At 43.5% G+C, this 456,675-nt stretch carries 403 protein-coding genes, 8 tRNA genes, 1 rRNA gene, 3 pseudogenes and 1 riboswitch (1 of these 416 cut by a window edge); of the genes and pseudogenes, 194 read left to right on the forward strand and 221 right to left on the reverse strand.

The features are described from left to right. Positions 1-147: the end of an electron transfer flavoprotein subunit alpha/FixB family protein gene (locus tag ACN0VI_RS07200; RefSeq protein ID WP_417446263.1), read on the forward strand. Its footprint begins 783 nt before the window's first position; 147 of the gene's 930 nt are visible here — the last part of the coding sequence; its start codon lies off the left edge, out of view; the stop codon is at positions 145-147. Between the two features lie 63 nt (positions 148-210). Here the strand turns inward: ACN0VI_RS07200 and ACN0VI_RS07205 are convergent, their stop codons facing one another. Further along, complete coding sequence (locus tag ACN0VI_RS07205; RefSeq protein ID WP_417446264.1) at positions 211-1,008, reverse strand: DUF1338 domain-containing protein; 798 nt, start codon at positions 1,006-1,008, stop codon at positions 211-213. 116 nt (positions 1,009-1,124) lie between these two features. Further along, positions 1,125-1,901, reverse strand: a complete 777-nt coding sequence (locus ACN0VI_RS07210) for an inositol monophosphatase family protein (protein WP_417446265.1) — start codon at positions 1,899-1,901, stop codon at positions 1,125-1,127. Between the two features lie 164 nt (positions 1,902-2,065). On the opposite strand from ACN0VI_RS07210, the gene ACN0VI_RS07215 reads away from it, so the two are divergent. From ACN0VI_RS07215 to ACN0VI_RS07270, 12 genes are all read left to right on the forward strand, one after another. After that, the gene (locus ACN0VI_RS07215; RefSeq protein ID WP_417446266.1) at positions 2,066-2,905 is read left to right on the forward strand and encodes an RNA methyltransferase; all 840 of its coding nucleotides are present in this window, start codon (positions 2,066-2,068) and stop codon (positions 2,903-2,905) included. A 1-nt stretch (position 2,906) separates the two neighbouring features. Continuing rightward, positions 2,907-3,728 (forward strand): serine O-acetyltransferase, encoded by an 822-nt coding sequence (cysE, locus tag ACN0VI_RS07220; protein WP_417446267.1) that lies wholly within the window; start codon positions 2,907-2,909, stop codon positions 3,726-3,728. Positions 3,729-3,927: 199 nt separating this feature from the next. After that, positions 3,928-4,395, forward strand: a complete 468-nt coding sequence (locus tag ACN0VI_RS07225) for an Rrf2 family transcriptional regulator (protein WP_331893142.1) — start codon at positions 3,928-3,930, stop codon at positions 4,393-4,395. Between the two features lie 61 nt (positions 4,396-4,456). Further along, complete coding sequence (locus tag ACN0VI_RS07230) at positions 4,457-5,671, forward strand: IscS subfamily cysteine desulfurase (RefSeq protein WP_331893143.1); 1,215 nt, start codon at positions 4,457-4,459, stop codon at positions 5,669-5,671. 20 nt (positions 5,672-5,691) lie between these two features. Beyond that, complete coding sequence (iscU, locus tag ACN0VI_RS07235; protein ID WP_331893145.1) at positions 5,692-6,072, forward strand: Fe-S cluster assembly scaffold IscU; 381 nt, start codon at positions 5,692-5,694, stop codon at positions 6,070-6,072. Positions 6,073-6,137: 65 nt separating this feature from the next. Next, positions 6,138-6,461 (forward strand): iron-sulfur cluster assembly protein IscA, encoded by a 324-nt coding sequence (gene iscA, locus ACN0VI_RS07240; RefSeq protein WP_331893146.1) that lies wholly within the window; start codon positions 6,138-6,140, stop codon positions 6,459-6,461. Positions 6,462-6,540: 79 nt separating this feature from the next. Continuing rightward, entirely contained in the window at positions 6,541-7,074 is a 534-nt protein-coding gene (gene hscB, locus ACN0VI_RS07245; RefSeq protein ID WP_417446268.1) for a Fe-S protein assembly co-chaperone HscB, read from the forward strand. A 27-nt stretch (positions 7,075-7,101) separates the two neighbouring features. Further along, positions 7,102-8,955: a Fe-S protein assembly chaperone HscA gene (gene hscA / locus ACN0VI_RS07250; protein WP_417446269.1), complete on the forward strand. Its 1,854-nt coding sequence runs from the start codon at positions 7,102-7,104 to the stop codon at positions 8,953-8,955. A 9-nt stretch (positions 8,956-8,964) separates the two neighbouring features. Next, positions 8,965-9,303 carry an ISC system 2Fe-2S type ferredoxin gene (gene fdx / locus ACN0VI_RS07255; RefSeq protein ID WP_331893152.1) on the forward strand — a complete coding sequence of 113 codons (339 nt, stop codon included), beginning with the start codon at positions 8,965-8,967 and terminating at the stop codon, positions 9,301-9,303. A 53-nt stretch (positions 9,304-9,356) separates the two neighbouring features. Beyond that, on the forward strand, positions 9,357-9,551 hold the full coding sequence (gene iscX / locus ACN0VI_RS07260; protein ID WP_417446270.1) for a Fe-S cluster assembly protein IscX: 195 nt from the start codon (positions 9,357-9,359) through the stop codon (positions 9,549-9,551). Positions 9,552-9,671: 120 nt separating this feature from the next. Further along, positions 9,672-9,747, forward strand: a tRNA-Lys gene (locus tag ACN0VI_RS07265). Between the two features lie 227 nt (positions 9,748-9,974). Continuing rightward, positions 9,975-10,050, forward strand: a tRNA-Lys gene (locus ACN0VI_RS07270). A gap of 384 nt (positions 10,051-10,434) precedes the next feature. On the opposite strand, the gene ACN0VI_RS07275 is transcribed toward ACN0VI_RS07270, so the two are convergent. The 4 genes from ACN0VI_RS07275 to ACN0VI_RS07290 all read right to left on the reverse strand — a co-directional run bounded on the left by ACN0VI_RS07275 (position 10,435) and on the right by ACN0VI_RS07290 (position 16,160). Further along, on the reverse strand, positions 10,435-11,721 hold the full coding sequence (locus tag ACN0VI_RS07275) for a glutamate-5-semialdehyde dehydrogenase (RefSeq protein WP_417446271.1): 1,287 nt from the start codon (positions 11,719-11,721) through the stop codon (positions 10,435-10,437). 9 nt (positions 11,722-11,730) lie between these two features. Then, positions 11,731-12,534 (reverse strand): glutamate 5-kinase, encoded by an 804-nt coding sequence (proB, locus tag ACN0VI_RS07280; RefSeq protein WP_331889936.1) that lies wholly within the window; start codon positions 12,532-12,534, stop codon positions 11,731-11,733. A gap of 412 nt (positions 12,535-12,946) precedes the next feature. Beyond that, positions 12,947-13,747 (reverse strand): glutamate 5-kinase, encoded by an 801-nt coding sequence (proB, locus tag ACN0VI_RS07285; RefSeq protein ID WP_417446272.1) that lies wholly within the window; start codon positions 13,745-13,747, stop codon positions 12,947-12,949. Positions 13,748-14,081: 334 nt separating this feature from the next. Next, positions 14,082-16,160: a prolyl oligopeptidase family serine peptidase gene (locus ACN0VI_RS07290; RefSeq protein ID WP_417446273.1), complete on the reverse strand. Its 2,079-nt coding sequence runs from the start codon at positions 16,158-16,160 to the stop codon at positions 14,082-14,084. 145 nt (positions 16,161-16,305) lie between these two features. On the opposite strand from ACN0VI_RS07290, the gene ACN0VI_RS07295 reads away from it, so the two are divergent. Continuing rightward, the gene (locus tag ACN0VI_RS07295; RefSeq protein WP_417446274.1) at positions 16,306-16,767 is read left to right on the forward strand and encodes a hypothetical protein; all 462 of its coding nucleotides are present in this window, start codon (positions 16,306-16,308) and stop codon (positions 16,765-16,767) included. Between the two features lie 33 nt (positions 16,768-16,800). Here the strand turns inward: ACN0VI_RS07295 and ACN0VI_RS07300 are convergent, their stop codons facing one another. The 4 genes from ACN0VI_RS07300 to ACN0VI_RS07315 form a co-directional block, all read right to left on the reverse strand. Further along, entirely contained in the window at positions 16,801-18,507 is a 1,707-nt protein-coding gene (locus tag ACN0VI_RS07300) for a 2-oxo acid dehydrogenase subunit E2 (protein ID WP_417446275.1), read from the reverse strand. Beyond that, a complete protein-coding gene (locus tag ACN0VI_RS07305) occupies positions 18,504-19,484 on the reverse strand; it encodes an alpha-ketoacid dehydrogenase subunit beta (protein ID WP_417446276.1) in 981 nt (326 codons plus the stop codon). Before ACN0VI_RS07305 ends, ACN0VI_RS07300 begins: the two co-directional genes overlap by 4 nt. Then, on the reverse strand, positions 19,484-20,575 hold the full coding sequence (gene pdhA, locus ACN0VI_RS07310) for a pyruvate dehydrogenase (acetyl-transferring) E1 component subunit alpha (RefSeq protein WP_417446277.1): 1,092 nt from the start codon (positions 20,573-20,575) through the stop codon (positions 19,484-19,486). The genes ACN0VI_RS07305 and pdhA overlap by 1 nt, the downstream gene beginning before the upstream one ends. Positions 20,576-21,030: 455 nt before the next feature. Then, complete coding sequence (locus ACN0VI_RS07315) at positions 21,031-21,414, reverse strand: metal-binding protein (protein ID WP_417446278.1); 384 nt, start codon at positions 21,412-21,414, stop codon at positions 21,031-21,033. A 139-nt stretch (positions 21,415-21,553) separates the two neighbouring features. Between ACN0VI_RS07315 and pepN the strand changes: the two genes are divergently transcribed. The 12 genes from pepN to ACN0VI_RS07375 all read left to right on the forward strand — a co-directional run bounded on the left by pepN (position 21,554) and on the right by ACN0VI_RS07375 (position 38,091). Further along, complete coding sequence (gene pepN, locus ACN0VI_RS07320) at positions 21,554-24,220, forward strand: aminopeptidase N (RefSeq protein ID WP_417446279.1); 2,667 nt, start codon at positions 21,554-21,556, stop codon at positions 24,218-24,220. Between the two features lie 36 nt (positions 24,221-24,256). Further along, positions 24,257-24,580 (forward strand): hypothetical protein, encoded by a 324-nt coding sequence (locus tag ACN0VI_RS07325; RefSeq protein ID WP_331890047.1) that lies wholly within the window; start codon positions 24,257-24,259, stop codon positions 24,578-24,580. A 59-nt stretch (positions 24,581-24,639) separates the two neighbouring features. Continuing rightward, positions 24,640-25,659, forward strand: coding sequence for an aspartate-semialdehyde dehydrogenase (locus ACN0VI_RS07330; protein WP_331890045.1), 1,020 nt, complete (start codon positions 24,640-24,642; stop codon positions 25,657-25,659). 125 nt (positions 25,660-25,784) lie between these two features. Beyond that, entirely contained in the window at positions 25,785-28,094 is a 2,310-nt protein-coding gene (locus ACN0VI_RS07335; protein ID WP_417446280.1) for a FimV/HubP family polar landmark protein, read from the forward strand. A gap of 88 nt (positions 28,095-28,182) precedes the next feature. Then, positions 28,183-28,977 carry a tRNA pseudouridine(38-40) synthase TruA gene (gene truA / locus ACN0VI_RS07340; protein ID WP_417446281.1) on the forward strand — a complete coding sequence of 265 codons (795 nt, stop codon included), beginning with the start codon at positions 28,183-28,185 and terminating at the stop codon, positions 28,975-28,977. 107 nt (positions 28,978-29,084) lie between these two features. Next, positions 29,085-29,951: an acetyl-CoA carboxylase, carboxyltransferase subunit beta gene (gene accD / locus ACN0VI_RS07345; RefSeq protein WP_331890039.1), complete on the forward strand. Its 867-nt coding sequence runs from the start codon at positions 29,085-29,087 to the stop codon at positions 29,949-29,951. 20 nt (positions 29,952-29,971) lie between these two features. Next, complete coding sequence (gene folC, locus ACN0VI_RS07350) at positions 29,972-31,288, forward strand: bifunctional tetrahydrofolate synthase/dihydrofolate synthase (protein WP_417446282.1); 1,317 nt, start codon at positions 29,972-29,974, stop codon at positions 31,286-31,288. A 10-nt stretch (positions 31,289-31,298) separates the two neighbouring features. Continuing rightward, positions 31,299-32,057 carry an SPOR domain-containing protein gene (locus ACN0VI_RS07355; protein ID WP_417446283.1) on the forward strand — a complete coding sequence of 253 codons (759 nt, stop codon included), beginning with the start codon at positions 31,299-31,301 and terminating at the stop codon, positions 32,055-32,057. Positions 32,058-32,119: 62 nt separating this feature from the next. After that, positions 32,120-32,644: a CvpA family protein gene (locus ACN0VI_RS07360; RefSeq protein WP_331890033.1), complete on the forward strand. Its 525-nt coding sequence runs from the start codon at positions 32,120-32,122 to the stop codon at positions 32,642-32,644. Position 32,645: 1 nt separating this feature from the next. After that, positions 32,646-34,166, forward strand: coding sequence for an amidophosphoribosyltransferase (gene purF, locus ACN0VI_RS07365; RefSeq protein WP_417446284.1), 1,521 nt, complete (start codon positions 32,646-32,648; stop codon positions 34,164-34,166). Positions 34,167-34,187: 21 nt separating this feature from the next. Continuing rightward, complete coding sequence (locus ACN0VI_RS07370; protein ID WP_417446285.1) at positions 34,188-34,736, forward strand: lysophospholipid acyltransferase family protein; 549 nt, start codon at positions 34,188-34,190, stop codon at positions 34,734-34,736. A 73-nt stretch (positions 34,737-34,809) separates the two neighbouring features. After that, positions 34,810-38,091: a diguanylate cyclase domain-containing protein gene (locus ACN0VI_RS07375; protein WP_417446286.1), complete on the forward strand. Its 3,282-nt coding sequence runs from the start codon at positions 34,810-34,812 to the stop codon at positions 38,089-38,091. Positions 38,092-38,106: 15 nt separating this feature from the next. Here ACN0VI_RS07375 and ACN0VI_RS07380 read toward each other — a convergent pair whose 3' ends face one another. The 3 genes from ACN0VI_RS07380 to ACN0VI_RS07390 form a co-directional block, all read right to left on the reverse strand. Continuing rightward, positions 38,107-38,892: a hypothetical protein gene (locus ACN0VI_RS07380; RefSeq protein ID WP_417446287.1), complete on the reverse strand. Its 786-nt coding sequence runs from the start codon at positions 38,890-38,892 to the stop codon at positions 38,107-38,109. Beyond that, positions 38,892-40,283 (reverse strand): FAD-binding oxidoreductase, encoded by a 1,392-nt coding sequence (locus ACN0VI_RS07385; protein WP_417446288.1) that lies wholly within the window; start codon positions 40,281-40,283, stop codon positions 38,892-38,894. The genes ACN0VI_RS07380 and ACN0VI_RS07385 overlap by 1 nt, the downstream gene beginning before the upstream one ends. 237 nt (positions 40,284-40,520) lie before the next feature. Further along, positions 40,521-40,596, reverse strand: a tRNA-Val gene (locus tag ACN0VI_RS07390). A 220-nt stretch (positions 40,597-40,816) separates the two neighbouring features. Between ACN0VI_RS07390 and gltX the strand changes: the two genes are divergently transcribed. Continuing rightward, positions 40,817-42,235, forward strand: a complete 1,419-nt coding sequence (gltX, locus tag ACN0VI_RS07395) for a glutamate--tRNA ligase (RefSeq protein WP_417446289.1) — start codon at positions 40,817-40,819, stop codon at positions 42,233-42,235. 293 nt (positions 42,236-42,528) lie between these two features. On the opposite strand, the gene ACN0VI_RS07400 is transcribed toward gltX, so the two are convergent. Beyond that, the gene (locus tag ACN0VI_RS07400) at positions 42,529-43,110 is read right to left on the reverse strand and encodes a hypothetical protein (protein ID WP_417446290.1); all 582 of its coding nucleotides are present in this window, start codon (positions 43,108-43,110) and stop codon (positions 42,529-42,531) included. A gap of 56 nt (positions 43,111-43,166) precedes the next feature. Further along, positions 43,167-43,985: a cyanophycinase gene (locus ACN0VI_RS07405; RefSeq protein WP_417446291.1), complete on the reverse strand. Its 819-nt coding sequence runs from the start codon at positions 43,983-43,985 to the stop codon at positions 43,167-43,169. Between the two features lie 356 nt (positions 43,986-44,341). Here ACN0VI_RS07405 and ACN0VI_RS07410 point away from each other — a divergent pair, with 356 nt between their 5' ends. From ACN0VI_RS07410 to ACN0VI_RS07425, 4 genes are all read left to right on the forward strand, one after another. Beyond that, positions 44,342-46,294: a M1 family metallopeptidase gene (locus ACN0VI_RS07410; RefSeq protein ID WP_417446292.1), complete on the forward strand. Its 1,953-nt coding sequence runs from the start codon at positions 44,342-44,344 to the stop codon at positions 46,292-46,294. 106 nt (positions 46,295-46,400) lie between these two features. Then, complete coding sequence (msrA, locus tag ACN0VI_RS07415) at positions 46,401-46,958, forward strand: peptide-methionine (S)-S-oxide reductase MsrA (RefSeq protein WP_417446293.1); 558 nt, start codon at positions 46,401-46,403, stop codon at positions 46,956-46,958. Positions 46,959-46,981: 23 nt separating this feature from the next. Then, entirely contained in the window at positions 46,982-47,575 is a 594-nt protein-coding gene (locus ACN0VI_RS07420; protein ID WP_417446294.1) for a carboxymuconolactone decarboxylase family protein, read from the forward strand. Positions 47,576-47,701: 126 nt separating this feature from the next. Then, positions 47,702-48,034, forward strand: coding sequence for a YegP family protein (locus tag ACN0VI_RS07425; RefSeq protein ID WP_012801395.1), 333 nt, complete (start codon positions 47,702-47,704; stop codon positions 48,032-48,034). Positions 48,035-48,130: 96 nt separating this feature from the next. On the opposite strand, the gene ACN0VI_RS07430 is transcribed toward ACN0VI_RS07425, so the two are convergent. Beyond that, on the reverse strand, positions 48,131-48,655 hold the full coding sequence (locus ACN0VI_RS07430; protein ID WP_331890007.1) for a TIGR00645 family protein: 525 nt from the start codon (positions 48,653-48,655) through the stop codon (positions 48,131-48,133). Positions 48,656-48,823: 168 nt separating this feature from the next. On the opposite strand from ACN0VI_RS07430, the gene ACN0VI_RS07435 reads away from it, so the two are divergent. Continuing rightward, a complete protein-coding gene (locus ACN0VI_RS07435; RefSeq protein WP_417446295.1) occupies positions 48,824-49,360 on the forward strand; it encodes a SixA phosphatase family protein in 537 nt (178 codons plus the stop codon). A gap of 52 nt (positions 49,361-49,412) precedes the next feature. Here ACN0VI_RS07435 and ACN0VI_RS07440 read toward each other — a convergent pair whose 3' ends face one another. Next, a complete protein-coding gene (locus ACN0VI_RS07440) occupies positions 49,413-49,994 on the reverse strand; it encodes a hypothetical protein (protein ID WP_417446296.1) in 582 nt (193 codons plus the stop codon). A 145-nt stretch (positions 49,995-50,139) separates the two neighbouring features. Here ACN0VI_RS07440 and clpS point away from each other — a divergent pair, with 145 nt between their 5' ends. Then, positions 50,140-50,487 carry an ATP-dependent Clp protease adapter ClpS gene (gene clpS / locus ACN0VI_RS07445; protein WP_012801391.1) on the forward strand — a complete coding sequence of 116 codons (348 nt, stop codon included), beginning with the start codon at positions 50,140-50,142 and terminating at the stop codon, positions 50,485-50,487. A 33-nt stretch (positions 50,488-50,520) separates the two neighbouring features. After that, positions 50,521-52,788, forward strand: coding sequence for an ATP-dependent Clp protease ATP-binding subunit ClpA (clpA, locus tag ACN0VI_RS07450; RefSeq protein ID WP_331890001.1), 2,268 nt, complete (start codon positions 50,521-50,523; stop codon positions 52,786-52,788). A 103-nt stretch (positions 52,789-52,891) separates the two neighbouring features. Here the strand turns inward: clpA and infA are convergent, their stop codons facing one another. The 3 genes from infA to aat form a co-directional block, all read right to left on the reverse strand. Then, on the reverse strand, positions 52,892-53,110 hold the full coding sequence (gene infA / locus ACN0VI_RS07455) for a translation initiation factor IF-1 (protein WP_012801389.1): 219 nt from the start codon (positions 53,108-53,110) through the stop codon (positions 52,892-52,894). A gap of 178 nt (positions 53,111-53,288) precedes the next feature. Then, positions 53,289-54,035, reverse strand: a complete 747-nt coding sequence (locus tag ACN0VI_RS07460; protein WP_331889995.1) for an arginyltransferase — start codon at positions 54,033-54,035, stop codon at positions 53,289-53,291. A 38-nt stretch (positions 54,036-54,073) separates the two neighbouring features. Further along, complete coding sequence (gene aat / locus ACN0VI_RS07465; RefSeq protein ID WP_417446297.1) at positions 54,074-54,799, reverse strand: leucyl/phenylalanyl-tRNA--protein transferase; 726 nt, start codon at positions 54,797-54,799, stop codon at positions 54,074-54,076. Positions 54,800-54,997: 198 nt separating this feature from the next. On the opposite strand from aat, the gene ACN0VI_RS07470 reads away from it, so the two are divergent. The 4 genes from ACN0VI_RS07470 (at position 54,998) to ACN0VI_RS07485 (ending at position 57,633) form a co-directional block, all read left to right on the forward strand. Beyond that, a complete protein-coding gene (locus ACN0VI_RS07470) occupies positions 54,998-55,228 on the forward strand; it encodes a DUF2798 domain-containing protein (protein WP_417446298.1) in 231 nt (76 codons plus the stop codon). A 271-nt stretch (positions 55,229-55,499) separates the two neighbouring features. Then, the gene (locus ACN0VI_RS07475) at positions 55,500-56,522 is read left to right on the forward strand and encodes a helix-turn-helix transcriptional regulator (RefSeq protein WP_417446299.1); all 1,023 of its coding nucleotides are present in this window, start codon (positions 55,500-55,502) and stop codon (positions 56,520-56,522) included. A gap of 14 nt (positions 56,523-56,536) precedes the next feature. After that, positions 56,537-57,100: a YqiA/YcfP family alpha/beta fold hydrolase gene (locus ACN0VI_RS07480; RefSeq protein WP_417446300.1), complete on the forward strand. Its 564-nt coding sequence runs from the start codon at positions 56,537-56,539 to the stop codon at positions 57,098-57,100. A 68-nt stretch (positions 57,101-57,168) separates the two neighbouring features. After that, positions 57,169-57,633 (forward strand): DUF2489 domain-containing protein, encoded by a 465-nt coding sequence (locus ACN0VI_RS07485; protein ID WP_417446301.1) that lies wholly within the window; start codon positions 57,169-57,171, stop codon positions 57,631-57,633. A gap of 122 nt (positions 57,634-57,755) precedes the next feature. Here ACN0VI_RS07485 and ACN0VI_RS07490 read toward each other — a convergent pair. The 4 genes from ACN0VI_RS07490 to cmoA all read right to left on the reverse strand — a co-directional run bounded on the left by ACN0VI_RS07490 (position 57,756) and on the right by cmoA (position 60,453). Further along, positions 57,756-57,832: transfer RNA gene (locus tag ACN0VI_RS07490), tRNA-Arg, on the reverse strand. A 199-nt stretch (positions 57,833-58,031) separates the two neighbouring features. Then, entirely contained in the window at positions 58,032-58,700 is a 669-nt protein-coding gene (locus ACN0VI_RS07495) for a pseudouridine synthase (RefSeq protein ID WP_417446302.1), read from the reverse strand. Beyond that, the gene (gene cmoB / locus ACN0VI_RS07500) at positions 58,700-59,707 is read right to left on the reverse strand and encodes a tRNA 5-methoxyuridine(34)/uridine 5-oxyacetic acid(34) synthase CmoB (protein WP_417446303.1); all 1,008 of its coding nucleotides are present in this window, start codon (positions 59,705-59,707) and stop codon (positions 58,700-58,702) included. Before cmoB ends, ACN0VI_RS07495 begins: the two co-directional genes overlap by 1 nt. A 17-nt stretch (positions 59,708-59,724) precedes the next feature. After that, positions 59,725-60,453 (reverse strand): carboxy-S-adenosyl-L-methionine synthase CmoA, encoded by a 729-nt coding sequence (gene cmoA / locus ACN0VI_RS07505; RefSeq protein ID WP_331889979.1) that lies wholly within the window; start codon positions 60,451-60,453, stop codon positions 59,725-59,727. Positions 60,454-60,568: 115 nt separating this feature from the next. Between cmoA and ACN0VI_RS07510 the strand changes: the two genes are divergently transcribed. Further along, the gene (locus ACN0VI_RS07510; RefSeq protein WP_331889977.1) at positions 60,569-60,850 is read left to right on the forward strand and encodes a chorismate mutase; all 282 of its coding nucleotides are present in this window, start codon (positions 60,569-60,571) and stop codon (positions 60,848-60,850) included. A 282-nt stretch (positions 60,851-61,132) separates the two neighbouring features. Then, on the forward strand, positions 61,133-63,175 hold the full coding sequence (locus ACN0VI_RS07515; protein ID WP_417446304.1) for a S9 family peptidase: 2,043 nt from the start codon (positions 61,133-61,135) through the stop codon (positions 63,173-63,175). Between the two features lie 63 nt (positions 63,176-63,238). Here ACN0VI_RS07515 and ACN0VI_RS07520 read toward each other — a convergent pair whose 3' ends face one another. Beyond that, positions 63,239-63,883 (reverse strand): lipase, encoded by a 645-nt coding sequence (locus tag ACN0VI_RS07520; protein ID WP_331889973.1) that lies wholly within the window; start codon positions 63,881-63,883, stop codon positions 63,239-63,241. Positions 63,884-64,094: 211 nt separating this feature from the next. On the opposite strand from ACN0VI_RS07520, the gene ACN0VI_RS07525 reads away from it, so the two are divergent. Together ACN0VI_RS07525 and megL are read left to right on the forward strand one after the other, a co-directional pair. Then, positions 64,095-64,583 (forward strand): Lrp/AsnC family transcriptional regulator, encoded by a 489-nt coding sequence (locus ACN0VI_RS07525; RefSeq protein ID WP_331889971.1) that lies wholly within the window; start codon positions 64,095-64,097, stop codon positions 64,581-64,583. Positions 64,584-64,612: 29 nt separating this feature from the next. Then, the gene (gene megL, locus ACN0VI_RS07530) at positions 64,613-65,815 is read left to right on the forward strand and encodes a methionine gamma-lyase (RefSeq protein ID WP_417446305.1); all 1,203 of its coding nucleotides are present in this window, start codon (positions 64,613-64,615) and stop codon (positions 65,813-65,815) included. A 49-nt stretch (positions 65,816-65,864) separates the two neighbouring features. On the opposite strand, the gene ACN0VI_RS07535 is transcribed toward megL, so the two are convergent. After that, the gene (locus ACN0VI_RS07535) at positions 65,865-67,142 is read right to left on the reverse strand and encodes an NAD(P)/FAD-dependent oxidoreductase (RefSeq protein WP_417446306.1); all 1,278 of its coding nucleotides are present in this window, start codon (positions 67,140-67,142) and stop codon (positions 65,865-65,867) included. A gap of 204 nt (positions 67,143-67,346) precedes the next feature. Continuing rightward, positions 67,347-69,074 carry a hypothetical protein gene (locus tag ACN0VI_RS07540; protein ID WP_417446307.1) on the reverse strand — a complete coding sequence of 576 codons (1,728 nt, stop codon included), beginning with the start codon at positions 69,072-69,074 and terminating at the stop codon, positions 67,347-67,349. A gap of 121 nt (positions 69,075-69,195) precedes the next feature. Between ACN0VI_RS07540 and ACN0VI_RS07545 the strand changes: the two genes are divergently transcribed. The 3 genes from ACN0VI_RS07545 (at position 69,196) to ACN0VI_RS07555 (ending at position 72,746) form a co-directional block, all read left to right on the forward strand. Next, complete coding sequence (locus tag ACN0VI_RS07545) at positions 69,196-69,480, forward strand: DUF4404 family protein (protein ID WP_417446308.1); 285 nt, start codon at positions 69,196-69,198, stop codon at positions 69,478-69,480. A gap of 214 nt (positions 69,481-69,694) precedes the next feature. Then, on the forward strand, positions 69,695-70,459 hold the full coding sequence (locus ACN0VI_RS07550; protein WP_417446309.1) for a DUF2884 family protein: 765 nt from the start codon (positions 69,695-69,697) through the stop codon (positions 70,457-70,459). Positions 70,460-70,631: 172 nt separating this feature from the next. Then, positions 70,632-72,746, forward strand: a complete 2,115-nt coding sequence (locus ACN0VI_RS07555; protein ID WP_417446310.1) for an amidohydrolase family protein — start codon at positions 70,632-70,634, stop codon at positions 72,744-72,746. 47 nt (positions 72,747-72,793) lie between these two features. On the opposite strand, the gene fdxA is transcribed toward ACN0VI_RS07555, so the two are convergent. Together fdxA and mutS are read right to left on the reverse strand one after the other, a co-directional pair. Next, the gene (gene fdxA, locus ACN0VI_RS07560) at positions 72,794-73,117 is read right to left on the reverse strand and encodes a ferredoxin FdxA (protein ID WP_417446311.1); all 324 of its coding nucleotides are present in this window, start codon (positions 73,115-73,117) and stop codon (positions 72,794-72,796) included. A gap of 40 nt (positions 73,118-73,157) precedes the next feature. Next, positions 73,158-75,752, reverse strand: a complete 2,595-nt coding sequence (gene mutS / locus ACN0VI_RS07565) for a DNA mismatch repair protein MutS (protein ID WP_417446312.1) — start codon at positions 75,750-75,752, stop codon at positions 73,158-73,160. A gap of 110 nt (positions 75,753-75,862) precedes the next feature. Here mutS and ACN0VI_RS07570 point away from each other — a divergent pair, with 110 nt between their 5' ends. The 21 genes from ACN0VI_RS07570 (at position 75,863) to astE (ending at position 94,786) form a co-directional block, all read left to right on the forward strand. Beyond that, positions 75,863-76,360, forward strand: a complete 498-nt coding sequence (locus tag ACN0VI_RS07570; RefSeq protein WP_417446314.1) for a CinA family protein — start codon at positions 75,863-75,865, stop codon at positions 76,358-76,360. Between the two features lie 138 nt (positions 76,361-76,498). Continuing rightward, complete coding sequence (gene recA / locus ACN0VI_RS07575) at positions 76,499-77,542, forward strand: recombinase RecA (RefSeq protein WP_331889950.1); 1,044 nt, start codon at positions 76,499-76,501, stop codon at positions 77,540-77,542. 28 nt (positions 77,543-77,570) lie between these two features. After that, the gene (gene recX / locus ACN0VI_RS07580) at positions 77,571-78,041 is read left to right on the forward strand and encodes a recombination regulator RecX (RefSeq protein ID WP_331889948.1); all 471 of its coding nucleotides are present in this window, start codon (positions 77,571-77,573) and stop codon (positions 78,039-78,041) included. A gap of 62 nt (positions 78,042-78,103) precedes the next feature. After that, the gene (gene alaS / locus ACN0VI_RS07585) at positions 78,104-80,737 is read left to right on the forward strand and encodes an alanine--tRNA ligase (protein WP_417446315.1); all 2,634 of its coding nucleotides are present in this window, start codon (positions 78,104-78,106) and stop codon (positions 80,735-80,737) included. A 236-nt stretch (positions 80,738-80,973) separates the two neighbouring features. Next, a complete protein-coding gene (gene csrA / locus ACN0VI_RS07590) occupies positions 80,974-81,189 on the forward strand; it encodes a carbon storage regulator CsrA (RefSeq protein ID WP_012801363.1) in 216 nt (71 codons plus the stop codon). A gap of 61 nt (positions 81,190-81,250) precedes the next feature. Further along, positions 81,251-81,341: transfer RNA gene (locus ACN0VI_RS07595), tRNA-Ser, on the forward strand. Positions 81,342-81,654: 313 nt separating this feature from the next. Beyond that, positions 81,655-82,266, forward strand: coding sequence for a hypothetical protein (locus ACN0VI_RS07600; RefSeq protein ID WP_417446316.1), 612 nt, complete (start codon positions 81,655-81,657; stop codon positions 82,264-82,266). 93 nt (positions 82,267-82,359) lie between these two features. Next, positions 82,360-82,818 carry a DUF6714 family protein gene (locus tag ACN0VI_RS07605; RefSeq protein WP_417446317.1) on the forward strand — a complete coding sequence of 153 codons (459 nt, stop codon included), beginning with the start codon at positions 82,360-82,362 and terminating at the stop codon, positions 82,816-82,818. A gap of 100 nt (positions 82,819-82,918) precedes the next feature. Then, positions 82,919-83,137 (forward strand): RNA-binding S4 domain-containing protein, encoded by a 219-nt coding sequence (locus ACN0VI_RS07610; protein WP_417446584.1) that lies wholly within the window; start codon positions 82,919-82,921, stop codon positions 83,135-83,137. A gap of 317 nt (positions 83,138-83,454) precedes the next feature. Then, positions 83,455-83,643, forward strand: coding sequence for a hypothetical protein (locus ACN0VI_RS07615; protein ID WP_417446318.1), 189 nt, complete (start codon positions 83,455-83,457; stop codon positions 83,641-83,643). 109 nt (positions 83,644-83,752) lie between these two features. Then, entirely contained in the window at positions 83,753-84,187 is a 435-nt protein-coding gene (locus tag ACN0VI_RS07620) for a hypothetical protein (RefSeq protein WP_417446319.1), read from the forward strand. A 74-nt stretch (positions 84,188-84,261) separates the two neighbouring features. After that, on the forward strand, positions 84,262-84,684 hold the full coding sequence (locus ACN0VI_RS07625) for a hypothetical protein (RefSeq protein ID WP_417446320.1): 423 nt from the start codon (positions 84,262-84,264) through the stop codon (positions 84,682-84,684). 277 nt (positions 84,685-84,961) lie between these two features. Next, complete coding sequence (locus ACN0VI_RS07630) at positions 84,962-85,546, forward strand: MopE-related protein (RefSeq protein ID WP_417446321.1); 585 nt, start codon at positions 84,962-84,964, stop codon at positions 85,544-85,546. A gap of 12 nt (positions 85,547-85,558) precedes the next feature. After that, on the forward strand, positions 85,559-86,233 hold the full coding sequence (locus tag ACN0VI_RS07635) for a putative metal-binding motif-containing protein (RefSeq protein ID WP_417446322.1): 675 nt from the start codon (positions 85,559-85,561) through the stop codon (positions 86,231-86,233). A gap of 198 nt (positions 86,234-86,431) precedes the next feature. Continuing rightward, positions 86,432-87,190: an ABC transporter ATP-binding protein gene (locus ACN0VI_RS07640; RefSeq protein WP_417446323.1), complete on the forward strand. Its 759-nt coding sequence runs from the start codon at positions 86,432-86,434 to the stop codon at positions 87,188-87,190. Positions 87,191-87,196: 6 nt separating this feature from the next. Next, entirely contained in the window at positions 87,197-89,563 is a 2,367-nt protein-coding gene (locus ACN0VI_RS07645; RefSeq protein ID WP_417446324.1) for an ABC transporter permease, read from the forward strand. Between the two features lie 6 nt (positions 89,564-89,569). Continuing rightward, complete coding sequence (locus tag ACN0VI_RS07650) at positions 89,570-90,772, forward strand: efflux RND transporter periplasmic adaptor subunit (protein ID WP_417446325.1); 1,203 nt, start codon at positions 89,570-89,572, stop codon at positions 90,770-90,772. Between the two features lie 162 nt (positions 90,773-90,934). Beyond that, positions 90,935-91,011: transfer RNA gene (locus ACN0VI_RS07655), tRNA-Arg, on the forward strand. Positions 91,012-91,362: 351 nt separating this feature from the next. Then, positions 91,363-92,868 carry a DNA recombination protein RmuC gene (gene rmuC / locus ACN0VI_RS07660; protein WP_331890404.1) on the forward strand — a complete coding sequence of 502 codons (1,506 nt, stop codon included), beginning with the start codon at positions 91,363-91,365 and terminating at the stop codon, positions 92,866-92,868. Between the two features lie 9 nt (positions 92,869-92,877). Next, positions 92,878-93,720: a M23 family metallopeptidase gene (locus ACN0VI_RS07665; RefSeq protein ID WP_417446326.1), complete on the forward strand. Its 843-nt coding sequence runs from the start codon at positions 92,878-92,880 to the stop codon at positions 93,718-93,720. 37 nt (positions 93,721-93,757) lie between these two features. Further along, entirely contained in the window at positions 93,758-94,786 is a 1,029-nt protein-coding gene (astE, locus tag ACN0VI_RS07670) for a succinylglutamate desuccinylase (RefSeq protein WP_417446327.1), read from the forward strand. A 343-nt stretch (positions 94,787-95,129) separates the two neighbouring features. On the opposite strand, the gene ACN0VI_RS07675 is transcribed toward astE, so the two are convergent. Continuing rightward, positions 95,130-95,951: a pyruvate, water dikinase regulatory protein gene (locus tag ACN0VI_RS07675; RefSeq protein ID WP_417446328.1), complete on the reverse strand. Its 822-nt coding sequence runs from the start codon at positions 95,949-95,951 to the stop codon at positions 95,130-95,132. Positions 95,952-96,095: 144 nt separating this feature from the next. Between ACN0VI_RS07675 and ppsA the strand changes: the two genes are divergently transcribed. The 25 genes from ppsA (at position 96,096) to ACN0VI_RS07800 (ending at position 123,580) form a co-directional block, all read left to right on the forward strand. Beyond that, the gene (gene ppsA, locus ACN0VI_RS07680) at positions 96,096-98,465 is read left to right on the forward strand and encodes a phosphoenolpyruvate synthase (RefSeq protein ID WP_417446329.1); all 2,370 of its coding nucleotides are present in this window, start codon (positions 96,096-96,098) and stop codon (positions 98,463-98,465) included. A gap of 128 nt (positions 98,466-98,593) precedes the next feature. Then, the gene (locus tag ACN0VI_RS07685) at positions 98,594-98,980 is read left to right on the forward strand and encodes a hypothetical protein (protein ID WP_331890414.1); all 387 of its coding nucleotides are present in this window, start codon (positions 98,594-98,596) and stop codon (positions 98,978-98,980) included. A 155-nt stretch (positions 98,981-99,135) separates the two neighbouring features. Next, positions 99,136-99,591 carry a GNAT family N-acetyltransferase gene (locus tag ACN0VI_RS07690; protein ID WP_331890416.1) on the forward strand — a complete coding sequence of 152 codons (456 nt, stop codon included), beginning with the start codon at positions 99,136-99,138 and terminating at the stop codon, positions 99,589-99,591. 14 nt (positions 99,592-99,605) lie between these two features. Then, positions 99,606-101,246: an AMP-binding protein gene (locus ACN0VI_RS07695; RefSeq protein ID WP_417446330.1), complete on the forward strand. Its 1,641-nt coding sequence runs from the start codon at positions 99,606-99,608 to the stop codon at positions 101,244-101,246. Positions 101,247-101,294: 48 nt separating this feature from the next. Next, entirely contained in the window at positions 101,295-101,549 is a 255-nt protein-coding gene (locus ACN0VI_RS07700) for a GlsB/YeaQ/YmgE family stress response membrane protein (RefSeq protein WP_331890420.1), read from the forward strand. A 114-nt stretch (positions 101,550-101,663) separates the two neighbouring features. Next, the gene (locus tag ACN0VI_RS07705) at positions 101,664-102,230 is read left to right on the forward strand and encodes a glycine zipper 2TM domain-containing protein (RefSeq protein WP_331890422.1); all 567 of its coding nucleotides are present in this window, start codon (positions 101,664-101,666) and stop codon (positions 102,228-102,230) included. A 27-nt stretch (positions 102,231-102,257) separates the two neighbouring features. After that, positions 102,258-102,548, forward strand: a complete 291-nt coding sequence (locus ACN0VI_RS07710) for a PepSY domain-containing protein (protein WP_331890424.1) — start codon at positions 102,258-102,260, stop codon at positions 102,546-102,548. A gap of 57 nt (positions 102,549-102,605) precedes the next feature. Further along, the gene (locus tag ACN0VI_RS07715; protein WP_331890426.1) at positions 102,606-103,280 is read left to right on the forward strand and encodes a response regulator transcription factor; all 675 of its coding nucleotides are present in this window, start codon (positions 102,606-102,608) and stop codon (positions 103,278-103,280) included. Then, complete coding sequence (locus ACN0VI_RS07720; RefSeq protein ID WP_417446331.1) at positions 103,277-104,638, forward strand: ATP-binding protein; 1,362 nt, start codon at positions 103,277-103,279, stop codon at positions 104,636-104,638. Before ACN0VI_RS07715 ends, ACN0VI_RS07720 begins: the two co-directional genes overlap by 4 nt. A 49-nt stretch (positions 104,639-104,687) precedes the next feature. Next, positions 104,688-105,407: a hypothetical protein gene (locus ACN0VI_RS07725; protein WP_417446332.1), complete on the forward strand. Its 720-nt coding sequence runs from the start codon at positions 104,688-104,690 to the stop codon at positions 105,405-105,407. Positions 105,408-105,513: 106 nt separating this feature from the next. After that, a complete protein-coding gene (dinB, locus tag ACN0VI_RS07730) occupies positions 105,514-106,623 on the forward strand; it encodes a DNA polymerase IV (protein WP_417446333.1) in 1,110 nt (369 codons plus the stop codon). A gap of 78 nt (positions 106,624-106,701) precedes the next feature. Continuing rightward, on the forward strand, positions 106,702-108,387 hold the full coding sequence (locus ACN0VI_RS07735; protein ID WP_417446334.1) for an alanine/glycine:cation symporter family protein: 1,686 nt from the start codon (positions 106,702-106,704) through the stop codon (positions 108,385-108,387). Between the two features lie 122 nt (positions 108,388-108,509). Beyond that, positions 108,510-110,207, forward strand: coding sequence for an acyl-CoA dehydrogenase family protein (locus ACN0VI_RS07740; protein ID WP_417446335.1), 1,698 nt, complete (start codon positions 108,510-108,512; stop codon positions 110,205-110,207). 205 nt (positions 110,208-110,412) lie between these two features. After that, a complete protein-coding gene (locus ACN0VI_RS07745; RefSeq protein ID WP_417446336.1) occupies positions 110,413-111,813 on the forward strand; it encodes a sodium-dependent transporter in 1,401 nt (466 codons plus the stop codon). A 22-nt stretch (positions 111,814-111,835) separates the two neighbouring features. Further along, entirely contained in the window at positions 111,836-113,263 is a 1,428-nt protein-coding gene (locus ACN0VI_RS07750; RefSeq protein ID WP_417446337.1) for an amidohydrolase, read from the forward strand. After that, entirely contained in the window at positions 113,260-114,564 is a 1,305-nt protein-coding gene (locus tag ACN0VI_RS07755; protein WP_417446338.1) for an amidohydrolase family protein, read from the forward strand. Before ACN0VI_RS07750 ends, ACN0VI_RS07755 begins: the two co-directional genes overlap by 4 nt. A gap of 28 nt (positions 114,565-114,592) precedes the next feature. Continuing rightward, positions 114,593-116,053, forward strand: a complete 1,461-nt coding sequence (gene nhaC / locus ACN0VI_RS07760; protein ID WP_331890444.1) for a Na+/H+ antiporter NhaC — start codon at positions 114,593-114,595, stop codon at positions 116,051-116,053. Then, positions 116,028-117,491, forward strand: a complete 1,464-nt coding sequence (locus ACN0VI_RS07765; RefSeq protein WP_417446339.1) for a transglutaminase-like domain-containing protein — start codon at positions 116,028-116,030, stop codon at positions 117,489-117,491. The genes nhaC and ACN0VI_RS07765 overlap by 26 nt, the downstream gene beginning before the upstream one ends. Before the next feature lies 1 nt (position 117,492). Continuing rightward, positions 117,493-118,359, forward strand: a complete 867-nt coding sequence (locus ACN0VI_RS07770; protein WP_417446340.1) for an MBL fold metallo-hydrolase — start codon at positions 117,493-117,495, stop codon at positions 118,357-118,359. 285 nt (positions 118,360-118,644) lie between these two features. Beyond that, positions 118,645-119,511 carry an alpha/beta hydrolase gene (locus tag ACN0VI_RS07775; RefSeq protein ID WP_331890450.1) on the forward strand — a complete coding sequence of 289 codons (867 nt, stop codon included), beginning with the start codon at positions 118,645-118,647 and terminating at the stop codon, positions 119,509-119,511. Between the two features lie 136 nt (positions 119,512-119,647). Then, positions 119,648-121,306, forward strand: coding sequence for a long-chain-fatty-acid--CoA ligase FadD (gene fadD, locus ACN0VI_RS07780; RefSeq protein ID WP_417446341.1), 1,659 nt, complete (start codon positions 119,648-119,650; stop codon positions 121,304-121,306). A gap of 57 nt (positions 121,307-121,363) precedes the next feature. Continuing rightward, positions 121,364-122,518 carry a ribonuclease D gene (locus ACN0VI_RS07785; protein ID WP_417446342.1) on the forward strand — a complete coding sequence of 385 codons (1,155 nt, stop codon included), beginning with the start codon at positions 121,364-121,366 and terminating at the stop codon, positions 122,516-122,518. Positions 122,519-122,614: 96 nt separating this feature from the next. Further along, a complete protein-coding gene (locus ACN0VI_RS07790) occupies positions 122,615-122,881 on the forward strand; it encodes a YcgL domain-containing protein (protein ID WP_417446343.1) in 267 nt (88 codons plus the stop codon). A gap of 2 nt (positions 122,882-122,883) precedes the next feature. Next, positions 122,884-123,336: a YcgN family cysteine cluster protein gene (locus ACN0VI_RS07795; protein WP_417446344.1), complete on the forward strand. Its 453-nt coding sequence runs from the start codon at positions 122,884-122,886 to the stop codon at positions 123,334-123,336. A gap of 167 nt (positions 123,337-123,503) precedes the next feature. After that, positions 123,504-123,580 (forward strand) — tRNA-Asp (locus tag ACN0VI_RS07800). A 115-nt stretch (positions 123,581-123,695) separates the two neighbouring features. On the opposite strand, the gene ACN0VI_RS07805 is transcribed toward ACN0VI_RS07800, so the two are convergent. Both ACN0VI_RS07805 and sppA read right to left on the reverse strand, forming a co-directional pair. Further along, complete coding sequence (locus ACN0VI_RS07805; protein WP_417446345.1) at positions 123,696-124,169, reverse strand: nuclear transport factor 2 family protein; 474 nt, start codon at positions 124,167-124,169, stop codon at positions 123,696-123,698. 174 nt (positions 124,170-124,343) lie between these two features. Then, positions 124,344-126,221 (reverse strand): signal peptide peptidase SppA, encoded by a 1,878-nt coding sequence (gene sppA, locus ACN0VI_RS07810; protein WP_417446346.1) that lies wholly within the window; start codon positions 126,219-126,221, stop codon positions 124,344-124,346. A gap of 237 nt (positions 126,222-126,458) precedes the next feature. On the opposite strand from sppA, the gene ACN0VI_RS07815 reads away from it, so the two are divergent. From ACN0VI_RS07815 to ACN0VI_RS07830, 4 genes are all read left to right on the forward strand, one after another. After that, complete coding sequence (locus ACN0VI_RS07815; protein ID WP_417446347.1) at positions 126,459-128,480, forward strand: FAD-dependent oxidoreductase; 2,022 nt, start codon at positions 126,459-126,461, stop codon at positions 128,478-128,480. Positions 128,481-128,842: 362 nt separating this feature from the next. Continuing rightward, positions 128,843-130,732 (forward strand): putative bifunctional diguanylate cyclase/phosphodiesterase, encoded by a 1,890-nt coding sequence (locus ACN0VI_RS07820; protein ID WP_417446348.1) that lies wholly within the window; start codon positions 128,843-128,845, stop codon positions 130,730-130,732. 110 nt (positions 130,733-130,842) lie between these two features. Beyond that, positions 130,843-131,538, forward strand: coding sequence for a PAQR family membrane homeostasis protein TrhA (gene trhA, locus ACN0VI_RS07825; RefSeq protein WP_417446349.1), 696 nt, complete (start codon positions 130,843-130,845; stop codon positions 131,536-131,538). Positions 131,539-131,630: 92 nt separating this feature from the next. After that, on the forward strand, positions 131,631-133,091 hold the full coding sequence (locus ACN0VI_RS07830) for a diguanylate cyclase (RefSeq protein ID WP_417446350.1): 1,461 nt from the start codon (positions 131,631-131,633) through the stop codon (positions 133,089-133,091). A gap of 70 nt (positions 133,092-133,161) precedes the next feature. Here the strand turns inward: ACN0VI_RS07830 and ACN0VI_RS07835 are convergent, their stop codons facing one another. Beyond that, positions 133,162-135,039 carry a M2 family metallopeptidase gene (locus ACN0VI_RS07835; RefSeq protein WP_417446351.1) on the reverse strand — a complete coding sequence of 626 codons (1,878 nt, stop codon included), beginning with the start codon at positions 135,037-135,039 and terminating at the stop codon, positions 133,162-133,164. A 215-nt stretch (positions 135,040-135,254) separates the two neighbouring features. On the opposite strand from ACN0VI_RS07835, the gene nagZ reads away from it, so the two are divergent. Both nagZ and ACN0VI_RS07845 read left to right on the forward strand, forming a co-directional pair. After that, positions 135,255-136,259 carry a beta-N-acetylhexosaminidase gene (gene nagZ, locus ACN0VI_RS07840; RefSeq protein WP_417446585.1) on the forward strand — a complete coding sequence of 335 codons (1,005 nt, stop codon included), beginning with the start codon at positions 135,255-135,257 and terminating at the stop codon, positions 136,257-136,259. A gap of 25 nt (positions 136,260-136,284) precedes the next feature. Beyond that, the gene (locus ACN0VI_RS07845) at positions 136,285-136,626 is read left to right on the forward strand and encodes a DUF2288 domain-containing protein (RefSeq protein ID WP_417446352.1); all 342 of its coding nucleotides are present in this window, start codon (positions 136,285-136,287) and stop codon (positions 136,624-136,626) included. Positions 136,627-136,789: 163 nt separating this feature from the next. On the opposite strand, the gene ACN0VI_RS07850 is transcribed toward ACN0VI_RS07845, so the two are convergent. Next, positions 136,790-137,080, reverse strand: coding sequence for a hypothetical protein (locus ACN0VI_RS07850; protein ID WP_417446353.1), 291 nt, complete (start codon positions 137,078-137,080; stop codon positions 136,790-136,792). A 137-nt stretch (positions 137,081-137,217) separates the two neighbouring features. Between ACN0VI_RS07850 and ACN0VI_RS07855 the strand changes: the two genes are divergently transcribed. Both ACN0VI_RS07855 and lolD read left to right on the forward strand, forming a co-directional pair. Further along, positions 137,218-138,462 carry a lipoprotein-releasing ABC transporter permease subunit gene (locus ACN0VI_RS07855; RefSeq protein ID WP_417446354.1) on the forward strand — a complete coding sequence of 415 codons (1,245 nt, stop codon included), beginning with the start codon at positions 137,218-137,220 and terminating at the stop codon, positions 138,460-138,462. After that, positions 138,455-139,141 (forward strand): lipoprotein-releasing ABC transporter ATP-binding protein LolD, encoded by a 687-nt coding sequence (gene lolD / locus ACN0VI_RS07860; RefSeq protein WP_417446355.1) that lies wholly within the window; start codon positions 138,455-138,457, stop codon positions 139,139-139,141. Before ACN0VI_RS07855 ends, lolD begins: the two co-directional genes overlap by 8 nt. A 374-nt stretch (positions 139,142-139,515) precedes the next feature. Here lolD and ACN0VI_RS07865 read toward each other — a convergent pair. Continuing rightward, positions 139,516-140,022, reverse strand: a pseudogene (locus ACN0VI_RS07865) (DUF2062 domain-containing protein); the annotation flags it as partial. 46 nt (positions 140,023-140,068) lie between these two features. On the opposite strand from ACN0VI_RS07865, the gene ACN0VI_RS07870 reads away from it, so the two are divergent. From ACN0VI_RS07870 to ACN0VI_RS07925, 12 genes are all read left to right on the forward strand, one after another. Further along, the gene (locus tag ACN0VI_RS07870) at positions 140,069-142,411 is read left to right on the forward strand and encodes a DNA internalization-related competence protein ComEC/Rec2 (protein WP_417446356.1); all 2,343 of its coding nucleotides are present in this window, start codon (positions 140,069-140,071) and stop codon (positions 142,409-142,411) included. Between the two features lie 114 nt (positions 142,412-142,525). Next, positions 142,526-144,148, forward strand: a complete 1,623-nt coding sequence (locus ACN0VI_RS07875) for a P-loop ATPase, Sll1717 family (protein WP_417446357.1) — start codon at positions 142,526-142,528, stop codon at positions 144,146-144,148. A gap of 384 nt (positions 144,149-144,532) precedes the next feature. After that, the gene (locus tag ACN0VI_RS07880) at positions 144,533-145,186 is read left to right on the forward strand and encodes a MotA/TolQ/ExbB proton channel family protein (protein ID WP_331892845.1); all 654 of its coding nucleotides are present in this window, start codon (positions 144,533-144,535) and stop codon (positions 145,184-145,186) included. 46 nt (positions 145,187-145,232) lie between these two features. Further along, positions 145,233-145,655 (forward strand): biopolymer transporter ExbD, encoded by a 423-nt coding sequence (locus ACN0VI_RS07885; RefSeq protein WP_331892844.1) that lies wholly within the window; start codon positions 145,233-145,235, stop codon positions 145,653-145,655. 7 nt (positions 145,656-145,662) lie between these two features. Further along, entirely contained in the window at positions 145,663-147,411 is a 1,749-nt protein-coding gene (gene msbA / locus ACN0VI_RS07890; RefSeq protein ID WP_331892843.1) for a lipid A export permease/ATP-binding protein MsbA, read from the forward strand. 23 nt (positions 147,412-147,434) lie between these two features. Further along, positions 147,435-148,400 (forward strand): tetraacyldisaccharide 4'-kinase, encoded by a 966-nt coding sequence (gene lpxK, locus ACN0VI_RS07895; RefSeq protein ID WP_417446358.1) that lies wholly within the window; start codon positions 147,435-147,437, stop codon positions 148,398-148,400. Further along, positions 148,390-148,575 (forward strand): Trm112 family protein, encoded by a 186-nt coding sequence (locus ACN0VI_RS07900; RefSeq protein WP_331892841.1) that lies wholly within the window; start codon positions 148,390-148,392, stop codon positions 148,573-148,575. Before lpxK ends, ACN0VI_RS07900 begins: the two co-directional genes overlap by 11 nt. Continuing rightward, positions 148,565-149,335: a 3-deoxy-manno-octulosonate cytidylyltransferase gene (gene kdsB / locus ACN0VI_RS07905; RefSeq protein WP_417446359.1), complete on the forward strand. Its 771-nt coding sequence runs from the start codon at positions 148,565-148,567 to the stop codon at positions 149,333-149,335. Before ACN0VI_RS07900 ends, kdsB begins: the two co-directional genes overlap by 11 nt. A gap of 5 nt (positions 149,336-149,340) precedes the next feature. Continuing rightward, a complete protein-coding gene (locus ACN0VI_RS07910) occupies positions 149,341-149,826 on the forward strand; it encodes a low molecular weight protein-tyrosine-phosphatase (RefSeq protein WP_417446360.1) in 486 nt (161 codons plus the stop codon). 73 nt (positions 149,827-149,899) lie between these two features. Then, complete coding sequence (argS, locus tag ACN0VI_RS07915) at positions 149,900-151,666, forward strand: arginine--tRNA ligase (protein ID WP_417446361.1); 1,767 nt, start codon at positions 149,900-149,902, stop codon at positions 151,664-151,666. A 116-nt stretch (positions 151,667-151,782) separates the two neighbouring features. Continuing rightward, positions 151,783-153,216 (forward strand): NAD-dependent succinate-semialdehyde dehydrogenase, encoded by a 1,434-nt coding sequence (locus tag ACN0VI_RS07920; RefSeq protein ID WP_417446362.1) that lies wholly within the window; start codon positions 151,783-151,785, stop codon positions 153,214-153,216. A gap of 103 nt (positions 153,217-153,319) precedes the next feature. Continuing rightward, complete coding sequence (locus tag ACN0VI_RS07925; RefSeq protein ID WP_331892831.1) at positions 153,320-154,102, forward strand: class I SAM-dependent methyltransferase; 783 nt, start codon at positions 153,320-153,322, stop codon at positions 154,100-154,102. A 29-nt stretch (positions 154,103-154,131) separates the two neighbouring features. On the opposite strand, the gene ACN0VI_RS07930 is transcribed toward ACN0VI_RS07925, so the two are convergent. The 10 genes and pseudogenes from ACN0VI_RS07930 to ACN0VI_RS07975 all read right to left on the reverse strand — a co-directional run. After that, positions 154,132-155,520 (reverse strand): MBL fold metallo-hydrolase, encoded by a 1,389-nt coding sequence (locus ACN0VI_RS07930; RefSeq protein ID WP_331892830.1) that lies wholly within the window; start codon positions 155,518-155,520, stop codon positions 154,132-154,134. After that, a complete protein-coding gene (locus tag ACN0VI_RS07935; RefSeq protein ID WP_417446363.1) occupies positions 155,510-157,105 on the reverse strand; it encodes a Na/Pi cotransporter family protein in 1,596 nt (531 codons plus the stop codon). Before ACN0VI_RS07935 ends, ACN0VI_RS07930 begins: the two co-directional genes overlap by 11 nt. A 20-nt stretch (positions 157,106-157,125) precedes the next feature. Further along, positions 157,126-158,010, reverse strand: coding sequence for a ribose-phosphate diphosphokinase (locus ACN0VI_RS07940; protein WP_417446364.1), 885 nt, complete (start codon positions 158,008-158,010; stop codon positions 157,126-157,128). Next, a complete protein-coding gene (locus tag ACN0VI_RS07945; RefSeq protein ID WP_417446365.1) occupies positions 158,007-159,521 on the reverse strand; it encodes a thymidine phosphorylase family protein in 1,515 nt (504 codons plus the stop codon). The genes ACN0VI_RS07940 and ACN0VI_RS07945 overlap by 4 nt, the downstream gene beginning before the upstream one ends. 19 nt (positions 159,522-159,540) lie before the next feature. Continuing rightward, positions 159,541-160,287 (reverse strand): endonuclease/exonuclease/phosphatase family protein, encoded by a 747-nt coding sequence (locus ACN0VI_RS07950; protein WP_417446366.1) that lies wholly within the window; start codon positions 160,285-160,287, stop codon positions 159,541-159,543. A 32-nt stretch (positions 160,288-160,319) separates the two neighbouring features. Then, the gene (locus ACN0VI_RS07955; RefSeq protein WP_331892824.1) at positions 160,320-160,610 is read right to left on the reverse strand and encodes a hypothetical protein; all 291 of its coding nucleotides are present in this window, start codon (positions 160,608-160,610) and stop codon (positions 160,320-160,322) included. Positions 160,611-161,082: 472 nt separating this feature from the next. Continuing rightward, positions 161,083-162,102 carry an ACR3 family arsenite efflux transporter gene (gene arsB / locus ACN0VI_RS07960; protein ID WP_417446367.1) on the reverse strand — a complete coding sequence of 340 codons (1,020 nt, stop codon included), beginning with the start codon at positions 162,100-162,102 and terminating at the stop codon, positions 161,083-161,085. Beyond that, a complete protein-coding gene (locus ACN0VI_RS07965; protein WP_417446368.1) occupies positions 162,102-162,575 on the reverse strand; it encodes an arsenate reductase ArsC in 474 nt (157 codons plus the stop codon). The genes arsB and ACN0VI_RS07965 overlap by 1 nt, the downstream gene beginning before the upstream one ends. A 52-nt stretch (positions 162,576-162,627) precedes the next feature. Further along, the gene (locus tag ACN0VI_RS07970) at positions 162,628-162,969 is read right to left on the reverse strand and encodes a metalloregulator ArsR/SmtB family transcription factor (RefSeq protein ID WP_417446369.1); all 342 of its coding nucleotides are present in this window, start codon (positions 162,967-162,969) and stop codon (positions 162,628-162,630) included. A 202-nt stretch (positions 162,970-163,171) separates the two neighbouring features. Continuing rightward, positions 163,172-163,288, reverse strand: a pseudogene (locus tag ACN0VI_RS07975) (MerR family DNA-binding transcriptional regulator); the annotation flags it as partial. Between the two features lie 317 nt (positions 163,289-163,605). Between ACN0VI_RS07975 and ACN0VI_RS07980 the strand changes: the two are divergent. Beyond that, the gene (locus tag ACN0VI_RS07980) at positions 163,606-165,858 is read left to right on the forward strand and encodes a heavy metal translocating P-type ATPase (RefSeq protein ID WP_417446370.1); all 2,253 of its coding nucleotides are present in this window, start codon (positions 163,606-163,608) and stop codon (positions 165,856-165,858) included. Between the two features lie 15 nt (positions 165,859-165,873). Continuing rightward, positions 165,874-166,236, forward strand: a complete 363-nt coding sequence (locus tag ACN0VI_RS07985) for a cupredoxin domain-containing protein (protein WP_417446371.1) — start codon at positions 165,874-165,876, stop codon at positions 166,234-166,236. 130 nt (positions 166,237-166,366) lie between these two features. Here ACN0VI_RS07985 and ACN0VI_RS07990 read toward each other — a convergent pair whose 3' ends face one another. Further along, a complete protein-coding gene (locus ACN0VI_RS07990; protein ID WP_417446372.1) occupies positions 166,367-167,986 on the reverse strand; it encodes a BCCT family transporter in 1,620 nt (539 codons plus the stop codon). A gap of 21 nt (positions 167,987-168,007) precedes the next feature. Further along, complete coding sequence (locus tag ACN0VI_RS07995) at positions 168,008-169,114, reverse strand: hypothetical protein (protein ID WP_417446373.1); 1,107 nt, start codon at positions 169,112-169,114, stop codon at positions 168,008-168,010. 230 nt (positions 169,115-169,344) lie between these two features. Between ACN0VI_RS07995 and nhaD the strand changes: the two genes are divergently transcribed. Beyond that, positions 169,345-170,748 (forward strand): sodium:proton antiporter NhaD, encoded by a 1,404-nt coding sequence (gene nhaD, locus ACN0VI_RS08000; protein ID WP_417446374.1) that lies wholly within the window; start codon positions 169,345-169,347, stop codon positions 170,746-170,748. 64 nt (positions 170,749-170,812) lie between these two features. Here nhaD and ACN0VI_RS08005 read toward each other — a convergent pair whose 3' ends face one another. Next, positions 170,813-171,556 (reverse strand): HesA/MoeB/ThiF family protein, encoded by a 744-nt coding sequence (locus ACN0VI_RS08005; protein ID WP_417446375.1) that lies wholly within the window; start codon positions 171,554-171,556, stop codon positions 170,813-170,815. 184 nt (positions 171,557-171,740) lie between these two features. Here ACN0VI_RS08005 and moaB point away from each other — a divergent pair, with 184 nt between their 5' ends. Beyond that, the gene (gene moaB, locus ACN0VI_RS08010; RefSeq protein WP_417446376.1) at positions 171,741-172,310 is read left to right on the forward strand and encodes a molybdenum cofactor biosynthesis protein B; all 570 of its coding nucleotides are present in this window, start codon (positions 171,741-171,743) and stop codon (positions 172,308-172,310) included. Beyond that, complete coding sequence (gene glp / locus ACN0VI_RS08015) at positions 172,307-173,533, forward strand: gephyrin-like molybdotransferase Glp (protein WP_417446377.1); 1,227 nt, start codon at positions 172,307-172,309, stop codon at positions 173,531-173,533. The genes moaB and glp overlap by 4 nt, the downstream gene beginning before the upstream one ends. A gap of 98 nt (positions 173,534-173,631) precedes the next feature. Here glp and narL read toward each other — a convergent pair whose 3' ends face one another. Then, positions 173,632-174,276, reverse strand: a complete 645-nt coding sequence (narL, locus tag ACN0VI_RS08020; RefSeq protein ID WP_417446378.1) for a two-component system response regulator NarL — start codon at positions 174,274-174,276, stop codon at positions 173,632-173,634. Beyond that, positions 174,273-176,027, reverse strand: coding sequence for a HAMP domain-containing protein (locus tag ACN0VI_RS08025; protein WP_417446379.1), 1,755 nt, complete (start codon positions 176,025-176,027; stop codon positions 174,273-174,275). Before ACN0VI_RS08025 ends, narL begins: the two co-directional genes overlap by 4 nt. Positions 176,028-176,341: 314 nt before the next feature. Here ACN0VI_RS08025 and ACN0VI_RS08030 point away from each other — a divergent pair, with 314 nt between their 5' ends. From ACN0VI_RS08030 to mobA, 12 genes are all read left to right on the forward strand, one after another. Further along, a complete protein-coding gene (locus ACN0VI_RS08030; protein WP_331892803.1) occupies positions 176,342-177,589 on the forward strand; it encodes a nitrate/nitrite transporter in 1,248 nt (415 codons plus the stop codon). Between the two features lie 81 nt (positions 177,590-177,670). Beyond that, positions 177,671-179,284, forward strand: a complete 1,614-nt coding sequence (locus tag ACN0VI_RS08035) for an MFS transporter (RefSeq protein WP_417446380.1) — start codon at positions 177,671-177,673, stop codon at positions 179,282-179,284. 83 nt (positions 179,285-179,367) lie between these two features. After that, positions 179,368-183,120, forward strand: coding sequence for a nitrate reductase subunit alpha (locus tag ACN0VI_RS08040; RefSeq protein WP_417446381.1), 3,753 nt, complete (start codon positions 179,368-179,370; stop codon positions 183,118-183,120). A gap of 9 nt (positions 183,121-183,129) precedes the next feature. Continuing rightward, positions 183,130-184,686, forward strand: a complete 1,557-nt coding sequence (gene narH, locus ACN0VI_RS08045; protein WP_331892798.1) for a nitrate reductase subunit beta — start codon at positions 183,130-183,132, stop codon at positions 184,684-184,686. Then, complete coding sequence (narJ, locus tag ACN0VI_RS08050; RefSeq protein ID WP_417446382.1) at positions 184,683-185,414, forward strand: nitrate reductase molybdenum cofactor assembly chaperone; 732 nt, start codon at positions 184,683-184,685, stop codon at positions 185,412-185,414. Before narH ends, narJ begins: the two co-directional genes overlap by 4 nt. 16 nt (positions 185,415-185,430) lie before the next feature. Further along, positions 185,431-186,108 carry a respiratory nitrate reductase subunit gamma gene (narI, locus tag ACN0VI_RS08055; RefSeq protein ID WP_417446383.1) on the forward strand — a complete coding sequence of 226 codons (678 nt, stop codon included), beginning with the start codon at positions 185,431-185,433 and terminating at the stop codon, positions 186,106-186,108. A gap of 80 nt (positions 186,109-186,188) precedes the next feature. Then, complete coding sequence (locus tag ACN0VI_RS08060; RefSeq protein WP_417446384.1) at positions 186,189-187,010, forward strand: peptidylprolyl isomerase; 822 nt, start codon at positions 186,189-186,191, stop codon at positions 187,008-187,010. Between the two features lie 16 nt (positions 187,011-187,026). Continuing rightward, a complete protein-coding gene (gene moaA, locus ACN0VI_RS08065; protein WP_417446385.1) occupies positions 187,027-188,025 on the forward strand; it encodes a GTP 3',8-cyclase MoaA in 999 nt (332 codons plus the stop codon). Then, entirely contained in the window at positions 188,026-188,745 is a 720-nt protein-coding gene (modA, locus tag ACN0VI_RS08070) for a molybdate ABC transporter substrate-binding protein (RefSeq protein ID WP_417446386.1), read from the forward strand. It abuts the gene before it with no gap. A gap of 13 nt (positions 188,746-188,758) precedes the next feature. Next, positions 188,759-189,439, forward strand: a complete 681-nt coding sequence (gene modB / locus ACN0VI_RS08075; protein ID WP_417446387.1) for a molybdate ABC transporter permease subunit — start codon at positions 188,759-188,761, stop codon at positions 189,437-189,439. Next, the gene (gene modC / locus ACN0VI_RS08080) at positions 189,436-190,551 is read left to right on the forward strand and encodes a molybdenum ABC transporter ATP-binding protein (RefSeq protein ID WP_417446388.1); all 1,116 of its coding nucleotides are present in this window, start codon (positions 189,436-189,438) and stop codon (positions 190,549-190,551) included. The genes modB and modC overlap by 4 nt, the downstream gene beginning before the upstream one ends. 15 nt (positions 190,552-190,566) lie before the next feature. Continuing rightward, positions 190,567-191,163: a molybdenum cofactor guanylyltransferase MobA gene (gene mobA, locus ACN0VI_RS08085; RefSeq protein ID WP_417446389.1), complete on the forward strand. Its 597-nt coding sequence runs from the start codon at positions 190,567-190,569 to the stop codon at positions 191,161-191,163. Here the strand turns inward: mobA and moaE are convergent. From moaE to ACN0VI_RS08105, 4 genes are all read right to left on the reverse strand, one after another. Continuing rightward, complete coding sequence (moaE, locus tag ACN0VI_RS08090) at positions 191,141-191,644, reverse strand: molybdopterin synthase catalytic subunit MoaE (RefSeq protein WP_417446390.1); 504 nt, start codon at positions 191,642-191,644, stop codon at positions 191,141-191,143. The genes mobA and moaE overlap by 23 nt on opposite strands. A gap of 2 nt (positions 191,645-191,646) precedes the next feature. Beyond that, positions 191,647-191,892: a molybdopterin synthase sulfur carrier subunit gene (gene moaD / locus ACN0VI_RS08095; RefSeq protein ID WP_417446391.1), complete on the reverse strand. Its 246-nt coding sequence runs from the start codon at positions 191,890-191,892 to the stop codon at positions 191,647-191,649. A gap of 29 nt (positions 191,893-191,921) precedes the next feature. Next, a complete protein-coding gene (gene moaC, locus ACN0VI_RS08100) occupies positions 191,922-192,398 on the reverse strand; it encodes a cyclic pyranopterin monophosphate synthase MoaC (protein ID WP_417446392.1) in 477 nt (158 codons plus the stop codon). Positions 192,399-192,673: 275 nt separating this feature from the next. Next, positions 192,674-193,438: a MauE/DoxX family redox-associated membrane protein gene (locus ACN0VI_RS08105; protein ID WP_417446393.1), complete on the reverse strand. Its 765-nt coding sequence runs from the start codon at positions 193,436-193,438 to the stop codon at positions 192,674-192,676. Between the two features lie 70 nt (positions 193,439-193,508). On the opposite strand from ACN0VI_RS08105, the gene ACN0VI_RS08110 reads away from it, so the two are divergent. Further along, positions 193,509-193,889 (forward strand): MerR family transcriptional regulator, encoded by a 381-nt coding sequence (locus ACN0VI_RS08110; RefSeq protein WP_331892780.1) that lies wholly within the window; start codon positions 193,509-193,511, stop codon positions 193,887-193,889. Between the two features lie 290 nt (positions 193,890-194,179). Here ACN0VI_RS08110 and ACN0VI_RS08115 read toward each other — a convergent pair whose 3' ends face one another. The 3 genes from ACN0VI_RS08115 to ACN0VI_RS08125 all read right to left on the reverse strand — a co-directional run bounded on the left by ACN0VI_RS08115 (position 194,180) and on the right by ACN0VI_RS08125 (position 197,102). Beyond that, positions 194,180-194,869 carry a replication initiation protein gene (locus ACN0VI_RS08115; RefSeq protein WP_417446394.1) on the reverse strand — a complete coding sequence of 230 codons (690 nt, stop codon included), beginning with the start codon at positions 194,867-194,869 and terminating at the stop codon, positions 194,180-194,182. Positions 194,870-195,398: 529 nt separating this feature from the next. Further along, positions 195,399-195,884: a lecithin retinol acyltransferase family protein gene (locus ACN0VI_RS08120; RefSeq protein ID WP_417446395.1), complete on the reverse strand. Its 486-nt coding sequence runs from the start codon at positions 195,882-195,884 to the stop codon at positions 195,399-195,401. A 189-nt stretch (positions 195,885-196,073) separates the two neighbouring features. Continuing rightward, a complete protein-coding gene (locus ACN0VI_RS08125) occupies positions 196,074-197,102 on the reverse strand; it encodes an AAA family ATPase (protein WP_417446396.1) in 1,029 nt (342 codons plus the stop codon). A gap of 127 nt (positions 197,103-197,229) precedes the next feature. Here ACN0VI_RS08125 and merR point away from each other — a divergent pair, with 127 nt between their 5' ends. The 5 genes and pseudogenes from merR to merA all read left to right on the forward strand — a co-directional run bounded on the left by merR (position 197,230) and on the right by merA (position 200,471). Then, entirely contained in the window at positions 197,230-197,622 is a 393-nt protein-coding gene (merR, locus tag ACN0VI_RS08130; RefSeq protein ID WP_012801204.1) for an Hg(II)-responsive transcriptional regulator, read from the forward strand. A gap of 84 nt (positions 197,623-197,706) precedes the next feature. Beyond that, a complete protein-coding gene (locus ACN0VI_RS08135; RefSeq protein WP_012801203.1) occupies positions 197,707-198,054 on the forward strand; it encodes a mercuric transporter MerT family protein in 348 nt (115 codons plus the stop codon). A 34-nt stretch (positions 198,055-198,088) separates the two neighbouring features. Continuing rightward, the gene (merP, locus tag ACN0VI_RS08140) at positions 198,089-198,364 is read left to right on the forward strand and encodes a mercury resistance system periplasmic binding protein MerP (protein ID WP_012801202.1); all 276 of its coding nucleotides are present in this window, start codon (positions 198,089-198,091) and stop codon (positions 198,362-198,364) included. A gap of 13 nt (positions 198,365-198,377) precedes the next feature. Next, positions 198,378-198,823, forward strand: a pseudogene (gene merC / locus ACN0VI_RS08145) (organomercurial transporter MerC). A 10-nt stretch (positions 198,824-198,833) separates the two neighbouring features. Next, positions 198,834-200,471 (forward strand): mercury(II) reductase, encoded by a 1,638-nt coding sequence (gene merA / locus ACN0VI_RS08150; protein ID WP_012801201.1) that lies wholly within the window; start codon positions 198,834-198,836, stop codon positions 200,469-200,471. 378 nt (positions 200,472-200,849) lie between these two features. On the opposite strand, the gene ACN0VI_RS08155 is transcribed toward merA, so the two are convergent. The 8 genes from ACN0VI_RS08155 to ACN0VI_RS08190 form a co-directional block, all read right to left on the reverse strand. Next, positions 200,850-201,140: a bile acid:sodium symporter gene (locus ACN0VI_RS08155; protein WP_197047990.1), complete on the reverse strand. Its 291-nt coding sequence runs from the start codon at positions 201,138-201,140 to the stop codon at positions 200,850-200,852. Positions 201,141-201,451: 311 nt separating this feature from the next. Continuing rightward, positions 201,452-202,339, reverse strand: a complete 888-nt coding sequence (locus ACN0VI_RS08160; protein WP_417446397.1) for a cation diffusion facilitator family transporter — start codon at positions 202,337-202,339, stop codon at positions 201,452-201,454. Positions 202,340-202,373: 34 nt separating this feature from the next. After that, positions 202,374-203,276 carry a cation transporter gene (locus ACN0VI_RS08165; protein ID WP_026309318.1) on the reverse strand — a complete coding sequence of 301 codons (903 nt, stop codon included), beginning with the start codon at positions 203,274-203,276 and terminating at the stop codon, positions 202,374-202,376. A 176-nt stretch (positions 203,277-203,452) separates the two neighbouring features. Beyond that, positions 203,453-206,647, reverse strand: a complete 3,195-nt coding sequence (locus ACN0VI_RS08170; protein WP_417446398.1) for an efflux RND transporter permease subunit — start codon at positions 206,645-206,647, stop codon at positions 203,453-203,455. Between the two features lie 16 nt (positions 206,648-206,663). Beyond that, positions 206,664-207,974: an efflux RND transporter periplasmic adaptor subunit gene (locus tag ACN0VI_RS08175; RefSeq protein WP_417446399.1), complete on the reverse strand. Its 1,311-nt coding sequence runs from the start codon at positions 207,972-207,974 to the stop codon at positions 206,664-206,666. Positions 207,975-207,990: 16 nt separating this feature from the next. After that, complete coding sequence (locus ACN0VI_RS08180) at positions 207,991-209,223, reverse strand: TolC family protein (RefSeq protein WP_417446400.1); 1,233 nt, start codon at positions 209,221-209,223, stop codon at positions 207,991-207,993. Between the two features lie 98 nt (positions 209,224-209,321). Beyond that, a complete protein-coding gene (locus tag ACN0VI_RS08185; protein WP_012801194.1) occupies positions 209,322-209,687 on the reverse strand; it encodes a hypothetical protein in 366 nt (121 codons plus the stop codon). A 137-nt stretch (positions 209,688-209,824) separates the two neighbouring features. Next, positions 209,825-210,757, reverse strand: a complete 933-nt coding sequence (locus tag ACN0VI_RS08190; protein WP_012801193.1) for a DNA-binding protein — start codon at positions 210,755-210,757, stop codon at positions 209,825-209,827. Between the two features lie 176 nt (positions 210,758-210,933). Here ACN0VI_RS08190 and ACN0VI_RS08195 point away from each other — a divergent pair, with 176 nt between their 5' ends. Next, positions 210,934-211,875, forward strand: a complete 942-nt coding sequence (locus tag ACN0VI_RS08195) for a site-specific integrase (protein WP_417446401.1) — start codon at positions 210,934-210,936, stop codon at positions 211,873-211,875. Positions 211,876-211,912: 37 nt separating this feature from the next. Here ACN0VI_RS08195 and ACN0VI_RS08200 read toward each other — a convergent pair whose 3' ends face one another. Continuing rightward, positions 211,913-212,341 carry a hypothetical protein gene (locus ACN0VI_RS08200; RefSeq protein WP_417446402.1) on the reverse strand — a complete coding sequence of 143 codons (429 nt, stop codon included), beginning with the start codon at positions 212,339-212,341 and terminating at the stop codon, positions 211,913-211,915. A gap of 169 nt (positions 212,342-212,510) precedes the next feature. On the opposite strand from ACN0VI_RS08200, the gene ACN0VI_RS08205 reads away from it, so the two are divergent. Genes ACN0VI_RS08205 through ACN0VI_RS08220 form a run of 4 tightly spaced genes read left to right on the forward strand, consistent with a single transcriptional unit; the run spans position 212,511 to position 217,528 of the window. Further along, positions 212,511-213,194 carry a hypothetical protein gene (locus tag ACN0VI_RS08205; RefSeq protein ID WP_012801190.1) on the forward strand — a complete coding sequence of 228 codons (684 nt, stop codon included), beginning with the start codon at positions 212,511-212,513 and terminating at the stop codon, positions 213,192-213,194. 17 nt (positions 213,195-213,211) lie between these two features. Further along, positions 213,212-215,071 (forward strand): hypothetical protein, encoded by a 1,860-nt coding sequence (locus tag ACN0VI_RS08210; RefSeq protein ID WP_417446403.1) that lies wholly within the window; start codon positions 213,212-213,214, stop codon positions 215,069-215,071. A gap of 23 nt (positions 215,072-215,094) precedes the next feature. Next, positions 215,095-216,090: an ATP-binding protein gene (locus ACN0VI_RS08215; protein WP_012801188.1), complete on the forward strand. Its 996-nt coding sequence runs from the start codon at positions 215,095-215,097 to the stop codon at positions 216,088-216,090. A 1-nt stretch (position 216,091) separates the two neighbouring features. Further along, complete coding sequence (locus ACN0VI_RS08220; protein WP_417446404.1) at positions 216,092-217,528, forward strand: hypothetical protein; 1,437 nt, start codon at positions 216,092-216,094, stop codon at positions 217,526-217,528. 257 nt (positions 217,529-217,785) lie between these two features. Here ACN0VI_RS08220 and ACN0VI_RS08225 read toward each other — a convergent pair whose 3' ends face one another. The 5 genes from ACN0VI_RS08225 to ACN0VI_RS08245 form a co-directional block, all read right to left on the reverse strand. After that, positions 217,786-218,073, reverse strand: coding sequence for a cyclic-phosphate processing receiver domain-containing protein (locus ACN0VI_RS08225; RefSeq protein ID WP_012801186.1), 288 nt, complete (start codon positions 218,071-218,073; stop codon positions 217,786-217,788). Between the two features lie 543 nt (positions 218,074-218,616). Next, positions 218,617-219,390, reverse strand: a complete 774-nt coding sequence (locus ACN0VI_RS08230) for a type IV toxin-antitoxin system AbiEi family antitoxin (protein WP_417446405.1) — start codon at positions 219,388-219,390, stop codon at positions 218,617-218,619. A gap of 196 nt (positions 219,391-219,586) precedes the next feature. Then, on the reverse strand, positions 219,587-220,111 hold the full coding sequence (locus ACN0VI_RS08235; protein WP_012801184.1) for a hypothetical protein: 525 nt from the start codon (positions 220,109-220,111) through the stop codon (positions 219,587-219,589). A 79-nt stretch (positions 220,112-220,190) separates the two neighbouring features. Then, positions 220,191-221,036 carry a hypothetical protein gene (locus ACN0VI_RS08240; RefSeq protein ID WP_012801183.1) on the reverse strand — a complete coding sequence of 282 codons (846 nt, stop codon included), beginning with the start codon at positions 221,034-221,036 and terminating at the stop codon, positions 220,191-220,193. 528 nt (positions 221,037-221,564) lie between these two features. Further along, a complete protein-coding gene (locus ACN0VI_RS08245) occupies positions 221,565-222,452 on the reverse strand; it encodes a LysR family transcriptional regulator (protein WP_417446406.1) in 888 nt (295 codons plus the stop codon). A 140-nt stretch (positions 222,453-222,592) separates the two neighbouring features. On the opposite strand from ACN0VI_RS08245, the gene ACN0VI_RS08250 reads away from it, so the two are divergent. From ACN0VI_RS08250 to ACN0VI_RS08295, 10 genes are all read left to right on the forward strand, one after another. Next, positions 222,593-223,231, forward strand: a complete 639-nt coding sequence (locus tag ACN0VI_RS08250) for a class I SAM-dependent methyltransferase (protein ID WP_331892028.1) — start codon at positions 222,593-222,595, stop codon at positions 223,229-223,231. Between the two features lie 172 nt (positions 223,232-223,403). After that, entirely contained in the window at positions 223,404-224,531 is a 1,128-nt protein-coding gene (locus tag ACN0VI_RS08255) for a hypothetical protein (RefSeq protein WP_417446407.1), read from the forward strand. Positions 224,532-224,963: 432 nt separating this feature from the next. Further along, a complete protein-coding gene (locus tag ACN0VI_RS08260) occupies positions 224,964-225,827 on the forward strand; it encodes a DMT family transporter (RefSeq protein WP_331892025.1) in 864 nt (287 codons plus the stop codon). Continuing rightward, positions 225,787-226,626 carry a PhzF family phenazine biosynthesis protein gene (locus tag ACN0VI_RS08265; RefSeq protein ID WP_417446408.1) on the forward strand — a complete coding sequence of 280 codons (840 nt, stop codon included), beginning with the start codon at positions 225,787-225,789 and terminating at the stop codon, positions 226,624-226,626. Before ACN0VI_RS08260 ends, ACN0VI_RS08265 begins: the two co-directional genes overlap by 41 nt. Positions 226,627-226,705: 79 nt before the next feature. Further along, a complete protein-coding gene (locus ACN0VI_RS08270; RefSeq protein WP_417446409.1) occupies positions 226,706-227,647 on the forward strand; it encodes an alpha/beta hydrolase-fold protein in 942 nt (313 codons plus the stop codon). Positions 227,648-227,726: 79 nt separating this feature from the next. Further along, a complete protein-coding gene (locus ACN0VI_RS08275) occupies positions 227,727-228,074 on the forward strand; it encodes a DUF6249 domain-containing protein (protein ID WP_331892021.1) in 348 nt (115 codons plus the stop codon). Next, the gene (locus ACN0VI_RS08280; protein WP_331892020.1) at positions 228,067-228,603 is read left to right on the forward strand and encodes a sigma-70 family RNA polymerase sigma factor; all 537 of its coding nucleotides are present in this window, start codon (positions 228,067-228,069) and stop codon (positions 228,601-228,603) included. Before ACN0VI_RS08275 ends, ACN0VI_RS08280 begins: the two co-directional genes overlap by 8 nt. Further along, positions 228,600-228,899: a hypothetical protein gene (locus ACN0VI_RS08285; protein ID WP_331892019.1), complete on the forward strand. Its 300-nt coding sequence runs from the start codon at positions 228,600-228,602 to the stop codon at positions 228,897-228,899. Before ACN0VI_RS08280 ends, ACN0VI_RS08285 begins: the two co-directional genes overlap by 4 nt. Before the next feature lie 70 nt (positions 228,900-228,969). Then, the gene (locus ACN0VI_RS08290; protein WP_417446410.1) at positions 228,970-230,463 is read left to right on the forward strand and encodes a serine hydrolase domain-containing protein; all 1,494 of its coding nucleotides are present in this window, start codon (positions 228,970-228,972) and stop codon (positions 230,461-230,463) included. A 97-nt stretch (positions 230,464-230,560) separates the two neighbouring features. Further along, entirely contained in the window at positions 230,561-231,445 is an 885-nt protein-coding gene (locus ACN0VI_RS08295; RefSeq protein WP_417446411.1) for a hypothetical protein, read from the forward strand. A gap of 251 nt (positions 231,446-231,696) precedes the next feature. On the opposite strand, the gene ACN0VI_RS08300 is transcribed toward ACN0VI_RS08295, so the two are convergent. From ACN0VI_RS08300 to ACN0VI_RS08360, 13 genes are all read right to left on the reverse strand, one after another. After that, the gene (locus tag ACN0VI_RS08300) at positions 231,697-232,482 is read right to left on the reverse strand and encodes an MBL fold metallo-hydrolase (RefSeq protein ID WP_417446412.1); all 786 of its coding nucleotides are present in this window, start codon (positions 232,480-232,482) and stop codon (positions 231,697-231,699) included. Between the two features lie 258 nt (positions 232,483-232,740). Further along, positions 232,741-233,811 carry a type 1 glutamine amidotransferase domain-containing protein gene (locus ACN0VI_RS08305; RefSeq protein WP_417446413.1) on the reverse strand — a complete coding sequence of 357 codons (1,071 nt, stop codon included), beginning with the start codon at positions 233,809-233,811 and terminating at the stop codon, positions 232,741-232,743. 139 nt (positions 233,812-233,950) lie between these two features. Continuing rightward, positions 233,951-235,177: an aspartyl protease family protein gene (locus ACN0VI_RS08310; protein ID WP_417446414.1), complete on the reverse strand. Its 1,227-nt coding sequence runs from the start codon at positions 235,175-235,177 to the stop codon at positions 233,951-233,953. 92 nt (positions 235,178-235,269) lie between these two features. Further along, positions 235,270-236,499 (reverse strand): histidine kinase dimerization/phospho-acceptor domain-containing protein, encoded by a 1,230-nt coding sequence (locus ACN0VI_RS08315; RefSeq protein WP_417446415.1) that lies wholly within the window; start codon positions 236,497-236,499, stop codon positions 235,270-235,272. After that, positions 236,489-237,175, reverse strand: coding sequence for a response regulator transcription factor (locus tag ACN0VI_RS08320; protein WP_331892010.1), 687 nt, complete (start codon positions 237,173-237,175; stop codon positions 236,489-236,491). The genes ACN0VI_RS08315 and ACN0VI_RS08320 overlap by 11 nt, the downstream gene beginning before the upstream one ends. Before the next feature lie 313 nt (positions 237,176-237,488). Next, positions 237,489-238,004: a hypothetical protein gene (locus ACN0VI_RS08325; protein ID WP_331892009.1), complete on the reverse strand. Its 516-nt coding sequence runs from the start codon at positions 238,002-238,004 to the stop codon at positions 237,489-237,491. Continuing rightward, positions 238,001-238,576 (reverse strand): flavodoxin family protein, encoded by a 576-nt coding sequence (locus ACN0VI_RS08330; RefSeq protein ID WP_331892008.1) that lies wholly within the window; start codon positions 238,574-238,576, stop codon positions 238,001-238,003. Before ACN0VI_RS08330 ends, ACN0VI_RS08325 begins: the two co-directional genes overlap by 4 nt. 52 nt (positions 238,577-238,628) lie before the next feature. After that, the gene (locus tag ACN0VI_RS08335; protein WP_331892006.1) at positions 238,629-239,507 is read right to left on the reverse strand and encodes a LysR family transcriptional regulator; all 879 of its coding nucleotides are present in this window, start codon (positions 239,505-239,507) and stop codon (positions 238,629-238,631) included. After that, positions 239,489-240,208, reverse strand: coding sequence for a GNAT family N-acetyltransferase (locus tag ACN0VI_RS08340; protein WP_417446416.1), 720 nt, complete (start codon positions 240,206-240,208; stop codon positions 239,489-239,491). The genes ACN0VI_RS08335 and ACN0VI_RS08340 overlap by 19 nt, the downstream gene beginning before the upstream one ends. Positions 240,209-240,212: 4 nt before the next feature. Next, the gene (locus tag ACN0VI_RS08345; protein WP_417446417.1) at positions 240,213-240,644 is read right to left on the reverse strand and encodes a DMT family transporter; all 432 of its coding nucleotides are present in this window, start codon (positions 240,642-240,644) and stop codon (positions 240,213-240,215) included. Between the two features lie 3 nt (positions 240,645-240,647). Further along, a complete protein-coding gene (locus ACN0VI_RS08350) occupies positions 240,648-241,274 on the reverse strand; it encodes an NAD(P)H-dependent oxidoreductase (protein WP_331890091.1) in 627 nt (208 codons plus the stop codon). Positions 241,275-241,277: 3 nt separating this feature from the next. After that, the gene (locus ACN0VI_RS08355; RefSeq protein WP_417446418.1) at positions 241,278-242,267 is read right to left on the reverse strand and encodes a cyclase family protein; all 990 of its coding nucleotides are present in this window, start codon (positions 242,265-242,267) and stop codon (positions 241,278-241,280) included. After that, on the reverse strand, positions 242,264-242,920 hold the full coding sequence (locus tag ACN0VI_RS08360) for a DsbA family protein (RefSeq protein WP_331890087.1): 657 nt from the start codon (positions 242,918-242,920) through the stop codon (positions 242,264-242,266). The genes ACN0VI_RS08355 and ACN0VI_RS08360 overlap by 4 nt, the downstream gene beginning before the upstream one ends. A gap of 477 nt (positions 242,921-243,397) precedes the next feature. Here ACN0VI_RS08360 and ACN0VI_RS08365 point away from each other — a divergent pair, with 477 nt between their 5' ends. Further along, a complete protein-coding gene (locus ACN0VI_RS08365; protein ID WP_417446419.1) occupies positions 243,398-244,021 on the forward strand; it encodes a LysE family translocator in 624 nt (207 codons plus the stop codon). A 19-nt stretch (positions 244,022-244,040) separates the two neighbouring features. Here the strand turns inward: ACN0VI_RS08365 and ACN0VI_RS08370 are convergent, their stop codons facing one another. From ACN0VI_RS08370 to ACN0VI_RS08590, 45 genes are all read right to left on the reverse strand, one after another. Then, positions 244,041-245,339, reverse strand: a complete 1,299-nt coding sequence (locus ACN0VI_RS08370; protein WP_331890083.1) for a sodium ion-translocating decarboxylase subunit beta — start codon at positions 245,337-245,339, stop codon at positions 244,041-244,043. A 37-nt stretch (positions 245,340-245,376) separates the two neighbouring features. Next, positions 245,377-247,164, reverse strand: coding sequence for a sodium-extruding oxaloacetate decarboxylase subunit alpha (oadA, locus tag ACN0VI_RS08375; protein ID WP_417446420.1), 1,788 nt, complete (start codon positions 247,162-247,164; stop codon positions 245,377-245,379). 37 nt (positions 247,165-247,201) lie between these two features. After that, positions 247,202-247,450, reverse strand: coding sequence for an OadG family protein (locus tag ACN0VI_RS08380; RefSeq protein ID WP_331890079.1), 249 nt, complete (start codon positions 247,448-247,450; stop codon positions 247,202-247,204). A 265-nt stretch (positions 247,451-247,715) separates the two neighbouring features. Next, positions 247,716-247,940 carry a hypothetical protein gene (locus ACN0VI_RS08385; protein ID WP_417446421.1) on the reverse strand — a complete coding sequence of 75 codons (225 nt, stop codon included), beginning with the start codon at positions 247,938-247,940 and terminating at the stop codon, positions 247,716-247,718. Next, entirely contained in the window at positions 247,933-248,460 is a 528-nt protein-coding gene (locus ACN0VI_RS08390; protein ID WP_417446422.1) for an RNA polymerase sigma factor, read from the reverse strand. Before ACN0VI_RS08390 ends, ACN0VI_RS08385 begins: the two co-directional genes overlap by 8 nt. A 5-nt stretch (positions 248,461-248,465) precedes the next feature. Continuing rightward, positions 248,466-248,843 (reverse strand): hypothetical protein, encoded by a 378-nt coding sequence (locus ACN0VI_RS08395; RefSeq protein WP_331890074.1) that lies wholly within the window; start codon positions 248,841-248,843, stop codon positions 248,466-248,468. A 6-nt stretch (positions 248,844-248,849) separates the two neighbouring features. Continuing rightward, complete coding sequence (locus tag ACN0VI_RS08400; protein WP_417446423.1) at positions 248,850-250,292, reverse strand: serine hydrolase; 1,443 nt, start codon at positions 250,290-250,292, stop codon at positions 248,850-248,852. 133 nt (positions 250,293-250,425) lie between these two features. Further along, positions 250,426-254,013 (reverse strand): DUF4157 domain-containing protein, encoded by a 3,588-nt coding sequence (locus ACN0VI_RS08405; RefSeq protein WP_417446424.1) that lies wholly within the window; start codon positions 254,011-254,013, stop codon positions 250,426-250,428. Between the two features lie 16 nt (positions 254,014-254,029). Next, positions 254,030-255,277 (reverse strand): PASTA domain-containing protein, encoded by a 1,248-nt coding sequence (locus ACN0VI_RS08410; protein ID WP_417446425.1) that lies wholly within the window; start codon positions 255,275-255,277, stop codon positions 254,030-254,032. 34 nt (positions 255,278-255,311) lie between these two features. Further along, on the reverse strand, positions 255,312-259,025 hold the full coding sequence (locus tag ACN0VI_RS08415; RefSeq protein WP_417446426.1) for a DUF6519 domain-containing protein: 3,714 nt from the start codon (positions 259,023-259,025) through the stop codon (positions 255,312-255,314). Between the two features lie 6 nt (positions 259,026-259,031). Further along, positions 259,032-261,410: a hypothetical protein gene (locus tag ACN0VI_RS08420; RefSeq protein WP_417446427.1), complete on the reverse strand. Its 2,379-nt coding sequence runs from the start codon at positions 261,408-261,410 to the stop codon at positions 259,032-259,034. Beyond that, a complete protein-coding gene (locus ACN0VI_RS08425; protein WP_417446428.1) occupies positions 261,411-263,687 on the reverse strand; it encodes a hypothetical protein in 2,277 nt (758 codons plus the stop codon). Then, the gene (locus ACN0VI_RS08430) at positions 263,687-266,275 is read right to left on the reverse strand and encodes a hypothetical protein (protein ID WP_417446429.1); all 2,589 of its coding nucleotides are present in this window, start codon (positions 266,273-266,275) and stop codon (positions 263,687-263,689) included. The genes ACN0VI_RS08425 and ACN0VI_RS08430 overlap by 1 nt, the downstream gene beginning before the upstream one ends. Before the next feature lies 1 nt (position 266,276). Next, the gene (locus ACN0VI_RS08435; protein WP_417446430.1) at positions 266,277-266,651 is read right to left on the reverse strand and encodes a GPW/gp25 family protein; all 375 of its coding nucleotides are present in this window, start codon (positions 266,649-266,651) and stop codon (positions 266,277-266,279) included. Positions 266,652-266,653: 2 nt separating this feature from the next. Then, the gene (locus tag ACN0VI_RS08440) at positions 266,654-266,959 is read right to left on the reverse strand and encodes a hypothetical protein (RefSeq protein WP_417446431.1); all 306 of its coding nucleotides are present in this window, start codon (positions 266,957-266,959) and stop codon (positions 266,654-266,656) included. A gap of 9 nt (positions 266,960-266,968) precedes the next feature. Beyond that, complete coding sequence (locus tag ACN0VI_RS08445; RefSeq protein ID WP_331891589.1) at positions 266,969-267,535, reverse strand: phage baseplate assembly protein V; 567 nt, start codon at positions 267,533-267,535, stop codon at positions 266,969-266,971. Between the two features lie 5 nt (positions 267,536-267,540). Next, positions 267,541-268,689, reverse strand: a complete 1,149-nt coding sequence (locus tag ACN0VI_RS08450) for a hypothetical protein (protein ID WP_417446432.1) — start codon at positions 268,687-268,689, stop codon at positions 267,541-267,543. 5 nt (positions 268,690-268,694) lie between these two features. Further along, positions 268,695-268,973, reverse strand: coding sequence for a hypothetical protein (locus tag ACN0VI_RS08455; RefSeq protein WP_331891591.1), 279 nt, complete (start codon positions 268,971-268,973; stop codon positions 268,695-268,697). Positions 268,974-268,981: 8 nt separating this feature from the next. Then, complete coding sequence (locus tag ACN0VI_RS08460; RefSeq protein WP_417446433.1) at positions 268,982-269,674, reverse strand: hypothetical protein; 693 nt, start codon at positions 269,672-269,674, stop codon at positions 268,982-268,984. Continuing rightward, positions 269,664-271,631 carry an ATP-binding protein gene (locus ACN0VI_RS08465; RefSeq protein WP_417446434.1) on the reverse strand — a complete coding sequence of 656 codons (1,968 nt, stop codon included), beginning with the start codon at positions 271,629-271,631 and terminating at the stop codon, positions 269,664-269,666. The genes ACN0VI_RS08460 and ACN0VI_RS08465 overlap by 11 nt, the downstream gene beginning before the upstream one ends. After that, a complete protein-coding gene (locus ACN0VI_RS08470) occupies positions 271,631-272,971 on the reverse strand; it encodes a DUF4255 domain-containing protein (RefSeq protein ID WP_417446435.1) in 1,341 nt (446 codons plus the stop codon). Before ACN0VI_RS08470 ends, ACN0VI_RS08465 begins: the two co-directional genes overlap by 1 nt. A 3-nt stretch (positions 272,972-272,974) precedes the next feature. Continuing rightward, positions 272,975-273,961, reverse strand: a complete 987-nt coding sequence (locus ACN0VI_RS08475; RefSeq protein ID WP_417446436.1) for a hypothetical protein — start codon at positions 273,959-273,961, stop codon at positions 272,975-272,977. Continuing rightward, positions 273,958-274,737 (reverse strand): hypothetical protein, encoded by a 780-nt coding sequence (locus ACN0VI_RS08480; RefSeq protein WP_417446437.1) that lies wholly within the window; start codon positions 274,735-274,737, stop codon positions 273,958-273,960. The genes ACN0VI_RS08475 and ACN0VI_RS08480 overlap by 4 nt, the downstream gene beginning before the upstream one ends. An 11-nt stretch (positions 274,738-274,748) precedes the next feature. Then, positions 274,749-275,246, reverse strand: coding sequence for a phage tail protein (locus ACN0VI_RS08485; RefSeq protein ID WP_331890880.1), 498 nt, complete (start codon positions 275,244-275,246; stop codon positions 274,749-274,751). A 14-nt stretch (positions 275,247-275,260) separates the two neighbouring features. Then, entirely contained in the window at positions 275,261-277,684 is a 2,424-nt protein-coding gene (locus tag ACN0VI_RS08490; protein ID WP_417446438.1) for a phage tail sheath family protein, read from the reverse strand. Between the two features lie 40 nt (positions 277,685-277,724). Next, the gene (locus tag ACN0VI_RS08495; protein WP_331890882.1) at positions 277,725-277,934 is read right to left on the reverse strand and encodes a hypothetical protein; all 210 of its coding nucleotides are present in this window, start codon (positions 277,932-277,934) and stop codon (positions 277,725-277,727) included. A 202-nt stretch (positions 277,935-278,136) separates the two neighbouring features. Beyond that, positions 278,137-279,018 carry a BTAD domain-containing putative transcriptional regulator gene (locus ACN0VI_RS08500; protein ID WP_331890884.1) on the reverse strand — a complete coding sequence of 294 codons (882 nt, stop codon included), beginning with the start codon at positions 279,016-279,018 and terminating at the stop codon, positions 278,137-278,139. Between the two features lie 162 nt (positions 279,019-279,180). Then, positions 279,181-280,245: a DUF2231 domain-containing protein gene (locus tag ACN0VI_RS08505; RefSeq protein WP_417446439.1), complete on the reverse strand. Its 1,065-nt coding sequence runs from the start codon at positions 280,243-280,245 to the stop codon at positions 279,181-279,183. Position 280,246: 1 nt separating this feature from the next. Continuing rightward, the gene (locus ACN0VI_RS08510) at positions 280,247-280,588 is read right to left on the reverse strand and encodes a DUF6488 family protein (protein WP_331890886.1); all 342 of its coding nucleotides are present in this window, start codon (positions 280,586-280,588) and stop codon (positions 280,247-280,249) included. A 13-nt stretch (positions 280,589-280,601) separates the two neighbouring features. Beyond that, positions 280,602-281,141, reverse strand: a complete 540-nt coding sequence (locus tag ACN0VI_RS08515) for a hypothetical protein (protein WP_417446440.1) — start codon at positions 281,139-281,141, stop codon at positions 280,602-280,604. Positions 281,142-281,159: 18 nt separating this feature from the next. Beyond that, the gene (locus ACN0VI_RS08520) at positions 281,160-281,798 is read right to left on the reverse strand and encodes a HupE/UreJ family protein (RefSeq protein ID WP_417446586.1); all 639 of its coding nucleotides are present in this window, start codon (positions 281,796-281,798) and stop codon (positions 281,160-281,162) included. Between the two features lie 513 nt (positions 281,799-282,311). Beyond that, entirely contained in the window at positions 282,312-282,899 is a 588-nt protein-coding gene (locus ACN0VI_RS08525; protein WP_417446441.1) for a hypothetical protein, read from the reverse strand. Positions 282,900-282,959: 60 nt separating this feature from the next. Further along, entirely contained in the window at positions 282,960-284,339 is a 1,380-nt protein-coding gene (locus tag ACN0VI_RS08530) for a hypothetical protein (RefSeq protein WP_331890894.1), read from the reverse strand. Between the two features lie 174 nt (positions 284,340-284,513). Next, complete coding sequence (locus ACN0VI_RS08535) at positions 284,514-285,815, reverse strand: sensor histidine kinase (RefSeq protein ID WP_417446442.1); 1,302 nt, start codon at positions 285,813-285,815, stop codon at positions 284,514-284,516. 97 nt (positions 285,816-285,912) lie between these two features. After that, on the reverse strand, positions 285,913-286,584 hold the full coding sequence (locus ACN0VI_RS08540) for a response regulator (protein WP_417446443.1): 672 nt from the start codon (positions 286,582-286,584) through the stop codon (positions 285,913-285,915). Positions 286,585-286,610: 26 nt separating this feature from the next. Then, positions 286,611-289,802 (reverse strand): ligand-binding sensor domain-containing protein, encoded by a 3,192-nt coding sequence (locus tag ACN0VI_RS08545; RefSeq protein ID WP_417446444.1) that lies wholly within the window; start codon positions 289,800-289,802, stop codon positions 286,611-286,613. 330 nt (positions 289,803-290,132) lie between these two features. Next, the gene (locus tag ACN0VI_RS08550; RefSeq protein ID WP_417446445.1) at positions 290,133-291,527 is read right to left on the reverse strand and encodes an amidohydrolase family protein; all 1,395 of its coding nucleotides are present in this window, start codon (positions 291,525-291,527) and stop codon (positions 290,133-290,135) included. Positions 291,528-291,604: 77 nt separating this feature from the next. Next, positions 291,605-292,039, reverse strand: a complete 435-nt coding sequence (locus tag ACN0VI_RS08555) for a YqaA family protein (RefSeq protein WP_331890903.1) — start codon at positions 292,037-292,039, stop codon at positions 291,605-291,607. A gap of 56 nt (positions 292,040-292,095) precedes the next feature. Next, positions 292,096-293,031 carry an L-histidine N(alpha)-methyltransferase gene (egtD, locus tag ACN0VI_RS08560; protein ID WP_417446446.1) on the reverse strand — a complete coding sequence of 312 codons (936 nt, stop codon included), beginning with the start codon at positions 293,029-293,031 and terminating at the stop codon, positions 292,096-292,098. A 27-nt stretch (positions 293,032-293,058) separates the two neighbouring features. Beyond that, on the reverse strand, positions 293,059-294,384 hold the full coding sequence (gene egtB / locus ACN0VI_RS08565; protein WP_417446447.1) for an ergothioneine biosynthesis protein EgtB: 1,326 nt from the start codon (positions 294,382-294,384) through the stop codon (positions 293,059-293,061). Next, the gene (locus ACN0VI_RS08570) at positions 294,377-295,186 is read right to left on the reverse strand and encodes a PhzF family phenazine biosynthesis protein (protein ID WP_417446448.1); all 810 of its coding nucleotides are present in this window, start codon (positions 295,184-295,186) and stop codon (positions 294,377-294,379) included. Before ACN0VI_RS08570 ends, egtB begins: the two co-directional genes overlap by 8 nt. A 67-nt stretch (positions 295,187-295,253) precedes the next feature. Then, complete coding sequence (locus ACN0VI_RS08575) at positions 295,254-296,579, reverse strand: APC family permease (RefSeq protein WP_417446449.1); 1,326 nt, start codon at positions 296,577-296,579, stop codon at positions 295,254-295,256. A gap of 51 nt (positions 296,580-296,630) precedes the next feature. Continuing rightward, on the reverse strand, positions 296,631-297,011 hold the full coding sequence (locus tag ACN0VI_RS08580) for a VOC family protein (protein ID WP_417446450.1): 381 nt from the start codon (positions 297,009-297,011) through the stop codon (positions 296,631-296,633). A gap of 13 nt (positions 297,012-297,024) precedes the next feature. Beyond that, positions 297,025-298,017, reverse strand: a complete 993-nt coding sequence (locus tag ACN0VI_RS08585; protein ID WP_417446451.1) for a kelch repeat-containing protein — start codon at positions 298,015-298,017, stop codon at positions 297,025-297,027. Positions 298,018-298,195: 178 nt separating this feature from the next. Further along, complete coding sequence (locus ACN0VI_RS08590; protein ID WP_417446452.1) at positions 298,196-298,954, reverse strand: SDR family NAD(P)-dependent oxidoreductase; 759 nt, start codon at positions 298,952-298,954, stop codon at positions 298,196-298,198. 155 nt (positions 298,955-299,109) lie between these two features. Here ACN0VI_RS08590 and ACN0VI_RS08595 point away from each other — a divergent pair, with 155 nt between their 5' ends. The 9 genes from ACN0VI_RS08595 (at position 299,110) to ACN0VI_RS08635 (ending at position 307,482) form a co-directional block, all read left to right on the forward strand. Continuing rightward, positions 299,110-300,024 carry a pirin family protein gene (locus ACN0VI_RS08595; RefSeq protein ID WP_417446453.1) on the forward strand — a complete coding sequence of 305 codons (915 nt, stop codon included), beginning with the start codon at positions 299,110-299,112 and terminating at the stop codon, positions 300,022-300,024. Positions 300,025-300,075: 51 nt separating this feature from the next. Next, entirely contained in the window at positions 300,076-300,531 is a 456-nt protein-coding gene (locus tag ACN0VI_RS08600; protein ID WP_417446454.1) for an MgtC/SapB family protein, read from the forward strand. Between the two features lie 3 nt (positions 300,532-300,534). Further along, positions 300,535-301,443 carry a cation transporter gene (locus ACN0VI_RS08605; RefSeq protein ID WP_417446455.1) on the forward strand — a complete coding sequence of 303 codons (909 nt, stop codon included), beginning with the start codon at positions 300,535-300,537 and terminating at the stop codon, positions 301,441-301,443. Positions 301,444-301,570: 127 nt separating this feature from the next. Continuing rightward, a complete protein-coding gene (hppD, locus tag ACN0VI_RS08610; RefSeq protein WP_331891619.1) occupies positions 301,571-302,641 on the forward strand; it encodes a 4-hydroxyphenylpyruvate dioxygenase in 1,071 nt (356 codons plus the stop codon). Between the two features lie 15 nt (positions 302,642-302,656). Continuing rightward, positions 302,657-303,196 carry a VOC family protein gene (locus ACN0VI_RS08615; protein WP_417446456.1) on the forward strand — a complete coding sequence of 180 codons (540 nt, stop codon included), beginning with the start codon at positions 302,657-302,659 and terminating at the stop codon, positions 303,194-303,196. A 1-nt stretch (position 303,197) separates the two neighbouring features. Further along, positions 303,198-304,022, forward strand: a complete 825-nt coding sequence (phhA, locus tag ACN0VI_RS08620) for a phenylalanine 4-monooxygenase (RefSeq protein WP_417446457.1) — start codon at positions 303,198-303,200, stop codon at positions 304,020-304,022. Positions 304,023-304,043: 21 nt separating this feature from the next. Next, positions 304,044-305,360: a tRNA 5-hydroxyuridine modification protein YegQ gene (yegQ, locus tag ACN0VI_RS08625; protein WP_417446458.1), complete on the forward strand. Its 1,317-nt coding sequence runs from the start codon at positions 304,044-304,046 to the stop codon at positions 305,358-305,360. 136 nt (positions 305,361-305,496) lie between these two features. Next, entirely contained in the window at positions 305,497-306,711 is a 1,215-nt protein-coding gene (locus ACN0VI_RS08630; RefSeq protein ID WP_417446459.1) for a hypothetical protein, read from the forward strand. 48 nt (positions 306,712-306,759) lie between these two features. Beyond that, complete coding sequence (locus tag ACN0VI_RS08635) at positions 306,760-307,482, forward strand: Crp/Fnr family transcriptional regulator (RefSeq protein WP_331892354.1); 723 nt, start codon at positions 306,760-306,762, stop codon at positions 307,480-307,482. A 30-nt stretch (positions 307,483-307,512) separates the two neighbouring features. On the opposite strand, the gene ACN0VI_RS08640 is transcribed toward ACN0VI_RS08635, so the two are convergent. The 3 genes from ACN0VI_RS08640 to ACN0VI_RS08650 form a co-directional block, all read right to left on the reverse strand. Further along, positions 307,513-308,277, reverse strand: a complete 765-nt coding sequence (locus ACN0VI_RS08640; protein WP_331892352.1) for an anaerobic ribonucleoside-triphosphate reductase activating protein — start codon at positions 308,275-308,277, stop codon at positions 307,513-307,515. Then, a complete protein-coding gene (nrdD, locus tag ACN0VI_RS08645; RefSeq protein WP_026309329.1) occupies positions 308,277-308,414 on the reverse strand; it encodes an anaerobic ribonucleoside-triphosphate reductase in 138 nt (45 codons plus the stop codon). The genes ACN0VI_RS08640 and nrdD overlap by 1 nt, the downstream gene beginning before the upstream one ends. A 110-nt stretch (positions 308,415-308,524) precedes the next feature. Beyond that, the gene (locus ACN0VI_RS08650) at positions 308,525-310,564 is read right to left on the reverse strand and encodes a ribonucleoside triphosphate reductase (protein ID WP_331892350.1); all 2,040 of its coding nucleotides are present in this window, start codon (positions 310,562-310,564) and stop codon (positions 308,525-308,527) included. Between the two features lie 228 nt (positions 310,565-310,792). On the opposite strand from ACN0VI_RS08650, the gene ACN0VI_RS08655 reads away from it, so the two are divergent. Together ACN0VI_RS08655 and ACN0VI_RS08660 are read left to right on the forward strand one after the other, a co-directional pair. After that, the gene (locus tag ACN0VI_RS08655) at positions 310,793-311,164 is read left to right on the forward strand and encodes a putative zinc-binding protein (RefSeq protein ID WP_417446460.1); all 372 of its coding nucleotides are present in this window, start codon (positions 310,793-310,795) and stop codon (positions 311,162-311,164) included. Between the two features lie 105 nt (positions 311,165-311,269). After that, entirely contained in the window at positions 311,270-313,249 is a 1,980-nt protein-coding gene (locus tag ACN0VI_RS08660) for a pyridoxal phosphate-dependent decarboxylase family protein (protein ID WP_417446461.1), read from the forward strand. Between the two features lie 113 nt (positions 313,250-313,362). On the opposite strand, the gene ACN0VI_RS08665 is transcribed toward ACN0VI_RS08660, so the two are convergent. The 29 genes from ACN0VI_RS08665 to ACN0VI_RS08805 form a co-directional block, all read right to left on the reverse strand. Next, the gene (locus ACN0VI_RS08665; RefSeq protein ID WP_417446462.1) at positions 313,363-314,334 is read right to left on the reverse strand and encodes a zinc transporter ZntB; all 972 of its coding nucleotides are present in this window, start codon (positions 314,332-314,334) and stop codon (positions 313,363-313,365) included. Between the two features lie 11 nt (positions 314,335-314,345). Further along, positions 314,346-315,419 (reverse strand): mechanosensitive ion channel domain-containing protein, encoded by a 1,074-nt coding sequence (locus ACN0VI_RS08670; RefSeq protein ID WP_331892342.1) that lies wholly within the window; start codon positions 315,417-315,419, stop codon positions 314,346-314,348. 94 nt (positions 315,420-315,513) lie between these two features. After that, entirely contained in the window at positions 315,514-317,697 is a 2,184-nt protein-coding gene (locus ACN0VI_RS08675; protein ID WP_417446463.1) for a carboxy terminal-processing peptidase, read from the reverse strand. A gap of 128 nt (positions 317,698-317,825) precedes the next feature. Then, entirely contained in the window at positions 317,826-318,122 is a 297-nt protein-coding gene (locus ACN0VI_RS08680) for a hypothetical protein (protein WP_417446464.1), read from the reverse strand. 206 nt (positions 318,123-318,328) lie between these two features. Beyond that, positions 318,329-319,507: an acyl-CoA dehydrogenase gene (locus ACN0VI_RS08685; protein WP_331892337.1), complete on the reverse strand. Its 1,179-nt coding sequence runs from the start codon at positions 319,505-319,507 to the stop codon at positions 318,329-318,331. Between the two features lie 158 nt (positions 319,508-319,665). Continuing rightward, the gene (locus tag ACN0VI_RS08690) at positions 319,666-322,128 is read right to left on the reverse strand and encodes a S8 family serine peptidase (protein ID WP_417446465.1); all 2,463 of its coding nucleotides are present in this window, start codon (positions 322,126-322,128) and stop codon (positions 319,666-319,668) included. Positions 322,129-322,247: 119 nt separating this feature from the next. Beyond that, on the reverse strand, positions 322,248-322,646 hold the full coding sequence (locus tag ACN0VI_RS08695; protein ID WP_417446466.1) for a hypothetical protein: 399 nt from the start codon (positions 322,644-322,646) through the stop codon (positions 322,248-322,250). A 3-nt stretch (positions 322,647-322,649) separates the two neighbouring features. Then, entirely contained in the window at positions 322,650-323,288 is a 639-nt protein-coding gene (locus ACN0VI_RS08700; protein ID WP_417446467.1) for a response regulator, read from the reverse strand. Further along, on the reverse strand, positions 323,285-324,028 hold the full coding sequence (locus ACN0VI_RS08705) for a sensor histidine kinase (protein ID WP_417446468.1): 744 nt from the start codon (positions 324,026-324,028) through the stop codon (positions 323,285-323,287). Before ACN0VI_RS08705 ends, ACN0VI_RS08700 begins: the two co-directional genes overlap by 4 nt. Then, positions 324,021-327,383: a protein kinase domain-containing protein gene (locus ACN0VI_RS08710; protein WP_417446469.1), complete on the reverse strand. Its 3,363-nt coding sequence runs from the start codon at positions 327,381-327,383 to the stop codon at positions 324,021-324,023. Before ACN0VI_RS08710 ends, ACN0VI_RS08705 begins: the two co-directional genes overlap by 8 nt. A gap of 20 nt (positions 327,384-327,403) precedes the next feature. After that, complete coding sequence (locus ACN0VI_RS08715; RefSeq protein ID WP_331892330.1) at positions 327,404-328,300, reverse strand: FHA domain-containing protein; 897 nt, start codon at positions 328,298-328,300, stop codon at positions 327,404-327,406. A gap of 18 nt (positions 328,301-328,318) precedes the next feature. After that, a complete protein-coding gene (locus ACN0VI_RS08720) occupies positions 328,319-329,152 on the reverse strand; it encodes a DUF6689 family protein (RefSeq protein WP_417446470.1) in 834 nt (277 codons plus the stop codon). A gap of 197 nt (positions 329,153-329,349) precedes the next feature. After that, a complete protein-coding gene (locus ACN0VI_RS08725; protein ID WP_417446471.1) occupies positions 329,350-331,815 on the reverse strand; it encodes a S8 family peptidase in 2,466 nt (821 codons plus the stop codon). 201 nt (positions 331,816-332,016) lie between these two features. Then, on the reverse strand, positions 332,017-334,077 hold the full coding sequence (locus ACN0VI_RS08730) for a S8 family serine peptidase (protein WP_417446472.1): 2,061 nt from the start codon (positions 334,075-334,077) through the stop codon (positions 332,017-332,019). 187 nt (positions 334,078-334,264) lie between these two features. After that, a complete protein-coding gene (locus ACN0VI_RS08735) occupies positions 334,265-337,120 on the reverse strand; it encodes a M16 family metallopeptidase (RefSeq protein ID WP_417446473.1) in 2,856 nt (951 codons plus the stop codon). A 49-nt stretch (positions 337,121-337,169) separates the two neighbouring features. Beyond that, on the reverse strand, positions 337,170-337,955 hold the full coding sequence (locus ACN0VI_RS08740) for a TatD family hydrolase (protein WP_417446474.1): 786 nt from the start codon (positions 337,953-337,955) through the stop codon (positions 337,170-337,172). A gap of 23 nt (positions 337,956-337,978) precedes the next feature. Further along, entirely contained in the window at positions 337,979-338,329 is a 351-nt protein-coding gene (locus ACN0VI_RS08745) for a PilZ domain-containing protein (RefSeq protein WP_018624994.1), read from the reverse strand. A gap of 57 nt (positions 338,330-338,386) precedes the next feature. Beyond that, positions 338,387-339,385: a DNA polymerase III subunit delta' gene (holB, locus tag ACN0VI_RS08750; protein ID WP_331892320.1), complete on the reverse strand. Its 999-nt coding sequence runs from the start codon at positions 339,383-339,385 to the stop codon at positions 338,387-338,389. Further along, positions 339,382-340,029 (reverse strand): dTMP kinase, encoded by a 648-nt coding sequence (gene tmk / locus ACN0VI_RS08755; RefSeq protein WP_417446475.1) that lies wholly within the window; start codon positions 340,027-340,029, stop codon positions 339,382-339,384. The genes holB and tmk overlap by 4 nt, the downstream gene beginning before the upstream one ends. 17 nt (positions 340,030-340,046) lie before the next feature. Next, positions 340,047-341,051 carry an endolytic transglycosylase MltG gene (gene mltG, locus ACN0VI_RS08760; RefSeq protein ID WP_331892316.1) on the reverse strand — a complete coding sequence of 335 codons (1,005 nt, stop codon included), beginning with the start codon at positions 341,049-341,051 and terminating at the stop codon, positions 340,047-340,049. 48 nt (positions 341,052-341,099) lie between these two features. Then, positions 341,100-341,939 carry an aminodeoxychorismate lyase gene (pabC, locus tag ACN0VI_RS08765; RefSeq protein ID WP_417446476.1) on the reverse strand — a complete coding sequence of 280 codons (840 nt, stop codon included), beginning with the start codon at positions 341,937-341,939 and terminating at the stop codon, positions 341,100-341,102. Between the two features lie 119 nt (positions 341,940-342,058). Then, positions 342,059-343,300 carry a beta-ketoacyl-ACP synthase II gene (fabF, locus tag ACN0VI_RS08770; RefSeq protein ID WP_331892313.1) on the reverse strand — a complete coding sequence of 414 codons (1,242 nt, stop codon included), beginning with the start codon at positions 343,298-343,300 and terminating at the stop codon, positions 342,059-342,061. 216 nt (positions 343,301-343,516) lie between these two features. Beyond that, complete coding sequence (gene acpP, locus ACN0VI_RS08775; protein ID WP_012801122.1) at positions 343,517-343,756, reverse strand: acyl carrier protein; 240 nt, start codon at positions 343,754-343,756, stop codon at positions 343,517-343,519. Between the two features lie 220 nt (positions 343,757-343,976). Then, positions 343,977-344,723 (reverse strand): 3-oxoacyl-ACP reductase FabG, encoded by a 747-nt coding sequence (gene fabG / locus ACN0VI_RS08780; RefSeq protein WP_331892311.1) that lies wholly within the window; start codon positions 344,721-344,723, stop codon positions 343,977-343,979. 54 nt (positions 344,724-344,777) lie between these two features. Continuing rightward, positions 344,778-345,707: an ACP S-malonyltransferase gene (gene fabD / locus ACN0VI_RS08785; RefSeq protein ID WP_417446477.1), complete on the reverse strand. Its 930-nt coding sequence runs from the start codon at positions 345,705-345,707 to the stop codon at positions 344,778-344,780. Between the two features lie 308 nt (positions 345,708-346,015). Beyond that, positions 346,016-346,978, reverse strand: a complete 963-nt coding sequence (locus ACN0VI_RS08790; protein ID WP_417446478.1) for a beta-ketoacyl-ACP synthase III — start codon at positions 346,976-346,978, stop codon at positions 346,016-346,018. Positions 346,979-347,111: 133 nt separating this feature from the next. Further along, positions 347,112-348,149 carry a phosphate acyltransferase PlsX gene (gene plsX / locus ACN0VI_RS08795; protein ID WP_417446479.1) on the reverse strand — a complete coding sequence of 346 codons (1,038 nt, stop codon included), beginning with the start codon at positions 348,147-348,149 and terminating at the stop codon, positions 347,112-347,114. 144 nt (positions 348,150-348,293) lie between these two features. Further along, on the reverse strand, positions 348,294-348,458 hold the full coding sequence (gene rpmF, locus ACN0VI_RS08800; protein ID WP_331891705.1) for a 50S ribosomal protein L32: 165 nt from the start codon (positions 348,456-348,458) through the stop codon (positions 348,294-348,296). 14 nt (positions 348,459-348,472) lie between these two features. Then, a complete protein-coding gene (locus ACN0VI_RS08805) occupies positions 348,473-348,997 on the reverse strand; it encodes a YceD family protein (protein ID WP_331891706.1) in 525 nt (174 codons plus the stop codon). A gap of 154 nt (positions 348,998-349,151) precedes the next feature. Between ACN0VI_RS08805 and ACN0VI_RS08810 the strand changes: the two genes are divergently transcribed. Next, positions 349,152-349,742, forward strand: a complete 591-nt coding sequence (locus ACN0VI_RS08810) for a Maf family nucleotide pyrophosphatase (RefSeq protein WP_331889888.1) — start codon at positions 349,152-349,154, stop codon at positions 349,740-349,742. Positions 349,743-349,791: 49 nt separating this feature from the next. Here the strand turns inward: ACN0VI_RS08810 and ACN0VI_RS08815 are convergent, their stop codons facing one another. From ACN0VI_RS08815 to ACN0VI_RS08825, 3 genes are read right to left on the reverse strand one after another with little or no spacing between them, the layout of a single operon-like run. Further along, on the reverse strand, positions 349,792-350,547 hold the full coding sequence (locus ACN0VI_RS08815; protein ID WP_417446480.1) for a fructosamine kinase family protein: 756 nt from the start codon (positions 350,545-350,547) through the stop codon (positions 349,792-349,794). 30 nt (positions 350,548-350,577) lie between these two features. After that, positions 350,578-351,084, reverse strand: coding sequence for an O-acetyl-ADP-ribose deacetylase (locus ACN0VI_RS08820; RefSeq protein WP_417446481.1), 507 nt, complete (start codon positions 351,082-351,084; stop codon positions 350,578-350,580). A gap of 15 nt (positions 351,085-351,099) precedes the next feature. Next, positions 351,100-351,654, reverse strand: coding sequence for a GNAT family N-acetyltransferase (locus ACN0VI_RS08825; protein WP_417446482.1), 555 nt, complete (start codon positions 351,652-351,654; stop codon positions 351,100-351,102). A gap of 68 nt (positions 351,655-351,722) precedes the next feature. Between ACN0VI_RS08825 and ACN0VI_RS08830 the strand changes: the two genes are divergently transcribed. Further along, the gene (locus ACN0VI_RS08830; protein ID WP_417446483.1) at positions 351,723-352,271 is read left to right on the forward strand and encodes a peroxiredoxin; all 549 of its coding nucleotides are present in this window, start codon (positions 351,723-351,725) and stop codon (positions 352,269-352,271) included. An 8-nt stretch (positions 352,272-352,279) separates the two neighbouring features. On the opposite strand, the gene pgaD is transcribed toward ACN0VI_RS08830, so the two are convergent. The 6 genes from pgaD to rluC all read right to left on the reverse strand — a co-directional run bounded on the left by pgaD (position 352,280) and on the right by rluC (position 360,199). Beyond that, on the reverse strand, positions 352,280-352,735 hold the full coding sequence (pgaD, locus tag ACN0VI_RS08835) for a poly-beta-1,6-N-acetyl-D-glucosamine biosynthesis protein PgaD (RefSeq protein ID WP_331889898.1): 456 nt from the start codon (positions 352,733-352,735) through the stop codon (positions 352,280-352,282). 1 nt (position 352,736) lies between these two features. Next, positions 352,737-353,990, reverse strand: a complete 1,254-nt coding sequence (gene pgaC, locus ACN0VI_RS08840; RefSeq protein WP_331889900.1) for a poly-beta-1,6-N-acetyl-D-glucosamine synthase — start codon at positions 353,988-353,990, stop codon at positions 352,737-352,739. Further along, a complete protein-coding gene (gene pgaB, locus ACN0VI_RS08845; protein WP_417446484.1) occupies positions 353,983-355,929 on the reverse strand; it encodes a poly-beta-1,6-N-acetyl-D-glucosamine N-deacetylase PgaB in 1,947 nt (648 codons plus the stop codon). The genes pgaC and pgaB overlap by 8 nt, the downstream gene beginning before the upstream one ends. Further along, entirely contained in the window at positions 355,926-358,463 is a 2,538-nt protein-coding gene (pgaA, locus tag ACN0VI_RS08850) for a poly-beta-1,6 N-acetyl-D-glucosamine export porin PgaA (RefSeq protein ID WP_417446485.1), read from the reverse strand. The genes pgaB and pgaA overlap by 4 nt, the downstream gene beginning before the upstream one ends. A gap of 147 nt (positions 358,464-358,610) precedes the next feature. Further along, positions 358,611-359,252: an HAD-IA family hydrolase gene (locus ACN0VI_RS08855; RefSeq protein WP_331889906.1), complete on the reverse strand. Its 642-nt coding sequence runs from the start codon at positions 359,250-359,252 to the stop codon at positions 358,611-358,613. Then, entirely contained in the window at positions 359,249-360,199 is a 951-nt protein-coding gene (gene rluC, locus ACN0VI_RS08860) for a 23S rRNA pseudouridine(955/2504/2580) synthase RluC (protein WP_417446486.1), read from the reverse strand. The genes ACN0VI_RS08855 and rluC overlap by 4 nt, the downstream gene beginning before the upstream one ends. Positions 360,200-360,812: 613 nt before the next feature. Here rluC and rne point away from each other — a divergent pair. Beyond that, positions 360,813-363,719 carry a ribonuclease E gene (rne, locus tag ACN0VI_RS08865; RefSeq protein ID WP_417446487.1) on the forward strand — a complete coding sequence of 969 codons (2,907 nt, stop codon included), beginning with the start codon at positions 360,813-360,815 and terminating at the stop codon, positions 363,717-363,719. Between the two features lie 89 nt (positions 363,720-363,808). Here rne and ACN0VI_RS08870 read toward each other — a convergent pair whose 3' ends face one another. Genes ACN0VI_RS08870 through smc form a run of 4 tightly spaced genes read right to left on the reverse strand, consistent with a single transcriptional unit; the run spans position 363,809 to position 370,943 of the window. Next, a complete protein-coding gene (locus ACN0VI_RS08870) occupies positions 363,809-364,375 on the reverse strand; it encodes a histidine phosphatase family protein (RefSeq protein ID WP_331889912.1) in 567 nt (188 codons plus the stop codon). A gap of 8 nt (positions 364,376-364,383) precedes the next feature. After that, positions 364,384-366,399 (reverse strand): NAD-dependent DNA ligase LigA, encoded by a 2,016-nt coding sequence (gene ligA / locus ACN0VI_RS08875; RefSeq protein ID WP_417446488.1) that lies wholly within the window; start codon positions 366,397-366,399, stop codon positions 364,384-364,386. A gap of 45 nt (positions 366,400-366,444) precedes the next feature. Then, positions 366,445-367,413 (reverse strand): cell division protein ZipA, encoded by a 969-nt coding sequence (gene zipA, locus ACN0VI_RS08880; protein WP_331889916.1) that lies wholly within the window; start codon positions 367,411-367,413, stop codon positions 366,445-366,447. 32 nt (positions 367,414-367,445) lie between these two features. Then, on the reverse strand, positions 367,446-370,943 hold the full coding sequence (gene smc, locus ACN0VI_RS08885; protein WP_417446489.1) for a chromosome segregation protein SMC: 3,498 nt from the start codon (positions 370,941-370,943) through the stop codon (positions 367,446-367,448). 171 nt (positions 370,944-371,114) lie between these two features. Between smc and cysZ the strand changes: the two genes are divergently transcribed. Beyond that, positions 371,115-371,930 (forward strand): sulfate transporter CysZ, encoded by an 816-nt coding sequence (gene cysZ / locus ACN0VI_RS08890; protein WP_417446490.1) that lies wholly within the window; start codon positions 371,115-371,117, stop codon positions 371,928-371,930. Positions 371,931-372,014: 84 nt separating this feature from the next. On the opposite strand, the gene ACN0VI_RS08895 is transcribed toward cysZ, so the two are convergent. After that, complete coding sequence (locus ACN0VI_RS08895; protein ID WP_417446491.1) at positions 372,015-374,174, reverse strand: collagen-like protein; 2,160 nt, start codon at positions 374,172-374,174, stop codon at positions 372,015-372,017. A gap of 694 nt (positions 374,175-374,868) precedes the next feature. Between ACN0VI_RS08895 and ACN0VI_RS08900 the strand changes: the two genes are divergently transcribed. Continuing rightward, on the forward strand, positions 374,869-376,134 hold the full coding sequence (locus ACN0VI_RS08900; protein WP_417446492.1) for a diguanylate cyclase: 1,266 nt from the start codon (positions 374,869-374,871) through the stop codon (positions 376,132-376,134). 36 nt (positions 376,135-376,170) lie between these two features. Here the strand turns inward: ACN0VI_RS08900 and hrpA are convergent, their stop codons facing one another. Together hrpA and ACN0VI_RS08910 are read right to left on the reverse strand one after the other, a co-directional pair. Then, positions 376,171-380,106 carry an ATP-dependent RNA helicase HrpA gene (gene hrpA / locus ACN0VI_RS08905; protein ID WP_417446493.1) on the reverse strand — a complete coding sequence of 1,312 codons (3,936 nt, stop codon included), beginning with the start codon at positions 380,104-380,106 and terminating at the stop codon, positions 376,171-376,173. Positions 380,107-380,239: 133 nt separating this feature from the next. Then, positions 380,240-381,076: a hypothetical protein gene (locus tag ACN0VI_RS08910; RefSeq protein ID WP_331890062.1), complete on the reverse strand. Its 837-nt coding sequence runs from the start codon at positions 381,074-381,076 to the stop codon at positions 380,240-380,242. A gap of 218 nt (positions 381,077-381,294) precedes the next feature. Here ACN0VI_RS08910 and ACN0VI_RS08915 point away from each other — a divergent pair, with 218 nt between their 5' ends. Next, positions 381,295-383,715, forward strand: a complete 2,421-nt coding sequence (locus ACN0VI_RS08915) for an acyl-CoA dehydrogenase (protein WP_417446494.1) — start codon at positions 381,295-381,297, stop codon at positions 383,713-383,715. Positions 383,716-383,849: 134 nt separating this feature from the next. Continuing rightward, complete coding sequence (locus tag ACN0VI_RS08920; protein ID WP_417446495.1) at positions 383,850-385,151, forward strand: amidohydrolase; 1,302 nt, start codon at positions 383,850-383,852, stop codon at positions 385,149-385,151. 69 nt (positions 385,152-385,220) lie between these two features. Here ACN0VI_RS08920 and ACN0VI_RS08925 read toward each other — a convergent pair whose 3' ends face one another. The 16 genes from ACN0VI_RS08925 to ACN0VI_RS09000 form a co-directional block, all read right to left on the reverse strand. Continuing rightward, complete coding sequence (locus ACN0VI_RS08925; RefSeq protein WP_417446496.1) at positions 385,221-386,066, reverse strand: phosphotransferase; 846 nt, start codon at positions 386,064-386,066, stop codon at positions 385,221-385,223. Next, positions 386,047-386,655, reverse strand: a complete 609-nt coding sequence (gene pnuC / locus ACN0VI_RS08930; RefSeq protein ID WP_417446497.1) for a nicotinamide riboside transporter PnuC — start codon at positions 386,653-386,655, stop codon at positions 386,047-386,049. The genes ACN0VI_RS08925 and pnuC overlap by 20 nt, the downstream gene beginning before the upstream one ends. Positions 386,656-386,692: 37 nt before the next feature. Then, a complete protein-coding gene (locus ACN0VI_RS08935) occupies positions 386,693-386,944 on the reverse strand; it encodes a hypothetical protein (RefSeq protein ID WP_417446498.1) in 252 nt (83 codons plus the stop codon). A 19-nt stretch (positions 386,945-386,963) separates the two neighbouring features. Then, positions 386,964-389,171, reverse strand: a complete 2,208-nt coding sequence (locus ACN0VI_RS08940; protein WP_417446499.1) for a TonB-dependent receptor — start codon at positions 389,169-389,171, stop codon at positions 386,964-386,966. A gap of 158 nt (positions 389,172-389,329) precedes the next feature. Beyond that, positions 389,330-389,461: riboswitch (TPP riboswitch) on the reverse strand. 96 nt (positions 389,462-389,557) lie between these two features. Then, entirely contained in the window at positions 389,558-390,727 is a 1,170-nt protein-coding gene (locus tag ACN0VI_RS08945; protein ID WP_417446500.1) for a metallophosphoesterase, read from the reverse strand. A 10-nt stretch (positions 390,728-390,737) separates the two neighbouring features. Beyond that, positions 390,738-391,301, reverse strand: coding sequence for an HAAS signaling domain-containing protein (locus ACN0VI_RS08950; RefSeq protein WP_417446501.1), 564 nt, complete (start codon positions 391,299-391,301; stop codon positions 390,738-390,740). 27 nt (positions 391,302-391,328) lie between these two features. Further along, complete coding sequence (locus tag ACN0VI_RS08955) at positions 391,329-391,682, reverse strand: PadR family transcriptional regulator (RefSeq protein WP_331891720.1); 354 nt, start codon at positions 391,680-391,682, stop codon at positions 391,329-391,331. A 204-nt stretch (positions 391,683-391,886) separates the two neighbouring features. Further along, a complete protein-coding gene (locus ACN0VI_RS08960; protein WP_417446502.1) occupies positions 391,887-392,687 on the reverse strand; it encodes a CPBP family intramembrane glutamic endopeptidase in 801 nt (266 codons plus the stop codon). A gap of 127 nt (positions 392,688-392,814) precedes the next feature. After that, positions 392,815-393,945 (reverse strand): FG-GAP repeat domain-containing protein, encoded by a 1,131-nt coding sequence (locus ACN0VI_RS08965; protein WP_417446503.1) that lies wholly within the window; start codon positions 393,943-393,945, stop codon positions 392,815-392,817. 52 nt (positions 393,946-393,997) lie between these two features. Beyond that, complete coding sequence (locus ACN0VI_RS08970) at positions 393,998-394,594, reverse strand: hypothetical protein (protein ID WP_417446504.1); 597 nt, start codon at positions 394,592-394,594, stop codon at positions 393,998-394,000. Between the two features lie 27 nt (positions 394,595-394,621). Next, positions 394,622-395,203 carry a cytochrome b gene (locus ACN0VI_RS08975; RefSeq protein WP_417446505.1) on the reverse strand — a complete coding sequence of 194 codons (582 nt, stop codon included), beginning with the start codon at positions 395,201-395,203 and terminating at the stop codon, positions 394,622-394,624. A 90-nt stretch (positions 395,204-395,293) separates the two neighbouring features. Beyond that, positions 395,294-396,148, reverse strand: coding sequence for a LytR/AlgR family response regulator transcription factor (locus ACN0VI_RS08980; protein ID WP_417446506.1), 855 nt, complete (start codon positions 396,146-396,148; stop codon positions 395,294-395,296). Positions 396,149-396,238: 90 nt separating this feature from the next. After that, positions 396,239-396,646 carry a hypothetical protein gene (locus ACN0VI_RS08985; protein WP_417446507.1) on the reverse strand — a complete coding sequence of 136 codons (408 nt, stop codon included), beginning with the start codon at positions 396,644-396,646 and terminating at the stop codon, positions 396,239-396,241. Between the two features lie 54 nt (positions 396,647-396,700). After that, the gene (locus tag ACN0VI_RS08990) at positions 396,701-397,117 is read right to left on the reverse strand and encodes a hypothetical protein (protein ID WP_417446508.1); all 417 of its coding nucleotides are present in this window, start codon (positions 397,115-397,117) and stop codon (positions 396,701-396,703) included. A 129-nt stretch (positions 397,118-397,246) separates the two neighbouring features. Further along, entirely contained in the window at positions 397,247-397,879 is a 633-nt protein-coding gene (locus ACN0VI_RS08995; RefSeq protein WP_417446509.1) for a class I SAM-dependent DNA methyltransferase, read from the reverse strand. A 202-nt stretch (positions 397,880-398,081) separates the two neighbouring features. Further along, entirely contained in the window at positions 398,082-398,477 is a 396-nt protein-coding gene (locus ACN0VI_RS09000; protein ID WP_417446510.1) for a RidA family protein, read from the reverse strand. Between the two features lie 894 nt (positions 398,478-399,371). Between ACN0VI_RS09000 and ansA the strand changes: the two genes are divergently transcribed. Then, positions 399,372-400,391, forward strand: coding sequence for an asparaginase (gene ansA, locus ACN0VI_RS09005; protein ID WP_417446587.1), 1,020 nt, complete (start codon positions 399,372-399,374; stop codon positions 400,389-400,391). Positions 400,392-400,641: 250 nt separating this feature from the next. Here ansA and ACN0VI_RS09010 read toward each other — a convergent pair whose 3' ends face one another. The 3 genes from ACN0VI_RS09010 to ACN0VI_RS09020 form a co-directional block, all read right to left on the reverse strand. Beyond that, positions 400,642-401,898: a bifunctional lysine ketoglutarate reductase /saccharopine dehydrogenase family protein gene (locus ACN0VI_RS09010; protein ID WP_417446511.1), complete on the reverse strand. Its 1,257-nt coding sequence runs from the start codon at positions 401,896-401,898 to the stop codon at positions 400,642-400,644. Between the two features lie 49 nt (positions 401,899-401,947). After that, positions 401,948-402,280, reverse strand: a complete 333-nt coding sequence (locus tag ACN0VI_RS09015) for a YeaC family protein (protein WP_417446512.1) — start codon at positions 402,278-402,280, stop codon at positions 401,948-401,950. 145 nt (positions 402,281-402,425) lie between these two features. Beyond that, positions 402,426-403,226, reverse strand: coding sequence for an ion transporter (locus tag ACN0VI_RS09020; protein ID WP_417446513.1), 801 nt, complete (start codon positions 403,224-403,226; stop codon positions 402,426-402,428). Between the two features lie 279 nt (positions 403,227-403,505). Here ACN0VI_RS09020 and ACN0VI_RS09025 point away from each other — a divergent pair, with 279 nt between their 5' ends. Together ACN0VI_RS09025 and ACN0VI_RS09030 are read left to right on the forward strand one after the other, a co-directional pair. Then, entirely contained in the window at positions 403,506-404,729 is a 1,224-nt protein-coding gene (locus ACN0VI_RS09025; protein ID WP_331891064.1) for an HD-GYP domain-containing protein, read from the forward strand. Between the two features lie 157 nt (positions 404,730-404,886). After that, positions 404,887-406,764: a cation:proton antiporter gene (locus ACN0VI_RS09030; RefSeq protein WP_417446514.1), complete on the forward strand. Its 1,878-nt coding sequence runs from the start codon at positions 404,887-404,889 to the stop codon at positions 406,762-406,764. A 66-nt stretch (positions 406,765-406,830) separates the two neighbouring features. Here the strand turns inward: ACN0VI_RS09030 and ACN0VI_RS09035 are convergent, their stop codons facing one another. Further along, entirely contained in the window at positions 406,831-408,882 is a 2,052-nt protein-coding gene (locus ACN0VI_RS09035; protein WP_417446515.1) for a diguanylate cyclase, read from the reverse strand. A gap of 179 nt (positions 408,883-409,061) precedes the next feature. Beyond that, entirely contained in the window at positions 409,062-410,390 is a 1,329-nt protein-coding gene (locus tag ACN0VI_RS09040; protein WP_417446516.1) for a hypothetical protein, read from the reverse strand. A gap of 187 nt (positions 410,391-410,577) precedes the next feature. Here ACN0VI_RS09040 and mfd point away from each other — a divergent pair, with 187 nt between their 5' ends. The 7 genes from mfd to ACN0VI_RS09075 all read left to right on the forward strand — a co-directional run bounded on the left by mfd (position 410,578) and on the right by ACN0VI_RS09075 (position 419,815). Next, the gene (mfd, locus tag ACN0VI_RS09045; RefSeq protein ID WP_417446517.1) at positions 410,578-414,000 is read left to right on the forward strand and encodes a transcription-repair coupling factor; all 3,423 of its coding nucleotides are present in this window, start codon (positions 410,578-410,580) and stop codon (positions 413,998-414,000) included. A 94-nt stretch (positions 414,001-414,094) separates the two neighbouring features. Continuing rightward, positions 414,095-414,832, forward strand: coding sequence for a CsiV family protein (locus ACN0VI_RS09050; protein ID WP_331891058.1), 738 nt, complete (start codon positions 414,095-414,097; stop codon positions 414,830-414,832). Positions 414,833-414,873: 41 nt separating this feature from the next. Next, entirely contained in the window at positions 414,874-416,016 is a 1,143-nt protein-coding gene (locus ACN0VI_RS09055) for a saccharopine dehydrogenase C-terminal domain-containing protein (RefSeq protein WP_331891057.1), read from the forward strand. A 33-nt stretch (positions 416,017-416,049) separates the two neighbouring features. Next, positions 416,050-416,625, forward strand: a complete 576-nt coding sequence (locus ACN0VI_RS09060; protein WP_417446518.1) for a plasmid pRiA4b ORF-3 family protein — start codon at positions 416,050-416,052, stop codon at positions 416,623-416,625. A 26-nt stretch (positions 416,626-416,651) separates the two neighbouring features. Then, positions 416,652-416,900, forward strand: coding sequence for an EF-hand domain-containing protein (locus tag ACN0VI_RS09065; protein ID WP_417446519.1), 249 nt, complete (start codon positions 416,652-416,654; stop codon positions 416,898-416,900). A 285-nt stretch (positions 416,901-417,185) separates the two neighbouring features. Beyond that, on the forward strand, positions 417,186-418,706 hold the full coding sequence (locus tag ACN0VI_RS09070; protein WP_331891053.1) for an aldehyde dehydrogenase family protein: 1,521 nt from the start codon (positions 417,186-417,188) through the stop codon (positions 418,704-418,706). A 71-nt stretch (positions 418,707-418,777) separates the two neighbouring features. Continuing rightward, positions 418,778-419,815: a Glu/Leu/Phe/Val family dehydrogenase gene (locus ACN0VI_RS09075; protein ID WP_417446520.1), complete on the forward strand. Its 1,038-nt coding sequence runs from the start codon at positions 418,778-418,780 to the stop codon at positions 419,813-419,815. A gap of 100 nt (positions 419,816-419,915) precedes the next feature. Here the strand turns inward: ACN0VI_RS09075 and ACN0VI_RS09080 are convergent, their stop codons facing one another. Together ACN0VI_RS09080 and ACN0VI_RS09085 are read right to left on the reverse strand one after the other, a co-directional pair. After that, positions 419,916-421,142 carry a hypothetical protein gene (locus tag ACN0VI_RS09080; RefSeq protein ID WP_417446521.1) on the reverse strand — a complete coding sequence of 409 codons (1,227 nt, stop codon included), beginning with the start codon at positions 421,140-421,142 and terminating at the stop codon, positions 419,916-419,918. 324 nt (positions 421,143-421,466) lie between these two features. Continuing rightward, the gene (locus ACN0VI_RS09085; RefSeq protein ID WP_331892373.1) at positions 421,467-422,339 is read right to left on the reverse strand and encodes a DMT family transporter; all 873 of its coding nucleotides are present in this window, start codon (positions 422,337-422,339) and stop codon (positions 421,467-421,469) included. Between the two features lie 326 nt (positions 422,340-422,665). Between ACN0VI_RS09085 and speD the strand changes: the two genes are divergently transcribed. The 5 genes from speD (at position 422,666) to aguB (ending at position 427,988) form a co-directional block, all read left to right on the forward strand. After that, positions 422,666-423,139: an adenosylmethionine decarboxylase gene (gene speD, locus ACN0VI_RS09090; protein ID WP_331892374.1), complete on the forward strand. Its 474-nt coding sequence runs from the start codon at positions 422,666-422,668 to the stop codon at positions 423,137-423,139. Positions 423,140-423,160: 21 nt separating this feature from the next. Further along, positions 423,161-424,018 (forward strand): polyamine aminopropyltransferase, encoded by an 858-nt coding sequence (gene speE, locus ACN0VI_RS09095; protein ID WP_417446522.1) that lies wholly within the window; start codon positions 423,161-423,163, stop codon positions 424,016-424,018. Positions 424,019-424,167: 149 nt separating this feature from the next. Then, positions 424,168-426,102 (forward strand): biosynthetic arginine decarboxylase, encoded by a 1,935-nt coding sequence (gene speA, locus ACN0VI_RS09100; protein WP_331892376.1) that lies wholly within the window; start codon positions 424,168-424,170, stop codon positions 426,100-426,102. Positions 426,103-426,108: 6 nt separating this feature from the next. Then, complete coding sequence (locus ACN0VI_RS09105) at positions 426,109-427,092, forward strand: agmatine deiminase family protein (RefSeq protein ID WP_331892378.1); 984 nt, start codon at positions 426,109-426,111, stop codon at positions 427,090-427,092. A gap of 38 nt (positions 427,093-427,130) precedes the next feature. Further along, positions 427,131-427,988, forward strand: coding sequence for an N-carbamoylputrescine amidase (gene aguB, locus ACN0VI_RS09110; RefSeq protein ID WP_417446523.1), 858 nt, complete (start codon positions 427,131-427,133; stop codon positions 427,986-427,988). 80 nt (positions 427,989-428,068) lie between these two features. Here aguB and ACN0VI_RS09115 read toward each other — a convergent pair whose 3' ends face one another. The 9 genes from ACN0VI_RS09115 to lrp form a co-directional block, all read right to left on the reverse strand. Further along, a complete protein-coding gene (locus tag ACN0VI_RS09115) occupies positions 428,069-428,452 on the reverse strand; it encodes a VOC family protein (RefSeq protein ID WP_417446524.1) in 384 nt (127 codons plus the stop codon). Between the two features lie 2 nt (positions 428,453-428,454). After that, positions 428,455-429,132, reverse strand: coding sequence for a rhodanese-like domain-containing protein (locus ACN0VI_RS09120; RefSeq protein ID WP_417446525.1), 678 nt, complete (start codon positions 429,130-429,132; stop codon positions 428,455-428,457). Positions 429,133-429,203: 71 nt separating this feature from the next. Beyond that, positions 429,204-429,280: transfer RNA gene (locus ACN0VI_RS09125), tRNA-Arg, on the reverse strand. Between the two features lie 15 nt (positions 429,281-429,295). After that, positions 429,296-430,564, reverse strand: a complete 1,269-nt coding sequence (gene serS / locus ACN0VI_RS09130) for a serine--tRNA ligase (protein ID WP_417446526.1) — start codon at positions 430,562-430,564, stop codon at positions 429,296-429,298. Between the two features lie 37 nt (positions 430,565-430,601). Beyond that, positions 430,602-430,985 (reverse strand): fluoride efflux transporter CrcB, encoded by a 384-nt coding sequence (crcB, locus tag ACN0VI_RS09135; protein ID WP_417446527.1) that lies wholly within the window; start codon positions 430,983-430,985, stop codon positions 430,602-430,604. After that, positions 430,982-432,325, reverse strand: coding sequence for a replication-associated recombination protein A (locus ACN0VI_RS09140; RefSeq protein ID WP_417446528.1), 1,344 nt, complete (start codon positions 432,323-432,325; stop codon positions 430,982-430,984). Before ACN0VI_RS09140 ends, crcB begins: the two co-directional genes overlap by 4 nt. A gap of 6 nt (positions 432,326-432,331) precedes the next feature. Further along, positions 432,332-433,015 carry an outer membrane lipoprotein chaperone LolA gene (gene lolA / locus ACN0VI_RS09145; protein ID WP_417446529.1) on the reverse strand — a complete coding sequence of 228 codons (684 nt, stop codon included), beginning with the start codon at positions 433,013-433,015 and terminating at the stop codon, positions 432,332-432,334. 246 nt (positions 433,016-433,261) lie between these two features. Next, positions 433,262-435,598 carry a DNA translocase FtsK gene (locus ACN0VI_RS09150; RefSeq protein ID WP_417446530.1) on the reverse strand — a complete coding sequence of 779 codons (2,337 nt, stop codon included), beginning with the start codon at positions 435,596-435,598 and terminating at the stop codon, positions 433,262-433,264. 93 nt (positions 435,599-435,691) lie between these two features. Continuing rightward, positions 435,692-436,189 carry a leucine-responsive transcriptional regulator Lrp gene (gene lrp / locus ACN0VI_RS09155; RefSeq protein ID WP_331892396.1) on the reverse strand — a complete coding sequence of 166 codons (498 nt, stop codon included), beginning with the start codon at positions 436,187-436,189 and terminating at the stop codon, positions 435,692-435,694. A gap of 141 nt (positions 436,190-436,330) precedes the next feature. Here lrp and ald point away from each other — a divergent pair, with 141 nt between their 5' ends. After that, positions 436,331-437,464 carry an alanine dehydrogenase gene (gene ald, locus ACN0VI_RS09160; RefSeq protein ID WP_417446531.1) on the forward strand — a complete coding sequence of 378 codons (1,134 nt, stop codon included), beginning with the start codon at positions 436,331-436,333 and terminating at the stop codon, positions 437,462-437,464. Positions 437,465-437,528: 64 nt separating this feature from the next. On the opposite strand, the gene ACN0VI_RS09165 is transcribed toward ald, so the two are convergent. Continuing rightward, positions 437,529-439,049 carry a M23 family metallopeptidase gene (locus ACN0VI_RS09165; RefSeq protein WP_417446532.1) on the reverse strand — a complete coding sequence of 507 codons (1,521 nt, stop codon included), beginning with the start codon at positions 439,047-439,049 and terminating at the stop codon, positions 437,529-437,531. A gap of 517 nt (positions 439,050-439,566) precedes the next feature. Here ACN0VI_RS09165 and ACN0VI_RS09170 point away from each other — a divergent pair. Next, positions 439,567-439,857 carry a hypothetical protein gene (locus ACN0VI_RS09170; RefSeq protein WP_417446533.1) on the forward strand — a complete coding sequence of 97 codons (291 nt, stop codon included), beginning with the start codon at positions 439,567-439,569 and terminating at the stop codon, positions 439,855-439,857. 41 nt (positions 439,858-439,898) lie between these two features. On the opposite strand, the gene ACN0VI_RS09175 is transcribed toward ACN0VI_RS09170, so the two are convergent. Both ACN0VI_RS09175 and ACN0VI_RS09180 read right to left on the reverse strand, forming a co-directional pair. Continuing rightward, positions 439,899-440,252 carry a DUF2007 domain-containing protein gene (locus ACN0VI_RS09175; protein ID WP_331892404.1) on the reverse strand — a complete coding sequence of 118 codons (354 nt, stop codon included), beginning with the start codon at positions 440,250-440,252 and terminating at the stop codon, positions 439,899-439,901. A gap of 104 nt (positions 440,253-440,356) precedes the next feature. After that, positions 440,357-440,563: a cold-shock protein gene (locus tag ACN0VI_RS09180; RefSeq protein ID WP_012801047.1), complete on the reverse strand. Its 207-nt coding sequence runs from the start codon at positions 440,561-440,563 to the stop codon at positions 440,357-440,359. A gap of 340 nt (positions 440,564-440,903) precedes the next feature. Here ACN0VI_RS09180 and ACN0VI_RS09185 point away from each other — a divergent pair, with 340 nt between their 5' ends. Beyond that, the gene (locus tag ACN0VI_RS09185) at positions 440,904-441,332 is read left to right on the forward strand and encodes a DUF1801 domain-containing protein (RefSeq protein ID WP_417446535.1); all 429 of its coding nucleotides are present in this window, start codon (positions 440,904-440,906) and stop codon (positions 441,330-441,332) included. Here the strand turns inward: ACN0VI_RS09185 and ACN0VI_RS09190 are convergent. Continuing rightward, positions 441,329-441,499, reverse strand: coding sequence for a hypothetical protein (locus ACN0VI_RS09190; protein ID WP_331892409.1), 171 nt, complete (start codon positions 441,497-441,499; stop codon positions 441,329-441,331). The genes ACN0VI_RS09185 and ACN0VI_RS09190 overlap by 4 nt on opposite strands. Before the next feature lie 223 nt (positions 441,500-441,722). On the opposite strand from ACN0VI_RS09190, the gene trxB reads away from it, so the two are divergent. After that, positions 441,723-442,670 (forward strand): thioredoxin-disulfide reductase, encoded by a 948-nt coding sequence (trxB, locus tag ACN0VI_RS09195; protein WP_417446536.1) that lies wholly within the window; start codon positions 441,723-441,725, stop codon positions 442,668-442,670. A 74-nt stretch (positions 442,671-442,744) separates the two neighbouring features. On the opposite strand, the gene ACN0VI_RS09200 is transcribed toward trxB, so the two are convergent. Continuing rightward, positions 442,745-443,881 (reverse strand): fatty acid desaturase, encoded by a 1,137-nt coding sequence (locus ACN0VI_RS09200; protein ID WP_331890819.1) that lies wholly within the window; start codon positions 443,879-443,881, stop codon positions 442,745-442,747. 148 nt (positions 443,882-444,029) lie between these two features. Here ACN0VI_RS09200 and fabR point away from each other — a divergent pair, with 148 nt between their 5' ends. Next, positions 444,030-444,638: an HTH-type transcriptional repressor FabR gene (gene fabR, locus ACN0VI_RS09205; RefSeq protein WP_331890818.1), complete on the forward strand. Its 609-nt coding sequence runs from the start codon at positions 444,030-444,032 to the stop codon at positions 444,636-444,638. 51 nt (positions 444,639-444,689) lie between these two features. Here fabR and ltaE read toward each other — a convergent pair whose 3' ends face one another. Beyond that, positions 444,690-445,697, reverse strand: coding sequence for a low-specificity L-threonine aldolase (ltaE, locus tag ACN0VI_RS09210; protein WP_331890817.1), 1,008 nt, complete (start codon positions 445,695-445,697; stop codon positions 444,690-444,692). A gap of 107 nt (positions 445,698-445,804) precedes the next feature. Continuing rightward, positions 445,805-446,617, reverse strand: a complete 813-nt coding sequence (locus ACN0VI_RS09215; protein WP_331890815.1) for an MBL fold metallo-hydrolase — start codon at positions 446,615-446,617, stop codon at positions 445,805-445,807. Between the two features lie 221 nt (positions 446,618-446,838). Here ACN0VI_RS09215 and ACN0VI_RS09220 point away from each other — a divergent pair, with 221 nt between their 5' ends. Next, positions 446,839-447,261 carry a translesion error-prone DNA polymerase V autoproteolytic subunit gene (locus ACN0VI_RS09220; protein WP_331890814.1) on the forward strand — a complete coding sequence of 141 codons (423 nt, stop codon included), beginning with the start codon at positions 446,839-446,841 and terminating at the stop codon, positions 447,259-447,261. Continuing rightward, a complete protein-coding gene (locus ACN0VI_RS09225) occupies positions 447,261-448,529 on the forward strand; it encodes a Y-family DNA polymerase (RefSeq protein WP_417446537.1) in 1,269 nt (422 codons plus the stop codon). The genes ACN0VI_RS09220 and ACN0VI_RS09225 overlap by 1 nt, the downstream gene beginning before the upstream one ends. 66 nt (positions 448,530-448,595) lie before the next feature. Here ACN0VI_RS09225 and ACN0VI_RS09230 read toward each other — a convergent pair whose 3' ends face one another. Then, positions 448,596-450,818: an NADP-dependent isocitrate dehydrogenase gene (locus ACN0VI_RS09230; protein WP_417446538.1), complete on the reverse strand. Its 2,223-nt coding sequence runs from the start codon at positions 450,816-450,818 to the stop codon at positions 448,596-448,598. A 252-nt stretch (positions 450,819-451,070) separates the two neighbouring features. On the opposite strand from ACN0VI_RS09230, the gene ACN0VI_RS09235 reads away from it, so the two are divergent. From ACN0VI_RS09235 to hflD, 4 genes are read left to right on the forward strand one after another with little or no spacing between them, the layout of a single operon-like run. Further along, positions 451,071-451,682 carry a pseudouridine synthase gene (locus tag ACN0VI_RS09235; protein ID WP_417446539.1) on the forward strand — a complete coding sequence of 204 codons (612 nt, stop codon included), beginning with the start codon at positions 451,071-451,073 and terminating at the stop codon, positions 451,680-451,682. Positions 451,683-451,723: 41 nt separating this feature from the next. Continuing rightward, positions 451,724-452,227, forward strand: coding sequence for an NUDIX hydrolase (locus tag ACN0VI_RS09240; protein ID WP_331891733.1), 504 nt, complete (start codon positions 451,724-451,726; stop codon positions 452,225-452,227). A gap of 7 nt (positions 452,228-452,234) precedes the next feature. After that, on the forward strand, positions 452,235-453,338 hold the full coding sequence (mnmA, locus tag ACN0VI_RS09245) for a tRNA 2-thiouridine(34) synthase MnmA (protein ID WP_417446540.1): 1,104 nt from the start codon (positions 452,235-452,237) through the stop codon (positions 453,336-453,338). A 1-nt stretch (position 453,339) separates the two neighbouring features. After that, on the forward strand, positions 453,340-453,954 hold the full coding sequence (gene hflD / locus ACN0VI_RS09250) for a high frequency lysogenization protein HflD (RefSeq protein WP_417446541.1): 615 nt from the start codon (positions 453,340-453,342) through the stop codon (positions 453,952-453,954). A 34-nt stretch (positions 453,955-453,988) separates the two neighbouring features. Here the strand turns inward: hflD and ACN0VI_RS09255 are convergent, their stop codons facing one another. From ACN0VI_RS09255 to rrf, 4 genes are all read right to left on the reverse strand, one after another. After that, a complete protein-coding gene (locus ACN0VI_RS09255) occupies positions 453,989-454,855 on the reverse strand; it encodes a PDZ domain-containing protein (RefSeq protein ID WP_417446542.1) in 867 nt (288 codons plus the stop codon). A 10-nt stretch (positions 454,856-454,865) separates the two neighbouring features. Then, complete coding sequence (locus tag ACN0VI_RS09260; protein ID WP_417446543.1) at positions 454,866-455,402, reverse strand: hypothetical protein; 537 nt, start codon at positions 455,400-455,402, stop codon at positions 454,866-454,868. Then, the gene (locus tag ACN0VI_RS09265) at positions 455,395-455,904 is read right to left on the reverse strand and encodes an RNA polymerase sigma factor (protein WP_417446588.1); all 510 of its coding nucleotides are present in this window, start codon (positions 455,902-455,904) and stop codon (positions 455,395-455,397) included. The genes ACN0VI_RS09260 and ACN0VI_RS09265 overlap by 8 nt, the downstream gene beginning before the upstream one ends. A 637-nt stretch (positions 455,905-456,541) precedes the next feature. Beyond that, positions 456,542-456,657 (reverse strand): 5S ribosomal RNA (rrf, locus tag ACN0VI_RS09270). Positions 456,658-456,675 lie beyond the last annotated feature (18 nt).

Here is a 456,675-nt window from a genome sequence, read left to right on the forward strand (position 1 = left end):
GCCATCCAGCATTTGGCAGGTATGAAAGATTCCAAAGTGATTGTCGCCATCAACAAAGATGAAGAAGCTCCAATCTTCCAGGTCGCCGACTATGGCTTGGTAGCTGACTTATTTAAAGTAGTTCCAGAATTAATAGAAGCACTTTAGATATAAGCTTCACTCATAAAAAAACCGCCAACCGGCGGTTTTTTTATTTCTAATATTTTTCAATTAAGCAGCTGCGTTTGTTGACTCAAAAATCTTGTCAGCGCTTGCTGCAACAAAGCCTTGATAAAGCTCGCCATTGTTCATGGCAAAACGTTCTGCAAACTCGTAGAAGCATGAGCGGATAGGGTAGATGCCGTCTTCAAATTTCCAGTCGACCATATTGGCCATGGTGGAGCTTTGCTTTAGGCAAACTTCTTCATTGCCTTTGATTTCGCCACCACTGGTGTTGAGTTCAAAGTTTTGTTGCTTGAGATACTCGTTTACGTCTTCAATCGTTCCCAATTGTGTAAGATGGTTGATCGAAACCGTAAAGTGGTTTGCGCGTAAGCCAAAAGCTGCAAGCCAGGCTGCGTATTCACTTTCTTCCAGCAGTTTCTCATATGCAGTGCGAGAAATTTTACCCCATGGGCGACTGGGTAGGTGCAGCCCATTTTGGCCGATATTCCAGTTGGCCTCTGCGATTAAACCGCGGCAGAACATTTGCAGTTCTGGCGAAAACTCTTCCAGCAGTAATTCGCTGACGAAGATTTTCGGTGCATCTTGATCTGTTTCATGGGCAAAATGTTTGGCGTAGAGTTTCTTTTCTTCAAAATGGTATTCGCCAGCTTCCTGGTAACCAAATTGCTTAAGATGCTCGCCAATGTGCTTGAGGCTGATCAAACCGTCATTGAAGGTTCTTAACGCGATGTGATCGTTGGTGATAACTTCTTCACCTAACGCTTTGAATTTATTGTGAATAGTCAATGCGTCTGGAGTGATTTCAATATAATCTTCCCAAAGTGCATTAAAAAGAGTATTCATATCAATAACTACCTTTAGTTCTTTATGTGTAAATCTGGTAAGAGGACAGACCAATTGTATAATAATCGGCCTGTCGTTCTCTAGTGAAATCTGAAAAGAATGAGTGTTGTTGTGGATTAGATGTTTTTGATCGTCTGCAAGAAGTGCTTAAAGACGCCAGGGTTAGCGGCCAGAATGCTCGCTGAATCGCCTGTGTACTGATTACCTTTGATGTCGCTGACCATACCGCCGGCTTCTTTAACGATTAAAGCGCCTGCGGCAGTATCCCAATCACTTAGACCAAACTCCCAGAAGCCATCGTAACGACCGGCTGCAACATAGGCCAAATCCAAAGCAGCTGAGCCTGCGCGACGCATATCAATACAGTGCGGATAAAGAGCTTGGAAGTATTCCATGTACTTAGCCAGGTCCTGGCCTTCTCGGAATGGGAAGCCTGTTGCCAGTAAGGCATTTTCCAGCTTCTTGCCATCGCTAACACGCAAACGCTTGTTATTTAACTGGGCGCCCGAGCCATTGGCTGCGCTGAACATTTCGTCCTGCATTGGATCATAAACCACGGCAGCAACCGTTTTGCCTTTCTGGCGAACGGCAATGGAAATAGAGAAGTGAGGAATTCCACGAAGGAAGTTGGTAGTGCCATCGATAGGATCGATGACCCAGACAGTGTCGCTGTTGCCCTGGTGGCCGCTTTCTTCAGCGAAGATAGCGTGATCAGGATAGCTTTTCTTGATGGTATCAATAATCAAATATTCGGCTTGTTCGTCGATATTACTGACAAAATCATTGAGGCCTTTGCTTTGCGAAATAATGCGATCACGATCAGTAAACGCTTTTGCAATAAAGTCACCCGCACGGTTAGCCGCACGCACGGCAATTGTTTTGTACGCATTCATATTGATATACCACCACTGTCAAAGAACTACTGGCTCAAAGGCCAAAATCGGGCGCATCATACCAAATATTTATACAGGGTAAAATATTTATCATTATAAATAGGGGATTCCCTTACCCTTTGTTATCATATCGCTTAACTTTTTATGCTTCTTTTCAACGCGTTATGAGCTATTCCACCTCTTCAGAACCACAATTTGACCCTCAACTGCTCGATAGCATTAAAATAGTACTTTGCCAGACTAGCCATCCAGGCAATATCGGTGCGGCTGCCCGAGCCATGAAAACTATGGGCTTGAAGCATCTAGTGCTGGTTAAGCCTAAGGATTTTCCCTCTGAAGAAGCGATGGTTCGCTCATCCGGTGCTCTAGATGTGCTGGAAAATGCGCAGATCGTTGAAACTGTTGAGGAAGCTTTGCAGGATTGTCGATTAATCATCGGTACCAGCTCCCGCAACCGAGCTTTGCCATGGCCATTGATTGAGCCGCGTGAAATGGGCGAGTTAATCAAAGATCAAACAGAAGCGCGTCCGGTTGCCATTATGTTTGGTCGCGAAAGCACCGGATTGCTCAATGAAGAGTTACAGTTGTGCCATTACCACGTCAATATTCCAGCCAACCCTGAGTATATGTCCTTAAACCTTGCTTCAGCGGTTCAATTGATTGCCTATGAAATTAGGCTGGCCAGTAAAATTATTACTGGAGCTGTTGAGCAAGATTCACATCCTGTTGATTCTGACCTAGGTTATAGTGCGCAAACTGACTCAGAGCAGGACAAAGACAGCGAGCAGCTGGCAAGTTTTGAAGAGGTCGATGGGCTATATAACCATCTGGAATCCACTATGAACAAAACGGACTTCTACAACCCCGAGCAACCTAAATTATTACCTGCTAGAATACGCAGAATTCTGGCAAAAGCCCGCCTCAATAAAGGTGAGGTTAATATCTTGCGAGGCTTTTTGTCCTCAATTGATAAGTATATTAAGCGGCATGTAAAAGGCTCATAGTATGTTTAAGCGCATCAAAGAAGACATAAAAAGTGTGTACCACCGCGATCCCGCGGCGCGTAACAACTTTGAAATCTTAACCAATTACCCCGGCCTGCATGCCGTCTGGTTTCATCGCTTAGCTCACAAGTTATGGAATGCGAATTGGAAATGGTTGGCGCGCACCTTATCGACCTTGGCTCGTTGGTTTACCGGTATTGAAATTCATCCAGGCGCTAAAATAGGTCGTCGCTTTTTTATTGACCATGGCATGGGCGTAGTAATTGGTGAGACCGCGGAGATTGGCGATGATTGCACCTTGTATCATGGTGTGACATTGGGCGGAACCAGCTGGAAAGCTGGCAAACGTCACCCAACATTAGAAGACGGCGTTGTCATTGGTGCCGGAGCAAAAGTCCTCGGGCCCATTACCTTACACAAAAATGCACGGGTCGGCTCAAATGCAGTGGTGATTAGAGATGTCCCTGAAGATACGACTGTTATAGGTATCCCAGCGCGCGAAAGTTCTCGCTCTAAACATGATGGCGATGAAATTTTTGAAGCTTATGGCATCAGCGCGGATCAGCAAGATCCATTAACTCAAGCCATTCGTACCATGTACACGCATGCCAATGCGATGGAAACACAGCTTCACTCTATTTGCTGTGCATTAAAGGCTAAGGGGTTTGACCTGAACGAATTTGATTTGCCCGATATGGATTGCAGCAAGATCCTTGATGGAAATGGCAAGCACGCAAAATCACCTACCGAAGCGGTAAGTTCTGAGTACACCGAGCCAGCCCAGTCGGATGCTTCTGAAGGCGATAAAACGAGTAAAGAATAATAATGACTTAATATCTGAGTATTTCATTAAGTCTTATACTAGAACCAAGTCATGAGTTTTATTAATGGTTTTTAGCTTTCTAATAAGTTTCTTTTTAATCAATAGGTTATAAACAGCTCCTTCCTTACGACAAGTTAATCAAAGTTGACTAAATTACTCGGGTATGGGATCATGTAGGGGTAATTTACGGGAAGAGCTTATGAAACTAAGTACTAAAGGTCGATATGCTGTAACTGCCATGCTGGACTTGGCATTACACAGTGGAAATGGCCCCATTACATTAGCTGAAGTCTCAAGCAGACAGGATATTTCTTTGTCTTATCTTGAGCAGTTATTTTCCAAGCTGAGAAAAGCCAGCTTGGTTGATAGTGTGCGTGGTCCCGGTGGTGGATATGAGCTCAAACGTCCATCAAGCCAGATTTCGATTGCAGAAGTTGTGCTTGCGGTCAATGAACCCATTAGCGCAACCAAGTGTAACGGAAAGGGCGGCTGCCAGGATGGCGACTTGTGTTTGTCACATCAATTATGGACTGAGCTGAGCGATCAGATTTATCAGTTCTTGAGTGGCATCACTTTAGAACAAGTTATTCAAAGACGTTTTGTACAAAAAGTTGCAGAACGTCAGAATCATCGTTTTCGTGAAGAAGACGTTATTTTATTTAGTTAACGATTTATCAACTGCATCTAAAAGTTGTGGTTAATAGGCAAACGAAACAGCGGAGAAAAACATGAAATTACCCATCTATCTTGATTACGCAGCAACCACGCCGGTCGATCCGCGTGTTGCCGAGAAGATGGTTCAATACATGGGTGTTGACGGTATCTTTGGTAACCCGGCTTCTCGTTCTCACAAATTTGGGTGGGAAGCGGAAGAAGCGGTAGACATTGCTCGTCAACAAGTAGCTGAATTAATCAATGCAGACCCGCGTGAGATTGTTTGGACTTCAGGTGCTACTGAGTCTGACAACTTAGCGATAAAGGGTGCTGCGCATTTTTATGGTAAAAAAGGCAAACACATTATTACCGTAAAAACAGAACATAAAGCAGTTCTGGATACTACTCGCCAACTTGAGCGTGAAGGTTACGAAGTCACTTATATGGACGTCCAGGAAGATGGCTTGCTGGACCTTAAAGCTCTTGAAAACGCGATGCGTGACGACACTATTTTAGTGAGCGTAATGCACGTTAATAACGAAACAGGTGTAGTTCAGGACATCGACGCTATTGGTGAAATGTGTCGTGAGCGAAAAATTATTTTCCACGTCGATGCAGCACAAAGTGCAGGCAAGTTACCAATCGATGTAGAGAAAACCAAAGTCGATTTGTTATCGATTTCAGGCCACAAAATGTATGGCCCGAAAGGTATCGGTGTTTTATATGTACGTCGTAAACCGCGTGTTCGTTTAGAAGCACAAATGCACGGTGGCGGGCATGAGCGTGGTATGCGTTCTGGTACTTTACCAACCCACCAAATCGTCGGCATGGGCGAAGCGGCTCGCGTTGCAAAAGAAGATATGGCAAGCGATAACGAACGAATTATAGGTTTACGCGAGCGTTTGTGGAATGGTGTGCAAAATATGGAAGAAGTATATCTTAATGGCCACCCAGAAAAGCGCGTAGCTGGCATCATTAATATCAGCTTTAACTTTGTTGAAGGTGAGTCATTGATTATGGCACTTAAAGATTTAGCAGTTTCTTCCGGTTCGGCTTGTACATCAGCCAGCTTGGAGCCTTCGTATGTATTGCGTGCCTTAGGTCGTGATGATGAATTAGCGCACAGCTCAATTCGTTTCACTATCGGTCGCTTTACGACGGAAGAGGAAGTTGATCACGCCATTGAGAAAGTTCTAAACTCAATTGGCCGTTTACGTGAATTATCACCACTTTGGGAAATGTACAAAGATGGTGTGGACTTGTCCAAAGTTGAGTGGCAAGCCCACTAACAATTGTAGGAGATACTACTATGGCTTATAGCGAAAAAGTAATTGATCATTATGAAAATCCACGCAACGTCGGTTCTTTCGAAAAGACCGATAACAGCGTTGGTACAGGTATGGTTGGTGCGCCTGCGTGTGGTGATGTAATGAAACTGCAAATAAAAGTAAACGAGCAGGGCATTATTGAAGACGCAAAATTTAAGACTTACGGTTGTGGCTCTGCGATTGCCTCAAGTTCTTTAATCACTGAGTGGGTTAAAGGCAAGACAGTCGATGAAGCGCAAACCATTAAGAATACGCAAATTGCTGAAGAGTTGGCTTTGCCTCCAGTAAAAATTCACTGTTCAGTGTTAGCTGAAGATGCGATTAAAGCAGCAGTGAAAGATTACAAAGAAAAGCACGGCTAGTAATTGGTTACTCGTCGCTCGTTATTCATCAAGTAATAAACCAGGTAAGAAGGTTAGGATTTAATATGGCAATCACCTTATCCGATGCAGCAGCAGAGCGCGTAAAAAGTTTCTTGGCCAATCGCGGCAAAGGACTTGGAGTTCGTCTGGGTGTAAAAACCACAGGCTGCTCTGGCTTAGCTTATGTTCTTGAGTTCGTTGATGAACTGAATGACGAAGATGTTGTTTTTGAAGACAAAGGCGTCAAGGTGATTGTTGACCCTAAGAGTAAGCTCTATCTTGACGGTACTCGCCTCGAGTTCATAAAAGAAGGCCTTAACGAAGGCTTTGAGTTTGTGAACCCTAATGTTAAGGGCGAGTGTGGTTGTGGTGAGTCTTTCACAGTTTAATAGTCTGTAAAGCTCTTACAAAGAAATAAGACTGTTTGTTAAACAAGTTGCTTTAAACTCTTCAACAAGAATTCCTGTTATGGCTAATTCACAGCAAAACTATTTTGAAATGTTCGGCCTTGAGCCGAATTTTTCTATCGATATCCCAAAACTTTCAGCCAAGCTAAGAACACTGCTCAACAGCGTGCATCCCGACCGCTTTGCCAGCTCAGGCGCACAGCAGCAAATGCTTTCAATGCAAAAAACCACTCATCTTAATGATGCGTTTGCCGTGTTAAAAAATCCTGTTAAGCGAGCTCAATATTTGTTACATCTCAAGGCAGGAATCGATACTGCTAAAGATCACACGGTTAATGACCCTGAATTTTTGATGCAGCAATTAGAGTTGCGTGAAGAGTTAGAAGATATTGTGGCCAGCAGTGATATCTCCCGATTAAATCAATTTGCTGATAAAATTAGCCAGCTGGAAGAAAGTCAGGAAGAACAGATGGCTGAATTGTTTGAGAAGCAGCCCTTGAATACTGATGAACTTGAAACAGCAATTTATAAGCTCCAATTCTTGCATAAGACCTTGTCGGACATTGAACAAGCAGAAGACAAGCTTTTAAGCTAAATACATTTGAACCAGTAAATATTATTTATGGCGTTACTACAAATTGCAGAACCAGGCAAAAGCACCGATCCGCACCAGCATAAACTGGCGGCGGGCATTGACCTGGGAACGACCAATTCGCTGATTGCTACCGTGCGTAGCGGTAAAGCTAAAACTTTGCCTGATCTTGAAGGCGACCATATTATGCCTTCGATCGTTCATTACGCGAAAGACGGTACCGTGTCGGTAGGCAAATCAGCCAAACTGTTCGTTTGCTCTGATGCTCTGAACACCATTAGCTCCGTTAAGCGATTGATGGGACGTGGCTTAAAGGACGTACAAAAGATTAAAGAGTTCAGTGCCAACCGATTAACTGCATCTGGAACAGGGATGCCGGCGGTAGAAACTGATTGCGGTATTAAAAACCCAGTAGAAGTATCCAGTGAGATTTTGAAGGCTCTGGTTAAACGAGCAGAAGAGTCATTGGAAGGTGAGCTGGGTGGTGTTGTTATCACAGTACCAGCCTATTTCGATGAAGCGCAGCGTCAGGCAACTAAAGATGCCGCGCAGATTGCAGGCGTTAAAGTATTACGCTTGATCAGTGAGCCAACCGCTGCGGCCTTGGCTTACGGTTTAGACACTGGTAGTGAAGGTATCCATGCCATTTATGATTTAGGTGGCGGTACTTTTGATATCTCGATTTTACGTCTTGAAAAAGGTGTTTTCGAAGTGATGTCCACTGGTGGCGATAGCGCCCTGGGTGGCGATGACTTTGATCGAGCTATTGCTGGTTATCTTGTTGAGCAGGCGAATATTGATAAGAGTGATCGTAATGCTTATCAGATGGCCATGATCAAGGCGCGCGACGTTAAGGAAGCTTTGACGGATCAGGACAGTGTGGAAATCAATTTTAAACACTGGAAAGGTTCTATGGACCGAAAGCTCATGGAATCTTTGATTGCACCAATTGTTGATAAGACTTTGGCAGCCTGTCGCCGAACATTAAAAGATGCAGGACTTAAAGCGTCAGAAGTACAAGATATTGTAATGGTTGGTGGCTCAACTCGTGTGCCGCTGGTACGACATAAAGTGGAAGACTATTTTGGTAAGAAGCCGCTGACCGATATCGACCCAGACAAGGTGGTTGCCATTGGCGCTGCAATTCAGGCAGACGTTTTAATCGGCAACAAAAGCGATGAAGATATGTTGTTATTGGACGTCATTCCGTTATCACTGGGTGTCGAAACCATGGGTGGTCTTGCCGAAAAGATCATCCCACGAAATACTCCAATTCCGATTGCTCGCGCACAGGAATTTACTACCTACAAAGATGGTCAAACCGCCATGGCTATTCATGTTGTCCAAGGTGAGCGTGAGCTGGTAGAAGATTGCCGCTCCTTGGCGCGCTTTGAGCTGCGTGGTATTCCGCCGATGGTTGCCGGTGCTGCACGCATTAATGTAGCCTACCAGGTGGATGCTGATGGTTTGCTCAAAGTAACAGCCGAAGAGACCATCACCGGTGTAAAATCAGATATTACCGTTAAGCCTTCTTACGGCTTGAATGACGAGCAAATCACAACCATGTTGCAGTCTTCAGTTAACTACGCCGAAGAAGACATGAAAGCACGCATGTTGCGCGAGCAGCAAGTTGAAGCCAGACGTGTGATTGAAGCTGTACAAGCTGCGTTAGCCGAAAGTGGTGATAAGTTGCTCTCAAAAGATGAGCGTAATGCTATTGAAGAGGCTTTGAAAAAGCTGGCTTACCTCAGCGAGAATGGTGATATTGAAGCCATTGAAGAAGCCATAAAAGTAGTGGATAAGACTACTGAAGAATTTGCCAGTCGACGGATGGATGCGAGTATCGCAAAAGCTCTGGTCGGCCATGAAATTGATGAGATATAAGGGTTAAACATGCCTAAAGTGATTTTTTTACCCCATGAAGAGTTATGCCCGGAAGGTGCTGTGTTTGAAGCAGAAGAGGGGGAAACCGTTCTGGATGTTGCCTTGCGCAACGATATTGAGATTGAACATGCCTGTGAAATGTCATGTGCCTGTACAACTTGCCATGTCATTGTCCGAGAAGGCTTTGATTCGTTAGAAGAGAGCGATGAGCTCGAAGACGACATGCTGGATAAGGCGTGGGGGCTTGAGCCTGAATCGCGGCTAAGTTGCCAGGCAGTGGTTGATGGCGAGGATTTAACCGTAGAAATCCCTAAATACACCATTAACCAGGTGTCTGAGCGTCATTAGTGGCTAGTTTTCAGAGGCCGGTTTTAAGAGCCAGTATTTAAGAGAGTATTGCTATGAAATGGATAGATAGTTTAGATATTGCCATTGAGTTATATGAAAAGCATCCTGATGTGGACCCAAAGACCGTTAATTTTGTGGAATTACAGAAAATGGTCATGGGTTTGGAAGACTTTGACGATGACCCAAAGCGCTGCGGTGAGCGTATTCTGGAAGCTATTCAGATGGCGTGGATAGAAGAGGCCGAATAGGACGTTTTTTGAGCTGATAAAAAGCCGAAAAGAGCCAACAAAAGGTTGTATTTTCTGCAAAAAACAGTATTATACGCGTCTCACCAAAAACGCACTTTGGTGACTCTCGAAAGAGAATTTGGGTTGCTAGCTCAGTTGGTAGAGCATCTGACTTTTAATCAGGTGGTCACAGGTTCGATCCCTGTGCAACCCACCAAATTCTTCCCCCTTTAAAGCAAAGGGATCGAAACCGCTAATAGAAATATTGGCGGTTTTTTTATGCCTGACTTTCAACCTCTCTTCTACCCTACATTTCCCCCGGGAATAATCGGTTAATAGAAATGTTCAATTAAGTGATATTTAATCGGAATTTAGGCTTGAGTTTTCAGCTCAAAAAGGTATTATACGCGCCATCGAGTTAGGCCATGGCCTGACAAGAGATTTGGGTTGCTAGCTCAGTCGGTAGAGCATCTGACTTTTAATCAGGTGGTCACAGGTTCGATCCCTGTGCAACCCACCAAATCCCAGAAAGCCGCTAATGAAAACATTAGCGGCTTTTTTTGTGCCTGGGTTTTCTATTCTGGAGTAGGCTACCATCTCTTGGGGGCATCGCTAACTTATGGCAATACAATCCAGTTATAGGGTGGGTTAGTTGCAGCCGTAACTCTTCAATGTCTGATGAATTGCTTGTCGTATAGATGGGTTACGCTACCCATCCTATGCCGACTGCATTCGTTTTAAGTGATTTTCACAGTTGGGTGCTCCGAAGATGGCTAGCGTCACGGATGTTTGAATATTAATTAAGGACATAAAAAAGCCGCGAGGCTCTTAGAAAGAGGACACCCGCGGCTTCGGCATAGGGCTAGTCGACCCTATTGCTCGAACGCTTTTTTAAAGCACAGGCTTAGTAGTGCTTTGCCTGGCCTTGGCCAGTGACTACATATTTCTCGGTAGTGAGCTGTACCAGCCCCATTGGGCCGTAGGCGTGCAGTTTACTGGTTGAGATACCAATCTCGGCGCCTAAGCCTAGTTCGCCACCATCTGAGAAGCGTGATGAAGCGTTGACCATAACAACCGATGAGTTGATGCGGCGGATGAATTCATTACCGCGGTCTATGTTTTCAGTGACAATCACTTCGGTGTGGCTTGAGCTGTGTTCAAGGATATGAGCAACGGCATCATCATAGGAATCCACTTGTTTAACGCTCATGGCAAGACTCAAATACTCATTATGATAATCTTCTGCGCTGGCTTCTGTGGCATTGTCCAGTTGTGTGGCTGAGTCTTTATCAGCTTTAAACTGGATACCAAATTCATTGCCCAGCTTTTTAACGCGTTTTAAAAACTCGTTAGCGATGTCTTTATGGATAACCAGGCTTTCCAGTGCGTTACAAACACCAGGACGTGAAACCTTACCGTCTTTAAGAAGCTTTTCAGCTTTGTCCATATCAGCAAACTTATCGACATACAGATGACAAACACCTTTAAAGTGCTGAATCACTGGAATCTTACTATTGTCAGTTACTGCACGAATCAAACGCTCGCCACCACGTGGAATCACCAGATCAATAGTGTCACGGAATTGAAGCAGGTGATTGACCGCTTCGTGGCTTTGCGATGGAACAATGCAGACCATTTCTTTGCTGTGTCCACAATCGACCAGCGCATCATGCCAGCACTGAATCAATGCCTGATTAGAGTGCCATGCTTCTTTACCACCGCGTAGAATCACCACGTTGCCTGATTTTAGTGTCAGGGCAGCAGCTTCTACCGCTACGTTAGGGCGCGCTTCGTAAATCATCAGGATAACGCCCAGAGGAATACGCATTTTGCCGACGCGGATACCATTCGGACGTAGGCTGCTTGGGCCCATTTCACCGACTGGGTCGGCCAGGCTCATCACCTTGTGCAGAGCATCAACCATGCCATCAACGCGCGCTTCATCAAGAAGCAGACGATCGACCATCGCATCGGATAGGTCGTTATCTTTGGCGTATTGAATGTCTTTTCTATTGGCTTCCAGAATCTGGTCCTGGTTGGCTTTTAGTCTTTTAGCCATCGCCGCTAAAACATCATTCTTTTGGCTACTGGTTAAGTTGCCCAACGTTTGTGCTGCCTGTTTGGCACGCACGGTTAATTCATACAGCTCTTGCTGTTCTTTACTTTCAAATGAATTTTCTTTCATGGTCATAAATTCCTCCTAGGCTACCGATACTTCTTTACAAGTACGGTGGATCAAAGTCCCTGGGTTCTGGTTACTGAACAACCTCATATAACTTTCGTTCTTACCATTACAAATAATGGTGTCGATACCGTTTTCTGATGCAAAGCGTGCAGCTTGTAGCTTGGTTTGCATACCGCCGGTACCGCGTGGGTTATGACTACCTTTGCCGACGGCTAAGGTTTCATCAGTAACGCCATTGAATTGAGTGACTAACTCAGCTTCAGGGTTTGTCTTGGGGTTGTCATCATAGACACCATTAATATCGCTACAGATAATGAGAAGATCTGCGTCAGTTAACGCAGCAACTTGTGCGACCAAGTTGTCGTTATCACCAATCGTAAGCTCCTCTGTGGCAACCGTGTCATTCTCATTCACGATTGGCATAGCACCCAGCTCAAATAAGGTCTGGAAGGTGTTACGCGCGTTTTCAGAGCGTTCAGGGTTCTTGATGTCTGCTGAGGTTAATAATACCTGAGCGACCACATCATCAAAGAAGCGCTGCCAGTGTCGAACCACCATAGATTGGCCAATAGCAGCCAATGGTTGCTTTTCTTTTCTGGTTAACACTTCGTTTTTTGGCTTGACCAGGTTAAAACCTGCAGCCACGGCACCAGAGGATACCAAGGTTACATTCTTTCCAGCTTTGTGGCATTTACGAATAAAGTGTGCAATCGGCAAACAGTATTCTGATGAGCAGGAACGGCCGTCTGGAGCAATCAGCGCTGATCCAACTTTAATGACTATATTTTTGTATTGACTAAAATCTATGTGTTCGAGCATGGAATACCTTATATTTCATTTAAAGGATATGTGAATGGAAAAATCGAAAGGATGTGCCTGAAGACAGGACTGTAGTCAGTGGTTGTCACCGACTCAGTAGCAACAGAAATAGCGTCCGACTGGCTCAAAAAGCCCGCCGTTGCTGTCTTTTTCGCTGTTGAATAAATAGTAAGCACGGTTCGCATTGTCACCATACAGATCCTTATGTCAAATTCTAATCCAAGAAAATCTGAGACGGCCTCTAAGCGCCTCTTAGCGGTGTTCTGTTGCTTTAACTGGTAGGGTAGTAGCATTAGTTTAAGTATTGCTAACTACTCATGAGGCCAAACCTCAGCGATTTCTCCATCTGTGAAAAATTATTTGAAATAACAGTATCTTATGCCTCGGATAAGGTGTGCTTATCCGATGGCTGCTAATTCATAACTTTTAACTGATTTGGATAAAGCCAGGTACCAGGGTTCTGGTTTGCCCATAAATGGTTATAAGCCTCTTTCTTGCCATTACAAATAGTTACCGCAATACCCTGTGTGTTCGCTATAACTGCCGATTGAAGTTTGCTCAGCATGCCGCCGCTAGAGCGAGGGTTGTGTTTGGTCTTGGCATAACCGATAACGTTTTGGTTTCCGTAGTCAATGGTTTTAATCAGCTGCGCGTCTGGATTAGTGTGGGGATTATCATTAAAAACGCCATCAACATCGCTGCATATAATTAGCAAATCGGCGCCCGTCAGTAGAGCAACTTGTGCTGCTAGCATGTCATTGTCACCAAACTTGAGCTCCTCAGTAACCACTGTATCGTTTTCATTCACAATCGGTAGTGCGCCAAATTGTTCTAACTGAGCAAAGGTCTTTTTGGCATTACTGGCTCGTTTTGGATTGTTGATATCATCAGAAGTTAATAACACCTGGGCAACGTCTTGATCGAAGAAGCGTTGCCAATGTCGTATGACGATGGACTGGCCTATGGCCGCCAACGCCTGCTTCTGTTCAAGGTTAATGGTTCGGGCTGCAGGTAGCTGTAATTGATTGAAACCGGCTGCTACTGCGCCAGATGACACCAGAATGACCTGTTTCGAAGCCGCATAGCACTTTTTGATAAAGTTGGCGATCGGTAAGCAATGTTCAGCTGAACAGGCGCGTGAGTTCGGGGCAATCAGGGCAGATCCTACCTTGATGATGATTTTTTGATAGTGACTAAAGTTTATGTCGTTCATTTCAGTTTCTCCCAGCCATTAAAAAACCCGCAAAGCTTTTGGCTTGCGGGTTTCTGTGGTTATTCGTTTCTATGAAGTCGTTATCGATGATTCAGTAAAAAATATTCACACAGCGCAAGCCGAGACTTTCCGGGTACGGGAAGACTTACGGGGATAACCGCTAGAGGCTGTGATGTGTGAAGGAATGTATTCATGGCTCTGATAATGGCTGGAAACATTGTGCTGGTCAATTACCTTTTGGTTATAAAGTGCTTTTTTAGTAAATGGATAGATAAATGAGTAGCATTAAAAAAGGGGCCCGAAAGCCCCTTTTTAACATAGGAAAATGCCAATCCTATTTAAGTTGATCCGCCAGATAAGTATGAATCAGCGCATAAAGCTTAGCTGATTGTTCATTATTGGCTGCACCGCCATGACCACCTTCGGTGTTTTCATAATACAAAACATCGTGTCCCATGGCTTGCATTTTGGCTACCATCTTACGTGCATGCCCAGGGTGGACACGGTCATCACGGGTTGATGTCGTGAAAAAGATTTTAGGGTAGTCTTCTTCTTCATGAATATTATGATAAGGCGAGTAGGTTTTAATGTAGTTCCACTCATCTTCATTATCAGGATTACCGTATTCACCCATCCAGCTTGCACCGGCCAGTAGCTTGTTGAATCGCTTCATATCCAATAGTGGAACCTGACACACTACAGCACCAAATAGATCCGGACGCATCGTCGCAACAGCACCAACTAAAAGGCCACCGTTACTACCACCATGAATACCCAAATGTTCTTCGGATGTGATTTTTCGCTTAATTAAATCTTCAGCAACGCTAATGAAGTCATTAAAGGCTACATGACGATTGTCCTTTAAAGCTGCCTGATGCCAGTCAGGGCCATACTCGCCGCCGCCGCGGATGTTGGCAAGGACATAAACACCGCCTTGCTCTAACCAGTTTTTACCTATCAGCGCTGAGTAGCTTGGGCGCAGGGAAACTTCAAAACCACCATAACCGTAAAGCAGGGTTGGGTTTTTACTGTTGTGCTCGATATCTTTGCGCATGACGATAAAGTAGGGCACCTTAACGCCATCTTTGGCTTCAACAAAATGCTGTTCAACTTTGTAAGGTTCGGCATCAAAGAAAGCTGGCAAGCTTTTTAGCTCACTGAATTTCTCTGTCTTCTCATCAAAGTAAGAGAAAGTACTTGGGGTTAAGAAACTGGTATAGTTAACAAAAAAGTTATTATGCTTGTCGCTGGTTCCTGCCACACTGAGCGTGCCAAATTCCGGTAAGTCTACTTTTTTATGATGCCACTCTCCGTCGGTGTACCAATAGCGATGCAGTTCACTACTCACATCTTTCAGTAGATTAACCAGTAAGTAATCTTTGGTAGAAGAGATACCACTGATTGCGGTACGTTCATCAGGCACTAACACTTCAGTGAAGTTCTTTTTACCGGCCAAATAATCGTCAATGCCAATCGAAAGGACTGAAGCCTGCTGATAAGTCTTGTCATCGATGGACCAGTCAGACTTAAGCTCAATCAAAAGCTGACCATTATTGATTCCGCGGAATGTACTATCTTTGGGACGGTCAAGCTTTGTTAAACCATCTTCAGTGAATAGATAAATTTCTGCAGTGTAAAAATCTAAACCCTGATAAACAAACTTATAAGTGTCTTCTTTATCACGAGTGACAAAGGCTTGTACCGCGACATCACTTTGGTTGCCTGCGAACACTGCTGCTGCATCTTCGAGTTTCTGCCCGCGTTTCCACAGCTTAACGACTCTTGGATAACCTGAGTCGGTCAGGCTATCCGCGCCAAAATCAGTGCCGACAAAGACTGTGTTTTCGTCAATCCAGCTCAAGTTACTTTTTGCTTCAGGAAGCTGGAATCCATCTTTGATGAAGCTTTTACTTTCAATATTAAACTCACGAATAACGGTAGCATCAGCGCCGCCGCGTGACAGGCTGATCAGGCAACGCTGATAATCTGGGTATAGACAGTTTGAGCCTTTATAAACCCAGTTCTCGTCTTCCTTTTCAGCGAGTGCATCAACATCAAGAATGACTTCCCATTTAGGCTCGTCTTTCTTGTATTCTTCTAATGTGGTTCGACGCCAAACACCGCGCACATGTTTTTCATCACGCCAGAAGTTATAAAAGTAACCGTTCATCTCAGTGACATAGGGTATACGGTCGTCAGAGTTAAGAATGTCGAGGCTGGTTTCATACAATTCTTTATAAAGTGGCTTGGATTGAAGGTAACCCAAAGACACCTCGTTGACTTCTTCAACCCATTCGAGAGCTTTTTTGCCTTCAACTTCTTCAAGCCAGATATAAGGATCGTTGGCTTCTTTGGCAGAAACCGAGGTAGCCAATAAGCCACTCAGCAAGCCAGTTAGTAATAGTTTTTTCATTGTTCTTTCCACATGAGCCTCCACACAAGCACACTGTATCTAATGTTCTGGTTAACTGTTCACATACAAAATCGCTACTGAGCATAGCAAAGGGGTAGGTGTTCCGCTAGGATACAAATGTGTAGAAATATTACTGAAGAAGATTATGAAACAACTCGCATTGGCATTATTTTCACTAGGATTTTTTGCCTCGACTCTACAGGCAACCAAAACAGAATCAAAATCACTAGAAGAACTCGTTCTTGAAAGTGATCTTATAGTAGAGGTGTTCGTTGTCGATGTTTATGAAAAGAATGCGTTTGAAGCTATTATTAGAAATCCAGAAATGGAAACTGGCCCCAGTATAGAAAATAGAATTATTCTGAATGTCTGCGTTAAAGATGTCTTTTATAAAGACAAATCCATAGATGTACCAAGTTGTTTTGAAGTGAGCCTATGGAAACGATGGCACTTATCATTAGGTTCAATACTTGAATATAAGTCTAAAGAGGTGCTGTTATTACTTAAAGGCGAAGATTTGAAGTTTGTTCATCCCGGTCACTTTTTTTGGCCTTTAGATAAGAAAGATGAAATATTAGAGTTAAATAAAAAGCGTGATACCCAATGATATCACGCTTTTATTTTTAGGATGTTGCTTGAATTAACGAGCTAACTGTAGGTCTTCCATTACAGCTGCCAAGAAGCGTGCTGCTTCACCGCCAGTACAGGCGCGGTGATCGAAAGTTAACGATAACGGCAACATTTTTGCGTTGGTAATACCTTTATCGGTTAGCTTTAATTCATTACGGAAGCGGCCAGTACCTAGAATCGCTACCTGAGGTGGCGAAACAACTGGAGTGCCGTAACGACCTGCGATTGAACCAAAGTTTGAAAGAGTGATGGTCGCGTTTTGCTGATCATCCTGTTTCAAAGATTTAGTTTCAATCTTTTCGCGAAGCTCCTGAACTCTTGCACGTACACCTGCCATATCCATACGATCGGCGTTATGAACTACCGGTACGTATAAGCCGTCCGGAGAATCTACCGCGATACCGACGTTAACGTTCGGGTGCAACAAGCGCTCGAAGTTTTCACCATCGAACCAGGCATTCATTGCTGGTACTTGCTTTGCTGCAGTGACAAGGGCGCGAACGTAGCGAGCCAGTGAGTCAGTACCTTTTGGCCATGCAGTAATGTCGACATCTTCAACCAGACTGGTTGGAACAACCGTTGCTGCAGAATTTGCCATACCCATTGCCATGGCACGACGAACACCGCGAACTTTTTCAGGTTTCACTTCCAGATTAACCGCTGGCAGGCCTTTTGCCTGTTGCGCAGACATGGCTGGTTGCGATTGGCGAGGAGCCGATGAGCCGCCTTTAGAGGCTTGTTCAACGTCATCACGAGTAATCGAACCTTTGCGTCCTGTTGCTTGGCAATCGCCTAAATCAACGCCCAGCTTACGAGCTAATGCGCGCACGGCAGGAGAGGCTTTATAAGCAAGTGGGTTTGAAGTATCAACGCCAGCTGCTTGTTGAGGCTGTTGAGCTGTCGTTGTAGAGGTTGTTGCTCCAGATTTTGCAGCATCACGCACATCTTTTTGCGTGATGGCGCCGTCTTTTCCTGTACCTTTAACTTGCGTCAAATCGACTTTCAATTTTTTGGCTAGTGCTTTAACTACTGCGTTGGCTGTTTCTGCAACAACATTGTTGCCGACTTCAACAGCACCAACAACAGTGCCACTGTCAGCACGTTTTTCTTCGCCTGCTTCTTCTTTAGGAGGTGTGGCAGGTTGGCTTGTACCGCCAGTGCCACCGAACTCAACTAAAGGCGCACCAACTTCGATGACGTCACCGGCCTGGCCATAAAGCTTTGAAACTTTGCCAGCAAAAGGAGAGGGTACTTCAACCACAGCTTTCGCTGTTTCCATTTCAACCATAGGCTGATCCACAGTGACCGTATCGCCTTCTTTAACTAACCAACGCACGATTTCTGCGTCAGGTAAGCCTTCGCCTAAATCAGGAAGTAAGAAAGTGTCGCTACCGGTAGCAGGAGTTGATGCTTGTGGTTGAGCTTCTTCTTTTGTTGCTTCAGCAACCGGTGTTGGTTCAGGAGCTTCTTCAGCTACTTCACCAACCTCACCAAAAGTGACCAGAACGGCACCCACATCAATCACATCGCCTTCTTTGCCATGTAATTTTCCAATACGACCAGCGAACGGAGAAGGCACTTCAACCACGGCTTTAGCAGTTTCCATCTCGACCATAGGTTGGTCGACAGTTACTTCATCACCTTCTTTAACTAACCAGCGTACGATTTCCGCATCTGGTAAGCCTTCACCTAAATCGGGTAAGTTAAACTGTTTCATTTGTACTCCATGATTTTGCGCGCTTCATCGAGGATACGATCCACGGTCGGCATGTATTGTTTTTCTAAGCGGTAATAAGGCATCACCGTATCATAACCTGATACGCGGCCAATTGGCGCTAGTAAACTCATAATCGCTTTTTCGGCAATCTCAGCTGCAATTTCAGAACCGACTGAGCCAGATTTTGGTGCTTCCTGAACGATACAAACGCGACCAGTTTTTTGAACTGACTCGAGGATTGTATCCATATCAATTGGACTGATTGTTGCCACATCAATGACTTCGGCATCAATACCTTCAGCCGCTAACTTTTCAGCTGCTTGTAAGGTTTCATGCATCATAGCTCCCCAGGAAATCAGGGTAATGTCCGAGCCTTCACGATCAACGAAGCAAGCTTCTAGTGGGTATTCTTCACCAGTATCTTCAACTTCATGTTTAACGATACGGTATACACGTTTTGGCTCAAGGAAAATCACCGGATCAGGATCGCGGATTGCTGCCAACATCAAGCCATAAGCACGGCTTGGGTTGGAAGGGATAACCACTTTAAGACCTGGAATATGAGCAAATAACGCTTCAGTAGATTCTGAGTGGTGCTCTGGAGCATGGATACCGCCACCATAAGGTGCGCGAATCACCATCGGCAAGGTCAAGCGGCCGCGCGTACGATGACGCATACGAGCTGCATGACCGAAAATTTGATCAACTGCCGGGAAGATAAAGCCCATAAATTGCATTTCAGCAATTGGTTTCATGCCCTGTGCAGCCATACCAACCGCTAAACCGGCAATCATTGATTCCGCGAGAGGTGAGTCGATAACGCGATCTACTCCAAATTTCTTTTGTAGACCGTCAGTTGCGCGGAATACACCGCCGTTTTTACCGACGTCTTCACCAAACAATACAACATCTTTATCGTGCTCAAGCTCATAAGCCATTGCTGCATTGACTGCTTCAATTAAAGTAATCGCTGCCATTATTTTGCACCTCGCGCTTTTTCGGCCAGCTTAATCGCTGCTTCACGTTGTGGTTTGGTATTTTCAGGTAGCTCAGCGTAAAGATGATCAAACATCAATTCTGGGCCTGGCTTTGGAGCCTCTTCGTATTCTTTAACTGCGGCATCAACTTCTTTCGCAATTTCAGCCTTCATAGCGTCTTCGTCTTTATCAGACCAGGCTTTGTTGGCTTCTAAATATTTGCGCAAACGAACCATTGGCTCATTTTTCCAAGCCTCTTCTTTAACTTTAGGATCGTCGTAACGAGATGCATCATCCGCAGTAGTGTGGTCACATAAACGATAAGTGATAGCTTCGATTAACGTGGGGCCACCGCCATTACGTGCTTTTTCAAACGCATAATCAGCAACTTGTTTGACGGCGATGATGTCGTTGCCGTCAACTTGAACGCCTTCGATACCTGCAGCAATTGCTTTTTGCGCATAAGTTTCGCAAGCGGTTTGAATTTCGGTTGGGACAGAGATTGCCCATTGGTTGTTGTTAATCATGAACACAACACCAAGGTTCCAGATACCGGCAACATTAATACCTTCGTAGAAGTCACCTTCCGAAGTACCGCCTTCACCAATTTCAGTGGCAACCGCACGTTTTTGACCGCGCATCTGAATTGCTTTGGCCACGCCCGATGCATGAACAATCTGGTTAGCAATGGGTACACAAATAGGGAAGTCTTCTTTGGCTACAGAATAGTTAGAGCCTTCTTCATCACCACCCCAGTAAAGAAGAATTTCTTTCATGGTGACGCCGTGTTTTAGCATGGCACCAGTAGAGCGGTAATAAGGAATAAGAACATCATCAGCGGTCATTGCATCGCCATAACCAATGCCGATAGCTTCCTGACCTAACGAAGCAGGGTAGGTACCCATTTTACCAGTACGTTGCAAAGCGTATGCTTTTGCATCAAAAGCACGTAGCAAAGCCATTTCACGGTAAAGTTTACGCATTGTGTCCATATCTTTGGCAAATGCGGGTAGTTTCTGGGTTGGTTTACCCTGAGCATCAAGATACTGGTGGTACTTGATTTCAAAAGAAGCAACAGTTGTAGTCGTCAAGGCTACATTCTCCTAAGGTTACTGGGAAAAAAATTCTGTTCGTTTCAAAGCTCTATTGAGCTGTAACGACTGTTTTCACGCAAACTTTTTACTCTGTGATCAGAAGTAGTCCGATTATACGTGAACTTTCTAGTGTTTTCGTTAACGGTTTATGAAGAGTGGTTTTTAGTCAGCCACTTTATAAAATAAACTTATTTTTTAATAAGTTAGAGCGTTTGCTCGGCCGTTAATTTGAGCTTTCCCATGGTTAAAAACAGCTGTTTTCGGAGGCGATTGTACGGATTTTTAAGCCTTTTGTATAGTAAATGGCAGTTCTGACCAGTGAAGCATCAGTTTTGTTGTGGGTTGCTCGGCTATGGATTAGTAAAACTTATTGGTGAACGTAGGTAATTTTCTAAAATTCAGTGGGTTAGTCGATTATAACGGGTCGTCATGACTAGAATAAGTATCCAAAATCAGGTTTTAATATCCATCTCAAAATAGGCGTGTTCTGGGCAGAAAGCGAGACCCTTGACGCAGTTCTTATTGCACTGTTTCCACTTACAGGTTTCGAAACTTAAGCCGCCGTGATTTTGCACCATTAAGTCAACCCGAGCGTGAGTCGTATCCAACGCTTTCCATTCGGCTATATCCCTGACCTTGACGCTAATACCGATTTGATTACCCCTGGCAATATCAATGTGCCAGAGTTGACCGCACTCCGGGCACTGATTCAAGCAGGCCCATTGCGAAGGGTTCCAGTCCTCTTCGTCTAATCCATGCAGGGGATGTTGTGGGGTATTGCTGATAATTTCATCGTCTCCTAACAGGATGTCGGCTAACTCAGAGCATTTACACATAATGATTTTCTATTGGTAAGTTTGGTTTTGGCGAACTCTTTTATATCGGATAGTTGGCATGATTGCTACAATAGCGCCAATTTACTTTTGGCACACTATTTGGACTGTAAAGGTTAGCAGGCCGTAACTAAGAGCTTTTATGAAAACTAGCGATAGCATCCCAGTAAAATACCGCAAAGATTATAAACCATCAGCATTTTTGATTCACGAAACGAAGCTGAACTTTGAATTATTTGATGACCATTCTATTGTCACCGCCCGTTTAACGTTGCACGCTAACCCTGATGCGGAGCCTGCCGACAGCCTGGTTCTTGATGGCGAAGAGTTGGAGCTGTTGGAAATCTGTATCAATGGACAGAAACTGAAGCATACTCAACACGAAACTGACTCAGAACAGCTAACAGTCTGGCTGGATAAGGTACAAGACCTGGACTATCAGCAAAGTCCTTTTGAGCTAATGACCAAGGTGCGAATTTACCCTAATACCAACACCAGCCTTGAAGGTTTGTATTTGTCGAATGGTAAATTTTGTACTCAGTGTGAAGCTGAAGGGTTTCGTAAAATAACCTATTATTCTGATCGTCCTGATGTGATGAGCATCTTTACCGTTCGTATCGAGGCGGCACAGCAGAAATATCCACATTTACTGTCCAATGGAAACCAGATCGAGCACGGCAAATTAGCTAATGGGCGCCATTACGCTATTTGGCACGATCCGTTCCGTAAACCTAGCTACCTATTTGCCTTGTGTGCTGGCGACTATGAATTGCTGGAAGACCAATTTACCACTCAGTCTGGGCGTGAAATCAAGCTCGAAATCTACGTAGACAAGGGTAAGCTTGAACAATGTCACCATGCTATGGAGTCTCTCAAGAAAGCTATGGCATGGGATGAAGTGGTCTTCGGGCTTGAATATGATCTGGATATATACATGATCGTGGCCGTCGGTGACTTTAATATGGGCGCGATGGAAAACAAAGGGCTCAATATCTTCAATACCAAGTATGTTCTTGCACATTCGGATACTGCTACTGATCAGGATTTCGAAGACGTCGAAGCTGTGATTGCTCATGAATACTTCCACAACTGGACCGGCAATCGAGTGACCTGCCGCGACTGGTTTCAGTTGAGTTTAAAAGAAGGGCTAACGGTTTTTCGTGATCAACAGTTTACTGCTGACCAAACGGATCATGCGGTTAAGCGTATTGAGGACGTTAAAGTTATTCGCTCCCATCAGTTTGCAGAAGATGCCGGCCCTATGGCGCACCCGATCCGTCCAGACAGCTACATTGAGATGAATAACTTTTACACTGTGACGGTCTATAATAAAGGCGCAGAAATCATTCGCATGTATCACACCTTGTTAGGTGCTGACGGTTTCCGTCGCGGCATGGACTTATATTTTGAACGTCATGATGGTCAGGCCGTCACTTGCGAAGATTTTGTTTGCGCGATGGAAGATGCTAACGGTTATGATTTAAAGCAGTTTAGACGTTGGTATTCGCAAGCCGGTACGCCAGAAGTCATGGTGACCAGCGAATATGACGAATTACATAAGAAACTGACCCTGCACATTAAGCAAAGCTGTCCTGATACACCTGGGCAATCAAACAAACAGCCTTTCCATATTCCTTTAAAGCTTGGCCTGCTTGATAAAGAGGGTAAGGATTTGCCGCTTCAGTTAGCAGCTAGTCGAGAACAATTGACGGGCGATATTTTACACATAACTCGAGCAGAACAATCCTTTGATTTTACTGAAATCGCACAGCAACCTGTTTTGTCATTGTTACGCAATTTCTCAGCGCCAGTGCGACTGCATTATGATTATAACGATCATGACCTGGCTTTCCTGTATGCGCACGATAGCGATTCATTTAATCGTTGGGAAGCGGGGCAGCGCTTATTTGCTCGAGTGATTTGGCAGCTATGTGCTGAGCAGCAAGCGGGCGAGGCCATGCAGTTCCCGTTGCATCTAGTCAACGCGGTACAAAATCTGTTGTCCGATGAATCGCTTGATGGGCGCTTTAAAGCCCTGGCCTTGACACTGCCGGATATCAAAGCGCTGATTGAAGAGGTTGATCGGGTTAATCTTGATCACTTAATCGCTGCACATAACTTCCTGAAAAAAGAGCTGGCTCGTCATCTAGAGATGGATTGGTTAGTGCATTATCAAGCCAACCATCATGTCGGTAGCTTCCAGCAGGATAAAACATCTATTGCACAACGTGCCTATGCCGGTGTTTGCTTGAGCTATCTTGTCGCTTTGGATAAACCAAAAGCCTATGAGCTAGCGGTCAGCCAGCTACTCAACAGTAATAATATGACGGATGCTGAAACGGCATTGCAGTTGCTTATGCATTCCAATTATGAGGACAAGCAGCAGATAGCTGACGATTTTTATCAGAAATGGCAAAATGAAGACTTGGTGGTCAATAAGTGGTTTGTTTCGCAGGCGACAGATCCAAATGACTCAACCATTGAACGGGTAGAGTCCTTAATCGAACATCCTGCCTTTGATCTTAAAAATCCCAACAAAGTCCGATCGGTGGTTGGCGCTTTTGCCGGGTCAAACTTACCACAGTTTCATCGCAAAGATGGTCAGGGCTATGTTTTCCTGGCCGAGCAGATTAAAAGACTCTATAGCGTCAACCCGCAAACCGCGGCACGGTTGACTGGAGCCTTTAACCGCTGGAAAAAGTTCGACGATGAGCGTCAACGCTTGATGTGTGAACAATTACAGGGTATTTTGCAACTGCCTGATCTGTCCAAAGATGTCTATGAGATCGCAAGTAAGGCTTTGGACTGATTGATCAATTCAACAGATACAGAGTAAGAGTGAGTTATGTCAATTATCAGATGTATTGTGTGCAGTAAACGAATTTCAAGCAAGGCAGAAGTCTGCATGCATTGCGGTGCGGTACTTAAAGGCACCAGCGAAGAGCAGTTAGAGCGGGCCATTCATATCCAGAAGATGAAAAGAAGCCGTCGTTTGCAGAGTCTTTCCTTCTTGGCCATATTGCTTGTCGCAGCCGGTTTTTTATTGAATTTTGTTCACCCACAAGATAATGCTGCAACCTGGGTCATCGTTTCATATTATATGATCGCTGCTGGCTTCGTAGGTTATGTTGCTTTGCGTGTATGGATAATGTTTTTAAGAAAGAAATAGTTACCTATATTTCCTAGAATTTATATTAATTCCTTTTTTGAGGTTTTCGGAGAGCTAAATTGAAAAAAGTTAATGTCGTCATCGTCGGCGCTACAGGTGCCGTCGGTGTTACTATTCGTGAGATACTGGAAGAGCGTGATTTTCCAGTAGAGAATTTGTACTTGCTCGCAAGCGAGCGTTCCGCTGGTGAGCGTTTGATGTTTAAGGGCAAGTCAGTTCGAGTTGAAAATCTTGCGGACTTTGACTTTTCTAAAGCCGATATCGGTTTGTTTTCTGCTGGAGGTGATATCTCAGCGGAATACGCACCTAAAGCAGCGGAGGCTGGCTGTGTGGTGGTCGATAACACTTCTCACTTTCGTTATGAGGACGATATTCCGTTAGTTATCGCTGAAGTTAACCCTGAACGTATCGCCGATTATAAGAATCGAGGCATTATTGCCAACCCTAATTGTTCAACCATGCAGCTATTGGTTGCTTTAAAGCCAATTCAGGACGATGTGGGTATTGAGCATATCAATGTCTGTACTTATCAGGCTGTTTCGGGTTCTGGCCACAAAGCCGTAGAAGAGTTGGCCAGTCAAACCGCTGAATTGCTAAATGGCCGAGAAGCAATCAGTAAGGTATACGACAAGCAAATTGCTTTTAACGTTTTGCCGAATATCGATGCCATTCAGGACAATGGTTATACCAAAGAAGAAATGAAGATGGTGTGGGAAACCCATAAAATCTTTGAAGATCCTTCGATTGGAGTGAGCCCAACGGCGGTAAGGGTTCCGGTGTTTTACGGTCACTCTGAAGCAGTTCATATTAAAACCCGGGTGCCGCTTGATGCGGAACAGGCCAGGTTCTTGTTAAAGAATGCTGAAGGTGTGACTGTGGTTGATGATATGAGTAAGCTTGAGTATGCCACTCCAGTAACTCATGCCAGCGGCAAGAACGATGTGTTTGTCAGCCGCATTCGTCAGGACGTAGGCATGGAAAACGGCCTCGCAATGTGGGTAGTTTCTGATAATGTTCGCAAAGGTGCGGCATTGAACACAGTTCAAATCGCTGAAATACTTGTAAAAAATTACTTATAGCCGCAAAATTAGTACTTAACAATAGCTAACTTAAAGTATAATCTTAAGTTCTGACATCAAAAAGCCGTGGTCAACAGCGGCTTTTGAGTCGAATTTTTACTATGGGTATTTAAGAGGGAGAACTTATGTTTCGTAAATTAGCTGCGACTGTCGCTGTATCGACGGCACTAATGACTTCTCAGGCCTGGTCGCTTGGACTTGGTGAGCTTAAAACTGAATCAGGTCTAAACCAACCACTAAACGCAGAAATCGTTCTTCTTTCTTCAAAGGAACTTCAAGAATCTGAACTGCGCGCGAAGATAGCCTCATTTGAAGCATACGAACGTTATGGTGTCACTCGCGAGCCATTCCATAGCTTGTTACGATTCGAAGTTTACACTAAAGCGGATGGCTCAAAGGCGGTTCGCCTTTCTAGTGATTCTCCGATTAAAGAACCCTATGTAAACATTATTATTGAACTAGATTGGCCGCAAGGTAAGTTAATGCGTGAGTATACCTTACTGTTGGATCCTCCAGTCTTCAATAAAACCACACCGGTTGTCAGCGCTGAACCAAGTCAAACACAAGTAACTCCAACCCAAAGACCATCGACTGTTGCTGAGGAAGTCAAACGTACTCCTACAACAACGAGCCCAGAACAAAGCCAGCCGCAACAAGAAGAACCAGCTGAATCAGAACAAACTCCTACAGAAACCGTCACTAGGACTGAGACAAGCACACAACGCCGTACAGCGCCAGTCTTTGAAGGCAATAGCTGGAGTGTCGGTCGTGGACAAACGCTTTGGAGTATTGCCAGTCAAGTCAGACCGAATAACGCCACCGTTCAACAAACTCTGATTGCTCTCTATCGTAATAATCCTGATGCTTTTATTAATGATGACGTTAATCGTTTAAAGGCTGGCTACCAGTTAAAAGTTCCAGAGCAATCCTACATTGATAGTATTTCGCATGCTGAAGCGTTGAGTGCCTACCGAGCTTCTCTGGGAAGTAACCAGGCACCTCTTGATGTACGAAAAACAGTTTCCGAAACGCAAGCTCGTGATGACTCGTCATCACAGGGTGGTCGATTAAGTATTGCCAGCGTTGAAGATAGCTCGCTTAACCAGGCCGGAGGCTCCGAAACTGATGCAGAGTCAGTTTCTGAGTTGCAGAGTGAGGTCAACACATTACGAGAAGCTGTGGAAACCTTGAAGTTACAAAACCAACAGCTTAAAGAAGAGTTACAGGCTAAAGATGATCTCGCTGACACTGGAGTGCAGGTAGAAGACGATACTTTAGCTGTATTATCGGGATCCGCTGAAGTTGCTGAAGATACTTTACCAATAGAAAATCCGGAAGAAGAGCAGTCAGAAGCAAAAGTGGCTGACACTGCTCAAGAGTCTGTGGTCGAAGAAGAAAAGAAACCAGAACCTCAGTTGGCCCAGAATGATAAGTCTAATAAAGAGTCATTTTATCAAGCCGAAGGATTCTGGTACTGGGCTGGTGGCGGTTTATTAGCCTTGCTAGTCCTCGCTGGTGGTGTTGTTTATTGGCGCAACCGCCAACCGCCAGAAGATGGTGAGTCAGGATTAGTACCGTCATTTGGCGACTCTTCCCGCAAAAAAGAACCGGCTTCGCCAAGAGATTCTTTTTTAAATAAAGACAAGATGACGGTTGATGAAGCATCTTCTGATCCAATTGGTGAAGCTGATATTTTAATTGCTCGCGGCAAAATGACCGAAGCGAATAATGTGCTTGAGAAAGCCTTAGCCAAAACTCCAAAAAATGATGAGATCCGAGTGAAGTATATGGAGATATTGGCCAGTCAGAAAAATTCTTCAAAGTTCTACGAACTGAAAAAGGGACTTTCGAAAGATTTTGATCATGACTCTAAACTTGGCCTTAAGGTTGCCAGTTTAACGTCACTTGTTGAGCCACCTAAACCTGCCGAGCCGGTAGTTAAGCAGGAACCATTGCCTGATGAAGACGATGTGTTCGGCTATGATCAGGAAAATCAGGGTAAAGAAGTGAATGTTGATTTAAGCGCTGAGCTTGAAGCAACGGAAGAGCCCGAAGTCGACACAACATCTTCAAGCGATTCATTAGACTTCGACTTGAGTGATTTTGAGAAAGAAGTTGAAGCTACTGCTTCAGAGGACAAGGTCAAACCAGAGTCTGTTGTTGATACCAATGAAACAAGTGATAGTGGTTTGGAGTTCTCACTAGACTCCGACGACGAAAACTTAGTGACCCAGGAATCTACTGCATCATCAGAGACTTCGGCCGCCGGAGAATCAGGAATTAGTGAAGATGAAGTGCAAACCAAACTCGAGCTGGCAAAAGCTTACATAGAGATGGGTGATGAAGATTCAGCTAAAGATATTTTGCAGGAAGTGAAGCAAGAGGGTAATGCTAAACAAAGCGAAGAAGCTGCAAAACTATTAGCAAAACACTGATTAGCTACTTGGAATGAGTAGCCAGATAACAACACCGGGTTTATGCCCGGTGTTGTGCATTTTAACCGCTTAGATTGAGACTGAAGTTATGACAAAAGTCGCGCTCTGCATTGAGTACGATGGGCACCGATATCATGGTTGGCAGCGTCAATCCCATGCAAGTTCAGTACAACAAACACTTGAAAAGGTGTTGTCCATCATTGCAGATGAACTGATTGAAGTATCTTGCGCTGGACGCACCGATACTGGAGTCCACGCAACAGGGCAGGTCATTCACTTTGAGTTGAGCAATGAACGACCATTAAAAGCCTGGACCATGGGCGCCAATACACAGCTCCCCGATGATATTGGCGTACGCTGGGCGCATTCTGTTTCTGATGATTTTCATGCCAGATTCAGTGCTACCGCGAGGCGTTACCGCTATATCATTGCTAATACTCCTACACGGCCAGCCATAGCCCGCTCAGGTTTGACCTGGTGTCGTGCTCCACTCGATATAGAAGCTATGAATAAAGCATGCGGTTATTTTCCTGGCGAGCAGGATTTCGCTGCATTTCAGGCTGCAAGCTGTCAGTCAAAAACATCGTTCAGGAATATCCATCACTTATTTGTTGAGCGTTTAGGCGACTATGTGGTCATAGATATAAAGGCTAATGCTTTTTTACATCATATGGTGCGTAATATTGCTGGTAGCCTGATCGAAATAGGGCGGTATAACCAAAAGCCTGAATGGGCAAAGCAGTTACTGGATGGAAAGGATCGTACTCAGGCGGCATCGACTGCCAGCCCCAATGGTTTATACTTGATAGATGTTGAGTACCCTGAGCAATTCGGCTTACCCAAAGTTTCACCTGGGCCTTTGTTTCTGCCATTAAGGATGTGACGGGCTGCTGAAATATTAAAGTGGTTAAACCAGAGGTTTATTCCGTTTGCCACTAAACCTGTTACAATGCGTGCAATTTGTTAAGCGACGAATAAAAGACTGAAATTATGAGTTGGTTAGAACGATTATTACCGAAACGCAACCCTGAAGGGTCGCAAAAAAAGAAATCTATTCCTGAAGGGGTTTGGAGCAAATGTACGGCGTGTGAAGGCGTTCTGTATTACGCTGAACTTGAGCGTAGCCAGCATGTCTGCCCTAAATGCAATAATCATATGCGCATCAAGGCGCGTACTCGATTAGAGCAGTTTATGGATGAAGCAAACCGCAAAGAAATCGGTGCTAACATGAAACCGATTGATATGCTTAAATTCCGTGACTCAAAGAAATACAAAGATCGTATTTCAGCGGCTCAAAAGAAAACTCATGAAAATGACGCTCTAATTGCATTTAAAGGCACGGTTAACGATGTTCCTGTCGTGGCTTGCGCCTTTAATTTTGAGTTTATGGGCGGCTCAATGGGTTCTGTTGTAGGTGAGAAGTTTGTGCGTGCTGTTAATGCGGCTATTGATACCCGCTCTGCATTAGTATGCTTTTCGGCCAGTGGTGGCGCTCGTATGCAGGAAGCTTTAGTGTCTTTGATGCAAATGGCAAAAACCAGTGCAGCATTAGCAAAACTGTCAGAAGCGAAGCTCCCTTATGTGTCTGTCCTAACTGACCCAACCATGGGTGGTGTTACGGCAAGTTTGGCCATGTTGGGCGACGTGCAGATAGCCGAGCCAAAAGCCTTGATTGGTTTTGCTGGCCAGCGTGTTATCGAGCAAACAATTCGTGAGAAGCTTCCTGAAGGTTTCCGTTTGAGTGAGTTTTGGTTAGAACACGGTGCAATCGATATGATTGTTGACCGTCGTGAAATGCGCGATACCGTGTCTCACCTTGTTGCGAAATTATTAAACCTTTCTAAACCTGCTGCCTGATACTTTCCAAAGATTGTGCAGTGAGCGCCTCCCCAGATTTTAATACCTTAGATGAATGGATAGCCTGGCTTGAACAGGCTCATCCTATTCATCAGATTGAGCTGGGGTTGTCGCGTATCGAAAAAGTTGCCCGTAGCTTAGGACTGCTTGAGTTTAATGCTCCAGTCATTACTGTTGCCGGCACTAACGGAAAAGGCACAGTTGTTGCCACTCTGGAATCCTTAGCGATTGAACATAATTTGTCTGTCGCCAGCTACACATCCCCTCACTTATTAAAGTTCAACGAGCGCGTCAAACTTAGCGGGCAACCCGTTTCGGATGACTTACTGGTTTCGGCTTTTCGTTACATAGCTCAACATCAAAATGGTGTTCCTCTAACTTATTTTGAATTCACAACTCTGGTTGCTTTCTGGATATTTAAGCAGCAGGAATTGGATGTGGTTGTTTTGGAAGTGGGGCTTGGCGGCCGAATGGATGCGGTCAATATTATTGATCCTAATGTTGCCGTGATTACTTCGATTGGTCTTGATCACGTTGATTGGCTGGGCGATACCCTGGAAATGGTTGCTCATGAGAAAGCAGGTATTATGCGTTCTGGCAAGCCAGCGATTATTGCTGATCCGGAAACTCAGTCTTTACTGCTGCCAGAAGTCAGCGCAAGACAGGCTAAAGGGGTTATCGCTCAACTTGATTATCAATATGAAGATCTAGGCTCCGAATGGACATTTGCTAGTGTTGTTGAAGGCCAGAAGTTATTCATTGATGGCCTGGTAAATAATGATCTATTAGTGAGTAATCTGGCTTCTGCGCTTCAAGCATTTTTGCTGGTTTTTCCGACAAAAGTTAATCCTGAGCGGATTAGAGCAGCCTATAAACACTTACAATTTATCGGTCGCTTTCAGTATCTTTCCAAAGCGCCTATAGTGATTGTGGACGTGGCTCATAACCCAGACTCAGCAAAGATTCTGAACCAAAAGCTGAAACAGCTCAAAGTTCGTGGAGTGGAGCATATAACGGCTATATGCGGTATGTTAAAAGATAAGGATGTTGCTGGCTCTTTGGCTCATTGTGCAACTGTTGATCAATGGAGTTGTATAGACCTTCCTGGCCCAAGAGGTGCTAAGGGCGAAGAATTGATGATAAAACTGCCTGAAAAGTCACGAAAAGACGCAAAATCTTACCATTTACTGGTTGATGCTTTAGATGAATATTGGCAACATCAACGTCAGAATGACGCTTTGGTTGTTTTTGGTTCTTTTGTTACCGTCGCCATGATGCTAGAAACATGGCCTGGATTTAGCCAACGCAATGCTAGAACGACTAAACAAGTAAAATGAGGCTTTAGCTGTGGATGAAAAATTAAAATATCGTTTAGTGGGTGCTTCAGTAATTTTAGCATTAGCCGTGTTCTTTTTGCCGATGATTCTAGACAGTGAAAAATATCGCTCTCAGATCCAGTCGCAAATTCCCGAGGTTCCCAGCGAAAACCAATCCCAGCAGTCAGACGAAGCTCCTGGGTTCCAAGCAAATGGTCCAGTTGAAAAGGGACCTTTGGTGATTAATCTTGATGATACAGAACAAGCCAAGCAAGATGTTCCGAACACAGTAACCACTACAGACCGCAAAGAGCCGACGCAACCAGCAGAAGATCAACTGGCATCTCAGCAGCCTGTAGAAAAAGTGGAACAGAACAAAGCTGAGAATGAAAAAGAGCAAGAAGTTGGCGCCCAGCCTGTTGAAAAGCAGGAGGCGGAGAAGGTGGCTCGGGTCGAGCCTAAGCCAAAAGTTGAGAACGAATCTAAACCTAAAGTTGAATCACAACCACAAATCCAACCCAAAGAAAGTACTGAGAGCGAATTAGCTTTCTCAGATAGTGCCTGGCTTATCCAGATCGGGTCTTTTTCCAATAAAGACAATGCCACTAAATTGGTGAACAATTTAAGGGACCAAGGTTACCGCGCTTATCAGCGAGTAGGGGATTCTTATGCTCGCGTCTATGTTGGCCCTTATCCGGTAAAAGGTGAGGCTGAGCAAAGAACCGGCGACTTAGAAAAAGTGGTTGGTTCAAAAGTCAAGGTTATTGAGTTTGATCCAAAACAACATTAACCGTTTCGCCTGACTGTTACCTCTGTTAAAATAGCCGCCAACACAACACATTAGCCTCCTTAATGATTTGGGTCGATTGGGTTATTCTCGCCATTATTGGCATCTCAGCTATAATTAGCTTGCTTCGAGGCTTCGTTCGCGAGGCTTTATCGTTAGCTGCCTGGATAGCTGCCTTCTTTGTCGCTAAAGGCTTTTATGAGCCATTTGCCGCACTTCTCGTTGATCACATTGATACCAACAGCATTCGTTTGGGCGTAGCCTGGGTTTCTTTATTTGTGGTAACTCTTGTTATTGCAGGCATTGTTAATTACCTGATCGGCAGAATGGTTGATGCAGCAGGGTTGAGTGGAACCGATCGATTATTAGGGATGATATTTGGAGCTTTAAGAGGTGTGTTAGTTGTCGCATTAATTGTATTGGGCTTGAAGCAGTTCACCCCAGTACCTAAGGATGAATGGTGGGGACAATCAAGTTTGCTCCCAAATATGGAGATGGTCGCCGAATGGTTTTATGAGCAACTTGGTGAAGTTGTCCCTCAGTTAAAAGAGGACTCTGAGCCACCAACTGAAATAGACGAGCAAAATTGATATGTGTGGTATTGTTGGAATCGTAGGTAAGAACCCTGTCAATCAAAGCATCTATGATGCACTAACTGTGTTGCAACATCGTGGCCAAGATGCCGCAGGTATTGTGACTACCGATAATGGTCGCCTTTACTTACGTAAGGATAATGGCCTGGTTCGAGACGTGTTCCATACTCGTCATATGCGCCGATTAACGGGCAATACTGGTATCGGGCATGTTCGCTATCCAACCGCCGGTAGTTCCACCAGCGCTGAAGCGCAGCCGCTTTATGTTAACTCTCCTTATGGTATTACTTTAGCCCACAATGGTAACTTGACTAACTCAGACCAACTTAAAGAAGAGTTGTTCTCGACAGACCGCCGTCATCTCAATACCAACTCTGATTCAGAGGTTTTATTGAATGTGCTTGCGCACGAGCTACAAATTAAAGACAAAAATCAGTTAACCCCAGATGATATTTTCGATGCTGTTGGCAGTGTTTTTAAACGTTGTAAAGGTGCTTATGCTGCTGTGGCCTTGATTAATGGTCATGGTTTATTGTGCTTCAGAGACCCTCATGGCATTCGTCCTGCTGTGTATGGTAAGCGCGAAACTGAACAAGGTACCGAATACATGGTTGCCTCTGAGTCAGTTGCCTTGGATGCACTTGGCTTTGAGTTGATTGATGATATTGGCGCAGGCCATGCAGTATTCATTTCTGATGACGGCACTTTGCACGAAAAGCAGTGTTATGCGGACAATGAGTTGACGCCATGCATCTTTGAGCACGTCTATCTTGCTCGTCCTGATTCAATGATTGATAACGTTTCGGTATACAAGTCCCGATTACGTATGGGAGAAAAGCTTGCGGAGAAAATTCTACGTGAGTGGCCCGATCATGATATTGATGTGGTTATCCCGATTCCTGATACTTCGCTCACTTCTGCGGTTCAATTAGCGCATGAGCTTAACGTCAAAATGCGGCATGGCTTTATTAAAAATCGCTATATTGGTCGAACATTTATTATGCCCGGTCAGCAAATGCGCAAGAAAAGTGTTCGCCAAAAATTAAACGCAATTGAATTGGAATTCCGCGATAAGAATGTTCTGCTGGTCGATGACTCAATCGTTCGCGGAACAACCTCTGAGCAAATTATAGAAATGGCTCGTGAAGCCGGCGCTAAAAAAGTCTACTTTGCATCAGCAGCGCCGCCTGTTCGCTTCCCTAATGTTTATGGTATTGATATGCCTGCGGCATCAGAGCTGGTTGCTCATGGTCGTACCGAAGAAGAAGTAGGCCAGGCAATTGGTGCTGACAAAATGATTTACCTTGATATTGAAGGCATGGTGGATGCTGTGCGTGAGGGTAATCCCAATATTAAGCGCTTTGACTTATCAGTATTCACGGGCGAGTACATCACGGGCGATATTGATGCAGATTATCTGGATAAGCTGCAGCAACTCCGCAATGACTCAGCCAAGGAAAATAAAGAGGTCGATGATATAGGTGATGCTGCCATGGTTATGGATTTGCATAACCAATAGCGAGGTCTTATGCGTTATATAATGAAAGCCTTATTGCGCCTTCTTGGCTGGAAGTTAGTAGGGCAGTTACCCAAGGATAAAAAGTATGTGGTTATTTTTGCGCCACATACTTCCAATTGGGACTTTGTTTTGATGTTGATGGTTCGCTTTTGCTTCAAAATGAAAATTGGGTACTTGGGCAAGCACACCTTATTCAAGCCTCCTTTTGGTTGGTTCTTTAGGATGTTTGGCGGCATTCCAGTGGAGCGCAACTCTGCTAATAATGTTGTTGATCAGGTTGCGGCAATAATTAAACAAAAAGAAGAAATCCAATTTGCTCTTGCTCCTGAAGGAACAAGAAGTTATAAACCTTATTGGAAGAGTGGTTTTTATCACATTGCCCTTAGAGCACAAGTTCCTATTGTAATGACATTTCTTGATTCAAAAACAAAAGAAATTGGCATTGGGGACGTATTACGGCCAAGCGGTAATCAAGAACAAGACCTTGATGTGATAAGAGCATTTTATAAAGATAAAGCAGGGATAAGACCAGAGTTAACGAGTGATATACGATTCGAGGAAAAGCGGTAAATACAGTTCAGGCCAAAAGGCTTGGCGCACAGCTGTTGTCTGTGTTCTTTCCTTTGTAACAATACTTCTTTTTTTGCTTACCGAAATTGCTGAAGCAAAAAAAAATCTGCAACGAATTCGGTTCCACACTTACAATATTGAAGATGGCCTGAGCCAAAGTACGGTATTAAGTCTCGCTCAAGACAGTCTTGGTTATACTTGGATCGGCACTCAGGATGGCTTGAACCGATTTGATGGCGTAGAAAATAGCATTTTTCGGCACTCTCCTACCAATTCCGAAACCTTAAACTCTCCGACTATTAGTAACCTTATTTTTGATGACCAACGTACTCTATGGATTCTGACCCCTCAGGGTCTTGATAGTATTGACATACATACCCTTAAAGTAACGCACTGGACTGATTCTCTGCAAAACCTGCAAGTTCAAGGTTCAAACATACAAGGGCAAGCAAAAGAGGTTTGGTCTATTTCATTGAATCAGGATAAGACCCTGTCAGTGCTGGGCGCAGACTACTTTGCAACGATAGATGTGACTAATAAAACGGTCAATCAAAATCAACGACTAACAGATTTCATTGAAGGTAAATCGCTGCAAGTGATGACGATCATTGGCCAGCGTATTTTCTTTATACATAAAAACTGCATTCTGCAGGTAGATTTTGGCGGTGGTCAACGAAAAGAGTTCTGTAGTCAGAATCAGGATAGTGAGAAATTTGATAATTTTTTCTCTTTTGATGATTATCCTGACAAAGTATTTTTATCGCGCTCATCAGGATTTTCAACATTTAAACTGAGCACCGGTGAGTTCGAGCACTTTGATGTAATTGATTCAAAAGTAGAGGCCCCAGTTGAAGTTGAGGCCTTGCTACCCGATGGGGAAGGCATTTGGGTAGCTACGACAGTTGGACTTAAATTCTGGGACAATGAGCAGGTCAGAGTAACGCGTGAATATCACGCAGATTTTAGTGATAAGCATTCGATTGCCAGTGATTACACTATGTCGTTGATGAGAGGCTTTGATGGCTTAATTTGGTTAGGCACGGGTTTAGGTGTCAATTATTGGGATTCGCGCGAACAGTTTGTACATTTATTACAGAAATCTGAAGTGGCCCCTTTTGGTCGAGACAATATCAGCACGACGTTACATAAAGATTATCTGGGTAAGCTTTGGGTTGGCACAGAAGCATCAGGGGTTTATCAATATGATGAGACCTTATCAAAGCTAACTCATTTTTCATCGTTGCCCACCGAGCAGGGTCCCATGACAACCGGTTACGTGGCGGATATTCTTGAAGACACAGATCGAAATCTTTGGTTGCTGACTGGCACGGGTATGTTTATTAGACCTTATCAAAGTGCTACTTTTTTGTATCTAACCGAGTTTGTGGATGTTGATGGTAGTGCAATAAAATTAACTGACCTGGGCGTTGTAATTGAAGGTAGAAATGGTCAAATTTGGCTCGGTGGCAAGCAAGGTTTTTTCAAGGTCTCTATCAATACACCACCTGGAGAAAAGCTTATAAGGGATCATATTGTTGTTGAAGATCTCACTGAGCGGCTTCCTTCAAATTTCATACAGTCAAAGTATGGTGTTTACACCATGTATGAAGACTTACAGGGCTATATATGGTTAGGTGGTTCAAGAGGTTTAATCAGGTTTAGCCCATTAACTTTCGACATTCAATACTACCTAAGTGATCCTAATGATCCCGAAACGCTTACCAGCTCAGATATCAATGTTATTTACGAAGATTTGCTTGGTGTCCTCTGGGTTGGCACGGTAACGGGTTTAAACCGCATTCGTTATAACATCAATGGCGAGGTTTATTTTCAACGTATTACCGTCAATGATGGTTTTATCAACGATTTCATCTGCTCAATTTTATCCGATGATTCCGGAAACTTATGGGTTTCTACTGCAAATGGACTTGTCAAATTTCATCCCGATAAAGGTCGACCTATAAACTATACTTACTCAGATGGCCTGCAATACAGTGAGTTTTTCACTAATGCACACTTTACCGATAATGACGGTTATTTATATTTTGGTGGCTTGAATGGTATTAGCTATTTCAAGCCTGAGGAGATCGTGATTGATAAAGAACATCAACCGATCAAAATAACTGAAGTAATACAAAATAATATTCGTCAACCGTTGGATGCAAATGAGTCTAACAATTTGTATCGCTCAACGATTCAATATGGCGATATTACGGATATTAAATTTACTGTCTTTAACTATGTTAATGCAAAAAATCTTGAGTTCCGTTACAAGGTTGAGGGTTTAACGCCTGACTGGATTAATCTCGGCAATTCGCGATTGATAAGACTTCATTCAGTGGAGCAGGAAGCATTGAATATTCGTATTCAGGTTCGATATGAGGATAGTGATTGGAGTGTGAAAGAGTCTCAATTAAGGATTAAGGTTGATAAAGGTTTCTGGCGTAGCACAAAAGGTTTTGCCGTTTACTTTTTTATGCTTTCCCTATTTGTAATTGCGGTTGTTTTTTATATCTACCGGGGCATCAAAAGGACACTTAAATTAAAAGAACGTTTATTAAAAGAGTCCGAGTCTAAAAGTCAGATGCTGCTCAAAGACAAAAAGTCTTTATTGTATCGAGTTGAGGATTTGCAATACTCTTTATCAGAGCAGCGTTATCAGGTTGAACTTTTAACTTCTAAACTTGAACAGTCATCAATGGATGATCAGCTGACAGGTTTTAGAACTCGTAGTTATTTAAAAGGTAGTATTCAGCAGGAATTAGAATCAATTTTAACCACGTGGCGCGACAAAAAAGAATTGCAGGGCGTTTATCTTGGCGTTTTTGCAGTTGATATCGATAACCTGGCTACGATTAATCAACGATACGGACTTATCTGTGGCAACGAAATCATTAAGCAGCTTTCAGATTGTTTAAGAACCATTTGTTACGGAACGGATACTTTAGTTCGCTGGCAGGGCGCTACGCTGGTAATTTTAAGTCGTGGTATAGAAAAGCGTGAGCAAATGCTATTGGCAGAAAAAATTCGTAATATCGTGGCTTCCAGAAAGTTTGACCTTGGAAATGGTAGTACTACCGATGTGACATGTAGTATCGGGTTTACCCGCTTCCCATTTACCGACAACATTGAAAGGCCATTAACTTGGGAACAAATAATTTATATTACAGAAAAAGCCCTGGCGGTTGCCAAGAAAAATAGCCGTAACGCCTGGATTGGTATTTATGCTAATCAATTTACCCGTGGTGCTGAACTTGATTCGAAATTGGCATCTGACTTACCTGCTTTGATAGTCAGCGGTCAATTAGATTATGTGTCCTCGATTCCTAAATCGAAAAAGCTTTTATGGATGTAATGCGTTAGTCGGTAGTTAGTGCTGATGAATCAGATGAAGCACATACAGTAGAACAGCAGCAACTATAACGCCGGTTGTAAAATACCCTTTGTGTTTAATGACAAACCCATGTGAATGGGGAACTTCATTTGCTACATGATGATGTTTGTCCTCTGCACCTTCATGAATGACTGAAACTGGGACTGAGTGATCGTGATGATGAATATGTCCATGATCATCAACATGAGGGCGGTGAATAATGACGTGAAGCAAGGTCCCAGATATAAATGCCTGGAAATAGTCGATAATGTTATTGTGCAGCCCCGTTAGCTGTTGCTCTCCTGCGTAAAAGCCAATCACAGTAGTCACGAACATAAAGGTGAACACCAGCCAGGTTCTGAAATTACCCCATTGTGGCTGTACAATCCACCAGATGCTTAAACCTACCACTATTCTATGAAGAATCACTGCGTATGCCAGCATTGGATTGGTGTCGTTGGTAACAATGGCTGCACCATCGAGCAAAGAGTGAATCATAAGCCCAGTAATGCCCAAGAACAGCGCTAGACTGTGTGCCTTATCAGCAGCTTTTCTAAAACTCACTTCGATTAAACCTGGACCAAAAAAACCAAGTAGAACTGCGGGAATTAGCGCATAGCCAATGTGTTGCCAAATTGCTGGTAGAACATCAATCAATAGTAGTCCGCCAACAGAAACTAAAACAAAAGCGAACAGGAAGTTATCGAGTCTACGATTATAAGGGAAGAGGCCGACTAAGAAGGGGCCAATAAGTAATGCGACAAGGCTGAGGGCTAATAACATTAATCAATAACCTTGCCGGGATTCATGATGCCATTTGGATCAAAAGCATGTTTGATAGCTTTTAAATAACCAATTTCAGTATCACTTCGGGTGTAGTTTAAGTAGGCCTTCTTAAGAAGACCTACACCGTGCTCTGCTGAAATACTGCCACCAAGTTCTTGCAGCAAAGTAAATATTTTAGGATTCACCTGTTCACAAGACTGAGTAAATTCTTGGTAGTCCATATCCTCTGGAGCTAGAATGTTGAGGTGCAAGTTTCCATCTCCAATATGACCAAACCAAATCACTTCAAAGTCAGGATAGTCTTTGGCTACGATATCGTTTACGCCGGTTAAGAAGCTTGTGATCTTTTCTGGCGTAACCGAAATGTCATTTTTATAGGGTTTATGACTGGAAATAGTCTCGGAAATAAACTCTCGATATTTCCATAACTCTTCAACCTGTTGCTGACTTTGGCTCATGGTACCATCGAGAATCTGTCCATTGCCAAGCCCTGTCTCAAATTGGGCTAAAGCAGATTCAAGAATATCTTCACTGGTGGCGTCAAACTCCAATAAACAGTAGTAAGGTGCGCGCTGCTCAACAGGGCAGGCAAGCTTGTGATGAGCCATGACCTTTTCTAACGCTTCGTCAGAGAAGAATTCAAATGCTGTTAGGTCTACCGCCTTTTGGAACTGCTGGAGAATGGGCATCAAGCTATCAAGATTTGGAATAGCTAACAGCAATACTGTTAGGTTGGCAGGCTTGTGGGTTAGTTTAAGAGTTGCCTCTGTTACGATGCCTAGCGTACCCTCACTACCAATGAACAAGTGACGCAGATCATAGCCGGTAGCATTTTTTACCAAGCCTTTATTCAATTCGAGAATGTCACCTTTACCAGTTACTACGGTGAGACCTTGTACCCAATCTCGCGTGAGTCCATAACGGATAACTTTAATGCCACCAGCGTTGGTCGCTATATTGCCACCTATCTGGCTTGAGCCACTGGATGCAAAATCGACCGGATAGTAAAGATCCTTGTCTTCAGCATATTGCTGGATTTGTTCCGTAATAGCGCCTGCCTGGCATTGTATTTGCTGACTACCTGCGTTGAACGCAATGATTTTGTTCATCTTGTCCAGAGCAATAACCAGCTCACCGTTCGCAGCCACGGCGCCACCGCTCAGGCCGGTGCGACCACCAGAGGGGACGATTGCAACTTGATTGTCGTTAGCCCATAAGATTAAAGCCTGGACTTGTTCGGTTGTTTTAGGCAATGCAATTGCTAGTGGCGCTGGCTGTTTGATGTTGGTCCAGTCTTTACCATAGTGGTCAAGTGAATCTTTATCAGTAAGCAAGCAGTCATCATCAAGTAGGGTGCGTAACTGAGCGATGTAAGTATCTGAAGACATGAGCAATTTACAGGGCTGGTTGAATAAGCTAAATAGGCGCATATTGTGCCAGAGCTGGCCGCTAAAAGGAATGCACGAGCGCTCTTGAGAGCAAAAAATAGTGGTGGGGCTGAGCCATGAACTGCTATGAGTAAAAGTAGCAGGCAAAAAAAAAGCTTCTGAAATTCAGAAGCTCAAAATACTCTTATCAATACATCATACAATATACTTCAAATATATCGTAAGGGGGATGGAGTTTGGTGGGTGGTACTGGGCTCGAACCAGTGACCCTCGCCTTGTAAGGGCGATGCTCTCCCAACTGAGCTAACCACCCAAATTCCATCTGTTCGCTAAGAACGGAGCGCATTATAAAGTGGTTATCGGTTAGGTCAACAACTTTTTGAATAAATCCTTAGAAAAACATTGTTTTGATTAACAATTAATCAGCAAACAATCCAAATCAGCAATAACAAATCACTGAAAGTGGTTTTGTAAAGCAGGGCCTCTTGCTAGAATAGCGGCACTTTTACTTCACAACCAATAATAGACCTAATATGACTGTAAAAACACGTTTTGCTCCAAGTCCAACTGGCTATCTACACGTTGGTGGCGCTCGAACAGCACTTTATTGCTGGCTCTATGCTAAAAAGCATCAAGGTACTTTCGTATTACGAATTGAAGATACTGATCGTGAGCGCTCAAATGATGAATCGGTACAGGCCATTCTTGATGGCATGGAGTGGTTACATTTAGAGCATGACGAGGGTCCTTATTATCAGACCAAGCGCTTTGAGCGCTACAAAGAAGTGATTGGCGAAATGTTGGAGAAAGGTCAAGCCTATCGTTGTTACTGTTCTAAAGAGCGTCTGGATGCCTTGCGTGAAGAGCAGCAAGCCAGCAAGCAAAACATTGGTTATGACGGCCATTGTCGTGATTTAAGCGAAGCAGAGCAGGATTTATCAAAACCTCATGTGATTCGTTTTAAGAATCCTAAAGAGGGCGCTGTAGTTTTTGATGACCTAATCAAAGGTCGCATATCTGTTAATAACAGCGAAATGGACGATTTGATTATTGCTCGAACTGACGGTACACCGACCTATAACTTTACAGTTGTGGTGGATGATCTGGATATGGAAATCAGTCATGTTATTCGTGGTGATGACCATGTTAACAATACACCGCGTCAAATTAATATGATTAAAGCGCTTGGTCGCGATGTTCCTTTGTATGCCCATGTTCCAATGATCCTGGGTGATGACGGCAAACGTTTATCGAAGCGCCATGGTGCTGTCAGTGTTATGCAGTACCGTGACGACGGCTATTTGCCACAGGCTCTGTTGAACTATTTAGTACGCCTGGGTTGGTCACATGGTGATCAAGAAGTGTTTTCAGTTGAAGAGATGATTGAGTATTTTGATTTGTCTGATGTTAATCGCGCACCTTCTGCATTTAACACTGACAAGTTGAACTGGTTAAATCAGCATTACATGAAAGCACTACCTGCTGAAGAGGTGGTCAAACATTTGCAGTGGCACCTGGATCAGCAAGCGGTCGATACCAGCAATGGACCTGACATCAAGCTGTTAATTCCAGAAATGGCAGAACGCGTTAAAACCCTTAAAGAATTAGCTTCGGCAGTTCGCTATTTTTACCATGACTTTGAGGAGTTTGATGCTGGCGCAGCCAAGAAACATTTGCGTCCAGTCGCAAGAGAGCCCTTAGAAGTGGTGAAGTCTAAACTTGAACAGGCGAGAGACTGGACAGCAGAATCTCTGCACGGCCTTGTTAGCGCCACTGCTGAAGAGTTAGAGATTGGCATGGGCAAAGTCGGTATGCCGCTTCGAGTAGCCGTCACAGGCGCTGGTATGTCTCCAGATCTAGGTATCACTCTTGAGTGGATCGGTAAAGAGCGTGTGTTGAACCGTATCGAAAAGGCATTAGCCTTTATTGCGGAGCGAGAAGCGCAAGTCTAATAATTTAATCTTAGGACACAATAAGCCTAGAAATAAAAAAGCCTGCATATAGCAGGCTTTTTTGTAGGTGCTTCATTTTCTAATTTAACTTTAGCAAGTGAATAAGCGTGTAGTTGTAGTTTGGCAGGCTTCTATCAATAAGCCCCTTTGGTTGAGCTGAATAGCGCAACAGAAAACTGAGGGATGGAAGCAATGAGAGTTTAGATTCCCGCTTTCGCGGGAATGATGTTCGCATATATTTTATTCAGTTACTGCCTAGTTCTTAATCCAGTAAAAAGATTAAACTAACTAAACTATTTTGACTCGATACTTTTTATTGCGGTTAAAACCTGTTGTGCATGAGTACCATTTAAGTCATCAACACCAGCCGTAATGGTGTACTTCATTCCGCCGACATGAAAGTCAGATGCGATAACTGATCGCCAGTGTGAAAGAGGGAAGACCTGATAGCATTTTTTTGCGGTGCGGCAAGTGTAGTGTGTATAGCCACCAATTTTGTGATGATCATCGAGCTTCAAATATTTTTGTTCTTTGTCAGCTGCCCCAGCACGGTATAAGAGCGTGATATTTTGTAGGTCTTTGCGGCTTTTATCGTGATTAAAGTTAGAACGCTCAGTTGCATAGCCACTAATAACAATGTGTAGATTGTTATCTTTAATTGTGTAGCTGACAAAGCCTTTTGGCATAAGCGAAGGTTTGATACTCCAATGACTCGGTACTGTCATATAGTTACTGGCACCAATATTCACTGATTTCGTGGTTGCAGTTGGTTTGCTTACTGTTGGTTCTGGTTGAGCCACTGTTGCCGGTTTACAGGCAACAAAGAGTAGTGTTGAAAGCGCAAGTGTTAAAGTTTTGGCTAGATGTTTTGTCATCGATAATCACCCAATTGTCAGTTAAATATGTTACTCATCTTTCGCCTATGGTGTTGCTAAGCCCAGTGTTCATCAAACGCATTACGTTCTCCGACACTAAAGCGAGCCCCCTCAGCCAAAATGTGCATTTGAAGGCCAAACAAGGAAATTGGATCCCCACTTCCTGCTGACCCCATAGACGAATATTGAAGATTACAGGGATCAATCAAAGTAGCTGCGCCACCTCCATAGACCTGTAATTCGTCCTTAGGACTTATAAATAAAGCCGTACCATCATCAATTCCTACCCCGATGGTAAATGGGTTATAAGACAAAGCTGTTAAAAGCCTGCCGAGTCGTCCTTGTTGTTTAAAGTGATAATCCACCATAAAGCGATTAGTCAGTCCAAGCCCTGGTGCCATGGTTACTCCAGCTTGCGTTGGAATATTGGCTTCATTGCCACCAGCAATCATGTGCTCGCTAAGCAAAGCTGCCGCACCATACAAACCGGCAACATGAGTACCATCAGCATTGAGCTTACGAAGTTGTTTGGCTAATGATGTGCCACCAATTAACGTAGAAATCTGTAATGGGCGCTCACCAATAATAACGACCAGATCAACTCCGACGAGGTGCTGTAGAGTGAGTGGGCTTGAGGCGTCTTGGCGACTGCTTACATTAATGGTCTCGCATTGTGCAAAACCATTGCTGATTAAAACTTGCTCAAGCTCAGTTCCTTGCGGGTCTTCGCTGATGTTTAAAATTAAAGCGTTAGCTTTAGAGGTCAGACAAATACTGCGCATTTCTTCAGCAACTCGGTCACTGACTGAATTCAGACATCCGCCAATCGGAATAATGTAACCACGTTCAAACTTGCCGCTACCTTGTGATGGCATAAGTCAGTCCTTAAGGATGTTGTGCTTAACGGCTTCTTGTCAAACAGATGTCTTAGGGTTTTACTGTCGACTCTTAAGTCGATAATTAACCTCTTATGTTTGACCGAGCATAGCACTAAAAAGGGTTAAAAAATGTGGCAGAGTTAATGGTAATAAAATAAAAGAGCATGATTAAAATCATCAACTTATCTGCCAAACTTCATACAGAGACTTTGTAACTCTTTGATATCAAAGCCTTCGATAAACCTACATTAGCACTGCCTTTTAATAAGCGTCAATAGGCCATTGTGGTAAAGCCTTTACAGATAAATTGTTTGTTGCTTAAATGGCAGACTTTCAATTTCATGGTAATCAGAATGAAAATACAACATACCTTGTTCTGCTCATTGGCGGTTATGGCTGCCTTAGCAGGATGTCAGCAAGACAGTTCGAATGAAGAAAGCAAACAAGAAATCGCTGTTTCTCAAGTTGAAACGAAAGAAGTCGAAGTGACCAAAGTAGAGTCAGTCAAGAAACGCAAAGCGCATAATCCAATCGATGACCATACCTATGGCAACCTTCACGAAGTAAAGCTTGAACACCTGGACCTAGACCTAACGGTAGACTTTCAAGCAAAATCACTTAAAGGACACGTTGACTTAAGTTTTGATCGCTTGAAAGATGATGTCAGTGAGCTAGTGCTTGATACACGTGATATTGATGTTGCTAAAGTAGAGCTTTATCAAAATGATCAGTGGGTTGCAGGTGAGTTTGAGCTGGCTGAAAAAGATGATGTTATGGGCTCGAAGTTGACAGTTTCTTTAGTAGAGGGTGTTGATAAGGTTCGTGTTCATTACGCAACTCAACCACAGGCCAGCGGACTACAATGGCTAACACCTGAGCAAACCGACGGTAAAAAGCATCCGTTTATGTACAGCCAGGCCCAGGCCATTCATGCACGAAGTTTTGTGCCAGTTCAAGATAGTCCAGCGGTGCGTATTACCTATAATGCAACTATCCGCACTCCTAAAGAGTTATTGGCTGTGATGAGTGCCTTTAATGAGCCGGACACAGAGCTTGATGGAGAGTACAGTTTTGAAATGCCACAGGCTATTCCACCATACCTGATTGCAATCGGTGTGGGTGATCTGAAGTTTAAAGCGATGAGTGATCGAACCGGTGTTTATGCGGAGCCAGCTATGTTGGATGCTGCAGTTGCCGAGTTTGATGACACTGAACAAATGGTGCAGGTTACGGAAGAACTTTATGGCCCCTATCGCTGGGGTCGTTATGACTTATTGATTTTACCTCCAGCATTTCCTTATGGTGGCATGGAAAATCCACGTTTGTCATTTATTACGCCAACCGTTATTGCTGGTGATAAAAGTCTTGTTAGTTTAATCGCTCACGAGCTCGCGCATTCCTGGTCAGGCAATCTGGTGACTAATGCTAACTGGCATGATTTCTGGCTTAATGAAGGCTTCACTTCCTACGTTGAAAATCGCATTATGGAAGAGCTTTTTGGTCGCGAACGCGCTCTAATGGAGCAATCTCTAGCGGTTCAGGATTTACGTCAGGCAGTTCAGGATTTGCCAAAAGAATATACGGTTTTGAACGTTGATCTTAAAGGTGCTGACCCTGATGATGCTTTCTCAACTGTGCCATATACTAAAGGTCAAATGTTCCTGGTTTGGCTGGAAGAAAAATTTGGCCGTGAGGTTTTTGATGCCTTCTTAGTTGCTTATTTCGATCACTTCGCATTCCAAAGTATTACTACTCAACAGTTCGAAGCTTATTTAAAAGAGAACCTTTTAGACAAGCATCCCGGTGTAGTAACTGATGAGCAAATCCGTACCTGGATTCATGAGCCAATGCTGCCAGAGATGATGCCAAGTCCAACATCAGATGCATTTAACATTGTTAATCAAAAAACCAAGCAATTCCTAACCGGTGAAATCACCATGGCCCAGCTTGGAACTGAAAAATGGACGGTTCATGAGTGGTTGCACTTTATTAATAATCTTCCAACAGGTATGTCTAATGATGACATGATGGCGATGGATGCGGAGTTTAAATTGACTGAGTCAACTAACAATGAAATTGCTCATGCCTGGTTATTATTGTCATTAAAAACTGGCTATGATGTAGTCATGCCACGCCTTGAGAACTACCTTATTAGCATTGGCCGTCGTAAATTAATTGTGCCACTTTATAAGCAACTTATGGAAACTGAGCAAGGTGCAGAGTTTGCCAGACGTGTTTATAAAATTGCCCGTCCAGGCTACCATCCTCTTGCACAGGCAACACTTGACGATATCGTAAACAAATAACCATTTGTTATTAATGGTTGTATAAAAGGCTTTCTTCGGAAAGCCTTTTTTGTAACATTAACAAAAACTGATACTCTAACAGTTGGATAACCCTTGGAGCCTGCTCATGAACCATCATGTATTTAATAAGACCATAACGACACAGCCTGAAGCAGGGCAGGAGATCGCAACCTTTGCTCTAGGATGCTTCTGGGGTGCTGAAAAACTATTTTGGCAACAGGATGGTGTGGTGATGACCAGTGTTGGGTATGCTGGCTCAGACTTTGAAAAGCCCAGCTACGAACAGGTATGTAGTGGCTTTACAGGTCATGCTGAAGCTGTACAAGTTATCTATGATCCTAACGTCATTTCTTATCAGGAACTATTGCAGCTGTTTTGGGAAAATCATGACCCCACGCAAGGTATGCGACAGGGCAATGACGTAGGGACTCAATATCGTTCTGTTATATTTGCTCATAATACGGGGCAGCAGGATCAGGCACAGGTCAGTCGAGATGAGTATCAAGAACTATTGAGCGATAAGGGTTATTCAACCATTACCACGGACATAGAACCGTTTAAAACGTATTATTTAGCCGAAGAGTATCACCAACAATACCTTTCTAAAAATCCAGCAGGTTATTGTGGGTATGGTGGTACCGGAGTTTGTTTTATTCATAATTAATCATAATATTTGAGGAATTGCTTATGGCACATTTAAAACCTATACCCGCTGATAGTCATCCAGAGCTGGCGAGCGACTTTAAAATTTTCGAAGAAATTTTAGGATTTATTCCAAACAGCCTGTTAACCATGCAGCGCCGACCAAAGATGGTGCAGGCTTTTGGTGTACTGACCAAGGCGGTGATGGATCCCGAGGGTGAAGTTGATTTAGGTTTTAAACGTTTGATTGCGCACTTTGCAAGCCGGGCAGCCGGATGTCAGTATTGTGAAGCTCACTCACTGATTGCTGCTAACATTCATGGCATTTCACAAGACAAACTGGATGCCATCTGGGAATACCAAACCAGTTCTTTATACAGCGATGCAGAACGAGTTGCGCTTGATTATGCGCTAGCGGCTGGTTCAGTGCCGAATGCAGTGGATGATGTGTTGATGAAACGTATGAAGCAACATTGGTCTGATGATCAAATCGTCGAAATATTAGGTGCGGTGTGTTTGTATGGCTTCTTAAATCGCTGGAATGACTCTATGGCAACTGATCTCGAAGATTCTCCAAAACAAATGGGTAATAGAGTTCTGACCAAAGGCGGCTGGACTGGCGGTAAGCATACTCGCTAGTTTTACTCTAATGTTAAATTTGTGATCTATGACTTGCTGTTGGCAAACAAAAAGAGGATTATTGTTGCTAGCTGATTAATAAGTAAGCAGCATTGTCATTAATCGAAAAACTCTAAGGTGGAACTTATGGCGGGAAAATTTGTTATATCAAAAGGAAAAGATGGGAAGCTATATTTTGTGCTAAAAGCCGGAAACGGTGAAACCATATTGCAAAGTCAGGGTTATGGCTCCCAGTCGGCATGTGAGAATGGCATCGATTCAGTGCGCAAAAACTCTTTGAATGGTGACCGGTTCTCGAAGGAAACAGCCAAAGATGGTCGCTTTTACTTTACTCTGAATGCTACCAACGGGCAGCAAATTGGTAAGAGCCAGATGTATAAATCTGAAAGTGGACGTAACAATGGTATTGTTTCGGTTGCTAAAAATGCTCAAGATGCCAAAGTTGAAACTGAAGCTTAGAGTTATTTTTAGGATTTTTTAGAATATAAAGCAAAGCCCTCTTATAGAGGGCTTTTTTTGTGTCGATATCATTTGTAGCTGATTGCTTGCCAGCAGTTAATGATCGTTACCAGACTTGGTAGTCAGGTAGTCCATGACAGCAAACAACAATCCAGAAATAACAAAGGTTCCATGAATCAGCAGCTTCCACATCACCACATCGGTCTCAATGGCTTCTGGCATCTTGTCCAATTGCATGTAAGTTCTTAATAGATCGATACCAGAAATCGCTACGATCGAGCTGATAAGCTTCACTTTTAATGTTGAGAAGCCCACTTTACCCATCCAGCCTGGGCGGTCTTCATGGTTGGATACGTCAATTTTAGAGACAAAGCTTTCGTAACCACTAAAAATAATGATGATGAGCAGGTTAGCCAGTAAGGTCATGTCGACGAGTGCCAGGATACCGAGAATCGTCGCAATTTCCCCAAGCCCTCCAAAGTGGGTAATGAGGTGCCATAGCTCTTTTGCGAAGCTACCCAACAATATAAAAATCGAAAGAATCAGACCTACAAAAAATGGTGCCAAAATCCAGCGACTGCTGAAAAGTGCTCGTTCAAAACCGTGTTCTATTTTCTTCACTGTTACCCCTTTTGTTATTGTGTGAATCATTCTTGGGCTTATTCTAATAGAATCGAAACTAATCTGCATAAATAATTACAGGTTTCTTTAAGTTGTAGAAATTCTGTCATTAAGTTGTTATCTAGCGCTATGATAATACTCTGCATGACATTGAACGGATGTAGAACGATGAAGCAAAATCAAACTGACTTTGAAGGCGAGGAAGCATCTAGCAAGAAACTGTACATTTTTAGGCATGGCAAGTCCGACTGGGAAGCCAGGTTTTCAAGTGATCATGAAAGACCATTGGCTGAACGAGGTGCAATTGCTGCTGAAAAAATGGGCAAGCATTTAGCTATGATTAAACAAGATCCGAAACGGGTCTTATGCTCAACTGCAGTGAGAACAAAGCAAACTCTATCGCTTGCAAAAGAAAAGGGCGGTTGGAAGTCTGAAGTACAATATTGTCGTGAACTCTATTTAGCCAGTGCTGAAGAAGCCATTGAGCTTATACACAAGCAGGATAATGCTGTTGATAAGTTGATGTTGGTTGCTCATGAGCCCATGTGCTCATCCCTTATTGCAGAATTAGCCATGGGGGCTAATGTAAAATTTCCTACGGCATCTGTCGCTAGACTTTCGTTCCGAGCAAATCATTGGCAGGAGGTCGAAGCGAATCGAGGTCGTCTGGATTGGTTATTGACACCTAAGGCTCTGTTCAAATAAAACAGGCAATAAAAAAGCGACCGAAGTCGCTTTTCATAACACTGTACCAACTTTAGAAATACCAGTTGAAGAAAGCACCGATATTATTGCCATCGAAGCTTTCGCCAGTAGGATCATAATCATAGTCGATATGAGTATAGCGAACACCCCAAGCCCAGGTGTCATGGTTATTTTCATACTCAAGCACTAAACCCAAGGCGTTCTCAAATTCTGCCGTGCCGTATAAACCTGGTAGGTCAATCTCCAGCTCAGGGTTAAACTCATAGGTAAAACCTGCGCCAAACAGGTGACCATTATTATCAAGAGAAGCAATCACGGTTAGGGGCATACGTGAAAAAGTCGCATCGCCATTGGATGCAAAAACGCCGCCGCTTTTGTAACCAATCGTATTTTTGAGTGCCCAGCCTTCGAAGCCAGCTCTAAAACCGAAATCTATCCACAATCCTTCGCCAGTTTTAACTTCGTCGCTGGAACCGTCATAGAAACGAATATCATCAACTAGAGTCTCGCCACCAAAAGATAAACCACCGCCAAGAATGCCAGAAATGTCTGCCTCTGTTTGAGCCTGAGCTACATTATTTAGCGCCAGACCAGAGATTAATAATGTGGCTAAGCCCAATTTATGAATTGTCATTTTTCTATCCTAATAGTTGTAAAAAAAGCCTCGCTAATTATAGACTGTATATATCTGAATAGAAACTTAATGCAAAGCTTGATCTTGCTTACCTATGGCCCCATTTATGCCATAATGATAGAGACATTTAGCGAAAGAAGTTGCTATGAGTAACGACCAAAATCACAATCAGAACCACGATCATGAGCATGAGCACGGCTTAGCAGTCGCCGATGCCAAACCCAAGCTCAAACAGCCACCCATGTATAAGGTGTTGATTCTTAATGATGATTACACCCCAATGGATTTTGTGGTGGATGTGCTGCGTAAGTTTTTTACTATGGATACAGAGCAGGCAACCAGAGTTATGTTGCAGGTTCATCACGAAGGGCAAGGTGTGTGTGGTACATTTACACCTGATATTGCTGAAACCAAGGTAGTTCAGGTCAATGAATTTGCTCGCGCAAATCAGCATCCTTTGTTATGTGTTATGGAGCCAGAAGACGGTGAGTAACTCAATTAAGCGTTACAAAAGGTAGGTGGTATTATGCTCGATAAAGCACTTGAACAGTCATTAAACCATGCGTTTCACGATGCTCGTGAAAAACGACATGAATTTATTACCATCGAACACCTGATGCTAGCCTTGTTGGACAATAAGGACGCCTTGGAAGTCTTGCGTGCTTGCGGAGCAGATGTCGGCATTCTTAAATCTGACCTTGAGAAGTTTATCAATCAAACTACACCGCAATTCTCTGATGAAGATGACGAGTTTGAAATTTCACCAACGATTGGGTTTCAGCGAGTTCTGCAACGTGCGGTATTTCATGTTCAGTCATCTGGTCGTGAAGCCGTCAGTGGAGCCAATGTTCTGGTTGCCATGTTTAGCGAACCAGAGTCGCAAGCGGTATTCTTACTGTCTAAACAGGATATTTCTCGCCTCGATGTAGTGAACTTCATTTCTCATGGAATTGGCTCAGAAGAAGACGATGATTTTCCTGAGCTGGAACATGAGGAAGGTGAACAAGAGCCACAAGAACCGCGTCCACTTGATCAATATGCAGTTAATCTCAATAAATTAGCCGAGCAGGGTAAAATTGATCCCCTGATTGGTCGGGCTAATGAAATTGAGCGTGTGGTGCAGGTATTATGCCGCCGCAGAAAAAACAACCCTTTATTGGTTGGTGAAGCCGGTGTCGGTAAAACCGCCATTGCGGAAGGCCTGGCCAAACGCATAGTGGATGGCGATGTGCCTGAAGTTATAAAAGATGCGGTAGTTTATGCGTTAGATTTAGGGGTGTTGTTAGCGGGTACCAAATACCGCGGCGACTTTGAGAAGCGCCTAAAAGCCGTTCTCGCCCAGCTCAAAAAAGAATCGCATACCATACTCTTCATTGATGAAATTCACACCATTATTGGTGCAGGTGCTGCCTCAGGCGGCACAATGGATGCATCCAACCTGATTAAACCGGTCTTGGCAAACGGTGAGCTGCGCTGTATGGGCTCAACCACATTCCAGGAGTATCGCGGTATCTTTGAGAAAGATCACGCCTTAGCACGCCGATTCCAGAAAATCGATATTAACGAGCCAACGGTCCAAGACACTATTGGTATCCTAGAAGGCTTAAAAGATCGCTATGAAAAATATCATGGCGTCTCTTATTCGAAACAGGCGATTCAAGCTGCGGCAGAGTTATCTGCTAAATATATCAATGACCGTCAGTTGCCTGATAAGGCGATTGATGTGATTGATGAGGCTGGCGCTCGCCAACGAATTTTGCCGGAAGATCAACGCAAAAGAACCATTACCCCCCATGAGATCGAACAGGTAATTGCTAAGATTGCTCGTATTCCTGAGAAAACGGTTTCCTCATCGGATAAAAAGCTGCTGCAAAATCTTGAGCGCAACCTCAAGATGGTTGTATTCGGGCAAGATCAGGCTATTGAAACGCTATCAGAGTCGATTAAGTTATCGCGTGCGGGATTAGGGCAAGAGAATAAGCCAGTGGGCTCATTCCTGTTTGCCGGGCCAACTGGTGTCGGTAAAACAGAAGTAACCCGCCAGCTAGCTCGTATAATGGGCGTTGAGCTTATTCGCATTGATATGTCCGAGTATATGGAGCGTCATACTGTCTCTCGCCTAATTGGCGCACCTCCTGGCTATGTTGGCTATGACCAGGGTGGTTTATTGACTGAAGCGGTAAACAAGAATCCGCACGCGGTTGTTTTACTGGATGAGATTGAAAAAGCTCACCCTGATGTATTCAACCTGTTATTGCAGGTGATGGATCACGGCACATTAACCGATAACAACGGGCGTAAGGCTGACTTCCGAAACATCGTTCTGGTCATGACCAGTAACGCCGGTGCGCAGGAAATTATTAAAGGTACTATCGGCTTTAAAGAGCAGGATCGTTCGCGTAATAATGAAGAGGCCATTAATCGAACATTCTCACCGGAGTTCAGAAACCGTCTCGATGCGATTGTATGGTTTAATTCATTACCACAGAAAGTGATCATGTCGATCGTTGATAAGTTCTTAACCGAAGTTCAAGGTCAGCTTGATGATAAGCAGGTGAATTTACATGTGGATGACACGGCTCGAGAGTGGTTTGCTAAACACGGTTATGATGAGAATATGGGTGCACGCCCAATGGCACGCTTGATAAGTGATAAAGTTCGCCGACCGCTGGCTAACGAGATTTTATTCGGTAAGTTAATGCAGGGCGGGGATGTTTATGTCAGCATGAAAGATGATGAGCTGGATATTCGAATCGAGCCACATATGGAAAAACTACCTCAGGGAACATCCTGATTTACTTATCTGCCGCTTTAGGGGCGAGCTACTTCTCTCCTTGACTTAATATTCAAAAACAAAAAAGGCGCTTCAAGCGCCTTTTTTCATCTAATGCTTCCAATTAACGGGCACGGAAAGTAATGCGACCCTTGGATAAGTCATAAGGGCTGATTTCAACAGTAACAGTGTCACCGGTTAAGATACGAATGTAGTTTTTACGCATCTTACCTGAAATGTGTGCAGTAACAATATGACCATTTTCGAGCTCTACTCGAAACATAGTGTTCGGCAAGGTTTCTAACACTTTACCTTCTAATTCAATTACGTCTTCTTTCGCCATATTAAGCCCGTTTCTCCTCTTTGACTTTCCAACAAAATGTTCAAAAAATGCGCGCGTATAATGCACTATTTAGACAATAATCGCAAAGATTTTGTGTGATTGGGGCATAATTAGGCTTAATTTTGCAAAGTTGAGCGATAAGCGAGAGAGTAACTGAGGACACTCGCAAAGGTGTGGGTTAGCTGATGTCAGAGCTAGGAATGGTTTCTGAGAGCAGTTTCCAGCGGTTATTATGCAAAACCTCAGCTGGTTTGTAAGAGCTCTTATAGCTCATTTTATGGCAGTCTTGGATGTAATAACCTAAATAGGCATAAGGCAGATTGAGCTTACGTGCCAATGCAATGGTTTTGAGAATCAGGAAAACGCCGAGGCTTTTATACTGCTCGTTTGTGGTAAAGAATGAATAGACCGCCGATAAGCCATCGTCGAGTAAATCCAGACACATGATAGCCACTGTTTGATCACCATCTTTAACCCGTATCTGAGCGGATTTACACCAGTCCGAAAAGAGAAAGTCTGCGTATTGGTCAAATGAAGGTGGGTACATATCCCCATCTCTATGCCGTGCGGTGACATAAAGTTCATATAACTCATAATCTTCATGGTTGGGCCTGGCCGGCTCAAAATGCACGCTCAAGTTATGATTGGCTTTTAGTATCCGCCTTTGGCTACGACTTGGCTTAAACTGCTCGGTAAGAACGCGAAAGGGCTGACAGGCGGAGCAATGAGGACATTTAGGGCGGTAGACATGATTACCGCTACGACGGAAGCCTAGGCGGCTCAGCTCGGAATAGAGGGTGTTATTCATGGGGAGCGAAGGATCAGCGAACAGGGAAACTGCGGTTTGGTTGTCCAGATAGCCACAGGCGTGCTCTGGCCCTGCGTAGAGCTTAATATGTTGAGTGCTTTTTTCTTTGTTACTCATAACAAGAGCCTCGCATATTGAGAGGGCCTGTTGACCTTTTAGTCTTCCCAATCCCTTAGGATCTTACTTTGCCATAGGTTTGGGGGTTGTTGCCAGTTAATTTCTTGCTTTAACAACCACAAAAACTCCTCGCGAGTCATATCCCGAGCGCCCATTCTGTAGAGGTGTGGATTACCGACCTGGGCATCAATCATCGAAAATCCTGCCTGTTTTAAGAAGTGGGATAAATAGATAAGGGCGATTTTTGAAGTGCTCGGGCGTCGACTAAACATGGATTCGCCAAAGAAAAAACGTCCCATACTGACACCGTACATGCCGCCGACCAAAGTTTCCTCATCACCAGTGTTTTCCCAGACTTCGATAGAGTGTGCCAAGCCAGATTGATGAAGCTCATAATAGGCTTGCTGCATCTCAGGCAAGATCCAGGTTTCTGGCTGATCAGCTCTAGGCGCAGCACATTGGTTCATGACTTCAGCAAAGGCTTTATTAATGGTTATGCTGTAGCGAGCTTTTTTAAGTTCTCGTCTAAGCGAACGCGACACATGAACTTCATCCAGCATAAATACACAGCGCGGGTCAGGAGACCACCACAAAATAGGTTCATCCTCACAAAACCACGGAAAAATACCATTGCGATAGGCTTCTGTTAATCGGGCGATAGACAAATCGCCACCGATGGCTAATAAACCGTTCGGCTCCGCCTGGGCCAATCGCGGATCAGGAAAGAGGGGAGTTTCATCGAGCAAAAAAATGTTATTAGCCATAAGCAATTCAATCATTCCAATCTTGCACGAAAGTAACAATTTTAAGAGGTGTTGGCGAGATCTTTGTGAGCAATGTGGTGTGATAACAACCATAAGACCACTCATAGCCAAATTAAATAAGACTTATACAATAAGCGGATTGCACGAATTGCTAGGCCACTATATGCTTCAGCCTAATTGATACTGCCGGATAGTCACATGATAAACCCAAAGCACCACCGCATCGTTTTTTCATTCTTTATGTCGTTGCTGATGTCCTGCATCATGTCTTTTATTATCAGCGTCTTTAACGTCGGTCTTGTCAGCAATATTGTTTCGATCTGGCTCAAAGCCTGGGCCTTCGCGTTCTTTGTTGCCTTCCCAGCGATTTTCCTGGTATCGCCATTGGTTCATAAGTTAGTCAGCCTGGTTCTTAAAGAATCGGAATAAAGCGATATAGGCTAGTGATATACCTGTGTGCCTGCCCAATAAATCATCTATATCAATAAATAAAGCCTTCAGGTTCATCCCTAAACACTGATGGCTTTTACCCTGTGACGAAAAGTGGAAGTGTCAAAAGGGGCGAGAAAACAAGCCGCAAAACTATTTGTCGCTGACCATGGCTAAAAATACTTCGCAGCTCGTCCTCTCTCAAACTTGATATTAGCCCTTCAGTGCGTCATATTGTGTCGTACTTTATAAATAATAAAAAAGGAAACTCATGGCAATCAAAGAACTTAGCCAAATCGAACGGCAGCTTGCCATCCTCAGACGCATTCCCACTGAACCGCAAAAAGTCACCGTCAACGATCTGATTGAATATCTGGAATCGAGCCATAACCTTGGCAATTTAAGCAAACGCAGTATCCAACGCGATATGGCCATGCTGGAACGTGTCTTTGGCGTGCATGTGAAAACCGTAGGGCGGGAAAATTATTATTACTTCCCTCAGGGTTCGCACATATCACTCAAGAAAATGGGGCCCGATCTGGCGCTGGGTTTCCTGCTGATGGAAAAATATACCCACAGCTTATTGCCAGAAGCCAGTCTTGATGCACTTGCGCCATATTTCAAAGAAGCCAAACTCGCGCTCAAAAATGAAAAGTATAAATATGCAGATTGGGAAAAGCGGGTTGCCATCTACCCTAAGGTCTACCCATTGGAGCCCGCCAAGTTTAACGCCAATCATCTGCTGGATATCTATAAGGCATTGCTGCTCAATAAGCAGTTCAAAATGAACTACACCAAAAAGGGCGGCGAAACCAAAGACTATATTGTCAGTGCGCAAGGCGTAGTGCAGCAGGAACAGGTGAGCTATCTGATTGCAACTTACGATGGACAAAGAGCGGAAGGTCTTATCCAATTTGCCATACATCGTATAAATGAAATAGAAATTCTCGACAGTCAGCCCAAGCGTGTAGCCGGTTTCGACATCAGACAATATCTGGAGCAGGGTGGTCTTGATATTTGTCTACATTCAGAACAAAACCTTGAACTTATTTTTAATAAGACGACAGCGCAGCATCTGAATGAAACGCCATTATCAAAAGATCAGCAATTGACAGAGCTTAAAGATGGAAGAGTACTCGTAACTGCAACGATCAATGTTACTCAGTCCATCAAATGGTGGTTGCTTGGCTTTGGAGATCAGGTCGAAGTTATTAAGCCAAAAGCCTTCCGCGATGACATGCAAAAGACAGTGCAGGGCATGATGAATCTGTACAGCAAAAAAGCTCTAAATTGAGTACAAGGTATATAATGAACATCTGGTATCTACACGGTTTTCGAAGCTCCGCAAAAAGCCCTAAAGTTAAAGCAATGCAACAGGCATTTCCTAACTGTCATGTTCAGGGCATTAATTATACGCCGCACTCGCCAGTAGTGGCTGAAGAAATTCTTATCAATGAATACGAAAAACTGATTGGTAAAGATGATGACCTGATCATCGTTGGAACCTCGCTAGGAGGATTCTGGGCCAGATGGCTGGCTTCAGAGCTCCCAATTAAGTCCTTAATGATTAATCCATCGCTTGAACCAGACAAAACACTCGAAACAGGAGAGTTTAAAGTCTTTGGTGAATTTGATGAAAGCATTAAGGTCACCACAAAAGACCTGCAAGATTTTAACCACTATAAAGTCACCAGCGAGCCTTATGGCGAATGCGAAGTTGCCCTGGCGATGGATGACGAAGTTCTGGATTCAGCAAAAACTGCCAAAGTACTAGAAGGCATCTACCCAATACATACATTCGAAACTGGAACTCATCGCTTCACTGAATTCGAGCGTGTGTTTTCGATCATTGAAAAGATGGTCGGCAAATAAGGTTTCCACTTTGGGTATTTTAATGACTTCCAGTACAATACCAACACCTTTCAAGAAGCCCTAGCCTTATGACTACTTTTTATATCATCGCAGGATTAATAACCCTCGTTCTTGCCAGTTATGCAGCAGTTCTACTGTTTAAGCTTAACAAGCAGAAGAAAGCTATTCATCAATCAGCGTTAGCTCAGGCTGAAAAGCATGATTCTCAGATGAAGTCGGTTATTGAAAGCATCACCTCTATCGCAAAAGCCATGCAGCAGGAACAGTGCCCGACGATTGAAGGTTGTATTCGATTAAAGGTGCTTATCGATCAGCTGCGCTTAGATGATGTCATTCGTGATGAATTTGCGGTCTTTTATACCATTTACGATAAAACCGCTCATATCCCCACTCACCAAGGCTGGAAAGATTTAAAAACCAAAGAAAAGATGACCCATACCAAGCTAATGATGGAGTTGGAAGCAGAGTATCAATCGGAAATTAATGAAGCTGTGGATAAAGCCATTATTCATTTTGAGAATAAAGCTCTGTAGCACTGTTAGATAAGGGCGACCTGCGATCGCCCAATAATGAGTAGAATTTATCCGATTGTTTCAGTAATGATATTTTTGTTGTGAGCAGGGTAAGTGCAACTTGCTCTTACAGGAAAGGAATATGGCGCACCTGAGAGGATTCGAACCTCTGACCTTTGCCTCCGGAGGGCAACGCTCTATCCAGCTGAGCTACAGGTGCTTAATTTTTTTTAACTGTACTAATTTCAAATTCTACACTAACTGAGATTCTTTAGAGCTTCGCTCTATCCAACTGTACCCTGTCTTCTGAGGAAGACGGGGCAGGCCCAGCTACTGGTGCATACTGTTTTTTCTTATTAGTACACATACCGTGTAGAAAAGGCGGGCGTATTTTCACAATTATTCTGATGTTTATCAAGCTAAAACGGGCAAGGTGACTCAACAGCGATGGTTTTGTCAGTTTTAGGGTGAGTTATGGTCAGGCTTGCTGCGTGCAGTAGCAGGCGTTTGGCTTTAGCTTCTGAGCCGTTTTTATTGTACAGGTTGCAGCCGAGGATTGGGTGGCCTAATTCAAAGCAGTGAAGGCGTAGCTGGTGGCTGCGTCCGGTTATGGGTTTAAGTTTGAGGCGAGTGGTTTGTTTGTTTAAATCGCGCTCCAAGACTTCCCATTCGGTTACGGCTTTTTTGCCCTGTTCAAAATCTATTTTTTGTTTGGGTCGATTTGGCCAGTCTGCAATCATAGGCAGGTCGATAACGCCGCTGTCATTTTCGACGATGCCGTCGACTACTGCGATGTAGTATTTGTCGGTCTGGCGCAATTCAAATTGCTTACTGATTTCTCTGTGTGCGAATTTAGTTTGTGCCAAAATCATAACGCCTGACGTAGCCATATCCAGGCGATGCACGATTGAGGCAGTTTTTGATTTGGGATGGTTTTGCAAGCGCGTGACTACGCAGTCTTTATTTTCTTCATGGCGCCCGGGAATACTCAATAATCCTGCAGGTTTATTGACGAACAAGAAATGCTTGTCAGGATGTAGAATGCGCACCGGTTCCGGACAAAAAGGGACAATATGATAATCAGCCATTATTTTACAGCCTTTGCGTTGCCGCGCTTGCCGGGTTTTGTGGCGATCAGTACCGCGCGCTTGGGAGCGGGGTAGCCTTCAATGGTCAGTTCTTTGTTTTGTGGATCAAGGTAATCCTCAAGCGACTGAAAAGTCATCCAGTCAGTTGCACGTTGTTCATCAAGTCCGGTCTTTGCGACGTTAGCAACTTTAATATTCTGAAAATCCAATTTTGCAAGCCAGTTCTTTAGCATACCTGTTGATGGAATAAACCAGACATTATTCATTTGTGCGTAACGCCCCTTGGGGATAAGGCACTGATCAGGTTCTCCATCAATTACTAGGGTTTCCAATACCAGTTCACCGCCAGGACTCAGCAGGTTTTTCATGTGCAGAATATGGTCGATTGGCGAACGACGGTGATAAAGCACGCCCATCGAGAAGATGGTATCGAAGCCTTGGTCTGATAGGTTTTCAGGCAGATACTCAAGACCAACTGGCAAGTAGTGAACCGGATAGTTGGATAAATAGGTTTGCATCACTGCGAACTGCATTAAGAATAATTGCGATGGGTCAATACCGAGCACCAGCTTGGGATTTTGCGCGGCCATACGCCAACAGTGATAGCCATTGCCACAACCCACATCCAATACAATACGATCTTCTAACGAGCTGATTTGATCTTTCAATCGATCCCATTTCCAATCCGAGCGCCATTCAGTATCGATATGTTGGCCGAATAAATGATAGGGACCTTTGCGCCAGGGATGAAACTTCATCAAGAGTTTTTTCAATTCTTGCTGTTCAGTTTCAGACAGCTGCGAGGCACTACCAATTTCTACCTTGCTGGCCAGCTCAATATGATCAGGCGTGATATCAGGCAGTTGCTTAAGCAGCTTGATCCAGTCGCTAAGATTACCGTGGGTATAATCGGCCATGCGGTCGTTGACCGCTTGCTTGAATTGGTCGAGCCAGGGGTGAAGTCGAGTATCGGCTATGGCTTTGTAAGTGTTACTGAAATTAATCATGGTGGTAAATTTCTGTATTATTTAACGGCAATAAACGAAGCGAAGTTGTACTGCTGGAACCAGCTGTCGTATTGGCTAAAACCGGCATTGGCAAAACGCTTGTAATGTTTTTCGCGAGTGTCTGGCAACAACACGTTCTCTAGCGCAGCGCGTTTCTGTGCGATTTCCATGTCGCTGTAGCCGTTGTATTTTTTGAAGTCATGATGCAGATCGATGATGTGTTCGTTTAATGCTTCGTGCTGCAGGGTGATTTTCTCGGATAAAACCAAACAACCACCAGGCAGCAAAGCATCATAGATACGGCTAACCAGTTCCTGTCTATGGCCGCGTGGAAGAAACTGCAGGGTGAAATTCAGAATGATCATGCTGGCAGATGACATCTCTAGATCGGTGATATCTGCTTCAATAACTTCAATCGGCATGGCAAAGTTATAGCTCGATTGAATCATCTGGCAGCGCTCAATCATAGCTGGCGAGTTATCAATTGCAATGATCTTGCAGTCTGAACGGTCGACGGTTTGACGAATCGCTAATGATGCCGCACCTAGGGAACAGCCTAAATCGTATATCTTACTATTGGGCTGAACAAAGCGCTGGGCTATTTCGGCAATGCCTTGAATGATAGTGGTGTAGCCGGGCACTGAGCGCTTGATCATATCAGGAAAGACTTCAACCACTTTGTGGTCAAACTCGAATTTCTTGATATCCTGTGGCTCTGCGAAAATGGTATCTTTGCGTTCAGTCATAACGGTTCAATTAAGCCGAAAAAGGCTTTTAACAACTTTGTGCGCAATTCTACTATAATAGGCGCCAGTTACACATACTTAACCCATGATTTTTAATGAATACGGTAGATACACGGTGAATTCAGAGGTTATACAGAGCTTACGTTCAGACATTGATAAGTTGGATAGAGAACTATTGGAGCTGGTTGAAAAACGAGCACAACTGGTTCTAAGGCTCAGTGAAGCAAAAAATAAGCTGGGCATGGATGATTACGATCCAGCTCGCGAACAGGCTATCATTGAGAGCCTGTACCAAGAGTTTAGTCCGACTTTTACTCAGCAAGAAATCGGGACGATTTTTAAACCGATATTTAAGGCCAGTCTACGAGTTCAGCAGGACAAAAAAAAGCCCGCCTAAAGTAGGCGGGCAAAAGTTGCGTCTCAAAATGAGAAGGAGGTATTTTGAGATGCGGGATTTAGCACTAAGGGGTAGTTAATACTAATTCCACACCCCCACTTTAACAAAGCCGCCAGCTCTGGCAATTTTCTAAATGTAACAAAGCATTTCCGCATTAATTATCTTTACAAAGCCAATAAGTTTATGGGCTGGCACTGGGGTTCGATTTTTTATATCCTGTCCGCTTTGTAATTTTTGAAGCATATATTTTTTGGCTTAATTGATACCTTGATAAGGGGACTAATGAAAAAGTTATTGATTTCTATAAGTTTGCTGCTTGCCTCCACCGGCTTGATGGCAAAAAACGACGGCATGAGCTTGGGAGATATTTCTAAGTTGCAGTCTGTTACTTCACTCGATGTTTCACCGAATGGTGAATACATTGCATTTACACAGTCTAAACCTCGCACACCCTATGTTGATGAAGATGGCGCTGCCTGGAGTCAACTGTTCGTGATAAAAAAGGGTGGCGAAGCCCGTCCATTTATAACTGGCAAAGTGAATGTTGGTGGCGTTCAATGGGCACACGATAGCTCGGTAATTTATTATGTGGCCAAGCGTGGAGACGATAAGCATAAAACGCTTTATAAAATTCCGGTAGATGGCGGCGAGTCGCAACCTGTCCTGAGCTTTAAAACTGACATCGGTAGCTACACTATAAATCATGATGGCTCTAAGTTGGTTTTCCTGGCAAAAGAGGAAGACCCAAAGCATAAAGAGAAGCTTGACCAAAAAGGCTTTAAAGCGAAGGTTTATGAGGAAGACATTAGTTCAACTCATGCCTGGCTTTATGATCTTGCTTCGTCTGATGACAAGCAAAAGCCGGCAAAGATTGAAATTGATGGGCATCTCCTGTCAGTAACATTCTCGCCAGCTAATGATCAATTAATGATCCAAACCTCACCGACTTCCTTGATTGATGACATCTATATGAAGAAGTCACTTAAAGTCATTGATTTGGATGGCGACATTGTTGCTAGCTTCAAAACTGAAGGCAAACAAGGTAAAGCAGTGTGGTCAACCGATGGTGAGCAGATTGCTTTCCTTGGCGCCAATGATTACAACGATCCAACCAACGGTGCTTTATACATTGCTAACGTTGATGATGAAACGATTTATAAACGAGTCGCTAATTTGAGCAGCCATGTGATGGATATTGCCTGGAATGGCGATGATGTGATTTACATTGAGCATCAAGGTGTTGAAAGTCGCATCGTAAAAGCTGCGGTGAAGCGTAAAATTGCTGACCGTCCCGTGGTTGATTATGGCAATGGTATTCATCGTCGTTTAAGCGTTTCAGCTGATGGCGAGATATATGCGCTGGTTGATACAGCATCTCATCCACGCGAAGTCTATGCTTTTAACGCAGAAGGTTTTGAGCGTTTGACAGACAGCAATCCTTGGTTAGCTGAGCGTGAGCTGGGTAAGCAGGTTGCTTATGAGTATAAAGCGCGCGATGGCCTGAAAATTCAAGGTGTTCTGGTGTATCCATTGAACTATAAAAAAGGCAAGCGTTACCCAATGATTGCTTTTGTTCATGGGGGCCCGGAAGCGCATGACTCTAATGGTTGGGTAACCAACTACGGTGATACCGGGCAATACGCATCAGCTCAGGGTTATTTCGCTTTCTACCCTAACTATCGAGGTAGTACCGGTCGTGGTGATGAGTTTGCTCGTTTAGATCAACATGCCTACGCTGACCCTGAATTTACCGATATTCTTGACGGTAAATTGTCTATGGTTAAAGAAGGTTTAGTCGATACCGATAGAGTGGGTATTACTGGTGGTTCTTATGGTGGTTATGCAACGGCATGGTCTGCTACAGCGCTATCAGAGCACTATGCAGCAGGTGTAATGTTTGTTGGTATCTCGAATCAGCTTTCTAAGTTTGGAACGACAGACATTCCTAACGAAATGCAAGCCGTTCACGCTCGTGCATGGCCATGGGATGACTATCAGTGGATGCTGGAAACCAGCCCAATTTATCATGCGCCAAAAGGTAAAACGCCTTTGTTGATTATGCATGGTGAAGCCGATACTCGTGTTCATCCTTCGCAATCAATGGAAATGTACCGTTACCTGAAAACTTTAGGTAACGCACCAGTTCGATTGGTTCTATATCCGGGTGAAGGTCACGGTAATAAGAAAGCCGCTGCACAGCTGGATTATTCGATGCGTTTGATGCGTTGGATGGATCATTACCTGAAAGGTAAAGGGGGTAATCCACCTCCGTATGATCTTCAACATGAAGAGAAGTTGGAGAATGGTTCTGATAGTGAGAGTTAATATCGGAATTGGATAAAGAGAAAGCCCGCAGTTAGCGGGCTTTTTTGTGATTATCTGTTCAAATTATTGTTCAAAAACTCCGTGCTGTAAAAAGTGTTCGATCTGCTGCTGCACTTTGTTGTTGTTCATGATGAAGGTATGGCCGTGGTTGACGGTGATGAAGTCTTTCATTTCAGGAAGCTGGGCGCTTTCGACGGAGACTTTGCCGTCATGGGGGCCAGCAAAGGCGTGATTAAACCAGGGATCGGAGGATTTGGTGCCGATCATTATTCCGACATCTGCAGGAACGGGCTTAAGCTGCTCGAGTAGAGGGTTGTTATTGATATACAGTTGCTGCCCCGGTTTGCCAGTGGCTAGCTTATACCACAGTTTATCCCGGTAGAGTTCTGCCACCTCGCTGCCCTGGTTGGGTGGGGCGATCATGACTATACGACCAAGCTTGGCAATTTGATGATGGCTCAAGAAGTAACGCAGCATGATACCGCCAAGAGAGTGGGTGACGAAGTGAACCGCTTCAAGATCATCCATATTGGCGGATTGCAGAAGTTTGGCAATGTGTTCTTCAGCAATGACCTCAATCTGTTTGGTTCGTGAGTCATAGGACTCATTGAGCACTTGATAGCCCTGACGTTTAAAGTATTTCTCTAAAGAGCACATGGAAAAGCGGGTGCGACCCATGCCGTGAAGTAAGATGACTAACTGCTTCATTATTATCAGTTTTATGGAATGTTTTTCGAATTGATAGGCTCAGTGTAGCTTGTTTCTTGTCTGACCAGAAGATTTTCACTGAAGATTATTCATATTCTCTTTGGTTACGGACCTCTCCCCAGAATATCTTTCCTTGATTGGTCTGTTGTGGTGATAAATATTCGTCATTTCTGATAGTATGCCGAATATCATTCAGTTGAGGTGAGTCGAAATGGTAACATATTCACACGAAATAGAGCTGGATTCTGTGGATCAGAAGATACTACAGATTCTACAAAACGATGGTCGTTTGACCAATGCTGAACTTGCCAAGCAGGTTCATCTGTCACCCCCAGCGGTACATGCGCGGGTCAAGCGATTGGAGCAGAAGGGCGTTATTGCGCGCTATGTTGCTTTGGTCGATAGGCAAAAAATTGGTTACGACAATTTATGCTTTGTTGAATTTAGTTTGCAACTACATCGTTTTGAACAGATTCAGAATATTTTAGACAAGGTGACCTCCTGGCCAGAAGTTTTAGAATGCCACAACGTCACTGGCGAATATGATTATGTGCTTAAAGTCGCGGTAAAAAACACTCAGTCTTTAGAGCATTTTATATCAAAGAAGATGATTCCACTGGAGGGAGTCGCCAAAGTTCATACCACGCTGGTATTGAAGGAGGTGAAGGCCACGACGGCTATCAATATTCTTGATGATTAATTTTGGCGAGAATCAAGAGCGAGAGTCGTATGAGTTCAAGTAAGTTCAGCAATATTGAAACCAAAGCCATTCACTCGGGTCGTATTGGTGATCCAAGTTTTGGATCACTATCAACACCTATCCACCAAACATCAACTTTTGTATTTGATAACGTTGAGCAGGGCGCCAGCCGTTTTGCAGGTGAGGAGCAGGGCTATATTTACAGCCGACTAGGTAATCCAACAGTGCGCGAATTAGAGCAGAAAATGGCGGCTTTGGAAAACACCGAAGAAGCGGCTGCTTTTGGTTCCGGCATGGGTGCGGTTTCAGCAACCTTGTTAGCAAACTTAAAAGCGGGTGATCATCTGGTCGCGTCTGCTGCTTTGTACGGTTGCACTTTCGCTCTCATTAATCATAAGTTTAAAGACTTAGGTATCGAAGCAACTTTCGTTGATATTACAAAACCTATTGAAGTCGAAGCTGCCATCAAAGAAAACACCAAGTTGATTTATTTCGAAACACCAATCAACCCGAATCTGGTTTGTGCTGATATGCAGGCGATTTCGGATATTGCAAAAAGACATGATTTGCTGACGATTCTTGATAATACTTTTATGTCGCCAGTGTTACAGCAGCCCAGTGATTTTGGTATGGACTTGATCATTCACAGCGCGACAAAGTATCTGAATGGACATGGTGATGTGGTAGCCGGTATTACGTGTGGCAGTGCTGAGCAGATTGAAAATATTAAAATGACAACGCTAAAAGATATGGGTGCTGTCATGAGTCCAAATGATGCCTGGTTAGTTCTTCGTGGCCTCAAAACACTTTCGGTGCGTGTAGAGCGTCATTGTGACAATGCTGAAAAAGTTGCTGAGTTTTTAGAGGCAAATGATCAGATTAAACAGGTTTATTATCCAGGTCTTAAAAGTCATCCTGCGCATCACCTGATCGGCAAGCAAATGAAACGTGCCGGTGGTGTGATTGCGTTTGAAGTGAAGGGTGGATTTGATGATGCTGTCCGCTTTATGAATAGCCTGAAGATGTGTCGCATTGCAGTGAGCTTAGGTGATGCTGAAACTTTGATTCAACATCCAGCCTCAATGACGCATTCGCCCTATACACTAGAAGAGCGAGCTGCTGCAGGAATCAGCGAAACACTCATTCGTATCTCAGTGGGACTTGAGCATGTGGATGACATCATCGGAGATCTTGAGCAGGCTTTAAAAGCCAAGCAGATTAAAGCAGCTTAACTAACTATTGATTGATGTAAAAAGGGCGACTGTTTAGTCGCCCTTTGTTTTATTTTTTCTTCTTCAACTTCTTAACACCTATCAAATCCATAATAAATTTTTCCCAGAAAGGCTCGGAAGTCCCGCGGCGTACTTTGTGTAAGAAGTATTTTTCAAAAGCCACCTTGGCGTAATGTACCCACTTACCGCTACCAGACCAATTCAAGTTGCGAGGCGGTATTTGTGGTTTGGCGATAAAGGCAACACCACCATCACCAAAATCTGCCAAACACATTGCATTGAGACTTGGCTCGGTATCAGGCTCTCTGTCCTCAATCAGTGCTTTAATGTTGTGAACGGTTGCTGTGACCATGGACTCAATCATATAACCTGTTTTGGGTACGCCAACCGGAACCGGTGTTTTGCCGATTGGTGGAATGGCGACACAGACACCAACTGCAAATACGTTACCGAAGGTTGGGTTACGTTGATATTTGTCGATCAGGATAAAGCCTTTCGGATTGGTTAAGCCTTCAATACCAAATACTGCATCAATGCCCCGGAAAGAAGGAAGCAACATTGAATGTTTAAACTTTAGTGGATCATGCTTGATGGTTTGTCCATCGCGGAAATGTTCAGTGACATGAATTTCATCTTCGGTAACTTCATCAACCGTTGCATTGGTGATCCAATTAATGTTGGCATCACGTAATTTTGATTCCAATAAACTTTTAGTATCACCAACGCCATCTAACCCTAAGTGTCCAATATAGGGTTCAGACGTAACAAAAGTGATCGGTACCTGGTCGCGTATTTTCCGTTTGCGCAGGTCAGTGTCGAGAATCAGTGCGTACTCGTAAGCAGGGCCAAAACATGATGCGCCTTGTACAGCGCCAACAACAATGGGCCCCGGGTTTTCGACAAACTTGTCCCAGTGTTCGCGAGTACTGTCTGCATGGTCTGTTTTACAAATCGAATGAGTGAAATGTTCGGGACCTAAGCCTTTTATGTCATCAAACGCTAGTGCAGGACCTGTGGCGATGACCAGGTAGTCATAATCAAGTGTTTCGCCGTTGTCCAATTCAACCTGATTACTTTCAGGTTTCACTTTTTTGGCGGCACTATGAATGAAGTTTATCTTTCCTTTGGCGAAGACTTCCGCCAAATCGACCCTGATCTGTTCCTTTCTGCGCCAATTGACTGCGACCCACGGATTGGAAGGGGTAAATTCAAAATAGGGAAGGTCGCTGATTACAGTGATTTCGGCAATTCCTTTAAGTTCATCCCTTAACTCGTAAGCCATTGGGATACCCCCAATACCTGCTCCTAACACGATAATTTGTTTCATTGCTGGCTCCTTTTCAGATTCCCGTCTAAACGTATCAAACGAAATATCAATTTATATTAGAATAATCTTATTTAACAATCTAATAGATGATGCAGATCAAATAATGAGCAACTAACTGATTGAAACGGGTGCGAGGTAATGGTTACCAGACACAAAAAAGCCCGGCGAACCGGGCTTGATTGAATCTAATGTAAAAGTACTAGATTATTTAGCTTTGAAGCTGGTCTCTGAAACGACACCTTCATTAGTAATATCAAGTGTACCTTTGATAGTACCGTCTACTTCTTTAAGCTTATCAAACATAGCTTTTTGGTCTTGAGCCATTTCTGAATTGGCATCCATGTCGTTCATCACTGTAGAGATAAGCTCCATGTATTTGCCAAAGTTCATGCTCATGCTGAATAAGCCATTGCTTGAAAGATCGTCGTTTGACTTAACGCTAGGAAGCTGAGAAATAGCGTCAGCACCCATCAACATCACTAAGTCATGACCGCGTAGGGCAATACTTGCTGGCATACCTATTTGATCCTGCAAAGATATCGCGTCACCGCCGTCCTTAAGTTCCATTTGTGCAAATTGTGGAGCAAATGAGCTTAAGGTCATCAACAAGTCTTTTGGCTTTTCAGCGCTTAGCGTAACAATCATTTGCATGCTGTCAGCTACAGCCATTGGATTGTTAGAAGCTTGCTCTAAACCAGCAATATCCATCTCGATGATGCCGAAACCAATACCTTTGATGCCTGCAACCATGCCAGTCATCATGCCAAGCATCATTGGGTTTTGTTGCTTCAAACCAGCTTGCATTTCAGCTAAAGGAGGGCACTCATAAGGAGTTTCCGTCAAACGCTGCCATACATCAGTAATTACAGGAACCATTTGGTCCATGTCAAAACCCATGCCAAAGCTCATCACATAATCATCGTTGTTCAAGTTTTCTGACAAGTGACCACGTAAACCTTGTAGGCTCTTAAGCAAGTCAGCGTTAGCACCTTCAAGCATGAACTTGAAGTTAGCTTCGTTAGCACTGAATTCAGTGTAACCGCCTGACATGGTAGGCCAGTTGGCTGTTAGTGCTGTAAACTCGGCAGCACAGGCTGGAGTTTGCATGTCGGCTAAAGAACCTTCGGCACCATTAGCAACTAATAGGTCGTTAACCATAACGCCAAAGCTGTTAGCTTTTGGGTTAGTTAAACCTTTCATTACGGCCAGGTTATCAATGAAGAATAAAGAATGACCAAGGTAGTCGTTTTTAGCCATCATATCAGTCAAGCGACCTGTCTCAGCGATGCTTTTCTCTGGCTTGTTTAAAGCGACTTTGATGTCTTTATCATCAGATAGTGGAGTATTCACTGTCATAACCGCTTGGTTATCATGTGAACTGATTATTAATGAATAAGGAACTGAAGGGTCATTTGAGAACGCGTATTCGCGGAACTCAATGCCATCCATGTTCTTAACTTCTGCTGCGATGTTTTGCTCAGTTTCGATTTGCTCGATTAGCTTGGCAAAAGTGTCGCTGCCATCAAGCTCAATACGCATAACCGGTAAAGCGCCTACTGTATAGAAAGCAGCATTAGGAGCTTCAGTTATACCTAGAGTTTTTACTGTGGTTTTGTCTGCAAAAGACTTCATGTATTTCGCATAAAGACCAAGTCCCATGCGTGCAGCGTCAGGAGAGTCAGGACCAAGCTCAAAGTCGTCATCTTGCATATCAACAAAAGTTGATGGGTCAAGACCTAGCTTGTGGCTCATAGCCATAGCTTCTTCAAAGCTGATTGGTGTTACACTTCCTGTAAATAGAACAGTGTCAGCTGGCACGTAGGCAAGAACAGAATTATCCTTGGCTGCTACAGTAGCGCTGCCACCTTTATAGAAGTAGATTCCCGCTGCAACTGCAATAACAATTGCAATAATGATTAATATTTTTTTCATGTGTTTCCTTCTCTTTGTTGTAGTACCGTGGCAAATTATAAGGGATGCAACTACTAAGACCAATGGATTTTATGTATCTTTGACTTACAATAGGTAAAAGAATGTTTCAAAAGGAGCAATTATGCCTGATTCCACCCCAAACCAGAGTGATATCCTGATATTGTCAGAAAAGCTGATACAGGCTTTAGATAGCGATAATGAGCTGTCTGATAAAGAAGAAGCCGTTTTGACCCGATTAGAGTTTGTGATTGAGTCGAAGCTGTTTTTACAGGACAGCCGCGAGTCCCCCGATGAATTTTTCCTTGAGCGCTTCCAGGACCGACTGGTTGAGTTTGAACAGGAACACCCTTCATTAGCTGGTATCGTACGTCGTATTTCCAACAGTTTGAGTAATATGGGCGTATAGGCTCATACAGATAATAGATAAGGCTAATCTGGTTAGTCTTATCTATCTTTCATCCCTGCCATTTCTTTCAAATCATTTCTATTGCCCGTTTTTGCAATACTTTGTTACCCAAAGTGCCGGATCTACACAAACAAATACTAAACCTTTTAGCTGATAAAGCGCATCTTAAAGGAGTAGTCAGAATGTATGGCTATCAATAAACGGAGGAAATTCTATGAACTATAAAATAAAAACCTTAGCCATTGCAGTAATGATGGTAACCGGTGCGGGTGTAGCAAATGCAAAGAGCCAGACATGTGATGTGGATATGGCTTATGACGTTAGTCTAAACGGTAATGAGATTGTTTTTACTAAAGATAAGCAGCAGTCTGTGGTCATTAAGGACAGTAACTCACTGTCGCTGGATGGCAAGACACAAAGCCTATCAGCAAAACAAACTCAGCTGTTGCATGAATATGCCCAGCAAATTCGTGAACTACTGCCGGCTGCTAGTGACATTGCAGAAGATGCTTCATTATTGGCACTGGAAGCGGTACGCGATGTAACCAACGTTCTATTGGAACACAACCCAGCAAAAGCCGACGAAATTATTGCTCGAGTTGATACTATTGCCGCCGAGCTGAAACAACACATCAGTGACTCACATTTACGTCCAGAAGCTATCGCTGAATATCTGGATGGTGCTGAGTTTGAAAAAGAATTTGAAGCCTTAATGGAAGAAAGCGTCACTGAATTTATTGAAGTCAACATACCTTCCATGATTGCTGCCGCGATGAGCGGTAATGAAGAGAAGGTCAAGGCGTTTGAAGAACGTATGGAAAAGTTTGGCCAGGAAATGGAAACCAAGTATGAAGCTAAAGCGAGAATTATTGAAGAAAAGGCCGATGCTTTGTGTGATCTGGTTAAACAAATCGAAGCCAAGGAAGACTCCTTTGTAAGCGCTTTCGAACAGTACGAGAATTACCAGCTGATTCCGTAATTTGATTTTTTACAATCCTTTTTCATAAGCCCCCAGCCCCGAATAGCCTTTATGCTGTTTGGGGCTTTTTTATACAAAACTTTTTACATTTTCTCATGACCTCCTTGTAGACACTGATTCGACACCTCTATAAGCTCATACAACACAACAGGTTCAATGGGGAATAATAATCATGAACACCAAAACCATCTTCAAAGTAGCCGGTATTGCACTGCTGGTTAGCCAACTCATAGCTTGCGATGATAAAAAAGATGAGCAAACATCAAGTGATGCTGCGCAGGTAAGCCAGACTAAAAACTCAGTCCAGCTTCAGGACACACAACAAGCTCCAGTCACACAGTTAACAAAGTACAACATCTACAACAAAGAAGATCAGGCTGGCTCCTTGTCTGTGCAACAGTCGGGTAATGTATATAGCAGTGATATGGAACTTGGCTGGAACAACCGCGTAGTAAAAATTGAAGAAGTCATTACTATTGATGAGCAAGGTTATATCACCAGTCAAACGGTCAAAGGTATTTCAGCGTTTGGTGCCCCAATCGATGAGTCTTTTAGTCAGAAAGGCAGTATTGCTCAATGGCAAAGCACTAATGAACAAGGCGAAGAAAAAGTTGACGGTAAAAAGTTTTATGTTTCTATGGACGGAACTGGAGTTGCTAACAGCGCACTGCTAAAAGCAATAAGCAACTCTAAAACCGGCAAAGTAGACTTGTTGCCAAGCGGTGAGGCCGGCATGATCAAGCTGGATTCCGTGACACTTAATAATGGCCAGGAAGATAAGACTGTTCATCTGATCGGTATCACAGGCTTTGGCTTCTCACCAGATTTTGCATGGTATGACGATGATTACAATTTCTTCGCTACTGATGGCGGTGGCTGGTTTGGCGTTATTCCGCAAGGATGGGGGCGCGAACATCTGGAACAGCTTCAAGAAATTCAGAAAGAAGCGGATAACCAATACCTCGAAGATTTAGCTGATAAGCTCATCCATACCTCAGAAAAACCAATTCTTGTCACTAACGCTAATTATGTGGATGTGATTTCAGGCAAGTTGGTCGAAGAGCAATCTATTCTGATTCAAGACGGTAAGATTGCGCGTATTGGTTCTGATATTCCAGCCGGCGATTACACTCAGGTTGATGCACAAGGCAAGACATTGATTCCAGGCCTTTGGGATATGCATGGTCATCTAAGTAAAAATGATGGCCTGCTTAACATGCCGGCTGGCGTCACTAATGTGCGCGACATGGGTAATACCCACGACAATATCGTAGACATTGAGCGAATGAGTGAAGCCAATGAGATCTTAGGTAGTGATGTGTATCGCTCAGGCTTTATGGATCGTGAAAGCCCTTACGCTATGAAAATGGGCAAGACAGTCGATTCATTGGAAAGCGCCATGGCTGCTGTCGATTGGTATGCAGAGAATGGCTATCCGCAAATTAAAACCTACAGCTCAATGGAGCCCGCGTGGATTGAGCCGCTAGCCAAGCATATCCACAGTAAAGGAATGCGCTTAAGTGGCCATATCCCAGCATTTATGACTGCTGAAGAGGCTGTCAATGCAGGCTTTGATGAAATTCAGCACATCAATATGATTTTCCTCAATTTCCTCGGCAAGAACATCGATACCCGTCAGCGCTTGCGCTTTACCATTCCGGGTGAAAAGGCTCATGAGCTGGATTTAGACAGCAAAGAAGTTAACGACTTCATGGCGTTGCTGAAAGAAAAGGGCACGGTAATCGATCCTACCGTTTCGGTATTCAGAAGCTTGTTATTGGGCGAGGCGGGTAAGGTTGATCCGGAAAATGCTGCTATTTATGAGCACCTACCAGTAACCGTAGCCAGGAACTTTAAAAAAGCCTGGATGGATATCAAACCTGAAGAACGTGATGCCTATAACAAGTCAGCTGATGCCATGGTCGCGATGGTCAAGAAACTTCATGACTCGGGCGTGACTATAGTTCCGGGTACTGACGGCATTGCTGGCTTTACATTGCACCGCGAATTGATTCTGTATTCCCAGGGTGGTATCTCCAACGCCGACGTTCTGAAACTAGCAACTATCACCTCAGCTGAAGTTGTTGGTAACGAAGAGAATGTAGGATCTATTGAAGAAGGCAAACAGGCAGATCTAGTCTTCATCGACGGTAACCCGCTTGAAGACATGAACGATATCCGTCAGGTCGCTTTGGTTATCAAAGGCCAAAATCTTTATAAGCCAGATGAGATCTACGAGGAAATTGGTGTTAAACCATTTACTAATTCAGTAGATTTTGAGTTGTAAGATGAGTTGTTAATGCGTATGAAAAAGCCCTCGTTTGAGGGCTTTTTTTATCTTTCCAGATGTTCCAATTTATTTGGCTTTCCATCCCATACTTCGGCGTCCGGTAACGGATCTTTCTTTTCGGTGATGTTTGGCCATTCTTCGGATAGCTCTGCATTGAGCTCAATAAAGTGTTCCATACCAGCTGGAATATCATCTTCTTCGAAGATGGCTTCGGCGGGGCACTCTGGCTCGCATAAAGCACAATCAATGCATTCGTCTGGATTAATGACCAGGAAATTTGGTCCTTCGTAGAAACAGTCTACCGGGCAGACTTCTACGCAGTCGGTATATTTACATTGAATACAGTTATCAGTTACGACGAATGCCATTAATTTCTCCTAGCTATTTTCTACGGCAAGCTAACTGCCGTTATTGTAGCGATTCTTTCAGCTTATACAATAGTTCTAGCGCCTCGCGAGGTGTCATCTCATCAAGGTTAGCAGAGTTAACAAGTTCGGCCATCGCTTCCAGTTCAGGATTAGATTGCGCTGATTCTATGAGTTCCAGTTCAATCTTTGGTAGCTCGCTTTCATGAGTGCCATGCTGCTCAAAATGCTGGAGCAAAAGACGAGCTTGTTGGATCACGGTTCTAGGCAGTCCGGCTAGTTGTGCCACTTGAATGCCGTAACTTTGGTTGGCTGGGCCAGGCTGAATCTGGTGCGAGAAGATCAGCTTTTCCTGACCACCATCCTTATGCTCTGTCGCTGAAAAATGCAGATTAACCATGGCATCCCACTGTTCCGCCTGCTGTGTCAGCTCAAAGTAGTGAGTAGCGAAGAGGGTGTAGGACTGTAACTTTTCATGGATATATTGAATCGTTGCCGACGCTAAAGCTAATCCATCAAAAGTGCTGGTACCGCGACCAATTTCGTCGAGCAGGATTAAACTGTTGCTGGTGGCATTATTTAAAATATTAGCGGTTTCGGACATTTCCACCATAAAGGTTGAACGGCCGCTGGCTAAATCATCAGATGCACCGATACGGGTAAAGATACGATCAATCGGTCCTATTTCAGCGTATTCTGCTGGGACGTAAGAACCTACATAAGCCAGTAAGGTAATCAGTGCTGTTTGGCGCATGTAGGTGGATTTACCGCCCATGTTCGGGCCGGTAATGATCAGCGAGCGTTCCTGATTATTAATGTTCAGATCATTTGGGATAAAGGGTTCTTTACTGTGAAACTCAACCACAGGGTGGCGGCCCTGTTTGATTTCAATGCCGTCCTGATTCGTTAGTGTCGGACGATTAAAGCCGAGGTTAGTGGCGCGCTCGGCGAAGCAGGCCAGCACATCAATCTCAGCTATGGCACTAGCAGTGGATTGAATTTCAGCTACGTGCTGTTGCAGCTCTTGAATAAGCTCCTCATACAGGCGCTTTTCAAGAGCCAGCGCGCGGGTCTTGCTGGTTAACACTTTCTCTTCGTATTCTTTAAGTTCAGGGGTAATAAAGCGCTCAGCATTTTTCAGGGTTTGGCGACGAATATAGTGCGCCGGGGCTTGGTGGCTTTGTGCGCGAGAAATTTCGATATAAAAGCCATGCACTTTGTTATAGCCAACTTTTAACGTATTAATTCCTGACTCTTCTTTTTCGCGTCGCTCCAGTGACAGCATGAACTCGTTGGCATCGTCAGCCAGTGAGCGTAATTCATCAAGCTCAGTATTGTAACCTTCTGCGATAACGCCGCCGTCGCGAATAACCATTGGCGGTTGTTCTACTAAAGCATGCTCCAGAAGCTGTTGAATATTAGGTAGCGGCTCAATATTGTGAGCCTGATCCAATGAGATATTGAGTTGACCGAATACATCGAGCAGTAAGGTGGCTTGCGTTAAGCCCTGTTGTAAACGTTTTAAATCGCGAGGATTAGCGCTGGCCAAAGCGATGCGGGTGACAATGCGCTCGATATCAGCAATTTCAGACAGAATCGGCTGGATAGAAACAAAGGCATGGTCATGCGTCAGATTAGCCACGCTGTCTAAACGTTTTTGCACGTTATCATGATTGCGAAGCGGGGTGTGCAACCAACGTTTCAGTAAACGCGCGCCCATCACGGTTTGAGTCGAATTCATAACCTCAAACAGTGTGTTGCTGTGACCACCTTGAATATTCTCGGTCAGTTCTAAATTACGACGGGTTGCCGGATCCAGTACCAGTTGGTCGCTGTGTTCCAGTTTCTGCAGTAAGCGAATGTGAGGCAGGTTATTAAGCTGAGTCGCCTTGGCATAATCCAGAACAGCACCTGCCGCACAGATCGCCAATTCATAATCATCACAACCAAAGGAGGCGAGACTCTGCACCGCAAAGTGGCTTAATAGCTTGTCGCGGTTTTGCTCAAAATCAAAAGCCCAGTCCGGTTGCCATTTTACGGCGGTGGTTAAACCTTGGGTAAGCTCCTGCTGATTGTCGGCCAGAATCAGTTCAGCCGGCTTGATTCGAAATAGCTCTGCCTGAAAAGCATTCTTATTTTCAAACTCTGATAACCAGAAACGGCCACTGGCCATATCCAGGCAAGCCAAACCATAATGGTTACGTTTTTTGTAGGCCGCTGCTAATAGCTTATCCGAAAGAGCATCAAGCAGGTTTTCATCATACAAGGTTCCGGGTGTGACGATACGAACCACTTTGCGATCAACTGGCCCTTTGCTGGTGGCAGGATCGCCAATCTGTTCGCAGATGGCCACTGATTCGCCAAGCTTTACGATACGAGCCAGATAAGAGTCCACCGCATGAAAGGGGACACCCGCCATGGGAATGGGCTCACCGGCAGAGCTGCCGCGTTTGGTTAATGTGATATCGAGTAATTCTGCGGCGCGCTTGGCATCGTCATAAAACAGCTCATAAAAATCACCCATCCGATAAAACAGCAGGTAATCCATATGATCCTGTTTGAGCTGCCAGTATTGGCGCATCATGGGCGTGTGTTGGTCGAGATGTTTTGGGGAAGTTTCTTGTTCTGTAATGCCCATAAATTATGTCTATTGTTATTGAAAACTTGTAGGATATAAACTTTCGCATAGCTTAACGGATCTGACGATAAAGAGGTAGGCCAAGCTTGCCTCAAAATGATAAAAAGCCTATGACAGAACATTCAAGTGATCTCGTAAAAAGAGTCGCTAACTTACTGATTGAGAAAAACCTTTTGTTAGTCACCGCCGAGTCTTGTACCGGCGGACTGATCGCTGCGACCTGCACTGAACAAGCGGGTAGCTCAAACTGGTTTGATCGTGGCTTTGTCACCTATTCCAACCAATCCAAGCAGGATATGCTCGGTGTGCCTGCTCATGTTATTGATAAATATGGCGCGGTTTCGCAGCAGGTTGTCGAGGCTATGGCGCGTGGTGCCTATATAGCGTCAGGCAGTGAAAACCGTATTGCCATTTCAGTCAGCGGCATAGCGGGGCCGGATGGCGGCACGCCAGAAAAGCCTGTTGGTACTGTTTGGGTTGGTTTATTTGACGGTAAGACTACTCACTCGCGTTTACTGCAATTATCAGGTTCTCGTTCAGATATTCGTATTGCGACATTAAATGACGTTTTAGGCAGTATGCTAGTAAGCTGGTTAAGTAGGAAATAGCTCTGGCCAGCAAAAGACAATTTCTCTAAGGGTTGTCAGCGATCACAGGTTACTTTTCGAGTGTGATTGTGGAATAATCGGGGCTTTATTTTTGAAGCGAATTTTAACTTTTCAAACGATTAGGTAGGTATCCGTAAGATGGATGACAACAAAAAGAAAGCTCTTGGTGCGGCTTTAACACAGATTGAGCGCCAGTTCGGTAAAGGCTCAATTATGCGCTTGGGTGACAACAGCGCAGCTCGAGGCATTGGAACAATTTCAACCGGTTCATTAGGGCTTGATATTGCGTTGGGCATTGGTGGCTTACCAAAAGGCCGTGTGGTTGAGATTTATGGTCCTGAATCTTCCGGTAAAACAACGTTGGCACTGCAAGCAATTGCCAGTTGCCAGAAAGATGGCGGCACAGCAGCTTTCGTTGATGCTGAGCACGCATTAGACCCGACTTATGCCGAGAAGCTTGGTGTAAACCTTGATGACCTAATCGTTTCGCAACCGGATACCGGTGAACAGGCATTGGAAATCACCGATATGCTAGTGCGCTCTGGCGCGGTCGATATCGTGGTGGTTGACTCAGTGGCAGCACTAACGCCAAAAGCTGAGATTGAAGGTGAAATGGGCGACTCGCACATGGGCTTACAGGCTCGATTGATGTCGCAGGCCTTGCGTAAATTAACCGCTAACATTAAACGTTCTAATACGCTGTGTGTCTTCATTAACCAAATCCGTATGAAGATTGGTGTTATGTTTGGTTCGCCAGAAACGACTACCGGTGGTAACGCACTGAAGTTCTATGCTTCGGTTCGTCTGGATATTCGTCGTATTGGACAGATCAAACAAGGCGACGAGATTGTCGGTAACGAAACTCGCGTCAAAGTGGTTAAGAACAAAGTGGCTCCGCCATTCAAACAGGCCGAGTTCCAGATCCTTTATGGTGAAGGCTCTTCATTAGAAGGTGAAATTCTTGACTGGGGCGTTAAGCACGATATGGTTGAAAAGTCTGGCGCCTGGTACTCATACAATGGCAACAAGATTGGCCAGGGTAAGCAGAATGTCATTCAATTTCTGAAAGATAATGTTGATATTAAGGAAGAAATTGAAGCAAAACTTCGCGCAGAGTTATTGGTTACCGCGAAAAAGCCTGCTGATGAAGCTGATGAAGATGCGCCGGAAGTTGAAGCCTAATCTTCACAGCATTTTTCCACAGTACTGAATGAAGAAAGAAAAGCCAAAACGCGATTACAAGATTATCGCGATGGACTTACTAGCACGCCGGGAACATTCCCGGCGTGAGCTTTTGGATAAGCTGAAAGTTCGTGGGTTCGAAGGCGAGGAGGTCGAAGACTATCTGGACCGACTGGCTGAACGGAACCTGCAAAGTGATCAGCGTTTCGCTAAAAGCTTTATGCGAGTCCGTACTGAAACTGGCTATGGACCGCTTCGAATTCAACAGGAGCTCAAGAAAAAGGGCATTGATGAACACCAGATCAGCTTGTTATTCGAAGAAATGGACATAGATTGGTATAAAACCGCTTTATCAATCTGGCAAAAGAAATATAATCAACTGCCCGGTAATGACCTGAAATTAAAAGCCAAACAGGCACGTTTCATGCAATACCGCGGTTTTGATTTCGACACAATCAACCGAATTTTATCTCGCACCTCAATTGAGGAAGACGAATAGCTTAACTTTCAAATAGTTAAGAAAATAAATTAAAGTATCAAATAAGGTAATAGGTTATCACCGTGAGTATGACAACTAACCAAATTCGTAACGTTTTTCTAACGTTCTTTGAAAACAAGGGCCATCACATCGTTGATAGCAGTCCCTTGATTCCTGCCAACGATCCGACATTGCTTTTTACCAATGCAGGCATGGTGCAGTTCAAAGATTGCTTTTTAGGCATTGATAAGCGTAGCTACACCCGCGCAACCTCATCACAACGCTGTGTTCGTGCCGGTGGTAAACATAACGATTTGGAAAACGTCGGTTATACCGCGCGCCACCATACCTTCTTTGAGATGCTCGGTAACTTCAGCTTTGGCGATTACTTCAAGAAAGAAGCCATTGCCTATTGCTGGGAGCTGCTGACTGAAGAATTCAAACTGCCTAAAGAAAAACTGTGGGTCACCGTTTATGAAGAAGATGATGAAGCCTTTGATATCTGGGTCAATGATATTGGCTTCCCTGCGGATCGCATCAGTCGCATTGGCGACAACAAAGGCGAGCGCTACGCGTCCGACAATTTCTGGGCGATGGGCGACACGGGTCCTTGCGGTCCTTGTACCGAAGTATTCTATGATCACGGCGAAGACATCTGGGGCGGCCCTCCGGGAACGCCTGAAGAAGACGGTGATCGGTTTATCGAAATCTGGAATCTGGTCTTCATGCAGTTTAACCGTCATAAAGACGGCACCATGGAGCGATTACCAAAACCATCGGTTGATACCGGTATGGGCCTTGAGCGTATTGCTGCAATCTTGCAAGGCGTTCACAGCAACTATGAAATCGATCTGTTCCAACACCTGATTCAATCAACCGCTGATCTGTTAAAGGTCAAAGACCTTGATAACAAATCTCTGCGCGTTATTGCCGACCATATCCGTTCTTGTGCGTTTTTAGTGCTGGATGGCATTGTGCCAAGCAACGAAGGTCGCGGTTATGTATTACGTCGTATCGTGCGTCGCGCGGTTCGTCATGGCCACCAATTGGGCGCGAAAGGCATTTTCTTTGCCAAGCTTATCCAGCCACTGCTGGATGTGATGGGCGATGCTTACCCTGGTTTGGTCGAACACAAAGAACTGATTGAAAAAGTATTGGCGAAAGAAGAAGAAGCCTTTGCTCGTACGCTGGACAAAGGGATGCAGATTCTTGATCAGGATATCGCTGAACTGGTTGCCAGCAACAATAAAACCATTTCTGGCGAAACCGTTTTCAAACTGTACGACACTTTTGGTTTCCCGCAAGATTTAACCGCGGACATCGCGCGTGAAAAAGGATTGGAAGTTGACTGGGATGGTTTCGAGAAAGCCATGAATGAGCAGCGTGAACGTGCGCGTGCAGCCAGCAACTTCGGCACTGACTACAATGACAACTTCAGCATTGATGAGCGTTCAGAATTCACAGGTTATGACTACGTCAACCAGAATGTGATCGTGACTCGACTGCTTAAAGGTGAACAGGAAGTCGAGCGTCTGGAAGAAGGCGAGAAGGGTATCGTTATTTTAGCGAAAACCCCGTTTTACGCAGAAGCAGGCGGACAGGTTGGCGATACTGGTCAGTTAATGGGCTGTGGTGCCAGCTTCAAAGTCGAAGACACCCAAAAACTGGGCGATGCGATTGCGCACATTGGCTATATGGAAAAAGGTTCGATATCCAACGAGTCGGAGCTTCAGGCCTTCGTTGATGCCGAACGTCGCCAGCACACCATGCGTAATCACTCTGCGACTCACTTATTGCATGCCGCGCTGCGCGATATTCTTGGCACTCATGTTACGCAGAAAGGTTCCTTGGTTGGCCCAGAGCGTTTACGTTTTGACTTCTCGAATCCAGAGGCAGTAACGCAAGAACAATTGCGCCAAGTTGAAGCATTGGTCAATCAGAAGATTTACGAAAACCATGCAGTCGAAGCACAAACCATGTCCATGGACGAAGCCAAAGAACATGGAGCTATGGCCCTGTTCGGAGAAAAGTATGGCGATGAAGTGCGAGTGTTGACTATGTCGCCATTCTCAATCGAGTTGTGTGGCGGTACGCACGTTAGACGCACTGGTGATATAGGCGCTTTCAAAATCTTGTCAGAGTCAGGTATCGCCGCCGGTGTTCGTCGTATCGAAGCGACCACAGGAGCCGGCGCAGTTAACTGGATGCAGTCTACAGAAGCCAGCTTGCAGTCAATTGGTAAATTACTTAAGTCAGAACCTTCGCAGGTCGCCGAGAAAGTGAATCAACTGATGGACAAGAGCCGTCAGCTGGAAAAGACCATCGAAGCGTTACAGAGCAAGTTAGCCTCATCGCAGGGCAGCGATCTTGCTAGCCAGGCCGAAGAGATTAATGGCGTTAAGTTACTGGTTACTAAATTAGAGGGTGTTGAAGCTAAAGCGCTGCGTGAAATTCAAGACCAGCTTAAAAACAAGCTCGGAAGCAGTATTGTGGTGCTAGGCATCGCTGAAGAAGACAAGGTCAGCATCATTGTCGGCGTCAGCAAAGACTTAACCGGCAAGGTCAAAGCCGGGGAGCTGGTCAACATGGTCGCCTCGCAAGTAGGCGGGAAGGGCGGTGGTCGCCCCGACATGGCGCAAGCAGGCGGTAAAGACCCTGCAGCACTGCCAGCAGCGCTAGAAAGCGTTAAGCCCTGGGTTAGCGAACGGTTGAACTAAACTAATCCCAGCAAAGGCCTGCTCCCAGGCCTTTTGCTATACAATCAAACTGTAACCGATTATCCTAGTTAAGTAACTTTGTGGGTTCTCTCACAAAAAAGTAGAGTTGGGCGTGGAATATTGATAGAATCCGTCGCTTCAACTTTGTATGTAAACTATACAGTCGATTTGTAGATGGCGAAGGAATAAGCAATGATTGCCGAGTTTCTGAGCTACAGGAAATGTAGGAGATTGGAATGTTAATCTTAACCCGTCGTGTCGGTGAGACACTTATGATTGGTGATGAAATCACCGTTACAGTATTAGGCGTTAAAGGAAACCAGGTTCGTATCGGTATCAACGCACCTAAAGAAGTTGCTGTACACCGCGAAGAAATCTATTTGCGCATTCAACATGAGAAGCAAATGGAAGGTTATCAAGGCGGTTCATCAGACGACAACGAATATTATTAAAAAAGTGGAAAAGGAGTGTTGCAATTTATCTTAAATAAGGTAACATTCCGTCCGCACTAAAGGTGAGGTGGCCGAGCGGCTGAAGGCGCTCCCCTGCTAAGGGAGTATACCCTAATCCGGTATCGAGGGTTCGAATCCCTCCCTCACCGCCATTATTAAAATTTGGACTTTTAAGTCCTAATTTTAATAATCAGATGGAAGGATGAGAACCTTTAGGTTCGACAAAATCGTCTGGAACGATTTTGAACAGCGGAACGAAGTGAAGCTGGCCCGAAGGGTAAAATACAGGATGTATTTTATAATCCCTCCCTCAAAGAATGAATTTTTCAAACCTGCTTCGGCAGGTTTTTTTATGCCTGTAATTTGTGAGCTTCAAGGGTTTAATTGACCTGATAGATGTCTCTGCCGTAAAGTCTGTCGATGAATATTTGAGCCTGAGTGGTTTATTTTAATAATGGAGTCTAAATGAGACAAATCATCATAGTTATTCTATTGCTCATATCATCGGTATGCTTTGGAACTGAAAAGAAACAACCTGATATTGATTTAGAGAAGGTTGAGAGTTTTTTATCGCGGTTATACTCAGAGCTTAAATGTCCGTCATATCCGGTATTTGGTGGAAATGGAGGAAAAGGATCGAATGCATTCGCCTGTATATATTCCTTAACTTATAACTTAGAAAAAGAAGGGATATTGTTTGCCTTTACTGCAAATTCAAAAAACCATAAACAGTTTGAGGGTTTTTTGGACATGAGCCGAAAGGAGCGAGAAGAAACCTTACTGCACGCCTTGGGATCTTTGGCAATGTATACAGGAGCACTTCCTGTGAGAGAGGGGCTTTATGTTGGGAAAATACAAAGGACCCCCATGACCCATGTTTATAATGACGAAATCCTTGATGCCAATATAAAGATCCACGATTTTGTAAGGGATAATGCGGTTGTTGGGATTCGCGTAATTGACGGTGATATGCGCTATGTGGCCTTTTTGGATTTAAACCACGATATGCACTATAAAGAGGGGATACACGCTTCGGTTTTAGATTTTGAAGCAAGACCTACAAGTGAAAGTGACTAATTAAGCGTAAGATTTGTCATCCTAGAAAAATTGTACACCTATTAACTAAACAAGCAGTAATAGGACTGGGCGTCGGCCATTTGTTGAAATGTTATGAGTAAACAGAGCATGGATTGGGTAGGAGAAGCAAAACGGTTATTCCATATGGAAAAGCCTAGGCATTTTACTGATTATAAACACTGTGATGAATGTGAAGAGCATGACCAAACACTCATCAACTCTACTATCGATACTATCAGTCTTGACGAGTTAGGGAGTCCTGGTTGGGATCCATTATGTTTTGCCACTGCAGAGGGCAAGAAATACTATATGCCGTCTCTAATACGTTTGAGTTTAGAAACAATGAATAATGAGTTCTACTTTGGTCAATTCTTGTTTCATCTTGAAGCAGACGGAAAAGGCAATGAATTGTATATGGCATGTAACTCAGAGCAACGTGAGCTCATTAAAGCTTTTGTGGAGTACGCGATATTAAATTATGCAGAACAGCTTGAAGATAACGGTTATCAAAATGAAGCTCTTAAAGTCCAAGAAATATGGTCAAATGCATAGCAATGAGCATATTAAACATTCGGTAGTCATGAATTCTATATTCGGTGTTGTCCGTTAATATGATGTAATGCCATTAATTGGTACAGAAGGGGATATTGCAGTGAAGATAGTAGAAATTACAAAAGAGCCTGTTGAGCTCTACAAAATACTAAAGTTCGAAGGTATTGTAAGTAGTGGCGGTGAGGCAAAGGCTGTAATTGATGACGGTCAGGTTTTTGTCAACGGTGAGATAGAGAAGAGAAAACGAAAGAAAATCATGTCCGGTGACGTTATTAGATATGGGAACGACGAAATCAAAGTCCTACTGAAACAATCGTAATTAATTCTGCTACTAGATTTTCAAACCTGCTTCGGCAGGTTTTTTTTATGCCTGTAATTTATCGTTTGACTTATCGCTCGATTAAAATTTAAACAATAAAGTCATTGCAATACTAAGCAACCTAACTATTATAAGGACTTATCTTTTTTCTCGATCAAGCTAATAGAAATTCTTAGAGAAGGGATACCAGAACAGAAATGTCTGGTTTAATATGGTATTAGCCGGAAAAACGGACATTGAAAATAATTAATTAAAAATCAAAAGGTTATCGGTTATTTCCGATAATATAATGTTAAATGTCTTGAGGAGTTGAGAGCATGAAGATTACTGTAGGCGAAATGAAAGAAATGCTTCAGGGATGGCCTGAAGATATGGAGCTATATTTCAATGGTCTTGACTTTTATAGGTTAAAGCAGCGTGGTGAAAAGCTATTACAGGTTGAGTTTAATCAGCTTGTGTACGAAGAAAAAGAAACCGGAAAGGTTGTCATAGATAACCTTGATTAAAGCCAGTAGACAACATTTAACAAGAAAAGGCAGCATCGCCCTGCGAGCTGGACGCGCTGACGCGCGCCGTTGCCTTGGTCGTTAGCTTTAAATTCCCAAGGAGAAAAAGTTGGAAGAATCACAAGCTTGGTTAATGAGTAATGTGTGGGGCGTGTTAATTCTTGGAGCTATAGGAAGTATAATTGGAACAATCTTTCTTTTGCTTGTAAAGAAGGTGATTACTGCACTATTTCCAGCTATCGTCAAAAAATCTAAAGAAGCATTTATTAATGCTTACCTTTGGCTAATTAAGAAATCAATAAAAGAACACTTATCGCTTTATCTGAAAACTTCACCTTCTAGACATCAGGCGTATTATGCTACTTTAGTTGCTCGACTTATAATCGGATTGTTTCTGTTTTCGTGGCTGATTTATGCAGCTATATCTACATATGGAAATGACAACTTATGGCTAACTGTAATACTTATAAGTATTTCGTTTTTAGTTGTAGGTAGTTCTTTGAGGAGTTATTTGTGTTCAATTAATGGGGTCAGAGTAAATTAATTGGATAGGTATAATGGGGTTTTGTGTTGAAATGTGCTCTGACCCCATTAACTACGGGCGTTATAGGAAATAGCATGATCCGTAAAATTATTGAAATTGTTATAGCTGGTTTAGTCGGATATGCGGGCTATTACAAGGCCTCTCTTAGTGGAGGCCCATTTGATGGCCCTTGTTCAGGGGTATGGCGTCAAATTGAAACATATTGCCTATACGATGATGCTTGGCCTGGTCTATTGGCAGTAATTTTTCCATCTATACTATTTTACTATCGAAAATCAGCAGCATTTATTTCTTTCTTAACCATTTTTTCCTTTGCCTTATATGCGTCAATAAATTATGAGTGGCTTTATTTCACAAAGCATTATTATGTGCCAAGCATCTTAGGAATTTGGGTTACATTATGGGCAGCATTTGCTGGCCTTGTTTTCATCTGCGTTATTGATAAGGTATTCGATGGCATCAATTTTGAATTTCCCTATAACAAGTCCATTCAGTAGGACGCAAAAAGCTTGGCTGCGCCTGTAAATTAATGGGGTCAGAGTCTGACTGATCCCCACAATCTTAATCCTTCAAACCTGCTCCGGCAGGTTTTTTTATGCCTTAAATTTATCAGCTTCTGTGAGGTTTAATTGACCTGGATGGTGTGTACCGTGAACCCTGCGAGCCGTAAACATCATGTATTTCGATGAAATTAGTGTGACGGTGGTTTGAGCAGGGTTAATGCATTTATGCTAGCTTTATTGGCGGGAATTAACAAACTGAGGAAAGAACAGGATGAAATCTAAGTTTTCTTGCTATCTATGCATAGTTGCAGCTTTTGCGCTTATTCTTGCGACGGGTTCTACTGATGCCGCGCAGGAAATAAAGAATGTGCAGCTAAAAGCCAAGCCAACTGTTTCGATCAACCCTAATACCATAAAGAACATCAAGAAAGTCCAAATGCTTTCTGATACTGAGTATCAGAAAAAACTGCAAGAGCATCAGAAACTACAATCTCAAGTTGTTAAACAAAAAGCGCGAGCGAATACGACTTTAGCGAGCCAAAACAATAAGTTTGATACAGCTACCTACGATTGCGATGATTCAAGACGTGACATCAATATTGGTGCTCAGGAAGTCTGTGATGGTTTAGATAATAATTGTAATGGGGATGTTGATGAAGGAGTCTCACGGACTTATTACCTTGATGCCGACTCGGATCTTTGGGGCGATGCATCTCAGGTTTATTATGCTTGCAGCCTGCCAGATGGATACTCTGAGAGGAAGGGGGACTGTAATGATCGAAGCTCGTCAATCCACCCAGGATCCGAGGATATTCCGAATAATGGCATTGATGAAAATTGCGACGGATCGAAATAAGGAGAGCGACAAATGAATAAAACACTAATATCGTTACTATCTTCGGTATGCGCTGTGAGCTTTTGGCTATTGGTTTCATTTTTGTTCGTGTCGATGCCTGTCCATGCTGATGCAGAGTCTGATGCGAAAAAGTTTTGCGCCGCATACAAAGAAAAGTCAGGTTATGGCTGTCAGGTCGAGCGTTGCCGTTGCAGTGACCGTGAAACGGAGTTAAAGCGGTGGAATCGAAAAATGAGGTTTGATATATGCGCCTGTGTTAATACAGCGGCTTATAACCTCTATCTTGAGAAAGAAGCAGCAGAGCGTAACCGAAACCGCTGTAACACCAATGCTGATTGCTCTGATGGTGTTTTCTGCAACGGTGAAGAAGTTTGCCGTACGGATGGCAGGTATCGTGTCAATTCATCTGCTGGAAACGGCACTTGCGTACCCGGGGAGCCTCCTTGCGAAAGCGGGTTATGCTTCGAAAGAGAAAAGAGTTGTAAAACACCTTGTGAAGACAAGGATGGTGATGGGTACAAAGCCATGCACTGTGGCGGTGATGATTGTGATGACAACAATCCAAATCGCAGCCCAGGTAATACTGAAGTTTGCGACTCGCAAGGCATTGATGAAGATTGTAATGCTAGAACCGTTGGCGATTTAGATGTTGATGGGGATGGATATGTTTCTATGCAGTGTCGTTAGGCTGCAAATGACTAATTAATAGTACGAATTAATTCGTCGTTCGCGTGATGCACGCAGGTCTAAATCTGTGTGTGTTGCGCGTTTCATCAACTGACATAAATCATCTAATCTCCATTCCTTTTAAAATTCTATTGATATCTCTCCGCTCGATTCTTACTATGAAATAAGGGTGTTTGTTTTTTAATCAGGGATCTGAGCTTGTCGGAAATAATATCTACTCAAGAAGAAAATCAGGATTCAGCTACCACTAAGTCGAAGCCTGTGTTGCATGCGCACAATCTAACCAAGGTCTATAAAACCGGGGAGGTTGAGGTTAAGGCGTTGGATGGCGTTGATTTTGAGGTGTTTGAGCATGAGATGGTGGTTTTGCTTGGCCAGTCGGGAAGCGGCAAATCAACGCTGCTTAATATTCTCGGAGGCCTTGACAGCGCCACGTCGGGCGAGGTGTATTTTAAAGACCGCTCGATTAGCTCAGACAGTAAAGGGCTTTTGACCGAATTCCGCCGTGAACACGTCGGTTTCGTGTTTCAGTTCTATAACTTAATTCCCAGCCTTACCGCTTTAGAGAATGTCGCTTTAGTGACCGAAATTGCTAAGAACCCCATTAAGCCGGAAGAAGCTTTGGAACTGGTTGGGCTGTTGCCTAGAAAGGACCATTTTCCGGCACAGCTGTCAGGCGGTGAACAGCAGCGGGTGGCGATTGCTCGGGCGATTGCCAAGCAACCTGAAATCTTATTGTGCGATGAGCCTACCGGTGCTCTGGATCATCAAACCGGGATTTTAGTTCTGGAAGCGATTGAACAGGTCAATCGTGAATTGGGCACTGCAACCGTTGTAATTACCCATAACACTTCTGTTGGTGGCATTGCGGATCGGGTTGTGACCCTTCGCGACGGTAAAGTTTCTGATATCCATTCTAATTCAAACCGTCTGTCTCCTAGCGAGTTAAAGTGGTGATCTGATATGCGGGCTTTGAATCTGAAGCTGTTGCGCGATTTATGGCATGTCAAAGGCCAGGTCATCGCTGTAGCTTTAGTGATTGCTTCCGGTATAGCAACGCTTAGTATGGCTTTGACCACGCTCGAATCACTGCAGAAAACCTCTGAACAATATTATTCTGATTACCAATTTGCTGATGCCTTTGTCAGTGCGGTTCGGGTTCCTAATGCGGTTAAGCAACGTCTCGAATCGATTAACGGAGTCAGCTTAGTTGAAACCCGCATCAAGAAGTTTGCCAGCCTGGATATGCCTGACTTTAATGAACCTGTAATGGGTTTGCTGACTTCCATTCCTGATCAGGGTCAGCCGAGGCTCAATCAGCTAGCCTTAAGGGAAGGGCGCTGGATTGCTCCGGGAACTTCGGATGAGGTGATTGTGAATGAGCCTTTTGCCGAGGCACACAATTTGAAGTTGGGTGACAAGCTCTCTGCTGTAATGAATGGCAAAAAGCGTTACTTCAGGATAGTCGGCATTGCGCTGAGCCCTGAATATATTTACTCAATCGCTCCGGGTTCTTTGATGCCCGATGATGCACGCTACGGAATTTTATGGTCTGGCCAAAGTTCACTGGAGGCCGCCTTTGACTTGAAAGGTGCATTTAATGATGTTGCCTTTAAGTTTGACTCGACATCCGATCATCAGGCTCTGCTGAAACAGATTGATATGGTTCTTGAGCCTTATGGCGGCAGGAACTCTTATTTGCGCGATGACCAGATTTCTTATTGGTTCGTTAATAATGAAATACAGCAGTTAAAAACCACCTCAATCATTTTCCCCGTCATTTTCCTGCTGGTATCGGCATTTCTAACGAACATGGTGTTAAGTCGGATGATCACCAATGAGCGTGAGCAAATTGGATTACTGAAAGCCTTTGGCTACAGCAACCTGCAGGTCGGCGCTCATTACTTCAAGATGGTATTGGTGATGTGCTTTGTAGGTGCCGTTATTGGGTTAGTCGCGGGCGCCTATCTTGGTCAGGCTAACACTGAAATGTATGCGGAGTTTTTCCGTTTCCCTTTACTGGTTTACGATTTTTCGTTTGTTTCTTTTATTGCCAGTTCTGGTGTTAGTGTTTTAGCGGCACTTTCTGGAATTATTGGTTCGATAGCCAGAGTGGTTCAATTGCCGCCTGCTGTCGCGATGGTTCCGCCGAGCCCTGACATTTACCACAAAAGTTTTGTCGATACGCCCTATATCAAGCATTGGCTGGATCAGCCGACCCGCATTGCTGTTCGTCAAATTATTCGTAAGCCACTGAGAGCAAGCTTTACCGTTATCGGAATTTCTTTAGCTGTGGGACTGATGGTGTTAGCCATTCAGATGTCCGATGCGATTAAGTATCTGGGAATTTCATTTTTTAATGATGCGCAACGGCAAGATATGACCATGGCCTTTTACGAAAACCAGAAACAGGAAGCACTGTATCAGGTTAAGCGGCTTCCTGGCGTCATTGATGCCGAGCCGATACGTTATGTTTCTGTGGAGTTTATTAATGGCACCAAAACCCATCGGGGCTCTATAACAGGTCTAGAGTCTGATGCGACCTTGCAGCCTATTTACGATACCTACACACAACAAGTTGTCGCATTGCCCGAAGAGGGGATGGTGATTGGCAGTATTCTGGCCGAGAAGTTGAATATAGGCGTCGGTGATCGGATATATGTTGAGTTTCTGGATAAGTCTGGTTTACAGCGAGATTACGCCGTCGTTGGAATTTTCGATACTTTTATTGGCTTGCCTGCTTATATGAACCTAAAGACGCTCAATCGCGAGCTAGGGGAAGTAGGGCAGTATTTTATGCTAAACCTTGTGGTCGACTCGCAACATTACGAGCAGCTTTATCAGGCGGTTAAGGAATCACCCGCTATTACCGCCTTAATGACCAAACAATCACTTCTGGATGCGTTTAATGAAACAGTTGCTGAGAGTATGCTGGTCTTTATGTTTATATTCATTGTGCTGTCGTCGATACTGGTATTCGGAGTTAGCTATAACATGATTCGAATATCGCTCTCCGAACGAGGGAGAGAATTGGCCACTTTACGAGTTTTGGGTTTTACTAAAGGTGAAACCTCTTATATTTTGTTATGTGAGGTGGGGTTGCTGACCTTGGTGGGTTTAGCTTTAGGCTGTTTTGTCGGATGGGGACTGACTCAGTTATTGGGTTATGCGTTTGAAACTGAATTATTCAGGATTCCGATTATCATTTATCCCCATACCTATAGCTACGCAGTCATTGTGGCCATCATTGCTTCAGTGGTGTCGGCTCTGTTTGTGGTAAAGAGAATTCAACACCTGGACCTTATCGAAGTGTTAAAAACGAAGGAATAAGTATTCATGGGTATCAATAAACGATTTAAGTTATGGATTGTGTTGGCAGCGGTTCTGGTTGCTTTTCTGGCCTATGGTTTTTGGCCAAGGGCGATAGAAGTCGAAACTGTTAAAGTTACCCGTGGGCAATTTTATGAGGTGGTTTCCGAGGTCGGTGAAACTGAGGTTAAGAATATTTATCAGGTATCAGCACCCATTACAGGCTATTTGCGTCGCATTGAGCTGGAAGTGGGTGATTCTGTTGTCGCCAATGAAACCGTTGTTGCTGAAATAGAACCATTGCGTTCCCAGCCGCTCGATCCGCGAAGCGAGAAACAGGCCGTTGCAGAATTACATGCGGCTCAATCCGCTTTGGAGATGACGCAGGCGAAACTCAGACAGGTACAAAACGAATTAAGCTTTGCTAAAAGCGACCTGGAAAGAGCTAAGAACTTGTATAAGGATCAAGCTATCTCCGAGCGTGAGTATGATACTGCTAAAAAAATATACCAAAGCTTACAGCAGGAGCTGCAAGCGACTCAGGCAACATTGCAACTTCGTCAGGCTGAGTTGGAACGTGTGCAGGCTATGCTTGATACTTCTTTAGTTGAATTCCTGCCAAAATGTGACTGTAGCCAGGTCTTTGCACCTGCAACGGGCGTGGTGTTAACGCGTTATAGAGAAAGTGCGGGCGTGATCAATGCTGCCCAACCGATTATGGATATTGGTGATGCTAAAGACTTGGAAGTTAAAGTCGAACTGATATCGACCGAAGCTGTGCGCGTATCTGAAGGACAGAAAGTACGTATGAAAGGTTGGGGTGGCGAGACTGACCTTGAAGGGATTGTTCGGCAGGTTGAGCCGATGGCTTATAAGAAGGTTACGGCTTTAGGAATTGAAGAACAAAGAGTGAACATTTATATCGATTTCACCAGCCCCCCCGAGCAATGGCAAAAGCTGGGCCATGGTTACCAGTTGGATGTGGACATTATCCTGGCGGACAAACCGAACAGCCTGATTGTTCCTGTTATTGCTATGGTCAGAGAAGGCAAGCAGTGGGTTGCGTTTGCCATTGAGAATGGGGTTGCCACAAAACGTACTTTGGAGATAGGGGCGATTAATGGACTTGAAGCCGAAGTCTTGAGTGGAGTTAACGAAGGTGAAGTCTTGATTTATAACCCCAGCGAAGAGATTGAAGATGGGCTTTCCGTTACGCTAAGAAAAAGGTAAGATTTAGGCGCTGATTGATTTCTAAGCGTTTTGTATTGTTTTTCACCAAAAACTGTTTATAAAACAGGCCGTTAAGTTAAAAACTGAAATATTCAGGAAAAATTTACAAAAGGCCGTTGACATATCATCGTCTGGTGGCATAATACCGCCCGACAACGAGATGCGCGTGTAGCTCAGCTGGATAGAGTACCTGGCTACGAACCAGGCGGTCGGAGGTTCGAATCCTTCCACGCGCGCCATTATTCGAAAGGCTTCCCTTAAACCGGAAGCCTTTTTTCGTTGTGGCAAAGGAAATGATGAGAACCTCCGAAGGAGTTCGACAAAGCACGCAGTGCTTTGAATGTTGGAGGTGTAGCCGACGACGGCCCGAAGGGCAAGGAGTGTAAGTCTTTCAGTAATCCTATCCATTTGAATAAGCCAAAAATAATTAGCTTCACCTAAAAGGCAGGCTTTGCTGGATTTGGCTACAGTTACCGCCAGCCTAAAGCGAACTCAACTGCTTATAAATCCCGCTTTTGATGCTTGGCCTTGTGTGTATAATAAGACCTCATTGGGAAGTCTGATTTATCACTAAAAAAAGCTAAGCATTCATGTCATTAGAAACTCTTTGGAACAAGTATCCGATTGAAATCATTCTGCTGGTCATTATTGTCATTTTGGCAATTGCCTTTATGGCCGCGATGATTCGACAAAAAAACACGTTTAAGCAACTGCTTGATGATATGTCGGTGTCGCGTGATTTATTAAAAAATATGGACTCGCGCCAGAACCATGCGTTTGAGCAGACTAAAAACGATTTTAATCGTCTGGTTGAACAGAATCAGCGTGCTTCCGAAAGCATGGTGGAAAAGCTGGCAGGAAACCAAGTCAAACTTTCCGAGTCGTTTCAGCAATTCCAGAGCCTGGTGCAGGGTGGTTTTAATAAGTTCAGTGACAATCTTGGACAGAAAGTTAACGACAATACCGTTAGCCAGCAAAAAGAGTTGTATCAGTTTAAGGAAACCTTGCAGAAAAATATTCTACAGTTGAAGGATCAGATTGAGCTGAATCAAAAAGAAGCTCTGGCGATGTTGCAAGAGCAATTTCGCCGCGGCATGAAAGATGTTCGAGAAGAGATTACTCTTAATCTCAAAACACAAGCCGAAAACTTTGAGAAAAACATGTCGGGCTTGACGAAAACTACTGATGAGCGTCTTAAGGAAATCAGTGGTCAGGTTGAGAAGCGTTTGGCAGATGGCTTCGAGAAAACCACTCAGACCTTCCAGGATGTATTAAAGCGTCTTGCATTAATTGATGATGCGCAGAAAAAGATTACTGAGCTATCCAGTAACGTGGTTAGCTTGCAGGAAATTCTCTCTGATAAACGTTCACGTGGTGCTTTTGGTGAAGTGCAGCTGGAGTCTTTGGTTTCGAATGTTATGCCAACCAGCCATTATAAATTCCAGCATACTTTTAGTAATGGCAAAATTGTTGATTGTGCTTTGTTCCTGCCAGAACCAACGGGTGTGATTGGCGTTGATGCGAAATTCCCTCTGGAAAATTATCAGAAGATGGTTGATGTCGAGCGCTCATCGCCTGAGCGTGACCAGGCGCATAAAGCTTTTCTTAAAGACATTAAAAAGCATATTAATGATATCGCCAGTAAATACATTATCGACCAGGAAACCGCTGTCGGTGCTGTCATGTTTATTCCTGCTGAGGCGGTCTTTGCTGAGATCCATGCGCATCACCCTGATCTAGTTGAGTTTGCTCAGCAACAAAAAGTGTGGATGGTGTCGCCGACCACCATGATGGCATTGCTAACCACAGCCAGCGCAGTGCTGAAAGACGAAGCGACGCGCAAACAGGTTCATATCATTCAGGAACATTTAGGGATGCTGTCGAAAGACTTTGGTCGCTTCAGAACGCGCATGAGTGATTTGGCGCGTCATATTAATAATGTGTCTGATGATGTTAAGAAAGTGACTATCTCCGCTGATAAGATCAGCAGTCGTTTTGAGAAGATTGAGCAGGTCGAGTTGAACCATGAAGATCATGAGCACTCTATAGAAGTAGCGGCTACCGCCAAAATTGAAAGCAAGAACGATTCTGAATAGGTAAATCGAATGAAAAGATTTGTGGTATTGGTTTTATTGTTAGTGTCTGTTGTAAGCGCTTCACAAGTAAGCGCTAAAGAGCCTTTAATACTGTCACTTAAGGGTGATTTCACTCAGGGCGGTTTGGTGATTGGCCAGGCGGTACCGGGTGCCGAGGTAAAATTTGAAGGTCAGGCAATCAAGGTTTCTGACGATGGTTATTTTGTGTTTGGTTTTCATCGTGACATGCCAGACAGCGCTACCTTGATCGTGTCAAAAGACGAACAAACTGAAACCCAGCCTATCACCATTAGCAAGCGCCAATATAACATTGAACGTATTGATGGCTTACCACCATCGAAAGTAACGCCTAAAAAGCCGGAAGTCTTAGAGCGTATTAAGCGTGAGACCGCCTTGGTTGCCAAAGCTCGTGCAGAAGTTACAGACTTTAAATATTTCATGCAGGATTTTATCTGGCCAGCAAAAGGGCGCTTGAGCGGCTTTTATGGCAGCCAACGGGTTTTGAATGGCGATCCAAAACGCCCGCACTTTGGTGTTGACGTTGCAGCTCCCACGGGGACTGAAGTGGTTGCCCCTGCTGATGGTGTTGTTCGGTTAGCACATCCTGATTTGTTTTTTTCAGGCGGAACTATCATCATTGATCACGGCTTTGGGGTGAACTCGACGTTCTTACATTTGAGCAGTGTCGATGTTGAAGTCGGTGAACCGGTAAAGCAGGGCGATTTCATTGGTCGAATTGGTGCTACGGGCCGTGCAACCGGCCCACATCTTGACTGGCGTCTGAATTGGCTAAATCATCGCTTGGATCCACAATTGTTGGTTCCTCCTTTTGATGAAGCTGCGTCCAAATAGCTGTTACCAAATAACTGAACTAACACCATAGAGAATTATGCTAACGTCACAAGAGTTTAATACCTTCAACTTCATTGACTTCGTTCGTCAAAACCCAGAACAACATGACAGCTTTTCGCTGGAGCTTGAGCAAGCAACGGCTGTATTTCATGATGCAGGGATTATTGAGTTTATTCCAAAGCAAAGCAGCAATCAGTACGTTTGTTTATCTTGCGGTGTGCATGGCAATGAAACAGCGCCGATAGAAATTATCAGCGATATGGTGCGCGATATTCTTGTGGGTGCTCAGTCCTTAAAAGTTAATCTTTTGATATTGCTTGGCAACCCGAAAGCCATGATGCAACAAGAGCGCTTTCTGGAGTTTAATCTGAACCGGATGTTCAACCATCATTGGAAGGCTTATCTTGAAGCGGATGCCAACTGCTATGAAGCTTTACGCGCACAGCGCTTAGAACCTGCAGTTAAAGCGTTTTTTGATAAGTCACCTGCCGATGCTCGTCGTTATCATTATGACCTGCACACAGCAATTCGTGCGTCAAAACATCAACGCTTTGCGATTTATCCTTATCTTGATGGTCGCGAACATAAAGCGGAACAGTTAGCTTTTATGCAGGACTGTGGCGTGGATACTGTGTTGCTTTACCACAAACCCAGCTCAACTTTTTCTTACCATACCAGCCATCATTTTAAAGCAGATGCTTTTACGGTGGAGCTTGGCAAGGTGAAACCTTTTGGCGAAAACAATCGCGATGATTTTAAGCAATCTGAAAACCAATTGCGCAAACTGGTCGCAGGCAACTATCACTTCAATAATGACCGTTCTACTGATGAGTTAAATCTCTTTGCTGTCAAAAAAGAGCTGCTGCGAGTTTCTGACGAGTCGCATCTTAATGTTGAGGATGACCTAGCTAATTTCACCGAGTTTGAGCAAGGCTTTGAGTTGTTGTCTGATCCAAAAGAGCCTTATGTGGTCGAGTCTGATGGTGAGGCCATTGTTTTCCCCAATAACAAGGTTCCCATGGGGCAAAGAATGGCCCTGCTAATAGAGCCGGTTACGTTAGGCTAACCCTAAGGTTGTTACACGAATTTTTGTCGGTATATGTATTTTATTTTGTGAAAAATACTAAGAGCAGATCCTGACTTTCGTCAGGATGACATACTTTCGGGAAATGGGTTGTTGATAGAATCGAGCTCTTCGTAGGACGGTAATCAATAACCCTTTTTGTTGGTTGCTCAAAGTGTATAACTTTGTAGATATCAGAGCTACAGTTAGCTGTCATCCTGACGAAAGTCAGGATCTGCTCTTAATCTCCTCATAGAAAAAAATCAGACATTTGCTTTAAATTTATGGGGCTTCTTAGAGCTTGTTCATAACGCGCTATGTTAGTTGAGTTAAAAACCACTCTGTTTTAAAAGATTTTTCTCTGAATTTCCTTGTCAGCCATAATCTTCACGGCGAGTTCTTCAACTGAGCGGGATGTGGTGTCGATAAAAGGAATGTTTTCTCGTCGATAAAGTGATTCTACCTCTCGAATTTCCAACATACATTGATTAAGCGCCGAATATTTGCTGTTGGGGCGGCGTTTATTACGGATTTCATGCAGCTGCATTGGGTCAATGGTCAATCCATATAGCTTGTGCTTATTCTGCGCTAGACCCTGTTTTAATTTGATGTTCGGCAGATCTTCTTCAGTGAATGGGTAGTTGGCTGCGAAAATACCAAACTGCATTGCCATATAAAGTGAAGTTGGGGTTTTACCGCAGCGCGACGGCCCCACCAGAATGATATCGGCCTGGTTGTAATGCTTGGTTGAAGCACCATCATCATTATTCAGCGCAAAATTTACTGCGCTCATCCGGGTATCGTAAGCTTTTCTGTCATCGGTTGAGTGAGATTTACCAACACGGAATGAGCTGTGTACACCCAGTTCTTTTTCTAAGGGACCAATATAGGTATGGAAAAAATCCACTAACAGGGCATTGGCGGAGGTGATGATGGTACGAATCTCCGGTTTAACAATGGTTTCAAAGACAATTGGCTTATGACCATCGCGAATGGCGGTCTGATTAATCCTCGAAACGGCGGCATTGGCTTTGTCCACATCATCAACAAAAGGGATGGTGTGATAGGTGAATTCGACATCATCTTCGAACTGAGATGTTAGCGATTGACCGAGCACTTCGGAGGTAATACCGGTTCTGTCGGAAATAAAAAAGACTGTGCGTTTCATATTTGCTCATTTATCAGTAAAATAGCGGCCACAAAGACCACTTTGTTCGTGAATTTAAGCATTTACGCTCACTATCGGCAAGATAATCAGCCAAAAATGAGCGGTTTGCGGTAATTCCAAATTTATAAACTGGAGATTAGAACCTTGGATAATTACGTACTTTGGTATGACCAACTTGGGATGGGTGACGTTGAGCGCGTTGGCGGTAAAAACGCATCACTTGGGGAAATGATCAGCAACCTTAGCAATATGGGCGTTAGCGTTCCAAATGGCTTTGCGACTACAGCCGATGCTTTCCGCGCTTTCCTGGAGCAAAGCGGTCTGAATAAGCGCATCAACGAAGAGTTATCAAGCCTGGATGTTGATGACGTTACAAAATTAGCCGAAGTTGGTGCCAAAATACGTGGTTGGGTGATGGAAACTCCGTTTATTCCAGAAATGGAGCAGGCAATTAATGAGGCTTATGCCAAATTGAAAGGCGATGCCAATGATGATTTTGCCGTTGCCGTCCGTTCTTCTGCGACTGCTGAAGACTTGCCCGATGCATCATTTGCTGGCCAGCAAGAAACTTTCCTTAATGTTCGTGGTTTAGATAATGTGATGAAAGCGCTTAAAGAAGTGTTTGCATCATTATTTAATGACCGCGCGATTGCCTATCGTGTACACCAAGGTTTTGAGCATTCTTTAGTCGCGCTTTCTGCGGGTGTACAAAAGATGGTTCGTAGTGATATTGCTGCCAGTGGCGTGATGTTCACCATGGACACAGAGTCAGGCTTCAATGATGTGGTGTTTATTACCGGTGCTTACGGTCTTGGCGAAACAGTGGTTCAAGGCGCAGTAAATCCAGACGAATTCTATGTTTACAAGCAGGCATTAGCTGAAGGCCGCCAGTCCATCGTGCGTAAAACCCTGGGTGGCAAGGCTATCAAAATGATTTACACCAACGATACTGATCACGGTAAAACCGTTGAAACAGTAGACGTTGATGTGCAAGAACGTATGCAGTTCTGTATTAATAATGCAGAGGTTCAGGAGCTTGCTAAGCAGGCCATGATCATCGAAGAGCACTATAAGCGTCCAATGGATATTGAGTGGGCTAAAGATGGTGCAGACGGCAAGATTTATATCGTTCAGGCACGTCCTGAAACAGTTAAGAGTCGTTCTGATAAGAACATCATTGAGCGCTATAGACTGAAAAGCACTTCTGATGTGGTCGCAACAGGTCGTGCGATTGGCCAGAAAATCGGCAAAGGTAAGGCGCGTGTTATCAGCTCCATTGATCAAATGGCGAGCGTAAAACCTGGTGATGTTCTGGTTACGGACATGACTGACCCGGATTGGGAGCCAGTGATGAAACGTGCTGCTGCTATCGTTACAAATCGTGGTGGCCGTACTTGTCACGCTGCTATTATTGCACGTGAACTTGGTATTCCGGCGGTTGTGGGTTGTGGTGATGCAACTGACCGCATCAAAGATGGCGTGGAAGTGACTGTGTCATGTGCGGAAGGTGATACCGGTATGATTTACTCAGGCCTGCTTGATTTTGAAGTCAGCAAAGACTCTGTCGATGATATGCCTGAGCTACCATTCAAGATTATGATGAATGTGGGCAACCCGGATCGCGCTTTTGATTTTGCTCACCTGCCTCATGCTGGCGTTGGTTTGGCGCGTCTTGAGTTCATTATCAACCGCATGATCGGTGTGCATCCCAAAGCTTTACTAGATTATGACAAGCTGGAAGATGAAAGCCTGAAAAAGACTATTGCGATGCAAATGGCTGGCTATCCGAATCCTAAAGAATTTTACATCAGCAAATTAGTGGAAGGTATTTCGACCATTGCCTGTGCTTTTGCACCGGAAAAAGTCATTGTTCGTATGTCTGACTTTAAGTCGAACGAATACGCGAACTTAATCGGTGGTCATCTATATGAGCCGCATGAAGAAAACCCAATGTTGGGCTTCCGTGGTGCATCTCGTTATATCTCTGAAGAGTTCCGTGATTGCTTTGAACTCGAGTGCGAAGCGATTAAACGCGTTCGTAACAAGATGGGCTTCAATAATGTCGAAGTGATGATTCCGTTTGTGCGTACTTTGGGCGAAGCGGAAAAAGTGATCGAATTACTGGCTGAGAATGGGTTGCGTCGTGGTGATAATGGTCTACGCGTTATTATGATGTGTGAGCTGCCATCGAATGCTATTTTGGCTCAGGAATTCTTGAAGCATTTTGATGGCTTCTCAGTGGGTTCAAACGACTTGACTCAGCTTTCATTAGGTCTGGACCGCGACTCTGGCATTATTTCGCATCTGTTTGATGAGCGAGATCCAACCGTTAAGGTGTTGTTGGCCAATGCCATCAAGGCCTGTAAAAAAGCCAATAAATACATCGGCATTTGCGGGCAAGGCCCATCTGACCACCCAGATTTAGCTAAGTGGTTAATGGAGCAGGGCATCGACAGCGTGTCATTAAATCCTGACACAGTTCTCGAAACGTGGCTTTTCCTGGGGAAAAAGTAATCTAACTTGTTGTATTATTTAGCGCTTGGGCATCAAATACTGTATGTTTGTTGCTCAAGTGTATAAAAGGTTATCAAAATTATTTTGTAACTTTACTTATAAGTAAATAATCCGAGGAGGAGTAGGAAATGAAACGTTTAGCTATTGCACTTTTGGCTTCAACACTAGTGGTTGCTTGCAGCGATGACAAAAAAGAGTCTGCTAAAGAGGAGGCTCAAGAAGCCGTTGAGACAGTTAAAGAAGCTACAGCTGATGCTGTTGAAGCGACTGAAAAAGTAGCCGAAGATACTGCTGAGACTACCGAAGAAACAGTAACTTCGTTAACAGAAGCCGCTGAAGAGAATTACGAAGAAACCAAAGCAGAAGCCGAAGAGATGGTAGATGAAGCTAAGGCTGAAGCAGATCAGATGGTTGACGATGCTGAGGCAGAAGCTGAAGAAATGATGCATTCAGCAGAAGAAGAGCTTGAAGAAGCTGAAGAGAAAGTTGAAGAAGAAATTGAAGACGACCAATAATCAGGTCTTCGATGTTTTATCAAAAGCCACTCACTCGAGTGGCTTTTTTTATGACTGAGCAACCTTATCTCTGGATTTTTTTACTATAAGTTATCAAACAGTAATGATATAAAAGTAAGAGCTTTAAAATAAACTGATTATTAAGAACCCAAACAATGCTAATCATTAGATCAGTGCCCCAGGCGAATATCATTCCTCTTCGCCACTCTGTTTTAAGAGCCGGCCAGCCTGTCGAAACCTGTTATTACGAAGAAGACAATATGGAGGGGTGTTTTCATTTAGCCGCGTTTATTGATGGTAGAGTAGTTTCTATTGCATCTTTTTATCCAGAGTCTCACTCTAAGCAAGACACAGATTCTGAACTGGACAGAGACTGTACATGGCGTCTTCGAGGTATGGCGACTGATCCTGAATCGCAAGGGAAGGGCTATGGCGCTGAGTTACTTAAAGAAGGGCTACGGATATGCAATGAAAAGGGTGCTCGGGTCTTGTGGTGTAATGCAAGAACTACCGCTGCACCATTTTACAGTAAGCTGAATTTTGATATAAAGGGTGAAGAGTTTGAGATTGAAGGGATCGGTCCACACTACTTTATGTCCTATACTTTTTAATAAGAGAACACTATATGAGTCAGTCAAACTTGGAACCAACACTAAAGGCCTTTTATCATTGGGAAACATCCGCGGCGGACAATGCCTTTTTGCGACAACCCTTTGGTAATGACTGGAAGGAATATAGCTGGCATGAGGTGGGGCAGCAGGTTCGAAAGATGGCCCAGCACCTTAAAACCACGCTTCCTCCTAAAAGTAAGGTTGCCATACTGTCTCTGAATTGTTCGCATTGGATTATGGCTGACCTTGCCATAATGATGGCAGGACACGTCTCAGTTCCAATTTATCCCACAGCAGGAAAGGAAACCATCACCACTATTTTAGAGCACAGCGAATCAAAATTGCTGTTTGTGGGCAAACTCCCTGATTGGGCAGCTAAAAATGAAGCGGTTGCCAATGACCTACCTAAAATTGGCTTTTACCAAACCCATCCTGGCCTTAAAGAGTGGGATGAGGTTATTGCAGAAACTGAACCCATGGCTGAATCACCGATTCCAAGTCTTGATGAACTAGCTACCATCGTTTATACCTCGGGTACAACGGGTATTCCCAAAGGCGTTATGATCGATTATCGAGCTTTATCGAATGGTGCTGCTGCAGCTGCTCAATTTGTGGATATAGGGCAGGAGCGTGCATTTTCCTATTTGCCATTGGCCCATTGCGCGGAACGGGAACTTACCGAAATTATCAGCATCCATACCGGCAGTGTTATTTCATTCACTGAATCCCTGGATCGCTTTCAGGAAAACATTGTGTCAGTTCGCCCAACCATATTCTTTGGCGTGCCTCGAATTTGGCTGAAGTTCCAGCAGGGTATCGAAGAGAAAGTTGGTAAAAGGAAGTTGTGGTTACTGCTTAAACTTCCCATTATTAAAAACATTATCAGACGCAAAGTATTAGAAGGCCTTGGACTGGATAAGACAAAAATAGTTTTATCCGGTGCTGCCGCATTGCCCAGAGCGACCATGGATTTTTTTGATAGCTTAGGACTAGAAATTTGCGAGGCTTACGGGCTCACTGAAACCATGGCTTTCTCACACGCCAGCAAACCGGAACTTCGTAAAAAAGGCTCGGTGGGCGTTTGCATGCCGACTGCTGAAGCTAAACTTGCTGACAGCGGCGAGATACTTCTTAAAAGCCCATGTATGATGCAAGGCTATTATAAAGAGCCGATCAAAACCTCTGAGGTCATCGATGAAGAGGGGTATTTTCATACTGGCGATATCGGTACCATTGATGAGGATGGCTTCTTATTTATTACCGGCCGCGTTAAAGATATCTTCAAAACCTCTAAGGGAAAATATGTGTCGCCAGCTCCTATTGAAGCAAAGCTTGAACCAGAGCTTGGCGTTGAGCACTTGTGTGTTGTAGGCGATGGTTTACCTTCTCCCGTTGCGATTGCTTCGATTCATAACAAAACAATTAAAGATCGTGTAGCTTTTACCCAGGAAACGGAACAGACTATACAAAAGCTGAACAATCAGCTTGAAAAGCATGAGCGTTTAACTAAGCTCATATTAGTAGATGAGGCTTGGACAACTGACAATGGATTGATTACACCCACCTTGAAAATTCGTCGTCAGCAAGTGGAAAAGCACTATCAAGCTATCATTGAAAAGCACTACAAAAAGCAGGAAATGATTATTTGGGATTGACCTGAATACTCATGTCAAATTATTGACAAAACGAAGGAGTTTATCGATATGGGAATTTTAACTTGGATTGTCGTTGGTTTAATCGCTGGTCTTTTAGCTCGAGCCATTGTTCCGGGCGCTAGAGGCGCAGGTATCCTATTAACCATAGTGATTGGTATTATTGGTGCGATTATCGGCGGTTATGTCGGAAGTATGATGGGGTTTGGAGAAATATCAGGCTTTAATATCAAAACCTTACTGACAGCCACTCTTGGAGCGGTCATATTGCTAGCATTACAAAATATGTTCGCCGGAAAACGATAAAACATCCATTCTTCTTATCAGGTTCAGAAAGCATTCAGCTTGATTTTTATACACTTACCTTAAATCTACGGGACCTGCTTAGCAGGCTCCCGTCCACAATATGAGGTATTGTGTATGAAAAGCTCATTATTAATTACATCAATTATAACTGCCTTGAGTTTAGTTAGCACTGCTCAAGCCGGTCATGACGATCGTCGCTACGAACATTCTCGATATGACTCGTCTCACTACAACTACTCTCACTCCGAGAATACTCGTTACGCACGCGCTAAAGTGGTGCATGTCGAGCCTATTTCGGGCTATAGCGAAAGCCGCTACCCAAGAGAGCGCTGTTACCCAGTCAGTTCTGATCGTGATCGCCGTAAAGGCTCCATTGTAGGTGCGGTTGTGGGCAGTGTTGTAGGCTATAACCTTGGCGGGGATCGCGGCGAAAAGCGTCTTGGTTCAGTTGCTGGTGCTGTGGTAGGCTCTGCCATTGGTCAGTCTGTGGCAGGTAGCGGGCGTAATACTCGCCAGCATTGCGAGGTCACAGAAAGCCGATATGGTCATGCCGCTATTATTGGATATAATGTCACCTATAAATATAAAGGCCAACGTTACACCACTTTTATGGACTATGATCCTGGGCGCTGGATTGATGTTGAAGTCAACGTCAGACCTGGCCGTGGTTATAGACATTAAATTTCATAGCATTAAATAAAGGTTATTATGAAATATATATTGTTCGTCTTTTTGACAATGTCAGCACTTTTGCTTGGTACAGCGGAAGCTGCTGGCGTTCGTCTTGATACAAAAGTTGAGAGCAAAGAGCAGGCTTGCGTGCCGATTGGCAAAAGCGCAGCAATGAGCGCAGCCGCGCAACACACTGATGGTAGAGTGTTGTCTGCTTCATTGAATATGAATCGCAGACCGCCAGTTTATCGAGTGAAAGTATTAAGTTCATCAGGACGCGTCAGCTATGTTTTAGTTAATGCATGTAACGGACGGGTTACCCGTTAATAAAGAATAGAACGTCCATAGTGGAAGGTCAGTAAGGAGTGGGGTGTAGATAGACGTATGAAACTTTTATTAGTCGAAGATGATGATGCATTGCGTGAACAATTGGTTAGCGCATTAAAAGCACAAAATTACGTAGTAGAAGAAGCTCCAAATGGTGAAGAGGCGCTTTACCTGGCGCGCGAGTATGAGTTTGACTTGGGGATTTTTGACCTGGGCTTGCCTGATATCTCGGGGATGGACGTGATTGCTACTTTACGCGAAGAAAATGTAGAGTTTCCGGTACTGATTTTAACAGCTCGTGGCCACTGGCAGGATAAGGTTGATGGTTTGGCTGCAGGCGCGGATGACTATTTGGTCAAGCCATTTCAAACCGAAGAGTTATTAGCTCGTATCAATGCTTTGCTGCGCCGAGCTTCTGGTTATGCCAAGCCAGAAATTGTTAAAGGGCCTATTAGCCTGAACAGCCTTAAGCAGGAAGTTAAGGTTAATGGCGAGGTGATGGATTTAACCGCGTATGAGTATAAGGTTCTGGAATACCTGATGCTTAACCCGGATAAAGTGGTTTCAAAAACGGAACTTACCGAGCATCTGTATGCGCAGGATTATGATCGTGACTCTAATGTGCTTGAAGTTTTCGTGGGTCGTCTGCGTAAAAAAATAGATCCTGACGGTACCATTAAACCTATTGATACCTTGCGTGGGCGAGGTTACAGACTAAGAGCAGATCTGTGAATCGCAAAGCTTCTTATTCCCTTCAAAAGCGAATTTTATTAAATACCAGTATTGTGCTGGTATTTTTTATTGCTGCAATGAGTTTCATTTTACTCAATACCTATAAGACAGGTATACGACAGGCAACCTTTGAGCGACTTTATGCGCAGTTTTACAGCTTATTGTCGGTAGCTGATCAGTTAGAGCCAGGCGAACTCTATTTGCCTGAAGAAATCCCCTCCGATAAACGATTTAACCAATATGGTAGTGGTATTTCGGCGCTTGTTTATGACGAAACAGAAAGCCTCATCTGGCAATCGCTTTCGGCCACTTATGATATTGAGCAGGGAAAAATTTCTCTTCCGTTAAGTATGCCTGGCGAAGAAACTCTCCGATCTGTCACGCTGGGTGAAGAAACCTTTTTTCAGTTCCATTACATTGCAGAGTGGGAATCAGAATCAGGTGAAATATCGCTCTATCATTTTGTGGTTCTTGAGAATAAGCGGCCCTTTAATCAGGTCATTGAGGCCTATCGAAATACTCTATGGATGTGGCTCGCGGGCTTAGCAGCTTCTCTTATCTTAATTTTATTTGTGGTGTTGCGCTGGACTTTAAAGCCAATCCGGCAAGCTGTTAAGGAGTTGCAAAAAGTTGAGCAGGGTGTGCTGGATAAACTCTCCGACCAGTATCCTCAAGAAATACGCTTATTGACCTATAACATTAACCGCTTTATCAGCAATGAGCGTCACCAAAGTAAGCGTTACAAAGAAACGCTAGGTAACCTTGCGCACAGCTTGAAAACGCCATTAGCGGTTATGCAGGCGGCATTGCAAAATGATGCTGACAAAAAAGATTTAGAAAGAGTCTGTGGCGAACAGTTGCAGCGAATGAATCAGATTGTCGGCTATCAGTTGCAGCGTGCGACAAGCGGCCCGCAGGTTATGATGAAATCCATTGCATTGAAACCGGCGATTTCTAAATTAGTGCAAGGTCTGGAAAAAGTCTATTCGCATAAGGCTCTTCAAATTAGCGTTGATATCCCTGAATCAGTACAAGTATTGCTTAATGAAGGTGATCTTTATGAGGTTTGCGGCAATCTGTTGGACAATGCCTGTAAATGGGCGAAACAGCAGGTCAAAGTCAGTGCTAGCCAAAATGGCTTGAAAACTACTATCTTTATTGAAGATGACGGGCCTGGCATTGCTGAAAATGTTCGGCTCTCAGTATTGTCGCGTGGTAAGCGATTGGACGAATCCGTTGATGGGCAGGGCATTGGTATGTCGGTGGTTAAAGAAATTGTTGATGCCTATCGTGGTGATATTGATATTGATGTTAGTAACTTGGGTGGAGCTTTAATAAAAGTGAGTTTCAATGGTTAGGGGCACTCTATTCAGCTCAGTGTTATTGAGTAAATGATGAGGAAAAATAATGAGTTATAAAGTATCGATTTTTGCTGCGTTGATTATGGGCGTATTCTTTTCTACCAGCTCTTTTGCTAAGTCCAAAGATGCTTTCGAAATCTCTACTGAGGAACAGTATATCCAAGGCCATCAAGTTGGCTTGGAGTACAGGATTCAATTTAAGCGCGAAGATGAAGTTGCACTCTGTGGACTAGCTTACAATGATGGAGAAAGTTCATTAACGTTCGTTTTGGTGGGTGAGTCGAGCTTTAAACTAGACATCCCTTATAGTTCAAGCGGAAACCTTGAATACCGAACGCTTTGCCATCTTTACAATATCAATACTTTTGATTTTACCGAACGAACAGTAAGGGATATGACAGAGGATCGGTTGGCGGTTCAAACAGAGCTTGGTAACAGAACGAATACGTTAATTATTGAAGAGTTGGTATGGTTACCACATTCGCGTTGGTTAGATGTAAACCCCGGCATGACATATAGTGAATATGTGCAAACTAGTAATGATAAGCTTGAACGTAGCGGTGTTAGATTTCTGATCAATAACGCATCAGAGGATCAAATTAGACTTTGTGGTGCTTTTAGCCAGAGTATGAACAAGGCTGTTCCATTCATTGTGTTGCCAGAGTCGGTTACAACAATTGATCTTTTCGATGACCATGACCCTTCACGATATAAACCAACATTGGGTGAATGTCGGAACTTGGAGATTGTTGCGGATTCAAAGTAACAGACAAGTGCGCCGGGCATTCCTTTGATGTGGTTTTCTGCAAGCTATGACCCATTAAAAGTCTGTGATTAAAAGACAATGAGATTTTGTCAGAATATAATAGGGTATGCCTGAACCCATATCCGATACACTGCCCATTCGTAAAATCATCCATGTTGATATGGATTGCTATTACGCAGCCATTGAGATGCGGGACGATCCTTCTCTGAAGAATCAGCCTATTGCAGTTGGCGGCTCGCCGGACAAACGGGGGGTTATCGCGACCTGTAATTATGAAGCTCGTTCCTATGGCGTTCGTTCAGCAATGCCATCGGCTTATGCCAAGCGTCTTTGTCCTGGCCTGATTATCGTACCTCCCAATTTTGATAAGTATCGGCATGACTCAAAAGTCATTCGAGGCATCTTTGCGCAATACACGGATTTGATTGAGCCTCTGTCGCTGGACGAAGCCTATCTGGACGTTACTGACTGTACAGAATACAAAGGTAGCGCCACTTATATTGCCCAAGCCATTCGCTATCAAATCTTTGAGAAACTTCAACTGACAGCATCTGCCGGTGTTGCTCCTAATAAATTTTTGGCCAAAATTGCCTCAGACTGGAATAAGCCCAATGGTCAATTTGTGTTAACCCCTGATGAGGTTGAGGGGTTTGTTGAGCGGTTGCCGGTCAATAAAATTCATGGGGTTGGTAAGAAAACTGCTGAAAAGTTCCAGCGCATGGGCATTGATACCTGCAAGGAACTTAGAGAAATCGATTTGCTGACTCTGAGCAAAACCTTTGGCAGTTTTGGTCAGCGTCTGTATGAGCTGGCGCGGGGGATCGACAATCGAAAGGTGATTACTCATTATCCAAGAAAGTCGTTAAGCGTTGAAAATACTTATGATAAGGACCTGGTAACGCTTGAAGAATGCCTTGAAGAATTGCCTTATCTATTACAAACCTTAAAGCGCCGAGTGGCTCGCTCGGGTGTCGGCGCCCCGGTCAACAAGCTGTTTGCCAAGCTTAAGTTCAGTGATTTCACTGCGACTACCGTGGAGCGTACCAGCTTCGGAATTAATGATGATTTATTCTATGAGCTGATGGAAGAGGGCTTTTATCGGCGTGAAAAGTCGGTGCGATTATTGGGGATTGGTGTTCGATTTCAGGCTTCAGAGTCGACTAACTTTGTGCAGTTGCCTTTAGAATATAGTGACTTAGACGATGATTTTGGGTAGTCTAGCCAAGCTTTTTATACTTGTGGTAAGGTTATGCCACTCAATAGATTCTAACAAATTAACAATGGGGATTCGATTTTGGAGATTGTCGAGACGATTAATGATGCGCTCATATTTATTGATGGTTATTTGGGCTCAGCAGGATATTTTCCTTATTTATTAATAGGGGTAGGTGTTTTCTTCACCCTATATCTAGGTTTTCCACAGATTCGCTATTTTGGCCAGGCAACTCGAATTGTCCGCGGCCAATACGCTAAAAAAGATTCCCCTGGCGATACTTCCCACTTCCAGGCATTAACCACAGCCTTATCAGGTACAGTTGGTACCGGTAATATCGGTGGCGTGGCTTTGGCAATCTTTATTGGTGGTCCGGCAGCTCTTTTCTGGATGTGGGTAACAGCATTTTTTGGTATGACAACGAAGTTCGTTGAAGTCACACTGTCTCATAAATATCGCGAAAAAACAGAAGATGGCACCATGGCTGGCGGCCCGATGTATTTCATGGAAAAGAAATTGAACATGAAATGGCTGGCAGTGCTTTTTGCGATGGCTACCATTATCAGTTCAATTGGTAGCGGTAATATGCCGCAAATCAATAACATCGCCGAAGTGATGAATTCTACTTTTCATATTGAAAAGTGGGTAACAGGCGGGGTTCTTGCGGTCTTATTAGCCTTAGTCATTATTGGTGGTATCAAGCGTATCGCTAAAGTGGCGGAGAAGGTTGTACCGTTTATGGCGGTTATCTATGTACTTGGTGCTTTACTGGTTATTGCATATAACTACCAAAATATTCTTCCTTCATTCCAGGCGATCTTCGGTAGCATTTTCTCCGGTTCATCGGCAGTAGGTGGTTTCCTTGGTGCAAGCTTTGCTTACGCAATGGATCGGGGCGTTAACCGTGGCTTATTCTCTAACGAAGCCGGTCAGGGTTCTGCCGCAATTGCGCACTCGGCAGCCAAAGGTAAAGAGCCTGCTTCTGAAGGTATGGTGTCACTGCTAGAGCCTTTCATTGATACTATTATTATCTGTACCTTGACTGGCCTGGTAATTCTGTCTTCAGGCGTTTGGTCAGAAAAGCACTTCAACAAGTTTGATCGCTCCGATATGGAGTTTGTGGTTGGTGATTATACTGATGCCAATGACGAGCATGTCAAAAAGCTCATGATCCATCTTGATGAAAAGCGTTCAGTACCATCAGAAATCAAACCGTTTACCGGAACAATCTCATTGCAAGAGGGTAAAGTGATTTCGGATGGTTTCACCCTGCTTAACGCACGTTCAATTGCTGAAGAAGTCACCTATCTGGATAGTGAAGGTAACCCGTTGACGGGCGAGATTCCTGTTTCAGAGGGTAGACTCGAAGATACTTCTATTACTGTTCAGGGTAAGTCCTTAATCCACTCTGCTAACCTTACAGCTTTAGCTTTCACTAAGGGCTACATGGGCGAAAGTGGTAAATACATTGTGTCGCTTGGTTTATTGCTGTTCGCGTTCACTACGGCCATTGCATGGTCATACTATGGTGACAGGGCATCGATTTACTTATTTGGTCCTAAAGCGGTGATGCCGTATAGAGTTGCATTTGTCGCCTTATTCTTCCTGGGGGCTATCGTTGACTCGACGGTTGTATGGACATTGGCTTATGTCACGGTGGCTCTGATGACGATACCCAACCTCATCGGTATTACTTTGTTGCATAAAGACATGAAGAATACCGTTAAGGATTACTGGAAAAACTTTAAACAAGATCAAGCTGATTAGGGCTAGACAAACTCTTTAGGTTTTTTCTATACTGACTCTGGTCTGACCACGGCGCTAAGCTTGTGGTCACCAGAGTTTTTTTATGCCTGTAATAAATCGACACAGACAACCTAGGAGAAACAATGCAATACCAAGCACCCGTTGACGACATGATGTTTTTAATTAAAGACGTTTTTGATCTCGAAAATCGACTCAAAGGTATTGCTGACTTTTCTGAGTTCGATGCAGAGCTGTATAACGCCATTCTTGAAGAGGCGGGCAAGTTTGCAACAGGTGTGTTGCAACCGATCAATCGCTCAGGCGATGAAGAAGGTTGCCAATTTGATGATGGTGTTGTGACTACCCCAAAAGGTTTCAAGGAAGCTTATCAGGCATATGTTGAAGGTGGCTGGCAATCATTAACCGCAAACCCTCAGTATGGAGGTCAGGGCCTACCTAAAGCATTGCATGTTCTGGTTGAAGAGATGTTCTATTCAGCCAACAGTTCTTTTTGCCTTTACGGCAGTCTTACCGCAGGAGCCTACCATTTGTTGCAGGCTCATGCTGATGACGATATTAAAGTCCAATATTTACCCAAACTGATCAGCGGCGAATGGTCAGGTTCAATGTGCTTAACTGAAGCGCATGCTGGCTCGGATCTGGGAATTCTAAAAACTAAGGCTGAGCCACAAGTTAACGGCACCTATAAGCTGAGCGGCTCTAAGATATTCATTACTGGCGGTGAGCATGATATGACCGACAATATCATTCATCTGGTATTGGCGCGTCTGCCCGATGCCCCTGCTGGCCCTAAAGGCATCAGTCTATTTTTAGTACCTAAATTTATGGTCAATGATGACGGTTCGCTCGGTGAGCGTAATGGGATTCACTGTGGCTCGATTGAGCACAAGATGGGTATTAAGGCTTCTTCGACCTGCGTTATAAATATGGATGAGGCTACTGGGTTTATTATTGGTGGCCCGCACCAAGGTTTGCGCTGCATGTTTACCATGATGAATTTGGAACGCTTATCCATTGGACTGCAGGGTATTGGCCTCGGTGAAATGTCTTACCAGCAAGCTTTTGATTACGCCAATGATCGGTTGCAGGGTAGAGCCGAAGGCGTTGAAGGAACTGCACCGATTATCAGGCATGGTGATGTTCAGCGTATGCTAAAAACGATGCAGGCGTACACTCAGGCAGGAAGAGCGCTTGCTGTCTGGCTTGGCGCATGGCTGGATGAATCATTCCACTCTGAAGACAAAACCGTTGTTAGCAAAGCACAGAACATGGCGGCTTTATTAACACCGATAGCAAAAGCTTTCTTCACCGATATTGGCTATGAGGTTTGTACTATCGGCCAGCAGGTATTTGGCGGACATGGTTATGTACGTGAGTGGGGCATGGAGCAACATGTACGTGATGCACGTATTGCACAGATTTATGAAGGCACTAATGGTATTCAGGCGCTGGATCTTATTGGTCGCAAGATTGTCGCGAACAAAGGTATGTTTTTGTCTGAATTATTAACCGATATGCGTGCCGATATGAAGAACTTTGCGGACACGCCCCATAAAGCAACTCTGAGCACGCAACTCGATGAACTGGAAAGTTTGTCCACTAAGATCGTGGAGCAGTTTTCATCGGATCAGGACAAACAGCAATATATCGCCTGTGATTATCTGCACTATACGGCGTTAAGCCTATACGCTTATTTATGGTTGAAAATGGCGGAAACAGGCAAAAATGATAAGACAGAATTAATGGAATTCTATTTTAATCGTTTATTGCCAAGGGCTTATGGCTTAAAAAGAAGTATTGAGAATGAACTGGGGCTATAAGCCCCTTTTTATGTATTAGCTTTATGTGTCAATAAAATTAACAACTTGCTTGTGGGCTGATTACTATTTGTTCAGCTAATGAGAACCATTAAAAAAATTGTAATTATATTATTCGATCCGCTTGAGTGATAAGAATAATTATGATGTTATTAGCGGCTGGGGCAAATTCCACTATAAATAACATACATATAATTCGGTAAATCACATGGCAACAGATCGCGGTCATTTTAATACTCGCATAGGCTTTATTCTCGCAGCTGCTGGTTCGGCAGTAGGTCTTGGTAATATTTGGAAGTTTCCATTTGAAGTAGGAGAGGGAGGCGGCGCCGCGTTCGTGGTGATCTATCTTGCTTTCTGTTTCTTGCTTTGCTTCCCTGTTATGGTCTCTGAAATTGCCATCGGTCGTAAAACTAATCTCAACCCGGTGGGTGCTTTTAAAAAGCTGGGCCATAAAAACTGGGCCGTTATTGGTTTCATGGGCGTTTTGGCTGGAGTTTTAATTCTATCCTTCTATAACGTTGTTGCTGGTTGGGCTTTTGGCTATTTCCTCGAAATGATTCAAGGAAACTTTGGCATTGGCGAAGAATTCGGCACCTTTATTACCGATTGGCAGAAAATCGGCCTTTACGGGCTAGTCTTCATGGCGATAACTGCTTTCATCGTGTCTCGAGGTATCCATGACGGTATCGAGCGTGCTGCCACTATATTAATGCCGACCCTTTTCTTGATGATCATCGGTTTAATCATTTATGCAATGACTCTAGATGGTGCTTCTGTAGGTATCAAATATTATCTGGTTCCTGACTTTTCCGAGATTACCGGTGAAGTGGTCTATTCAGCATTAGGCCAGGCTTTCTTCTCGCTTTCTTTGGGTATGGGTGCTTTGATTACTTACGGTAGTTATGTGTCCAAGAAGCAAGATATCGTTAAGTCAGCTGCTTTAATTACTCTAACCGATGTTTCTATTGCATTCCTTGCCGGTTTGATGATCTTCCCGTTTGTAGCCTATTTAACTCAGGGTACGATGGAAGGCGTTGATGGTGGGGCTGGTTTGATTTTTGCAACTTTGCCCGGCGTATTTGAAAGCTTTGGACCAAACCTTGGGGTTGTGGTCGGGGCATTATTTTTCCTATTGTTATGTTTTGCCGCATTAACCTCTACCGTTTCATTGCTTGAAGTTCCAGTCTCTTACCTTGTGGACGAAAAGAAGATTAAGCGCCCGGTAGCAGTGTGGGGAATGGCGGCACTTATTTTCATTATCGGCATTCCATCGTTATTAGGTAATGGCTCAGTGGATAGCCTCACTCAGTTCGTACAGATGAACAAAAATGCTGAGTGGCAATACGTAACCTTTATGGACTTTGTTGAGGCAATTGCTAGCGATACATTCTTACCATTGGGTGGAGCACTGATTTCTTTCTTTGTCGCTTATGTCTGGAAGAAGCATAATTTAAATGCCGAAATTGCTATTGGCCGTGAAGGTGGCTCGCAGTGGGTGGCAAAATATATTGATTTTGCGATCACATTCTTCTGCCCAGTTATTTTAGGTCTTATTACTGTTGTAACCATTTTAGACCGCTTCTTTGGCATCGTACTTATTGGTTAATTTTAAATTTCGGGAGAGCATAATGATTAAATTTCCTGCAAAAACCCGGCTCACTCTGGCAGCGCTTATCAGCGCTGCTTTTTTGTCTGCTTGCGCAGAAAAGCAAGATGAAAAAACACAATCAGAAGAGCCTAATACTGCATTTAAATCCACTTATGAAGTTAAAAGTTATCACCCAGTTCTAATCAAAAACGCAACTGTACTCACTGCAGCGGGAGACAGAATTGAGAATGGTTCTGTGTTGTTTAAAGATGGCACAATCGTCGCTGTAGGAACTGATATTGAAGCACCGACTGATGATAATCTTGAAGTGATTGATGCTAAAGGGAAGTGGGTAACTCCTGGACTTATTGATGTGCATTCCCATCTAGGCGTTTATCCATCACCAGGTGTTGAATCTGCTGCAGATGGTAACGAAATGACCGCGCCGGTCACTGCCGAAGTTTGGGCAGAGCATTCAGTTTGGCCGCACGATCCACAGTTTGAATTAGCATTGGCTGGCGGCGTTACCAGCATGCAAATTCTACCGGGCTCTGCCAACTTGATTGGTGGTCGCACCGTAACATTGAAAAATATCCCTGCACGCTCGGTGATGGAGATGAAGTTTCCTGGTGCACCTCATGGTCTGAAAATGGCTTGTGGAGAAAATCCAAAGCGTGTTTATGGTAACCAAGGTCGTTCGCCTATGACTCGAATGGCAAACATTGCTGGTTTCCGAGCCGCCTGGATAAAAGCTGCTGATTACAAAAAGCAGTGGGAAGATTATGAAGATGGTGAGGGCAATGGCAAGCCACCTAAGCGTGACTTACAAATGGAAACTCTTGCTGGTGTTTTAAAGGGCGAAATTCTTATTCATAACCATTGTTATCGTGCTGATGAAATGGCGTTAATGATGGAGATTGCTGAAGAGTTTGATTTCCAGATTTCAACGTTCCACCACGCGGTAGAGTCTTACAAAATCGCTGACAAATTAGCAGAGAACAATGTGTGTTCAGCCTTATGGTCAGATTGGTGGGGCTTTAAACAGGAAGCCTTTGATATGGTTCCTGAAAACGTTGCTTTAGTTGAAAAAGCGGGCGCTTGTGCGATTGTGCATTCTGACTCGCCAACAGGTATTCAGCATTTAAATAAAGACGCTGCCAAGTCGATGGCTTCAGGCAACGCCATGGGTATGAATATCACTCCTGAAAAAGCGATAGAGTGGATTACTATCAATCCTGCCAAATCAATGGGTATTGGCGAACTAACCGGTAGTCTTGAAGCTGGCAAAATGGCCGATATCGTACTTTGGGGTGGAAATCCATTCAGTGTTTATACAAAAGCTGAAAAAGTCTTCATTGATGGAGCTCTGATGTATGATCGTCACGATGAAAAGTATCAGCCGGTTAGTGATTTCCAGTTGGGCCAGTACGACTTTGAAGTTAAAGCACAAGAAGGAGGCACACAATGAGTTTATTATTAGCTAAAACATTAATAAAGCCGATAGTCGCCACTTTGAGTGTGATTAGCCTGATGGCTTCTGTTTCAAGTGCAGAAACAACTTTAATAAAAGGCGCTAAGATTCACACCATGTCACCACAGGGCGTTTTAGAAACCGGTGATGTATTAATTGAAGATGGTGTTATTAAATCAGTTGCGGCTGAGCTATCAGTAGATGCTGACAAGGTTATTGATGCAAAGGGGAAGGTTGTTACACCGGGGATCTTTGCTTTAATTAACCAGATTGGTTTAGTGGAGTTAGGGTCGCTTGACCAAACTGCAGATATGGCAACCGAGAACGAAGAACAGGGTGCCTCTTTCAGAGTGGACCAAGTCTTCAACCACAACTCAACTTTAATTCCTGTTAACCGCTCGAATGGCGTCACCAGAACATTGATTGCTCCGAGCCTTGGCTATTATATTTTTGCAGGACGTGGCGCTATTATGTCTTTAGATGGTGACTATAACGCGTTAATTGCTAAGGATGTCGCCATTTTTGCTGCGTTTGGTGAGAGAGCGGCGGATATGTCTGGTGGTTCTCGAGCCAGTACTCTGCATCAGCTGAATCAAGCTCTCACTGAAGCGCGAATTTATAAAAATAATCGTTCGGCTATTGAGCTGGGTGAGTTCCGAGAACTTCATTACAGCATTGATGATCTTCGTGCTTTAGAGGCGATCATTGATAAAGAAATTCCTTTAGTTATTTCAGCTAATAGAGAAAGCGATTTATTAACCTTGCTTGATTTTGCGAAGGCACAGGATATCAAGATTGCTTTTGTTGGAGCTGCCGAAGCATGGCGTGTAGCAAAGCAATTAGCTGAAGCTGGCGCGGCGGTATTTATTGACCCGATGGATAATCTGCCAAGCAGTTTTGAATCGCTTGGCAAGCGTTATGATAATGCAACCATCTTATCTAAAGCCGGTGTGAAGGTGATGTTCCTTGGCCAGGGTTTCCTTGATAGCCATAACGCACACACAGTGCGTCACTCTGCGGGTAACGCAGTGGCTTATGGAATGGACTATGACAAAGCTTTAGCGGCCATGATGTCAACGCCAGCTGAATACTTTGGTGGCGACGATACTTACGGCAAGATTGCAGAAGGTTTTAAAGCTGAGTTAGTGCTTTGGAGTGGTGATCCACTTGAAGTGACTACTTTAGCAGAACAGGTATGGATTGATGGCAAGGCTACCGATATGGAAAGTCGATCAACCAGGTTGCGCGATCGCTACAAAGCTTTAGATACAGATAAAAATACTGGTTACAGAAAATAACTCTATAAACTTTTAAGTAGGAAAAAACATGGTTGATTCATCGGATAGACAGCCGAGTATGCTACAGGCCTTAACGCCTGTAGTTTTTTTAATTGTACTGCTTTTTTTCTCGGTAAAATTATTTGGTAGTGACTCTTCTTATGGAGCCAATCAGATTGCCCTGATTTTAAGTGCCGCGATTGCTGTGCTAATAGGCTTATTTAACGGTCAAACCTGGAAAGAACTGGAAGCTGGTATTGTTGATGGCATCAGCTTGGCGATGGGAGCCATGCTGATCTTATTGATGGTAGGCTCCTTAATTGGCACCTGGATACTGGCCGGTACAGTACCAACCATGATTTATTATGGATTGCAGATTTTGTCCCCAGATTATTTTTATGTGGCAAGCTGCATTATATGCGCCATTGTTGCAGTCAGTATTGGTAGCTCCTGGACTACTGCTGGCACTGTCGGTATTGGCTTGATTGGTATTTCACAAGGTCTTGGTTTAGATCCGGCAATTACCGCTGGTGCCATTATTTCCGGTGCCTACTTTGGTGATAAAATGTCACCTCTGTCAGACACAACCAACCTGGCTCCTGCAGTAACTGGTACCGATTTATTTACTCATATCCGCCACATGGTTTGGACCACGGCGCCTTCATTAATTATTGCATTAATACTGTTTACATACTTCGGTTTAACCAGCGACGTTCCCGCAGAAAATTTAGAGCTTGAGTCAACGCTGGCATTACTTGATGCCAATTTTAATATCACGCTTTGGTCACTGATTCCTTTAGTAGCTGTATTTGCCATGGCGATCAAAAAAGTGCCTGCTGTAGCAACGATTTTAATTGGTGCTTTGTTGGGTGGCTTGTTTGCCATGCTTACTCAAGGTGATGTTATCACCAAGTTTGTTAATAACAGCGATTTATCAGTTGCCATGCAATATGTGTCAGCAGTTTGGACTGCAATGTTTAGCGGCTTTTCAATTAGCACCGGTGATCAGATCTTTGATGGTTTATTAAGCCGTGGCGGTATGACCAGTATGCTTAATACCGTTTGGCTGATTATCTGTGCAATGAGTTTTGGCGCGGCGATGGAGAAAACAGGCCTGCTACATAAGCTGGTGTACTCCATTATTGGCATGGCAAAATCGACGGGGTCATTAATTGGTTCTGTTCTACTGACCTGCATTGGCATGAATGTTATCGCTGCTGATCAATATATTGCCATTGTCTTGCCAGGTCGTATGTATCGTGCTGAATTTAAACGGCGCGGACTGGATGCCAAGAATCTGTCGAGAACCTTGGAAGACGCCGGAACCATCACTTCTCCGCTGATTCCGTGGAATACCTGCGGTGCTTATATGGCGGCAACTCTAGGGGTCGCAACCGGTGCTTATTGGGTTTATTGCTTCTTTAACCTTGTTAACCCAATTGTTTCCTTTATTTATGGCATGCTCAACTTTAAAATAGCCAAACATGACGAGGCTAACGACGCTATTTAAACATCGGTTCTTCCAATTCTGTGTATTAATACTCGCAGTTGCGGCCTTGTTGTGGCTGGGACTGCGAGAATCTCCTGCCAAATATCGATGGGATCTAGCGACCATCGAACCTTTCAAGCAATGGTATCAAATCAATTGGCATAATCAGGCTGTAGGCCGAGCGAGTGTTGAGCTTGTTGAGCAAGACGATCAGTTTACGGTTATAGAGAATGACTTTATGGAAGGACGGGTTCAAGGTCGCCGCTTTCAATTTCGTTACGTTCGAGAATTATACTTTTCTAACCAGACTCCCTATGAACTGCTAGGCGGCAAACTATACTCAGAAGAACCCCAGTTACGCGTGGAAACATCTTTTAGTAATGATCAAGCGCTTACCGTTACTGAAAAGCGTAATGGCAAGAGCTATCATAAAACCTTGCCAACAGTAGATTATCACTTGAGCGATTACTTTATGCTGTCGAATCTGATTGAGCGTTCGGTATCGCCGCCAATAGAGACTTTTGTTGTCAAAAACTTAAATACACGCAGCTTTGAAGTCGAAACGAGCCATTATCAAGTACTTAAGCCTAAGCCCAATCGACCCTATATCGCTTTGCAACAACAGCATCCTAATAATGAAATAAGCTGGCACAGGCTGTCTAAAGAAGGGCAACCGAAGTTGCATGCGTTCACAAACGGCATGGAATACGTCGCCAGTAGCCGACAAGTGACTCTGAGCCCTGAAATGCAAAGTGATCTCTATCTGAATAGCGGTGTCGCAGTTGATAAGCCGCTTGGCGCCGCCAATCATATTCAATCGCTCACATTGGGCTTGCAGAACGGTCGCCTTGACTGGTTTGAGCATCATCCTGCGGTTATCGTTAATGATGGGCGGGAAACTATTCAATTGAAACTTGGTAGCCGATATAAGGCTTCCAATGAGGATATCAGTTCCTTCGCTAAGGTTGGCACTGAGCGACTCAATCCGATTGCACGAGAGTTGGCATTGGAGGCTGTTACAGAGTCGCATAATGATTGGCAGAAAGTAGAGACTTTGGTGAGCTATGTGTACGACTACCTGAATTATCAACCGGTACCGGCGGCTTTTAATATTGATGATATTCTGGATAACAAAATTGGTGATTGTACTGAGTATGCTCAACTGTTGATTGAGATGTTATCGGCAGCCCAAATTCCGGCAAGAGAAGTTAATGGGCTGGTGTATTTAGGAGACCATGAAAAACGCTTTGGTGGTCATGTCTGGGTTGAAGTACTGGTTGATGGGCACTGGATTGCGGTTGACCCGACCTGGAACCTGACTCAGGTAACCAGCACTCATATTCCGGTTGCCATCAACCTGGATGGCGCTGATTTTAGCAAGACTCATGATCGGTTTGCTTTTCGTGTGGAGGAAATCCACTATAAAGGCGAAACCGTAGATCAAACAAAAAGGTTATAAAATGACAAAACAGTTTTACTCGATACTTGGAAACTCACAGAAACTGGATGGTGGTGCCATGTTTGGCAATGCCCCGAAAGCTTTATGGCAACGCTGGGTTGAGGTGGATGAGCAGAATCGAATTGACCTGGTGTGTCGTGCTTTATTGGTTAAAGACGGCGGCAAAAACATTTTATTTGAAACTGGCATCGGAGCGTTCTTTGAGCCTAAGTTTAAAGATCGCTATGGGGTACAGGAAGATGAGCATGTGCTGTTGCAATCACTCGAAGCTGCCGGTGTTAGTCATGAGGATATCGACATACTAGTGCTGTCTCACTTGCACTTTGATCATGCCGGCGGCTTACTCAGCAAATGGCAGGAAGGCAAAGAGCCCGAACTGTTGTTTCCGAATGCTGAATTTATTATTGGCAAAGAAGCCTGGCAGCGAGCTAATAATCCACACCCACGTGATAAAGCTTCTTTTATCCCAGGTCTTACCGACTTAATTGAGCAAACTGGTCGTCTGCATCTGATTGAAGGAGAGCGCAGTGATTTGCTGGGCGATGATTATCGATTCTTTTTATCGAATGGCCATACCCCCGGGATGCTGCTGACTGAAATCACAACAGAGCAGGGGCCAGTTGTATTTGCGGCTGACTTAATCCCTGGAGTGCCATGGGTTCATCTGCCAATTACAATGGGTTATGACCGTTTCCCGGAGAATTTGATTGAGGAAAAGAAGCTCTTGTTAGACCGTTTGATTGAAGAAAATGGCCATCTGTACTTTACTCATGACCCAGAAACCTGCCTTGGTACGGTCACCAAAGACGAAAAAGGGCGCTTTACCACCCAGGATAATTTAAAGCAACTTGTTAATAGAGCAATGTAACTTCTTGTTTCATAAATTAGTGGCTTTATTTTAGAGAGAATGCATGAAAAAAAGCTGCTTAATTGGAACTTTATGCATGACAACTGTTCAAAATATATACGGAAAGCAATGAAGCAATCCCAGCTTAATGCGAAATTGCTGAATTGTTTTCTGGTTGTCATTGTCACTTCTCTTTTAATGAGTAATTATTTCCTCATATGGGCCATGTAAATGGCCCTTTTTTTATGCGCTATGTTATTCTTCAATAGTTATATTGATTGAAACAAATGATTGAGACATAAGACTATGCACGTCAAATTTGACCAGGAATACCACTTCCAAATACACCATAATAAAGTTGCTGTCTTAGAGTGGGGCGATCCCAAAGCCGAACCCATTCTCTGCTTGCATGGTTGGCTCGATAACGCGGCTACATTTCACTATCTTGCTCCTTTGTTGGCTGATAAATACCGTCTGATTGCCATAGAGTTTCCCGGGCATGGTCAGTCTGAGCATTTGTCGGAAGATGCTGACTATCAGTTTGTTTCGGGTATTTCGATTATTGATGGTGCGTTGGATGTCCTGCATATCGACCAATGCCATATATTAGGACACTCTATGGGCGCTGCTTTAGCCATGATTTACGCCGGAGCTGTGCCCAGCCGTGTTAAAAGTCTGGTTTCCATCGATGCGTTAGGGCCTTTTATATCCACACCTGAGCAAACCATTGAACAGTTGGCGCAAGCTATTGATCAGCGTAAAGCTAAACGCAGCCAGAAACGCTATTTCAACTCGATTGAAGAAGCGGCGAATGCGCGGGCACAAGTGAGCGAACTAAGTGCAGAGACTTTGTTACCTTTAATTGAACGTGGTGTGACCTTGTGTGACCGTGGCTATCAGTGGTCTAGTGACGCACGCCTCAAGAATGCTTCATGGATACGTATGACTGAACCACAGCTCGAAGCTTTAATGAATAATGTGGCTGCTGAAGTATTGTTTATTCGTGGTAAGCAGGGGATGTTACAGGAGAAGCCAGCAATCGAGAAAAGGCTGTCCTATCTGCCACAGTCTGAATGGATCGACCTTGAAGGCGGCCATCATTTACATATGCAGTATCCTGAGCCGGTAGCTGAATCTGTTTTGAAGTTCTGGGCAAAATTTAATCAGAGTTAGATGGAAAGTAAACCCGTTAACGGAAAAGCACGCTCAAAATACGAGAACAGGGTGTTAAAAGTTGCCTTATTCACCACAATCGGTTACTTTTCTAGCCCCTAAAATTTATTAATCATAGCTATAAACAGGAAGCTACATGGAAAAAATCTGGTTAAAGCATTACCCAAAAGAAGTTCAGCAAACAATTGATCCTGAACAGTATTCCAGCCTGATGGCCATTTTCGATGAAAGTGTCGAAAAGTTTGGTGATAGACCGGCCGTCACTAATTTGGGCATCACCTTAACCTACCGTGAGCTGGACCAGAAAGCTCGAGATTTTGCTTCCTACCTGCAAAATGAATTGGGTCTGCAAAAAGGCGATAAGCTTGCTTTGATGATGCCCAATTTATTGCAATATCCTGTGTGTCTGTTCGGTGCTTTTCGCGCAGGTCTTGCTGTGGTTAACGTTAATCCTCTATATACGCCGCGTGAGCTTGAGCATCAGCTAAATGACAGCGAAGCCAATGCTATCGTCATCCTGGCCAATTTTGGCGACACCTTACAGAGCGTAGTCGACAAGACCAGTTTAAAGCATATCATCGTCACTCAGGTGGGCGATATGTGTCCACAGCCTAAACGTTTTATCGTTAACTTTGTGGTTAAGTATATTAAAAAGATGGTGCCGAGTTTTAATCTCGAGCAGGCTCATAGCTTCGTTGATGCCATGACAAAAGGGGCGGCAAAAGAAGTCAAACCTGTAGAGTTGAGCGCTGAAGATACGGCGTTTTTGCAGTACACGGGCGGCACAACCGGTGTTTCAAAAGGCGCAGTGTTAACGCACCGCAATATGGTCGCCAACGTGTTGCAAACGCATGCCTGGATGGGGCCATTCCTTGATGAGGGCCAAGAAAGCATCATCACTGCTTTACCTCTTTATCACATTTTTTCTCTATGCGTTAACTGCTTATTGTTTACTAAAGCGGGTGGTCATAATATTTATATTACCAATCCGCGAGACATGAAGGATTTCTGTAAAACCCTGAGAAAGTATCCTTTTACCGCATTAACTGGGGTGAACACCTTGTTTAATGGTTTGCTCAACACGCCAGCATTTCGTGAGTTGGACTTCAGTAAATTGAAGCTGTCCGTTGGCGGCGGTATGGCAGTGCAAAAGTCAGTTGCCGAAAGATGGCAAGAGCTGACTAAAACTCCATTACTGGAAGGCTATGGCTTAACCGAAACATCGCCTGTTGTCAGCATGAATCCTCTCGATCTGGAATCCTATAACGGCACCATTGGTTTGCCGATTCCATCAACCGATGTAGAAGTTCGAGACGAAGAGGGCAACGAAGTTGAAATCGGTCAGCCTGGCGAACTTTGGGTTAAAGGCCCGCAGATTATGAAAGGTTATCTGAATCGTCCGCAAGAAACCGCAGAGGTTCTAAAAGAGGACGGCTGGTTAGCCACGGGCGATATGGCGACCATTGATGACAAAGGCTTTCTGCGCATTGTTGATCGCAAGAAAGACATGATTCTGGTGTCTGGCTTCAATGTCTATCCGAACGAAATTGAAGATGTCGTGGCATTGCATCCGGGTGTACTGGAGGTTGCTGCGATTGGTGAGCCGGACGAGGTCAAAGGCGAAGTGGTTAAAGTGGTTGTGGTTAAAAAGGACAGCACCTTAACCGAAGAGGATATTATCAAACACACTCGCGAGCATTTGACCGGATACAAGATCCCTAAAGCTGTTGAATTCAGAGATGAACTTCCTAAAAGCAATGTGGGCAAAATCCTTCGTAAAGAATTGCGTAAATAATTACGCAATTTACTCTTTATCCCATGACGCTCATTGACGAGCGTCAGGAGCATTAATTTGGCACGATTCCATTTAGAGCAACACCAAGACTCAGTTCATGTTGAGACTGTGTCTGATCCTGAGCGCTTACAAGAGCTTTGTCAGTCATGGTTGACTCTCAAAGAGCTAGCCGTCGATACCGAATTCGACAGAACCAATACCTATTTTCACCGACTAGCCCTGATTCAGATTTACGATGGCCAGGAAATTTACCTGATTGATCCTTTAGCCTGTAATGATTTATCGGCATTAACCGAGTTGTTTGCTTCATCGTCAGTGGTGAAAGCCCTGCATAGTTGTAGTGAAGATCTGGAAGCGCTTTATCACCAATATGGTTTTGAGTTTAATCAAGTTTTCGATACGCAAATTGCAGCGTCACTTGATGGTATTGGTCTCAGTGTTGGTTACGGAAACATTGTCGAGCAATTCTTAAGTATTGTACTGGATAAAGAACATACCAAAACCGATTGGCTGCAACGACCATTAAGTCAGGAACAAAAAGTGTATGCCGCACAGGACGTTCAATACTTGATGCCTGTGTATTATCGATTACGCGACAGCATGTTGGAAAAAGGCTTATTTGAGTGTGTGGTTGAAGATGTAAACAGCATTTTCGCAGCCATTATTCAAGCGGACGATTACGCTGAAGCTTACCTTAAAGTGAAAGGTGCTTTTCGTTTAAATCAATTCCAGCTCAACCGGTTGCAAAAATTGGCCCAATGGCGAGAAACATTAGCTCGTGATAACAATATACCTAAGACCTTTGTGTTTCGAGATCATCATCTGATTGAGGTTTGTCAGAAAGACAAAACGACTATTAGTGATCTGCTTTCTATGGGCTGCCATCGAGGCAGTATTCGTAAGTATGGCGCTGAAATGATTCGTCAGGTTGAGCTGGCAGATCAGGTCGACAAAGAGCAGTGGCCAGAGCCGTTACAGCCTTTTCATAAAATCCCCAAGAGCAAAGCCATGTTTAATGCCCTAAAAGCTGAGGTTGAAAAAGTGGCTAGCGAGAACAATATCCCGGCAGAGGCTTTATGTAATCGGCGGTTGATCGAGTATTATATTAAGATGACGTTGGGCTTTAAGGGGCGTCCTAATCGGTTCTGGAATAGCTGGCGTCAGCGTTTGCTTGCTGAGCCTTTTAAGCAAGCTATGCAAGAATTTATTTAGTCTCGGATTAGAATTTAAAGCTTTGAGCCTAGAGTTTACAGCCTCACCATTTATTGACTATGTGTTTCAACCTAAAGTTTTACGAGAAATCTCATTATGATGTGCAGTATTTATAAAAGTACCAAGAAACCAGATACCTACCTTTATGTTCCTTACCAGACAGAGTTCGAAGATTTGCCGGAAGGTTTAACCCAGGTCTGGGGCGAGCCTGAATTGGTAATGCATCTGGATTTGAATGAGCGCCAGAGCCTAGCGTTGTGTGATATAGCTGAAGTCAAAGCCAAGCTGGAAGAAGAGGGTTACTTTCTGCAAATGCCACCTAGTGAAGAAGAAATCGCGCAACTTATAGCTGGTAAAAAGTAACTATGAGCGCCGATAAATTTTGGCTCACCACAGCGTTAAAAGACATGACGCATGAGCAGTGGGAATCACTGTGCGACGGGTGCGCCAAATGCTGCTGTGTGCAGTTTATCGATGACGATGATGACCTCTTGATGCAAACTGATGTTTCTTGTCAATTGCTCGACACTAAAAGCTTAGCCTGCACCGATTACGAGCATCGAACCTCAAAAGTACCAGACTGCGTCCAGCTTACCGCTGACACCATTGAAGAATACTTCTGGTTGCCAGACACATGCGCTTATCGCCTGGTAGCAGAGGGCAAAGACCTTCCAGATTGGCATTATCTAATCTCAGGCGATAAACAGCTGGTGCATAAAAAAGGGCACAGCATTAAAGGCAAAGTCATCTCGGAAACAAAGCTTACGCCAGAAGAAGTTGAAGACCGAATCATCTCTTGGATCCCGCTATCCGACTGAAATCTAATCAATTTGCACAGCATTTAATCGGTTTTCATAAAAGTTAAATGTTTTTATAAAAAAGTTGTTGACCTACCCTAAGAACGACAGTAATATGCGCTCCGTCGACCGATGAGGTCACCAGCGAAACACCTGTTAAGAGACACAAGAAACTTAACAAATACTGCGGAGCGGTAGTTCAGCTGGTTAGAATACCGGCCTGTCACGCCGGGGGTCGCGGGTTCGAGTCCCGTCCGCTCCGCCACTATATCAAAAGCCTGCTTTCGAGCAGGCTTTTTTTTACCCAAATTTAACAGGGACGAGAAACAACGCGAGTGGCTCAGATTATACCGATTTATAACAATACCTGTTTTGTTTGGTTAAGTGCTCTCAGACTCTACCAACTGATGGTCATAACTCACCACTCGCTTAACCATCCAGCCATTATCTGTACGCTGCCAAATAATGATGAATTGAGATTTTTCCACCAAGTTATCATCCACATAGAAATTATGAATTCCAGTTTGTACCGCGCCATATTCGCGGAGTAGGTGTATTTCCGTTGAGACTAATTGACGAGTGACTGCAAAGGGCTTGGAGCATCTGTCATTGAATGCTCTCACTTCTTTTTCATACGAGGTATTAAGACCTGTTCTGTCATCATAAAACTCAAGGTCTTTACTCATAATCTTTTTCCAGACCTCCAGATTGCACTGGTTAAAGGCCACTGTAAAAAGTTGATTGTCCATGCTCTGTATTTCTTCATAAAGGGCTTCATTGCTTTCAGGCAGGTTATTTCCATAAGCGGGGGTAGATATAGAGCAAATTGCCAATAATGTTATTAAGGGCTTCATAGTATTCCTTGCTAGTTTTTATATTTTGTATTGTAAGTAACTCCACTTACGGAGTGTGTGAGTAATTGTAAGTAGAAGTTAGAAGCAGTCTTGGATAGATTTTTTGATATCATTAATAACAGGTATAAAAAAAGGCGCTATTTAATAGCGCCTTTTCTTTGCCAACCTTGTCGGTTATAGCTCAACACACATACAGTGTGCATAGACATGGTTTGGATCATTGAAGTTGTTAAAGAGGTTAACGATGCCTTTGGCACGTCCTAAAACGTGGCCAATAACATCAGTGTCGCTATCTTTAAGCTGCGCAATGACGGCATCAAGCTTGCCTTCTGCTTTGGCATTTTCAAGCAAGTTTCTGATGAAGATTTCTTCAGCGCTCAATTCACGTTCAATGAATTTCACTGCGTAGTCATCACCAATGTTAGCAAGTTTTGCTGCTGACTCAATAGCATCTTCCAGGTCACCTAATTGATCAACAAGGCCTAAGCGGTGTGCATCTTCGCCTGACCAAACTCGGCCCTGTGCGACTTGATCCACTTCCTCTTTAGTCATGTTACGACCTTCCGCGACTAGCGACAGGAAGCGGTCATAACCTCGCTCAATACTACGTTGAATGAGCTGAGCAATTTCAGGTGAAATACCATCCATGGGATCGAATGCTAATGTCCACTTAGTGGTTCCAACACCATCACGATAAACACCGAGTTTATTCAAAGGCTCTTCAAAAGTTGGAATCATACCGAAGATACCAATCGAACCGGTAATCGTAGTAGGGTGCGCCCATATTTCGTCAGAAGTTGCTGAAATCCAGTAACCGCCAGAGGCTGCTACACCACCCATCGAAGCAACAACAATCTTGCCTTCGTTCTGAGCGCGTTCAAGTTCGCTACGAATTACTTCCGAAGCGAAGGCGCTGCCTCCAGGGCTGTCAACACGCAATACAATCGCTTTAACTTTGTCATCAAGACGTGCTTTCTGGATTAGGCGAGCTGTGCTGTCACCACCAATAATACCTTCTTTACGACTACCGTCGACGATTTCACCTTTGGCAACAATTACAGCCACGGTATCTTTTTTGCTTGGAAGCTCAACTAATGGGCGAACGGACTTGAGGTAGTTTTTATGGTTGATGGCTTTATAAGAATCTTTCTTCTCATTAAGGCCGACCATATCAATCATGTATTGACGGAATTCACCGCGAGTCATTAATTTATCGACGAAACCTTCTTGTACAGCTAGTTCTCCGCTGTCGCCATTAACCGCTTCAAATTTGGCCAGATAGTCTTCGATAAAGGAATCAAACTCTGCCACGGACATATTGCGTGATGAAGCCAAATCATTCTTCATATGTGTCCACAAGTCGCCTAACCATTCCAGGTTAGCTTCTTTAGCAGCTTCCGACATGTCGTCACGAATGAATGGTTCTACAGCTGATTTGAAGGTTCCTACACGGAAAACATGAACTTTAACACCCAGGTTGTCTAGCGCAGACTTGAAGTAGGTACCGTTGCGGCCAAGTCCTTCAAACATCAACATACCAAATGGGTTCATATAAACTTCATCGGCAGAAGAGGCCAGGTAGTATTGACCTTGCATATAGTAGTCACCAACCGCGATAACCTTTTTACCACTTTCTTTAAAGTCGTCGATTGCTTCGCGCAGGTCCTGATATTTACTGATGCCGGCGTAAACACCTTGCAGCTGGTTGGTATTGATAACCATAACACTGATGCGGTCATCATTTTTTGCGTACTCAATCGCATCTAGCAAGTCATAAATTGAGGTTTCATTTGGAGCAGTACCTTGCGCTTCCTGCAGGGCTCGTGCAACGGGATCAAGATAAGTTTCTTGTTCAACGATAATGCCTTTTGGAGCAAGAATCAGCGCAGCGCCATCGTCGACCTTAGGTAGGTCTGGACCGCTGGTGCAGCTGCGAACAAATAAAATAAAAATCGTCAATGCGATAAGACCGATCATTAATCGGCCAGCTACATCGACTGTTTTCCATACACGGTAAAAGAATTTACCGATCATTGAGTTAGGTTGTGACACGTGAAAGTACCTTTTCTAGTTAAAATAGTTTTGCCTGGCGACATTCTATACAAATTGGTTGTTTTATGACTAGTGTTGAATTTGGCAAGCTTTTCTAAGCTGTTGTATTGTAAGGGTTTTCTTATTCTTTCATTTTGTAATCAAATATGTACTTTTCAGATTCTTACGGGGGATTGCCTTGATCTGGTTATACCAGTAGACTTGAGATTATCTTAAACCTGATCAAAAGACACCAACGTGACATATTCAAAACTACTCGAACCATTAGATTTAGGCTTTACCACATTGAAAAACCGCGTGTTGATGGGCTCGATGCATACTGGGCTTGAAGAAGAGAAGGGTGGTTTTGAAAAAATGGCTGCGTTTTATGCAGAACGTGCGCGCGGCGGAGTAGCCTTAATGGTGACTGGTGGCATCTCGCCAAATTTTCGCGGACGTCTGGCGCCACATTCTTCCCAGCTTAGTTTTGGCTGGCAGGTTAAGAGGCATAAAATGGTTACTGATGCAGTGCACGAAGCGGGTGGAAAAATTGCTCTGCAAATTCTTCACGCCGGACGATATGCCTATCATCCATTTTCTGCGTCAGCTTCAAAACTCAAAGCGCCGATTAGTCCTTTTACTCCTAAAGCGCTTTCCAGTCGTGGCATTAAGCAAACCATCAAACAATATGCCAACTGCGCACGTTTAGCCAAAAAAGCGGGCTACGACGGTGTTGAGATCATGGGTTCCGAAGGTTATCTCATTAATCAGTTTATTGTGAAACGTACCAATCATAGAACGGATGAGTGGGGTGGAGCCTACGAGAATCGGATTCGCTTTCCACTGGAAATTATAAAAGCGGTTAAAGAAGCTGTTGGTGATGACTTTATCGTCATCTACCGCTTATCCATGTTGGATCTGGTTGAGGGTGGCAGCTCCTGGGAAGAAGTTGTGCAACTGGCTAAGAAAGTGGAACAAGCTGGCGCTACTATTATCAACACTGGAATTGGCTGGCATGAAGCACGAATCCCTACTATTTCCACTTCAGTACCGCGTGCAGCCTTTACCTGGGTGACTAAAAAATTACGCAATGAAGTATCAGTACCGCTGATTACTTCCAACCGAATTAACATGCCACACGTCGCCGAAGAAATATTAAGCAATGGTGCTGCGGATATGGTTTCAATGGCACGTCCATTATTGGCCGATGCGGAATTTGTGGTTAAAGCCGAGCAAGATCGTGCTGATGAAATCAATACCTGTATTGCCTGTAATCAGGCCTGTCTGGATCATGTTTTCAAGAACAAGCGTGCTACCTGCTTAGTCAATCCCCGCGCCTGTTATGAAACAGAATTAGTCTCCCAACCCATTGCCAAGAAAAAGCGCATTGCGGTTGTGGGTGCTGGTCCAGCCGGCCTCGCTTTCGCAACTGAAGCGAGCAAACGCGGGCATGAAGTACATTTATTTGATAAGCGCGCAGAAATTGGTGGTCAGCTAAACATTGCTAAACAGATTCCAGGCAAAGAAGAATTTAACGAAACTCTGCGTTACTTTAAGAAGCAGTTGGAATTAACCAAGGTCAATTTGCATCTTGATACGGAGATATCTGCTGAAGATTTGCTTGGTCAATATGACGAGGTTGTTTTAGCTAGTGGTGTTGTGCCCAGAACGCCAGACATTCCGGGTATCGATCACTCGAAAGTGATGAATTACATTGATGTTTTGTGGCATAAAAAGCCGGTCGGCCAAAAAGTTGCTGTGATCGGTGCGGGAGGCATTGGCTTTGATGTTTCCGAGTTTTTAGTGCACGAAGGTGAGTCCCCAACCTTAAACCTGGATGAGTGGTTAAAAGAGTGGGGCATTGATGCTTTGTATCAATTACCTGGTGGCTTGTTGAAAAAACCGGAGTTCGATCCCGCTGCCCGCGAAGTGGTGATGCTACAACGTAAAGCCAGCAAGATGGGAAAAGGTTTGGGTAAAACTACAGGCTGGATCCACCGCGCCAGTTTGAAACACAAAAATGTGCGCATGGTTACCGGCGCTCAATACAAGCAGATTAATGATCAAGGATTAGTCATTGAATATGAAGATGGCAAGGAAGAATTGTTAGCCGTTGATCATGTGATCATTTGTGCCGGCCAATTGCCATTAAGAGCGATGCATGATGAACTGGCTGAAAAGGGTGTTCCTGTCCATCTGATTGGTGGCGCTGATGTTGCAGCGGAGCTGGATGCAAAGAGAGCCATTAGACAAGGTACCGAGCTGGCTTTTGACATCTAAGATTCATCCAATGCAAATCTGCATTGTAAAAATGTCTTTAAAATAGAGCTTTTAAAGATTTTCATTAAATTGACAATGCAAATATGAAGTGGTAGAAATAACTTATAGATGGAGTTTATTGGGATTATTTCTATGGCTTGGATGACGGAGTTATCGCCATTCTTTACTGGGCTTGCAATACTGCTTGCCTTAGTTTCTTTTGCTTTTAACTCTTGGTTGCATCGAAATCACTCAAAACAGGTGGCAAAGCCTAAGCGCATTCCTGTTTGTCAGAATCAAAAGTATGTTCAATCCTCGCCTTATTCTTGTAAAGAAAAGATTGAAGCAAGCCCTATCTGTAAACGATATTATCAGAGGTAGGCATGCATAAATTATTAGATCGTCAAATTCAGAATTACTTAAATGGTGATCATGAGCTTTTGCCAAAACGTTTTCTTAAGGCGATTGATGAAGCTTATAACAGAGCTGAAGAAGAACGTCTTTGGTATGAACGTTCTTTATCATTAAATTCTGGCGAGTCGCGTCAGCGCTTTAACCAGTTACAAAGCAAACTGAGTGAGCTTGAGGAAGTTAAGCGTGAACTTGAGCAAAGTATCCGTAAACTCAGAGTTACTATGGATGCGGGTTATGATGGTATTGTGCAAGTCAATTCCGACGGCATCCCGACGGCCTATAATGACACCGCACTGAAAATGCTCGACCTGTCAGCGAAGGAACTCCGGTCTTTAAACTACCGAAAAATCTGTCAACACCTCCTTAAGATTATCAAGAATCCAGAAGTTGTTATTAATCAGCTACGCAAGACGCTGATGAAACAAGAAGACAGCGATAATATTCTCATTGAGCACAATGACGGTCGTTTCTTTGAGTGTAAAGCCAAAGGCCTGGAGCTGGACGGGCAAACTCAAGGATTGGTGTGGACGATAAAAGACATCACTGATCTCAAATTTAAAGAACAAGAAGCGCGCTATCTTGCATATCATGATGAATTAACCAACTTGCCCAACCGAACATTATTCTTCGAGCGGTTAGAGCATGCGTTAGATTTAGCGAAGCGAAAAGAAGACTTGCTGGCAGTGATTTTTCTTGATTTGGATGAGTTTAAAACCGTTAACGATACCTTTGGCCATGCTCAAGGTGACTTATTGCTACAAAAGGTCACTAAAAGAATATTGGTTGCTTTACGCGAGCATGACACTTTTGCAAGACTAGGTGGCGACGAATTTGTCATTATGCTTGAGGATGTTGAGGATAGAGATGCAATTGTGAATGTCCTTGATAGAGTAAGACATGCACTAGACACTCCGATAACATTGGGTAGTAACCAAGTGTATATTACCCCTTCTTTAGGAGTGGCCATTTATCCAGATGATGGAGATGATGCTGAAGATCTGCTTAAGAAAGCCGACATGGCAATGTATAACTCAAAAAAGCATGGGAAAAATACCTATAGCTTTTATTCCAACCACCTAGAGCAGTATTCCATATATCGATTGTCAATGCGTACTGCCTTGCGTCGTGCGTTAAGAAAAAAAGAATTCTTCCTTGAGTATCAACCAAAATTCTCACTTTCAGATAAACGTATGAAGGGTGTTGAAGCATTGATACGCTGGAACAACAAAGAAACCTTCATGAGCCCCGATGAATTTCTCAGTGAGGCAGAATCTAATGGAATGATTATTCCAATCAATCAGTGGGTCATTGAACAAGTTTGCCGAGATATTGCTCGGTGGAAAGGAGATTGCAAAGTCTGTTGTCCTGTTAGTATCAATATTTCACCACGCTATTTCCAGCACGGCTGTCTGGTTGATGACTTAAAACATTACGTAAACCGATTTAAAATTGATGCCAGCTGCATTGAAATTGAAATCACCGAACAGGCTTTTATTGCCGATATTGAAAACGCTGTTAAGCGAATGCAAGAGCTCAACGATATTGGCGTTAAAATTTCGATTGATGACTTTGGTACTGGTTATTCTTCGTTTAACTACCTGATGAAGTTGCCGGTGCACCAGCTCAAAATTGACACTAGTTCTATTCGTTCCCTGGATGAGTCAGAAGTACAACATTCTTTAGTCGCAGAAATCATTAAAATTGCTCACCTGTTTGGACTGTCGGTAGTTGCCGAAGGGGTTGAGGATAAGCATATCGCTGATTTACTTATGTCTTATGATTGCGATCTTGCGCAAGGTTTTTTGCTCGGCTCACCCATCCCCGCTAATCAACTTTATGAGCAATTCCTCGCTGTATGAGCTTCTAGTTACTTACAAGTTCAACTAACAAGTGTACGCTGAACTATTGACCTCACGCTCAATGTCAGCGAAGATAGCGGCATCTGGTCGGATCTGAATAAAGGCACTACATGTCAAATAATCTAGAGCATTCCAAAGAGCACAATATTGCTCATTTGGACGTTGAGTTAACAGAGCATACTTACAGTATTGGTGAGGAAATTGCTAATGCCCTCATTCATGGGATCGGAGCACTACTGAGTGTGTCCGCCATGACCATGATGATCATGACTTCCGTGCAGCTCGACGATAACTGGAAGCTGGCAAGTTCAATCGTATATGGACTGAGCTTGGTGATTCTTTTCACCTCATCAACGCTTTATCATAGCTTTCAACCAGAATCTGTAAAAAAGCTATTCCAAACCTTTGATCATTGCGCCATTTACTTTTTAATTGCCGGCACTTACACGCCTTTTGTTCTGGTGAGTTTGAATGGTGTCTGGGGTTGGAGTTTATTTGCTGTGGTATGGAGTCTGGCGCTATTTGGCGTAATGTTTAAAGTGATGTTTAAGCAAAGATTCCCGAGAATGTCTTTAATCACTTACATCTTGATGGGGTGGGCGATTGTGGTTGCTGCAGGCGAAATGTTGCAAAAAGTTCCGGAGCCTGCATTATGGTTATTATTGGCTGGAGGCTTGTCCTATACCTTTGGTACCATTTTCTACGCTGCCGACAAGAAAATTCCTTATAACCACGCCATTTGGCATCTGTTTGTATTAGGTGGGGCGGTCTGTCATTTCCTTGCTGTTTATCTTTATGTGATTTAAAGCTGTTATCAAGCTTTGTGCAAAAAACATACAACTTTTGATTGTCTATCCATGTTCTATCAAGTACATTGACGGAACATGGATGGGTAGTTATGTTAATAAAATCATTCTTAACACAGTTTTATCAAAAAGGAAGTAGGGAATTAAGAGTAGGGAAACAAAGTACCACCCTTTACTCTATCGGTTTGCTTCTATTTTCAGCTCTCGCTTATTATGCCAGCGCTCGTTTTGGCATGAGCTTGTTCACGCTTTTTCCAAGCAATATTAGTTTACTCTGGTTGCCTTCTGGCATTGGGTTTTTGATGTGTCTGCATTGGGGCTGGAAGGCTGTGCCTCTGATTATTGTTTTGTCCTTTTACGTCAATTTACCTGGTATGGACATTAGCACGATCGCAAAACCAAAGATTCATACCCTAATAAGTGCGACCGCCGACGGTTTGCAAGGCTGGATCGCAATGCTGCTATTCAGAAAGTATTTGTCAGACGGAGTCGACAATCCTAAAGGGTTATCTAAATTCATATGGTGGGTTTGTGTCATTCCTCCATTTATCACTTCCATCATTATCACTTTAAATCTTTGGCAAGGTGGATACCTGGTAACACACCAGCTTGAAAAGTTCTTCATCAATTTGCTGCTTGCAGATTCTCTCGGCACTCTGATGGTGTATCAGGTTTATAACAGTCTGAAACTGGATCCTATTCAATTCAGAAAGCCTTCCATTGGCCTATGTGTCTCAGTTAGCCTGCTTGGTTTAATTTTCCTACTGGGCATGTGGCACTATCCCGCTATTTTTTATTTGATCCTGCCGGTTTTAGTCATAATGAGTTTTGAATTAAGACTATTGACGGTTGCCAGTATCAGTACCGTAGCTTTTATAGGTTTGATAAGCGCCACTCATTTTAATTTAGGACCTTTCGTTTCTTTAACTGACCAGGGCACTGCATTTGAACTGATGGCTTTTACATTTGCCTGTGTTATTACTGTGTTTGGTTTAGCCTTGCAGCAATACCAAATGCGCCTGGCAAAAGAATCAGGAGAGCGTTGGAAACTTGCTGCTGAACACGATGCACTGACAGGTTTGTCGAATCGTCGTGCTTTCATGCCAGCTCTGACCAAAGAACATCATCGTTCCATTCGATTGGGCCACAACTATTGTGCTGTTATTTGGGATATTGATGACTTTAAGGCAATTAATGATACTTATGGACATGACTTTGGAGATCACGTCTTGGTAGATCTGGCAAAAACTTTGCGAGATAGCTGTCGTGATATCGATTATTGCGCGCGTATCGGTGGCGAAGAGTTCGCCGTTTTATTACCGGAAACTGACCTTGATTCTGGTAGCAGCGCTATGGAGCGATTCAGGATTAAGGTAGCAGAAGAGACATTCATTGCTCCGGATGGAACTGAACATTCTGTAACTATCAGTATTGGTATCGCCTGTCTGGACGGACGAAGGATCAGCGAGACAGAATTGCTCGCAGAAGCAGATAAAGCTCTTTATCAATCCAAAGAACAGGGTAAAAACCAGACCAACTCATATGGTTGTTGATTGATTTTACTTAGACACCTGGTAAAAAAAAGGCGCCTGAAGGCGCCTTTTGTTATAACCGGATTAGTGATTACCAACCGCAGTTACGATCTTTGTTTTGCTCATCTAACCAGGTTTTCAATGGAGCATAGTACTCAAGTACAGCTGTTGCATCCATTTCACGCTGACCAGTCATGGCTTCTAAAGCATCTTGCCATGGACGGCTCGCACCCATCTCCAACATTGCATTTAACTTAGCACCAACTTCTTTGTTGCCGTAGAAAGAACAACGGTGAAGTGGACCTTCGTTGCCAGCCATTTCACACATGTCGCGGAAGAACTGGAACTGAAGGATGTGCGCTAAGAAATAACGCGAATAAGGAGTGTTGCCGGGGATGTGGTATTTAGCGCCTGGATCAAAGTCAACTTCGCTACGCTCAACTGCAGGAGCGATACCTTGGTATTCTGTGCGTAGATTCCACCAGCCTTGATTGTATTCAGCAGCAGGAACTTCACCGTTAAATACTTGCCAGCGCCATTTATCAACCATCAAACCGAAAGGTAAGAAAGCAACTTTATCCATAGCAGAGCGCATCAACAATGCGATATCCGCATCGGCAGCTGGCTCTTCTTCAATCAAACCAATTTGCTTTAAGTAAGCAGGAGTGATGGAAAGGGCTACAGTGTCTCCAATCGCTTCGTGGAAGCCATCGTTGGCACTACCTTTATAAAGCATCGGTTGATCTTTATAAGCACGTTGATAGTAGTTGTGACCAAGTTCGTGGTGCACCGTTTGGAAATCTTCTGCGTTGATTTCAGTACACATCTTGATACGGATATCTTCCTGATTATCAAGATTCCACGCGCTGGCATGACACTGAACATCACGGTCACGAGGTTTAACGAACAATGAACGTTCCCAGAAAGTATCAGGCAATGGTGCAAAACCTAAAGAAGAGAAGAAGTTCTCAGCAGTTTTGACCATCTTTTTAACCGCTTTCTCTTTCTCATTGTAGGTTACGACTTCGTGGTCAACACCATAATGCTGGCGAAGGATTGGATCCAGATCAACGCCTTTCGTTGCGCCTTCAGGAGCGACTAAGTCGTAGATATTACCCCATTGCTGAGCCCACATATTACCTAGCAAGTGCGCTGGAATAGGCTTGTCTAAAGCAACGATTTCATCGCCATATTCTTCGTTAAGCTCAGCGCGAACGTGACAGTGTAGTGCTTCATACAGTGGCTCAACCTGACCCCAGAGACGATCCATTTCATTGGCAAAATCATCAGCAGGCATGTCGTATTTAGAGCGCCACATAGCACCTGTATCTTTATAACCCAGTTCTTTTGAACCTTCGTTAGCGATTTCTACCATCTCTTGATAAAGCGGGCGCATTTTCGGAGAAATTGTACGCCAGCCTAACCAAGCTTCAAGTTGCTCCTGTGGATCACGAGAAGTACGTAGAACCTCACTTAACTGACCAAGATTACGATCATCAGGGCTTTTGCCTGTCGCGTAAATGCTGTCCAGCTCAGATGTGATCTCAGCCAATCGCTTGGTTTTTTCTGCATCAGATGGGGCAGGAAGGGTTAAGCCTAACTTGATCATTTCAAGCTTACGGTTTAAGTCATAAGGAAGCTCAAGATCATTGAACTGCTTTGCGCCATTGGCTAATTCAACACCTAGCTTGGTGTATTCTTCGCCAACTTTAGCGTTCAACTGAGTGGTATCGTGGGTCACAAAGTTTGCATTAACCCATGCAATTCTTGCGCCATATTCAGAGATTTCAGAAAGACGTTTTTCAGCGTCTGCAACGAATTTTTCAGCATCAGCAACTGTTACCTGAGTTTCAGTTTGCTGTGCTTCATTGGCTTGTTGCTTGTCAGCGCTTTCATCGCTACAAGCCGACAAACCAAGCAGTGCACCGAATAAAATGGCACTACTGACGGCACTTTTAATTTTCATCATAAACTATACCTTTAACTCCAAAGTGTGGTTGTTGGTCTTTATTGTCGGTAACCGACTGTTGGTAATTTTTTGCATAAATATTAACCTACCAGCGCAACATTATATCGGTTTTCGCTAATTTTAGAAGCAAGCAGTTATCTTGAAGCCTGTGATCGGTTACCATTGCACAGAATTGAACCGTATAACTAGCTGCTTAGGAGCTTGAATTAATGAGTATTGGCCCATTGATGCTTGATATTGAAGGATTGGAAGTGAATGCGCGTGAGCGTGATTTGCTGCAGAACCCTTTGCTGGGTGGCATCATTTTCTTCAGTCGTAACTATGCATCGCCACAACAGGTTGCTGAGCTAAGCCAGTCAATCCGTGAAATCGCAGCGAGAGACATCCTGATTGCGGTGGATCATGAAGGAGGGCGGGTTCAGCGTTTTCGTGAAGGATTTACTGCTATTCCGCCGATGGGCACGATTTTGCTTGAAAACCCTGAACATCAGCTCGCCAAGCGAAAAGCTTATCAGTGGGGCGCCATGATAGCGATTGAGGTTCAAGCAGTGGGCATCGACTTTAGCTTTGCGCCAGTGCTCGATTTGAATAAAAACATCAGTCAGGTTATTGGTGACCGAGCATTCTCAGGCAAAGTGGACGAGGTAATTGAATTAGGCCGCGAGTTTGTTCGTGGTATGAATGATTACGGCATGGCCGCCACAGCGAAGCATTTTCCGGGGCATGGCTCGGTGGAAGCTGATTCTCACATTGATATTCCGGTGGACGAACGGCCACGCGAGCAAATTATCGGCGAAGACATGCGTGTTTTTGCCGAACTGGCGCAGGACTATCAAGCAGTTATGCCTGCGCATGTAATTTATCCAGCGTTTGATAAACAACCGGCTGGCTTTTCTAGTATCTGGCTACAGGATATTTTGCGCAGTCAGCTTGGCTTTGACGGCGTCATATTCAGCGATGATTTGAGTATGAAAGGAGCCGAAGTGGTCGGTGGCTACTACCAACGCGCTGAAGCTGCGATTCAGGCAGGATGCGATATGGTGCTGGTGTGTAACCACCCCAAAGAAGGCCAGGAGCTAGCTGAGCAATTTGATTTTGACTGTGACCCCAAATCCGCCGAGCGCCTGGCGGCTATGAAAGGCAAAGCACTCAACTACTCGCTAACACGAGTGCAGGACAGCGATCAGTGGTTAAAACTCAACGACAATTTATTAGCATAACAACGAATACCGAAGATAAAACGATATGAGCAAAGAGAACCCAACCGAACAAAAAACAGACAGCTTCACTCAGCTGACACCCAAAGAAGAGCTGATCATGAAACTAAACGGCGAAACCGCCATAGTTGCCTGGAAAGAGATCGAACGCTTCTTCGCCAAAGGCAATTTGTTGCTGATAGAACAGGGCGTCGACCTGATTAATTGCGCCGCAGACCTATCGCTAGACAATGCAGAAGCCATAAAACCATTGATAGACTCAGAAAAAATCCAGCGCATGCCGATAGAATTCGTTAAAGAAAACTGCCAGCCAGAAACTGAATTCTGGTCAGTAGTGGTAGCGCCTTACGTATTGGCGCAGCTGAAGTAGCTAGTATCTGTTTCAATCGGCTCCAAACCTATAGGATAGGTTAGCTCTCTGCTCGTCACCCATCAATAGAACAAAAAAAGCCACTCAATCGAGTGGCTTTTACTTTCTGACTTAACAGGCTTACTTAGCAGGAGTCGTAATCTACTGACGCCTTACCTAATTCTTACCGATGATGAATGACGGTGTGAATAACGCGGTCATATTCAAAATAAACGGTAAAACCTGAATAAACCCATTTGGTGATTGGCGGGTCGCCTACTGGACCATGAACAGCTTGTGGTGAACCGAATTTTTGCTCAACGGATGCCTGAGTGATGCCGCTTTTGGGAGTTTCAATAGCAGCGCCGCTACCTTGTTCAGAAATTGGAACCCTAACTTCGTCGGCTTGAGCTGCGCCAACAAAAATAGCTAAAACTACAGAAAAGCTAATAGCTAACCCTTTTAATGCTTTCATCTTACGACCCCTTTAATCGTTATTTTCTCTAGAATATCAAAAAATTAGGTAACATTGCTAATAATTTTAACCGATAACTTGACTCCAAATTGTGAACCATTCAATATGACGCCAACTTTGTTTGACCAGATAAGCTGATGCGACTGCCATTCTCGTTATTTGTAGGGTTGCGCTACACCAGAGCAAAACGCCGCAACCACTTCATTTCTTTCATATCATTAATTTCCATGATTGGTATTGCCCTTGGGGTGATGGTTTTGATCACGGTAATGTCGGTAATGAACGGTTTTGAGCGTGAGTTAAGAGACCGCATCCTGGGTATGGCGCCGCATGTTCTGGTGCAGGGTTTAGGCGAACCGATTGATGATTGGCAGGCTCTCGAGAAAAAGGTCAAACAACATCCCGAAGTGATTGGTGCCTCGCCTTATGTCCAGACCGAAACCATGTTCCGTTTTCAGGGGCGTGAGCGTTTTGGCATGGTGCAGGGTGTTTTACCCCATAAAATCGGTGAAGTGTCTATCGTCAAAGACAATATGTACACTGGCTCATTTGATGACATTAAACCGGGTGAATATAACATTGTGCTCGGTGCATCTATTGCCAGAAGTTTGGGGCTTAATATTGGTGATAAAGTTTCATTACTGATCCTCAAGGAAACCCGCGTTTCTATGGCTGGTCTTAGCATGCGTGCTAAACGCTTCACGGTTACCGGAATTTTTGAAACGCGCTCGGAAGCAGATAAAAGTCTCGCCTTTATCCACATGGATGATGCCGCACAATTATTACGCCAGGAAGGCGTCTCAGCACTGCAATTGAAAACCAACAATGTAATGAATGTTTACGACATTAATTATCAGGTTAGCGATCTGCTGAATCATCAATATTTTGTGACAGATTGGACACGCCAACACGAAACTCTTTTCAACGCGATTGATATGGAAAAGAAGATCATGTTTATTCTTCTGACTTTTATTATCGCTGTTGCTGCATTTAATATCGTCACCTCATTAGTCATGCTAGTGACAGAAAAACAAGCCGACATTGCCATTCTAAGAACCCTCGGTGCAAGCCCGGGATCAATCCTGCGCATCTTTATGACCAGCGGTATCATCAACGGCTTAATCGGAACTTTGGCCGGGGTAATTCTCGGCGTACTGTTGGCCCTGAATTTGCCAGACATTGTTAACTGGGTAGAAACAGCCTTCGGTGTCAGTGTATTCCCGCAAGATGTTTATTTCGTTAACTTCTTACCAACAGAACTGATTGTTGAGGATGTGATTAAAATTGGTTTTTCAGCTTTTGCCATTAGTATTTTAGCGACCCTGTATCCTTCCTGGAAAGCATCCAAAACACAACCTGCGGAGGCTCTTCGTTATGAGTAATGAACATTTAATTGAAGTAGCGAACTTGAGCCGTGTATACGAAGATGGTGCTAGCAAAGTAACGGTTTTAGAATCTCTTAATTTGTCGGTTCAGCGTGGTGAGCAACTCGCCATTGTCGGTGCTTCAGGCTCAGGAAAAAGTACTCTACTGCATTTGATCGGAGCTTTAGATAAACCAACTGACGGTACAGTGCTGATTAATGGTCAGGATGTTCATAAGCTTAAGCCGAAAGCACAAGGCGAATTCCGCAATATGAATATTGGTTTTGTGTATCAATTCCATCATTTATTACCGGAGTTTACGGCGTTAGAAAACGTAGCCATGCCATTAATTATTCGCGGCATCAATCGTGACCAGGCTTATCGCAAAGCTTCTGCACTGATCGAGCGAGTAGGGCTGACCAATCGTGAAACCCATAAACCATCCGAGTTATCCGGTGGCGAGCGTCAACGAGTTGCCTTCGCCCGCGCCTTGTCTAATGAGCCAGTTTGCGTGTTAGCGGATGAGCCAACCGGCAACCTGGATCATGCCACAGCGTTAAGAGTGTATGACTTGATGTGCGAAATTAATCAGGAAATGGGCACCACTTTTATTACCGTGACTCATGACCTTGAATTAGCCTCAAAAATGCAACGTCAATTAAAACTTGAAGATGGCCATTTAATGGCAATTGAATAATTTGTTCAGAGTTAAAAAAAAGCCGCTCTGGTTAACGCCATGAGCGGCTTTTTTGTGCATCGTTCCTGACGCCCACTACAAAAGCAGTATCTCGCAGAATCTTCTCTTATGTATTCACTATAAGGTAAATCTATGCTCCAAACTGACCATAACAGAGTTTTAAAACTCTCGGATATCTCTTAGCAGAATCATGGTTAATCTCGTACAGAGTTAAACAACCAAGTTTGGCATAATCCTGCTCAATCGTTACGGTGGTCGTTATGCTCTTTGCGATAGGCTTCTTCAGCTGACTCAGAAGTTTTGTCCTCTTTATCTTCATCCTCTTTTTTAACGAGCTGATCAAGATGAAGAGTATGCAGTAGCCTTTCTTTCCATCGTAGTTGTCGAGCTCTCCAGGCGCGAACAACGTGGAAGCGCCAGAACAAATTAATAGTGTGGTAACCAATAAAGGACAGGGTGCCTCCACAGATAAGGCAACCTAGCAGGAATGGTTTCCAGATATGAATCAGTTCAGATTGAAGCCATGCAAAGCTGAGTTCGAAAGAAAAGTCATTGGGTGGAACGCCGAGAATCCAAGCGCCAACTTTATAGGCGAAATAGAACATCGGTACAATAGTGATTGGATTGGTGATCCAGCAGAGCACAACTGATATTGGCAAGTTAACTCTAAAGTAAATGGCCAATGCTGCTGCAACAACCATCTGGAATGGAATGGGCAAGAAGCCACAAAACAGACCCACCGCAAAAGCCCCGGACGCACTGTAGCGGTTGAGGTGCCATAAACCCGGATCATGAATAAAATTACCGAAAACTTTCATGTAGCGGCTTTCTTTAATCTTTTTATGATCGGGCAAATATTTTTTAAAAATTTTGCGGGGCATTAATTACCACTTAACACTTTATAACACAGGATAAGGACTATCCCTCATGTTGACATGGACACTGGCATTCTTGGCAGGTTGTTGCTCTATACTGTTCATTCCAAGCTTATCGTTTAACGCCACAGTCTTATCAACGCTTCTATTGATACTCGCAGTTATCGGTCTGTTGGTAACTGCTAAAGCCATCCTAACAAATCTACCAACAGGTGTTAAAACGCTTCTGCTAGCAGTTGGAGGCTGTTGCCTTGGAATTGTTTGGACTTGCAGCAACGCTTATTGGCTATTACAGCGCCAAATACCGGAGCCCTTTAACAATCAGGCGCACATTATAGATGCCGAGGTTATTGAATTACCAGCTATTTATCCCGAGTACTGTCAGTTTACAGCCCGAATCCAGAAGGCCAATGAATTTAACCTGTTAGGCAGGGTTATTCGACTAAAGTTCTATCAATCTGAATGTCCTTTCAGATTAGGTCAAGTATGGCAAATGCAAGTTAAGCTCAAACCCATCCATAGTCCGGTCAATATGGCGGGTTTCGATCTGGAGCGCTTCTATTTTGAAAATGGTTTCGATGCTCGCGGCTACGTTCGCACAGACTGGCTTGAACTGAAGTCCGATAGCGGCAACCCAATCCATCAATTCAGGCAATATACTCATCAACAGCTAAGCCAACTGAATCATGCCGGAACTTTTCAGGCATTACTGATTGGTGAAAAATCATCGATCACGCATCAGCAGAGAGAAGTTCTACAAAAGCTTGGATTAAGTCACTTGATAGCCATCTCTGGATTGCATATCTCGATCATTGCCGGCGTCAGCTTTTGGTTGATTAGCTTTTTATGGGGGAGGGCGGCAGGCTTATCGATTGGCAGAAAGTGGTCACCGTTTCAGGTGGGTTTGATTAGCAGTTGTCTCGTAGCCTTTTTATACAGCGCGATGGCTGACTTTTCGATTCCAACGGTTCGCGCTTTAATCATGTGGTCTGCTGTTGTTTTGGCGCTGTTGCTACAAAGACGCTCAGCCTTTTATGACGGATTGGTTTGGTCATTGCTATTGGTGTTGCTGATATTCCCGCTCAGCGTTCTATCCGCCAGTTTCTGGATGACTTTTATAGCCGTTGTAGTCATCAGCTTAATGTTGATGGGAAGAACACAACAGGCCAAAGGCTGGGAGCATAAGCTAACACTATTGATAAAGCTGCAACTGGCAATCACCTTAACACTCGCCATACCTTCATTAGTCTATTTCCAGAAAGCCAGCTTCCTCGGGATGGCCGTCAATATCATCATGATTCCGCTGTTCAGTATTATCCTGCTGCCGACTATATTCCTGAGTTTTGTATTAAGTCTACTAGGAGTGAATTGGCCATTAAAACAGTTCGATAACTTAGTCGGCTATTTCTTTCAATACAGTGAACAGGTTATTCAAACCATCGCTCTAGACAATGTCTCCCTGATCTTCATCAATGCACAAATCCCCATCTTTATCGGTATAGCCATTTTCTTTGTGCTGCTACTGTGTTGGATACCTCTATCAAAGATTAAAACCCCATTGATCACTTTCGCGCTATTGATCAGCTCAATCATGCTGGTGGGGCAAAAACTGGATAAACAATTATCAGAAAATAAATGGTCAATCGAAATCTTCGACGTAGGGCATGGGCTGGCAGTTTTGCTACACAAAAACGACCACGCCATACTTTACGACACAGGCTACGCCAGCCCCGGCTCAAGCGCCGTATCCAGTTACATCATTCCCAGCCTGAAAACGCTAGGCATAAAAAAAATTGATACCTTGATATTAAGCCACAAAGACAATGACCATGCAGGTGGAGTTAATGAACTACTTGATAATTTTCCTGTTAATCAAATTATCGCTGACTCCTGGTACGACAAACCCAGCCAACCATGCGAAGTAGGGCAGTTCATACAACTCGAAGGTGCAAAGCTAGAGTTTTTCTACGGCGAACAAAACGCCGTATCTGATAAACCTAATAACCAATCCTGCGTGGTAAAAATTACCATCAATGATTTTAGTTTGTTAATACCCGGCGATATCGAACAAGACGCAGAGTTCCTGCTAGCCAGCAGCGAAGACTTTGAAAAGCTCAAAGCTGATATTTTGATAGCACCGCACCACGGCAGTAAAACCTCCTCAACTTATCCCTTCATCAAACGCGTTGATCCCGACATCGTCATCTACACCAGCGAACTCTACAGTCGCTATCCGATCCCACACCCCAGTGTTTATAAACGCTATCAGGAATTCAATATAAAAGCCGAACACTCAGGCTGCGCAGGCCAAATAACCATTAATCCTTATGACCGAACCAGCAAACGCTGGCGAGAAGAGCATAAGGTGTGGAGGAAGGAAGTTTGTGAGGTTTGAGAGAAAGTAGACTATTAAGAAATAAGAATGTAGTCTGATATCTATTAATTGGTAAATAATAGTTGCAACAAGCGTAAGGCTCTTTCAGATCAGAGTTATACACAAGGAAATATAATGTTAAAAATTGAAAATTTAAAATTAGGCTTTAGTGATGCAGAAAACTACAAGCGGAGGGAGAATAAAGAACTTCTCAATCATTTATTTCTTAGAACGTCCTCTTTGGAAAAATTATGCTCTCCCTCTACTACTTTTTTGGTTGGGGAAAAAGGAACTGGTAAAACAGCATATGCAGTTTATATGTCCAATAATTCATACGAAGATAATCTCTCATCGCTGCGATATATAAGAGAGACAGAGTATCAAAAGTTCATTACCCTTAAAAATGAAAAACATTTAGATCTTTCAGATTATAGCTCCATCTGGAAAGTGATTATATATTTACTCTTATCAGAACAAATATATCAGAGTGAAGGAAAAGATGGGTTATTCAAAAGGTTTAGTAAGTTTCAAGCTCTTCATGATGCTATTCAAGAGTATTATCTTCACGCATTCTCCCCAGAAATCATACATGCGTTACAATTTGTGAGAGAGTCTAAGCTCGTAGCGGAATTGCTTACAAAGCATGCGAAGGCTAAAGGTGAACAAACAGAAAATGTATCCTTTAGCGAGTCTCGGTTCCAAACAAATTTGCTATATATACAAAAGAATTTTGAGCAAGCTATCAGTTCAATTAAACTTAATAAGAGCCATATTCTTTTTATTGATGGAATTGATATTAGGCCATCAACTATTCCATTTGATGAGTATTTAGAGTGCATTAAGGGGTTGGCAAATGCAGTATGGGAGATTAATAATGACTTTTTCCCTAGCATTAAAGACTCAAAGGGAAGACTGAGAGCTGTCCTCTTAGTACGCCCCGATATCTTTGCTTTATTGGGTCTTCAGAACCAGAATACAAAGATACGAGATAACTCCGTTTTATTGGATTGGAGTACTACGTATAGAGACCATCGCTCTAGTGATTTATTTCTGGTGTCAGATCAAATATTAAAATATCAGCAAGATAAATCGAAGAAATTAAACGTTGGCGACTCATGGGATTATTATTTTCCATTTGATACGCCAAATTTAATGACGCGGTTTGAAAAACCATCTTCTTTTGTTAGTTTTTTACGGTTTGCACTCTATCGACCTAGAGACATCGTTACAATGCTTTCAATGCTACAAGAAACATTTGTGAAAACATCAAAAGATAAGAATAGGTCATTTTCGCAAGATGATTTCGAGCAAAGTGCATTTAGACGAAATTATGCTGACTATTTACTCGGAGAAGTAAAAGACCAGCTAGCTTTTTACTATGGTGATGATGAATATGAGAACTTTCTTAAGTTTTTTGAATTCTTGGATGGAAAGAATAAATTCAGTTATGAACAATATATTCAAGCTTTTAAGAACCATCAGGCATATTTAAGCCAAGTTAATGATAAAATACCAAGATTTATGTCTACTGCACCTGATTTTCTTCAATTTCTCTATGATCTAAATGTAATATGTTTTATTGAGAAAACTGAAGAAGGAAAACCACATATTCACTGGTGTTTTAGAGATCGAACTTACTCAAATATTTCTCCTAAAGTAAAGTTGGAAGAAACCTATGAGATCTTTTATGGCATGTCAAAAGCGTTAAATACAGGCAAAAAGTTTTCTCGAAATTTGACAGGATCTGAGTCTGATTGACTATCTAAAGTTTTGGATACACACGACAAGGAATTAATGGGGCTTTTTTGTAGGAGCCCCCTAGGGCAGGGTCTGCGTCGAGGCGCGCCGCTTTGAAAGATCAAGAGCAGATTCTGATTTTCATCAGAATGACAAACCTTTGAGTTTGCTCCTTTGGTTACACATACAATTCCAACCTACTAATTCCCCTTAACCACGTCACAGTTGCGTTTAATTAGCTCTTGCTCTTAATGGGCGTCTACTGCAAAATGGTTCGGTTCCTAATTTTAGAATTGTTTGTTTTTCAATCAATTAGGCCGGTTGGCCGATGTAAACTATAAGCTGGCAATAAGATGATGATAAGCCAGTGATTTATTAGACTATTTTTAATGACAGAGGGGAGATATGCCTTTATTTGCTACCTCAAGCGGCATGTTGTTTGATCTGCTTATAGCCGGTAGTTGGACGATGATTCCAATTACGCTGTGTTCCTTGATTGCTATGGGGATTATCGTTGAGCGCTTTTGGAGCCTTCAACGTAACCGTATTTTGCCGAAGCACCTGGTTGCTCAGGTTTGGACCTGGATTAAGAATGGTCAATTTGATAAGACCAAGATGCGCGACCTTAAGAATAGCTCTGCATTAGGTGAAGTCTTAACCGCTGGTCTATTGAACCATCAACATGGTCGTGCGGCGATGAAAGCCAGTATTAACGAGGCGGGGCGTGCGGTTGTGGTTCGTCTGGAACGTTTCCTGAATACTTTGGGTTCTATTGCTCTGGTGACTCCTCTGTTAGGTCTTTTAGGTACCGTTATTGGTATGATTCGTGTGTTTACGGTGATTCGCGTCGAAGGTGTTGGTAATGCTGATGCTTTAGCGGGCGGTATCTCGGAAGCTCTTATCACGACTGCTGCCGGTATGGCTGTGGCGATTCCAACTCTGGTTATGCACCGTCATTTTAGTCGTCGCGTTGAAGAACTGGTCAGTGAGATGGAGCAAGAAGCTTTGAAGATGGTTGATGTGCTTCATGGCGAACGCGAAATTTTTACTGGCAACTAACCCTGGTAATGAATAAGTTTTGTAACGAACGGGCCTTGTAAAGAATATGTGGCAAAACAAGAAAAAAGAAGAGTTGCAACTGAATCTGACACCACTGATTGATGTGGTGTTTTTGTTGCTGATTTTCTTTATGATCTCGACCAGCTTTAAGAAAGAAACCAAAATCAGTCTGGATTTACCGGAAGCCAATGGCGAAATCGCTGAAAAGCTGCCTGAGGTCATCGAAATTAGTATCAATAAGGATGGCGAGGTGTTTGTTAATGGCGAGGGCTTGATTAATCGACAGCTAGAGACTATAAAGGACGCCATTACGCAGGTAGCCAATGATCCTGCTACGCCGCTGGTCATTAATGCAGACGCGCAAGCGCCTTATCAATCGGTGATTAGCGTTATGGACGCAGCAGGACAAGTAGGTTTTAATAACCTGACACTGGCTACGCAACAACCTAAATCGGATACTCAAGATTAGTCGACTCATGACTGAACCAAAAAATTACACAGGCTGGGAAATTTATAAACGCCTGTTAGGCTTCACCAAAAAATACAAAACGGTATTTATCGTTGGTGTGGTCGCGAACATTCTCTTTGCCCTGGTCGAAACCTACTTTGTTAACTCGATTAAATACCTGATTGATGATGGTATTAAAGCGCGTGACAGCTATTTCCTACTGGTCAAAACGCCGCTGTTTATTATGGCCGCAATCGTGCTGCGCGGGATTTTTAATTTCGTTTCCGTGTACTGTATGGGCTGGGTGGGTCGCAAAGTGGTGCAAACCCTGCGCGAACAGCTTTACGAGCACTTTGTGCGTCAGCCGACTGAATTCTTTTCCAAGCGCGCTCCCGGCAATCTTCTATCGACACTGACCTTTAATACTGAGCAGGTTGCGGTTGCTAGTTCCGACGCGATTACTTCTGCGTTACGTGCTGGTGGCACCATTCTATTCATCATCATCTTTATGGCACTGACCAGTTGGCGTCTGACGCTGTTTTTATTCATCCTGGTACCGATTGTTGGCTGGGTGATTAAAGTCAGTGCACACCGTCTAAAAAAAGTCAGTGGCAGTATTCAAAATGTGGTGGGTGATGTTACCCGTGCAGCGGAAGAGTCTATTAAAGCGAATCAGGTTATCAAGATTTTCGGTGGCACTGAGCGCGAAATTAAAAACTTTAAAAAACAGGCCAATCGCAATCGTCAGCAGGATATGAAACTGATTGCGACTAAGGGTATTGCTTCGCCGGTTATTCAGGTAATCGCTGGCATTGGTTTTGCGGCGATCATGTATTTCGGTAGCCTTGAGATGCTTGATGACCGAATTACCGAAGGTGAATTGATTTCCTTTATTACCTTGATGGCAATGATTTTGCGTCCGTTAAAAGAAGTCAGTAATGTTAATATGCATTTGCAGCGCGGTATTGCCGGTGCGCAAAGTGTCTTTGATATTTTAGACTTGCCGAATGAGCCAGACGAAGGCACTAAAATCATCGACAATGCCGATGGCTCCATCGAATTTAAAAACGTGACTTTCGGTTATAAACCAAACGAGCCCGTTCTCAATAACATTTCATTTAATGTACCAGCTGGGCAGTCGATTGCTCTGGTTGGTAAGTCAGGCAGTGGTAAAAGTACCATCGCGAGCTTGCTGCAACGTCTCTACAACATCAATGATGGCGAGTTATTAATTGATGGGATTCCGGTTAAAGAATTAACGCTCGATTCGCTGCGCAAGCAAATTGCCATCGTCTCGCAAAGCGTGGTGCTGTTTAACGATACTATTCGTCATAACATTGCTTATGGTCGTGTGGATGAAGTGTCGGATGAGGACATTATTACAGCCGCTAAAAACGCCCATGCGTGGGAGTTTATCGAGAAGTTGCCAGAAGGTTTGGATACGGTGGTTGGTGATAATGGCGTAATGCTTTCCGGCGGTCAGCGCCAGCGTATTGCGATTGCCAGAGCCATGCTGAAAGATGCGCCGATTCTCATTCTGGACGAGGCAACCTCAGCACTTGATACTGAGTCTGAGCGATACATTCAAGAAGCGCTTGAAGAACTGATGAAAGATAGAACTACGGTTGTCGTGGCGCACCGATTATCAACCATCGAAAGTGCTGATCGTATTCTAGTATTAAAAGACGGCGTTATTATCGAGTCAGGAAGTCATCAGGAATTGCTTGATAAAAATGGTGAATATACTCGTTTATATCAAATGCAATTTAGTGAATAAGTCGCAAATAAACAGGATAGGGCATGGCCATTTCCAAAAGCCAACAGTTTTTTGAGTCATTGTGGTACCGCAAAACTGTCTGGTGGCTTTGGGTGTTTTGGCCATTCCATTTATTGTTAAGACTGATCGTTTGGCTACGCCGTTCCTTTTATCGAAAGGGGCTTTTTAAATCAACCAAGCTCAAGACTCCCGTCATTGTTATCGGTAATATCACTGTTGGTGGCACCGGCAAAACTCCATTGGCCATTTACCTTATTGAGCTGCTCAAAAGTCAGGGCTATAAGCCTGGATTGATCAGTCGCGGTTATGGCGGCAACTCCGAGCATTATCCTTTAACGGTCACCGAATCAACGCCAGCTTCTGAGTCAGGTGATGAACCCTTTTTAATTCGTCGCAGAACACAAGTGCCGGTTATGGTTGATCCTATTCGGGCGCGTGGCGCACAAGAACTGGAAGCCTTGGGTTGCGATATTATTGTGTGTGACGATGGCTTACAGCATTACGCATTGCAGCGCGATATTGAGATTGTGGTGGTTGATGGTAACAGGCAGTTAGGCAATGGTTGGTTAATGCCTTTTGGGCCTTTACGCGAACCGCAATCACGTCTTAAGCAAGCTAATCACATTATTGTTAATGGCAAAGATATGGTGCTTGAGCCGAATTCGATTCAAGCCATTAATCATCACAATAGTGAATTGAAAGAGCCAATAACGGCTGTCGCAGCGATTGGTCATCCGGAGCGATTCTACAAGACGCTTGATAGCTTAGGCTATCAATTCGAGCGTCAATCCTTTCCCGATCACTATCAGTTCTCCAAACAAGATTTCGAATCATTTCAAGGCAGCATCCTGATGACTGAAAAAGATGCTGTTAAATGCCTGTCCTTTGCGGATGAGCGTTTTTATTTTTTACCGGTTAGCGCTAAACTGTCTAAACCGTTTTTGCAGTCGCTAATGGAACAGATTAAGGCTATTACGCATGAATCATAAACTTTTAGATGTTTTGGTGTGCCCAATTTGCAAGGGCGACCTGGTGTATAAGAAAGACAACAACGAGCTGATTTGTCGCTTCGATAAATTGGCCTACCCGATTCGAGACGATATTCCGGTGATGCTGGAAGAAGAAGCACGTAAAGTCTCTAGCGAGGAACTCGATGCACTTTAAGGATTTTATCGTCGTCATTCCGGCGCGTTACGCCTCGACTCGACTTCCCGGCAAGCCATTGGCAATGATTGGTGGCAAGCCAATGATTCAGCACGTTTACGAAAGGGCATTGATGGCCGATGCCAAGCAGGTTGTGGTCGCCACTGATGATGAGCGTGTAGAAAAAGCTGTAAAGCTGTTTGGTGGCGATGTCTGTATGACTCGAGAAGATCACGTTTCTGGCAGCGACCGCCTTGCGGAAGTCTGCGCAAAGTTGATGCTGAAAGACGACACTATTGTGGTCAATGTGCAGGGTGACGAGCCTTTTATTTCTCCCGAGAATATCCGTCAGGTTGCGGAAAATCTCAATCAGCACAAAGCCTTTCCCATGGCGACTCTATCAACGCCGATTACTGAGTCAGAAGAAGTCTTCAATTCCAATGTAGTCAAAGTGGTTGCAGACGAGCAGGGCAAAGCCTTGTATTTCTCACGCGCGCCAATTCCATGGCAGCGAGGTGCTTTCGAAGAGCAACGTGTCCAAGAAATTGAGCATTGCCAGCGTCATATCGGGATATATGCCTATCGTGCTGGTTTCTTAGCGGATTACGTCAAAATGGCGCCAGCCATGATTGAACGTATGGAATCTTTAGAGCAACTACGTGTCTTAGCTCATGGCTATTCCATTCACGTTGAACAGGCCAGTGAAGCGCCAGGACTGGGCGTTGATACCCAAGAAGACCTGGCGGCTGCTGAGCAATTTTATCGTAAACACAGACTTTAATTCTTATGGCTAAATTTTCAGTACTATTTGTATGTTTGGGCAATATTTGCCGTTCGCCAACTGCCGAAGGCATTTTCAAACATAAATTAAATCAAACCGAGTTAAGCGACTTGGTATTTGTCGATTCTGCAGGCACCAGCGCCCATCATGTGGGCGAGTCTCCCGACTCAAGGGCGCAACAAGAAGCTAAACAAGCGGGCTATGACTTGTCCTTTATTCGCTCGCGGCAGGTCAGAGACGTTGATTTCCATGAGTTTGATTTACTGGTGGCGATGGACGACTCCAATTTTTACAACTTGAAAGACCTTGCACCTGAGCCTGAATATCACGACAAGATTAAGCTGTTTCTGGCTGACTATGCGCCGCATTTACCTAAGCGAGAAGTTCCCGATCCCTATTATGGTGGCAAGCAAGGCTTTGTTGAGGTTATCGAGCTGATAGAAGCCGCCAGCGATGGCCTGATAGAGCAATTAAGGAAAATACACCAATAATTCCCTCAATCCGTGGCATGCACTGCTCAAGCAGGTATAATAGCGCCAATTTTTTCAACGATCGTAAATCAATATGCTTGTATCTATCGAACACCAACTGAGCCAACTCTTTGCCGATGCATTTGAGAGCCTTGAATTGCCACGAAACCTTGGCGATGTGCAACGCTCGAATCGCCCTGACTTGGGCCATTATCAATGTAACGGCGCCATGGCTGCTGCAAAGTTAGGTGCAGGCAATCCTTTTGTGACTGCTGAGAAAGTCGTCGCGGCCTTGGCAGAGAACTCCCTGATTGAAAAGTTGGATGTTGTTCGTCCGGGTTTTATCAACGTATTCGTCAATGCAGAGTCTTTGGCTAAAACGCTTGAAACTTACGGTTCAGACAAAACTTTCGGCAGTTATGAAGACAAGTCTGACTGCAAAGTGATGATCGATTTTGGTGGTCCAAACGTTGCAAAATCAATGCACGTTGGCCATTTGCGTACAGCGATTATTGGCGATTCATTACAGCGTATTTTTCGTTTTAAAGGCTACCAGGTTGTTTCCGACGCCCACCTGGGCGATTGGGGCACACAAATGGGCATGCTGATTGAAGGGTTGAAAAAGCGTCAACCTGAACTGGTTTATTTTGATGCCGAATTCACTGGCCCATATCCCGAAGACTCTCCAGTTACCATTCAAGATTTAGAAGAAATCTACCCGCAAGAATCTGGTTTGTGTAAATCCGACGACACTGCCGCTGAAAAAGCACGTCAGGCTACGCTTGAATTACAGAACGGTCGCCCGGGTTATCGCGCCTTGTGGAAACACTTCGTTAATGTCTCGGTCGCAACGCTAAAGCGAGACTATGGCGAGTTAGGTGTCAGTTTTGATTTGTGGAAAGGTGAAAGTGATGCTGATCCATTTATTGGCAAAGTGATACAAGAACTTGAAGAGAAAAGTTTAGCCGTTCGTGACCAGGGTGCTTTAATCGTTCCGTTTAAAGACGAAAATGATGAAGCTGTCATGCCACCACTGATCTTGCGTAAGTCTGATGGCGCAGTCATGTATGGCACAACCGACCTGGCAACCCTGTATGAGCGTATTTATGAAGATCATGCCAACTTGGTGTTGTATGTGGTCGATGGTCGTCAACAACAGCATTTTAAGCAGGTATTCGCTGCTGCCGATTTAATGGGTATGAACACCAACACGGCTTATGAGCATACTTATTTTGGTACTGTGAACGGTAAAGACGGCAAGCCTTTTAAGACTCGCTCTGGCGGCGTGATGAAGCTGCATGACCTGATTCAAATGGCTAAAGAAGAAGCACGTAAAAAATTAGCCGCTAGCAACTTCGGCACAGAATTTAATGACGATGAAAAAGAAGAAATCGCGCATAAAGTGGCTATTTCGACACTTAAGTTTGCAGACTTAAGAAACTACCGGATTAAAGATTATATTTTTGACTTGGAAAAGTTCAGTGAATTCGAAGGTAAAACAGGCCCTTACTTATTGATGCAGGTTGCCCGTATTAAGTCTATTTTGCGCAAAGCAGAAGATGCTGGCGCTAAACCGGGTGAATTATTGCCGACCACTGAAAACGAATACGACTTAACCTTTGGTTTGCTCGATTTCCCTGTTGCGCTTGATAAAACGGTTGATAAGCGTGCGCCTCATTATTTGTGTGAGCATTTGTACAATTTGGCGCAGCAGTTCAGTTCTTTCTATCAGAAGCAGCACATTATGAATGAACCAGACAAAGCGCGTCAGGCCAGCTTATTACGTTTAAGCCAGATTTGCTTGGCTCAACTTGAGATGGGCTTAAATCTCTTAGGTATTGAAACACTTGAGCGGATGTAACAAGGTTCAATAGAGTTTAAACCTCGAATTCTTCACGCTGTTATGCAGTAACCCTTTGATTAATCATAAAGCTTCGTTAATATGGTTCCTTATGGAGCCATTTTTTTGGGAGTGTTATGAACGAATCATTATTGAAATCGAGAGCTTTTATCAATGGCCAATGGATTAAAACCGATAAACGTTTTCGGGTTGATGATCCTTTTGCTCAAGAGCTAATTGTCGAGGTATCCGACTGCGGTGAAAAAGAAGCCCAAGACGCTATTGATGCTGCACACCAAGCATTCAAATCTTGGAGCAAAACTACTGCTCAAGAGCGCTCTGATAAACTCCTGGCCTGGTATCAACTGATTCTTGATAACCTCGATGATCTTGCCGAAATACTGACCACAGAGCAGGGCAAGCCACTGCAAGAAGCCAAGGGTGAGATTCAATACGGCGCTAACTACATTAAGTGGTTTGCCGAAGAAGCTTTACGAGTCGATGGCGACATCATTCCTTCTCCCGATGGCGATAAGCAGATCCATGCAATAAAGCAGCCTGTTGGTGTTGTTGGTATCATTACTCCCTGGAATTTCCCCCAAGCAATGATTTCCAGGAAAGTTGCACCAGCTTTAGCTGCGGGTTGCACCGTGGTGATCAAACCAGCCGCGGAAACACCTTTATCAGCGCTGGCTATGGCCGAACTGTCACAACAAGCTGGAATACCTGATGGTGTTATCAATCTGGTGCCAACCAGTGAGGCCAGTGTTATTGGTGAAGCCCTAACTTCCAGTTTCAAGGTGCGCAAAATTTCTTTTACCGGCTCAACCAAAGTCGGAAAAATTCTCATGAGCCAGGCCGCGCAAAATGTTCAGCGCGTGACTATGGAACTTGGCGGTAATGCACCCTTTATTGTGTTTGACGATGCCGATATAGAGTCGGCAGTTGATGGGATTATGGCCAGTAAGTTTCGCAACTCTGGACAGACGTGCGTTTGTGCAAACCGTATTTTTATTCACGAGAACATCTATCAAACAGTGGTCGATAAGCTGGTTAAAAAAGTGGAGGCGCTTAAAACTGGTTCTGGACTTGAGCATAATGTTTCGATTACACCATTAATTAATCAAGCTGGCATAGATAAAGTGAAACGCCTGGTTAAGTCTGCTCGAGATGACGGCGCAAAAGTCATCGTCGGTGGCGGGGTTTCTGATAAGCATAATCAGATCTTTGAGCCAACGATTATGACAAATGTAAACTTTGAGATGGACATCGCTTGTGAAGAGATTTTTGGTCCTGTTTTGTCGTTGATTGCTTTTAGCAATGAAGCCTCTGTAGTGGAGCAGGCTAACGCCACTAAAGCCGGTTTGGCGGCCTATGTTTACACCGATGATAGACATCGCATTAAGCGTCTGAGTGAGCAAGTTGAGTCTGGAATGATAGGCTTCAATGAAGGAATAATTTCTAATCACATGGCGCCATTTGGTGGCGTAAAAGAGTCAGGAATGGGTCGAGAAGGCTCCAAATACGGTATCAGCGACTACTTAGACATCAAGTATTTGTGTATTAAATAGTCAAAAGTGGGTGAACTACACTAGCTAACTTGTTGAAAGTATAGTACAAAGAAGGTACGGGCTTTTTTGCGTTCGTACCTAATTTTCAAATAAGGAGTCAGCTATGAATTTTCAAGAAGTTGAATCCGTAAAACAATCATTAGAATTAAGCAGTCATAGACTGATTGATTTCCTACCATATTTATATCAAGACTTTTCAGAGTTGGGCAGCAACACTGGCTACATGATGGAGCTGATTGATGAGCTGCAAAAAACAGAACTTGGTAAAAGAGTTCTGGATTTATGCTGTGGCAAAGGCGTTACCTTAATCAATCTTTGTAAACAATATAACTGGCACGGCATTGGTGTCGATGTCGTCGAAGATTTCATTCAGCAAGCTAGAATCGATGCTGCGAGCCAGCGGGTCAAAAGCCAGGCACAGTTTGTTCGTCAGAATATGGCTGACTTTTTAAAACAAAACACTGAACAATTTGATGTTATTGTTTTCCCTGCCTGCACAGATGTTTTGGGTGATAGGGTTGAAAGCCTTAACATACTGTCAAAGCATATTAATGATGACGGTTTTGTACTGGTCGAAAGCGACTATAAAAGTCATTCCTTCAATATCGGCAGCGGTGCAGAACTCACTAAAAACATGGACGATGTGATCGCAGAGTCAAATCTTCACTCAACCCGAAAAATCATTTGGGAACAGAAAATCTTGATTGATATTTATCGTCGAGATACCCAAAGGTTAGCTGCCAGAGTTAATGAACTGAAAGTTAAGCAGCCGGAAATTAAACGAGAACTCGAACTGTTTATCGAGAATCGTAATGAGCATTTACAGAATTACATAGACAATGAAATTGCACGCGCCAGCTGGTTGCTATCAAAAAAGCCATACTAACAGACGCGATTAATCTCAGCCCCAAGAAACTAAACTCGTATCACTTCACCTTGTTTGGCGATATCGACTTCGCTATCAATATTCTGAGTCATAAATTTATGAAACTCTTCCATCGTGGTCTTAGCGCCATGGATTAGCACTAACCTTGGAGAGTTTTCGAACTTCTGATACCAGCGCAGCAAGTCTTTTTGTCCCGCATGGGCCGAGAATCCGCCGATGGTGTAGACATTCGCGGCAACTTTCACTGTCTCGCCCCAGAGTTTAATATAAGGCGCACCTTCAACAATCCGGTTACCTAATGTGCCCTCTGGCTGGAATCCTGCAACAATCAACGAGCATTGAGGACGCCAGATATTATGCTTCAAATGCTGCTTAATGCGTCCACCATTCATCATGCCACTTCCGGCAATAATAATAGCGCCTTTATGAACACTGTTAAGTTCAATCGATTGTTCGGTATCAGGAGTAAACTTCAAGTTAGGTAGTTTCTGATGGAGGGTATCACCTGACCACAAATCCTGGCTTTCTTTTTTATACAGCTGCCAGTGCTTGCCGTAAGTGTTGGTCACTTTGATCGCCATAGGTGAGTCTAAATAAATATCCCAGTTGTCCAAGTGCCATTCTTTGTAATATTTGGCGAAGTAGTAAAGCAGGATTTGAGTACGTCCCACCGCAAATGAGGGGATAAGTACATTACCGCCATCGTGGCGCGCTTGTTCTAACGCATCCTTAAGTTCAATAATCGATTCATCCCATGTTTTATGATTACGATTACCGTAAGTGGATTCCATGATGACCAGATCAGCTTTACCATGAAGGTCAGAGTCCTGCTGGATCGGCGAACCTGGGTTACCAATATCACCGCTGAGAATAATCCGCTTGGTATGACTGTTTTCTTTAACCAGCAATTCGATGTGAGCGGAGCCCAGGATGTGTCCTGCATTGTGCAAGACCATGGTAATGTCTTCTGTGATCTCAACTGGCTGATTATAGGGATGTAAGTTTAATAGTGACAAAACCGGTGGCACATCGTCCTGTGTATAGAGTGCATCAACTAGCTTCAAACCTTTTCTATCCCGTTTTTTATTTGCCCATTCCGCTTCCTTTTCTTGCAAAAATGCGCTGTCCATAAGCAGGATATCGAGCAGGTCTGCATTTGCCTGGTGTGTATGAATCGGTCCCTGATAACCCTGACTGACTAGAACCGGCAAGCGACCGCTGTGATCAATATGGGCATGAGTTAAAATCACTGCATCAAGATCGCGCAGCGAAAAAGGGAAGGGGGCCCGGTTGCGCTCTTCTTTCTTGGGAGCGCCCTGAATAAGGCCGCAATCAACGATGATATTACTGTGTTCAGTGGTAATCTGGATGCAGGAACCAGTAACTTCTTCTGCTGCACCATGCACTTTAATTTTCATGGTTAGTGTCCTTAAAGGTTTTATCAATTGATTCTAACGCCTGCATATAATATTTGCAGGACTTGTAGAGGGATTTATTTAGATTTAACAAAGTGGAGATGATATCCACTGAAATATTTTGACTGATTTGTGAGGTCAATAAATTTGCCTCACTGGTTTTAAACTCATGAAACAGTTGCTCGTACCAGTTTTTGGTGAAATCTTCAAAGCTGAGTTCAACTCGGTGATCGAAGAGGTTTCTTGAATCTTCATAAAATGCTTTGGCCTGACTGAAAATAGGGAAGGTTGACTTGTCATGGTAAGACTCTTCTAAATCAGGCTGCTCTAAATCAACCAATAAATCTTTCAGCAGTTTTGCAGAATAGATACCATGCCTGGTGGCTGCCAGAAGATTATATAAAACTTGTGTTTGTTCCTGTGTTAACGGTCGCTCTGACAATTGTCGAGAAAGCTTAATAAATAACCCTTCCATCTTTTTTAGCTCAAAATAATGCTCTGAGTTTATCAAGTCCGTGGACAAGCATTTCTGATTGAATTGACCCACTTGATTGATAAATGAAACCGCCTCCGAACGAAATCGCTCGATTGCAACCGGTGGCATGTTTAGTGGAATAAGAGACAGTCGGCTTTCAATAGGGCTTAAAGTATCTTTAAAGCGCTGTGACAAAAAGTTAACAAAGTAAGTGAAGACTGTAAGATATATCAGAATACCCATTAGATTAATGATGCTATGGAAAGCAACGATACTGATCAGAGGGTCACTGATACTAAGGTAATCAAATATTGTTTTAATCAGGGGCAATATCAGCAAGACTGCAACAAATGCATTGGTTAAATTAAAACACACATGAGCCAAGGCAAGCTGCTTCTTGATTTTAGCTCCTTTAATACTTCCTAGAACTGCTGTACTAGTAGTACCAATATCAGCACCTACAACAATGGCAAAAGCATTCTCAACGCTTATCAGTCCTGCGTGTGCAGCACTTAAATTCATCATCATCACAGCAGAGCTAGACTGCAACAGAGCCGCTAATATCATACCCATGGCCACAAATATCAGAGGCGACTGACTTTTTAAGTCACTCAGGTCAAAGTTCTCGCTTAGGCCCAGAGTTCCAGATTTGATGATATCCAAACTGAATAAAATCAAGCCCATACTGATGAACAACGAATATAAAGCGACCTGATTAGAGTTTTTAGCGAAGAAAACGCGACCAAGCGCAGCGATGCCAATAAAGTAAATGGCAAACTCGCCCAGGCTAAATTTGAAACCCAGAAAGGTAACCAGCCAGCCGGTTGCGGTAGTACCAAGGTTTGCACCAAAGATGACGCCGACGGCTTGTTTTAGGTTCAACAATTTTGAGCTGGCTAAGGCCAAGACGATCAAGGTTATCAGAGAACTGCTTTGTACAACCGTAGTACAGGCAGCTCCAGTGATAACTGCCGTGATTGGAGTTTTGGTCCAGGAGGAAAGGTAGTGGTTAAGTCTCCCAGAGGCTAACTTTGCAAGACTAGATTCAATCAGCGACATTCCCCACAGGAAGATGCCAACGCCAGCTAAGAAGTTCAGCCAATCTAGATTCATCTTTGCAAAGCCCTATACGATTACTTCACCAGTTTAAAGCTTTCGGCAATACTATCGGAGACGTCGATTGCATTACTGACATGCGGAATCGTGTTGCAACTGACTATCTGGCTGATGTGTGAATGAGCCAACTTTCCGTAAGCATTTTCATTAAATATTGCATGAGTTGCGACACAGATAATGGTTCTGATTCCTGCTTCCTCCAGATGTCTGGTAATTTCTAAAATTGTGTGTCCAGTGGAAATAATGTCATCAACCAGCACTACGGTTTTGTCTTTGTATTCTTCCAAGCCTTTAACCGTAATTTCTACATCCTTATCACCACGACGAACTTTATTGGCGACCAGAAACGGTACATGGATTTCACTGGCAATCGCTTCAACCCATTGGCGGCTTTCGCTATCAGGACCAACAATGACAGGTTCTTTTACTTGGCTTTTGATCCACTGCGCGATGGGACTGGAAGTATGAGCCAGATAAGTGCGTATAGGATAAACCTGATCCAGACTAAAGAAACGATGCAGGTGTGGATCGACAGTAATCAGTGCGTCCAGATTCTCAGAGAGGATCTCAGCAAAGTGTTTGGCTAGAATCGATTCTCCCTCATGGAACACGGCATCTTGACGCATGTAAGGAAGATATGGGGCAATGAGTACAATCTTCTTTGGCGATTGTTCCTTAATCATACGTAGCACAAACAACAGAGGAAGGATTTTAGAATTGGGGTGGGACAAATCTGCCAACACGACCACCGTTTGTTCCTTGCATGGAGTTAGCAACTGAACATTGACTTCGCCATCAGGAAAGCAGTGCATCGATAATTTCCCCATGGTGGCACCGATTTTGTCACACACAGGCGCTGATAAATTCAAGTTTTCCGACAAATCAAACAATAGGGTGCTCATAATCCTTCCTCGATAATGATCATCTCTTTATGAGTGTTGTAAAAATCTAATGCGTATTCAAGCTCACCGGGAGCCTCCGAATGAATTGTTAGCAAGGTAGAACCCTCTGTAATAAAATCACCAACTTTGGCTTCCATATAGACACCTGAAGCATGATCTGCGGGCGCGCCAGCAAGCTTTGCCAGACGACTTAATAGTCGGTTGTTAATTCGTCGAATATAGCCTGTTTTATCTGCATTCACATTCATCTTGCAGCATCCAACGGGAGGTTCTTTAAAACCGCCTTGCGCTTCGCAGATTTGCATGAACTTATCCCAGGCTTCTCCTGACTCTATAACACGAAGTGCTTCTGGTATCCCTTCACCAGCCTTAACAATTCCAGCATGTTCCAGTAACTCTCCGGCAAGAAGAACGGAGCGTTCTTTTAGGTCTTGCGGGGCGGAGTTTTCATTTTTTAATACACCAATAACGTCCCAAGCCTCAAGCGCAGGACCTATACCATAACCTACAGGTTGCGAACCATCGGTTAGAACCACTTTTACTTTTAAACCCATTTCATCGCCAATAGCTTTTAACTGTTCGGCAAGTTCCTGGGCTTTCTCTTTACTGCGCAGTTTTGCGGTTGGGCCGACAGGAATATCTATTAATACGTATTTAGAGCCCGCAGCAATCTTCTTCGACAGGATTGAAGCGATAAGTTGACCTTCAAAATCGATATCCAATGCCTTTTCAACACTGATTAAAATATCATCAGCGGGACTTAAACTAACTGAACCGCCCCAGGCAAGGCAGCCATGATGTTGCTCCACTACTTGTTTTAACTGTTCAAAAGTTAAATCAACTTTGGTCATGGTTTCCATGACATCTGCCGTGCCTGCAGGAGAAGTGATTGCGCGTGATGAGGTTTTGGGAATAGTTAATCCCTTTGCAGCCAGAATAGAAACTATAATAGGGGAGGTTCGATTACCGGGCAGTCCACCAACACAATGCTTATCAACAATTTTATCGCCAGGCCAGGATAAGGTCTCGCCAGCTGCAACCATCCCTTGAGTTAAATATAAGACCTCTTCATGGGTCATATTGTTGTTGGCGCAAGCGGTAATAAAAGCTGCCAGATGAACATCCATATAATGACCATCGACGATATCGCGGACAATTTCGTGCAACTGATGCTTATTCAGTTCATGGCCGAAAGCTTTAGCGCGAATATATGCGAGAGAATCGACCTGCGGTGCATGGGAGAGCTTGATACGTTGCCCTTCAGTAATTTTTAAGCGTTTCCAAGCTGTCTCTGAAAGACCTGCATAACCGGATTGAATCAAATCACTATAGACAATTAATAGCGTAGCAATGACCTTTTTATTATTAACTTCTACCTGCACACGCGACATGGTTTCAAAACCTTCCGAACGTGCAACAGGCGAATCGGAGCGCAGGAAAATCAATGGCTCGTGTCGTGAATTAATCCCTAATCGTAAAGCAATGGGTAATATTGATTCCGTTTTATCCATATCAATCTGTACTCAATATTTATAACTTAAACTCTGTTATGACCGGTTTGTGATCGCTGGCCACTTTGGATAGCTTTTTTCGACATAAAAAAACATTTTTGAGCTTTAGGTTACCCTGATAAAAAACGCGATCTAATCCGCCACGTGGAGAAAATGATGGATAGGTTTTTAAAGCTGACATTTTATTTTTATAACGCCGATCGGTTGCACAGAGAAAACCGGCACCATCGGTCATTGGCTTGCGTAATAATGACCGCCAATCATTAAAGTCACCAATGATCAGTTTATTACTGTCCTCATCTAAATTTTTAAATTCGGCCGAGTTCAATAGCTTCTGAATTTGTTTGTCGCGCTCTTTGGCGGACAAACCTAAATGTAAATTAAAGACTTCAAGATGAACCGTCTTGGTGGAACTGGATGGAATATCTATCGTGGTATGCTGACAGCCGCGACGTTTTTTATTGTCAATCGTTAGATCAATGTTACGTTCTCGAACAATGGGAAAGCGACTCAAAGTGGCATTGCCATAGTGACCTTTTTTGAGGCTAACGTTTTTACCGAGAACGTAATATGGGAAGTCGAGTGCTTCAGCCAGCTCTTTAGCTAAATTCAATTCACGAGAGCGGGGCACGCCATCATCGACTTCCTGCAAAGCAATAATATCAGCATCATAGCTTTCCAGGATTTCAACAATACGCTCAGGACGAAACCTGCGATCAACGCCAATAGCACGATGGATGTTGTAGGTAATAACCTTAAGGTTCATCCTGGGTTTTCCAGATCAATCACTAGCAGGGGTTAGCCTGTCAGGTCACTGGATTTGAATGCTTGTTTTAAGTCCTTGTAAGCCTCTTGTAGCTGATTTCCCATCAAAGTAAAACCTTTGCCAATATCCTCAGAAGCCTTCTGAGCACCTTTACCAATGGTCTTTGCCTTAGCTTCAAAACGCTCCCAATCGTGTTCAGTTTCCTGCCACTTATCCCTAAGTTCAGCCTTAGCCAGATACGCTTGAACCTTCAACTCGTCACGTTGAGTTTTAATGCGCTCATAAAGCTTTTTCGCTTCTGCTTTCAATTCTTCTTCATTCATGACGCAAACTCCTTTGTCCATATGTTTAAGAGTGTAAAGCACATACTAGGTATATCATATCGAGAGTTTAACTGCTTGATTTTTGTCAAGGAATGAGGAGGAAAGTCAGGTATTTGGTGAGTGCAGCCCATGACTTGTCTTTACAAAGGAAATCTAGGTTAGTAGGTGGTTGTGAACCCTATTGTTTTGAAAGAGCTAAGAGCAGATCCTGAATCAAGTTCAGGATGACAATCCTCTGGTAAGGAGTTCCTGTTTTAGGTAAATATCATTAACTTTGCTAGGTACACACTTAGCTTAACGGTAAAGCCCTTATTGGCACCACAACAAATCTCATGTCATCCTGAACTTGATTCAGGATCTTCTCTTAACAGACTTTATTTGAAGGGGGGAGCAATTAGAATGGTTTACGGCAAGAATGGACATATGTATGAAGGAGTCAGGGACAACTCATCAGTTGTCCCCACAAATAAATCTAAGTCTTAAACCAATGCTTTGTCCTATTTGCAAATGCCACCAACGACAGCATTACTGGTACTTCAACCAGAACGCCAACTACAGTGGCCAAAGCAGCGCCTGAGTGAAGTCCAAACAATGAAATGGCGACAGCAACAGCTAGCTCAAAGAAATTGGAGGTACCAATCATACAGGCCGGTGCAGCAACATTATGCGGCAACTTCATAAACTTGGCAGCGGCATAGGCGATAATAAATATGCCATAGGTTTGTATCAGTAGTGGAATGGCGATCAGGCCAATATCAAGCGGCTTATCGAGTATTTTTTCGGCTTGAAATGCGAACAATAAAATAATGGTTAGCAATAAACCTAATATCGACCATGGCTTCGACTTAATCAGAAACATATTAAGTCTGTGATGGTCGTCTTTTTTATCTAATGCGTTACGTGTAATGGCACCAGCGATAAGTGGTAATAGTACATACAGAACTACCGACAATAATAAGGTTTCCCATGGCACTGTAATATCCGTTACGCCTAATAAGAAAGCGGCAAGTGGCGCGAAGGCAAAGACCATGATGACGTCATTAATGGATACCTGAACCAGGGTATAGTTGGCATCGCCTTTGGTTAAGTGGCTCCACACGAAAACCATTGCGGTACAGGGGGCGACGCCGAGTAGAATCATGCCCGCGATATATTCATTAGCGGTTTGCGGATCAACCAGATCAGCGAAAAAGAATTTGAAGAAAAGGACGCCGAGCGCAGCCATGGTGAATGGTTTAATCAACCAATTGATAACCAGAGTTAAAATAAGCCCCTTAGGCTTTTTGCCGACATCTTTAATCGACTTAAAATCAACTTGCACCATCATCGGGAAAATCATCAACCAGATGAGTACTGCCACCAAGATATTGACGTGGGCGTATTCCAGTTTTGCAATGTAACTAAACACATCCGGTAATACATTTCCCAAGGTCACGCCTACGACAATACACAGCGCTACCCACAGCGATAAAAATCTTTCAAAAACACCCATTAAAATAACTCCCCAAGTTGTTGCAGTTCAGTTTTAAGTTGATCAGCGTCCATCTGTTCAAAATCTTTCTCCAGAAGCGCACGAATGCGTTTTTCGAAAACGCTAATCACATGCGCAAATGCTTTGGTTTCGTCCTCTTCGGAGCTATGACCCTTTGACGGATCTGGCAGACCCCAATGTACTTTTATAGTTTTACCCATCCACACAGGACAGGCTTCGCCAGCGGCGCTATCGCACACAGTAATCACCGCATCCGGCTCAAACTCACTCAGCTCATCCCAACTTTGGCTGGTTAGCCATTCGTTGCTGTAGCCATGCTTGGCGAGGTATTTCAAGGTAAGAGGGTGGACAACACCGCGAGGTGCGCTTCCAGCACTGGCAGTTTCAAGTCGACCTTCACCCAAAGTGCGCGCAATGACTTCCCCAAGTACGCTACGGCAGGCGTTGTGAGTACAGACAAAGAGTAATTTCATGCGTTCAACCCTATAGAAACAACTTTAAAAAAAATTAATAACATTATGATTATTAACAGCAAATTGAAGGTTCAGGACGATTGGTCATTGCTTGCAGACGCTTCAGGTTCTGTACAATAAAAGCTTCATTACTTTGAGCCGTCTCTGTCAATATGGAGTATGTCCAAACTGGTAAATCAGGGTTTAATCGATAATAAACCCACTTGCTATCACGTCGATCCAGTAACAAGCCACATTGGCGTAACTGTGCCAGATGGCGAGAAATCTTAGGCTGGCTTTCGTCTAGCGCCTCCATTAATTCACACACACATAATTCGTTTTCTTGTTGGATTAGCAACAGGCAACGTAAGCGCGTTTCGTCGGCCAGGCATTTGAAGAAATCAGTCGGTTGCATATTCTCGCCTTAGGATGAATATATATGGCTGGCAATATATATGAAAAATCATATGTGTCAAATAAAAGAGCCGTTGTGATAATCGTTAAGGGAGGGGGGAAGTATTTAATCGGGCGAGGATAGATCGTCCCTACAGATTATCTAACTGGTAAAATGACCTATAGGATGGGTTAGCATTTATGCGGAACCCATCCTATAAACTATAACGACGAATTCCGCCTTCTTGTTTGGGAATCCTAAGCAGACCTTTACGTTGATAATACCTGATGGTTTCAACTCCAACGTCGCCCGCTTTTGCAAATTTGCCAATTGGAAACATGGGGCTTGACTCCGTACTATGGTACTGTCTTTATACTATTGCCATGTCAAAACACGTACGAGGATAAATTATGACTCCTAAGCAAGAAATAAAAGCTGTACTGTCTCGAATGGTAATGGGTAAACACGTGTCCCCATACAGACTCGTAACTGATGGGTTATATATCAATGCTAACTCACACTCACGCTATACATCCTCCAAAGCTCGAGGTCAGGAAATCACCAGCAGCTTATGGTTATTTCTTCTAATCATTGGTGCTAAACTAACTACAATTGATTCAGTAAAAGAATTGCCAATTATGCTTAAGGTTAAGCCACATGAGTGATCATCCTTCCAAATTAAAAACCATAGAGCTCACCATTGAAGGCGCAGGCTGCGCCAGCTGTGTCGGCAAAATTGAAGGTGCGCTGAACAATCTATCCGGCGTAGAAAGCGCTGAAATGAATTTTGCTGATCGTACAGTCACTGTTAAAGGGAGTGCCTCCAATAACTCAATGGTTAAAGCTGTCGAGAATGCAGGCTATAAAGCTTCGGTTATTGAAAACGAATCTGAAAGTGATGCTCTGGAAGAGAAAGAGCAAGCTAATCAAGCCTACTACAAACGCTTGATGATTAAGATGTGGATTGCGTTATTAGTCGGTGCACCCCTAATGGCTTATGGCTTGCTTGGAGGAGCCATGACCGTAAACACAACCAACGAGCGAATCGTCTGGTCAATAGTGGGCCTTATTACTCTTGCCATCATGTATTTTTCCGGCAAGCATTTCTTCACCGGCGCCTGGAAATCCTTTAAAAACCACTCAGCCAATATGGACACCCTGATTGCATTAGGTACGGGGACTGCGTGGGTCTATTCGATGGTTGTTGTGTTCTTCCCTGATGCAATACCCGAAATGGCGCGCCATGTTTATTTCGAAGCAACTGCCATGATTATCGGTCTGATTAATTTAGGGCTGGCGCTGGAAGTCAGAGCACGTGGCAGAACCTCAGAGGCCATTAAGAGGCTCATTGGGTTACAGGCTAAAACTGCCCGAGTCATTCGAGATGGTGATGAAAAAGATATTCCCATTGAAGATGTACAGAAAGATGATTTAGTACGCGTTCGTCCTGGTGAAAAAATCCCGGTTGATGGTGTGGTTGACGAAGGTAAGTCCACTATTGATGAATCGATGCTAACAGGCGAACCGATGCCCGTTGAAAAAGGCGAGGGCGATGAGATCTCTGCCGGTACGATCAATAAAAGTGGCTCAATAATTTTTAAAGCGACGCGTGTCGGAAAAGACACTGCGCTCGCGCAGATCATCAAGATGGTCAAACAGGCGCAAAACTCCAAGCCACCGATTGGCCGCCTGGCCGATGTTATTGCTGCCTACTTTGTGCCTGCAGTCATGATTATTGCGGTTATCACGGCATTGGTCTGGCTCAACCTTGGCGCCCAAGATGCTCTGGCTTTTGCCGTCGTATCGGCAACCACTGTTCTCATTATCGCCTGCCCGTGTGCCTTAGGACTGGCAACGCCCATGTCTGTGATGGTTGGTGTCGGTAAGGCCGCTGAAGCCGGTGTTCTGATACGCAACGGAGAATCGCTACAGACCTCTTCCAAAATAACCGCAATGGTACTTGATAAAACCGGCACCATTACCGAAGGCTCGCCCAAAGTAACTGACATAGTGTCATTCAATGATTTATCAGACGATGAGAACTTGAAGCTGGCAGCAAGCCTTGAAACAGGTTCTGAACATCCGCTTGCTCAGGCGATTGTCGAATCTGCAAAAGAAAAAGATATTGAGCTAAGCAAAAGCTCAGACTTCAACTCTATTGCCGGTCACGGTGTAGAGGCCAATGTCGACGGCAAGCATCTGTATTTTGGTAATGAAAAGTTGATGCGTGATCAAGGCATAGAGATCGATCATGCCGTTGAAAAAGCACAAGAGTTAGCCAGCGAAGCAAAAACGCCTATGTACTTCGCTATCGATAAAAAACTAGCTGCTATCATTGCAGTGGCCGATCCCATAAAAGAAGATTCCATAGAAGCCATTAAGCGACTTAAAAAAGCTCATATTCGTGTGATTATGTTAACCGGCGACAATAAGGCAACCGCTAAAGCAGTGGCCAGCAAAGTTGGCATTGATGATTTCTTTGCCGAAGTTTTGCCGGAAGAAAAAGTCAATAAAGTGAAAGAACTGCAAGAAGAGGGCGAATTGGTAGGCATGACCGGTGACGGTATTAATGATGCTCCCGCACTTGCTCAGGCAGACGTCGGGTTTGCCATTGGCACAGGAACCGATGTGGCCATCGAAAGCGCTGATATCACCTTAATGCGCGGATCGTTGCATGGTCTGGCTGATGCAGTCGCCACCAGTAAAGTCACTCTGCGCAACATCAAGCAAAATCTGTTTGGTGCCTTCATCTATAACGTAGCAGGGATTCCAATTGCAGCGGGGCTTCTGTATCCATTCTTCGGCATCTTGCTCAGCCCGGTCATTGCTGGCGCAGCCATGGCGTTCTCTTCAGTAACGGTTGTCACCAACGCCAACCGTTTACGCTTCTTTAAACCCAAAGACCATTAAGCCAAAGGACACACTATGAACTTACTCATGATAAACATTATTGGCTTAGCAGTTATTGCCCTGATCATTTACTGGTTCTGGATCTATAAACCCAAAGACGTGCAGGCAAAAGATCAGGACCTCATCAAAATTACCGTCGAAGACGGCATCTACCAACCGTCACGAATCAGCGTGCCAGCCAACACCGACATCACCCTCGAGTTTAAACGCATAGATGAAACACCTTGCACTGAAATGGTCATCTTCCCAGAGCTGGATATCAGTGAAAGTTTACCTATCAGTAAGACTAAAACCATCAAACTGAAGAAACTTAAAAAAGGTAATTATCAGTTCCATTGCCAGATGCAAATGTATAAAGGCGAGCTGCATGTTGAGTGAAAAAATCATCACTATTTTAGGTGGTACTTTTTAATGCGGTAGAGGGCGGACCAAAGTGTTCGTCCTAAACATTGATGCATAAAAAAGGGCAGACACACTGGTCTGCCCCTACCAATAACCTTCAGTCAGGTCATTGTCCTTTATAGTTCAAATTATAGGCTGCTCTTAGTCCCATAAATAAACTCACGCACATCAATAGCAGAACAATAGTAAAGGGGAGGCCAACAGTAATTGCTGCAGCTTGTAATGCATCTAAAGCTGCTTTGCCGCCACCAAACAATAATACACCAGCAACAATACCTTCCAACACAGCCCAGTAAATACGCTGTGTTACTGGAGCATTAACTTTGCCGCCAGCAGTAATGCTGTCAATGACTAACGAGCCGGAGTCGGAGGAGGTAATAAAGAATACCAGAACCAGTATAATCGCGACAAACGCAGCAACTTGACCAAATGGCAGATTTTCAAGCATTTGGAATAATGCTAAAGAATAGTCACTGATTCCATCTGACAATTTGCCCACTTCGTTTTGCACCTGATCGATTCCCATTCTACCAAAGGTTGTCATCCAGACTGCGCTGAGCAGGGTTGGAATGACTAATACCGCTGCAATAAATTGTCTAACCGTACGACCTTTCGATACGCGTGCTATGAACATGCCAACAAAAGGTGACCATGAAATCCACCATGCCCAATAAAATATTGTCCAGCCTTTATAAAAACTCTGATCCTCACGTCCAACCCAGTTACTCAGAGGAATAATATTCTTCGCATAGGAAATAAGGGTTTCACCAACACCTTGTAGAATCATCATGGTAGAACCGACAATAATAACGAAAATCATCAGCAGGGCGGCAATCGACATATTGATGTTGCTCAGCACCTTCACGCCACCATCCAAGCCGCGAACCACGGAAAAGATTGCAACGACAGTAACACCGAAGATAATGGCAAGCTGTGTCGAGATATTGTTGGGAATGACGTCGAATAAATGATGCAAACCACCAGCAGCTTGCTGTGCACCAAACCCTAACGACGTAGCTAAACCGAAGATGGTTGCAAGCACCGCAACAGTATCAATGACATTACCCGTTGTTCCCCAGACGCGCTCACCAAACAAGGGATAAAAACTCGAACGAATGGTTAGCGGCAAGTTACAGTTATAGCTAAAAAAGGCAAGCGAAAGGGCAACCACCGCATAAATACCCCAAGGATGCAGCCCCCAGTGAAACATGGTGGCACTCATGGCCATATGTTTGGCTTCCTCAGTCATTGGCGGGGTATTGAAAGGGGTATTCGCTCCAGCACTGGTAAAATAGCCAACGGGTTCAGCAACGCTCCAAAACATCAAGCCAATGCCCATTCCTGCTGCAAATAGCATTGAAAACCAGGACAGCAAGGAAAAGTCTGGAGTGGCTTTTTTACCTCCGATTCGAATTTTTCCGTAGGGTGATAACAATAAGAAGAAACAAAATAGGACAAACGCATTACCGCTAAACATAAACAACCAATCAAAGTGAGTTATTGACCAGTTTTTTGCTATTTGATAATACTCGTTGGATCGCTCTGGAAATATAAGTGTCAGAATGACAAAAAAGACAACGAAAAAACTGGAGGTAAAAAATACAGGGTTATGTAAGTCCATACCAAGAACTTCAACGTTATTTTCGCCTATCTCATGTTCCGTATCGTATTTTTTGTGCAGTGGATTTTTGGATGAATTTGGCTCTTTTTTATCAGAGTCGCTCATGAATCCCCCTATGGATGAGTATTAAAAGTAATAACCGATATTAATATTTAAACGTGAATGCCATTTTTCAGGCCCGTCATAGACTCCTATCCCAGGCCCTCCGGCAAACCACATGTTTTTGCCGGCTATCCAGTCAATGTAGGTATAAAGTCCCTCCTTAATTAAGGTGCAACCTGTGACATTCTGAATCGAGTCAGTTAGCCCTGGCTTGTTACTGGTTGAAGTGTAGGTAAAATCGTTATAGCAAACGACCTTATCGACGAACTCATTGCCAACATCAAAACTTTTCGCAAGATTAAAGCTGGTGACATTGGCCTCTGTAGCAATTTCGAATGGGAAATCAAAGGCAGACATGGCAATTCGATGGTCGGTATTTTGCAAACCGGGAGCTGTATCGAAGTCGTAATAAATATGCTGTAGCTGCAAGTTCCAACTGTCAAAGCGGCCATCAAAATGAACTGCGGCAGCAGTGTGGTTACCAGTGTCATTAGTGGTTTGATTACGAATCTTTCCCGCTTGCAGAGAACCGCCAATAACATGGTCACCTAGTTGATATTGCACTCTAACGTTGGCCTGACCATCCTCTTTATTATCGCGGTCTTCGGTGCTGGCGATATCAAAGGAGTAACGCCCATAACGCGCCGAGTTGTCATATTCACTATTAAAGAAGTAGGCTGTGTCGAACGTCCAATCACCGGAGGTATGAGTCCATTTTACTCCCGAATCATAATCATCTTCGAAGCCCAGATAATAAGTACCACCGAACCAGAAACCGTGAGAAGCATAAGGACTGATACCGAAAGGTACCTGCGAAACGCCAACCGCCAATCGATTAGAATCATCGAACTGATAACCCACTTCAGCATGGTGAACAGCGTTGAAATCTTGGTAAAACCGGAATTGAGAATCTACGAACCATTTGCCTTTGATAATATCAACGTCAACAGCAAACAGCTCAAAATCAAACTGACCATCACTATCATTATCGTAATCTTTCCAACCGTAGTTGAGCCTGATAGCACCGCCCAACTTGACATCAACTTCCTCGTCATCCGCACTCGCTTCACCAGGTGATACCAGAAGTACCCCGAGAAACAAAACTAATCCCCCAGATCGAACCTTTGACATATCCATCCCTTAGTTAATGCTGTGCTCAATTACCACTATACCCACGTGACTTGATAAATCAAACGCACTAAGGCTTGAGGACGCGTAGAGCAGAACAGACTTACGCTATCAGTAAAACTAATCACACCCCATACAATAAATATCGAAAAACATTGATTTAAATCTATGTCGATGAATAAAAGCTGATTATAATTGCGCCACTTTTCCTTAGCACAGATGAAGTAAACGTCGTGAAAACCCCAGCCATATTAGTTGCACTTATCGGTTTATTCCTTCCTTTTCAATTGCTTGCATCAGAATCTTCAACCGGAAACACACTTGATTTAACCCAGCATTGGGTAGGTTTTGTGGCCATCGCCATCTTCGTTGTGGCGTATTCTCTGGTCATATTCGAAGAAAAAATCCACTTAAGAAAATCTAAGCCAATTTTAATCGCTGCAGGTTTGATCTGGCTGGTGATTGGTATTGTCTATAAACAACATGGATTATCTTCATTAGCCGAAGAGGGTATTCGTCATAACTTCCTGGAGTACGCTGAGTTATTCTTCTTCTTGCTCGTTGCCATGACCTACATTAACGCCATGATCGAACGAGATGTCTTCGATGCTCTGCGCGACTGGCTGGTCAACAAAGGATTTACTTACAAACAGCTGTTCTGGATGACTGGTATTCTTGCCTTCTTTATCTCACCCATTGCGGATAACTTAACCACAGCATTGATCATGTGTTCAGTGGTTCTGGCGGTCGGAAATGGCCATGCAAAATTCGTCGGCGTCAGCTGTATTAATATCGTTGTCGCCGCTAATGCAGGTGGCGCATTCAGTCCATTCGGTGACATCACAACCTTGATGGTCTGGCAAAAGGGCATGGTAGAGTTCTCAGAGTTCTTCGCGCTGTTTTTACCGTCAGTAGTCAACTTCCTGGTGCCAGCATTGATCATGCAATTTGCCATCATGAAGGGGAAACCTGATGCAATTGAAGAGGGCAGTCATGCGCAAATCAAGCAGGGCGGTTTAGTGATAGTTGGCCTTTTCCTGGTTACTATCATCACAGCCATTTCATTCCATAACTTCTTACATTTACCACCAGCCATCGGCATGATGCTCGGCCTTGGTTTCTTGAAATTCTATGGATTCTTCCTGCGTAGAAAACACAAAAAAGAAACTGAAGAAAATCCAACCAGTGTATCATCGCAAAGACCATATGATATCTTCGACCGCATCGCGCAAGCAGAGTGGGACACTTTATTCTTCTTCTATGGCGTGATACTTGCTGTGGGTGGTTTAGGGTTTTTAGGTTATTTAGGTATGGCATCGAGCTACATGTACGGTGAGCTTGGTGCAACTCCAGCCAACATACTCGTTGGCATTCTGTCATCTATAGTCGACAACATCCCTGTTATGTTCGCAGTGCTGACCATGCAACCCGACATGTCACATGCACAATGGCTACTGGTCACATTAACGGCGGGCGTAGGCGGTAGCTTACTATCTGTTGGTTCAGCAGCAGGTATCGCACTGATGGGTCAAGCCCGAGGCCACTACACTTTCATGACACATCTCAAGTGGACACCAGTCATTGCTTTAGGCTACGCAGCCAGTATCTGGGTGCATTTATTAATTAATGGGGGATGATTCTAGTTACTGCTAATGTGGATCTCAGTTCAGGTTTTTTAATAAGTGTTTCGTATTAGCAATATTACAAACTACAAATAGGGCAGTTAATATCTTTGGTGACTTTTATTTTACTAAAGTCACCATTGAGCGCATCGTATATCAACAGTTGACCATCAGAGACTTTGCCTGCCCCTGTTAGTATTTTTAATACTTCAGTAGCCTGTAGAGTGCCAATGGTACCGACAACAGGTGAAAGGACTCCCTGATCCAGGCAGTTTTCATCAAGCTGAATATCCGGTTGATACAAGCACTGATAGCAAGGTGAGACATCGGTGTAATTGAAAACGGCAAGTTGTCCTTCAAATCGTATAGCCGCACCTGAAACTAGTGGCTTCTTATGCTTCACAGCTGCACGATTAACAGCAAAGCGCGTTTCAAAATTATCGCAGCAATCAACAACCACATCGACCTGACTGAGTAATTCATCTAAATCTTTGTCTTTGATTTTCAGAGGAAGAGTGGTGACTTGAATCCAAGGGTTCAGTGACTCAAGAGTAGCCTTAGCGGAATCCACTTTATTCAGACCAATACTCCCAAGGTTATGGACTATTTGTCTCTGTAGATTTGAACGCTCAACTTGATCGTGATCAGCAATATAGAGATGGCCAACACCAGCCGCAGCTAAATACATAGCCACAGGAGCACCCAAGCCACCCATACCAATCACAAGGACTTTGGATTGCTTAATTTTTTCCTGACCATCTTCATCTATCTGAGGCAAGATAATGTGGCGACTATAGTGAATGAGCTCTTGTTCGGTAAGCATGGCTGCATCTTGTCTATTTTAAGTGATGGAAGTATCGCATAAAAATTCTTGCAACCCAATAATCAGATTTCTTGTTAAGGACCGAACGAAATGGATGTTTGAAAAGCGAATTTTATTGATCTTTGTCAAGTTAGGCAGAGTAACGATCTTCTATGATACAACAAACTTTAACCGGTATTTTTCCATGAATTCTCACAATAAACAGCCTAAGCCCTTTATTCCTTTAAACATTTCTGTGCTGACAGTCAGTGATACTCGCACTGAAGAAACAGATACTTCTGGCAAAACGCTGATTAAAGGTTTGACCGATGCAGGTCATCTGTTAGCCCATAAAAAAATTGTAAAGGATGATATATATCAATTGCGCGCAGTGGTATCACAATGGATTGCTGATGAAGAAGTGCAGGTGGTATTAATCACAGGCGGTACAGGATTTACTGCACGAGATAATACCCCTCAGGCTATCAGTCCATTACTAGACAAAATGGTTGATGGTTTTGGAGAATTATTCAGACACATCTCTTATGGAGATATAGGCACATCAACTGTTCAGTCCAGAGCCTTGGCGGGTTTAGCCAATCGTACTCTCATTGTTTGTATGCCCGGTTCCCCTAACGCGTGCCGAACAGCCTGGTATCAGATTCTTGAAGAGCAGCTTGATAACAGTCACCGTCCCTGCAATTTTGTAGAGCACCTGGAAATTCAGCAAGCCGATGAAGCGGGGCGCTTGCAAGTCTGTGAGACGCGCTCATGAGTTGCTGTGATGCTCCAGGTTTAATGCCCGTTAATCAAGCGATTGAAACATTGCTGGAAAGCGTAAAGCCGATTCAGGAATACGAAACGGTAACTTTAAATGAGGCATTGGGGCGAGTTCTAGGCAAAGAGCAATTTTCACACATTAATGTTCCGGGCTTTGATAACAGTGCTATGGATGGTTATGCCGTTCATACTGATTCTTTAAAAACTGGTCAGCCATTGCGAGTCAGCCAGCGTATTATTGCTGGCGATCCAGCTGATCAACCTTTGGAAGAGGGAACTTGTGCTCGAATTTTCACGGGTGCGCCAGTACCAGCAAATTGTAATTCAGTGGTAATGCAGGAGCAGTGCGAAGTTTCTGAACATACTGATGGCATTTGGGTAACGTTTCCTGAGTTCGTTAGTGAGCAGCAGAACATCCGTCCCAAAGGTCAGGATATTGCAGCTGATTCTGCTATTCTTAATGCTGGCAAAGAATTACGAGCACAAGAGCTTGGATTGTTGGCATCGGTCGGCATTCAGCAGGTTCCTGTCTATCGCAAATTGATCGTTGCTGTGATCTCAACTGGCAATGAGTTGGTTGAACCCGGTAAACCCATTGAAGCAGGACAAATTTATAACTCCAATCATTACACGCTTATCGGTTTATTACAGTCATTAGGTTGTGAGATTTATGATTGCGGCACCATTGAGGATGATGAAGTAAAAATTCAACAGGCGCTTACCGATGCCTCTGAGAACGCTGATTGTATTATAACCAGCGGCGGAGTTTCAGTTGGCGAAGAAGATTATGTAAAAACCAGTGTTGAAAAGCTTGGTCGACTGGATTTGTGGAAAATTGCAATAAAACCAGGCAAGCCATTTGCTTTTGGTTACGTCAAAAGCACTCCTTTTATAGGTCTGCCCGGGAATCCTTCAGCAGTGTTTGCGACATTTAATGTGATTGCGAAGCCTTATCTAAAAGCCTTTCAAGGTTGCAATGAAAAATATTCCAATCAGTTGACTGCCAAGGTAGCCTTTTCGATCAGTAAAGCAGCTCCCCGCGAGCAATATTTATATGTCAAAACCTTCGAGAAAGAAGGTGAAATTTGGTTAGATAAGTATCCCAATCAAAGTTCTGGAGTATTATCCTCAAGTAGCTGGAGTAATGGTTTTGCTCGTATTCCTGTTAATACCGTTGTTAGTGCTGGGGACTCAATAGAGTTCATCCCTTTCAATTAGTTCTTTTTAGCTTTACCGAGGTTTAATGTAATGTTACAGGATGGGTTTCCTGCACCCATCCTGTGCTTAGAGCGAATTCAGTATTGGCTAAGTTGCCATCAAAACAATTTATTCTCAACCGCGAACAATGCCGCTTCGATTCGAGATCGGAGGTTAATCTTTTTCAGCAAATGTTTAACATGCACTTTAACCGTGCTTTCTGCAATATCTAGTTTTCGTGCAATAACCTTGTTGCTATCGCCTTGCGAAATATAGCGTAAAATTTGCGATTCCCGATTGGTTAGTGCTTCAAGAAGTTCTTCCTTTTCGGCTTTAGGACGAAATGACTTTGCTAGAATTTGGGTCAATGGTGCGCTTATCACCAGCTCTCCCTGCATGGATTTATTAATATAGTCAATCAACTCTTCAGGTTCGGAGTCTTTAAGAATATACCCGTCAACACCCGCCTTAAGAGCCTGTAGAACATCGGCCTCTGCGTCGGATACTGTGAACATAATAACTTTTGCTTTAACACCTGTCTGCTTAATGGCCTTTAATGTCTCAACGCCATTCAACCCCTTCATATTAAGATCCAGCATGATCAGATCGGGGTCTAACTCAAGTGCACGTTTAACAGCATCTTCTCCATTATTCGCTTCAGCAACAACCTCCAGGTTATCCTCAAGATCAATCAGTTGAACAACACCTTTACGTAACAACGGGTGGTCATCAACGAGCATGATGGAAATATTGTTCTGTTTCATCGTATGCCTTCTATAGTGTTAGTTTGTGGCTCTAAAGTCATTTCAACTTTGGTGCCTTGCGGTTGCACTTTGCGTATATCAATATTGGCACTTAAAGATGCAGCGCGTTCATTCATAATGGATAAACCATAGTGGGTGCCTTCGGGCATTTCATTTGGTATGCCAACACCATTATCAATAACTTCGACATGTACCTTTCCATCTTGGATAAATAATCTGACCCAGGCCTGACTTGCTTGAGCATGCCTCTGAACATTAGATAAAGCCTCACGCACTATCTGTAACACATGAATTTGTTGATTGGAGGTCAAGGTTTGATTGGTAATTGAGTAATCAAGCTCTACCTCATAACCACATTTGGTACTAAATTCAGCGACGGTACCTTTGAGCGCGCTTTCTAAAGAAGGCTCCTCAATTTGTAGCCGGAAGGTTGTTAGCAACTCTCTCAATTGTCGATAAGCATTGTTTAAACCATCTTTTAGATCGTCAATGGTTATTTCTATTGTTCGTCGCTCAAGATTTTTATCAAGCTGCCTACTGAGCAATGACGTTTGAAGCTTCAAAAAGGACAGTGATTGTGCGAGGGAGTCATGCAACTCTCGGGCAATGACAGCACGCTCTTCCATTAGAAGCAGTAGGTTTTCCTGTGCTCTTTTTTGGTCAAGACTGATTGCAACAGCTATGTTGTCAGCAATAGCTTGCAAAAGGTTTTGAACCCATTGTTCCGGATTTTCTTTATTAGAGAAATACTGAAGTGAACCATAGTTCTTATCTTGTTTGGTGATGCTAAAGGAGTGCCTGAATCTATTTGATATTCGACAACCATTACAATGAACCTGGTCGCAATTTTTTGGTAGATCGTGCTGACTGATGGGAATCCTATGGTGTGTATTTTCTACCTTTTGATCAAGGCATAATATCACCTGTCCATTACCTATCGTTTGTTCTACCTGACCTAATAAGTTTTCAAAGTCACGTCTGCTATTGGCCCTGACCAGATTATGGGAAGTTTGGTAAAGCAACTCCAATGACTTATTACTTTTCTCCAACTTGGTTGTTTTTTCTAAAACTTTTTCCTCAAGATGGTTATGGATGATCTGTAGTCGCTTAGACATCTCATTAAAAGTAGTACCGAGTAGACCAATTTCATCATTAGAGGTGTCGCTAACTCGTACATTAAAGTTACCTTTTGATGCTTCTTTTGCTGCTGCCACCAGGTTATTCATCGGCTGAACAATACTTCGATTGATACGATAAAGTGCAATAAAGGCTGTTAACAGTGTTAAGAAGAGTGCACTACCTTGAATCATTCTAAGAATACGAATCTTGCGCTCCGATTCACTTTGCAGAACCGATACTAGACGGTCAATTGTATCGACGAAGTTATCGATCAAAATATAATTATTTTTAAATATCGCTGGATTGGTGTTTACTTGTGATTTAATGGCCAACCACTGCTGCTCAAGCACTTTATGAATTTCTATAATCCTTTTATTTTCACCGTTTGCAATTAAACCATGGCTTAGCAATATGCTGAGTCTACGTTCAAATTCACGGATCTCGTCAGTTCCCGAAGTTGCATTTAATATTTCTAAATCATTTTGCTCTGCTGTAAGTGCCCTGGATAAACGAATAGATTGCATTCTAAGTGAACCGGCAAGATTGATCTGTGCAGCATCACCATCCAGGCTCTCGGAAACAAACATCGAACTAATTAAGCTGGCTAATGCCAGGGCGACAATGATAGCCATTACAGAACCCGCTCTAGTTACTAAGGAGGTGTAATTGACCGTGTTGTCTTTTATCGTCTTTTTAAGCAACGTCTTAGCCTTTCGTTGAGTAGTACCACTTAAGAACCTAAGGTTAGAAATTTTGTTACCTTGCGCAAGCATAATTTAAAGTTTTCTAAATTTATCAATAGGTTAAATCGATCGTGCTTATACTACTTAGGTGGTAGTTTTCAAATATAGTAATTGTTCGGGAGAGTGGCTTATTGATCTCGATCAAATAGATGGTCAAAGAGGGGGAGTATCTTCATCTTGAAATAAAGATGAGGAGGCTCTCAATGCTAACGCACAAACAAAAACAATATTCTGTTTTGTCCATGAGTACGGTCGCATTCGCATTTAACTTTGCGGTGTGGACCATGTTCTCAATTATCGGCATCAAGATTAAGCAAGAGCTTGGGCTAACTGACACCGAGTTCGGTATTCTGGTCGCAACACCAATTTTGACAGGCTCCATTACGCGATTGCCATTGGGCATCCTAACTGATCGCTACGGTGGACGTATCGTCTTTTTCATTCAAATGCTGTTAGTTGCCGGAGCAACTTATGGCCTGGCATTTGCACATGAATATTGGCAATACCTGGTGGCAGGACTATTTGTGGGTTTAGCCGGCGGATCATTTGCAATTGGTATTGCCTATACCTCTGCCTGGTTCGAAAAAGATAAGCAGGGTACTGCAATGGGTATCTTCGGTGCCGGTAATGCTGGTGCTGCTATTACCAACTTAGTCGCGCCAATGATTGTTGTAGCTGCTGGATGGCAAATGGTGCCTAAGGTGTACTCAATTGCGATGCTGGTGATGGCTATCGTTTTCTGGTTTTTTACTTTTAACGATCCGAAGCAAATGGAGCGAGCCAGAACAGGACAGCACATTTCATTAAAAGATCAGTTAGCGCCACTTAAAGAACTCCGTGTTTGGCGTTTTGGGCTCTACTATTATTTTGTGTTTGGTGGTTTTGTTGCTCTGGCTTTATGGCTGCCAAAATATTACGTCGGTGAATACGGTTTAGATCTTAAAACTGCATCCTTCATCACCATGTTATTCACTTTACCATCTGGAGTAATTCGTGCTGCCGGTGGGTATGCTTCCGATAAAGTTGGGGCGCGTAAAGTTAACTGGTGGGTGTTCTGGATTTCAATTGCATGTCTTTTCTTCCTTTCTTATCCCCAAACAACGTTACTGGTTAAAGGTATCGAAGGGGACTTTAGCTTCGACATTGGTTTAAACATTTGGATTTTCACTGCATTAGTTTTTGTGGTCGGTATTGCACAGGGCTTCGGTAAAGCCAGCGTATATCGAATCATTCATGACTATTACCCCAACAATATGGGGTCAGTCGGCGGCATGGTAGGCGTTATAGGTGGTCTGGGTGGATTCACTTTGCCCATCTTTTTCGGTCTTTTATCAGACTATACCAACGTTCGTAGTTCTTGTTTCATGCTGCTATTCATTCTGGTTGCTATCTGCATGGTCTGGATGAACTACGCGATTGTTCAACAGAAGAAAGAAAGCGAAATATTGTAAAGAGAATTGATGTAAAGAGTATGCCTTGGCAACGAGGCATATCGTTCTAACGAATTTAACGAGTACTTATTGGAGAAAACAATGGCTGACTTAAAAAAATGGGATGTAGAAGATCCTAAGTTTTGGGAGTCCGAAGGTAAGAAGGTTGCTAACCGAAACCTTTGGATTTCAATTCCAAGCCTGCTGTGTGGTTTTGCAGTCTGGCTATATTGGGGAATCATCACGGTTCAAATGCTGAACCTTGGTTTCCCCTTTGAAAAGTCAGAGTTATTTACTTTGATGGCCATTTCTGGATTAACCGGTGCAACTTTACGCATACCCAGCAGTTTCTTCATTCGACTGTGTGGTGGCCGTAACACCATTTTCTTTACGACTGCATTGCTGATGATTCCAGCAGTTGGAACCGGTATTGCGCTACAGGATAAAGATACCCCGCTGTGGATGTTCCAACTATTAGCTCTTTTATCCGGCCTGGGTGGCGGTAACTTTGCTTCATCAATGTCTAACATCAGCTTCTTCTTTCCGAAAAAGCAGCAAGGTTTAGCTTTGGGCTTGAATGCTGGATTGGGCAACTTTGGTGTCACCTCAATGCAAATTTTGGTTCCTCTATTTATGACCTTTGGAGCATTTGGAGCCATGGGTGGCGATCCAATGACTTTGGTCAGTTCAAGCGGAACTCTAATTGGGAAAATTGAAGCAGGCTCTGAAACCTGGATTCAAAATGCTGGCTTCGTATGGTTATTGTTACTCGTTCCTCTTGCCTTTGCAGCTTGGTTTGGTATGAACAACATTAAGACCCAGGAAGTGTCGCCGGACATAGGTAATCCTATGTCAGCCTTTGGCAAAATCACTTTCATGCTGCTGATTGGCTTTATCACCGCAACGGCTGGTTTATGGTTGATGTTGCCTCAAAGCGCTAATGGTTCTGGCTTTGGTGTGCCAAAAGAAATAGTCCTGGTTTTGGTTATCACTGCAACGGTGTTTTTACTCAAAGCATTACCGGGGCAGATTCGCACAAGTCTTAACCGTCAGTACAAAATTTTCAATAACAAACATACCTGGGTGATGAGTGTTATTTACACCATGACTTTTGGTTCCTTTATTGGTTTTGCAGCTGCTTTCCCACTCGCTATTAAAGTTATCTTTGGCTACAGCCATATCATGGTCGATGGTGTTATGACCCACGATACGATTAATACCAATGGGCCAAGCGCACTAATGTATGCCTGGATGGGCCCTTTTATTGGTGCTCTGATTCGTCCAGTTGGTGGTTGGATTTCTGACAAGGTCGGTGGCGCTTTAGTCACTCAAATTTGCTCGCTGATTATGGTTGCCAGTGCACTTGGCGTGGCCTATTACATGAAAGCTGCCTATGGCTCTGCGAGTCCGGAAGAGTTCTTCATTCCGTTCTTTATTCTGTTCCTAATCCTTTTTGCAGCTACAGGTATTGGTAACGGTTCTACCTTCCGTACCATCGCAATGGTATTTCCGAAAGAGCAGGCAGGCCCGGTACTTGGCTGGACCTCAGCCGTTGCAGCTTATGGCGCTTTCTACATCCCTAAAGTCTTCGGTGAACAGATTCAAGCGACCACACCAGAATATGCACTGATAGGTTTTGCCATATTTTACGCGGTCTGCTTATTCGTTAACTGGTGGTTTTACCTGAGAAAGAACGGTGAGTTTTATAACCCTTAATCGGTAATGAAGAATTTAACTATGACCACTTTAATTATGACTACTTTTATGAATTTAAATAACAGATCAGATGGGAGAGTAATATGAGTCAATTCCTTGATCGCTTACAGTTTTTTAAGAAAAAACAAAGCGAGTTTTCGAATGGTCACGGCGAAGTGACCAACGAAAGCCGCGCTTGGGAAAATAGCTATCGACAACGTTGGCAGCATGACAAGATTGTTCGTTCAACGCATGGCGTTAATTGTACCGGTTCATGCAGCTGGAAGATTTATGTAAAAAATGGCTTGGTTACCTGGGAAACCCAGCAAACGGATTACCCTAGAACGCGTCCTGATCTTCCAAATCACGAACCACGAGGCTGTCCACGTGGAGCTAGCTATTCTTGGTACCTATACAGTGCAAACCGCCTTAAGTATCCCAAGGTGCGTAAGCCTTTATTGAAACTGTGGCGTGAAGCGCGATTGACCATGTCTCCCGTAGAGGCTTGGCAGTCCATTGTTGAAGATCCTGAAAAAGCGGAAAGCTACAAAACAAAACGCGGACTGGGTGGTTTCATTCGTTCAAGCTGGGACGAAGTTAATGAAATTATCGCCGCTTCGAATGTTTATACCGCAAAACAATATGGACCTGATCGAATTGTTGGCTTTTCACCGATTCCAGCGATGTCTATGGTCTCTTATGCAGCAGGCTCGCGTTACTTATCCCTGATTGGTGGCGTCTGTATGAGCTTCTATGATTGGTATTGTGACCTGCCTCCAGCATCGCCAATGACCTGGGGCGAGCAAACTGACGTACCTGAATCTGCCGACTGGTATAACTCCAATTATATTATTGCCTGGGGCTCTAACGTTCCACAAACACGGACACCGGATGCGCACTTCTTTACTGAGGTTCGTTATAAAGGTGCCAAGACAGTATCAATTACCCCAGACTACGCAGAAGTGTCTAAGCTAACCGATGAGTGGCTCAATCCGAAGCAGGGTACTGATGCTGCTTTAGGAATGGCTTTTGGCCATGTCATCTTGAAAGAATTCCACTTGGAAAACCCAAGTGAATATTTTACCGACTATGTTCGCCGCTACACTGACATGCCAATGCTGGTAGTGTTAGATGATTATGAAAAAGGTGGCTATACCGCAGGTAAATTTTTACGCGCATCGGATCTGGTCGATAGTTTAGGTCAGGACAATAACCCTGAATGGAAAACCATTGCTTATGATGAGAATACCGATGAACTGGTTTCTCCACTGGGCTCTATCGGTTATCGATGGGGTGAGAAGGGCAAATGGAATATTCAAGATAAAGAAGGCAAGGAAGGTAAAGACGTCAAGCTTCAGTTATCGCTTATTGGTAATGATGTTGCATCGGTATCTTTCCCTCATTTCGCTTCAGATAAAACCAATCAATATTGGGTTTCTTGCGAACATAACGAAGTTCTTAATCGTAATGTTCCTTGCAAAACCATTACCCTCGCTGATGGCAGAACCGTTAAAGTAGCCACCGTATATGATCTGATGATTGCTAACTATGGTATCGACCGCGGACTGGGTGGCGAAAACGTTGCTTCCAGTTTTGACTATGACATTCCATTTACTCCAGCATGGCAAGAAAAGATCACCGGCGTTAAGCGCGACAAAGTCATTCGTATTGCACGCGAGTTTGCTGACACAGCTCATAAAACCAAGGGTAAGGCCATGATTATTGTCGGTGCGGCAATGAATCACTGGTATCACATGGATATGAACTACCGTGGTTTGATTAACATGCTGATGATGTGTGGCTGCGTTGGTCAATCAGGCGGCGGCTGGGCTCACTATGTAGGTCAGGAAAAATTACGTCCACAAACAGGCTGGTTGCCTCTGGCCTTTGGTCTCGATTGGAGTCGTCCGCCACGTCAAATGAACTCCACTTCATTCTTCTATAACCACAGTTCGCAATGGCGTCATGAGAAAGTCAGCATCCACGAAGTTTTATCGCCGCTGGCTGATAAGTCTCAATACCCAGAACATATGTTGGACTACAACATTAAAGCTGAACGGATGGGCTGGTTACCATCTGCACCACAACTGGATCGTAACCCATTGCAGATTACCCGAGATGCGGAAGCTGCGGGCATGGATCCAAAAGACTACGTAGTGCAAGAGTTGAAAAATGGTAACTTACGCTTTGCCAGTGAAGCGCCTGATGATCCTAAAAACTTCCCGCGTAATCTGTTTGTATGGCGTTCCAATTTATTAGGCTCTTCAGGCAAAGGCCATGAGTATATGCTCAAGTATTTATTAGGCACTAAAAACGGCTTAATGAATGAAGACTTAGGCACCCGTGGTGGTTTTAAACCTGAAGAGGCTGACTGGGTTGAAGAAGGCCCCAAAGGAAAACTGGATCTTGTGGTTACCCTGGACTTCAGAATGTCCTCAACCTGTCTGTATTCAGACATCGTTTTGCCAACCGCTTGTTGGTATGAAAAAGACGATTTGAATACATCAGACATGCACCCCTTTATACATCCGTTATCAACAGCCGTTGACCCAGCCTGGGAAGCTCGCTCTGATTGGGATATTTACAAAGGTATTGCTAAAAAGTTCTCTGAAGTCGCAGAAGGCGAGTTGGGCATCGAAAAAGATTTGGTCACAGTACCCATTCTGCACGATACCGCAGGCGAGTTGGCGCAGTCTGATGTTAAAGACTGGAAGAAGGGCGAGTGCGAACTTATCCCCGGTAAAACAGCGCCGAACATGATGGTAGTTGAGCGTGATTATCCCAATACCTACAAGAAGTTTACTTCGCTGGGCCCATTGCTTGAAAAACTGGGTAACGGCGGTAAAGGTATTGGCTGGAATACTGACGAAGAAGTTGAATTCCTGCGTCAATTAAACCACACCGTTCTTGATGAAGGCGTCAGCGAAGGTCAACCGCAAATTGAAACAGCGATTGATGCTGCTGAAGTGGTGCTATCTCTCGCTCCAGAAACTAACGGAAATGTTGCCGTCAAAGCCTGGGCTGCACTAGGTGAGTTTACAGGTCTTGATCATACTCATTTAGCATTGCCAAAACACGAAGAGAAAATTCGATTCCGAGATATTCAGGCACAACCACGTAAGATCATTTCGTCGCCAACCTGGTCGGGACTTGAAGATGAGCATGTCAGTTATAACGCTGGCTACACCAATGTTCATGAGTTTATACCATGGCGAACCATCACTGGTCGTCAACAGTTCTATCAGGATCATCTCTGGATGCAAGCCTTTGGCGAGCAAATGGTTTCGTACCGTCCACCTATCAATACTAAAACTATTGAATACGTGAAAGACAAGAAGCCAAATGGCAATAAGGAAATTGTTCTTAACTGGATTACACCACACCAGAAATGGGGCATTCACAGTACCTACTCTGACAACCTGTTGATGCTGACTCTGTCGCGTGGCGGTCCGATCATCTGGTTGAGTGAGCTTGATGCAAAAGAGGCCGGAATTGAAGACAACGACTGGGTTGAAGTGTTCAATGCAAACGGTGCCATTGCTTGTCGTGCCGTAGTAAGCCAAAGGGTCAAACAAGGCATGGTGATGATGTATCACGCTCAAGAACGCATCGTGAATGTGCCTGGCTCTGAAATGACCGGAACCCGTGGTGGTCACCATAACTCAGTAACCCGTGTTGTCCTAAAGCCAACTCATATGATTGGTGGTTATGCACAGCAATCCTATGGCTTCAACTATTACGGTACTGTCGGTTGTAACCGTGATGAGTTTGTTGTCGTTAGAAAAATGGACAAGGTTGACTGGCTCGATGGGCCAGACGGCGATGTTCATCCTCAACCACTACCTGATGAAGTATAGGAGCCAGTAATGAAAATTCGTGCACAAGTGGGTATGGTCCTTAATCTTGATAAATGTATTGGTTGCCATACCTGTTCGATAACCTGTAAAAATGTTTGGACTTCTCGGGAAGGAATGGAATATGCCTGGTTTAATAATGTTGAAACCAAGCCAGGCATTGGCTATCCGAAAGAGTGGGAAAACCAGGACAAATGGAATGGCGGTTGGGTGCGTAAATCCAACGGCAGTATCCGCCCTAAAATTGGTGGCAAGTTCCGTATTTTAGCCAACATATTTGCTAACCCCGATTTGCCAGAAATTGACGACTACTACGAGCCGTTTGATTTTGACTACCAACATTTGCATACCGCCAAAGAGTCTGAGCATCAGCCAACAGCACGGCCACGCTCGCTAATTTCAGGCAAGCGAATGGAGAAAATTGAATGGGGACCAAACTGGGAAGAAATTCTTGGTACTGAGTTTGAAAAACGCAGTAAAGATAAAAATTTCGACAACGTTCAAAAAGAAATATACGGACAATATGAAAATACATTCATGATGTATTTACCACGCCTGTGTGAGCACTGCTTGAACCCAACCTGTGTGGCTTCATGTCCTTCTGGTGCTATCTATAAGCGCGAAGAAGATGGCATTGTTCTGATCGATCAGGAAAAGTGTCGTGGCTGGCGCATGTGTATCAGTGGCTGCCCCTATAAGAAAATTTACTACAATTGGAAAACCGGTAAATCAGAAAAATGTATTTTCTGTTACCCACGGATTGAAGCTGGAATGCCAACGGTATGTTCGGAAACCTGTGTTGGTCGAATCCGTTACTTAGGTGTCTTGCTTTATGACGCAGATAAGATTGAAGAAGTCGCATCAACAGCTTCTGAAACAGATCTCTATCAAAAGCAGCTGGAAATCTTCCTTGACCCTAATGATCCAGAAGTTATCAAGCAAGCTCGTAAAGATGGCGTCGCTGACTCAGTCATTAAAGCTGCTCAGGCATCGCCGGTCTACAAAATGGCGGTTGAGTGGAAATTGGCGTTGCCATTACACCCAGAGTACAGAACCTTACCTATGGTTTGGTATGTGCCATCTTTGAGCCCAATTCAGTCTGCAGCCGAAGCAGGGCATATCGGTTATGTCGGTAAGTCAGGCGTGATACCTGATGTGGAATCGTTGCGTATTCCAGTTAAATATCTGGCTAACCTGCTAACTGCCGGCGATGAAAAACCAGTAATTCTTGCCCTAAAACGCCTCCTGGCAATGCGTGCATACAAGCGCTCGCAACAGGTAGAAGGTGTTGAGGATCTCGATGTACTGGAAGATGTTTCATTGACCAAAAAACAGGTTGAAGAAATGTATCGTTATCTGGCCATTGCAAATTACGAAGATCGTTTCGTGATACCAACTGGCCACCGCGAGTTAAACATTCCAGAAGCCTATGAAGAACGTAATGGTTGTGGCTTTAGCTTTGGTAACGGCTGTAGTTCCGGTAATAACGACGTCAACATGTTTGGTGCTAAGAAAATCACCCAGCGTGACATCATTAAAACCGTACAAATCTGGGAGAATGACCAATGAAAATTTTGAAAGTTATATCTCGCTTATTGGACTACCCAACTCAAAGCTTACTTGATAACTCTGATGCACTGGTTGAAGCAACTGCTTCAACCACCCATCTGCCACCTGAAGTACGCGAAAGAATCATTGCCTTAATTGAGCAGCAAAGAGTTGCCGATATCTATGATCTACAAGCCAACTACGATGGTTTGTTCGAGCGTGGGCGTTATGTTTCGTTATTGATTTTTGAACATGTGCATGGTGAGTCACGTGATCGTGGCCAGGCCATGGTCGATCTTTTGGAAATGTATAAATCCAAAGGCTTTGAGCTCGACTCTCGTCAAATGCCTGATTACATCTCTTTGTTCCTGGAGTTTTTATCAGAACAAGATGACCTTTATGCACGCGAATGGCTGGCAGACGTTGCACACATTTTTGCACTACTAGAAGAACGCCTTGATAAGCGTGAATCAGAGTTTTCAGTCCTGTTCAGAAGTTTACTGATCATTTCGGGCGCTCAAGTAGACCGCAAAGAAATTCAGGAAACGGTAGCCAAAGAGCAAGCCGAGGATACTTTGGAAGCGATTGATAAAGAGTGGGAAGACAAGGAGATTCGTTTTGATGATCCGATTGATGGACAGTCGTGCCCATCGAATCGTCCGGCTCCACAATTGAGCGCTAATAAAGAAGTGCCAATCAATTGGCATGAAGCCTCAGTTAAAAACAAATCAGACTCAATACAACGCTAGGTCCAGGAGTATAGTTATGTCAAATTTCAACACACTACTTTTTGGGATCTATCCTTACATTGCAATAGCTATATGCATTGTAGGCTGCTGGATCCGTTTCGATCGCGAGCCTTATACCTGGAAGGCACATTCAAGCCAAATGCTCAGCAATAAAGGGATGCGGATAGCCAGTATTTGCTTCCACGTTGGTGTGATCTTTATTCTGCTGGGGCATTTTGTAGGATTGCTTCTGCCTGAAGCCATTTACCACTACTTTATCAGTACCGCAGATAAGCAATTACTGGCGATGGTATCCGGTGGTTTCTTCGGCATTATCTGCTTAATCGGCCTGGTTATGTTGATTCACCGTCGCTTAACTAATGACCGTGTTAGAGCTAACAGCAGTAAGTCTGACATTTTCATTCTGTTCCTGTTATTAGTTCAGTTGTTATTAGGACTACTAACGATTGCTGTTTCCAGCCAACACATGGACGGTTCAGTAATGGTACAACTAGCGAACTGGGCACAGTCCATCGTTACTTTCCAAGGGTTCGAAGCAGCAGCTTATATTGCTAACGTTAATATCATCTACAAACTGCATGTGTTTGTCGGCATGACTATGATTCTAGTATTCCCGTTCACGCGACTGGTTCATATTATCAGCATGCCCATCTGGTACTTTGGACGAAAATATCAAGTCGTTAGACAGCGATAAGCGGTAGAGCAGGGGGAGTCTCTTCCCCTGTTTCTAAACGGTATACGGTTAAGTTAAAAGTTATTCGGTAGGAGATTTATATGTCAACAGCGGCAACTTACAAACCCACCAAACAGGATCAACAAGCGCCTTTCGAGATACCTGTTATTTCAGTTAATGGTGAGGTCATTGATGAAAAGCTTTTGTCTGAAGAGCTTCAATACCATCCTGCCAATGATGCTGAATCAGCGATTCAAAAAGCAGGCCAGGCTCTGGTGATTCGCCAGCTTCTCAAGCAACAGATAAAAGATCGTGCTTCAAAGGTAGACAATGAAGAGCAGGCTTTTGAAGATTTGATTGAGAAAAATATCAACTTTAAGCAAGTGTCTGATGAAGACTGTCAGCGATATTATGAGCAGAATACACAAAAATTTATGACCGCACCCATTATGGAAGTGAGTCATATTTTACTGGCTGTCGCTCCTGATGATATCGAAGGTCGTATTCAGAAGAAAACATTGGCTGAAAAGTTAATTAACAAACTTCTTGAAAATAGCTCTCTTTTTACCGACATGGTGATTGAGTATTCGGACTGTCCTTCCAGTAAAACTTGTGGCTCGCTAGGTCAGATCAGCAAAGGGCAAACGGTGCCTGAGTTTGAACGCCAATTGTTCCCGCTTGATGAAGGGATCTATGACAAGCCTATTGAAAGCCGCTATGGCTACCATATCGTGTTTATCAATAAAAAAATTGCTGGTAAACAGCTGGAGTATTCGATGGTCAGCGAGAAGATTCATGATTACCTGAATTTGCGCCGTCACCGCCAGGCCGTCAGCGATTATCTGTACCAGCTTGTAGAAGATTCGACTATCGAAGGCTTGGAACTAAAGCTGGAACAAGACAATATTTTCTTTGGTCAATAACAAAAGAAGTAGCCTTATGAGTGAGCAAACAAAGTTAATCGATCCCTTCGGCCGTCAGATCACCTATCTACGATTGTCGGTAACTGATCGCTGTAATTTCAGGTGCGTGTATTGCATGGCTGAAGACATGACTTTTTTGCCCAAACAAAGACTACTATGTTATGAAGAACTAACACAAATCAGTCAGGCTTTTACTGAGCTTGGTGTCAACAAAATACGTTTAACTGGTGGCGAGCCATTGGTTCGCCACGATATCATCAAGCTCACATCCAGTTTGGGTAAGTTAGATGGCTTAAATAATCTTGCTATAACCACCAACGGTTCGATGCTCACTAAGTTAGCCAAGCCACTATATCAAAGCGGTGTTCGCAGTTTGAATATCAGCCTTGATACATTGGATGAGGAACAGTTTCATTCGGTCACTCGCACAGGAACTTTATCTAAAGTGCTTGATGGCATTCAAGCAGCCAAGGATGCTGGGTTCGAAAAAATCAAGCTCAACGCTGTCATCATGAAAGGCCAGAATGATCAGCAGATACCTGCGTTATTGGATTATGTGTTGGACAATGAGCTGGATATCAGTTTTATCGAAGAAATGCCATTAGGGCATATTTCATCGCATGATCGCGCAAAAACTTTCTGCTCAAGCGAAGACGTAAAAGCAATCATCAAGGAACATTATGAACTGCTGCCTTCAACCTTGAACACCGGAGGCCCTTCACGCTATTTTTCGATTCAGGGTCATCGCAGCAATATTGGTTTTATTTCACCTCACAGCAATAACTTCTGCGGTAGCTGTAATCGCATACGCCTGACTGCTGAGGGCCAGCTATTACTGTGTCTGGGTAATGAAGACTCCCTCGATTTAAGAGCCATTGTTCGACGTTACCCCAATCAAACAGAATTATTAAAAGAACGAATTATCGGGGCGATTAAACACAAGCCGAAAGAACATCACTTTAGTAATGACGGTGATGTACAAATTCTACGCTTTATGAATATGACCGGTGGTTAAATGATTAAAATCGCTGCTATTCTGCTGTCTTTCAATATTGCTTTTGTGCAAGCAGAAACTATTAGCGTTGCGGTTCCTGCTAATTTCTTAAAGCCTATGCAGGTCATTGCAGAGCGCTATGAAGCAGAAACGGGAAGCGCTATCATTTTACACTCAGGCTCAACCGGACAGCTCTATGCGCAGGCAATCAATGGCGCTCCTTTTGATTTGTTTCTATCGGCGGATGAGGAACGAGTCGATGCTTTATTAGATAACCAGCTGGCAGATACATCGCAGCTGTATACTTGTGGTCAGTTAGCCTTTTATTCGCAGCAGCATCAAATAACCCAGCTTCAAGATCTGAGCAGCCTTGCAAAAATTGCCATGGCAAAACCAAATCTTGCGCCTTATGGTAAAGCTGCCGAATCGACTCTCAGCCATGTCATCCATGATTTTCCAGCAAAAATTATCTACGGACAAAATGTGGTAGCGGCTTATCAATATGCCATGCATAAAGTGGTGGATGGCAGTTTTGTTGCTTACTCTAATGTACATGACGCGAACACAGGATACGTATGGTTAGTGCCTAAAGAACTATACACTCCGATTAAGCAGAAGATGACGGTATTACATTCGAGCAACAAACAGCAAAGTGCACAACGCCTGTATCGCTATATATTGTCTGATGAAATTCAATCACTGATAAGCGAAATGGGCTATACTCACATAAAAGATTGCTAAGTTAGATTCGTCTATGGACTTCTTTATCATTGATTGGCAGCCGATTCTTCTATCGCTCAAACTGGCTTTCGTGACCACGATATTCCTGCTGCTAATTGGAACGCCAATCGCCTGGAAATTATCGCAAAGCACAGGCTGGCTCAAACACATTGTTTCCGTGATTGTTGCATTGCCATTGGTACTGCCGCCAACCGTTATCGGTTTTTATTTGCTGATTCTGCTGTCTCCTGATGGTTGGGTGGGGCAACTCAGCGAAGCCTTAGGCATTGGCAATCTCTTGTTTAGTTTTAGCGGTCTGGTGATCGGCTCGATCATTTACTCTTTACCCTTTGTCGTTCAGCCCCTGCACAATGCTTTCGAAGCACTCGGTCGTAAACCCATTGAAACCGCATACAGCCTTGGTGCAAAACCGCTGGATACGTTTTTCTCTGTAGTAGTTCCTTTATGCCGTAATAGTTTTATTACCGCTTCAATTTTAGGCTTTGCCCATACCATGGGTGAGTTTGGCGTCATTTTAATGATCGGTGGCAGCATTCCCGGCGAAACTAAAGTGGCGTCTGTCGCCATCTATGAACAAGTTGAAATGCTGAATTACACAGAAGCTCATAAGCTAGCCATTATTATTGTGATTATTTCTGTGTTGTTAATGTTGGTTTCATACCGATTAAATCATCGCAAGAGGGCTGAAGCATGAGTGAATTAGCCCTCGACCTTAAATTGCAGAAAACAGGTTTTCGGGTCACTGCCAATCAAAGCATATCCTTGCAGGGCATCACTGTGATCTGGGGACCAAGTGGCAGTGGCAAAAGCCTTCTTTTGCGCGCAATCGCTGGCTTCGAACGCCCCCAGGGTTCAATGCTATTAGATGATATGACCTTGCTTTGCAGCCAGTCATCAGTTTTTGTACCCCCTTATCAAAGGCACGTTGCCTACGTTGCACAACAACCTGAATTGTTTGCCCATTTAACCGTTAAACAAAACCTTGAATATGGTTACAAGCGAAGAGGGGGTAGCGAGCCGCGAGCCTACTCTTTTAATGAAGTGGTCACAGCATTAGGCCTGGCCAAATTCTTAAACAAGAAACCTTCCACACTGTCGGGGGGACAAAAGCAACGTTGCGCCATAGCTCAGGCACTCCTGTCGTACCCCAAATTACTACTAATGGATGAGCCTTTATCGGCACTCGATGATCAAGCACGACAAACCATCATCAGCTATTTGGCGCAAATACCGAGACTGTTTAACGTGCCGATTATTTACGTCACACATGCTTATGAAGAGCTTTTAAAATTAGCTGACCATGTGTTACCGGTCAAAGATGGTGTGGTTACTGGCTGCTATCCGCTTGAAGACTATTGCTCCAATTACAACAATCAATCTTTACCCGCTGAACAATTGTGCTCGGTGTTGATAGGGCAAATAGAAGCAGAAAGTAGAGAGCAAGAAAACAAATCTACAGAACACAGAGCTAGCCAAAAAGACTACGGCTTAAGCCGGTTAAGTTGTGAACATCAAAACTTGTATATTCCGCAAGTCATGGCCGTAAATAATCCATTGAAGATCATTGTCTATGCCAAAGACGTTTCCGTCAGCCTGAGTAAAGTCACGGATAGCAGTATTTTGAACTTGCTTGAAGTGACAGTGGAACAGATCATCGATTATTCAACTACCAGTAAACTGTTGCTGTTAAAGCTTGGCCAACAAAGTTTATTTTCTCTCATCACCAAAAAGTCGGCAGCAGAGTTAAACATACGCCAAGGTCAAAACGTTATTGCGCAAATTAAAGCCGTTTCGATTAAGGCCTAAAGGGATTGCTCGCCAATGATCAATAATCGCACCAAACAAGGCATACTAAATGTGCTATTGCTCGCAGGCGGCAGATCCTCGCGTATGGGCGGCGAAGACAAGGCGCTGATTGATTATTATGGCAAGCCGATGATAGAGCACCTGATTGAAGCACTGCCCACATCGGATATTAATCAGCTGGTGATCAGTTGTAATCGCAACTTTGATCAATACAGGAAATACAGCGAACATCTGGTCAGCGATAAGAGTTATGAAGCCATAGAACCATTTGCAGGTCCCTTGCTCGGCATCCTTTCAGCGATGGACACTTACCAGGCTGAGACATGGCTTATCCTGCCATGCGATACACCGCAAATTAACCAGGCCATGCTGACAAAGCTTATCGACACTTATCACAACAGCTCAGCCTTAATTAGCTGTCTTAGCATTGGCGACCGGCTACAACCACTACACTGCGTACTCAGTAGTCAGCTGAAAGGCTCACTGTGCGATTACTTGAAGAGTGGGAATAGGAGGGCGCAGGAGTGGGTGATGTTGCAGAGTCCAAGCCAGGTGGATTGTTCAGATCAAGCGGACAAACTGGCGAATATTAATTCACCTTCTGATCTTTAGTATTCTTTTGCACTTTTTGGGTAAGCCACTTATCCACTTCACTTTGGTCGCTTTGTTTAGCATCAACCCAACGAGCGCCATGGCTGGTTTGTTCTTTTTTCCAAAAAGGTGCCGTGGTTTTCAAACTATCCATAATGAATTGGCAGCCATTGAAAGCATCTTGACGGTGCGCGCTAGCGGTGGCCACTAAAACAATATTATCGCCTGGATATAAAGTGCCGACACGATGAATAATAACCACCTCGTTAAGGCTCCATCGCGACTTGGCATCCTCAGCCAACTGAGTGAGAACCGACTCGGTCATGCCGGGATAGTGTTCCAGAGTTAATGCTTCGACGCGTTCCTTATCATCAGGTTGATGCTGGAAATCTCTAACCAGACCAGTGAAAGTAACGACCGCGCCAATTTCAGTGCCGCATTGCTTGAAATAATCGCTCACCAACGACAGTTCAAAGTCTTCATGCTGTACCTTAATTAACATCACTAACCACCTGTAACAGGAGGGAAAAACGCTACTTCATCACCATCTTTCAATGAGCTGTTCAATTTAGCCATCTGTTGATTAACAGCAATCATCAAACCTGATTGCGAAAACACCTGCTGCCAAGTGTCGCCTTTAGTTTTTAAGACATCAATCAGTGACTCAACCGATGAAAAATCAGCATCAAGTTGAAGCGAATCGGTGTTTAGCTGCTCGCGATATTTAGCAAAGAATAAAACCTTAATCATAATAATTACTCGCCTGACTTACTGTTTACCTAAGAGTGTTCCGCCTGCCAATGACCCGACTTACCGCCCGACTTTTCCAGCAGGCGAGTAGGGCCAATAACGATTCCCTTATCCACCGCCTTGCACATATCGTATAGCGTTAAGGCAGCAACCGACGCCGCAGTTAAAGACTCCATCTCAACCCCTGTTTGACCCGAAACCTTACACAACGCCTCGATAGTCACCTGATGCTCCTCATCATTGAAAGCAAAAGCAATTTTAACCGAAGTTAGCATCAATGGATGGCATAAAGGAATCAAATCGCTGCACTTCTTAGCCGCTTGAATACCGGCAATTCTCGCTGTAGCGAACACATCACCCTTAGGTAAAGCATCATCCAGCAACAAGCGATACGTCTCAGGATTAAAACGAACCACAGACTCAGCCACAGCCACACGCGAGCTGTTGCTCTTATCCGTCACATCAACCATATGAGCATGGCCTTTATCATCAAGATGAGTAAGCATAATCTAAGTAAAATAGAGGTTTATGGGCATAATAATACAGCAAAAAAAGACAAGAAACTTAATCCAGATCAAGTGTTTGTTAAGTCTCTAACAGGGTCGTATAACGATATATTGCTGCAGGTTTAGCATAGATCGCTTTCAACACAACTAAAATGGACACTTGGAATAGTAGGCTACGTGTAGCCAACATCTGGGTACATTATGTTGATTAAGGAAATGCCAGTCATCCATTTATATTGTGTACGTTCATTGATTGCCATTTTTGTTTCAGGCGACTAACTCAAAGTAACTCCCAGAGCACTTAATCCTACCCAAATACCCATGCCTATCATGATTAAGTTTTCAGTCAGTGATATAAATCCAAGAGGGACATTACTGGAACCGCCAACGCAAGCGCATTTCAGTTCTCGTTTATCGATATAAACGGCTTTAAACACTGATATTGCGCCTATCGTACCAATGGTGAGAGCTAATGGTGCAGACAACCAGGGCAGCAACCCTCCAATCATCAATACAGCAGCAAGACCTTCCGCTATGGGATAGATATAAGAGTAGGGGACCCATCGCTTAGCGAGCAGATCATAGTTAAGAAACATGGTGGAAAAGCTTTCGATATCCTGTAGTTTTAGCATCGCTAAAATGGCCATACTGAATGCAATAAACCAATGCAAGGCTTGTAGGTTAAACGCTGTATCGAAGACTGCAATACTTGCCGCTATTGCCATCAAAAACGTCATGCTGAATAGCGCAATAATCGGCTGGTAACTGGTTTCATCTTCAGACTTTATGGGTTTACCCAGATGTTCTCTGAGAGCATCGTAGCCACCAATTCTTTCATCTTCGATAAATATCTGCGGAGTGGTGGATACATCATGCTTAGACTTAAACTCGTCTGTCTCGTCACGAGAAGTTAACCAGTTATCGTCAACCTCATAGCCTTCACGCTGCAACAAGTCTTTGGCTTTGAGCCCGTATGGGCATACGTGTTTGTCCATTACCATTCGATACAGTACAGCTTTCTTTTCTTGCTTAGGAGTCATAGTTTATCCTCGTACATGTTTTGACATGGTGATAGTATAAATACAGTACCATAGTACGGAGTCAAGACACATGTTTCCAATTGGCAAATTTGCACAGGCAGGCGGCGTTGGCGTCGAAACCATCAGGTTTTATCAGCGCAAAGGCTTACTCAATATTCCTTCCCAAGAAGGCGGAATTCGTCGCTATGGTGATGAAGATCTGAGGCAACTTAAGTTTATACTTAAAGCAAAAGCCGCAGGATTCACACTGGCAGAGATAAAAGAATTGATCACGCTAGACTCAAGCGACGACCGCCACAAAGCGTATCAACTTGCATCTGCACGAGTCGCAGCACTCGATAAACAAATAGCAGAACTCAAACAGGCAAGGAACTCATTGCAGCAACTCGCGACAGAATGCCGAACCAGCAAGACAGGCCCATGCCCAATAATCGAAGCATTTGATGATTAGAACAAGCTATAACAGCAGTATAGCGACTCGTAAACTTACAAGAGTATCGCTAAATCAATCCCTTATAGTGGCTTTTTCAAGCCAACCCTAATATACCTCACCCACATCTACATATTCGCATAACTTATATTATGTTAAATTGATTGTTTATGAGAATAAGATAGATATCCAAAACCACTCGTGAACATATAGGTTTGTAATTTTATGACATAAACCTTTATAAAATAACACAAACCTTTGTAAAAAAAGTATACATAAAAATCAATGAGTTATAGTGCTCGATAAATTGATTAGGTTTTATAAGCGAATAGACCTATCATCCCCTTTTTTTCTCGACAGAAATCGCCATGCATTTGATCTAGGGTTAATTGAATATTGGTGACCTCGTTAATTTGCTCGATTGATGGAGCCAGAAGCCTTCTGCATATATCAGTAAATCTATTCTGATATTTAGATTGGTTGCTTTGAGCTAAATAGCTCAGAATTTCATCCATATGAAATGAGTAAAAGCCTAACTGTTTTTCACTACACTCCAAGATATGATTGATGAGTAGATACAATCTTGTTGCATAGAGGCTTTTTAGTCCCAGAATATTTTTTAGTATTGATTTATTATCTAGCGATATTTCAGAGTATTGATTGGAATATGAGTTAACAAGAATAGTTTTTGTCCGCCCCACTTTTTTTATGTCAAAATCTATATAACAACTTTCACTGCTACAATAGAATGCTTTTATTTCGTCGATACCAACGTTAACTCTGTTGGAAATGTTAACTAGGTCGTTTTTGTAATATTCAGTATTAAATTCCATTGGTGCTATAGTTATGGGAAAATTATCATTAGAATTTTCAGCAATTTGTAGAATTACAAACGCAGCTAGTCTGTAACTGTATTTACTTAATCCATTGTTTAGCCAAAGTCTAAGAACTGGACTGAATTCACTTATGACATCATCAATATGGATCACGTATTTTTCCATAATTAAAACCCTTCTTATAAACTGCGATAACAAAGGCACAGGTTTAAAGAAGCCTTGTCTTACTCGAATAAAGGATGTGTAATACGGACATATAGTACATCAATCAAGCAGCTTCCTATCATGAATCATGACTTATTTATCGAGATAATTGAAGGCCAATCTCCAAAATTAACACTTGCATATAACAACGATGATAAATGCTGGGGTTGGTACGGTTACGATGGTATGGGTAGATATGTATTTCTTGAAATTAAGAACCAGGAAGTCCTAAACTCAGCTGAGTATTACTTTGAACAGAATCTACTTCGAAAGATTAAGAATGTCTACGCTGTTGAAAATGGCTGTGAGTGCTCCTTGTACGAGATTGCTTAACAGCTATTTAGAAATCTAAATCCGTTAAAGGCACAATATCCGCCCTCATCCGCTCCCATAATTTGTTACATCGTCGAACATAGATGATATTTAAACTATTTCTAAATCATCCAGCCATGACTATTTCTAGCCAGGCTGGATCTTAGTATGAAGTATCCTAAGGTTCTGATTTTATCGTGGCTCTAGAGTTGAGTACGGCAAATGCTCCAATGGCAACAGCACCGCCAAGGTACTTTAATAATTTGGGATTTTTAGCAAACAATGCCACCAGCAATAAACCAGCGGCAACACCAGAGGTACCTGCAATCACCTGAGTAGAGCTAACATTTAATCGTGTAGCCCACCTGACAAAATGCTCACAATTACTGCTTATCACTGAATATTTCCATTTACCAATTTGAGATTTTGCGAGTGATAAGGCTACATTCACGGGGATGATATATCTTGCCTGGATTGGGTAAGAATGCTTTCCTTGAGTAACTATATCCCAAGGCTCTTCTTTCACTGTTCCGTTTCTTTCTGTGGCTGATATAAGCATTGGAATGCCTTTGTCACAAAATGTATCTGAAACAATTGACCAGTGTTGATAAAATCCGAAGTCGCTGACAATGATATCGCCAGCTTTAAGCGTGTTATTTAACATATGTAGTCTCTACATTTGTATTTAGTTGAACCTTTAATATAAAGCTTTGAATTGAATATTCAAGTAGAAATTAGCAAGAGAGGTAGCTATTTGCATTTAAGTTTGAATAATCTTTTGAGGTAACCAGCTAACCTCAACCTTTTAAAGATGAATGGTTTGAAATTTCTACAGGTTATTAAACTCGGATTTTCACATCTCCTCTCTTCTCTTACTAAAAGCTTCATGCCATTCGATTATTAAAGTAAGTGCATCATGCAACTCATCTGGTTCCGGAATATCCACAGGCGACTCACTAGATTGGCTGTGTTCATAGTCCGAAAAATTCCCCATTAACTGATCAATAAGATCGCAATCTTCCGTGGTTATTTTTGCTAACTTATGAATCTTACCTTTGGTGTTTACGGCTCTACGATGCCTTGCAACAACATCTGCTAACAGTTCATTCTCAACAATTCTTTCAAGTAGTATTCTGAAGTCACTGCAAATCGCTTTTGCCAATGGATAATAACTATCATAACCGTCTTGTTCTAAGGCTTTTCGGGCAGCGCTCAACTTTGAATTTCTAAGGTCTTTAACTGCATTGATTGGCTTCTTAGCAAAAATTGGAAGTTCGCTATGCTCTCCACAGCCCCAGGGCTCACGCCTAATATGCCGATATTCAGCATTGCCTTTTTCAATCAGATGCCCTAATAAGCTTAGTCTATGCGTGAAAACAATCACTTGTCTATCAGCACTCAAATCTACTAGCCGTTTTGCCGTGTTCTCCTCATAAGTCTGGTCTAAAGATGAGATAGGGTCGTCGAAAATAAAGGGGGCAGAATTTGGTTTACTGATGACATCCGCAAGGAAAGCAGCAAGCGACACGATCCGTTGCTCTCCTTCACTGAGAACGCTCATTGCCCTGCTTCGATTATGTTGGGGGTTCAGCCCATGTAGCTGTATTTTGTGCTGCGCCTTTCCAAACGTTGTTTTAGTTTTTATTAATTCGACACTAACTTTTGAAGCACCCAATAACTTTAGCTCTTCATTAAATCTTTTAACAAAAGCATCCGTTACTAGAATTTCAGAGACCCGCCCAGCTTCTCTGGAAATAGCAGATGTATTGACAGCCTTCAGCCGTATCTCAATCTCATGCTTAATTTGAAGTTGTAATATTTCATCTTTTATTGAGGTACGGCCACGATTCGTGATAAATCGACCAAAAAATAGTTTAACCATATGAAATATATTGAATATCTCAACGAACTAACAGCAGACTTTGCGCTATTGATACACTGTTTGTTATATTCGTACTTTCAACTTAGAATTTTACTACCCACTTCAGTACCGACAATACGGTTAAATTATGTATGTAATTGGTCAACTTGCCAAATTGGCAAGCGTAAACGTTGAGACCGTTAGATATTATGAACGGTGCGGCTTAATTGAACAGCCCCAAAAACCCGTTAAAGGTTATCGTCGTTATCCTGAGACGACTTTGAATCGCATTCGGTTTATCAAACGTGCTCAAGAGTTAGGGTTTTCCTTGGATGAGATCGCTAACTTGCTGATGCTGGAAGAGACTTCTTGCCAAGAAGTACAAAGTATAGCAAACCACAAACTTGCCAGTGTTCGTGCAAAAATGGCTGATCTACGCCGCTTAGAAACCAGTCTTAATGATTTACTGAAACAATGTGCAAGCAACACTGAACAGGCACATTGCCCGATTATTACTTCCCTTCTCCCAGAAAACAACTAATAACAATCGCTAAACCCCTTGACTCCGTACTTGGATACGGAGTTTATACTGTTTTCTATCAGAACATTTGAAGTGGAGTAAGCCATGGCAAAAAACGATACCAGTTTACCGCTAGTTGGTGGTATTGCTGCTGCTATTGGTGCTGGGCTTTGTTGTGCTGGGCCCTTAGTCTTGTTACTACTAGGCGTTAGTGGTTCTTGGATTGGCAATCTGACCGTATTGGAGCCATACCGCCCTATTTTTATCTTGCTGGTACTGGTTTTATTTAGTTTTGCCGGTTGGAAAGTTTATCGACCTATAGAAGAGTGTGAGCCTGGAACCGCTTGTGCAATGCCACAAGTACGTAAGCGCCGGCAGATCATTTTCTGGGTAACCGCCTTCATTGCATTAATATTAGTCACTAGCAATTACTGGATTATCTGGTTTGCTTAATTATATCGTTGAGAAATAACCCTTGGAGAAGAAGATGAAAAAAATTGCACTATTATCCCTACTATCAATACTTAGCTTGGGTGCGTTTGCCAAGCAGCAAACAGTCATGCTTGAAGTTCCCACGATGACCTGCGTAACTTGTCCGATTACGGTGGAAAAAGCATTGCAACAGGTTGAGGGAGTTACCAAAGCTGAAGTGACCTTCGAAGATAAGTTAGCCGTGGTCACTTTTGATGATGAAAAAACTACGGTGGAAAAGCTGACCGAGGCCACAAAAAATGCCGGCTATCCATCTGTGGTAAAGCAATAAAGGACGAATACTAATGAAGAACCTGCTGAGTCTTTTTACCCGCATTGGCGACAAAGCCAGCTCATTAGGTGCCGTGGTGTCTGCCATGGGTTGTGCCATGTGCTTTCCGGCCATCGCCAGCTTGGGGGCAGCCATCGGGCAGGGTTCCTCAGTCAGTGGTAGTGGTTCTTTATCAATACACTCTTGCCTATATTGGCTTGGGTTAGCCTAATAGTTAACGGACTTGGCTGGATTGGTCACAAGCAGTGGCATCGTAACCTGCTTGGTATGCTAGGGCCTATTCTGTTGTTGCTATCACTTTATCCGTTCTTTCAATATGCCTGGAACACTTATGTGACGTACTCAGCCTTGGCACTGATGGTAGCGGTATCAATCTGGGATATTTTTTCGCCAGCGAATAAACGCTGTGACAATGAAAGTTGTGTGCTTCCTGCCGACAACACTCACTCAAATCCATAAGGAGGTCTTTATGCGTAAATTCTCCATCTCTGGAATGACTTGTGAAAGATGCCCTCAGCAGATCGAAGATGCCTTGATCGTCATGCCTGGCGTCAGAAATGCCACCGTTTTTTATACGAAATCCAGTGCAGTCGTCGAAGCAGAATCTGATGTCAATGAACAGACGCTAATCAATACCATCAAAGCTCTTGGCTACACGGCTCAACCTGTCGCGTTAGATGGCTGCGATAGTGAAGATGTGACTGACAAAAAGTCGCTGCATGTCGCTATCATCGGTACTGGCTCGGCTGCTTTTGCTTGTGCTATCAAGGCAGTGGAAAATGGAGCACAAGTCACACTCGTTGAAGCTGGAGATGTGATCGGAGGTTGTTGTGTTAATGTCGGTTGTGTACCTTCGAAAATTCTGCTCCGGGCTGCCCAGCTGGCTGAACAGCAGCGTAACAATCCTTTCGACGGTCTAGAAAATCATGAACCTTCTTTGGATCGTAGCTTGTTAGCGAAACAACAAACTGCACGCGTGGAAGAGTTACGTGCCGCCAAATATCAGCATATTCTGGATACCAATCCAGCATTGTCATTGGTACAAGGTTATGCATCTTTTAAAGATACTCATACCTTAACTATTCGCAACAAAGATGGTTACGAGCAAGAGCTGGTTGCAGATCGCTTTTTGATTGCCAGCGGCAGTCAGCCATCTATTCCTCCTATTCCAGGCCTGGTTGATACCCCTTATTGGACTTCGACGGAAGCTTTATTCGAAACTGAGCTACCTGAGCACTTGTTAGTGATAGGCTCTTCAGTTGTGGCTGTCGAACTTGCTCAAGCTTATCGTCGGCTGGGTGCAGAGGTCACTATCTTGGCTCGCAGTACTTTATTGCTCCGTGAAGACCCACTGTTGGGAGAAGGCTTAACCGTAGCTTTTGAACAGGAAGGCATTCGCGTACTGGAACATACCCAAGCCAGTCAGGTGTCTTATGAAGATAATAAGTTTATCCTTGATACCGAGCAAGGAGAAATTCGTGGCGATAAATTGCTGGTCGCCACCGGCCGTGCACCTAATACCGGTAAGCTTAATCTTGCCGCTGCCGGTGTAGAAAAAGAGGCCAATGGAGCGGTCACTGTAGGTGATCAGATGCGCACATCACAGTCACATATTTACGCAGCAGGTGATTGTAGTAACATGCCGCAACTGGTTTATGTCGCGGCAGCGGCAGGCAGTCGTGCAGGGATTAACATGACAGGGGGTGAAGCTCGGTTGAATCTATCCGCGATGCCAGCCGTGATCTTTACCGAACCGCAGGTAGCAACGGTAGGGTTGTCAGAACAAGAAGCTCATGCACAGAATATTGAGACCGAAAGTCGAGTATTGCCACTGGAAAACGTGCCTCGAGCACTGGCTAACTTCGACTCTCAGGGTTTCATCAAACTGGTGGTTGAAGCTGGCTCCCAACGCCTGATCGGAGCCCAAGTATTAGCTCATGATGGCGGCGAGATTATCCAGAGCGCGGCACTGGCGATTCACAACCACATGACAGTGGATGACTTAGCGGATCAATTGTTTCCTTATTTAACTATGGTGGAAGGCCTGAAGCTTTGTGCACAAACTTTCAGTAAAGATATTAAAGAACTGTCTTGCTGTGCTGGGTAAGCTTTATCTTTCGTCAGAAAAGATATTTATGAGTCTGCTTTTGGTTTCCAGTGATACGGTACTACCAATTTACTGCATATTTCTTCGTGGAAAGTTTCTTCAGTAACTGTTTGAGAGCTAGCCTCAAGCAAGATATTTGGCCACAATAGGAGATGTGATCATCTGAATTACTGCAAAGAATGTGGCTGGTATTACTATTTCTGATGGCAACCGGGATGCAGCCACAAAAGCCGCTGCAATGCTAAATTCTTTTTTGCTGACAGTAAATAGGTATGCGATGACTTCCGGTCGGTCTGTCGTTATAAACCGTGAAGCCATTCCAATTAAGTAGCCACAAAGATTTAGACTTAAAGCTGCTCCAGCAATTACAAAAGCATACTATCCATAACCAATGATGGTTTCTGCATTGGAAGCCACTACCGCAAGTAATATTACAAGATAGAAGACTGACCCAATTCCTGCGTAAGTCGAATCATGCTTTGAAATAATCGTCGGAAAGTTGGTGCGTAAGGTTACACCGAGAATTGTAGGCACTAAAACAACTAGAGCTAACTCCAGGATGATGGAAACGAGAGGGACTTCTAGCTGTATCCCTGTCAGCCATAGAAAAAGGAGCGGAACTACGAAAGGAGAAAAGGCTGTATTGACCGCATTGAAAAAGGCGACCAGTCAAGAAGCCTGCAATTGAATCGGGCCATAGACGAGCCCCATTGCCAAAAACTGTCTTGACGGTTTGCGAAAGACTATTCGTACGGCATGTGCATCAAATGTAAGGCTGATCACAAACATCAGAATCACAAGTAAAGGGGCTATTGAGGAGTCGAGGTACTTCCCGGATTCGGGCAATATCAGGCCAACTCCAGCTACAATAATCACAAACCAAACAAGATTTGATTCAACGAAATAAATTAATCGACGCATAAGTCAAGGGTACCAGTTACTGTGCGGCCACAATATAAATTATAGCTGTACTCTCCCAATTACAAAGCTTCAGAAGCATCGCGGCATTGCTCGTCAGTCATTTCAAGCTCAATAGTCGTATGCTCTAAATTAAATTTACTCAATCGTTCTGCTATAGATTTTTTTAACTCCAGCTGTTGCTGCATAGATAGTGCATCCTGTAGAGCTAGATGAGCAGTAAGTACGTGATGCTCTCCATCCAATGACCACAAGTGCAGGTGATGGATACTGTCCACTTCTTCAAGTTCTATTAAGGTTTTGTATACTGATTTTGACAGTTCTTTGTCAGGGATTGCCTGTAAAAATAACCTTATAGTGTGCCAAAGGTTTTTAGCAACATTAATTAAAATATAGAGAGTGAAAAGAATCGACAAAGCTGGGTCAAGAATGGGCCAGTCAACAAAAAGAAGTACGATGGAAACGATTAAAACTGCAACCCAACCAAGTACATCTTCCAGTAAATGCCAGTTGAGTATACGCTCATTAAGAGTTTTACCTTTACTTAATTTATAAGCCGCAAAACCATTAACTAGCACCCCAAACACGGCTAACGCGATCATGCCCTCAACCATAGGCATTTCTGGTTGCAGGAGTTTAGGGATAGCTTCTGTCAGAACCCATGCAGAACCAATAATCAGGACTAGGCCATTAATAAGAGCTCCAAGCAGTGATAATCGGCGATAACCATAGGTGAACTCTGAATTTGAACCTTTCTCACTAACTTTACTAAGGAACCAAGCAAATCCAATGGATAAACTGTCGCCAAGATCATGGACTGCATCGGCCATGATGGCGGTACTATTGGTTAAGATACCTCCTATAAACTCGATAATGGTAAAGGTGACATTCAGAAAAAATGCCCAACCTATACGAGTATTTGAACCATGTGAGTGCGAATGATCATGCATTTAAGATTACCTCTTGTGGAGCTTTATTCTTACTTTAGGATTTGATCTTCAATATGCGAAAACCACCAGTTAAAACAATTGAGCCAATGATAAAGCCAATGATTAAGTCTGGGTATTGCGACCCCGTCCATGCTACCAACCCCCCAGCAATAATAACACCAAGGTTGGCGATGACATCGTTAGCAGAAAAAATCCAACTTGCTCTCATGTGAGCGCCGCCATTTCGCTTTTTGGCAATTAAGATTAAGCACCAGACATTTGCTACCAAGGCAATTAAGCCAAACACCATCATAAGGTTTGACTCAGGCTCACTCCCTTGAACCAGTCTCCTCACAACTTCTGTTAATACACCCAGAGCTAATATAATCTGTAACCATCCTGATATATGCGCTGCACGGAGTTTTTTTCGGACGCCATGCCCAACGGCGTATAGTGCCACCCCATACACTGCTGCATCGGCAAACATATCCAATGAATCAGCTATCAATCCGGTCGATTGTGCCCACCAGCCGATAACAAGTTCTGTAATAAACATCACTGCATTAATAGCTAATAGCATTTTAAGTATCCCAGCTTCCTCTGCTTCTTCATTTTGTGCCGTCAACCTTGCTTTATGGATAATCTCGCTGTCCACAGCGTTAGTTGATTCCAATCTAGCCCCAAGCCCAAGAGACGTTATCCGGTCTTCTACCATGTCCCTGAGTTCAAGGTGATGAAACACTCTAACTATGCGTTTATGTGTATCAAACTCGAGGATTACACTTGGCTCAAGACTGTCCAGTGCCATTCGGATCATGCCTTCCTCTGATGGGCAGTCCATTTTAGGAACGTGGTATTCGCTTACATGTGCCCCTTCAAATAACTTGTCGTCGTTAGTAATATCTTGTGTTTCATCTGTAGCATCTGCTTTGCAGTCACGGTTACATTTCTGGCTCATAGGTATACCTTGCATTTTTTGATATTGGCTTTCCCCCTCCCCGATCACTATAGTCTAAAGCGGAGAGTCCTCGATACGAAAATGGGCGAGCTTTCAGCATTAATGGGGTGTTGGTTCAAACCATCTTGCTATTATAAAGTATTGCCGACTCCAAAATAGAGCCGGCAGATTGCTAGTTAGTGTTTCTCCTTCAACTTACCTTTTGAAAACCAGGCAAACAGAACGGGCAACACAAACAGTGTTAAAAATGTGGCTGTTATCAGCCCGCCTACGATAACACTGGCAAGCGGTTTTTGTATCTCTGCGCCAACGCCATTTGATAGCAACATCGGTATTAAACCTAACGCAGATGTCACTGCTGTCATCAATACCGGTCTAAGCCTGGATACGGCACCATCAAAAGCGGCTTCACTGACAGGTAGGCCATCCTTGATACGCTGATTGATACTTTCAACCATCACTACACCGTTAAGTACCGCGACGCCAAACAGGGTAATAAATCCGACCGAGCTGGGCACTGATAAATACTGCCCTGACAGCCAGAGTGAGAACACCCCACCAATAACGGCTAGAGGTACATTTACCAGGATCAGCATAGCCTGACCAACCGAAGCAAAGGCAAAGTAAAGCAACAAGGCAATAAGCGCCAGCGATAATGGCACGACCAGCGACAGACGCTTTTGTGCTCGCTGTTGATTTTCGAATTGTCCACCTATATCCACGGAGTAACCCGTTGGCAAATCAACTTGTTCAGCAATCGCTGCGCGAATATCTGCTACCACACTGCCCATATCACGCCCTTGCACATTGGCCTGAACGACTACTCTGCGCTGAACATCATCTCGGCGAACCTGCGGCGGGCCGGAAGCAATATTTACAGAGGCTACATCACCAAGGCGAACCCAGGCTCCTGAAGGTGCCTGCAAACGAAGGTCAGCAATAGTTTCGCGATCTTGGCGAAAACGTTCATCCAACCGAACATAGATATCATAACGTTCGTTACCATTGATGATTTGTCCAGCGCTGGCACCGCCAAGCCCATTTCGAACCACTTCCATGACATCCGCTACGTCGAGTCCATAACGAGACAATGCGCGGCGATTGGGCTTTACGACCAATTGAGCTTCACCGACAATTTGCTCCATGGCAACATCACGCGTACCGTCGATCTTTTTGACCACTGCCTCAATTGCCTGCCCTTTTTCAGCCAGCACATCAAGATCTTTACCAAAGAGCTTTATCGCTAGTTGCGCTTTAACCCCCGATAACAGCTCATCCACACGGGTGGCAATCGGTTGTGAAAAATTGAACAGCAATCCTGGATGTTGTTCCAGCTTTTGCTCCATCAGGGATTGAAATTCATAACGATTATCGGCGCTGGTCCATTCTGGCACTGGCTTAAGACCAATATAGATCTCAATGTTATTCACTGGCTCTGGATCACCGCCAATTTCGGCACGTCCAATGCGTGATAACGCATAGGTGACTTCCGGGAATTCCATCAGCATTGCTTCAAGTTTTGGAGCGACTTCAAGCGCAGTATCCAGGCTGGAGGACGGAGCGAGTGTTACCCGGAGGTTGACCGTTCCTTCTTCGAGTTCAGGCACAAACTCGGTACCCAGACGCGGTATTACTAAAGCTGCCGCAACCACGAGCGTTACAGCAATACCAACGACGACCTTACTGTGGCTCATAGCCCACGACAAACCCTTGCGGTAGAGTTTATCAAGTGGTTTCAAGACGAAACTCTCCCGCGGGCGTATCCCTTTGCGAAACAGGTAGGTGGCTAATGCTGGGACTATGATTAAAGCTACAATCAGCGCGGACAGCATAGACAGCATGATACTGATAGCCATCGGCTGGAACAGTTTGGCTTCGACCCCTTCGAAACTGAATAGCGGCATGAAGACAACTAAAATAATTCCTGTAGCAAAAAATATAGGTCTTGCTACCTCTCTGCCAGCTTCTTGCAAGCGTAAAGCAATCCCATGGCTATCATGAGCTGCATCAACAGGATCTGGATCATCCTGAACCATTGTCTGTCTATCTTTGTCATGGGTAGCATCGGGATGGGTCAAATGTTTGAACATGTTTTCGACCATCACTACAGAGCCATCCACGAGCATGCCAATGGCCACGGCAATACCGCCTAGAGACATTAAGTTTGCCGAAAGACCAAACCACGCCATCACCATTAAAGCAATACCGATGGAAATTGGAATTGAGATCAGTACCAGTAAGGTAGCACGCAAATTCATTAGGAACAGCGCCAGAATGACCACAATGAAGACAAACGCCAGTAACAGAGCATTGACAACGGTATCAACCGCTTGCGTCACCAGATCGGCCTGATCATAGTAAGCCTCGAACTTAACTCCTTCCGGTAACGCCTGATTAATACGCTCGATACGGGCATTAACCCCATCAATGGTGCTTTTGGTATTGGCGCCTAAACGTTTTAATACAATGCCTGAGACGACTTCGCCTAGTGTCTCAACTTTCCCATCCGAAGTTCGGCGTGTCATGGTCACTGCGCCCTGGCGGATTTCGCTACCCAGATTCACTTTGGCTACATCCGATACGGTGATAGTGGTGCCATCCACCGTTTTCAGGGGAACTTGACGGATCTGCTCCAGCCCTTGCTTGCCATGCTCGAGCCAGCCGGTACCTCGGATCACCAATTGCTCCTGACCACGGTTCATATACCAGCCGCCAACATTGGTGTTGTTACGCTCCAGAGCCGCCATGATATCGTTCTGGGTCAGACCGTAAGATAACAGCTTTGACGGATTCAGATCGACCTGATACTGACGCACCTCACCGCCGAAAGACAGCACATCAGTCACGCCTTCGGCCGGGATAAGCAACAACTTGACCACCCAGTCATTTAAACTGCGTAGCTCCATGGCATCGAAACCCGAACCGGGTTCGGCAACCAGTAAATACTGATAGACTTGCCCCAGCCCAGAAGTGTTTGGCCCCATTTCGGGTGTACCAACGCCCTCTGGAATCAGCTCTTTGGCAGCCTGAAGTCGCTCGAATACCAGTTGCCGGGCAAAGTAAATATCAGTGCCTTCCTTAAACACAACAGTGACGCCAGACAAGCCAGTCTTTGAAATAGACCTTACTTCTTCTACATCAGGCAGAGCGTACATGACAGCTTCAATCGGATAGGTTATCAGCTGCTCGACTTCCTCGGCAGCCAAGCCAGGGGCTTCAGTATTGACCGAGACCTGAACGTTGGTAACATCCGGAAATGCATCAAGATTCAGCCTTGGAATAATAAAAAAGGCGCTGACCGTTAGTGTAATGAGCGCAATCGCCACCAGCAAACGGTTAGTGACCGCCCAATCGACAATTCGATTAAACATAGAGTCTCCTTAGTGCTTAGTGGTTATGCGGATCAAAACCGCCTTTGGCGATTTGTGAAGCAACAAAAAATGCACCGTCGGTAACGATACGAGTTCCGGGAACAATGCCGTTAATTTCACGTAACGAACCTAGTGCTCGCTTTAGTTCAACTTCTTGAGAGCGAAACTGCCCTGGACTCTCTTCTACAAAAACTGCCCAGTCTCCATCGGGATTCCGCATGAGCGCTGACTCTGGCACAGCCAATACCGGCTCTTCTGTACGAAAACGAAAGAAGACCTCTGCAAACTGTCCCGGATGCAGCCTATGCTCCAGGTTGTCCACCAATAAGCGCACTGTTCGGGTTCGTGTAACGGGGTTTATGGTATGTGCTTCTTGGGATACTTTGCCTTGAATTCGGATATCACCAGCCACAATGTCAGCCAATGTACCGAGCGGAAGTGATATAGACTGATCTGCTGGAAGGTGTGCTTCGACCCAGAGCTGCTTCTCATTGGCCAGCTTGATCAGAGGAGAACCAGCTTCGACGCGCTGCCCCTGCTCGAAGTCGTCAGATAACACAGAACCATCGGTTTCGGCACGTAGGGTATATTCGCCCAATGCCTTAATATCTTGCGATGCCAGGGACTGCAAATCTGACTCAGCTAACCCATAGGCCTGCAACGTTGCCCGAGCCGCTTCCCAGCTGGTTTTGGCCTGGATATAACGCTGCTCTCCAACGGTTTTGCGGCCGAGCTTGCGGACTCTTTCCCATTCAGGCCAGGCGGTGCGATAGTCTGCCTGGGCCTGTGCCACATCCTCACTGAACAGGGTGACCAGTGGCTGATCTTGTTCGACATGAGCGCCCAATGCTACGTGCCGCCGTAATACAACGGAAGCTACTCGCGGTGACACTATGTAGCTAGTGTATCCATTAGAAAGAACTTCCCCTGGTGCGTAGAACTCATAATCAATACGCTTGGCAGTGAGAGGAGCAACCTGGATATCAGCAATAGTCATTTGGGCAGTATTTAGTGCCGTAGTGGCAGAAGCTTCTTCTTGATGCCCATGTCCATCTTCTTCAGTATTACTTTCGCTGTGTCCAGCCTCATCATGACTTTCATTGTGGGAACTATCGCTAGACTCATGTTCTGTATCACCATGACGCTCATGTTCATCCGTGGCGTTCGATGAGCGTTCTTCGTGAGACGAATCATCCTTATACTCAATAACTTCTTGAGCAGGCTTGCTCTTATCATGTTCGTGCGCCTCACCACTCATCGTTTCTGCAAGCCCTATGCTTGGTGCAGTCATTGCGGCGCTTAGCATCGCTATCAATAATCTATTCATGTTCATTATCCTATCTTTAATTCAGTGGCTTAGTCGCAGTTGGTGCAACAGCTTTGAGCTGGCCGGAGTGCAGCAACACTTCGGTTAACGCAAGCTGTGTGTGCTTTTCGAGTGAGATTCCTGCCAGCAAGCTCTCCGAACGCTGGTTGAGAGCAAGCAGGTAGTCAGTTGTTGATAGATCACCGCTTCGCCACTGGCTTTCCAACAAGTCAGCACTATTTTCAACTCTGCCATGAGCCAGCTCGAGCCAGCGTCGGTATTGCTCGTCATAACGTTTCCAGGCAGCTTGTGCAGCCTGCCAGTCAAACCGTAGATTGCGATAAACGGCCAAGAATCGGGCCTCTGCTTCTAGTGCTGCACGATTAGCCACACGAGTTTCGGCACTGTAGTCATTACGTACATTCAAAGGAATTGAGAAGGTCAGGCCGACAGTATTTTCTCCACCGTCGCGACCAGCATTGACTCCAAAGGTCGGCTCTGCTTTGGCTGCGCGGCGGGTTGCTTCCGCTTCTTCCTTGATGGACTTCCAGCGAGCCTGAGCGCTGGCAACATAGGGATGTTGTAACAACTCCTGGTCAGTAATTGACACCGGCTCCGAAGGCCAGAAATCTTCGGGAATGCCTCCTTTTTCAGGAGTCCACTGTGGCAAAAGTTCGCGCACTCTGCTTTCGGCTTTTTGCAAAGCGACTTCAAGCTCAGCAACCTGTGCCAGCTGTTTTGATAAAGATAGAAAGGTGAGCTCAGCATCAATAGTGCCTATATCTCCTGCTTTTTGGCGCTTTTCAGCCACTTGCAATAATGCATTAAGTTGCTCTTTTTGTGCCTGAGCTATAATGGCGGCTTGATTACTGGCACGCCACTCAACCAATGCTGATAGAGCCTCAGCAGTCTTACTCATAACCTGTTGCTGATACTGGGCTTTAGCTGCTTGTCGGATAAAAGCCGCCTGCTGCTGTTTAGCACCTCGTCTATCCCACCAGTCAACCGTTTGAGAAACACCTACACGGTAGTTATTTTCTTCACCAACCTGTTCCAGCTCAGAAGATAACTCCGGGTTGTAAAGTGGCTGTTCCGCTGCGTCCGCAGTAGCTTCCGAGCCTTGCAGTTGCTCGCGGGCCGCGATGATGTCTGGGTGCTGCTTTATCTGTGATGCCAGCCAGCGCTCCCAATCAACGGGTTGCGCTTGCGCTGAAGCCGACAGCAAATAAATAACGGCACACATCGCATAAGAAACTGATAGTTTCTTCATGAAATTTCCTCACAATTAAAATCAAAGTACATCAGGCACAGCTGGGTTGGCATTTGCACAACGCTATACCTCAGAATAAAAGTTTATTTGTACTGTATTTAACTGATCGGAGGGGGATTATCAGGGAATGCTATATGGGAACTGTAATGGGAAGGGTTGCCTAAAATAGCCCCCTTTTGATAAAGAGAAGCAGAGATATCTTGGCGACCCAGAAAGAAAGGGTGTGATGAGCCATGACAGTGACAACAATGGTGGCAATCAAGCTGGTAGCTTTTGCTCTTTTCTGATTCTAACCAACGCTTGTCATCATCTGGTATTGGAGAGGAGTGAGCTTTTTGATGCTCGTGATCAAAAGTAAGATGCTCAGAACCGGATTGATGAAACTGATGGACGTCCGCCACAGCAACTACCGATTGCAGGGCAATCAATATGGCTAGAGCGAAAGTTAAAAGTTGACGGTTCACGGTAAAAAAGAGTCTCTACTCGTTCTCATAAATGCAGGGCAGTAGACTAGCAGATTATCAGTTAGTTCACAAAAGATAAGTGGATACTAACCAACTATTACACAGCTTTGTGGTTAAACGCTAGCTTTCAGACTTGGCTACTTCCTGTTTTTTGCGAGTTTCTTGGGCGATTTCAATTCCTCAATCTCATGCTCTAGCTGCACAACGGAAGTGTTTAGCTCATTGTTTTCTTTGGTTATAGCATCAAGTTGCGCTAGTAGCTCCTCTCTGTCAGTACTGGCTGACTGCACCTTTTCAGTTAACGTTTTTAATGAGTTTTGAAGTTCGCGCTGTGACTTGGCCAACAACCGCTTTTCGGTGATTAGCTCAGCGTTCTGACGGTTCAACTGCGTGAGTTCTGACTGTTGAGAGGCAATGGTTTGCCCCAGCTTTCGCTGCTCTGCTCGCAATCCCGACACTTCTTCAGCGTGCTTGCGCTCTTGTTGATCACGTTGTTCTTTGGCGGATTCGCGGAAGTGGCTCAAGTTGTCATAACTGTGTTGCAGACTCTTCTCCAGATCGATAATTCGTTCATCTTTTTGTCGACAAACGGCTGTAAGTTCTTTCAAGTCACTTTGAATACCTTGCAACTCAATGTTCAGTTGCTCACTCTCACGGCTGGCAGTATTGAGCTTCGCCTGTAGTGAGTGAATGTTCTCACTTAGAGCTTTATTTTGCTCTGTGGCTTGGCTTAACGACTCCTCAAGTCCTGACTTTTCTTGATTCCAGGCCTGACGCTCATTCTCAAAAGCTTGCTCCATGTCTTCAATGGTTTTATTCGCTTCAGCGTTGAGCCTGGCAGCAAGCTGGCTTACCAGGTGCCCAATGGCGTCGGAGACTTTGACCTCGGTGAGTGTACCGTTAGTACGGGTCTTTTTAATATCTTTGAGGTATTTTGAGATGGTGGTTTTGGAGCCTGTGTTACCCAGCTCAGCTCGTATTGCATCAATTGATGGGTTATTAACACCCTGTGAAGTCAATGACTTATATGCTTTTTCAACGTCATATTGAGAAATACCGATGCGCGCCATTTTTGAAACCTCTGATTATTTTGTACTGTATTGTGTAATATGTATATACATACTATTTCTATACTCTTTACATGTCTATAGCTTTCGATGTTTCATTTTGGATAATAATAGATTATCTATTGTGACAGGCATTTTTGGACGATATGATGAGATAAAGTCGTACATAACACGCATATATGCCCAATTCTAAAAATACTGATTTAGTGAGTTTTTACGTCAACGCAGCCACTCGCGAAAATACGGTACGCAGTTACCGTACCGCCGTTGAACACTATGAACGTCACTGGGGTGGGCTCTTACCTGCCACTCCAGCTGCGATTGCACAGTATCTCAGTCACTACGCTGATAAGCTGACTTCAAGCACCTTAGCGCACCGGTTGGCCGTACTTGCAAAATGGCATCATGAATACGGTTTTCCAGATCCTACGAAAGCACCATTAGTAAAAAAAGTAATGAAAGGTATCCGAGCAACGCATACATACCAAACCAAGCAGGCTCGGCCTCTCCAATTAGAAGAATTGAAAATCATTATTCAGTGGCTTGAGGAGTCGATAAAGGAGTCAAAGGATTATAGGAAAGGATTGAGACTCATTCGAAATAAAGCCATTCTGCTACTCGGGTTCTGGCGTGCTTTTCGAGCAGATGAACTCACTAATATAGATGTTGAGTACGTGACCGTTATCCCCAACAAGGGAATGTCACTGTATTTTCCTACTACGAAAGGCGATAGGGATAATAAAGGGGTGACCTATAAAGTTCCAGCTTTGCAAAAACTCTGCCCTGTCACCGCTTATCAGGAGTGGGTTACGGCCGCTGAATTAAGCAAAGGACCGCTATTTGTAGGGATCGACCGCTGGGGACATTTTAATCATAAGAGCATGACATCCAATACAATCATTAATATTGTTCGAGAGTGTGCAAGAGGTGCTGGACTATTATACCCTGATGCCTTTAGTAGTCATTCGTTACGACGGGGGTTCGCATCCTGGGCCGACAGTAATGGCTGGAGCCTTAAAGAGCTTATGGAATATGTAGGTTGGAAAGATCCTAAAACAGCAATGCGCTATATCGAGTCATCCCATATAACGCAACAACGGTTCATTGAGCTGCACCATTAAACGAAGTAATATTGATTTAAAGTGTCAAATTCATCTTTCAGATTATTGAACAAAATTTTGTTCTGAAATGACTCCATAGTAATTTTAGATTAATGATGGTTGTGGTTTTGCTGTTCAGGACAAATTGATAAAAGCTAGTATCGTCTGCATGGAGCAGCTGGTCAGCTTTTGAGTCATAACTTAGTATCCAAATATAATTAAGCTCGCTGTCTCTTTTTAACAGGTCCACAATTTCCTTAAGAGTATTTCGTAGCCTTTGTTGCGGTAGGTTGGCGGGTTTCAGATTCACTTCTTTAATTAGGTGAACAATCAAAGAAAAGGCAAATACTTGAATGATATCCAGCCCCTTTCGATCAAATTCACTCGGTGTAAATACAGGAAACCAGTATTCGAATTCCCCTCTAGTGATCCCAAGTAATTCACACACTTGAAAACGTTTGAGGACGAGCTTGGTTGTCTTACTCATCGTAACCCCTTATTCAGTTTCTCACACAAATTAATGTGCAGGTCGAGCAGACACTAGGGGCATGCCCTACATGCAATTGAGACTTAGTTTTCAGGATGTGATCTGCTAATACAATACGCATTAGCATTGGGCGGGAAACGATTTCCTGCAGTTGAACAAGGTCAAATGAATGACAAAGAATAAGCTCCTAGAGGTTATGACAGATAAGTCGGTAGACTTTCTGAGACATCCAGTATGCCATCATACACCACTAAGTTTTCGTCGCAAAACCAATTACTATGAACAAATCATGCTTAAGCACCCTCTTCCATCGCCGTTTCATTCCTTAGCAGAATATCTGCATGGCGGTCTGCTTGAAGCGGATCCCTCTGTGCAAAGTTATGTCCCACAGCCGTATCAATTTAAAATTAATGGTAAGCGGTACATTCCGGATGTTTTCGTGATTCGAGGCAATCAAAAGATAGTGATGGAAATTAAACCAGAAGCCCAAACCCCATTTCACTACGAGCAATATTTGGAGCCATTTTTACACAAATACCAAATACGATTTGAGGTGATAACCAACGAATCCATTTTAGCGCAAGAGCAAAAAGCCGTGAACTGGCTTAAAATCGTTCAAGTGCTTGTCGCGGCAAATAAATCCCGGATCAGAACCACCCAGTTACAAGATGAGATCATGTCGAAGCTGTTAATGTCAGATGAAGGAATTGAGTTAGGCGATTTCATAGATAGTGGTGATAGGCAAAGAACTTATGCAACGGAAGTCGCTGTCTTTCGCTTAGCTCATGCCGGGCTCATCAGCCTGGCTCTGGAGCAGTCTGACTTGGGCTTTGATACGGTTTTGAGCTTATGAATGGATTCCGCTCTACTTTGATCGAAAAACCTGAGTTGAATGATCTCAACAATTGGCCGATGCATGTGGATACAGCCACGATGTCTTCTAAAAACCGTGCTAAGTTCATCAGAAATGTTGAAATAATAAAATACTTTCAACAAGGAGTGAGCGTAAAAAAAACGGCCATGACTCACAATGTCTCGCCTAGCATGGTCTATTATTTGCTCAATCGAGCCCTGGGAACCTATGATGGTGAGCCCCCTGCTTTGTATAAAGGGTTGATCCCCAATCTTATCCAACATGAAAAACAACGCCAGTCACCAATGCCGACCTTGGCGGATGGCCGTGGTTCCGTCTTTGCCTTTAAAGCTCTGCTAAAAAAGTATCCAGATATCGAAGTTGAATTGCAGGCTAAAATAAAAGCCAGCTACCGTGGGACTGCTACCAGTGAGAATCTTACACCGAACATTCTACATAAAACTTTTTTATCGCTGTTAATTCAATTTGGTGTTCCCAAAGATCATTACCCCTACACCACCCAATCCCTAGCATACCAAAGTGTTCGACGTTATTTTCATGATTACCTATCTGAGCTGAGATGCCCCGAAAGTAGGCCCTGGCGCGAGAGTATCAGTAAACGTTCGGACATGGCTTTCGAAGAAATCCAAATAGACGAGCAACATTTCGATTGTGAGACAGCCATAGAATTCGAGATTTTTGGTCGTCGAACGCTTGTTAGAGTGAAGCGGTTCTGGATTGTTATGGCCACTGACTGTTCTACTGGCTGTATTTTGGCATTTCATTTCAGCATCAACCTTCGGTGCAGTCAGTGGGACATCATGAACGTTTTGAAGCAAATTCATTATCCGAAGCCGAAACTGACCATCCAAACGCCATCCCTTTCTTACCCCGAAGGACCAAATCTTAACGATTTAAAAGCATGGTTGCCCAGAGTTCAGATAGGTGTGATCAGTCTTGATAATGACATGGCGCATTTCGGAAACAACTGTATCCAATACGCTCACGATCAACAGGCATGCTTACATTATGGTCATCCAGAAAACCCTAATGCAAGAGAGCAGATCGAGCGACTCTTTCTCATGATCAACACTGTGACTCATAGACATCGTTCAACAACTGGTTCTCATTCACATGACCCTATAAAAGAAAGCAAGCGTCTTAAGAAAAAACCGCCCAAGGTCAATGTTCAAACGTTACTGGAAATGATGAGCATTCAGATTGCAGAATACAATCAAAAACCTCAGGCAAGGCTAGGAGGCATCTGCCCCGTTGAAAAGCTGAAGGAATTAATTCAACACCAATACTATTGTATGAGACCACCGCAAGCACCACAAAGCCAGCTGGTAAAAGATCCAAAACTACGAAAGCTTCACTTTAGCAAAACAAAAAAGCAGCATCCTTGGGTTAACTTTTATGGCGTAAGATACACCGTTATGGACTGGTCAAAATCTGTAAATACGACCACTACCGTTTCGATAGAGTTTGATCCGCAGGATATCCGAAAAATCAAAGCTTACCTCCCAAATGGTGATTTCATAGCGGAGCTGATCGTTCCACGAATGTGGAGACGCTATGCACACGGTATCGTCACACGTAAACGTATCATAAAGACGACCAAAAATTTGCTGTTCGCATCAGGCGATGCTTTTACGGAGTACTTTACTATCTTACAAAAAAACTTTCATAAACCCAGCGTCCAGCTAGAAATGGTACGGCTTGGCTTCGAAAATTCACAAAGTAGAGAGTTAGTGTTGGACATGGTAAAAACAGACGACTTGAGTGAGGTTGGGTTCAGCTCTAATTCGTATGAACAGTCAGCAAACTACATTAGTTCCCAAATCAGGATGCCCTGGGAACAAGTGAAAATCTCCTGAGATACATCGCAGAGGTAAGCTTTATGCAATGGATGGAACACTTTAAAGAACTCGCTATGAACGACGACGCATCTAAAATCGAACACCCTTTAAAACACCCTGAGTTATTGCAGATCCACACTTTGGAGAATGAGGGATTACTTCAGTTTTGTTCCAGTATTATTAGACGTGGATTGCCTGGTGCGCTCATTTATGGATACAGCCGAAGTGGCAAATCTACCAGCACTAAGATTATTACACCTTTTCTAAAAGATGCAGATAATCAATCGATCCCGTACGAAATTATTTATATTGCTTCAAGAGATCGCAAAACCAGTAGAGGTGCTTGGCGACAACTTGCATTCAATTATGATTTTCCTTTAAAAAGCAGAGCCACTAGCGATGAAATATCGCAACACTATATTACATATCTACTCGACAGGTGCTATGAGTCACAAAGTAAACGACTAGTGCTTATGGTGGATGAGGCACAACGGCTGTCGATCCGACAGTTTTCTATATATGCTGAGATTTATGATCGATTAAAAGATTCCTTTGGAACCCTTTGTCATATTTTTTTCATTGCCAACCTAGATAATTTTAAGGATACATATCGGCTTTTACAGGAACGGGAAGACACCCACATATACGAACGATTTTTCAAAAGAGCTTACTTTTATCAACCTATTACTAAGCTTGAGTCTGTCAGTCATATTCTTAGTGAGTACGACCGACTCACATTCCCGACTACTTCTGATGTGAGTTACTCACAATATTTTTTAAAAAAAAGTGGCAAAGAGTACGAAACATTTAAACTCCAAAAGTACGCAAGCCTAATCTGGCAAGTGTTTTTCGAAAAATTTAAAACTCCGTATAAACTCAAGCACTGGTCCACAGAAAGTTTTTTCTGTTTTGTCAACCTGTTTATAACCCATTATTTACCTCAACCTGATGTCACAGATATTAGTTTCGAATTAATTGAGCATTGCATTAATAACAGCGACTTAATTGTAGATCAAGTTAAACTTGAGGAGCTTTAAAATGAATTTTGGCTTTGATTTTATATGCCCTTTTGAATCAGATGTATCACTGCGACATCATTTAATCAAATGTAACCCTCTATACAGTAATCCACAATTGAATTTACTCACCGAAGCAGAGCAGCTGAATCATCACAAAGGACAAGCTAAATTAATCACTAAATACATGCAATGGTGCGAAAAATCAAAATATACAGGTGTACTAAGGCCGGAAGAATATAGGCGCTTTCCTACCAGGCTGAAACCTAAAAGCTGTCCTGATTGCGCAAAGATTGGCTTCTATAGCCATTTCTACAATTATGTGTGGATGAAGCGATGTCCGATTCATAACAAACGACTTACCAAATACTGTCAAGCATGCAAAAAAGGATGGCTGGATTCTCTAAGTAAAGACAATAAGTGCACAAAGTGTCAAGTCGATGAACAGTACTATAACTATTTAGAAGCTAGAGTAATTGCGAAAAATTCTTCAAAGGTCACACTGGTGCGAATATATGAACTCATACAGAAATGTAAAGACAACAGTAAAAATCGATTAGTCTATTCGGATGAGCTGGATAGTGAATTATCCCACTTTATAGATATCACACAGAGCAAGCTGTTTCCTTCCTACCTAATCAAGGAAGACCTTACTTCTAGCAAATCAATATCTGCTGTAGCGTCTAAAACCTACGCATTACATAAGCAATCGTTCCAGCTTGATAATAATATAATACTAGCAGAACCAATAACGTACGATGACTTAAAAAAAATACCAAAGCTTAAGGATTCTATAATAAAAGCAACAACCAGAGCCAACAAAGTAATCAGGCAATCACTGGAAACCCTTGATCCATCGCTTACTCTACTGCCATTCATAACTCATGCCAAAGTGAGGTTTTGCTGCCCTTACTGTATGGCTTATTCTTGTTGGATGCATTTAATAGAATCAAGTATTAAACAAATTGACAAGAGCGTTATTATCCATAGTATTGCCGCATATGTGTTTTCTGAACAAAAACTTAAGAACCCATTTACACTCGCTACCTACATAAAGCCAACAGATAAAACCGCCACACTAATTGAAGAATTATCGTATGTCACCCTTTTGTATGCTTACGTCAAAATTCACTGTATGTTCTTGTCTGCATTCGATCTGTACTATAATAAAAATTCAGACTTGATTTTTATCTATGAAATCGATGAATGTATGCGCTACTCCAGATACAAGGTTTCTTTCCCACTTGAGCTAATACTCGACACCCACGAAAACACTACTGCACTGTTATATCCAAAGCAAATTTGTAATAAGATATCTCTTCCGAAATGGAAGCACACGATATCAAATAAAGATCATTCTGAAATGCTAAAAGTTAATTGTCGATTTAAGAAAGATAAAAAGATTATGCGCAAAGGATTTGAGGAAGAACTAAAGGTTTTAAAAGATTTTTTTAGTTGAGCGCTACTCGAGAGACCTTCAATTATAGGTCTCGTGAAAATTTAAAACTGATAATTGTTACATTGAACCGGTAGCTGAAAATGCCTTGCGCCTCCATGACTTTGCGAAGGACATTTTTCGTATTCGTGCAATTCATCTGCGAGCAAACACCCTCTCTCATTATTATAATTGTCATATTGATTACTGACGCTTTGACTAAGCTACTGGTACAGAGCGCAGTTAAGTACTAGTGGGCTTGAGTCCTTGGTTATTTGTTTTTACTTTTTTGCATAAATATTGTTTATACCCAACTCCATTTTTTTGCGAGCAGAAGAATTCGCAGAATGTACTTTGATTATCGGTGGCGAAAATTGGTTTAAAATAACCTGTTCTTCTATCCACAGTACTACGTCGTATCCCGTTCCGTGATCATCATCTCCAAGATCATGATCTAAACTTATCTCTTCTACATTACCAGTTTTCAGCAACTCTATAGCTTCTTCTGGCCAGTAGACTCTTGTCCACCCATCAGGGGTTTCTCTCTCATCATCAAGGTAAATTTTCACTGACAGATACCGTTTTTGCACATAATATTATTTACCTCATTTTAAACTTACTTTACCTCAATGGATAATAGCAAAGTCAATGTCTTTGGAAAAACTATTTTCTGAAAACCAAACTCTTCGTATTTAGTGCAGAATACTACTAAGCAATTCACTGACCCTATGAAAGTTGAATTAATTTAGTTGGTCGTAAAAACGACCAGTTATCTAAAACCAGTTCGTTGAGCTTAATAAGCACTTGAATAATCAATCAGAATGCTAATGATTGTTAGGGCCTTCAATCAACCGATTTCAATCTATAACTATAAGTACGAATATAACAGTCAAGCCACCTATTACGATTATTAAGCTAGCAGGTTGCATATTAAAAGTACCCAATGTAGTTATTGTTGAATCATAATCACTACTGAACATAGCTATGATAACTGCCGAAGTGACCAGGAATCTGACTAGCAAAACAAAAAAGCCGCTTTTGTCTGGGCAATGCTAGCTTGAGTTTTGGCTAGTAATCCTCTGGTATAACATCCTAGAGTAGTTTTACTCCTACTATCCATTATTGTCTTCGAGTTTCTTGGGGACGGTTATTTTATATTTTGGCACATAGACACCATTCTTAACGATGCTACGTTTACCGCACCCTAAATCCAGCTCATCTATTTTTATATGATTAAACCAGGCATGTTCAGCTTTTTCAGCCATATACAAGAATAAACGCTTCGCTTTTACTGAGGTGCAATTTATTAGTAACTTGTTTACGTTAGCTGGCCTTAAATTATTCAATCCCTCCATTAGTTCATACACTTCTAATAAAGGCTGCTTCTGGGGAGCCTGATATAAACACTCAAGTATAGCTCTAGCTGGACTAGAGACTTTCACTGTAAACCCTTTATACTCAAAGTCTATTAGGCCTATATCTGGAGGCAAAAATGAAGAAAGCGTGGTTTTTAGCTCTAACCCCCAATCGTATTTTCTAAACCAACTAGGCAGGTTTTCATGTTCACTTCCAAAGAGTTGAGCTCGTTTGGTAGATACTTCTAAATAATGAGATTTACCCTGAAGTGATAAGGCCGTCTTCCCTCCAGGGTGAACAGACAGGCCAAGCTGTGATTGCAATGCGCATATTCCAGCAAGATAGTCTACTTTCTTACCATGGCGCACTAGTGCGCCAGTGCCTATGGAGTCAAACCACTTGCTTTTTCTATAGCGCTTTTGCAAATCGTAGCTATAACCCTCTTTAGCAAGCCATGAGGATGTCAAAACAACATCTTCTGGCTGACTACGAAGAAGCCGGTTTAATTTTGAATCATTTAAGGTACTCATGGTACCTATAATAGCACTTATTTAAAATTTTTCGTGCTTTAAGTTTTTTTAATGGCAAACTGGTATACTCTGAGTACCTTTATCTAACAATTATCAAACTAATTTCATTCTACCATTATTAATTAGTTCTGGATGGTGGTTTTCATAAACCCTTTTTGCTGAGCGTAGCGAATCCGCAACATTGCCTTGTTATGGCTTACCCAGCACATAGAATCGGCCACCCATTGCTTGCACGCCAAATTTGCTCACCGAGCTTTAGAATAACATTTCGGTGTGCTTTTGAAGCGGGTACTATAGTGTTGATTAGGTAATGGAACTTCCAATCGTAGTCCTTTATTTCTTGGTAATTTGCCAAGGCCAAACCTGCGGTGCCCAAGTGCGCAAAAGTATGCTCTCTGGCCCTATTAAGTAAATTTTTTGCCATCCCTGAATAGACGACTCTAAAGGATTGGCCGCCAATTACACCATCACTTCCCACGCAGCTTAGTAATGAGCCAGCGCGTGAACTAATGTTGTAATTACGACATTTCTTCTGATCTCCATCATTATTCGTATATTTGGATGGTGGAGACGATAAATTTACTAGAACTTCGATTGGAGTATTGGTTTCAATAAAGTACCAACCTGAGCTGCTTGGGATGGCCAGATGCCATTGTGAGTTATCAAAATCAATATCTTTGACCTTAAACTTTGATGCCAACATACTTGTTATTTCTTGCATAATTTTCCTATACCATAAACGCTCCACTCACCGGAATTTTAGGAGCGTAGCGAGTAAAATATCCGAGTGCAGTGGCTTGTTAGGATGCTTTTCTGCAATCATTTATCAATTCATCAAACTCAAAACTAATAATATCAGTTTTAAATGGCATGTTAGAAAGAAGGTCTTCAAGTCGCTGCATAGCTTCGTTATTTATTTCATCGCTTACTAAAACAAATGTAACTTTAAAACCAAGTTTTTTTGAGTCGGATAATCGCTCATATATGTGTCTATAGCGAGATATTTGATCTTCAAACCTACGAGAATTAAAGAATCCACTCGATATTCTACGATGATATTTAATATCAAATGCATTCAAACTATTCTCGGTAGCGATAGCAGCATCAAGCCTGAAGTCCATACCATCCAAAGATAAGCTTAATTCTCGCTGAAAATTCTGACCTAGGTCTCGAGAGAGTTTTTTGAAAACAAGATCTTCAGCCATTCGGGCTTCATCTCTTCTAGCTCTGAAAAGCATACTTTCAACTCTCATTCTTCGCTCTCGATCTGTCTTGTTGAAGTCTAAAACATCATGAGATTTGAATATTTCGTTTGCGTCAAAGTCCAAAACCCCGGGGTTTATTTCTTCATCTACATCATCTACAGTTTGCTCTACAACTAAAGACTCCCTTTTATGCAGTAGATTTAGGAAGTTATCTTCATTCTCAAAATCTGATGGAGCATAAAGCACTTTGTAATTCCAGTTTAATGTAATGAAGAAGAGTAAAACAAGTGCAAACGGGAACAGCATTAAAAACCAGATATAGGTTTGCTGATTCGCCTCACTAATAAAGGGAAGCACTGCGCTCCCTGAAACTTCAGCAATTCCAGCAAAAATCGCTATAACCGTAAGTGGATTTTTTATTGTCGATATCGGTTTAGGCATTATGCCTCCTTTGCATCCTAACATTATATTACCGGACAACGCCGATAACCTCTCGATTTAAGGTAGCTTGTTTTTAATGTCCACTTTTAAGGCTAATACCATATAACATCGGACATTAAATTCTCTTTTCCCCAATGGATAGTAGCAAAATCAATGCCTTAGGAAAACTAATTTCTACCCCCCCTCATTCATCCAGCACAACAAAAGATGACGCACTTTAATTAGTCGTAAATTAGACGAAGTCTAAATTTGGTCACACTTTTTACAAGTGAATGTGTTTTATGAAAATAAATTGTTTGGTGTCATTGTAATTTACAAAGGTATGTGTAAAAAACACTTTATAAGATACTGAATTTCTGTGAAAAAAATTACAAGCCTATATGTAAACGAGGGAAAACTGGGTGTATGACCAACTAAAGTACTTCACTTTTAACAACTACAACTTATGCCTTCATACGCTTACGCTTTGATAATCCACTCTCATTTCCCAAAACATTGGCATAAAGTGTTTTATGGGTTCAGCTACTTCTATGTATAGTTGTGATTAATAGCCGTTAAGTGTTTTGCCAAATAATCAAAAACAAACCTAATGCGTTGACTTTGTTTAAGTTCCGAATGACAAACTAACCAAGTGCTGTAGTTATATACGGATTCTCCTTTAGGTAATACGCATTCGAGGTCTGCTAAAGTCTCACCAAGGTTTGTTGGTAATAACGCCAAGCCCACCCCTATTTTTGCTAACTCAATGTGGGTTAGTTGAAAATCACTAAAACTGAGAAAGTCTACTTGCTCTTTTGTAATTCCTCCCTTGGCTAAGACTTCTGTTAGATAGTCAGTTTCAAGAAAACCTATCACGGGGAACCTGCGTGCTGCTTTATTTTGGGCCTTTACCTGAGTACACAACTCTGGTGTACCATACAGGCTAACGCTAGAGTCTCTTAGTTTACGTATTATAAGGTTTTCCTCTGTTGGTCTATAGTTACGAATAGCAATATCAGCGTTACGATGAATAAGATCTGCACTATCATTTGAGACTTCTAGCTTAATTTGCAAACTGGGTTCAAGCACTCTTAATTTAGCAATCAAAGTCGGAAGTATGAATACTGCATCAAGTTGGCTTGCAGCAATGGTGACCAAACCGGCAAGTGAGTCTGTAGCGCCTTTTGCCACAAGGATAGCTTCGTTAGCTCCCCTTTCCATCACCTTTAAAGATGCAAGTAGCCGCTCTCCTTGTGGAGTTAAAAATAAGTTATTTTTACTACGTTCAAATAAAACGATACCGAGACTTTCCTCAAGTGACGTTACGCGCCTGCCTATCGTTGGTTGACTTGTACGTAGCTTCTTTGCGGCGGCCGTCAGGGAGCCACTCTCAGCCGTCACAATAAATGCTTTCGCATCATCCCAGTCAAAATCCATGCTAATCTCTCAGCTCACAAATGACTTCAGTATACATTTTTGTATAGTGAGACAACATCTAAAATGAATGATTTTAATTAGAGCCACTGATAAATTTGAGGTTTAGATGATAGTGATAACGAAAATACCGGACTTTGATAATGATCGATAACGAATCCACGACTCGCTTCTGGGATAAGCTGGCTCCTAGTTACGCTAAGAAGCCTATTCCTGATGAGGCTATTTATCAGAGAAAAATCAACCTTACGCAACAACATTTGTCTGCTTATGATGAGATTTTTGAGTTTGGGTGTGGTACAGGCGGTACTGCAATATTACATGCACCTAAAGTCAAGCACATTGTCGCAACTGATGTATCACCCGCAATGATAGAGATTGCAAAGCAGCAAGCAATAGAAGCTGGCGTAAAAAATGCTTCGTTTCTTGTTGGACAAATTGAGGAGCTACAACACCCAGACAAGCGCTACGATGCAGTTCTCGGTCTCAATATTATGCACCTAATAGAAACAACTGAAGCAACTCTTAATCAAGTACATCAGATGCTAAAAACTGGCGGTATATTTGTATCCAGTACTCCTCTACTAAAGAATGAGCCAGTTATCATTCGTTGGATCATCCGTATCATGCAGGCAATCGGACGAGCTCCTTATATTAAGTTTTTGGACAAAGACGGGTTTATGAAACAGGTCAATGACGCAGGTTTTGAGATTATCCATGAATGGTCGCCCACAAAGTCCAGCATCTTTCTAATTGCTCGTAAAAATATGCCTACGATTTAAATTATGTTGCATATAATGATCATAAATACTCATATCAATCACGGAGCCTCCACACTTAATTGCAACATTACTACTCGTGAGTCTATGAAGAGCATGATTTACGGCTACAAACAAGCGACATTTATATTTCGTTCTTTCAAATTAGGCTCAGCCCAGCGTTAAGGTACAAAAAATGAAAAGATTTTTATTGTTATTTGTTCTACTGATTACAAGCTCCCTACTCCCAGCAGCGGCCGCGCAAATTGATACAATTAGTTTTGATTTAGATATTCAGGTACAAATTTACCAACCGGACCCAACCCTTGAGCACGACCAAGAAAAGTTTCCGACTCTTTATATCATAGATGGCCAGCATTTCATTCACAGCGCCATCGGCTATCAAAGATCTTTAAATTGGCGTAATTCATCAAGCCCTGAGTTTATCGTTGTAGCCATTGACACGCATCGAATCGGTGACAGCTCGGCTCGACGCAGAGAATTACTTAACCAAGATTCAGTGGAGCTTATAGACCTCATTGAAAAAGACATAGTTCCTTACGTTGATGAACACTATCCAGCCAGTAACATGCGCTTGTTTGCGGGATGGGAGCATGCAGGCGGTTTTGCCCTGGATCTCCTAACGACACGCCCAGACTTATTTGATAGCTTTTTATTTGCGAGCTCTCCTAACTTGTCTGCTGAGCGCTTGAAGAATGTTGAACAGCTTTTCGCATCAGCTGAAGCAAGTAAAGACACTCTCAACAAACGACTCTACCTCGCCCTCGGCTCCCAAGAAAATTACGCAATCGAAGGTTTTGATAAACTTAAAGAGCTTAGTCATGACTACCCTTCTCAGTTGGAAGTACATTACAAGCTATCATCAGACCTGAGCCACTTCACTACACCGATCGATCTTTTTACTAGCGGACTAGCTTGGGTCTTTGCTGACTATCCAGCGTTGATTTTTTACGACATTAATGAAATTCATGCCTTTGGTGGCGTTCCGGCAGTGAAAGACTATTTTGCTAAGCGGGGTCAACGATACCACGTTAGTTCGACAGTTTCAGAAAACACTAAATTTACCATGGCAAGGCATGCCGTCGATGCAAATGACCTAGAGTTATTCTTGGCTATTGAGCGTGATCTTGAAAAGCTTGACCAACAAGAATTTCCACCATACTGGGGACACTTCTTTGCAAACTTCTTACTCAAACATGATCAATTACAGCGCGCTGAAGAAATCATTAGGTCAGTCTTAAGTCGTCACCCTGAGATACCTCAACTTATAGAGTTGAACAAGTGCCTGCATCAACAAAAGTAAAGAGAGTAACCATTTATTGTTGTCTTTGAGTTTTTCGTTAAAGAGGATTACGAGGGACATTTTCTGGCTGAATGGGCAAAACAACCCCACGGATATACTTTTGTAAAAAATGCTTGGACTTTGTATGACTACTTACAGCGTCTATTTTTGAAATTTAACAACTGTTTCATGGGTAGTTGACAGTTTTGATTTAGAAGAATATGAAAATTTTCATGTCTTAGCGCAAATTAATTTCATTATATTTGTTAAACCGGTAGTGCAAATTTGAATCATCGATTGTGTCTATTGCTACTTGTTATAAATACCAAATGATGCCGACTAAACACCGAATAGAGAGGAAGCTCGAGATGAGGATCGAAGTTGATTGCCTACATCGTCGAACTTTCGCGATTTAAGGCAAAGATAACTATTTCTTATTAATACGAGCATAAAATGAAACCATATTTTTTCATGATAGGCTACGGGTTCTCCCAAACCATTGTTTGGATCCTTGTGTCCTACCTTAGCCAGTCGGTGACAGTAACGGTCATGTTCCTTGCTCGTAACTTAGTGGGCTTTGTCCTGACTTTCCTTTTCGCTCCAAGTAAAAGGATACCACTTGCATCCTTTAAGCGCTGGAAAACACACTTAGTACGCGCAAGTGCAACACTTCTCGGTGGACTCAGTATATTTTACTCGGTCACTAAGATACCTGTTGCAGACTCTGTGGCGATAACATTTCTTGCGCCTATTTTCGGTACATTGTTAAGCATCATTTACCTTAAAGAAAAACTAACAGGCGCAACTCTCGTTAAGTTAGCTGCTGGCTTTGCCGGGGTGCTCATAATTACCGGCTTCAGTGCTGACGGTGACACGATTGGTTACGCAGCGGCACTATTTGGAGCCTTTATGACGGGCGTGGCTTATGTCTCTGTCAAAAGCTTATCCGACACTGAGTCACCGCAAAATATTTTATATATTTCATACCTCGTTATGCTGCCGATTTCTGCATTATTGGCGACCGACGAATGGGCAACTCCCTCTTATACAGAACTTTTCTGGCTGCTCGCAATCGGTACTGCTTTCTATTTAGCACAAATATTTATGGCGAAAGCCTTTTCCTTGGCACCCGCAGCAAAAGTTCTACCCGTCGACTACTCGAGAATGATTTTTTCGAGCATTTTAGGGCTTTTGTTCTTAGATCAATCTATGACTTTGAGTACTTACATTGGTGCCGCATTGATTTTATTTACCTCAATATTGAGAGAGAAAGATATTGAAAAGTTATCGTATCGCCGTATTTTCAAACGCTCCTAATACAGGTAATCAATGCCTTGTTTACCTCGCAAACAAAGTTTTGACGGCTTCCGAAATGCAATCGATTGCAGCATCCAGCGGTCTTTCTGAAGTGGCTTTTATACACCTGCAGAGAAGCAGAGCAACCTTACGGATATTTTCGCCCTTTTGTGAAATGCTCTCTTGCTTGCATGCAGCCCTCGCGGCTTGCTATGTCATGCAGCTTGAAGGACTGACTGTAGACTTATATTTAGGTGGCAAGGTTTTAGCGCTACAGCATGTTAATGATGAATTTGCCATTAAGGTTCCCCTACTCTCAGATGAAGCCATTAGCCAATCTGTTAATATTGACATTCGTATTCAGTTTCCAGACGCGGTCTCACTTTGGTCTGTAACTACTGCCAGTCACAAGCTGCGTCTAATGATCGAGTATGCTTATGAAAAGCAGATTAGTGCAATAGATGCCTCTCTATTCATGGATATAAAGTCTTTATATCCAGAAATAGAGTCTTTCTTTACTTATGCATCAACAACCGGGTCAAACACTTATGTAGGACGGATGTTTGCGCCGCAGTTAGGTATTGACGAGGATCCTGTTAATGGCAATTCTTGTATTGCATTAGCCTCAATACTTAAGAAAACAAAAACGGATTTAACTAAATTGAAGGTACGCCAATCGCAGCAATGTGTAGTAGAAAGTACAGTCGGAGAAGATAGTGCTTTTGTCAAAGCTACCTGTTACGTTACTGAAATTACATATAACGATGTCAATTCGTTCGCGTTTGAATCCACCAAAGAGAAAATTGAATATGAAATATAAAATTCCCCCCTTAATTTTTTTCTTCTTACTTTTTTATTCATACTGTTATACAAAGTCAAGTCATGCCAAAGAGCTACCTATGAGTGGTAATTTCAAATATTCTGTACACCTACCAATAAGCTACGCAAAAAGTGAATCGCGATCTTATCCAGTTGTATATCTCATTGATAGCAACTCATTCTATTTAGGTGACTATTTTACAGATGCACAAGATGCCATTCGTCAGCTAGAGAAGTTTCATGACATCCCGGAGAGCATTATTGTCGATGTCAAGATTGATAAGCTCTATCAAAATGTGACAAGCGATCGGAATAAATTAACCCAGTGGCTTACAACTGACCTTACACAGCAAATATCAAATGGATATCGAACTCATAATCAGCAAACTGTAATCGGCTTCTCATACACAGCTGGTGGGCTAATGAACTCCCTGGCCCTTCAGGAAAACCCATTTACCGCGCTGATCAGCTTGTCTCCCGTCTTTGAAACGGTAGATGATATTCCGTCGAGTCTGTCAAACCCACGTCTAAATACAGAACATTACATAGTGTTTGGTAATGAAGAGCACCGGCTAATGGAGTTCTATCAACCACTTTGGGAATCTGCTGACAGCAAAGCGAGCTTGTCCATCATTTCACATCCACGAGCAAATCATCAATCGGTATTAATACCAGGGTTACGAGACGCATTATTGGCAACTTTCCAAAGCTATCATATGCCAAGTTATGCTGAATTTAGTAACCGCGACTATACACCTCAAGAGCTAACAGAGCTCTTTAAAAAGCGTAAGGCTCAATATGGTGTCGAATCAAGTTCAGCAGAGTTCTCCGAACTCGCGACCACAGCAGCTAAGATCTACACAAAAGCAGGCAAATTTGATTTAGCGGAACAACACTGGCGCAACAGTGATTCAGAACATAAGTCCTACTTTATAGAACAAATAATTTCGGAGTTTGAGCGGAGTAAACAATCCATCCTTGCCGACAAAGCTCGTAATTTACGTCAGAATCTAGATTTGTAAATATTTGTGCATCTAAATCAGGTCATTTAAGCGTCAAACTAGTAAGAGTTAACATAACATCACTTGTTAAGGAGACAGCATGTCAGAACTTTGGATACCCATCATCGGCATTATTTGTATTGCACTGGTTGTTATAACTACCCTTTTACTAGGTGCACAAGAGAAAAAGAAACTACATAACACTTTACAAAAACATCTAGAGAACGGAGGGAGACTGTCACCAGACTTATTACAACAGCTTGGCGTAAACATAGACCACCGTAAGCGTGATATACGTAAAGGACTAATATTAACCTCACTAGGACTGGCTTGTATTGCAAGTGGACTTATTGGTGGAAACCTTATTCTTGGAACCATAGTTGGTGTGTTTCCATTGTTTGTTGGCTTAGCATTTTGCACTCTCGTACTGTTAAACAAAGATGAATGATAAAGCACTCATCAGCCGCGTTTTAGTGGACGATGACCACCATGCATTTGCTGCATTAGTACGCAAGCACCAACAGTCTATTCTACACTTTTTACGAAGGCTAACTGGTGGAAATTCAGCCCTGGCTGATGATATTGCTCAGCAAGTGTTTATCTCTGCTTACGATAAACTTTCAACTTTCCGTGCTGAAGCTGGTTTCAACACTTGGCTGCACAGCATCGCTTACCGTAGTTTTCTGAATGAGATGCGAAAGTCTCATCACCACACTGAAGTTGCACTCACAGACGATGTTCTTGCTCCATCAATCCGTGATTCGGTGGAGCAAGAATTACTTATAGAAAAACTTATGGCACGACTTTCTGTCACAGAGCGAACCTGTATGACGCTTGCCTACAGTGCTGGTATGAGCCATCAAGAAATTGTTGACGTAACACAACTGCCTCTGGGTACGGTAAAGTCACATATTAATCGGGGCAAACACAAACTGACCAAGTGGGTACAGCAATCACAATCAAGGAGAAAATCATGACCTCCCCTTCTGAACAAGATTATAAGAATCTATTAGCTTATGAGCTAACTGATACTGACGAGTATTTTGTCACTACAATTATTAACCAAATTCAGCGAAAGAGTAAGTTTCGTAAGCGTATGTTAGCGTTATCATCAATTAGCGCCGGTTGCGCCGTCACTCCGCTGCTTTTTTTCTATAGTGCTAAGGCTTGGCATCCCATCGTGCATTTTGTCACACAATCACCGTTGATTGTCGCGAGCGTTATAATTGTAGGACTAATGAGCGTCATGCTTGTTTCTTCACAAGAAGTTTAAATTTGAGCATCCAAAACAGGGTTACGATGTTTCTAATAGGTAGATTTAACTGATTATTTGGAAATAAGCTATGAAATCAAAATTTATCGCTGCAGCAATAACTGCAATACTTTATACAACAACTAGTGCTAAAGCAGATGGCATCTCTGACACAGCACTTACACTGCTTGAACAAAAACTCCCTAAAACTTTAGAAAGTCTCTATCAGAACTATCAACTCAAAGGAGACTTTTTGCTTGCGGTAGTCGACAAAACTGGCCTTCGCTACTCATACACCCTCAATGAGAAAGGCTCAACCCCCGAATCAAATGGGCTTTCAATAAAAACTCCATTTCTCATTGCCTCCCATACCAAAGCCTTTACCGGTACCTTAGCTCAGGTTTTGGATTCAGACGGTAGGTTTGAACTTGATGCTCCAATTCACAAGTACTTAGCTGAAGAGATCAATAATCCCAAAATAAACACACAAGCTATCACTGTAACTCAGTTACTGAATCATACTGCGGGCTTTACTAGCATTATGCACACATTTAAAACTGCTTTTCTTGGTTATGATACAGAGGTCGAACTGGTCGATGCGCTCAATACTGACACCATGATTGCTCCAGCAGGTGTGTTCCGTTACTCTAATACGGGGCCTATTTTGGCTGCTCACGCTATGAAAAAAGCAACTGGTAAGAGCTGGAAAACCCTCATTAAAGAAAAGGTGTTTGCACCTCTACAAATGCAGGACACCGGTTCAATGTTAAGTGACTACCTAGCTGATACTATCCTACCAAGTATTGAAGTTGATAAGAATGGTGAGATTCTACGCACCGGTCTTTTCAAAACCGATGAGACCCTACACGCGGCTGGGGGTAATATCTCGACTTTAGCGGATATGGCGAAGTGGCTTACGTTCAACCTAACTCAAGGAAAAGAGCTTTCAACTTCAGCCGATTTCTTTGAAATTTTACACAAGCCCACAACAAGCCAAGACAAACGCTATTTCACCTATGAACGCACAGGCTACAGCCTTGCATGGGACATTGCTGACTATCACGGCGACACTATCCTTACTCGCTTTGGGGGCTATGCGGGAGTTAGTTTTCACGCATCATTTATGCCTGAGGAAGGTGTTGCGGTAGTCGCATTTTTCAATGACCAACGTGGATACGTACTCCCTCACTTGGCTGCAAACTTTGCCTATAACTTAGTAACATCTCCGGAGCTTGCACAGTCGCGCTATGCCAATGAAGTGAAAAGGTTCGAGAAAAGCTTTGCCCGCGAACAAGCTAATGCTCTCGACCGTAACAACAGAATTGCATTCACTACAGAATGGAAAGATCGACTTGGCGCTTATGTAAATACAGACGGATGGCCTGAAATAGTTGTTTATCAGAACGGCAACGATGTTTGGTTACGTAGCGGCGGGTTGTCCGGACCTGTCTACGCAGTTGAAGGAGAAACCGGTAGCTTTGTCGTCAACCTTGGTCCAATACGCCGCCCAATCAAATTTTCAACAACGCCAGTTGGTGACGTGACTATGCTTAACGGTAGCCTTGAGTACAGCATGCGAAATTAAGTTTTAACTCGGGCAAATAGCTCAAATGTCCCTAGCATCGCGCGTTTGAACATTTGAGCATTATTTCTACAACACCATTAACTTTATAGGTATCAGCATGACGATATTGTGTCGATTTAAAAAACTTACGCTCTCATACCTTGCGCTCTTTGTATTTGCATTGTGCCAAACCTCTTCATTCGCATCAGAATTTGAAATTGATGGTGAATTATTCGAGGTCAATCGAATTAATAAGCATGTAATCATTGCAAGTCAGGCCTTTGGTTCAACACGGATTAATTTCGGTGTCGTCGAGGGCAGTGATCAAGTTGTTTTGATTTCATCAATGATGCGACAGAATGCAAAAGCCATTGAAGAGTTGGTCAGACATATTAGCGCCAAACCCATTAAGACCGTGTTGGTTATCGATTCAGATCCCTTTCACCATCATGGTAGTTCCTACTTCAAAGATAAGGGAGCTATCATAATTGGGCATGAAAATCTCACCGCTAAAGAAATTGCATTCGACATAAGCTTTTCGGATGAACTTGTACTTGATGTCGGTACTGAGACAATTCGCATGACCCATTCAGCGGCACACTCTCTCGACCATGCCTTCATTACATTAGAAAATAGCGGCATAGTCTTCGCCGGTGACGCTATACGTAACGACTGGCTTATCTACGCCGGGGAAAATGGTTGGTCTGCACATATAGCCGCACTACGTGATTTTGTCGCGAAAAACCCTGACACAACTCTTTATGTGCCAGGTAATAGAGGGCAGAAAGTGAGCAGCACCGTGCATGAGTTAAACGGCTTGTTGGGAATATATGAGCGTTTCAGCAATTTAGTCCAACGGCTTGCAAGTAAGGGGAATTCCGCTGAAACTATCGTAAATTCTCATGAGGTGCATGACCTAATACGAGTACTAGAGCGCTACGAAGAGTTTAAACCATACTTAATTCATCATGTGAATGATGTTCTTTCAGTTGAGACTTTCTGAACGACGAAACGTTTCACACTTTTAATACGTTATGTGGAGGGTTGCACGTAGGAAAGTAGGCCCATGTCTATTGCGGAAATGTTTCGTAAAAATCATTCGTAATAGACTACGCTCGACTTCCCTTTCATGCGAGACTAATGAGAGTATCTTTCTTAAAATAATACCAAGTTCCATTTAACCATATCTTCTTCCGTAGACACGATGAATCTAGGCCCCACTCTACTGCAAAAGTACCCTCTTAAGTCTTTGAACTAAACCGAGTATTTTTCGATAACGGTTAATGTTCGTTCAATAAAACGAATAACAGCCTTTTCTGGGAGAGCGCTTTTCTCATTTTTCTGAGCAAAGTAACGCAAAAGGCTTTCAATTGTTTTGTCTGCTCTAATTTCTAAAACTGTTAGGCCTTGTTTGTTTAGCTCCTTGACTCGAGCGACCCATTCGATTGTGCTTTGCTTGTAGGTTTGAAGTGCTTCAACTCCAGTGGGTTGACCATGGCCGGGAACGATCACAGTGTCGTCATCGGCAAGCGCAAGAACAGAGCTCATTGCCTCGGTAAACCCGGAGATTCCACCGGCATAAAAAGTTGGATGCCAGCTAGTATCGTAGATATCCCCTACAAACATAATATTACTCGCCTTATGCCAAAAAATATTGTCCGAGGTACTATGGGAGCGAACTGGAATTGATTTGACACTTACAATGTTCTCATTTGAATTGAGAACAACCGCACCATTATCAGAAAAGAAGCTATTCCCCCCTGAATGATCCTCATGAGCATGAGTGTTTATAATCACAATAGTCTCGGGACTAAAATTTTCTTCGATCTTTCGATACAACTCAGGAATATTCCCACTCCCTGGCATAGGATCAATAAGCAGAATATCTCGTCCCTTTTTGATAACGCCAATATTTGTGCTGTAATTAGATGCTTTTAGCAAATAAACTTCACTTGCGAGCTTGTTCACCTGAATTTCTGATGGCTCTGCCGCAACCATGGAAGATAAGGTCAACAGGATTATCGCGGACAACGTTTTCATATAGACTCACTTTGGTTCAATTTCTTAGCCAGCAAAGCAACGCGCTCAGCCAAATAGTTGGCTGTCGCTTTATCCATTTTATGCGAGGCCAAGAAAATCAACTGTTCCTTCAGGCTTGTTACTCGGTACATTTATTATATATCAAGATACGGGCTACGTAACTAAGATGATATATCATGGTTTGTGCCCATAACATGTCATGAGTTTCTTCAAAAAAAATCTGCCTTCATGATAAAGAAAAGGAACAAATCAATTAAACTACCGATCTTTTAATGAGTTAGCCAACCTCAATAATTCGATTCCTTTCGATACTTCGAAGTCAATTATCGATACTAATGCATGCGATAAAATAGTAACATTCTGAAAAGTATGAGGCGACTTTAAAATAGCTTCCTGAGCTGCCTCATAGCCCTCGGTTTCATATACCATAAGTAGCTCAATCGCATATTCTTCCTCGGTTCGTGGCCGTGCTTTTGGATCATAACCAAGCTCCTCAACGACTAATTCAGCAACTTTCCATACTGACCAAGGATTTTGACCTGTTATGAGTTGTCCATCTTGTGTTACGTGCTCTAAATAACGTGCACCACTCACGAAGTTTCCACCTCGGTCTACAAGCATGTCTTCAAGTAAAAATGGAAAGACCTCGTTTGCATTTGGAATCAGAAAGAGCTCTTCTTGATTTGTAAAGCCTGTTACTTTTTTGCCCGTAAGCAAATACTGTCCATCATCCAATCGCACATTCAATAATGCAGCTGGACCATGGCAAACAGCGCTGATGACACGACTCTCCTGATAAAGCGCTTTGACAATACGCTGTATCTCCTTATTTTCCGGAAAATCAAACATCGTGCCTTTACCACCAACAAAGTATACAGCCTCATAATCCATCGGCTCTATATCGGCCAACGCTATTGAATTCTCAAGTTTAGCTTGGGAAGCAGGATCGTTTAGGAAAGCGTAATCATAAGCACCCATATCATCCGCATCGAGAACGCTGGGGGGATGCCCACCCTCTGGGCTCGCAATATCTACTTCAAAGCCATTGGCAGTAAATACCCAATAGGCGCGAGCCAGTTCGGTTAACTCAAATCCTGCAGAAAGCTGCTCACCCATGTTTCCTACATTTGTAACCACGGCTAGAATTTTTCCACGATACTCTGATGGGTTAGAAGTAAGGTAATCAAGGTCACTCTTTTCAGTCTTTTTAAGAGCTTCATAATATGCTTTTTCGGGTATGAGGCTTTTCATCCAAACTTTCATTCCATAGAAACTACTAACCAGAATTAAGATTAGTATTACTAAGCTGATAAATAGTTTTTTGAGCATTGTGATTTCTCCTAATTAGTGAGCCTTGGAGTCTATCCAATAAAGGGTAAAAATTAGGTAAAAAACAATAAATAGATTTATTCTCAGGCATCCCTTAGTAGGGACTGAGTAGCGATAAACTTTAAAATATCCGTTCTGGTCAAGGAACCGAATAACCTGGAATATTTTTCAATGAAATATCCACGCAGGTTTTGCCCCTCATGCAAAGGGTCAAATCACCTGGTTCACTCGCCATATCAAGCCAGCTTGATGTACTAATTTCGCTGGTGGGTACACTATTCATACTATCAATGACATCTCCAACCTCAATCTGCAATGACTCAGCAGGGAAGCCTTTAGCAATGCTTCTTACAATGAAGCTTCCATCGGTTTGCTCCCTTAGTTCAAGACCTGATAGATTGAAACGACTCGAAAATGTGTGGTTTGGGTATGAGTCTAAACTAATCGTTTGTTCGAAGTAATCAATACCGACGATATAATGTGCAAATAACGCACTACCAATGACATTCAAGTCGTCCTCGTCTTCTGCATAAATTAAATTGGTTTTAACACCATTCAGCTTAAGGTCGCCGATATGCAATTTATCAAGCCGAAACCTTTGATGAGTCGCTTTACCACTTAAACCAAAATCTGCAGCATTCATCATTCGGGCAGGAAGTCGAATTTCTCGGTTCTCAACATAGGCAGTGTTAATTTTAAGATAATGGCGACTACCTGTATCAATCTTGACATCAATGTCACTCTGTTGCTCGTCACCAAAATCCAGCGTAACCGGAATGCTAATCTTTCTTGAACCTGTTTCGAACCCAAGAATGGTTGACTCTGTACCTTGGGCCAATGGAACATTTGAAATTGTGACTTGCTCTGCTTTATAATCAAAAATCCATGCAAAGTGTTTTAAGAAATCGTTGCCTAGCACACCGTCGAAAATCATTTCTTTATCAGACAGAAAATATTGGCTTTGACTTACAGGAACCACTGCAAAGCTAAAGCTTGGAACTCTTACGGGACCAACATTTACCTCCGCGACCTCAGTTTTAAACCCCACGGATGACTCCTCATTACCCCAGCCAAAAATTGGCAATTCATAATCTCGTTCAAGCGCCATGTTTCGTACTTTCTCTGTATCGAATAACATCGAAAACGAGAGCCCAGTATCAATATGCATAAGAAGAGTGGTTTGACCATCAACCGACATCATCACATGGGGTTTTACCCCTATATAAGTCGTATCTAAGACATATTGCTGTTGCTCTCCCTCCCAAACTGGTTGAATGCTGTCATTTTCCGAGCGCATTTTCATAACGTTCACTAAGCTGCACCCTGACAGTTGGAGTAGAAAAATAATTACTAACATTTTCTTCATGGTTCTTACCCTATTTGATACCAATAGATTGACAGCGAAGTCTACCCCGAACCAGGTAAAATTCAGGTGACGTAGTAATGGGGATCTTCGAACTAATTTGACCAATATAGAGTAACAGTGAATGTGTTATCAGCTAAAATACAGTCACAATCCCAGTTTTGTGCTTTAGCGATTCGGTCGACTAAATACAGTCCCTGCCCTATTCCCTTACTCGCATATCCTTTGCTATGGCGCGATAAAGGCGCGTCTGGTAACGATTTTGCATGGTTGCTGAAGCGCCAATATTCTTTTGTCGCTTCTATTATTAACTTAGGGCTTCGTGCATAATTTACGGCGTTATTTAATAGGTTACGGATCAAAACAATGGACAGTTCCTTATGTGCTGTTATTTTCAGCTCATAGGGCACTTCAATCTGAAACTCGAAAGCTTCCAGTTGCTTGGGGCTCAGAGTGCTCATAAGCGTTTCTTCAAGGACTGCACGTAACAAAAAAGACTCTTTTTCAACCTCTTCGGCTCTCGCCAAAGCCATTAACGACTGTACACAGTTACCCACATACTCTATTTGTCTCTCTAACTCCGCGAGCTCTGCCGGCTGTAACGTTCGGCGACGCTGAAGCGTCAAAAAATTTTTAATTACGGCTATCGGCGTACGAAGCTCATGCCCCACGTCTCGGGTAAAGTCACTCTCACGGTCAAGGGCGCTTTGTAACGAAGATAGCGTTCGATGAAACGTCCTTGCGAGAAGTCCTATTTCGTCGTCACGTTCAAGCATTTTCGATGTAGTAATCTTCTGCGGCTGTGTCGACAATAGTTCTGAAAGATGGACCAGTGGTGATGTGATTTTACGGGTTAATGCATAAGCGAAAGCAAATGCAATAAGGATCGACGATGTCATCAGTGCGAGTAAAAGAATAGTTATTTCATTTTTCAATGAAGGGAGTGCAAGCCAAGTGGTCGCATTTAGAAAAATATAGGCATATCGCCCATCAGGCAGTACTAAGGTTTTAATGTGCCAATGTTGTTGTTTCTTGTCAGTCACCTCTCGCTCAGTAGGTGATGCATCAGCTAATAACTCTTGATATTCATAAGGCATCGCTCTATCGGGTGAGAATACAACTACATTGGCAAGCCTTGATGTTAAATTCAATCCGTCTTGATACCGTTGTAGCAAGTAGCCGCTTTCCTCATTAAGTACATTTTCAATTACTTTATCTTCAGTTGCAAAACTCACGACAAAGGCGATAGCAGCAAACATGACCGATAACATACAAGTAAATGAAAGTAGTAATTGAAGTACTTTTCGCCTAATACTACGCTTCATCAGCCGCACCCAAATCCAGCCGATAACCCAGGTTGGTAACTGTTTTCAGCATCGGATAATCAAAGTTTTTGTCGAGAATGTGTCGTAATTGATAAATATGGGATTTCAGAGCATCCGTTTCTGGGGGCTCATTACCCCAAATTCTGTGGATCAATAAAGCCCGACTAACCGGCTGTGGATACGCTTCAATTAAAGTTTCGAGAATTTGAAATGGGATCTGTCCGAGATGGAGCATCCGGCCATCCCTATGAGCTACTCGTGAGACGCTATCTATTGTCAGTTGCCCTACCGTCAGTACTTTTGGCTGATACAACTGATGTCGTCGACACAAGGACCGACACCTTAGAAGCAACTCTTGCAAATCAAAGGGTTTCGTTAGGTAATCGTCGGCACCAGCAGCAAACCCTTCAGTTTTATCCGCTATCGCGTCGCGCGAGGTAAGCATAAGAATAGGAAGATGGATGGCTGATTTTTTTTTAATCGTTTTGGTCACCTCAAAGCCGTTTTCGTCAGGTAACATCACATCCACAATTACCAAATCATAAGTTTCACTCAGTGCGAGATATGTGCCATGCCGAGCCGTCATCGCATAATCAACAACTACACCATTGTTTGCCATAAACTCAGTAATTTGCCGAGCAAGCACCCCATTATCTTCAATAAGCAAAACTTTCATTTCGACTCCAATTAGCGTTAACCTCAGATCTTTGCATCGCCTAATTAAGTTATCAGTGTCAGCAAACGGCTAAATCACTCTGTAAAATGGTAGCCTGGAATACTGTAAGCGTGATTGAAGTCTTTGAACTCATCAAATGCTTCGTCTTAGAGCACCAAGATATTTTATTGAGCTATCTTTTAGCGAACGGGACGCAAATCAACACTCGGTATCCTACTGTGTTACCTTGCCCCTTCGTTAATTTATTAGGATAGGGCCTGATATAGAGCGTTGGCCATGATGGACCAAGGCTTAGCTTCACTACACAAAAATGCTAGATGTTTATCTCGCTCACAAAACGATTAAGCGATTTTAGACTGCGAATAATATAAACTGACTTTGTCGAATATTTTGCATCTAATTGACGCTCGAAATCTTTGTTCCAGAATTTAGGACTCATTCGTAAAGCTTTGTAACTTGCCAAAGACCCCTTAATGATTGAACTTCCCTCAGGCCAACCTTCAGGTTTCACAAACATACCCTTTAAAAGTCGCTTAGTAACCAGCCAATAACTTACCGAATAAGGCAAGTTTACATAAACGAGTATATCGGCAGCTTTCAAACGCTCGTTAAATGCACTAATCGGCCCAAACCCATCTAGTATCCAACTATCAGACGCAAGTATCTGCTGATGCTTTTCATCGAAAGTTGCACGGTCGACAAATTCACCGTTACTCCTGTAGACGATAGAGTCCAGCTGATAGAGCGGGATACCGGTACTTATGGATAATGCCTTACTGAAAGTTGATTTACCCCCTCCTGGCTTACCGAAAACTGCGATTTTTTTCACATAGACTCACTTTGGTTCAATTTCTTAGCCAGTTCAGCGACTCGCTGACCTAGATACTGTGCTGTGGCCTTGTCTACCTCATGTAAGCCATCGCCACTCACATGTGCAACCACGCCAAGCTGGCTTCCCAAGCGATTTAAGTGTTTTTTGGTATAACCATGCGCCGCATCGATACTCACCCATAGCATTCCTTGTTGAGAGGCCAAGGTGAAAAAATAATGTAGTGTACTGGACTGGTCCCCATTCGGTGCACTGCCACATGTAAAACCCGCCGCCAACTTATTGGCCCACAGTTGTTCGCACCAAAGCTCACTGGTGGCGTCTGCAAAGGCTTTAAACTGACTGGAAACTCCGCCCATATAAGTCGGCGAGCCAAAGATAATGGCATCACAAGTGTCTAATTGAGCTAACATGTTCTGGTCGACAAAACGTCCGTCAACAAGCTGTTTTTTATTGATACGAAAGCTCTGAACTTCAACTTTCTTGACTGAGCTAGCGCCTCTTTCAATCTCTTGAGCTAGTAACTCTGTTGTACCAGTGACACTAAAATATACAATTCCAAGCCTGATCATAACTGCTCCACTAAATAGGTTTGACTGTCAGATTGCTGATAATTTTAAAATCTTACTGTCCATTTTTTCTTTCCGATAAATATCTGACAAAATCTTTCGCAACTTCACTCGATGCTAATTCGGAGCGCACCGCAAGTTGTAACGCTACGGTACGCATGTGGCCAGTATCAAGCTTAAGCTTCACTACATTCGAGGTGTTTTTATGCTCTAAAAACCAGGCGGGTAACCATGCGAAACCTAGTTTTTGCTGAATCCCCTGCCAGGCTTGTTCTAAATTACTCACTGTTAAGCGGCTTGCTGACCCTAACCAACCAGAGTTGATATTGCCACGTAAACCCGCATCTCGAATGACAATTTGTCGATGCTGCTCAAGTTCTTCAAGTGTATGTTTATTTCCGCTTGCTAGTGGGTGTGCTTCATGCGCGACAGCGTGGAGATCTATTGTCGATGCCAATTGTGAGACATAGCCCTTGGGTATTGAACTGGCTATGCCAACATCAACAGTACCATCATCTAGCAGCTCACCACAGCGTGACAAAGCGGTTTCATGCAATTGGATATTTAGCTCTGGGTGTTCAGAAGTAAGCTTATCGAGAGCTGACCACAGCAGGTTCGAGGGAAATAAAATATCAACAGCCAAGTTAAAGGTTGTACGGATTTCACTCTGTTGAGAAATGGCGTCGTGCTCTAATGCATCTGCCTGAGTCACGAGTGTTCGAGCTGCAGCGAGAAGGCTTTCACCATAGGGCGTAAGAACCGCTTTACGGCCTACCACCTCGAACAGTTGCTTCCCCACTGTATTTTCTAGCTTTTTAATACTATGACTGATAGTGGATTGCGTTTTATAAAGTGCATCACCTGCTTGGGCGAAGCCACCATTATCAACTACCGCAATGAACATGCGCCATTGCTCTAGGGATATTCGGTGCATTCCTTCCTCCAAAACGTTATCGACCCTGCCTCCTTGAAGCCTAAACGTCGGTATAAGTTCAGACCCATCTCCGAGGCCTGTAAAGTAATTAATTGAGCTCTTTTAGTCTGCCCCCAGCGCATACTGTGAAGCATCATATCTGTAGCATAACCTTTACCTCTGAATGCACTCGGGACAGCCACTTGGTGAATACCTAGTGTATTATCTTGCTTGAGTAAAAGTACCGTTGCTACACGTTCCCCACTCACTCTAAGAAATCCAAGTTTCACAGCCGAAAATTTAGCTGCTCGTAGCAAGGCTTGGGGATCCATACTGTAACCGAACCCATCGCTAGACATTTTAACAAAAGATATAATTCCATCAGTATCAGTACTATCAAGTAGTTCTAATTCAGAGTCTTTATCAACTTCAAGCTTGGTATTAGGCATTTCCAGATGCATCAAGGTCAGTCGCAAGTCCTTTCGCATATCTTGAGGCTGCCATTCAGTTTCATCCTTCATTGCTGATAGCGTTACAAGCTGCTGACTTGCGCTTAGTTGAACTGCATTCAATTCTTTTGAGGTTTCGGACCAATCCAGTGAGTTATGCCAAACTCGATGTGGCCAACTATGGGAATACCACAAGTCACCACGTTGCTCAGCCCCATAATAACGCCACAGAGCAATCATATTTGCAATATTTTTAGCAACGAACTTACTCATCTCTTTACCTATTTAATAAGACTAAGCCACCAATCATAGCTGCTAGCCCAATCACTTTAGTTTGATTCAACGGCATCTGTGGCAAACCAAACCAGCCAAAATGACTTGCAACAACGGCAAGTACAAGCTGCCCCGTAAGGGCATAAGACATCATAGTGCCTACGCCCATTTTCGGTATCAAAAAATAGAACAAACCTACACCGGTGGCACTTAGTACGCCACCAAGCCACAAATACCAAGGGACTGTACGAATTGCACTCCAGTCAGGCCATTGATTGGTAAAGCTGAATAGCGCTATACCACTGACTAGCACACTCATTACAAAGGCGACAACGGTTGCCATGAGTGAGTTCTTAAGTAGAACTCCTAACTGGCTATTCAGTCCTGCTTGTAGTGAAATGAGCGCGCCAGCAAATAGCGCCATAAGCAATAACATAAGTTAGATCTCCAAGCTGAATTCTGCGCTTGGTAAACGCACTTTGCGTTCGGCGGCACTTGCATCTGTATCGGCACGCTCACCTAAAGCACAAATCACAGAACTTCTTAGTCCCAGCTCTGAAAGACCAAGTATTCCATCAAAGCCTTGATTTTCAAAACCTGCCATCGGGCAAGCGTCAACACCTTTTATGGCTGCGGCAGTTAACAAATTCCCTAATGCAATATGCACCTGCTTCTCTGCCCAGTGAGCCAACTCTTCTGTAGACAATGACAACATCACGTCTTTTACATGTTGCGTAAAACCTGCTAGTGCACCGGGTTTCAAACCACGCTCATTTTCTACATGAGTAAAATGTTGCTCAATGAATTGCGCATCAATATTTGTATTCCTTGCTAGGACAAATAAATGTGAGCATTCTCGTACTTTGTTTTGTCCCATCGCAAAAGGTAGTAGCTTAGCTCGTACTTCTGCTGACTTTATAACCAGCAGTTTGTAGGGCTGCAAACCATAGGCCGATGGGCTTAAGCGCGTCGCCTCGACAAGAGCAGCAATCACATCATCTGACAGCTTGCGATCACTGAATTCACGTACCGCATAACGCCAGTTTAAGGCTTCTAAAATTGACATATCTTATTCCTCATTAACTTGAGCAGAGTCTGCTTTAAATGGAAAGGCAAGAGGACGTAATGGAGCTGCATCTGCCCCACGCAGTTTTAGTGAACCACCCACAAACGCGAATTCGTAAATTTCGGCTGTAGCAAGCGCTTCAAGATTAACAAGCTCTATGATTGGCACGCCAACCTGTGTTAATAAGTAGGTATGGACTGGCACATAATTACCTTCAACTTCCGATGGGAAAGCTTCAAAGCTAAGATTATCTGCACCTACAATCATCGCCTGCCCTTCTTCTGCAAGAAATTGGGCTGCCGCCATTCCTAATCCCGGTGAGTGCTCCATAAACTGAGCAGCTTGCTCATAGTTTTGCATGCGGCCAGTGCGTATCAAGACAACATCACCAGGTTGTAATGTAGTTTGCTGTAGGTCTAAAGCCACTTTGATATCAGCAACAGTTACACGATAATTGTCAGCCAACATCTCAAGGTTTTTTGCCTTAGGTAAATCGATCAAAACACCGCGGGCCACCAAAGGTGGGATTGTTTCTGCACCACTGCGTTTCCAGCCTTTGTCGCCAAGGTAATCATCGGCACTAAAGTGATTATAAATTTCTCCATCCAAACCGAAATGACTAAAGGTGTCGATATGCGTTCCAGTATGGCTATACATAGAAAACGCACTTCCAGAATAGCTGACATGGCGATTTATCTTTTCGCCCATGTCTAGCACATTATCAACTACTGCACCGCGCGGTGTGTGAGTCATCCAAAACTGATAGTGAGGATCACCTGCGGCTTGCCAACTGGGCATGCCGACAAAATACTCTACTGACAGGTCATAAACCTGTGATGCATCAATTTGCGACATTACACTGGCCTGACGCTCCGGAGTCATCATATTTAACCGACCGACTTCATCATTCGGTCCCCATGGGCTGGTGCCAACAAACTGACTGGATGACACTTGCAAACCGGCAGATAAAATTGCAATTAATAAGGTACTCATAAAGCCTCCTCTACTACCTCTTGATTTGGTGATGACATCAAAGAACTGATGAGCTGTTCTAATTGAGCTGATGTCAAAGTCTGTGATACAAGCTGAGAGCCGTTAATAATTAAAGAAGGAATACTAGAAATGCCAAACTCAACAGCTCGTCGTTTATCGTTCAAAACACCCAGCTCCACATCTGGAGAATCGACTGCCGCTTTGACTTGTGCATAGGAAAAGCCCTGAGCTATTGCAATTGCATTCAGAACATCAGCATCGCCAATATTTCTCGATTCGTAGAGGTGTGCTCGCTGAACCGCATCAAAAAAATCCCAATGGGCTTCTTGTCCACCAAGCTGCTCTATGGCCTTGGCATAAACAGCAGCAAGATAGCCAGTGGGGTAATCAAATGAGGCGGCACGCATTCCCTCAATATTGATAAGTTCAGGGTGTTCTGCATAGCGCTGACAAGTTTGCCAGTGCTGCATAATTTCTTGCTTGGCTTGCTTCATTGAACCGAAGCGTGCAATCATCTCGCTTTCATTGCGTTGCAGAACAAATGCTCGATGCACGATATTTACAGGATATTTTTCTGCTATTTGACGTAACCTTGGTGAAAGTAAGTAGCACCAACCACAAACAGCATCATGAAAAAATTCAAGGGTAATCACAGAAAGCCTCATTCGTTACTTGTAATAACGATAAGGTTAGCCTATAGGTCATCAACAAAAAAATGATTAAAATCGATACTTGGACACAAAAATATACATGTAAAGTAGATAGTTGAATTTTGAATCAATGCTTAATAACTAGATGATGACGTACCATGTACTACCCACACTATTTTATAAGAAATATTAATTCGTGACAGTACACTGTATATGTAAATTGAACTAATTTAGTTGTAAGGTTAAATTGTACTTTGGAAGCGAAGTACTTTAATTGTACATTCAAATAAATGCACTCATAACCAGTTGATTTCTTGTGGAAAGATCGAACAAGTTTAGTTGGTCATAAATATACCCCGTTCGTTGTCGATTAACCGGTATCTATCGCTTGTTCAGGATAAATGTTCCCTAAATTATATCCACTCATTTATTCTATGATAAACTTCGCAGCCCTATTTGTTACTTCACTAATAGTACAGCATGCTAGATACCACTTTAATATTGCTCTTTATTCCAACGTTTCTGGTGATTTCTGCCACACCTGGGATGTGTATGACCCTGGCGCTCACGCTTGGTATGAGTATTGGTGTTCGACGCACCATGTATATGATGTGGGGAGAATTGATTGGTGTAGCGCTGGTTTCAGTGTTGGCTGTGGTAGGTGTGGCCAGCATCATGCTGAACTACCCCACGGCATTCATGATTCTCAAATACGGTGGCGGTGCTTATCTGATTTATCTTGGGATCCAGATGTGGCGTTCACGTGGCAAAATGGCCATTGAGCTGAGTGATCAAGCCCCCAAAACGGTGTCTGGACGACAGCTGGCGATGCAAGGCTTCGTTACTGCGATCGCTAACCCTAAAGGCTGGGCTTTTACCGTTTCTTTATTACCCTCATTTATCAATCCAGATATGTCGATGCCACCACAACTCGCTGCTCTAGTTGCCATCATATTGTTAAGTGAATTTACTTTTTTAATGCTCTATGCCACCGGTGGAAAGACCTTAAGACGAATATTGCAACGCAGTGACAATGTGCGACTGATCAACCGGCTCTCCGGTAGCTTGATGATGGCAGTTGGCATCTGGTTGGCATTCGGTTAATGGTTAGAACTGCTTCAGTTTAACCTGCTAGTGCAAGCAGAACACCAGCAGCTACTGCCGATCCGATAACACCCGCTACATTGGGGCCCATTGCATGCATCAATAAGAAGTTATGTTGATTGGCTTCTAACCCTACTTTGTTGACTACGCGAGCAGCCATCGGTACTGCTGAAACACCGGCTGCTCCTATTAATGGGTTGATAGGATTTTTGCTGAACTTACCGAGTAACTTGGCCATCAATACACCACAGGCAGTTCCGATCGCAAAAGCCACAGCTCCCAAGCCTAAAATCCCCAGGGTTTCCAAAGCCAGAAATTTATCCGCAACCAATTTTGAGCCAACACTTAAGCCTAGAAATATGGTGACAATGTTGATCAAAGAGTTTTGTGCAGTGTTACTGAGTCGTTCAACCACCCCACACTCACGCATTAAATTACCCAGACAGAACATCCCAATCAACGGTGAGGCTGATGGTAAAAATATGACACACAGAGCGAGCACAGTAAGGGGAAAGACTATTTTCTCGGTTTGGCTCACATGACGCAGTTGTTTCATTTCTATTTTACGTTCTTCGGCATTAGTGAAGAGTTTCATGATTGGTGGTTGAATAATGGGAACCAGGGCCATGTAAGAATATGCTGCAACAGCAATAGCTCCGAGTAGTTCTGGCGCTAGTTTTGACGCTAAAAATATTGCGGTAGGCCCATCTGCCCCGCCGATAATTGCAATAGCCGAAGCGTCTTGTAAGGTAAATTCAAAACCCGGTACAAAGTTAAGAGCGATAGCGCCAATCAAGGTTGCAAAAATACCAAACTGTGCGGCGGCACCTAAGAATAATGTGCGGGGATTAGCAATCAGGGCACCAAAATCTGTCATGGCCCCTACTCCCATAAAGATCAGCAAAGGGGCGGCACCACTGGCAACGGAAATTGTATAAAAGTTATAGAGCATGCCATTAGCAAAACCAGCGTCTCTTGCCACCTGCATACTGGCCAAAACACCGGCTTGATTTGCCTGATGATAGTCGTTAAGCAATTGAGCAGTATTTTGAAACTCTACATTGAGCGCACCAGCTATGGCTTGCATAACTTCCGGTTGCGCCAGGTAAATAGCATTTTCAACGGCATCTAATGCAAGACCTGCGTTAGGAATATTTGCCAGAATGCCTCCGAAACCGATGGGGACTAATAACAAAGGTTCAAATTTTTTCGAGATCGCCAGGTAAAGCAATAAGAAACCGATGCCAATCATGACCAATTGACCCCAGGTGAAATTTGCAATACCTGTCTCTTGCCAAAGTTTTAATAAGCCGTCCATTAATATACTCGTTTGTTATCTATTTACAGGGTGCTACTTACAAAATCACTAAAGGTGTTCCAACTTTTACTGAATCACCCTCTGCGACCAGTATTTCAGACACCACACCGGAGTTTACTGCTTTGACTTCCGTTTCCATTTTCATGGCTTCTAAAATAATCAGAGTTTGACCGGCTTCAACCTGCGCACCAACTTTAGTCTCTACTTTAAAAATATTCCCTGCCATAGGAGCATTAACTGCTTCACCATTTGACTCCACTGGCGCTTCACTTTCTTGTGAGGATTGAGAGGCAGATTTGATGTTAGCTATCTGTCCATCCGGCGCAACCGTTACGGAGTAGTTTTTACCATTAACAGACACCTGATAAGACTCTGGTCCTGACATGGTGTTACCTGAAGACTGACTGGCTTGCTGCTCGCTCGACTCAGTTTCGCTTCCGGGTGCTGGCTCAAAGGCATCTGGATTGCCTTTGTTTTTTAGAAACTTAAGACCTATCTGTGGGAATAATGCATAGGTAAGGACATTTTCAATTAACTCACCTTCCAGGCTGATGTTCTCTTTTGCCGCAATTTCAACCAACTCATCGCTCAATCTTTCAAGCTCAGGCTCTAATAAATTAGCTGGTCGTTCGGTGATAACCTCTTTACCATCAAGCACACGCTTCTGTAGTTCTTCATTAACAGGTGCCGGGGGCGTGCCATATTCCCCTTTTAGAACAGCTGTCGTTTCTTTGCTGATACTTTTATAACGCTCGCCTGTTAACACATTAAGTACGGCCTGCGTGCCAACAATTTGTGAGGTTGGTGTAACCAGAGGTAAATATCCCAGATCTTTGCGTACCTTCGGAATTTCAGCCAGTACCGCATCAAACTTATCTTCTGCGCCCTGCTCCTTAAGCTGACTTTCCATATTCGTCAACATACCCCCAGGAACCTGTGATCTTAAAATGCGAGAGTCGACACCTTTTAAACTTCCCTCCCACTGGGCGTATTTTGTACGCACACTGCGGAAGTAAGCTGCAATGTCCTCAAGCAGAGCCAAGTCTAGCCCGGTGCTGCGTGAGGTTTCTTCAAAAATAGAGACGATGGACTCGGTTGGCGAGTGGCCGTAGGTCATGCTCATGGATGAAATGCTAGAATCCACCATGTCCACACCGGCTTCCGCAGCTTTCATTATGGTCGCGGTACTTAAACCCGTAGTCGCATGACAATGCAAAGCAATAGGTAGATTGACCGTTTCTTTTAAACGGCTCACTAGCTCCTCGGCAACATAGGGCTTTAATAAACCAGCCATATCTTTAATACAAATTGAGTGAGCGCCCATGTCCTCAATTTGCTTGGCCATATCAAGCCATTTCTCGATATTATGCACAGGGCTGACGGTATAGGATAAAGTCCCCTGAGCATGTTTGTCGCAATCTACAGCGGCTTTAATAGCTGTTTGTAAATTTCGGGTATCGTTCATGGCGTCGAATATACGAAACACATCCATACCATTAGCGGCGGCTCGCTCAACAAACGCTGTGACCACGTCATCAGCGTAATGTCGGTACCCAAGTATGTTTTGCGCACGGAACAGCATTTGCATCTGCGTGTTGGGCATCGCTTTTTTTAATTGCCTTAAGCGTTCCCAAGGATCTTCACCAAGGTAACGAATGCATGAGTCAAAGGTCGCTCCTCCCCAGGTTTCTAATGACCAAAAACCAACCTGATCAAGTTTTTCTGCTATGGGGAGCATGTCATCCAGCCGCATTCTAGTGGCAAATAACGACTGATGTGCGTCTCTTAAAACAACATCGGTAACTTTTAAAGGTTTATCGTTCATGCATTATTTATCCTTTCGAATTAGCTGAGCGTACACATTATTTATGCTTGTTGCGCTTATGTTTATTACGGTATTGATGAACAGCGGAGGTGATTGCTGCTACCACTTCATCGTCAGTAGATTGACTAGATTGTGTTGAAGCTTCTATTGAAGATAGTGCTTCGGGCCAAAAGCGGTTAATGACTTTTGAGGAAATGTTGATACAAAAAACCAGCAATAGTAAAAAACAAAATACCGTTGTCATGCCAACCAGCATTAACGATAAACCGCTTATTAGTTCATTCATATGCCCCCCTTATTAACACAACACAGCTTTGCTAGTTTAGTACCTGATCAATTGGGTGCAGTTAACCAAGCGCGAATACTTTTGTCAAATAAGCAACGATTATAGCATTGATAAATAACAGACTTAGTTTGGCGACCCCACCACTTAAAAGGGTTATGGTTATCAAATACGTAATAATCCGCTCTTTCTACTAGAGATCTACGCTCTTTTTGGGGTTCAAATGAATGACTACGATAGTTATTGGATCAAAATTGCAGTATTCACTTTAATCCAGATATACCAGTAAACAGATAACAATCAGGCCACCTAGTCCGATAACAAGGCTTGCTGAGTCTATATCGTAGAGTCCTGGGATTGCCATCATTTGACTACTGCCGAATACTGCTAACATGATCGCTGATGTTACCAAGAATGCAACTAGCAGTATGATTGCCCGTTTATACTGATTCAGAGCTAGCTTTAACTTATGTCTGAATTTTAGTTTATACATCATCTTGCACCTTAATCTGGTCTCGAGCCTGCTTTAGATAGGTTTTAACGCTGCCAAGCGGTATGTCTAGAAGTTCTGATATCTCTGTGTGTGAGTGTTCGTAAAGCTCTGCGTAGATAAATACTTTTTGCTGGATTGTACTCAATCGATTAATTTCTCGCTGAGCATCAATGTATACCGTTGAGTTGTCATTACTCGTTAGAGTTCTATCACTATCAGATTGCCATTTCTCTTTTAATCGCGTGAATATTGATGCCTTGCGCTTTAACTGTAGGAATTCATTGAATGCGATTCTGTACAGCCAGGTTGAGAATTTAGACTTACCATCGAACTGCTTTATCTTGAGAAACGCTTTGACAAAGGTTTCTTGTACAATGTCATCGATGTTCTGGCAGTCCAGTCTGTGATACAGGAACGCCTTCAATGCCTGGTCATGCCGTGTAAACAACTCATTGAAAGCATTCCTATCCCCTGTCGACTGACAGATAACTATCAGGTGCTCAGTTGAAGCACTCTTCATATCAACTAGTCTTTATCAAACTTAGCAAGAAGCAGATAAACAATCCCTATCACTCCTGGAAAAGCGGCAATACCATTAATGAGATCGTTTAAGTCCATATTGCCATTGTTCGGAAAGTCTGCGATTAATGAACCAAGCAGTATCGCTGCTGATACAGCAATGAGTAACAGCCCTTTTTTAATGTCACTGGTAGGCCTTAACACCTGATTTGCTAACTCTCTAATTACTCCAGGCGAAATGCTTGGATTGGCTTTAAGACTTTCGTTAGTCATGCTCAAGAATAGCTTCTTAGTCTTATACTTATACCCTAACAACACTATCGAGAGGATGATAATGGTCGAGAAGACTATTGCTGGAATTAGAATTTCTACAAGTTGATTCATAGCTAATTAACGCCTCTGCCACAGTTGGTCACCTAAGTATGAATCTTTTAGCACATGCTCCAGAACCGGTAAAGCATTGTCGCCATTCATGAAAATCACGTATCCGTTTTTGCTGTTGGGAAAGAATATTGCCAATGTGTTTACACCGGGATCTCTTCCCGTATGTAATAAGGCGTACTCGTCATTACTAAAGTCAGTAAAGATTTCCCATCCTAGGCCAAAGTAATGGCTCTCCCCTATTCTTATCTGGTTTGAGATAATGTTCTTGTATAAGCTTGGATTCTCATCTGATTGCTGCATCATATAAGCTAAAAACTTTGTGTAATCACCGACTGTAGTTAGCAGGTTAGCCGCGGCATTTGCTGAGTAGTATTTTTTCAACGGTATGAGATTACCTTTTTCATCATGGTTGTATGCATAACGTTGAACATCTACCTTATCGTTCCACCAAAAATTCGTATTCCTCATTTGCGCTGGCTCAAATAAATACTCTTCGGCAAGTGCTTCTATACTGGTATCGAACTTATTTTCTAATGCCCTTCGCAAATATTCAAAACCTTCACCAGAATACTGATGCTTAGTTCCAGGAGAAAAGTTGAACCTAAGCTTTTCGGTTGGATTCATCCAACGCCAATTATCAAAACCGGTCTGATGTGTAAGCACATGCCTTGCCGTTAGCAATTTATGCCTATCATCAGCTTCGATTTCAGGGTCTACCCAATAATGATATAGAGGCTCATCCAAGTCGAACCGTCCTTCATCAACCAGCTTCAAGGTGACAAAACTCACTATTGGCTTGGTCAATGATGCGACTTTAAAGATTGTCTCTTTGGTTGCAGCTTGCCCTTTCTTGCGCTCTCCGTAAACTTTTGTGCTGGTCACCTTGCCATTGTGAATCAAACCTATACCCAGTGCTGGAACATGGTTTTTTATTAACAATTCAGCAGTAGTGGGCGCATTGTTGACTGGTGATTTATGCGCATAGCTTAAGACATTCTCTAACAGCCAGTTATTATCTACCTTTAACCATACATGAGTGAATTCCGCAGTACTCGTTAACCGGTCCGGCTCACCTGTTTTTCTAATGTAAAACTCATGTGTGCCATGCTGAATAGCTCCGTAAAGGTTGCCATTTTTATGCAAAGGAAAGGTTTCAATCGATCCATCCACTAGCTTCCGGATTGGTTTTTCGGTTAAGTTTGAGCAAATGTTTTTAACGACATTACTCATGAACTGCTCTTTATTCTGGATACCGCTTTGATCGTGATAGAAAACCAGATCGTCACTGACATGCTGTTGTAAGTAAGCTGTGTCACATTCATTAAAGCCCCGTTTGAAAAGTTCAGCGTCTTGCTGTGCAAGCTCTTCAGCTAAGCTCAAGGCGTGGACTTGTTGTGTCATTGCAGCCAGTGAAACAAGGTAAATTGTTCTAAAGAATATCGATTTCATTATTAAAACTCCAAAGTGTGTTATCTATTTGATGCACTGGAGTCTTGGTTTGGATTTAACAGATTAAAAAAAATTGTATTCTTTGTTGCAGTACAATCTAGGTATCGTCAGGATTTAAGGGGGAAAGGAAGGTTTACACCAACTCTTCAAATGCTGATTTAAGGATTTCTTTTGAATCGAAGTTTGGTTGTTTCACTTCTATATCTTCCATGCTGAAATCGATACCGGTATTTTCATTCCATTTAACCGGTACTTTGACGCCCATTTCCATGTCTGGGCCAAACTCGCCCAAAGACTTACGCCAAGGCCCCCAGGTTTTGGTAATATCTGGCAAGGGCCATGGCAAATCAACTCCAGCGGTGACACTGGCATTAACGCCGACTCTAAATTTTGGTCTAGCATTTGCTTCCACATCTGCTTCGACCGATAAGCCTTCACTGCGATTCCAGTTTACCGTAACGCCTGCAGAAGCATCTGCTTCAATGCCCAGCTCACTATCGAGACCAACCCGGCCTTCTACAAAAGCTACTGCTAGCCTTGCTCTTAAGCCACCGCCTATATCCAGTTTTAGACCAGCCCCAGCGGGGACGAAGAACCGAGCGCTACCGGTTATTTCAGCATCTTCCGGGGCATCCAGGTCCATGGTCGCTGTCACTTCGGTATCGACAAGTTGTCCTGGGCCTATGTAGGCATTAAATGATAATTCGGCATCGGCAAATGCGAATACTCCGATGCCAACTCCACCCAAAGAGACTCCCCATATGGGGAAGTCGGGAGTTTCAACTGAGAGTAACGATTTGTTGTATTCTTGTTTTTCGAAAACTTCAAAAGTTGGGGGTAACCCGATCGAACCAAAAATGGTTACATTAGCATCAGGGGAAAGCTCAATGCCTGCCGTTCCTTTTAATACCGGTCCAAATGTGATTTCAGCTTCGCCTCGGCCAAACACTAGAATCTCGTTTGAGGTTTCGCCTTCGACGATGTTGCCCTCTTCGTCCATAGGCTTATTGGTCGCCGTAAATGAGAGTGATCCACTTGCTGGCCCTTTTGAGACTTCTAAATTACCCCTGAATATTATTTGGTCACCTTCGACACCAATAGTGATTTCACCCGTCGCGCCAGCAATACCTAGAACAGCGGTACCGCTTCCGCCGAACACCCATTCATTTGTTTCAGGATTCTTCCGGGCAAACAAGGACGCTGTGGCGGAAGTGACTCCGGGTACACCCTCGACAGGTAACGGGATATTTTCTGCGCCAATAACCAACCCATTTTCTTCGCTATAATCTACGGTAATGACCGTTCCGCTAAGTGGGCCTGCCAACTGAAGCTCTCCACCTACATCAACACCTTCTCTTGAGATTGTGACGGTAACCTGTCCTGATTCGACTCCTGGTAATCGACCCTCTTCTACTCCGGCCGTTAAGCTTACGGTAAGCTCGTCTTGATTGTAGTTGTAGGTCATTTCGGCCTGGGCAGGATTTAAAAAATCCATATCAACATCGAAGGTTCCATTAAAAATAGTGTTACCGTCTTCTACCCGGGCCCGAATATTTCCGGAACCAACTTGTGCCACTTCAAGTTGCGCCCCACCTTCAAGAAAAATTCCATTCTCACCGACTCCCATTGCAATTGCTGCTTCGGTTACACTTACCGGACCAAAGTTAAGTCTATCTGTTGGGATGGGGAATTCTATAAATATATCACTGCCACGGATTCGAATGGGGATGCTCAGATTAGGAAATAAGGCTTTAGTAGCAGTAATTTCTCCATTAGCAAAGAGTTCACCGGAAGGTGATATGCCAGCTTCAGTAAAGGTTACTGGACTGGCATTGGTAACGTGTCCTTCAATGGCACGAATCGCTCGCCGCATTTCTGTTTGATCAACATAGCCACCAAAGCCAAAATGAGGAGCGTGTATTATTTTTAACGAGAAACGCTCCGCTCTCAAAAATTGTTCACCATCAGATGTTCGGAATATCTCACCTGTCAATGTGCCTAATTCTTCTCCGCCCGCTCCTGATGTGGGTAAACGATAATCGATTGCTTCTAAATTGAATCCCTTATAAAAGTCATTCAAATCACGTCCATTTGCTGCTTGCCACACATCACCCTGTCTTTCCAGGCGTCTTCTCCAGCCGCCGGTGGGGCTTGAAAATATGCTGACAAAGTTTGGGACCTGGCCTTGAACAAAAGCCAGTCCTTCGCTAACCACTTCTTGCTCTGTTAATGCTTTTAGATGCTCCAGATGATCGCCATCTTTAATCTCTTGTTGGGTCCAATAAGCATTAGTGTTCTGCCGTCTGACCTGAAGGTTTGTAAATCCTGCAAAGTTAATCGTCCAATTATTTTCTCCTGCCTTTATGGTTTCATAACTTGGTCTTTTGCTTGTATTGGAACCACGCCAGAAATCAGCATCATCAGCACTCTCTAATAAGTCATTAACGCTACTGCGGAACCTGCTGGCTATTTTGCTTCCCGAGCTACGGTTGGTGCTTTCATCCAGTAACCAGAAGTTATCAAAATCGTCTTTACCTCCCAGCTGCAGTTCGAGTGAGTGATCAACATCCATAAAATGAATATCGCCACTACGATTCCAGGTAGGTAATTTCAATAGTTCATGGTTGGATAATTCTTGAACCGTTCCAGGTATGATCATACTTGAACGAGAAGCGCTTTGTGAGTTCAGCCGAACGTATTTCTTGCCATCAATTTCAGCACCCTGCTCCCAGTTTATGATCTTATTAGGGATGACATCTTGTAACCTTGGTTTTATTTTTGTGTCTGCTTCATTTAACCAGCGTTGTCTTGCAGTGGTGCTTCCCCTGTCCGTTCTTCCTTTAAAGACGAAAGCTTGTCCTGATGTTATTGAATTTTTACCTTCGGCCGGAACGCCGGGTGCTAGAGGGTGATCACTGGCACCCTTAATTCCCCGCTTAATGGTAGGGATTTCTAAGGTGGGTATATTAAGAACACCTCCTGTGCTTTCATTAAGCTCAATACTTCCCACTGAGCGTCGTGCGGCATGCGTCAATCCCGGCTCTTCTATTTCAGGATCATCATCACCTTCTCTTTGTATGGTTTTGGCTTGTCCAGTACCAGCAATACCTTTTTGTTGGACAGTATGGGTTAATTCATGAGCAAGCAGATGTTGTCCATGAGGTGAATCGGGTTGATATTGACCTTTTCCAAAAAAGATATCCTGACCTACTGTAAAGGCCCGAGCTCCGACAGACTTTGCAGCGTTATGGGAAGACGCACTGTTATGGATTCGCACATTATTCAGGCTTCTGCCAAATCTTGGCTCCATGTAAGATTTTGTGCTGGGTGACAAGGGAGAACCACCCGCAACTCGCATACGGTTAATAGAAGATTCGGTAGACTGAGTTGCACTAGAAACACCGTCAGCTCGACGCTGAACGGTTTTTTTGTTTTTATCCTTATCGTCATCTTCGACTTTGGTTGTTTTTATGCTCTTACTTTTTGCGCTGGGATTTTTACCGCTGGGCGCTCTTTGTGCCCCAGGTTGAGACAACCGTGATATTGTGGGCGGAGCAGCCGTTGAAAGCGCCCCCTTCTGAGTTGTTACCTTATCTGCAACGGCATCAGCTTCGCGCTCATAGCGATCATTGGCTGGATTCACACTCAGCTTCTTTTGCAAAGGCATTGCTTTTTTGGGCGCTGCCTTTGTCGGTTTTTGTGGGTGCTTTAGCTGAGCCATGGGGATACCTGAGTTACTAGCCTTTCATTTGGTTAGTAACATCAACCAAAAGAGCTTTTAGAACCCTAGCTTCCTCAATACCACCAAGATCAAACGTAGCCGTTAGAGATTTCATACTTGTTCTTGAAAGCTTTCTTAAATCTGTAAGGCTATCTATCTTTCTGTCCTTAAACACTTTAGATAATTTACTTTTAGTGATGTTTAAATTTTTGAATTCTTTATTCCGTTCCAAAATAAAAATTGCGGTAGATAGATCTTTCTTATCATCCCCTATTCCAATTTTAAGTCTGATGTTAGCTCCCTTTTTTAGTGGCTCGCCGGGTACTGGAATTTGTGCCATAACTTTACCCGATTCGCCAGACTTATCAAAGTCAACTTTATCCAGTGAATACAACTCATCACCATCAATAATTTTCCCAGTGGCATTAATAGATTTTCCGACAAAATCATCAACGGTTTTTATGTCTTTTCGCTTTTCACCAATCCAGACTTTTATCGCACTTCTCGGTTCGACCTTAGATTTTGCTGCGGGTACTTGTTTAGCTATCTGGTCAATATGTTTGGTTGTCGTTACTGTACCAACAACTTCAATGCGAAGTTTTCGGGTGGCAAGAAGCTTCTGAGCTGCAGATTGTTCAGAGCCAATCAAGTCCGGAACAGACACTTTCTTTTTGGGATCTTCTTTAGGAGGATCTTTAATATCACATTCTTGTTCAATACTTGATAACTCAATCTCCAAGTATAGTTTAGGATTGTCCTGCGATAGGCCAAGTTTCGCATTCTGATAGAGAACCTTGCCTTCTTTATTTGAGACTTTAATAGCATAGGCTGCTCCCGAGTCGTCTATTAACGTAAAACCCCCAGATTTATTAGTTGTGGATTTTTGTAGTAAACTTCCTTTTTCATTAACCAGACTGACCAGGTAGCAATCAACTCCTAAACCATTGAGTGTTACTCGCCCTTGAATAACTATTTGATTTTCTTCAGGTCTGACAGGGTTAATTTCTTCTCTTTGTTTCTGAGCGATGATGTATTTACGTTGTGCTTCCTCATGACGCAATTTATGCTTTATTAGTACCGCGTTATTATTATCACCCCTCTTTTTAGAACGATTTAACTCACGCTTTAATTGCCGTTGTTTAGCCCTGCTAAAAACATCGCCAGTATTAAAGTTAGCTACTCTCGCCATTGGCATAATGTTTGGCAAAGCGGATGCACTCTCACTCATTTCATCAGAGCATTTATCAATATTTTTAATCTTCATCACAATATCCTTCTTTAATATTCGCGAGTTGTAACTAAGCTTTCTTTTTATCCGCAAAGACAAAGGTTCGCCACATCCCTTTCCTGATATAATCCCCTAGCAAAGAACAAACACCATTGTCTAACGGGTACAATTCATTTATTAAACTCAGGTTATCTTTATTAACTGTAAGAGCACCAGCAACGCCACGATAGTTCAAATACTCCATATTGTTTATGGAATAACAATGAGTGGCCTGATTATTACTGGTTGTATTCATTACTAATGAGAAAGTGAAAGCAGAAAACAAGTTGCTTAATGCAGCGTCTTCGTCCTCTGCTGTCGACGACAATGACTCCTGAAAACGATTACCTATAGCCCGAACCGTTATGCCGCTAACAAAGGCATTAATTAAGACAAAAGGAAGATCATTGTCACACTCAACCTGATTGCTACTGAATGAAACGTCGTCTAAGCTACTTATCATTACTGATGAAACATTTCCTTCAGATGATCTACTGTGTGCTCTTAAGGAAACCTGATTATCATTAAACAATGTTTCGCCGCCGCCTCTGTACAGCCCTCCTCCTGAATCTCCGGTACTTGCACCAAGAAACACATCTTCCGCAAAGGCTGAATTGAAGACTGAGACAGCACTACCACCAAGTGCCGCAATAAAAAGCTCACTTAACAGCAGGTAATTAACGTTTATATTGTCTCTATCGACCACACGAGAAGAGCCTAGAGCACCAAGTAATAAGAACAAGGTGGTAATCCCTGGTGATAGTACAAAAAAGTAAGCAAAGTAGCTCAATAGTGAATTAGAGTGACCAGCTCCATTGAGTCGGTTATTCGTTACAATAGTTGGACCTAACGCAACAACTTTAAGCGCTTGCCCATGTGAGGAGTCGACAAAATTCCGCTGACAGGAGAAAGCAGTGTAACCAGATGGTGTAATTGCTTGTGCCATACTAGTGGTAATCGCTTCCACGCCACTAAATGGATTATCAGCTACGATGTTTGGGGCCGGTGAGTAGCACCAGCCGATTACAACGCCTCCTCTTCTTCCGAATGGTTCAAAGTATTCGTTATTTTGCGGGGTGGCACCATTTTTATAAATTTGATTATCATTGATTTTAATACCGCTTCCATGCAATACAAACACACCACAATTGGAGACTTCAACTGACTGGGCATTACCAAATATTTTATTGTTGGAAATATCCAATAAGTCACAAGAGGCGAGCGCTATACCGCCAATTGCTTTAAATAACAATTGCTCCATTGGGAACTTTTCAAATTCACCCCTTAGGCAGTTGCTAATGGTATTGTGTGTTATTTGAGTATTATCCAAGCCAATAAAGTCCGGCTCTTCTGATAAATCAAAGAAGTAACAAACACCAATTCCATTAAGCGACATGTTAAGAATTTGGTTTGATTGAATAGAAAGGTTTTGAATCTCGCCACCCGAAGCCGGAATCAGTTCGACTTCATTATCGGTAGGTGGAGGCGTTGGTTTTCCTGGAATTCCTATACAACCATCTGCAGTTATGATCACTCCATTACCGTAGGTGAAATAACCATCAACAGCATACTCTTCACTTGGCGTTGATTCAGTTTCTCTTTCAATCCATTCAAGATGTCCCAAACAGATACCATTACCCACACCTCCGTCGATATAGTTTGCTTGGATAACGACATTGCTCGACTGCCCGCCTATTTGTATTCCTCCAAAAGGACGAGAAGGAGCATCAATTTCAGAATCAACAATGATTGAGTTACTGATAATTTCAACGTTAACGCCAATAATAAATACTGCAGGGGCTTGACCGAAGTTTTCATCAGGTATGTCCGAAGAGGAACGAGGTCGGCTCAAAGCATGACAGAATACCTCACAACCAACCATTGCAAAGTCATAGCAGCCGGTAACCCATACAGCCAACTTATCGGAGCAATGAAGATTGAGTTTTTCGAAGACTATTTGTTCATTCCAAGAATGATCATCTTCTAGATCTTCGATATCACCACAATGTATACAGCGGCTTGCTTCTGAGGTAATCGCTAAATTAACGACTTTAATATTTGAGCATCTATGCATAGTAAGAACGGGAGAGTCATCTTCATCATCTGCCCCCCATATCGTTCTCTCACCACATCCTTTAATTATAATATTGTGCTTATTTTCTAGTATGACATTCTCAGAAAATATTCCTTCAAGCAAACAAATCTCGCCACCTTCTTCAGGCAATGACTCGATAGCAGCAGTTATTGAATTAACATCACCAAAAGAGTGCTGGCCATCACCCACCGTAATTTTGCAACACGTATGAATTTTACAGAGCTTTCTAAAGCGTTCGCGACAATCATGCACCATCGGAACAAACACAGATGATTCATTCAGCTCCCATTTGATTAGAGCTAGAGGAGCTATTCTTCTAACCGGCCCCATAGGTGGAGCCTGGTCGAGTAAAGTCCACGGAGTTACTATATCTGGAGCGTTGGGTCTTGCGGCGACAATCCAATGATCGCCCTGTCTACCCTCTCCCGTAAATACCAGACTGAGTCCAGTATCACCCAGTGGATTGGGATTACCGTAATCTATGTCATAATCTGGCTTATCTGAGTCTCCTGAGCCGCCTGTCCATATCCGCAAGTAAAAATATTTGTTAGCTGATGAGGCATCCAGATCACTGATAAAGTCTGAGCCATTGCCAGCAAACCAATCAACCCACTCTTGCGGTAGTGGCTCTGATAGTACAATGGAGCTATCCTCAGGATCATAATCGGTTTCAACTGTGATTAATTTACCTAGCGGTTCGGCAAGTTTCTCTTGATTGGGTAAGAATGTATTCCATCGAAATAGTTCTACTGCATGACCTGAAAGCGGTTGCGCATAGACATCTTTCGGTTCCGTTAAGAAGGTGATTTTACGAAGACCAAGACCATCGCCATCACTAACTTCACTGACTTGAACCCGGTACAAGGGGGCGGCATTGTCTCTACCATAAATAAAACTGGTGGGTGACGTTAACTGAATTCTATAAGTTTCATTGTTAGCGCCTAAGAATCCAGACTGGGTTTGTGGTGCGCATAAGTTTTCAGGAGTTCCCTCTGAAGTTAAATCCACCGTCAGGCGCACATCCGACATGACCCTCATCGTATCAGGATCTATAGTTCCACCCTGCTCGCTGTCCTTTAATTCTTCAATTGCTTCAAGACAGTTATCAGCAGTATCTTGCATAATGTGAACTCGAGTCATGCGTCGCATACGACCTGCTCCATCAGGGCCACCCAATGCTCTCTCAAAGCATTCAGAGTCCTCTGTTGCAGAAACATTTTGCTCCCAAGTTTCAAGCCAGACAAAATCATATCTCACATCTGTTGTAACAGAGGGATCGGGCGCTGTAAGTGGTGGCTGCATATCTAACTCAACTTGTAACCAGTCCCCCTGTGTCAGAAAAGTCGAATCCTGCAAATTGTCATACCTTTCGCCACCGATGTAATAGGTTCCCTTTCCTATATCGAAGTTGTAAAGACGATACCTTTCTTCCAGATCTTCAGCGTCTGCTGGGAAGCTGATCTTAAAGCCACCATCCGGCGTACCGCTGTGACAGATTAAATCGTGAATACTCCGTCTTAGTTCTTCAGCCGAAATTGACAATGCTTCATTAGCTTCAGAGTCTAAAGGCACACGACCCTGCTGCTGCTTCAGCCTCGAGTAATTTTTATCCCTTTGAAAGGAGTCTCTTGAAATATCTAGTGATTGCATGGCTCTTTATGTTTCCTTGATCAGTTGTGGGATGACATTTATTCCTGTGAATTCAAATAACTTGAACATTAAGTCATCCTCCTTAATGGCTGCGATGGCACAGTTATAAGCACCCATTTCACTAGTGCTTTCTGCGCCTCGCTTGATTGATTTTGGTGCGCTTTCGCTTAACTGCATAAATCCTGCATCGCCGAATCGTCTTGACACAAAATAATGGTTTGGAATAGCAGTATTAAACAGTATCGATTTGTAGGTTTTGGGCAGTTTCGATAATGAGTTACTGGTGGCTGCGCTATAGCGTATACAACTATGCTGGTTATCGTCGACGCAGAAATCACCCTGAAAAATACAGTCACTTGCATTAATTCGGGCAACTTGGATATCACCCACTACCGTACTTCTTTCAATATCAACACTGGCAACACGAGTGGCAATAGCTGGCTGAGAGGTTTCGCTATAAATAATAGAGTCTGAGATGGAAATATTTTTGGCTGAGCATGGATTTATGATGTCGCTATACTCTGTAATAGGACCGGTAATGCTCCGCTCTATCACCAACTCATCAATTTCACCTCTAAGCTCTAAACAAACGTGAGGAATGACAAATGTTTGTCCAGTATTAACTTTGGCTCTTTGGCCTCCTGGATCTAATGTCATATGGCGTAGGGTAACTTTATCAAAACTACCATCGAGAATGAGTTTAGTTATTTTTGGAGCAGGTAAATCTGTATCATCAGTCTCAGCATGAGTTGACGGAAGAATACCCAACCATAAGCCATCAAGTACTAAGGTTGCTCCAGTAGTTTGTGATTCAAATATCCACTCATCCTCCCCACCTTCTGGGGTTAACAAGATATAAGGCCGCGATTGATTAGCCGCCTGAATAACCAGATCGCCTATAATCTCAACTGTGTTTGCAGGACTTGCCGCAGGATCGTTGAGATAGGTTTTTGAGTCCTGAAATTGATAAACCCCTTCGCCAGCAGGCCCTGCGTCAGTTCCTGGAAGCTCTAAACCGGCCACAGGTCCAGGCGACAACTCCTCTTGTTGTGCATTGGTCGCGACACTGCTAAAAGTGTGGTCAATCGTATCGGATAAAAACTGTCGACGCTCATAAGTTCCGGCACCCAATGGGTAAAACTGCCCGTAGAAACTTTTTACGGCAAATAAGTGATTAGAATCATCTTCTGGGTCTTCTTTTAACCAGACTCTGCCATTAGCGGGGTCGATCAATAAATCCTGCCAATCTGATAAATTGGGCGTGTCACTTCCCCAATCACTCAGAGTTCCAGCTGTAATTTGTAAGGGATCTAATATCTCGCCAGAGTTTTGTCCCAGCGCTAGAACTAGAGCAAGTTCCAGTAGCTGTAGTTTGGGGCTATCATCATGAATGCTATTTGCCAGTAGCTCTTTTATTTGATTAATATCCAACACAACCGGTGTGCCATCGCTGATATTTTTCAATCTTTCTACGCGCCGAATAATGTCATGTGCACTGTTAAAGGTTTCATCAAATAGATTGCTTAATGGGTTATCTACGCCGGTTATGTCAGCACTATTAGTAATACTATACTGGGCCGAATTTAATAAGCTGCATGGAATTGGAGAACGAACTTCCCACTCTTTAGGAGAGCTACAGTAATCACCAGTTTCGCGGCCCGGCATAAATAAACTAGTATCTCTACCGGATGGATCTATCGTGTAGCGTTGCTGGTCGAATTTAAATGGCGTTGTATTGATTAAAGGTAGGGCTATCTGTCGATAAAGATGAAGTAATACTTTAGGAATATTATACCGTCCAAGCGCCCCTCTTAATTGTCGGAATTCAGGATAATAAGAAAGATCATCAAAGGCTTTCCCTTTCTTCTCATCAATACGTTGCTCTTTTAGATGAACAAATCCCCCAGCGGGAGTCTTTGACACCGAATCTTTAATACAGTCAAGGCTATGCCAGTTACGATATAGTCTTTTAAAACTTTCTGATACGACAGCATCCCAGCCTGTAATATCATTAGCCAACAATTCCAATAAGTGTACCGTTCCTGCTCGACGTCTATATTTCAGAGTATTGGCAACATCCACTCTTCGGCCCACTGGATTTTGCGGGCTAACTAAACGAGTAGCAAAGAGATCGCCTATATATGGAATTGCCCACTCATCACAGTCGGCGATATTAGTGTCATCCGACAGACGTTCGATACTTCGTCTTGCTGTTGCTGCTTGTTTAGCAAGCACTTCAACAAAGGCTCGTAATTGATGGGGATTAGTTGCATTAAAATCCTCATCCTTATAAATAGAAGGGATTAACGACCAGATTTTTTCAGCATAAAATGCTTCAAAACCATCGTGGGCTACTTTTCCTGCTGTATTATTCATCCCTGCCATTTAATTCACCGTTGTTGAATCTGAGAAGTTAAAGTAATGTCCAATAGGTGCTTGAATAGCCCACTCCATTTCACTTCCTTGAAAGCGAATGCTGGTAACACCATCAACTCCATCAAGCTCTTGTAAATTCTTGACTAGATCCGAACGGTAAAGAACTTTATGAATACCGATGTGATTCTTTGACAATAGCCCAGAGTCTTTGTCGTGCAATAATTGAGTGATAGCTTCGCGGGTGATCTCCTTGGGTACTTTTAGATCGTACGAGATATTAATAGTAAGATTTCTTTCCAGACCTGTTGCTTCGGAAACTACTATAGGAGTTCCTGGAGTTGCCATAGCACTTAACCAATTACGCATTGTTTTATAATCAATACCACCGTCATCAATAATCCATATCTTAACAACAGCTCTTTGTTTTCCTGGATCCCAGGCCCAACCTGAGCTAACACCGAGAACACCGGTATAACTTTTAGCTAATGCATCAAAGTCATGGATTGAGACGGCTCGACCCAAGGTTAATACGGATGATGATGCATGAGTTTTAACGCTCTCGGAGCTTTCAATATCACGACCACCTTGAGCACGAGTTGCTCCGTATACTGCTTTCAATTGTTTTGCACCTTTAGCAATTGAATGGATGCTTCCGGGTGGAGGCTTTGCAGCCCCCGCTCCAAAGTAATAGTCAGCAACAATATTATTAACTCCAGAGCTAGGTCTTTCGCCCCGAATGCCGTCCCCGAAGCGCACCCATGAATCACCCAGTTCGTCGCTTTCAATAACATAAACCCTATCATTGGGCTTAGCTGTAAAAAGTGAGTTAACTCGTTGCCAACGTACACCGTTGACGTATAAGTCAAGCAGCGGCCTGGCTCCAAGCGCGCTCGAGCTATCCTCAATCCAGCTCAAAGGCTGTTTTTTCAATTTGTATCGGTTATTTGGCGTGCTGGAATCTGTAGAACCGAGAACTTCTTGCTTAACACTTTCACCTCGATACGCAGTGACAATATTCCCTCTGAGTGAGACCGGAACCTTTAAGTCTTGCTCAAATTCAGTAGCATTCATAGATGCACTGAAACTGTAATCACTAAAGCTATTGCGACTAACAGTTCCCGAGAGTTCTTTTCCTAACTTGCTCTGCCCTATTAACATAAAATTTGCCGATAATGAGCTATCCACCAGTTCCACTGATGGCTTTTCCAATGAGACTTCATTTATCTCATTAAGCGAAATACGCTCTTTATTTAGTCCTGATAATTTGCCAACGGAAATAGGATTAAAGTGGAGTGTAAATCCTGAAGAGAGATTTGCACCTAAAGAAGAAGGATATTCAATCCTGGTTACTGGAACTTCTATGTCAGTTATTCCAGTTGCCACATTTTCTTTGCTTACACTGACAATCATAAATGGATATAAGGTGCCATTGACTTCAAAGACAGCGGGTTGATCTGCTACTAATTGAGGGTAAACGCCATCTAAGTAAACTTTGAAAGATGAGGTTGAATCATCATACGGTGATTGATGAGCCGAAAGCCCCATAACAAACATCCGCAAGTTAGTGACATCTTTATCACTTAAATCGCTACTGATATCTGGCGATAGCGTGACTTCCTGATACTTTGTGTTATCGGCAGCAGTATATGCGTCAATAGACTCAATATAACCACCCCAAACCTGACTTGGTGAAGAGGTTTCTACAACTGTTAGTATGCCGCTTCGTGGCACACCAGAACCTTTGGGTTTAACTAGAAGTCTTCCAGGGAATTTTGTATCTGGAATGTCAACAATCTGCCACTTGTTAAACTGTGGGCTGACGGTCACATCCGAAATTAGTTCAAATACTTGTGGCGGCTGGTCATCAAATGCTTCAGAGCGAAAACGAATCCCTGCTGCTAATGTGGTGTCGTCATGCCCGTCAATTTCAAGCGACAGATTTACTTTTGCACTGAGTGCGGGTTTACGTTTATAGCCTAGTATCTCAACAATGCGATTTGTTGAGATATCTCGTTTGGCGGTTCTTACATAAGCCTCTTCAGAAATTTTTTCATCATAAAATTGAGTAACATCAAGTACGTATGACCACATATCCAAGAGCATCACCCCAAGATCATGCTCAACTTCACCGGACCAATCCTTTAATGCAGGCTTGCTTGCAATATCGGAGAGCATTGCGCTTCTGTAGTCATTAAAAGTCATATATTGACGCGGCAATTCCTTCAGGCCTGGCGAGATATTCAGGCAGTCATTTAAAATATAGCTGTCGCAAGAACAGGTTGCCATTAGCCACCTCCATGTGCATTAATCGAAACATGCCCGGCTTCGGGATGTTCGGGGTTGTTATTTACCTGGATAATTTCATTAGCGGCAACATATAGTGACTCTTTAAAGTCTTTGAAATCGCTTTCCCCTTTTTTTCGAATCTTTATATTTTCTATTCCTTTAACGCCATCGACCGTTTGGATAGAAGCTTCAAGTTGTGAACGAATTAATGGTTCGCCAAAAGAAAAGTTGTTGGGATGAAAGAATGAATTAGGATCATTACGGTTTGTCAACGCAGATTGTATTGAGCGAATAACCTTTGAATTCTGGAAGTCACTTTTTGCACAAACTTCAACCTTGATATCGACGGGCAAATAAACCGCTGGCATATGACAAACTGATCGGCCAGCTTGACGAATACAGTCAAGTGTCTCGTCAACATCATGTTTAATTTCATCACTTAATGATGTAGTGTCCATAGGATCAACAGCGACAAAATCGGTAGCCCAACTTCCAGTCCATCGGCTACTAGCTTTAGCCTTCTGAATTCTTTTGTCGCGTTCCAGGATTTCCTGATAATCATCCAGCTTGACCGCTCTTAAAGGTAAATGCTGATATGCTTCTGGAGCATTTTGTTTTATTGATTCTATGCTTTCAGCTTTTTCTGCAGAATTTATACTAAAAGGATTGGTTACCCATTCTGCATAATCCATACTTATGATGCCATCGGAAGGAGAAGCTAAAAGTGTTATGGCGTCACTTGATAAGTTTGCTTTTGTTCCGGGTGCGGTTAAATAGGTTACCTGTAAAATAGCTCCTTCGTTCGGCAATCTTCCGAAAGCGCCATCACCGAAGCGTATGCTAAATCCATCATTGCCGGCATAGTCATAATGAACAACATCACCAGACGGTTTTTGATAACGTGTAACCTCACCCCAATAACCATGCTCTACTGTAAAAATAGAACTTTCACTGTTAGCGTTTAGTATTGACTCGATAAATTGCCAATTTAGACTTCCTGCAAAAGGTTTGTATTTAAGTCTTTCTGGGTCCGTTGCATCTGGCTCCACTTCTATAATACTAATCACAGGTTCACTGATATTGCTTTTGTCTTTTAAAGACCAGGCGAGGCCTTTATCAATGCTACCAGCCAGTCCATAGCGTAAAATTAGACCACGACTTTCAACACAAGCACCTAAGCGTTCGACTGCGGGCTCTAAATCAACGAGTTGAGCCAACTCAAAATCATTTAAGCTTGAGTTGTATTTTTGAGTTATCGTTTCTACAGAACCGATACGGAAATATTCTTTAATGGTTTCGCCGGCTATAACATCTACGCAATTTAAATAAGCATAGGCACTTGAAAATGGCATTTGAAAAGGTAGCGCTTGCTCTTTTGACCAGGCAACGCGCGTTAATACAGTTGGTAAGCCGGTACCGGGATCTAATATCAGAGGGTCTTCATAAGCCTCGACATCTGTAACGACAACCAACCAGGATCGATTCGGTTCATCTGAAACACCAATACCTGAACGTAAAATTATACGTCTTCCTACCCAGAAATCTGCTGCAGAACTAAAAGCAACATCCGGTGGAAGTTCGCCAGCAGTTGGAGGGCTCAGTTTGAGATAAGCTTCAGTGGCACCTAGCTCGAGACACGGTTCTCCGGGATCTGGCATATGAATTTCAGCTTGATTCCAGCGGGGATGTACCCATGTTTTCTCTATAACTTGAAAAGGAATTTTGCCTACGCTCTCTTTAAGAGCATATACGGTATCAGGTTCAATACTGGAATTATCATCACGTATTCGTGTGTATTGCGGCGTACCTGTCGCGCCAATAATAAGAGTGGTTTCTGCTGATTTACCACGGTTCACTTGGTAATCGACCAGTCTTGCGTGATTAATGATGTTCTGGGTTTGAGTTGCAGTAGATAGATAAGCTTCCAAAGCGTACCGGTCTTGTGTATAGGCAAATTCATCACCAATAGCAGCCATAACTTCTAAAATCATCATGGCTTGGTCAGCTTCTATTTTTTCTTCCCACTCGGGATAGTATTGAGATGCGAAATCAATTAGAGCACTACGGAAACTCCAGAAGTCTCTCGCTAAATAATCAATATTGACATTTTTCCTAGGCTGCTCTGGACATTCAGATTCTGTCGCACAATCTAGATCCGACGGGCAAGCTTGTTTAAAACTAAAAATGGTAGATTTAAAGAACCTATCCAGCTGTTCAAAGTTCAAGGTTAAGCGATGAAGTTCAAATCCGCCTGGCTCCGATACATTAATCTCTAAAGCAATTCTTTTTTCGGCACCAGAATCTGTGGTGCAACTATTCTCTTCTATCCAAGTTGCGCTGGACACTTCAATTTGTTGACCACTACTCTGTGAATCTATTGATATGGCTGATAGCTCTACTGCTGTTAAAGCCACGGGCAAGCTTCCACCATCCACTAATGGGCTAGCTAAATCATCAGGTTCTACAATGAAAAACACCTGCAATGTGTTTTGTACATCTTTGTCTTTGATTTGAACAAAGTCTATGCCCGTTAATTGAGCGGGGATAGATTGAGCGCACAATGCTGTTTTGCGATCCTGGTTTGACATGTTAGATACTAAGCTCCACATTTAAGAACCGTTTTTCACCATTGGCAATCACAGTATATTCAACGTTTACGAATAGAGTTGACTCTTCTGCTAAAACTTCAACACCTTCTGTTTTAATGAAATTTGATAGCCACTGCGTCAGTGCTTGATAAACAATTGTTTTGCCAAATGTTGAAGTGGCAGGATTATTCAAATCGAATACCATGCTTTTAATATTGCATCCAAAATCGGGCCTATTGATGCGCTCCCCCAAATTGGTAAGCAGAACCTGACGTATCAGTTGCTTGATATAACTATCGTAGTCATGCTCCTCACGAAGCTGCCCCGAAGTTGAGTCCACAGCAAAAGGAAATCTTAAAGAGTTTAAAATATCCATATTTACAATCCTTTGACCTTATTGTCAGCTTGGGCAACGGTTAATGGTCCGGTAGATGAACCGGCTGCATTTAAACCAACGCCAACTGAAGCGGTATTGATGATCGGCAGACCATTTACCTTGACTCTAGTTGCTCCCATAGTCCACATACCTGTCACGGTGGTACCGCTAAATTGAGGGACATCTGTAATGGTCCCAATGCTTCCAAAAGTAGTTTTTACCCTCTGATTAGCCGTAATATTTGATACAGAACTGCTACCAAAACTATCCTGAACTCCATTAGGTTTACTATTAACTGGATTTGACATAATAATTCCTTAGGTTACGGTAAATGCACCATTGTTAACGTCCAGGCCCGTTGCTTTGAGCTCATGCTTTGAGCCATTTGCTACTTGATTCACTTCTTGCGCATCAAGCTTGATTTCATTAGGACCAATTGTTAAAACCGCACCGCTATCAGTTTCAATTGTTAATGAACCTTCATCATCATCAATTCTTAAAAGCACTCCTTCAGTACGCCAAAACTTTATTGAAGGCTTAGCATCTTCTGCCGAAATATGATCGTCACCCTCCCCCCAAAAACAGCCTACCCATATCGGAAAATTCGGATCGCCACCTTCAAACTCTACCCATACACCCGCATCTTTACGTGAATCCCAGCGCGGCACTTCACCATCGAAAACTGGAGGGATAGCATATAGACCAACATTTTTTCCTGCGTAGTTGACGCAAGGCAAAGCCCAGATGGCCTGTTGCCCCATAACATTGGGGACCACAACCTTAAGTCGTCCACGACGTTTATCATCCTCATTTGAAACAACGACTCCTCTATACTTTCCAAAGTACTTTTGGCTTAATACCTGCATTAAACTTTCAGCATTCATACTGTTTATGCTCCTCTACTACCTAATGTGTTAGTACGCAGCTTAATATCCATCATATGATCTGAGGCGTTAACGACATGAGTCACTGATTTAACCTGATATGGAACCGACAATGTATCACCAGCACCTTCAACGACAATAATGCTATGCGGATGAATGGTTTTTCCATACATGTGAACCGAGGTAGAAACGCTCGCCTCAACAAACCAGGATGCTTCTCTTAAAGTAGAACGCTCACGTCGCTCTCGATCTTCGTCAGTACCAGGTGAGTTTCGTGGGATCGTTCTGACTGCTCCTCCCACCTCAGTAATAGTTTGCCCTTCACCTAACGAATCTGCCCTTTCCTCGCTAGCATTGCTTTCTGTTTCATCGTGTTGCCCCAATCTTGCATTAGGGACTTCTGTATCAACTTCAGCACTAAAGACATTGACGTTAGGGCATGCAGACTGAATTACATTAACTCTGAAACTGGTTGCCTGATCGTCATCGGGAAGTAAAGACAAATTGGTTGCACCTTGTTCTGGAGGTGATATTTTCACAATCGATTTTTCGCTAACACTGTATTCACCGCTCATTTCATTAGTACTGTCTACCGAGTACTCAATCCAGAAATTCAATCCGTGCTCATTAATCATCTTATTAAGAAATGAAAGATCCGTGCCGCTTTGGTTTAGCTGATCAGTTTCAGTGTATTCAACATCAATATCACTGACGTCAGGTGTAAAGTCGTAACTGCTTAATATAGAGCTGACAATATCAGCTCCATTACCTTGCCAATTAGCAGTTACAGCTAGACGGTCCATTTCTATGCGCCGATCTTCTCCATGAAACTCTATCCAGGTACCGGGACCTCCAAGTTGTAAAGAGCTTTTGATTTTGGTTACGCGTCCAATGATTAAACATTCCATTTCAGATGTTTGCGGTGAAGATTGGCTATTTACTGGCACAAAAATACCAATCACTGAGTCAGGCCTAAGAACCAAGTTGTTTTGCACTTCAAATCCCTCTCCGCAGATATCGTCTTCAAATCGAATAGCAAACCTTGCAGGTTTATTAAGCTCCTGCTCGATCCTGACCTCAACTAACCATTGACTCAATTCATCAGGAATTGGCTGATTGCTATCACCGTATGTAACGATTGCTCCGAAACTCATAGTAATTATTTGACCGGTATTTTAATTTGTTTTTTCGCACCTACTGCTTCTACTGTCATAGCATCATTAGCATGTGCAATCCGCCAGTAACCTGCCGCATCATTGAGATAATGATTGGACAAATGATCCAATCGTTGGGCTTGTTTAAGTAAATGTTCTCCGAGTATTCTTTGCTTAGGTATCTCAGCAGGTGTAAGCGCTTGAACTTGCCTACCAGAGCTATCAGTAGTCACATATACTTGAGAGTATTTCACATAACGACTATTTGACTTAAAGTGCGACATATCTTCTCCTAAATGGGTAAAGACCCAACAGTATTAGTTACCGTATTACTGATATTTAAAATGGCTAATACATCTTCTTGTAACTTACTAAAATTATAGGCGGCAGTAGCAACAGAGTTTGCAGCCGTCTTTCTACATTTGAAAACATCCGGCGTCAGTACAGCTAACTCTAGAGTAACGCTAGCCTGGATTGGGTATAACAGCGGATTAAATTCTTTTTGCTCAATTGATATTGATGTAACCCTGACTGGATACATTAAACCGGGTCCTAATATCAGCAAGGTGACAGGTACTGTAGGCCTCTCAACAACTTGCTGGCCAGCCAACATTTTCGCACTGGATACTAAGTCACCAATCAAACCTTCGGTTGGCTGGGTTAATTTTTGTAAGGCAGCAATTTGAGGAGCCACACCGGTTCCTACGGTGATTGGATTCCCCCGTTCCATATCATCAGCAGCATTAAGCTCAAGAGAAAACGAAAAGGTCTCTTGTGGGGAGTAAGGTTGTACAGTTGGAGCTTGTGCTCCACGACTGGTTTGATCAACCTCAAATGGATTCCATGGCTGCAATCCTCGGGTTATCGCTTCAGGATTATATTGAAAGGCTATAATATTCGGTATGACACCAACGATGTCCTCAACCAATTGAACCAAAGCCCCTCTAAGTACAGAAGGCGAACCTTTGTAGCCACTAGTCGACATAGGAAGGCTCCCCTAAATTATTCTTTAAACTTTGCGGAATACTTCTTCCGTCTTTCTGAAGCTCTCTTGCAATGCCGTGCATAATGAACTGCTCCGATAAAGGCTCATCATTCATGAGTGATAGGTATTTAGCGTTCAAAATAGATGATTTTATTTGAGCAGGTGAAAGCTCAAATTTTCTAGCATATTGTAAGAAACCATCACTAAGTGAATCCGTTTCTTTACTGGAAAATAGTAAACCTGACAGCCTCCTCCATAACTCAAGACGTTGTCCACTATCAGGATTCCTGAAGGCAACAATATTGCGTATTCTGCGGAAAAAGGCAGCATCAATACGCGCTCTTTGATTAGTCGCAAGTATTAATGGACCTGAATAATTTTCTACCAATTGAAGCAAGTGATTGGTGTCAGCATTGGCATAGCGGTCATGACTATCATTCAGTTCGGTGCGCTGAGAGAAAAAGGCATCGGCCTCATCAAAGAACAGTAAGCAATTGTGCTTTTCTGCTTGCTCAAATATTTTTGATAAATTCTTGGCTGTTTCGCCAATATACTTATTGATGGTCTTGCTAACATCAATAACCACTAATGGCATTCCTAAATCTGATGCAACACATTGAGCAGCCATAGTTTTACCAACTCCCGGTGGGCCGGAAAAAAGTGCGGAGGAGTTAGTGTCATGCTTATAAAGACGATTAGTTTCAGGATCAGACAATAGAACTTTTCTTAGTTCTATTTCTTTTGTAAAAAGCTTTAATTGCTGCATGATACTATCCGACAAAACCAGATCACTCCATGACATGGCTGGCTGTATTACTTGTCCCAGTTCTTGCAATGCAGACAATTGACGTTGATTTGAGAGTACTTTTTGAAGCTCATCATTATCAAGCTCAACTAAGCTTGTTGCTAACCTCAAGTCCCTATAGGTACTAGACTGGAGCTCTTTTGGAAGTGGTGTTGATTGATTTTCATTCCATATTTTCTGTTTCTGCTCATGACCGAGTGTTGGCTGTATAATAATAAGATCATGGTAACTATCATGTGCTTCAGGCAGTTCTTGAGCATTGCTTATAACAATTTGCAATGGGCAGGAATCAATATTCTCAGGCCACAGTGGAGGACTGGAAATCCATAGTGGTACACGATTGGTTAAGATACAGTACCTTTGGATACGGATATAATCATCAGTGAAATTACTTTCGGATAAGCTTTTAGCTGATATACAAAGTGCCCTTTTGCCAAGCTGATTAGCGAGGTTAGCCGCTAACTCTTTTCGACCACTTCTTCTACTGCCTTGAATAACCACGCGAGCTGAGTGCCCAAGTTTGATCATTTTCAGAATGCTTTGGCTATACTCAGATACAGATTCTCTAAAATAATCACTACTCAGATCCTTGGCACTACAAGCATGAGCAATCGACTCACCTAGCGCAGCTATTCCAAAATACCAATTAACCATCTCAGGGTCAGCCCTAAAGGTCTGAGCAAAACCAGAGGGATCGGCTATTGGTTCTACCATTTTCCACTTGAATAGCGAAGATGCTCCATGCCATATGGGCTTAGGTGATAATCTAAATAATCTTTTGAGTAAGTTCTCTGTGATTTGAGGGCGATAGGGTCGGCCCTGTAACTGGACTACGAGATCTTCAAGAGAAGCATCTGCTGAAATCGCAACACACGTATCCAGCATTGCAATTTCGGCTTTAGATAAACCAAACACATCAATCAGTGCATTTCTTGGAGAGTGAGGATGGTTGTTAATTTTATATTCTAACTCGGCAATCAACTGTGCGGATTCATCTTCCCAGCCGAGCTCACCCTCAATAGCATCGTCGTTTGCATTCTGTTTAAGATACTCAATCCTGGATTCTAATTTTACTCTAACCAATTGAGTGACTAACTCTGCGGCTGTGATTTCTATAGCTTCCGGTACGGTTTTTAAATATTCATTTTTCATTAAACCACCTCCAGCCAGAATGGTTGTGACTCTGCACCATTGACCGTAATCTGGATCGGATAAAACCCTGAGGATGCTATATTAGGCAGAGGTTCTACCAATAATTGATGGTTTTCAACGAAGAAATCACCAGCCGTTAAGGCTGCAATAGTATCCACTCTTCTGTATATACTTCCTGCAATTGACAGGTTTATGGTCTGAGGCTCTGTGTCAATCATGGTCGTTAATGACAAACTATCAAGAATCTCGATAACATATCGATTGTTGATATCTAATAGAGGATTTGAAGCAATGTGTGGGCCAATGGCAACTGAAAGCCGGTTGGTTTCGTAATGACTCTCGAGTCGTTCTGCGCCTTGAAATCGATAATCAATAATTAAGAGGGATATATCATAAACTCCTGCAGTCAACTCATGATTAATTGCACCTCCCCCATCATCTACGACCAGAATTTGTTGTGGTATAAATCTGATTTGGTTAGGTTCGATACTAATATTCCAGTCAGGATTGAGAGAAGCGTCTACTTTGAGTGTTTCATTTAATACAGAAGACCTTAACAAAAGCGTTCTTGCTTGTGCTGCAGTAAGATTTTCTCCAGCAAGGGTAATCTGAGGATTATTTATTCCATCTTTTTGTAGCGTTATCTTTGCTGGTGAAAGTGGAACTTTCTGTTCCCCTATTCCTGTTATTACTGGCGGTTGAATCAGCATGAAACTTTTGCTGGATAACAGCTTAGCTGAACCACTTGCGTTAACATAAAGCCCCATATTGGTAACAATACTTTGTGTAGTAGCAGGTTTCTCAGGCTGTAAGAATATGACACGGACCTCATAGAAAGCTGATAAACGCGCAGTTTTTCGGTCTTCAGCGGCCCAAAAGTTAAGAGTGTCTTCTGGGGTGACCGGGCGTAAACTTATTTCTATAGTATTACCGTCGCCTTTCAAGTCATCATCAAGGATATCGTCTGGCCCAATATTAAGATCATCATTGATAACCGGGTAGTCATGAAACGTTTTCATTGCCAGGCCAATCAACTGTTGTTGAGTTATGGCATCGAATTGATCATTGACTCCAAAATGCGGCGTCAGAATATAGTACAGATTAAGAGCCATCGGCTGACCGGCAATAGGCGGTTGAGTGCCGAGATATCCCGAGTGGTTTTTATAGTGTGGATCTTCAGAGATATGGTATAGATATAAGTTTATTGTTTTTGTTGTGCCAGGAACCATCTCTGGAGGCATGGTTGAAACAGTGATAGTCTCACCAAGCAGGTTTGCTACATTAGTTTCAACTAGTTTTTTGAGACTAGTAGTAACCAAAGACAAATCAAGCATAGCCATAAACTACCCCCTGCTCCCGAAAATTGAAAAGACACTATTCCTGATCGGAAGACTGCCAATTTTCGAAATGCTTTCAGCTGTAGCTGGCTTAGACTGATGACTACGGTTATTTCTAATATTATTATTAGTGAATTCTTTTTCTACGACCTTCTCGACAACCCTTTCAACAACCGATGGCGGCGCTGGAGAACTCTCCTTATGAGAATCGTACTCTTGGGCTATTGAGCTCACAGGCATTTTAGCTCTAACTTCCTGAAGCTTAAGTGCTACATCTTCTCTCGAGGCTCTTTCGGTCTTATCCTCAAACTCTGGCTTTCTTGATATGTCAGGATTAATCGACATCGTTTTCTTTACCCGTGGCTCAACCACAGAATCTTTCGGCTGAGTTATCTTTTTATCCGCAGCACCATTGTATGATTGCTGAGTATTACTGTAGCTATTTAATTCGATAGCACGACTTGAGCTGCGTGGATTATCAACATAGTTGACCGTTTGTTGATTCTCAGTCTTGTTAATATGGGTTTCATTAAAGTGTTTATTAATGACCGGTGATTGATGTATGAGTTGTTTCTCAACCAGAGTTTGTTTTTGAATGATTGGCGGTTCAGAATTGGCTTGGTTTTGTTCTGGTGAAGAGTAAGCATGGGATTTATCAGATTCCGCTGCAGGGCTAGAACTTCTGACCGACACTTCACTATTATCATTCCTTATGAGTGGTTTACCCTGATAGTCACTCTCCTGCATTTGACCAACACTTTTGTCCAATTCTCCAGAGCTTGTCTTAGAGGCTATAGACTGGTTAGAATCAAAGCTGAAATCTTCTTGGGCTCTGCTTACTGGGACATCAACGGTATGTTTTATATCAAAATCGTGCAGTCTCTGGTCATTTTTTACCAGAGGTGACTGACTTTTAGCCACCGAGCCTAATACAGAACTGCTACTATATGACTCGACCCCGCGAGCAATTAAACGTTGGATATAACTGCTCATGAGTAAGCCCTTAATACTTTATTGTCAGCAATAATAAAGCTTGCAAACTGCCGGCGAACGTTTCTTGTCAACAATAATATCTCATCAAGGTTCCAGCCATATTTATTAGCAATGATATGGACTTCCTTCAGCAGAAACTTTTGCTCCTCTTTAAGAGACTGTAGGCAATACCGAGTTAAATCAAAGCGAACCAAGTTTGTTTCGTCACAGCTAGGACACTGAGCTGAGATATCTTGCGACATTAATGGACCGGCAGCTTCGATATGCTCTTGAAGCTTCTCATGATTGCAGTTACCTGATATAAGAAATTTATCTAGCCATTTTTCAGCCGGATATTTCTTTAAATCATCAAGATCTGCAACCTTGGGTAAGGTGAATACCTCTCCATACCCAGTTGCAACATAAGTTCCATCTTCATTCAGGCTATAATCGTCTTTAGAAGCAAAAATAGTATTCTTGAAATCGATTAATTCGATATCAAATTCAAACCCTTCAGTACAAGATTGACAATGCACCTCACAGTTCACCCTTGTGCCATAGAGCTGCTCATAAAGATGGCTCACGCATTGGTCAAAATCCGAAAGAGTTAACTCATCCAGCTTCATACGATTATTATTACTGGAGATATCAGTAATGATTTGCTCTAGAAGCCAGTACATTTCATCCATTTCAGTACCGCCAAACTTGGCCAAACTCAGCTCTTCCTTGCCCGTTAGCTCTTTAAACGATACTTCTATAGCTTTCTCAGAATGCTTGTGTAGAGTTAACCCAATCATCTAAAACCCCATTAAGTTTCAGCAACTTCTTGAACCGCTTCATCTCTTTGGAACCCTTCGTTTTGCAGAACGATTGACTCAAAAGCTATACCGTTGGCATTAGCATCCAGTTCTGGAACAGCGGTGTATTCCGATACCCATGCTCTGAATACCTGCCAGCTGATTACCTTCACACCTTGTAAGTTATAAAGCTCAAGTACTATATCCTTGCGAAAATCTTTAAGCGATACACCCGCATCACCTTCCACGGAATATACCTTGTTTGCCCACTCCTCAAATTCATGATCGTGGGTTATGCCACGTTCAAGGGTAATCGCTTCAAAAGTTGAAACACCTGGAGAATGCCTTTTGGTCGATAAATCACCGCCATCCCGGTTGCTTACAACCTCAGTCGTTCGTTTCAGACCACTTACCTTACTTACTCCGGCAATAATCTTTCCGTTCCATACAAGCCTGAACTTGAAGTTCTTGTATGGATCTATTCTTTGTGTATTAACTGCAAACTGCATAAGAAACTCCTACCTTATGTTTGAATCTGGCCAGCGATCTGGGTCACGGTAAGCACCACAAACTCGGCCGGTTTGACTGGTGCAAAACCAACAACGACGTTAACGATGCCCAAGTTTTTATCGGTCTCTGTAGTGGTGGTCGCATCACATCGTACGTAATAAGCATCCGATGCTTTTTTTCCGGCAAATGCGCCTTGTCTGAACAAGGTGTTCATGAATGAACCAGCAGCTAGTCGGATTTGAGACCAGAGTGGTTCGTCGTTTGGCTCGAATACGGCAAACCTTAATCCTCTGTATAGAGATTCTTCGATGTATAGCATTGTGCGGCGAACAGGAATGTACTTATCATCGATGTTCCCGGAGTCATTGAAGCCGATAAGTGTGCGAGCCCCCCAACTTAAAACACCATCAGGGAAAACCCTAAGTGCGTTAACAGCTTTAGGGTTAATGACACCATTATCAGGATCGCTCATAGGATACTCGACACCACTAACCCCCCTGAGAGTAGCCTCTACACCGGCAGGCGCTTTCCAAATACCTCGTGATGAGTCAGTACGTGAGATAAGACCTGCCATAGCTCCTGATGGATCCTGGAAGCTTCCATTAGCTTTTTTAAGTCGTGGCCAATAAACGGCACTGTTGCGGGTTTCTAATCCAACTCTTAGAGCATCGACTCCAGTTGAAGTATTAGATGAGTCAGTCCATTTGTTAGGCCCATTATCAGAGGGCGGATCGACTAACAGGAAAGCGCGTTTTTTTGCACAGAAACTACTGGCTATATTGAATGCACTTTTGCGCTGACTATCACTCTGTGTACCGTCGGTTGCTTGTGCTCGCGGTAAAACCATGAGATTAAATAAATCGACCTCTTTTTCGATAACACTAAAAGCATCTCTATATTCAGAGTCAGTCGGTAAAACGCCATCAACCCCTTCTTGATGACCACTTTGATAAGGCTCAGCACCAATACCACCAATAACCTTGCCAAGCATATAGCTCTGGGTATTTTGCGGCGTAAGAGTAGCCTCAAAGATGTTATCTGCTGCTGCAATATCATCGGTAGCAGTAGTCAGGGAAGCATTAACCCCTGCATTTTCCATACCAAATAATGGTTTTAAGACCAATCTAAAGCCATGTACCTCCGCTTCCCATTGCTGGCTTGTGTTATTTGAAATAACTGTAGCAATAGTATTCAAATTTTCCGTGAGGTTAACCAGGGCTCCGAGAGAATGATCATCAGGATTAGTCGAGGGATCGAATTGATTTCCTACCAACATATTGCCAGTTGCATTGGAATAGGCAATACCGCCAAAGCTATGGGGACTAAAGCTGCTTGAGTCAGTGAGAGCAAATGCATTTAAATCGGCTTTATCGGTTTCAAAAAGTGAAATTAAGCGTGTGAAATCAGGCGCTGTTCCAGAAATTGTGTAAGGGCGAGCTACATAGCAAGAAGCCGCTGGACGCAAGTTGGCAAAACGACTCACTTCTAGTCCACCCTGACTGGCTCCTAGCATCAATGGAACTGCAATATCATTGTTTGCCGCAGGTGTAATACTGATTCTGGCATCATCAACACTGATGTGAATCATCCTACCTGTAGAAACGTCAGAATTATACGTACAATTCACTGTGTTACTCAGACCTAACGAACTAATTCCAGCATCAAGAGCATCAGAAATGTTAGTTAACAATGCAGCGGGAGAAGCAGGCAATGAAACTACAATGGTAACCGGAGCATTATTATCGACTCTTAAAACAAACTGTCCTGTTGGATTACCTGAAAATTTATCGGTAACCGTATCTACCAAGTCACCATCAACATCGGGCAACAAAAGTCCTGACAATGAGTGAGAAGCATCCATAGCACCACTGCCAGAAACCAGATCTTCCACTTCAACTAAAGAGCTTAAATTGTTGATATTGGTTACTACATACTTTCCATCGTCTGGATCCATAGAAAGATTACTGTAGGTTTCGGTGTTCTCAATACTGATAGTTCCGTTGCTATTAGTAATACGACGATAAACCTTCACATTGAAAGTTGCTTCGGGCTGCAGGGTATTATAGTCGACCTCGACACGGATATTATTACCTTCGACCCCAACCTCTCGAGCAGTGAATCTAAGAACAGCATCACCCTCTTCGTTTTCCACATCGACAGATGCAGCTTCTGCATCTTTAGCAATTCTGGTAATCCATGCTTCAGTACCGCCATTATCAAAGAATAATTTAATCTGTTCTTCCGTAAAGCTAGTACTATCGCCTGCACCAAAATGTCGTTCATAGTCTCTTAGGTTGAAAATTCGCGTGGGCGTATTGAGTTGTCCTCGCCTTGTTGTGCCAACAAAAGCGGTAATAGAGGTAGCTACGCCAGCTATTGCTCTTGCACCTGACGCTTTCTCTTGTACATAAACACCTGGATAAGTTGGATTAATCATAAAATCGTCCTTTTACATATTTTATAGACCCTGTTGAGGATTAAGCTTTTGATAAAGTATTTTGAATTTGCGCAAATGCATCTTCTAAACTGGAAAACGACCAGCTTTGCTTGGTATTGGCTAATTCAAGATTGATAATGGTTCTTTCCGGTGCCCCACTCTCTTTACTCATTTCTCGGTTAACCCGAAAAATGAACACATACTGTTTCTGATTTGAAAGAATCGAAGAATACTGTGGGAAATCCTGCATATTCGCACTTTTTGACTTAATCCATAAAAGAAAGCTAGCAGAACGAAATTCAGCGGACTCTCAAGCAAATTTCTTTTGCATCACACTGCCGAAACTAATTAGGCACAGCAAAATCACAGGTCAATATGACTGAGTCACAGCTCAGTCACAAAGCAGCTTAACAGATTGAATGGAAAGGTTTTTTTGGCAAGAAAGATAGGGGTTATAAACTAAGATCAGTGACTAAATGGTGGAAAATTTGCTGCCTAATTTGATCTAAATTATATTTTTTTAAATCTTGGTCATCAAAATTTTTGCTGGTTGAATTTAAAAAATAGTTGGGCTTCTTATCTGAGACAATGCATTGATATAGCTCTACGGTCTCAGGCATGGGTTCAATATCGAGTTCTTTTTGTAACATACCTTTGAGATCAAGATATTGCTTTATAGCTTGAGCTCTCTGCCCATTCATGACGTATACCCACATAATCTCACGCTGGGCGGTTTCTCTAAAGGGATCAAGCTCTAGTAATCGTCTACCGTGTTGCAGTGCGCTCTCATACAAACCTGATGCCACAGCATCACGCATACAGTAAGTCAGTGCTTGAATATAATAAGAAGTATAGAGCTCACGTGCTGAGTGCACCCACGGTTCATCAGAACCTTCAAGAAATAAGCCATAACAGTTAGCAACAATGTCCGTTAACCGTTCTCTGTGTTTTGCATCAAGAAGAAACGAATTTGCCTTGAAGTTCTGCAATTCATTTACGGCGTTTTCCAAAGCACGAACATCAAGATAAACATCAGAAGCAATACTTAAACTCACTAAATCGTCATAAGTAACGATTCCAATGCCTTCAAATGAATTTAAGTATTTTTTGATGCGCCATAAGGCTGTGTTTAATGCAGATCGTGCTTGTTGGCCTGGAGAGTCCGGCCAAATATTGTCGTACAAGTATTCTTTACGGAACGTATGATTACAATGGCAAGCTAGCAACATAAAAAGATTTTTAGTGCTACCAGTTAACCTGAATTGTTGACGCACCCCATTGTATCTAATGGCTAGATTTCCCATTAGTGTTAGAGAGATCCCTGAGTTATTCATCGAATTTCCTTTCGAGTTTTCATCACAAACAACGTAGGTTAGTATAAATAAACATGCCTCTTACTATAAGAGGCACTTTGTGTTTATATGAACTGATTCAATGCAGATTTGACTTTCTCTAATAAATAAATGCCTGTTCCATGAAGTATAAACAAGCCTTATTTAATGCTCATGACCCTCTTCATGCGAATGGTCTGAGCCTTGAGTTTCTTCGCTGGTGTCTTCTTTCGGCTCAGCTTTTACCTTATCTCCACGATAATCACGTGATGAAGAGTGAGAATGAACCACTTTCCATTGGTCGTTTACTTTACGAAACAAGAATGTCTGGTAGCCAGATTTATCAAACTCATATCCCGTTTTGTTGACCTTACCTTTAACTCGTGTATCAGCTACAGCCCAGGCAAAGTTATTCTCAAAATGGATTTCGATATTGGAGAATTCCAACGAGAGATATTCCAAGGCGTCTTTTTCAGGCTCCACGTGGTGTGTGACAAGATCATCAAGTCCTTCATTTTGACCGCCTGACTCAACATAGCGAGCTCCTTCAAAATCCAGGAAGTGCTTGCGGAATGGAGCGCCGTCGCCATTTTCCCAACCGTATTTAACATCAGCAATTATTTGTTGGATGTATGCTCGATCATCTGTGTTGCTATGATGATCCTGGCTATCATTCTGATGTGCATGGCCATCATCGTGAGCATGGCTATCATTTGCATTTGGGGTGTTCTGTTCAGCATTATCATGCCCATTGCCATCACCGTGATCGTGATCGTGCCCTTCTCCAGTCACCTCTGGAAGCGACATAACCCCTAACCCATGGCGGTATACAAGATCGCCACCTTTATAGGCTGTTATCGATACTAAGATCAAGGCCGCAACAAAAAAGATACCGGCAAGATACTGGCGCTTTCTTGGGAATAGAAAAAATAAAGCCGCTCCAATCAGAAAAATAGCACTCGTAGTCAGCGCCCAATTACGGTGGTCGGTCATAGCCAAATGAGATGGCGTATCATGAGCGACACTGTAATAAGCCTGTAGACCGGTGCCAACTGTTGCAAGTACCGCTACAGAGCTGAGAATAACCAGCCAATTCTGAACGCTGAGGGCTGTAGTATTTGCCTTGTTAGGGAAAATCCACAGCATCAGTTGAAAAACACCGCCTATAACGAGCAATGCCACGGTGAAGTGAACAAAAATCGGATGCCAATTAGGAATGATTTCAATCATGTTATTCCTCTGAAAAATTGTTTGTTTCGTTAGCAGCTAGCACCTGACCATTTGCCGCAATTTTAAAATAAATAACGCCATCTTGTTTTGTGTTGGTAGCACTTACAACAAAGAATCCTGTGCCAACTTCAACTACTGAAATGTCAGCCTCAGTGATTGACTTCCAGCTTTCATCCAATTTACCAGGCTCAAGACCTAAGTCTTTAAAGGTCATTTGCTTAACTGACTTGTAGGCAATACTCTTTGCGTCCTGGCCACTAATTTTACCGTGCGAACCGTGCCCAAAAACACTGCCAGATGCAAACGCCATTACCAATGCTAAAATAGTTACTATTCTTTTCATATTCTTCTCCAATTTACTGTTTTAAACCAATTACTTCGAATTCACCTTCGACGATCAACTGTATCGATACATCTTCGCTGGTGTTGTTCTTCCAGTACCAGCCATGCGAACCGGCAAAAGGGGTCGTGAAAGAACCTTTCATCTCATCGAGAGTCGCTATGGCATAACTTTCAAAATATCCTGTGGTGTCCCCTTCTGGTTCTCCGTGCAAGTCAAAATAGAGTGGCTGACCATCAGTGATCCACTCATATTCCATTTTAGAGAATTGTTCCATAGCAAACTTATATTCAATTCCACGTCCGGCTGGCACAGTAACCTCTATGACCTTATTCATCGATTCCGTTTGCGAGTTATCGTCAGCTGGCGTTAGGTCTATGTCTTTGCTGGTGTCATCATTAATTGCCAGCGCTGTTAATCCAAGCGCCTTCCCTACTCCGGTCGGATCAATGTTGTACTCTGATGGGAGAATGACAGTGACCAAAGCTATAGCGGCAATGATTAAAGCTATTAAAGTAGCTTTGAGTAAACTTTTATTGCTAACAGTATGTTGCATATTCAATCTCTTGTCGTATTAATTTAAGAAGTAGCCAGTCAGCTGGAAGCCAATAAGCATAAAGCCTGAACTGATTAAGAGTGTGTTGGCTGTTACCGCAAACCGATCGTAGGATGGCAGCTTTCTCCAAGCATTGATGAGCAGTAAAATAATACCTAATGCTGCGAACTGTCCAATCTCCACACCAATATTAAATCCTATGAGGTTGCTCAATAATCCGTCTTCTGGCAACTCAAATTCCTGTAGCTTTGTGGCCAAACCAAAGCCATGGAAGAGTCCAAATATGAGGACTGCTAACTGTGTATTCGGTTGCTTACCAAACAGCTTTTTAAAACCACCTAGGTTGTCAAAGCCTTTATAGGCAACGGACAGGCCAATAATGGCATCAATGAGATAGGCATTAACGTTAATTTCATTAAGTACTCCGTACAGCAGTGTCACGCTGTGCCCAATAGTAAACATGGTCACATATAATAGAATGTCTTTGCTGCGATACAGGAAGAAGATGACTCCAGCCAAAAACAATAAATGGTCGTAGCCCGTTACCATGTGTTTGGCCCCGATATACATGAATGGTAGAAACTGTACGCCGGTATTATTTTCAAGGAAGTTACGAGTACTATCATCAACACCGTGAGCAAAGGCTCCTGCTGACATTAAGGCGAGGATTGCTACTATGATTTTTAAACTGACAGCTACTGCTTTGTTATTCACTCATTGGTACCTATTGTAGAGAATTTTCGCTGAAGCGCCCCGTAGTCGGCGCTCCCATGATTATATCTGTCCCTAATTAGGCTGATATCTAAATTGGCTGTCCTTAATCAATCAGCAAACATAGCATTCATTGCGCCTTTAGTTAAGTGCAGTATGCCCTTTTGATGATATTTGGATAGCTTCACCATACTTAGAAAAGCCGATAATTCACTGATTATAAATGATGATAAAAGTCGAAAGTTCGATATTGACGAGTACCTATAACTTTAAAAGCGGGCCCAGAAAATAAAAAAGCCCCAATCAGGGGCTTTTTAAAGTGTTAGCACACAAGGAACTCTCTTATGAACTGTGGTTCAACTTTCTTCATTTGCTTTTCATCATTGTTAGGTGCTTTTAAGCACAAAACTATGAGTATCTATGGATTCCACATGGGATTAGACTTACTTAAGTTAAAGACTAATAACTCCCCGGATCCGTTGCTGTTCCCGTTGCCGTAGAAGATGTCGACTCTGTATTATCCGATGTGGTTTGTTGTGTATCACTATTTGATATAGTCGTTTGATTATCAACTTTATCACCGATAGTTACGGTCGTATGTCCAGCTTCTATAGCCCAGTTGCTTAAAACACCATCCAGAGTTTTCAGATAAAGCGATTTAGCTTCATCTTTAGTTAACTGGTAATTGGACGAAAATTCACAGGCGCGAAAAAATAATTCCCGTGTCATTAAAACCGCAGGTGTTCTGCCAGCAAGCTCTACTTCTTCAGTGTCTTCATTAGTGGTTGCGCTTCTGTCGCTACTGGTACTGATGAGCGAAAGATCGACATTGCCTCCATCCTTTTGATCAAAAGCCGAATCGGGCTGCGGTAGAGAACAAAGATAATGATCATTATTGCGAGACATCACGTAAATTTGACCTTGACCCGAAGTCGTGGTCAGAATGTGATGATTGGCTAAATCAGTTTGTGTAGGCTTAGGCGATTCCATCGATGCACACCCGTTTAACAGGGCAAATAAAGCGCTACAATAAACAAACTTTTTCATAGTAACCTCTCCTAAGAAGCCATCGGCACAACGACATGCCGATGGCCATTCCATAAGTTATTAGTTCATTGCTTCCTTTAACCAGGCAGGAGCATCAGTAGGGTAATACTCTTTAGGGTTAAACTCAATTCGAGTCGGTGCATACTGACGCGATAAGCCCCATTCGGACAACTTACCGGTGTACCATTTCTCAAAATGATAAACCATTTCGCCATGCTTATCCTTGTATCGATTCACCAGCGTACTGTGTTCAACACCGAGTTTGGTCGCTTTCATTAACGCCGATGCAAATTGATTGGTGTCACCATTGGCTGCGATGATGTCAATCCAGCGCAACGCGAGCCCTTCAATATCCCCAAACCAGTTCGGGTACTTGGTAATAGAGTTTAAGTTTCGAACATAACGTGCCAGGTCTTCGCCTTTTACTACCATCATGTGATAGTCGTAGATATGTGGACCCGGGTTGTTTTGCCACTTTTTGAATGAGAATGCCCAATAATCGTTTCTGTGCACAGGCATCACATCGGTGGACTGCCAGGGCGTGGTAGCAAAAATATTCATAGCAGTATAGTCGCTACCACCCAGCTTACCGTCAATCATACCCTTGTACGTCTTGTACGACACGCCTTGCGGTAAAATCCAGTCGTAGTGACGACAGTTAACTGTGGCGCGATTTTTATCTTCAGTGTCGGTATTCGAGCCTAAAACCCCATTTGTTACCCATGGCGTCTCTGGATATTTGTAGATGCAGCCCTGCTTGGCAGGACCATTTTCGTAAAAGTCCTCATAGAAAAAATTCGACATATCAGTCAAAGCGTCGAGAGCTGTTGACGCTATAATACGACTCTCTTCGTTCATTTCAGCGACCATTTTTCTGGTCAATTCTTCCTTTTTATCGGCAATCTGTTGAGCCGTCATATCGGTACCAATACCCACTGAATCAATGGCTTCCTCTCGTGTCTCCTTTTTAAAGCGACGACGCTCGGATAAAAAAACCAATCGCACGGTTACGGCCGTCATATAGGCTCTTACCACCGGAACAAAGTTGTCGTGATTGATATTTTGTGTGGCTTGGCTCCAAGCATCGCCCGTTCCCTCAAGGATTAATCCGATGGCTACTGTATTATCAGACCAAGGTGATAAATGATTGAAGATATCAAGCCCCTTATTTATTTTGCCTACACTCACCTGAAGTGCATCGAGCGCAGCCTGACTAAACCCGGCGTCCACGATACTTTGCACCTCTGCTTTCGTTACCGCCGGCGGAGTTGAATCATCCCCAAAAAGAGACGTAAAGGCTTCGCCGATAATTAATCCAGCTACTTTTTCTGCCAGCTTCATACCCAAATCAGTTGCCTTACTGGCTTCTGCGTATTTCGGCAGCAACAAGGTAAAAATTAAAGCGCCTGTTGCAAAACTTATTCCTAATTTTTTTAACATAATTCCCCCTGGGTTTGGTTACGTCTTTGTCTCAGTGAACAGTGCATCAGAGTACGAAAGCCGTGTTTTAAATTGACTATTTATACTTTAATCGTGAATTTTGCAGGAAATATGCAGATTAAAATATTATTAAATTGTAGCGCCCAAAAAACTCGAGTCGCATTCTCTCAAAGGTTATGCGAGTGGCAACTTAACCCTTACTTTCAACCCCCCAAGGGATGAATCATCTATTGAAATCTTTCCCTTATGAGCCTCGACGATGACTTTAGCAACAGACAGGCCAAGCCCTGCCCCGCCGGTTTGACGATTGCGGGAAGACTCTACCCGGAACAAACGGTCACATAGTTTGTCGTGATCGCGTTTAGGTACCGCCGGTGCTGAGTCATCCAGCGTAAGAATGACATTCTTATCATCTTTATTGACCGAGACAATAACTTGTCCGGGCGAATCGGTGTAACGCAAGCTATTATCCAAAAGCTTATCAAAAACGATTGTCATACTATGAGAATCAATACAGGCAAAGAACAGGTCATCATTTGTGGAGAGAGTAAGTTCTAAATTCGCCTGCGCAAAGCTAGGTTGATATTTCTGAACAACCTGACTCAATAACCACTTCACATCCATAATCTGGCAATTAGTATCGTGATATTGGCGACTAAAATTAGATGCTCGTGTTAAATCTTGAATCAACCTATCCAGCTCGGTTATTTTATCTTGTAACTTTTTATATGCCTCTTCTGGTCTATTGACTATTCCGTCCTGGAGGGCTTCCACGTTCATACGCATAATCGACAATGGCGTCCGAATCTCATGAGATACATCGGTTAATAACTTATCTTGCTTTTCCAGTGTTTCCATCATCAAGGCATTGCGCTCGGCCAATAAGCGCTGTTCTTCCAGTTGTGCTTGTTTATAAGAGGTATAAGATTTCTCCATCGCCAGTTCACTGTAATAACAGGTGTAGACCATTACCAGTGAGGCTATTGAAAAGCGCATAAAGCTGCTAAAAGTCCAGTTGCCGTTCTGCCATTCACCTATGTAAATGAAGGCCATGGGAATCAAAACTCCATAAAAGACGAATACCATCCAGCCACCGGTTTTTCGGCCGTTTAGCATAAAGACAAAGATGGGGAGAAAGAAGGTCCAGATCAGGCTGTAATCACGATTTTGGCCAAAAAAAGCCAACGCTAAAAGAAAAACCATAAGCGCGACACTAACCGTATGTATCGCAAAGTCTAGGCGCTTGCGTGCGTATAATTGAAAATACGCATAACCACACACCAGCAAACCAGCCCAATCAAGTGAAGCAACCAAGGATTCGCCTCGAATCTGGTTAAATAGAGCAAACACAGTGAAGAGTAGAATAATGGCCAGGATTAAGGCATTAATAATCACCAGCTTTCGCAATAATGCGATATCGTCTCTATACTCAATGTCTGCTGTAATAAAACGCAAAAATGCATTTTTGTTAAGCATTCCTATATTCTCATGTCATCTGAGGTAGTAGATTCTACTTAGTGAAACACAAGAATATGGAGAAAATATGCAGAGACCCAATGTTTATTGGTCTCTATTAAAAAGTCTCATATTTATAGCCAGCGCCATAAATTGAACGTACGAGCTCAACCGGTGTTTCCAGTTCAGAAAGCTTTTTCCGTAAATTCCTGATATGGCTATCGACTGTCCTGTCGGATATCACTCGATAATCAGAATACAGCCGATCAAGGATATGTTGACGGGAATAAATACAGTTGGGATGACTGTAGAGAAGATTGAACAGGTTAAACTCTACAGTGGTTAAGCTAACCATATTGTCACCAAACTTTATCGTTTGGCTACCGGGGTCAACCACAAGCTGATTTTGTTTAGATGTCACTCTATTATCCAGTCGACGCACAACTGCCTTGACTCTAGAAACCAATTCTTTAGCACTATAGGGTTTGCAGACATAATCGTCAGCCCCAATATCCAAACCTAACAACCGGTCAATTTCTTCGACCTTTGCCGTGGTCATTATGATATGGGTATCTGAAAACTTTCGAATCTCTTTACAGATAGTTAGACCATCAATTTCTGGTAGCATGAGATCTAACAACACAACGCTAGGTGATTCATTTTTGACAGAATCTACAACATTAAGGCCGTCGTAAAAACACTTGGTCTGAAATCCTTCAGCTTGTAAATACATATCAACGACTGTTGAAATCTCTCTCTCATCTTCGACTATGAATATTGTATGAGGCATTCTTTAATCCCAAAATTATTATTAAGCTATATTGGAAGTTGAATAGTAATCAATAAGCCGCCAATAGTTGATTGACTGGCCGAAATCGATCCACCATGAGCGGATACTATCGACTGACAAATCCAAAGTCCTAGACCAGAACCTGAAGCTCCCCCTTCTTGTTCACTTTTGGCACGATATTGACGATTAAAGATTTTATCTATATCTAAGTTTGAAACTGAAGGTGCACTATCCTCAACCTGAATCTGTAGTACTTTTTCTATAACAGTAAGTGTCACAATGACTTGTCCGTCTGGATGAGTGTATCGATAACTATTATTTAATAAATTACTAATTACTTGTGATAAGCGCTCTTTATCAATATTAATATACTGCTCACGACTAATATTATTTTTGAAATCTAGTTTTAAGTTTTTTGTCATAAGCATTGGCTTGAAGGAGTTTGCCAATTCATCTAGCCAAGAACTCAATTCAAGTGGGCGTTTTTTTAAAGCAAAGGAACCCGTTTCCAAAGTAGATAGCTGATACAGATCCCCGACTAAATGATTCAAGTTTGAGATACGATTCTGTATGGAATCATAGGTTTTTTCATTGGTATCTAGCACACCATCTTGCATAGCTTCTAACTGAACTTTGATTGAAGCCAAAGGCGTTCTCAAATCGTGAGTAACCTCCGCAAACAACCTGTTCTTTTGCTCCATGAGCTCACTTATCATTTCTGCTTTCTGAATCGCCTGCTCTCGCTCAAAGACTTGTTGCTGTTTCTTATTAGCAACGGCAAGTCTCCATCGGAAGAATACAATTAATAGGATGGTGGCTAATAGCCCAATCAATAGTCTGAACCATAGTGTTTGAAAATATTTGGGCTCAATTGATACATCGATACTTAATGTATGAGGAGACCAGGTCCCCTGACGATTGGTCCCCTGTATCAATAATGTATAGTATCCGGGATATATAGAGGTATATTTTGCTTGCCTGATATCTGATGAAGTAGTGATCCACTCAGAGTCATAGCCATCAAGCTTATATCGATATTGAATATGTTCAGGCTCAGAAAGATCTAATGAGGCAAAGCTGACGGTAAAGCTATCTTGGTCAGGCAACAACTTAATTTTAGGATTAGCATAGCTATACGGAGCTGTTTTATTGTTAATGGATAAGTTAGTGACGACAATGTTAGGAGCATGCCGTTCATTCACTCTCCCCTGTTTATTGATTATAATAATTCGACTTGGTGTGACCCTCATTAAATAGTTATCATCAAAATCAAACAATTGATTGCCACGTCCTACATGTAATGCTCCGTCTTTAGCCGAAAAGCTATCAATTGTATTGCCCTGCAAATCCAATAAGAAACTATGACCCAACCAATAGTTACCATTTTTGAGCTGTAATAATCTATCTTCAGAATCCATTTGATCCGCAGATTCTATGGCAAAAGGTGAAAATCTTTTAAATTCGGAGCTATCCTCTACTAATCGATCAATGCCAGCCCGATTAAACACAAGGATGTCACCATTGTGGTTTTCAAGGATCTGATAGATAGCATTATGACGCAAAGTGTTATCGGTATTTTTATCAGTGGTATAGACTTTTACTACATTTGAATTCGACTCAACTACCCCTATACCACTTGTTGTCGCTATCCAAACTCTATTGCTTGAGTCAACAAACAAGTTCTTTACAAAGCTAATGAATCTAGAACCATCTTCATTGATTAGTGTACTAAGGGTCTTTGTCTCACGGTTTAATTTAACCAGACCACGATCCGTACCAATCCAAAGCTCACTTTGTTTCCCTTGCTCAAGATGGCGAACATAAACGCCTTTATTTTGGGTTAATGGCAAACGGTATGGAATAACCGCTCCATTTCGTGAGTCAACTTGATACAGGTACCCATCTCCATCGCCGAACCAATAGTTTGTGTCATCTATTAGTGCGCTTGAAAGTTTTCTTGGAATCTCACTATCGTTGAGGAAGCTTTTTACGGTACCAGTGTAAAGATTGACATAGTAAACATCTTTCTCTGTTAATACTAAAATGTTTTTTGAGTCTAAGCTAATCACTTTGTTGATGAAACCAGAGAACAATTCTGATAGTTTTTCTGAGTACCGATTGAAATATAAGAACTGAGTCGTGTCAGGATTATAGAATTGTAGGCCGATATCGTTGACTCCCAACCATATCAAACCTGAATGGGTTCGAAGTAACGCATGAACCGTATCACCGGCTAACCCGAACTCATCTTGTGGGTTTCCTCTTATATATTTTATGAACTCCCCGGTTTTAGCATCCCAGATTTCAATACCTGTTGTGCCAGATATCCAAATTCTTCTCTCGCCATTCTCAGAATATGCTACTTCAGTTATTGCAGTATTCACGGACTGTGATTGGTTTTCTGGATAGAGTAGCTTGGTGACTTTCATACTATCTGGTTCAAAAATATAAGTGCCAAGCTTTTGGGTTGCTAGCCACAGCCGCCCATCACTGGCTAAATAAAATCGCCTAACGAGAACGCCATCCAATAGGTTTGTATCTATCTCTGAATAGTTTGCTTTATTGAAAAGAAAGAATGAATTTTCTTCAGTTTTGAAATTCGCAATGCCTTTTGCTGTCGATAACCATAAGTTACCCACCTGATCAAACTCCATATCAATCAGATAATTATAGTACCTTTCACCATGCTCATCCCCTGAAAAGTAATGACTGAATGACTTTTCCTGCTCATTAAACTTATCTAACCCAAAGCTATGGGCTAGCCAAACATTCCCTTTGTAATCAGTTTTGATGCTGTTGACCTGATTTCCACCCAACGAATCAGCATTTTCAGTGTCATGAGTAAAGTGGATGGTGTCTAAAGTTCTTAAATCAACACGGAATGCACCTTGCGACATAGTGCCTATCCAAAGATAGTCTCCGACTGCTAGCAAAGAACGTACATACACATTAGATAAGTCAATTGAAGGGGTAGCTGCCTGTAATTTCTCATAGGTATATCCATCAAAACGATATACCCCCTTTCCTGTACCAACCCATATAAAGCCGCGCTCATCTTGTTCGAGCCTTAGAACTTGTTTATTGGGTAACTTTCGGTTTGCTTCAGAAGTGAATAGGGTTGACGAAAATAGCTCTTGTTCAAATTTTGAACTAGCAAAGCTATTAATCGATAGAGCAAAATAGCACAGAACTATTATTAGACTTTGTTTATAAGGCATTTCATTATGATTTAATGGATTGTTATAGTTTTAAGCAGTAACTATAGCCGAATATAGCGGAAATCGATGTTAGATGATATAGCTTAAATGTATCTATTGTGTTGCCAATATGAGTTGCACTTTTTGTCGAGGCTATTGCCGTTGGTGCGGGAATATGGACTTTTCGTTAGTAATGATGATTATGAATTTGCACCAATGCTTCTAGTAAGTATCAGTACCACCAGCATTTGGTGCAGGCAGACTTTCAGTCTACTCAATGGCTAAGATGACCGCCCTGTAAACAAAAAAAATCCTACTCATAAAAATGAATAGGAGTTCTTCTAATCAATATTACTGTCGTTGTTTTGGAGCTAGTTTGTCCTCCATTACCTGTCCATCTTGACGATAAATAACACCCTTCTTCATGACCAGATCGACTCTGGATAGTAAGTTGATATAGCGCAGCACATCCCCTTCTACTGCGATAATGTCAGCCTGTTTACCTGGAGTAATGCTTCCCAATCGATCTTGAACACCCATTATCACTGCTGGCCAGTAAGTTGCAGAGCGAATGACGTTCATGGCTGGCATATTCATATCATTTACCATTACCGCCATTTCATTCCAGGTACTTTGACAATGGAACTTTGTTGGGATGCCACTATCAGTACCGACCAGAAAAACGACGCCAGCTTCTATGAGTTGCTCAATTTTTTTCTCTAGGGTTGGTTGCCGTAGCGGCGTTAACTGCATGTAATCCAGCTTGCCAGGATCGGTTAACGAGGCTTTAATATCTTTGATGGTGTCTGCCTTTAAACCACGATGCCAACAGACATTATCGAGTCGCTCAGGGTTCTGAATAAACTTCGGATATTGGTACAGTCCCTCAACCGTCGGCGTCCAGAACAGCGGGCCTCCTGCTACTCGTCCGGTGGCAGTACGTTCTTTTAACAGTTTCATGACGTCTTCTGGGTATTCTGGCGCTGTAGTGAGACCGGTATGCTCAAAGTTATCAACTCCAATCTTGAGTCCAACCCGAATTTCATCGGGCCGATGGGAGTGACCTATGACTTTTAAGTTATTCTCATGTGCGGTATCGACGATGGCTTGAGCAACTTCCAGATCCATCTGATCCTGATCGACCAGCTTGATCATATCAACGCCAGCTTTAGCCAGTTGCTTGACCTTTTGTTTGGCTTCTCGTACCGTTTTGACCCCCCAACGGTAATGCTCAGAACCAGGGTAAGGTTCGTACTGTAGAAAAGGGCCTGACACGAATAAATTGGGACCAGCTATATCACCCTGCTCAATCTGTTGTTTAATTTCAATTGAATCCTCAAGATTTGCACCCAAGTCCCTTGCGCTGGTTACCCCAGCTAGTAGCAACTGTACCGCACTGGCTGGCATAATCTCATCAACTTGACGCTCACGATAGGTCGGTTGCCAGTGACTATAATCTGCATGTCCATTTAACATCAGGTGTGCATGGCTCTCCCATAGTCCCGGTAACACATCCATTCCTTCAGTTGAAACCAACTCATAACCTTCAGGAACCTCAAGCTGCCCTACTTGACCTACGGCTTTGATAATTCCGTCTTCAACCAGAATGACACTATTGGCTAATGGCGGTCCGCCATAACCGTCGATTAAGCGTCCGCCTTGCAAGGCATATTTTTCAGCGCTCGCACTGAATGAAAAAACAGTACCAAGAAACAGCAACACCGAAAGAAATAGAGAACGAATCATTATTACCCCCAAACAGTCATCAGAAAAATCACCATAGCTTTATTAAATCCATGAAGCAAGAAGAGACACTTATTTGCTCACTGAATAATCAAAGTGGCAAGAATGTAATAACGCAGGAACTTTCCTAAAGTAACAAGTATTATGAACCATAGTAGTCTGATTCGTAATATACCGGCCATAACGGTAAGTGGGTCGCCGATGATCGGAACCCATGCAAAAAGAAGCGCGATGACGCCATATTTCTTAAACCGTTCTTCGGCTAATACGAACTCACTTTCCGTCATACGTAACCATTTCTGAATTACCGTTTTACTGGCCCAGTAACCCAAACCATAATTGGTTAATGAACCAAGTACATTGCCGACAGTGGCGACAATAACCAAAAGCTCAGGGGATAAATCATTAAGCAGTAATGCGGTTAGGACTAGTTCAGAACTGAGCGGTAAAATGGTGGCAGCAAGAAATGCGGCAATAAAGAGGCCTATATAGCCAAGTTCAGCGAAAAATTCCATAGTGATCAACAAGAGCCTTGAAACGATAAGGTTCTTTAGCGAGAACTCTAACCTATTTATGCCATTAAGTAGCTAACACTAAACAATTCTGCTTCATCGAGCCAGCTTTTTTGCAGCATGAAGCCAGATTTTTGAGCAAGTTCTGCGATACCGTCTAGCGTGTATTTATACGAATGTTCAGTGTGTATCAGCTCGCCCATTTCAAAGCTGATGGTGTTACCGAGAATTTCATACCGCTGCTTGGATTTACTGCGTAAATACATCTCAATACGTTGCTGTTTAGAGTTGTAAAGGGCGTGATGTTCAAACTGATTGATGTCGATATCAGCCTCAAGAATCTGGTTTATGTGGTTTAGAGTGTTGAGGTTGAACTCGGCGGTAATGCCTTTTTCATCATTATAGGCGGCGTGAAGTGTTTCGTAATCTTTGTGCAAATCGACGCCGATCAATATACCACCATGGTTACCGACCAGCTGATGCATCTTTTTTAAAAAGTTTATGGCGTCTTCTGGTTCAAAATTTCCAATGGTTGAGCCGGGATAAAACACATGTTTGGCAAAGTGCTGGTAAATTTCAGGCAACTCTATGGGATCGGAAAAGTCACTGGCGATTGGATGAACCTCAAGCCATGGGTAACGCTCTGATAGACGCTCAGCTGACTTTTGCAGGAACTCTTCGGATACATCTTGCGGTACATATACATTAGGATGAATATCCGTCAGCAAATACTCGATCTTAGTGCAATTTCCTGCACCGGGTTCGATGATAATTGAGTCAGAACTAATAAACTCCGCAATCTCTTTTGACTTATTCTTTAGAATGCCTAGTTCGGTTCGCGTAGGATAATACTCATCAAGCTGAGTTATTTTTTCAAAAAGTTTTGAGCCACGATGGTTATAAAAATACTTTGGATTAATGAACTTTTTCTCAGCAACCAGACCATCGAGAATGTCTTGTTGTTCTTTATTTATGGACGGTTCTTTTATGTTCATTGTTTTGCCCTAATTTAAAATAATTATCTAGATGTCTCGAGCCAGCCGAATACCGCTAAACTGCCAGCGTGCCTCGGGATAGAAGAAATTGCGGTAGGTTTTGCGAATATGGTTGCGACTGGTAACGCATGAGCCGCCTCGTAGTACATATTGGTTGCACATAAACTTACCATTGTACTCACCGACTGCACCTGCAGCTGCCTTAAAACCTGGATAAGCCGAATAAGCACTCGAGGTCCACTCCCAGACCTCACCATAGAGCTGCTGCAAACCATTGTTACCCGTTGCAACTACAGGATGCATCACATTATTGTCGACAAAGTTATGTGAACTCGCTTTCACTTGAGGTTCTTCTGCTATCGATTCCCACTCTTGCTCAGTCAGCAAACGTGCATCATTCCAACGTGCAAAAGCATCTGCTTCATAATAGCTAACATGGGACACAGGTTCATGAAGATTGAGTGGTTTTACTCCGTTTAAAGTATACACAAACCAATCGCCATTCTTTTTAAACCAATAGAGCGGCGCCTGCCATTGATGTTCTCTCACAGTATCCCAACCATCGCTCAACCAATATTGAGGATTCTGATAGCCACCCTCTTCTATAAATTCAAGATATTCACCATTGGTTGTTAGACGATTAGCAACTGAAAATTCATGGCGATAGAATTTGTGGCTGGGGGTTTCATTGTCATAAGCAAAGTCATTTTGAGTAACAGGAACATCGGGAATGTCCGTTCCGATCATTACGAGCTGCGCATCAAAGCGAATCCACTCAATCGGCAATACTTCTTCATTCTGATCGACTAGTGGGTTGGTACTGCGATACGCAGGTAAGAGTGGACTTTGAAACAGATTGTATTTCAGGTCAGTTAACAATAGTTCCTGGTGTTGCTGTTCGTGATTAATGCCTAACCTGATTAGACTCAACGCATCACCTAATCGACTATCGTGATGGCGTGCTAAAGAGCTAACAAGCTCCTTGGTCTGCTCAGTGACACATTGGCGATATTCATAGACTTCCTTTACGGAGGGACGCGACAATAAACCGCGTTGTGGGCGTGGAAATTGCTCACCGATAGCATTGTAGTAAGAATTGAAAAGGTATTCGTACTGAGGGTCAAAGGGCTTAAAGTCAGCTTTGAATTTCTTGAGTATGAATGTTTCGAAAAACCAGCTGGTATGGGCGAGGTGCCATTTTGCAGGACTGGTTTCGGCAATGGTTTGCAGATTGTAATCCTCAGATTGTAATGGTTCGCACAATTGCTCGGTAAAAAACCGAATGGAAGTAAAGTCAGCAAGAACTTGTTCAACAAACTCTGTTGACGACTCTTCATTGACTTGTTCAAGCATTAATAGTGACCTTTCCTGAAATCCATACTATGCCGTTCTCGCATTCCACTTCAATCACAGCACCCTCTGCTGATAACTGCCTAGCTTTAAATTTACTTTGATTCAACTTACTTTTCCAATAACTAGCTAACACTCGGTTAGCGGAACCTGTGGCTTTGTCTTCATTGACCCCATGCTGTGGTGCGAAATAGCGCAGGTCATACTCGAAACCATTAGCTTGCGATTGAGTAGTCGCGATTAAGGCGCGTTCCGATGCAAACGTCAACTTGTCGAAGTCGATTGCAAGCTGCGTTAAATCGAAGTCTTTTGGCCATTCAAAGATCCAGTAGCCGTTGCTGGACCCTACTTTAGATGCCCTAACAGGCTTAATGTTACAGCACTCTTCTGCCCAAACCGGAATATCGACTGGTTCAGAGTCAATCGTATCAAAGCCAATCCAAAGTTGCTTCTCATCATCTATTTTAGTTTTAACATGTGAAGATTGGGTGATGAATTCAATGGGTTCCTTACCATTGACCTTGTCATTAACAACTTGTGCGGCTGCCAACAAACCATGGCCACACAGCTGAATTTCGGTTTGGGGATTATAAAAACGGATATGAAACTTGGAACTGTCATCGGATGGCCAGACAAAACAGGTAGCCGGAATGTCTTTGCGCTTGGCGATGGATTGCATCTCTTCGCTCGACAACGCTTCGTCTTCAACAAAAACTATCGCCTCAGTACCTGCAAACAGTTTGCCATGAAAGTCACCACTGAACACCGTTACATGAAAAACCTTTTTTCCCTCTAACACCTGCATAAACACCCTCAGCTATAAATACAACTCTTAGCCTACTGGATTATAGATATTATTCAAGCCTATGATTTTATTGATTTTTATTTCTATGAACTCGTAGAAAAAATATCTCACCAATAATAATTAAACTGAGGCCAATCAAACTGGCCCAAATCACAAATGGATCCATTTGCCACTTAATCCACAAAAAAGCACTCAAAATAATAACGTCAAGCGTGATCGCGAATATGACTATATATGGGTTGGCATCAAGATCATGTTTAAGTTTGGTTAAAACACCCCAATGAATTGCGATATCCATGATGATATAAAAAATCACGCCCATCGAAGCAATGCGACTCAGATCAAAGAACAAAGTCAAAAGCATCGCAATGACTACGGTGTAAACCACATTGTGCTTTTGAATACTACCTGGCATACCTAAGTGACTGTGAGGTACCAGTTCCATATTGGTGAGCATGGTTAGCATTCGAGAGACCGCAAAGATACTGGCAATGACACCGGATACCGTCGCCACTATCGCGAACAAAACTGTTATGGTCAGGCCCCACTGCCCAAATGCAGGTTTGGCGGCTTCAGCTAACGAATAGTCACGGGCCCCTACTATTTCGGGCACAGTAAGATTACTGCTGACCGAAACGGCGACTAATAAATAAACCAGTGTGCAGATACCAATCGCAATCGCGATGGCTCTAGGGATGTTACGCTTAGGATCGTTTATTTCATCGCCGCTATTGGTAATGGTTGTGAATCCTTTGTACGCCAATACGCTTAAAGCAACCGCAGAAATAAAGCCCCAGACAGGATTGATAGCGAGATCTTCTGTCAGTTTAGAACGGTTTTCCGTTACAAATAAACTATTAAAATCAAATCCAGCAGCCCATAGACCACCAAGCGCCAAAAGGAATAAACCAATCGCTTTAATGAAGGCCATCACAACAGATAGACCTTCAATATACTTATTGCCAATAATATTAACGGAAAATGCAAACGCCAATAATAGTGCACCCAGTATTGGGATCCCCCATTGGCCGAACTGCTCTATCTCAAACAATTGCAGAGTGTAGGTACCAAAGGTTCGGGCAACCAGGCTCTGGTTGATGATCATGGAAAAGAACATCAGCAAGGCGAATATCGCTGTCGTCGCGCCCTTGCCATAAGCCTTCTGCAAGAACATGGCAATGCCACCGGATGAGGGATAATTTTGAGAAAGTTTAATATAGGAGTAAGCGCAAATACCGGTAACGATCATGCCGGCAAGAAATGCCAGAGGAAATAAAGCGTTAGCTAGCTCCGCTATTTGCCCAGTTAACGCGAAGATACCGGCGCCAATCATGACGCCGGTACCCATTGAAACAGCACCTAATAGGCTTAGCGACTTTTTTGAATCACTCATGCAGTCTCCTTCAGCAGCTTGAGTTAAAGCCTACGTGAATGGCATTAATTATCAAGCCTTAGGTTTTTCTTCCATTAAACCAACAAGATTATCGTCTGGGTCACGAAGAAACCCTGTCCACAAATCATGGTCGGGCATGTTAGCTGCGAGCTGTGGCTCACGTTCCACTTTTGCACCCTTCTCCACAAACTCTTTGTAAGCTTTCTCAATATCTTTGGCGTTGAAATAAAGAATTGAGTTGGCACCAACAGCACCCGCCCCTTGTGGTGTGCTCAGCATGATTCGAACCCCATCAGCATTAAGAAATGCTAAATTGGGGCCTGCGCTGAAGAGAAATTCCAAGCCCAAAATATCACGATAAAAAGCTAGAGATTTATCAACATCGCTAACTGTAATAGCGATTTGTTTGATTGAAGATACATTTGTATTCATGAATTGCCCTTAATCATAATTTGAATACTGACAGTCTATTACTGGTACCTTTTGCACCGGCCTGAGTAGCGCCTGCGACAACATAAATACTATCGTCTATGGTGACTGCGCCAAGGCCGTGGCGAGGTACGGGCATTTCATCGATTTGTTGCCACTTTTCTTCTTTGGGTGAGTACTGCCAGACTTTTTTGTAGACTCCGCCACCGTTGGTGAAATACTCGCCACCGAATACGTAGATATGCTCGCCCATCACTGCGGCTGCTAATCCGCCCTGCGCTTGCGGTAATGGTACAAGGCTGCGCCATTTGTCTTCTTTATAATCATAAACCTCGTGGGTATCAAGGTTGCCACCTTCAACAGTTCGACCACCAATGACGTGCCATAGGTTATTCAAATAACCGCCTGCAGCACTGTTGCGTTCGGTCGGAATAGGATGTGCGCAATCCCAGGTCATGGTTTGAGGGTCAAATACTTTATGGCTGCTTGCATCAGTGTGATCACTCCAGCTACCGTTACTGGAACTTTTGGGTCTTCTGCCACTGGCGAGATGAATTTGACCATTGATCGAAGCCGCTACGGTTTCGCACAAGGGATAGCTCATATGGTTCGGGAATTTGCGCCAACGATTGTTGTCTTCATCTAGAACAAGGACATCTCGACTGCCCGTCCAGCTACCACGCTCGGAAATGGTAAAGCCACTAAAAGCGAATAGTTTGTCGTTATGAGAAATTAGAAAAGGATGGTGTCTTGGTTCAGGTAAAGCAATGGATTGCTCCCACAAGTCAGTGACTGGATCATAAACAACTACGTCTGAAAGAACTTCAAGTTTATTATTGTTAACCGTCAAGCCTCCCGCTACATAAATCTTACCTTTATGTACCGCTGGATATATTTCCTGAACATTAAAAGGCAAAGAGGATTTCGTTTCCCACCTCGCCATACCCGGCAAAGCAATCGCCGAAGCAGACAGCAAAGAACCTTTTAAAAATGTACGGCGTGAGAACATGCAGGTTACTCCTAACTAATTTCGTAAGATGCGTCACGACAAAGGGTCTGCCCCATTGAGCACTCTATATTGATCCAATACTAGAGTGCTTACTATGAATTGCAATAAAAAAATGCCTGTGAGCTTTTCAGCAAACAGGCACAATTGTGACTAACGTTAAGGGGTATTCAGTAAAAGTCTATCTTGCGAGATAACCACCATCGATATTGATGGCCTGTCCAGTAACGAAGCTGGATTTGTCTGAGCAAAGCCACATGACGCTGTCAGCGATTTCTTCTGGCTTTCCGACCCGCTCCATAGGTTGCAATTTTGCAAACTCTGCCAGTGTATCCGGGTCATGATTGGTTACCCTTTCCACCATTTCTGTGAGAATCACCGCGGGGCAGATAGCGTTGATGCGGATATTACGGGTGGCGTATTCAAGCGCTGCGGTTTTTGTGAGCTGGATAACACCGCCTTTTGAAGCACAGTAGGCCGGTAGATTCATGAAGCCCACCTCGCCGGCAATCGATGAAATATTAACAATCACACCACTGCCCTGCTCGCGCATGATATCTAGCTCATGTTTCATGCCATAAAAGACACCATACAGATTAACCTTGATAGTGCGATCAAAGTTTTCAAAGGTGCAGTCGGCAGTTTCGTTTTGTTCGCCTTCTATACCTGCATTGTTGACTGCGTAGTCCAGTCGTCCGTATCGGTCGTTAATGGTTTCGAAAAGATGTTTAACTGACTCAAGATCAGATACGTCAGTTTTGACAAAGGCTGCGTCGCCGCCGTTTTGACGGATTTTATCGGCGAATTTTTCACCGCGCTCTTGATCGACATCACTGATGATAACCCTATCACCACGTGCTGCGAATGATTCGGCAATTGCTTTGCCGATTCCTGCGCTGCCTCCTGTAACGAGTGCAATTTTTTTCTCTGCTTGTGCCATGCTAATCCCTTTTACGTTATATTGGCGGTAGGTTCAGAATAACTGATTCAGTGCGCGGTTTCTTGATATATATCAAAAGATGATACGATTTTGGTTTATAGTAGCAATGAGCTCTATTAAGCTCTGGTGACTAAGCTAATTAAGGAGAATATGCGATGAGTAATCTTGTGGATAATCAACTCGATATTGAATGTCAGGAAAAGCCCTGCTCCGCCATTGAACGCGTTATTAAGCCGCGTGACAAGGATCTGGGAGAGTTTATGGTACGTCGCTCGATTCCCACAGCAGAACAGAAGCAGGTTGGTCCCTGGGTCTTCTTTGACCACATGGGGCCCGCAGTATTCCAACCTGGGCAAGGCGTTAATGTCCGCCCTCATCCGCATATCAATTTAGCCACCGTAACTTATTTATTTACCGGAGAAATTTTGCATCGCGACTCTTTGGGTAGCGAACAGACCATCCAGCCGGGTGATATTAACTTAATGGTTGCAGGCAAAGGGATTGTTCACTCGGAGCGTGAGCGTCGTGATGTCACTGACTCAATGCATCAATTACACGGCTTACAATTATGGTTAACATTACCGGAAAAAGATGAAGAAATCGATCCCGCTTTTTATCACTACCCTTCTGCTGATATTCCTGAACTTGAAATTGATGGTGTGACGGTAAAAGTCATGATGGGCAGTGCTTACGGCAAAACCTCACCTGTTAAAACGTTTGCCAAAACTATCTACCTCGAAGCGAATATGGATCACGAGCAAAGCCTGAAACTTCCACAAGCCGATGAGCGTGGATTATATGTCGTTGAGGGTGAAGTTGAAATTGACGGTGCTACCGTAGAAGAACACTCAATGGCTATTCTGAGTGGTAAGCCCGAGATGACAGTTAAGGCTATAAAATCCAGCCGCGTGGTATTAATTGGCGGCGAACATCTTGGCAAGCGTTATATTGAGTGGAACTTCGTTTCTAGTCGCAAAGAGCGGATTGAACAAGCCAAGCAAGATTGGAAAGATGGCAAGTATCCAAAGGTTCCGGGCGATGAGTTGGAGTTTATTCCGCTGCCGGAATAAGAGTTTAACAGCTTATTTTAGATCAAGCACAACTTTAAAAAGGTCTAGTAAATGATTGAAATCAATTGGGCTTTAGTCGGAATGCACAGTATAAATTTAGCGGCTGCATATGTTTTAGCGCTACCTATCGCCTTTAATCGCGAAGCCAAAGCGCGCGGCGCTGGTTTACGCACATTTCCATTAGTCAGTATCGCAGCCTGCGGCTTCGTCTTGATTGGCATTGATATATTTGATGGCTCTGAGCCCGAAGCCCGTGTCGTTGCAGGCATCATCACCGGTATTGGTTTTATTGGCGGTGGAGCTATTTTGAAAAATGATAACAAAGTCAGTGGCACTGCCACTGCTGCGAGTATCTGGGCGACAGGAGCGATTGGGATCGCCGTGGCATACCAGCGCTATGAAGTGGCTTTATTGGTCAGTATTATCACATTCCTCACATTGCAATTTGGATATAACGCCAAACAGGCAGTTAGAGACAGTGATGTTGAGAAGGAAGAAAAGAGTTAAGTCATGGCAACAAGTGATGATGAGTGTTGCGGCTGCTCAGATACTCCTTCAGAGAAGTTCGAGGGCCATTCTAAACAAGAGACTAAAGCCGCAACTACGCCCTTATTGACTCGCTTCAAAGTCCCAAAAATGGACTGTCCTTCCGAAGAACGCATGATTCGTATGGTACTTGAGGATGTTAAACCCACAGTAACCATCCAGTGTGATATTCCGAATCGAACAGTATCAGTTTACCATCAAGATAACCCTGACCTTATTACTCGCAAAATGGAAAGCCTCAACTATGGTGCCTATGTGATTAATACCAAAGCCATTGATTCTGAAACGTTAATCTCAATAAACCAGCACAATGAAGAGAGCGATATTAGGCAAGCTGGCATCTTGAAGTGGTTACTGGTGATTAACGGTCTGATGTTTATCGTTGAAATGGCTGTTGGCTGGATTGCACAATCCACAGGGCTAATTGCTGACTCCCTGGATATGTTTGCTGACGCGATGGTATATGGCTTAGCACTCTACGCCGTTGGACATACCGTGAAGAAGAAATTGAAGGTGGCCCATTTATCCGGTTGGCTGCAATTACTGTTGGCACTTGGCGCATTGTTCGAAGTCTTCCGTCGATACTGGTTCGGCAGCGCCCCCACCTCTGATTTAATGATGATGATTGGCCTGCTGGCCTTGGTCGCTAACGTCGCATGCTTGTGGTTAATATCAGGGCACCGTGAACAAGGTGCCCATATGAAGGCAAGCTGGATATTCTCAGCAAACGATGTCATCGCCAATACAGGTGTCATTCTAGCTGGCGTGATGGTGGCATGGACTGGGTCACGATATCCTGACCTTATTATTGGCTTGATCATCGGCTTGGTTGTATTGTTCGGGGCTATCCGGATTTTGAAACTTAAAGCCTGATTCATTCATTTCAGGTCTTACCTCCTCCTCTTTCTAATCACCTCTTGATCCAGGTCAAGAGCTTTTCGCTCGCTTGCCGTTAATCTTACGCTCACATTCTAATAGCTGAATTAATGGAGCCTTTGTTATGGCAGATACGACTGAGCATTCTGACAACCAGAATTATTTAGGACTTCGAGGTATTGAATTCACCGAGTTTGCAAGTCCTGACAGTAATTACATGGAAAAAGTTTTCGCGGCTTTTGGCTTTTCTAAGTTGAAGAAATTCAAGGGAAAAGACATCTATTACTATAACCAGAATGACATTCATTTTTTAATCAATAAAGAAAGAGCTGGTTTCTCCAAAGAATTCGCGAAAAGTCATGGTCCGGCGATTACCTCTATGGGCTGGCGTGTCGATGATGCTGAACAAGCTCTATCGATTGCGGTTGACCGCGGTGCTACAGCTGCCAAACCTGAGGATACAGACCTTCCCTACCCTGCAATTTATGGTATTGGCGATAGTCTAATTTATTTTATTGATACTTTTGCAGGATCAGAGAACAAGCCTGGCTCTATCTATGAACAGGACTTCGAAGATTTAGATGCTCCTGTTATTGTTGAAAACAAAGGTTTCTTGCGTATCGATCATCTGACTAACAATGTTTATAAAGGGACCATGCAAGAATGGGCAGACTTTTATAAAAATGTGTTTGGTTTTACTGAAGTTCGTTACTTCGATATCAAAGGCAAAGAAACTGCTTTAATTTCCTATGCATTGCGTTCACCTGACGGCAGTTTCTGCATCCCCATCAATGAAGGAAAAGGTGATGATCGCAATCAGATTGACGAATACCTGCGAGAATATAATGGTCCTGGTGTGCAGCACATAGCCTTTGAAACCAATGATATTTTGGGTTCATTAGATAAGCTTGATCATTCGGTGATTGATACACTTGATATCCACGAAGACTACTACAAAACCGTTTTTGATCGTGTACCCAATGTTCGTGAAGATCATCAACGCATTCAGGATCATCAGGTCTTAGTCGATGGTGATGAAAACTCTTATCTATTGCAGATTTTTACCAAGAATTTATTTGGGCCTATCTTTATCGAAATTATTCAGCGGGCCAATAATTTGGGTTTTGGAGAAGGTAATTTCAAGGCGCTTTTTGAATCAATTGAACGTGACCAACAGAAACGCGGCGTACTGTAAGCTGAGGAACTGATAATGAAAATAGAACAAATTCATCATGTAGCCTATCGCTGCAAAGATGCTAAAGAAACGGTCGATTTTTACACCAAAGTGCTGAACATGGATTTCATTTTAGCCATTGCTGAAGACCGGGTTCCATCTACCAAAGAACCGGATCCCTACATGCATCTGTTCATGGATGCAGGTAACGGCAATATTCTGGCTTTCTTTGAACTACCGAATTCGCCTGATATGGGCAAAGACCCGAATACCCCCGAGTGGGTGCAGCATATCGCACTGCGCGTTAAGGACGAAGACGCTTTGATGGAAGCAAAGAAGGAAATTGAAGCGCATGGTGTTGATGTTCTCGGCCCAACCAACCATGAGATCATCAAGTCTATTTATTTCTTTGATCCCAATGGTCACCGCTTGGAATTGACCTGCGTTACTGCAACAGACGAGATGATGAAAAAACTGGATGAGGTCAAATGGGACATGCTGGACGAATGGAGTCGCACCAAAAAAGCGCCTAAGCATGCAGAATGGTTGCATAGCGAAGAGTTTGTAGAGGTATAGCATGACCGCCTATCAAGCAAAAACACCTGATGCAAAAGGCTTTGTCGCTTACACAGAAGAAGAAAATGGTACTTGGGAAATCCTCTATAAGCGTCAGCTGGAACTGATCAAAGGCCGAGCCTGCGATGCTTATATGGACGGCCTTGAGCGACTTCAAATGTCGAGTAACAGTATTCCACAGTTACCTGACATTAACCGCGTTTTGCGTAAGGAGACCGGCTGGGAAGTGGCTGCAGTACCAGCTTTGATACCCTTTGGTAAGTTCTTTGAGTTACTGGCTAATAAACAGTTTCCCGCGGCAACCTTTATTCGAACTCGTGAAGAAATTGATTACTTGCAGGAGCCGGATATTTTCCATGAAATCTATGGTCACTGCCCTCTCCTGACCAATCCTGTGTTTGCTAAATTTGTCGAAAACTATGGCAAACTTGGTTTAGCGGCATCCAAACAGGAGCGCGTCTACTTAGCTCGCGTGTTCTGGTTTACTGTTGAGTTCGGATTAATTCAGCAGGCCAAAGATGATTTGAAAATCTATGGTGCAGGTATTTTATCTTCCACTGAGGAAACGGTTTACAGCCTGGAAAGTGATAAACCCGTGCGCAAACCTTTTGATGTGATGACAGCGCTCAGAACACCCTATCGGATTGATATTTTGCAAACCACCTATTTCATCATCAAGCAGTTTGAAGATATCTACAACATTATGGATAGCAATATTATCGAGCATATTCATGACGCAATTGAGCTAGGAGATTTTGAAGCAAACTTTCCACCAAAAGAGATTACAGCAAAGGCTGAATTTCCTAGAAACGAACACGACTGCTAACCAATCTATAGCTAACATACTATGAAAATACCTGAACTACTGTCTCCTGCCGGGACATTAAGAAACATGCGCTATGCATTTGCCTATGGCGCAGATGCAGTTTATGCAGGACAGCCACGCTATAGCTTGCGCGTTCGCAATAATGATTTTGGACTGGACAATATTGCGATTGGTATTGAAGAAGCGCATGCACAGGGCAAGAAGTTTTATATTGCCAGCAACATCGCGCCGCACAACAGCAAAATCAAAACCTTCATGAATGACATTCAGGAAGTCATTGCCTTAAAACCAGATGCGTTAATCATGTCCGATCCGGGGCTGATTATGATGGTACGCGAAGCTTATCCCGAACAGGAAGTGCATTTATCCGTTCAGGCAAACGCCACAAACTATGCCACCGTCAAGTTCTGGTATCAGCAAGGCATTAAACGCGTTATTTTATCGCGTGAACTGTCGATTAAAGAGATCGAGGAAATCAAAACTCACTGTCCTGAGATGGAGCTGGAAGTATTTGTCCATGGTGCACTTTGCATGGCCTATTCAGGTCGCTGTCTGCTTTCGGGATATTTTAACCATCGCGATCCCAATCAAGGCACTTGCACTAATGCTTGTCGCTGGAAATACGATTTGCACGAAGCAACTGAAACCGACTCGGGCGATATTATTGCCGTTAGCCAACCAGAACCAGCGGTACAAACTGTTGATCCTCAATCTGTATTTTTGTTACAGGAAAAAGAGCGCCCTGGTGAATACATGCCAATGTTTGAAGATGAGCATGGAACCTACATCATGAACTCTAAAGATCTACGTGCAGTGCAGCATGTAGACCAATTTACCCGTATGGGTATTGACTCTCTAAAAATAGAAGGACGTACAAAGTCGCACTATTATGTTGCCAGAACAGCGCAGGTTTATCGTCAGGCAATTGATGATGCTGTTGCAGGAAAACCATTCAATATGCAACTAATGGATGAGCTGGAAAAACTCGCCCACCGCGGTTACACCGAAGGTTTTTATCGTCGACATGTGCATGATGAATATCAGAATTACGAAACCGGAAACTCCCTTCGTGACCGACAACTCTTCGTGGGTGAAATCAGTGAAAAGTCTGATGACTCGATAACTGTAGAAGTCAAAAACCGTTTTGAGGTTGGCGATACCATTGAAGTTATGACTCCTAAAGGTAATCAGTATTTCCAACTCAATAATATGGAAAACATCAAGGGACAGTCTATTAATGTGGCACCAGGCTCTGGACATAGAGTGGTTTTACGCCTACCTGAGAGTGTCAAAGTCGATAATATTGACTCTATGTCATTGTTAATGAAGAATTTGTAAATCAATAAGGACATTTGGATATAGGCCTACACTTAAAGATGCATAGAAAATGCATTTTATTGATATATATCAAAGTCCAGCTCATTTAATGAGGTATTGTATGAAGTGCCAAATAAAATGCATATTGGAGCTGATAATGACCCATTTGACAAAAATATCGATCGCTGTTGCTAGTGCCCTGTTGCTAAGTTCTGCCTTAGTGCAAGCGGATGAATCTCAAGAACAAGCCAGTACTTTTGCCGAATCATTGGAAAATACTAATGTTAAGTGGCAGTTACGCTACCGGCTGGAAGATGTTGACCAAGATAATGCATTAGAAGATGCAACTGCCTCTACCCTGCTGACTCGTGTAACGCTAGATACACAAACCTATAATGATTTCAGCTTCAAGTTTGAAGTGGATAATGTCAGTGCTGTGACTAATCGTGATGACTACAACAGCACATTAAATGGTAATACCAATTATTCTGTGGTTGCCGATCCTGAAGCAACCGAAATCAATCAGGCTGCACTAACGTACAGTGGCTTTGACAGCACTAATATCATTGCTGGCCGTCAACGTATCAACTTAGGCAACCAGCGCTTCGTCGGTGGTGTGGGCTGGCGTCAGAATGAACAGACTTATGATGGTCTATTAATTAACAATCGCTCATTTGACAATGCCAATATTACGTATGCTTATGTCAATAACATCAATACGATTTTTGATGGTAATACCGATACTCGAAGTCATTTCTTGAATTATGACTGGGCTTTGTCAGACTCAATGGACTTAAACTTTTATGGCTACTTCTTGGACTTTAAGGAAACGCCTTTAAGTTCGACAAAAACGTTAGGCGCTCGTTTTTCTTATGGTGGAACATCTGAATTACCGCTATTTTTCAATGCCGAATACGCGAAGCAGTCTGAGTATGAAGACAATCCTGCTGACTTAAGCACTGACTATCAGTTACTAGAAGTTGGTTACAAGCTACAAAACTGGACATTCGCTGTAGGCCAGGAAGTACTGGGTGGTGATGCCAATGTTGCAGGTCAGGCATTTCAAACCCCACTTGCCACTAAACATAAATTCCAAGGCTGGGCAGATCAATTTTTGGTAACCCCAGACGCGGGTATTGAAGACACCTACTTCAGCGTTGGAACGAGTTTTGTCATGTCAAAGATCGGTTTTGTTTATCATGATTATCAGGCGGACGCGACAAGCCAAGATTATGGCTCAGAACTAGGAATTAACTATTCAAGCAAAATTGATCAGAATCTGACATTTGTTGCAAAGTTTGCAGATTACTCATCGGATGGTCACTCGGTGGATACTCGCAAAATTTGGCTCATGTTGGTGGCTAACTTTTAATCAGAGAGCCACGGCAAATTTGTTTGGCTAAAGTAGAGAGAGAGAAATATGATGGAAGCAATGCAACTAACCAGTCTGGCACCCACATTGCGTCGCAATGCGATGTTCAATTGTCTCAGTGATGAACAGCTACAGAAACTGTTAGCCATCAGTAAGCTCACCTACTTTAAGCCAAACAAGCCAGTTATCAGCCAGGGCCAGCCTGCGAAATACTTTTTCCTGGTACTCGATGGTCAGGTTAAACTGCATCTGATATCTACCGAAGGTAAAGAAAAGATCATCAAGTTTGTTAACGGCAATGATACTTTTGCTGAAGCACTGATGTTTTTGCAAAAGAAGTTCTATCCCATTAATGCCACAAGCACTAAACGCACACAAATTTTAGCGGTCCCTAGCGAGTATTTTTATAACCTCTTGCATAATAACAGTGACTTGGCTATGAAAATGCTCGGTAATATTTGTTTGAAGATGCGCGGCCATATTAATGAAATTGAAATGCTGACCGTTCTTGATGCTTCTCAGCGTGTTGCGCGATTTGTCTATGACATGATGCCGCATGATATTGAAGATGGTGGCACCTTTCCAATCAACATATCAAAAAAATCTATTGCTGGTAAATTATCTATCAGACCTGAAACATTCTCACGTTTATTGAAGAAATTTGAAGATGAAAATGTGTTTTCTTTCAGTAATGGCAAGGTTATTGTTTTGCAACGTGAAAGACTGTCTCAATATTACTTAGAGTCTAGTGATGGCGTTGCGAGCTTGTAGCTGTACTTACAAGCCATAATCAGAATAAACCTACTCAACCCATTTAAAATTATCGAACAAAGGCTCTATTGTGGAACACAACTGCTGGCGGGTTTCTTTATCAATCATTGAGTAAGCAAAATCGTCACTTCGCAGGCTTTCATCGAGAGTGTTTTTATTACGCGCAATTTGCAGGTTGTAGTTTTTGACGCCTTTTGCAGCTAAGGCTTTAGCAAGCTTTAATACTCTCTCTGGATTGGTTAAATTCCAATGCACGGTTGTTCGACATTCATAGTCGACACCGCTATTTAGCAATACATCTAAACTCTGCCAATTGGCCTGGGCTGCACCATCGACTCGTATAATCGCATCACCAAATTCCGGTAAATCTTTGACATCAAAACCCACCCAGTCCACATTAGGAAGGACTGCTCTGAAGCGTTTTGGCGCCGATCCGCCGGTATGTAGACCCACTTTATAGCCCATAGCTTTAACCGCTTCGATCGCAGGAACTAACGCTGATTGTAGTAATGGTTCGCCACCACTGAAGACCACCGCTTCAAGCAAACCTTGTCTTTTCTGCAGGAATTCAATCAACTCTTGCCAGTCGTATGACTGATCAGCCTTGGTTGGGATCAATTCAGGGTTATGACAATAACGACAGCGCCAGGCGCAACCTTGGCAATATACAACGCAGGACAAATGATTTGGGTAATCGATGGTGGTAAGGGGCGTTAAGCCCCCTACTCTTAAAGGAACATCTCGCAAAGCAACACCCTGATCGATGCTGCTTATAGATTGATTCACTTTGAGCATTAGGCGCGCTCTTTAAAGTGTTGGCGTTCTTTGTGCTCAGATTGCTTACCTTTATTAAAGGCTGACACCGGACGATGGTAACCCATCACACGAGTCCAAACTTCACACTTTTGACGGTCTTGGTTATTGAGTTGCATAGTAGATTTCTCCTTTTTGGTTGAAAACTTTAGGTCATATTTGTTTGCATGATACTTTTTTGCGTGATAAAGGTTCACCAGCTCTGCATCCTGTAAATAAAACTCAAACATTAGCAGCACACCTTTTCACTATTTTTACCACCCGACTTCTGCACTAAGGTTTCATCACAGCGTGGACAATATTCATGCTCACCTTGCAGATAGCCATGTACAGGGCAAATGGAGAAAGTTGGCGTTATGGTTATGTAAGGCAAACGGAAATTGGTCAATGTTTTACGCACCATTTTCTTACAGGCTTCTGCACTGGAGATACGCTCACCCATGTAAAGGTGCAACACTGTACCGCCGGTGTATTTGCTTTGCAGCTCATCCTGTAGCTCTAATGCTTCAAAGGCATCATCGGTATGACCTACCGGTAATTGCGATGAGTTGGTGTAGTAAGGTGCATCCTCAAAGCCCGCCTGGATGATATCTGGATAGCGCTTCTTGTCTTCTTTGGCAAAGCGATAAGTAGTACCTTCCGCAGGTGTTGCTTCAAGGTTATACAGATGCCCTGTTTCTTCCTGATACTGCACCATTCGTGCGCGAACATGATCGAGCAGTTCAATCGCTAGTGCGTGGCCTTCTTCCGATGTAATGTCATGCTCATCATTAGTGAAGTTACGCACCATTTCGTTAATACCATTCACACCAATGGTCGAGAAATGATTACGCAAAGTACCTAAATAACGCTTGGTATAAGGGAATAAATCACTATCGATATAATGCTGAATGACTTTGCGTTTAACTTCTAAAGAATCTTTAGCCATAACCATAAGCTCGTCAATCCGATCAAGCAGTGCCTTTTTATCACCTTTGTATAAATAGCCTAGGCGCGCGCAGTTGATGGTTACAACACCCAGCGATCCGGTTTGTTCAGCAGAACCAAATAAGCCATTACCACGTTTTAAAAGTTCACGCAGGTCGAGCTGTAAGCGACAGCACATAGAACGCACCATGTTCGGCGATAGCTCAGAGTTAATGAAGTTCTGGAAATACGGCAAACCATATTTAGCAGTCATCTCAAACAACAAGTCTGAGTTTTCAGATTCCCAATCAAAGTCCGGCGTAATGTTGTAAGTTGGAATGGGGAACGTAAAAACTCGTTTTTTAGCATCACCTTCAATCATCACCTCAATATATGCACGATTGATCAGGTCCATTTCTTTTTGTAAGTCACCGTAAGCAAACGGCATCTCTTCGCCAGCAATTATCGGGATCTGCTCGCGTAAATCCTCGGGGCAAACCCAATCCAGAGTTATGTTGGTGAATGGGGTTTGCGTACCCCAGCGTGAAGGCACATTCAGGTTATAAATGAATTCCTGAATACATTGTTTGATATCCTCATACTTCATCGCATCTTTGCGAATATATGGCGCTAAATAAGTGTCAAAGGAACTGAACGCCTGTGCACCGGCCCATTCGTTTTGTAAAGTACCGAGGAAGTTAACCATTTGACCAATAGCACTGGATAAATGCTTAGGTGGACCAGAATCAATCTTACCTGGTACGCCATTTAAACCTTCATGTAACAAGGTTCTCAAAGACCAACCTGCGCAATAGCCTGCCAACATATCCAGATCATGAATATGCAAATCAGCATTACGATGCGCCTCACCAATTTCTGGTTCATAAATGTGATTAAGCCAGTAGTTGGCAATAACCTTTCCCGAAACATTAAGGATCAATCCGCCCAGCGAATAGCCCTGGTTGGCATTAGCTTTGACTCGCCAATCTGAACCGGACAAATACTCTTCAACGGAAGACGTTATATCAAGAAATGTCTTCTTGTTTTCGCGAATCCGCTTGTGTTTTTCACGATACAAAATGTAGGCTTTAGCGGTAGCAAAATACTGATTAACCGCCAAACAATGCTCAACAATATCCTGCACCTGCTCAACCGTTGGTACGGTTAAATCGGTGAACCTGAAGCTCAAGACATCAATCACCTGGCGAGTGAGTTTTTCCGCTTCATCAGCATCAAATTCTGCTGAAGCCTTTCCAGCCTTTAGTACCGCTTCATAAATCTTCGCTCGCTCGAACTTGGCTTCTGTTAAATCCCGCTTTACAATCTTGACTGGCATCGGTGCCTTTTCTATTTCAATACCCATATCATTATCTCCATTGCTCTCTGCAAAGTGGCATTCCATCCATTACAGATTCAATATATTGTGTTTTCGAGATCGATTTAATCAATATGTGGTATACCTATCCTTGATCTAGCTCAACTTGTCGTTATATTTTTTCTCTATGCAACTTGATACAGATCAATTAGCTAACCCTCACATAAACGTTACATTGTCTGCCTAAATATCAGAGTCATTTTGATTGCTAAGCTTATGGCTACTAACGAAAAACCTCTTGTATATTCTTGCTCGGGCTGTTCCAACTTGGCACAAACGGCCAACCATCTTGCAGTTACCCTTAATGCTGAGCAAAAGGCGGAGATGTCTTGTATTGCCGGTGTCGGGGGAAATGTTCCTTCATTGGTAAAAAAAGCCAAGTCAGGCCGCAGAATCATTGCTATTGATGGCTGCCATCTGGCCTGTGTCAAAGCCTGCCTGGGAAATCATGGGGTAACACCCGAACAACATCTTGTGTTAACAGAGTATGGCTACAAGAAGCGTTATAACCAGCCGGTATCACAAGACACGGTTGATGATTTGTTGATTAAAGTGCGCATGATTGCAGACGAAATGTCCGTCAGCTAGTTATTACCCGATAAGAATATCAAGAAAGCATTCTTGTTGATTATGATCAATACGCGCTCTCCCGAATCACTCTACTCTGTTTAAAACATCTTAGGATAAAAGATTATGAATCTAGAATTTTTAGCCCCTTATTTTTTAGGGCCTTACGGAGAAAACAATGATGTTTTCGAGAAGGTTCTAACAGAGCTATTGCGGGACCATATTTATTGGCGTCGAAACATACACCCAGAAGACTTGCCTGCAATCTCTACATTTGCCTCGCAATCACCTGAGTATCAAGACGCGATAGCTAAAATGCGCACTGAGCTGCACAAGCTTACGGCTTCACTAAAACAGTCGGTACCGTTTTTTAGTCCTCGCTATATTGGCCATATGTGTTCCGACTTAATGATGCCTGGCTTAATCGCACAAATGGTCACCACACTTTACAACCCTAATAATGTGTCCTTCGAAGCAGCGACTGTCACGGTAGATTTAGAGCTTAAAGTGGGCAAACAGTTTGCCGAAATGTTCGGCTTTAATACTGACCAGAATAAATCACCCTGTGCCTGGGGACATTTAACTTCCGGTGGTACCGTTGCTAACTATGAAAGCTTATGGAACTTCAGAGCTGCAAAATATTATCCCGTTGCACTTGCCGAAGCAGTAAAGGCATTAGACCTTAAACTTCCAAACAGTATTATTCTCAACGGGAAGCTGATCGATGCCAATTTATGGCAGCTCACCAATATGTCGATCGATAATGTTCTAAGTCTCAAGCATGAAACAGAGCAAGCGATCGCTGAAGCCTATCCCGAACTCGGGGATAAGTTTAATGAGTGCGTTGAGCAACATCGGATTGAAACAGTCGGTCCAGCCTACTTCTACTCTAATCATTTAGGCCTAAAGCAACCCTTGGTTTTAGTGCCAGGCTCAGCCCATTATAGCTGGCAAAAAGGGATGCGCGTGATGGGTTTCGGTTCCGATCAGCTGATTAAGATTCCTGTGCATTCCAATATGCGTTTAGACATAGAGGCCCTGCGTAAAATACTCGACAATGCATTAAGTAAAAATATACCTATTCTTGCCTGTGTTGGGATTTTAGGCACCACAGAATTTGGAACTGTTGACCCGATTCATAAAATTCTTGCGCTACGTGATGAGTTCAGCGCTAAAGGCTTGGACTTTTATGTGCATGTGGATGCAGCATGGGGCGGCTATCTAGCGAGCATGTTCCGCGAAGAAGATGGCTCAACCATGAGTCATGGCAAAGCAAAAAAAATGTTTAAGTACTTCCCTTCTAAAGAAGTTTTTCAGTCTATTACCAGTGTTAAAGACGTGGACTCTGTAACCATTGATCCGCATAAGTTAGGTTATCTACCTTTCGGTTCCGGTGGATTTATTAGTCGTAATCAGGACATCACCGATTTGCTAACTCAAGAAGCACCTTACGTCTTCGAAGAAATGGATAAATCAGTCGAAACACCAGCTACTAAGCAGTTTGAAAAACTAGGACAATATATTTTAGAAGGGTCAAAACCGGGTTCGGTAGCAGCAGCCAGTTATGTCACCAATCAGGTATTACCTCTGAACTACAAGAATTTTGGTCGCGTGATTAGACAAAGCCTCAAAACCTCAGAGTACTTCTTTGATAAGTTATTAGAGCTTAAAGGAAAAATTAAAGGACGAGCTAACCTCTGCTTACCTTATACGCCCGATACGAATTTAATCTGCATCGTCATTAATCCAGTTGGTAATAAGTCAATTACCTATTTGAATGATTTTACCAAGCAGATTTATCAGCACTTGAAAATCTCGCGAGGTAGTTCACCTAAAGATCGAGAGTTCATAGGTTCAAGCACCCAGATTATGCGCAAGAACATCAGTGATAACCACGCAAAAGAATTGTGCGAGATGCTTGGCCTTCAGGAAAAGTATTTTGTGAAAGAAGTTCAAAACAGAACCTTAGAGAGTGATCGTATCATGTTACTTCGCCATACCATTATGAATCCATGGTTAGCTAATGACACTAATGGAAACGATTATGTGGTGAAATACTGTGACTACCTTGAGTCCTTGATTCTACGATATTTGGATATCAAGTAGTTTACAGTATCAATATGAAAGCTGTTTCCCCTGTTGTGAGATTACGACCACCAGGGATGGTGGAAGTGCCAGAAATGATTGAAGCAATTTCTGGCCGCAAACAGGTGATGACGTTAATACCACCTCTTATATTTAAACCAGATCAACAACACAACCGCTAAAGCACCACAGAAAATTGACACATACAAAAATGCATTGTCATCCTCTAAGCCGGGTAGCCCCCCAATATTCATTCCCAAAGCACCCGTTAAGAATGTCAGTGGTAAGAATATTGCTGAAATAATTGCCAGCACATATAAGCGACTATTTTGTTGATGCGCAATTCTGGCGAGATACTCTTCTTGCATGACAATCGTGCGTTCGCGGGTCAACTCAATATCTTCTAATAAGCGAGTAAACTTATCCAGGTCATCCCGAATATTATCCAGATCCAACTTGGTGATTATTGGACTTTGGCTGCGATAGAGTTTCTCAAGTGCATCTTTCTGTGGCGTTAAGTATCTTTTGATGGTGGCACTTTGACGGCGTAGATGACTAATTTGTGCATAGAATTCATCAAATCCAAGACTGGCCAGAGTATCTTCCTGCTTATCCAGATTAACATCCAGCTCTTCGAAAAACTCCTCAACACGAATAGCAAGCCTTTCAATCAGTAGCGATATAAACTCTCCGCTACTTTTTGGCCCCGCTCCCTGTTCTAAGGCTTGTCTGATGTCAGTTATCGACCAGCTGTGACGGTTACAACTGGTGATGATCATATCTTCAGATACCCATAAACGAATTGAAATCATATCTTCAGGTTCGGCATTTGGATTAAGATTCACACCTCGTAAGCACATCAAGATAGTATTGCCTTCCATATAAAAACGAGGACGAGTTTCAGCTCGCAACAAGATATCCTGTGCTACTTCATCAATCCTAGGCTCCTTATCTAACCATTCTTTAGCAATCGGAGAAGTATAGTTAATGTGATGCCAGGTTAAAGATTGGCTAGACTGCTCTTTATCAAGCGATGCCTTTTCCAGTAGCCCACCCTTTCTTGTCAGGTGCAGACTGGTGATGGGAGCATGAACAGTTTCAGTCATAGTAGTGTTCCTTAACCCTTCTTTTTGGAAGTTGATTCTTCACTCTTTACAGAGGACACAGAGGAAGTCGATTTACTTTTTTTAGAATGGCCCTCTAAAGACTGATTCTCTGGAGACTGTTCTTCTAAAGATTGGTCATTTAGAGACTTATCCTTTAGAGATTTTGGCTGCTCCGAGGGTTGTAGCTTTTGCGCTAACTGCTTGGCTACATCATCGGCAAAATGCAGGTGAACATCTCTTTGTGGGAAAGCTATCACGATATCATTGTCGCGGAAGCGGTTGTCAATTTCGAATCGCAGGTCGCTGCGAATTGCTCTTAATTCTCTAATAGTGCTAATCCTTGCCCAATACCAAATTTCAAATACTAAAGAGCTATCTCCAAAGTCTTCAAAGATGACCATTGGTTCAGGATCCTCAAGAACACTTTTATTCTCCTTCATAATGGCAAAAAGAATCTCTCTGACTTTTTGCACATCACTACCGTAGGCAACCCCGACTTTGACAGAATTGCGGATATTCTGATCTAGTAATGTCCAGTTAACCAGGTTGGATTGCAACAAGGTGCTATTGGGGATAACGATATGGGCACCATCAATTCTTCGAATAATGGTTGAGCGGTTTCCAACTTGAACAATGCGTCCCAGCTGGCCATCCAATTCGACTACATCATTGATATGAACTGGCCTTTCCGACATCAATATCCAGCCGCTGATAAAGTTATCGATAACATTCTTGGCACCAAAGCCTACGCCAATTGCTACTGCACCTGAAATAAAAGCAAAAGCAGTTAAAGGTACCTTTAAGAAGGAAAGAACAGTAACCACAATAATGCCCAACATGACAAAAAATACCAGCCGCTGGATGATAACCACATTATCATCGCTAACGTTCATCATCTTGAGTATTTTGCGGCCGATAAACTTAGCGAAATAACGGCTGACTAACCAAGCAATAATAACAAAGAGCAGTGCCAGCAATAATTGCCATAAGGTAATACTACTGCCCTCTTTCAAACTAATAAGAGGCTTATTTAAGATCTCTTCAAACTTTGAAAACGTACTCATTAAAACGGGTATTAACGGCATCTAGTAATCCTGGATATCATAGTAACTTCGTCCTTTTTATTATATCTGATACAAAAAAGCCAGCACAAAGCTGGCTTTCTATCGAAAAGTACTTCTAGTTATTCGAAGATTTCTCTTCTGCTAAAAAGTTAGCAGCAATCTCAGGCTTCTCGCGAATCATAATAAGATCAGATAAGATATTACCAGCCTCCTTCAAGAACAGATCTTTTTGGTCCTCATCAACAATATCTGATGCACTTTCAGCATTATCGTCTTCAGTAGAATCTTCATCACTGGCCAATTCTTTAAGCGGTTCCAGTCCCTCAATTTTGCGGCGTAGATTTTCACGCTCTAATCGAATCTCATCATTACGCTTACGCTCTGCTAAGCGCTTTTCATAATTCAAAGAAACCACTTTAGTATCTCGCTGCTCGGCTACTCTACCGATATCTTCCTGTAAAAACGAAAACTCTTGGCTGGATGTTTTTCGCTCTTCATGCTTGGAGCGTAAAAAAGGAATAACATCTGTTACTCCACCAGTTTTTTTGAAGTTTGTCGATTTAATGGTGTCCCAGACTAAAGCATTGTCATAAGAGCTCTCTCCATACTCATTAACATCGAAGATGGTAGGGAATTCAATATCCGGTTTAACACCTTTGTTTTGCGTACTCTCACCGGTCACCCGATAGAATTTTTCCACTGTCAGTTTTAATGCGCCAACCTGATTTTCAGGGTTACGGATATATTGGTTTAAATCGGCTACACTTTGCACAGTACCTTTACCAAAAGTATTTTCACCTAAAACGATTCCACGGCCATAATCTTGAATGGCTCCGGCGAAAATTTCACTGGCACTGGCAGATCCGCCGTTAACAAGAACGGCTAGAGGTCCTTTATAGAGTATGTCTGAGTCAGTGTCTTTTAACACTCGAAGACGGCCACGACTATCGCGCCCTTGTACTACAGGACCTTTATCGATAAATAACCCGACCAAGTTAACAACTTCTGATAAGGAACCACCGCCATTGTTTCTAAGATCAATGACGAGCCCATCAATATCCTGCTTGTTAAACTCTTTAATCAAACGAGCAACATCTTTTGTGGTACTGGTGACATCATCACCGGATCCGTTAGAAGCAACCGTTTCTGAATAAAAAGAAGGAAGCTCTATCACACCCATTTTGAAGTTTTTGTCATACTGCTCAACTTCGAGGACTTTAGATTTAGCAGCCTGATCTTCAAGCTTAATTTCTTCGCGAACCAGCTCGACCGTTTTTGGCATACCATCACCTGCTTTGGTGTATGGAATAATTTGTAGGCGAACAATCGTTCCTGCTTCACCGCGAATTAGATCAACCACATCATCATTGCGCCAGCCGATTACATCAACCATTTCACCTTTTTCGCCTTGACCAACACCAATGATTTTGTCATTCGGGTGAACTTGACCGGACTTATCAGCAGGCCCCTTGTTCACAATGGAAACAATCTTAGTAAACATATCTTCTTGAGTTAAAACTGCGCCAATTCCCTGTAACTTGAGACTCATATTGATAGCGAAATTCTCAAACTGCCTTGGTGTGTAATAACTGGTATGAGGATCAATGGCCGCACTGATAGAGTTCATAAAGTAACCAAAAACATCTTCGCTTTTGGTTTGAGACAAACGACGAATCGCTGATTGGTAGCGCTTGGTTAGCTTGTCTTTAATTTGCTCATCGGTTTGTTCAGCAAGCTTTAAATTCAATGCATCATTTAACACACGCTTCTTCCAAATTGCATTCATTTCCTTTTCATCTATTGGCCATTCAGCTTCGCGACGGTCATACTCAAACTCACCGTCACTATTGAAATCCAGTGGTTTTTCAAGTTGCTCTAAAGCAAACAAATGACGTTCGCGGAAACGCTCTTCAAATAAGGCAAAGAAATCATAAGCCAACTCGATGCGTCCTGTTCGTAACGCATCATCGAATAGCTTTTCATAGTCATCTAGTTGTGCAATATCTTTTTGATAGAAGTAACTACGATTCGGATCAAGTGCTTTGAGGAATTGATTAAAGGCTTCTTGTGATAACTCATCATCAAAATCTGGATGCTCATAATGGCTTTGCATCAATAGAAAAGAAACAACACGTCCAGTTTCGCGGAATTTGTTCTCTGGTTTTAAACTTAAGCTGGCAGGCTCAGGAACGACAAAGGTTTCTTCCTCTACAACAGGCTCATTTTTAGCCTCTTCCGCATGAATGGTTAGCGGTAAGGTTAAGGCCAGTAATGTTATTAACCACTTATTTTTGTTCATCTAAATACCTTTAATGGGAAAGCTTTCCAATAATGACTCTTCTCTAGACTAAAGGTTGCGTATATTTACGTAAATTACAAGCCATAGAGTGTGTAAAAGTATGTAATTATCTAAAAAATCTTTTAATATCAATGCCTAACTGTTCTATGTAAAACCAAGCCATTTGGCCCTGCAGCAATTTCGGCATCTTTTTGATTACCGTATGCGCCTTCAAAAAATTGAATATCTCTGGCAGCATCGTAATTAGACGCTGTATAGACTTCTTCCGGGTTTGGCTGAATCCCGCGAACTGGCACTTCTACTACCTCGGGCTTGCCATGTAATTCATGGCTCTCGACATAGCGCTCAGCCTTCGGTCTCTGGTCAAAAATAGCTATATCCTGGTCGCCTCCAAGTAAATGAGTTTCAATCACATAAACTTTCATAAGACCTCCTAGACTTTAAACTTTAACTAGGGCTATCAACCCTGAGAAGTAACTGTTTTCAGTGTAGCGCTCTGATTTGCTTCTCACAAGTGGCGCATTAACAACTGCGCCAATTGCCTCAAGAATTGGCTAAAAATTGCACAGAACCGTTTAAAAGAGCACAAAAAAAGGGCCTCATGGGCCCTTTTAAGCATTTCTTGGCAATCTTACATGAAAGCCTGTAATCCTGTCTGTGCACGACCAAGAATTAACGCATGGATGTCATGAGTACCTTCGTAGGTATTAACGGCTTCCAGGTTCATGGCATGACGAATCACATGGAATTCATCAGCGATACCATTACCGCCATGCATGTCACGCGCCATACGCGCGATATCCAAGGCTTTGCCACAAGAGTTACGCTTCACCAGCGAAATCATTTCAGGCTTGAAGCGTTTCTCATCAATCAAGCGCCCTACTCTTAAGGCACCTTGCAGGCCTAGACTAATCTCGGTTTGCATATCAGCCAGTTTCTTCTGGAATAACTGCATTGAAGCCAATGGCTTGTTGAATTGCTTGCGGTCTAAACCATACTGACGCGCTGCGTGCCAGCAGAACTCTGCTGCACCTAAAGCACCCCAGGAGATACCATAACGGGCAACGTTCAAGCAACCGAACGGGCCTTTGAGACCCTTAATCTCAGGGAATTTATTCTCTTCTGGAACAAACACATTATCCATCACGATTTCGCCAGTGATAGAAGCGCGTAGCGCGAACTTGCCTTCAATTTTAGGAGCTGACAAACCTTCCATGCCTTTTTCTAGAATAAAGCCACGGATTTCGCCTTCATCATCTTTTCCCCAGACAATAAAAACATCAGCAATTGGTGAGTTAGTGATCCACATTTTATTACCGGTCAAACGGTAACCGCCATCAACTTTCTTAGCGCGAGTTTTCATGCTGCCTGGATCTGAACCTGAGTCCGGCTCAGTTAAACCAAAACAACCTACCCACTCACCCGTTGCTAGCTTTGGCAGGAACTTTTCTTTTTGTGCTTCGGTGCCATAAGCATTAATCGGGTGCATCACCAGACTGGACTGAACCGACAACGCAGAACGATAACCAGAGTCCACACGCTCAACCTCACGCGCTACAAGGCCATAGGCAACATAAGAAGCGCCTGCACAGCCGTAACCGTCAATAGTCGAACCAAGCAAGCCTAGCTCGCCCAGTTCAGTCATAATCTCGCGATCAAAGATTTCGTGGCGGTTGGCTTCTAATACGCGAGGCATTAATCTTTCCTGACAGTAGTCACGCGCAGCATCACGAATCATGCGCTCTTCTTCCGTTAATTGCTCGTCGAGTAAAAGGATATCGTCCCAGTGTTCTAGTAGTGCTTTAGACATGATTAAAATCTGTGTGGTTATAGGTCAAAATTGAAGCCCAGAATATACGCAATCTGGCATAAATTAACCAGTGGTTATATACACGTCTGACCAGAAAAGATAAGAAAAGTGCCCAATCCTTGGGCTAGATCAATCCTTTGCGTTTGAAGGGTAGAAAATTATAGAACACTATAAAAGCGTGTGATTGCCACAGTGAAAGCGGCACGAGTCATTACTTCACCAGGCTCGAACTGAGCGTGGATAGTTGGCTCTAAATCAAACATTCCTTGAGTTACAGAAAAGCGTGCATTCAGAATACCTAAATCAAGCGCTAACTGAACATAACCTTTTAACTCATCTGGAATCATGTGCTGATCTTCAAGTACCACTCTTTCGGCACCAAAAATCGCCGTAATGTCACCGGAAAATGAATGAGCAAGCTCTTCCAAGCCAAGCGACTGTACTAATGAATAAGCCACATCCAATTTGCTGACACCTGAGTTAGGATTAAACATATTGCCATTGGCTGTCATAACAGAAGCCGTTACTTGCGCTCTATCACGTAGTGGCGAACCTTTCTGGGTCACTGCATTGATGGCCGAAGTATCTTCGATAACGTCGATATATTGTTGGCTATCAGCGCTATTAGATTGACGAATACCGGCACCAAGAGTCAGGTAGTCAGCCATTTGTGACCGAGAAATAACTTCATCAGGGGCAAAACCATCAGACAGAGCATCCACTAGTTGTTCGCTAACAGCGGTTTCGATAAATGCCTGCGCTGGATGGCCGACAACATCATTCAAGCCAACAAAACCATCGGTGCGGGTAATTTTAACGACAGCGTCAATCTCACTGGGTAATGCATAGCCATTAGTCGCATTAACAGGATCAACGTCAACGCCTGAAACACCGCCAATACCATTAGCACGTAACGTCCAGGTGCCCTCTTCTGCCGGAGCGGTTACAGCAATATTCTGACCTAAAACAGGCAGCGCAATACTGGAACCATAGCGTTTTCCGCTTGGGCTGGTTAATGACATTCCTACCGTGTTATCGCCGACATTAGCACGAACCATCAACAATGAAGCTTCGTCGTTGACTTCGAAAGTAACACCCTCATTTTCACCCACCGGGCTAAATGGAACCGTTATATTGAACTCGCCGGCAATTGATGTCTGTGCAGCAGCATTGAATTCACGCTGGATCTTGGTGGTTTCACCAAAACTTTTAGACTCATCAAGCACCGCCTTGACCGCAGCGTAAGCATTGACGTAGCCAGCACCACTTTCCCATGGCTCAAGACCAGGCATATTAGTGGCGGTGTCTTGCATGATGCGCTTCACTTCACGCCAGGTAAGATTAGGATTTGCTTCTAACATCAAGGCAACAATACCTGATGCATGCGGAGCAGCCATCGAGGTACCACTCATCACTGTGTAATAAGGTACATGATTAGCATCCATCACTTCGCTGTCTGAAGTCACGCTCAATGCACTTAAGCTTGATAAGGATGCACGCGCAGAGATGACATCAACACCCGGTGCAGTAATGGTTGGGCGGTCTTCCCAGGTGAAAGTTTCACCATCAACCACCGCTTGGCCAGTCTTGCCTTTAACACCGCGTGAACTGAAGTCAGCCAGATCACCCTGCTTATCACCCGCAGCCACCGTAATCACCCATGGAGCTTTTTTGAAGTTGCCGGTAATGGTTGCTTCGCCTGAACCAGAGTTACCTGCCGAGAAAACAACGATCACGCCATTGTCACTCAAGGCCTTAGTTGCAACGTTAGTAGGATCATCAGGATTAAAATCAGTGCCGGTGTCGCTTGTATTACCAAAAGAATTGGAAATAACGCGGATGTTATACTCAAACTGGTGGGTTAATGCATAGTCAAAACCACCTAGAGTATCCAAAATGAAGAGACCCGCACCGGAGCCATAACCAATCAGTTTTGCACCCGGTGCAACACCTTGATACAGACCACTCGACATAGCACCGTTACCACCGATAATGCCAGCAACGTGTGAGCCGTGGCCGCCACCGATATCAGTATTGGCAACGTCTTCCTGATAGGTAATAGGTAAAATGCCTGAAAGAGAATTCAGATTAACCTGCGCTAAAACATTTTGCGTGACATGGTTAGGATATTTGATATCACTATGAGTGCCGTCAACACCGGAGTCGTTAATGACGACACCAATACCACGGCCTGAATATGGCATACCAAGATTGCGCATTGACTGGTCATCGCGCAAACGATCTACACCAGTCAGTTCAGTTGAACCATCATTTTCGAGCGTTAAAGGCGCGTTATACCAGACTGAGCGAACATCATCGCGAGCATAGATTGCATCAATCTGCTGCTTCGTAGCTGTGATACCCACCATTGGCAAACTGTTAAAGCTTACGCCGTTATTAACACCTAAAGTTTCTAAAGCTTGCAGTTGTGACAAGGAAGCAGGCTCATAGCCTTCAAAGGTGACAATCACTTCAAACGCTTCTTGCTCAGTTGCATCCGATAATAAATCAGTTAGTTGTGGTCCAAGCGATTTAGCATGGCCCGTCATTGCAGATAAACCTAATCCCGCTGCCAACAAAGCACCGTAGATAGGTTTTGTTTTTAAGTTGAATTTACTCATATTAAGAAACCCCCATTGGATTGAGAGCCTGAGCATCGCATGAAAATGAGAAAAGAATAATTAGGGAAATCCCCTAGGTGAGATTGGTGATAGTACCCTGCGTGTTCAATTAGTCAGATCTAAATAAACTTATAACCAGCAATGAGACCAAAAGAAACTGAAGTTAACAATGCTATAACCAAGCCATAAATACCAAATCCGAATATTTCACTGGGGCTTGCTTTAAAGTATAAAAAGCCTATTGTCGCCGAAAGAATAAACCCAGCATTTACACTAATAAATATCAGGGTAACTTGATTCAGGATGAATGTTTTTTTGATTGGTTTAATTATTGCGAAAAACGTTAATAGCATTGCTGGATAGATTATAATTAATGTCACTAAGATAATGATTTCAGCAATCCAATCGCTAGGTGAAATTATTAGAGTAGTTACCCAAAGTATCAGGCAAGTAATTAATGGAGATAAAACTAATGCTAGTCTTTCTTTCGAGCTTGTAGAATTTGTTAATGTTGCCATCATTTAAACCAATAAATTATGCTTAGCTGCGTAGCGAACCAATTCAGCGGTATTAGACACACCTAGCTTCTCCAGCACTTTGCCGCGATGGTTTTCGGCAGTTTTAACACTTATATCCAGCGCACGCGCGATATCTTTAGTAGTCTTGCCATCGACTACCAGATGAAACACTTCACGCTCCCGTTGAGTTAAATTTTTGTAGGGGTCTTGCCACTCTTTGTCTGGCTGAGAGTACTGAGTTGCTAGCACACTTGCAGCGTATTGACTGTAATAAGTTTTACCGCTGGCCAGCGTTTTTACTGCATCAATCAATTCTTCACTGGCACTGTCTTTCAATAAGTATCCGGACGCACCAGCTCTAACCATATGAATCACATACTCCTGCTCTTCATGCATAGTCAGTACCAAGATTCTACACTCTGGTAGCTTGTCATGAATGCGTTTTACAACCTCCATACCATTGAGTTCGGGCATTGAAATATCAATGACCGCAACCTGTGGTCTAGTCTCAAATGCTTTTTCAACCGCCTCAAGTCCGTTAGATGCTTCAGCAACCACCGTACAGTCAGCGTCTTTACTTAATAAGCTGACCAAGCCTTGTCTTAAAATGGTGTGATCATCTGCCAACATTACTCGAATCATACAGAGCTATCTCCATTGCCAATTGCACCAGTGATTATGACTTTGATTTCACAGCCTTCGTTCGGCTTTGACTCAACCATCAACTGTCCTCCAAATGCTGTTACTCGATCACGCATGGCTGATAGACCGAAGCCATCGACAGACTCAGACAATTCTTTTGTCATGCCAACGCCATTATCCTTAATCTTAATGACCAGCATACGCTCTGTTGCAATCACGGTAATGTCTATATGCGTCGCTTGTGCATGCTTAATCGCATTGGTTATGGCTTCCTGTACCACTCTAAAAACAAGTGTCTGAGTTTCATCATCGAGACTGACTGATATTTGCTCATGCAGCTCTATCTCGATAGCGTTTTTTTCACCCATAACACGCGTCAACCATTGCAAAGCGGGGATTAAACCCAGGTCATCCAGTATTCTAGGTCGCATCAATCGAGATATTTCGCGAGTATCACTCAGCGCCTGTCTAGCTAGAGTCAAAGCTTCATCAAGCTCCTCAGGATCAGGTTGCCCTTCTTTATGCATTTGCTGCAGCTGATTGATCAATGCGGTTAACAGTTGGCCCACACCATCATGAAGCTCGCGAGCAATATGCTTTCTTTCATCTTCTTGAACACGCCAGACTCGCTTAGCCAAAGTGCGCATCTGTTGATTACCACTAAGAAGTTCCTGAGCAATCTTTTGTTGCTTCTGACTGAGTTCATTAACCAGCTCTGAAATATCTTTTTCGCTATTCATCATTCACACCGAGCTCCATTAGGTCATCGTCAAAAGCAACTATATTTTGTTGTTCTATAAATACCGAACGTGAGTCTTCCGGTAATTGCTTTAACAGACGATTAAGTTGTTTTTGTGCTCGTTGGCGATATAGTATTGGCGATTCGCCTGACTGCTCAACCAGTAATGCCCGCAGACGATTCAACTGAAAACTTCTCCAGTAGTCCCCCATTCTGCGCATAAGTTGATCAGCCAGATCCAAAGATTGTTCTAACTGCTCCCACTCATTATTAACATAGAAATAAGCGCCTTCTAACTCTAGCAGATAAATATACTCATACTGATGAAGCGCCATATCATACAAACGTATTTTTTTGGCAAGCTCAGGAAAGTCTTCACTATTGGACATTAAAGAGCGCCTGGCCTGATCAAGCAAATACCTTAATTTAGTGCCATCGGGAATATTTGTCCTATCAAACATATCAACTAAGTACTGTTCAGAGTCAGGCACTTCATCAGAACGTAGTGCTAATGTTTTATAGTAGAACTGTTGTTCAATACTGCCTTTATCAATTACTAAGTCGCTGATTGACTCAAGTTGTTGTTGAAGTGAATCAGGGTTGCCGGTCAAAGAGTACCAGTCTGCCAGCCATAAACCAAACTCAATCACTCCACGAATGTCATTGCGCTCTTGCACCTGTTGGTAAAGTGATTCAAGTTTCGGCAGACTTTGTGCAAAGTTCCCGTGTAGAAAGCTCAGCTTTGCTAGATAAGCTTCTGCAACGAGTGTTTCTTCGAGCAGACCAAGCTGTTTAGAATCTTCTAGAGCTTTTTCAAAGATAAAATAAGCACTGCGCCAGTTTCCCATGGCTAACTCCATTTGCCCCAAGTTTTCACGAACTCTAATAACCCCTACAGGATCTTGTACTTTCTGATAAGACTGCTCCGCTTGCTGCCAAAAGACTAATGCATTTTCAGGGTTAGACAGTAAATAATAGATAAAACCCATATTATTCAAGCTTTCCGCTTTTAACCACTCATCTCCTAGATTAATGCGTAGTGTTAATGCCTGGCGGTAATTTTCAAGCGCAGTTTCGTATAGCCCCTGCTCCTCTGCTAAAATTCCTAGCTCATTGTAAGCATTCGCCTCACCCTCAATATCATCCAAGGTTTCATAGACAGATAAGCTCAGCTCTAGATATTCCGTCGCTTCAGCATGCTGCCCCAGAATAGAATGTACTGTGGCCAAATTGGACATGCTGGTTGCCATGCCATTTTGATCATTAGCCACCCTACGTTTGTGTAATCCCTGCAAATAATAATCTTGTGCCAGCTCCAAGTTTCCTAAACGCTGGTAAGCAACACCCATGGCATTGAGCACATCACCTTCAAAGTTGACATCCTTTAATTTCTTGGCAATGACTAGCGCTTTGACCAGATAATCATCTACCGCTGTTTGCGCATCTCCTGACCAGATTGATACCTTGGCTAATTCAAACCATGCACTAGGATGATTAGGGTCGAGCTCTACGACCTCCTGTAGTATCTGTTCCGCTTCTGGGAATTGTTGGGTATTGATATAAAGCTCTGCCAGTGAAAACTTAAGATCGATATTAAGCGGATACTGATCAATTAGCTCCCTATAAACCTGCTCAGCAAGCTCAAATTTTTCGGCCAGTTCATTAAGTATTGCGGTGGCTCTCATATGAATAAAGCTTTGCAAAGGACTCAAAGATTGTGATTTAGCAAAAGCTGCTTCCGCTTGCTGCCGGTCATCAGAATTTAAATATACGTGCCCAAGCTCAAACCAGAGATGTTCAGAATCAGGTTGTTTAGTAATTAATTCTTTGAGCTCTGATGCCGCTTGCTGCCACTGCCCCTGCTTGATCAACTCTCGGACACCACTCTGTAAAATAAAGCCTTCACTAGTCTCGTCAGATACGTCAAGATTGATTCTTAATGACTTATTCAGGTCGGTGACTAAATGACGAACGTTTGAGTCAGCAGAATCTTCAAGAAGTGTAATTTCAGACACTGTACTTCGGCTGATGGTATTACCAGAAACTGACAGCACTTCCAACACCAGAGTGTTCTTTTCACTACCAGTCGGAATAAGTTTTGCACTAATCATCTTATTCACTTTCAGAAGATCGGCCAACAACAGTAACTGATTGTCATTGGGAGCTGCCTGATAACCAAGTAGATCTATCGTCTCCAACACCCGATCGTTATTAACCAACCTAAGTTGGGAGTTTTGTGATAACTGGTAATTAAGATAATCAGGAATACCATATCGTACCCAGTCATCGACTGATTGGCCTCGTATTTGGCCTTCAAATGGCAAAATAGCCAGAGATGTATGTGGAGCACTCAGTGGCGTTTGAGCTTGATAACGCCACCAGAATATAACGGCAAGGATTAAAAGAACCGCAACAGATATCCAGGCAAATTGTTTAACAATTTTAGATTGTGGCGGCTGCTTTATTAGAACATGGTCAATTGCTTTCTGTAAGTCTTCCGCGGTTTGAAACCGAGAATGTGTGTATGCTGATATTAGTTTTAAAATGACCGGCTTAAACTTCTTTAACTCTTTATTTGTTACCGGAAAAGAATCGACTCCCTGAAGCTTTTGTTTAACTAAATCATCTAGAGTGTTTGCATCAAAAGGTAAGCGACCACAAAATATTTGATAAAAAATAACACCCACCGCATAAAGATCGATAGAGCTATGAACTTCATTCTTTTGTAGATATTCGGGAGGTAAATAATAGGGAGTACCGCTGATGACACCTTGGCTTCGGGCATCTGATAAAACGGCTAAGCCAAAGTCAGCCAGGTAAAGCTGATCATTATTATCTATTAGTAGGTTTTCTGGTTTGATATCGCGGTGATAAATCTTATGGCTTTCCGCAAAGCTTAAAGCACTGATAATTTGATTAAGATACGATTCGATTTGTTGCTCAGTAAAAGACCCACTCTTATTATTGTGAACTCTTAGTTTTTGTTCTAGACTCTCACCGTCAATCCAATCCATGGTGAAAAAATGCAGCTCTTGATCCGAATAGTATTCATGGACCCGAACGATGTTCGGATGAGATAGTTGCCTGAGAAGAAGAATCTCTTTTTTGAAATCAGCAAGAGCCTGTTTGTTTTTTGAAATGGTGGGGTGTAAAACTTTTAGCGCAACCATAACATCAAGCTGCAAATCTTTTACTTTGTAAACCGCACCAAAGCGGCCTACACCTTGTAGCTTTTCTACTTGGAAACGTCCAGCCAGAAGGGTTCCAGTTTCAAGAGTTTCAAAGTCCTCAATTACTTGCGTCTTTGATAAGTCCCCAGAATCATCTTGGCTTTGCTTCGGGTCATCATTCACCATTGAAGCTTAACCTTATAGTGTTAATGCACGAGTTGTAATATCGGTTTATTTAACAGGCTATCATAACTTCTTGATTCTGGCACCCGATTCATGAGGTTGGTTATTTGATTCTGTAAAACAATAGCTTCAGAACTTAAAGTCATCTGCTGACTGATAATCGAAAGTATATCCATATCAAGTTCTGTCAGCACTTTGCTGGACTCTTTACTGTCGGTGTAAACCACACCAATCAGCTGACCTTCAGAAAATAATGGTACACAGGCCAAAGCCGCGATTTGTTTGCGTTGAACACTCTCACGCTTTGCCAACATCGCATCTTGGCTAACATCCATTGCCACCACAGGGTTAGTGCTATTGATAGCTTTCATCATGGCGCCAACGCTACCCTCGAAAGCTCTGTTATTAAAGTCGGCATCAGACATACCAAGCACAGCACCCACTGTGAGACTTTGAAAATCGTTGCCAAGCATCACCAGACCACGCTGAGTACCCGTCAAGCTAATCAGTGAATTGAGCTGCTCTTGAAGGGTGTCCAATAGCATGTTGTCAGCCGCTTGATTGACTATCCTGCTTTGCTCTAATCGCCACTGATTATGAGTCTCAATCGCCTTCAATTGTTGCGGTGTTTTAGACTCGAATAAGCAATCGACATCTCCCACAGAAATTAGCTCATTTCCATTCAATAGGCTGGCTTCAACTTTTACACCATTCACTTTAGTACCATTCTGACTGGACTGGTCATTCAAGTGCCAACCATCATCAAGGTGCGACATTAAAGCATGCTGTCTAGAAACAGTAGGATGCTCCAGCACCAAATCACAGGAGCTAGCCCGACCAATTCTAAAGTCGGACTGCTCATGTAAATAAGCTTCACTCGCTGGCTTGTCTGAATAGCAGACTGTAATTTTTGCAGGCATGGTTGTCTCTAATCTAACCTAATTTACAAGGCGAAGACTGAATCGCAATGTATTGGCATAGGCAATCAGCTCACCGGCAACATTGTCGATATCACGGCTGGAGCGCCATACATTTGGGATATCTGACTGATCTGCCTGTTCAATGATTCGACTAAAATCGTCCACCTTATTACTGGCGAGAACATAATCCTGCGAAGTAATCAATTGCTGAACTTCACTCAGTTTACTGCTTAGCTGAGTGTATAGAACTGGTTCAATTTGAGTTGAGAACCCGGCAAGACTGTTGCTCAGACGATTGTACTTGGTATTCACCACGGTAAGAACCGGTCTTAAATCCGCAACAATCAAGAACTGCGAAAACTTACCGGTGGTACCACGAGCACGATAGCTGCCTGATCCCATGGTTGCAGTAACATCTTCAAATTGACCGTTTAGCGGAGCCTTAAAAAACCGCAATGGAGTGCCGGGCAAATATTCCAGGTTATGGGTATGAATATCAACCGTAGCCAATCCCGAAAAAGCAAAACCCTTATTTGAAGGTGGCTCAATGGTGATTAGCATTGGAAAGGCTGCCAATAAATTGGTATTGAGTGAGTCTGGTAGACGATTCAATAAGTTAAGATCGGTAATATCAATCAGTTGAGCAGAAATACCGATATTGTCAGCGGTTAAACCAACGGAGTTTTGGAAAGTTAAAGTTAAATCAGCTGATACGTTCCCTGTAAGATTGATTACCGCTTCAACTTTATTGCCTTGAACCGTCAGTTCCACAGGGTCTGCCTTACTGGCAATTGAACCTACCCCCAAAAATAGAACGGTTACGCTTAAGGCCAGAGCTTTGAAAGCTGTCATCATCATTACCTCGCAACGTGAGAAAAATATTTCATTAGATATAACTAATGCAATACGCTAGTTCAAAATACTTAAATTTATGTATTAAAGCAAGAATGCATTAATACAAATTGATTAAAAAGTAGGCTTCCCTGCCTACTTTTGTCTATTATCACTAACAGTTAACATTCAATATGATATTAACTTATTCTGTTAACTTATTGATAATAAGAGTCGTAAAAACGTCCAATCAATACAGCATACTCGGCACGGCTGATTATATTGCCAGGCTCGAAATAAGCTACTAACTTAGGCTGCAAATCAAAAGGACCCTGCTCTAGCTCATAACGTACACCAACTATTGATAGATCGAGAGCTAATTGGACATAACCTCTCAACTCGGCTGGAATATCGTCCTGGTCAAGAACAGGTACAGCTTCACCATTGTAGTCCACGGTTATATCACCACTGAATGCCTGAGCTTCGGTTTCTAATCCTAGACTTTGTACCAATGAGTAAACTAACTCTGTCCTGTTAACATTGTCATTTGGACGAAACTTGTCGCCATTGCTCAACATTACGGGCTGTTGCATTTGAACACGGTCTTTTAACGCTCCACCCTTGGCACTGGCAGATTCAGCAAATGCGGCCAACTCATTACCCACATCACTAAAACTCACTACAGGCTGATTCAATAAGTCGCGATATTGACGTACTGCTGCGCCCATCACCAGATACTGAGCTAACTCTTTACGCTTCAATGCACGATCAGGACGGAAAAACTTGTCATTAAAGCTATCAACTAAACGCTCGCTGGTGGCGAACTGAATAGCGTTCTCAGCTGGGTGTCCCGCTATATCATCAAGACCTTCGTAGCCACCTGATGTGAAAATACCGATCTCGCCGCTAACAATTTCAGGGACACCAGGACCGTTAGTGGTACCCGTTGGATCAGCCTCAACTCCAGATAATGAAGTCAAACCAAAAGCTGACAACTTCCAGGTACCCTCCTGTGCTGGAGCAGAAACACGCATAGATGTAGTTAATACCGGTAGGGTTAAGTTACCGAAATACTCAGTGCCATCTGGAGCTTCAAGTTTAAGCTTAATAGTGTTAGCTAGAGATTCCGCTGAAGCTGAAACCCACACTGCATCAGAGCCTACTGTGAACTCATGAACCTCAGGCTCACCCACTGGCGAATACAACACCTCGAAAGGCTCCGGTGACTCTGGTGGCAGAACAATCGCGTTACCATTAAAGGTATTAAGATTATTGACAGTCGCACTATGCTCAGGATTATAGTTAAGTGCTGCGGCAACGGCCGCATAAGAATTCACATAACCAGCGCCGACTTCCCACTTTTCATAACCTGGCATGTTAGTGGCGGTTTCCTGAATCAATCGCTTAGTTTCAAGCGGCGTTAAGTTAGGATTAGCCTCAAGCATTAAAGCAATGACACCAGCTACATGAGGTGTCGCCATCGAAGTACCAGAAATCATGGTGTAGTAAGGAAGGTATTCTGTTTCAATTGCATCAAGGTCTGCATCACCGCCATTAGAGACTAAGTTAGTTTTTGCGCGTGTTGAAATAATATCAACACCGGGAGCTACCACTGAAATTTCATTGTGATAAGTCCACTCAGTGCCATCAGGCATGGTGAAGGTACCGCTTTCATCACGCTTACCACGCGAAGAAAAATCGATCAAAGTACCCTGCTTAGTACCAGCACCAACCGACATTCCCCAAGGGATCTGTGCGTAAGGATTATGCGTATCTTCACCCGCACCACTGTTACCCGCAGCAAATACCGAAATCATACCAAGCTTATAGGCTTTATAAGACGCTACCGAAATAGGGCCATTCGGTTCATATTTACCACTAGAACCCCATGAATTGCTCATCACACGAATTGGAGAATTGAAATCATAGATATGCGTGATGGCATAATCATAACCACCCAAGGCATCAAGAATTGATAAACCAGCCCCGGAACCATAACCGACTAGCTCAGCATCAGGTGCTGCACCTTTGTATTTGCCGTCAGAGCTAATTCCCCAACCCGCAACCGTACCGGCACAATGAGTACCATGACCAACATTAAGATCAGTATTCAGCTGACCCTCAACCCAGGCACCGCTAAACCCCGTAAGGGATAATGCTTGCGCGTGCGTTAGTGCTTGTACGTTTTCAACTACTTTTGTTCCGAACTCCAGATCTTCATGAGTAGCGTCAATCCCAGAGTCATTGACCATGACAGTAACGCCTTTACCCGTAAAGCTAATGCCATTACGTTGCACAAACTCTTCAGTTTGCAATTTTTCAGCACCTGTAAGCTCGCGCGCTTCAGCATTAAAATATTTAAGATTGCGATTGGCAAAAACTGAGCGAACACCATCCATTTGGCTGATTTGCTCAATTTGCAATGGTGTTGCTACGACACCAATGATAGGTAAAGATTGAAACTGGACACCTTCAGTAATTCCCAAATCCATCAGAGATTCGATTTGCTCCGGTGCTAGCTGTTCAAGTTGATCGAAGGTCACCACGGTCATAGTACTGTCTGTGGCTGACATAGTTTGCAAGTTCTGCTGTAGCTCACTGCCAATGACAGCTTCTGCAGTTGCGTTTAAGCTAAAGCCAGCTAATGTAGCCGCCAGCGCTAGTCGTTTGATTTGTGTGTTCATTAGTACACTACCCCTCTGGTTTTTAAATAAGCTTTATTTCGTCATTCATTCCAAGTCATTTTTGACTTATTTACTATTGGTGGAACTACTCAGAGCTCACTAGGGAAAACCCCTAACCATGAATGAGAAATATTGTGGTTTAATAGATAGGAAAATTAAAAAAAAGAGGGCCCGAAGGCCCCCAACGCCTCTCACGAGCAGTTACTGGATCAGGTTTGAAACCTCTACATCGATTGTGTAGTCAGTTGAAACACTGATATATCCGTTGACTCTAAGCGTATAGTCGCCCGCCTGTTCTGGTCTGAAAGAAATCACTTCAGGGTTATCCAAAGATGCACTGCTGGCAACAACAGTACCGTTTGCATCTAGCAGTTGGAAGTCGAGGTCAGCAACACCGCCCCAGCCCAAAACCGCATCAATCGCTACAGCATCGTCACCAACTGTGATGACATGATCATTGAACTGCAAGTTTTCAGCCGATGGACCAATGTTACCGCTAATGGCTTGTTGCTCAGTAATGATTGAAGTGCCATTATCAACCAGTTGACCATCCAGTTTCAGACCATCAAAATTGATCGTGCCTTCAACGTTTCGAATAGACAGACTGTTTACCTGTGACGTATCTAAATCGCTTAGTACAAATGATTTTGCTGTTGTCTCTGGAGCATAAAAGTCGATGATACCTTTGCTTTGACCATTTAAGAATAATTCACCATGGCCACCCTTTTTATTGGCGGTATAAAGCACTTGAATGCTATCGCTGATAAAGTTGAACATAACTTCAGCATTGTTTCGACGGCTTTCCTGATAAGTCCCATCCGTGCTCTCAGAGTCAGACTTAGTGCTCCAACGAGACACATAGTCGATCATTGAGTCATTTTCAGAAACCACTTTCCAGTTACCCTGACTTGACCACTTGGTATTACCGGCCAAAAACTCAGCGCGCTTACCTTCAGTGACTCGTGCCATTTCAACCGCAGCTTTCACATTAATGTGACCACCGCCCACTTCATGATATTCATAACCTTCCATTGGGTCGGCTGTATCACGAATAATATCCTCGATTTGGTCAGGAGATAGGTCAGGGTTTGCTTCAAGTAATAGGCCTGCCACACCAGCAACAAAAGGTGTCGCCATTGAAGTACCACTCATACCTGCGTAATAGACGTCATACTCAGGGTATTCTGGGTCAAGAACGGGACCTAATAAAGGTAAAGCAGTATTCAATGCTTTTGTTGAAATGATGTTACTGCCAGGAGCTGTGACATCAGGAGCTTTGAACTCGTCACCAGCAACGCCACGACTTGAAAAGTTTGCCAAGTCGCGATTTTCTGTACCTGCTGCAACATTAATTGTCCAAGGAGCCACACCATAAGGGTTGAGTGTGTTATCGCCAGGGCCATCATTACCCGCAGCGAAAGTGACAATAATGCCTTGCTTATAAGCTTCATAAGAAGCTTGATTGGTTGGGCTATTTGGGTCGAAATTTGCTCCGCCTGAAGTTCCCCAGCTGTTAGTGATGACGTCTATGCCATATTTATCTTTATTACCAATCGCATAATCAAAACCTGCTATGGCATAAAGAATTGAGATAGCATCACCAGCACCGATTCCAACTAAAGTAGCATCAGGAGCAATACCGTCGTGATAGTTAGCTCGACGAGCATCATTTTCTGAAGCTGCACCCGAACCAGCAACAGTGCCGGCTACATGAGAACCATGACCTGAACTGGTATCACTGTTTGGTACGCCTTCAAGGAACAGGTTCAAACCGCCAGCAAGATCAAGATCACCCACGATTTTTACGTTCTGAACAACTTTTGAACCCAGTTGCAAATCGGGGTGTGTCGCATCAACACCGGAATCAAGTACGGCGATAGTTGCACCACGCCCCGTGACGTTCTCAACGTCATGGACATAGTGACCGCCAGTGATTTCACCAGAGTTGTAGTTGTAATACTTTAATGGCGCATCGTAATAAATACTTTTCACGCGCTCATCTGTGGCAAGCGAATTAATTTGCGCTTTAGTAAGAGTTGCTCCAGCCATTGGAAGCGTTTTCATCGCTAAGTATGGCTGACCAAGGTTAGCCATGACATCATTCAATTGTGATTGATCATGGGTAGTGACAATGACTTTAGTTGGTGTTAACGCTGTAGGCAACATTTCTGTTAGCTCTGGTCCAATAATTGCGTCTGCGTGAGCGGTCCCTGCTACGGCTGCCAAAACACTGGCTGTGATTACTGATACAGTTGGTTTCATGGTTTGGTCCTCGTAGTCAAAATAATAATATTTTTTGGTTCGACTACGACTATGCACAAATCCAACGAAATCCGATATTAGGTAAAGCCCCCAGATTATGCAGGGGTTTTCCCCTAGAGGAAGAAGCTATAAAGAAAAAGCCACCTAATGAAGGTGGCTTGTATGGAACATTAAACGTACTGGAGAATTACAGAGGATTACCTTTTCGATCCAACATAATTGGATCGCCGTAGCCAAACTCTTTGACTCGTTCCAGCTGAGTAGCCGCATCACCTACAATGACATAAATCATTTGCTGTTCATCAGCATACTTTTGATAAATCTGTTTGGCCTGCTCTACAGTCATGGCTTCAAGTTGGGCTTGCTCTTTTTCGATAAAATTAAATGGCAAATCAAACTTGCTGACTTCGTTAAGCATGGTCAAAAGATTTTCAATAGTCTCATACTCACGAGTACTTCGCTTAATCAGTAGATTCTTGGTGGTATCCAAATCTTGCTGAGTAAAGGTTTCGTCGTAATTAGAGATAAGGTCTTTGAAGATCCTCAATGATTCCAAAGTAACGTTGGCACGAACCTGAGAATAAGCCAGGAACGGTGCTGTATATCGTGCTTTGGAAATCATGCTGTATGCACCGTAGGTGTAGCCCTTCTCAATTCGCAGCGTTTGGAATAATCGAGCACTACCACCTGCGCCTAAACGGTTCTGAGCGACTGTGAAAGGATAAAAATCAGGATCATCACCTTTCAGACCAGCTTTACCCGCAATAATGACTGATTGTTTTGCATCTGGTATATCAACAAAAAATACTTTAGGCGAATCAAACGTCTTCGGCTCTGTAAACTCAGGCAAAGCAATGCTATCGCCTTTCCATTCTTTCGATAAAGAATCGATTCCTGCTTTCACTTGCTCATGAGTAATTTGTCCGACTACATGTATAGCAGCATTTTTAGGTGATAACGCTTTGTCATAGAAAGCTTTAACATCATCGAGGCTGATTGACTCAATAGATTCCGAAGTACCTATCAACGGAATACCAGCACGGTGTTCTTGTCCGTAAACCTGACCATAAAAGGCTCTACTGGCAACAGAAAGAGGACTAGCTTCACTCTGCTTAATGCTGTTGAGCTGCTTGGCTTTCAGACGATCAAACTCTTTCTCATCAAAGCGCGGGCTTAAAAGCATTTCACTAAGCAGGTCCATGGTTGGCTGATAATTTCTTGCCAAGGTTGTGCCAATGACAAAAATAGAATCATTATCAGCATCGAATCGAATGCTCGCACCCAATAAACCGATGGCATCTTCCAGCTCTTCTGGTGTTTTCGAAGCCGTACCCTCATTCATTAACTGAGCCAGCAAACTTGCAACACCATATTCATCATCACTTTCTAACCAGGCACCGCCATCAATCCTTAAAGCAAAGCTTACGATAGGTAGCTCGTTATGTTCCATGCTGAAAATTTCAAGTCCATTATCGGACACAGTTTTTGAAATTTCTGGGATCGATACTTTAGGACTTTCGCCTAAAGGAGGCTCTGAGCGATCATGCTTGGTCGGTGTTTTCTCATAATCAGCAATTGCATCAGAATCAAACTCTTCTTCTGCACCTTGAACAATCTGCTCTTCAACCACATTTGCTTTGATTGAGCCATCAACAATTAGCTTTGGCTGCTCTTTTGGAACGAAGCTGGTCATTATGAAGTTCTGATCCTTAATATATTGCTCATAGACACGCATAATGTCATCGCGAGTCACTTTCTTAATATTATCAATAGTGGTAGCAACAAACGCAGGATCGCCAGCGTACTCATTATAGATACCTAACTGGAAGGCTTTACTTAAAACACTGGAAATACCGTTATAAAAAGACGTTTCCTGTCTTGCTTTAATTCGTTGTAAATCATTATCACTGAAGCCTTCTTTTTCAAAATTCACTAAAGCAGTATCAATCGCTTTTTTAACGTCATCTAAATCAACACCGTCATTAGCTCTCACACGAATAGTGAAGGTGCCCGCAATTTCATTAGAGCTATTATAGGCTGCCACCGAAGGGGCAAGCTTTTGTTCATCCACGATCACTTTATAAAGATGCGCCCTTTTGCCACGGCTTAAAATCTCACCGAGAGCATCCAGTGCATAAGAGTCTTTGTGATACTGCTCAACTGTTGTGAAGGTTAAGCGAATCTCTGGAACTTTTGCAAAATTGTCCAGATGAAAGAGTTTTTTAGATTCTTTAAGCTCCACCGGCATTGGCTCAGGATCTTTTACTCCCTCAGATGGTTTAATTTCACCGAACCACTTCTGCACCATCTCTTTGGTTTCATCAAACTCAATGTCGCCAGCAATCACTAATGTGGCATTCGATGGGCCGTAAAACCTTTGATAAAATTCTTTCACATCGGCAAGAGTCGCAGCCTGTAGATCCTCCAGATCACCGATTACTGTCCAGTTATAAGGATGTCCTTCTGGGTAAAGGTTTTTAAGAATCACGTGTTGTGTGTGACCATAAGCCTGGTTATCAACACGCTGTCTTTTTTCATTCTTAACAACCTGTTTTTCTCTTTCAAGCGCCCCGTCAGTAACCGTGTTGATCATATATCCGAGACGGTCTGAATCGATCCACATCAACTTCTCGAGCGCATCTTTAGGAACGACCTCATAATACATGGTGCCGTCAGTCCAGGTTCCGCCATTGCGGGTACCTCCCAACTCTTCAATCAGCTTGCGGTTAGAGCCTTGCGGGACATTTTCAGAATCATTAAAAGCCATGTGCTCAAAGAAATGCGCAAAACCAGTTCGGCCAGGCTTTTCACGATTAGAGCCCACGTGAACAATAGTTGCTATTGCTACAATCGGATCAGACTTATCCTGATGCAAAATAACGGTTAAACCATTATCCAGCTGATATTTTTCAAAGGGGATTTTAAAGTCTGTTGATTCATTAGACTGAACCGTTTCATTCCCTTGTTGCTCGTTAGCGGTTCCATTGTGCTGACAGGCAGCAACCGATAAGAACAAAGATAATAGCAGTAGTGTTTTTTTCATTGATACGTCCTAATTGTCAGATTATGTCTTGCACAATACATCTAATTTACTAAATAAGACTCTTACTAAATAATTTCTGATAATTGTTTGAGGTGATTTCACATAATTCGTCATACGTAACGTGATGCAGATCAGCAACAAACTGCCCTACTTCTTTAACGTAAGCGGGCTGATTAGTTTTGCCACGATAAGGCACCGGTGCCAAATAAGGCGAGTCGGTTTCAATTAATAATTTATCTAGAGGAATATTGCGACAAACTTCCCTGAGTTCTTCGGCATTCTTAAAAGTTACGATACCAGAGAATGAAATATAGAAACCCAACTCTAGTGCCGCTTGCGCCATTTCGAGACTTTCAGTGAAGCAATGTAAAACTCCCCCGCACTCTTGTGCTTTTTCTTCGCGAAGAATATCAATCGTATCCTGACGGGCATCTCGAGTGTGGACGATAACCGGCAAACCTGCTTGTCGCGCAGCACGAAGGTGCTTGCGGAAACTTTCTTGCTGTAGCTTATGATTTTCAGGATCTTTATTATAGAAATAATCTAATCCGGTTTCACCAATTGCGACTACTTTAGGATGCTTAGACTTCTCCACTAACAAATCAACGTCAGCTTCAGATACGGCATCATAAAGTGGATGAATTCCAACCGAGCAGGAAATGTCATCATTGGCTTCTGCAATCATGCGCACATCATCGAACTTATCGATGGTGATGCCAACACACAGCATGTGTTTAACGCCACGTTCGCGCGCGAAGTCTAGAGCTTTATTGAGGTCATTATCGTATGCACCCAGATCAAGACGATCCAGGTGGCAATGTGAATCTATTAGCATAAGAAATTAATTTGTGGGATGGGTTACATCGTATGAGTAGGTTTATCTGAATCCAATCGGCCAGCTAGCAAGTTCTCAATTTTGTTTTTAGTTTGACCATTGTCTTGATCGCTGAATTGAATTCCGATACCGGCACGCTTGTTACCTTGCGAACCAATAGGCGTGATCCAGACAACTTTACCGGCAATAGGTAATTTTTCTGGCTCATCAATAATGGCAAGAAGCATAAAGACGTCGTCGCCCAAGTTATATTCTTTATTGGTTTGAATAAAGATACCGCCATTCTCCAGGAATGGCATATAGGCTTTGTAGAGGTCTTCTTTGTCTTCGACATGGATGGTTAATATGCCGGGACCGGTTCTTTCTATCCGCATTGGGTAACTGCCTTAATCGTGAAAGTCTTAATAACCATTAACCAGTTTCTAATATAATTAATCTAACGGTTTGTATTTACTGGCAATTTGGGTGACAAAAATCAACAAGCTTTGCCACGATGCCATTAGATTAACGGGACTTTTTTGCTTAATCAACCGTTGGAGCTCATTTATTTTCTCCAACAACATCAACCAGCCTTGTCCATTTATGGCTTTAGCCAGCACTTCAAGTTCCTGCTTTTGCTGCATAAAGAGTAAATCAGCCTGTTTGCCAGCTTGTTGAATCAGTAGAATATCGCGCACCATCAACTGCATCCAAAACACTGCATCGGCCACATCTTCATGCCAAAACTGGGCCATTTGAATGGGGGTATTGCTTCCCTGGACCAAGTCATTCATCTGTACGATGAACTCGGCATATTTCAGTGTATCACCATTAACCCCAAAGTCTTCAGCTTTATAAGGTGCTTGCGGAAACAGATTCAGAGCAGCCTCAAGAGCCTGGCTCAGGCTACCCTGACGCTCCATCAACCATTGTTTAACCCCTTCCTGATCATCAACACTCAGTGATAATAACTGGGCACGACTACGAATGGTCGGTGGAACACCTTGCAACTGTGAAGTTTGCAGGATAAGCAGAGTATTCTCTTGCGGCTCTTCCAGGGTTTTAAGCAGTGCATTAAACGAGCTCGCATTCATGGCCTGAACATTAGTAATATTAGAGACTTTCCAGCCGCCCTGATGCGATGATTCCTGCATTGAGGTAATCAACTCTCTCACCTGCCCTACTGAAATCTGCGTCTTTTCGGGCTCAATATCCAGCAGGTGATAATCAGGGTGATGGCCTGCATCAAATAAAAAACAGCTTTTACACTCACCACAGGCTTCGTCTTGACGGTTTAGGCATAACAACCATTGAGCCAGAGCCTGAGCAAAATTTTCGCGACCAATCCCTTCTGGCCCCATTAACAGAACAGCGTGTGGCAATGAGCCCTGCTGGAATTGATCCTGCACTCGCTGAAAACGACTTTGGTTCCATACTTCAACGGATGTCATGAGCCGGAGACCTGCTGCTGATAGAAATTAATAAGCACCTGCTCAATCTGCTGTTGAACCTCTTCTAAACTACCGCGCGCATCGACAATCTTGACGCGTTCAGGCTCTTGCTGAGCAATCTGCAAATAGCCATCACGCACCTGTTCAAAAAACTCGACTTTTTCTTCTTCGAAACGATCAATCGGGCCTCGCTCCTGCGCGCGCGACAAACCGACCTCAACCGGTAAGTCCAACAGTATCGTCAAATCAGGTTTAAAACCTTCCAGCACCCACTGATCCAGCGCGACCAGTTTATCAAGGCCAAGCGCTCTGCCCGCCCCCTGATACGCAAAGCTGGCATCACTGAAACGATCACACAACACCCATTGGCCTTGTTCAAGCGCTGGTTTAATCTTTTGGCTGACATGCTGAGCTCTTGCAGCGTACATTAACAGTAGCTCACTTTTAGCATCAACCTGCTCTTCTCGTTGAGACAAAAGCAGTTCTCGGATCTCTTCAGCAAACGGCGTCCCGCCTGGCTCACGCGTATGCAGTAGCGCAATATTCTTTGCTTCGAACCAGGCTTTGATAAAAGCGATGTTAGTGGATTTGCCAACACCTTCAGTGCCTTCAATTGTGATAAATTTACCTGTCTTTTTATCCATCATTAATCCAAACACCGCTATCGATTTAATTGGTATTTACGAACAGCACGATTATGCTCTTCTAAGGTTCGACTAAATTGATGACTGCCATCACCCTTGGCCACAAAGTACAAAGTATCGCCGGACTGTGGATTTAAAGCAGCCTGAATCGCTTCTCGACCGACCATAGCAATCGGTGTTGGCGGCAAGCCACGGTGGACGTAAGTATTCCACGGATGAGGATTTCGAATATCCTTGTAACGAATGTCGCCATCGAACTCAGGCAACAAACCATAAATAATGGTTGGGTCAGTTTGTAGCAGCATATTCTTTTCGATACGACGCTTAAAGACACCGGATATTTCAGGGCGCTCCGCTGGAACTGCGGTCTCCTTTTCAATAATCGAAGCCATGATTAAAGCTTTGTATCGCGTGTCATAAGGTAAATCATCGGCTCGCTTAGGCCACTCTTCGTCTAATACCGTTTGCAGGCGAGCATAAGCTCGCTTCAGAATATCCAGGTCAGAATCGCCCTTAATAAACTGATAAGTATCCGCATAAAACATGCCTTCAGGATGTTGTTGGCCAACAAACTGCAAGGCGTCAAAAATTACATCGTATTCCTGGCTGTAATCGATCTCATGCGTTAAATCTGTGTTGATCTCCAATGCGATCAACAACTCATAAATATTGGAACCTTCAATTACTGAGAACTGATACTTGATGACATCGCCAGCGACCAGTTTTTGCAACACATCCACCGCAGTCATATCAGATGTGATTGCATAGTTGCCTGCTTTAATGGAACGCAGTTCAGGTTTCAATTTAAGCAGCAACTGATAGTAATAGAATTGCTTAATATTGCCGTCCTGCTGCCATTGGCGGCCAAGACTATAGGCGCTGGTGCCTTTTTTAACATCCAGTTCTTGCTCGATACCCAGCGGCTGTTGCATAAAGTCCTGAAAGCCATTCCACAAGTACCAGGTGACACCCGAAAAAATTAGGACAATCAGAATAAAAAAGGTCAATATTGGTTTTTTCATTAATACTCTTTAGATCAATTATTGTAGTAAGAATTGTTATGCATCACTCTAAAATGCAGACTGGCGGTAGCTTAGAGCTAATTTCTGCCAATCGGGATAAAGCTTATAATCAGTTGAGCCAATGACGCTCACAGGAATAATACCGACTATTGCATTAGATACCAAGCAGTAGCGAGCTGAAGCTACATCTTTGTGAGTTATCTCGGCCTCTACAAAATTAGACTGGTTATTTAACAACCAACGACGAACCGTACCGTTAACTCCGGCCTGGTCTAACTTTGGCGTCTGCCACTGCTCATTAAGGTAAAAATAGATATTCGATTTAGTGCCACATATCACTTTGTTGTTGAGCCTCATAATGCCATCGAAACATTCCTGCGGAACTTCCTCAGCCGCCAGCACCTCAGCCAGTCGATTGCAATGCTTTACGCCAGCTAGAGCAGGATGAATAATCGGTGGTGTTGAACAGATAGATAAACCAACACCAGAATCAAAACTTGCTGAATTTTTAATAGGTGACCAGCTCAAGACACGCCGCACCTCAGGTGAGTCAGGCGCTTTATAGCCTCTCATCCCCGAGCCTCGACTAATCGTTAACCGCACAACACCATCGACAGATTGCGAAACTTGCGACTGTTCTTTTACGAAAGCCTGTAATTCAGCTTCAATCAAAGTTAAGTCCAGAGGTCGGAAACCAAGCCGTTCAGCACTAAGCATCAAACGCTCAGCATGCAATGCCCAATGCTCAACGCGACCATCAGTTACTTTAATGGTGGTGAAAAATGCATCGCCATATAGCAGGCCGCGATCGGTGATCGTTATCTCCTGACAAGGTTGACCATTGAGCCATATCTGGCCAGATGAAATGTTAGCGTCTTTCGAATTCATCAAAGCATTCTAATGTAAAAACGAACAAGATACAGCGCAAATTTGAAAGCTCTTCTTTAAAAGCCAGACAGCAAAAAGGCCCTCAATTGAGAGCCTTTGTGCGGGTTAACTAAACTCACTTACTTTAACTTACTAAACACCAATGAACCATTAGTGCCGCCAAAACCAAACGAATTACACAAGGTATGTTCAATTTTAGCCTGGCGTGCAGTATGAGGCACATAATCCAAATCACAGCCTTCACCTGGGTTATCCAGATTCACTGTTGGTGGCGCCACCTGATCCTGTATCGCTAATACGCTGAAGATAGCTTCTACGGCACCAGCAGCACCGAGCAAGTGTCCAGTCATAGATTTGGTTGAGCTAACCATAACTTTACGCGCGGCATCACCAAATACAGCTTTAACAGCTTGGGTTTCGGCGATATCGCCTACCGGAGTTGAAGTACCATGCGCATTGATATATTGAATATCTTCTGGGTTCAGACCTGCATCATTTAATGCATTGCGCATAGAGCTAGCCGCACCTTCACCATCAGCTGGCGGCGAAGTAATATGGAAGGCATCAGCACTCATACCAAAACCGGTTACCTCTGCATAAATTTTGGCACCACGTGCTTTGGCATGCTCATAGTCTTCCAGCACCATCACACCAGCACCATCACCCATCACAAAACCATCGCGGTCTTTATCCCACGGGCGCGAAGCCGCATGAGGATCATCGTTGCGAGTGGAAAGTGCTTTGGCCGCAGCAAAGCCGCCAAGAGAAACTGGCGTCGAGCCTTTTTCAGCGCCACCAGCTAGCATCGCATCGGCATCACCATAGGCAATCATTCGCGCTGCGTGGCCAATAGAATGCACGCCTGTTGTACAGGCAGTAACGATAGAAATATTAGGGCCTTTCAAGCCATATTTGATCGACAAGTGGCCTGAAATCATATTGATAATCGAGCCTGGAATAAAGAAAGGAGAAATTCGGCGCGGGCCACGCTCATGATTCAAAATGCTGGTTTCTTCAATGGTGGTCATGCCACCAATACCAGCACCCACACAAGCACCAATGCGACTGGCATTTTGCTCGGTCACTTCCAGACCTGAATCTTCCCAAGCCTGAGCACCAGCAACGATACCGTATTGAATAAAGATATCCATTTTACGTGCATCTTTTTTGGCCAATACTGGCTCAGCATCAAAGTCTTTTACCGAACAAACGAATCGGGTACTTAAATTGCTGGCATCAAAGTCCTCGATCATATTGGCACCGCTTTTCGATGCTAATATTCCATCCCATGAATCTTTAATAGTGTTACCAAGCGGGCTTAACATGCCTAAACCGGTAACTACAACTCTACGTTTACTCAAGGAACTTACCTCTCGTTCAGGGTCTGTTGACCTTTATACAGTTATCAGCTCTGCCGAAAACCTTACTACTCAACAGAACATTGCTTCAGCCACAGACAGGGCTTATTTGTCGCCCAGATTTTTTTAAGCTATAAAAACACAAATGGGCAAAATACTTTCGTATTTTACCCATTTTACATTCGCTAACTATTACGAATAAATTGCAGACGAGTTAAATTACGCGTCAACATTCGCCTTAATGTAGTCAATAGCGGCTTGTACTGTGTTGATTTTCTCAGCTTCTTCGTCTGGAATCTCAGTATCAAACTCTTCTTCAAGAGCCATAACCAATTCAACGGTATCCAATGAATCCGCACCTAAGTCATCAACAAAAGAAGCTTCAGCAGTCACTTCTTCTTCTTTAACACCTAATTGCTCAACAACGATGTTTTTTACGCGTTCTTCGATAGTACTCATCTGTTTTAAATCCTCTTGTATATCACAGTATTATACTGCGACGGTAGTTTAGTTAACTCCAGCAAACTTGCAAGTTTAAATTCACTTTTTTAGCAAAGGTCAGACCTGCATCAAGTTTTGCATAATAGCAGAATTGGCCGCTATTTTAATATGACAGTTTGTTAATTTAAAGCTGTTATATAACCAATATCCTAAACCAGGCTCGGTTGGCATAACTGCTTTAAACCATATGCATACCACCATTAACGTTAATCGTTTCGCCAGTAATGTACCCTGATTCTTCAGAAGCCAGGAAGTTCACGGCGTTAGCAATCTCTTCTGGCTGACCTAAGCGAGCCATAGGGATCTGGTCAAACATGGCTTGTTTTTGGTCATCATTAAGCGCTTTGGTCATGTCGGTATCAATAAAGCCCGGCGCAACCACGTTGACGGTAATTCCGCGTGAACCCACTTCACGAGCCAATGATTTCGAGAAACCAATCAAACCGGCTTTAGCGGCTGAATAGTTAGCCTGACCTGCGTTGCCCATGGTGCCAACTACAGAGCCGATAGTAATGATGCGGCCCCACTTTGATTTCATCATGCTGCGTAAACAGGCTTTTGACAGACGGAAGATTGAAGTCAGATTAGTGTTGAGAATACTCTCCCACTCCTCGTCCTTCATACGCATAAGCAGGTTGTCACGAGTGATACCCGCATTATTAACAAGAATATCCGGAGTGCGGCCATGTTCGCCTTTAATGGCGTCTAAAACGCTTTCGATGCTCTCTGGGTCAGTGACGTTAAGCGCCATGCCAACGCCATTCAAACCAGCAGCTTTAAAGTTTTCAGTAATTTTTTCAGCACCGCTTTCAGATGTTGCGGTACCAATAACCGTAGCGCCCGACTGGGCTAAGCGGTGAGCAATAGCTTGGCCAATACCACGACTGGCGCCTGTCACTAATGCAATTTTATCATTCAAACTCATGGTGTATTTCCTTTCTGATGTATTCTATCTTGTCAGTAGAACTTAATTCTGTGATCAGGCTGAAAGCGCTGCTTCAAACTTATCTAAACTGGCTAATGGCGCAGCGTTTAGCTCGCGGTCTATGCGCTTCGCTAAACCACACAACACGTTGCCCGGTCCGCATTCGAATAAGTTTAGAGCGTCTTCTGATTTTAGTTTTTGCACCGTCTCGGTCCAGCGAACAGGGTTGTACAGCTGACGAATCAATGCATCTTTAATGGCTTTAGGATCGGTTTCAACGGACACATCCACGTTATTGATCACTGGAATGGTCGGAGTATTGATATTGATGCTTTCAAGCATATGAGCAAGCTTTTCCGCCGCAGGACGCATCAAAGCACAATGAGAAGGAACACTGACTGGAAGCGGTAAGGCACGCTTAGCGCCAGCAGTTTTACAGGCTTCCATGGCACGCTCAACGGCATCGGCACTGCCCGCAATCACGACCTGGCCAGGAGAGTTATAATTAACCGCCTCAACCACTTCGTCTTGTGCTGCAACAGCACAGGCATCACGAACCTTTTCATCGTCCAAGCCAATGATAGCGGCCATTTTGCCGGTACCGGCAGGAACAGCTAACTGCATGAATTGGCCACGAGCTTCTACTAACTTAACGGCATCGCCTAGCTCTATCACACCAGAAGCCACCAAAGCACTGTATTCGCCTAGGCTGTGACCCGCTAAGAATGCTGGCTTAGTGCCGCCTTCCTGCTGCCACAAACGCCATAAAGCAACACTGGCTGTTAACAAAGCTGGCTGGGTGAACTCAGTTTGGTTCAACTTGCCCTCTTCATCCTTTTGCACCAGCTGCCAAAGATCGTAGCCCAAAGCTTCCGAAGCCTCAGCGAAAGTGTGTTCGATAATAGGATATTTTTCAGCAATATCGCTAAGCATACCAACCGCCTGCGAACCCTGACCTGGAAAGATAAATGCTGTTTTACTCATAATTAAATCTTTTTATTCAATAAGTTATTTGATTTATTTAAAGCTGATTCTCATAAAGCATCAGCAGCGATTTATGTCGTTAAATGATCTAAAGCACTGTATTAAGATCAAAAGCGGTACCCCTAGGGCAGGATCTGCGTCACGACGCACTCTACAAATGATTCTGCAACTCTCAGCACTACCGAAAAAGAGCTAGACAATGCTGAGGCGAGACATCAATGTTTGAAAAGCGCGGCGTTGAGTCCACTCAATAACAAGCTTTTCAAACATTCGATAACAAAGCCTCAGCGCCGTATTAGCTCTTTTGATCAATATCTTATAAGGGCTGAACCCCAAGTAAATCCACCCCCAAAACTCTCCAACAAGCACACATCACCGCGCTTAATACGACCATCTTCAATCGCTTCGCACATGGCCAACGGAATAGAAGCGCTGGATGTATTACCGTGACGATCAACCGCCACCACGACTTTATCCATCGAAGCGCCGAGCTTCTTGGCTGTGGCTTGAATAATACGGATGTTTGCTTGATGAGGGATCAACCAGTCAATATCTTCTTTTTGCATATTGTTGGCTTCGAGGGTTTCATCTACGATTTGGCTCAGTGTTTTCACTGCAACCTTAAAAACTTCATTACCACGCATAACGATTTGCGGTTCCGGGAACTCGCCCAATTGGCCTCTTAGGCCGTTATTACAGTACAGTAGGTCGCCATAACCACCGTCTGCATGGATATGCGTCGATAGGATACCTGGCTCTTCACTTGCTGTAACTACCGCAGCGCCTGCACCATCACCGAAAATCACACAGGTTGAACGGTCATCCCAGTTCACCAGACGCGATAGCACTTCTGTGCCGACTACTAAGACGTTTTTGCGGTGGCCGGTTTTGATGAATTGGTCAGCGATGCTTAAACCATAAACAAAACCTGGGCAGGCAGTGGTGATATCAAATGCTGGTACGCCGCCAATGCCTAATGCGTGGCCAATATAACAGGCGACACTTGGGAACATTTTATCAGGCGTTGCGGTGCCGACGATGATCATGTCGATATCTTTTGCTTCAATGCCTGAGTTGGCAATGGCTTTCTTTGCCGCTTCGAAACCTAAGTCAGAGGCTGACTGGTCGTCGGCAGCGATATGACGCTTTTTAATACCGGTGCGATCTGTGATCCACGCGTCAGTGGTATCGACCATTTTTTCAAGATCGGCGTTCGTTAAAACCTTTTCCGGCAAATAGCTGCCCATACCAAGAATTTTAGAATATTTCACACTTAACTACCCTTTAATCATTCACCGGATATTTATCTACAAACGACTCATTTACTGACTTTGTGAGAAAAAATCCACTGAGTATCTACAAATCTTAATGGCCACCTGGATCTTAAGAGCATACTTCAATAGATTAATGATCTATCGGTAATACCAGGTGACTTACTTTATTCTGGATTTCCTGAGGAACTTGACGCTCTATCTCTGAAATCGCTTTATTTATAGCGCACAAAGTCGCTTTGATATCAGCAGAACCGTGACTCTTGATCACAATTTCGCGTAATCCTAACAGACTTGCCCCATTATACTGGTCGGGGTTGATGCGCTTTTGGAAACTTTTTAAGACCGGTTTTACCATCGCCGCAATCAGCTTGCTGCGCCAATTACGAGTAAATTCAACCTTCAGCTGATCATACAGGAAACGAGTAATGCCTTCACAGGCTTTCAGAACATTATTACCGGTAAAGCCATCACAAACTATAACATCAACATCGCCATTAAAAATCTGGTTTGCTTCAATGAAACCAACGTAATTGATTTCCGCTTGTTTGCTCAAGATATCACCGGCTAACTTAATGCTATCACGGCCTTTAGATTGCTCTTCACCGATATTCAATAAGGCTACTTTAGGATCATCTATGCCATCCACCGCCTGACACAACACATGGCCCATCATGGCAAAACTGGTCAGTTGTTCTGCGCTAGCGTCAATGTTAGCGCCAAGATCCAGCATATGGCTGACGGTGCCCTTCTTGTTCGGAAGTTCTGCAACAATCGCCGGACGTTCAACACCAGGCAGGGTTCCGATCAGAATGGTCGCCAAAGCCATCAAAGCGCCAGTATTACCCGCACTTACGCATGCATCAGCCACATCATCGCAAACGAGCTGCAAGCTGACGCGCATACTGGAATCGGATTTATTACGAATGGCCTGAGACGGCTTTTCATCCATAGCAATAACTTCGGACGCATGCTGAATACGCAAACGGTCACCGAAAGTATCAAATGCTTGAGGATTGAGTTGAGAGACCTGTTTTTTGACCTGTTCTTGATGGCCAACCAGGTAAATAGTGATATCAGAATGGAATTCCAGCGCTTTTAAAGCCGCTGGAATTATAACTGAGGGGCCATAATCGCCCCCCATACAATCAATTGCTAGAGTTTTAGTCACGGGAACAGGTCAACATAAATCGGTTGTTAACAGTAAACTTATCATTGTTTTAGCCAGCATTGAAACCAGCAATCAATAATAAATTGTTTCGAACCAAACTCTTATCTTCGTTAGGAGTTCTGAGAAGAACTCTCTAAAAAAGAATTAAACGACTTTGCGACCTTTATAAAAACCATCTTTAGTCACGTGGTGACGACGATGGATTTCACCAGTTTCACTTTCAACTGATAATGTTGGTGCGCTCAAAGTGTCGTGTGAACGACGCATGCCACGCGTAGAGCGTGTTTTACGATTCTTTTGTACGGCCATTAGCGTTCTCCTGCTTAATCAAACTTTAAATCTTTTAAGGCATTAAAAGGGTTACCCTTTTCCGCCTGCTCAATTGATTCTTCTGGAAGCTCGCCTGATTGGTAGGCCTCCAGCTCTTTACACTCACCAAATAAAGGAATGAGTGGTAGTGATAAAATCAGCTCGTCTTCTACTGCTGATTTTATATCTAATCCGTCTTCGCCAACAAGCACTGGCTCCACATCATCTGGGGCATTGTTCATTTGCTCTTCCGAATAAACCGGACGCAAAACTGCTTGCCGATCAAGTTTGAACACAAAAGGTTCAGTACAGCCCTGACATACTAATTCGACCTCACCAGTGATAGCCACATGCAGTGAAGTTGTACGAGTGTCTTTAACCCTCTCACCATTGATTTTACAGTGAATTTCGCCTTTTGAAGAATGCAACAACTGGCGAAAACGCTCGAAATAATCAATCTCAAGGGTGGCATCAATTTCTTTGCCCTGGTCCACAAATTTATTGGGACTAAGCGATGCCGGGAACCTGCGACTTGACATAGGCGCGCAATAATACATATATCTTGTGGTCTAGTCAAAGCAAACCCGCTATTTTTAAGCAATTTTCGCCTATTTGATTGCTTTTTTAGATAATTCTTACACAATTGGCCCTAAGCAACTGATTCTCTAATGAAAAGCCGGAATAAAAACACTGATGAATAAGCCGAAAGACCGCATTATCCTCGCCTCCTCTTCGCCTTACCGAAAAGAGCTTTTGAGTCGAATCTTAGAAGGTTTTGGCACTATATCACCCGATATTGACGAAACGCCCTTCCCCGATGAAGAACCGATTGAGCTGGTAGCACGTCTAGCGCAACAGAAAGCCCTTGCAATAGCGGTTAGTCATCCCGAGGCACTGGTCATTGGCTCGGATCAGGTGTGTGTTCTTAATAATCAGATAGTCGGTAAACCAGGCACTATGGATAAAGCCATTGAACAGCTTAAAGCCTGTTCCGGTCAAACCGTTACTTTTTACACCTCTTTATGTGTGACAACAGGACAAGATGCATCCCAGGAAACGACCGTCGTTGCTACTAAGGTGCATTTTCGCCAGCTTACTGATAAAGAAATAACGGCTTATCTTGAAAAAGAACAGCCCCTCAATTGCGCAGGCTCATTTAAATGTGAAGGCTTGGGAATTGTGCTGTTTGAGGCTATTGAGTCCAAAGACCCGACTGCCCTGATAGGATTACCATTGATAGCGCTGGCAACCAGACTCAGAGAGTTTGGAGTGAAGTTAATTTGAACATACTCATTAGTTAAATAAAGTAGTCGAAGGGCTTATCCACAACTTTCTAATCAAAGTAGTACTTAATCTGGTCTATCAGGTTTCTGCATGACTGCAAGTAAGCACCGCCAAAAAGATTATAGTGGTTCAGGTAGTGATACAAATTATAAATCGCTATTTTCTGAGGGTAGGCGCTGGTTCTGGGGTAGATTGAGTCGTAGCCTTCATAAAAGCTTTCACTAAAGCCACCAAACATCTCACTCATGGCTAAATCTACTTCACGATCACCATAATAGACTGCGGGATCTATCAGCCAGGGGCCTTGCTCATCAAACAGGACATTGCCTGACCATAAGTCACCATGTACTAAGCTTGGGTGAATACAATGCCGGTTGAGCCAGGTTTCCAATAAATCTTTGCGCTCAAGAATGGGCTCCTCAAGCAGACGTTTTACTTTGGGGTCTTTAATCAAATTAGTTTGATAGAGTAGACGCTGTTGAATAAAGAACTTTCCCCAATGCTCAAAGCGCCCATTCACCTGCGGGTTGAGTCCAATATAGTTATCTTCTTCCAGTCCATAATGTGGAGCTTTAATTTTATGTAAATGAGCGAGCCCTTCACCAAGCTGATTCATTGACTGTGGACTCCAGGCAAAACTGTTAACTTGCTGCAACACCATCTGCTCATCAGACACTGATTCAATATTGGGGATGTTTAGATAAGGAACCTGATACTTTTGAATAGCATTACGCAACAGTTCCAGCCCCTTCGCCTCTTGGATAAGCTGGTCAGTAAACTGAGAACGGTTACTTTTATAAAACATAGCTTTCTATATTGGTTGGTTAAGCAATGGTTAGGAGTCGATCAATAGCTGTCGATAAATGGCCAAGCTTTCATCATCGTAGCAACAGAAAATGATTTCTTTTAACGATTCGGTATTACTGACAAACATTTTACAGACATTGACGGCAATAGCTGCCGCCTGTTGTTTTGGATAGCCATAAACCCCGGTGCTGATGCAGGGAAAGGCAATGCTTCTCAGTTTTTTTTGTTCCGCCAGTTGTAAGGAATTCATATAACAACTCGCTAATAGTTCAGCTTCATTCTCATTGCCACCCTGCCAGACGGGTCCCACCGTATGAATGACGTGTCTAGCTGGAAGGTCATAGCCGTTAGTTAATTTGGCTTCACCCGTTTCGCAGCCACCTAAAGTTTTGCACTCTTGCAGCAACTCGGGGCCAGCGGCGCGATGAATGGCTCCATCCACTCCGCCACCTCCAAGCAAGCTTTTCTTTGCCGCATTCACTATGGCATCTACATAAAGCTGAGTAATGTCACCCGCATCTAGCCTTAACGTCATTCCGAATCCTTCCTGTCACTTATAAAATTTTTGATAAGCCTCTCTATCTATAGCATATTCCAGCGCATCGATATCAAACAGAGTTATCTTTTTGTTGAATGACTCACCCAGACGTTCTGCAACTTTAATGGATGGCGTATTATCAGGTTGGATCATGCTTATAATGCGCTCCTGGTTCAGTTCTTCAAAACCATAACCAATGATCGCTCGACCAGCTTCGGTAGCATACCCTTTGCCCCAGGCACTTTTGTGTAACACCCAGCCCGCCTCTATTGCCGGCCAGCCTTCAGGTTTTATAAGCCCAGCGCGACCCACAAACTGTCCGCTACTCTTTTCTTCCAGCGCCCACTGGCCATAGCCATTGAGCATCCAATGACCCGCCATGGTAGCCATACTGCGCCAGGCATCATGTTTAGACATGGGTTTGCCGGAAAATAGATAACGGGTTACGTCAGGATCTGCCATCATTTCATAATAAGCAGACAAATCAGATTGCTGATAATGACGCAAAATAAGGCGCTCGGTTTCGAGCACAGGTAATTTAATAACAGTATCTTTGGAAGTCTTCACAGAAAATTGAGCTCTCAGGTATTAAGTTGCAACAAATAGTTCTACAATCTTACAAAAGGTCTACTGGAATGAACACTGTTATGAAACACTTTCTATTATCTATATTGACAGCACTACTGATGGCTTTCAGCTTTTCTGCAACAGCTGAAACAAGTTGGGTTGGTGCCTTGGCGCCAGATTTTAAGCTACAGGACCAAAATGAAGAGTGGAAAAGCCTTGAAGACTATAAAGGGCAATGGCTGGTGCTGTATTTCTACCCAAAAGACGACACCCCTGGCTGTACTACTGAAGCGAAAAACTTCCGTGATGGCTATAAAGACATTAAAGCGCTTAATGCGGATGTGGTTGGCGTATCGTTAGATGACGTTGAGTCACACAAATCGTTCGCAGAAATTCATGGCTTACCTTTTAGTATTCTGGCTGATGTGAATAAAGAAGCTGCCACAGCTTATGACGTTTTAGGCGGTTTTGGTCCAGTCGAATATGCCAAACGCCAAACCTTCATCATCGATCCTGAAGGCAACATCGTTTACCACTATGATGATGTAGATCCCGATACGCACATGAAAGATGTGGTCGCTAAATTAAAAGAACTTAAAAAAGGCCTGGCTGAATAACAGCAGGCCTAGGCTACCTTGGTTGTCTTACTTGATTCAAATTGAATCACTCTATCGTCGCTAATATCTAGAGCCAGAGTTTTCTGCTCCATCAATTGCTTTAGCTCTTTTACATCGATTTTGAAATATGAAGCTACATCGCTATCAGTTACAACCGCAACCAGCTTGCGACGATTTTTACCTCTAAACCTGCGTTCATTGACCTTTGCCCATGTTAAAAATATCACTCCAAGCAAAACAATAATCTGGAGATAGATGAGCAAAATATTGGCAAACTCTTTATAGCCACCCAACTCAATCATGTGGTTATAAAAGAGTTCAAAACCAAAGTACCAGGCAACCAGACTTATCAGTGGTTGCCAAAGGTAAAAAGTTATTGCCCAAAAGATAAAAGTCACACTTAGATAGGTAACCTTATGATGAGTTTTAAGTGCATCCGGCTTATCAATAATTAAATCTTGCATTCTAAATTCCTCGGTCAGGACTTTTCCAAGTCGCACGAATTCCTTCCTGGCGAAGCAAAGCTTTGGGGACTCCGACAATGACGGTAATAACGTTAATCAACCAGTAAGCCAGCGGATACCAGATCATCCAGTAGTAGTATCTACCGAGTCCCTTATCATAAGAACTGTCAATAACCAGACTAACGGCAAACTGGAGCAAGCAAGTCATTGCCAGCATGACGCCATTCCAACCAGGAACGATGGTGCCGATATGAAAAGGTTCAGGAACATTAACGACCAGTCCAATAGCCCAAAGAATAATGATTCCTGCTACTACATAACTCCAGACCGCACTGGTGATATATTCCGCTGCGACTATCCACATGCGACGGCTTCGCCATTTAAAAAGCTGCTTAAAATATCGTTTAAAGACTTCCATTCCTCCCTGTGCCCAGCGCAGCCTTTGTCGCCATAAGCCCGCGAAAGTCTCTGGCATCAAAATCCAACATAAAGCATTGGGCTCATAGCGAACTTCCCAGTGATTCAGCTGCAAACGCCAACTAACATCGATGTCTTCAGTAATCATGTCAGTAGTCCAATAGCCAATTCTATGCATGGCTGATTTTCTAAAAGCCGAAACTACGCCAGAGACGGTAAATATTCGACCATATATTCTTTGTGCGCGTTTGATTAAGCCAATTATTGACGAGAACTCGCCTACCTGAATTTTGCCTAATAGCGTTGAACGATTTCGGACTCTTGGGTTACCGGTAACAGCTCCTACACGTGTTCCGCCATCATTAATGAAGTGGCTAACCAACCAATGCACAGCGTGCTCTTCTAAAATGGCATCACCATCAATACCCACCAGGTATTCATGTTTCGATAACATCGCTGCCATGTTCATTGCCATGGCTTTACCCTGATTAGATTCAAGGTGAACCACTCTCAGGTTTTCAAACTCTTCACATAGCTCATCAAGCACTTCCCGAGTATTATCGGTACTACCATCATTAACAGCGATAACTTCAAAGTTGGGATAAGTCTGATGGAACAAGCGCTCTATGGTTTCTCTGGCTAAATCGCCTTCATTAAAACATGGCAATAAAATGCTCACACCAGGATAACTGTTAAGTTCCGGAGGCTCTGAATATGACCTTCCGCCTGCATGTTCCCAGTGAAAGCGATAATAAATGGCGCCGATCATCCAGACATAAGCCATGAATAAGGGATAATAAAAAGCGAATGAGAATAATGACTCCATAAAACTATTCATTGGTATTTACCTCAGAGGGAACCGTACTCAGCGAGATACCTTTGATGATGGTATTAAGTCGTGGATGATCATTGATGAAGTCATCAGGATAATAAGCAAAATGAATAAACCCTTGTCGCATAAGCAATTCCATTTGTTTTAATAACACCTTGTCACTAATTTTCGACTGAGTACGCCAATCTACCGTCTGCAACTCCAGAACTACCTTGCTTTTGTTGGGCAAATTACCAATATGCTGAAGCAGTTGCTTAAGCCATTGCGTCGGCTCTTCTGCTTGTTCCATGAACGGCATCGCCATAACTGCGGTAATATCATAATTATCAGTAAAACTAGACAAATCTTGTGCATACCAGCGAGAGGCCTGAGGATTGATAATTGGCTGAGAGTATAGGTTGCGTGCCGTCACGCTTGAGCCGTTGTAACGCTCCAGAATTGCTGCTAACTCATGAGTGAAGTCAATTAATGCGTTTGTTTTGATACGAGTCCACTGATCGATCGTTGAGGGAGCACGCAAGTCATCTATTGAATCAAAAGCCAGGCCATGACGTCGATAATAATCCAGCGCTTGAGGGCCAACATCTTCAAAGTCAGTCAGCAAAGCATCATCATGAAATAAAACACCTGACACATAACTGTAACGAGCAAGATCCTCATAAATAGTTTTAATGGTATCTTTCGCTTGTGGAGAGAAAATGGATAAGCGTTGATAGTTATTGCTTGACGGTACTACCTGACCATCGCGCCATTCTTTAACGCCGTGTTGTAGGTAAAAGTCATCACCTAAATCAAAAGCGGAGACAGGCATCCAGGCAAAAACTTGAACGTCAGTGCGTGTTTTCAATTGCCAGGCAACTCGATTAAACAAATCCGCCTTGACCGGCATAATACGGTTGGGGAAATACAAAGCAGAAGCATTACCGTCACCATCTTCATCAGCAAAAGCCTGCAGATAAACATGTGAGACCTTAAGCGCACGAATGCGATCTAATAGTGCACTCAAGTTGCGGTGTTGTTGCTCTGGGTCTGGATCATAAACATAATCCAGATCGATATGCACAGCTCTGTGTGGGGCCTTATAGTCATAAGGCTCAATTGCGGTGCTGATATCTGCATCAATCGGATTATCGCTGACCAGGAAGCGTTTTATATGCACATCATTATCAACAACAGTATTAGCACCCTTCTCAAGTACCAATGACTGAGTAAAGCCAACATCTTGAGCTATTTCCCAGGTCTGGCCGCTATAGCTGCCGTAAGGCCAGACAATGGCCTTTGGAGCAACGCCGGTGTGCTTGCTGATCAATTCAAAACTGGTTTTAAGATCATGCTGAATACGCTGCTGATAGGTTAGCTCTGACTCATAGTCAGTTCCATTGAAAATACGCGTCGTTGCTGCCGGTTGTGAGTTACCTTGTGGGTTGCCAATCACACCCTGATGAAGATTATGGCTGTGTGATGCAATTTCAACCAGGCCAGAGTCTTGCATCTCCCTGACCTGCTCCCAAGTTAGAAACTCATTGGGAGACTTTAGTACTTTGCCATATTGAACAGACTCGGAGCTTTCAATCCAGCTGGTTACCAAGGCAAAAGTAGCCGGGTAGTTATAGAGTTTAAGTATCGGATAAATTTGCGTATAGAAGCTACGATAGCCGTCATCAAAAGTCAGATAGACAGCTTTTTCTGGCAATGGTTTTTTGCCGCTTCTGGCGGCAATGATGTCATCAAGGCTTACCACCGTATACTCATTGTCCTTCAGCCACTCAAAGTGTTGGATTAAATTGTCAGTAGTTACTAGCCCGCTATCTTGATGCAGACTCTTAATAGGGTGTGGCGTGACATCGTGATAACACAGCGCAAAAAATTCAGACTGTTGGTCAGCTGATGCGAGGTACGACGCAGTCAGAATAACACTCAAAAGCAACTTCTTAATAAGGCTCATAAAGTTACACCATAAGTTAAATTAAAGACGGGGCCATTTTCGGTTTGCCCGTCATAAACTTGTTCGCTATAACCAATCGAGTAATTAAGAAATGAACGTTTGTTCAGTTGCCATTGATGCTCATAGGAAATTCCCCAGATAGCATCTGATGAAAATCCTTTTTGTTGATAACGACCGATTTGTAGATTAAGCCCATGCCATAAATGAGTTGGCGCATGTTTATAGAGCATTCTGAAATAAGAAACATCTAGCGAAACGCTTAACGCAGAGTCTGGATTGAAATACAAACGATTGGTATCCGCACTATTGGTTTCGCGATACAGAAACTCTGACAGGGTCAAGCGCTGCTCATAATCATGTAGTAATGTTTGTGAGCCAGAAAGGCTGACCGTTTGGCGTTGATTGCCGTCGGAGAAATCCGAGCGTTGCCAGGCCAAAGAGTAAAGGTTTCGCTCATCATGACGATAGGACAATGACAGCGCATTCAAGTCCCCACTGACATCGCTAAAGAAAGCTCTTACCGGAATCTGCTTATTGTAAGTCTGATGCCCCAGGTTCAGGCTAAAGTGATCATCAAAAAAGACAGTGCTACTGATCCCTCCTTCAACATTATTAAGCTCTTCAATCTGATAAAGCTCAAGCTCGGTATTATGAAGCTTGCTCTGATACTGAGCGCCAAAACCCAAAGCGCTAACACTTTCACTCACAGCAAAAAAACGGGAGTAATTTATTTGTGACTTGGCAAACAATCGCCAATGATCATTCAGTAGCGAACTATAAGCAGAAAAAGCATAATTACGATCTTTACTCGAAAAGTTCGAACCACTGCTATTGGCCAAAGAAGTGGAGAAATATAGCTTAGGGGAAGTAGCAATATCATAATCAGCTTTTAATCGAGAAACTGGAAGCGTTTCGGGGTCGTTTAAACTTTCTACTGCTTCACGAGCCTGCGCAAACTGACGCTCTGCCATATGATTATAAATCCTGGATATTTCAGCTGGCTGATAATTACTGTCAGTAGCCTGAACCATATCAAGCTGCTGGTTAGACTCCTCAACAAACCCACGCCAACGCAATACATCGGCATAGTTTTTTCGATATTCATTATTACCCGGTGCAGTATTGAGTAGCGTCTCAAGTTGAAATTGTGCTTTTGCTAACTGATTGATAAAAGCAAAGTGCATTGCCTGCATTAAACGTGCAGATGGGAAATCAGGATTAGAGGTTCGACGCGACTTGTCAGGACTGTAAATCCATTGCGGATTGTTATCCTCGATGTGTTGCAAGTAAGTCTCTGCAGGGTCGATATAACCACTATCAAGGGCTGCGTAATAACCTGCTTTTAAAGCTTCATTATTATCTATAGCTATCTGTTCATTGCTAAAGCCTGAGTCCATAAGCTCATAGGCCTTTAATGATTGATATTGTGCTTGATATGAATCAGCTAAAGCGACCATGCCATAATCTGGCATGCTCGATTGATAGTCCAGCGTGCTGTGAGCAAGTTGCAGTACCTGTTCATGCTGACCGGACTTATTGAGCACTAATAATCGATCAGCATACGCCATTGCTATGACCTTCTTGTCGCTTGAAGAAAGGTTTTCTAACTGTTTTAAATAAGCTGAATTTGCTTCAAGCGCCTCATTGATAAACTTAGAATTTAACTGTGCTCGTGGATCTCTAGCTATTCGTCTCACGGCTTTAGTGTTTTTGATTGAAGCCAGCTTAAGCCAGTCATCATCTTGATATATCTCTGGCTGCTGCTTCATAGCCTTCTCAGCAGGCTCAATAATTCCCAGCTCAAGCAAGTTAAGAGTCTTGAGCCTGACAATATCAGCCTCATCAGAATTAAGGGCAAGAATTTTATCGTAGGTACTGACTTTTTCTACGGCTCTGGCCTGTTGCTGGTTATAAAGATAGGCCAGCAAAGACAAAGCTTCTTCATGTTCAGGGTGTGCTTCAAGAACATTTTGTATGCTTTGCTCTGCAATATCCCACTGTCCTTCCCGGATATCTAATGCTGCCAATCCTAACTGAGCATCGACATAACCGGGGGATTGAGCCAGCGCCTGCGAATAGATCTCTCTGGATAATGCATAGTTTTGAATTTCGCGAGCAGATAGCGCGACAACATTGAGGGCATAAGTTGGTAGGGCTATATTTTGCAGGTTAGACTGATAGAAACTAACAGCCTGAATGTAGCGTCCACTCCACCCCAGCAAGGTGACATAGTCCGCTAGAAGCCTTGGCTGTTGAAACTCGCTCTCAATAGCTAGCTCATAGAGCTCAATCTGCTGAAGCAAAGATGGGTAATCAGACTTGATACGCTTAGCCCAGAGGTCATAATTGGACTCTAGAAGACCAAGCGCTAAATCTTTATCTTTCAACCATGAATTTTTACGACTTTCCTGGTCAGTGTAACTTTCCTTTGTAGAGCTTTCGCCACCTTCCAGTGAGCTTTGGCTCTGATATGCGAATACTGAATGTGAAATAAAGGAACTCACTGCCAGTGCAAACACTAGCTTTTTAAACAATGCGCTATCCCAAGATTTTATTATTTAATGCAAGCGTGCATCTTAATTAATATGGATGCGCATCACTACAAAAATGTGAGCTAGATCAAAGATTTTTTCGTGTTTTTATGAAGTTAAAAAATGAAATTGTAAAGCAAACTGACAAAGTCAAAACTTTTTTAATTCTCGAATATCATCAATAATGGCTTGTGGGTCATAGGTCTTTATCATTTCTACAGTATGAGCGCCAAAACTCACCCCAATGCCGCCCATTCCTGCTCGTTGCGCCATTTCTAAATCAAAAGTAGTATCACCAACCATAATAGCCTGTTCAGGCTGAGTCTTTGTATGGGCCATGAGTTTATGCAGCATTTCGGGATGCGGTTTACTTTGAGCCTCGTCGCTGGCGATAGTAACATCGAACATAGACATCAAACCAGACTCGTTCAGCACTCGGTCCAGACCATGACGCGCTTTACCGGTTGCGACCGCTAACAGGTAGCCTCGGCTTTTGAGATGCTCAAGCGTATCCTCAGTGCCTTCAAACAAAGGACTAGGCGTTTGGTCACCTTCAACATATTGATAACGATACTCTTCGGTAATCCAGTCATGATCGTCCACTTCCGGGAACAGACGGAGGTAACATTCACCCAAGCTCAAACCGATGATACCGCGCACATCATCAACCGATGGGATCGGCAACTTTAAATTAGTTGCGGTGGTTTGCATGGCTGAAACGATACGTCCTGTTGAATCCATCAATGTGCCATCCCAGTCAAAAACGATTAATCGAGTTTGCTTCGCTATCATCGACGTAAATACTCCAGAGTTTTCTGTAAATCTGCGGGAAGTGGTGCTTCGACCTTAATGGCCTTGTCGTCCGGGGTCACCTTAAACGTTAACGAGTAAGCGTGTAAGAATAAACGGCCTGATAAGCCCTGACGCTTAAATTGCTCAGTCACTTCATCATTTCCATACTTGGGATCGCCCACCAGCGGATGTCCTGCTTGTTGAGCATGAACACGAATCTGGTGAGTCCTGCCAGTTACAGGTTCGGCTGACACCAGACTAAAGTTTTTGAAAACCTTAACCACACTAAAAGAAGTTAATGACGGTTTGCCATTTTCAGTGACACGAACCACTCGCTCGCCTGACTTTAAATGGTTCTTCGCCAATGGATAATCAATATGCTTAAGTTTGGCTGGCCATTTTCCTTCCACAAGCGCCCAATATTGCTTGCTCATTAGTTTTTTCTGCAGTTGTTCGTGCAGGAAACGCAGCGTGCTACGCTTTTTGGCTATTAATAAACAGCCTGAAGTATCACGGTCAAGCCTATGAACTAGCTCCAAAAATGGTGCTTCAGGCCTTAAAGCTCGCAGCGCTTCAATCACACCGAAGCTCATTCCACTACCACCATGAACCGCCATGCCATGCGGCTTATTCAAAACTATCAAACGCTTATCTTCATACAAGATGGCGTTTTCGAGATCTTGAACAATGTTCAGATTGACCGGCACTTCGGTTGTGGTGTTAGTAGTTTTAACGGGAGGAAGACGAACTGAATCGCCTTCTTTAATTTTGTATTCGGCCTTAATTCGCCCTTTATTAACTCGAACTTCACCCTTCCTCAGCATCTTATAAATGTGGGACTTTGGTACGCCTTTGAGTTTTTTGAGCAAAAAATTATCGATGCGCTGACCGGCTTCTTCAGTCTGCACTTCAACAAATTGGACTTTTGGACGGGATTCACTATTCATCGGGCGCAACTATACCTGAAAACATGTCAAATCAATAGCTTAAAAAAACAAAAGATTGCCCTGCATATATAAGCAGTCTATAATGCGCTACAGAGCTACACGCTCAAAAAGAGCGCCTGGTGTCGCTCCTTCCACCTCAACTAGCTAAAGCTTTACAGTTAAGCAGGCAGAAATTGAGGCCAACGGAAGCAAACAACACCTTATATGAAGGTATTAAATCAGCACATAGCGTTAAACAACTCTAAAACAAGAGATGGAAGATGCGAAGCTGAGATACCATAAACAGCAGAAATGATTTTTTAAAGCCGGTCACCGGAAAATAGCAGAATTGTAGAGCAGCTCATTTAATGCGTTTATACGATAAACGTTAAAGTTGCTCGGTTAGTTTGGCTTCTTTTGCGCACAACAAGCGGTAAGACGTGAAATAGCCAAACAGGAAATAAACAGGTTTAACAGTCAACTTAGTGATGAAAAGACAGTTTAAGAAACTAAACTTACAGAAATTCACACCCCAAACCCCTTGCCCTTAAAAGGCTTGACGGGTTTTTAGACCCTATTCCTAATATTCTTGCTAGCTCTTCCTGTGTCCGCAGAAATTGAGAGTTAATAACAAATGAGACGTATGTTGATTAACGCAACCAATCATCATGAAGAGTTGCGTGTTGCGCTGGTAGATGGCCAGCGTTTGTATGATTTAGACATCGAACTAGCAGGAAGAGAACAGAAAAAAGGTAACATCTACAAAGGCAAGGTCACTCGTATCGAGCCCAGCCTTGAAGCCGCTTTTGTTGACTATGGTGCAGAACGCCATGGTTTCCTTCCGCTAAAAGAAGTAGCCCGCGAATATATGCAAAATGCCCCATCGCGCGGCCGCCCTACAATCAAAGAAGCCTTAAAGGAAGGCCAGGAAATCATTGTCCAGATTGATAAAGAAGAACGTGGTAATAAAGGTGCAGCCTTAACCACTTCAATCAGTTTGGCCGGCAGCTACCTGGTTCTTATGCCGAACAACCCTCGTGCCGGTGGTATTTCTCGTCGTATCGAAGGCGATGAACGCACCGAACTTAAACAAGTTATGAGCCAACTTCCGGTACCCAATGGTATGGGTTGTATCGTTCGTACTGCAGGTATTGGCAAAAGCCTTGAAGAAATTCAGTATGATTTTAAATACTTGATCGATACCTGGAATGAAATCAAGAAAGTTTCTACCACACGTCCTGCTCCATTCTTAATTACTCAAGAATCAGATGTTATTACGCGCGCAATTCGTGACTATCTACGTCCTGATATTGGTGAAATTATTATTGACCGCCCAGAAATTTATGAACGAGTCAAAACTGAACTGCAGAGCAAGCGTCCTGACTTCGTCAGCAAAGTTAAACTGTATCGTGATGAAATCCCATTGTTCAATCGCTACCAAGTTGAAAGCCAGATCGAAAGTGCTTTCCAGCGTGAAGTACGCCTGCCATCGGGCGGCTCTGTGGTATTTGACCAAACGGAAGCCTTGCTTTCTATCGACATCAACTCGGCTCGCGCCACCAAAGGCGGCGATATCGAAGAAACAGCTTTACACACGAACGTGGAAGCGGCAGAAGAAATCGCTCGTCAATTGCGTTTACGTGATATCGGCGGCCTGATCGTTATCGACTTTATCGACATGGGCCCTCCTCGCAACCAACGTGAAGTTGAGCGAGTATTGAAAGATTCTGTAGCCCGTGATCGTGCGCGCATTCAGATTGGTCGTATTTCTCGCTTCGGTTTGCTTGAAATGTCACGCCAGCGCTTGCGTCCATCATTGGAAGAATCCAGTCAGCACGTTTGTCCTCGCTGTACCGGTTCCGGTGTTATTCGTGGTACCGACTCACTCGCTCTATCGATATTACGATTGATGGAAGATGAAGCGATGAAAGAATCGACTGCTGAAGTTCAGGCTTTAGTCCCAGTTGAAGTAGCAACTTTCTTATTGAACGAAAAACGACGCAAAATCGAGCAGATTGAGAAACGTCAAAAAGTTCGCCTAGTGGTTGTACCAAACCCATACCTTGAAACACCTCATTATGAAGTGCTTCGAGTTAAAGCGGGTGAAACACTGGAAGATAGCAGCTATAGTTTAATTGGTGATGCTCCTGAAATTGAGCTGGTTAGAAGTAGTAAACAACCAGCCCCAGTAAACGACCAGCCAGCTCTAAAAAGTATTAAACCGTCTACGCCTCCTCCTGCGCCGAGCAAACCTGCCAAGAAGAAAAAGCCGGGCTTATTCGCACGTCTTTGGGCTTCGTTGTTTGGTGATGACAAAGACAAGAAAAAGAAGAGCTCTCAGTCGCAGAACAATCGCGGCAAGTATGATCGTAATACCCGCGGTCGTAACACTCGCCATCAGGGCAAAAAGCGTACCAACCAGAAGGGGCGCAACCAGAACCAAAATCAGAATAAACCTCAGCCGCAAGAGCAGAATGATGATAAAGACAATAAGGTTCAGCAGAAAACTGGTGGTCGTCCGCAGAAAAAGCAAACTGACAAGCCACAGAAAAAGCAGGCGAGTCAAAAGCGCGAGCAAAAGCCGGATCAAAAACCTGAACAGAAAAATGAGCAGAATAGTGTTGTAGAACAGCCTAAAACTAAACGTCCTCCACGCAAAACACGTGCAGAGCGTATGGCTGAAGCTAAACAGCCAAACTCCTCAGAGCAAGGCCAACAGCCAGCTGCAAAGCAGGAGCAACCACAGCAAGCGAAGAAGCCATCTGTGCGCTCAGCGATTAAAGGTAAAAAACCTCAGGACGACTCTGTAGAAGCTAAACCGGCTGCTAAGAAAGAGAAAGCAAGTAGCGATAAGCCAACTAAAGACCAGTCAAAAGATAAAACGGTTAAAGAGCGTACTCCGAAGAGCAAAGCTCATGCTGAAGATATTATGGTCTATAAAGCTCACAAATCTTTAGAGCGCAGTGTTTCTGAAGTCATGGGCTATAGCAAAGATAAGAAAGAAGAAAAAACTGAAGCAGCAAATGATGCTCAAGTTGAACAGGTGCAAGAACAGGCTTCTACTGCAAAGGCAGAACCTTCAACGGAGCAACAAAAGCCTCAAGCAACACAAGCTCAGAATGAAGCAGTTGCAACCAAGCTTGATGCTGAAACAGTTGAGCCGTTTGTTAACCAGGAAGCTGAAACTAACAAACCAGAAACAGCTGCAAGTGAGGAAGCCAAGCTTGAACCAAACAAGCCTGAAGAAAGCAAATCAGAAGAAGCTAAGCCGCAATCACAAACTACTGAAAGCAACGAGAAACCAACAGCGAAAGCTGATGACGTTGCGACTGAAGTTGTAAAACAACCGGCTAAGCCACACGTAGCGACTCATGCTTCAGCGCCAATGGCTAAAGCTGTTAACCACGAGTCAGTAGTATCTGCAGACTTCGCACCAAAACCTTATCAGTTCTCTGAAGGTGATGTGATTACAACTGATATTGAAGACACCAGTGACAAACATAGTAATAGCCCTGCAGCAAAAACCAGTTCATTGAACTAAGCTTGTTGCTTGATTGCAATTGCTAATAAAAAAAGGAGGCTTAATCGCCTCCTTTTTTTATGCTCAGTTATTTATCTATATATTATTTGTTATTGTTCCAACCGGAACATGCCCTGCTCTATGACACCTTGCTTCTTCTTGATATGAAAAACCGCTCCATAGTCTGACTCATCCAATTGCACTTCGGTATTAGCTGGTAGCGACTGCCCTGAAAAAGACACATCAAAGCTTCCGCCAAGCGCTACTACTATTGCAGGTGTTGTATTCGAGTGACCAACGATGGCGATAGTCTTACCACAATATTGAGTATTAATAACCTTAACTAAAGCCTCATTATCGCGCGGGTCATAAAGATGAACATCAAAATCATAACGCGAAGCGGATGGTGCTATAGTTTGCTTAGTACGTTGATAGTCTGTACTGAACCCAACATCAACCTGTGCCATATAGTCTGTTTCAGCTAATGCTAGTGCCATCTTTCGACCAACTTCATTTAGCTCAGGATCTTTGTGCACAACCTCTGCTTTAGGCAAATGACGCATGACATAAACATCGTAGTTATCACAAAGGTTAGATTTATTAGAAGCTTCATTCGCATATAACGAACTACTAGCGAATAAGCTCGAAGCAAGAATGGTTATTGCAAAGCTCTGCATACAGACCTCTATAAGTTATCCAGGAAAGATTGATCGAGCACTTCGACACCCAGCTCTTGCGCTTTCTTTAATTTACTTCCTGCACTTGCTCCAGCAATTAAGGCGGTTGTTTTGCTGGATACCGAACCAGAAACTTTAGCGCCTAAAGCCTCCAGTTTTGCTTTGGCTTCAGGTCGACTGATTCCCTCTAAAGTTCCAGTAATGACAAAAGTCTTACCTTTCAATGGTAATTCATCATCGGATTTCTGTTCTATATCAGGCCAGTTTACACCTAAGTCCTTCAGCTCTGCAATCTGCTCCAGGTTTTCTTCATTATCAAAGAACGCACGTATATGATGTGCGACAATTGGACCAACATCTGGAACGGACTCCAGATCTTCCTGACTGGCTTTGATAATGGCATCTAAAGTTAAAAAATGATGCGCAATATTTTTAGCGGTGACTTCGCCAACTTCTCGAATACCTAATGAATATATAAACTTTGGCAGCGTGGTGTTTTTGCTATGCTCCAAAGCATCAATTAAATTCTCGGCAGACTTTTCCCCCATCCGATCAAGAGCTGCAATATCGTTGGCCTCAAGTCGATAAAGATCACTGATACTTTTAATCATGCCTTTTTCAGCGAAAATCTCAACCAGCTTATCTCCGAGGCCATCGATATCCATAGCTTTACGCGAAGCAAAGTGCTTGATGGATTCTTTGCGTTGCGCTGAACAAACTAATCCACCGGTACAACGAATGGCTGCTTCACCCTCTGTTCTTTCAACCGACGAATGACACACTGGACAATGTTCTGGCGTTATAATAATTTCTGCTTTAGAGGGGCGCTTTTCAAGAATGACACTAACAACTTGAGGAATAACATCACCCGCACGTCGAATAATAACGGTATCACCGATACGAGCATCAAGGCGTGCGATTTCATCCATATTATGTAACGTAGCATTACTGACCGTGACGCCACCGACAGACACCGGATTAAGCCTTGCCACCGGTGTCAAAGCACCGGTGCGGCCAACCTGGAAATCCACGCCAACCAGCTCAGTTATTTCTTCTTGAGCAGGAAATTTATGTGCAATTGCCCAACGTGGAGCGCGAGCAACAAAACCTAACTCTTCTTGCAGATCTATTGAATTTACTTTATTGACGACACCGTCAATTTCATAAGCAAGGGAGTCACGCTTTTCCGCTATTGACTGATGGTAAGCCAAGCAACCTTCAGCACCTTTAACCACTTTAATTTCACTGCTAACAGGTAGACCAAATTTTTTAATCTGTTCCAACCGATCGTAATGAGTATCCGCAAGCTTAAAGTCATCGGATACCAGGCCCATCGAATAGGCATAGAAAGACAGTTGGCGTTTAGCAGTAATAGAGGGATCGAGTTGGCGTAAACTTCCGGCAGCAGCATTTCGAGGATTAGCGAAGGTTTTACCACCCTGCTCTCGCGCTTCACCGTTCAAAGATTCAAACACTGACTTTGGCATAAACACTTCACCACGAATTTCAATGCGCTGAGGAATCTGTTGGCCACGAAGTCTTAACGGGATAGCACGAATCGTCCTAACATTTAAAGTGATATTTTCTCCAACGGTTCCGTCACCTCGAGTAGCGCCACGAACAAGCTGACCGTTTTCATACAACAAACTCACTGCCAAACCATCTAGCTTTGGCTCGCATACATATTCTATTTTGTCGGTGGCTTTTAAACGATCCTGAATGCGCTTATTAAAACTGACTAACTCCTCATCGCTCATTGCATTATCAAGCGACAACATGGGCAGTTCATGCGTGACTTCCTGAAAACCATTATCAGGTTTAGCGCCAACCCGTTGCGTTGGCGAATCTGCTGAAACCAACTCTGGATGCTCAGATTCGATCTGCTGAAGTTCGCGTAACAAACGATCATATTCAGCATCAGGAACAGAAGGATCGTCTAATACGTAATATTGGTAGTTATAATTATCGAGGGTAACGCGTAGCTCGGCTACGCGCTTTTCTAAATCAGACATCTTGTGACTCATGACTATCGTCTATGCAGAATTTTTGGGGAAGTGATTGTTGCGTGGCTATTGTTTATTCAATAACTGGCGACGTTCAAACTCACTGATTTGTTCTTTATGGTGGGTTTCAATCTGACGACTGAAATTACTGCGACTGCCATCAAGGATGCGTCCACCAAGTTGTTGTGTAATTGCCTGCGCAGTTTTAACCATTAACTCATAAGCTTTCATAGGTTTTGACGGGCCAGGAAGAGTCATGAACAAAGCCAAACCTTTTGAGGACAAATTATCAATATCATCTAAATCAAAAATGCCTGGCTCGAAAGCATTGGCCAAACTGAACTGAACCGCACCGCGACCATTGGCTTGTGCATGACGATGGAAGATATCCATATCACCATGACGCATACCTTGTTCAACAAGAGTCTGCACAAGTTCTGGGCCATGATAGGGTTTATCTTGAGAAGCAACGACGTATAGTGAGAAAATTAACTCGGGTTCCACTTCTACTGCAGGAGCTTCTTCTTCTGGCTCTTCAAAAAGGGAGGTTTGCTGTGGTTTTTCTAGCTGAGACTCCTGTTTATCCGCGGCTTTCTTCTCGGACTCTTTTGCCGCCTCACGCTTGAAGTGCTCACTGGTAAACTCAAACAGAGCATCATCTAATACTGGGACACTCTCTTCATCAATAATGGGATCTTTATGCACTTGTTCTTCATTGAGCGGTTGCTCTGCTTGCGTTTGCTCGACCTGCTCTTCAGAGACTGGCTGAGACATGGCCTCAGTTTTATTTTGAACAACAGGTTTTGAGCGGACTGAATCTTGCTCAGACTTCTCACTTTTGCCAATTACCCGAACTTGTCCTATACCATCAGGGTCATATCCAGCACCATCATTATGCTGCCCCAAGCGCTGCTCATATAGATCACGCTCAACCTTTTCTCTTCTGACTTTACTGCGACGCTTCGCATCAAAATAAATAAAGCCAATGATAATTAAGCCTACGATTATCAGTAATAAAGTGAACTGCCAGTCCATCACTTCACCTTTTGGTTAATTGTAATGTTTTGTTATGAAGCTGCTAATGCTGCAGCTTCTTCTACGTCTACGGAAACCACGCGTGAAACGCCTGGCTCACTCATAGTAACACCTAATAGATTATGCGCCATTTCCATCGCAATTTTATTGTGGGTAATAGCTATAAACTGCAACTGCTCGCTCATCTCTTTAACCAGATTAGCATACCGCCCCACGTTCGCATCATCCAATGGTGCATCAACCTCATCCAGCATACAGAAAGGTGCTGGGTTCAAGCGGAAGATAGAGAATACTAATGAAATTGCAGTCAAAGCTTTTTCACCGCCTGATAATAAGTGGATAGTTGAATTCCGCTTACCCGGTGGGCGCGCCATCACGGTAACACCAGTATCGAGTAAATTATCACCCGTAAGTTCAAGATAAGCATGACCGCCACCGAAAACTTTCGGGAATAACTCTTGTACGCCTTTATTCACTTTATCAAACGTTTCTTTGAAGCGAGTACGAGTTTCATGGTCAATCTTGCGAATGGCGCTTTCCAGCGTTTCCAGTGCTTCAACCAAATCTTCATGTTGCGCATCAAGATAGGTTTTACGCTCTTCTGCGGCTTTAAACTCTTCAATCGCTGCTAAGTTGATAGCACCAAGACGTTGAATCTTGCCGGTAATATCTTCAATCTCGCTGATCCACTGCTGCTCGTTAGCCTCTTCCGGTAATTCTTCAAGAAGAGTTTCTACATTGGCTTTAGCGTCAGCCAAAATCTCGGCTTGGGTATTTTGACGAGTTTTAGCTTCCTGCCAGTCCATGCGTAATTTTTCCAGACGAGAACGCACACCCTGAGCTTGCTGCTCGGCTTCGTGACGACGACGCTCAAGCGAACGCATTTTATCATCCACTTCTGCTAATTTATTACGCGCCTGTTTGAGCTCTTCTTCAACCAGCAAGCGTTTTTCTAAAGCCTGCTCAAGTTCAATCTGATAATCTTCTGTAGGGTCTTGTTCAGAGCTTAAACGGTTTTCTAGCTCAACTTTACGTGATGTTAACTCACCAATTTGTGAATTAACACGCTCAAAACCAGCGCGGGTCGAGTTAACTTCAGCTTTAACCGCACTGACCCGAATCGCCAATTGGTGCTGTTCATCTTTAACCTGACGAGCTTGTTGGCGCTTGGCTTCAAGCTGGGCGCGTTTTTCTTCACGCTGCGTCGTCATCTGTTCGCGACGCTGATTATCATCAGCCATACTGTCCACCATCAACTCTATCTGTTGACGGCTTTTTGATAATAATTCTTCATCATCTTGCAGCTGTTGCAAAACATCGCGCTGCTCTTTCTGCAAACGCTCTAAACGATTTTTGGCTTGCTCAAGTTTGGCTTGTTGCGAACCTACTTTCGCTCGTAGCTCGCTATACGTACGACTAGCTTGTGCCAATTGAGATTGCTTTGATTGCCACAATTGTTCTTGCTCAGAAAGTTGCTCGGCCAAACGCTCCTTGGTTTGCTCAAGCTCTTCCATAACAGCTTCTTGCTGCTCAATCTTTCCTGCCAGTTCATTAAGCTCAGCTTCGCGCTCAAGAATACCAGCGCCCTGCTCTGACTGCTTGGCAACACGTAACCAGCTTTTGCCTAACCACAAACCATCTTGCGTAATAACGGACTCATCATCGCCAAGCTGAGTACGAATGTTCATGGCTTGCTCTAACGAATCGGCAACTTTAACTTTACTAAGCTGACTGGCTAATGCGTCAGCGTTTTTAATCTTGCTGTGTAAAGTATTCGGATGACTGCCACCAGAACCATTGCCTGAAATCAGAATCAACTTACCGCTGGCCAGCTCAGTTAGAGAGTTGGCAAATTCATGACTATCATTGACCACCACCGCTTCAAGGTATTCACCGAGAACAGTTTCTGCGGCAAGCTCCCAACCAGAGTCTACCGAGATGTTTTGCGCAAGACGAGACTTACTGTCCAGACCCTGTTGTTTTAACCAGCTAACCGACTCTTCACTTTGCCCGCCCAATGCTGCACTCTGCAAGGCTTCTAAAGAAATCTTACGCGACTCAAGGCCACGTAATTCTTTGCGAGATACTTCCAGCTTCTGATTGTGTTCACGTTGTTGTTGGCGGATCTGGTTGATTTGCTCAACCGCGTTGGAAACTTCTTCTTCAAGACGCTCTGACTGTTCTTCTGCAAGGCTTAATTCTTTAGCTATTTCAACCAGGTCATTTTCCATTGGGCTGGATTCTTGCTGATTAATTTCGGCACGGATATCTTCAAGACGTTTGGTGTAGCGTGCGATGTGTGACTCAAGATGCTGAATACGCGTTTTTTCGACTTCAGTTTTTTGCGCATTAGCATGAGCCTGTTGATTGAACACATCCCAGTCTTGTTGCCACAAACGCATGTCTTCTTCCATGTCCTGCAACTGTTGCTGCTGTTCTTCGACCTGTTCAGTTTTGAGCTCTAAATCTGGCTCAGTTTGTAACAGCTCGGTCATCAATTCTTCAAGCTTTGACTCATCAAAACGTAATTGCTCACGCAACTTATCCAATGAGCTTTGAACTTGCGCTTTATCTTCCAGCAATTGTGATTTTTGCTGGCGAGCATGCTCTATAGCTTGCTCAAGGCGCGCAATATCGGCACCAATGCCATAAAAACGACCTTGAACTTCGCTATGTGCATCAGTTAACTCAATGTGCAGTTCGCGCGATTTTTCGATTTCACTGTCTGAATGACGCTGATCAGCAATTTTAGCCTCGACTTCAGTTTCCATTTTCTGGATGGCATCATCGAGTGCTTCAATTTTGCTGTTAAACGTCTGCCAGCGAATCGCAGCTAACTGAGCTTTCAGCTCACGCTCTTCGGCTTTGTATTCTTTATAACGCTGAGCAGAAGTTGCCTGACGCTTCAGATGTGATAACTGCTTACCTAGTTCGTCGCGCAAGTCAGTTAAACGATCAAGATTGTCGCGAGTATGACGAATTCGGTTTTCAGTTTCTTTACGACGTTCTTTATATTTGGAAATCCCAGCGGCTTCTTCGAGGAAAATTCGCAACTCATGCGGTTTAGACTCGATTAAGCGCGAGATCATGCCCTGCTCAATAATCGCATAACTGCGCGGTCCAAGACCGGTTCCAAGGAAAATATCAGTGATATCTTTACGACGACAGCGGGTTCCGTTTAGAAAGTAGCTCGACTGAGCCTCACGGTTAACCATACGCTTGACGGAGATCTCGTTATAGTTAGCAAATTCACCTTGCACAGTGCCGTCTGAATTATCAAATACCAGTTCAATACTGGCCTGACCGACGGGTTTACGCCCCGTGGAGCCGTTGAAAATAACGTCTGTCATCGCATCACCACGAAGGTTCTTAGCGGAAGACTCCCCCATTACCCAACGCACAGCGTCAATAAGGTTTGACTTACCACAACCATTAGGGCCGACAATCGCGGTCAGGTTGCTCGGCAAGGATACCGTGGTTGGATCTACGAATGATTTAAAACCTGCTAATTTAATTTGTTTTAATCGCATCTATTTTATTCGTCTATTTTTTAGTCAAAAACCAAGGCCAACATGTTAATTACCTTGGCAAGATTTTAATTGTATGAAAGGCCCTGTTACATTTGCAGGGTTATAATCTAAAGCGTTTAAGTGTAAATTATTTTAATCCAATAAGCACACAGTATAAGTAAAAAAATCGACATGGCACAAAACACTTTTCATGGCGCTCACTATCTCGCCGACGGATTCCGCATGTTAACCCAAAAAGGGCTCAAGCGATATGTCCTGATCCCCTTAGTAATTAATTTAATATTACTCTCTACTGCATTGATTTTATTAGTTTCCCAGGTTTCTGAGTGGTCACAATGGGTTGAACAGACCATCGCCAGCTGGGGAGCCTGGGAATGGCTGGGCACAGCCCTTGCCTGGTTGATGTGGCCAGTGGTAATTATTGGTGGTATTTTGTTCGTTTTCTTCTTCTTCGCCATGCTGGCAAACTGGATTGCAGCTCCTTTCAACGGGCTGTTAGCCGAAGCGGTAGAAAACAGACTTCATGCAGCTGCTGGCAATGAGGAAAAGGTCTTGCCAGACCAGGGCTTCTGGGCCTTGGTTAAAGATATCCCTCGGTTATTTGGCCGCGAATGGACCAAGCTCAAATACTACATCCCCAGAGCCTTGATCTGCCTTCTAATCCTATTTGTACCATTAATAGGTGCACTTGCTTTCCCTTTCATCTGGTTTATTTTTAATGCCTGGATGATGTCGGTGCAATACGTCGACTACCCAATGGATAACCATAAGGTGCCATTTCAGGATATGCTCAAAGCCTTGCAGCAAAGACGTGGCGGAACCTTCGGCTTCGGCGCTATGGTCATGCTGATGACCATGATTCCTTTTATTAATTTACTGGTCATGCCGGCCGCTGTCTGCGGCGCCACCAAGATGTGGTATGAGCATTACCGCCAAGATATGCTAGGTAACACTTCTCTGAATTCATCCCTAAACAAAAGAGTCTGATAAAAAAAACGCGCCACATTATGTAGCGCGTTCTCGTGTTAAGTGGCTAGGAGATTGCCACTTGGGGGTTAAGAACTATGTTTGCTATAGAGTCTGAGGTTCAGTCTCAATTATTAAGCAGGCAGTAGCTCCTACGAAACTACCTTGGCCATCGTCAGTTTTGATAAAGATACTCAAGCTATCGAAATCACTGAGCACGCCTGCAGCAATACCACCACAAACCGTTCTATCTTCATTCGGATCGCTGGGTACTAAGTCACAAGTACCTAAAGGCTGACCAAACTGGGTTGGACCGTCATGGTAAACCCAAGCTTTACCTGAGCGAGCCGTATTACCCTGCGCTGCTTTAACCACAAACTGCTGGACTATTGCACCTTCAAGGAATGGAACTACGACACCCACTTCAACATGATGACCACCTTGTTGGCCAAGTCCCATGTATTTGCCTTGCGAACCAATTGTCTGGTCAGTCGCGAAACATAGTAGATTTGAACCTCCACCGGCTGGTCCAGTTTCACCTTGAGGACCTTGAGGACCTGCTGGTCCGGTAGCACCGGTATCTCCAGTATCGCCCTTTTCACCCTGAGGGCCTTGAGGACCCATTGGTCCCATTGGGCCTTGCGGACCTGTGGCACCGGTATCACCCTGAGGACCTTGAGGACCTTGAGGACCTTGAGGGCCTTGTGGACCCATTGGACCGACGTCGCCGGTGTCACCTTTTGGACCTTGCGGACCTGTGGCACCAGTATCACCTTGTGGACCTTGAGGGCCTTGCGGACCTATAGCGCCAGTATCACCCTGTGGACCTTGAGGGCCTTGTGGACCAGTAGCGCCAGTATCACCCTGTGGACCCTGAGGACCTTGTGGACCGGTAGCGCCAGTATCACCCTGAGGACCTTGTGGACCAGTTGCACCGGTATCACCAGTGTCACCTTTTGGGCCTTGTGGGCCGGTAGCACCAGTATCACCCTGTGGACCTTGAGGGCCTTGTGGACCAGTAGCGCCAGTATCACCCTGTGGACCTTGAGGGCCTTGTGGACCAGTAGCGCCAGTATCACCCTGTGGACCTTGAGGACCTTGTGGACCAGTAGCGCCAGTATCACCAGTGTCACCTTTAGGGCCTTGTGGACCTGTGGCACCAGTTTCACCCTGAGGACCTGCTGGACCTTGTGGACCTGCTGGGCCGGCGTCACCTTGTGGACCTGCTGGGCCGGTGTCACCTTGTGGACCTGCTGGGCCGGTATCACCTTGTGGACCTGCTGGGCCGGCGTCACCTTGTGGACCTGCTGGGCCGGCGTCACCTTGTGGACCTGCTGGGCCGGTGTCACCTTGTGGACCTGCTGGGCCGGTGTCACCTTGTGGACCTACTGGGCCGGTGTCACCTTGTGGACCTGCTGGGCCGGTATCACCTTGTGGACCTGCTGGGCCGGTGTCACCAGGATCGCCTTTTTCACCTTGAGGGCCTTGTGGACCAACTCCTCCAAGAGTCAGATCATATAGATCAATCTGTTGACTTGGACCGCCGGCTTCACCAACAAAATCAACCAATACAAAGCTACCAAAAACATCACCTACAAATAGCGGTTGCGAGCATGATGTATGCAGGCCAATAGATTGGCCCAAACCACCTTCGCTGAAATTAACATTAAGCTCATTTCCCCACTTATTACCAGCAGCAGTAAAGACAACATCTTCACCAGGATAAATCATGGTTGGATAACTCCACTTTTCAGCGTCTCTTCCAGAAACACTGACGGAAGTCGCACCAACGGCTCCTGTCATATCACCTGAACATGTTGCTCCCTGCGCATTCAGACCGCTACAGTCGGTTGGAATATAATTAAAAGTCAGTGCTGATGGTTTTTCACCACAAACATCTACACCGCCTTCAACCACTATCTTCAATAGATAATCACCAGAAGGTACTGCGGGTGAACCGTTGTTAACGTAGGGCAAGTCGACCACAAGACATTGGAAATCAGTCGGATCGAGTGGTGGTGCTGGGTTGAATGCCATGGCATCACAAGCTGACTGATCGGCACTGATCACCAAAGGATCGGCATGAGTACCAAAATAAACCTGTGGGTCATCAAAGCCTGAGCCCCAAATCACCAGGTTTGTCGGTGATTCATAGGGATAAGGTTGCACCTCATGAATCTTTGGCGCTGCGAAAGTTAGTTGAGCTGACACCAGTAAACCAAGACCCACTAAGGGTATACCCAGTGTCTTAAGATTAGTGTTCATGAATTTTCCCTCCATTGAACATCCATTGTTAACGAACTAGTAAAAGCTCTTAAAACCCGTAATCACTACCACCCTGATCACAGGCTGATGACGAATGAGCTTCAAGATCTAGCTACCCTAAAATTGAAAGGACGTCTTTGAACTACAAGAATTGACTAACTTGAGATAATAAAAGGCGATGTAACAAATTTAGGATTCCAGCCCGCAATATATGAGCATTGATAAAACCTGTCTAATGTCAAAATTCGATACATTAATTTGGGAATATAGGGAGTCAGATGTTAAAAAAATTGACTGCTATTAAAGATTTTTTACACCAATTTTTGTCAGTACATTATAAAAGCCGCGGCCTTACATCCACTTAATGCATATATGCATTAAGATGTTGTTTTATTAGACAAAAAGTAGACCAAGGAAAAAGTACTAAAGAGCTTCTTTACAAAAAGGACTCTATAATCTTAAAAGTTACTCCCGTTTACGGGTGTCGAAGATTAATACAGTGAATCAGCTCATATTTTGAGAAATACTCCTGCAAATTTTACATTTAACTTTTAACCCTCAGCATAAAACCTTTTACAGTGGCTCTATGGGAGCTGGGGATGGAGTGCATGGACAGGGAGATTGAAATAACTTTCTGTGCATTTAAAGATAAGCTCCTATACAATCGGGCCATTGGAATAAAGATACTAACACTTTGAAAAGCATACTCGTTGTAGACGACAGTAAATTTTTCTGCGCATTAATTGAAAAGAAGATCACAGAAAGCCTGGACTACCAGGTCATGTCTGTTGGTACCTATGCTAGTGCGGAAGCTTTGCTGGATGTCCTGGATATTGAACAGATCGATGCCTGCCTGGTAGATTTCCGTTTGCCCGATGCGCCAGAAGGCGAAATTGTACAGTTAATGGCTAAAAAGCGCATCCCTACCATTGTTCTGATCAGCGATATCACCGCCGAGATTCGAAACTACATCTGGAAATTCCGCATCGTGGATTATGTTATCAAGAGCGATAACTATGTCACCGAGTACATTATTGAGACTTTACAGCGTCTACAAATTAATCCTAGCATCAAAATTGCCTTAGCTGACGACTCTAAAACCAGCCTGCGCATTATGAGCACACTGCTCAGCGTCCATAAATACCAAACCCTGCAATTTAATGACCCACTGAAACTCCTAGATCATTTAAAGCAGCACCGTGATATCAAAATGGTCATCACTGATTATGATATGGAAGCCATGAATGGTTATGATTTAACCAAAAACATTCGTCGTCTCTACAGCAAGCAGGAATTAGCTATTATTGGCATGTCAGCCCGAGATGATGTGTTAATGTCTGCTAACTTTCTTAAGCTTGGTGCTGACGACTTCATCATTAAGCAATCGTTTTTAGCGGAAGAGTTTTATTTACGGGTTGCGGTTAATACGGGTCGAGTCATTGAGTATGAAAAACTAACAACCGCAGCCAGCAAGGATTATCTGACAGGTCTTAACAACCGCCGCCACTTCTACGAGCTAGTTGAAGTGATGCATAACTCAGCGGTTCGACACTCCACTCCAATAGCCTGTGCATTAGTTGATATTGACCACTTTAAACAGGTTAATGATACGTATGGGCATCAGGTTGGTGATGCAGTTCTGACTGAAATTGCTAAAATTCTGGAAAGCTCTGTGCGGAAATCCGACGTAGTAGCACGCTTCGGCGGCGAAGAATTCTGTATGTACATGGTGGGTATTAATCGTGAAAATGCAGAAATATTCTTTGATAAATTACTAAAGAGAGTAGAAAGCACAGCAATTGATATTGATGGTTTGGAAGTAAAGGTGACCATCAGTATTGGAGTGAACATCAACAGTCACCATGTTTTAGATAGCATGATCGAAATTGCTGATAAATGTCTTTATGAGGCAAAGGAAACCGGCCGAAACAAGGTGGTTATCACTCCCGAAGAATCATAAGCCTAACAAGCCCAGAATCGAAACACCTCATACCAATCAGTAATACTGCCTCTCTAGCTCATCAACAAACTTCTGCAAACGCTTGGCTGAAATCGGAAAGCGCGTTTTCTGGCCCTGAGCAAATAATGATATTCTGAACTCTTCAAGCATCCAGTTAAATTCATCTACTTCAAAGGATGGAATAGCATTGTCCTCAGCTAGACTTTCGCGCACATCAAGCCAATCTGATACCATTAATAAAGACTCTGCCTCTTTCAGAGGATTCAGCTTTGCCCGCTCAATACGCTTTTCAATGGCCGATAAATAGCGCTTAAAATCTTTTATCTTTGTAGCGCCGAACCTGAAACAAAAACCAGGCTGGAATAAATAGTCGCATTGACTGCCAATGTCTTTTCGAGTGCTCGGTAGAGCTTTACCTAAACCTTTTGCCTCAGCCAATATGCTGGCTCTTAGTTGCAGAACCTGAACCAGATCATCTAACAACTCGGTCGTAGTAGGCACCAACTCTTTTTCAATCTTTCGCGACAATGCGTCAAAAGCAGTCTTGTCATAAGGTATATTTTTTTGTACCAGATCTTTTAAGCAGGCCATCGCCGCGTCATCAATCAACTCATCAACACTACACAAGGTACTGACTGACAAGGTTAGTTTTTGTCGGTTGTGATATTTCTTTTTCAGGTAACTGAGCAGCTGTGACTTTTCAAGCGCAAGCAACCTGCACACACCGCGCACATGGACATTCTCCGCCTGGCGCTTATTGACCACAGCAACTATCCTCACCTTGTTGCCACCATCTTCCAGCGCATAAGTTACCGGAATTTTAGTGCCGGCCTCTTCGAACACCCCCTCTTTCACAAAAGAATCGGGCCAGTTGGTAAAGGTCTCTTCCTTCTTTTTAGGATTTTGCCTGGTCTTAACCTTAACTTGCTTTAGTTCTTGCGACTGCTCAAGAGTCCTACCGCTACTCAAAATCTTTCCTTTATCGCCAACAATCTCGAAGCGCATTAAGTAATGCTCTGGCAAACTCAGTTCCTGCCAGGCCTCTTTAGGCAGAATCACGCCGGTCATTTTAAATAGATGCTTACTGATAATATCAATCAAGCTGCCCTGCTGCTCCAATACCTGTTCATAACAGGCTTGAGCAAACTGCGGAATTGGCACAAAGTTTTTGCGAAACCGTTTCGGCAAGGAGCGCAGCATGAATTCAATTTTTTCTTCCAGCAAACCAGGTACCAGACGCTCAAAATCTGAGTCTTTAAATTGTTGACTCAGCGATTGAGGAATTTTGACGGTCACACCATCTTGCGGATGCCCCGGTTCAAAGTGATAACTGAGCGGTAATTCAATCGATTTAACTTTAATGCTTTCTGGATAGAGACTGGCGTCCTGCTCCTCTGCTTTGAACAGGACACCCTTGTTCAAAGTCAGTAGCTGATTATTCTGTTTAGCGTTTTTCTTGAGCCATTGATTAAGCTGTTTAACATTACAAATTGACTCTGGCAGACGTTTATCAAACCATGCAACAAGATCGCGCTCATCGGTGCGCATGTCGGCCTGTCTGGCTTTAGCAATTTCCTGTTCGACATCCAGCCATAATTGCTCATTATCCTGCTGAAAAGAATGCCTTGGCTCCAGCTCTCTACGGACCAAGCCGTGCAGAATAAATAACTCTCGACACAGCTCAGGCTCAATAGATGAGTAATCCACTGTCCGATTGGAGACAATCTTTAAGCCCAATAAAGTTTGCTGCAATGACGCAACCACGGCACCACGCTTTTTCTCCCAATGAGCATCAAAGTAGTGGCTCTTAATTAAATGCTTGCCGATGGTTTCAATCCATGGTGTTTCAATCATGGCGGTTAAGCGAGCATAATTCTGTGTGGTTTCAACAATCTCAAAAGCCATCACCCACGGTGGCTGCTTTTTAAAGTTGGCAGACTGAGGATGAATCATAAAACGTGTCTGGCGAGAGCCTAAATAACCCTTCTCAATATCTTTTTGACCAATAAAGCTCAGCAACCCTGTCAACAAGATCGAGTGGAGCTTGGCGTAATATACCTTGTCCTCAGGATTGATAGGCTCTGACTGCTTTTGGGTCTGATGATGCGCAGATTTAACCAAACTCTTTAATTGACGATATGTACTGCGCCATTCGCGATAGGCATTGAAGTTAATCAACTCTTCCTGACAGTAACGACGAAACTGACTGTTGGTTAAATCTTCCTGCTGCTTATGCAAATGGTCCCACAAATTAATGATGGCGATAAAGTCAGACTGTGGATGTTTGTATTTGGCGTGTTTTTGCTGAGCCAGTTCTCTTTTTTCAAAAGGCCACTCTCTCGGGTCTTTGACCGACAGGAATGCGGCCAGAATCAAAGCTTCTCTCACACAGGACTCATCTTCTGCTGCAAGCAATATGCGAGCCAGACGCGGCTCAATCGGCAGGCGTGCCATCTTGCGACCAATATGGGTCAGCTGCTTCTTGCCATCAACCGCCTGTAGTTCAGACAATAAGTTCAAACCATCACTGATTTGCTTTGGTGCTGGCTCATCAATAAAGGGAAAGGCCTCAATATCGCCCAGACCCAATTGCTTCATCTGCAAAATAACGGCAGCAAGATTGGTGCGCAGAATTTCTGCGTCGGTAAATTCAGGACGATTTAAAAAATCATCCTCTTCATACAAACGAATACAGATACCATCAGCGACCCGACCACAACGACCCTTTCGCTGGTTGGCGCTGGCCTGAGAAATCTTTTCAATCGGTAAGCGCTGTATTTTATTGCGCACTGAATAACGGCTAATACGAGCAAAGCCTGGATCAATGACAAATCGAATGCCCGGAACCGTTACCGAGGTTTCTGCCACATTGGTTGATAAAATAATGCGTCGCTTGCCACCGGAAGGATGGAAAATCTTTTCCTGTTCACGCATCGATAATCGCGCATAAAGAGGCAACACCTCGCAACCCTGAAAGCGGTCTTTACGCAGGAACTTAGCGGTTTCGCGAATTTCAGCTTCACCAGAAAGAAAGATCAAAATATCGCCCGGTGCATAGCTGATTAACTCATCGACCGCATGACCAATACGTTCAACTTGCGGGCTGGGATTCTCTTCATCATCAGGTCGATACCAAACATCGACCGGATAAGTCCGACCGCTGATTTCAAGGATTGGAGCGGGCTTACCATTAATAGCAAAATGCTTAGAAAAACGCTCCACGTCAATGGTCGCAGAAGTGATGATGACTTTAAGATCAGGCCGCTTGGGTAAAATATTTCTGATATACCCCAATAGAAAATCAATATTTAAGCTTCGCTCATGAGCTTCATCAATGATCAAGGTGTCGTATTGGCGCAGTAACGGATCATGAGTAATCTCGTTGAGCAGGATACCGTCAGTCATTACGCGAACAGGTGTTACCGGACTAGACTGGTCATTGAATCGAATGCTATAGCCGACAAGCTGTCCCAGCTCAGACTTTAATTCCTCGGCAATCCGTCGCGCAACGCTGGTCGCTGCCACTCGTCTCGGCTGAGTATGACCAATCTTGCCATAAACGCCTAAACCTAACTGCAAACAGATTTTCGGCAACTGCGTGGTTTTTCCTGACCCGGTTTCCCCCGCAATCACCACCACCTGATTCTCTTCAATCGCTTTACGCACATCATCTCTTGCCTGACACACCGGCAAGGCCATATCGAATTCGATATCGGTGGGGATGAGATTTTGTCGTTGCTCGACTATCTGCTTTGAGTCCTGAAGAATTTGTTCGGCTTTACTGATCAGCTTACTGACTGGCTGATTGCTTTTCTGTCGTTTGCTAATAATGGACTTCAGCTTATTGAGCTCAAATTGATCCACAAGCTGACATTGAGTCACTTGTTCTGAGATCAGAGTTTGAATCGAAGACTTATTGCTAGAAGACTTGTCAGAGGCAGGCTTTTTGGAAACAGTTGGTTGTTTTGACATAAACGACGATAAACACTCAGGACATCAATAATGAATGAACTTAAATAAACAGGCTCCTGCCAATCACCGAGTGATATCGATAATTAACAGGAGCTTGAATAAACGATGTCGCTATTGTCGCTTAAATTACTGACTATGACAATTTCCAGAAATCATGTGGTGCGCGAACTTCACCCAGATATTTTGCCACAGGCTTGTAGAAGTCTTTGTCTTCCCAGTAACCCGTATGACAGGCTGGATTCCAGGAGGTCGCAGCACTACCAACGTTAATTTCAATATCTTCATCAACCGCTTGATTATAGTCGTCGCTGACGTTTTTAAGCGGATAAGCCACCACATCGTCCTTATCATAGAAGTTAAGCCACTTAATGCGATCTTGTAGCCCTTCTTCTAATGCTTTGCCCACTTTCGGCATAGGCCCGTGGAAATCATCATGATGAGCTGAATAGACTCCTAATGGACTTGCAAAAGTGATGATGCCGGCTAAGGTCTGGAAGCTCTCGAAGGGATTTAAACCCTCGCCATTACCGGCTAAGTCATGAATATAATCAGACATGATCACCGAGCCAAACGAGTGCGCCAACAATACTAATGGCGTTGAATCGGTGTCTACATGGCGATGAGTGGCAAATTTAGCCATGCTCTCTTTGATACGACCATGAATCGCTTCATACAAACCATTATCGCTAGCTTTGCGATAGCTAAGCCCCAAGCGCATGAAATCCACAAACATATTGCGAACGCCCTTGTAGGCCAGTTCATCGCGATAATCCAACTGCTTTAATAATTCACCATGTTCATCTTTAACCAGATCACCCCAATAAATCTCATGGAACAACAGATCGTCTTCCATACGGTTATCCGGATCACTTTTGAGATATTCCTGAACAATACGGTGTTTTAATTCAATAGAGAAAAATTCCTTCTCAGAACCTATCCCGTGGATAATAGCTACAGCTAAACGCTTCATTTCCCGCTCCTCAATTTATCTTTATATTTTGTTCACGCCTATATTGTTACAACTACTCTTTGAGTTCAAGCAGTTACAAACTTTGATACAAAAAATCACACTAGCAAAACTGGTACGATGTGTTATTCTAAACCAGATAAATTGCTAATGAATCACTATAGATTCTCACATAGAAACTCTCGAATAGAAATTATCATATTGAAAAGGTAGGTTATTTCATGAATTTACTTATCCTCACGTTGGTTTTGCTGGTCGCTCTCGGCATCACGCTATACCATCGTTTAAGCCTGCTAGTAACAACGTTAACAGTGGCAGCCATACTGGTACTTTATAGCCTTCAGATGTCCATTCCTTATGTACACTGGGTTGTATTCCTCGCCATCTTTATCCCTCTGAACCTTAAACCGGTACGACAAATCATCTCCGGTAAGTTATTGAAAGTGTTCAAGGGAATCATGCCAACCATCTCCGACACCGAACAAGAAGCGCTCGACGCCGGTACTGTGTGGTGGGAAGCGGAAGTTTTTGGTGGCAAGCCCAACTGGAAACGACTGCATAAAGTGCCACCGGCCAAGCTGAGCAAAGAAGAACAAGCCTACCTTGACGGCCCGGTTGAAGAGCTGTGTAAGATGATTGATGACTGGACCATCTCGGAATACGACCGCGATATGCCACCGAAAATGTGGGAATACATCAAAAAGAACGGCTTCTTTAGCTTTATTATTCCAAAAGAATATGGCGGCTTAGGTTTCTCGTCTTATGCCCAGTCGCAAGTCTTAACCAAGATTAATTCCTGTAGTGCCACCGTCGGCAGTATCGTGTCAGTACCAAACTCGCTTGGCCCTGCTGAATTATTGCTTCACTACGGCACCGAAGAGCAAAAGAAACATTACCTGCCACGCCTGGCAAGTGGCGAAGAAGTTCCTTGCTTCGCTTTGACGGCAGTTGAAGCAGGTTCCGATGCCGGCGCAATTCCCGATAAAGGAATCATCTGCAAAGGCGATTGGAACGGCGAAGAAGTATTAGGCATGCGCCTGACCTGGAACAAGCGTTATATTACCCTTGCTCCCGTCGCTACCCTGCTCGGCCTAGCCTTTAAATTATACGACCCGGACGGTTTGCTCGGTGACGAAGAAGATTTAGGCATTACCTGTGCCCTGATCCCAACTGACACACCAGGGGTTAACTTTGGTCGTCGCCATCACCCAATCAGCACCCCATTCCAAAATGGTCCAACAACTGGTAAAGACGTTTTCATGCCATTGGACTATATTATTGGCGGCTCAAAGAACGCCGGTATCGGCTGGCGCATGCTGGTTGATTGCTTGTCAGCCGGTCGTGCAATTTCATTGCCATCAGGCGCTACTGGCGGCTCTAAAGCAGTTGCCTACACCACTGGCGCTTATGCGCGGATTCGTAAGCAGTTCAAAGTTCCGGTCGGTTATATGGAAGGCGTGATGGAAGCACTGGCGCGCATTGCCGGTAAAACCTATCTGATTGATGCAGTGCGTACCTTCACCGCTGCCGGTATTGATACCGGCGAAAAACCATCAGTTGCTTCAGCGATTGTGAAATGCCATACCACCAATATGTCGCGTGAAATTGCGGTGGATGGCATGGACGTACATGGCGGTAAAGCGATTATCATGGGCCCGAAAAACTACATGGCCAAAGCGTACCAAAGTGCGCCCATTTCTATTACGGTTGAAGGTGCGAACATCTTAACGCGTAGCCTGATTATATATGGCCAAGGCTCGATTCGCTGCCACCCTTATGTTTTAAAAGAGATTGCGGCCACGCAAAACCCGGACACCAAACAGGCTGTTAAAGATTTTGATAAAGCCTTGTTTGCTCACGTTGGTTTTGCTGCCAGCAATAAGATACGAACTTTCTGGCTTGGCTTAACTGGCAGTCGCCTGGTATTCAAACCAAAGTCAGACTTTACAGGTCGCTACTATCAACAGCTGACTCGCTTCTCCAGTACGCTAGCCTTCTTGTCTGACGTAACTATGGGTGTGCTCGGCGGCGAACTCAAACGTCGCGAAATGATTTCTGGTCGTTTAGGCGATATGTTGAGTTACATGTACATCGCTTCCTCTGTCCTGAAGTTCTATGAAGACAAAGGCCGCCCAGCGCATGATCGGGAGATCGTGCAATGGTCATTGGACTACTGCTTGCACCAAACCCAAATGGCAGCCGATGGCGTATTGCGTAACTTCCCAATCAGCTGGATGGGTAAACTACTGCGTATCGTGGTCTTCCCATTAGGAATGCCAGTGTCAGCACCATCCGACAAAATACAGCGTAAAGTGGCCCGTCAATTACAAGAGCCTGGCGCAATGCGAGAAGAACTGACCCACGGCATGTTCAAGACTCCAGCAGAGTTCAACAACGCTGCAAAAGTCGACCGCGCATTACGTATGCAACTTGAAATTGAACCACTGGTTAAAAAGATCGCCACCACACTTGGCGTCAAGCCAGACAACCATCAAGTGGTCATCTTCGCAGAGCAAGCCAAGAATGAAGACATCATCACTAATGATGAATACAACTTGATCATCGAAGCCGAAAAAGCACGCCTCGACATCATCAACGTCGACGACTTCGAAACAGAAGAAATGGTACACGAGAAAATTTAACCATGTTCGAGATACACCCCTAAGCAACACCCCTCGAAAGGCGTCCAACTGGACGCCTTTTTTTATGCATTGTAATTTGCATTAAATCTCAAAAAAGGCCAAACTGAATGCGCTTAATTTTTGAGGGGCCCCTTATGAAGTTTATTATCAGTCTATTGCTAGCTGGCTTTTCGCTATCGCTTTCCGCGCAAGATACTCAGCAAATTATCTCTGAACAAGCCGATGCCATTGAACCCAAAGTTATCGAATGGCGTCGTCATCTCCACCAGAATCCAGAACTCAGCAACCGTGAATTCGAAACCAGTAAATACATTGAACAGCATTTACGTGAGCTAGGCCTTGAGATCCAAACAGGCGTAGCCCACACCGGAATTGTCGCCATTCTCAAAGGTGGCAAACCAGGCCCTGTAGTAGCATTACGCGCTGATATGGACGCCCTGCCCATCAAAGAACGCAATGACCTGCCCTTTAAATCTACTGCCATTGGCGAATACATGGGCAACGAAGTGCCTGTGATGCATGCTTGTGGTCATGATACGCACGTGGCTATGCTAATGGGCGTTGCTGAAATTCTGACCGGCATGAAAGACGAAATTCCCGGCACCGTAAAATTCCTGTTCCAGCCAGCTGAAGAGGGCTCTCCTCCGGGTGAAGAAGGTGGCGCTGAATTAATGGTTAAAGAAAGTGCGCTTAAAAATCCCGACGTGGATGTGATTTTCGGCCTGCATATCTGGGCCGGAATTAATGTTGGCGAAATAGGAATTAAATCTGAAGGCTTAATGGCCAGTGTGGACGATTTCAAAATCACCGTTAAAGGCAAAGGTTCTCACGGCTCGACCCCATGGCTTTCGGTTGACCCAGTAGTCACTGCAGCACAGATCATAAACAGCTTACAAACCATCGTCAGCCGCAGCATGCCGCTCACACAGCAAGCATCAGTTGTCAGCGTTGGCGCGATTCACGGTGGTGTTCGTTCCAACATCATTCCAGAAGAAATTGAAATGCTAGGTACCATTCGTGCCTTAGATGAGAATGACCGAAAAAATATCGCCAAACAAGTTCGCGAAAAAGCAGAATTGATTGCTAAGAGCATGGGCGCCACCGCAGTGGTTGAACTTCCCTACTCCAGCTCTTTGCCTGTAACCTACAACGATCCGGAGCTGACCACCGCCATGATGCCAACTCTTGAAAATGTCATCGGCAAAGACAAGATCCACATCGTCAACCCGGTTACCGGTGCAGAAGATTTTTCTATCTTCGCCAACGAAGTTCCTGGTATGTTCTTATTCCTTGGTGGCAAACCCATCGGCAAACCATTAAGCGAAGTAGCGCCACATCACACAGCGGATTTCTACGTCGATGAAGCTGGCATGAAAACCGGTGTTAAAGCATTATCACAGTTAGCGATTGACTATTTAAATAGTCAATCGGAGTGAGTATCTAAGACTCCCCCAAGTAGAAAAATACGATAATAAAAAAAGGTGCGTTAATCGCACCTTTTCTGATCAAGCGTTGCCCATATACCAAAGCTCACCAATAATTCTATACAGGCTTTTCATAGCATCAAGCTTGTCCCTATCAACAATCAATTGTGACTGCTTTTCGTACTCGTCAAGTAGTTCCTGTTCCTGAAGGTTGGAGAGTTCAAAGTTGCAGATAATTCCTGCCAGTTCAAACAAGGGATCGCTAATAGCAGCGTACTCCCAGTCCACTAAATAAAGCTGATGTCCACTGAGTAAATTGCCTGGTGAGATATCATTATGGCAACTATGAGATGCCTCGAAATAATTAACTATTTTCTGTCCCTGTTGATATAAAACTTCTGCGCGTAATCGATCTGCGTTTTTATTAACTCGAGTGATTTCATAATATTTAGCAAGATGCTTTTTCATATCAAGCTCAGGCAATAACAATTGAGAATGATGAAGCTCACTTAATAAACGACTCAACTCAACAATCAGATCAGGGTTATTGAAATGCTGGCTCACTGTAGGGCTGGCATAAAGCCAAATAGAAATACGAATATCTTCACTGTCCAGCAAGCACTTCGGTAACCATTTTAATAGAGCAGGGTTTTCACTAACCAGTCGAGTCTGAGAACAGTAATGGCCACCGGGTAACTGACCCACTTTGGTTTGATCCGCCAACTGCACAAAGTAATCTTGATTAGCGAGACTAAGTTTAAAATTTGCATTGGTATCGCCCTGACGAAGCAACTGCCAGCTGGCTTGGTTAGCACACTGGTTTAAGCACTGCTCTACGCTCAATGGGTGCAACTCTACCAATAACTCCACCAGCTGTTTCCAGCTACTCGCTGAATAATGCCACCAATCAGGCTGTTGCTTGTTCATAATGTTTCTTCCACTCGAGCCAACCAATAATGGCCATCACCGTATAACCTGCAAAAAGAATTGCCGTAATCAACAAACCTTTTTCCCAATACAAAAACACCGATACGAAATCAATGACAACCCAATACAACCAGTTCTCAAGCACTTTTTTTGCTAATAAGTAAGTGGTAAACACAGCAAACCAGGTCGTAAATGAATCAATATATGCAAAATCTTGAGTCGTGTAATTATCGAGTAGATAACCACTGATAACAACAACAGCTGACAACCCAGCTATCCAAGCCAAATGCACTTTCAATGGCCATCGACTAATTGGCTTGTCGTTGCCCCGTTTAACGGTGAAGCGCCATTGATAGAAGCCATAAACTGCCATCAACAAATAATAAACGTTTAACAGCGACTCCATGAACAGATTAACGTCAAAGAACAACACCGTGTAGATCGCCGTGCTGAAAAATGCCGCAACCCAGCACCAGATATTTTCTTTAATCGCCAACAAGATATAGGCGATAGCCAAGGCTACAGCCAGCCACTCCCAGACCGAAGTGGCAGCCACTTGCTGGCCGAAAGTTTGAAAGAAGTCGCTCATCAGCTTCCTTATTTTATTCTTTTATCTTGTGAATTCTTTAACCGGGCTTAACGTCGCTGTTTAAAAACTTAGCTACAAACACCTGCTTGCCATAAGTTTTAAATGAGTATTCTACGGTTTCATTAACCACCGCCATAACGGATTCAAACTCACCAAAAAGTTGCGTACTCATGGTATTCACTATGGCCTCTACCCGCTTGTCACCCATCAGACGCGCAACGACATCCTGAATGATCGGCAGAAACTCGTCATCCAGCGGATACAAGCTTAATTCAACTGAAATCTTCATTTCATCATTCCCTCAATGCTTAAAAGTTGTAGGCGGCACGAACACCGACGATTCTTGGTGTACCATACTGGAAATAAGGTTCGGTTTCATAAAACTTTCGCGGATCATTACCGAAGCTGCCAAAACCTCGATTAACGACAGTTTCATCCGTCAAGTTACGGCCATAGAGTTCAACGAGCCAATTAGCATCCTCGTAAGTCAACGCCAGATGCCACAACTGATAGTCATCAGCTTTAACCTGATGGCGGTCGGACAAATAGAACTCATCCTTAAATTCAGTCTGCAGATTCAGGCTCCAATATTCATTGAAATAAAAATCAGCGCCAGCAACCCATTGCAGTTCTGGTGAATGCGCCAGTTCGCGACCCGTTAAATCATAAGGTACTGGTGGGTTGGCCGTTAGGTCAGCCAACACATGCGTAAAGCTTTGCAGGTTTTCAAACTCAGTTTTTAATATGCCCACCGAACCATAAAAATGCGCCCATTCCAGCGAACGCCAATTCCACTCAACTTCAGCGCCGTAACTTTTTGCCCCACCAGCATTGATGTTGTAATCGGTAAAATTACAGGGACACTCACCGCCTTCCTGCAAAGTTCGGCCATCAGCCTGCGAGGTTACATAGGACTGTTTGGACTGAATATCATCACGGTTTTGATAGAACAAAGACGCCTGCAAAGTTAATCCAGCATCAGGCCAAAAACCTTTAACCCCTAACTCATGGTTTAGCATGTATTCAGAATCATACTCACGTTGTGACTCCGGCAGTTCCTGTGCCGTATTAAAGCCCCCTGCTTTGTAGCCACGCGACAACAAGGCATACAGCATGGCCTGTTCACTGGCCTGATACTCAAGCGAAGCCTTACCACCCCAGAAATTCTCAGAACGATCATCCGCGAAAGGCTGATTATCAGCATAATCTGCCGACTGGCGTTCGAAACGCGCACCAGTTGCCAAGGTCCAATCATTGTTCAAAGGAATGTCCAGCTGTCCATAGAGTGCAGCGTTGCGGGTATCGTATTGGTTTCTGAAATCTACTGGGTTAAACGTATATTGACGCAACAAATCAACAGATTGATCGCGGAAATAAGCGCCAATAACCCACTGATTTGATGAAGATCGTCTAGATAGTGAATCAGTACTGCCCTGCCCACCAATCAATTTAACGTCTAAGCTCAAGTTTCGATTGTCTCTCAAGAAGCGGTCAAACGACGAATACCACCAATCAAAACCCCAGTCATCACTATCGCACGGCCTGCCTTCACAAATTCCAGTATGACTCCAGTCTTCGTCGTAAGCATAATCAAGCTCGCTGTCAGCAAATGACAAGGTGCTTTGCAGCTTGGTGGAATCCCAGGCCCATTCAGCGATAAAGGAAGCACCAATGGTTTCCTGGCGATCATGGCCTGGCTCATCAGAATAAGTCTGGCGTGTGTTATCAAGACTAAACGCATCATATCCATTGTCCACATCGACCAGAATCAGATTTGAGGTCAAAGAAAAGTCGTCACTGGATTGATAAACCAAACGAGCCTTCATGCTCGATTCGTCTATATTCTGGGTATCATCACGTCCTAGGAAAACATTATCGGTAAAACCGTCGCTACGGTATTGCCCCACCGCGAAACGGTAGCCCCAGGCATCCGAAAGCTGATCACTGCTTATCAAAGAGGCGCTACGGCCATTGTAAGACTCAAAGGAACCGGAAACTTTCAGCAAGTCTTCCTCAGGTGCCGCAGACACTATATTGACCAAACCCGCCAAAGCATTCGCGCCATAGAGGGTACCTTGCGGGCCACGAAGGATCTCAACCTGCTGCGTGTCCAGCATCAAAGCACCACCCGCGATACCCGTCATATCGATTCCATCAACAATCACACCCACCGAGTAATTGACGGGCTCAACAAACTCACTACGCTCGCCTACTCCACGGATTTGAATAAATCGACCACGCGAAGCACCCGTTGCGAAATTAACATTTGGCGCTAAATTGAAAACATCAGAAACATGATGAGCATTATTCTTACGTGCCGTCTCACTACCGATCACAGTCACACTCGACGGCAAGGTCAAAGGACTCTCAGTCAGATGCTCAGCGGTAACAATCAGGGTTTCCAGATCTTCATCCAAGAGCTCATCATCCGCCTGCCCATCAGCAAGCACAGCAAACGACATCGTCAACAGACTGGTCAAAAGAAGAGGTTTAAAAGAACGAATAGCGTGTTTCAAAAGACAACTCCACATAACAGCATTTCAGCGTTTAAGTGATGGGGTTTAGCGGAGTAACAACAGAAAAGACAGAAAATTGCAGTTAAGCTAACTTGACTGAGTCCCTGTCAATGAATGGCTTAAGGTGAAGAAAGAAAAAGCCAGATTCCAAAAAAGCACATTTTCTGAACTCCCTATCCCTACGCCGGCATGACCCGGATCAGGTTCTAAGGGTCTGGCGCTCAAACAGTCGCAAATCCGCAAACCGCATTGAGCCATTTCTCAGGCAAAAGCCTCCCCTCGGGAATGCTTGCCATTATACACGCCTAAAAATAAACAGCGAATTGAAAGATAATGTAGTTCCGTAGCATCATCCTCAATATTCGCTGTTTTTGAATGTGTATGGGCTAAGAAAGTGGGATCTTTTGACCGTCATCAAGAAGCCTGTAATAAATACCATTTTCTATCAGCAGTCCCTCTGAGTGCTTGGTCGGGAAGCTATTGCTATAATCTGACGGATGTTTCACATCGATTGCGAATAACTTGCCGTCAAACTGACTATTAACACTAAACTGCAAGGTATGACCAACAACTACCGCCTTGGCACCAAATTTATTTATAGTAGCCTGAAATTGCTCTTCATTAACTTTGTCTTTGAAATACCCTCGATACCAGGCTGGACCTGACTGTGTTGAAATTAATAACTCGGTATTTTTGTCGGCAAGTCCGGGATAGTACATCTGTCGGTAATAAGCTCTTACCTGCTCATTGATATCCTCAACGGTCCAATCAAATTGCATCAGCTGCGGGTCAATACCGCCATGAACAAATATAGTTCCATTAATAATTTCCATCACGTTTTTCGATTCAAGCCAGCGGCCAATAAATGAGTTGTTACTAAATAAATCTGCCTGAGTTTTGCCCATAATTCCTGCAATCGGTAAATATTTATCAGCAGCAGATTTAAAGTTTCCCTGCAGATTTTTAATTTCATGATTACCGATAATGTAGTGAAGCTGGCCACCCGCCTTTCGAGCTTCTTGTTCAAGCTTATAAATCAGCCATAGCAATTGCGTAGTGGAGCTACCTCGATCAACCATGTCTCCAACCAGCACCAAATGACCTTGACCAAAGGTCCACTCGAGCTCTTCTGAAATTACCTGATGAGTAATGAGAAAGTCACGGAAGGCCTGAAAATTACCTTCAAGATCGGATAAGGCAAGAATCGATTGCTGATCATCATACACAGCTTTTGGAGTAATAATCGCCGGATGAATATCGAAATCAAAACTGCTTTGATCACCATTATAGGTCACTGTTGCAGGGATAACTTGTTCAGGTGCATAAGCTTGCTTTTCAACGGAAAAACCCGACTCTCGACTGCCCCGAATATAATTCGACTCTAATTGACTATTACTGTAGAAAATAAAAGGCCCTTCTCCTGCAACTTTATTTGCTGATGAATCCGTTCCGTAATTTAACGAAGCATGCTGACTAATACCGAAGACAACCGCTATCAGCAATAGCACCAGCGACACGATGAGAAAGTGAAGAATATAAGTTCCAATAGTTTTCATTATGATTTCCTTAATTAAGATGTCGTTTTAATACCCGTAGTACTCGATGAGTTATGAAAAACTCAATAGCCGCAAGAACAATGGCCACGGGGCTTAACCATAAACCGCTAAAAACCTTTGCTCCATTGCTAAGGTCTGCTTGATGTAACCAACCAATAACAATGCTTTCCCCACTTGCGCTAGACCAGACACCAAGCGTGTAAGGTAAAAACAGGTTAACAAGGGCAAAAGCTATCAAGGCAAAACTGATTCCATACCCAAACACCAGCATGCTGTAGTAAAGCGTTTTAGAAACCCCTCTCTTAACGATCTGTATTGGCCTGAAACCCTCTGGAGGAGGAGTGCCGACCATGATGTGACTAATGTATTTGCTTGCTAGCTCTTTCGGCTCACCGAAACCATTGAATATCTCTTGGATATTCGGTGCTTCACCTGCTTGCTCCCTAGCTTCAATAACATCGAATATATGAGCCTCAATCTCACGAATCACCTCGTCTGCTTCTTCTTTCTCCAAACGAGACAGATATTTCCTTAGTTGATTTAAATATTTCTTAATAGAGTCATTATTAGACATATACTTTTCTCCATTCTCAGTATCTGGTTATTGTCCCTGGGCAGCTAGCAGCGTCTCAATATCAGCTACAGATTGTCGCCATCGGGCTTCAAGCACCTTTAATTTCTGTCTGCCTTTATCAGTCAGCCCGTAAAACTTACGCGGTCTAGCGTCGCCCTCCTGCTGCCAACTGGCATCGGTCAACCCATCTCGCTTTAGCCGGTCAAGCAGCGGGTATAAAGTGCCTTCGCTAATCACCATGGTTTCGAAGCTATGAAGATTGTTAAGCAGTTCAAGGCCATACATAGGCCTTGGCTTCAGGGCAGCCAAAATAGCCAGCTCCAGCGTACCCTTACGCAATTGTGCATCCCACTTTGATTCTTGCTGTTTGTCTTTGTCCATATACAAGCCCTACAATGTACTACATGATACTATGTATAACATAGTTACAATGTAATGCATACCATCACTCTAAATCAATCAAAATTTCGACAAGATTTGTAACAAGACGTTGGAAGTTGTGAGGAAAAGCGAGCGTGCTCTGTATAGAGCACGCAAGATTATTCGGTACCGGCTGGATATATTAATTGTTAGAGTGGAACGACTTTAACGACTAAGCCCATTCTCTTTTCGGCAATAAACTTCAATCAAAACAATCGCAATGACCAGTATTCCGCCCTGTATGGCTAATCCTACTTGATACACTAGGTTTGCTGTTGCCTCGTCTGATATAACAAACTCATAGAGCCCCGGAGTGTATTTTGGTTTTGAATCGAAAATAGCCTGGGCAAAGTTTAGCGCAAAATGAAACATGGTAGGCATCGCAAGGCCGCGTGACCAGAACGCCAATAAAGCAAAAACCAGCCCCCAAACTGCTGGGCCAATAAGCGACTCTATGACCAAGCCATGATATAGACCAAACACAATGGCTGTGGCGTAGATGGCAACACGAGTATTCAAAAGTTGCCTAAGCTTAAACAACAGATAGCCCCTAAAGGCTAACTCCTCCATCAATGCCAGTGCCAACAAAGTGGGTACTGCTTTAAGCAAAAAGCTGAACAGCACTGTTTCTGGCAAAACTTTTATTTCGGCATCGGTCGAATGCCATACAACGACATAAATGATTGCCATCACGCTAAGTCCCGCGAATAAGCCAATAAACGAGTGGCTCATAATATGCTCGCGCCAGCGAAGGCCCAGCGTTTCAAGAGTAGTACCCTCTCGCTTTACCCAGAAATAAGTAAGGAATAGCAGACCGACAGATACGAACACACCAACTGACAGATAATGGAAAGCACCAAAATAGACCGGCATAGCTTGTGCAGCAACAAACAAAGCTGCCAATAGGATGCAAAAAAGTAAAAGGTGAGTAACGGGGAAAATACGTGAAGTCCTTTGAATTAACATGCTCTACTGATCCTTTGCGTTATTATTGGAATGAGTAAGCCAGCATTTTAATCACTGACTTATTGCGCATGCAAAAAAAATTGAATTACTCTGAATCCATTAATCCCACTTTTAAGAGTAATAGCTTCTACTGACTCACATATACAACAGCCACATTACTGTCACCATCAGCAATGATAAAGTCGCTTTTGCCATCGTTGTTTAAATCCGTTAAAGCAACGCCCCATGGGTTAGGAATGCGTGGATGCTTGAAGCTAGTAGTATTAATAGCCGTTTTGCTTCCCAAAATAGCCAGTATTTCGCCAGACCAGTTAGTGATTAATGCATCCTCAACTCCATCACCGTTAATATCTCCTACCGCTATTTGTTTCGCGCCGTTAGATGCATCGATAGTAATTTTCTGATCAATTTGAAAATGACCGTTTCCGTCTCCCGGGATAACACTGATCGAACTGCCATTGGTAGCCACAACCAAATCCAGATTCCCATCGCCATTCAAATCGGCCAACTCTACAGCAAACGGTGCCTCGGATTGTTGCAGCTTATTCAATGAGAACGACATCTTATCTGAGTCAGTGCTAATAACGACTCCAACGTCACGCTGGTTTGGAGTAACCAAGTCTAAATGACCATCTCCATTTAAATCCTTAATGGCAAATCCTCGATAAGGGTCACCACCGACAGGAACAATCTTACCCGGTGTCTCAAATGTTCCGTTACCCAACCCTTTAAGTACCAATACCCCCTCGTCATCACGGCTATCAACGACCAAATCCACGAATGCATCGCCATCTAGATCGCTTAACTGAACCTCATGCGGGTGTGGATGTACGCCAATATTGAATGGTGAGTTTGGTGCTTTATTGAAACTTCCCTTTCCAACACCAAATAACAATGTAACGAAAGACGTTTCATGGTTAGCGATGACCACATCAACATGGCCATCGTTGTTAATATCAGACGCCGCCATACCTGTCGGATTCTGACCAACCAAATAACGTCCAACTTCAGCTAGGCCTCCTTTGCCATCTCCTTGATAGGTGATCATATTGTTGTCTGAGTAATTCGCTACGATAACATCCTGATTGCCATCAGAATTAAAATCACATACAGCCACTGCTGGCTGCCCCTCGCCAACCTGAATCAAATAACCAGAAAAGTGAGTGCCACCTAAATCGACTGCTTTTGCCGCAAAGACACAGCCTAGCAAACCAACTAAACAACTAATAAAGTACGGAACAGTTATAGTTTTAATCATGTTTCTATCCAAATTTCTTTAGCTAACTTATAAAAAATACCAGTAGTTATCACTACTCATAGCCCGGTATAGCTTCTCCTAAAATAATATCACGACGAACTTGCCATACACCCTGCTCGTCTCGCGTGGGCTGACTTTCGCCACAACCACCACGGCAGTTATCTTTCTTTCGATGCTCAGAAGTAAGCAGTGGATCATCGCTAAACGTTACATCATCAATATAGTAAGTCGCTTTATTGGGTTCGATGATATGCAGGTGGATATGCTGGGGAATGTCTCGTCCGGGATAGGCTTTCGGACGAATGGTTTTAAAACCATACTTTCCATTCACATCGGTACGAGCCCAACCGCGCAATCGCCCATGATTCGTTGAGCCCTTTGGATATACGCCTTTCGCATTAGTTTGATACGCATACACAATGATACCACTTGCTGGCGTGCCGTCTGCTTTATAGACGGTTCCTCTGAGATTAAGAGGCTCGCCCTGCTCACTTTCCGATGCAATTCTTGAGCTAGATTTTAGCTCAATGGGCATTCCTGCAAAAACTAGTTCGCAACCCTGACACGGGCCACCAATAACAGGCTCTTGCGCTGAAGCGGCTTCGAAACACATTAATAAAAAGAAAGAAAAGGTAATAACTCTGCTCATATTTGACTCCTTGTTATCGACTGTTATTTATTGCTTCTGGAAAACCATTTTAGATAGCGTTCTATCTCGTTTGATATAGTGGTGGTACAGAGCGGCTAATATATGTCCAAAGATCAGCAGCCATACAACCCATGTACCGAGATAGTGATGAATTAGTTCTGCAGGCTCTTCTAGCTGCTCGAGTGTCACACCAAAAAAACTTTCAATGTCTCTGAAAACGGTGGATTCAAATAATAAAAAGAATGTAAAACTTCCCCCTCTGGACAAATAATCAGCAATCGATAAATAGCCGCTAATCGGCATAATGATCATAATGAGGTATAAAGCGTAATGGCCAATGCGTGCCCCAAGGAGTTGAAGACGCGGGCCAGGTTCAGGCTCGGGTATTCGATTTAACCAACGCCATATAATCCTGAGTATCACGATCACCCCCAAGGAGACACCAATAGACAAATGCAATTGAATCCCGCTCCATTTCTGAATATCTGTTTCTGCAAACCAGTTTCGGTAGTAGATAGCGCAATAGGACGACAGAAAAAGTACCGCCGTTGTCCAATGGAACCATTTGGCAATTGAGCCGTAAGCTTCAGATGTGTTTTTGACGTGCATGTGAACACCAAGCTAAGAGTAATAAGGGTTTACCTAAATTTCTCCCTAAGCACAGTATGAGTCAATATCCAAAGACCTGAGACGATGAATCTACAGCGTAACCTGTGGATTAGATTGAAAGTGATGTTTGAACTGGCTTACATAATTTCTACTGAGTCGAATCTCCGTCTCATCTTGTAGCCTTAAATCATAGTCGCCATTTAACCGAGATTGATAGGAAACGACTTTATCTATATTGACGATACTCGATCGATGAACCCTGATGAATCGAGCGTCTAATTTTTCACCTATAGATTTTAGAGACTCAGAATGCAGGTATTGTTTGTCTGCCAGCTGAATAGCGACATACGGAGTTGCTGCTTTGATGTACAGAACATCACTTAGCTTGATCCGAGTGTTATTTTTTCCAGAGCTGACGGTCAAATATTGAGGCGATGATAGTGACTGTGCTGCTACTTCATTTTCTGACGGTTGATTATCTGTATCGTCTTTATGTCGCTTAGTCTCCGAATGCTTTAACCACAAGACAAATGCCCCATAAATCAACAGAATCTTAACGAAGTCATTGGCCATAGTGTAAGTCAGCACTTTAAAAATCCCGTAGGACTGTTCTCGAAAAATCGCTGACAAGCTCCATATAGTCAGTGGCACAAGGCTTAAGTGCACTAATGTCGCTATGGCTACTGCTCCCCCCCTCTTCGGAAAAGAGTTTAAAAAGCCTTTTCGGTGAGCGTTTTTCAGCAGTAACAATAATGGAGGGAAGAAAATCCAGAAAGCTTTGAATAAAAGAGACTCAGAGAAGAAAAACGGATAACCATTCCTTGAGGAATGCAGATAATCCTGAAATATGGCTACACTTACAATCGCAATAAGCGTGAATAACAAAACCCCAATAGTTCTGTTCTCTTTAAGAAATTTAAAAGCTTGCTTAATACTATTAATCATAAGTTAGAACAGGGGTCACTAAGTGGTATGGGCAAAAGTATAGTATGAATCGATAGGAATATACACTGCCCCATTATTCAAGTAATGATTTCAATAAACTTCAACATAACTTCCTTTAACATTTTTTATGGACTCAAACTTCTGTCGTATTAACTCCATTTGAATGATTTCGTCTCCAGTATAGACTTCAAACATGATGTTATGAGGTTTGCTCAAATCCTGAAGCCTTTCGCTTAATAGCATCCCACCATCTCTAGCCAAAGAAACATCATCCATGTTGACTAAAATCCATCCGGACTTTAACCCTGAGTGGAAGGTATCGGAATGCTGAGAGATTAACAGAACTTCCAACCCTTGGTTTGGTTGCTCTTTATAAATAATGCCCAATGTATATTTCTGCTTAAGCCATTCTTCTGTTGATTCAATGGGTTCAAGTGCTTTTTGACTGGAACAGCCTACCAACAATAGAATTAATAATAATGATAAAAGTCTTTTCATATAAATATCCATATAGACAGTACAAACAGTATCGCTTCGACTAAGCATGGGAGGTTATAGAATGGTGGTAATTAAAACCTTCTTGGTACCAGCAGCTTTCAGACTATCAACAACTTGAATCAACACAGCCGCATCCACATCGCGCATGGTGCGGAGCTCAACCGAATCATAATCCTTCTTGTAGTTGTCGGACAAACAGTCCTCCCAATTCTTATGCCTATTACCCAAATAACTACAATATTCATTAGTCAGAACAAAGATTTTCCTTTCATTATTCACCAGTGCCGAATAGGCTTTTGCTCTTTCCTCGCAGATTTTTTCTATTTCGTTATTCTCAGCCTCTGTATGCTGTTCATTCTGTTGCTTGTCAGAGAATGTATCCATGCAGCTATCAAAAGCTTTTGCATACTGTTCTTCGCCAACACAGCACATCGAAAAAGATGCTAATACTATAGCTATCAAAAATTTCATTAGAGGATTCCTTTGAGCTTAACGGAGGTTGTCCGTATTCTTAGTTTCTAAATGTGTTAAATGTTCTTAAAAGTCGACTTTTCTGGTGAAGCCCATTAATTCAACAGCGGTGCGAAGTTAATTAACTGGTCAGGCTTTTATCCCAACAGCCATTAAAACCGTCATAGTGCCTTTTGAACTGTTCATTTCAAATGGTTTTTTCACTTGAATATCGATGAACCCATTGTCTTTCAAAGCACCTAATACCCTACTTTCAGACAATCCAGTTTCAGAGGACTCATCATTCGACAACCAATCCCACTGTACAAATACTCCACCGCTTTTCAAAAGAGACTTTAACAGTCCAAGCGTCATTTCATAATCAGGTAAAAAACCACAAACTGATGACGCCACGATCAAATCAAATTTGTTGGCCAGGTCATGATGGCTATCAATCAATTCCTGAGTCAAAAAGCCGGTAATGGTCGAAACATTAGTGAGTTGTTTCTTAGTCAGGAACTTTATCATTTCTGGTGAGGCATCAAGTGCAACTATGTCTTTTACCCTTGGACTAAGAAGCTCGGTAAGGGTGCCAGTGCCACAACCGAAGTCAAAAACAGATAGGCCATCAAGTTCGATAACACGAGAAAGTTCGTCAAAAGCATTATGTGCATATTCTCGTACCGAGGCATCAACATCCCACCCCTCGGCATATTCATCCCATTCATTGCTCAATACAGTTTCTCCTACAGAAATTCGAACAGACTGATAATTGCCGAGCATTATATTACCGTATATATCCGATAACCAACCGTTTTACAGAAGCAACAATTGAATAAGGGAAACCACCATTAATCCCATACCACTCAGCAACCAGTTGTTCGAGATGATTCATAAAGTGCTAACTCCTAGCATATGGCGCGCAGCTATGCTGCGTCCCAGCCACGAAGGGGCGAACTGCTACGCCTTGTTATGGTGATTTTTTTCAGTCATTACTTAATGGCTCAACAGTCTCAGGTTCTGTTCCATCCGATACGACTGCATCGGCTTCAAATTCAACCAACCATTCGGGATTCACAAACCGCGACACCTGCATGATGGTGTCTACCGGTCTGATATCTTTGAAATATTCTGCGCGCACATCTATTACTGTTTTCCAGTCCTCGATATTGGTAAGAATTACTCGCGTCCGGACAACATCCTCCATTCCAGACCCAGCGTTTTCTAGCGCTTCCTTTATAATTTCCAGGCACTGTCTTGCTTGAGCCGCAGGATCGCCAATACCAACAGTTTTTCCTTCAGAATCTACCGGTGCCGTTCCGCCAACAGAAATATAAGGACCGACTCTTACAGCGCGGCAAAACCCAACGACTGATTCCATCGGATTGCCATTAGATACTAATAATCGTTTCATCCCATCGCCTCAGGTAAGAATATAAGAATAGTTGGTTTTGATTAACACCATTCCACGAAAGAAATGAACCGATCTTCTTTCTGATTTTTGTCTCTGATCTCTACTCATTTATGGCTTACGCCGCCATAAGAGCTGAGAGGTACTAGCATCGGCTTTAATGGCCTGGTTATGTTTAGTTGCATGCAAATTTCCCCTGACACACTGCATCGAGCAACCAAATTAGAAACAAGATAGTTGCCGGCGCTAGTAAACCGACAAGGGTGTAATTTCTAAGGATACTAATCGCTGCTTCCTTTCGATTTTTCCAATATCCAAGAACGCCTGTAAGCACTGGAATTGGATAGATAAGAATCGATAAGGCGAGAGCTATAGTAATGAGGTTGGTGTCAGATCCCGGAGCATCGAACATAAAAATACTGCCCAAAAGACCTATGGGCCAAGCTAGTATACTTATTGCCAAGATCGAATTTATAGCTCCAAAAACTAACTTCAAACCCACCCCCAAGAAACATAACATTACCAGAAAACGCCGATAACCTTTTGACTTTAATATATTTATTATCGAAATCCGTTTTTCCGGCTAATACCCTATTAAACCGGACATTTCTGTTCTGGTATCTCTTTTTTTTTCAGTGTTCAAATACCTAGGTCAATGACCTACAGGCCTAATAGTAATTGGGTTGAATTCAATTGCAATTCTTTTTTGAGAAGCATTTTGCTCAGAGCAAATGCGACATGCAATAAATGCGCGACTGAATTTTCTGAATAGCTGCTCGACTTCTTTATCCCTCCAATAAAAGTTATACTTCTGCCAACTTGTTGAATAGTCGATACTATCGAGCCTTAATGTCCGAACAACCGATGAAAAAGAAAAAAGTCTATATCGCTTATACTGGCGGTACCATTGGGATGAAGCCGAGTGATCAGGGTTTTGTGCCGCAGGAGGGTTTTCTAGAGAATACTCTGGCGAGCTTTCATGAATTTAAGCATCCGGATATGCCGGAGATTACGATTCGTGATTACGCGGAGCCGATTGATTCGGCCAATATGACGCCGGAAGACTGGTATCTGATTGCGCAGGATATTCAGGACAACTACGATGATTATGATGGTTTTGTGGTGTTGCATGGTACCGATACCATGGCATACACGGCATCGGCTTTGTCGTTTATGCTCGAGGGCTTGCAGAAGCCGGTGATTCTGACCGGGTCGCAGATTCCGTTAACGCAGTTGCGCACTGACGCGCGCGATAACCTGATTAATGCAGTCTACTTGGCGGCCAACCACCCTATTCCCGAAGTCTGTCTATTTTTCCACGATCATTTGCATCGCGGCAATCGTTGTATCAAAACCGATGCCGATGGTTTCGCGGCGTTTTCTTCGCCAAATATGCCGCCACTGGCCAGCATTGGCAGCACCATCAAGGTGCGCGAGCATTTAGTCTTTAAACAGAACAAGCCCGAATTGAATGTGCAAAAGTTCAGTTCACCGAAGATTGCCATCCTGACTTTGTTTCCGGGCATTTCCGCGGATCTGGTTAAGGGCTTTTTAAGCCAGCCTCTGGATGGTGTTGTATTGCAGTCTTATGGCGCTGGCAATGCGCCAATTAAGAACCAGGCATTGATGGAAGCAATTCGCGAAGCCTGCGACAAGGGTCAAGTTATCGTTAACTGCACCCAGTGCCTGAAAGGCAGCGTCAATATGGCAACCTACGAAACGGGCAAGGTATTGATGGATGCAGGGGTGATTTCCGGTTATGACATGACCACCGAAGCGGCACTGGCGAAGTTGTATTATTTGTTTAGCCGCGGCATGGATAGACACAGTATTCGCGAGAAGATGATGACCAACTTACGCGGTGAACTGACAGTCCCGGAGTGATTGGTTTGTCGTAGGGACAACTCCTGAGTTATCCCAACCAAGATAGAAATTCGGCGCGCTTCATCTAAGAGCGAAGAGCAGATCCTGATTTTCATCAGGATGACAAGACACTAGGGTTGGATGCAATTCCGGTATGAGGGCATTATTACTGTATAGATAGCTTCAATAAGCAAAAAGCTCCCGAGGGAGCTTTTTTTATGAATACCTTTTCAAGAGTCCATTCACTTTCTAACGCTGCTACGAGGACTGTTTATAGAAACTCTTTCAAATATTCGTAATTTGGCGTTAGCTGTCCTTTATAGACGATCACCGCATCCGCAAGGTCTTTCGGCAAACCGCATTCAGCAAAGGGCTTACTTAAATCCATAGTCATGATTTGTGGCGCGTAGGTGGTCAGGGCTTTAGAAAAATCATTGGAAGCGTCGATAGGCAGTTCACAAGGCAGGTTATCGATAGACATGACGGTAACGCCATCCCAACTGATGCCATCAGTGCTTGCTTCGGTATCGACGTTATAGGTGAAAGCTGGATTGTCGGTGTCGGATGCTTTTGTGGTGCATTCGAGGCTGCCGTTGATATCACAACTGATGTCGCCGATGACTAAAGGCAGCTTATCTTTGAACTGCTTCATGCGCTCTTTAGTCAGGTGTTTCGGATACATCTCTTCCCAATATGGGGTTTGTAGCAGGATATTGAACTTGCCGAGCACTTTATCAAAGGTGCTTTCGTACAACTCTGCACCCTTCTCGACGAATTCTGTCATGCTGAAATCACCACCGTCTTTACGGCGATTAATGTGGCGGCTGCTCAGTACGGCATAGAAGCTACCTTCTGGAAGATTACCGGCTAAAAAATCTTTAGCGCTGACTTTCGGCAGGCCTAGCCATTCGCAGACTTCGATAGAACCTTTACCCACTTTACCGGTGCCGACGACTAACGCGCGGATCGGTTCGCCTTGCGACAGGTCAAATTGTCCCAGTGCCTGTTTTAAGTGCTCAACCGTGCCGTAGGTATGCGTCATTTTCAAATTCGATAATGGAGTCGCTCTATTTTTTTGCGCCAGTTTTTCACCCAGTACAGCAAAACTATCTACGGCACCTGCGATTCCTGCGTAACGACCGAAGGCAATGGTTCTTTGGCCAGTGGCGGGATCAACAATGGGTTCGTAGTCAAACAGGGTCGCTTCTTCATCGAGGAATTTTTGCAATAAGGGCATATTGTATTCCTGCCCTTTAATCGTATGCGAAAAAGCTAAATGGACTTGGCCATGCTTGATTGAATCAACCGGTGGTTCTTTTATGCCAAGCACAAATTCAGCCTGGTCTGGAGAGGAAGGATAAATGGCGCCGGCGGCTTGGTATTCTTGGTCTGAAAAGATGCGGATATCGCAGGGTTCTAGTTCAATGGTAAGGCCTTGTTCGGTTAATGTTTTAACGGCCTTTGGCGTTAAAGGGGCTCGTTTTTCCCACTTATTCTTATGTTCTTTTCGAATAATCGTTTTAAGCATAACTACCCTATTTTGCTGATTTTTTAGATTTAGCTGACTGGAATGATTGTTATTCGTCAGTATTGTCGACTGTTTTGGAATCGATTGTTTTCAAATCAATGGTGTGGCCTTGTTGGCGGAGTCGGTCATTGCTCGACTGGCCTTCAAAGTCGCTACGCATTTTTTTTCCGGTCTGAATTTCACCTTGTGCTGAAATGGTGAACGGCTCGTCGCTGCTATTGTGTCGAGCGTTGTACAACATTATTGCCTGCATGCAGTTCTCGCGTTGCGCTTCTGATAAAGCACTGCCATCTGGCCATTTACCCGTTTCGACCGCTTCAGTGAAACGTTCGACGATGTCAGGCGTTAAAGAATCGACTAGCTTGGCGTAATCTGTTGACACGATTGAAATCTCCACAACAACGGCTTTCTGGGACAACTGAAACGGGAATACTGTTTCCGAGGAACCAGCTTCCCAGAACGAAAGTGGGCGCAATTATCCTCGATTTTGTTATGAGTTGCCAGTATCAAAAAGTAACAGGTCTAAGTTATTGTTTTTCGTGCATTTCCTTTTCAATTTCCTGTAATTGCTTACGAATAAGAACGATATTGTTCAAAATATGAGCTTCAGTATTTTGAGTTCGTTCCAGCGCTTTCTTTTGCTCTTTCACTTCGTCCAGGTTATTCAGTACCAAAGCAATGAACAGGTTGATAATAATAAAGGTGCCTATGACGATAAAGCTGACATAAAATATCCAAGCCCAATCATTCACGGCTAGATCGATATACATAATCTGAGTCCAGCTTTCCAGAGTGACGATACGGAACAGGGTCAGCATTGAGGTACCAAGATCGCCCCAATATTGCGGATTGGTTTCATGGAATAGATTAAAGCCCGCTACGGCGTAGATATAAAACAAAACCAGCATTAGCACCACTACATGGAACATGGAAGGGATGGTTTTGATCAAGGTGGTTACGATCAGACGTAGTTCCGGCAGGACTGAAATCAAACGGGCTACTCGTAATAAGCGAAGCAAACGCCCTATCACTGCAAATTGCCCCGTGAAAGGAATCAGTGCGACCACAACAATCGTAAAATCAAAGACATTCCAACCATCTTTAAAGTACTTTTGTACATTGGGTGCGCAGGCATAAAGCTTTAGAACAACCTCAATAACAAAAATCCAGAGAATAATGGAGTGAGCAAGTTCAATCCAACCGATTTGGTTCTGCGAAAGGCTACGGCTGGTTTCAATACCAATCAAAATACCACTGAGTACAATGACTGAAATAATTATCCGCTCGAACCATTTGTTATGAACTAAAGTATGTACTTTGGCTTGCATAGTGTTTGTCTTTATTTGGCGTCCTGACTGAGAGCCGAAAACTACCAGTAATCAGGGCTTCAGGCAATGACAAAATGTAACCACTATATTCATTCGATAGTAGTCCGATTGACCTGCAAGCTATCGATCTTAAGCATTTGATAAACCAGAACTATAGGAATGTAAAACTGTCAGTCTTTTATACAAAAGTTATAGACCTTTTGTATAAATGTGATAGAGTTAACCAATTATGGGCCTTTTGGTTCACGTTTGGGGTTAGACTCGCATCACAGGGCAACTATGTCACTTAAGGTTAAAATTCCGGCTGACTCATTACAGCTAGGCATGTATGTCGTAGAACTCGACAGGCCTTGGCTTGATGTTCCTTTGATGTTCCAAAAGCTGGTAGTTAAGCGCGAACTAGAGCTGAAAACCCTTAAAGAATACTGCAAATACGTCTATATCGAGGTTGATGAGCAATTCTGGTCGTTGCAAAAAGACAAGCTCAAAGCAAAAGCTAAAACCGCCCCACTTCCCGAAAATACTCCATTACACCATGAGCTTAGACGCGCTCAGGGTACTTATGAAGCTGCACGCGAAGAAGCTATCAACCTATTGGAAATGGCAAAAATGGGAATGAAAATTGATATCTCCCATACCCGTCGGGTGATGCAAAGTTGCATGATCAGCATTATGTCCAATGCCAACGCCCTCTTCTGGTTAACTCGCATCAAAGATAAACACCAGTTTACCGCTGAGCACAGCGTGCGCGTGGCAATACTTGCCATTGCTTTGGGCAAATATCTGAAGTTAGACGAGCAACAACTTGAATTACTGGGCCTATGCGGCATGTTACATGACTTAGGAAAAACCCAAATCCCTGAGGACATCCTTGATAAACCAGGTCTTTTAACCGACATCGAAAAGCGTGTGATGCAAAAGCACACCATTTTAGGCTATGAGCTGGTTAACTCTGATCCAGCCATTAACCACACGGTCAAAGACGTTATTAAGAATCACCATGCGCACATTGATGGTACTGGCTACCCTAACCTGCCAGCTGAGCAACTCAGCCTCTACTGCCGCATTATCAGCATTGTTGATGCTTATGACACCATGACCAGCGATACTTGCTACAGCCGTAGCCGCTCTGCCCGTGACTCCCTTAAAGAGCTGTTCAATCAACGTAATAAGCAGTTTGACGGTGACCTGGTCGAAGCCTTTATTCGTATGCTGGGTATTTATCCGCCCGGTACTTTGGTTGAAATGAGCAATGGCGAAGTTGGCATTGTGATTTCTACCCATCCTGAAAAGAAATTGAAACCTAAAGTTGAGTTGGTTCGTGATTGCGAAGGCAAACTACGTAAATCGCTGATCATCGATCTCAGCAAATGCCCTTCAGACAAATCCGGTATGCGCTACGCGATTAAGCGTCCATTAGCCGATGGCGCCATGGGCTTTGACATGAGAAGTTATATCCAGCAAACGCACCATATTCACGCGACCAGCAGCCGAGAGCATTAATTAGTTAACTTCCTCTTCTCTACAAAACTTTGACGTCAACCTACCTAAACTGACCGTTTGCCAAAACTGATGGCTAAGCGCTTGATTTATAAATCTCATGGCAACACAATGAGCTTTCATAACAATAAGGCTTGTAACGGATCAGAACGGGAATTTTATGACACCAGATTTAGCATTAACTCTATCTGCAGTATTAGCCATCGGGATCGGGGCACAATGGCTGGCTTGGTATCTAAAGCAGCCTTCTATTTTGTTTCTCTTGCTAATCGGTATTATCATCGGTCCTGTGCTTGGCTGGTTTAATCCTGATGAAGCTTTAGGCGATTTACTATTCCCGTTTATATCGTTAGGCGTTGCGGTCATTCTTTTTGAAGGCTCTTTAACGCTGGAATTCCATGAGGTGAAAAGTCATGGTCGCGTGGTGCAACTGCTTGTATCCGTCGGCGTGCTGATCACTATCGCCATTGCTGGCTTGGCAGCTTACTTCCTGTTTGATATGCACCCATTAATTGCTCTACTGTTCGGTGCGCTGGTTTGCGTGACAGGCCCCACAGTCATCATTCCGATCCTACGCAACTTACGAGCCAATAAAAACATCAGCAATGTTCTACGTTGGGAAGGTATTATTATCGACCCAATCGGCGCCATTGCCGTGGTTCTGGTCTATGAGTACATTATCTCAGGCGGTTCAGGCGAAGGAGCCTTAGTATTGTTCGGTAAAATTATCATGGTAGGCGCCGTGTTAGGTTTGGCTGGTGCTGCATTTTTAGCAACCTTGATTAAAAGGCATTGGATTCCTGAGTATCTACGCAACATTTTCACTCTCGCCTTCGTACTACTAGTTTTCTCTCTGTCTAATCATATTGAGCATGAGTCAGGACTGTTAACGGTCACAATTCTTGGTGTAGCGCTTGCTAACTGGCCTAAGTTCCCCAAAGACGACATTCTCGATTTTAAAGAGGAGTTATCGATTCTCTTAATTTCCGTGCTGTTTATTGTTCTGGCGGCAAGGCTCAATTTAGAAAGCGTGCAACAAATCGGCTATACCAGTTTGATTCTGCTAGCGATCATCATGTTCGTGGCCCGCCCGCTTGGAGTTTGGGCTTCGAGTATCGGCTCGAAACTAAAGACTAATGAAAAGATCATGATTAGCTGGATTGGTCCGCGCGGTATTGTTGCGGCTGCCATCTCTTCCTTATTCGCCATTCGGCTGGAAGGATCCGGTTTGGCCGGTACTGAGTATTTAGTGCCTTTAGTGTTCATAATAATCATCGGCACCGTCATGATACAAAGCTTAAGCGCTGCCTTCGTGGGTAATCTACTGGGTGTTCGTGAAAAGTCGAATAACGGTGTGCTGATCATCGGAAGTAATCCCGTTGCGTTGACTGTAGCAAAGGCACTGAAAGATCATAAAGTGGATGTGCTGATGGCGCATAACAATTACAGTAATATTGCTAAGGCTCGCATGGATGGTATTCGTGTTTACTTTGGTAATCCCGTTTCCGAACATGCCGACAGAAATCTCGACTTAATCGGTTTTGGCCATGTGTTTGCTATGAGCATGGACCAGGAACTTAATAGTTTGAGTGAACTGAACTTCAGGCACACATTTGGCAAACAGAATATCTATCGTTTGCGTTCAAACAAAGACAAGGTCAAAAACAATAATGACCGTCAGGGAAAAGATGAGTACTGGCAGTCACCCTGGCTTTTTGGTGAGTCGGTAACTTATGGGCAGCTGGCCAGCATGATTGCTAAAAATGCCAAGATCAAGGTTACAGAAATAACGGAAAACTACAGTTTTGAACAATACCAAAAAGACAACCAAAACTACGTCGCCCTATTTATGATCGACAAGAATGACACCATGAAAGTCTTCTCATCTGAAACCGAAGGTAAGAGCATTAAGGAAGAAACGAAAATCATCTCAATCGTCATGGACTCACAAGACCCAAAGGGTGAACGTCCAACGCCTGCCGGAGCTCAGAAAGAACAGTTCCAGAAGATGGCAGAGAAAGAAAAAGGTACGTACTAGATAACTCTAAACGAAATAAAGAGTGTTAGTCAGACTCACTGTTTAACACTCTTTGTTTTAGCTAAGTTACTCTTTTGGCTCCGTGATTGAAGTGCTTAGAGTGATTTGTTTATTACTCAACGACTGCTCAAAATCTTGCGCAAAAAGTGCATTCCAACTTTCAGGTTTGGAAACATTCTCGATACAAACCCAACAATCTCTTTGCTTTTGCTTGCCATAATACAGAGCCAGGTCAGCAAGCTTCACCAGATTATTCCATGAAATATCTTTCTCATTCTTTGCTACGCTAGGGTAAATCACTGAACCGATGGTACAGGTCAAATCAATAGATTGATTTTCCAGCACTTGATAAGGCTCTCGTTTTACCGCATCAATGAGACGCTGCGCCAGGACTTGCAAGCCCTCAGCCTGCTCCAGCCTCGCTACCAATAAAAATTCTTCGCCGCCCCAACGCACGAATAGGTCGGCATCACGAATCGTTTCATTAATACGCTGGGCAAACCCCACAAGCGCCTTATCACCCGCTGCATGGCCGTAGGTATCATTGACACGTTTAAAATGATCAATATCAATTAAATAAACACCCATTACCGGGGCACCAGGGTGCACTTGTGAGCGTTTGATAAAACCCATCTCCCGCTCAATGTTTTGCTCAAGAAAACGTCTATTGTTCAGTCCTGTCAATACGTCTATAACACTAAGCTTTTCAAACTGTTCGGCTAAACGTCGTTTTTGATTTAATCGGATGACCGTAATAAGGATAAGTAACATCAGGATTAGTGAGAGCGCTATCACCAACCGAATCTGCCCTTCTTGTCTTTCCTGGAGAGCTGTTTTCAATGCAATTTCTTTTTCGAGCAGCTCGTTTTTCAGTCGCGACTCTTGTTGAAGTCGGTGGAGCTCTACGGTTGAAACCGTCGATGATGCGCTATGCTTCATCTGACTCTCTAGCTTTTCATTATACAACCCATAAAACTTTTCCTGTCCCTGATTACGAATAGCATCGTCTTTCAATTCTGATAGGCGTTTATAAACATCAATCTTAACTTCCAGTGGAACATTAGGGTGCAGAGGAAGGCAGACATTTAAATCGGCCTCTTGCTGTAACTTAAATTTAACAAGCTCTCGATAGCAGTATAGATAGGAAAATTCAGTATTATTAACTTGAGGTTGCTTGTAAGAACGAGCTAAGAAAGCTTCTGCCTCTTGATTACGACCAAGCTCTACTGCCGACAAGGCAGAAAAGAGTAAGGAGGACATTTTAAGATGAGAGATGGAAATATCTGAACCATTGATGATCTTGAACCACTGCAAAGCATTCTCATAATCGTAAAGATGGAGGGTGTAGGCTACCCCGATATTAAACTGAGGAATAACGATACTGGTGGTAATATTTTCTGCTGAGGCCTGCTCTTCTTGCAGTTTCTCTTTTATCCGCTCAATTGATTGTTTGAGAAGTTCTATTCCCTTTAATACATATTCTTCATCACCATGCACAATGTACAAGGTGGCCGTGTTAACCATAGCGTCATTAAGCACATAAAAATCTAAATGTTCTCCCATCGACAAAGCTTCTTCATAGCTTTTGAATGCAAGATCAATATCACCATGGCCTGACTGATACCAACCCATGGAATTTAAGGTTTGTGCTACCATCTCTTTGTTATCGGCTTCAACAGCATCCTGGTAGAGTTTTAAAAGGTTATCAAGGCGATTGTCATAACTGATGTCGCTAACCTGGATACAGGCAAAACGGTATCGTAGGTCAAATGACAAAGGCGGATTTGTTTGGCAAACCTCTTGAGCTTCGGAGTTCCTAAAATTAAAGAAATGCTCAAAAGCTAAGACTCTTTGGAAATTATAACTTTCAACAGGAGTAGCGGCCTGGTCAATTTGAGAGTTTAACCAGTCGAGACGACCTTCAGGCGACATCTGCTCAAAGAACTCGGGGAATGGTTCCAACTGTTGTAGTTCTTCAAGGGTAATTGCTTCTTCAGGAAGAGCTGGCTCTTCGTCTTCTGCGGCCAGAGCTTTACCCGAAAATCCATTCAGCCCAGCTATGCCCAAGATTATTAGGAGTAAGATCGTACGAATAGTGCTTATTTGTGACTGCATCATTGTTATCAATCCACTATGGCCTACTTCGATTGTAACAATCTCTCATACTTTGTCTATTTTTGATATATCTGAAAATTATTCATTATCCAATTACTTTTAAAAATAGCGAAAGAGGCAGAGTTAGAGCTTTATCCACATAATCCCACAAGCATGAGAAACTTTGGGCGAGTTGGATAAGGTTAATATCCATCCGAGAACAAAACTCTTTGAATACCGCGTACTGTCCATGGACCTTTTCCACCACCCGCGAGTGGCATCAGGCGGTAGCGTTTTTCGCCGTTGGGTTTGGTTTCGGTATTAAGGATATGGACAATCTGATTAGCCAGCTTACTGCCGGCTATCTGGGTTTTCCATGAGCGATAACCTTTTGGCCATTGGAGTGTGTATTGGCGCGGACGTGTGCCGCCCCAGCCAGGAACGGTGCCAATGTTTTGGAAGCGGTTGCCAAGCTCTGTGACACCTGCTTCGGCAAGTAGAAAATCAAGGCGCGAGATTACCGAACTGGCGACTCTGCTGTTCCAACTAATCAATGGTAAGCGGTCTGGTTGTCCTTCCAGGTGTGCGGTACAAAGAGCTGCTAAATAAGTCCAGCCGCTGTTCATTTTTGCATCGGAGTTTGCATCAGCATTGATTGCTGCTTTAATCACTTTCTTGATGTTGTCGACGGTAACTTCTTTTTGTGGCGTGCCGCTAACATTAAATAACTCAGTGACTGTTTTGACCGCCATTTCGCGCCATTCGTCATCCCAGTCTTCGCCCCGCTCCAGTGTTTTCGCTAATTCATTGGCTCGATAAGACAAGGGGTCAACTGCAGCATAGTGCAGTGCATAGCTGATGCGCGGCTTGGGCCAGAAATAAGCAAGCAAGCGATCATGCCAACCTGCGACAGCTTCTCCTGCAGGCTTTTTCAGGTAATAGGCCTGATAAGGTGCATCTTCAATCCAACGCACCAGTGCGCGAACAAATTCCAAATCATCAGCCTCTTTTTCGGGTATATAAGGCGGGTAAGTATCTTCACCAATCAGTTCGATACCTTGATCATCCAGCACAACCGGATCATCGGATTTCACTTCGATATCTGCCTGAACACGAGCTTCAGCATAATTCATATAGGTATCTTGCTCGGCGAAACTCATGCTATCCCAGAAGGCAAGCGCATGGTCGCTCAAACAGGCCGCTGGCTCTTCGCTACCAGAGTCATAACCGATGGTTGCTTGTTTGAGAAAGTCGATATGGTCGCGTAGGAAAGTATCATCAACCTGCGCATTATTACGGTAGGCCCAGGGCACCATCATGCGAGCAAGCACTTCAAGGGTGAAACGTCTGTCCTGACGAATGAGGTCACTCAGGCTTTTGTCGCTTAAACCAATCGGCATTTTGCCGTATTTCCAGGCATGACGCTGCGCATCATGGGTCGGCGAGAACCGTTTAAACCAAACTTTCCAGGCTGCGATAAAGAATCCAGCACTGATTTCGAAGTCTTCGGCCTGCTTGAATGTGACTCTCATACTTTCCCTAAGTGATTACTTTTTAAGTAACAAATAAGATAGCTGTATTGCCGCTCTACTGCAAATATAAAGCGCAAACCATATTCCACATATAACTAACTTTTTGCAGATACTCATGGCCACTATCAACATCTTGCCAAGATCGCTATAATTCCGCGGCAATTCTAACAATTACTAGTCATTTGGCATGAAGCTCGATTTACCGCAGATCACTGATAAAACCAATTTTGTCCATTATCTGGATGGCCTGGCTGGTTCCAGCCGTGCGCTCGCCTTTGCCAAGCTCGCTGAGCAACGCGAGCAACCGATTGTGGTCATCAGTGATGACACGCCTGCATTGTGGCAATTACAAAAAGAAATTCGCTATTTTCTGGGCAAAGATTCGGACATTCCGGTATTGGTGTTCCCTGACTGGGAAACTCTGCCTTATGACAACTTCTCGCCACATCAGGACATTGTTTCCGAGCGTTTGCTGACGCTTTATAACCTTCCTCGATTGAAACACGGTATTGTGTTGATTGCCGTCAACACACTATTGCAACGCTTACCGCCGCAGGAATACATTGAACAAAACAGTCTGATTGTCCACACCGGGCAAAAACTGGATATGCACGAAGTCCGTAGGTTGTTTGAAGAAAGTGGTTACCACTCGGTGAATCAAGTCTTTTCGCATGGAGAATACGCGGTCAGAGGCTCCATTCTCGATGTGTTCCCGATGGGTTCGGAACAACCACTACGCTTAGACTTTTTCGACGATGAAATCGACAGCATCCGCTATTTTGATCCGGAAAGTCAGCTCTCTGATGAAAAGATTAATAAGTTTGAATTACTGCCAGCCAAAGAATTCCCGCTGGATGAGGAAGGCATCGGCAGCTTCAGACAGAATTTCCGTGCAGAGTTTGAAGTCAATCTGCAACGCGTCTGGCTCTATCAGGAGGTCAGCAATGGCAACTCGCCAGCGGGTATTGAATATTACCTGCCATTGTTTTTTGAGAAACTCGATACTTTCTTCGATTATTTGCCTCAACAATCGCTAATTTGTACGCTGGGCGATCATCAGCTACACGCAGAACATTACTGGGACGAAATCACCGAGCGTTACGAGCAACGCCGCCATGATATCGAACGTCCGATTATCGAGCCCAAAAAGCTGTACCTTGAAGCCAGTGAGCTTAACTCACAGCTGAAACAACATATCCGTGTTCATATCAAGCCGGAACGTCCTGATGCCGAGTATCAGGCCAGCCCAATGCCAATGATGGCGATTGATCATAAAGCCAAGGATCAGGTTAATCAGTTCAGAAGCTTTTTACAGCAATGGACTGGACAGTGTTTTATCGCCACCGAGTCGCCCGGTCGCCGCGAAGCTTTAAAAGACTTATTGGCGCGCAATGACATCCAGTCCTCAGTGATTGAGCAATGGAGTGAAGCCTCTACTGCTAAAGGTTTGGTTATCGGTGTTGCACCGCTAAGTAAAGGTTTCGCCTTATCTGACCTGGCCGTTATTACCGAAACCGAATTATTCGGCGAACACGTCATTAAGACTCGCCGCCGTGATAATAAAGGCGCAGACCAAGCCGAAGATATGATCCGCAACCTGGCGGAGCTAAAGGAAGGCGACCCAGTCGTGCATATCGAGCAAGGCATTGGCCGTTATCGCGGTCTGGTGAAATTAGAAAGCGGTGACATCGAAGCCGAATACCTGATGATTGAGTACTCCGGCGGCGATAAGCTGTATTTGCCGGTTCAGTCATTGCACTTGATTGGGCGTTATTCCGGCACCAATCCTGAGCTTGCGCCATGGCATAAGCTAGGCACTGAGCAATGGGATAAAGCCCGCCAGAAAGCAGCTGAGAAGGCGCGCGATGTGGCTGCTGAATTGCTCGATATTTACGCCCGTCGTGCCGCCAAAGAAGGTATACAATATCAGCTGGATGAAGCTGAGTATCGCAAGTTCTGCGCTGAGTTTGCTTTTGAAGAGACGGTCGATCAAACCACTTCGATTAATGCTGTAATTCGTGATATGACTTCGCACCTGCCAATGGATCGCCTGGTCTGTGGTGATGTGGGTTTTGGTAAAACTGAAGTGGCCTTACGTGCTGCCTTTATCGCAGCTCAATCCGGCAAACAGGTTGCAGTGTTAGTTCCAACCACCCTGCTTGCTCAACAGCATTTTGAGACTTTCAGTGATCGCTTTGCCGACTGGCCGATGAAAGTGGCCAGCTTGTCCCGCTTTGCGACCAACAAAGAAGTACAAGCTACTTTAAAAGGCCTTGAAGATGGCACTGTTGACATCGTGGTCGGCACTCATAAGCTAATTCAGCAGGATGTTAAATTTAAGCGTCTGGGTTTGCTGATTATTGATGAAGAACATCGCTTTGGTGTGCGTCAAAAAGAACAGCTTAAGAAATTCCGTACCGAAGTGGATATCTTGACCTTAACCGCTACTCCAATCCCGCGAACCTTAAATATGTCGATGTCAGGTATGCGCGACTTGTCTATTATCGCTACGCCTCCTGCGCGACGACTGTCAGTAAAAACCTTTGTTCGCGAATATCATAAGCCGCTGATCCGTGAGGCTATACTGCGTGAGGTTTTACGCGGTGGTCAGGTTTACTTCCTGCATAATGCGGTGGACACCATTCAGCGTACCGTAGAGGAGCTTCAGGAATTATTGCCCGAAGCGCGCATCCAATTGGCGCATGGCCAGATGCGCGAACGTGAACTGGAACAGGTAATGCGTGATTTTTATCATCAACGTTTTAATGTTCTGGTCTGTACTACCATTGTCGAAACCGGTATTGATAACCCTAACGCCAATACCATGATTATCGATCGTGCGGATAAGTTTGGCTTAGCACAACTGCATCAACTGCGCGGCCGGGTCGGACGTTCGCACCACCAGGCTTACGCTTATTTGCTCACTCCAGCCGGACGAAAAATCACCAAGGATGCTGAGAAGCGCTTGGATGCCATCGCTTCCTTAGAAGACCTAGGCGCGGGCTTCACGCTTGCAACTCATGATCTGGAAATCCGCGGTGCGGGTGAGTTATTAGGCGATGAGCAATCGGGACAAATGCAGGCGGTTGGCTTTAACCTTTATATGGACATGCTCGAAGATGCGGTTAAAGCTCTTAAAGAAGGCAAAGAGCCATCGCTACAGCAAAGCCTAAAACAGAAAACTGAGATCGACCTGAGCGTCCCTGCCCTTATTCCAGATGATTATATTGGTGACGTGGCTACACGCTTATCGCTATACAAACGAATCGCCAGCGCTAAAACCAAAGAGCAACTGGATGGCTTGCAAGTCGAGTTTATTGACCGCTTTGGCTTATTGCCAGAGCAGCTGAAAAACCTGTTTACTGTCACTGAGCTGGCCTTAAGAGTTCAACCACTGGGTATCAGCAAAATTGACTTGGTACGTAGCGGTATACGCATACGCTTTGCGCAAGATGCACAGGTTGATCCGGCAAAGCTAATTCGCTTAATCCAGCTCAACCCTTCGCGCTATCGTTTTGAACAAAATGTCATTCTGAAGATTTTGACAGAAGAGGAAGACATAGCACCGTTACTCAAAGAAATTGACACGGTTATTGAGAAGATTTCGTAAAGTTTGAAACCCTGCCCAGTCAACACAATTATGGCTGGGCTTTCCCTTCATTCATGGTAAACTCTAACCACTAAACGCTTTAACCAATAGACTTATGAGTAAAAGAATCATTATCTTAGCAGCCTGCTTAATGCTTGCTTTCAGCACAAGCTCTGCTATTGCACAAAGTATTTTTGATGTTGAATTTATTGTCTTCAAGCGTATTGATCAGCAAGACAATGCTGCTCAGGTTAAAGAAAGCAATTTGCCTGAACTTGACGATGAAATCTCTTTGAATGAATTGCCTGAAGATTACAGCAAGCTTTCAGCAAACCAGTTCAGACTTGAGGGCGTTTATAATCGCTTAAAAACCAGTCCGAATATCAGACCATTATTACACTTCGGTTGGCGACAGCCATTGATGGATAAAGAAGATACTCCATGGTTGCATTACAGCCTTACAGACGAAGCTGAAAGTGAAGGCCTAGAAGAGTTCGAGGGTGTGATTCGATTTAGCCGTAATCAAGGATTGTTACTGGAACATAAGGTCATTGGCTTTAAACCCATGCGCATCCCTGAAGAGTTTCGTACGTCAGAGCGCCAAAACTCTTCGTTCGACAACGCTGATAATGATAGTAACGCCATCTTAGTTAACGATGAAGCCTTAAATGAACAGGTTATTGTCAATCACCAGATGCCCGATCAACTACACGGGTATTTTGTTCTATCAGAAAATCGCAAGGTCAAGCTGGATGAACTGCACTATTTTGATCACCCCAACATGGGAATTCTACTCAAAGTGACCCCTCATAAAGCCAGCCTGGAAGAACAGGAAGCGCTTGAGAATCCATAACCTCTTTTGAATATAGAACAATAACTTAATCAGGAAGATACATGAGCAATATATTAGTCATTGGTGGCGGTATGGTCGGTAGCGTCATTGCACGCGACCTATCTGAAAAATATGACGTCACTGTTGCTGATGTTAGCAATACACGCTTAAAGCTTCTTAAAAAACGTCACCCTTCGTTCGCCACCATGGAATTGGATGTTATGGACCTCAAGAATGTACAAAGCGCGGTTAAGCCCTTTGACCTTGTGGTCTGTGGTGTGCCTGGTCATCTTGGATTTAAGGCACTGAAGAACATCATTGAGTCCGGAAAAAATGTAGTCGATATTTCTTTCGCTCCGGAGAACTCTTTGGAACTGGATTACCTGGCTAAGAAGCACAAGGTTACCGCAGTAATCGATGCCGGTGTTGCTCCAGGAATGGATAACCTATTATTGGGTTTTCATAATACCAGGATGGAAGTCAGTCATTTCGAGTGTTTGGTTGGTGGCTTGCCTAAAATCCGCAAAAAACCTTTTGAATATAAAGCAGCATTCTCACCAATTGACGTCATTGCAGAATATACCCGCCCCGCCCGCTTTTTTGAGCATGGCCGCATGATGACACGCGAAGCCTTAAGTGATCGTGAACTGGTTGAATTCGAGAAGATAGGAACCCTTGAAGCCTTTAATACAGATGGGCTACGTTCGCTGATGTTCACCATGAATAATGTCCCTAACATGAAAGAAAAAACGCTTCGTTATCCTGGTCATGTGGATGCCATCAGAACCTTAAAAGCCAGTGGCTTTTTCAGTAAAGACAAAGTGTCTGTTCGTGGTCTTGAGGTTACGCCATTAGAAGTCACTTCTGAGATTTTAATTAACGAATGGAAACTTAAACCCAAAGAAGAAGAATTCACCATTATGCGGGTGACCATTCATGGCCAGGAAGGTGAAAAACATAAAGAATATGTTTACACCATGTACGATGAATATGACAAGATCAAGCATGAAACTTCCATGGCTCGAACTACAGGGTTCACAGCTAACGCTATTTGCCAATTGCTACTGAAAGAAAAATTTGATAAAAAAGGTGTGTTTGCACCTGAGCACATTGGTGGACACACTGATTGCTGTAAAACGGTTTTAGATTATCTAGAAGAACGAAAAGTCCACTACCGTTTAGAGGAAAATGTTTTATCAACCTGAGGCCATAGAAGGCCTCATTTGTGAGACGACACCATGTCAACTAAAACGCAACACATGCTTCACCTGCATATCGAACTGGAACATCTTAACCTTCCTGTTTGGCGCGATATTCTCATTGATCCAAACGCTAATCTTGAAGACCTTCATTACGCCATTCAAGCCATTTTTGGCTGGGAAGATTATCAGCAACACGAATTCCAGATAGAGGGAAAACGTTATGGCTATATTGACCCAGAAGGCGGTGGTGATGAGAAGTGGCTCAATGAGGCGAACACTGCTATCACCAATGTTTTAAAGAACAAGGACGATAGCATTGAATACACCTATGACTTTGCTGACCATTGGCATCATAAAATTACTCTTGTCGGTTACTCCGAAGCTCAATCCGATAACTATGTAGAGTGCATTGATGGTAAAAATGCCTGTCCCCCGGAGGATGCAGGCGGTGTTGCTGGTTACGAACATCTACTCAACGTGTTGCGCTCTCCCAATCACTTTGAACATGAAGAAGTCAGAGAGTGGTTTGGAGAAGGATTCTCGCCCAATCGTTTCAGTATTACCGAAGCCAACACAAGCCTCCAGGAGAGCTTTAGCTACGAGGACGAATAATTTACTGATAAACCAATGGAGGTCCAATGAAGCCAATTAAGCCATTGACGGATCAACATATTGAAGAAGTTAAAGAGCATTTTGATTATTTTGATAGAGATAATAATGGCCAAATCGACATTAATGAATTCGAGTATTTATTGAAGGTACTGTCACCTGACGCAACCGTTGAGCAAGTTAAGCGTGGTTTTGACTTAGTAGACAAAAACCATAGCACTCACATCGAGTTTGATGAGTTTCTAGAATGGTGGGAAACTTGCTGGTGGGAGTTCTAAGGCTATATCAACTCATTGAGCTAACCTCTTGAGCAATAAAGGCGTATTTCAAATGAAATGCGCCTTTTCCATTAATAAATCTAATCAATCAATCACCACTCATAACCCCAGCCCATACAACAGCTCTGACCAGCGCAATCATTGATTAATCTTTAACCAGCAGATCCAAAATTAACTGGCGAAAAATGCCCTCTGGTGGTATGGTAGCGCCGCAAAATTATTTATCGCTAAAGTAGTCTAAACTTAGTTACTTTAGTGTAGTTTTAACTGAATTTAGAGGTATTTATGGATTTTTTGAAAGAGCTAGGTATCGAAGCCGTCAACCAGTCAGCTAGTTGGGGCCAAGGTTACACCGACACTCAAGACGCAGGGGTAATTGAATCGATCAATCCTGCAACTGGCGAAGTTATTGCCAAAGTTAACGCCAGTTCTGCATCAGATTACGACAAAGTTATGCAAGAAGCTGAAGCCGCTTTTGATGAGTGGCGTAAAGTTCCAGCCCCTCTACGCGGTGAGCTTGTTCGTAAAATTGGTAATGCCTTACGCGACCACAAAGATGCTTTAGGTAGCCTGGTTTCTGCCGAAATGGGCAAAATCAAAGCCGAAGGTGATGGCGAAGTTCAGGAAATGATTGATATGGCTGATTTTGCCGTAGGTCAATCTCGTATGTTGTATGGTAAAACCATGCACTCTGAGCGTCCTGAGCACCGCATGTATGAGCAATGGCATCCACTAGGTATCACTGGTGTTATGTCGGCGTTTAACTTCCCGGTAGCTGTTTGGTCCTGGAATGCTTTCATCGCAGCTATCTGTGGTAATACAGTGGTTTGGAAACCATCTCCAAAGACTCCTCTTACAGGAATTGCTGTACAAAACATCTGTAACAAAGTTCTAGAAGAAGCAGGCCTTAAAGGTATCTTCTGCTTGTTCATCGATACTGAAGAGAACAAGTTATCACAGCGCTTCATAGAAGACGCTCGTGTTAAGAAAATGTCTTTCACAGGTTCAAGCGAAGTTGGTCGTATGGTTGGCGTTAAAGTTGCTGAGCGTATGGGCAAAAGCTTGCTTGAGCTTTCAGGTAACAACGCACTTATCCTTGATAAAACAGCCGATATGGACATTGCCGTTCCTGCAATCGTATTCGGTGCTGTCGGTACTGCCGGCCAACGTTGTACTTCAACGCGTCGCTTAATTGTGCACAAAGATGTTGCTGATCAAGTTATCCCAGCAATCGTTAATGCTTACAAGCAAGTTAAAATTGGCAACCCATTAGATACTAATACATTGATGGGCCCGCTAGTTGATGCTAATGCTGTTAAGAATTTCGAAAATGCAGTTGCTAAAGCTAAAGAAGCTGGTGGTGAAGTTCTAGCTGGTGGTAAAGCAATTGATGGTCCTGGCTTCTTCATTGAGCCAACAGTTATTCGCGCTGAAAACCACTGGGATGTTGTGCAAACAGAAACGTTCGCTTCAATTTTGTATGTTATGACTTATGAAACGACTGAAGAAGCGATTGCGATGCAAAATCACTCTAAAGCTGGTCTTTCTTCAGCTATCTTCACTCGCGATATGAAAGTTGCTGAGAAGTTCCTTTCTGCTCTAGGTTCTGACTGCGGTATCGCTAACGTCAATATCGGTACTTCAGGTGCTGAAATTGGTGGTGCCTTCGGTGGTGAAAAAGAAACTGGCGGTGGTCGTGAAGCTGGTTCTGATGCGTGGAAAGCATACATGCGTCGTCAAACCAACACCATCTTCTGGGGTGACCAACCTACTCTGGCTCAGGGCATTAAGTTCGACCTGGGTTAATCATTGTATTTAATTGAAGCCGCAACTTTTTGCGGCTTCCCTTGTTTATATCCTTATTAAAGGAGTTCTTTATGGCAGTTTTTAATCTACGTGCATACGACGATCACGAACAAATCGTTTTTTGTCGTGATGTTGACTCTGGCTTGAAGGCCATTATCTGTGTCCACAACACCAATCTGGGTCCTGCGGTTGGCGGTTGTCGTATGTGGGATTATAACTCTGACGAAGGCGCACTGATTGATGCTTTACGCCTATCGCGTGGCATGACTTACAAAAATGCTATGGCTGGCCTGAAAATGGGTGGCGGTAAGTCTGTCATCATCGGTAACTCTAAGACCATGAAATCTGAAGAGCTATTCCGTGCATTTGGTCGCTTTGTTGAGAAATTAAGTGGTAAGTACATTACTGCGGAAGATGTGGGTATCAATCCAAACGATATGGCCATCGTCAATAAAGAAACCAATTACGTTTTGGGCTTGGAAGGCAAGTCTGGTGACCCTTCTCCGGTAACTGCCTACGGCGTTTATAAAGGTATTAAAGCAGCCGCCAAACATAAATTTGGTAGCGATGATTTAAATGGTCGCAAGATTTCCGTTCAGGGTTTAGGCCATGTAGGTTATTACCTGTGCAAACATTTGCATGAAGAAGGTGCTAAATTATTTGTAACCGATATCAGCAAAGAAAGCATTGAGCGTGTCGTAAACGAGTTTAATGCGACTGCAGTAGGTATTGATGATATCTATGGTTTGGATGTTGATATTTATGCACCCTGCGCTTTAGGTGCAGTCATCAATGACAACACTCTTCCACAGATTAAAGCATCAGTTATTGCCGGTGCCGCAAACAACCAGCTAGCCGAAGATCGTCATGGCGATATTCTGCTTAGCAAAGGTATCTTGTATGCACCTGATTATGTAATCAATGCTGGTGGGATCATTAACGTATCATTCGAAGAAAACTATAATCGTGATGCTGCGTTGACCAAGGTTGATGAAATCTATGGCACTTTAACTGAAGTGTTTGAAGCCTCGAAACTAAGCGGTCGCCCTACTAACGTGATTGCTGATGAATTAGCACGTCAACGTGTAGCCGATGCAAAAAACAAATAATTCAAATTCTGTTAAAGAACTTTGAATAAAAAAAACGGGCTTCATAGCCCGTTTTTTTTGTCTGTACCAAAGTCTTAAGTTAAGACAAGTCAGTTTTATGTTAGTCGATAGCATATTGGAAATAGATACGGTAAGCCGTCGACCAGATAGGATAATCCACTCGAACCATATATGCCGCATACTCTTTGCGATCACACCCTGTCACCGTAAACAAACTATCGACTAATTCGTTCGCCATGGGGTATTTCAGTTTCTCTGAGAAGTTAGCATCATGGCTTGATAACACTAAGTCGGCTTCATCATGAAAGCGATCATACCAAAGTGCATCAGGACTTGTGATCATGGTTGCTAATTGAGTATTCATCGAATAAATACCAGCATTAGCTACACTGCGCATCGCATAACTGCGCTCAAGGAAACACACCATATATAAGCTTTTAATCGGTGTTCTTACCTGCACGCTGACACAGCTGGCTTTTTTCCCACCATAAAAGGGTCCTAGCTGTTCTTCGGGGTAGTTCTTCATAGCGGCAATATTAAAACCATCCGCCTGATCTGGGAGCGCCGGAATAATGATGGAATTTTCACCGCGGGTAAATTCGCTAATATTTTTAACCACACTTGCACTGGTAAGCTCTTCAATCAATGAGACGTTTGCAAGTTTGTCAGCGACTTCTTCACCCTGAGAAATTAATTCCGGTTTTTCTGACTCAAGCTTTTGCTCAGAGGGACCAACGGGGATCACCAATGGACGTGCGGTTTCTGTCTTGATGCAATTGTCGAAAAAGGTCAGCGTATATTGCTGAAGGTATTTATGGTCTTGCTCATTTTCTTTAAGGATACAGGCAAAAAACAGATTTTCCATCTGCTCACCGGTAACCGTTCGAGAAGCTTCAAAAAGTGCTTTACGTTGCTCAGATTTGTTACCCTGAGTTTGTGCACTTTTATCAGAAGACTTAATCAGTGCTTTAAGAGCCGAATGACTTCTTGAATACTCATAAATTAAGTTCTCAAAACGAACTACCATAGCTCTGGCCTCTTCAACCAGCTTGGCGTTCATTTTGTGTTGCTCGGCCAAATCTATAAATCCACGAAGACCCGCTGGACCAGGGAGTGAATGAATAACTTGCAGGCCATCCACCGCTTTATTGATAGTTTCTACCATGCGCTGACAGGTAGACTTGTTGGCATTGAGCCAATTCGCCATACCGGTAATGGTTTTAGCATGATTCGGAAAATCATCGACGAGATTCGATAGGCCGTTTTTGATGCGCTCACCCTCACGGTCAATAAGCGCTAATTCTGAGCGGGATAATGTCTTACTCACAGTACTGCCTTCTTGTTGTGATACATAAGTATATTGATTGGATACATTATGACACAAGCAGCCATTTATCTCATATACAATAAGATAACAATATTGCAAGTTTGCATTTAAAGCTGAAATTACGAGTCACAAATGCATCATTCCATTATCTGTCCTGAGCTAATTAACTCTAAGCCATTACACCCTTTAATGGCTAGATGCACTATATCTCCTTGTTTAGCAAGGAACAATGCAATTTAGACTTGTGAAGAATATCAATAAAATACAAAAAGATACAGCGTTGGATACTGATATGATGCATCTAGGATAGCTTGAGGTATTTGCTTAAATAACAGACTGATGCTTACGAATTGAGCGGAACCAAATACCCAGAATATTGGCAAAGATAATCAACCCGGCCCCCAATAGCTGCTGTGAGGATAGGATTTCATCTAAAAAGATAAAGCTGAAGAGCATGGCGATGGGTACATAGAGGTAGTACACCACTGAAGTCACCACATGGTTCAATTCGGTGCTAACCTTTATCCAGACGCTATGAGCAACCAAGGTGCAGACTACACCGAGCACAATCAACCCTAGCCAACTTTCTTGGGGTATCGACCATTCCGCCTGCGGCAGACCGAAACTGAAAATCACCATGGCTACAAAAAACTGACCAAAAGTCCGGCGCTCCCCATTGATATGACGATACTTCTGATGCATGAGGGGCAACAAGGCGTATAAGAAACCGGATATTACCGCAAGAATAAGACCAATAGTCATACCGTCATTCAGGTCAAACTCGGGTACCACCAGATAAACACCAGCGAAAGCCAGCAGGACACAAAAAAGCTCAAGCCAATGTGGTGGTTGTTTATGCACAAACCAGCCAAGCAAAAGCAAATGCGCGCCGAAGGTAGAAACACCGATAGCGGCGATAGAAGCGGTTGAAAGTTGAATGCTATAAAAGTAAGTAAGCCAATGGGCGGCAAAAACCAAACCTAGCAAAAAAATGAATACCCAGTTCTCGCGGCGGGCAATAAGGGGCTTTCGGGTCATGCTTGCCAACAGTATCAAACCAACCACACTGACAGCCAGCCGAAAGGCTCCGATCAACCATGGATCCACCTCAATATACTTGATAATAACCGGCACCATAGCCATCAAAAAGACAGCTAAAACGGCCAGTAAAACTAATCGCCAATAACCCGTATTCATTCTTTAATAATCAATTAGTTAATAATACTTCTTAATAAATAAATTTAAAATTTATTGCTATACAAAGGACGCATTCTTTCACAGCCGATTTATAACTGGTAGTTTTTTCCTTATTTCCACTCGAATTTTCTTGCATTTTTCGCTAAACAAAGTATAAAGCACATTCCATTTTGTGCTGATTGATTATTTTTTGCGCATGGTGAGCCTCTCGAGGCCGGCATGACATAATCAGCACGCCTGGTAGGTCTGGGAAGTTTCTATCGTTACGCCCCCAGAAATTTGTAAATAAGCTTGTTTATGGCTTCCCTGTACAGGAGATTAAAGAAGTGTATAAAGACTTCGACTATAACCAAGAGATTGATCCTACTGGCGCAACAGAAACTCAATGGCCTTCTTTTAAGAACGTCAACGAGAACGATGAGCGAAACGATCATTTCATACACAGAAACGGCAAAGTCTTTGCGGGCACTCATTTGATCATCGATCTATGGGGCGCGTCAAAACTTGATAACCTACAACTGATGGAACAAGCTTTCCGTGAGTCTGTAGTTGAATGTGGCGCAACTTTGTTGCATATCCACATGCACCACTTCACACCTAACGGTGGAATTTCAGGTGTTGCCGTTTTAGCAGAATCACATATCAGTGTACACACTTGGCCAGAACGCGATTATGCTGCGTTCGATGTTTTTATGTGTGGCGACGCTGAACCTCATAAAGCAGTAGAAATCCTACGCAAAGCATTCCACCCTTCGAAAATCGAAGTGAGTGAATTTTTGCGTGGACAAGTTGAGAAATAAAGCCTAAGGCAATTAATCGACATGGCAAAAAGATTTATCGAAACCCTGTACAACACTTACGGGCAAAGCTTCATTGTTGAAGAAGTTTTGTTTGAAAGCAAAACTGAGCATCAGCATCTGATCATTTTTAAGAATGAACAGTTTGGCAATGTCATGGCGTTGGACGGGGTTATCCAGACCACTGAAAAAGACGAATTCATTTACCACGAGATGCTAACTCATGTGCCTCTTTTTGCGCATGGAAATGCAAAGCGAGTTCTGATTATCGGTGGCGGTGATGGCGGTATCTTGCGCGAAGTGTTGCGTCACCCTGAAGTTGAACAGGTCACAATGGTAGAAATTGATGCTGCTGTAGTGGATATGTGTAAACAATACTTCCCGAAGCATTCTGACGGTGCTTTTGATGATCCGCGGGTTAATCTGGTGATTGCCGACGGTGTCGATTTTATTGTGAACAATGCTAAGAGCGGCGACAAGTTTGATGTCATTATTTCTGACTCAACGGATCCAGAAGGTCCGGGCGAAGTGCTCTTTACCTCACGCTTTTATCAGGGCTGCAAAAACAGCCTGAATGAAGGTGGTATTTTAGCAACTCAGAACGGCGTCAGTTTCATGCAGATTGATGAAGTGAAAACCACTTACAATCGCTTCGAAGCTATTTTCGAGGATCGCTGGTTCTACGTCACTGCGGTACCAACTTATATTGGCGGCAATATGACTTTGTCATGGGGTACCGACGATAGCAGTTTGCGTCAGCATTCGATTGAAACTATTCGAGAGCGATTTAGTAAGGCTAATTTTAGTACCAGGTATTATAACCCTGAGTTGCACGTCGCCAGCTTTGCCCTGCCCCAATATGTGATTGAGGCGCTCAAGTAAAGTGTGCAAGAAAACAACAAGGCGAACTTAGACAGTTCGCCTTTTTTGTATCTGATATATAGAAATGATAGTTTTACACACACATTAGGTATATAAGTTTATTTATTTAACATCTTCTACCTGAAGATAACACTGGAGATACGAGCCCAATGGCAGTTGATCAAAATGAAGCTTGGAGCATCGAGAAAGCCCGCGCCCACTACAACCTTCCGTACTGGAGCGAAGGCTATTTCGATTTGAATGAACAAGGTAACCTGGTGGTAAAACCTAATCGTAGCCGTCCAGAGTTTAACTTTGAACTTTCAGAGATTTGCAAAGAGTTGCAGAAGAAAGGATTTCAGATGCCTGCCCTGCTTCGCTTTGGCGATATTTTGCATAATCGCGTCAACAGTTTATGCGAAGCTTTTAATCAGGCGATTAAAGAATATGAATTTCAGGGGCGCTATACCATCTGCTACCCAATCAAAGTCAATCAGCAGCGTCGGGTGGTTGAAGAAATTGTGCAAAGCCAGGCAGCCATTAACAATAACAATGATAAGCAAATTGGTCTAGAAGCTGGTAGTAAACCGGAATTAATGGCTGTACTTGCATTGTCTGAGCATACGAACTCTACCATCGTCTGTAACGGCTATAAAGACCGTGAGTACATTCGTACAGCATTAATTGGTACACAACTTGGCCACAAGGTTTATATCGTCGTAGAGAAGCTGACAGAGCTTCAATTGGTGCTTGAAGAAGCAGAAAGTATGGGCGTGAAGCCCACTATTGGAGTGCGTGCTCGATTAGCCTCTAAAGGTGAGTCTAAATGGCAAACCTCGGGCGGCGATCACTCCAAGTTCGGTTTATCTGCCAGCCAGATTTTACGTTTGGTTGAAACGCTTCAAGCCAGTGACCAGGTGGATATATTTAAATTATTGCATTTCCATTTAGGTTCACAGATCACCTCGATTCGTGATATCCAGAACGCACTCAAAGAATGTGCTCGCTTTTATGCTGAGCTGCATGCGCTTGGCGTGCCGGTTGAAACGGTAGACGTCGGTGGCGGTCTTGGTGTCGATTATGAAGGTACCCGTAGCCAAAGCCATTGCTCAATCAACTACAGCCTGTCTGAATACGCCAATAACGTGGTTTGGGCTTTCTACGACGTGGCCAGTGAGAATGATTTACCTCATCCGAATATTATTACCGAATCGGGACGCGCTTTAACTGCACACCATGCTGTACTGATTGCCAATGTGATTGATTCTGAAGCGCCAGAAAGAGTGGAGTTAGAAGCTCCTTCCGAAGAAGCGCCGTTGATTTTGCAGAACCTATGGGAAAGCTATCAGGAAGCACTTAACCCAAAAGATAATCGTAAGCTCATGGAAAGCTTCCATGATGCAGGTTACCTTCTGACTGAAGCTCAAGGCATGTTCAGTCACCAGGTATTAACCTTGGCCGAGCGTGCTATGGCAGAACGCCTGCACCGCATGATTTTAATGCTGGTGAAAGAAAAACTAGTTCCAGAAATTCAGGAGCATCAAAACACATTAGATGAATTAAATGAAAAACTGGCGAGCAAGTATTTCGTCAATTTTTCAATATTCCAGTCCTTACCGGATGCGTGGGCGATTGATCAGATATTCCCAGTCATGCCATTAGTGGGCTTAAAAGATGAGCCTTTGGAAAGCGTTATTATTCAGGATATCACCTGTGATAGCGATGGTGTTTTAGAGCAGTATGTTAATGCACAGGGCATTACCCCTACTTTACTACTGCCTACCTACACACCAGGCGATGAGTATTTACTGGGCTTTTTTATGGTCGGTGCCTATCAGGAAATTTTAGGTGACATGCATAATCTGTTCGGTGATACCCACACCATCGATCTGATACTTACTGATAATGGTGAAATAAAGATTACTGGAACAGACTATGGTTCCGGGGTTGATGAAATGCTCGAATATGTCGATTTTGATGCTAAATCAATACTGGAATCTTATCGTCGCCAGCTCAAGGCAAGCGATCTTGAGCAAGCACAACAACGTCAATACTTGGCCGAATTACGTGAAGGTATTTATGGCTACAGCTATTTAGAGGATTAGGCTGACATGACTCAGTTGAATAGACGCTGGCCTGCCGAATGGGAAGCTCACCAAGCTACCTGGATGGCCTGGCCCTGTCGCACTGAAATTTGGACCAATGGTTTGGAGAAAGCCCAGTTGGCGTTTGCTGAAGTCGCCAATACGATTGCAGACTATGAGCCATTGTTTATGCTGGTTAAGCCAGAGCATAAGGCTTTTGCCACAAAAAAACTCAGTAGCTCGATTACTTTGGTTGATATGGTAATTGATGACAGCTGGACGCGTGATACTGCACCAATCTGGATTGCTGAAAACGGCAAGCCACTGGCTTTAGACTTTCAATTTAACGCCTGGGGCAATAAGTTTTCGCCCTATGATAATGACACCAAAGTTGCTGATAACATCATCAACTATAGCGGTAGCCAATCGCGTCAGGTGGATATGGTATTAGAAGGTGGCGCGGTGCATTCGAATGGGCAAGGTATTATCTTAACTACTAAAGAGTGCTTGCTAAACCCCAATCGTAATCCAGCAATGAGCCAGCAACAGATCGAGCAAGCTCTGCTGGAGCAATTTGGTGCTGATAAAGTTGTCTGGTTAGAGAAAGGTGTTGCCGGTGATGTGGATACCGACGGACATATTGATAATATCGCCTGCTTTATCGAGAATGATTTAATCATCAGCCAGAGTTGTGATAAAACCAGCGAGAACTTTAGTATCTACGAAGACAATCGTAGGATTCTTCGTGAACACAGTTTAAAACTGATTGAGGTTTCTGAACCGGAAGCTCGCTATGAAGATGGGCTTCGAGTTCCGCTGTCATACATCAATTTTTATATTGCCAATGAAGCGATCATTATGCCGTCTTTTGACTGCAAACAAGATGATGAAGCAAAGTCTGTATTAACCGATCTGTTTCCTCATCGGAATATTCATCAAATCAATGCCAACGAAATTTTGGTCGGTGGCGGTGGCATTCACTGCATAACCATGCAGCAACCCAAGATTTAATCAGCTCATATATTTGAGTCTTTATAGGTGATAACACTATGAGAAATGTAACATTCGCAGCAACCCAGTTTGCAGTCAGTGCAAACTTTGATGAGAACATTGCTAAAGGCGAAGCTTTAGTCAAGCAAGCTGCTGAACAAGGCGCCAACGCTATTCTTCTACAAGAATTATTTGCTGGCTATTACTGGTGCAAAGATCAGGACCCTAAATATTTTGATTGGGCTGAGCCTTATCCAACTAGCCGTGTTTTGCAGCACTTTTCGACGGTTGCTAAACAATTAGATGTTGTTTTGCCAATCAGCTATTTTGAGAAAGCTGGTAATGCCCATTTTAATTCTCTGGCCATGATCGATGCTGATGGCACCATCATGGACAACTACCGCAAAATGCATATTCCAGATGGACATGGTTATCAGGAGAAGTTTTATTTCTCTCCCGGTGATACTGGCTTTAGAGTATGGGACACCAAGTTTGGCCGCATGGGCGCAGCCATCTGCTGGGATCAATGGTTCCCAGAAGCTGCACGCATTCTTGCGCTGCAAGGTGCTGAAGTGATTTATTACCCCACAGCGATTGGCTCTGAACCACAAGATCCAAACTGGGATTCTCGTGAGCATTGGCAACGCGTGATGCAAGGTCACAGTGGCGCCAACATGGTTCCTGTAGTTGCCTCAAACCGCATTGGCACTGAACAGGGCGAAACCTGCGGCATTACCTTCTATGGATCATCATTTATCACCGACCCGTTTGGTGCCAAGATCCAGGAGATGGACAAAACCAGTGAAGGTGTCATTTGTCAGGAGTTTAATTTAGACCAGGTAGCTAAGCAACGTGCTAGTTGGGGCTTGTTCAGAGACCGCCGCCCAGAGTATTACGGACGAATCACTCAGTTCTGAATGCCTTGCTGCAATAAAACAAAGCCCAGCAAATAGCTGGGCTTTTATTAGCTCGAACACTTACGATTATTTATCAAACTTTATTGCTCCGGCATTTGCCATAACTCAATCTTGTTTCCTTCGGGATCCATAAACCAGGCAAATTTACCAAAACCATCTTCTTCGCAAATATCACCAACCTGTTTACCGCCACTGGCAACAACCTGCTTAATACAGGCTTCTACATCATCAACCATTAGGTTAATCATGAAGTCTTTTGGCGATGGTGCAAAATAATCAGTATCAGCTTTAAAGGCTCCCCAAACGGTATAGCCATTTTTAGCAATATCCGCCAGTGGGAAACTGGTACCACCGTAACTGGGATCAATCTGAAAACCCAAAGCTTTCTCATACCATTCGCCCAGTGCTTCTTTATCGTTACACTTAAAGAAAATGCCACCAATACCCAGTACTTTCCCAGCCATAATCAATCCAAAAGCTTATCAAGACTATCTTCATTAACACCATTGATTACGTTGCTGTAACCCATTGCTTCCAGCTCTTCTTTAGCTTTACCAGCACGATTACCACTACGACAGTAAACTATAAAAGTTTCATCTTTAGTCAGGTTTAACTCGCCAATTCGATTAGAAACCTCATCCACAGGTATATTAACTGCTCCAGAATAATGACTATTGTTGTATTCACCCTCTGTACGGACATCAATGACGGTCACATCATCGAAAGCCCCCTCTTCATAGACAATCAGACGTGCATCAAAGTCTTGTGGATCAAGCTTGGCATCATCAGAAGGCTGAGGATCGAACGACACCAATCCAATGATAACGTCACCAAATTGACGAACCGAATCATCGGCAGTATTCACCGTGAACGACTCGGCCGAAGTTGGTGTTGAGAAGATAAAACTCAGGGTAGCCTGCCCTTCAGTAACGCATTGATTGCCCTTCGGACATCTGGAGTCATCAGCAATCTCTGAAAACTCAATTGAAGTATTGTCAAATGTAACCTTCTCACCAACAGAAACGATAAACTCTTCAGCAAGTAACTTTGACTTTTCTATGCCGGCGTCATCAGTAGACATCGATGCACAAGAAGCGATTAGATAAGTTAAAAAGAATAGACATGCAAACTTAAGCGATCTCATAAGAACTCCCCTAAATAAAAACTTGAATAAAAGTCATTGTGATACGACAGCTACAAAGAATCAAGGAAGAGTGGCACCCCCGACAGGATTCGAACCTGTTACCTTCCCCTTAGGAGGGGGACGCTCTATCCAGATGAGCTACGGGGGTGCAGAAGCGTGATATTTATTTGATATAGGCCTTCAATGCATCAGGAATATTGATGCTACCATCGGCATTTTGGTTGTTTTCCAAGATAGCCACTAAGGTACGGCCTACTGCCAGTCCTGAGCCATTTAGAGTATGCACTAATTCTGGTTTTCCAGTTTCAGTGTTGCGCCAGCGTGCTTGCATTCGGCGAGCCTGGAAATCACCGGTGTTACTGCAAGAAGAAATCTCGCGGTAGGTGTTCTGGCTTGGTAACCATACTTCGATATCGTAGGTTTTGGTGGCACCGAAACCGATATCACCAGAGCAAAGCGTCACTACTCGGTATGGCAACTCAAGTAGTTGCAACACTTTCTCAGCGTGACTAATCAAACGCTCCAGCGCATCCATTGAGTCTTCAGGCTTAGTGATATGCACCAACTCAACCTTCTCAAACTGATGCAGACGAATAAGACCGCGCACATCACGACCATAAGAACCGGCTTCGCTGCGGAAACATGGTGTATGCGCCACAAACTGCAACGGCAACTGTTCGGCTTCGACAATTTCATCGCGAACCAAATTCGTGACTGGCACTTCGGCTGTTGGGATCAGGTATAGAGGACGGTCATCCTGATTTTTGCCTTGTGCTTTAAATAGATCTTCTTCAAATTTAGGTAGCTGACCAGTTCCAGTTAAGCTTTCGGCGTTGACCATATAAGGAACGTAAACTTCTTCGTAGCCATGCTCTTTGCTGTGCAAATCGAGCATAAATTGGATCAAAGCTCTGTGCAGTTTGGCGACCAGACCTTTTTTGACAATAAAGCGGCTGGCAGCAATTTTTGCGGCGCTGGCAAAGTCCAGTCCGTTTAAGGCTTCACCCACTTCAACATGGTCTTTAGGCTCAAAATCAAACTGGCGCGGCTCTCCCCAGCGACGAATCTCAACATTCTCATTTTCGTCTTTGCCTTCAGGAACAGAGTCATCCAACAGGTTCGGGATGCCATAATGAATCTCATCTAACTGAGTCATCACTTGATTGAGACGCTCTTTAGCGGCATCAAGCTTGCTTCCTAAGTCGGCAACCTGATCTAACAACGGCTGAATGTCTTCACCACGAGCTTTAGCCTGCCCTATCGATTTGGAGCTGGAGTTACGTTGGTTCTGTAATTCCTGAGTTTCAACCTGGATAGCTTTACGCTCTTCTTCAAGCTTATTGTATTGCTCTACATCAAACTCAAAACCACGCTTTGCCAGATTCTTAGCAACAGCATCAATGTCAGTTCGTAATAATTTAGGGTCAAGCATTGTCTTTTTTGAATCCGTTATAGGTTTGCCGTAAATTTCAGGCGGCCATTCTACCACCAAGCCAGGCACCAAAAAACACGAAAAGCATGCAAAGTAGTAAATTGGCGCTAATATTAAGCCCAGCCTTTAGCCACAAGTGCTGTTGCATCAACTGGAAGGTTTCCACTGAAAAGGTTGAAAAAGTAGTCAAAGCACCGAGAAAACCAATAATCACACCAAAGCGTACACTATTGGAAACTTGGGCTGCTTGCCAAAAGGTTAATAGGAAACCGGCAATAAAGCAGCCAATGATATTAGCCAGTAAGGTTCCCCATAGATAATGTTCACCAAAGAGCCACTCGGCCATGTCTCGACACTTAAATCGAGCGACGGCTCCAATAGCACCGCCAAGACCGATGCTCGCAATAACGGCTATATTCATGAGTTCCCCTTGATATATTGATCGCTTTTAGCTTTAAGCCAGGCCAATTTTTCAGCAATCTTTTTCTCCAGCCCTCTATCCACAGGATGATAATACTGAGTATCGCCCTTTTCTTCTGGCAAATACGTTTGTCCGGCTGAGAAAGCATCGGGCTCATCATGGTCATAGCGGTATTCAGTGCCGTAATCTAACTCCTTCATCAGTTTTGTCGGAGCATTACGAATATGCAGTGGCACTTCATAAGTCGGTTCGTTTCTGACATCGCGCAACGCATTATTATAGGCCTTGTAAACTGCGTTACTTTTTGGTGCGCAAGCTAGATAAATAATCGCTTGTGCAATAGCTAACTCCCCTTCTGGGCTACCCAGTCGCTCCTGAACATCCCAGGCATTCAGCGCTAGTGTCAAACCTCTCGGATCGGCATTGCCGATATCTTCACTGGCCATGCGAACTACCCGACGCGCCACATACAAAGGCTCGCAGCCACCATCAATCATGCGACAAAACCAATACAAAGCCCCATCGGGATTGCTTCCTCTTACTGACTTATGTAACGCGGAGATTTGATCATAAAAGTGTTCACCACCTTTATCAAAACGACGTAATGATTGAGTCAGAGTTTCTTCTAAAACCTCATCATCAATAACTGGAGTTTTTTCGTTTTTGGCTAGGGCGAGCTCACTGGCCAGCTCTAAAAAGTTTAGCAGACGACGTCCGTCGCCATCAGCTGCATCAATTAAATGTTTTCGGCTTTCAACAGCAATCGACAGATGATATTTACCAAGACCAAGCTCTTCATCAGACAAAGCGCGACTAATCAATTTATCTAAAGCGCTTTCTGATAAATCTTTTAATACAAAGACACGGGCTCTGGAAAGTAATGCGTTGTTTAATTCAAAGGAAGGGTTCTCAGTCGTCGCACCAATAAAAGTGAGTGTGCCATCTTCAACATAGGGCAAAAAAGCATCCTGTTGAGCTTTATTAAAACGATGCACCTCATCAACAAACAAGATTGTCGGTTTACCCTGTGACTGATATTGACGCGCTTCATCTACTGCCGCGCGTATATCTTTCACCCCAGCAAGCACTGCTGAAATGGTAATAAAATGGGCATTGGAGCTTTGTGCGATTAAGCGAGCTAACGTGGTTTTTCCGGTACCGGGAGGTCCCCAGAAAATTAACGAAAACGGGCGCTGTGTTTCAATCGCCTGGCGTAGGGGTTTACCTGATGCAAGAAGATGCTCCTGGCCAACATAATCGTTTAAAGAGGTTGGGCGTAGCCTGTCAGCCAATGGAGCATTGAGTGGTGAGTTTGAAAATAAGTTAGATTGCCCGCTCATAAGATGTTAGAAGGTATCTTCCTCAAGCTCATGAGTTTCAGCTGACTCGCGGCTGTCTATCACATCGATACCTTCCGGAATTTCAAACTCGAAATGGTTTTCATCAAACTCAGGATTCATAACAACATTGGTGAAATCTACTAAAGTCGACTGACCAAGATTATCGTTGACCTGCAAAGCAACTAAATCATCGCCATGAAATTCTATGACTAACACTTCATACAAGGCATCAGGATCGCGAGGCATAAGATGATAAATCATCACACCCTCCTGCTCTCCCTTAACAGCAGCAACTTCGTAATTAGAGGCCACATCAAGTTGCGCCTGGCTCAGTAACGCTGCTGGTGAATTGGCTAGGCTTTGATCAAGACTCGATACATTAATTTGTTCGATATCAATATCAAACTGCCACAAGTTGACACCATCCGCGATTATTTCCTGCTCAAATGGGTCACTGACCGCCCAGCGGAATAACTGAGGTCTTTGCAGCTCGAAATAACCTGAAGACTCATCAATCAAGGTACCGAACTCATCAGTAATCACCTGACTAAAGTCAGCTTTAAAACTATCAATTGCTGTCAGCTTTTTCTCTAAATCCTGCGGTGCATCTGCAGCTGCCAAAGTGCTTAAACATAGTAAAGCACTCGCAGAAACAAGCTGGATTAATCGATTTTTAATAATTCTAATCATTATAAATACCATAGTATGGTCAAAGTTAACTACTTTATAGCCTAGTCATACTGAATTAGACCTTAACATCATTTCTCAATTGTAAAGTGCTATGCGTCATCCAGCGTCAGTCCGAAGCAAATGCTTTGAGCGTAAACGATGAAGTTAAGACAAGGCATAAAATAATTAAATTGCGGAGCTTAGCTACTTAAACGACAACATTTAATTATTTTATAACACCGTATTAACAAACAAGTTAGCTCAAAGTTAGTCTTTTGGAGGTGGAGGGGCTAACACTTCCCGCCCCCCATTCGAGCCCATCTCCGACACAATACCGGCAGCCTCCATCGCTTCCACCATTCGCGCAGCTCGGTTATAACCAATCTTTAAGCGACGTTGGATACCTGAAATCGAAGCGCGACGTGACTCTGTGACAATGGCTACCGCTTGATCAAATAGCTCATCCTGTTCACTGTCTTCATCACCATCCATACCCGGCATGCCTGGAATGGGTACTTCACTGGATCCGGTGATAACTTCGTCAATATAATCTGGCTCGCCACGTTGCTTCCAATCTTCAACCACTCGATGCACTTCATCATCATCCACAAAAGCACCATGAATACGCGTCGGAATATTGGAGCCTCCAGGTAGATACAGCATGTCACCCATGCCTAATAATTGTTCAGCGCCCATTTGATCGAGAATGGTACGTGAGTCAATTTTTGATGAAACCTGGAAGGCAATCCGCGAAGGAATATTCGCTTTAATCAAGCCGGTAATAACATCAACCGACGGCCTTTGCGTTGCTAGAATCAGGTGGATACCAGCCGCACGTGCTTTCTGCGCAATCCGGGCAATAAGCTCTTCAACTTTTTTACCGACAATCATCATCATGTCAGCAAGCTCGTCAATAACGATAACAATCGACGGTAACTTGTCTAATGTTGGCGGTTCTTCTTCCAGTCCATCGGTTGGTTGCCATATCGGGTCTTTAATCGGCTCACCAGCTTTAATCGCATCTAATACTTTTTTATTGTAACCAGCGAGATTTCTAACACCCAGCGCTGACATCAAGCGATAGCGGCGTTCCATTTCACCCACTGACCAGCGCAATGCGTTGGCAGCATCTTTCATATCGGTGACCACTTCACACAAGAGGTGTGGAATACCTTCATACACACTGAGCTCAAGCATTTTCGGGTCAATCATAATCAGTCGCAAATCATCAGGAGCAGACTTATACAGCATGCTGATAATCATGGCGTTAACACCAACCGATTTACCGGAGCCCGTAGTACCCGCCACTAGTAAGTGCGGCATCTTAGCCATATTCACGACGATTGGATTGCCCGCGATATCTTTACCAAGCGCCATGCTCAAAGGTGATTTCACTTTTTCAAATTCATCACAGGCCAGCACTTCGCGTAAACGGACAATTTCACGTGACTCATTAGGGATTTCAATGCCCACATACGTTTTGCCAGGGATCACTTCGACCACACGAACTGAAATCGTTGATAGCGAACGAGCCAAATCTTTGGCCAGGTTGGAAATCTTACTAACCTTGACGCCTGGTGCTAACTCCAGTTCGAAACGTGTGATCACAGGCCCAGGATGAACTTCCATGACCTGCGCTTCAACACCAAAGTCTTTCAGTTTCAACTCAACCAGACGCGACATCGCTTCGAGCGCATCTTCCGAGAAATGATTCTTAGGTGGTTCTGGCTCGTCCAACAACTCCATGGCGGGCATTGGCCCAACTGGCACGTCATCAAACAAACGCTTCTGTTTTGTTTTGGCCGCCACTTTAGCTGGAGCTGGCGATTGCACAACCCGAGGTTCTACCCTGACTGGGCTACGAGTCTCGCGTTTTACTTTTTCTTGCTTCAGCGCTTCCTGGCGCTTAACCACAGATTCTTTTACTGATTTCTGTTCTTGCTTGCGGTCTTTAAAATTTTCGTACCACCCAACCAGTTTACCCCAGCTTTGCACAAACCATACGCCAACTCTGTCCATGATGCTTAACCATGAAATCCCAGTGAAAAGCGTCAAGCCAGACAAAAACAGTGCCAACAGAATAAGCGTGGTGCCATATAGGCCTAGTCCATCGATTGTTAAACTGATAATAAACTCGCCCAAAATACCGCCGGAGGTATAGCTTGGCTGAATCTCAGGGTCGAAGAAGTGTAAGCTGCATAGACCTGCACCACCAATCACTGCCATTAACAGCCCTAGCCCTTTAACGGCCCAGAACGCATTGGGGTGTTCATGTTCAATGTTTCTTTCGGCGTACAGTATATAACCTGAATAGGCGAAGATAATCGGGATTAAATAGGCTAGATAACCAAACAAGTGCAAAAAGAAGTCGGCAAACCAAGCTCCACCCTTACCGGCAGAGTTCTGAATTGGGCCACCATTACCATTAGTAAATGAGCCCGGGTCATTATGGTTATAAGTCAATAAAGCTAGTAAAAAGAATAATGCTAAAGTGACCAACAGGATCATACCGCCTTCGCTGAGGCGTTTGCGCAGGATCGCTTTGGACTCCAGCGCTTGCGGAGACTTTCGAGTAGCAGATTGTTTAGTTTTTGTTTTACTCAAAACACTTTCCTTTCATAATTTGCAGTTATTCTAAAGCAAGTTTCAGCTATCTCAAGCAGTTAATTGTGGCGAATTCTGAACTGTGAACAATCCCTAGCGCCTATCCAGATTAATCGGTAACAAACTGGTTTCCTTAACCTCTTCCATCACCATATAAGATCGTGAGGCACTAACGCCCGGTAACATCAACAAGGTTTCACCTAATAGCTTACGATAGGCCTTCATATCTGCTACCCGAGCTTTCAATAGATAGTCGAAATCACCAGACACCAGGTGACACTCTAGAATAGTTGGTAGCATGGTTACAGCCTGTTTAAACTCTTCGAATACATCAGGCGAGGTTCTAGACAAGCGAATCTCGACAAAAACCAGCAAAGATGCGGCCAGCTTCATTGGGTTCAATTTAGCAGAATAACCCTCAATAAACCCGTTCGATTCAAGCCTTTTGACTCGCTCGAGACATGGCGTTGCACTGAGCCCGACCCGCTTTGCTAATTCAACATTAGAGATCCGACCATTTTGCTGTAATTCATTAAGGATCCGCAGGTCAATTCTATCCAGTATCTGCTTGCTGTCACTCTGAACTTTCAAAGTATTTTCCTTGCCAAAAATATAATTATTTAGTGTTTTATACTACAAACTAACCAATAACAGCAAACAATTCTTTAAAATCGTCATTATAATAGCGCATCCCTCTTTCGAGGCAAACCTTGATTTATTGGAGCTAAAAATATGTTGATTGGGGTCCCTAAAGAAATTAAAAACCACGAATATCGCGTGGGAATGGTACCAGGTAGTGTTCGTGAAGTGATTGCTCATGGCCATCAAGTCATAATTGAAACCAATGCCGGTATCGGTATCGGTTTTACTGATGAAGACTATCAAGCAGTTGGTGCAACCATCGCCCCTTCTGCCAAGGAAGTATTCGCTAAAGCAGACATGATAGTTAAAGTAAAAGAACCTTTGGCAGATGAGCGTAAGCGTTTACGCGAAGGTCAGATTCTATTTACCTACCTTCACTTGGCTCCTGATATGCCGCAAACAGAAGACTTGGTCAAGTCTGGTGCCGTGTGTATTGCCTATGAAACGGTAACTGGCGCAGCAGGCGGTCTTCCGTTATTAGCTCCTATGTCAGAAGTTGCTGGTCGTATGTCGATTCAAGCTGGCGCTGAGTGCTTAGAGAAATCAAATGGCGGCCGCGGCATGTTATTGGGTGGCGTTCCAGGTGTTCAACCAGCCAAAGTCGTTGTTATTGGTGGCGGTGTAGTTGGTACTAACGCTATCAAAATGGCTGTCGGCATGGGTGCCCGCGTTATTGTTCTTGACCGTAACGTTAATGCACTACGTCGTATTGATGCTGAATTCGGCTCACAAGTGGAAACCGTTTACTCAAGCCATGACTCTTTAGAGAAACATGTCATTTCGGCAGATCTCGTTATCGGTGGCGTATTGATTCCGGGCGCAGCAGCTCCTAAATTAGTTACCGAAGATATGATTAAGCGCATGCAGCCAGGTGCAGTATTGGTTGACGTAGCAATTGATCAGGGTGGCTGCTTCGAAACCTCTAAAGCAACGACTCATGCTGATCCAACTTATATCCTGCATGATGTGGTTCATTATTGTGTTGCCAACATGCCTGGTGCTGTGCCACGCACATCAACTTTTGCCTTAAACAACGCAACTTTACCGTTCATCATCAATCTAGCCAACAAGGGCTACAAAAAAGCCTTGGCAGACGACCCACACTTGATGAATGGATTGAACGTCTACCGTGGAAAAGTAACTGAGCGTTCTGTTGCTGAAAATCTTGGCTTTGACTATGTCGAGCCAACTACAGCGTTAGGTATCAGTACCGATACGATGTAAGTAGTAGTACTGCTGTAACAAAAAAAGCCACTCTATAATGAGTGGCTTTTTTATGTGAATTTTACTATTTTACAACCCTCAAGCTATAGTTCCCTGAGCCGGAATAAGAATAGACAACCAACCGATAATAACCTGAATTAACGGTGTGGCTAATCGTTTCTTGTGATGCAGGGGTTTCTGAAATAGCTACCTGGTACCAATTGTAGCCATTCCAGCGTTCGAGCTTCAAATCAAAGTCTGCATTAGTAGGCCCGGTTAATTCGGCAGAGATATTGCCGCCAGCATAATAGAACCAACTACCATCAGGTTGTATTTGAGATGCCTGATGGTTCAAGTAGCCAATGTAAGTATCACCCTGCTCCGGCGGCTCGGAATCCGTGACACCGTAGTTATAGACATTGGTCCAGGCACAATATTTATAGCCTGCTCGAGCTAACCAAAAATAGCTGCAATTATCATCATAACTATTGCGGCCGGTACGCACCTCATAGCCAGAAAATCTCATTCCATTCAGATGATAAAATTGACCATTCTTCTTCAACGAAAAATGCAAATGAGGGCCAGTTGACTGGCCGCCATTACACAAAGCCTGTGGCTTATCATTGGCGTAATTCGCGACACGGACGTTACGACCGACTCTTGAACCAGTAGCATACTGAATATTTTCGATATGATAATAGGTAGTTGACCAGCCATCCTCATGGATAATCTCTGAAAAGCAGGATGAGTGATTTTTTACCGTGCCAGGAGCTGCCGATGAAACCCATATATGGCTTAAGTTATCGCCCCAATAGCCACCCGCATTAAAGTCCAGAGACGACTGTGGATAGGTGCCACTGCCATGATTGCTATGGCTCCCCCCATTACGCCAAGACTCTCCGGTAGGGAAAGGTAATTGAAAGTAGTCATTAATATTAGCAATTGTCACTAGCTGTGCTTTGGATGTTTCTTCTTCTTTTTTCTTGCCTTCAAATAATTTTCGATAGGCTTTACCGACCTCTTTAGAAGAGCTTGTACCGCCTTTGCCACCACGTCTTCTTAATATCCCCATGGCACCATCACCTTCTTTAGGGAAAATTGCCATGATTGCTTTTTGCGCATCTTGATCGTCGGTTAATTTATCGTTGCGTCCTGTCTGATCGAAAGAATGGCCACGATAAAACTCTTGGGCTAAACGGCTACTGATATCTTCAAGCTGTTCTCTGAAACCGACTTTCTTTGATAAGTTACCAAAGGGGCGCTCTATTATTGAGGTTGTACTGGCTCGAGTGATAATTCCAGTTTGATGCTCCATAAGTGCAATCAACACTTTTGGACTAACCGATGAATATCCGGCGTAATGAGAAATCTCTTCTGCATACGGAGCCAAATGCGGTGCATGCGCTTGTAAATATTCCTCAACATCAAAGTTGAGCATTTCATCGTAGCTATAAATGAATTCTTGTTTCGAAATATCTTGAGAGTAAGTGCCTTGCGATTGGTCGACGGCGTCCTCGGCCTGTATAGCTGTTGTATACACTCCCAACACCATTAAACAAGCCAGTGCACCAGACTTTCTTACAAGCCCGCTATTGAACAACTTCATACTGTCCCCTCATTCCACTAGGTATAAAGCATGAACATGCTTTATTTCAATTAAATCTTAGAATCGAACAGTTTAATCAAAGTTAAAGGTTAATGAGACTATAAAAGGTAACTTAATGGTTGAAACATGCAGCACGTCAAAAATGTACTTTTTGATACAGCTGAGATAAAAATAGATGCTATTTGGCACAGCAAATAAGCTGGTGTATAGTCCCAATCTTATTAATTAGGACAAGGAACTCATGGATCAGAATACCCGCTTAATATTAATTAGCTTAACATCTATAGTGAGCTTTATAGTCTTTTGGATATTCTTTGTCTTTAGTATTGTTTATCGCTTCTGCTGGACCTATACAGAACTCTGGTTTGAAGCTGAGGCGCCTATAACACCCTTTCTAACGTTTATTATTCTTTTTAGCCTAATCACAACATGGCTCCTCACAGAATTATGGGTAACCTTTAAGAAAAAATCATTTTCATTTTTTAGCTTATCAGTCTACACGATTTGCTTTGTGTTCATGGCAACGATAGCTACCATGATGATTAACTTTAATATCATCTATAAGATAGAGAATAATGAAGCCTCGCCAAACGATCTATTATTCAAGTCAAAGCACTTTACAGACTATTTAGAATATCAAAAGCTCGATGTCCTACCAATGGCTCGAGATGCTTCCTCCCCACCGTACAAAAGCTGGTATGACTTCCTTTACGAGCAAACCTGCGATACAGGCATTGATATTACAGGATTATCAAAGTTCGATTACGAGCAGCTTAGGAAAAAATATAAGGCATTATATGACCATTAACTCATGGCAAGTGGTAGGTAACTAATTTCACATGAACACGACTAAAACTCTATTGTCGCTGCCACAAACAATAAAATAATGGCCACGGCAATACAAACATCCCTGACCAGGTGGCTCTCAGTTGGTGCTGGCTCTTGATGGTAATCATCTTCCGCGTCAAATAAGTCTGCGTCGTCGGTAGTAAATTCTGCGGATTGCCAACCCTCAACAATGTCACGAGCTTCGACATAGTCTTCATCGTGAACCCAAACTTTAACATTATTCATGGCAGCGGCTTCACCGACCGCCCCCTGCATACCGGTACCTCGCACTTGTGCATAAATATCAGCCGAAGATAAGACTCCCGCCAAGATGTTCGCGTCCATAGCATTTTCTGCGTGATATACAATTTTCATGGTCGTCTACCGTGTATTTTTAATTAACTTAATCAAATTCTGAGCATAAAAAAACCGCGTCATTTGACGCGGTTTTTTAGATCTAAATATACAATTCTATAGAATTATACTTTAGTTACGTTAGCAGCTTGAGCGCCTTTAGGGCCTTGCTCGATATCGAACTCAACACGTTGGCCTTCTGCTAAAGTTTTGAAACCGTCACCTTGAATAGCACGGAAGTGTACAAATACATCTTCGCCTTGCTCTTGCTCGATGAAACCAAAACCTTTAGATTCGTTGAACCACTTAACGGTACCAGTGATCTTAGACATAATAAAACTCCAAAGCTAATTGCTTGAAAAAATAAAGTTGTTGCCAAAAACGGCGGTCTTACTGAGATAAAATTGACACTAACTTAGGTAACAAATAGCGAGGTACGACTTGAAGTTAATCTATGAAGCTAAGGCCCACTGATTTACTCGGTGTATCATCGAAAATGTATCCATTCGATAGCTGTTATTTTAACCAGCGATGAAAAGAATACTATATACACCGCAGAAGTAAAGATTTTTTTTAGCATTTAACCGAAAAATCATACTTTTGCCATAGTCCAAAATATGCAATAGTTTCAGAAACCTAGCCCCTGCATCACCAAATAAAATAGGACAAATCATGGCCGGAACTGAGAACAAAACAAAACCAAACGACCAGGATGTTGCCAGCTTCTTAAAACAAGTTGAACCAGCTCAAAAGCAACAAGACTGTCAGCAGATTCTGGGCATGATGAAAAAAGCTACTGGATCAGAGCCTAAAATGTGGGGCGGCAACATGATTGGCTTTGGTGAGTATCATTATAAATATGCCAGTGGTCGGGAAGGTGACTGGTTCTTGACCGGCTTCTCGCCACGCAAACAAAACATCAGCCTTTACATTATGGCCGGCTTTGATCGGTATGAGGAACTGATGAGCCAGTTAGGCAAATACAAGACCGGAAAGTCCTGCCTGTATATCAATAAACTGGCTGATATTGATGTGGAGGTGCTTGAAAAACTAATTAAATTATCAGCAACATACGTAGAAGAACACCAGTCAAGCTGTTAATGCGCCTGCTGGTTGTCTAGTTCGTTATCGGCAACTTGTTGCAACAGTACTGAAAACCAGATTTTCTTTACTTTATCAGCGTCTAAGCCATATAGATTCACATCACTAGCGATTTGTTGAATCGCAGCATCAATCTCTTTTTCTTCAATACGATGCTCTTTATTCATAAGAATCTCCAATGCATAAGCCTGTTATCAGGTTAATACCTATTTGACTTTTTATCAATGCGTATTTGCATTGCGAGTGTATTAAGCCTACGTGTTAACCCGGCTAAAGCTCTATTGGAGCAATAGATTAAGATTATCGAATAAAGGTTTATTTTTAGCCTTTAAATCCCTACAATTTGCCCTTAAAAATTATTAATAGACAAGAATTTAGCGGAGAAACCTGATGAGCGAAACTCGCCATATTAAGTGCCTGATTTTGGGTTCTGGACCAGCCGGATACAGTGCCGCGGTATATGCTGCACGCGCCAATTTGAACCCAGCCATTATTACCGGAATGCAGCAAGGCGGCCAATTGACCACCACCACTGACGTTGATAACTGGCCTGGTGACAATGAAGGCGTTCAAGGACCGGAGCTTATGATCCGCATGCAAAAACACGCAGAGCGCTTTGGCACTGAAATTATTTTCGACCATATTCATACGGTTGACCTGAAAAACCGTCCTTTCACTCTGACAGGCGACAGTGGCACCTATACCTGTGACGCTTTGATTATCTGTACAGGCGCCTCAGCCAAATACCTTGGCTTACCCTCTGAAGAAGCTTTCATGGGCAAAGGCGTTTCTGCTTGTGCAACCTGCGATGGCTTTTTCTATCGCCAACAAAAAGTTGCTGTTATCGGCGGCGGAAATACTGCGGTTGAAGAAGCGCTATATTTATCAAATATCGCCAGCGAAGTTCATTTGGTTCATCGCCGCGACGAACTACGCTCTGAAAAGATTCTTCAGGACAAGCTTTTTGAAAAAGCGAAGAATGGCAATGTTGTCCTCCATTGGCATCGCACCCTCGAAGAAGTAGTTGGTGACAACATGGGGGTAACCGGTATCCGCATTAAAAGCACTAAAGATGACTCAATCGAAGAGTTAGAGCTACAAGGTGTTTTCATAGCCATCGGCCATAAACCAAACACCGATATCTTCGAAGGTCAGCTGGAAATGAAGGATGGCTATATCGTGGTTAAAAGTGGCCTGGCAGGAAACGCTACTGCAACATCAGTGGAAGGTGTTTTTGCCGCTGGTGACGTCTGTGACCATGTTTATCGCCAAGCCGTGACTTCTGCTGGTACAGGCTGTATGGCAGCTCTTGATGCTGAGAAATATCTGGATCAATAGTCGACTGAATGTCAGACAAAATAAAGGCCGCATAAGCGGCCTTTATTTTTGATTACTTATAAACTCAGTAAAGTTTAAGCGTATTGTTTTGCCAAAGTCACCCAGGATGTTTTCTGCTCTTCAAAACGCTTACGCAATTGCTTGTAATTCTCGATTAATGCTGAGTCCTCATAGCTCTCTTTCAGCTCGCACTTCTTAGCTTCCAGCCACTGCTTTTGCGCTTCATAGACTTCTGACAAGCGTAGAACAAGCTTGTCATACTCATCATGTAGCTTCTGCATAATTTCTTCAGCGTTTGGCAAATGTGCCACACGACCTTTTGCCTTTAACAACAAGGTTTCTGCTTTAGCTTTTTCAATCTTTTCAATCGGCACTTTTTTCAGGTTTGAAGTAACGCCAACCCAACTTAATGCTTTAATCCACCATTTTGATGGGTCAAAGTGCCACCAGCGAACGCCGTTACGGTAGTCGTACTGAAACTTATGGTGATAATTATGATAGCCTTCACCGCCGGTCAAAACCGCAAGTACAAGGTTGTCTCGCGCGGAATTTTCTTCCGTATAAGGACGCGTGCCCCACATATGAGCTAGCGAATTAATGAAGAAAGTTAAGTGATGCGACCAAACCAGGCGTAGAACACCGGCGACCAAAATCATTTCCCAAAAGATGCCATAAGCCAAGCCTAAAACAACCGGGACCAGAACATTCAGACCAACACTTAATTTCCAGTAGTGCTTGTGCTGGAACATCACAATCGGATCGCGCTGCAGGTCTTTGCAACGGTCATACTGCTCGTCGTAACGACCGTTATCACGGCGTACTAATAACCAACCAATATGTGAGTGCCAAAAACCTAAGCTGGCCGAATAAGGATCTTTTTCCTCATGGTCAACATGCTTATGGTGAATGCGGTGATCAGAAGACCAGTGCAAAGCGCTGTTTTGTAATGATAAGCAACCGCCGATTGCAAGAATAACGCGTAAAACAGGATTCGCCTCATAAGCACGGTGCGACCACAGGCGGTGATAACCCATAGAGATGGCTGTGCTTGAGAATAACCATAAGCCTACTCCCCAAGCCCAGCTTGAGAAATGAAAACCGTATTGAATGCCATACCAGGGAACCAGGGTAATGGCTGCCAGGAAACTTAATCCGAAAAAGATGATGTTTGTCCAGATGGGCTGTGAATGTGTTTGGGTAGAATCTGTCATGAAGTGCCTCTAACTTTAAATTAGCGTACACTTGTACGCTAAGTCTTAGGCTAGTATAACTATCCAATATGACAATTGCAATCCAGCGTACAACTGTACTCTTAAGCTATTGTTTTCTATACTAGGCAAAATCACAGAGGAGTTGAGCATGGCTGGAGCACGTGCGTTACAGAAAGAAAAGACCCGTCAAGCCATTATTGACGCGGCTTTGATGCACCTATCCGCAGACCATAGCTTTGCCAGTCTCAGCCTGCGTGAAGTGGCTCGGGAAGCAGGCATAGCCCCCACCTCTTTTTATCGACATTTCAACGACATGGAAGAACTTGGTCTGACTTTGGTTGATGAGTCGGGACTAACTTTGCGCGAGCTCATGCGTAAAGCACGTCAGCGAATCGAGAAAAACGGTAGTGTTATCAATACCTCGGTGGAAACCTTTATGGAGTTCGTCGAGCGAAACCCCAATATTTTCCGCCTGTTATTGCGGGAGCGTAGCGGTACCTCAGTGAAGTTTCGTGAAGCTGTAGCTCGCGAAGTAAACCATTTCAAAGATGAGCTCACCGAATATTTAATGGCTGAATCCGACTATTCGCAGGAATTTGCTTATACTTTGGCAGAAGGCCTGGTTACGCTGGTCTTTAATGCTGGTGCTGAAGCGCTCGATCTCAATCCTATAGAACGTGAAAAGCTTAAAGAAAGAACCATATTACAATTACGCTTTATTACTTTCGGTGCAGCTGGCGTTAAAGAAAAAGCCTGAGAGCTTTCACTGCCAGGCTTTGTGATACAAGATAGCTCTCATGTAAAGGGCTTATGCAAAAAACGCTTTTACCTGCTCTTCAATATAATCCACATCTGAATCACTGATATTCAAGTGCATCACCCAACGCATAGTTCCCGTCGGAAGAATGGTAATGCCTTTATCGTTTAAAAACTTAGCTAAAGCCTCAGCGGTATCCATTGTCGTTTTAACAAACAGCATATTGGTTTGCACCAAGTCCTGATTAATCGACAGCTCTTCAATACCCTGCAACCGCTGCGCCAGTTGCTTTGCATGGCGATGATCTTCCGCTAAACGCTTAACATTATTCTCTAAAGCATAAATACCTGCTGCCGCTAAGATACCAGCCTGACGCATTCCGCCACCCACCATCTTGCGCCAACGGCGTGCCCATTTTATCAGTTCCGCACTTCCGCACAGCACTGAGCCGACCGGAGCACCCAATCCCTTAGACAGACAAATTGAAATAGAGTCTGAGTATTGAGCTAAATCCTTAAGCTCGCAACCTAACTCTGTGATTGCATTAAAAGCACGAGCACCATCAAGGTGCACCGATAAGTTTTTCGACTTTGCAAACTCATATGCAGACTTCATATACTCAAGACTGATGACCTTACCGTTATGCGTGTTTTCCAGACACAACAACTTACTACGCGCGAAGTGATAATCGTCTTTCTTAATCACTGCCTCAATCTTGGCAAAATCCAAAGTACCATCCTGCTCAACCGCTATCGGCTGCGGAATGATACTACCTAACACCGGCGCCCCGCCCGCTTCATACAAGTAAGTATGATAACCCTGACCAACGATATACTCCTCACCACGCTGGCAATGAGCAAGCAACGCAACCAAGTTCGACATGGTTCCGGATGGTACAAACAACGCGGCTTCTTTACCCGCCATCTCCGACATCATAGCTTCCAAACGATTCACCGTCGGGTCATCATGAAACACATCATCACCCACCGCCGCGGTCGACATGGCACGACGCATCTCCTCAGACGGCACAGTCACCGTATCACTTCGTAAATCAATCATAGTCTATTTATACTTAGTTAAGATTCATTCATTGTAGATAAATAGATTTATCAAGCAACAAAAAAGGCGCCCGCAGGCGCCCATCACTCTCAAATCTCAATCAGAAACTAAGCCACTTCTCTTTTATCCATGCGGGCGCTGTAGTCTCTTTGGGTAAATAAATCCAAACCGCACTCTAACTTTGAAATCCAGTCGAGGAATTGTCGAACACATAACTTGCCCTTAAACGGCGAACCATGCTGCGGTACAATCATTTCAACGTCCAAATCCGCAACCATATTTGCCCAGAGGCGACAGGCTTTATTAGCGACCATATACCTTTGATGGAAGCCTTTCATATATTTAGTATGCTCTGCAAAATCTTGAACACCACCAAAATCATCGTCATCCACCATAGAGGCCCCCATATCACCAGAGAATAGAATCTTGCTGACGGGATCATAGACCTGAAAATTACCAACCGAATGCAAAAAGTGTGCAGGTACGGCATACAAAGGATTATCACCTAAGCGTATCGCCCCACCCTCGTCGTCCAGACCAATAATCCGTTGCGATAATTCTGTTTCGTTCATCTGATTATAAAATGACGACGCAAAATGTGGCAAAAAGCGCTCCCACAGCTTGGAGCATATGACTTTTGCTGGCGTTTGCATCATCCAGCGGCCAATCGAAGCAATAATGTCTGGGTCTTGATGTGACGCGATGATGTAGTTTAATTGATGGGTTGGCGATAGCTTTTCAATTTCAAGCTTTAACTTGGCATAAGTCAGGTCGCCACCGGGATCGAGCAAAGCTGTTTTGTCGCCATCGATAATTAGAAACTGGTTAGCTTGTACCGCTTCACCCGTAACCAGATTATTAAAGGCATAACACTTATGATGCCCATCGTTGTATAACTCAATAGCTTTACTTTTAAACATGATAACAACCTTACTTCTGCCCGATACTTTAAGTGAGTTTAATATAATGGAGCACAAACTTTTTAACTTGATCTGAATCAAGCGCATGATAACTAAGGCAATATTTTTGTACGCTTTTTGTTCGACGTTTTACTGCTGACGCAAACTGGCTGCATATGCTAATCTAACACCAATATGAGACGTATTTTTCAGCATAATCATTATCAAACCTGTGGGTCACTATGAGCAAAGTTTCTATCCTTAAACCAAGCGGTCAATACTCAGACATCCCTTTATACTCGGGCAAGATTTCTGCTGGCTTTCCGGGAGTTGTTGATGAGCACATGGAAGATACGTTGAGTCTTGATCAGCTTCTTATCCAAAATCCTGCAACGACTTTTTTCGCCAAGGTCGAAGGCGACTCCATGAATGGCGCGGGAATTTTCCAGAATGATATCTTGATTGTCGATCGCTCTTTGACCGCTAAAGATAAAGATGTGGTCGTGGCTATGCTAGATAATGAATTCACGGTAAAGCGACTGCGTACCAGCGGCCCTTTGCGTCTGCAAGCTGAAAACCCGGTCTATAAAGATATTCCCATTACCGGTGAAAGCGAACTGGTGATCTGGGGCGTGGTCACAGGTCTGGCGAGGAGCTTGCGCTAATGGGTAACCCTCAGGCGACTTATGCTTTATGCGACGTTAACAGTTTTTATGTGTCGTGCGAACGTATGTTCCGGCCTGACCTCTATGACAAGCCCGTGATTGTTCTGAGTAACAATGATGGCTGTATTATTGCTCTGTCCGATGAAGCCAAAGCACTTGGCATTCAGATGGCATCGCCCTATTTTGAGGCACGCTCAATAATCCAAAAACATAAGGTCATCTGTTTCTCCTCCAATTATGGTCTATACGGCGACATCTCAAAACGCTTTAACTGGATACTGGAACAGCATTGCGATCAGGTTGCACCTTACTCGGTAGATGAATCCTTTATGAGATTTGATGGCTTTCCCAATGACCTCACTAGGCGAGCACAAACTATTCGCTCAGAGCTTTGGCACAGCTTGTCTCTACCCGTTTGTATAGGACTGGCCCCCACCAAAACCTTAGCGAAAGTTGCTAACCATTTCGCTAAAAAGCATAAAACAACCACTCATGGTGTAGTCGACCTATCAATTCCCAAAGTGCGCGAATGGGCTTTGAAGCAAATTGCAGTGGCTAAGATCTGGGGGATTGGCAGGCAGCTGTCAAAAAAACTCATAATGCAAGATATCCACACCGCCTGGGATCTGCATAACGCTGATTATAAAACCTTACAGCGAATGTTCTCGGTCAATATGGAGCGCACTATTTTAGAATTGCGCGGCCAGCCCTGTCTGAAATTTTCCGAGCTACCCGAGCCAAAGAAATCAATTTTGAATTCACGCTCTTTTGGCAAGCCACTCAATACCTATTCTGATTTGAAAGAAGCTGTTGCGCACCACACCAGCCGTTGCTGCGAAAAATTGCGCAACCAATCATCACTGGCTTCATCAATCACCGTATTTCTTTACGGGCAACGCAAAGAACAGGTTTACCACAACCGACCAAGCATCACTCTTCAACTGCCTGAGCCAACTGATGATACCAGCATTTTTCTGCAAGCTATTGAGCAAGGCTTAAGGCATATTGTGAAAACAGGCGAGTCTTACAAGAAAGCTGGAGTTATGCTTAATGGCATTGTCGATAGTCATGGTTATCAACCCGATATTTTTGAAGCCATACCGCAGCGACCAGAGCTGATGCAAAGTCTTGATAGAATTAACCGCCGCTATGGACAAGACACCGTTAAATTCGGCAGTTTGGGATTCGCCAAAAACTGGGCCATGCGCGCCAACTCCTGCTCACCCCACTACACCTCACGCTGGCAAGATATTCTAAAAGTCAGCTAGACCTATTTATTACAGATACAAAAAAGGCGCCAATCGGCGCCTTTAGTTTTTATTAAAGTGAGATGATCAAATCAACTCTAAAGCCTTGTTCAAAGTCACGCTTGGACGCATAGCTTTAAAACCAAGGTTGTCGTCAGGCTTGTAATAGCCACCAATATCCATTGGTTGACCCTGAACATCATTAAGCTCCTCAACGATTGTTATCTCATTGCTGGTCAATGCCTCAGAGACTTTAGCGAAAAGCTCTGTTAACTCAGCATCATCAGTTTGGCTCGCAAGTTCCTGTGCCCAGTACATGGCCAAATAGAAATGGCTGCCACGGTTATCAAGCTCTTTCACTTTACGTGATGGCGACTTGCCATTATCAAGGAACTTACCCGTTGCACGATCAAGAGTATCAGCAAGCACCTGAGCTTTCTTGTTATTGGTCGTCTGAGCCATGTGCTCAAAAGAAACTGCCAATGCTAAAAACTCACCCAGCGAATCCCAACGCAAGTGATTCTCTTCCATAAACTGCTGTACGTGCTTAGGTGCAGAACCACCGGCCCCGGTTTCGAACAAACCACCGCCATTCATCAGTGGCACAATCGAAAGCATTTTGGCACTGGTACCTAGCTCAAGAATTGGGAACAAATCAGTTAAGTAGTCACGCAATACGTTACCTGTAACTGAAATAGTGTCTTTACCGTCTTTCATGCGCTGAAGCGTAAACTTAGTTGCATCCACTGGGGACATGATATGAATCTCAAGACCGCTGGTGTCATGATCTTTCAAGTAAGTTTCAACTTTCTTGATCAGCTCCGCATCATGGGCGCGGTTTTTGTCCAACCAGAACACTGCCGGCATACCACTTAAGCGAGAGCGAGTGACCGCTAATTTAACCCAGTCACGGATTGGTGCATCTTTTACCTGACACATGCGCCAGATGTCACCCTCTTCCACGGCGTGCTCAAGAACTACATTACCGTCTTTATCAGTAACGCGAACATGGCCATTGCCAGTCATTTCAAACGTTTTATCATGCGAGCCATACTCTTCCGCTTTTTGCGCCATCAAGCCAACATTTGGTACTGTGCCCATCGTGCGCGGATCAAAAGCACCATGCTCTTTACAGAAATCAATAGTCGCACTATAAACACCAGAATAACTGCTGTCTGGGATAACGGCTTTTGTATCTTTAGGTTGACCATCAGGTCCCCACATCTTGCCTGAAGTGCGAATCATTGCCGGCATGGAAGCATCAATAATCACGTCACTTGGAACGTGCAGGTTAGTAATGCCTTTATCTGAGTTGACCATGGCTAATTCAGGGTTCTTAGCATAAACCGCTTCAATATCTGCTTTAATTTCATCACGTTGCTCAGCTGGCAATGCTTCGATTGCTGACAATAGATTTCCAAAGCCATTATTGACGTTCACGCCAATTTCATCGAACAGCTTTCCATACTTATCAAACACTTCTTTGAAGAAGACCTTAACGCCATGACCAAAAATAATTGGGTCAGAAACCTTCATCATGGTCGCTTTCATATGCAAAGAGAAAAGAACATCTTGCTTCTTCGCATCTTCAACCTGCTCTTCCAAAAACTTAACTAGAGCATTTTTGTTTAAGACGGTGGCATCTATCACCTCACCCGCTAATAAAGGCGTTGATTCTCTAAGTACCTGCTTGCTGCCGTCATTACTAATGAATTCGATTTTGACATCGTTCGCACCGTCGACTGTAACGGACTTTTCATTGGAGAAAAAATCACCGGACTGCATACTGGCAACGTGTGATTTGGAATCTTTTGACCATTCACCCATTGAGTGTGGATTTTTCTTCGCGTAATTTTTAACAGCATTTGGCGCGCGACGGTCAGAGTTACCCTCGCGTAATACTGGATTTACCGCACTGCCTTTAATTTTGTCATAACGGTTACGGATGTCTTTTTCTTCATCATTAGATGGGCTGTCAGGATAATCTGGAAGTGCGTAGCCTTTCTCTTGCAACTCTTTAATAGTGGCTTTTAACTGAGGAATCGAAGCACTAATGTTAGGTAACTTGATGATGTTTGCTTCAGGCTTTTTCACTAATTCACCTAACTCAGCCAATGCATCAGGAATGCGCTGTTCTACTTTAAGATATTCAGGGAAACTGGCTATCACACGCCCCGCCAGGGAAATGTCACTGGTTTCGACTTGGATACCAGCGGCTTTCGCAAACGCCTCAACAATCGGTAGCAAAGAGTAAGTTGCTAATGCTGGGGCCTCATCAGTTTTTGTATAAATGATCTTTGAACTTGTCATGATGCATCCTAATTTATGTGCTGCGGAACAAGAGCTAGCACGTGATGAATTAAAGTCCTGAGTGCTATAAAATTGAACACCCTAACTGTTGGTGGCGCAAATTATACGCGAAAATTTCGTTGCCTGCATGTAGTGGCGGTAAAGCAATACTGATATTGGTCAAGATAATGGGTACAATTAGATGATATTCAAGCAAGGCCTGATTCAGCGGCCTTAATCCTGAACAAAATTTAAACAATTGTCATACTATTTATGAGCAAACTGGTTCTTTTTAACAAGCCTTTTAATACCCTTTGCCAGTTCACTGGGGAGGCTGACGACAGTACTTTGGCAGACTATATCGACATTTCTGGAGTCTATCCTGCTGGCAGGCTTGATAAGGACTCCGAAGGATTATTATTATTGACGGATGATGGGCAACTGCAGAATCAAATAGCCAGCCCAAAACATAAGATGGAAAAAACCTACTGGGTACAAGTTGAAGGCACACCGGAGGATACTGATCTTGAGCCCCTGAGGCGCGGACTAGTGATACAGAATTATAAGACCAAACCAGCGAAGGTTCGTTTACTTGAAACTCCCGATGTATGGCCCAGAAACCCTCCAATACGAGAGCGCAAGAACATTCCCACGTCATGGCTCGAAATCATTATCAGCGAAGGCAAGAATCGTCAGGTTCGACGCATGACGGCCGCTATTGGACACCCCACTTTGCGCCTTATCAGGGCGCAAATCGGGCCATGGCAACTTGGCTCTCTCAATGTAGGCGAATACGCCATTACTGAGGTGGCGACTCCTAAAACGCCAGTCAGCCCAAGAAACAAGACCACTCAATCAAAAAGGTTTAGCCGACGCCATAAATAAGCTAAAATACGCGCTCATTTCATTCCTGTACATAGGCTTGCATGCTACCTGTTCATGTCACTGTTGCGGCTATTATCGAGCATAATAATCGGTTCCTTATGGTTGAAGAGCGCACCTCAAGGGGCGAAATCGTCTTTAACCAGCCAGCAGGTCACCTGGAATCAGACGAAAGTCTGGTCAACGCCATTATTCGAGAAGTTAAAGAAGAGACAGGGTTAGCTTTTAAACCGAATCAATTAGTCGGTACCTATACTTTAAATCCAGCGACCAATAACCAATATTATCAACGATTTTGTTTTACTGGCGATGTTGAGCAACCGCTCGAATTAGCGCCGGAGGATGATGATATTATTGCAGCTCACTGGATGACCATTGATGATATTTTAGCCGTTGTCCCACAACATAGAACTGGCTTGATTGTGCAGTGTCTGAAGGACTACCTCAAAGGGCAAAGATACTCTCTTAATTCGCTACTATGCAGCCAAGATGAATTGGCTTTGCAAAGAGATGGTATTAACTTTCTAAAACAGCTTCAAACTAAGTAATTTTATAATGACTGAAAAAGCACCAGAAAACACTCACGTTATCGTTGGCATGTCCGGCGGTGTAGACTCTTCGGTTTCCGCATACCTTCTGAAAGAACAGGGCTACCAGGTGGAAGGCCTGTTTATGAAGAACTGGGAAGAAGACGATACAGATGAGTATTGCTCAGCAGCGGAAGACTTAGCCGACGCGCAAGCCGTGTGTGATAAGCTGGGAATTAAGCTTAGAACGGTTAACTTTGCAGCAGAATATTGGGATCGAGTCTTTGAGTATTTCTTAGAAGAGTACAAAGCCGGACGAACTCCAAACCCGGATATCATGTGTAACAAAGAAATCAAGTTCAAAGCATTTCTAGATTATGCGCAATTATTAGGTGCTGATTATATTGCTACCGGCCATTATGTTCGACGTGGTCAGGCTCACGGTAAAGCAACGCTGTTAAGAGGCCTTGATCGCAACAAAGATCAATCCTATTTCTTATACGCTGTCAGCCATGAAAAAATTGCTAAAACCTTGTTCCCCGTTGGTGAGATCGAAAAGCCAGAAGTCAGAAAAATTGCCGAAGAACAAGGGTTGGTGACAGCAAAGAAAAAAGACAGCACAGGAATTTGCTTTATTGGTGAACGAAAATTTACCGATTTCCTTCAACAATATTTGCCTGCGCAACCTGGCAATATAGAAACACCTGAGGGTGAAGTTGTTGGAAAGCATAATGGTCTGATGTATCACACACTTGGCCAGCGTAAAGGTTTAGGCATTGGCGGTAGGCAGGATGCTTCCGAAGATCCATGGTTTACTTTAGACAAAGATCTTGAACGTAACGTGTTAATTGTCGGTCAGGGCCATGAACACCCTCTATTAATGAGTCACAGCTTAGTTGCCGACAAGTTAGACTGGGTGGCAGTTGAAGCACCTTCTGATGACTTTAGTTGTACGGCAAAAACTCGCTATCGACAAGAAGACGTTCCCTGTCAGGTTAAACGCTTGAATGACACCGAATGGCTGGTAGAATTCGACGAAAAACAACGTGCAGTTACGCCAGGACAATCAGTGGTCTTCTATCAAGATGAAATCTGTTTAGGCGGCGGCATAATTAAACAAATAAGACGATAATATGAATCAACCAAATTACCCGAATATTGTTTTAGCTTTGGCTGGTATCTGCCAAGCTCTAGAATGCGTTCGCTCGATCGCAAGAACTGGAGAAGCCGATCCTACCGATGTTGAGATTATGCTTGAAAGTGTTTTAAAAACGAATGCTGACAAAGCAGAAGATATTTATAAGAACCATAAATATTTACACACTGGATTTAAAGTACTGACTGAGCAATTGTCAGGCAATAAAGCTGATGCGGACTTTGGTCGTTATTTAGTAGGCGTGCTTAACTTAGCAAAACGGTTTTTATCAGATAGCAAAATGCAGGAAGTGATGGCTTCCAGAGTCAAGCAAGCCAACCGACTTCATGAGTATCACGAAGGTATAAATCACGATCTGATTGAGCAATTGGCTAATATTTATAAAGACACTATTTCTACCTACTCCGCTAAAATTCAAGTCACAGGCAATGGCCGTTATCTTGAACAGTCTGCTAATCAAGCGAAGATCCGTGCTTTATTGCTAGCAGCGATACGAAGCGCCGTGCTTTGGGATCAGGTTGGTGGAAAAAAACGACAGTTTATATTCAGTAAAAATAAGATCTTACAAACTGCAAAAGCCTACTTAGCGTAGTAGGCTTCTGAATTTCTCTATGAGGTAGAACTTACTATGGCTTGCACTTTGAATCTGACACTTTCCAAACAATAGGCTTCCAGTAATCCTCATCAACAACCTTTAAGCGCTTTTTTGGATCAAATTGAGCTGCGATATGGTATGTCTTATTTGGCTCAATAGTCAGCTCTAAAGTCTTGCCCTTTTCAATACCCGGTTTACGTCGAGACATCATACCATCAGGAATGTATTCATGGACTTTGATTGAATGAGGACCAGATGGCAGTTTTATAGTATCTCGATAATGGAAGCCGGTTTCACCGTCCACTTCAAAAACTTTGGCTGAGTATTGGTACTTAGTACCGGGCGGTGTAAAGAAAACAGAGAGATATCCACAGCCTGCCAACTCAGGTTCATTTTGCGCTGACTTATTTGAAGAAACCTGCAGGCTCCAAGCCGGTATGAGATTACTTTGGGCAATCGCATTAAGTGGGATGGTTCTATCACCTCTTCGAATTTGAGCTTCAATGGAACTAGCTGACTTTAATTTTAAGCCATCGGCTATTCTTTTTACCACAACTCCATCAACACTCAATTCTTTTATAACATCCCCCGCCTTAAGCCCTAAAGCCTCAGCATTTGAGTGTGGAGTAACAGAAAGGACGGTATTACTGTCAGGATCAATAACCACTCCAAAACTAATAGACTGATAAGCAGGCTCAGATAGTACCAATGATAAGGACTCAGTAGTTGAATCTTGCTTACTCTCCAGTCTATTTATTTCTGCAAGTGTACGACTAATCTCACGCTTTAGATTATCAGCGAGAATTTGTGCTTCAGCACTTTTCAACTCATTGGTTTGGGCTGACGCACTCAAAGAAACCAACAAACAAGCTGACAAGAGAACATATTTCATCAACATAAATAGACTCCTATATATGAGTAGCATGAACACTTTTCGCGTTTACTATAAGTGCATTCAACTGTGAGAGTGTTTTATTTTTCTGATGCCAGAGTTGCAATTTATCCTGAGAGTCATCCTCGTTACCATAGGCATCAGCAAGCTTACTATTAATAGAGAGAAGCTCTTTTTCTAATTGAAACTTTTGAACGTATATAAACTCACTAAGGGGTTGATGTTTAAGCTGCTCAAAAGTAGCTTCTAGCTGTTGTGACTGTTTTATTGCTGAAACTAACATAGTATTGGGTTGTGACACGTAATCACCCGATAGCTTCTCATGGAACAGTAACTGCCACGACACGACAGCAACCAGTAAGCTTGCAGCTACAGCATAATACCAGCCGTAATTAGATCTAGTCTTCTCACGCTTTATTCCAACCTTGCGCTTATCAAAAGCGTCGAGAACAGACTTCTCAATACACTGATCAACAGAGGCAGGAACGGATAACTCTTCCGCACTCTGCCACTTAGCGATAAATTGATGTTCAATGGATGTTTTTTTACTCATAAGAACTAACCTTGTTACCACTATAACGCTCTAACTGAGCTAGTTTGGATAACTTTTGCAGTGAACGACTGTAAATCTGTTTGGAATTACTCTCACTGATACCAAGTTGGGACGCTATCTCCTGATGCGTATACTCTTCGATAGAGAACAAGACTAACACTGCTCGCTCCCTTTCACACAAAGTCATTAAAAGGCTATCAAGATCATAACCAGCTAAAGAATCACTCTTACTCTTAAAAGCATCGCCTGCAAAATGATCATCATCAAAGCCCGTTGCATCTCGCTCATTTGCTCTGATGTAATCAATGACGCAGTTATAAGTTATACGTTTAAGCCATGAACCAAATTTGGAATAATCATTTACATCACTTAAACGCGTCATCACTTTCAGAAACACCTGCTGCAATATATCTGATGCAGCATCTGGGTTTTGTAACATCCTATATGCCAAGCTATATACAGCTTGCTTATAGGTATTATAAATTTGAGCATAGGCAGACATGTCTCCAGCGAGAGCTTTTCTTACGACTTGTTTGGAGCAAGGTATTGCAAACGACACAAAGCATAAATCCTTTATTAAACTAATACCTAAGACGGGATAGTCTTTTTAAACGTGACAAACCATTTTTTAAAGGATGTCGTAAAAATAAGTAAAAAACAATGAATACAAGCTACAGAAATGAAAAAGGCCACATAAGTGGCCTGTATTAACTGATGCACTGAGTATAATAGGTGCCTTTGGGTTGATTCCACCAACTGGTAGATTGACCACTACCTATAGCCTCTTCCTTAATGACGCGTTTTGTACTATCCATCAACCTGCACTTCCTAGTAAAGCTAGCAGTGTTTTGAATTCGAACTTTCCAGTTTCCGCTTGATAGCACACTGTAAACTGCGTAACGGGTTTCACTATACCTATCTTGCAGCTTTTCAGCTCTATCCCAATATATACAGGTAGCTTGTAGATAGCCATTGCCCATCTGTGCAATAAATTTTTCGTCAGCAGTTTGTCTAGGCCCCGCATATACGCTATTAACAGGTCTACCGTCTAAAGTATGAGAGCATTTGATGGTATATTCTGAGTTATTCGTAAGTGTACAAAAAAACCCCGACCTTTCGGACGGGGTTTTTGAATAAGCGCTTGGCGATGACCTACTCTCACATGGGGAAGCCCCACACTACCATCGGCGATGAGTCGTTTCACTTCTGAGTTCGGGATGGGATCAGGTGGTTCCAACTCTCTATTGTCGCCAAGCATAAAAAATTGAGTATC

Origin of the sequence: Kangiella sp. (genome assembly GCF_048265365.1) — a bacterium.
Taxonomy (GTDB): Bacteria; Pseudomonadota; Gammaproteobacteria; order Enterobacterales; family Kangiellaceae; genus Kangiella.

What these genes read in the sequence shown, in the direction of transcription:
- ACN0VI_RS08385 (WP_417446421.1), bottom strand. Translation starts at nt 247,940, where the DNA reads ATGTATAAACTAAAATTCAGACATAAGTTAAAGCTAGCTCTGAATCAG.
- ACN0VI_RS07850 (WP_417446353.1), bottom strand. Translation starts at nt 137,080, where the DNA reads ATGAAAGCATTAAAAGGGTTAGCTATTAGCTTTTCTGTAGTTTTAGCT.
- ACN0VI_RS07920 (WP_417446362.1), top strand. Translation starts at nt 151,783, where the DNA reads ATGAACGAATCATTATTGAAATCGAGAGCTTTTATCAATGGCCAATGG.
- ACN0VI_RS07370 (WP_417446285.1), top strand. Translation starts at nt 34,188, where the DNA reads ATGAAAGCCTTATTGCGCCTTCTTGGCTGGAAGTTAGTAGGGCAGTTA.
- ACN0VI_RS08820 (WP_417446481.1), bottom strand. Translation starts at nt 351,084, where the DNA reads ATGACGTTAAGGCTAGATGCGGGTGACATTACTCAGCTTTATGTAGAT.
- trxB (WP_417446536.1), top strand. Translation starts at nt 441,723, where the DNA reads ATGAGCGAAACTCGCCATATTAAGTGCCTGATTTTGGGTTCTGGACCA.
- ACN0VI_RS07900 (WP_331892841.1), top strand. Translation starts at nt 148,390, where the DNA reads ATGAATCATAAACTTTTAGATGTTTTGGTGTGCCCAATTTGCAAGGGC.
- lolD (WP_417446355.1), top strand. Translation starts at nt 138,455, where the DNA reads ATGAGTAATGAACATTTAATTGAAGTAGCGAACTTGAGCCGTGTATAC.
- mobA (WP_417446389.1), top strand. Translation starts at nt 190,567, where the DNA reads ATGATCAATAATCGCACCAAACAAGGCATACTAAATGTGCTATTGCTC.
- ACN0VI_RS07315 (WP_417446278.1), bottom strand. Translation starts at nt 21,414, where the DNA reads ATGTGTAAATGCTCTGAGTTAGCCGACATCCTGTTAGGAGACGATGAA.
- ACN0VI_RS08660 (WP_417446461.1), top strand. Translation starts at nt 311,270, where the DNA reads ATGAATCTAGAATTTTTAGCCCCTTATTTTTTAGGGCCTTACGGAGAA.
- ACN0VI_RS07765 (WP_417446339.1), top strand. Translation starts at nt 116,028, where the DNA reads ATGACGAGGCTAACGACGCTATTTAAACATCGGTTCTTCCAATTCTGT.
- ACN0VI_RS08985 (WP_417446507.1), bottom strand. Translation starts at nt 396,646, where the DNA reads ATGAAAAGACTTTTATCATTATTATTAATTCTATTGTTGGTAGGCTGT.
- ACN0VI_RS07540 (WP_417446307.1), bottom strand. Translation starts at nt 69,074, where the DNA reads ATGAAAAAAATATTAATCATTATTGCAATTGTTATTGCAGTTGCAGCG.
- tmk (WP_417446475.1), bottom strand. Translation starts at nt 340,029, where the DNA reads ATGGATAAAAAGACAGGTAAATTTATCACAATTGAAGGCACTGAAGGT.
- ACN0VI_RS08500 (WP_331890884.1), bottom strand. Translation starts at nt 279,018, where the DNA reads ATGAATAACTCAGGGATCTCTCTAACACTAATGGGAAATCTAGCCATT.
- ACN0VI_RS08460 (WP_417446433.1), bottom strand. Translation starts at nt 269,674, where the DNA reads ATGTCGACTAGTGGCTACAAAGGTTCGCCTTCTGTACTTAGAGGGGCT.
- ACN0VI_RS07380 (WP_417446287.1), bottom strand. Translation starts at nt 38,892, where the DNA reads ATGTTATTAGCCCTCAGCCTTGTCGCATTACTTATTGGCCCCTTCTTA.
- ald (WP_417446531.1), top strand. Translation starts at nt 436,331, where the DNA reads ATGTTGATTGGGGTCCCTAAAGAAATTAAAAACCACGAATATCGCGTG.
- ACN0VI_RS07700 (WP_331890420.1), top strand. Translation starts at nt 101,295, where the DNA reads ATGGGAATTTTAACTTGGATTGTCGTTGGTTTAATCGCTGGTCTTTTA.
- ACN0VI_RS08410 (WP_417446425.1), bottom strand. Translation starts at nt 255,277, where the DNA reads ATGAAGATTAAAAATATTGATAAATGCTCTGATGAAATGAGTGAGAGT.
- ACN0VI_RS07755 (WP_417446338.1), top strand. Translation starts at nt 113,260, where the DNA reads ATGAGTTTATTATTAGCTAAAACATTAATAAAGCCGATAGTCGCCACT.
- ACN0VI_RS09075 (WP_417446520.1), top strand. Translation starts at nt 418,778, where the DNA reads ATGGCAGTTTTTAATCTACGTGCATACGACGATCACGAACAAATCGTT.
- ACN0VI_RS08260 (WP_331892025.1), top strand. Translation starts at nt 224,964, where the DNA reads ATGAAACCATATTTTTTCATGATAGGCTACGGGTTCTCCCAAACCATT.
- ACN0VI_RS07360 (WP_331890033.1), top strand. Translation starts at nt 32,120, where the DNA reads ATGATTTGGGTCGATTGGGTTATTCTCGCCATTATTGGCATCTCAGCT.
- ACN0VI_RS07435 (WP_417446295.1), top strand. Translation starts at nt 48,824, where the DNA reads ATGAAGCAAAATCAAACTGACTTTGAAGGCGAGGAAGCATCTAGCAAG.
- ACN0VI_RS07645 (WP_417446324.1), top strand. Translation starts at nt 87,197, where the DNA reads ATGCGGGCTTTGAATCTGAAGCTGTTGCGCGATTTATGGCATGTCAAA.
- ACN0VI_RS08980 (WP_417446506.1), bottom strand. Translation starts at nt 396,148, where the DNA reads ATGATTAATAGTATTAAGCAAGCTTTTAAATTTCTTAAAGAGAACAGA.
- pnuC (WP_417446497.1), bottom strand. Translation starts at nt 386,655, where the DNA reads ATGAGCGACTTCTTTCAAACTTTCGGCCAGCAAGTGGCTGCCACTTCG.
- ACN0VI_RS08060 (WP_417446384.1), top strand. Translation starts at nt 186,189, where the DNA reads ATGTCAACAGCGGCAACTTACAAACCCACCAAACAGGATCAACAAGCG.
- ACN0VI_RS09235 (WP_417446539.1), top strand. Translation starts at nt 451,071, where the DNA reads ATGAGCAAACTGGTTCTTTTTAACAAGCCTTTTAATACCCTTTGCCAG.
- zipA (WP_331889916.1), bottom strand. Translation starts at nt 367,413, where the DNA reads ATGGACTGGCAGTTCACTTTATTACTGATAATCGTAGGCTTAATTATC.
- cysZ (WP_417446490.1), top strand. Translation starts at nt 371,115, where the DNA reads ATGGCACAAAACACTTTTCATGGCGCTCACTATCTCGCCGACGGATTC.
- ACN0VI_RS08550 (WP_417446445.1), bottom strand. Translation starts at nt 291,527, where the DNA reads ATGATTCGTTCTCTATTTCTTTCGGTGTTGCTGTTTCTTGGTACTGTT.
- pabC (WP_417446476.1), bottom strand. Translation starts at nt 341,939, where the DNA reads ATGAATTCGAAAGACGCTAACATTTCATCTGGCCAGATATGGCTCAAT.
- ACN0VI_RS08535 (WP_417446442.1), bottom strand. Translation starts at nt 285,815, where the DNA reads ATGCTTAACAAAAATGCATTTTTGCGTTTTATTACAGCAGACATTGAG.
- rpmF (WP_331891705.1), bottom strand. Translation starts at nt 348,458, where the DNA reads ATGGCCGTACAAAAGAATCGTAAAACACGCTCTACGCGTGGCATGCGT.
- ACN0VI_RS08005 (WP_417446375.1), bottom strand. Translation starts at nt 171,556, where the DNA reads ATGCTTACCGAACAAGAGCTCATTCACTATAGTCGCCACATTATCTTG.
- ACN0VI_RS09215 (WP_331890815.1), bottom strand. Translation starts at nt 446,617, where the DNA reads ATGTTTAAAAGTAAAGCTATTGAGTTATACAACGATGGGCATCATAAG.
- ACN0VI_RS08485 (WP_331890880.1), bottom strand. Translation starts at nt 275,246, where the DNA reads ATGCAGTTTGCAGTTAATACACAAAGAATAGATCCATACAAGAACTTC.
- ACN0VI_RS08300 (WP_417446412.1), bottom strand. Translation starts at nt 232,482, where the DNA reads ATGAAAACGTTGTCCGCGATAATCCTGTTGACCTTATCTTCCATGGTT.
- ACN0VI_RS08435 (WP_417446430.1), bottom strand. Translation starts at nt 266,651, where the DNA reads ATGGATATTTTAAACTCTTTAAGATTTCCTTTTGCTGTGGACTCAACT.
- ACN0VI_RS07950 (WP_417446366.1), bottom strand. Translation starts at nt 160,287, where the DNA reads ATGAACCTTAAGGTTATTACCTACAACATCCATCGTGCTATTGGCGTT.
- ACN0VI_RS08175 (WP_417446399.1), bottom strand. Translation starts at nt 207,974, where the DNA reads ATGAATAGATTATTGATAGCGATGCTAAGCGCCGCAATGACTGCACCA.
- ACN0VI_RS08440 (WP_417446431.1), bottom strand. Translation starts at nt 266,959, where the DNA reads ATGTCAAATCCAGTTAATAGTAAACCTAATGGAGTTCAGGATAGTTTT.
- ACN0VI_RS08525 (WP_417446441.1), bottom strand. Translation starts at nt 282,899, where the DNA reads ATGAAAAAGTTTGTTTATTGTAGCGCTTTATTTGCCCTGTTAAACGGG.
- ACN0VI_RS07965 (WP_417446368.1), bottom strand. Translation starts at nt 162,575, where the DNA reads ATGAAATTACTCTTTGTCTGTACTCACAACGCCTGCCGTAGCGTACTT.
- ACN0VI_RS08990 (WP_417446508.1), bottom strand. Translation starts at nt 397,117, where the DNA reads ATGAAATTTTTGATAGCTATAGTATTAGCATCTTTTTCGATGTGCTGT.
- msbA (WP_331892843.1), top strand. Translation starts at nt 145,663, where the DNA reads ATGACTGAACCAAAAAATTACACAGGCTGGGAAATTTATAAACGCCTG.
- ACN0VI_RS07470 (WP_417446298.1), top strand. Translation starts at nt 54,998, where the DNA reads ATGATAAACCCAAAGCACCACCGCATCGTTTTTTCATTCTTTATGTCG.
- ACN0VI_RS09260 (WP_417446543.1), bottom strand. Translation starts at nt 455,402, where the DNA reads ATGAGTAAAAAAACATCCATTGAACATCAATTTATCGCTAAGTGGCAG.
- ACN0VI_RS08250 (WP_331892028.1), top strand. Translation starts at nt 222,593, where the DNA reads ATGATCGATAACGAATCCACGACTCGCTTCTGGGATAAGCTGGCTCCT.
- ACN0VI_RS08690 (WP_417446465.1), bottom strand. Translation starts at nt 322,128, where the DNA reads ATGAGTAAATTCAACTTAAAAACAAAACCTATCTACGGTGCTTTGTTG.
- ACN0VI_RS07710 (WP_331890424.1), top strand. Translation starts at nt 102,258, where the DNA reads ATGAAATATATATTGTTCGTCTTTTTGACAATGTCAGCACTTTTGCTT.
- ACN0VI_RS07405 (WP_417446291.1), bottom strand. Translation starts at nt 43,985, where the DNA reads ATGCCATCACAAGGTAGCGGCAAGTTTGAACGTGGTTACATTATTCCG.
- ACN0VI_RS07795 (WP_417446344.1), top strand. Translation starts at nt 122,884, where the DNA reads ATGAGCGCCGATAAATTTTGGCTCACCACAGCGTTAAAAGACATGACG.
- ACN0VI_RS08420 (WP_417446427.1), bottom strand. Translation starts at nt 261,410, where the DNA reads ATGGCAGGGATGAATAATACAGCAGGAAAAGTAGCCCACGATGGTTTT.
- ACN0VI_RS09000 (WP_417446510.1), bottom strand. Translation starts at nt 398,477, where the DNA reads ATGGAATCAGTCGTTGGGTTTTGCCGCGCTGTAAGAGTCGGTCCTTAT.
- ACN0VI_RS07225 (WP_331893142.1), top strand. Translation starts at nt 3,928, where the DNA reads ATGAAACTAAGTACTAAAGGTCGATATGCTGTAACTGCCATGCTGGAC.
- ACN0VI_RS07955 (WP_331892824.1), bottom strand. Translation starts at nt 160,610, where the DNA reads ATGAATGAAGAAGAATTGAAAGCAGAAGCGAAAAAGCTTTATGAGCGC.
- ansA (WP_417446587.1), top strand. Translation starts at nt 399,372, where the DNA reads ATGAAAAAGAAAAAAGTCTATATCGCTTATACTGGCGGTACCATTGGG.
- ACN0VI_RS07990 (WP_417446372.1), bottom strand. Translation starts at nt 167,986, where the DNA reads ATGAGCGACTCTGATAAAAAAGAGCCAAATTCATCCAAAAATCCACTG.
- ACN0VI_RS08705 (WP_417446468.1), bottom strand. Translation starts at nt 324,028, where the DNA reads ATGAATAGCGAAAAAGATATTTCAGAGCTGGTTAATGAACTCAGTCAG.
- ACN0VI_RS07880 (WP_331892845.1), top strand. Translation starts at nt 144,533, where the DNA reads ATGCCTTTATTTGCTACCTCAAGCGGCATGTTGTTTGATCTGCTTATA.
- narI (WP_417446383.1), top strand. Translation starts at nt 185,431, where the DNA reads ATGTCAAATTTCAACACACTACTTTTTGGGATCTATCCTTACATTGCA.
- ACN0VI_RS08040 (WP_417446381.1), top strand. Translation starts at nt 179,368, where the DNA reads ATGAGTCAATTCCTTGATCGCTTACAGTTTTTTAAGAAAAAACAAAGC.
- ACN0VI_RS07535 (WP_417446306.1), bottom strand. Translation starts at nt 67,142, where the DNA reads ATGAAACAAATTATCGTGTTAGGAGCAGGTATTGGGGGTATCCCAATG.
- ACN0VI_RS08205 (WP_012801190.1), top strand. Translation starts at nt 212,511, where the DNA reads ATGACAAAGAATAAGCTCCTAGAGGTTATGACAGATAAGTCGGTAGAC.
- ACN0VI_RS07325 (WP_331890047.1), top strand. Translation starts at nt 24,257, where the DNA reads ATGTCAATTATCAGATGTATTGTGTGCAGTAAACGAATTTCAAGCAAG.
- ACN0VI_RS07300 (WP_417446275.1), bottom strand. Translation starts at nt 18,507, where the DNA reads ATGAAACAGTTTAACTTACCCGATTTAGGTGAAGGCTTACCAGATGCG.
- ACN0VI_RS08540 (WP_417446443.1), bottom strand. Translation starts at nt 286,584, where the DNA reads ATGCCTCATACAATATTCATAGTCGAAGATGAGAGAGAGATTTCAACA.
- ACN0VI_RS09025 (WP_331891064.1), top strand. Translation starts at nt 403,506, where the DNA reads ATGTCACTTAAGGTTAAAATTCCGGCTGACTCATTACAGCTAGGCATG.
- astE (WP_417446327.1), top strand. Translation starts at nt 93,758, where the DNA reads ATGCTAACGTCACAAGAGTTTAATACCTTCAACTTCATTGACTTCGTT.
- ACN0VI_RS07910 (WP_417446360.1), top strand. Translation starts at nt 149,341, where the DNA reads ATGGCTAAATTTTCAGTACTATTTGTATGTTTGGGCAATATTTGCCGT.
- rne (WP_417446487.1), top strand. Translation starts at nt 360,813, where the DNA reads ATGAGACGTATGTTGATTAACGCAACCAATCATCATGAAGAGTTGCGT.
- ACN0VI_RS07335 (WP_417446280.1), top strand. Translation starts at nt 25,785, where the DNA reads ATGTTTCGTAAATTAGCTGCGACTGTCGCTGTATCGACGGCACTAATG.
- ACN0VI_RS08220 (WP_417446404.1), top strand. Translation starts at nt 216,092, where the DNA reads ATGAATTTTGGCTTTGATTTTATATGCCCTTTTGAATCAGATGTATCA.
- ACN0VI_RS07410 (WP_417446292.1), top strand. Translation starts at nt 44,342, where the DNA reads ATGAAAATACAACATACCTTGTTCTGCTCATTGGCGGTTATGGCTGCC.
- merP (WP_012801202.1), top strand. Translation starts at nt 198,089, where the DNA reads ATGAAAAAAATTGCACTATTATCCCTACTATCAATACTTAGCTTGGGT.
- ACN0VI_RS07790 (WP_417446343.1), top strand. Translation starts at nt 122,615, where the DNA reads ATGATGTGCAGTATTTATAAAAGTACCAAGAAACCAGATACCTACCTT.
- proB (WP_417446272.1), bottom strand. Translation starts at nt 13,747, where the DNA reads ATGAACGACATAAACTTTAGTCACTATCAAAAAATCATCATCAAGGTA.
- ACN0VI_RS09115 (WP_417446524.1), bottom strand. Translation starts at nt 428,452, where the DNA reads ATGGCTGGGAAAGTACTGGGTATTGGTGGCATTTTCTTTAAGTGTAAC.
- ACN0VI_RS08355 (WP_417446418.1), bottom strand. Translation starts at nt 242,267, where the DNA reads ATGAGTACCTTATTAATTGCAATTTTATCTGCCGGTTTGCAAGTGTCA.
- ACN0VI_RS08365 (WP_417446419.1), top strand. Translation starts at nt 243,398, where the DNA reads ATGCTAGATACCACTTTAATATTGCTCTTTATTCCAACGTTTCTGGTG.
- ACN0VI_RS08855 (WP_331889906.1), bottom strand. Translation starts at nt 359,252, where the DNA reads ATGATAGCGAAGCAAACTCGATTAATCGTTTTTGACTGGGATGGCACA.
- ACN0VI_RS07925 (WP_331892831.1), top strand. Translation starts at nt 153,320, where the DNA reads ATGAATTTTCAAGAAGTTGAATCCGTAAAACAATCATTAGAATTAAGC.
- ACN0VI_RS08585 (WP_417446451.1), bottom strand. Translation starts at nt 298,017, where the DNA reads ATGTTCTCACGCCGTACATTTTTAAAAGGTTCTTTGCTGTCTGCTTCG.
- ACN0VI_RS08180 (WP_417446400.1), bottom strand. Translation starts at nt 209,223, where the DNA reads ATGAAGAAACTATCAGTTTCTTATGCGATGTGTGCCGTTATTTATTTG.
- moaD (WP_417446391.1), bottom strand. Translation starts at nt 191,892, where the DNA reads ATGATTAAGGTTTTATTCTTTGCTAAATATCGCGAGCAGCTAAACACC.
- ACN0VI_RS08315 (WP_417446415.1), bottom strand. Translation starts at nt 236,499, where the DNA reads ATGAAGCGTAGTATTAGGCGAAAAGTACTTCAATTACTACTTTCATTT.
- ACN0VI_RS09065 (WP_417446519.1), top strand. Translation starts at nt 416,652, where the DNA reads ATGAAGCCAATTAAGCCATTGACGGATCAACATATTGAAGAAGTTAAA.
- moaA (WP_417446385.1), top strand. Translation starts at nt 187,027, where the DNA reads ATGAGTGAGCAAACAAAGTTAATCGATCCCTTCGGCCGTCAGATCACC.
- ACN0VI_RS09020 (WP_417446513.1), bottom strand. Translation starts at nt 403,226, where the DNA reads ATGCAAGCCAAAGTACATACTTTAGTTCATAACAAATGGTTCGAGCGG.
- trhA (WP_417446349.1), top strand. Translation starts at nt 130,843, where the DNA reads ATGTCAAATAATCTAGAGCATTCCAAAGAGCACAATATTGCTCATTTG.
- ACN0VI_RS08570 (WP_417446448.1), bottom strand. Translation starts at nt 295,186, where the DNA reads ATGCAGGTGTTAGAGGGAAAAAAGGTTTTTCATGTAACGGTGTTCAGT.
- recX (WP_331889948.1), top strand. Translation starts at nt 77,571, where the DNA reads ATGAAGAAAGAAAAGCCAAAACGCGATTACAAGATTATCGCGATGGAC.
- ACN0VI_RS08925 (WP_417446496.1), bottom strand. Translation starts at nt 386,066, where the DNA reads ATGAACAAGCAACAGCCTGATTGGTGGCATTATTCAGCGAGTAGCTGG.
- ACN0VI_RS07615 (WP_417446318.1), top strand. Translation starts at nt 83,455, where the DNA reads ATGAAGATTACTGTAGGCGAAATGAAAGAAATGCTTCAGGGATGGCCT.
- ACN0VI_RS07520 (WP_331889973.1), bottom strand. Translation starts at nt 63,883, where the DNA reads ATGAAGCAGTTAGTCATCTTACTTCACGGCATGGGTCGCACCCGCTTT.
- ACN0VI_RS08270 (WP_417446409.1), top strand. Translation starts at nt 226,706, where the DNA reads ATGAGTGGTAATTTCAAATATTCTGTACACCTACCAATAAGCTACGCA.
- ACN0VI_RS07855 (WP_417446354.1), top strand. Translation starts at nt 137,218, where the DNA reads ATGCGACTGCCATTCTCGTTATTTGTAGGGTTGCGCTACACCAGAGCA.
- ACN0VI_RS08425 (WP_417446428.1), bottom strand. Translation starts at nt 263,687, where the DNA reads ATGGCAACCTGTTCTTGCGACAGCTATATTTTAAATGACTGCCTGAAT.
- ACN0VI_RS07675 (WP_417446328.1), bottom strand. Translation starts at nt 95,951, where the DNA reads ATGAAACGCACAGTCTTTTTTATTTCCGACAGAACCGGTATTACCTCC.
- speE (WP_417446522.1), top strand. Translation starts at nt 423,161, where the DNA reads ATGGCAAAAAGATTTATCGAAACCCTGTACAACACTTACGGGCAAAGC.
- ACN0VI_RS08915 (WP_417446494.1), top strand. Translation starts at nt 381,295, where the DNA reads ATGAATTTACTTATCCTCACGTTGGTTTTGCTGGTCGCTCTCGGCATC.
- moaB (WP_417446376.1), top strand. Translation starts at nt 171,741, where the DNA reads ATGAATTCTCACAATAAACAGCCTAAGCCCTTTATTCCTTTAAACATT.
- iscA (WP_331893146.1), top strand. Translation starts at nt 6,138, where the DNA reads ATGGCAATCACCTTATCCGATGCAGCAGCAGAGCGCGTAAAAAGTTTC.
- mutS (WP_417446312.1), bottom strand. Translation starts at nt 75,752, where the DNA reads ATGGGCATTACAGAACAAGAAACTTCCCCAAAACATCTCGACCAACAC.
- ACN0VI_RS07420 (WP_417446294.1), top strand. Translation starts at nt 46,982, where the DNA reads ATGGCACATTTAAAACCTATACCCGCTGATAGTCATCCAGAGCTGGCG.
- egtB (WP_417446447.1), bottom strand. Translation starts at nt 294,384, where the DNA reads ATGCTTGAACAAGTCAATGAAGAGTCGTCAACAGAGTTTGTTGAACAA.
- ACN0VI_RS07885 (WP_331892844.1), top strand. Translation starts at nt 145,233, where the DNA reads ATGTGGCAAAACAAGAAAAAAGAAGAGTTGCAACTGAATCTGACACCA.
- modB (WP_417446387.1), top strand. Translation starts at nt 188,759, where the DNA reads ATGGACTTCTTTATCATTGATTGGCAGCCGATTCTTCTATCGCTCAAA.
- ACN0VI_RS08475 (WP_417446436.1), bottom strand. Translation starts at nt 273,961, where the DNA reads ATGAGCAGTTATATCCAACGTTTAATTGCTCGCGGGGTCGAGTCATAT.
- speA (WP_331892376.1), top strand. Translation starts at nt 424,168, where the DNA reads ATGGCAGTTGATCAAAATGAAGCTTGGAGCATCGAGAAAGCCCGCGCC.
- ACN0VI_RS07935 (WP_417446363.1), bottom strand. Translation starts at nt 157,105, where the DNA reads ATGAATCTAGATTGGCTGAACTTCTTAGCTGGCGTTGGCATCTTCCTG.
- ACN0VI_RS08280 (WP_331892020.1), top strand. Translation starts at nt 228,067, where the DNA reads ATGAATGATAAAGCACTCATCAGCCGCGTTTTAGTGGACGATGACCAC.
- ACN0VI_RS07555 (WP_417446310.1), top strand. Translation starts at nt 70,632, where the DNA reads ATGAACACCAAAACCATCTTCAAAGTAGCCGGTATTGCACTGCTGGTT.
- ACN0VI_RS08495 (WP_331890882.1), bottom strand. Translation starts at nt 277,934, where the DNA reads ATGCAGGATTTCCCACAGTATTCTTCGATTCTTTCAAATCAGAAACAG.
- ACN0VI_RS08665 (WP_417446462.1), bottom strand. Translation starts at nt 314,334, where the DNA reads ATGACTGAAACTGTTCATGCTCCCATCACCAGTCTGCACCTGACAAGA.
- ACN0VI_RS08515 (WP_417446440.1), bottom strand. Translation starts at nt 281,141, where the DNA reads ATGCAACATACTGTTAGCAATAAAAGTTTACTCAAAGCTACTTTAATA.
- hrpA (WP_417446493.1), bottom strand. Translation starts at nt 380,106, where the DNA reads ATGTCAAAACAACCAACTGTTTCCAAAAAGCCTGCCTCTGACAAGTCT.
- ACN0VI_RS07705 (WP_331890422.1), top strand. Translation starts at nt 101,664, where the DNA reads ATGAAAAGCTCATTATTAATTACATCAATTATAACTGCCTTGAGTTTA.
- ACN0VI_RS07650 (WP_417446325.1), top strand. Translation starts at nt 89,570, where the DNA reads ATGGGTATCAATAAACGATTTAAGTTATGGATTGTGTTGGCAGCGGTT.
- ACN0VI_RS08520 (WP_417446586.1), bottom strand. Translation starts at nt 281,798, where the DNA reads ATGTCAGCAGGAGCCTTTGCTCACGGTGTTGATGATAGTACTCGTAAC.
- ACN0VI_RS07820 (WP_417446348.1), top strand. Translation starts at nt 128,843, where the DNA reads ATGCATAAATTATTAGATCGTCAAATTCAGAATTACTTAAATGGTGAT.
- ACN0VI_RS08630 (WP_417446459.1), top strand. Translation starts at nt 305,497, where the DNA reads ATGACCCATTTGACAAAAATATCGATCGCTGTTGCTAGTGCCCTGTTG.
- ACN0VI_RS07845 (WP_417446352.1), top strand. Translation starts at nt 136,285, where the DNA reads ATGAGCAAAGAGAACCCAACCGAACAAAAAACAGACAGCTTCACTCAG.
- lpxK (WP_417446358.1), top strand. Translation starts at nt 147,435, where the DNA reads ATGGCCATTTCCAAAAGCCAACAGTTTTTTGAGTCATTGTGGTACCGC.
- ACN0VI_RS08135 (WP_012801203.1), top strand. Translation starts at nt 197,707, where the DNA reads ATGGCAAAAAACGATACCAGTTTACCGCTAGTTGGTGGTATTGCTGCT.
- ACN0VI_RS07930 (WP_331892830.1), bottom strand. Translation starts at nt 155,520, where the DNA reads ATGAAAATTAAAGTGCATGGTGCAGCAGAAGAAGTTACTGGTTCCTGC.
- ACN0VI_RS08615 (WP_417446456.1), top strand. Translation starts at nt 302,657, where the DNA reads ATGAAAATAGAACAAATTCATCATGTAGCCTATCGCTGCAAAGATGCT.
- ACN0VI_RS07995 (WP_417446373.1), bottom strand. Translation starts at nt 169,114, where the DNA reads ATGTCAAAGGTTCGATCTGGGGGATTAGTTTTGTTTCTCGGGGTACTT.
- ACN0VI_RS08105 (WP_417446393.1), bottom strand. Translation starts at nt 193,438, where the DNA reads ATGACTCCTAAGCAAGAAAAGAAAGCTGTACTGTATCGAATGGTAATG.
- ACN0VI_RS08735 (WP_417446473.1), bottom strand. Translation starts at nt 337,120, where the DNA reads ATGAAAAAAACACTACTGCTATTATCTTTGTTCTTATCGGTTGCTGCC.
- fadD (WP_417446341.1), top strand. Translation starts at nt 119,648, where the DNA reads ATGGAAAAAATCTGGTTAAAGCATTACCCAAAAGAAGTTCAGCAAACA.
- ACN0VI_RS07805 (WP_417446345.1), bottom strand. Translation starts at nt 124,169, where the DNA reads ATGAAGCCCTTAATAACATTATTGGCAATTTGCTCTATATCTACCCCC.
- megL (WP_417446305.1), top strand. Translation starts at nt 64,613, where the DNA reads ATGAGTTCAAGTAAGTTCAGCAATATTGAAACCAAAGCCATTCACTCG.
- ACN0VI_RS09170 (WP_417446533.1), top strand. Translation starts at nt 439,567, where the DNA reads ATGGCAACGATAGCTACCATGATGATTAACTTTAATATCATCTATAAG.
- ACN0VI_RS08330 (WP_331892008.1), bottom strand. Translation starts at nt 238,576, where the DNA reads ATGATCAGGCTTGGAATTGTATATTTTAGTGTCACTGGTACAACAGAG.
- ACN0VI_RS08725 (WP_417446471.1), bottom strand. Translation starts at nt 331,815, where the DNA reads ATGAACACACAAATCAAACGACTAGCGCTGGCGGCTACATTAGCTGGC.
- ACN0VI_RS09035 (WP_417446515.1), bottom strand. Translation starts at nt 408,882, where the DNA reads ATGATGCAGTCACAAATAAGCACTATTCGTACGATCTTACTCCTAATA.
- ACN0VI_RS09255 (WP_417446542.1), bottom strand. Translation starts at nt 454,855, where the DNA reads ATGTTGATGAAATATGTTCTCTTGTCAGCTTGTTTGTTGGTTTCTTTG.
- ACN0VI_RS07485 (WP_417446301.1), top strand. Translation starts at nt 57,169, where the DNA reads ATGACTACTTTTTATATCATCGCAGGATTAATAACCCTCGTTCTTGCC.
- ACN0VI_RS07495 (WP_417446302.1), bottom strand. Translation starts at nt 58,700, where the DNA reads ATGGCTGATTATCATATTGTCCCTTTTTGTCCGGAACCGGTGCGCATT.
- ACN0VI_RS08370 (WP_331890083.1), bottom strand. Translation starts at nt 245,339, where the DNA reads ATGGACGGCTTATTAAAACTTTGGCAAGAGACAGGTATTGCAAATTTC.
- ACN0VI_RS08110 (WP_331892780.1), top strand. Translation starts at nt 193,509, where the DNA reads ATGTTTCCAATTGGCAAATTTGCACAGGCAGGCGGCGTTGGCGTCGAA.
- ACN0VI_RS09200 (WP_331890819.1), bottom strand. Translation starts at nt 443,881, where the DNA reads ATGACAGATTCTACCCAAACACATTCACAGCCCATCTGGACAAACATC.
- ACN0VI_RS09050 (WP_331891058.1), top strand. Translation starts at nt 414,095, where the DNA reads ATGAGTAAAAGAATCATTATCTTAGCAGCCTGCTTAATGCTTGCTTTC.
- moaE (WP_417446390.1), bottom strand. Translation starts at nt 191,644, where the DNA reads ATGTTAATTAAGGTACAGCATGAAGACTTTGAACTGTCGTTGGTGAGC.
- cysE (WP_417446267.1), top strand. Translation starts at nt 2,907, where the DNA reads ATGTTTAAGCGCATCAAAGAAGACATAAAAAGTGTGTACCACCGCGAT.
- ACN0VI_RS08815 (WP_417446480.1), bottom strand. Translation starts at nt 350,547, where the DNA reads ATGTTTTATAAAAGTAACCGTTCTCAGTTTACTGACCAGCTTATCCAA.
- ACN0VI_RS08480 (WP_417446437.1), bottom strand. Translation starts at nt 274,737, where the DNA reads ATGATTGGGTTAACTCTACACAAGCATTCTGAGAAAGCTATAGAAGTA.
- ACN0VI_RS08555 (WP_331890903.1), bottom strand. Translation starts at nt 292,039, where the DNA reads ATGGAATTTTTCGCTGAACTTGGCTATATAGGCCTCTTTATTGCCGCA.
- ACN0VI_RS07715 (WP_331890426.1), top strand. Translation starts at nt 102,606, where the DNA reads ATGAAACTTTTATTAGTCGAAGATGATGATGCATTGCGTGAACAATTG.
- ACN0VI_RS08600 (WP_417446454.1), top strand. Translation starts at nt 300,076, where the DNA reads ATGATTGAAATCAATTGGGCTTTAGTCGGAATGCACAGTATAAATTTA.
- ACN0VI_RS08430 (WP_417446429.1), bottom strand. Translation starts at nt 266,275, where the DNA reads ATGTCAAACCAGGATCGCAAAACAGCATTGTGCGCTCAATCTATCCCC.
- ACN0VI_RS08235 (WP_012801184.1), bottom strand. Translation starts at nt 220,111, where the DNA reads ATGCAAGAAATAACAAGTATGTTGGCATCAAAGTTTAAGGTCAAAGAT.
- ACN0VI_RS08530 (WP_331890894.1), bottom strand. Translation starts at nt 284,339, where the DNA reads ATGTTAAAAAAATTAGGAATAAGTTTTGCAACAGGCGCTTTAATTTTT.
- clpS (WP_012801391.1), top strand. Translation starts at nt 50,140, where the DNA reads ATGAGTAACGACCAAAATCACAATCAGAACCACGATCATGAGCATGAG.
- ACN0VI_RS09165 (WP_417446532.1), bottom strand. Translation starts at nt 439,049, where the DNA reads ATGAAGTTGTTCAATAGCGGGCTTGTAAGAAAGTCTGGTGCACTGGCT.
- ACN0VI_RS08635 (WP_331892354.1), top strand. Translation starts at nt 306,760, where the DNA reads ATGATGGAAGCAATGCAACTAACCAGTCTGGCACCCACATTGCGTCGC.
- ACN0VI_RS07875 (WP_417446357.1), top strand. Translation starts at nt 142,526, where the DNA reads ATGTTAAAAATTGAAAATTTAAAATTAGGCTTTAGTGATGCAGAAAAC.
- mnmA (WP_417446540.1), top strand. Translation starts at nt 452,235, where the DNA reads ATGACTGAAAAAGCACCAGAAAACACTCACGTTATCGTTGGCATGTCC.
- aat (WP_417446297.1), bottom strand. Translation starts at nt 54,799, where the DNA reads ATGGCTAATAACATTTTTTTGCTCGATGAAACTCCCCTCTTTCCTGAT.
- pepN (WP_417446279.1), top strand. Translation starts at nt 21,554, where the DNA reads ATGAAAACTAGCGATAGCATCCCAGTAAAATACCGCAAAGATTATAAA.
- ACN0VI_RS08935 (WP_417446498.1), bottom strand. Translation starts at nt 386,944, where the DNA reads ATGAAGATTTCAGTTGAATTAAGCTTGTATCCGCTGGATGACGAGTTT.
- ACN0VI_RS07230 (WP_331893143.1), top strand. Translation starts at nt 4,457, where the DNA reads ATGAAATTACCCATCTATCTTGATTACGCAGCAACCACGCCGGTCGAT.
- fabR (WP_331890818.1), top strand. Translation starts at nt 444,030, where the DNA reads ATGGCTGGAGCACGTGCGTTACAGAAAGAAAAGACCCGTCAAGCCATT.
- csrA (WP_012801363.1), top strand. Translation starts at nt 80,974, where the DNA reads ATGTTAATCTTAACCCGTCGTGTCGGTGAGACACTTATGATTGGTGAT.
- cmoA (WP_331889979.1), bottom strand. Translation starts at nt 60,453, where the DNA reads ATGACTGAACGCAAAGATACCATTTTCGCAGAGCCACAGGATATCAAG.
- iscX (WP_417446270.1), top strand. Translation starts at nt 9,357, where the DNA reads ATGAAATGGATAGATAGTTTAGATATTGCCATTGAGTTATATGAAAAG.
- ACN0VI_RS08245 (WP_417446406.1), bottom strand. Translation starts at nt 222,452, where the DNA reads ATGGATTTTGACTGGGATGATGCGAAAGCATTTATTGTGACGGCTGAG.
- iscU (WP_331893145.1), top strand. Translation starts at nt 5,692, where the DNA reads ATGGCTTATAGCGAAAAAGTAATTGATCATTATGAAAATCCACGCAAC.
- ACN0VI_RS07690 (WP_331890416.1), top strand. Translation starts at nt 99,136, where the DNA reads ATGCTAATCATTAGATCAGTGCCCCAGGCGAATATCATTCCTCTTCGC.
- ACN0VI_RS08170 (WP_417446398.1), bottom strand. Translation starts at nt 206,647, where the DNA reads ATGTTTAATCGAATTGTCGATTGGGCGGTCACTAACCGTTTGCTGGTG.
- ACN0VI_RS09105 (WP_331892378.1), top strand. Translation starts at nt 426,109, where the DNA reads ATGACTCAGTTGAATAGACGCTGGCCTGCCGAATGGGAAGCTCACCAA.
- ACN0VI_RS08215 (WP_012801188.1), top strand. Translation starts at nt 215,095, where the DNA reads ATGCAATGGATGGAACACTTTAAAGAACTCGCTATGAACGACGACGCA.
- ACN0VI_RS07685 (WP_331890414.1), top strand. Translation starts at nt 98,594, where the DNA reads ATGAAACGTTTAGCTATTGCACTTTTGGCTTCAACACTAGTGGTTGCT.
- ACN0VI_RS08715 (WP_331892330.1), bottom strand. Translation starts at nt 328,300, where the DNA reads ATGCCTGCAAAAATTACAGTCTGCTATTCAGACAAGCCAGCGAGTGAA.
- ACN0VI_RS08970 (WP_417446504.1), bottom strand. Translation starts at nt 394,594, where the DNA reads ATGAGCAGAGTTATTACCTTTTCTTTCTTTTTATTAATGTGTTTCGAA.
- ACN0VI_RS09140 (WP_417446528.1), bottom strand. Translation starts at nt 432,325, where the DNA reads ATGAGCGGGCAATCTAACTTATTTTCAAACTCACCACTCAATGCTCCA.
- ACN0VI_RS07515 (WP_417446304.1), top strand. Translation starts at nt 61,133, where the DNA reads ATGAAAAAGTTATTGATTTCTATAAGTTTGCTGCTTGCCTCCACCGGC.
- ligA (WP_417446488.1), bottom strand. Translation starts at nt 366,399, where the DNA reads ATGAGTCACAAGATGTCTGATTTAGAAAAGCGCGTAGCCGAGCTACGC.
- ACN0VI_RS08700 (WP_417446467.1), bottom strand. Translation starts at nt 323,288, where the DNA reads ATGATTCGAGTAATGTTGGCAGATGATCACACCATTTTAAGACAAGGC.
- ACN0VI_RS07205 (WP_417446264.1), bottom strand. Translation starts at nt 1,008, where the DNA reads ATGAATACTCTTTTTAATGCACTTTGGGAAGATTATATTGAAATCACT.
- crcB (WP_417446527.1), bottom strand. Translation starts at nt 430,985, where the DNA reads ATGAATATAGCCGTTATTGCGAGCATCGGTCTTGGCGGTGCTATTGGA.
- ACN0VI_RS08965 (WP_417446503.1), bottom strand. Translation starts at nt 393,945, where the DNA reads ATGATTAAAACTATAACTGTTCCGTACTTTATTAGTTGTTTAGTTGGT.
- ACN0VI_RS07275 (WP_417446271.1), bottom strand. Translation starts at nt 11,721, where the DNA reads ATGACCATGAAAGAAAATTCATTTGAAAGTAAAGAACAGCAAGAGCTG.
- ACN0VI_RS07425 (WP_012801395.1), top strand. Translation starts at nt 47,702, where the DNA reads ATGGCGGGAAAATTTGTTATATCAAAAGGAAAAGATGGGAAGCTATAT.
- ACN0VI_RS08230 (WP_417446405.1), bottom strand. Translation starts at nt 219,390, where the DNA reads ATGAGTACCTTAAATGATTCAAAATTAAACCGGCTTCTTCGTAGTCAG.
- ACN0VI_RS08255 (WP_417446407.1), top strand. Translation starts at nt 223,404, where the DNA reads ATGAAAAGATTTTTATTGTTATTTGTTCTACTGATTACAAGCTCCCTA.
- ACN0VI_RS08740 (WP_417446474.1), bottom strand. Translation starts at nt 337,955, where the DNA reads ATGCTAATAGATTCACATTGCCACCTGGATCGTCTTGATCTGGGTGCA.
- ACN0VI_RS08380 (WP_331890079.1), bottom strand. Translation starts at nt 247,450, where the DNA reads ATGAATGAACTAATAAGCGGTTTATCGTTAATGCTGGTTGGCATGACA.
- ACN0VI_RS08670 (WP_331892342.1), bottom strand. Translation starts at nt 315,419, where the DNA reads ATGCCGTTAATACCCGTTTTAATGAGTACGTTTTCAAAGTTTGAAGAG.
- glp (WP_417446377.1), top strand. Translation starts at nt 172,307, where the DNA reads ATGAGTTGCTGTGATGCTCCAGGTTTAATGCCCGTTAATCAAGCGATT.
- ACN0VI_RS08955 (WP_331891720.1), bottom strand. Translation starts at nt 391,682, where the DNA reads ATGGACAAAGACAAACAGCAAGAATCAAAGTGGGATGCACAATTGCGT.
- pgaC (WP_331889900.1), bottom strand. Translation starts at nt 353,990, where the DNA reads ATGAATAGTTTTATGGAGTCATTATTCTCATTCGCTTTTTATTATCCC.
- argS (WP_417446361.1), top strand. Translation starts at nt 149,900, where the DNA reads ATGCTTGTATCTATCGAACACCAACTGAGCCAACTCTTTGCCGATGCA.
- nrdD (WP_026309329.1), bottom strand. Translation starts at nt 308,414, where the DNA reads ATGCAACTCAATAACCAAGACCGTCAAAAGTGTGAAGTTTGGACTCGT.
- ACN0VI_RS07775 (WP_331890450.1), top strand. Translation starts at nt 118,645, where the DNA reads ATGCACGTCAAATTTGACCAGGAATACCACTTCCAAATACACCATAAT.
- ACN0VI_RS07835 (WP_417446351.1), bottom strand. Translation starts at nt 135,039, where the DNA reads ATGATGAAAATTAAAAGTGCCGTCAGTAGTGCCATTTTATTCGGTGCA.
- ACN0VI_RS09120 (WP_417446525.1), bottom strand. Translation starts at nt 429,132, where the DNA reads ATGAGATCGCTTAAGTTTGCATGTCTATTCTTTTTAACTTATCTAATC.
- smc (WP_417446489.1), bottom strand. Translation starts at nt 370,943, where the DNA reads ATGCGATTAAAACAAATTAAATTAGCAGGTTTTAAATCATTCGTAGAT.
- mltG (WP_331892316.1), bottom strand. Translation starts at nt 341,051, where the DNA reads ATGAAAAAACCAATATTGACCTTTTTTATTCTGATTGTCCTAATTTTT.
- lolA (WP_417446529.1), bottom strand. Translation starts at nt 433,015, where the DNA reads ATGATTAGAATTATTAAAAATCGATTAATCCAGCTTGTTTCTGCGAGT.
- oadA (WP_417446420.1), bottom strand. Translation starts at nt 247,164, where the DNA reads ATGAACGATAAACCTTTAAAAGTTACCGATGTTGTTTTAAGAGACGCA.
- ACN0VI_RS08745 (WP_018624994.1), bottom strand. Translation starts at nt 338,329, where the DNA reads ATGCGGATAGAAAGAACCGGTCCCGGCATATTAACCATCCATGTCGAA.
- ACN0VI_RS09055 (WP_331891057.1), top strand. Translation starts at nt 414,874, where the DNA reads ATGAGCAATATATTAGTCATTGGTGGCGGTATGGTCGGTAGCGTCATT.
- ACN0VI_RS07945 (WP_417446365.1), bottom strand. Translation starts at nt 159,521, where the DNA reads ATGGATAAAACGGAATCAATATTACCCATTGCTTTACGATTAGGGATT.
- ACN0VI_RS07290 (WP_417446273.1), bottom strand. Translation starts at nt 16,160, where the DNA reads ATGAAAAAACTATTACTAACTGGCTTGCTGAGTGGCTTATTGGCTACC.
- ACN0VI_RS08640 (WP_331892352.1), bottom strand. Translation starts at nt 308,277, where the DNA reads ATGCTCAAAGTGAATCAATCTATAAGCAGCATCGATCAGGGTGTTGCT.
- ACN0VI_RS08450 (WP_417446432.1), bottom strand. Translation starts at nt 268,689, where the DNA reads ATGAGTTTCGGAGCAATCGTTACATACGGTGATAGCAATCAGCCAATT.
- ACN0VI_RS07400 (WP_417446290.1), bottom strand. Translation starts at nt 43,110, where the DNA reads ATGACAAAACATCTAGCCAAAACTTTAACACTTGCGCTTTCAACACTA.
- ACN0VI_RS08190 (WP_012801193.1), bottom strand. Translation starts at nt 210,757, where the DNA reads ATGGCGCGCATCGGTATTTCTCAATATGACGTTGAAAAAGCATATAAG.
- msrA (WP_417446293.1), top strand. Translation starts at nt 46,401, where the DNA reads ATGAACCATCATGTATTTAATAAGACCATAACGACACAGCCTGAAGCA.
- ACN0VI_RS08910 (WP_331890062.1), bottom strand. Translation starts at nt 381,076, where the DNA reads ATGAAGCGTTTAGCTGTAGCTATTATCCACGGGATAGGTTCTGAGAAG.
- kdsB (WP_417446359.1), top strand. Translation starts at nt 148,565, where the DNA reads ATGCACTTTAAGGATTTTATCGTCGTCATTCCGGCGCGTTACGCCTCG.
- ACN0VI_RS09190 (WP_331892409.1), bottom strand. Translation starts at nt 441,499, where the DNA reads ATGAATAAAGAGCATCGTATTGAAGAAAAAGAGATTGATGCTGCGATT.
- rluC (WP_417446486.1), bottom strand. Translation starts at nt 360,199, where the DNA reads ATGAATAGTGAATCCCGTCCAAAAGTCCAATTTGTTGAAGTGCAGACT.
- ACN0VI_RS08340 (WP_417446416.1), bottom strand. Translation starts at nt 240,208, where the DNA reads ATGAGTAAGTTCGTTGCTAAAAATATTGCAAATATGATTGCTCTGTGG.
- ACN0VI_RS08895 (WP_417446491.1), bottom strand. Translation starts at nt 374,174, where the DNA reads ATGAACACTAATCTTAAGACACTGGGTATACCCTTAGTGGGTCTTGGT.
- hscB (WP_417446268.1), top strand. Translation starts at nt 6,541, where the DNA reads ATGGCTAATTCACAGCAAAACTATTTTGAAATGTTCGGCCTTGAGCCG.
- cmoB (WP_417446303.1), bottom strand. Translation starts at nt 59,707, where the DNA reads ATGATTAATTTCAGTAACACTTACAAAGCCATAGCCGATACTCGACTT.
- ACN0VI_RS07440 (WP_417446296.1), bottom strand. Translation starts at nt 49,994, where the DNA reads ATGACAATTCATAAATTGGGCTTAGCCACATTATTAATCTCTGGTCTG.
- ACN0VI_RS08490 (WP_417446438.1), bottom strand. Translation starts at nt 277,684, where the DNA reads ATGATTAATCCAACTTATCCAGGTGTTTATGTACAAGAGAAAGCGTCA.
- ACN0VI_RS08590 (WP_417446452.1), bottom strand. Translation starts at nt 298,954, where the DNA reads ATGGCACAAGCAGAGAAAAAAATTGCACTCGTTACAGGAGGCAGCGCA.
- ACN0VI_RS09070 (WP_331891053.1), top strand. Translation starts at nt 417,186, where the DNA reads ATGGATTTTTTGAAAGAGCTAGGTATCGAAGCCGTCAACCAGTCAGCT.
- ACN0VI_RS07625 (WP_417446320.1), top strand. Translation starts at nt 84,262, where the DNA reads ATGATCCGTAAAATTATTGAAATTGTTATAGCTGGTTTAGTCGGATAT.
- ACN0VI_RS07940 (WP_417446364.1), bottom strand. Translation starts at nt 158,010, where the DNA reads ATGAGCACCCTATTGTTTGATTTGTCGGAAAACTTGAATTTATCAGCG.
- ACN0VI_RS08035 (WP_417446380.1), top strand. Translation starts at nt 177,671, where the DNA reads ATGGCTGACTTAAAAAAATGGGATGTAGAAGATCCTAAGTTTTGGGAG.
- ACN0VI_RS08125 (WP_417446396.1), bottom strand. Translation starts at nt 197,102, where the DNA reads ATGGTTAAACTATTTTTTGGTCGATTTATCACGAATCGTGGCCGTACC.
- ACN0VI_RS08650 (WP_331892350.1), bottom strand. Translation starts at nt 310,564, where the DNA reads ATGGGTATTGAAATAGAAAAGGCACCGATGCCAGTCAAGATTGTAAAG.
- hppD (WP_331891619.1), top strand. Translation starts at nt 301,571, where the DNA reads ATGGCAGATACGACTGAGCATTCTGACAACCAGAATTATTTAGGACTT.
- ACN0VI_RS09180 (WP_012801047.1), bottom strand. Translation starts at nt 440,563, where the DNA reads ATGTCTAAGATCACTGGTACCGTTAAGTGGTTCAACGAATCTAAAGGT.
- fabG (WP_331892311.1), bottom strand. Translation starts at nt 344,723, where the DNA reads ATGAGTTTGAATGATAAAATTGCATTAGTGACAGGCGCCAGTCGTGGT.
- ACN0VI_RS08350 (WP_331890091.1), bottom strand. Translation starts at nt 241,274, where the DNA reads ATGTCAATTTTAGAAGCCTTAAACTGGCGTTATGCGGTACGTGAATTC.
- ACN0VI_RS07665 (WP_417446326.1), top strand. Translation starts at nt 92,878, where the DNA reads ATGAAAAGATTTGTGGTATTGGTTTTATTGTTAGTGTCTGTTGTAAGC.
- ACN0VI_RS07980 (WP_417446370.1), top strand. Translation starts at nt 163,606, where the DNA reads ATGAGTGATCATCCTTCCAAATTAAAAACCATAGAGCTCACCATTGAA.
- aguB (WP_417446523.1), top strand. Translation starts at nt 427,131, where the DNA reads ATGAGAAATGTAACATTCGCAGCAACCCAGTTTGCAGTCAGTGCAAAC.
- ACN0VI_RS07695 (WP_417446330.1), top strand. Translation starts at nt 99,606, where the DNA reads ATGAGTCAGTCAAACTTGGAACCAACACTAAAGGCCTTTTATCATTGG.
- ACN0VI_RS08290 (WP_417446410.1), top strand. Translation starts at nt 228,970, where the DNA reads ATGAAATCAAAATTTATCGCTGCAGCAATAACTGCAATACTTTATACA.
- ACN0VI_RS09085 (WP_331892373.1), bottom strand. Translation starts at nt 422,339, where the DNA reads ATGAATACGGGTTATTGGCGATTAGTTTTACTGGCCGTTTTAGCTGTC.
- ACN0VI_RS08595 (WP_417446453.1), top strand. Translation starts at nt 299,110, where the DNA reads ATGAGTAATCTTGTGGATAATCAACTCGATATTGAATGTCAGGAAAAG.
- ACN0VI_RS08295 (WP_417446411.1), top strand. Translation starts at nt 230,561, where the DNA reads ATGACGATATTGTGTCGATTTAAAAAACTTACGCTCTCATACCTTGCG.
- ACN0VI_RS07725 (WP_417446332.1), top strand. Translation starts at nt 104,688, where the DNA reads ATGAGTTATAAAGTATCGATTTTTGCTGCGTTGATTATGGGCGTATTC.
- ACN0VI_RS07480 (WP_417446300.1), top strand. Translation starts at nt 56,537, where the DNA reads ATGAACATCTGGTATCTACACGGTTTTCGAAGCTCCGCAAAAAGCCCT.
- infA (WP_012801389.1), bottom strand. Translation starts at nt 53,110, where the DNA reads ATGGCGAAAGAAGACGTAATTGAATTAGAAGGTAAAGTGTTAGAAACC.
- ltaE (WP_331890817.1), bottom strand. Translation starts at nt 445,697, where the DNA reads ATGATTGATTTACGAAGTGATACGGTGACTGTGCCGTCTGAGGAGATG.
- ACN0VI_RS09230 (WP_417446538.1), bottom strand. Translation starts at nt 450,818, where the DNA reads ATGACAAGTTCAAAGATCATTTATACAAAAACTGATGAGGCCCCAGCA.
- ACN0VI_RS07525 (WP_331889971.1), top strand. Translation starts at nt 64,095, where the DNA reads ATGGTAACATATTCACACGAAATAGAGCTGGATTCTGTGGATCAGAAG.
- ACN0VI_RS08505 (WP_417446439.1), bottom strand. Translation starts at nt 280,245, where the DNA reads ATGATTGAAATCATTCCTAATTGGCATCCGATTTTTGTTCACTTCACC.
- ACN0VI_RS08995 (WP_417446509.1), bottom strand. Translation starts at nt 397,879, where the DNA reads ATGCTCGGCAATTATCAGTCTGTTCGAATTTCTGTAGGAGAAACTGTA.
- ACN0VI_RS08695 (WP_417446466.1), bottom strand. Translation starts at nt 322,646, where the DNA reads ATGGCAACATTAACAAATTCTACAAGCTCGAAAGAAAGACTAGCATTA.
- ACN0VI_RS08945 (WP_417446500.1), bottom strand. Translation starts at nt 390,727, where the DNA reads ATGAAAACTATTGGAACTTATATTCTTCACTTTCTCATCGTGTCGCTG.
- ACN0VI_RS08115 (WP_417446394.1), bottom strand. Translation starts at nt 194,869, where the DNA reads ATGGAAAAATACGTGATCCATATTGATGATGTCATAAGTGAATTCAGT.
- hscA (WP_417446269.1), top strand. Translation starts at nt 7,102, where the DNA reads ATGGCGTTACTACAAATTGCAGAACCAGGCAAAAGCACCGATCCGCAC.
- ACN0VI_RS08305 (WP_417446413.1), bottom strand. Translation starts at nt 233,811, where the DNA reads ATGCTCAAAAAACTATTTATCAGCTTAGTAATACTAATCTTAATTCTG.
- ACN0VI_RS07635 (WP_417446322.1), top strand. Translation starts at nt 85,559, where the DNA reads ATGAATAAAACACTAATATCGTTACTATCTTCGGTATGCGCTGTGAGC.
- ACN0VI_RS08395 (WP_331890074.1), bottom strand. Translation starts at nt 248,843, where the DNA reads ATGAATCAACTTGTAGAAATTCTAATTCCAGCAATAGTCTTCTCGACC.
- ACN0VI_RS08195 (WP_417446401.1), top strand. Translation starts at nt 210,934, where the DNA reads ATGCCCAATTCTAAAAATACTGATTTAGTGAGTTTTTACGTCAACGCA.
- ACN0VI_RS08950 (WP_417446501.1), bottom strand. Translation starts at nt 391,301, where the DNA reads ATGTCTAATAATGACTCTATTAAGAAATATTTAAATCAACTAAGGAAA.
- ACN0VI_RS07550 (WP_417446309.1), top strand. Translation starts at nt 69,695, where the DNA reads ATGAACTATAAAATAAAAACCTTAGCCATTGCAGTAATGATGGTAACC.
- ACN0VI_RS08710 (WP_417446469.1), bottom strand. Translation starts at nt 327,383, where the DNA reads ATGGTGAATGATGACCCGAAGCAAAGCCAAGATGATTCTGGGGACTTA.
- ACN0VI_RS08580 (WP_417446450.1), bottom strand. Translation starts at nt 297,011, where the DNA reads ATGAATACAAATGTATCTTCAATCAAACAAATCGCTATTACAGTTAGC.
- ACN0VI_RS07385 (WP_417446288.1), bottom strand. Translation starts at nt 40,283, where the DNA reads ATGTCTTCAGATACTTACATCGCTCAGTTACGCACCCTACTTGATGAT.
- ACN0VI_RS08030 (WP_331892803.1), top strand. Translation starts at nt 176,342, where the DNA reads ATGCTAACGCACAAACAAAAACAATATTCTGTTTTGTCCATGAGTACG.
- ACN0VI_RS09220 (WP_331890814.1), top strand. Translation starts at nt 446,839, where the DNA reads ATGAGCAAAGTTTCTATCCTTAAACCAAGCGGTCAATACTCAGACATC.
- yegQ (WP_417446458.1), top strand. Translation starts at nt 304,044, where the DNA reads ATGAAAATACCTGAACTACTGTCTCCTGCCGGGACATTAAGAAACATG.
- ACN0VI_RS08870 (WP_331889912.1), bottom strand. Translation starts at nt 364,375, where the DNA reads ATGCAGAGCTTTGCAATAACCATTCTTGCTTCGAGCTTATTCGCTAGT.
- proB (WP_331889936.1), bottom strand. Translation starts at nt 12,534, where the DNA reads ATGCTCGAACACATAGATTTTAGTCAATACAAAAATATAGTCATTAAA.
- ACN0VI_RS08830 (WP_417446483.1), top strand. Translation starts at nt 351,723, where the DNA reads ATGAACACTGTTATGAAACACTTTCTATTATCTATATTGACAGCACTA.
- fabD (WP_417446477.1), bottom strand. Translation starts at nt 345,707, where the DNA reads ATGAGTAAAACAGCATTTATCTTTCCAGGTCAGGGTTCGCAGGCGGTT.
- ACN0VI_RS09040 (WP_417446516.1), bottom strand. Translation starts at nt 410,390, where the DNA reads ATGAGAGTCACATTCAAGCAGGCCGAAGACTTCGAAATCAGTGCTGGA.
- ACN0VI_RS08960 (WP_417446502.1), bottom strand. Translation starts at nt 392,687, where the DNA reads ATGTTAATTCAAAGGACTTCACGTATTTTCCCCGTTACTCACCTTTTA.
- fdxA (WP_417446311.1), bottom strand. Translation starts at nt 73,117, where the DNA reads ATGGCATTCGTCGTAACTGATAACTGTATTCAATGTAAATATACCGAC.
- gltX (WP_417446289.1), top strand. Translation starts at nt 40,817, where the DNA reads ATGACTGTAAAAACACGTTTTGCTCCAAGTCCAACTGGCTATCTACAC.
- serS (WP_417446526.1), bottom strand. Translation starts at nt 430,564, where the DNA reads ATGCTTGACCCTAAATTATTACGAACTGACATTGATGCTGTTGCTAAG.
- ACN0VI_RS07745 (WP_417446336.1), top strand. Translation starts at nt 110,413, where the DNA reads ATGGCAACAGATCGCGGTCATTTTAATACTCGCATAGGCTTTATTCTC.
- ACN0VI_RS07605 (WP_417446317.1), top strand. Translation starts at nt 82,360, where the DNA reads ATGAGTAAACAGAGCATGGATTGGGTAGGAGAAGCAAAACGGTTATTC.
- ACN0VI_RS08310 (WP_417446414.1), bottom strand. Translation starts at nt 235,177, where the DNA reads ATGAAGAAAATGTTAGTAATTATTTTTCTACTCCAACTGTCAGGGTGC.
- narH (WP_331892798.1), top strand. Translation starts at nt 183,130, where the DNA reads ATGAAAATTCGTGCACAAGTGGGTATGGTCCTTAATCTTGATAAATGT.
- ACN0VI_RS08680 (WP_417446464.1), bottom strand. Translation starts at nt 318,122, where the DNA reads ATGAAAGTTTATGTGATTGAAACTCATTTACTTGGAGGCGACCAGGAT.
- ACN0VI_RS07970 (WP_417446369.1), bottom strand. Translation starts at nt 162,969, where the DNA reads ATGCAACCGACTGATTTCTTCAAATGCCTGGCCGACGAAACGCGCTTA.
- dinB (WP_417446333.1), top strand. Translation starts at nt 105,514, where the DNA reads ATGCCTGAACCCATATCCGATACACTGCCCATTCGTAAAATCATCCAT.
- ACN0VI_RS07295 (WP_417446274.1), top strand. Translation starts at nt 16,306, where the DNA reads ATGAAACAACTCGCATTGGCATTATTTTCACTAGGATTTTTTGCCTCG.
- ACN0VI_RS08720 (WP_417446470.1), bottom strand. Translation starts at nt 329,152, where the DNA reads ATGACAGCTTTCAAAGCTCTGGCCTTAAGCGTAACCGTTCTATTTTTG.
- ACN0VI_RS08400 (WP_417446423.1), bottom strand. Translation starts at nt 250,292, where the DNA reads ATGAAATCGATATTCTTTAGAACAATTTACCTTGTTTCACTGGCTGCA.
- ACN0VI_RS08200 (WP_417446402.1), bottom strand. Translation starts at nt 212,341, where the DNA reads ATGAGTAAGACAACCAAGCTCGTCCTCAAACGTTTTCAAGTGTGTGAA.
- ACN0VI_RS08575 (WP_417446449.1), bottom strand. Translation starts at nt 296,579, where the DNA reads ATGAGTGATTCAAAAAAGTCGCTAAGCCTATTAGGTGCTGTTTCAATG.
- narL (WP_417446378.1), bottom strand. Translation starts at nt 174,276, where the DNA reads ATGAAACAGAACAATATTTCCATCATGCTCGTTGATGACCACCCGTTG.
- ACN0VI_RS08415 (WP_417446426.1), bottom strand. Translation starts at nt 259,025, where the DNA reads ATGCAATCACTAGATATTTCAAGAGACTCCTTTCAAAGGGATAAAAAT.
- clpA (WP_331890001.1), top strand. Translation starts at nt 50,521, where the DNA reads ATGCTCGATAAAGCACTTGAACAGTCATTAAACCATGCGTTTCACGAT.
- ACN0VI_RS08975 (WP_417446505.1), bottom strand. Translation starts at nt 395,203, where the DNA reads ATGCACGTCAAAAACACATCTGAAGCTTACGGCTCAATTGCCAAATGG.
- fdx (WP_331893152.1), top strand. Translation starts at nt 8,965, where the DNA reads ATGCCTAAAGTGATTTTTTTACCCCATGAAGAGTTATGCCCGGAAGGT.
- arsB (WP_417446367.1), bottom strand. Translation starts at nt 162,102, where the DNA reads ATGGGTGTTTTTGAAAGATTTTTATCGCTGTGGGTAGCGCTGTGTATT.
- nhaC (WP_331890444.1), top strand. Translation starts at nt 114,593, where the DNA reads ATGGTTGATTCATCGGATAGACAGCCGAGTATGCTACAGGCCTTAACG.
- hflD (WP_417446541.1), top strand. Translation starts at nt 453,340, where the DNA reads ATGAATCAACCAAATTACCCGAATATTGTTTTAGCTTTGGCTGGTATC.
- ACN0VI_RS07985 (WP_417446371.1), top strand. Translation starts at nt 165,874, where the DNA reads ATGAACTTACTCATGATAAACATTATTGGCTTAGCAGTTATTGCCCTG.
- ACN0VI_RS09010 (WP_417446511.1), bottom strand. Translation starts at nt 401,898, where the DNA reads ATGCTTAAAACGATTATTCGAAAAGAACATAAGAATAAGTGGGAAAAA.
- ACN0VI_RS07210 (WP_417446265.1), bottom strand. Translation starts at nt 1,901, where the DNA reads ATGAATGCGTACAAAACAATTGCCGTGCGTGCGGCTAACCGTGCGGGT.
- ACN0VI_RS08465 (WP_417446434.1), bottom strand. Translation starts at nt 271,631, where the DNA reads ATGAAAAATGAATATTTAAAAACCGTACCGGAAGCTATAGAAATCACA.
- ACN0VI_RS08405 (WP_417446424.1), bottom strand. Translation starts at nt 254,013, where the DNA reads ATGGCTCAGCTAAAGCACCCACAAAAACCGACAAAGGCAGCGCCCAAA.
- ACN0VI_RS07870 (WP_417446356.1), top strand. Translation starts at nt 140,069, where the DNA reads ATGTTGACATGGACACTGGCATTCTTGGCAGGTTGTTGCTCTATACTG.
- purF (WP_417446284.1), top strand. Translation starts at nt 32,646, where the DNA reads ATGTGTGGTATTGTTGGAATCGTAGGTAAGAACCCTGTCAATCAAAGC.
- ACN0VI_RS07475 (WP_417446299.1), top strand. Translation starts at nt 55,500, where the DNA reads ATGGCAATCAAAGAACTTAGCCAAATCGAACGGCAGCTTGCCATCCTC.
- merA (WP_012801201.1), top strand. Translation starts at nt 198,834, where the DNA reads ATGCGTAAATTCTCCATCTCTGGAATGACTTGTGAAAGATGCCCTCAG.
- pgaB (WP_417446484.1), bottom strand. Translation starts at nt 355,929, where the DNA reads ATGAGCCTTATTAAGAAGTTGCTTTTGAGTGTTATTCTGACTGCGTCG.
- ACN0VI_RS08655 (WP_417446460.1), top strand. Translation starts at nt 310,793, where the DNA reads ATGGCTACTAACGAAAAACCTCTTGTATATTCTTGCTCGGGCTGTTCC.
- ACN0VI_RS07215 (WP_417446266.1), top strand. Translation starts at nt 2,066, where the DNA reads ATGAGCTATTCCACCTCTTCAGAACCACAATTTGACCCTCAACTGCTC.
- ACN0VI_RS09225 (WP_417446537.1), top strand. Translation starts at nt 447,261, where the DNA reads ATGGGTAACCCTCAGGCGACTTATGCTTTATGCGACGTTAACAGTTTT.
- ACN0VI_RS07570 (WP_417446314.1), top strand. Translation starts at nt 75,863, where the DNA reads ATGACAGAACATTCAAGTGATCTCGTAAAAAGAGTCGCTAACTTACTG.
- recA (WP_331889950.1), top strand. Translation starts at nt 76,499, where the DNA reads ATGGATGACAACAAAAAGAAAGCTCTTGGTGCGGCTTTAACACAGATT.
- ACN0VI_RS08455 (WP_331891591.1), bottom strand. Translation starts at nt 268,973, where the DNA reads ATGTCGCACTTTAAGTCAAATAGTCGTTATGTGAAATACTCTCAAGTA.
- moaC (WP_417446392.1), bottom strand. Translation starts at nt 192,398, where the DNA reads ATGCTTACTCATCTTGATGATAAAGGCCATGCTCATATGGTTGATGTG.
- ACN0VI_RS08675 (WP_417446463.1), bottom strand. Translation starts at nt 317,697, where the DNA reads ATGAACAAAAATAAGTGGTTAATAACATTACTGGCCTTAACCTTACCG.
- ACN0VI_RS08345 (WP_417446417.1), bottom strand. Translation starts at nt 240,644, where the DNA reads ATGTTATTGCTTATGGCGCTATTTGCTGGCGCGCTCATTTCACTACAA.
- acpP (WP_012801122.1), bottom strand. Translation starts at nt 343,756, where the DNA reads ATGAGTACTATCGAAGAACGCGTAAAAAACATCGTTGTTGAGCAATTA.
- merR (WP_012801204.1), top strand. Translation starts at nt 197,230, where the DNA reads ATGTATGTAATTGGTCAACTTGCCAAATTGGCAAGCGTAAACGTTGAG.
- narJ (WP_417446382.1), top strand. Translation starts at nt 184,683, where the DNA reads ATGAAAATTTTGAAAGTTATATCTCGCTTATTGGACTACCCAACTCAA.
- truA (WP_417446281.1), top strand. Translation starts at nt 28,183, where the DNA reads ATGACAAAAGTCGCGCTCTGCATTGAGTACGATGGGCACCGATATCAT.
- ACN0VI_RS07740 (WP_417446335.1), top strand. Translation starts at nt 108,510, where the DNA reads ATGCAATACCAAGCACCCGTTGACGACATGATGTTTTTAATTAAAGAC.
- holB (WP_331892320.1), bottom strand. Translation starts at nt 339,385, where the DNA reads ATGACATCCGTTGAAGTATGGAACCAAAGTCGTTTTCAGCGAGTGCAG.
- ACN0VI_RS08390 (WP_417446422.1), bottom strand. Translation starts at nt 248,460, where the DNA reads ATGAAGAGTGCTTCAACTGAGCACCTGATAGTTATCTGTCAGTCGACA.
- ACN0VI_RS09240 (WP_331891733.1), top strand. Translation starts at nt 451,724, where the DNA reads ATGCTACCTGTTCATGTCACTGTTGCGGCTATTATCGAGCATAATAAT.
- ACN0VI_RS07630 (WP_417446321.1), top strand. Translation starts at nt 84,962, where the DNA reads ATGAAATCTAAGTTTTCTTGCTATCTATGCATAGTTGCAGCTTTTGCG.
- ACN0VI_RS07600 (WP_417446316.1), top strand. Translation starts at nt 81,655, where the DNA reads ATGAGACAAATCATCATAGTTATTCTATTGCTCATATCATCGGTATGC.
- ACN0VI_RS08545 (WP_417446444.1), bottom strand. Translation starts at nt 289,802, where the DNA reads ATGCCTTATAAACAAAGTCTAATAATAGTTCTGTGCTATTTTGCTCTA.
- modA (WP_417446386.1), top strand. Translation starts at nt 188,026, where the DNA reads ATGATTAAAATCGCTGCTATTCTGCTGTCTTTCAATATTGCTTTTGTG.
- ACN0VI_RS08320 (WP_331892010.1), bottom strand. Translation starts at nt 237,175, where the DNA reads ATGAAAGTTTTGCTTATTGAAGATAATGGGGTGCTTGCTCGGCAAATT.
- ACN0VI_RS08335 (WP_331892006.1), bottom strand. Translation starts at nt 239,507, where the DNA reads ATGCACCGAATATCCCTAGAGCAATGGCGCATGTTCATTGCGGTAGTT.
- ACN0VI_RS07750 (WP_417446337.1), top strand. Translation starts at nt 111,836, where the DNA reads ATGATTAAATTTCCTGCAAAAACCCGGCTCACTCTGGCAGCGCTTATC.
- ACN0VI_RS08120 (WP_417446395.1), bottom strand. Translation starts at nt 195,884, where the DNA reads ATGTTAAATAACACGCTTAAAGCTGGCGATATCATTGTCAGCGACTTC.
- ACN0VI_RS09060 (WP_417446518.1), top strand. Translation starts at nt 416,050, where the DNA reads ATGTCAACTAAAACGCAACACATGCTTCACCTGCATATCGAACTGGAA.
- ACN0VI_RS08730 (WP_417446472.1), bottom strand. Translation starts at nt 334,077, where the DNA reads ATGAAACCAACTGTATCAGTAATCACAGCCAGTGTTTTGGCAGCCGTA.
- ACN0VI_RS09265 (WP_417446588.1), bottom strand. Translation starts at nt 455,904, where the DNA reads ATGTCTGCCTATGCTCAAATTTATAATACCTATAAGCAAGCTGTATAT.
- ACN0VI_RS07770 (WP_417446340.1), top strand. Translation starts at nt 117,493, where the DNA reads ATGACAAAACAGTTTTACTCGATACTTGGAAACTCACAGAAACTGGAT.
- ACN0VI_RS08285 (WP_331892019.1), top strand. Translation starts at nt 228,600, where the DNA reads ATGACCTCCCCTTCTGAACAAGATTATAAGAATCTATTAGCTTATGAG.
- ACN0VI_RS08920 (WP_417446495.1), top strand. Translation starts at nt 383,850, where the DNA reads ATGAAGTTTATTATCAGTCTATTGCTAGCTGGCTTTTCGCTATCGCTT.
- phhA (WP_417446457.1), top strand. Translation starts at nt 303,198, where the DNA reads ATGACCGCCTATCAAGCAAAAACACCTGATGCAAAAGGCTTTGTCGCT.
- ACN0VI_RS08275 (WP_331892021.1), top strand. Translation starts at nt 227,727, where the DNA reads ATGTCAGAACTTTGGATACCCATCATCGGCATTATTTGTATTGCACTG.
- ACN0VI_RS09185 (WP_417446535.1), top strand. Translation starts at nt 440,904, where the DNA reads ATGGCCGGAACTGAGAACAAAACAAAACCAAACGACCAGGATGTTGCC.
- ACN0VI_RS08025 (WP_417446379.1), bottom strand. Translation starts at nt 176,027, where the DNA reads ATGGCTATCATTGTCGCCCTGGCATTAGCCAGCTTAATTAGTTCGATG.
- rmuC (WP_331890404.1), top strand. Translation starts at nt 91,363, where the DNA reads ATGTCATTAGAAACTCTTTGGAACAAGTATCCGATTGAAATCATTCTG.
- ACN0VI_RS08810 (WP_331889888.1), top strand. Translation starts at nt 349,152, where the DNA reads ATGAATAAGCCGAAAGACCGCATTATCCTCGCCTCCTCTTCGCCTTAC.
- ACN0VI_RS07830 (WP_417446350.1), top strand. Translation starts at nt 131,631, where the DNA reads ATGTTAATAAAATCATTCTTAACACAGTTTTATCAAAAAGGAAGTAGG.
- egtD (WP_417446446.1), bottom strand. Translation starts at nt 293,031, where the DNA reads ATGAACATAAAAGAACCGTCCATAAATAAAGAACAACAAGACATTCTC.
- ACN0VI_RS08240 (WP_012801183.1), bottom strand. Translation starts at nt 221,036, where the DNA reads ATGCCTAAACCGATATCGACAATAAAAAATCCACTTACGGTTATAGCG.
- ACN0VI_RS08160 (WP_417446397.1), bottom strand. Translation starts at nt 202,339, where the DNA reads ATGCATGATCATTCGCACTCACATGGTTCAAATACTCGTATAGGTTGG.
- ACN0VI_RS08165 (WP_026309318.1), bottom strand. Translation starts at nt 203,276, where the DNA reads ATGAGCCAGAAATGTAACCGTGACTGCAAAGCAGATGCTACAGATGAA.
- ACN0VI_RS07305 (WP_417446276.1), bottom strand. Translation starts at nt 19,484, where the DNA reads ATGGCAGCGATTACTTTAATTGAAGCAGTCAATGCAGCAATGGCTTAT.
- ACN0VI_RS08685 (WP_331892337.1), bottom strand. Translation starts at nt 319,507, where the DNA reads ATGTCTAAAGCACTACTAGAACACTGGGACGATATCCTTTTACTCGAC.
- pgaD (WP_331889898.1), bottom strand. Translation starts at nt 352,735, where the DNA reads ATGCAAGATTTAATTATTGATAAGCCGGATGCACTTAAAACTCATCAT.
- mfd (WP_417446517.1), top strand. Translation starts at nt 410,578, where the DNA reads ATGAAGCTCGATTTACCGCAGATCACTGATAAAACCAATTTTGTCCAT.
- ACN0VI_RS08445 (WP_331891589.1), bottom strand. Translation starts at nt 267,535, where the DNA reads ATGAATGCTGAAAGTTTAATGCAGGTATTAAGCCAAAAGTACTTTGGA.
- ACN0VI_RS09030 (WP_417446514.1), top strand. Translation starts at nt 404,887, where the DNA reads ATGACACCAGATTTAGCATTAACTCTATCTGCAGTATTAGCCATCGGG.
- ACN0VI_RS07545 (WP_417446308.1), top strand. Translation starts at nt 69,196, where the DNA reads ATGCCTGATTCCACCCCAAACCAGAGTGATATCCTGATATTGTCAGAA.
- accD (WP_331890039.1), top strand. Translation starts at nt 29,085, where the DNA reads ATGAGTTGGTTAGAACGATTATTACCGAAACGCAACCCTGAAGGGTCG.
- ACN0VI_RS08605 (WP_417446455.1), top strand. Translation starts at nt 300,535, where the DNA reads ATGGCAACAAGTGATGATGAGTGTTGCGGCTGCTCAGATACTCCTTCA.
- modC (WP_417446388.1), top strand. Translation starts at nt 189,436, where the DNA reads ATGAGTGAATTAGCCCTCGACCTTAAATTGCAGAAAACAGGTTTTCGG.
- ACN0VI_RS07460 (WP_331889995.1), bottom strand. Translation starts at nt 54,035, where the DNA reads ATGAGTAACAAAGAAAAAAGCACTCAACATATTAAGCTCTACGCAGGG.
- ACN0VI_RS09175 (WP_331892404.1), bottom strand. Translation starts at nt 440,252, where the DNA reads ATGAAAATTGTATATCACGCAGAAAATGCTATGGACGCGAACATCTTG.
- ACN0VI_RS08470 (WP_417446435.1), bottom strand. Translation starts at nt 272,971, where the DNA reads ATGGCTATGCTTGATTTGTCTTTGGTTACTACTAGTCTCAAAAAACTA.
- ACN0VI_RS08805 (WP_331891706.1), bottom strand. Translation starts at nt 348,997, where the DNA reads ATGTCAAGTCGCAGGTTCCCGGCATCGCTTAGTCCCAATAAATTTGTG.
- ACN0VI_RS08510 (WP_331890886.1), bottom strand. Translation starts at nt 280,588, where the DNA reads ATGAAAAGAATAGTAACTATTTTAGCATTGGTAATGGCGTTTGCATCT.